This window comes from Streptomyces sp. NBC_00996 (assembly GCF_045162675.1).
Taxonomy (GTDB): Bacteria; Actinomycetota; Actinomycetes; order Streptomycetales; family Streptomycetaceae; genus Streptomyces.
This window is the reverse complement of record NZ_CP108723.1, coordinates 2,288,997-2,750,369: the sequence shown is the minus strand read 5'-3', so window position 1 is coordinate 2,750,369 and position 461,373 is coordinate 2,288,997. Positions and strand designations below refer to the sequence as shown.

Sequence of the window (461,373 nt, the reverse complement as noted above, 5' to 3'; positions counted from 1 at the left end):
GCCCAGGAGTCGGCAGGTCTCGTCATGCTCTACCACTTCGACGGATACATCGACGCGGGCGAGACCGGCGACCAGATCGTCGACCGGCTGCTCGACTCGCTGCCCCACCAGGTCGTGGCCCGCTTCGACCACGACCGGCTCGTGGACTACCGGGCCCGGCGTCCGCTGCTGACGTTCAAGCGCGACCGCTGGACCGAATACGAAGAGCCCACGCTCGACGTACGCCTCGTGCAGGACGCGACGGGGGCGCCCTTCCTGTTGCTGTCCGGCCCCGAGCCGGACGTGGAGTGGGAGCGCTTCGCCGCCGCCGTCCAGCAGATCGTGGAGCGGCTCGGCGTCCGCCTTTCCGTGAACTTCCACGGCATCCCCATGGGCGTTCCGCACACGCGCCCCGTGGGCCTCACCCCGCACGGCAACCGCACCGAGCTGGTGCCCGGCCACCGCAGCCCCTTCGACGAGGCGCAGGTGCCCGGAAGCGCCGAGTCCCTCGTCGAGTACCGCCTCATGGAGGCCGGACACGACGTCCTGGGCGTCGCCGCGCACGTGCCGCACTACATCGCCCGTTCCCCGTACCCGGACGCCGCGCTGACCGTCCTGGAGTCCATCACGGCCGCGACCGGCCTGGTGCTCCCCGGCATCGCGCACGCGCTGCGTACGGAAGCACACCGCACGCAGACGGAGATCGACCGCCAGATCCAGGAGGGCGACGAAGAGCTCGTCTCCCTCGTCCAGGGCCTTGAGCACCAGTACGACGCCGCGGCGGGCGCCGAGACGCGGGGCAACATGCTCGCGGAACCGGTGGACATCCCCTCGGCGGACGAGATCGGCTTGGAGTTCGAGCGGTTCCTGGCGGAGCGCGAGGGCGACGCCTAGCCTGGTTCCGGGGCTCCCTGTCGAAGGGCCTGTCAGTGGCAGGCCCTAAGCTGCTTGGCATGCTGAAGGTGGGCCTGACCGGTGGTATCGGCGCCGGCAAGAGCGAAGTGTCGCGGCTGCTCGTCGAGCACGGCGCGGTGCTGATCGACGCGGACAGGATCGCGCGGGAGGTCGTCGCGCCCGGAACTGCCGGGCTCGCGGCGGTCGTCGACGCCTTCGGCGAGGACGTGCTCGCACCGGACGGCAGCCTGAACCGGCCCAAGCTGGGCTCGATCGTCTTCGCCGACCCGGAGAAGCTCGCCGTCCTCAATTCGATCGTGCACCCCCTGGTGGGCGCCCGCTCCCGCGAACTCGAAGACGCCGCCTCCGAAGAGGCCGTCGTCGTACACGACGTGCCCCTGCTCGCCGAGAACGGCCTCGCCCCGCTGTACGACCTCGTGATCGTCGTCGACGCAAGCCCCGAAACGCAGCTCGACCGCCTCCTACGGCTGCGCGGCATGACCGAGGACGACGCCCGCGCCCGCATGGCCGCCCAGGCCCCGCGCGAGAAGCGCCTGGAGATCGCGGACATCGTCATCGACAACGACGTACCGCTGGAGGAGTTGGAGCGGCGCGTACGGAAGGTATGGGCCGAGCTCGTCCGTAGGGCGCGTCGGCCCCAGGAATAGCAGCCCCCTGCGGGGGCGTTGAACCCTTGCAGTGAGGGAAGGACTCTGCCGTGCCCGAGACCAGCGGTTCGACCGGACGTACTCCGGAGACGCATGTCATCGACTTCCGTGCCGCCGAGCAACTGCTTGCCGCGCGGGACCCGCGGGGCGCGGTGAAGCTGCTCGACTCAGTCATCGCCGCGCATCCGGAGAACACGGCAGCCCGGCTGCTTCGCGCGCGTGCCTTCTTCGCCGCCGCGCAACTGCGCCCCGCCGAGCTGGAGTTCACGATCGTCCTGGAGCGCGAACCGGACAACGCGTTCGCGCACTTCGCGCTCGCCCGCACCTATGAGCGCCAGCGCCGCCCCGAGCAGGCGAAGCGGCACTTCAGGCTGGCGGCTGCGCTCGACCCGAAGCCGCAGTACCTGGAAGCGGCGCGCTTCGAGACGTGACGCTCGGCTAAGGGTGCCGGTGCTGCCTCGGCCGGTACGGCGGGAGGCGGCTCTCCGGCGGCGAGTAGGGCGGAACGTCGGGGCCCGGCTGGTAGTGCGGCCCCTGGTGGATGTGCCGCAGGATCATGGTCATGTCCACGGTGACGATCAGCCACAGCACGCCGCATGCTGCCGCCCATCCGGGCCGCCCGGCCAGGGCAAACGCGGCCGTCCCGAAGATCGCCCAGATCAGACCCCACAGGCTCAGCCAGAAACGCAGCCGCAGAGCACTGCGCGCTGTCGTCGGTTCACTGCCCGTACGCATCAGGATCACTACTCCTACTGGGAAACGTACTCTTCGTGGTGCACGTTCACCATGGGAGAGCGGTCGGACCGCCGACCGACGGGGGGAGGCGACGGTGCTGCTGGAGGCACTGCGGGCGGACGCGAGGCTCGCGGAGTGGCTGAAGGACCTGGAGAGCGAGGGCACGCCCCGGGTGGAAGCGGTGCTTCCGGACGCGGACGAGCTGCCCGACGTCCTGCTCGACCTGACCGTGGCCCACGAGCACATCAATGAACTCGTCGCGCTGCGTGCCCGGTTGGCGGCGGACCCGGAGGCGATGACGCTCCTCGCGCGCTGCGTCGGACGCTTCGTACGGGACATGGGGGAGATGGGCAAGGGCTGGGAGCCGCCCGCGTTCCCCGCGTCGACGGGGGCGCTCGGGCGCTGCTTCCATGTGTACGTCTTCATCGCGGCGCTTCCGTATGTGCGCGCCTATCACCAGGAGCGCGGCGTCCCGGAGGACGTGTCCCGGCGCACCCTCGCCGACCTCGGCCGGCATGTGGCCGTGCACCACAGGCGGGTCGGTTCGCCGGGGTTGCTGTTCCCCTGGTGGATCGCCCTGCACTTCCACGGCGAGCTTTTCCAGCTGGGCCGACTGCAGTTCCAGCGGGCGCGACTGGGCCGGCACACGGGTGGCGCCGTCGCGGCGGCGGGCCTGGGCCTGGGCCCCGGCGACCCCTGCCTGAGCCTGCACATCGCCGACTTCCGCGGCCCCCTGTCGCCCACCGCCTGTGACCGGTCGCTCGCGCTGGCACGGGAGTTCTTCGCCCGCCACTACCCCGACGAGCGCCACGAAGTCGCCGTGTGCCACTCCTGGCTGCTCGACCCGCAGCTCAAGCGGTATCTGTCGGCCGACTCCAACATCATCCGCTTCCAGGACCGCTTCGAGACCGCGTACGAGGAGAGGATCCCTGACGACGGGGTGCCCGTCGGCTTCGTCTTCGGCGATCCCGGGCTGCCGGTGGACGAACTGCCCCGGCGCAACAGCGTCGAGCGGGCGGTGGGTGACCATCTGCGCGCGGGCGGGCACTGGTACGGGGGACAGGGATGGTTCGCACTGTAGCGCGCCACTCGAACGAGTGAATGGGTGCGGGGTGGGAACGGGCCGATGAGGGCGGCCCGTTGGACGGATATGAGGATCGAGAAGCGTCAAGGACACGAGGGAACCGGACCCGGCAGCATCACACCGGACGGCTGCGCGGTCGAGCTCTACGCGCGCCTGCCCATCGGGGGCGAGCCGGACATCATCACCGCGGCGGTGCCCGCGGGCGCGCACATTCTGGAACTGGGCAGCGGGGTCGGACGGATGACTCACCCGCTCCTGGAGCGCGGGTTCACGATCACGGCCGTGGACGAGTCCGCCGAGATGCTGGCGCGGGTGCGCGGAGCGCGCACGATACCCAGCACGATCGAGGACCTCGACCTGGGCGAGACGTTCGACGTCGTCATGCTCGCGTCCTTCCTCGTCCACACCGGGGACCCCGCGGTGCGCCGAGCGTTCTTGCAGACATGCGCGCGCCATGTGGCGGAGGACGGCTGCGTGTTGATCCAGCGCGAGGGGGAGGACTATCACACGAACGTGCCCCGCGAGCGGGTCGACCCCTCCGGCTTCACCCTACGGATCGTGTCGACGGAGCCCGTGGGCGACGGGGTGAACTCCGTCCATGCGGAGTACGAGTTCCCCGACGCCACCTGGACCCAGACCTTCCGGGCGCGGCCCCTGACGAAGGACGAGTTCGAGGGGGCGCTGGGGGAAGCGGGACTGAGGGTGGATCGGTACTTGACGAAGGACGGGGTGTGGGTGAGGGCGGTGAAGGGGTGAGCTGTGTGGTGACGGGCTGATTGGCGGGATGAGGGCTGTGCGTCGACGGGCTGACTGGCGAGGTGAAGGCTGTGCGTTGACGGGCCGAACCATTTGGCCAGGGCCGGGATCATCCAGCCCGTCCGGCGTTTGGAGGACGAGCGCGAAGCGCGATACGGGGGGTCTGGGGGGCGGAGCCCCCCAGGTACGGGACGGGCAGGGGCGGAGGGGGCGAAACAAATCCCGTCCCGCGCCGATGAGTTCCGCCCGTCCGCCCGGTCTACCTCTGTGAAAGCAACGGCTACCGCTCACACAGGAGACCCCCATGTCCGACACCACCGCTCCCGTCACGGCCGTGTCCCCTGCCGCCCCCGCGACCGGCACCTCCCGCGCTCGCCGCGCCCGTATCTCCCTGACTGCCCTGCAGATCGTCCTCGGCCTCTTCTACGCGATCGCGAGCGCGCTGCCCAAGCTGATCGCGCACCCGTCGGCCGTGGAGTCCTTCGACAAGCTCGGCTGGGGCCACACGGGCATGTACATCATCGGCGCACTCGAACTCGCCGGAGGTATCGCCCTGCTGGTCCCGCTGCTGGACTCCGTGGCGGCGGTGGCGCTCAGCGCACTGATGGTCGGCGCGTTCATCGTGAACGTCACCGTCATCCACGGCCCGTACGTGGCGACCCCACTGATCCTGATTCTGCCGCTCGCCCTGATCGCGTGGGCCCGGCGGAGTCACACCACGGACCTGCTCCGCCTGGTGCGCCGACGGTCGTGACGGCCGTAGGCCGTGCAAGGCGGAGGGCTCCCCCGTATCCATCAGGGGGAGCCCTCGACGCGTCGTACGGCTGCGGAACCGGCGCCCGGCGCCCGGCCGCCCATGCCTCAGGAGCCGCCGGGACCGCCCTCCCGGCCGGTGGAGCGAGACGAGCGGGAGGAGCCGGAGGAGCCGGAGCCGGGCGAGCCGGAGGGCCCGGCGAAACCGGAGGAACCGGAGGCCAGTCCCCGCAAGCGCTCCAGCTCGCGCCGGTCCCGCTTGGTCGGGCGCCCCGCACCCCGGTCGCGGATACCCGCGGGGGCGACGGCCTCGCGCGGCGGAGGCGGCGGACTGTTGTCGACGTAGCACTCGGCTGCGATGGGCGCACCGACCCTTTTGCGGATCACACGCTTTACGACGACGACCCGCTCTCGGCCGTCGTGCCGCAGTCGCACCTCGTCCCCGACGCGCACGGCGTACGCGGGCTTGACGCGCTCGCCGTTCACCCGGACATGACCGCCCCGGCAGGCGGTGGCGCCCATCGAGCGGGTCTTGACGAGACGGACGGACCAGATCCAGCTGTCGACCCGCACGCTCTCGCCGCCCGCCGTTCCGGCGGCCGCGGCGGCGGCCACCGCGTCGGCAGAGCCGCGCGCACCACCGGCACCCGTGCTCTTCTTCTCCCCGTCAGCATCCTGAGAAGCCATGCCCTCGACTTTAGTCCCCGCAGCCCGGGACGCCGGGTGGATTTCCCCCTCGCACGATCCACGGCGCGGACCCCGTACGGACCTCGTACGGCCCCGTTCGCCGGCCCGCGGGGCCACGGCGATCACGAACGATTCGAAGATCACCGACATCGTTCCGCACACCATCGAGGGGGTCGCGGAGGGCACGTCCTCCAGCGTCTTCGCGAACATCGTGTGCGTCGTGAACCTGCCGCCGGCCTTCCCCGTCCCCTCCACCCACGCCCACGACAAATACCTGCCTTTCATCTGGCCGCTCCTCGCGATCCTCTCTCTGCTGCTCTGCTGCTCTGCGGGTTCGTGGCGGTGGGGGGCGGCGATGGCGTAGTCGTGCCCGTGACTTTCCGGTCGTACGGTGAAGCCATGGACAGCAGGGGCCTGGACGGCAGCGGGCAGGAGGGCAGGGGCGCGGACGGCAACGGTCCGGACGGCAGTGGCCTCGCCGAGCTGGACGTGCGGATCACCGGGTGCCGGGCCTGTCCGCGGCTCGTCGCATGGCGCGAGGAGGTGGCCCGCACCAAGCGCGCCGCCTTCGCCGACCAGACGTACTGGGGCCGCCCGGTCCCGGGCTTCGGACCGGTCGACGCCTCGCTGCTCATCGTCGGACTCGCACCCGCCGCGCACGGCGGAAACCGGACCGGGCGGATGTTCACGGGGGACCGGTCCGGGGACGTGCTCTACGCGGCGCTGCACGACGTGGGTCTTGCGTCGCAGCCCCGGTCGGTGTCCGCCGACGACGGCCTGGAGCTGTACGGCGTACGCGTCACCTCGCCCGTGCACTGTGCCCCGCCCGCCAACAGGCCGACGCCCGCGGAACGGGACACCTGCCGGCCCTGGCTCGTACGGGAGTTGGAGCTGCTGCGGCCGACGCTGAGGGCGGTGGTGGTGCTCGGGGCCTTCGGGTGGCAGGCCGCGCTGCCCGCGTTCGCCGAGGCGGGTTGGACCGTGCCCAGGCCACGGCCCGCCTTCGCGCACGGAGCCCATGTGTCGCTGGATGGGCTCGAGCTCTTCGGCTGCTTCCACGTCAGCCAGCGGAACACCTTCACCGGGCGACTGACCCCCGCCATGCTGCGGGACGTGCTGAGTACGGCGGCTCGTGCGGCGGGGCTGACGCCCCGGCCGTACGCGGGTTAGCCTCGCTCGATGGGCCCCTATCCGGAGATCGAACCGTACGACCACGGAATGCTCGACGTCGGCGACGGCAACCGCGTGTACTGGGAGGTCTGCGGCAACCCGCGCGGCAAGCCCGCGGTGATGCTGCACGGCGGCCCCGGCTCGGGGTGCGGTGCCTGGTACCGGCGGTACTGCGACCCGAAGGCGTACCGCATCGTCCTGCTCGACCAGCGCGGCGCCGGCCGCTCCACACCCAGCGCGAGCGCGTACGAGACGGACATGAGCGTCAATACGACGGCCCATGTGATCCGGGACCTGGAGCTGCTGCGCGGCCACTTGGGCATCGACCGGTGGCTGTTGTGGGGGGTCTCATGGGGGTCGGCGTTGGGGCTGCGATACGCGCAGACGCATCCGGACGCCGTGTCCGAGCTGGTGCTGACCGGGGTGACCACCGGCTCGAACGCCGAAGTTGCCCTGCTGACCAGGGGACTTGGCCAGATCTTCCCCGAAGCCTTCGAGCGGTTCCTCGCCGAGCTGCCCGAGGACGAGCGGAACGGGAACCTCGCGGCCGCGTACAGCAGGCTGGTCGAGTCGCCCGACCCGGAGGTGCGGGCCCGGGCGGCGCGGGCCTGGACCGACTGGGAGACCGCTATCGTTCCCGCGCCGCCGCGGTCCGTACAGCGCTACGAGGACGCGGCCTTCCGCATGGGCTTCGCCCGCACGGTCACGCACTACTGGGGCAACGACCATTTCCTGGGGGAGGGCAACGACGAGGGCGTCGTCCTGCGCGACGCACCCCTGCTCAAAGGCATCCCCGGCACGCTGGTCCAGGGCAGCCTCGACTTCGGAAATCTGCTGGGCATCGTCTGGCGCCTCCACCAGGCCTGGCCCGGCAGTGAGTTGACCGTCGTCGACGACGTGGGCCACAACGCGGGGGCTCCGGGGGTGGTGGACGCGCTGGTGGCGGCTACGGACAAGTACGCGGCTCGCTGACGATGGCGCGCAGGTGGCGCCGACGGACGAAGGCGCGTACGCGGCTCGCTGGAAAGGGCACGTACGCGGCTCGCCGGTGAGCACGTACGCGAACCCGCCGGCCGGGACAAGTGCGCGACTCGTCAGGTGAGTTGCGCGTCCCCGAAGAGGTGCCGCACTGTCGATCGGTAGTTGGCCTGGACGTGCGCGAGCGCGTGTGCGCGGGCCCGCTCCGGATCGCCGGACGCGATGGACTCGTACAACTCACGGTGCTCGGTGAGGAGTTGGGGCCACTCCTCGTTCTGTCGGGTGAGCCAGCGCAGTCGGCCGTCGACCGGCTCCATGACGGAGATCAGCAGGTTGTTGCCCGCCATGGCCAGGATGCGGTCGTGGAAGCGGGTGTTGATGTCGGTGATCGCCTCCGCGTCGTCCGCGTGGGTCGCGGTCGCCGCGCGGTCCAGCAGCTCCTCCAGTTCCGCGAGGGCTTCCGCCGTGGCGCGGGACGCGGCGAGTCCGGCCGCGTAGACCTCGAGGGCCTCGCGCAGTTCGAAGAGTTCCTTGACGTCGGTCGGAGTCAGACGGCGCACAACGGTCCGACGCGGCGTCTCGAAGAGAACGAACCCCTCGGCGACCAGCGCGCGGATCGCCTCGCGGACCGGAACCCGGGAGACCCCGAAACGCTGCCAAGGTCGGCAGCACCTGGATCCTGGTCCTCGGCGCCCTGACCTTCGCCATCGCCACCATGGGCGTCAACATCGTCGCCAACTTCGTCTCCCCGGCGTACGACCTCGCCAACGTCTGGCCGCAGAAGATCACCTTCAAGGTCGGCGGCATGATCAGCACGGTCGCCGCACTGGTCGTGACCCCCTGGAACCTCTTCTCCAACCCCACCGTCGTCAACTACTTCCTCGGCGGCCTCGGCGCCTTCCTGGGACCGCTGTTCGGCGTGATCATGCTCGACTACTACTGGGTCAAGCGCGGCCGCGTCGACGTCGAGCAGCTTTTCAACGCCCAGCCGGGATCGCGGTACTACTACCGCAAGGGCGTCAACCCCAAGGCGCTGTGGGCCTTCCTGCCTTCGGCGGCGGTGACCGCGGTCCTCGCCCTGGTGAAGGCCTTCAGCGACGTCGCCCCGTACTCCTGGTTCATCGGGACGGCAATGGCCGCCGGCCTGTACGCGGTGCTGTGCCGCGCTGAGCGCGCCGCCGCCGAGCCAGCTCCCGTCCCCGCCTCCGCAGTCGTGGAGGGCTGAGCGTGCGGATCGTCGTCACCAACTGCAATACGACGCAGGAGATGACCGAGGAGATCGTACGAGGTGCCCGGGCCGCCGCAGGCCCGGGCACCACCGTGCTCGGACTCACCCCCTCCTGGGGACCCGAGTCCGCGGAGGGCTGGCTCGACAGCTACCTCTCGGCGGCGGCCGTCCTGGACACCCTGCGGACGTACGAGGGTCCGTACGACGCCGTGGTCATGGCCGGGTTCGGGGAGCATGGACGCGAGGGCGCACGGGAGTTGGCGGATGTCCCTGTCGTCGACATCACCGAGGCGGCGGCTCACCTCGCGTGTCTCCTCGGCCGCCGGTACGGCGTCGTCACCACGCTGGAGCGGTCGTGCGGCCAGATCGAGGACAGCCTGTACGCGGCCGGGGTCGGCGCGAACTGCGCCGCCGTCGTCGGCACCGGCCTCGGCGTCCTCGACCTCGGCGACGCGCAACGCACCGAGGAGCTGTTCGTCGCGGCTGCCGAACGCGTGGTGGAGGCCGGAGCCGAAGTGCTCGTCCTCGGCTGCGCGGGGATGACGGGACTGCAGCGGGCGGTGGGGGAGAAACTGGGGCTGCCCGTCGTCGACGGGGTGGCCGCGGCGGTCAAGCTCGCGGAGTCGCTGGTGTCACTGGGGCTGAGGACGAGTCGGGCGGGGGGTTACGCACGGCCGTTGCCCAAGCGGAGGGTGTGGGGTCCCCCGGGGGTGGGGGGCTCGCGTCCGGCGGGGTGATCTTGGGGGCGACCTGGGCGGTCCGGTCGTCCCCGCGCATCGGGGGCGCGGGCTCGGGCTCGGGCTCGGGCGGGTGCCGGGACTCGGGTCAGGGCTCGGAGGCGTGCAGGGAGCTTGGCTCAGGCCGCGGCATCGACCTCGGGTCGGGCCGCGGCATCGACCTCGGGTCGGGGCCCGGCATCGGCCTCGGGTCGGGCTGCGGCATGGGACCTGGGTCGGGCTGCGGCGTCGGCCTTGGGTCGGGCTGCGGCATGGGACCTGGGTCGGGCTGCGGCGTCGGCCTTGGGTCGGGGCCCGGCATGGGACCTGGGTCGGGCTGCGGCGTCGGCCTTGGGTCGGGGCCCCGGCATGGGACCTGGGTCGGGCTGCGGCGTCGGCCTTGGGTCGGGCTGCGGCATGGGACCTGGGTCGGGCTGCGGCGTCGGCCTTGGGTCGGGGCCCCGGCATGGGACCCGGGTCAGGCCCCGGCATCGGCCTCGGGAACGACGGCGGTCGCTGTGATCTCCACGAGCTGCCCGGTGTACCCGAGGCAGGCCACCCCGATCAGCGTCGACGCGTGCGGGCCGATGCTGAGCCCGGACGCCTCGACGACATCCCAGACAGCGGAGAGCACCGCCGGCTCCCTGCCGACGACGTACACGTCCGTCGACACGACGTGCGCCATGTCGCTGCCGACCGCGCGCAGTTGCTCGTCGAGATTGGCCAGCACCTGCTCGGCCTGTCGTACGGGATCGCCCTCGCCGACGATCTTCCCGTCGGCGTCGAGCGGCACGGACCCGGCGAGGAAGGCGAGCTTCGTCCCGGCCTCGACGACGGACGCATGGGAGTAGACGGGCGGCGCGAAGAGGCTGGGGACGGTGACGCGCTGGACCTGGACCACAACGACTCCTGATGTTCGACCGACGAGCAACCTTCCGATCATGCGACGCTTGCGAAGGGGACCGCACCCGATTTTGCCGACGTCGCCGGGCCCGACATCCGGTTACGCCATCTTCCAAGCAACGGCTGGGCTTCGGACATCGCCGTGCTGCGGTGCGGCGGAGTGGACCAGGGATGTGCCCAGGACGCACACCGAAATCCGACCGGAGCGGGCGCATCGTCAGGTCGCCGACCCTCTGGGCACGCTCGCCAGGTGCTGGTTGAGCTGCTGTAGCCGGGCCCACGCCTCGGGATCGGTGCCATCGCCCAGGGGATAGTGCAGGGCCGAGGCGGTCGCGGGGCCGAGGCGGATCGGAGCCAGGCCGACGGAGGGAGCTTCGGCGTGGGTGAGGCCGATGCTGCGTACGGGGCCAGGGCCGAGGGTGAAGGACATGGGGATGGGCGCAGGTTCGAGGTGTGGCGGGATGGTCAGGTCGCGTCGTGCGCTGCGCAGGGTGGTGAGCAGGGAGATCAGGCCGTGCTGGGCGGCGAGGGTCTCGGCCAGGTGGGGCAGGGTGTTGAGGGGCATGGTCTCCTCGGGGCCGTAGCCGAGTGCGAGGGTGGTGTGTTCCTCGATGCCTGCGGGGGTGTGGGTGATGCGGGTGGTGGCGATGGCGGGTTGTTCGGGTGAGCCGATCGTGATGAGCCAGGTGGGAGCTGAATTCCGGGCCCGGCTGCGGGCCAGGTCCGTCAACTGGCGTGGAGACCAGGGGAGGTTGACGGGTTCGGCGGTGGACCAGCCGGCGGGGGCGGTCCCGGTGAGGCTCTGCCAGGCGGCTTCCAGGGTGTTGCCCAGGAGGAGTTCCTCGGTGGCCGGGTGGAGGGTGCGGAGGGTGAGCAGGAGTTGCCGTTCGCCGTGCGCGGCGGCGGTGTTGTCGCGGCGGCGGAAGGCTTCCGCGACACGGGTCTTGCCGTCGGTGTCCTTGACAGGGGTGAAGGCGCCGTCGACCCAGTGGAGTTCGGCCCCGGACAGGCCGTCGTAGTAGCCGGATGGGGCGTGTTGGACGACCCAGCGGTGGGGGTGCCCGCCCAAGGCGGTGCGCGTGGGCAGAGTGAGGCGGCTGTGGGGCGGGGTGACGATCTGCAGGGCACGGTCGGTAGCGAGGGCGCTGCTCAGGGCGTCGGACAGCCAGCTGGTCATGGGGATGAGCGGACGGTCCTGGAAGACGAGGGCGGCCTGGTCGGTGAGGATGTCGACGGCGGGTGGCGTCGTGCCCGTGGCTGTGGCCGCGGTGGCTTCTGCACTGAGGGGCACGATGTCGGTGTCGGCGGCCTCGGGGGGCCACACGGTGCCGCCCAGGACGGTGGCCAGGCGTCCGGCGAAGGAGCCGGCCAGGCTTTCGGCCTCCTTGAGGGCAGTGATGGCGCGAGCTTCGGTCCACCACAGTGGGGTGTCGGGGGCCGTGGTGTGCGGGCCGAGCAGGCGGGCCACCTCGCCGGGGACCTGGAGCAGGAGCGGTACCTCGACGGAGACCAGGGGGTGCCCGCCGGGGGTGCAGAGCTGGGTGACGGCGCCATCGGCGAGGGTACTGATGCGCAGGTCGGGGCCGCCCGCGTACAGGCCCGCGAGCACGGTGACGGTGTCGGGCATCTTCTCGGTGAGGGCGATGACGTCCTTGGTCACGAGTGTCCGGTTTCTTCGGGGGCGCCGGTGAGGGCGGTCTGGATGAGTTGGTGGCGGCGGCCGCGGCGGACAAGGGTGCCGCGCCCGGGCGGCTGCTGGGAGGCGTACAGGCCGGGGAAGAGCTGGCCTTCGGTGCGGTCGCCGGTCATCAGCAGGGCGGTGGTGCCCGTTTCTCGCAGGGTGGTGAGGAAGGGTTCGTACAGGGCGCGGGAGGATCCGGCGACCCGGCGGGCCACGATGAAGTGCAGGCCGATGTCCTGGGCGGAGGAGATGTAGGGCAGGAACGGGGCCAAGGGCTGCTGGCCTGCGGTGGTGAGGATGTCGTAGTCGTCGACGAGGATGACGATGCGCGGGCCGGTGAAGGCGGCTTCGTCCGCCGGGATGTCCGGGTCGGCGGATTCCGGCAGGCGTCTTTCCAGCTCGGTCGCAATGCCGGTGGCCAGGGCTGCGGCGAGTTTCACGTTGTGGGCGTAGCCGCCGCGGTACGGCTCCGGGACCACACCGCGCAGGCCGCGGCGCGGGTCGAAGACGCCGAAGACCAACTCCTTGTCCGTGTGCCGGGCGGTGAGCTGGCCCGCGATGAGCTTGAGCAGGTTGGTCTTGCCGCATTCGTTGTCGCCCAGGATCAGCAGATGCTGGTCGGCGCCGAAGAGGTCGAGGAGGGCCGGCGCGAGGGCGTCCTGGTCCAGGCCGAGGGGAATGCGGTCCGGTTCGGCGGCCGGTGACGGCAGTCGGGTGGCGTTCAATCGGGCGGGCAACACTCGTACCGGCGCGGCGAGTTCGCCGTGCCAGGTGGCGCGGAGGGCGCGTGCCGCCTCTTCCAGGGCATCGGCCAGATGGGTGCTGGAAGCCTGGTCGTCGATGCGGGGCAACGCGGTGTGCGCGAAGAGCTTGCCGTCGGTCAGGACCCGGCCCGGGGTGTCCGGTCCAAGCGTTTCCGACAGCTTGCGATCGATGGAGGAATCGGCGGGTTCGTTGAGCCGCAGCTCGATCCGGCTGCCGAACATCGACTGGGTGGCGATGCGCACGTCGTTCCAGCGCAGCATGCCCGCCACGATGTGGATGCCGTAGCCGCCGCCGCGCTTGAGCAGGTCGGCGATGGATTCCTCCAGGTCGTCGAACTCCTCGCGCAGGGCGCCGAATCCGTCGATGAGGAGTATCACGTCGGTCGAGCCGAGCTCGGTGAGCTTGCCTGCGGACCGCAAGGCGCGCAGCCGGTCGACGGAGTCGATGCCGTGGGCGCGGAAGACTTCTTCGCGCTGATGGAGCATGGCTCGGACCTCGGCGACGGTACGGACTGCCCGTTCGTGCTCGGCGCGGGAGGCGATCCCGCCGACGTGCGGCAGCCCGGACACCGCGGCCAGGCCGCCGCCGGTCAGGTCGAGGCCGTAGACGGCGACCTCGGCCGGGGTGTGCGTGAGGGCCAGAGACAGCGTCAGGGTGCGCAGCAGAGTGGTCTTGCCGGACTGCGGTCCACCGATGATCGCGGTGTGGCCGCCCGCGGTGTTCAGGTCGTGCACCCACTGCCCTTGCCATTGCCTGGCGGGATCGTCCAGGACTCCGAGCGGCACGCGCAGGACGCCCTGGCCGATGGCGAGGTGCAGGCCGTGTGCGGAGGCCTGCACCGGGCCCGCGGTCTGGTCGAGGGTGAGGGCATCGCCGAGTGGAGGCAGCCAGATGCGGCGCACCGGCGGTGCCGCCACGGCGAGCTGGTCGACCATGGTGGACAGGACGGTCGGACCGGTCTCGCGTTCGCGCATCGCCGGTGGCTCGACCGCCGGCCCCGCGGGCGACGGGTGGCCGGTGAAGGCGGGATACGTCCAGGCGAGCGGTTCGGTGTCGGAATTCTCGCGCCGGGTGGGGCCGTGGTAGGCGCCGGAGACGAAGCCCGCCTTGAAACGCTCGTACGTCGAGGTGTCGACCTTCAGATAGCCGAAGCCGGGCAGCGGTGGCAACCGGAAGGCGTCGGTGGTGTCCAGGACCGTACGCGACTCGTCGGCCGAGAAGGTCCGCAGCCCGAGACGGTAGGACAGGTAAGTGTCCAGTCCCTTGAGCTTGCCGGATTCGATGCGCTGGCTGGACAACAGCAGGTGCACGCCGATGGAGCGGCCGATGCGGCCGATCGACAGGAACAGGTCGATGAAGTCCGGCTTGGCGGTAAGCAGTTCGCCGAACTCGTCGATGACGACGAACAGGTGCGGCAGCGGCTCCAGGTCGGGCCGCGCTGTGGCGCGCAGCGCGGCGTAGTGGCCGATGTCAGCGATGTTCCCGGCGTCTTTGAGGACTTGCTGGCGGCGCTTGACCTCCCCGGCCAGGCTGGTGTGGACGCGCTCGACGAGTCCGGCCTCGTTCTCCAGGTTGGTGATCACCCCGGCCACGTGCGGAAGTTCGGTGAACGGCGCGAAAGTCGCTCCGCCCTTGTAGTCGACCAGCACCATCGCCAGGTCCTCGGGCGAGTGCAAGGTCACCAGGGCGAGCACCAGGGTGCGCAGCAGCTCGCTCTTGCCCGAGCCGGTGGCACCCACGCACAGCCCGTGCGGGCCCATGCCGAGCTCGGAGGACTCCTTCAGGTCCAACAGGACGGGTTCGCGGCGGTCGTTGAGACCGATGGGTACGCGCAGGAAGTCCCGCTCACTGCGCGGTGTCCACAGCCGTGCGAGATCGAGGGCGGCTGGGTCGTCGATGCCCAGCAGGGCGGGGAAGTCCACCGGTCCCGAAACCGGGGTGCCCTCGGCAGCCGACTCCGCCGACAGCCGAAGCGGGGCGAGCAGCCGGGCCAGGCCCTCCGCGCCCGGCACGCTGAGCGCGTCCATGACGCCGCCGCCGGGTAGGGCGTCAGGGATGCGCAGGTCTTCGACCGACACCTGGTCACCGTCGACGGTGATCCGCACACTGACCTGGTCCGGTTCATGGATCCGCTGTTCCAGCAGGTGCAGCACGGTGATTCCCATGTCGGCCAGACCCACTGCCTGGTCCGGGCGCGGGAGTTCGGCAGCGACCCGGCCGTGGGTGTCGTTGACGACCAGGAGCCGGTCTGCGAGTTGCAGTGCGTCACGGCCGGCCAGGCCTCGGCGCACCTCGGCGGCGTAGGAGGCGCGGCGACGCAGATCCCCAGTGCACTGGTCGGCGAGCCGGGCCAGGTCCGGCGCGATGCGCCGTGTCGCCACCGGCCCGTCCTGGCTGTGGGCGTCGAGGACATGGGGCAGCCACTTGGCCCACTCCCACTGCGCCAGTCGATCGCCCGGCACCGCAAGGGCGAACGCCGCATCGTCCGGCGCGTGGGTGACCGCGGCCTGGATGAGCAGGGCCCGGGCGACGTTGAGCACGCCGTCCCGGTCGCCGACGATGCTGACGTTGCCGGCCCGGTCCAGGCCCGCGGTGAGCGGCACGTCCGGCGCGGTGGCGAAGCGGTGCTGCAGGGCGCGTGCCTCATTCAGCATGAAGGGATCCGGCGGGGTGAGCACGCCCCCGACCGAGCTCTGCCCGATGAGCAACTCCTGCACAGGCACATCCCCTGTGCCCAGGCGCACCCGCAGAAAGTCCGCGTCCGTGCGGCGGCGTTCCCACAAGCGCGCCGGATCGCGCACCACGTCGTACAGGGCCTGCGGCGGCGGGTTCAGCACCCGCGCCCGATCCCGGAGCTCCCGTTCGAGCAACCCGAGCTGCTCGCGTTGCTCCTCTACGTACTCCAGATAGCGTTCGCGCTGCGTGCGCCGGGTGCGCTGTGCCTTGCCCCGCTGCGACAGGAACAGCGCCAGCCCGCCGAGTAGGGCCACGACCAGGACGATCGCACCGAGCCCGGCGAACTGGCTGTTGCGGATCACGGTCATCATGACGACCGAGCTCATCACCCCGGCCATCGGCAGCAGCGCGGTAGCCGCCCTGCCCGAGCTGCCCTCGGGCAGGTTGGGCGGCGGCTCGATAGTGCGCGGCTCGGCGGGTGACAGGGGTCGGGTGGAACGAGCCGGACGGTGGATCTGCAGTTGCGTCATCGCACGCGCACCGCCCGCGCCATGGCCTCGGCGGAAAGCTGGATGGCGGCCTCTTGGGAGTGCCGGCCGAGCATGGCGGTGTGGATGGGGCCTCCCTGGGCCAGATGCCGGTCATAGGGCAGCAGCACCGCGGCCACCCCGGTCTCCCGGATATGGGCGATGGCCGTCTTCACATCGAGTGTGGTGTCCGGGGAGTTGGCGCTGAGAGCGACCACCGTGGTGGCCAGCGCAGAGTGCGGCAACTGGGCCAGCCAGTCCAGGACGGTACGGGTGCCGTTCACGCCCTCGGCGGTCAGCGGCGCAACCACCACCCGGGCGTGGGCGGTGTCCATCGCGGTCCGTGCCACCTCGCCGGGCAGACACTCGCAGTCCACCACCGTCACCGCGAAATACCGCCGCAGCGCCAGTGTCACCCTCCGGTAGGTGGGCACGTCCAGCGGCGCGCCGACCCGGCCCTGCCCGGCAGGCAGCAGCCAGCCCCCGTCCGTGACCGGCACCAGATAGCCGGTGACATCGGTGAGTTGCATGGCCGGAGTGAGGATCTGGGCGACATCCGCGCACGCCCAGCGCACCGACTCTGCCCCCAGGCGCACCGGCAGCGTGCCCAGGGCCGTATCGGCCTCCAGCGCGAGGACCGGGTCGTGCCGGTAGTGATTGAAGGCGCGGGCCAGCAGGGCAGACACGGTGGACTTGCCCACCCCGCCCCGGATCGAGGTCACCGCGATGATCCGGCCGGTGGTCACCGGCTGCTGGATCTCCCGCGCCAGCCGGGACTGTTCGGCCACCTCCTGCGATGCCGAGGCGGTCAGTTTGCGCAGCGCGCGCCCGGTGCGGCGGAGCGTCGAATCCCCGTGCTGCGGAGAGCCGAGGGCGTGCGCGAGGCGGGGATCGACGGTGGGTACGGACTCCGGCGTGGTCATGGGAACCCGCGGATCCCGTACGCCATGCCGACGAGGGTCCTGCACGCCGCGTGGACGCGGATCCCGTACTCCGCCTGGAACTGGCGGCCGCGCCCGTCCCGGCTGTTGGTCTGGGCCTCGTGCGGGGACGGCCTGGGCCTGCGCGAGGCCAGGGGGATCGGCTGCCGCAGGGCCGTGGGGGTCCGCTGCCGTCGGTGGGACCGGGCGGTTTGCGCGCACGGCGATGGTCGGCTCAACCTCTGCGGGAGTCCCGTCGCCGAGCTGCCGAAGGAGGTCGCGCTGCCAGTCTGGTTGAGCCATGGCACACCCCTACGCGAAGGTGTCGAGCAGACGCCCGTACACACCGAACACCCCGATCACCAACGGGAACAGAGCGATCACACCCACCGACTCCAGCACATCGCCGAGCCTGCGCAGCCGCACCCGTACATGCTCAGCGGGCCGCACCGCCAGCACGGCCAACGGCACCAGCGCCAGTACCACCAGCACGGCCAACGGCCCTGCCGCACCGGAGTGCTCCAGCCACACCCAGACCAGACGCGCGCACACCACCGAGGCCGCGGCGAAGAGCACCACCACTTCGACGTTCAGCGGGAACGCGCGGGCCCTCAGCGCGAGCACCACCGCGACGGCCGCTGCCAGCGCCACCGTCCACATCGAGACCGCATCCAGCACCAGCACCCCCGCGGCGGCCGTCGAAACCGCCACGACGACCGTGGCAAGTGACAGGCCACGATGGGTGGCCGCCAGCGCCGAGGACACCTGATATCGGCTCACCGACGCCCCGCCCGAGCGCCGGTCATCCAGCCCCGACAACCCGGAGACCATCAACGCGAGCCGCGGCAGCACGCCGAGCACGATGACGGACACCACCGCCGACAAGGCAGCCGCGCGAGTCGTTTGCGTGACCGTCCCGCCGCCCGACTGCACCGCGAGCGCGGCTTCCCAGCACACGACGGCTCCGGCGAGCGCGGCCGCACCGACCAGGCCTCCCCGTCCCAACGGCGAGAACCGGCCCAGCAGCGACAACGCCACCACCGCCACCGCACTGACACCGGCCAGTCGCCCCGCCTCCGGCCACGCGTGCGCATCGCCCAGCGACCACACCCCGAGTACGCCCAGCGCGGCGCCTGCGACGATCAGTGTGGCGGCCAACGGATACTTCTCTGTTCGCCCCAACAAGGCACCGCACAGAGCCGACAGGACAGCGACGGCGAGCAGCCCCACCCCTGCCGTGGCGGAGGGGAACCGGCCCCGGGACAGCCAGCCGGCCGCGAGCGCCCAGAACACCGTGGCCGACCCTGCCACCACTTGCCGCACCTCAGACCGCCACCGCCAGGCACGGGTATCCAGATCGGCCGCAGTCTCATCGGCGACGTCATGCACCACCGGGGCCGAGGGTGCATCCTCCACCCGCACCAGCCGCAACACTGCACCATCGGCCACACCCGCCGACTCCAACGTGCCGTCCAAAGCCAGCGCGGAACCGTCCGCGCCCACCAGATGCCGCAACTCCGGGCGGCTGCCCACCTGGTCGCCCAGCAACCGCATCACCTCGGGCAGCAGCAGACCCACCGGCTCCTGCGACGGCAGCACAAGATCCACCCGTCGCCGCTCACCCACCAGAGTGACCCGGCTCAATGCCGTCCGGCCACGGCCCACGGCCCCCGCAGATATCACGCGCTCAAACCAATCATCGAGTCATATCGAGAGTCATATCGAGTCATCGAGAAGAAGACTCCGATGGCGAAGCGGAAGCCGACGGGACGGACGTCGGATACGACGGCACCGAGGACCCGTACGGACTCTTCCCGATCAGCCGATGCGAAACGAACGACCACCCCACGCACCCCGCACACAACACGGCCGCGATCACCACTCCGGCCACCGTCTTCCCCAGCCGCTCATCGACCGTCCGCCGCTGCCGCTGCGCCCCGAACAACAGCGCATCCCGCAGCCGCCGACGCCGCACCGCCACTGACTCGAGCAACTGACTGTCGTAGTCCTGGGCTGCCATACCGTGGCCTTAGGCGTCGAGGGTCATGGTGTCGGCGACCTTGTCGTGCAGACACTGTCGCAACGGCTTGTCCCAACAGCACCACAAAGGGTTCAGCAGACTGAGCACCGGGACCGGGAAGGCCAACAACCAGAAGAACTCCCGCCCCAGCGCCTGCCAGACACCGATCCTCTCCCCGGAGTTGGCCCGTACGACCCGCACCCCACAGATCCGCTTGCCCAACGTTGCTCCGAACCGGGCGGTGCAGAGCGGGAAGTAGAGCGTGAACGAGGTGGCAAGCCACACTGCGATGAGAAGACGAGGCGCTTCGCTCTCCGTCCGGTCGATCCACATCGCCAGCGGAACGCCGAGCACCGCATACCCCGCACCCCAGAACACCAGATCCAGCAGACGTGCACCCAGCCGGGACCCCAAGTCCGCCAACCTTGGCGCGGGCTTTCCCATCCCGGCCGGTCCGCCGTAGTACGGGCCCGGATAGGCGCCCAAGGTCCCCTGGGACTGCGGGTAGTGGGGAAGCTGGCCCGGCGGGTTTCCACCGGTGGGGTATGAGGGATAAGCCACTTGATTCCTAGCTGAGTTGCCCATGGGTTGAGTGCTGCTTGTCGTCACGTCTCGAACTCGCCCACCCACTCGCGGTTCAGAAGGTACTTGGGCAAATATTCAGACTCCACCTCAATGGGGAACCCTGCGTCATAGGCCAGACATGCGATAGCCAGAGGTCCTAGGGCGAGGGAGCCTGCGAGGTCATTCGCCCGATTTTCGTTGGCAGTCCAGTATGTTTTATGGAGCTCCAAAGCCTCGACAAGTGCCCGATTGAATCCGGCGTGGTCCTTGCGGAGGAAATGGTGGAAGAGATTAATGGGTTGGTACAGGATGTTCTGGAGTAGGTCCCTGGGTGTGATCGACGCAACTTCCGGATAGGATGAATTGATCGCCGCGGTCAATTTTTCGACCAAGCCTGGGCGCTCAAGCCAGTATGTTTGCAGGGCGTCGACCCAGTAGTATACGTAATCGTCGCCTTCCGCTCCGGAGGCGCGCAGCAATTCGAGAGGAAGCTCGCACATCTGGGTCATCCGTGCCTGGTCACGGCAGATGATGACGAACCATAGCGAGGTGAGCCAATTACCTGCGTCAGCATAGAATTGCGGCCCTGTTGCGGGGATCCTTCGAATCTCATCACGGATTCGACACTCGATAGCGCCTTCCGTCGCGCTAGCCGCACAGAAAGCCGCGCAGCCAACCTGCATCGCAGAGACAGCGGCTTCCCAGGTCTCCAGGTGTGACGCGTCCGGATCGAGGGTAGCGCGCGCCTGTACGAGCATGAGCGCTTCGTTCAGTGCCATCCCGAAAACGGTCGCTGCCTGATCAAGGCTCTGGATGCTGTCCTCCAGCTCCTCGGCCAAGTCCTGCACGGCAGTCTCATCCAGCATCCCCGGCCTGGTGTGCCGAGTCACTGTCGCTGTCACCAAGATCTCCTGTCAGCTGATGTCGAATTGCCACTTTTCGTAGCCGGCGTACTCGCCAGCACTCGGCTTTCCCTTCACTAGTATATATTCGACATTCCCTGCTTTGAGTGCTTTCTTGAGTTTCTTGTATAGGTGCATCTCGTTTGTGTTCCCGTTGAGGCCTCGCTGCTTCATTTCTCTCATAATATCCAGGAAGTACTGCTTTGATCCCTGTCGGGCCTTGAATCCGGTAGGAAGCGTTCTGTGGCCGAGACGCGTTTCGGTGCTGCTCTTCGACTCGATGACGATGAGTTTTTCGGTGCCGTTCTTGTCTGTCCAGCTCCAGAGCTGATCAAACTGATCATTTCCATTCTTGGGTCCCGACAGTTCTTCCCACTTGGCGCCCGGATAGTGCTCCGGTATGACGTGATATCTTGCGACAGCCTCACCGAATGCCTCGCTGTCCAGCCCCATCCGTTCGTGGAACGGGGCGTGCTCGGCTTTGATCTCTTCATATGCCTTGAGATTCTCCGGCGTCGGCGCCGCCTCGGCAGCCTTCTTTGCCTGGGTGACTGGTTCGTGCCACTGATTATCTGCCGTAACTGAGATGTTCCGTTGGTGCGCGGAATCATGGATTATCCGAAGGTCATCAGACGTCGGGACGGTATCCGGCCCCCTTACGACCTTCGATCCTCCGACGTATTTCTCCGGGAAGGGCGGCGGAGCGTCGTCGGCTGCTATCCGTGTACCTGGATGGTTCGGATCGTCGATCAGATGGGGTGGAGCGAAATTGCTCTCATCGGTGATCGAAGCCCTGAGTCGACGTCCGTTACTTTTGTAGTAACTTTCGAAGTATCCGTCCTCATGATTGGCCCGGTAGACCTGAACGTCCTTGATCTGCTGAGGAGAGAGACCGTCATACCATCCCTTGCCGGATGGGCGGCTGTCGACTCCGCGCTGGCCCGGCAAGCCGTCGATACTTGAACTGCTGTCTCCATGCTGCCCAGGCACTCCATTGTCTCCGACGCCGTTGTGGACGCCGTCAAACGTGCCGGAGGAAGTCCCACCATCATGGTGTCCGGGAACGGAGCCACCACTCACTCTGCTGGATGCCTCACCAGGGCCGTGAGGACTGCCGCTGTCGCCGCTGGCCGCGGCGTCATGACTGGCTGGCGGAGGAACGTTTTCGCCCGCGTGTATACCGCCGTCGACGGCACGTGCCTCGGCACCGACGAGTGCGGACTGGTGTGGCCGCGCGGCGACCGAGGAGGCGCGTTCGGCGGCCGACAGCTCGCTCGGGACGGCGCCGGTGTGGGGGACGCCGTTCGTGCTCGCGGTGAACTCGCCGTCTCCGACACGGAGTGTGGAGCCGTCGGAGAGCTCCAGCACGCTCTCCGGGCCCTTGGCCGCGCGAAACTCGCCCAGTCCGGCACGGACGTTGGCGGTGACTTCGGAGATCTTGGGCAGGGCGAAACGGGTGGCCCGGACGGCCGTACTGACCGGGTCCACGGCGTCGGCGATGCGTGCCGCGGTGAGGACGGCCTTGGCGCCGGCCCCGGCCTTGCCGGCCGCGCTGACGCGTGCCGCCGTCGCGGCGCCGGCGAAGGGGAGGAGGTTGAACGTGACGACGCTGCCCGAGGCGCGGGCCGGGTTGGTCTTCCACATGTCCCACTTGAGGAAGGCCTTGCCGGTCTCCTTGGCGTACGGCTTGCTTCCCTGGGCGAAGTCGCTGGCCCAGAAGCCGGTGGCCTTCTGCCCGCTGGACTCCTGCAGGTAGGTCTCCCCGCCGACTATCGCGCGGGTGAGGCCTTCCCAGGCGAGCTTCGCCTGGTCGGTCCCATGACCTCCGGCCATGGTGAAGACGCCGTCGAGGGTCCCCACCACGCCGTCGACGACGAACCCGTCCCAGACGTGTTCCTTGAGTTGGTAACCGATGTCCCAACCGCTGTGGGTCAGTCCCTGCGGAGTGCCCCAGGGCAGTTTTTGGGCCTGCTCATAGGTCTCGGCGGTGGCCCCGTAGAGCTCGACCCCCCGCGGCACCAGCATGCGGTTGGACTGCTGCATGTACTGAGTGCCGCCCACCAAGGCCGTGATTTTGTTGTGGGCGGCGATCTCGGCGGCTTCGAAGGCGGCTCTGGCCTCGGCCACCCCGTTCATCAGCGCCGTGTGTTCGTCGACCTTGTCCTGGTTCTTGGTCCAGTCGTTGTCGACCGGGCCATGGGTCCATTCGCCGGAGCCGCGGTAGGTGTCCTTGTCGACGGAGGCCACGAATGCGGCCGCCTTGACCTTGAGATGTTCCAGACGGTCGATGATCGGCTTGACCGTCTGTGCGTACTCGGCGAGCGCTGCGACGACGGTTTCGACCTTGTCGGCGAACGCGTCGGCGCCGTCGCGCACCGGAGCCGTGGAGGCGAACAGATCAGTGGCCTCGGGTGCGCGGTAGACCGTCGACAACGCCTGGAACCGCGTGTGTGCGGCCTCGCCCGCGCGCCGGATGCCGTCCGCGTCGGCCTGCAGTCCTGTGACGTGCCGGTCCAGCAACCCGAGGTCGCCCGTGAAGTGAGGTATGCCCTCCGGGTTGATCACAGTCGGCCCCGCTTGAGGCCGGGCATGTCCAGCGTTGCGTCCACCAGGCCGGCCGCCTCGTGCTGCACATGCGCGGCCATCTCCAGATCGCCTGCCTCGTAGGCCAGGGTTGCCTGGATCGCGCCGTTGACCGACTTGCTGGTCCGCGTGCCGACGAACTGGAGTTCGCTCGCGGTACCTTCGACGAACTCGACCAGGGCCGCCCCCACCAGCCCGGCCACCGGGGCATTTCCGCCCGTGTCTCCGGACGCGAGGGTTCCGGCCGCTGTCGCGGCTCCCTCCAGGTCCGTGCCGTACGCCTGGATGATCTCGTCCAGCACGGTCATCACATCGCCCACCCGCGAGATGACCACACCCACACCGGCCGGATCAATATCCCACTTCGGCATGCCCTACCCCCTGTAGTGCCGCACTGCCCCGCTACTCCCGTCCGTCAAGTGCGCCGGGCTCAGCCGATGTTGTCGACGGCCGCCCGGGCCTTGCCCATGGTCGTCTGCGCGGTCCCGTCGTTCTGCTCCAGGGTGGTGCGCACGAGGCGGATGATGTCGCGGACCTCGTTCGCGGCGCGGTTCCAGCGCATCTCCTTGCCGTGGTACTCGTCGGAGACACCGTCGGCGGTGAAGTCGGCCATCGCGGCCTTCACCGCGGCGTCGCGGTCGCCGAGCACGCGCTCCAGCTGGCCGATGACGCCCTGCAGGCTGCCCTGCACCTCGGTGGAGGCGCCGGTGTCGTACGAGCGACGGTCTTGGTTCTGACCCATCTTCCATTCCCCCTTGTACGTGCTATCGGGCGCCGAAGCGGGCGGCGTCGAAGTTGGCGTGGCCCTGGTTCTGGTGGGCGTTGTCCTGCTGCTCCAGGTCACCGGAGCCGAACGCGGTGTCCATCCCGCCTTGGCCGCCCAGAATCGCGCTCAGCGAGCCGTTCAGCGCGTTCGTGATCTCGTCCGTATGCGCCTTGAACGAGTCGAACGCGGCCTTGCCCGCCCCGTTGAACTTCCCCTCCAGCGGCTCAGCCGCCTGCACCAGCCAGCGAATCAGCGTGCCCAGGTCGTCAGTCGAGCCGAGCGTGCTCTTGCCGAGATCCGCCAGGGTCGACGACCCCATGTCGAACTTCACGCACCCACCCCCGTGTTCATCGTGTTGTACGCCGTAACGGTTCAGTCGTTCGAGGGTCACGACGTGCTCGTACGAGACGCAGTTCCCCTGTGTCGCACAGGTCACGGAACTCTTCGAACATCCTCTCGTGCAACGCGTTGCAGGCGCAACGCAGTTGGGGGCGAAGTGGCGTGATCTATCCCATGACGGCCCTGAACCGACTGCCTGTGCCCTTCTGGGGGAGCGCCTATACCGTTTGGCCGGGTGGCGTCTTCGGGAGAGGATCGCTCTGGTGGTGGGCTGAAAGTTTTGTGTATCGCTGTCTTCTTCGCGCGAGAGAGGGCAGAGAAGAGAGGGTCATTCAGGAGGAGTTGGATGCCCTGCGCGCGGAACTCGTCGCTGCGCGGGACGTCGACGACGCTGACAGCGTGGCCGACACCCAGGCCGAGTGGCGCAACCGACTCCGCCGAACGCTGCGCTTCGCCCCGCAGGCCGAAGCCGAACTTGGTTTCCTGCTCAATGAGTTGAAGCCGAGCGCAGGCGAGCAATGAAAGGGCGACGTGTACCACACGGTCAGCGGCGGCGTGCAGCACGGGACAGTCATCCCAGCCCACACGGTCGACGACCTGACGATCGGGCAGCCCCGCCGATGAACCCCTACCTCGTCGAGCATGAGCAGGAATCGGAAGTGGACGCCGGATGCTTCCGTGCCGAGCCGCTTCCCTGCCATCTCGCAGGCCTCCGCAGCTACTTGATCGTCGCCGACTCGGCGGCCAACCGTGCGTCGTACGAGTCTCGTCGTCCCGCCGGGTGGACCGGATGACGACGAGATCGCACATGCCCTCAGTTCGCGAGCAGCGGTTCGAGGAACCGGCTGGGTGTCCCGTGCCAGAAGATCGCAAGCGAGTCGCGTGAGCGGGTGGCTGCGACGAAGAGCAGGGAACGGGCTCGCTGGAGTTCGCGCCGGTAGCGCAAGGCGTCGGTGCGCTGCATTTGGATCACTGCGTTGCGAGGGACCAGACCGTCACTGACACCAGCGATGATCATGCGCTGGTATTCGAGTCCCTTGAATCGGAACATCGTGCCGATGTGCACGCCTTCGTCACCGCGAGGCCCGTCGGGGCCGATCTCTGTGGCCTTGATGCCTGAGTGGGCCAGGGATACAGCGACCTCCTGTGCCATGGCGTTGGTGGGCACGCAGATGGCGATCTGTTCCAGGGGGATGTCGTCCCACTCGGAGATCAACTCGGTGATGGCCTCGCGTTCGGCTTCCCAGTCCGCACTCGGGTGGAGTTCGGGCCGCGCTCCGCTCAGCACCGACCTGTATCCGGCCAGGGTCTCCTCGTTGCCGTCGAGATCGTCGAACAGTTCACCGCTCAACACCCCGAGTGCCGAGCCGAGAATCTGGCGGGTGGTCCGGTAGCTGAGGGTGAGCTTGGCGGATCTGCCACGGATGTTGATGCCGAGGCTGCCGAGAGTCACCTGGTTGTTGTAGATGCGCTGGTGCGTGTCGCCGACGAGGAAGAGGTCATTGCGGTCCCGGGCGACCATGGCGCGCAGCATTTTCCAGTGCCCCGGCCGGAGGTCCTGAGCCTCGTCCACGACGATGTGCCGGTAGCGGTACCGCAGCCATCCGGCGGAACCGTCCTGAAGGTGAATGTTGTCCAGGCCGCCGTGCTCCGCACGCTGCTGCTCGACAGTCTGGATCCGCCGCTCGCGCTCCATCTCCAGACGCGCGGCCCGTTCGGCGACCTGCGCCCACGTCTGGCGCCCGACACGGTCGAGTCGCTGGGTGAACTTCTCGGCCAGCTGCCAGATTTCGGCCCGCTCAGGGCGGGTGATGTTCCGTCCCCGGCCGGCACGCCGCGCACGGAAGTAGTCGGTGCGGGACGCGACCGCCTGGCCGAGGATCACCTGCGTCCACTCGTCGTGCAGGAACTCCGCGTCCCAGGCCGTCTCGCCGAGCTCGTCGAGCATGGAACGCCACTCTCGGAGTACCTGGTTGTCGTCGATCGTCTGCTTGGTACTGCCCGGCTCAGCCTCCCGGACCACACGCAGTGCCAGTTGGTCGACATGACTGATGTCCACGCGAGACAGCAGCTGCTCTCCGCCGAGCTCCAGCAGCCGGGCACGGAGGTCGGCCGCGAGGTTCTTGTTGTACGTGGTGAGAAGCACCTGCTTGTTGCGGCCCTGGGGAAGCTGTTCGACGAGATGCTTCACGCGGTGCAGGGCGACGATGGTCTTCCCCGTACCAGGGCCACCGCCCACACGGGCCGGACCGGAGTAGTCGCGCTCCACCAGCTTGGACTGCGTGGGGTGCAGGAAGACCTTCCAGCGCCCGAAGTCCTCTCCCTCCAGGGCCTCGCGCAGTGCCTCGTCCGTGGTCGTGACCATCGTCGCCGGGCGCTGGGCGGCGGTCTGGAAGTCCTCGGGGTCGACCGGTTCAGGTGCCGCGACCGGGGCTGTCACCTGCTCCAGTACGTCGTCGTACGACTTGCCGTCGAAGAGCGAGAGCAGAATCTCGCCGGTCAGTTGAGGCGCGTACTCGATGAGCCCGAGCAACTGCTCCTCGGTGGTGAGCGTGCGAATCACCGGTACCAGCGGTTCGGCCACGCCGAGGTCGGTGAGCTGCTGCTCCGAGAAACGGGCGAACAGCGGCGCCGATCGGGAGGGTTCGGGCTCCGCTCGGGGAGCCTGTGCCGGCTGTGGGGCTGCCGTCCGTCTGAGGACGCTCTCCTCGACGACCTGAAGGTCGACGTACTCGATCCCGCCGGTGATCTGGTTGATGCCGTAGGCGAGGCGGTCGAGGTTCTCGTAGACCTCTTTGCGGTGCTTGACCGAGACGATCAGCCAGTCGTTGTCGGCGAGGCGCAGCAGCAGGGCGCGGTACTCGTCATTGACACGCGCGGACCACAGCCTGCTGTCGCCCTTCAGCTGCTTCAACTGGAGGCCGGTGGCCTGCGGGTTCGCCTTGAACTTGTGCTGGAAGTCGTAGAGGGCACCCTTGACCGTACGGGGGAGCTTGAGGATCTCCTTGTCGGCCTTGTCGAGCAGACGCAGGGTCACACTCGCGGTGTTCATCGGTGGGGCTCCCCGTAGGTCGTTCCGTCGTCTCGCTGATCACGATGCCGGTCGGGCGTGGATGGTTGCATGCCCAGCCGTTCCGCAAGTTCCCTTGCGGTCCACGCACTCGCGGGCCGCACATCCCACCCCGCTGCGGCGAAGGCCGAGTCCCGGTCCTCGGCCTCGTAGTCCGGCTCGGAGCCGACAGGGCGGGGGGCGAGCACGACACCGACCTTGTGGCCCGGCCAGGCGAGTTCGGCCATCCAGCCGCGGTCGTCGAGCTCGAAGCCGTCGACGGGCGCGGGTGCCGCCATGGAGGTGAGCGCGACTGCCAGCAGCTGCAGTCCTGGCTCGTCCGGATCCAGAAGCTCCAGCACGGCGTCCCAGCCGGTACTCCGGAGGCCGGATCCGCTCCGTTCTGCCGCTGCACGTTCGGCTTCAGCGCCCCTGTGGGCTGTTTCCCGGACTTCTTGCCGGATGGTGGGCTCCTCGGCGTCGACTCCGAGCTCGATCCGCGTGGAGGCAAGCCATCCGGAGCCACCGGTGACCGCGAGTGTGTCCGCCGAGAACCCGTCCAGCAGGCTCGTGGTCAGCTGGACGCTGTCGCCTCCTCCGTGCTCCAGGAACTGCAACAGGTTGCTCCAGAACAGCCAGGCCTGCCAGCGCTTCTTGTGCGTGCCCGCATTCGCGACGGCCGTCGGGCTGTCGTCCAACACGGTGGCCGCCGTCCACGCCGGCGGCTTGTGGCGCGCGTCCGCCACGGCCGCGAGGGAGCACCCGGATCGATCCACCGCGGCAAGGACACGCAGCGGCCCGCCTTGACCGTGCGGAGGCGTGCCGCGCAATGCCTCTGCGAACTGGGCGCCCACGGCTTGCTCGGACACGACCGCGCTATGCGGCTGTGTTCCGGTCAGACCGGCCACGACCGCTTCCGCGCGGGCCAGCCATGCCTCGGCATCCGGAGCGCGCAGGTAGGAGAGGAGCAGATCCGCGGGATTGATCCAGACGTTCGTCGCGAGCTCGCCCGGCAGACCGCCCCGTACCTTGGCGTAGTAGTCACGGGCTTGCCGCCGGCCTCGTTCGCCGTAGGGCTGCCACACGGGATCCGTGGGCCCGGCGGCAGCGTAGCCGGTGTCGCGCACCCGGGTGCGCCACTCCTTCACGTCGTAGTACGTGAGCTGGAAGACCCTCAGCCCCTCGGCGCGGAGCCGAGTGCGCTTGGTGGCGTCGTCGGCAAGACGGTTGTGCTGGGCAGTGGCATGGAATTCGAAGCCGTCCAGGTAGAGAGCGAGGCGCGGTCCGGGGGCGTCGAGGCGCTCGAACAGGACGTCCGGACGGGTCCCGTCGAGTATCCGCTGCTGCGAGACACGCCAGCTGAGCGTGGTGCCGCCGGAGCCGGTCAGCCGCAGGTCCAGCGAGTACGTGCCGGCCGTGGTCGTGTACGCATCCGCGCTCGCCTGAGAGTCGGGCTGCTTGGCCCACTCCTTGAGCGTGTCGATGAACATGACCTCAAGGTCGCTCTCGGCTTGCCGCTCCAGCGGGATGTGGTGTGTCGTGGCGACGGGGGAGGTCTTCCAGTTCTCGCCGCTCTTGCCGAGCAACTCGTCCAGCATCTGCCGTACTTCGTTCCTGCTCACCCGGTCGTAGTCGCTCGCGGGAACGCGGCGCAGCAGGCACCGGTGGCAGCCGTCCAGGCCCTTCTCGATGCACTGGCAGCTCTCGATGACCTCGCGCGCCTTGAGCAGTACTTCCCGGAAGCCGTCCGCGGACGCCAGCCGATGGAGGTAGCCGGTGCCGCCCGGCAACCTGTCGTAGACGACGAGGAAGCGGCGGGGCCAGTCGGTGTCGCCGGCGTCGGGCATGGAGGCGGAGGCGATGTCGATGTGGTCGGGATCGCCTCCGTACCGTGCCGCGATGCCCACGAACAGGGCGGCTGTGAAGGACGCGAGCCGCTCCTTGGCACGAGCAACGGATGCCGGGAGCAGGATGCGTACGGCCTCGGTGACGAGCTCGTGGGTCAGCAGCAGCGGCACGTCCTGGCCCTTGCCCTGGTCGTCGCCCGCGGCCCGTGTCTTGCGGCGCGGGCACCACAGCAGGTGGTGGGCACCGGCTCTGCTGCTGGAGGCCAAGGACTCCGTGAGCGCGTTGTGCGGTTGGTCGACGACGGGGCGTCCCTCGGCGGTGGCACCGCCGCAACTTGTGCACACGTAGAAAGGGTTGAGCCGGACGTCGTCGCCCGCGATCGGCACGGTGCTGCTGCCGTCCTGCCGGTCGAGCCCGAGGTTGAGGGTCCTGATGACGGCGCGCCGGGTGAAGTCGACACCGAAGATGGCTGTGTCGTGCCGCCAGGAACCGGATGCCAGATGCACCGGATCGATGTCGACGGTGGTGAGCATCGAGTAACGGCGGCGGTCCCGTTCGTCCTTGTCGTCCCGGACCCTGGCGTCGTCGCGCTTGTCGCGGGCGATGACCCGCCTGGGTTCCATGACGTACTGGACGCATCCGGCATCGGCGATCTCCCGCCCGCCGCAGCGCGGGCACGGCGAGGTGTCCGTCTTGGCGTTCTCGGTGCGGGTGTAGCCGCACGCCGGGCAGAGCCGCCACACCGACCAGGCGCGCCGGTCCGGACTGCCGATGTCCAGGGCGCGCACGACGTGCCGGTAGCCGTTGACGTAGAAACTGTTGCCCGGGGCGAGCTCGGAGAGGGAGAGCCTGCGGGAGCGCTCGTAGTCCCGCACCTCGCTGCGGTACGTCTTCTTCGCGTCGGCTGCTTCACCGTCGCCCGCGTCGGCCTGCTCCTCGGTCCAGTAGAGCGTGGCCTCCAGCCGGGTCGTCGTGTCGGCGAGGCTGTAGTTCGGCAGGAGCCCCAGGTCGACGAGCGCTCCGTGGGCGCTGGTCTGGCTCAGCTCGCGCAGCAGGTCGCCGGTGGCACGGCGCTCGGCCAGCAACTCCCGGTGTTCACGGTCCTGTTCGGGGTCGGAACGGACGAGGCCGTCCATCGCGGTGTCGATCGCTGCGATGCGCCGCCGCAGTTCCTCGCGTCGCGCCGTCCAGTCCTCCTCCGCCTCCTGCAGGGCCCGGACGATTCCGCCGGTGGCGTACGCGCGCAGCTCGTCGGCGGCGTGCTCGGAGACTCCCGTTCCGTCCGTCTTCCCGAGGGGGAAAAGGGCGAGGAAGCCCTCGACCAGTCGCGCGCCGTGGGTGAGCGCGGCGTCCGCGAGGTCCTGGCACCAGCCGGTGGTGCCGAAGAGCGCCGACACGAGCCGCGGCGCGGGCTGCAGTTGCTCCCCGTCCGCCGTGGCCAGGGAGCCTCGCGCGGCGAGGTCCAGCAGATGCGCCGTGTACTGGCGGCGCAGGATCTCCACCGCGGACAGGTAGCAGCCGGGCGGCACGATGTCCCCGGCGATCATCTCCCGCGGCTCGTCGAGGTAGTAGAGGTCACGGGCGCGCCGCCCGCCGAAGGCGACCACCAGCGCGTTGCCGGTCTTGCGGCCGGCCCGCCCTGCCCGCTGCACGTAGTTCGCGGGCCCCTTCGGCAGGGATCCGAGGAGCACGGCCGACAAGTCGCCGATGTCGATGCCGAGTTCCAGCGTGGGCGTGCAGGACAGCACGTTGGGGTCGGTGTAGTGCGTACCCTCCCGGAAGGTCCGCTCGACGCGCTCGCGCTGCGGCCGGGTGAGCATGCCCGTGTGCTCGGCCGTGACCACACGGAACGTGCCGCCCGTCAGATACAGACGCCGGTAGTAGTCGTTCTGGTAGTCGCGCTCCCGGGAGCCGCCGAAGCTGCCGGACGTGCTGGTGACGCTGACGGAGACGTCGGCCTGCGGCGGCCGGAGCGTCCCCTTGCAGCGGTAGCGCGGGCATGGATGCCCGTACCAGCGCGTCCTGCGCTCGGGCAGCACGACCTGCTCCCAACCACAGTCCGCGCAGCTGACGAAGGCCTTGTTGACCACTGCGTCGTCGAGCAGGCGCACCTCGATGTGGCCGGGCTGCAGCCCGTACACCTTGGTGGTCCGGTCCTGCGCCGCGCGCACCGCCAGGACGTGTTCCTCCGCCAGCACGGGCAGCAGCCGCCGCAGATACTCGCTCGCCCCCGCCGCGTCCAGACCGAGACACCGCCGGGTCCAGTCCTGGTACCAGCCGAGCCTGCCGGTGGCCGCGTCGAACGTCGACTTCTCCTTCGGCCCGTCCAGCAGGAACCGCGGCGCCGCGACTCCGTCGGGGAATGCGGGCATGCCGTCCGGCCGGCCGCCCCACACCTTGAACCGGGTGACCCCGGCGTCCCGCATCCACGGCTCCAGCCACCGGTGCCTGACGCCGCCGCGCAGCCGCACACGCTCCAACAACCCGCGTACGAACGCCAGATAGCGTTCGGGCGTCGGCAGTCCGCCCGTCGCGATCAGCTGGCCGGGCAGCGACAGATGCAGATCACGGGCGAGCGCCGTGACGCGGTCCGGGTTCTGGACGATGACCTCGGCCGCGGCGGTGCGCGTGAGCTCCAGGGTGCGCCCCTGGCGCGAACGCAGACCGAACTCCATGACCGTGGCGAACGCCAGCCGCTCGCCGATGAGCTTCCATGTACGGGCATCACCTGTGCCCCGCCCGGACAGCAGCCGGTCCACACCCGGTTCGTCGTGCAGGTCGGGCGGCACCACGGCGGCCAGTGCCTGCGGGTCGTCGACGGCGTCGAGTACGTTCCCGATCAGGTCGTTGAGCGCCAGCGGCTCCGGGGAGTCGTGGAGGGTGTGCGCGAGCAGCGACCGCAACGAGAACTTGTACGAGGCGTTGGCGACGTACCCCGCCCTGTGCGCGGCGTCCTGCGTCGAGTCGTTGAAGAGCAGCGTCTTGCGCTCCTCCGGGACGAGCGCGATGTCCCCGCCGGTGAACAGCTGCGTGACCGTGGCGGAGGCGAGAGCGGCAAGTGCCGTACCCAGGAAACGGATTCCGTTGTCGGTGTTGCAGGCCGGGCAGCGGTCGTCGACGGCAGCCTTGTCCGCCGACTTCTTGTCGGTGATGGCCAGCGCGAACCAGCCGTCCTGCAGTTCGTCGCGGTCCCCGGGCGTCGGCAGACGGTACGTGCCCTGCGCACCGTCCAGGACGACGACGGACAGCGGATCGACTCCGCTGCCCGATGATGCCTTGGCACCGGTAAGGGCGTTCAACGCCTCATCTCGCTCGGCGGCGGTGGCGGCGATGAAGTAGCGGATGCGCCGCTTGTCGCGCCCGACTCCCGCGCGCCACACCTTGTCCTGCGCCATGACGAGCTGCTGCGGGTCGGCCTCCGGCGACAGTGCGGCCCACCCGGACCGCCCGCAGTTGCGGCAGTAGACAGCGGGCAGATGCACGGCGGCCGGCCGCGCCGCCGTGTCCGATCCCGGCTGCGCCTGCGCCCGCCGGGCGTCACCGGACGGCCAGCTGCCCGAGGACCGTTCGTCCTCACCGGCCCCGGCGGGTGGAGCGGCCAGTGCGGCCCTGCGCGCGGCGGTGCGATCGTCCTCGTACCACCGGAACTCGGGAGTCGGCCCGACACCGCGCAGTACCCGCGTGACAGGTCGTACCCACAGATGCGCCTCGACGTGCAGCAACGGCCGGGGCCGCTGCTCGTCCGAGTCGGGATCCCGAGCGGCGGACAGCAGGGCCACGAAGCGCGACAGCGCCTGCAGCACAAGCCGAGGATTCTCCCGGGCGGCCCGCCCCCACGCGTACCCGAACCGGCTCATCCGGTCGCGCAGCTCCCACTCGCTGAGCGGCTCCCCCTCCAGGAGCGACAGCACACCGTGCGTGAAGTCGTGCCGCTTGAGGAGTCTGCCGAGCCGGAAGGGATCGAGCCCGCGCCGCCCGAGCAGTCTCTCCGCGAGCCCGTCGAGATCCAGCAGATCCGGCCGTGCCTCGACCCCCGGCCCACCGGAGGAGTCGATGACCTCCTTCGGCGACGGCGGCTCCGGCAGCTCGTAGTCCACTTCCCCGGTGAACTGCCCCGCGGACATGCGCTCTTCACCGATCACCGCGTCAGGCGAGAACGCCATCCCGAAGACCTGCGCCGCCACGTCGAGTATCCCGTCGCTCTGGTTCCCGGGGCCGCCCTCACCCAGCGTCGCGGAGGTCGCCACCGGGCAGATCGCCCCGAGCGGCTGCCCCGGACGGCTCTGCCCCGTGGCCGTGGCCAGCCGACGCAGCAGCATCGCGACGTCGGTGCCCTGCGCGCCGTCGTACGTGTGGAACTCGTCGAGCACCACGAACGCGATGTCCGCGTCCTCCCACAGCGGTTGGTCCTCGCCGCGCTGGAGCAGCAGGTCGAGCATCTTGTAGTTGGTGATCAGCACATCCGGCGGCGACACCCGCATCTCCTCGCGCCGGGTCATCACCCGCCGGAAGTCGGTGTCCGGCCGGTCGCCGATGTAGAGCCCCGCGGTGACCTGGGCGAGTTCGGGCTGCGCGAGATACTCCCCGATGCGCCCCGCCTGGTCGGTGGCGAGCGCGTTCATCGGGTACAGCAGCACGGCCTTGATCCCGCTCCGGCCGCGCGCCTTCTCCCGTCGGCAGTGGTCGAGCACCGGCACGAGGAAGGACTCCGTCTTACCGGACCCGGTCCCCGTGGTGATCAGCGTCGGCTGCGCCGGCCTGCGCAGTGTGCTCAGCCGCTCCCACGCCCTGGCCTGATGCCGGTACGGCGGAAACCCGGGGACCCATTCGAGGTGCCCCTGCCATCCGTCGTCGGCCTTGTGGAACGGCGTCCTGATGCGGAGGTACGGGCCGCGGAAGATCCCGGTCTCCGGATGCCCGAGGAAACGCTCCAGCGCGAAACGGGTGTCTCCGTCGGTGAGGGCGTAGGTCGTCGTGAGGTACTGCGTCAGACTGCCGCGGACCTGCGCGGCGGCCAGGGTGGGCCTCACGACGTGCTCCTTCGTCCCAGGTTGTTGTCCAGGTCAACCGTATAGCGGGCATCCGACAACGTCCCCCGAATCACGGCTCACATGAGCAGCCGATGGCCGGAATCGCGCTCTTTCGTCACGGAGAGTCCCGGCTCACCCTTCGACCAGGGGCGATACGGCGATACAGCGGGGTCGAGGGGGAGCCGCGATGGTCGAGCCGATCTATATGCCGGTTCTGCCGGCAAAACGGGATGCCTGGAACGCCTATGCACAACTGGACCTCCGCGTACGGCGACGCATCGCGCCGCTATGGACACTCGTCCCGCGCATCGGGACTGAGCGAACACGGGGCGAGCGTGCCGCCCCGGACCCGGACAGCGACCGGACCGCACTCGGCACTTGGCTCGCACCACGCATGGACCAGCTGATCGAGGCGATGGACGGAGTGACCGGCTGGGTCGACGCCGCGCATGTCGAAGGCAGCGTCAACGGTGCCGCGAGGAGCCTGTGGCGGCTGATGACCCGAAGCGGCCTGCGGCTGGTGACCGGCCCGGGGAGCAGCTCGGGAATGACCGGGACGGCCACGGTGATCCCGTACCTCTTTTGCATGATGGGTGGTGCTGCGGTTTGATCCGTCCGCAGTCAGGTCACACATGTGGAGGGGGCGCGCGGTGCGCGTGCGGGTACGCCCCGAAAGCCGCGTGCTCCGGTCTGGCCGACCCGATCACTGCCGTGCTGCCCGGTCTGCCTGCCAAATCCGTCGCGGCAGCCGCGCGGGATCCGCGAGCAACTCGAAGTAACGCTCCTTGCACCAGCTTTCCCGGTGCCCGATGACGAACAGCCGCCGCTTCGCACGGCTCACCGCCACGTTGAGGAGGTTCGGCGTCTCAGCAGCCCAGGCGCGGGCATGAGCACCCTCGCGCGGATGGGTGCCCAGCACCAGGATGACGACATCGGACTCCTTGCCCTGCATGGTGTGGACGGTGCCGATGTGTTCCGACAGGAATTCGGAGACCTGCTTGCGGTATGTCTCCGGGGCCACGCCTGCTGGTACGTCGTCGCCCAGACGCATGCCGCGCACGGCCCTGGCGCAGCCGGAGACCACATCGCGGAACGGGCTGAGAATCCGTACCCGGTTCAGAGCGATACCCCACTCGCGATGCAGCAGCGTGAGCATGCGAGTCAGGGCAGCGCCTTCTTCCGGGACCCATTTGCCGACTGGTTCGCCCGAGGCTACGTCCACCCAGCAACTGAGCGGATAGATGCACGTGCGGCAGCCGTCCCTGCCCTCTTCCACGCAGTCTGCGCAGCGATCGGGCCCGGGAAAGGGCTTCTCGGCCGTTCCGTACACCATCAGTCCGGCGTACGCGATGTCGTTGCTGAGGTCGAACATCGTCAGCTCGCACCGCCTGTGCACCCGCAGTGGCGAGCCCACCCAGACCGGCTCGATCTCGCCGTTCGGCTGAGGGTATTCCAGGCTCGTGCCCCAGCGGTTGGTCCGGTCCGCGACCCGTTGGGCGGAGGTCCGTGAAGGTAGCCACGCCTCATCGACGCCGTATGCCGCCTGCAGCCGTTGCTGCACCGAGAGCGGCAGGGAGACAACCGGCTCCAGCTGCAGCGGGTCGCCGACCAGCACCGCGCGCCGGGCCCGCCACAGGGCCCCGACGGCGGCCTGCGGCGCGGCCTGTCCTGCTTCGTCGATCAGCACCCAGCCCAAGGACTCCTGGCCCAGCGGCCCGAACAGTCGCCCGCAGGACGCGAAGGTGGTGGACACCACCGGCATGACCAGGAACAGCGACTGCCAGACGGCCAGCGCCACATCCTGTGGCACGATCCCGGCGAACACCTCCTTGAGCAGGAGGAGGTTCAGCCGTACCGTCCGGGCGTTGGCGATGACGAAGGCTCGGTGCAGGTTCAGAGCTGCCAGGAACACCCGGGTCCGCGCGGCACAGAACTCCTCGTCCGACCATGGCGAGGACAACTCACGCCCTGCGTCGTCGAGGTGTTCCCATGCCTCGGGAAGGCGCTCGCCCCATTCGGCGCGTGCCTGGTCCAGCGTGCGACGGGCTTCCTCGGCTGCTGTGTGCGCGAGACGCACCTGCTCACGCGTGTGCCTTCGCGCTTCGGCCAACTCGTCCAGCACATGCTCCGCGTTCCGCGATCGGTTCCCCGCGGTCCCGAGAGCCAGGAACGTCCGCTCCACCTCCGCCTGGCACCAGCGGTCCCCTTCCTGCCACTCCAGGAACGCACGCCCTGTGCCAAGGGTGCCGCGCCAGCCCCCGGGCCTCTCCTGGCGATGGTTCTCGGCTCGTTCCCGTGCGTCCTCGTACGCGACCGACGCACGGCGGACGGCGGTGTACGCCGCGTTCACCTCTTCCGCGGCGTCTTCCTCGTCGAACCGTGCCAGCTGGTCCGCGGACTCCGCGTACTCCATGGCCTCGTCGAGCGGGTCAAGATCCCGCAGCGCCTGCGCAGCCGCCGCGCGGGCGGCGCGCAGGGCCTCCGCATGCCGCAGCACACGATTGAACTCGGCCTTGGCCGCGGTCCAGCCGTCCGCCGCTGTCGTTCCCTCGCGTACGGGCGCGGGCCCGTCACCTCGGTGTGGGAAACGCGCATCGGCAGGAGGGTCGTACAGGAGCTCACCACGCTCCAGCCGCTGCAGGAGAGCCTGCATGCCGTTCGAAGTGCCAGCCGATGTGCGGTTGTTGTCGGAGCTCCCGCGCCGACCTCGCGAGGACTGGGTTCGGGAGTCGCGCTTGGGCTTCTCCCCCCACCACCAGCGCTCCATGAAGTCCCTGCGCTTCTCGGCCTTGCCGAGCGGCGCGGCAATGGCGCCCCAGGCCGGTACGCCGCCGAGCAGGGACACCGCCTGCTCAAGGAAGTACGAGGTTTCCGCCAGCCACTCCTCACCGACCGCGTCAAGTGCCGGAAGCTCGGTGGTGATGTTCTGCACTGCCCCGTTGTTCGAGGAGGCCACGACGATCTCGTGGCCGGTGAGTTCGGGCCTGAGCCGTGCCACGCTGCGGGTGAAGCCCTCCGCGTTCCACTCGACGCGTCCGCTGAACCCGTCTGCTGCCCGCGTGAGCGTTGCCAGATGCGTCGCCCTCTCCACCACGATCGCGGCGATCAGGTCGCGGAGCATCGTCGTCTTCCCTGTCCCGGGAGGCCCGTTGACGGAGAACAGCCCGTGGCTGCTGCCGCCCGACAATTGGGCCGTGATGCTGTTCACCGCGAACTGCTGGCTGAGGGCGAGCGGGTACTCGACCGGAGCCGGCCATCGCCCCAGTGGCGTTGCTTCGGGCGCCACCCCTTCCAGGACCGCCTCCGGATGTTCGCGCACGTCGATCCGGTCCGATGCCCGTACGGCTGCGGGGTCGGTCAGGTAGGTATTCAGAGCTGCGCCGTAGCTCTCCGCCCCCGCGACGCGCTCCAGGTCTTCCGGCAGCAGGCTGTTGAGGAAAGCGGGATCGGCGTCGGGAAGCGAACCGTCCTTCCGCCTGCGGACACGCTGACTGTGGATGCGGATGCTCGCTGGGGACAGCAGGTCGCCCACGCCGCACAGGTCGGCCACATGCGCGGCGAACGCCACCAGGTCGGGTAACTCCAGCGGTCGCCCAGGCTGCTCTTCTTCTCCTCCTTCCTCCGGCTGAGTCGAGGTGTCCTCTCGCTGAGGCGTCGCATTAGTGGGCCGGGGCGTTGTCGTCTGGCTACCGCCGTCCGTACCACGCAGGGCCTGGCTGACCCGTCTGGTGATGGGCCGGAGGGCCCCCGCTATCGCTCCGGCTCCAAGATCCCCGATCAGAGCGCCGAGCGCGCCCACCGCCGCTCCGCCGAGAATCTCCCGCACCAAGCCGCGCCAGTCGCGCGCTGCGGTACTCGGCACTCCTCCTACCGCAGAGCCTTCATCCGCGCTGAGGGTGTCCGGATCCACCAGGCCTTGCGTGTACGGGATGTGATGCTGCGTCAGCATGCTGATCGCCTGCAGGCACTCGGACTCCGTCCCCTCGAATCCGTCGAGCCAGTCCGGCACGTCCGGGCCGGGATCCCGCACGCGTCCGGTGGCCCATGCGCAGGTCGAGAAGGCCGTGGCCCCGTCCATCAACATGCCATCGGCATCTACGGTGATGGCGAAGACTGCGGTCTCGCCCTTCTGCCGCCGCGCACCTGAGTAGTCCTCACCGTCCGCGCCGAAGTGATCCTCAAGTGCCCTGCGCACGGCGGACAACGGGAACACGCCGCCATAGACCGTGTGGCGCCAAACCTCTTTACCGGTGTCGATGCGCTCGCGTTGCAGCGGATGCGTCGGTTCCCAGGGCAGTGCGGGCCACGGTTCCCCTGGGCGGACGTCCACCTGCTGGATCCACTCACGTTCCGAAAGCCGGGCTCCGCGGCGGGGAGGGGACGGGAGCTGTGGTGGACTGAAGAGTTCCACAGCCCGCCAGTAACGCACGACTTCAACGCGGCGTAGCCGTTCCGACCGCATCCGTCCCCCCGCCCACGCGTACCGCTCCCGGAGTGATCCAATCTACGGGTTCCGGTGGGAGGGGTGGGCGCGTGTTTGGCTGAATCGCCCCTGTTTCCAGGGGTGTTCGGGGACGGCGACACTCACGGGATGGTGTACCGATGCCGCGCGCAGAAACCTGACAGAAGGCTGTGCAGGAACAGGGTCACCGGCCCCGACGTACGCTGCTACCTCCACGTGGGGCTACCGGCGGGACGAGTGACATCGCCACCTCGCCGCCCCCGGTCCGCGAGCCGGACGACGCGGCAGGTCCCCACACGGACCCGTCGAAGTACAACTGCGCGATCAGTTCCTCGGGCGGCGGCTTCTGGATCGCGGCGTATTGCCGTCCCAGCGCCGTCTCCTGAGCGTCGTCGCCTGGAGGAGGTCGCCGGATTCTGCGCGGACGCCCTGAAGGACGGCGGTGCGGCCGCCATCGCGGACCGAGCCTCCGCGTACGTCACCGACGCGACCTGGAAGGCGCTGGTCAGAAAGCACCGCAGGAAAGGATGCGAAGAAATCGCGGTGCTGGCGCGGAACATCCTGAAAGGGAAGGAACAATTGCATGGCGCCGTGGGCCGGGCCGCCGGGGGACTCCTGGGCCTGTTGGGGCGCCCTCGCATCGAGCGCGTCTTCGCGCAGGAGCTGGCGAGCCGCATCCCGCTTCCCTGGGATGGACAACTCGCCGCCGCAGCTCGTGGTCTGCAGATCGCCGGTATCTATGTCTGCCTGGTGGGGAACCGAGGGCTGACCGACTGCGCTTGTCTGCAGGACGTGCTGAAAGCCGAGGGGAAGGAACGCGTCAAGAAGCTGGTCAAGGCGGCTGTGGAGGACTGGAGCTTGTTGCCCGGCAGGATGTCGGACGTGACGGGTGACACGTGAACAATGGATGGGTTTCCATCGGATCCTCCTGACCGGTTGCAGCGAGACGGCGGGCGGAGGTGTGTCCGGTGGCGTCGGGAACCTGCTTGTTCATCCTGTGGGGTCAGGCGTGCCGAGCGGCGAGGGGGCCCACGACTTCAGTACGCCGCCGGTGCTCCGACCGCATCAGCGCCTGAGCCACGTGCATCCCAATGTCAGGACAGACGGTCGCTGCCGGGCTTCGTGCCGACGTAGGCGAGGCGGAATGCCTTCCGCTCGGGTACCAGCCGGAAGTACAGCCGTCCCTTGCCCGGTGTCATGCGGCCGTGCCAGGAGAAGCACGCGTCCCGGCCGGCGAGGTCCGGGTCCGGAAAGGTGCATAAATGACGCCGGGTCTGCGACTCGGGGGTGATGTGCGGGTTCTGCCAGTCGGGTTCGGGCGAGCGGTCGAGATGCCAGTGGTCGGCGGCCGTGGACTGGAGGTCGGCGAGGAGGTCGCGGACGGACCGGAACCACTTCGGGTCGAGGGCGCGCAGGTCGCGGTCGAAGCGGGGCAGGCGCTCCAGTGCGGGGAAGAACTCGTTCCAGGAGTCGAGGAGTTGGGTCGGGCTGATCAGTCGGCTGAGCCCGGTGCCGCGCGCCCATGCCTCGTGCTCGTCGGCCTCGTCCGGACAGGAGCAGTGGCGGACCCGGTCCTGATCGGTCTCGATGTCGTCCTCGCCGAGGCGGTTGATGTCGACGTCGAGCCAGGAGGCCGCCCATTTCTGGGTGACGGGAAGGCTGATGGCCATGCCGTCCATGAGGTGGGCGGCGCCGATGCCGACGGAGCGGCGGCCGTCGTGGAAGTGCTCGACCGTGGCCGTGTCGTGTCCGGCCGTTTCGAGTACGCCGCGCAGGGGGCTGCGGTCGCGCAGTCTGAGGATGTATCGGTGCCGGTCCCGGTTGCGCGGCGTGGCGTTCACCCACCGTTGGTAGACGTAACCGCGGGCGAGTTCGGCGGGTTGGAGCGGGCTCTCGGTGACCAGCGAGACCTTCTGCCAGGTGCCCAGGTGTTTCAGGGTGGCCACGAACGTGGCCATGGCCGCGTCGACCTGTCTCGGTCCCACCTCGGCCTTGCAGGACAGTTCGTTCAGGAATAACGACAGCGGCACTACGGCCCCCTCCCCAAGGGTGTGGATATCGGTCTCGGATGTCGGTCGATATCAGTCGAGGAGCTGTTCGAGGGAGTTCTCCCACTCGTCGAAGAAGCCCTCCGGCCAGTCGGAGAGGGAACCGTCTTCGTGGATGCGCGGAGTGACGATTTCCGCCTGCAGACCACGGCGGCGAAAGTAGTGGACGGCGGTGTCTGTGGCGGACATGGCGCCGTTCTTGACCGCGAGGCGCAATCCGTTGAGGACGTGGTCCGAGTGGGTCTCCACGATCAGCTGGGCCCCGGCCGCCGCTGCGGCGGCCATGAGCGTGGCCATACGGGACTGGCCGCGCGGGTGGAGATGGGCCTCCGGGTTCTCCAACAGGATGAGGCTCCCCGGACCCGCCGAGAGGCACGCGACGACGATCGGCAGGGCGTAGGTGAGGCCGAAGCCCACGTTCGTGGGGCGGCGGCGGGCGGAGGAGGTCAGTCCGGCCGTGCCGTCGAAACCGTAGCTGAGGCGGACGGCGTCGATGCCGGGGATCTCCGTCGCTTCCAGGTTGACCCCTGGGCACAGCTCCTGCATCCACGCCACGACGTGGTCGAGAAAGTTGTTCGTCTGAGCCTTGGGGTGGCGCAGCGGCTTGGACGTCAAGGGGCGCCGGGCGTGGTGCCGCAGGTAGTTGACGGTATGTTCGCCGCTCGCGCCGAGGAAACCGAGGCCGATCGCCTGGTGATGGGACTTGGGGTAACTGGTGGCGGGCGCGATGCGATCCGCCTTGAGGTACTGGAAGCGGCGGCGGTCGAAGACCGATTTCGTCCGCTGGGCGTCCGAGGCCGAGTGGAGGGTCAGAACGTCCTGCTCGGCCGCGTACAGCGCGGACCAGTTGAAGTTCTGCCCCTCGCTCGTGCGGAGTCCGATGCTGATCAGCGGAGTGGGTAAACCTGGAGTGTGCACGACGTCCTCGTGGAGGACGTCCAGTCCGGTCCCCAGCTCCACCAGTTCGCCGTTCAGGAGGAGGCCCCCGCCCGAGGAGAACAGGGTGGACGAGTCGTACGACTGCCGCAGCAGGACGAATGCCTGAAGGACCGAGCTCTTGCCGGACGAGTTGAGACCGGTCAGCAGGGTGACCGGGGCGAGTGGGATGTCGGCCGACCTGAACGCCTTGAAGTTGGTCAGCGACAACTGGTCGATCACTGCGCACTGCCCCCGTCGCTGTCCAGTACGGCCCTGAAGAGATCGCGGACCTTGGCGAACCGCGTGTGGACCCTGGTGCGGTCGCCGGTGCTGACGGACACGGCACGCTCGAAGTCCAGGTCGGCCATGAGCTGTTGGTAGCCCTCCGCCACCTTCTGCCCGGACGCTACCAGCGTGCTCCGCTCGGAGTCCGTGAGTTCGGAGAGGTTCACTGCCACCGACTCGAAGAGCGCCTTGTTGACGGGGTTGCGCCACTGCTGACCCGGATACAGCTTGCGGAAGGTGTGCCTGCCGAAGATCGCCTCGGCCGTGGTCATCGCCTGCTTGAAGTGTGCGGCGAGCGAGGCCCGCGCCTCGTCGGGCAGCCGGTTGATCAGCCGCATGGTGTGAGCGAGGAACTGGTCGAAGTCCTGGTATTTGAAGGAGTCGGGCGCGGTGAGCATGAAGGCCAGGGCACGCAGCACCATCTCCCGGTCCGCCATGCGCGAGATGCCGACACTGTTGCTGGTCGCCGACAGGAACTCCGGTGACTCGGCCAGCGAGGACAGCAGCCCGCGGGCCGGTCCCGGAATGAGCGCGTGCCGGATCTCCTGCCGGGTGAGGGGCAGCCCGCCGGTGTTGATGCGGGCGAAGATGTTGAACTTGACCTCGTCCGGAGTGCCGGGCCGGATGACGTGGACGACGACCTGCGTCTCGTTCAGCCGGATCTGCAACCGCCCGGTGAGGTCCTCGTACCGCGTGCCCTCGAAGTCGTCCTTCAGATACTCCAGGCCGCGCAGCCGCAGGGGTCCCGCGTGGATGCCCGCCACCTCGGCCAGCGCGTCGGGGGCGATGAACCGGGCGATGGCCGTGAGCCGTTGGATGCCGTCGACGATGGCCCACGAGCTGTCGTGAGCCCAGTCGCTGTCGTCCAGTTCGGCCGCGTAGAAGGACGGAATAGGAATCCGGAGCAGCAGCGACTCGATCAGCCGGCTCTGCTGCTCGTCCGACCAGATACCGGCCCGCCGCTGGAAGTCGGGGGCGAGGTCGATCATGCCATTGCTCAGGCGGGACATGAGCAGGTTGATCGTGGGGTTGCTGGTCTGGATCTCGATCGTGGACGGGTCGTACGGCGCGGTGATCCGGTCCGCCGCGTCCTCGGCTTCGCTGTCCGGAACCTCCAACTCGACGTCGGTGGCGCGGCCGTCGGCGCCGACCTCGACGCGGAAGCCCCCGCTGTCCTCGGCGCGGGGATTGTCCTGATAGCGGCTGAACAGCGACTGCTGCTCCCGCGCAGCCCCACGGCTGCCGATGCTGTCCTCCAGCGACATGTGCCCTCGTGTCCCGTTCCGTAGCCGGAACGACTCCGTAGTGCGTCGGTCCCGTCGGTGTCGATTCTGCCGGACGAGGGGCCGGGCGGGCATGCGGGCGGCCGGTGGCGGCAGGCCGGTCACGGTGTGCGGCCGACTGCCGGTGTGCGCAGCTGCGCCCATACGGTCTTGCCGGGAGCGGTCGGTCGCGGAGCGACACCCCAGTCGTCGGCGAGGGCCTCGACGAGGAGGAGGCCGCGGCCGGACTCGCCGTCCGGGCAGGGGATTCCCGGCGAGGGGAGCTTCTCGGCGCGGGTGTCGGTGACTTCGACCTGTAAGGAGCCTTCGGTCTCGGTGAGGCGGAGGTGGAAGTCGCGGCCGGGGACGTGGCCGTGGCGGACGGCGTTGGCGGTGAGCTCCGCCGTGATCAGGGTGACCGTCTCGTTGGCGGGTGAGGCGTACGGGTGGCCCCATTCGTTGAGGCGGTGGGAGATGAGACGGCGGGCGAGTCGTGCGCCGCGTGGGGTCGATGTGAACCGCATGGCGAACTCATGTGCGGGCGCTGGGCGTTGCGGCATATGCCCTTGTGGGGGAGTTACGGGCTTCATGGGGGCAACGGTCGCGGCGTGTGCGTAGCTTTGAACAGGCGTGACGCGCTGACTGCCGCCGGTTGTACGTGGCTGGTGGTGCGGTTGTACGCGGGGTGAGGCGTGACCGGCCTCCCGTGCGGGGCGTTGGTCGCGGGAGCGGATGCGGATGCGGATGCGGTGGCAGTGGCGGGGTGTTCGGTGGAGGCGGTGGTACGTACGGAGGTGCTGAGCGTGGAGGAGCAGCAGGCGGAGGGGGAGTACGAGTCCGGGGCGGGCATCCTGCACGTGTTCGGGCGTCAGCTGAAGCTGTGCCGGGAGCGGGCGGGGCTGGACCGGGCGGAGTTGGGTGCGCGGACGGGGTACTCGGCGTCGACGATCGCCTCGTTCGAGCAGGGGAGGCGGATTCCTCCGCCGAAGTTCATCGACTTGGCTGATGAAGTGCTGGATGCGGGTGGGGTGTTGCGGGCGGGGAAGGAGGAGGTGGCTCGGGCGCAGTATCCGGCGTTCTTCAGGGATGCGGCGAGCTTGGAGGCCAAGGCGGTTGAACTGCATTTGTACGCGACCCAGGCTGCACCAGGGTTGTTGCAGACAGAGGAGTACGCGCGGGCAGTGTTCGCGATGTGGCGGCCGCTGTTGGACGAAGCGATTGTGGAACAGCGACTGGCCGCACGACTGGCGAGGCAGGAGATCTTCACCCGCCGTCCGGCACCGCACCTGAGCTTCGTTATCGAAGAGGCTGTGCTGCACCGTCCGTTCGGCGGAGACGCCGTCTGGCGCGGCCAACTGGAGCAGTTCCTTCTGGTTGGGCAGAATCGGAACGTCGAGATCCAGGTGATGCCTCTCTCCCGTCTGGAACACGCAGGACTGGCTGGTCCGTTCACCTTGATGGAGACCATGGATGAGCGGAGGATCGCCTACACGGAAGTCCAAGGTGACAGCCGTGTTCATACGGAGCGTGGGAAGGTACGGGAACTTGAGGCCGCGTACGGGCTTCTCCGCGCGCAGGCGCTCACGCCTACTGAATCGCACGCGTTAATCGAGAAGATGTTGGGAGAAAGATGAGCGGGGCAGTGGCCGGGCCGAGCATTCACGACCTGGCTTGGTTCAAGAGCAGTTATAGCGCCGGTAACGGTGGCGAGTGTGTGGAGATCGCGTCCCGGCCGGGCGTCACGCACGTCCGTGACTCGAAGGACGAGGCGGGCCCCATAGTGAGCCTCACACCGCTCGCCTGGTCCGAGTTCGTCGGCTTCGCCGCCCGGCATACCGTGTAAATCGAAGCGCCACCTTTCCAGTGCCCCGTGACCGGTTGCGATCGGTCACGGGGCACTGGCGTGCCTGAACGAAGCGGACGGTTGGCCCGGCTCCCGGGCGCTCGTCCGGGACTTGTCAGGCGCACGGATCGACGTCAGGCATCTGCCGACTCTCGGGGCGAAGAGGAGACGGGTGCAGGCGGGGACCAACGGCCGACGGCGATCTCGGCGTCCAGACGGGATTGGAAGTGGGCGTGGGCGGCGCGCATTTCGGCTTCGCGGTCGGCCTTGTAGAAGGGCGCCTCGTAGCTGGCCGGGGGCGGGGTGCCCTCCGGGTCTTCCAGGTGGTCGAGGAGGTCGAGGTAGTCCTGCTTGGTCTGGCCATGGCCGTAGGTGTTGAAGTCGCCCGCGATCTTGCGGCCGTTGGCGTCGAAGTAGGTCACCGACTCGTAGTCGTACAGCTGCGGGTAGCGCGACTTGAAGATCGCGGCGAGCTGGTCGGCGGTGATGCCGAGCCAGACGGCGACGAGGGCATCGAGCTCCACGAGGGCGGCTCGGCGTTCGTGTTCGGTGCGGAGGGGGGTGCTGTACTCCCAGGTGGGCTTGAGACCAGCGGCGAGGGGCTTGAGGTGGGGCCAGTTGGGGTTGGCCCAGTCCTCGTAGCCTGCCCAGCGGGGATCGAACAGCTCTGCCCAAAGCGGGGCGTAGTGGGAGGTGAGGGCGTTCAGGCGGAGGGTGCGGAGGAGTAGGGCGGTGGCGAGGGGGTGCTTCGGGTCGGGGGCTGGCATCTTCAAGGCTTCGCCCGCCATGAGGTTGGCGCGGGATGTGATTCGTAGGAGGTAGTCCAGCGGAAGCGCACCCCAAAATCCAGCGTTGAGGACTGTCGCGCGGTTACTCGCCAAGGCCATGCTGTGCACGCCATGGATATGGGCGGGGCCGGGAGGGATGAGGGCGGCCTGCAAGCTGCGGCTGGTGTGGAACGGGATCATGATTCTCCAGGCCAGCCGGAAGAAATCGGTGAACGGCCTTCCGAGCCAGGAGTCCTGGGCCGCAAGGTACGTCGCCTTGTCAGGGGCTCGCACATAGTTGGTCACAGGGACGCACGTCTCGGGAAGCTCCGTCGGAACGAGCGCGTCCCAGTCCCGGTTGCTGCCGCAGGGGATCCGCGGTTCCTTCGAGAAGGGAAGCGCCGATGCGAGGTGCGGCCCTTGGAGGATGACATCCGAGAGCTCGCGGACAGCCTGGCTGCCCCAGCGGATCAGTCCGTCCTTCTTGGCGCCAGCTTCGTGATATCCGCTTGAGATCATCGGCCGGTAGTTGGCCAGGGTGCTTCCGTAGGAAGCCAGGGCCTCAATTGCCCCTTGCTCCCCCGCGAGGACCAGGTAGAGCAGAGGGGCCTGTGCCGCTCCACCCGTTGAGCCCGTCAGGGCCTGCCAACTGGCGAGCAAGGCCGCGTCCACATGCACCACGCGGTCGCGGTGCGGCCGAATATCCCAGGCGCCGTTGTGCTTGATGCCAGGCGTCGCACCTTGTCCGTCGTGGGTCAGTGAATCGGGCAGGACCTCGACATCGCGGAGCTCACTGAGGTGCAGGAAGTCAGGCTTCTGTGGCGTGCCGTAGATGTGCATCCCGAACGGCCAGGCACGGTCAAGATCGTCGAACGCCCAGTTCGCCGAGTTCACAAAGTGCGCGTGGACCCGGAGATGCCGATACGCGGCGGCCCGGATAACACCCTCACGTACACCGCCGAAGTGCGTATCCGGATGGATCAGTCCCGCGCTCCCGTGCGGTGCGATGTGCTGCCACACCTGAGCCATGAAGGCTCGATAGAGGTCACCCTGAGTTCCGAAAAGGAGTGGATACGTGGCCGGGCTGCCCAGTACAGCGACGGATCCTGCATGGGCTGCCAGCTCGTCCAGGAGAAAACCTTGGCCGTCCGTACGCGCGCCCAGCACGTCTTCCTTGCGGAGCCGCCATTCCGCCGTACTCGGTTTCTCCGCCAGCACAAACCACGGCTCCAACTCCGCCAGAACCAGATCCTCCTGCCACCGTGGCCGCACCCAAGGCGGATTCCCCACCTGCAAGTCGTACCCGCCCCGCGCAAACACCTGCGCGAACTCCAACTCCCAATGAAAAAAGCCCTGCTGCCCGGCGATGTCCCTCGCCCTAGCAGCCCACGGATACCGCTCCTCCAAGTGATGGGCCCCATCCATCCCCATCAAATCCGGCAACGCATCCTCATACGGCTCAAGCTCATCCAGCCGCTCGAACTCCGACACCAGCGAGTCCGCCGGGACATCACGCGTGCCCAGCAACGACTCCGCGAAGTCCAGCCAGTCATCAAGATCCGCCAGCGGAACGACAGCCCGGCGAAGCTCCCTCACCTGTTCCTTGCGTCGGCCCGTCCGGCGCCGCTCAACCGCGTCCCGAGTCAGACTCAACTGCTTGGGGTCGGCGGCGAACCCAGGAAGCGCGTCCTCCTCCCACGACATCAGCACGCCGTTGTCCGGAGCCTCCGCAGCCGTAACGGACGAAGAGGACTCATCCTCAGCCCCCGCGCCCGCCTCGAACGCCCCCGACCCCTCCACCAGTTCCGCCACCCGCCGGTACCTCTCATGCGTACCGTCCAGCAGCGCAGCGCTCTGCGCAGGCCAGAACCACAGCGCGCACCACGCATCCATCAGCGTCTTCAGGCGCCAGTACGGGGTGTCGACCGCCTCAAGGTCGACCAGCACCTTGTCCCGCTGCACCGCCTCCTCCGGCCTACGCAGCCAGCCGTCCTCCGAGCCCCATACATCGATCCGTCGCGAAATGTCCCGCTCGGAGATCTCCAAACGCCGTGCGACCAGCCCCCACAGGTACTCGGCCCGCCGAGCCAGCCCCTGCAACCGGTCCGTCTGCTTCTTCGACGGGGACTTGGTGATCGCCTTGCGCCAGGCACCCAGCGCCTTCGCCTCTGCCGGCGCCAGCGCCTTGGCCTCCTTCTCGGCGGCGACCGCGCCCCATTCCTTCGCGGGAAGCAGGAAATGGTGCACCGCACCCGAAGGCAGGCCACGGCCGCCCTCCGCCTCCGTCAGCGGGAAGCGCTCAGGCGTGGCGCCCAGCCAGCCGCCCTTCTTTAGCTTCTCCGCCGAATAGATCTCCCGCCGACCGCCGATCAGCGAGTTACCCCTCCGCAGATGCAGCCCGAACCACGGTGCCTCCATCCCCGGATGCATCGTGTTCAGCCACAGCGAGACCTCCGCCAGCTCCACGGCCGTCGAATTCAGGTCCACGCCATAGGAGTTGTGCAGGGCGACGTACGCCTTGACCTTCTGGAGCTCGACCGCGTACTTCTCCGTGTCGATGGCGATGCCCAGCTCGTCCTGCCGCCGCCGCAGATACTCCGTCGCCACCTGGTTGATGGCCTCGTTGAGGAACGCCCCCGAACCCAGCGCCGGTTCGCAGATCTTCCAGTCCAGGAGTTCCCGCGCCTCCGTTTCCACCCCGTCCTGGTCGAGGCGGTGCTGCAACGCCAACTGCACCGTCACCTTCGTCAGCGACTCCGGCGTGTAGTACGACGCCGACGTCTGCCGGTCCCGCCCCGACAGGCGGTACACGAACGATCCCGGCCGATACCGGACCCGTACCTCCTCGCCCGTCTCCTCGTCCTTGCGCCGGACGAAGACCGAGTCCGCGTACTCGTCCGCCTTCGACGCCGGGACCAGCCACGAGCCGTCTTTGGCGTCCCCGCCCTTCGCGACCTCGTACAGCTCCTCGCCCGCCACGAAACCGGAGTACGACATCAACCCCTCGTACACGGCACCGAGTTGGTTGATGCCGAGCTGCGCGTACGAGATGAACCCGCCGCGCTCGCCCTTCTTGCCGCGGGTGAGCATCAGCAGCCGCAGGACGCGGTACAGGGTGGCGTTGCGCAGGCGTGTGTCGACGTACCGCGCCTCGCCCGTCTCGTCCTCGTCGAAGCGGGGGTCCTCGACCGAGCGGGCACCGATCAGCTGGATGGACTCCGGCTCGAAGAGCTTGGAGTGCAGGGGCTCGAAGCGCAGCCCGATGTCCTCGGAGACGTCTTCCGGGGCGGGAGCGGAGTCGCCGTGCGTCCGCCGCGACCGGTAGCCCTCCTGCACCTTCCGGAACAGCAGGTCCAGCGACTCGTAGAGGTAGAACCCCTCGCGCGCCTTCTCGCCGACGAGGTCCCGTTCCGCCACCAGCTCGCCCAGACGCCCGAGCCCGTACCCCTGGTGGTACTCCGGATAGTCCGACGGCAGGATGCCCAGTTCCGGCCGCGCCTCCGCGTACAGCAGGAACAGGATCCGGTACAGATACCGCAGCGACTCCCTCGTCAACTGGCGTGACAGGTCGGGGAGTTCGCGTACTTCCTCCGGGCGGACGCCCGCGCCCCGCAGCCGCTCAAGGATCTCGTTCGCGATCAGTTCCACCGACAGCCGCAGCCCGTCCCGCAGGTCCGACGACACGCCCACCGCGTGCTTCGTGGACTTGTCGACGAGGCCGGCCAGGGGGTTCTCGCCGCCCTCCTCCGGCGTCCGCAGCGAGTCCGCGCCGAACAGGGCCGCCAGGGTGTCGAGTTCACCGCCCGCGCGGACGTCGTTGCGCTCCAGTGCCGCGTCCAGCGAGGCGGCGAGGTAGCGGCCCTCGCCCCACACCGCCCGGTCGGCCAGGACGATCACACCGCCGACCAGCAGCAGCACGTACCGGGGGGCGTCCTCGCACGCGAACAGGAACGAGGCCAGCTTCGAGCCGGTCGTCAGCTCGGCGGAACCCTCCAGTGGGACCCGGTGCAGCAGGCGTCCGGCCCCGTCGGCGTCGAGTGCCGCGTCCGGCTCCGCCGCCCAGCCGCAGTCCAGCGCCATCAACCCGGGCTCGGCGTGCGCGACCTGGACCTCGTAGGTGTGGTCCGCGCGCTCCACCGTCACCGTCTGCGGCTTCGCGTCGTAGCCGAGGGCACGCAGGACCGACGTGTTCAGTTCCACGGCGCGCTCGCGCCAGGACGGCGCGTCGTACGTCGTCGCGTCGTCCGGCTCGGCCGCCGCCTCCGCGAAGAACGCCCGCGCCCTGAAGTAGGGGCGGCGCAGCTCGCGCAGGCCCACGCGCGGAGTCACCGGCAGCGCGTCCGGGGCCGTCTCCGTGTCGCGGGCCTCCTCCTCGCGGTCCTTCCACGCGGCCAGAAGCCCCGCCTTGAGGTCCTTGGGAAAGACCTCGGCCAGGTAGTGCGCGGAGAAGTAGTCGCCGCGGTTGACGAGCGAGTCGTACGTCATCGGTCAAGAACCTCGTGTGGATCAGGCGGCGGAGTCGAGGACGGCGAGGACCCGGAGCATGGGACGGCCGGTGGTGAGGAGCGAGTCGGCCAGGTCCGCGAGCTTGGACTTGGTGTCCTCGCCCGCCAGCGTCGGCTGCTCCCAGTCGGCCAGGCGTGCCTTGTACTCCTCGATCGGGTCGAGCAGTGCTCTGTCCCAGTCGTCGCTGTGGCGGCGGAGGAATCGCTCCGCCGCCTCCAGGGCGCCGGGGATGCCCGAGCTCAGCAGGTCGAGGTCGTGGGAGTGGAGCGGGTTGGCCATCGTCGGACCGACGCCCGCCCGGCGCAGGGTCCCCACCATGTCGTCGGTGACCTCGCCGGCTCGTACGGCCATCCACTTCACCACCGTCGGACGGCCCAGCGCGTTGGAGTAGATCCCCTGGATCAGATACGTCGGAGCGTCCACGTCCGCCGTGAGGACCGGGGCCTCCTGGCGGCCGAGACGGACCAGGACCTTGTCCGTGAGCCACTCCACCACCGGGTGGAGATCGGTCAGCAGCGAGATCTCCGGCCAGCTGGACGTGGACGACTCCCGGGCCCGTACCAGCGACAGGTCCGCGAGCTTGCGGTTCAGCGTCACCAACAGGCGTTCGTGGAGGCGCTGTTCGCGGCGGTAGTCCGGCGGCAGGGCCTTCATGCGGTGCGTCAGGTCCGACGGCGGTTTGAAGGAGATCAGGCCCGTCTCCGGGTCCTGGTCCATCTCCAGCTGCCGCTGCGCGTCGGGGAAGACCTCGCGTACCGCCTCGTCGACGAACTCCCGGGTGCCCGTGAAGAGGCGCGGCACGTCCGCGGGGGCGGGTGGTGCGTCCCCGTCGACCTCCTCCGGGTCGTCGCCCACCGCGCCGAAGAAGTCCGCCAGGAAGTCGGTGCCGGAGTCCTCGGACGCGGCCGCCTTCGCCGTCGCGTCGAGGGACTCGTCGACCGTGCGGCCGCGCAGCAGGTCCTGGATGAGGGACTTCTCCTCGGCGTCCGCGCGGTACAGGCCCGAGACCGCCTCCGCCGTGCCCAGACTGCGGTGCGCCTCGTCCTCGCGCTCCAGGAGGCGTTCGGCCACCGTGCGGTCGTCCTTCGCGCCGTCGACCTCGCTGGTCAGGATCAGCGCGCGGAACTGCGGCCGGTGGGACTGGCCGTAGCGGTCGATACGGCCGTTGCGCTGCTCGATCCGGATCAGGGACCAGGGCACGTCGTAGTGGACGAGCTGGTGGCACTGGCGGTGGAGGTTGACGCCCTCCGAAGCGACGTCGCCGGTGAACAGCATGCGTACCGGGGTGTCCGCCAGACCGAAGTCCTCGACGCACTGCATCTGCTGTTCGTCGGACAGGCCGCCGTGCATCACCCGCGCGGCCTCCGTGAGTGCCTTCCCCTTGAAGCCGAGGGCCGCGGGAACCGCCTTGCGCAGCCACTCCAGCGTCTGGACACGCTCGGAGAAGACCACGACGCGGGTGTCGCTCCTGGGGCCGACACCGATGGCTCGGAGCTGCTCGACGAGCGCCTGGAACTTCGCCGAGTCCGTCTCCGCCATGCCGGCCGTGAGGTCCTTCAGGCGGTGCAGCGCGGCCAGTTCGGGGCCCGGAACAGCGTATTCCTTCGCGGTGAGCGTCTTGATGCGGGCGTCGACCGTCGCCGCCAGCGCCACGTGAGAGGAGAGGAAGGACTTCAGCACCGTGTACGGGAACAGGCGGCTCTCACTCACTGAGGTCACCGAGGTGCCCGAGGTGCCCGAGGTGCCCGAGGTCGCAGAGCCCGACGTGTCCGAGGCGCTGTCCTGCGGCAGCCACACCTGCGCCAGTTCCTCGAAGATCCGCTCCTCGGCCGGCGTCGCCGCGCAGCGCACCGACTCGCTCGGGCCGCGGTCCGCCCACTGGCCCTTCATCTGCTCGCGGACCTCGGGGCTCACCTTCGTACGGCGGATGAAAAGGTGCGCGATGTCGTCCGCGTCGTAGCGCTCCGGGTCGCGGATCGCGGCCGGGTCGAGGAGGGAGATCAGCTCGGCGAAGGAGCGGGCGTCGCCGTTGTGGGGTGTCGCCGAGGCCAGGATGAGGGCGTCGGTCTGCGGGGCGAGGAGGCGGGCGAGCTGGTTGCGGAGCGAGCCGCGGTTGATGAGGTTGTGGGACTCGTCGATGACGACCGCGTCCCAGTGGATGCGCTCCAGGTGGTGCTTGTACTGGTCGGTGTTCTTGAGCGTGTCGATGGAGACGATGACGCGCTTGAAGTAGGTGAAGGGGTTGCGGCCTGCCGGGATCTCGCGCTGGATGCGCTCGATGCCCACCGAGTCGAGGCGGATGAGCGGGATCGCGAAGCGGGTCCACAGTTCGTGCTGGAACTGCTCCAGGACATGCTGCGGTGTGACGACGAGAATGCGCTCGCCGCGGCCACGGCGGATCAACTCGGCGAGTGTCAGGCCGATTTCGAGCGTCTTGCCGAGGCCGACCACGTCCGCGATGAGCATGCGCGGGCGCAGGTTCCTGCCGGAGAGCGCGAGCTGCGCCGGGCGGTGCTGGTAGGGGAGCGAGTCGAGCAGGAAGCTGTCCGCCAGGGCCAGGCCGCGCTCGGACTGGGGGAGCGGGGTCTTGCGCAGGACGGCTTCGAGGAACAGGCGGCTGCGGCGGAAGGTGGGGGAGTCGTCGGACGTCAGCCTGGTGCGGCGCGGATCCATCAGCTGCACGTCGTCGAGCGCGGTGAAGAAGACCGCTTCCTGGTCCCGTACGAACTCCGAGACGCCCACCGCCTCGATACGGTCGCCGTCGTGGGTGGTGCGCGTCACATTCCGTACGAGCCACTCCTCGTCGCGGACCTCGATCTGCGAACCGGGCGGGTACTTGGCGGTCTCCGGAGCCTCTTCCGGCGCGCTGCCCTGCTGGGCGTCCCGAGCGACGTCGGCCTGGTCGACGGTCACGTGCGCTGCCTCCTGTGCTGCTGCTGCGTTTCGCGTGGTGCTGTGCACCCCCTGTCGGAGGCGCCTCGGGGCTTACGGGGCTAGAACTTCGCGCGCTGAGCGTAGGCCTCGCGCAACTGCTGGGCGACCCGCCTGGCCTGCACCGAGGTGCGGAGCTGTGGCCCGGGGCCCGTGCGCTCTCGTCCGCGCTGCGACGCCGGTGGGGTGCCGGGGGCCGGGGCCGGGTGGGCGGGCTGCTCGTCGCGGCCCGTGACGCTCGGCTCGGCCTTGACGGTCGGGGTGTAGCCGGGGGCTCCGTCTTGGGGGAGTGGGACCGTGGGCGCGGTGGTGCCGGGCGGCTGCGGCTCCATGGCCGTGGGGAGGTCCGCGAACGCGGCGGCGTCGACCGGAGCGGGTGAGACGGCGGGAACGAGTGGTGTGTCCCGCACCTCGGTCGTCGTGGTGTGGGCGGTGAGGCGGCGCCGAGCCTGGGCGATCTTGAGGCCCTGGGCCTCGATCACCGTGCGGCACTCCTTGACGACCTCGGGAAGAGCGGGCCGCTCCTGCGGGTCGTACGAGAGCATCGACGCGAGGAGTGGGACCAGCTCGTCCGGGGTTCCGGTCAGATCCGGCTGAGCGTCCGCCTTGGTGATCAGGTGGAAGAGCGCGTGGATGTTGTCGGCCTGGAACGGGTAGTGGCCGCTCGCCGCATACAGCAGGACGGCGCCGAGCGCGTACACGTCGACCGGCGCGGTGAGTGGCTTGACGCCGTTGGCCTGCTCGGGGGCCATGCACGCCGGGGTGCCGAGCACGGTGTTCGGGGCGGTGAGCGAAGCGCTGGACTCGGTGAACACGGCCAGGCCGAAGTCGATGATCTTCGGGCCGTTCGGGCCGAGGAGAATATTGGCGGGCTTGAGATCGCGATGCAGCAGGCCCTGCTTGTGGACTCCGGCGAGAGCTTCGGCAAGCGTGGCACCCAAGGAGGCGGCCAGCACCATGGGCAGCGGGCCGTGAGTGTGGATGTGCTTGCGGAGGTCGGGCCCGTCGATGTACTCGGTGGCCAGCCAGGGCTGCTCGGCCTCCGCGTCGGCGTCGAGGAATGCCGCGATGCGAGGTCCCCAGATCGTCTTGAGAACCTCGATCTCCTGAGCGAAGCGCAGACGGGTCTCGGAATCGACCACCGACGGCTTGATGACCTTCACGGCCGCAGGCTCTCCACCTGGGGATTCACCGAGGTAGACCTGGCCCATGCCACCGTGACCGACGCGGCCGAGCAGCTCGAATCCACCGAGTTCGGTCGGGTCCTCGGGGCTCAACGGAGCCGCGTTCACGTGGGTCGTCCTTTCGCCCTGGTCAGCCGGTGTATGTCAGTAGTCGTAACCGTAGTCCAAGGGAGTGACACCCGGGCTCGGTCCTACCTGATCGGGTCCACTCCCATTGCGTACATAACTCACTTCTCTACGCGAACCCGTCATATCTCAGAAATACGCGAACTTCGACTCCGGCCACGCTTCGGCCTGAGTCACGGAGTGGGCTGGGTGGGCTGCGTCGGCTGCCCCCAAATAATGCTTCGAACAAGTGCAGTTGACACTGTTACCGTTTCCGACGTGGCGAAACTCAATCAGATCATCGCAGTGGAGAAGGGCATCAAGTCCAAGTCTCATCAGGACCTGACGTCTGCTCACCATGGGCTGCAGAAGCCCGCGTTGCTGGCCGGTATTTCGCGTACCTACCAGCCCAAGGACGAGGAGGGTGAGCAGTTGCCGCCCGAGTCGACTCGGGTGCAGGTGAAGGCCGAGGATGTGTTGCGGGAGACCGCGGCGACGCTTGCGCGGCTGTTCGATGTGACCGCCACCAAGGACTGGGCGAACTGCACGGCGCGGGCCGATGTGAAGGTCGACGGGCGGGTGCTCGTCGCCGAGGTGCCCGTGTCGTATCTGCTCTTCCTCGAAAAGCAGCTCACCGATCTCAACACCTTCGTAAGGAAGTTGCCGGTTCTCGACGCCTCCGAGTCCTGGGTGCAGGATCCGTCCACGGATGCCTGGAAGACCGAGCCCGTACGGACGCTGCGTACGAAGAAGGTGCCTCGCAATCACGTCAAGGCCGAGGCCACCGAGAAGCATCCGGCTCAGGTCGAGGTGTATTACGAGGACATCCCCGTCGGGTACTGGACGACCGTGAAGTTCTCCGGCGCCCTGCCCGCGCGCCGCGTCAATGAACTCCTCGACCGCGTCGAGAAGTTGCAGCAGGCCGTCAAGTTCGCCCGCGAGGAGGCGAATGGCGTGGACGTTGTCGACCAGCGCGTCGGCGACGCTGTGTTCGGCTACCTGTTCGGGTAGCCTCGAAGACTCCCCGGCCACCGCGCGATGCGGCCGGGGTGCGCGAGGAGCGCAAGCTGAAGCTGAAGCTTGTCGTGACTGCGCGGTTCCAGTGGAGGTTCGAGTCCTCCCCGCGGCACCCATCTCCCTGGCCGCGGTAGCCCAATCGGAAGAGGCAGACCGCGATCAATCTCAGACTCTTGCTCCAGACTCAGTATTCGCCGCCGATCGCCGGATCGACCGGGCCCAGGCCCCGGTGCGCCGAAATGCTGGTTCAAGTCCAGTCCGCGCAGCTCGATGCGTGGTGGTCCAAAGGCAGGACGCGGCGACATAACGACTGACCTGGGTTCTCAAGCGTGCCGGCGTGTGAAGTGGGTGGCATCACAGGGTCCGGGGGCCGGCTACGCCCTCGGGCCCGCTCCGCGTTCAGCGGCAATCCGGGCTCGCCCTCGTTCGGCAACTCAAGGGCTCGCCTTCGTTCGGTGGCAACCTGGGCCCGCGCTCGTTCGGCGACTTCCGGGCTCGCCCTCGTTCGGCAGCAATCCGAGCCCGACCCGTTCCGGAACAATTCCGGCCCGCCCTCGATTGCGTTCATAAAGAACGCGCCTTCCCGTCAAGTGTCACATCGCGGAAACGCGCAGGTTCCGTTCTCTCCAGCAACACGATCTACCGTAGACACCACAACAGCCCGGCCGACGTCGCCCGAAGGCACCCCGCACGCCCTCGTCCGACAGGAGCCCCGTGCCACTCCCCAGCGTCGCCGTACCGTCCTGGCTCGCCCATGCCCTGCGCGCGCAGCGCGGCCCCGTGCCCTGGAGTGCGGTGGTCCGAGGTGCCCTGGCTGCCGGGCCGTTGCTTCTCGTAGCCGTGCTGAGCGGTCGTACCTCTCTCGGAGTCGTCGCCGCGCTCGGTGCCATGCTCGCCGGGATCAACGACCGGCCGGGGAGTCGGCGGGCTGCCGTCAGAAGGCTGGGGGTGCCCGCCCTCGCAGGGGCCGGTGGGCTGCTCGCCGGGTCGTATGCCGGACTACACGTCGATGCCGTGGCGCTCACCCTCCTGCTCACCGGACTCGGGCTCGTCGCCGGAGCCGTCAGTGCGATCGGGCCCGTCGCCTCCGGGGCCGGGACGCAGCTGCTCGTCGCCGCGGCCATCGGGGCCGGGATGCCGCTCCCCGAGCCCGGGTGGCAGCGCGCCCTCTTCTTCCTCGGCGGGGCGGGGTGGCTGCTCGCTCTGCGGCTCGCGCTGCCGACAACCGCGGCCGGTACCGGGGACTACCGGTTCGACGGGGAGCGGGAGGCCGTCGGGGCCGTGTACGACGCGATCGCCGCACTGCTCGAAGCGGCGGGCGGGGCGGACGCGAGCGCGCGGCGCGTCGCGCTGACCGCCGCGCTCGATCACGCGCAGGACGCGCTCGCCGGGCCCCGGCTGCGGCGGTACGCCAGTTCCGCCGCCGAGCGGCGACTGCACGCGCAGTACGCCGCCGCGTTGCCGCTCGCCGAGGCCGCGACGGCGCTCGCCTGGGCGAGCGAGGCGGTGCCCGCGCGGGCCGCGGAAGGGCCTCGGCGGCTGGCCGTCGCCGTCCGCACCGGTGCCCCCACGGGGCCGGTGCCCGCGCCGGCCCGGTCCGCCCCCGCGCTGCGCGCCCTCGACGACGCGCTGCTGCATGCCGCCGACGCCTTCGACGGGGGCGGCACTTCGGACGCCCTGCACACCCGGCGTCGTACCGCCGCCTCCCTCGTACGCACCGCGTTCGGTTCCGGAGGACGCGAGTACGGGCTTCGGGTCGCGCTCTGCTTCGGCGCCAGCGCGGCCGTGGCGCAGGCCCTGCATCAGGCCCGCTGGTACGGCAACCACTCGCATTGGTATTGGCTCCCCGCCACCGCCGTCTTCCTCGTCAAGCCCGATCTCGGGCCGCTCGCCTCGCGCGTGCTGTGCCGGGCGGCGGGGACCGTGCTCGGCGCGGTCGTCTTCGCGGGGCTCGCGGTGCTGCTGCCGCGGCCGGCCGGACTCATCGCGCTGGTGGCGGTGTGCGGCGCCCTGATCCCTGCCGCCACACGGCACTTCGCCGCGCAGACCGCCGTCGTCACCGTCCTGGTGCTCGCGCTCGTCATGGTGGGAGGGGAGCCGCAGGCCTCCTGGAGCCGGTTCGGCGAGACGCTGCTGGCCTGCGGGATCGTGCTGATCGTGGGGCATCTGCCGGCGCTCGGGCAGCGTGGGGGGACGGTACGGGCGCTACTCGTGCGCGCCACGGAGGCGGCGGACGCCTATCTCGCGCATGTGCTGAGCGACCGAACGACGGCGGATGGTGGGACTGACGACCGTACGACGGCCGACGGTCGGGCGGACGACCGAACGACAGCCGACGGTGGGACGGACGACCGGGCGAAGGACGACCGGGCAGACCGGTGGCTCCTGCGGCGCGAGGCCTATCGGGCGCTGGCCGAGGCCCGCGCCGCGATCGACCTCGCCGCCGCCGAACTCCCTGCCCTGGCACGGCATGCCGAGGGCACGGGCGAGGTCGCGGCCACCCTCGAACGGCTCGTGGACACGACCACCGCGTGCGCCGTCCAGCTCGACGACACCGGGCGGCTCACAGCCCGCCACACCGAGCGGATCGCCGAACTCCTCGACGAGCTCGCCGAGCGCCGGGAGCGAGCGGGGCTGATGATGTCCAAGGCGCCCGAGCTCCATCGCCGTCTGACCGTTACGGCTGGATCCGCACCCACACCGGAGCATGGTCCGACCCCGCCGCCCCACGCCGCTCGCCCGGATCCGCGCCGACCGACGGCAGCGTCGGCTGCTCCGTGCCAGGCAACCCCGTACCCGCGGCGGTGACGCGGTGGACCAGGCGATGGCTGACCAGGATGTGGTCGATCAGCTCCCGGCGACCGGAGTTCACCCGCGAATACCGCTGTTCGGTGGGGATCAGCGGGGCCACATCCCACAGGCGCATGGCGTCGCCCGAGTCGGGACGGTCGAACCCGGGCGTGCCGATCTCGGAGCCGGGCGGGCCCAGGAGGATCTGGGTGGTCGCGGCCTGCACCTCGTCGTTGAGGTCGCCGAGCACCGCCACGTCACGGGTGCGGCCTTCGCGGGCCAGGAGGTCGTCGGCCAGCGCGCGCAGCGCCGTGGCCTCTGCGGCCCGCCGGTACAGGGCGTACGCGCCGTAGCGGGCCCGCTCGCCCTCGTCGCGCGGCTGGAAGCGCCCGCCGGGGTACGACAGCAGCTTCGACTTCAGGTGGCAGACGGCCACCTTGAGAGTCAGCGCCCGGGTGGATATCTCCACGGCCAGGAAGCCGCGGCCCGCGTGCGACACGGTGGTCCCGGTGTCGTCTGTCTGCACGGGGCGCAGCAGCTCGGGGAAGACGTTCGTGTCGGCCAGTATCTGCGGCACCACTCGGCTGAGGAAGCCGACCCTGATCCCACGGTCGTCCGGATGGCCGGAGAGCGTGACCTGCCAGTCGCCGTCCAGCATTCCGGCCAGGTCCGCGAGCGCGTCAGGGTCCCCGACCTCCTGCACGCCCAGCAACGTCGGGTCGAGTTCCGTGATGACGGCGGCCAGGGCGGCGAGCTTGGTCTCGTACGCGGCCTTGTCCTTCGGTCCGAAGGGGCCGCCGGGCCGGTACAGGTTTTCCAGGTTCCAGGTGCCGAGGAGCATGCCGGCTCCTTCCAGAAGGCGGGTCGGTGACGTCAGAAGGCGCGCTTCGTGACGCCAGGGTGCTCGCGCAAACGGCCAGGCGACAGGGCTGGGACGGGATGCGCGGTTCACCTCCCCCCGCGGCACGACCCCGTCGTACGGTGACGCAATGACGCAGCCTCCCGCTGACCTCATCATCACCGGATGCACCGTCCTCGTGCATGACGATCACGAGGAGATCGGGTTCGCCGAGGACGCCTCGATCGTCGTACGAGGCGGGGTCATCGAGGCGATCACCGACGACGTACGAGACCTGGACGCCGGCGAGCGCATCGACGCCCGCGGTCAGGTGGCGAGCCCGCGGCCTGCTCGCGCTTCCGGTGAGGTACTGACGTACCTGACGTACGAGGTAGTGACGTACTGACGTACTGAGAAAAATCTCGGCGATACGCCGATGAGTTCTGCTTCTGCGGCCGGTCACCACACAGAAGGCACTGTCTCCGTAGGAGGAGCACATGACGCTTCCGCAGATCGTCTCGCGCGAGGAGTGGCGCGCCGCGCGCGAGGAACTGCTGGCCAAGGAGAAGGCCGCCACGCGCGCGCGTGACGCGCTGAGCGCGGAGCGGCGCGGGCTGCCGATGGTCGAGATCGACGAGGAGTACGTGTTCGAGGGCGGCGACGGGAAGGCGACGCTGCTCGACCTCTTCCGGGGGCGGCACCAACTCGTCGTCTACCACTTCATGTTCGCGCCCGAGTGGGACGCCGGCTGCCGCAGCTGCTCGGCGTTCCTCGACCAGACAGGGCACCTCGCGCATCTGTGGGCCCGCGGGACCGAGTTCGCCGCCGTGTCCCGGGCGCCGTACACGAAAATCCTGCCCTTCAAGGCACGCATGGGCTGGACGGTGCCCTGGTACTCGTCGTACGACAGCGACTTCAACTACGACTTCCAGGTGTTATCCAGGGGGAGCGACGATCGTGGCGAAGAGGGCGGCGGCGAGCCCTACGAGCGTCCGGGCGTCAGCTGTTTCCTGCGGGACCGCGACCGCGTCTTCCACACCTACTCCACGTACGAACGCGGCCTCGACGGGCTCGGCTCCACGACCAGCATCCTCGACCTCACCGCACTCGGGCGGCAGGAGGAGTGGGAGCTGCCCAAGGGGCGCGCGTCGGCGCTGGGGGCGCCCGCGGGCAGCGAGCGGATCCGATACCACGACGAGTACGAGGACTGACACGGCGGGTAACCGGAGCTGAGAGTTCCCTCACTGCGAACCCGTGGCCAAGTGTCGACTACGTCTCAGTACCGTCACGTGGCGAGCCGTTCACCCCATGGAGGGCGTTTAACTCTATGAGAACAGCGCTACATGGAGGTGCAGGGTGAACGGGCGAACGGTGCTGGAGCGCTTTCCCGCCGGTGGGCCGCGCGGGTCGTGGCCCGCGGAGGAGTTCGCACAGGCGCGCCGCCAGGAGGGCCAGGCCGCTGAGGTCGTCATGGACCTCTCCACGGACGCGTTCCTGGTGGTCGTACGAGGTGTCGACGTCGTCGAGTGACACTCGGGCGTACGGTCGGGTGAGACTCGGGCGTACGGTCGGATGAGACTCGGGGTACTGCCGAGCGACATGGGGTGCGCATCGCCGAACGAGGTCAACTCGCCTTCGGTGCGGGCGGATGCTGCGTCGCGAACTGCTCCGCCTGCAGCGAGTACAGCTCCGCGTAGATTCCGCCCGTGGCCAGGAGCTCGTCCGGACTCCCGGATTCCACGAGGTGACCCTGGTCGAGTACATGCACGAGATCGGCGTGGCGCACGGACGCCAGCCGGTGCGTGATCAGGATGACCGTCTGGCCGGTGCCCGCGAGCGCCCTGATCTTCTCGAAGACCTCCAGCTCGGCCCGGGCGTCGAGCGCCGCCGTCGGCTCGTCCACGATCAGGATGGCGCCGCGCCGGTACGCGGCCCGTGCGATGCCCAGGCGCTGCCACTGCCCGCCCGACAGCTCGTGCCCGCCGCTGAAGCCGCGGGCGAGAAGGGTGTCCAGGCCACGCGGCAGATCCGCCACGACGTCCTCCGCGCCGGCCTCGGTGACCGACGAGGCAAGGCGTTCGTCCGTCAGCGGGGCGGAGGTGCGGCCGACCGCGACATTCACGCGCGCCGTGAACGGCCACCGCTTGAAGTCCTGGGCCACCATCGCGATGCGCTCCGCGAGTTGATGTCGGTCCGCGGTCGCCGCGTCGACGTCGTCCCACAGGATCCGGCCGCGTTCGGGCGCGTAGAGGCCCGCGAGCAGCTTCACCAGAGTCGTCTTGCCCGAGCCGTTCTCGCCGACCAGCGCCACGATCTTGCCGAGCGGCACGCTGAGGGTGACGTCCGCGAGCGCGGGCCTGGTCGAGGTGCCCGGGTAGGTGAACGTGACGTTCTCGAAGCGGATTTCAGTCGGGTCGGCGGGGAGCGGATCGCCGCCCACCGGGATCGCGCGCTCGGCGGCCTCGACATACAGGCGCTGCAGGTCGCCGACGAACAGGGCTTCCTCGTGCAGGGAGTTGACCTCCAGGACGAGCGTGTCGAGGCTCGCGGAGCCGGTGCGGATCGCGATCACGGCCGTACCCGCGACGGAGAGCGCCATCGCGCCGGCCAGCAACAGCCCGCCGAGGGTCGCATACGTCGCCACGGTGGCAAGTCCCGTCCAGGCGGCGGCGATCAGACCGGTGCGGGCGGAGAGTCGGGCCAGCCGGGCCTGTTCCGCCTCGGCGGTCTCCGACATCGAGCGGAAGTGGCGCAGCAGGAAAGGCCCGACGCCGTGCACGCGGATCTCCGGCGCCGCGGCGGGCTCGGTGAGCAGACTGCTGATCAGGTGCCCGGCGCGGGCGTGCTGCACCCAGGTGTGGAACGACTCGTAGCGGCGCCGCGCGATCGTCAGCGCGCTCCAGGCGCTCGGCAGCGTCATCGTGACGAGCAGCGGCAGCAGCGCGGGGTGCAGCACCGTCAGGACGCCCGCCGCCGCGCACAGCGAGATCATCGCGTTCACGACCCGGGCGGCGATGGTGATCATGCGCCGGGCGGACTGGGCGCCGTACTGCGCCGTGTCGAGCAGTTTGTGGAAGGCGTCGTCCTCGATCGCGGCCAGTTCCACGGCCGCCGCCCGCTCCAGGTACAGCTCGGTCGCCACCCGCTCCACCTTCGGCTCCAGGCGTCCGGTGGCGTACGTCGAAGCGGCCCGCAGCATCGCACCGACCAGCATCACGGCCGCGACGGTGACCAGCGCGGGGAGCGCGCCGCGTAACCGGTCCTCGACCGGGCCGCTCGTCATCAGCCGCCCGAGCACGTTGTTGACCGCCAGCAGGCTGACCGCCTGGGCTCCGCCGCGGGCCAGCTCGGAGACCAGCACGACACGGGCGGCGCGCGGGTCCGCCTTCCAGGCGAGGCGGAAACTGGACGCGAGCAGCGACGGCAGTCGGGTCACCATCGCGCGGAAGTTCAACTCCATGAAAGCGTCGGCATGTTGGGACCAGCCCATGTCGTAGCGGAGCGGGCCGCCGAAGAGCAGGTGTTCCGAGTCGGACGGGGGCGGCCTGTCGTCGCCGCGCTTCTTCTTCCCCGCCGATTTTCGTGCGGTCTTCCCCACCGTTGGCCTCCCCCAGGAATGGACGAACGGTCCATTCCCCAGGAACGCGGCGCTCCACGCGTGGTGGCCGTGGGGTTTTGCGGCGACCGGCGCACCGACGGGCGCACTTCGGACACACCTGTGACGCCTGTGGCCCCGCCCCCGACCGGCGGCCCTACGCGCTGATCGGACGCGACCAAGCGGGTGTGGTCCCGGTGATCCGGCACAGGGCCAGGTAGAGGGGAATCGGCGGGGTGTACGGGAGCGTGCCGTCCGGTTTGTGGATGAGCCCGGGTGCGCCGGGCGCGTCCGGTACGACCGCCCCCGTGGCGTAGCGCGCGGGCGCCGGCCACTCCAGCGCGACGTCGGAGTCGGAGGGCACGATCCACCACCAGCGCGCCCCGTCGGCGTAGACACAGCCCACACGGGGCAGCCGCGGCAGCAGGAGCGGTCCGAGCCGGGCGGGCACCGACACCGCGTCGCAGCCCAGCGGCACGGTCATGTCCTCCGGTACGAGGAGACGCCTCAGCGGCCCCGGCATCCGCTGCCCGCGCTTCAGACGGACCAGCGTGTCGAGGCTCAGGACCTGCGCTCCAGGCCCCGTCGCCGACGTACCCCTCACACCCTCCCCCAATCTCGGCCCCGCTCGGCCGGGGGGACCCCTGCGGTCCCTGTTCCCCAGAACGCCTCCGTCCCGGCGCCCCGGCCGTCGGCCGGTGGTTTCTTCGCACTCCAGCCCAGGTCGGACCGTACTTCGGTGTCCCTCGCGCTCCAGTCCGGGGCGGACCGTATTTCGGTGTGTGTGGCGCTCCAGTCCGGGTCGGACCGTATTTCGGTGTCCGTCGCGCTCCAGCCCAGGTCGGACCGTACTTCGGTGTCCCTCGCGCTCCAGCCCGGGTCGGACCGTATTTCGGTGTGTGTGGCGCTCCAGTCCGGGGCGGACCGCATTTCGGTGTCCGTCGCGCACCAGCCCAGGTCCGAACGGGCTCCGGTGTCCGAGTCGGGCCCGTCCGTGGTGCGCTCCAGCTCCGCCCAGATCAGCAGTCCGGGCCCGGTGTCCTGGGCCCCCCAAGCCCTGGACACGGCCGCGACGAGGAGCAATCCCCTCCCGTGCTCCTCCTCGGGCCGCTGCGGCGAGGGGTGCGGCTCACCCGGAGCACATCCCTCGTCACGTATGGCTATCCGTACTACGTCGTCGCGGTCGTGCAGCTCGCACACGACGCGCTCGCCGGCGGCGTGCACGATCGCGTTGGTGACCAGCTCGGAGACGACGAGGGCCGCCGTGTCGCAGGTGTCCTCGCACACCGCCCAGTGGGACAGCCGGGCACGCGCCAGACGTCTTGCCTGAGCGACGGATCCCGGATGTGCGGCCAGTTCGAAGCGGAACCGGCGCTCGGCGACCGCGCCGGGGCGGAGCCCTGCGGTGGCACGGAGACCGATCCGGTCTTCGGCGGCGTCTGTTCCTAACGGCGCGGACGGAGTCACGCTTGCCACTATCGCCCCGCCGTGAACACTTGGCAAGTGTCACTCTGAAAAATGCAGAGTGCCGTGTGACTCGGTGAGAGCGCGTGGCACACTGCTCGCAACAGCACGTCGAGCGGCGCCAGTTGGGACAGTCGAAAGAGACCCCGAACGGCGCCGCCCGGGCTGTCCGGACTCAGTGGAGGTGGGACGTGAGCGAACCGCGGTCCGCGCCGACGGTCGGTCAGGTCGTCCTCGGCCGGCGCCTGCTGGACCTGCGGGAACGCGCGGGTCTCAAGCGTGAGGAGGCCGCGCGCATCCTGCGTGTCGCGCCCGCCACGGTCCGCCGTATGGAGATGGCCGAGGTCTCCCTCAAAATCCCCTACCTCCAACTGCTGCTGAAGTCGTACGGCGTCAGCGACGAGGAGGCCGAGGCCTTCGTCCAACTCGCCGAGGAGGCCAACAAGCCCGGCTGGTGGCAGCGGTTCCACGACATCCTGCCGGACTGGTTCTCGATGCACGTGAGTCTGGAGGGCGCGGCCGCGCTCATCCGCTCGTACGAGCCCCACTTCGTGCCCGGACTGCTGCAGACCGAGGACTACGCCCGCGGCGTCCTGAAGGCGGGCGCCATCGGCCAGACCAGACCCGAGGACATCGAGCGGCATGTGGCGCTGCGCATGCAACGCCAGGATCTGCTCACTCGTGAGGGCGCACCCCGGATCTGGGCCGTGATGGACGAGACGGCCCTGCGCCGCCCCGTCGGCGGTCCCGAGGTGATGCGCGCCCAGATCGACAAGCTGCTCCAGTCCACGAAGCTGCCCAATGTGACGCTGCAGGTGATCCCGTTCTCCTCGGGTCCGCACCCCGGCACGTACGGGCCCTTCGTGCTGTTCCGCTTTGCCATGCCGGAACTCCCGGACATGGTCTACAGCGAGTACCTGACCGGCGCCGTCTACCTGGACGCGCGCTCGGAGGTGGCGACCCACCTCGAGGTCATGGACCGCATGGCGGCTCAGGCCGCCACAGCACATCGCACGAAGGAGATCCTCCGGGATCTCCGCAAGGAGCTGTGAATGGAACGCATCAAGCCGCGGATACGCAATGTGCGCATCTACAACGGAATGCCTGCCCGCGACCTGGGCAACGAGGGTTGGCACAAGCCGTGGAGCGGCGGAAACGGCGGCAACTGCCTGGAGGCGATGAAGCTCGCCGACGGGCGCATAGCGGTCCGCCAGTCGGCGGACCCGGACGGACCCGCCCTCATCTACACACCGGGCGAGATCACCGCCTTCATCCAGGGCGCGAAGGCGGGAGAGGCGGACTTCCTTCTCTCCTGACCCACTTGCGCTTCCCTTTTCCCAATTCCCCGACTCTGGCAGTGGCTTGAATACTCACCGCAGTGACTTGAACACTTGCCGAGGCACGGACTTACGGAGACGGTCATGACCGGCCAGCTCCCCATCGAGATCGACACGAGCAAGCCGCATCCGGCGCGGATGTACGACTGGTATCTCGGCGGCAACTGTCCCGTCGACGAGGAGATGGGGCGGCAGATGCTCGCCCTCGATCCGAGGGTGCCGGTGATGGGACGGTTCAACCGCGCGTTCATGCACCGTGCCACGCTCCCTCAGTGCTGAACGCCTGGGGATCCCCAGGCCGGCCCAGAACGGCGCACGGCAGTTCCTGGACATCGGCACCGGGATCCCGACCGAGCCCAACCTGCACCAGACCGCCCAGCGCGTCGCGCCCGACGCGCGCGTCGTGTACTGCGACAACGACCCGATCGTGCTGGCCCACGCGGCGGCCCCGCCGCGCAGCACGCCCGAGGGGGCGACCGAGTACCTGCAGGCCGACGTGCGGGACCCGGACGCCATCGTCGACGGGGTGAAGAAGGTCCTGGACTTCAGCCGGCCGGTGGCGCTCTCCCTCGTCGCGCTGCTGCACTTCGTCTCCGACGAGGACGGCGCGCACACCCTGGTCGACCGTCATGTCCTTGCCGCGCATGTCGATCCCGACGAGTACGGAGGTCGCCTCGTCGTCGTTCTCGTGCTCCTCACGGGTCCGGGTGGGTTCGGTGAGCCCGCCCGCGAGCGCGGTGAGCAGAACGGCACCGACCACGCCGACGGCGACCGGGCGGGCGGTCCGGCCCCGGTCGCGGCGGGCTCCGAAGGGCGGCAGATCCTCGAGGTCGGCCGTCCCGGCCGGATCGGGCGCGCGCTCGACCGAGGTGAGACGGTCAGCCCGGTGGAAGCACCCCGCACAGCGCGTCGAGCGCCGCCCCGTAGGCATGCTCCGCGGGCGTCGCATAGCCGACCACCAACCCGTCCGGCGCGGCCATCACCGCCGCCGGGTGCCGGAACTCGGCGAGCCCGTCGAGCGCTACGCCCTGCCACACCGCGGCCTTGACCGCCGACTGCTCGGTCCCGGGCGGCAGCCGCAGCACCGCGTGCAGCCCGGCCGCGATTCCGGTCACCTCGATGTGCGGTGCCCGCGCGGCGAGCGCGGCGACGAGCCGGTCCCGTCGCCCCCGGTACCGCTGCCGCATGCGCCGCACGTGGCGGTCGTACGACCCGGAGACGATGAAGTCCGCGAGCGACAGCTGGTCCAACGCACCGACCCAGGCCTCCCGTTCGCCCTTGACTGCGAGTACGGCGTCGACGTACCGCTCCGGAAGGACCATCCAGCCCAGCCGCAGCGCGGGCGACAGGCTTTTGCTGACCGAGCCGATGTGGATGACCCGCTCGGGGTCGAGGCCCTGTACGGCGCCGACGGGCTTGCGGTCGTAGCGGAACTCCCCGTCGTAGTCGTCCTCCAGAATCACCCCGCCACGCGCGCGTGCCCAGTCGATCACCGCGGCGCGCCGCTCGGGATGCAGCGGACCACCGGTCGGGAACTGGTGTGCGGGCGTGAGAAGTACGGCACGCTCCCTGCCCAACTCGGCCACCTGGGCGCCGTCTTCGTCCAGGGGCAGCGGTGCGGTCCGTACGGACGCGGCGGCCAGCAGCTCGCGATGGAAGCCGAGGCCGTACGACTCGACAGCCAGCGGGCCCCGCAGGACGGCGGGGAAGAGCAGTCGCAAGGCGTGTGCGAAGCCGGAGCAGATCACGATCCGTCCGGGCTCCGTACGTACACCACGCGCGCGTGCCAAGTACTCGGTGAGCGCCTCGCGCAGTTCGATCCGTCCCGCCGGATCGCCGGGTCCGAAGGCCTCGTTGGGCGCCTGCTGGAGGGCCCGGCGGTACGACGTGAGCCAAGCGGCGCGCGGGAACGAGGCAGCGTCCGGGGTGCCCTGCCGCAGGTCGTGCCGGGGTCCACGCGCGCGTGGCGGCGCCTTTTTGGGTACGCGCGCGGGGGCGCCCGGCGGCGCGGCGCGCTCGGCGACCCGTGTGCCGGAGCCCTGCCGGGCGGTCAGCCAGCCCTCGGCGACGAGTTCGGCGTACGCGTCGGCGACGGTGTTGCGCGCGACGCCCAGGTCGGCGGCGAGCGAACGGTACGGCGGCAGCCGGGTGCCCGGCGTGAGCCGGCCGCTGCGTACGGCCTCGCGCAGCGCCCGGATCAGCGCGGCCCGCCGCGCGCCCGAACCCGACAGCTCCAGGTGCAGGTCGGCGCCGATGCGTTCCGCGTAATTGACCCATGATTCCGCCACAGAAATGCACCCTACAGCCGGTCTTTCCGGCCCGTAGATTCATGGTCATGACGATGAACACGATGCGCACGACGGCCGGTACGTCCTCCACCTCCTCCTCCGCTGCAGCGAGCGTGGCGCCCGTGGCCGAAAACCCCCGCCTCGACTTCGCGAAGTCCGCCCCGAAGGTCTTCCGGGCTCTCATCGGCTTCGACGCGGCGGCCCGCCAGGGGCTCGACCCTGCCCTCGTCGAACTGATCCAGATCCGCGCCTCGCACCTCAACCACTGCGCCTACTGCCTCCACATGCACACCAACGACGCCCGCAAGGCCGGCGAGAGCGAGGACCGGCTGCACATGGTCGCGGTGTGGCGCGAGGCCCGGCACTTCTTCACGCTCCGGGAGCAGGCGGCCCTCGCGCTGACAGAGGCGGTCACGCGTGTCGCCGACGCGGGCGTGCCCGACGATGTGTACGCGCAGGCCGCCGCGGTCTTCGACGATCAGGAACTGGCTCACGTCCTGGCCCTGATCTTCACGATCAACACGTGGAACCGCGTGGCGCTGTCGACGGCCAAGGTGGCGGGCACGGACGAGCGCTAGACCGCGCCGTGCGCGGAGGATCTCCGACCGGAACCGATGGGGCTAATGGGGCCGATGGGGTCATGGGGTGGTAACTCAGTTCCGTCGCAACGGCGAGGATCACGACGGCCCGGTTCTGCGGTGCCGAACCGGGCCTCATTGCGCGACGTTGGGTGGCATTCAGTGGCACTCGGTGGCGGGATTCCTAGACCTTCATGGGGCGGTCGTACGGCCCGATCGGCGCCGGCAGGCGAGACACTCCCGAAAGGGAACGATCCACCGCGGCGGCCACCGCGCGGCCCTCGGCGATGGCCCAGACGATCAGGGACTGCCCGCGGGCCGCGTCCCCGGCGGCGTACACCCCGGGGACGTTGGTCATGAAGTCCGCGTCGCGGGTGATCGTGCCGCGCGGTTCGAGGGCGAGGCCGAGCTGGTCGATCAGGCCGTCGTGGCGGTCAGGGCCCGAGAAGCCGAGGGCGAGCAGCACGAGGTCGGCGGGGAGGGTTCGCCCGGAGCCGGGGACCGGGCGCCGCTGCTCGTCGACCTCGACGAGGTGCAGTGAGCGCACATGCCCGTCCGCGTCCCCGGTGAAACGGAGTGTGGACGCCGCGAAGAGCCGGGCGTCCGCGTCCGCCGCGGGAGCCGTCCCCAGCACGCCGGCCTCCTCGTGCGCGGCCGAGAGTCGATAGATCTTCGGGTACGTCGGCCACGGCTCGACGTCCTCGTCGCGCTCCGCCTCCGGCTGGGCATAGATGTCCAGTTGGGTGACGGATGCCGCGCGCTCCCGTACGGCCGTCCCCAGACAGTCGGCGCCGGTGTCACCGCCGCCGACGATCACGACGTGCTTGCCGGCCGCGGACAGCGGCGAGACCTCCAGATCCCCCTCGCACACCCGGTCGGCCAGCGGCAGATATTCCATCGCCTGATGGATGCCGGCCAACTCCCGCCCAGGTACGTCGAGTTCACGCCACGCCGTGGCGCCAACGGCGAGTATGACCGCGTCGTAGCGTGCCTTGAGGTCGGCGGCGCGGATGTCCGTGCCGATGGCTGTCGACGTACGGAACTTCGTTCCCTCCGCCCGCATTTGCTCGAGCCGCCGGTCCAGGTGCCGCTTCTCCATCTTGAACGCGGGGATCCCGTACCGCAGCAGCCCGCCGATCCGGTCGGCCCGCTCGTACACCGCGACGGTGTGTCCGGCCCGCGTCAGCTGCTGGGCCGCGGCGAGCCCGGTGGGTCCCGACCCGATCACCGCGACGGTCCGTCCGGAGAGCCGGTCCGGCGGGCGCGGTGGCGTGAAACCGTCCTCCCAGGCGCGGTCCGCGATGGCCACCTCGACGTTCTTGATGGTGACCGCGGGCTGGTTGATCGCGAGCACACAGCCCGCCTCGCAGGGGGCGGGACACAAGCGCCCGGTGAACTCGGGGAAATTGTTCGTGGCGTGCAGCCGGTCGCTCGCCGCCCGCCAGTCGTCCCGCGAGACGAGGTCGTTCCACTCGGGGATCAGATTGCCCAGTGGACAGGCGTCGTGGCAGAAGGGGATCCCGCAGTCCATGCAGCGATCGGCCTGTCTGTTGATGATCGGCAGCAGCGCCCCGGGGACATACACCTCGTTCCAGTCCCGTACGCGTTCCTCGACGGGCCGGCGCGGGTATTCCTCGCGCGGTGTGGTCATGAATCCCTTGGGATCGGCCATGGCCGTCTCCCTTGCGTACGCGACGGGCACGAGGCCGCGCGGCCGTCGGGCGCCATCGGCCCACGACCGTCGGTCGACACTCCTTTCACGCCACGATACGTCGCCTCCGTGGGCGTCGCCGCTCAGCTGAGGGGTCGCTTCCGGGGTTTGCTCGTCGCGTATGCGCCGTCGTTGTCGGCGGGGTTTGCTCGTCGCGTATGCGCCGTCGTTGTCGGCGGGGTTTGCTCGTCGCGTATGCGCCGTCGTTGTCGGCGGGGTTTGCTCGTCGCGTATGCGCCGTCGTCGTCCGCGGGGTCTGCCCGTCGCGTATGCGCCGCCCTCGGATGTGTCGCGCATGCGCCACCCTCGGGTGAGGCGGGCGTGCGCCTCGGGTGTTCCGGCGCCGCGCCCTCGGGGCGGTCGTGTGCCTCAGGTGAGGGCGAGCGTGTACGCGATCGCCGCACCGGCCGACGCGACCGTGCGGACGTGGTTCCACGTCGTCCACTCGCGCACGTACGTACGCCAGTAGACGGCGGTCTCCGGTGTCCCGGGGTCCATCTTGAGCAGTGCCTCGTTGAGCGGCACGTTCGCGACGACCGTCACCCCGAACGACCCGAACAGATACAGCGCGCTACCCAGCAGCAGCTCCACCGCCCCGTCGTCCGGCAACAGCACGAACGTCACCACGGCGAGCACCGCGCACAGCCCCGCCGAGCCGACGAACACGAGCATGAACGCCGGGCGCAACGCGGCGACATTGATCGCGTTCATCGCGGCGACCCCCTGCGCGGGCGGCAACTCGGCGAGCCCCCTCATCACGAACGTCGAGAACCCGCAGAACACCCCGGCCACCAGCCCGCAGCCGAGCACCCCCAGCAACGTCAGCACGAAATACGGCCCATCGATCATGACAACCCCCGCATCGATCCCCGAGATCAAAGATCCTGCACGGCGCCCTACCGTCACCACAAGTGAAATCCCGTACGGGGACAGTGACCATGGTCGAGGGACGCGGGCGCATACGCGAGCCTCCAGGCGACGTGTCCGGACGATGCCGACCCGGCATGACCGGGCGATGCCGACATGGTGCGGCCGGGCGATGCCGACCCCGGCGTGGCCCGGCGCTGCCGTCCCGGCGCTGCCGTCCCGGCGCTGCCGTCCCGGCGCTGCCGTCCCGGCAGGTCGGCGCTGTCGGCGCTGTCGGCGCGGCCGAAGCGGCCGAAGCGGCCGAGGGGGTCGAGGGGGTCGACGGTGCCCGGTCACGTCGGCGCACGCCCGGCGTGCCACCCCCGCAGGGTGGCGTCCACTGTCCCGGTGATCCGCCGCCGCGCCTCATGCCGCGGCACACCGCTCATCAGCATCTGGTCGTATGCAGTGTCCGTGTGTCGTACGGAGGCACGGACCGCCGCGGTCACCGCGGCCTCGGACAGCGCACGACCCGCGGCACTGCGCCCGACCCGCGCGCTGCCGCGCACCGAGGCGTGCGCGGCGATCGCCCGTGCCCGGTCGGCCGGGCAACCGGGAAACAGCCGCCGTATCTCCCGCGCGAACGCGTCCGTGAACCGCAGATCCTCCGCCTCCCGGCGCCGTGCGTCCCGCACTCTGCGTCGCCGCCGCGCCTCCGCGTCCGCCAGGCACCGCTCCTCGGCCCGGGCGAGCGCCGCCTCCTCGACGAGGACGCCCTGCCGCTCGTATCGGCTTCGCCGCCGGTTGAACCGCACCACCACCGCCGACAGCGCACTGCCCTCCCTCGACCTTCTCGTCAGCGCCGTGTCACCGCGCGGCAGGAACACCAGATGCCCGAGATCCGCGCAGTCCAGACACCGCGGCAGCCCCTCCTCCAGCACCAGCAGCGCCAGCGGGCCGGTCCGGCACTCGCCACAGTGCCGCTTCTTGAGCGGCTGGATGACGAGAAGTCCGGTGCGGTGCGGGGGAGTTGCGATCGGTGCCATACGCGGTTCATTCCCCCGTCCGCCCGGGGGATCTATGCCTCTGGTGAGCCGGTGCCTCAGCCGTCCTCGGGAGCAGCCCTCCGGGTGCGTCAGCCGTCGTCGGGAGCCGTCCTCCGGGGCAGTCGTCTGCGCGCCTCCTGAGCTCCTGCCGCCCGCCACCCCCACAAGACCGCCTCGTGAACGCGGCATCATGGGCCTGTGCGACTCGAAGCGATCACCTGGGAACGGCTCGGAGACCTCCTTGCCCAGCGTCTGCTCGACCTGAAACCGGACGACGGCAGCCCCTGGCCGCGCATCGCCTTCGACGGAGCGCCGGCCGCCCGCCCCGGCGATCTCGCGCACCGGGTCTCGGAGGCGCTGCGCATACGCGGCCGGTCCTCTCTCGCGGTCGGTACGGAGGACTTCCTGCGCCCCGCGTCGCTCCGGCTCGAATACGGCCATCAGGACGTCGAGGCCTATTACGACGGCTGGGTGGACACCGGCGCCCTCTGGCGCGAGGTCTTCGGCCCCCTCGAAGCGGGCGGCAACGGCCGCGTCCTGCCCGACCTCTGGGACTCGGCCACCGACCGGGCCACCCGCAGCCCCTATGTTCAACTCCCGCCCGGCGGTCTCCTGTTGCTGCACGGCCCCCTCCTTCTGCGCCACTGGTTCCCCTTCGACTTCAGCGTCCACGTACTCCTGTCCCCGGGTGCCCTCCGCCGCCGTACCCCCGAGGCCGAGCACTGGACACTCCCCGCGTTCGAGCGCTACGAGGCCGAGGTGGACCCGGGCGGCACGGCCGACGTCCTGGTGCGCGCCGACGATCCGCGCCACCCGGCGTGGAACGGCTGATCGAAAGTGGCGTTCCCCAGGGGCTTTTATATGCACGTGCATGTAGTTACCCTGAATCCATGACGATCTCCGCCGACGACCCGGCCGCCTTCGACGACTCCGTCCGCACCCTCCTCGACGGCAAGAACTTCGCCGGCGTCGCCACCCTCGGCCCCGGCGGCGCTCCCCAGAACTCGGTGGTCTGGATCAAGCGCGACGGCGACACCGTCCTCTTCTCCTCGACCGCCGGACGCCAGAAGGTGCGCAACCTCCAGCGGGACCCCCGCATCAGCCTCTCGGTCTTCGGCCTTGCCAACCCCTACACCTCGGTCGAGATCCGCGGCACCGCCGAGATCCTCCCCGACGACGCCAAGCGCCTCCCGTACGAGCTCTCGCACAAGTACCTCGGCATCGATCCTCCGGAGGAGAAGGACGACGAGGTCCGCGTGATCATCCGCGTCGTGCCGCAGAAGATCGTCGGATTCTCGGCCTGACCCCGGGCGGGCCGACGTGGCGGGCAACCTCGGTATCCGCGGACGTCCGGGTGCGCATCCCTGGGGACACGGCAAGAATGTAGGACGCCGGGACTAGCGGTGTCTTCCGCGCCGCGCCGGCCGTCCGGCACCGGGAGGTACTTCATGACCACCGCCGGAGACATCATGCACCGTGGTGCCCAGTGGATTCCCGCCCACGAGACCCTGGATCGCGCAGCCCAGCTGATGCGCGAGCTCAACGTGGGCGCCCTGCCCATCAGTGACGAGAACGAACGGCTCTGCGGCATCCTCACGGACCGCGACATCGTCGTCGGCTGTGTGGCCATGGGCCACGACCCGGCACGAATCACCGCGGGTGAGATGGCCCAGGGCACACCGCGCTGGATCGAATCGGGCGCCGATGTCGGCGAGGTGCTCCAGGAGATGAAGGGGCACCAGATCCGCCGGCTTCCCGTGATAGAGAACAAGCGACTGGTCGGCATGATCAGCGAGGCCGACCTGGCCCGGCACCTGACGGACGAACAGCTTGCCGCCTGGGTCGAGAGTGTCTACGCGAGGAGCTGACCCCGGCTCATCCTTCCTGCCCTCTCGATCCGCTTGTTCCCCCTGTCCAGCCATTGGGTGGTGTGCGCTCGTCCGGCCGGCCGGCCGCGGCGGGCGAGATGCGTGTCAGAGCCAGCCGTTGCGCCTGAATCCCCGGTACAGGACAAGGCAGGCGACGGATATCACGCCTATGACGAGGGGGTAGCCGAACCTCCAGTGCAGTTCCGGCATGTTGTCGAAGTTCATGCCGTACACCCCGCAGACCATCGTCGGGACGGCGATGACGGCCGCCCATGCGGTGATCTTCCGCATGTCCTCGTTCTGTGCCACCGTCACCTGCGCGAGGTGCGCCTGCAGAATCGAGTTGAGCAGCTCGTCGAAGGCGGCGATCTGCTCGGTGACCCGCAGCAGATGGTCGGAGACGTCCCGGAAGTACGCCTGTATCTCCGGGTCGACCACCCGTATCGGCCGGGTGGAGAGCTCCTGGACCGGGCGGGCGAGCGGGACCACGGCCCGCTTCAGTTCGAGGAGTTCACGCTTGAGCTGGTAGATGCGTCCGGCGTCCGTCCGCGCGCCGTTCTCCGCGAAGACATCGGCCTCGACCTGGTCGATGTCCGCCTGGATCGAGTCCGTGACGTGCACGTACTCGTCGACCACATGGTCCGCGATCGCGTGCAGTACCGCGGCCGGTCCCTTGGAGAGCTGTTGCGAGTCGGCCTCCAACTCCTCGCGCAGCGGGCCAAGGGAGCCGTGTCGTCCGTGCCGCACGGTGATGACGAAGTCGGGACCGACGAAGACCATGATCTCGCCGGTGTTCACCACCTCGCTGTTTGCCGTCAGTTCCTTGTGCTCGACGTAGCAGACCGTCTTGAACACCGCGAACAGCGTCTCGCCGTACCGCTCCAGCTTCGGGCGCTGATGGGCCTCCACCGCGTCCTCGACGGCGAGTGGGTGCAGGTCGAAGAGCTCGGCGATGCCGGCGAACTCCCGGTCCGTCGGCTCGTGCAGGCCGAGCCAGACGAACCCCTCGTCGCTCTTGCGGATCCGCTCCACGGTGTGGACCAGATCGCGGCCGCCCGGGACGCGTGCGCCGTCCTGGTACGCCACGCAGTTCACCACTGCGGAGCCCAGCGGAGACCGGGCGGGGTGACTCAGGTCGACGCGGGCGCGCCGCCGCGTCAGCCGCGCCACCTTGCGGAGGCCGTCGACCGCGCCGAGGGCCGTGACCTTCCGCAGATTCCCTGCCATGGACATCTGGATCTCCTTGCGTGGATCCCCTCGCGCCGCACTTTGCGCCTTGGCGCGCCAGTCTGCCAGGCCTGATCGAGCGCCGGAAAAGCCTGGGGGAACGGAGTCTTCCGTTCCGGTGTGTGTGTTTCAGCGCGCAGATGGGGTTCGGCCGAGTGTGTGGGCTGCGCTCGCCCGAGCGTGCCGGCTGCGCTCGCCCGAGCGTGCCGGCTGTGCTCGCCCGAGCGTGCCGGCTGTGCTCGCCCGAGCGTGCCGGCTGTGCTCGCCCGAGCGTGCCGGCTGTGTTCGCCCGAGCGTGCCGGCTGTGTTCGCCCGAGCGTGCCGGCTGTGCTCGCCCGAGCGTGCCGGCTGTGCTCGCCCGAGCGTGCGGACTGTGTTCGCCCGAGCGTGCAGACTGTGTTCACCCGAGCGTGCGGGTGGCGACGGCGGAGCGTCTACGATTCGCGACAAGCCGGTCAACTGGGATGATCGTCCTATGACGCGAACCGACGGGTATCTCCTCGACAACCAGCAGAACGAGGCGGGACAGCGCTTCGAAGCCTTCGCCGCTCTCTTCGACCCCACGACGTTCCGGCACATCGAGCGCTTCGGTATCGGCCCCGGCTGGCGCTGCTGGGAGGTCGGTGCGGGCGGCACGTCCGTGGTGTCCTGGCTCGCCAAGAAGGTCGGCCCGACCGGGCGGGTCATGGCGACCGACATCGACGCCTCCTGGGCGGCCTCCGCCGCCCGCCCACCGGTCGAGGTCCGCGTCCACGACGTGGGCGCCGAGGAGCCGCCGGGAGAGGGCTTCGACCTTGTGCACGCCCGGCTCGTGCTGGTCCATGTGCCGGACCGGGAGCGGGCGTTGCGGTCGATGGTCAAGGCCTTGCGGCCCGGCGGTCGACTCCTCGTCGAGGACGCCGACCCCGCGCTGCAGCCCCTGCTCTGCCCCGACGAGTACGGCCCCGAGCAGCAGCTCGCGAATCGGCTGCGCAAGGGCTTCCGCAGCCTGCTCGCCGAGCGCGGCGCCGACCTCGCGTACGGCCGCAAACTGCCGCGGCTGCTCCGCCAGGCGGGTTTGGGCGGCGTGGAGGCCGACGCGTACTTCCCTGTCACCTCGCCCGCCTGCGCCGCCCTGGAGTCCGCGACGATCCGTCAGATCCGCGACCAGCTCGTCGCCGCGGGCCTGGCCACTCACCAGGACATCGACCGACACCTGGCCAACGTCGCCTCCGGCTCCATGGACCTGGCGACGGCACCGATGATCTCGGCATGGGGGCGCAAGGGGTAGACGAAGGGATGGCGTTGGCGCGGGGCGCCATGGATACGACCGTCCACCCGGGGTGTCGGCCCAGCTGCTGGTGGCGCCGGGCCGACCCGCTGGCCGATCGGTGGGGGTTGGCGATGCGGCCGCCGCCTCGGTTCTGCCGGCCCACCTACGTGCCCGCCGGCTGGTCCGCGCCACCGAGATGCGGTACCCGGTCGGCTTCGCCTGCGGCCCGCGTGTCGCCTTCTGTGGCGGGCTGTCCCCGCACCCGATGGCCGTCCCGCTCGGTCGGGCTCGTCTGCGGCCCGCGTGTTTCTCTGCGCGCGGTGACCCCTACCCCGCATGCGTGCTGCCCCACAGGGTCGGGGTTCGCCGGCCGGCCCGCCTGCCGCCTCTGTGTGATGGCGCTGCCGCCTCCACCCGCGTGCTGCCTCACTCGTTCGGGCTCGTCTGCGGCCCGCGGCTCCCTTTGCACGCGGCGGTGACCCCTACCCCGCATGCGTGCTGCCCCACAGGGTCGGGGTTCGCCGGCCGGCCCGCCTGCCGCCTCTGTGTGATGGCGCTGCCGCCTCCACCCGCGTGCTGCCTCACTCGTTCGGGCTCGTCTGCGGCCCGCGTGTTTCTCTGCGCGCGGTGGCGCTACCTACCCCACCTGCGTGCCGCCCCACCCAGTCGGGCTTCGCCAGCCCGCCGCCTACGTGACGCTCTGCGCCATGGCGCGATCGGCACGCCTCCACATGGCCCAACGAGCCGGCGTCGTCACCCCACCCGCGCGCCCCGTCCGGCCGCCGTCAAGCGCTCTCCGGCGGTCTCCCTCCCACCCGCTCCACCGCCATCGCCCCAGCCCCACACCCCTCGGCCGCCGCTTCCTCGGGCTCCGCGCCCGCGAGCAGGGCGGCGAGGAACGCTCCGGTGAAGGCGTCGCCGGCGCCCGTGGTGTCGCGGGGTGTGGCGGGCACGGCGGGGACATGGGCCCGGATGGTTCCAGAGCGGGCCACCAGGGCGCCGGCACCGCCCTGCTTGGCGACGACGAGGGGGACATGGCGGCTCAACTTGGCCGCCGCGTCCGCGGGATCGGGCAGCCCGGTCAGCAGGTGCGCCTCGTCACGGCTGGGGAGCAGGATGTCGATGCCCTGGGCGAGTTCGAGGAAGCGGTCCACACCCAGCTCGGTGAGGAACCCCGCCGACGCCGGATCCAGGCTCACCGGCACGCCACGCGCGCGTGCCGACTCCAGCGCCACCGACACCAGTGCCCGGCTCGGCTCGGAAAAGAACAAGTAGCCCGACAGATGCAACCGCGCGACACCGTCGAGCAGCACGGGCGACCAGTCGCCGGGGTCGAGCCGCAGAGAGGCCCCGCTGTCCGTGAGGAACGTGCGCTCCGCCGACGCGCCCCTGTCCACGAGGCAGATCACCGTCCCGGTCGGTGTCTCCGGATCAACGACGAGAAGGGGACGTATGCCGCAGGCCGCGAGCTCACGCTCGTGCCACTTCGCCGCGTCCGCGCCCACCCGGCCGAGCAGCCGTACGTCCGAGCAGCCCCAGTGCGCGGCCCAGCACGCGACGTTGGCACCCGCGCCGCCCGGCAGCGTGCGGATCGCGGCGGCCGTGTCGGTGCCCGCCGCGAGCGGTCCGCGGTGCCGGGCGACGATGTCCGTGACCACGTCCCCGACGACCAGCAGAGCGCCCGCAGACACCCCTGTACTTCCCCCGGCATCCCCGCGATCCGTCCCGCTCACGCCTCGGCCCAGGCCGCTGCGATCCGCCCCGCGAGCCGTACGTTGCCGCGCACCGCCGCCAGATTGGCGTTCAGCGAGGCGCCGTCGGTGTGCCGCACCAGATAGTCGAGCAGGAACGGCGTCACGGCTTGCCCGGTCACACCCTCCGCCTCGCACGCGTGCAGCGCGTCGGTGAGTACGCGCGCGTGGAGCTCGGGATCGAGCTGCTCCTCTTCAGGGACGGGGTTCGCGACGATGAGGGCCGATTCGGGAGCGTCCAGCGCGTCCTGCGCCCGCATCACATCCGCCACCTGCTCGGCGGAGTCCAGCGTCCAGTCCACCGGATACCCCGAGTCCGAGAGGTAGAAGCCGGGAAAGCGTTCTGTGCCGTACCCGGCCACCGCCACGCCCAGCGTCTCCAGGCGCTGCAGCGTCGCGGGCACGTCCAGGATCGACTTCACGCCCGCGCAGACCACGGTGATCCGGGTACGCGCCAGCAGACCCAGGTCGGCCGACTCGTCCTGCGTCACCGTCCACTCCCGGTGCACCCCGCCGAGCCCGCCCGTCGCGAACACCCGTACTCCCGCGCGAGCGGCCAGCAACGCCGTCGCCGACACGGTCGTCGCCCCGCTCGCACCCGCCGCCACCGCGAGCGGCAGATCGCGGTGTCCCAGCTTTCGGATCCCTTCCTCGTTCGCGACCCGTTCAAGCTGCTCCTTGTCCAGACCGACATGGGGCCGCCCGTCGAGCACGGCGATCGTCGCGGGGACGGCTCCCTGTCGCCGTACGACATCCTCCAGCTCCAACGCGACCTGCAGATTCCGCGGGCGAGGCAGCCCGTGCGCGATGATCGTCGACTCCAGGGCCACCACCGACCGGCGCGCGTCGAGCGCCTCCCGCACCTCTTCGGACACCACGATCACGCGTCTGCCTCCTGTCGGTCGTCTTTCCTCATCTCTGGCGGGCGGTGCGCCCGGTCAAACCCTTGCGACCTGCGGCGTACGACACCAGCCTGGGGATATGACGGACAACTCGATACGTCTCGACCATGTCGTCCTGTGGGTGCGCGATCCGGTCGCCTCGGCCGACTTCTACGAGAAGGCGGTCGGCCTGGAGCCCCTGAGGGTCACCGAATTCGCCGCCGGAAAAGCGTCGTTCCCCTCGGTACGCCTCAATGGGGAGACCATTTTCGACCTCGCGCCTCTCTCCCTGACGGAGTACATGAAGGTGGTTCCCGGAGGCGCCGAAAGTGCCGGCCACCCGGTCAACCACGTATGCCTTTCCCTCACGGGGCCCGAATTCGAAGCGCTACGGGCACGCCTGGAGGAGCGGTCCGTCCCCCTCTCGGGCTTCTCGTACGACTCCTACGGAGCCCGTGGGATGGCCAAGCGCAGCTTCTACTTCCGTGACCCGGACGGCAACGTCTTCGAGGCACGGCACTACGAGTAGCCCCCGGGGCGGAGGGGGGTGCCCCCACGCGCGCGGGAGCACCCCTCCGGGAGACAGGCGCGAGGTCAGACAGGCCGCACGCCCGCCGGCACCCCATGCGGATCGAGGACGTACTTGCGGATGGCGCCCTGGTCGAACTCGGCGTATCCGTGACTTCGGATGCCGGCGGCTGTGCGCAGGGCGGAGTCTGCTACCGGCCGCGCGTTCCGGCCACCCTCCGCGTGAGGTCATTCTCGAATGCCCTTAAGGTGACCGCTCATGACCACGAACACCCAGGCCACCCCGTCCTTCGCCGTGCACATCCCCGACGCCGAGCTCGAACCGGAGCCCCTGGACCCGGCTCAGATCGTTTCCGGCGACCCGGCTGTCACCGGCAAGGTGCTGTGGGAGTCGGCCGACGGCAAGCAGCTGCGCGGCATCTGGCAGATCACGCCCGGCGTGGTGACCGACACGGAGGCGAATGAACTCTTCGTCGTCGTGAGCGGCCGCGCCACGATCGAGGTGGAGGGCGGCGACGTCATCGAGGTGAGCCCGGGCGACGCGGCGATCCTGCGCGAGGGCGACCGCACCACCTGGACCGTGCACGAGACGCTCCGCAAGGCATACCACATCAGCCTCTGACGCGGTCAGGCTCAGCAGTGAGGTGTACTCACCGGCTCAGCGGTGAGACACCCTCGCCCGGCTCTCGGGGCAGTGGTCAGAACAGCGGCTCCGGAAGCACTCCCTCCAGCGCGAGCAGCTTCCGCTTCGTCTCCAGACCGCCCCCGAACCCGCCGATACCGCCGTCGCTCTCGACCACGCGATGGCACGGCACGACGACCGGCAGCGGATTCGAGCCCATGGCCACGCCCACGGCCTGCGCCGCGCCCGGCTGGCCGACCCGCCCGGCCAGGTCGCCGTAGCCCACGACCGCGCCGTACGAAACGCCCGACGCCAGCTCGCGCAGCACCTGGCGGTTGAACCCGGAGATCAGCGACCAGTCCAGCGGCAGGTCGAAGTCACGCCGCTCGCCGGAGAAGTACGCCGCGACCTGACGTATCGCTTCGGCCAGCAGAGGCGACTCGGGGGCCTCGACGGGCTCGGTGCCCAGACGGGACGTGAGCCGGTCGAGCGCTTTGTCGCGCACCTCGTCCGTGGCGTGGAAGACGACATTCACCAGGCCGTCGCGCGTCGCCGCCAGCAGCAGCGGACCGATGTCCGTGCCGACAACGGTCCACGCGACCTGCTGCTCGTACCGCCCAAGGCTGTCCATGCGATCCACCGTACGGCCCACCACTGACAACGCCCGTGGCGCGGACGCGGGCAGACGTCCGCGGCACGGGCGGTTGAGCCGCGGAGCGCTACCCCAATGCCCTCCGGATGACGTCGGGCACGTTCGTGATGATGCCGTCCACGCCGAATCCGGCCAGGCGTCCGGCAGTGTTCGCGTCGTTCACGGTCCAGGCGAAGACCTTCATCCGACTGCCGTGCGGTCCGCCGAGTCCGTGCACCGCGGAGATGTAGCCGGACGACAGGGAGGTGTGATCCGCGTTGATCTGGTCGGTGAATCGGGCGTACTGGGGGAGCTGTGCGATCGACGGCTTGCCCAGCAAGGCCGTTCTGATGCCCGGGCGCAGATCATGGACCGTTCGCACGCTGTCCGCGCTGAAGCTCTGGACGAGCAGGCTGCTCCTCAGATGCGCCGGATCGAGCCAGCCCTCGTTGCTCAGGAGCTTGAGAGTCTGCCGCTCGATGCCGGGATAGAGATCGGGATTCTTGATTTCCAGGACGAGCTTCTGGTGGTTGTGCGAGACACGGTCCATGTACTGCTTCAGTGTCGGCACGCGCGCGCCCGCGTACCGGGGGCTGAACCAGCTCCCGGCGTCCAGGCGAGCGATCTCCGCGGCGGTGAAGTCCTTGACCTTCCAGGGAGCCCTCTTGGGATAGACCTTCTCGACGTCGGTGGTACGCGCCAGCGTGGCGTCGTGCAGGACGACGAGCTCACCGTCCCTGGTGCGCTGAACGTCGTTCTCGACCCAGCTGAACCCCATTGCGGCAGCCTTGTCGATGGCGGCCAAGGTGTTCTCGGGTGCATACGCCGAGGCGCCGCGATGGGAGACGATCACCGGGCCGGTGCTCTGGGACCCGGCCCGGGCGTGCGGGCTGGGGAGTATCACAACAGCGCCCCCTAGAAGCGCGGCGGTCGTGGCGGCGGCAACGCGCGCGTGCATTCCTTCTCCTCGCGTCGAGTGATCACTGACAGCACAAGAGTGACAGCAGAGAGTCAATGGAGGAGGGGTGTGGGATGGCCACGGATTGAATGGAGTTGTCCAAGTCCGTTCACTGGTGGTGCACAGGTGGGGCGAGGCCGTGATTCTTTGCCGGAAAATCGTTCGACCATTCCAGTGGGAGTCATACTCTCTGCCTCAACCCTGTCCGCTCTTGCGGTCCCGAGGGTGGGGGTATTTCAGGGCATTTCAGGAGTAACAGGGCGGGAAGGGCAGCCGCGCATGCAGGGCACGGTCGACGGCTTCACTTACGGACTCGTCACACCGCTGGTGGCCTACCTCATGGCCTGCCTGGGTGGAGCGCTGGGTCTGCGCTGCACCACCAGATCGATGCTCGTCGCCCGCTCCTGGCGCGCCGGTTGGCTGGCGCTCGGCTCGGCCGCGATCGGCTCGGGGATATGGACCATGCACTTCATCGCGATGATGGGGTTCACGATCAAGGAGACCCCGGTCCACTACGACAAGCTGACGACGTTCGCGAGCCTTGGCGTGGCCATCGTGATGGTCGGCATCGGGATCTTCATCGTCGGCTACCGCGGCGCCCGTGGAACGGCACTCTTCACCGGGGGCACCATCACCGGCCTGGGGGTCGCCTCGATGCACTACCTGGGCATGGCCGGCATGCGCCTCAATGGAAGACTCGAATACAACACCCTCACGGTCTCCGCCTCGGTGGTCATAGCCGTCGTGGCCGCCACAGCCGCCCTGTGGGCGGCGGGACAAGTGCGGGGCTTCCTGTGGAGCGTGGGCGCCAGTCTCGTCATGGGGCTCGCCGTCAGCGGCATGCACTACACGGGCATGGCCGCCCTCAGCGTCCATCTCCACGGCACGTCCAGCACCCCGGGCGGCGACTCGCCCGCGGCCCTGCTCGCGCCCATGATGATCGGCCCCCTGGCCTTCCTGTGTCTGGCGGGCGTCGTCGTGATGTTCGACCCGCTGATGGTCATGGGAAGGCCCGACTGGACCCCCACGGAGAACCGGCCCGGCATCCCGGCCCACCCCGCCGTCCCGCACCCCGGCCGCCGTCCTGCGTCCCGCACCGAGCGGAACCAGCGGCACCGCAGTTCCCGCACCCCGCAGAGCTGGTGATCCGGCCCCGTTGTCAGTGCGGGGTCGTACGGTGGATTCCATGCGGCCCGTATCCAAGATCGAACGTTCGGTGGCGCCCTTCGAGGTCGTCAGCTCCTACCAGCCGAGTGGTGACCAGCCCACGGCCATCGCCGAGCTGGAAAAGCGCATCAGCGCAGGTGAGAAGGATGTCGTGCTGCTGGGTGCGACCGGCACCGGCAAGTCCGCCACCACCGCGTGGATGATCGAGAAGCTCCAGCGCCCCACCCTGGTGATGGCCCCGAACAAGACCCTGGCCGCCCAGCTGGCCAACGAGTTCCGCGAGCTGTTGCCGAACAACGCGGTCGAGTACTTCGTCTCGTACTACGACTACTACCAGCCCGAGGCGTACGTCCCGCAGTCGGACACCTACATCGAGAAGGACTCCTCGATCAACGAGGAGGTGGAGCGACTGCGTCACTCCGCGACCAACTCGCTGCTGACCCGCCGTGACGTCGTGGTGGTCGCCTCGGTCTCCTGCATCTACGGCCTCGGTACGCCGCAGGAGTACGTGGACCGGATGGTCTCGCTCAAGGTCGGCGACGAGATCGACCGCGACGACCTGCTGCGCCGCTTCGTCGACATCCAGTACGCGCGCAACGACGTGGCGTTCGCCCGAGGCACCTTCCGGGTCCGCGGCGACACCATCGAGATCTTCCCGGTCTACGAAGAGCTGGCCGTCCGCATCGAGATGTTCGGCGACGAGATCGAGGCCCTTTCCACGCTGCACCCGCTCACCGGCGAGGTCATCAGCGACGACGACCAGGTGTATGTGTTCCCGGCCTCCCACTACGTGGCGGGCCCCGAGCGCATGGAGCGCGCGGTCAACGACATCGAGAAGGAGCTGGGGGAGCGCCTCGCCGAGCTGGAGAAGCAGGGCAAGCTTCTGGAAGCCCAGCGCCTGCGCATGCGGACGACGTACGACATCGAGATGCTCCGCCAGATCGGCTCCTGCTCCGGAGTCGAGAACTACTCGATGCACTTCGACGGCCGCGAACCCGGCTCCCCACCGAACACGCTGATCGACTACTTCCCGGACGACTTCCTGCTCGTCATCGACGAGTCGCACGTCACCGTGCCCCAGATCGGCGCGATGTACGAGGGCGACGCGTCCCGCAAGCGCACCCTCGTCGACCACGGCTTCCGTCTGCCGTCCGCGCTGGACAACCGCCCCCTGAAGTGGGAGGAGTTCCAGGAGCGCATCGGGCAGACGGTCTACCTCTCGGCAACCCCGGGACAGTACGAGCTCTCCCGCTCCGACGGCCAGGTCGAGCAGATCATCCGCCCCACCGGCCTGATCGACCCCGAGGTCGTCGTCAAGCCCACCGAGGGCCAGATCGACGACCTGGTGCACGAGATCCGCAAGCGCACCGAGAAGGACGAGCGGGTCCTGGTCACCACGCTCACCAAGAAGATGGCCGAGGACCTCACCGACTACTTCCTCGAACTCGGCATCCAGGTGCGCTACCTCCACAGCGACGTCGACACCCTGCGCCGCGTCGAGCTGCTGCGCGAGCTGCGCGCCGGCGAGTACGACGTCCTGGTCGGCATCAACCTCCTGAGGGAGGGCCTCGACCTGCCCGAGGTCTCCCTGGTGGCGATCCTCGACGCCGACAAGGAGGGCTTCCTGCGTTCCGGTACGTCGCTGATCCAGACAATCGGCCGCGCGGCGCGCAACGTGTCCGGCCAGGTCCACATGTACGCCGACAAGATCACCCCGGCGATGGAGAAGGCCATCGAGGAGACCAACCGCCGCCGGGAGAAGCAGGTCGCGTACAACAAGGAGAAGGGCATCGACCCGCAGCCCCTCCGCAAGAAGATCAACGACATCGTGGCGCAGATCGCCCGCGAGGACGTCGACACGGAGCAGCTGCTCGGCTCGGGCTACCGCAAGACGAAGGACGGCAAGGGCGCCAAGGCCCCCGTGCCCTCGCTCGCCGGCAAGGCGGCCAAGTCCGCCAAGGGCAAGAGCAAGGAGACGGTGCCGACCGACCGTCCGGCAGCCGAACTGGCCGAGCAGATCGAGGAGATGACGGAGCGGATGCGCGCCGCCGCGGCCGATCTCCAGTTCGAGATCGCGGCCCGACTGCGCGACGAAGTGTCCGAGATGAAGAAGGAGCTGCGCCAGATGAAGGAAGCGGGCCTGGCCTGACGCCCTCGCGGGCCGTGCCGGACCTCGGCATATGCGCGCTGTGTTGCAAGACCGACACAAAGCGCGCCCCGGGGTTCGGCACTGTCAGTGGCGCTGCGTAGGGTTCTGGTCATCCGCGGACTCCGCGGCAACAGGGGACAGTTCGAGAGGGGAACAGCGCGTGACGGTCAACATGACCAAGGGTCAGGCCATCAGTCTGCAGAAGAACGACGGGGGCACCCTGACCGCGGTGCGCATGGGGCTCGGCTGGCAGGCGGCCCCCCGGCGCGGGCTGTTCGGCTCGCGCACCCGGGAGATCGACCTCGACGCCTCCGCCGTGCTGTTCGCGGGCAAGGAGCCCGTCGACGTGGTGTTCTTCCGCCATCTCGTCAGCGACGACGGTTCCGTACGGCACACGGGTGACAACCTGGTCGGCGGCGTGGGCCAGGGCGGCGACGACGAGGCGATCCTCGTCGACCTGCAGCGCATCCCGGTCCACATCGACCAGATCGTCTTCACCGTGAACTCCTTCACGGGCCAGACGTTCCAGGAAGTGCAGAACGCGTTCTGCCGTCTGGTCGACGAGACCAACGGCCAGGAGCTCGCCCGCTACACGCTCGCGGGCGGCGGACAGTACACGGCCCAGATCATGGCGAAGGTGCACCGCGCGGGCGCGGGCTGGCAGATGACAGCCCTCGGCACGCCGGCCAACGGCCGTACGTTCCAGAACCTGATGCCCGATATCCTGCCGCACCTGTAGGCAGCCGGCCCAGCACAAGAAGCGACATAGGGGGACAAGGCGATGACGGCCGAGCTGGTTCGGGGGCAGAACCATCCGCTCCCCCAGGTCCGTCTTGAGGTCCGTGTTTCGGCCGGCAAGCCGATCGTGGCCGGGGCCACGCTCAGCGACGAGCAGGGCAGGGTCCGCGGTGTGGAGTGGGTGGCCCACCCGGGCGCGCCCACACTGCCCGGACTCGAGGTGTCCAAGCAGGTGGCGGCCGACCACCGCCTCGCGTTCGACCTGGACGCCCTGCCGGAGACCGTGCACCGGGTCAGTGTGCTGCTCGCACTGCCGTCCGGGGTCGGCGGCCCGGTCCGGTTCGGCGCCGTCGCCGCCCCCTTCGTCGCGGTCACCGGCCTCGACGGCTCCGAGGTCGCCAGCTACACCATCACCGGCCTGGACCCCGAGTCGGCCGTCGTCGCCCTGGAGCTCTACCGCAGGCAGGGCGCCTGGAAGGTCCGGGCGGTCGGTCAGGGATACGCCGGCGGCCTCGCCGAACTCCTCACCGACCAGGGCCTGTCGGAGGCCCAGCAGCTCGCGGGCAGTATCAACGAGGCGGTGGCCCAGGGCCTCGCCCGCTCGGTCGCGGCACCGCCGCCGCGTACGCCCGACGGTGACCGCTCACGACAGGCGGCCGCCTCGGCGCCCGGACCGGACCAGCCGTACACCGGGCCCCAGGGCGCCGGCGGGAACGTACCGCAGGCTCCGCTGTCTTCTTCGTCCCCGTACGACACACCAGGTCCGCAAGGCACCACGGCGCCGCAGGGAAGCCACGCCTCGGACCCCTCCGCGGTCACTCGGCCCGCCGCGCCCACGGCAGGCGGCCCGATCAACTACAGCCATCCCGGTCGGCAGACCGCGGCCCCGCCACCGCCCCCGCCGACCGCGCCACCGGCCCCGCCCGGGCAGCCCGCGCAGCCCGTCGCGGGCGATGCGACCGGCTGGTCCATGGAGGAGCGGCTCTACAACCAGGTGTGGGGCATGTTCGAGGACCTGGCCCGCACCACCGCCGCGTATCGCAGTGCCGTCGACTTCGCCGACTCACGCATGGAGCAGGAGCTCGACAAGGTCCTGTCCGACCCGCGCAGCAGGATCGGCGGACAGGGCGACGCCGCGCGCGAGGCGGCCCAGGCCAAGCGCGCCCAGCTGGCCGACCAGGCCCGGGCGGCCCTCGACCGTGACCTCGCACAGCTCACCGGCGAGGCCGAGGTCGTCGAGCCCGCGCTGCCCGCGGCGTACGCGCGCTGGGACAACCCGGTCTGGCACGGCTACCGGGTACCGATGGAGATCCCCATGGCGCTGCGCCTCGGCGACCTCCATCTGCCCGAGAGCGAGGGCCTGAGCATCCCGATGCTGGTCCGGCTGCCGCTGGAGCGCGGCCTGTGGATAGACAGCGGCCGCACCGGCCTGGACGACTCGCTCGTCGACTCCGACGAACTGCGCCGCCTCGCCATGGACACGGCGGTGGCGCACGCCGCGCGGCTGCTCGCCGTGTATCCCGCCGGCGAGTTCACGGTGCACGTCATCGACCCGGCCGGTTCGGGTGCCTCGTCCCTCACGCCACTGGTGCAGTCCGGGGTGCTCGACGGCCCGCCCGCCGTTGGTGCCGCGGGAGTGGCCGACGTCCTGGCTCGGCTCACCCAGCGCGTCGACCTGGTGCAGATGGCGATGCGTGGCGGAGCGGCCGACTCGCTGCCGCCGGGCTTCGACACCGCCGAGCAATTGCTGATCGTCAGCGACTTCCCGCACGGCTTCGACGAACGCGCCGTGACCCAGCTGCGCTATGTCGCGGACGAGGGCCCGGCCGTCGGTGTCCATCTCATGATGGTGGCCGACCGGGAGGACGCCGCTGCCTACGGGCCGCTGCTCGACCCGCTCTGGCGCTCGCTGCTGCGCCTCACGCCGGTGCCTGACGACCACCTCGCCGATCCGTGGATCGGGCACGCCTGGACATACGAGCCCGCGCTCGTTCCACCGGGCAGCCAGGTGCTCCAGCAGGTGCTCGCACAGGTGGCTGCGGCCCGCCGTCCCTGGAACCGCTGACCCGTCAGCGGTCGCCCGATGGGCTCGTGTCAAGCATCGGTAAAAGCCTCTGGCCAGCGGATTTGATCTGCCTTTTACCAAATCCTTTACCTTTCCTTGGTGATTCGGGTACTGTTCTCCGTACGGAGGGGAGTACTCCCTACCTGCTGCGGCGTACCCGTCAATACGGATCTGGCCAGATCCCGGGGCGTCGGCCCGTGAACGTCACGGGTGGAAGAGACCTCCGGTAGCGACGACGCTGAAATCTGCCGTTACGTACTGCCGGAGGCGCAGTGGATGTTTCCGTGACCCTGTGGATCCTGACGATCGTGGGCCTTGCCGCCCTCATCGCGGTCGACTTCTTCATCGGCCGCAAGCCGCACGACGTATCCATCAAGGAAGCCGGAATCTGGACCATCGTCTGGATCGTCCTGGCCGGTCTGTTCGGACTCGGGCTGCTCATCTTCTCCGGCGGTGAGCCTGCCGGAGAGTTCTTCGCCGGCTTCATCACCGAGAAGTCGCTGAGCGTCGACAACCTCTTCGTCTTCGTCCTGATCATGGCGAAGTTCGCGGTGCCCTCGAAGTACCAGCAGCGAGTGCTCCTTGTCGGCGTGCTGATAGCCCTCGTCCTGCGCGCGATGTTCATCGCCGCGGGTGCCGCGATCATCGCGAGCTTCGCGTGGGTCTTCTACATCTTCGGCGCGTTCCTCATCTACACCGCCTGGAAGCTGATCCAGGAAGCCCGGGCCGAGGAGGAGGACGAGGAGTTCGAGGAGAACCGGCTGCTCAAGGCCGCCGAGCGCCGCTTCGGCGTGGCCGACCGGTACCACGGCACCAAGCTGTGGATCCAGCAGAACGGCAAGCGCGTCATGACGCCGATGCTGGTCGTGATGCTGGCGATCGGCACCACCGACGTGCTCTTCGCGCTCGACTCGATCCCCGCGATCTTCGGATTGACCCAGGACCCGTACATCGTGTTCACGGCCAACGCGTTCGCGCTGATGGGTCTGCGACAGCTGTACTTCCTCATCGGCGGCCTGCTCAGGAAGCTGGTGCACCTCAGCTACGGCCTGTCGGTCATCCTCGGCTTCATCGGCGTCAAGCTCGTGCTGCACGCGCTGCACGAGTCGGGGGTCCATGCCCCGGAGATCTCCATCCCGGTCTCGCTCGGCGTGATCTGCGCGGTCCTGGTGGTCACCACGATCACCAGCCTGATCGCCTCCAGGAGGCAGGCGGCGCTCGACGAGGCCAAGAGCGCTCCGAAGGACAGCATCGACGTCTGACCGCGTCGGACGTAGGAACAACCATCCCCGGGAGCGGTGCGCGGCCAATTGCCGACCACCGCTCCCGGTGCTTGCTTGGGTGCTGTGCGTTCCCCTGCTCGGGGGCGCCCCGGCCGGGTGGAGGTATCCATGAAGTTCGTGCAGATCGTCGACTTCGAGACCGAGCGCATCGATGAGATGCAGAAGCTGGCCGAGGAGGCCGACAAGCGTATGGCCGGCCGCAGCGGCGGCCCCACGCACCGCCTCGTCCTGCAGGACCGCAACCAGCCCAACCGCTACCTCGTGGTGATCGAGTTCGATTCGTACGAGGACGCCATGCGCAACAGCAACGACCCCGAGACAACCAAGATGGCGGAGCACATGGCCGCGCTGTGTACTCGGCCACCGTCCTTCACCGACTGCGACGTACGCGAGATGACCGAGCTGAAGTAGCGAGCCGGTTCCCCAACGGGTTTCTTCAGCGCTGTCTTGGAGCGGGCCTCGCGCCACCGGAGTGCGGGGCCCGCGTACGCCTGCGACGATCGCCGCATGATCGCTAGGCTCCGGTCACTCGTGACGCGGTGGACGGCCGTCATGCCCGAGGTCGCAGTGGTGCTGCTGGCCTGCACCTGGGGCCGCGAGCTGCCCGGGGCGGTCGTCGCGCTGGTGACGCTGGTCCTCGCCGGGGCCGTGCTGGCCGCCGTCCACCATGCCGAGGTGGTCGCGCACCGGGTCGGCGAACCCTTCGGGTCACTCGTGCTCGCCGTCGCCGTCACGATCATCGAGGTCGCGCTGATCGTCACCCTGATGGTGGACGGCGGCGCCAAGAGCTCGACGCTGGCCCGCGACACGGTGTTCGCAGCCGTGATGATCACGTGCAACGGCATCGTCGGACTGTGTCTGCTCGTCGCCTCGCTGCGCCACGGGCTCGCCGTCTTCAACGCGGAAGGCACCGGTGCCGCCCTCGCGACCGTCGCGACGCTCGCCACGCTCAGTCTGGCCTTCCCGACGTTCACCACCAGCAAGCCGGGCCCGGAGTTCTCCGCGGCCCAGCTCACCTTCGCCGCGCTCGCCTCGCTGGTCCTGTACGGCCTCTTCGTGACGACGCAGACCGTGCGCCACCGTGACTACTTCCTGCCCATCACCCGGCAGGGCGAGGTGATCGCTGCGGACGACCACGCCAACGCACCGTCCGCCCGCGACGCCGGGATCAGCCTGGGGCTGCTCGGCCTCGCTCTCATCGGCGTGGTCGGGCTCGCCAAGGGCGTGTCGCCCACCATCGAGTACGGCGTCGAGGCGGCCGGCATGCCGCACTCCGTGGTCGGTGTGATCATCGCGCTGCTCGTGTTGCTCCCCGAGACCCTCGCCGCCCTGCGGTCGGCCCGCCGCGACCGCGTGCAGACCAGCCTGAACCTTGCTCTCGGCTCCGCGATGGCCAGCATCGGACTGACGATCCCCGCCGTTGCCCTGGCGTCCGTCTGGCTCTCCGGGCCGCTTGTCCTCGGCCTCGGCGCCACCCAGATGGTGCTGCTCGCGCTGACCGTGGTGGTGAGCTCTCTGACGGTGGTTCCGGGGCGCGCGACCCCGCTCCAGGGAGGCGTCCATCTGGTGGTCTTCGCGGCTTATCTGGAGCTGGCGGTCACCCCCGTGACGCGGTCACGCACGAACTCCTCTACGGCGTGGTCCGTCAATCCGCGGCCTGGACGACCGCCAGCCGCGCCACGGGCCGGGTCTCCGGCAGCAGGGCGAAGCACCCCAGGCTGAGCAGTGCGATCCCGGTCAGATACGCGGCCACGCCCCACGGGACGCGCTCTCCGCTCGCCAGCGCCGTCGCCACGATCGGTGTGAGCGCGCCCCCGAGGACCCCGCCCAGGTTGTAGCCCACCGCCGCGCCGGTGCAGCGCACCCGGGGTTCGTACAACTCCGGCAGATACGCGGCGATGACGGCGAACATCGTGATGAACGCGATCAGCGCCCCCAGGAAGCCGAGGAACATCAGCAGAGGCTCGCCGGTGGACAGCAGCCCGATCATCGGGAACATCCACAGCGCGGTACCCGCGCAGCCCGCCAGGCAGAGTGGCCGCCGCCCGTAGCGGTCGCCGAGCAGGGCGATCAGGGGCGTCAGGGAGCCCTTCACCACCACGGCGGACATGATGCAGGTCAGCATGACGGTGCGGCTCACACCGAGCCGTTCGACACCGTAGGCGAGCGCCCAGGTCGTCACCGCGTAGAACACGGCGTATCCGACCGCGAGCCCGCCGGCGGTCAACAGCACGAGCCGCCAGTGGTCGCGCACCACCTCGGCGAGCGGCACGCGCGCGTGGTCCCGCATCTCCAGGAACCGCGGGCTCTCCGCGAGCGAGCCGCGCAGCCACAGCCCCGCCGCCGCGAGCACTCCCGCCGCCCAGAACGGCACGCGCCATCCCCACGCAGCGAACTGCGCGTCGGTCAGCGTCGCCGACAGCACCAGCATCACGCCGTTGGCCAGCACGAACCCCAGCGAAGGCCCGATCTGCGGGAAGCTCGACCACAGCCCTCGCCGCTCGGCGGGCGCGTGCTCGGCGGTCAGCAGCACCGCCCCGCCCCATTCACCGCCAAGTCCGAGCCCCTGCAGAAAACGCAGCACAAGAAGGAGCACGGGAGCGGCGATACCGATGCTGTCGTACGTCGGTACGCAGCCGACGGCGACGGTCGCCGCGCCGGTCAGCAGCAGCGAGGCGACCAGGACGGGGCGCCGCCCGCGCCGGTCCCCGATGTGCCCGAACAGCACCGAGCCGAGAGGGCGTGCGACAAACCCGACGCCGAACGTCGCGAAGGCCGCCAACGTCCCCGCCAGTGGTGAGAACGTCGGGAAGAACAGTGGCCCGAGGACCAGTGCGGCCGCTGTCCCGTAGACGAAGAAGTCGTAGAACTCGATGGCCGTCCCGGCGAGCGAGGCGGCCGCGAGCCGCAGCATGGAAGGCGCCCTTACGGTGCGTACGTCGTGCATGCCGCGTCAACTACCCACGGTGACCAACAGTTACGGGGGCGCGTGGTGGTGAGGTCCGCTTCAGTACGTGACGGTAATGCGCCGTGCAGGGCCGTCGACGCGGATGGCGCCTCCGTAGGGGATGACGCTTTGGGGATCGGTGTGTCCGAGGTCCACGTCGAAGACGACCATCATGTCCGGGGCATATATGTCGACGGCCCGGAGGACCGCCTCATGCTGCTCTCGCACATAACGGGCCCTGGCCTCCGCGTCGTTGGGCTGCTGGAACGACCACGCCTTCGGGCGGCCCATCACAAGCACCGGGAAGCGTTGCAGCAGGCCACGCTCTCCCATGCTGCGCAGGATCCAGAAGACGTCGTCGGCCTTGGGCATGTCCTCCGAGGTCTCCAGGAACAGCACATGGCCGTCGTACACGGAAGGATCACGGGCGATCTCACGGTCGGCCATCAGCAGCCAGGACAGGATCTCGATGTTGCCGCCCCAGGACGGGGCCTCGACGACGCGGTCGGGACGGTGCCAGGTCCAGCCGGCGCCCGGTTCCGTCGGGGGCTCGGAGTCGAAGGTCGCCGGGTCGTCCCAGGGGCCGTTGACGTCCCCGAAGCGGACGGCGGGGCGCAGTTCGTACGGCCCGGACGTGAACAACGCGGCCCGCAGCGACTCGGCGGTCAGCGGATCCATGGCGCCGGGGCGGCCGAACTCGCACATCACCGTTCCACCGTGGTAGCCGACGATTCCGGCGTTCCACAGATATGCGAGGAGGTTCGTGTTGTCGCTGTAACCGAAGAACGGCTTCGGGTTCGCGCGGATCAACTCCCGGTCCAGCAGCGGCAGCACCGTGATCTGGTCGGAGCCGCCGATCGACGCGATGACGGCCTTGATCGTCGGATCGGCGAACGCCGCGTGGAGGTCGTCCGCCCGCTCCTGCGGTGTCGAGCCCATCTTCCGGGTCGTCGGGTACTCGACCGGTTCGAGGCCGTACTCCTTGCGCAGTCGCTCCAGGCCCAGCTCGTACGGGAGCGGGAGGAGTCCCGGCAGCCCACCGGACGGCGAGACCACGGCTATCCGGTCGCCGGGCGCGGGCTTGGGAGGGTAGGTGGGCGTCGTCATGACGGGAGGGTACGGGCCGTCACTTGTCCTGTGCACCGTGATAAACCGGGTCTGAGCAGCGGTCCTCAACGGACCGGCAGACCTGAAGGACCGGAGGAACCGTGCCCCGCACCCTCGCCAACGCCCCGATCATGATCCTCAACGGGCCCAATCTGAACCTCCTCGGCCAGCGCCAGCCGGAGATCTACGGCTCGGACACGCTCGCGGACGTGGAGGCGCTGTGCGCCAAGGCGGCGGCCGCGCACGGCGGCACGGTGGACTTCCGGCAGTCCAACCACGAGGGCGAACTGGTGGAGTGGATCCACGAAGCGCGCCTGAACCACGCGGGAATCGTCATCAACCCGGCCGCCTATTCGCACACTTCCGTCGCGATCCTGGATGCGCTCAACACCTGTGACGGCCTTCCTGTGGTTGAGGTCCACATCTCCAACATCCACCAGCGGGAGGAGTTCCGGCACCACTCGTACGTCTCGCTCCGAGCCGACGGCGTCATCGCGGGCTGCGGTGTGCAGGGGTACGCGTTCGCGGTGGAGCGGGTCGCGACCCTGGCGGGAACGGGGCAGGCGGACGCCTGACGGGAGCCGCCGCGGCGCTGGGCGGAGATACCCGAGGGCAGCGAGCTGCTGGTGGGCTGATCGGCCTCGCCGTGCGGCGTGCGATCAGAGTCGTCCCGCCTCCACGATCCGTCGCAGGAACCGCTGAGTGCGCTCCATTCGGGGGTCACCGAAGACCTCCTCGGCCGTTTTGCGCTCAAGGACCACACCGCCGTCCAGGAAGCAGACCTGGTCCGCGACCTCGCGGGCGAAGCCCATCTCGTGCGTGGCGAGGACCATGGTCAGGCCCTCGTCCTTCAAGTCCCTGACGACGTTCAGGACTTCGCCCACGAGTTCTGGGTCGAGGGCGGCGGTGATCTCGTCGAGGAGGAGCAGCCGGGGGCGTACGGCCAAGGCGCGGACGATGGCGGCCCGCTGCTGCTGGCCGCCGCTCAGCCGGTCCGGGTACTCGTTCGCCTTGGCGCCGAGCCCGAGCCGTTCCAGCAGCTCACGCGCGTGCGCCTCCGCCTCCGCGCGGTTCACGCCGTGCACGCGACGCGGTGCAGGGTGATGTTCTCCAGGACGGTCATGTGCGGAAAGAGGTTGTACGCCTGGAACACCACGCCGATCCGGCGGCGCACCGCGTCCTGGTCGGCCCGGGGGTCGGTGATCTCCTCGGCGTCCAGCCAGATCGCGCCGTCGTCTATCTCTTCGAGGAGGTTCGCGCAGCGCAGCAGGGTCGATTTGCCGGAGCCGGAGGCGCCGATGAGCGCGGTCACCGTGTGCGGGGCGACGTCCAGGTCGATGTCCCGCAGCACGACCGATTCACCGAAGGCCTTACGGACGGACTCCATCCGCAGCACCGGAGCGTCGGTCATATGGTCCCTCCCTGCGCCCGCTGACGGTCCATCCGGGCCGTGACCCAGTCCGTCGGGTCATCGGGATGGTCAGGGCGACGAAGACCAGGCCCGCGACGATGTACGGCGTGTAGTTGAGGCTGCGGCCCACGATGATGTCGGCGGCACGCACCGCGTCGACCGCGCCGCCGATCGAGACCAGTCCGGTGTCCTTCTGGAGGGACACCAGATCGTTGAGGAGCGGCGGCACCTGGCGGCGTACGGCCTGGGGGAGGACGACGTAGCGCAGGGCCTGCCGGTTGGTGAGGCCCAGCGAGCGGGCCGCGGCGCGCTGCGAAGGGTGGATGGACTCGATGCCGGCGCGGAACACCTCGGCGACATACGCCGAGTACGTCAGCGTCAGCGCCGTCCCGCCGAGCAGGACCGGGTGCTCGACAGGAAGGTCTGCCGGGGCCGCCGGCCGAGGGCGGGGATCGAAGGCCGGCGGCCCGTTGCCGCGCAGGAGCCGTCATCCTGCGCGGGGCTGCCTCCAGTGGACTGCACCAGTGCCTCCGCCGGGAGCGCACGCGTGACACCGGCGCGTGCGCTCGGTTCACACGGGGCGCGCGCTTCACTCATCGCGTGGGGCGCGCGCACCTGAATGCGCGGGACGCGGCGCGGTGGCGAGGAACATGCGGGGGCGCGGTCGGGAGGTGTGAGGGGGTGCCGAAGCATGAGTCATGCACGGCGCTCGCGTATGGCAAGGCGTGACGCGTCCCCAATGAGCGAGGTGCTGGGGTTGGGGGCTCAACGAGCGAGGCGCTGGGGTGGGTGCTCAATGAGCGAGACAAGGGGTGCGTGCTCAATGAGCGAAGCGTGGGGCGTGTGCTCAAGGAGCACGCGCCCCGGCCCGGGTTCACCAACCTCGCGCGTGCCACTCCGGCAGATGCGGTCGCTCCGCGCCCAGCGTCGTGTCATTGCCATGCCCGGGGTAGACCCAGGTCTCGTCCGGCAGCGCGTCGAAGATCTTGGTCTCGACGTCGTGGATGAGGCTGGCGAACGCCTTCGGGTCCTTGCGTGTGTTGCCCACACCGCCCGGGAAGAGGCAGTCCCCGGTGAACACATGCGGATGCCCGTGCGGGTCGTCGTAGACGAGGGCGATCGAGCCCGGCGTGTGTCCCACCAGGTGGCGCGCGGTGAGTTCCACGCGCCCCACCCGGATCGTGTCGCCATCGTCCATGGGGACGTCGGTCGGCACCGGAATGCCGTCGGCGTCGTCCCGGCCCGCGTAGGTGCGCGCGCCGGTGGCCGCCACGACCTCCGCGAGCGCCTGCCAGTGGTCGCCGTGCTGATGGGTGGTCACGACGGACGCGATGCCGTCGTCACCGATCAGCGTGAGCAGCGTCGAGGCGTCGTTCGCCGCGTCGATCAGAAGCTGCTCGTCGGTGGCCCGGCAGCGCAGCAGATAGGCGTTGTTGTCCATAGGGCCCACGGCGACCTTGGAGATCATCAGGTCCTGCAGCTCATGCACATCGGCAGGGCCGCCGACCTTCACCGCTCCGCTGTACGTCATGACGGCAGCCTATAGCGGGGGGAGGGTGGGAAGCAGGCCACCGTCGACCGTCAGATCGGCCCCGTCGCGGCGTCCCGCGAGCCAGCCCAGGAGCGCGGGCGCCGGCCCGGTCACGGTGACCTCCGGGGCGCCCTCCGTGTCACGTCCCGTGTGCCACGCGCGCGAGCTGTCCGTGATCCGTGTGGGCGGCACATCGGGATGCCCGGCGAAGCGGTCGGCCAGGAACTCGATCTCCCGCTCCACGAACTCCTCCGGAAGATCTTCGAGCTCGTACCCGATCCCCAGATCCACGTGGTGCAGCTCCACCTCGACCCACCGCCGGAACGGCACCCGGGAAGCCGAGTCCGTGACCCCGTTGCGCAGCTCCACCGTGCGCGACCAGTCCGCGGGGGCGGCCGCCGCCTCCTGGAAGCGGGCCGCGCTCTCGCGGCCGTCCGCGAGCTGCGCGACCAGCGGGCGCGGCGCGTCCCGCTCGATGTCGGTGTCCCGGGCGTCGCCGGAGACGTACATGGGGCGCCCTTCGAGGACGTTCACGAGAGCGTCCGCGTTGCGGGCGAGGTGGGCGAGGACGTGGCCGCGGCTCCAGCCGGGAAGCCGTGACGGCTCGGCCAGTGATGCGTTGTCCAGTTTGGCGGCTGCGGTGAGCAGCCGTTCGGTCGCGTCACGTACAGACGCCAGGTCGCGCACATGATCAATCATGAGGCCGACCCTAGCCCCGGCCACACGTTCGGGTGAAGGTGGTCGACCACCCCCGCAAATCGAATACCCGTGCTATAAGCTCGGGCGCGGCGTCGGGCATGCTGGATGGCCCGGGATTGTTGTGAACCAGGGAAAGCACCCGGCGCTGTCAGTGGCTCCCCCTAGTCTGAAATGGACGGGGGCCCCGCCCCTGTCACTTCTCTCAAGAAAGGTGCGGACCGGCGTGGCCGACCGTCTCATCGTTCGTGGAGCGCGCGAGCACAATCTCAAGAATGTCTCGCTCGACCTCCCGCGCGACTCGCTCATCGTCTTCACGGGCCTGTCGGGGTCGGGCAAGTCCTCGCTGGCCTTCGACACGATCTTCGCCGAGGGGCAGCGGCGCTACGTGGAGTCGCTCTCCTCGTACGCCCGGCAGTTCCTCGGTCAGATGGACAAGCCGGATGTGGACTTCATCGAGGGCCTCTCCCCGGCGGTCTCCATCGACCAGAAGTCGACCTCGCGCAACCCGCGCTCGACGGTCGGCACCATCACCGAGGTCTACGACTATCTCCGCCTGCTCTTCGCGCGCATCGGCAAGCCGCACTGTCCCGAGTGCGGGCGCCCCATCACGCGCCAATCGCCGCAGGCCATCGTCGACAAGGTCCTGGAGCTGCCGGAGGGGAGCCGCTTCCAGGTCCTGTCGCCGCTGGTGCGCGAGCGCAAGGGAGAGTTCGTCGACCTCTTCGCCGATCTCCAGACCAAGGGGTTCAGCCGGGCCAGGGTCGACGGCGAGACGATCCAGCTCACCGAGCCGCCCACGCTGAAGAAGCAGGAGAAGCACACCATCGAGGTGGTCGTCGACCGCCTCACGGTGAAGGACTCCGCCAAGCGCCGCCTGACCGACTCCGTGGAGACCGCCCTCGGCCTCTCCGGCGGGATGGTCGTGCTCGACTTCGTCGACCTCCCCGAGGACGACCCCGAGCGCGAGCGCATGTACTCGGAGCACCTCTACTGCCCGTACGACGACCTGTCCTTCGAAGAGCTGGAGCCCCGCTCCTTCTCCTTCAACTCGCCCTTCGGCGCCTGCCCCGAGTGCACCGGCATCGGTACGCGCATGGAGGTCGACCCCGAGCTGATCATCCCGGACCAGGAGAAGTCCCTCGACGAGGGCGCCATCCACCCCTGGTCGCACGGACACACCAAGGACTACTTCGACCGCCAGATCGGCGCCCTCGCGGACGCACTCGGCTTCCGGACGGACATCCCCTTCGCGGGCCTGCCGCAGCGCGCCAAGAAGGCCCTGCTCTACGGCCACAAGACACAGATCCAGATCCGCTACCGCAACCGGTACGGCCGCGAGCGCGTGTACATGGCGTCCTTCGAGGGTGCAGTGAACTTCGTCAAGCGCCGGCACAGCGACGCCGAGAGCGACGCGAGCCGCGAGCGCTTCGAGGGTTACATGCGAGAGGTGCCGTGCCCCACCTGCGAGGGCACGCGTCTGAAGCCACTCGTCCTCGCGGTCACCGTCATGGAGAAGTCGATCGCCGAGGTCTCCGCGATGTCCATCAGCGACTGCGCGGACTTCCTGGGCGAGCTGAAGCTCAACGCCCGCGACAAGAAGATCGCCGAGCGCGTCCTGAAGGAGGTCAACGAACGGCTGCGCTTCCTGGTCGACGTCGGCCTCGACTACCTGTCGCTGAACCGCGCGGCCGGCACCCTCTCCGGTGGTGAGGCCCAGCGCATCCGTCTGGCCACTCAGATCGGCTCCGGGCTGGTGGGCGTCCTGTACGTCCTCGACGAGCCCTCCATCGGCCTGCACCAGCGTGACAACCACCGGCTGATCGAGACCCTGGTCCGGCTGCGCGACATGGGCAACACGCTCATCGTCGTCGAGCACGACGAGGACACCATCAAGGTCGCCGACTGGGTCGTCGACATCGGCCCCGGCGCGGGTGAGCACGGCGGCAAGGTCGTGCACAGCGGCCCCTTGAAGGAGCTGCTCACCAACGCCGAGTCGATGACCGGCCAGTACCTGTCGCGCAAGAAGGAGATCGCGACCCCGGACATCCGCCGCCCCGCCGACCCGAGCCGCCGGCTCACGGTGCACGGCGCCCGGGAGAACAACCTCCAGGACATCGACGTGTCCTTCCCGCTCGGCGTCCTCACGGCCGTCACCGGCGTCTCGGGCTCCGGAAAGTCGACGCTGGTCAACGACATCCTGTACACGCACCTGGCCCGCGAGCTGAACGGAGCGAGGAACGTTCCCGGGCGACACACGCGCGTGGAGGGCGACGACCTCGTCGACAAGGTCGTGCACGTCGATCAGTCGCCCATCGGCCGTACGCCCCGGTCGAACCCGGCGACGTACACCGGAGTCTTCGATCACGTCCGCAAGCTGTTCGCGGAGACGACCGAGGCGAAGGTGCGGGGCTACCTGCCCGGCCGCTTCTCCTTCAACGTCAAGGGCGGCCGCTGCGAGAACTGCTCCGGTGACGGCACCATCAAGATCGAGATGAACTTCCTGCCGGACGTGTACGTCCCCTGCGAGGTCTGCCACGGGGCGCGCTACAACCGGGAGACCCTGGAGGTCCACTACAAGGGCAAGTCCATCTCCGAGGTCCTCGACATGCCGATCGAGGAGGCCCTCGGCTTCTTCGAGGCCGTCCCGGCGATCGCCCGCCACCTGAGGACGCTCAACGACGTCGGCCTGGGCTACGTCCGGCTCGGCCAGTCCGCGCCGACGCTGTCCGGCGGTGAGGCGCAGCGCGTCAAGCTCGCGAGCGAGCTCCAGAAGCGTTCCACGGGCCGCACGGTGTACGTGCTCGACGAGCCGACCACCGGTCTGCACTTCGAGGACATCAGCAAGCTCATCACGGTGCTGTCCGGCCTGGTCGACAAGGGCAACACGGTCATCGTCATCGAGCACAACCTCGATGTCATCAAGACCGCGGACTGGGTCGTCGACATGGGTCCCGAGGGCGGCAACGGCGGCGGTCTCGTGATCGCCGAGGGCACTCCCGAGCAGGTCGCCGGCGTTCCGACCAGCCACACCGGCAAGTTCCTGCGTGAGATCCTCGGCGCCGACCGGATCAGCGACGCGGCCCCCGTGAAGGCCGAGCGCAAGACCGCCGCCAAGAAGGTGGCGGCGGCCGGGGCGACGGCGAAGAAGACGACCACGAAGGTCGTCAACAACACGGCCACCAAAAAGGCGGCCACCAAGAAGGCGACCCCCGCGAAGAAGACCACGCGGGCTCGCAAGGCCTGACTCGAACCGGCCCTCAGGGCCTGAATCGGACGGCCGCACGGGGGCCGACAAGTCCGAGGAAATACGGCGCCCCACGGGTACTCCCCGTGGGGCGCCGTGTGTTGCACAGTCAGCCGTCCTGTTTCTGCGGCTCGGCGAACTGCGTTGTCCAGCTGCTCCTCCTGACAACATCACCGAGGAACCCGGTTCCGAAGTCCGGAACCGACCTCATCTCGCACCTGGAGGCCGACCCACTGCGCCTTTCGTACGAGACGTTCGCCCTGCCGGACGACGGCCATCGAGTGGTCGTACACCTCCCCGCGGACGAAGCCACGGCGAGCGCGCTCGACCGGCTCGATGAGCGGCAGCCCGGGGCGCTCGGAGGGCGGTTGAACGTCCCGCTACAGGTCGCCGAGTTCGGAGGCGTAGGGCGGTTCGGCTCCCGCGCGTGAGCAGGTGATCGCCGCCGCGCGGGCCGCGAAACGCAGCAGCTGGGTCCAGCCGTCGGCGCCGAGGGCTGCCATGGCCGCGGGTGACAGAGCGTCCCGCGCGGCCAGGCCGTGCAGCAGCGCCGCGTTCACCGTGTCGCCGGCGCCGATGGTGTCCACGACGTCGACCGGTTCGCCGGGTACGGAGTGGACCGACCCGTCGCGGGTGAACGCCGTCAGGCCGTCACCGCCCTGGGTGATCACCACGGCCGCGGGGCCGGACGCCAGCCACTCGCGCGGGGTGCCTCCGAGCCACAGGGCGTCCTCCTGCGAGAGCTTGAGGAGCGAGACCGATGGGAGCCAGCTCTTGAAGCGGGCCCGGTAGGCGTCCGCGTCGGGGATCAGCCCGGCCCGGATGTTCGGGTCGAGCGCGGTGAACACGCCGCGCGCGGCGGCGGTCCGCATCAGCTCCTCGTACGCGCTCGCGCCCGGCTCCAGGACGAGGGAGCAGGTGCCGAAGGACACCGCCCTCGTGGCGTCGGGGAGTTGGTCCGGTGCCGAGAAGAGACGGTCCGCCGTGCCCTCGACGTAGAAGGAGTACGCGGCCGAGCCGTCCGTGCCGATCGAGGCGACCGCGAGGGTCGTCGGCTCCGTTCCGCGCTGTACGGACGACACGTCGACGTTCGCCTCGCCGAGACCGCCGAGGAGCGCCTCGCCGAACGCGTCGTACGAGACCCGGGAGCAGAAGGCCGTGGGAGAGCCGAGGCGGCCGAGCGCCACGGCCGTGTTGTAGGGGCCGCCGCCCAGGCGCGGCAGCAGTCCGACGAGGGCGCCCGCGCCCTGCGGTACCAGATCGATCAGGGCCTCACCGGCGACGACGATCACGACTCGGGTCCTTTCCTGTGGCTCTCGGGACTCTTGGAGCTCTCGGGGCAGCCGCATGAGGTGCGGTGGACGAAGGTGGAGGGCAGCCGGACGGTACGGCCCGGACGGCCGGGCGACGTGATGCGTTCCAGGAGCAGTCGGACGGCCTGGGCCCCGATCTCCTTGCTGGGCTGGGCGATCGCGGTCAGCCGGGGTGTGAACAGGTCCGCCCAGGAGAAGTCGTCGAAGCAGCACAGCGCCAGGTCGTCGGGCACGGACAGGTTCCGTTCGCGCACGGTCCGCAGCGCGCCGATGGTCATGGCGTTGTTGGCGGTGACGAGCGCGGTGGGCGGCATCGCGAGGGACAGCAGGGCGTGGGTGGCCTCCTCGGCAGCGCCGGCCTGGGAGTTGCCGGGCGCGACGAGCCGCTCGTCGTACGGGAGTCCGGCGTACGCGAGGCCGTGACGGTAGCCGGTGATCCGCTCGGTCGTGGTGCTGAGCCCGGGCAGACCCGCGACCAGTCCGACGCGTTGGTGGCCCAGTTCGGCGAGGTGGGTGACCAGTCTCGTCATGGGCTCGGTGTTCTCGGTGCAGACCTGGTCGAATCGGAGGGGGCCCTCGGCGGGGGAGTCGACGAGTCGGTCCAGAAAGACGGTGGGCACGTCGTGCTGCCCGAGGTAGCCGAGGAGCTCGGCCGGAGCGGCGGAGGGCGCGATGATCATGCCGTCGACGCGTCGCTCGTGCAGCAGCTGAACGACCTTCCGCTCATGCTGCGAATCGTCGTGCGGATCGGCGATCAGCAGGCTGTAACCGTGCTTCAGGGCGCCGGCCTCGACGCCCTGAAGGATCTCCGTGAAGTACGGGTTGCTGATCGCCGACACCGCGAGCCCGATGGACCGCGTGCGTGCGGTGACCAGCGAACGGGCCAGGGTGTTGGGCGTGTAGCCGAGCTCGTCGATGGCATCGAGGACGGCCTGGCGCGTCTGGGGCAGCACCGGGCGCGTGTCGTTGAGCACGTGCGAGACGGTCGCGGTGGACACGCCTGCCCGCTGGGCCACGTCGACCATTGTTGCCATGGCGCTGCCTCCCCTGGGACCCGCTTGTTAGCAGGGGAACGTATCCCATCCGGCGGCTGACGTAAACGCTTACGTCAACGCTTGCGGAAGCGTTGACGTCCGCGCTCGCGCAAGCGATTGCGTAAGCGTCTACGTGCGCGCCGTGGAGTCGGCTCCCCCGCCACGAGCGGAATGGTTCATGCCGGTATCGTCGGTGTGCACCGCCCTCTACCCGTGTCGGTGTCCACCGCCCCCCGACCAGTGGAGATGCCATGCCGTCAGCGAGCCGTCGTACCGTCCTGCGGGGAGCGGCGCTCACCCCGGTCGCCGGGCTTGCCCTCACCGCGTGCTCCGGTGGTGGTGACGACGGCAGGGCACCCGCGACGCCGACCGCGCCGGTCGAGCTGGGTGCGGAGAGCGAGATCGCCAAGGGCGGTGCCAAGCTGTATCGGGATCGGAATGTCGTGGTCAGCCGCGCCGAGAACGGCGAGCTCAAGGCGTTCAGCTCGATCTGCACGCACGCAGGGTGCGCCATCAACAAACTTCAGGGCACGACGCTCGTCTGCCCCTGCCACGGCAGTGAGTTCGACGCCGCGACGGGCAAGGTGCTGCAGGCGCCGGCCACCGTGCCGCTGCACGAGCTGTCCGTGGAGGCGAAGGACGGGAAGATAGTCGCGGGCCCGGGCGCCTGAAGAGGCCTGCGCGACATCGACCCTGGGTCGGTCACTCCCAGTCCCACCCGATCCCCAGGATCCCCGACCGCACGCGCGGCTCGACCAGATGCACCGAGCGGTGGCGACCGCTCAGCGTGAGTTCCTGGCGGCCGCTGCGCGGAGCCGCCGCCGAGTGCTGGGTGAACCGGTGGCAGCGCACGGGCAGCGCCTCCTCGGCGAACGCAACTTGGAGGGCGTACTGCCCGCCCGCGAAGCTGAAGCCGCGGACGTACTCGCTGGACGCACCGGCCGTACCGTCGTCGAAGCCGTAGCGGAACAGGAACGTGTCACCGGCGCGCAGGCGTGTGTCGAAGAGCAGCTCGGCCACGAGCACTCCGGTGTCGTGATGCCAGCGCACGCGCCCCGTACGGCAGTTCTCCAGGGCGCGTACCGCCATCCGCTCCGGAGCGCATCCCGGGTCTCCGTGGTGGATGGCCACATAGCGGTCCACTCCGTTCCTGTGGGCGCGGACTATGTGGTGCGACTCGCGGCCCAGCAACTCGCGGTGTGCTCCGATCCGTACGCGTTCGTGGTGACCGAGGGTGTGCAGCCCGCCGTCGAGAGGTGACTCCAGTTCGGCCAGGAGCCGCTCCAGGACGCCGGAGGCCTCGACGAGGGAGCGGTACGACCGACCCGCGGGGCGTTCCGGACCGGAGTGCTCGTCCGCCTTGGCGAGCAGCCGGATCAGTGACTCGTCGGGGAGCTGGAGGATCTCCTCCAGGGCGCGGACGGCCCGTAGCGACTCGGGGCGCTGTGGGCGCCGGGCGCCCTGCTGCCAGTAACTCAGGCTCGTCACCCCGACCTTGACCCCGTACCGCGACAGATGGTGCTGTACGCGCTGCAGCGGCAGTCCGCGGGCGGCGATCGCGGCGCGCAGCGCGACATGGAAGGGGCCGCCCCGCAGAGCCGTCTCCAGCTCCGCCGTGGCGACGTCCGCGTGCTGTGTGCCGTGCCGCATGCAGGGGGCCTTTCTGTGAATGTTCACTACGGCTGGTCAGGCCGTTCGTGCGAGTGGTCGGGGCGGCCAGGTCGGCGCGCGCGGCCCGTTCACACGCGTCTGCCGCCGTTCACGCCCCGAGTTCCCCCGCATTGAAGCGTGTTGACCAAGCCCCGACAACACCTGATGCTCAACATGCTTCACCGCAGTGTCCGGACGCGCTCCTCCACTCCTGGAACCCCACTCGGGAGGACCGTGATGCGCCACAGAAGACCGCCAACGACTCCTTCTCCTGCACCCACTCTCGCTGTACCGGATCGGGGCGCGCGCGATGGCTCGACGCAGCCGCGGCACCAGCGCCGTCGTCGCGGGCTGCTCCGCCGCCCTGCTGCTGGGCATGGCCGCTGCCTCCCCCCGGGCCGACGCCGGTCCCTCACCGACGTCCCCGGCCGCCGTACAGCGCGCCGCCGCCGCGCCGGCGACGCCTGGTACGTCCAGCGCCACGCTCGCGTGCTGCCCCTCGACGCGGACGCCCGGCAGGCGATCGGCTCCCGTGGCACGGCGCTCCCCGCCCATCGCGCGCGTGCACAAGGCGTACGCGGACCGGCTCCCCGGCTCCGCCTACGCGCGGTCCGGCGAGGTGGGCGGATACGGCTCCGAGTCCCCTGGGACCGGGCGCCCGGGCGCACCGGAGGGCCCCGGCCCCGCCGTCGTCATCGCCTCGGCGATCGCCGGCGTCGGGGCCCTTGTCGCCCTCGCCCTGAGCGCCTCCCGCGCCCTGCGCCGATGCCGCCGCTGACTCCGCCTGCGTGGAGGCGGGAGGAGTCGCCCCCGGCTCCGCCCGGCCGTCGAAGCGGCGACTGGCCGCGTCGGCCAGGGTTTGCCCGTTGAGGAGCGGCGTCCGGTGCGTGCTCTGGGGGTCCCCCCGGCCGAAGGCTGGGGGAGTGCCGGCCGGAAGTCCTCGTACTGGATGTACTTGGGCTTTCGGCCGGTGCGGCGAGTGGGGGCACCTCCCACGCCCTTGAGGCAGTGGGGGAGCGTGCCGGGCGTCGCGACGGGGCGAACCTCGGCTGACGCGGCACTAGGGCCCCAGCAACTCCCGTATCGCCCGTACCGAGAGCGCCGACTTGTGGAGGAAGCCGCGGGCCGAGCTGGCCGCGACGAGTTCCTGGAAGTCCTCCAGGGAGTGCGTCGAGATGAGGATCACGGCGGGCACGCTTCCCGCGAGCCGTCCCGCCACCTCGAAGCCGTTCTCGCCGTCGAGGTCGATATCGACCAGGGCGACGTCCGGGGCCAGTTCAACGGCTCGCGCGAAGGCCTCCGCGCCCGTCGTGGCGACACCGACGACCTGTACCCCACCACGCTCCAGCAGGGCGCGCGCGGCCTCCAGGAACCGGGCGCTGTCGTCGACGAGGAGACAGCGCATGGACATGCGGACAGCTTCCCAACAGGTTGACCTTCGCGCTTTCCAGCTAGCCGGAAAGTGCTGAAGTCCTTTGCCAGACAGGGATGTTCGCGTTCACGGAGAGCAGCGGCGCGTCACGGGCGGTAGCATGTCGATGCCCTGGGGTGGCCGTGTCCCGTCGGTTGGATGGGGGTACACGATGACGTTGCTCCGAAGGAAACCGATACCAGGCCGGGCGTTCTTCGCCGGAGCGGTCTGCGAGGCCCTCCTCGCCGCCGGATGCGGCTGGGACGGCGACGACGGAGCGCGTTCCAAGGCGCGCGAGGACACCACGGGCGACAGAAAACTCAAGGGCACCCCCGACATCAGCGTGTGGTTCCGCGCGGGCCCGAGCGGAGAGCTCGACACGATGCGTCGCCGGGTCGAGGACTTCAACGACGCGCAGCAGGCCCTACGGGTCGAGACGGTCGCACGTCCTGAAGAGCGCCCGTACGCGGATCCGGTCGAATCCGGGGGCGTCGGCGGCGACCTGCCCGACTTCGGCAAGGGCACGGGCACGGGCACCGACAAGGATCTGGCCCACCACCGGAGTCACCCGGTGGGCGGGCCATGAGACCCGGCGGCCGGCGTCCGGCGCGCACAGCCGGGGCCTGTCCGCCGCTGCTCGCGCGGCTGCGGGTGGGCACCAAGCTCATGCTGCTCGCCCTGCTGCCGGTCGCCGGACTGCTCGCCTTCACGGTCTTCTCGGCCGTGGCCCAGTGGCACGAAGCGCGCACCCTGCAGAACTTCAGGGCCTCCACGAGGGTGTCCTTCGCGACGGCCGGGCTCTACGAGGCCGTCGCCCGTGAGCGCCTCACGGAGGTGGTCGCCGCCGTGGCCCCGGACCCGGCGGCCACGGCGGCCGAGCGGGGCGCCGCCAGGGGCGCCACCGACCGCGCCCTGATTGCCGCCGAGAGCGCCGGGTCCCGGCACCGGGGCCGGCCCGGCGTCCTCGGCTCCCTGCGCAACCAGCTCCATGCGGTCCGGCTGGAGTCGGCCGGCGGCGCGCTCACCGCGGCGGGGATCGAGCAGCGCTACGCGACCGTCGAGACGTATCTGCTCGACACCGTCCGCCGCCTCGACTCCAGCCGCCCCACGCGGGCCGCGGGCCGCTCCGGTGACGCCTATCCGGCGATCCTGGGCGCCATCGAGGCCGCCGAGCGCGAACGCGTCGAGCTCGCCGTCCTGCACGCGGCACCGCCCCCGGACGGCCGAGGTGCCCCCGCCAACCGCTGGCCCGCCCTGGAGAGCGCCGAGCTCGACACCTTCCGCCGGACCGCCTCGGAGCCGCTGCGCGCCCGGCTCGCCAGGGCGCTGCGGCAGCCCGCGGGGCGCACCGTGCGCGCGGCCCGCGAAGCCCTCATGACAGCCCAAGGAGCGAATCCGAAACTGCCCTCGCTGGACCGTTGGCTCATGGCCTCCACCGAGCGACTCGCCGCCCTGCGCGGCATCGCGCACGAGACGGCCCACGAACTCGCGTCCGACGCCGACCACGGCCTGAACAGTGCCCGAGACAGGGGTGAGCGCGAACTCGCCCTCTCCGGAGGAGTGCTTTTCGCCGTCACCGTCCTCGCCCTGACGCTGCGCCGCTCCATCACGCGTCCGCTCACCGAGGTCTCCGGGGGTGCCAAGGCCCTCGCTGCCGGAGACCTGTCGTACGACGTCCACTACAGGGGGCGCGACGAGCTCGGCGTCGTCGCCGACACCTTCCGCGAACTCCATGTCAACAGCGAGCGGCTTGCTGCCGAGATCCGCAGTATGAACGCGGCGATCGACGACAACCGGCTGGGCCACCGCGCGGACGCCGCCGGGTTCGAAGGGACCTGGGCACAGCTGCTGGGCGGCATGAACGACGCCATGGAGTCCTTCGCCGCCGCGCACGGTAGGCGCCGCAAGGCCGAGCGGGAGCTGGCGAGCATCTTCAACCTCTCCCTCGACCTGCTGTGCATCTTCGGGATCGACGGCTACCTCAAGCGCGTGAACCCCACCTTCGAACGAACCCTCGGGCACCCCGCCGAAGTGCTCCTCACCAAGCCCTGGCTGGAGTTCGTCCACCCGGACGATCGGGCACGCACGCGTGCCGTCCTCCACCGCCTGGACGACGGCGTCGAGCTCGGCGAGTTCGAGAACCGCTGCCTGCGCGAGGACGGCACCGAGCGCTGGCTGCAGTGGAGCGCTCGCCCGGTGGCCGGGGAAGGCCTTGTCTACGCCGCCGCGCGCGATGTCACCGAGAGCCGCCGCGCCGACCGGGAGCAGGCCGCGCTGCGCCGCGTCGCCACCCTCGTGGCGCGCGGTGAGCCGCCGCACGAGGTGTTCGCCGCGGTCGCTCGTGAGGTGGGGATGGTGCTGAGTACCGGGACCGCGGCCGTTCTTCGCTACGGGGCCGACGGTGCCGTCACGCTCCTCGGTTCGGCCCGCGCGGCCGCGAGTGCGGGCGAGGCGGCGGCGGCCGGCGCGGTGGCCGAGACTCGCCGGGTGGCCCGCGCCGGACGGTCGGTCGGAGCGCCGATCGTCGTCGACGACCGTATGTGGGGTGCGGTCGTCGCGGCCCCGACGGGCCCGGAGCCGCTGCCCCCGGGCACCGAGTCCCGGCTCGCCGACTTCACCGAACTCATCGCCACCGCCATCGCCAACGCCGACGGCCGGGCTCAGCTCACGGCTTCACGCGCGCGCGTAGTGGCCGCTTCGGACGCGTCGCGGCGCCGTATCGAGCGCGATCTGCACGACGGCGTCCAGCAGCGGCTGGTCTCGCTCCAGCTGGACCTGCGGATGGCCGAGTCCATGATGGACGATCAATCCGCCGAGTTCGTGGAGCAGTTGGCGCACATCAGCAAGGGCCTGGACGACGCCTTCGAGGACCTGTTGCAGGTCTCCCGCGGCATCCACCCGGCGATCCTCTCAAGGGGCGGCCTGGGCCCCGCCCTGCGCGCCCTGGCCCGCCGCTCCGCCGTACCCGTGGAACTGGATCTGCGGCTGCCCTCCGTGCGCCTTCCGGAACAGACCGAGGTCGCTGTCTACTACGTGACCTCCGAATGCCTCACCAATGCCGCCAAGCACGCCCAGGCCACGGTCGTACGGGTCGAGGCGCGGACGTACGTCGACGTCCTGGAGGTGTCCATCGGCGACGACGGGACCGGGGGCGCGGACCCCGGCGGCGGCTCGGGTCTCGTCGGGCTCACCGACCGCGTCGAGGCGATCGGAGGCAAGCTCGCGATCAGCAGCCCGCCGGGGAGAGGCACCACCCTGACGGTACGGCTGCCGATGCGGTAACCGCCGACCCAGGAGTGACCGCCCGGGGTGTGCCCGGCGCCGGGGGGCGGGACGCGTACGAGGGGGCAGGACGCGTACCGGCGGGCACGGACCGACCACCGTCGTTTCTCGATCCGTGTCCGCCTTCTCTCCCGCAGCCCTTCGACCGTCCGGTCGCCCCTCGCCCGGGGCGTACCGTCCGACCTGCCGCCCCTCGCCCGGGGCGGCCGGTCCGCTGCGTCCGCACTGGTTCGAGCATCGCGCCGTAAGGACCCCGTGTCGTCACGGCCAGCCCCCAATTCGGCTTCCGGCTAGCCGTAACCCCGGGGGTCCGGCAGGCTGTTGGGGGTGCACCGGACAGGTCGGGCAAGGGGAGCCGGGACCATGGACGCATCGCAGCAGCCGGGTCGGGGACGGGTCGTCCTCGCCGACGACGACGTCCTGCTCAGGGAGGGTCTGGCGAGTCTGTGCGAGCGCGTCGGCTACGAGGTGATCGGGCAGGCCGGCGACGCCTCGCGGCTCTTGGAGTTGGTCGCCGACGAGCGCCCCGATCTGGCGATCATCGACATAAGAATGCCGCCGTCCCACTCGACCGAGGGACTCAAGGCGGCCCGCACGATCCGCGAGCACCATCCCGCCACCGGCATCCTGGTCCTGTCGGCCTACGTGGAGGTCGAGGACGCCCTGGAGCTGCTGGTCGGCGGTCGCAAGGTCGGCTACCTCCTCAAGAGCCGGATCACCGTCGTGGACGAGTTCCTCGAGACACTCGACCGGATAAGCAGGGGCGGCTCGGTCGTCGACCCTTCTCTGGTGCAGGAGCTGGTCTCCGCCCAGCGCCGCGACGATCCGCTGTCCTTCCTCAGTTCCCGCGAGCGCGAGGTCCTCGCCCTCATGGCCGAGGGCCGCTCCAACGCGGGCATCGGCCGCCGCCTGTGGGTCACCGAGGGCACCGTGGAGAAACACGTCCGCAGCATCCTGGGAAAACTCCGACTCCAGGAGGAGCCCGACGACCACCGCCGTGTCCTGGCCGTCCTGACCTTCCTGGAGTCGCGCTGAGGCAGGGCTCCGGCCTTGTCCACAGGGTCGCCGCGCTGTCAGCCCTCGCCAGTAGGGTGTGTGACATGGCCGACCCCTCCAGCTACCGCCCCAAGCCGGGACAGATCCCGGACTCTCCCGGGGTGTACAAATTCCGCGACGAGCACCGCCGGGTGATCTACGTCGGAAAGGCGAAAAGCCTGCGCCAGCGCCTGGCGAGCTACTTCCAGGACCTGGCGAACCTGCACCCCCGCACCCGCACCATGGTCACGACGGCCGCGTCGGTGGAGTGGACGGTCGTGTCCACGGAGGTCGAGGCGCTTCAGCTGGAGTACTCCTGGATCAAGGAGTTCGACCCCCGGTTCAACGTCAAGTACCGCGACGACAAGAGCTATCCGTACCTCGCGGTGACGATGAACGAGGAGTTCCCGCGCGTTCAGGTGATGCGCGGCCAGAAGCGCAAGGGCGTGCGGTACTTCGGTCCGTACGGGCACGCGTGGGCGATCCGCGACACCGTGGACCTGCTGCTGCGCGTCTTCCCGGTCCGCACCTGCTCCGCCGGCGTCTTCAAGAACGCGGCCCGCACCGGCCGCCCCTGCCTGCTCGGCTACATCGGCAAGTGCTCCGCACCCTGCGTCGAGCGCGTCTCCGCCGAGGAACACCGTGACCTGGCCGAGGAGTTCTGCGATTTCATGGCCGGGCGTACGGGGACGTACATCCGCCGGCTCGAGAAGCAGATGACGGACGCGGCCGAGGAGATGGAGTACGAGCGGGCGGCCCGCCTGCGCGACGACATCGAGGCCCTGAAGAAGGCCATGGAGAAGAGCGCGGTCGTGCTCGCCGACGCGACCGACGCCGACCTGATCGCCGTCTCCGAGGACGAGCTGGAAGCGGCCGTGCAGATCTTCCACGTACGCGGCGGTCGCGTGCGCGGCCAGCGCGGGTGGGTCACGGACAAGGTGGAGGCCGTCACCACCGGTGACCTCGTCGAGCACGCGCTCCAGCAGCTCTACGGGGAGGAGACGGGCGACTCCGTCCCCAAGGAAGTGCTCGTCCCGGCGCTGCCCGACCTGGTGGAGCCCGTCCAGGAGTGGCTCGCCGAGCGCCGCGGGTCGAACGTCTCGCTGCGCATCCCCCAGCGGGGCGACAAGAAGGCCCTCATGGAGACCGTGCAGCGCAACGCTCTCCAGTCGCTCGCGCTGCACAAGACCAAGCGTGCATCCGACCTGACCACCCGCTCGCGCGCCCTGGAGGAGATCGCCGAGGCACTCGACCTGGACAGCGCACCCCTGCGGATCGAGTGCTATGACATCTCGCACCTCCAGGGCGACGACGTCGTGGCGTCGATGGTCGTCTTCGAGGACGGGCTCCAGCGCAAGAGCGAGTACCGGCGCTTTCAGATCAAGGGTTTCGAGGGCCAGGACGACGTCCGGTCCATGCGCGAGGTGATCACCCGCCGCTTCAGGCGCTACCTCGCCGAGAAGGAGAAGACGGGGGAGTGGGCCGATGGCGAGAGCGGGCTCACCGAGGAGGACGGCCGCCCCAAGCGCTTCGCCTACCCCCCGCAGCTCGTCGTGGTCGACGGCGGCCAGCCGCAGGTCGCGGCAGCCAAGAAGGCTCTCGACGAACTCGGCATCGACGACATCGCCGTATGCGGCCTCGCCAAGCGCCTGGAGGAGGTGTGGCTGCCGGACGAGGGCGACCCGGTGGTCCTGCCGCGCACCAGTGAGGGCCTGTATCTGCTGCAGCGGGTCCGTGACGAGGCCCACCGCTTCGCGATCACCTACCAGCGCACCAAGCGGGCCAAGCGCTTCAGGGCGAGCCCGCTGGACGACGTGCCGGGCCTGGGCGAGACGCGCAAGCAGGCGCTGATCAAGCACTTCGGCTCGGTGAAAAAGCTGCGATCCGCGACAATCGACCAGATCCGCGAGGTTCCCGGCATAGGCCGCAAGACGGCCGAGACGATCGCCGTGGCCCTCGCCCAGGCGGCCCCGGCCGCACCCGCCGTGAACACGGCGACTGGAGAGATCATGGGAGATGAGGAAGACGGGGAGCCCGAAACGACGGCGGGCTCCTCAGAGGAGCCCGTGACCGCGGGCGCCTCGGACGAGCGACGGGGGCAGGAGAGATGACCGAGAACGACGCGCGCGAAGAGGAACGCCCGGCACTGGGTCAGGAAGTGCACGACGCACACGAAGCGCACAAGGAAACAGGCGAAGATCACCTGGAGCACGAAGCGCCGCAGGAAGACGGAGCACAGGTGGGTACGGGTATCGAATCGGCCGGGGCCCCCGAGGTGGCCATCCCCGAGCTGGTGATCATCTCCGGTATGTCCGGGGCGGGTCGGTCGACGGCCGCCAAGTGTCTGGAGGACCTCGGCTGGTTCGTCGTCGACAACCTGCCGCCCGCGCTGATCCCCACCATGGTGGAGCTCGGCGCCCGCTCCCAGGGCAACGTGGCCAGGATCGCGGTCGTCGTCGACGTACGCGGGCGCCGCTTCTTCGACAACCTCCGTGAGTCCCTCGCCGACCTGGAGTCGAAGCACGTCACCCGGCGGATCGTCTTCCTGGAGTCCTCCGACGAGGCCCTGGTACGCCGCTTCGAGTCGGTGCGCCGCCCGCACCCCCTCCAGGGCGACGGCCGCATCGTCGACGGCATCGACGCCGAGCGCGAGCTGCTGCGCGAGCTGCGCGGCGACGCCGACCTGGTGATCGACACCTCCAGCCTGAACGTGCACGAGCTGCGCGCCAAGATGGACGCCCAGTTCGCCGGCGAGGAGGAGCCCGAGCTGCGGGCCACCGTCATGTCCTTCGGCTTCAAGTACGGCCTGCCGGTCGACGCCGACCTGGTCGTGGACATGCGCTTCCTGCCCAACCCGCACTGGGTCCCCGAGCTGCGCCCCTTCACCGGCCTGAACGAGGAGGTCGCGGCGTACGTCTTCAACCAGCCCGGCGCCAAGGAGTTCCTCGACCGCTATGCCGAGCTGCTCCAGCTCATCGCGGCGGGGTACCGGCGTGAGGGCAAGCGCTACGTGACCATCGCGGTCGGCTGCACCGGCGGCAAACACCGCTCGGTCGCCACCTCCGAGAAGCTCGCCGCCCGTCTCGTCTCCCAGGGCGTGGAGACCGTGGTCGTGCACCGGGACATGGGGCGCGAGTGACCGGACGTGCTGCTCTGCGGCTGAGCAGGCTGCGCCGCGTCACCCCCGAGGGACGCGGCGGCAAGCCCGCCGAGGCGCGCGGTGCGAAGCCGCGCCGCCGGGGCACCCAGCCCAAGGTCGTCGCCCTCGGCGGCGGCATGGGCCTGTCCGCCTCGCTCGCCGCGCTGCGCCGGATCACCGGCGACCTCACCGCCGTCGTCACCGTGGCCGACGACGGCGGCTCCAGCGGGCGGCTGCGCGACGAGCTGGGCGTGCTGCCGCCCGGCGACCTGCGCAAGGCCCTGGCCGCGCTGTGCGGCGACGACGACTGGGGCCAGACCTGGGCACGTGTCATCCAGCACCGCTTCCAGTCCCAGGGCGACCTGCACGAGCACGCGGTCGGCAATCTGCTGATCGTCGCCCTGTGGGAGCAGCTCGGCGACCACGTCCAGGCCCTGGACCTGGTCGGCAAGCTCCTGGGCGCGCACGGCCGCGTGCTGCCCATGTCGGCCGTACCTCTGGAGCTCCAGGCCCTGGTCAAGGGACACGCCCCGGAGCGGCCGGATGACGTCGAGACGGTACGAGGGCAGGCGACGGTGGCGCTCACGCCCGGTGAGGTGCAGTCCGTGCACGTCGTGCCGCACGACCCCCCGGCCGTCCCCGAGGCCGTGGCGGCCGTCCTCGACGCGGACTGGGTGGTGCTCGGCCCCGGCTCCTGGTTCTCCTCGGTGATCCCGCACCTGCTCGTGCCCGAATTGCTCGACGCCCTCATCCAGACGAAGGCGCGCCGGGTACTCTCGCTGAACCTCGCCCCGCAGCCCGGAGAAACCGAAGGCTTCTCCCCGCAGCGTCATTTGGAGGTTTTGGGACGACACGCCCCTAAACTCGCCCTGGACGTGGTGCTGGCCGACGAGGCCGCCGTGCCCGACCGCGACTCACTCACCGACGCCGCCAAGCGGTTCGGCGCCGCGGTCGAGCTGGCGCCGGTGGCCCGGACCGATGGATCTCCGCGGCACGACCCGGAGCTGTTGGCCGCCGCGTACGACCGTATTTTTCGGATGCATGGAAGGATCGGCCCATGGCGATGACGGCAGCGGTGAAGGACGAGATCTCCCGGCTCCCCGTCACCCGGACCTGCTGCAGAAAGGCGGAGGTCTCCGCCATTCTGCGGTTCGCGGGCGGCCTTCACCTGGTGAGCGGCAGGATCGTGATCGAGGCGGAGCTGGACACCGCGATGGCGGCGCGCCGCCTGAAGCGGGACATCCTGGAGATCTTCGGCCACAGCTCCGAGCTGATCGTGATGGCGCCCGGCGGTCTGCGCCGCGGCTCCCGCTATGTCGTACGCGTCGTCGCGGGCGGCGACCAGCTGGCCCGTCAGACCGGGCTCGTCGACGGCCGGGGCCGCCCGATCCGCGGGCTGCCCCCGCAGGTGGTCTCGGGGGCCACCTGCGACGCCGAGGCGGCCTGGCGCGGGGCGTTCCTGGCGCACGGCTCGCTGACCGAGCCCGGCCGTTCCTCCTCGCTCGAGGTGACCTGCCCGGGCCCTGAGGCCGCGCTCGCGCTGGTGGGCGCCGCCCGCCGCCTGTCGATCGCGGCGAAGGCCCGTGAGGTGCGCGGAGTGGACCGTGTCGTCGTACGCGATGGAGACGCGATCGGGGCGCTGCTCACCCGTCTCGGCGCGCATGAGTCCGTGCTGGCCTGGGAGGAGCGGCGGATGCGCCGCGAGGTCCGCGCCACGGCGAACCGGCTGGCCAACTTCGACGACGCCAACCTGCGCCGCTCGGCCCGCGCCGCCGTCGCCGCCGGGGCCCGGGTGCAGCGCGCTCTGGAGATCCTCGCCGACGAGGTGCCGGAGCACCTCGCGGCCGCCGGACGGCTGCGCATGGAGCACAAGCAGGCCTCCCTGGAGGAGTTGGGCGCGCTCGCCGACCCGCCGCTGACCAAGGACGCCGTGGCCGGCCGTATCCGTCGACTGCTCGCCATGGCGGACAAGCGGGCGCAGGACCTCGGCATCCCCGGGACCGAGTCGAACCTCACCGAGGAGATGGCGGACAACCTTGCGGGCTGATCCCCCGATGATCACAAGAAGCTCAACACGCTGGTGCCGACACCCACTTGGGATGTCGGCACCGGCGTTTGTACGTCCTTGAGGCGCCCTTGACTTGACCATGAAGTGTCATGAGCCTGGCATCTGTTCGCTGCTGTGGCGGACCAGTGCAAGGGGGGGCTCATGAGACGAAGAGCGAGAGCGATCCTCGCTACCGGCGCGCTCCTGCTGGGCGGTGCGGGCACAGCGCCCATCGCCCAGGCGCAGAGCGGCAGTTCACCCAAGCCCGACGCGAACGCCGTGAAGGTGTTCCGCGCCGAGGTCACGAAGCAGCAGATACCCCTGCTGCTCGCGGCCGGACAGGACGGCCACGAACTCGGCGACACGACCTGGAAGAACGGCAAGAGCACCGTCGAGGTCTACGTCACCGACCAGCAGGCCAAGAAGCTCAAGAAGCAGGGCGTCGAGCTCACCGAGCACACGCTCTCCGCCAAGGCCGAGGACCGCGTCGAGGACGCGGCCCAGGGCGTGTTCCGCCCGTACAGCGGAAAGGGCGATCTCCAGGAGGAGATCGTCAGGACCGGTCAGGAACACCCCGATCTCACCAAGGTCGTCTCCATCGGCAAGACCGTCAACGGCCAGGACATCCTGGCGCTCAAGTTGACCAGGGGCGCCAAGAGGAGCAAGGACGGCGCCAAGCCGTCGGTGCTGTACATGTCCAACCAGCACGCGCGCGAGTGGATCACGCCCGAGATGACGCGGCGTCTGATGCACTACTACTTGGACAACTATGCGACGAACAAGCGCATCAAGAAGATCGTCGACTCCACCGAGCTGTGGTTCGTTCTGTCGGCCAATCCGGACGGCTACGACTACACGTTCAAGGGCACGGACGAGCGCCAGTGGCGTAAGAATCTGCGGGACGTGAACGGCGACGGCGCGATCTCCACCGGCGACGGCGTCGACCTCAACCGCAACTTCGCCTACAAGTGGGGCTACGACGACGAAGGTTCGTCCCCCAACCCCACCAGCGAGACCTACCGCGGCACGAGCCCCGGCTCCGAGCCCGAGACCAAGGCCCTCGACGCCTTCGAGAAGCGCATCGGCTTCACCTACGGCATCAACTACCACTCCGCCGCCGAGCTGCTCCTCTACGGAGTGGGCTGGCAGGTGGCGACGCCGACCCCGGACGACGTGCTCTACAAGGCGCTCGCCGGAACCCCTGAGAACTCGGCGATCCCGGGTTACCACCCGCAGGTCTCCTCGGAGCTCTACACCACCAACGGCGAGGCGGACGGCCACGCGGGCAACGTCAACGGCATCGCGATGTTCACCCCTGAGATGTCGACCTGCCAGACCGCGTCGAACCTCGACCCGGGCGACGCCTGGAACGCGGCCGACTGCGCCTCGGTCTTCACCTTCCCGGACGACGAGAAGCTGATTGAGCAGGAGTTCGAGAAGAACATCCCCTTCGCGCTCTCCGTCGCCGAGACCGCGGCCCACCCCGACCGGCCGTCCTCCTCGGTCGGTATCGACGCCCCCGACTTCACCCCGGCCGCCTTCTCCACGTCGTACTCCCGCGGCGCCGACCAGGAGGTCTCCGTCGTCGTACGCAAGTCCGTACGCGACAAGGAGCTCAAGTACCGCGTCAACGGCGGCCGTACGCAGGACATGGTGCTCAAGGCATGGAAGGGCGGCGAGACCTACGGCGGCAAGGACAATCTCTACTTCGACGAGTACCGCGCCAAGGTCCGGGACGGCGACCCGGGCGACAAGGTCGAGGTCTGGTTCACCGGCGAGACGAAGAGCGGGAAGCCCACCTCCAGCACGCACTTCACGTACACCGTGGCCGAACGGCCGCGCGCCGACACGCTCGTGGTCGCCGAAGAGGGCGCGACCGCCACACAGGCGCAGGCCTACGTCGACGCGCTGAAGGCCAACGGCAGGAAGCCCCTGGTCTGGGACGTCGCGACCCTGGGCGCACCGGACACGCTCGGCGTGCTCGACCACTTCAAGACGGTCGTCCACTACACGGGCGCCGTACGGCCGGGCAACGCCACGCAGCTCCAGCTGCGCGCCTTCCTCAATGAGGGCGGCAAGCTGATCGAGGCGGGTGAGCCGGCCGGCGGCAGCGTCGACCTCGGCGGCGGCACCTTGTCGAACGACTTCAGCCAGTACTACCTGGGCGCCTACTCCCGTACGTCGACTCCGGGGGCCACCGGCTACACCGGCTCCGGGAAGCTCGCCGGCTTCACGGGGGCGCTCGGCGACGCGCCCGGCAACCCGCTGAACGCGGCGGGCACCTACGGCGTCACCTCGGACTCGCTGCCCGCCGCGCAGTACCCACAGTTCGGGTCGAGTGCGGGAGCGGGGCAGTTCGCCGGGACCGTCAACCCGTACGGGCCCTACGCGGGCTCCTACATGGCCGCCGCGGTTCACACGGACGACGCCTACAAGCGCCTCACCCGCACGATCGACCTCACCGGTGTCGGTGCGGCCGACAAGCCGACGCTGCGCTCCCAGCTCCTGTGGGACACCGAGCCCGGCTACGACCACGCGGTGCTCGAAGTCCACACGACCGGGGCGGACGACTGGACGACGCTCCCCGAGGCGGGCGGCGCCACCAGCAACGCGGTCCCCGCGGAGTGCGAGGCCGGTTTCCTCGTCAGGGAGCACCCGTCCCTCAAGCGGTACCTGACCGTGGGCTCCGCCGGCTGCGCCAACACCGGCACCAGCGGGTCCTGGAACAGCTTCACCGGCGCCTCCAGCGGCTGGCAGCAGGTCAACTTCGACCTGAGCGCGTACGCCGGCAAGTCGATCGAGGTCTCGTTCAGCTACATCAGTGACCCGAGCGCGGGCGGCCACGGTCTCCTTGTCGACAATGCCTCCCTCGTCGTCGGCGGCACCGCCACCGAGGCGGAGGGCTTCGAGGCCTCCCTCGGCCCCTGGAGCGTCCCCGGACCGCCCGCGGGCAGCCCGGCCGTCCTCAAAGACTGGGCGCGCTACGGGGAGCTGTTCAAGACATACGGAGGGGTCACCACGGACGACACCGTGCTGTTGGGCTTCGGTCTGGAGCACGTCACCGCGGCGGCCGATCGCACGGCCCTCGTCAAGAAGGCGCTAGCGGCACTGACACGCTGACTGTGAGTGACGCACTCGTCAACAAGGAGGGTGTTCCGTACCCCTACTGGTGGGTACGGAACGCCGTGTCGTGTATGGGGCATCTGGATGTCACCGCGGGCGCCTCAGGGAGGTAGGGTCGTAGGCGGTCGGGGACATCCCATACAAACTCGCCGGCGTCTGAGTCGGCGTACCTAACGAGGAGATCGGTTCGTGACGATCCGCGTAGGCATCAACGGCTTTGGCCGCATCGGTCGTAACTACTTCCGCGCGCTGCTGGAGCAGGGTGCTGACATCGAGATCGTGGCTGTCAACGACCTGGGTGACACCGCGACCACCGCTCACCTGCTGAAGTACGACACCATCCTGGGCCGTCTCAAGGCCGAGGTGTCGCACACCGCCGACACGATCACCGTCGACGGCCACACCATCAAGGTTCTGTCCGAGCGCAACCCCGCCGACATCCCGTGGGGCGAGCTGGGGGTCGACATCGTCATCGAGTCGACCGGCATCTTCACGAAGAAGGCCGACGCCGAGAAGCACATCGCCGGCGGCGCCAAGAAGGTCCTCATCTCGGCTCCGGCCAAGGAAGAGGACATCACCATCGTGATGGGCGTCAACCAGGACAAGTACGACCCGGCGAACCACCATGTCATCTCCAACGCCTCCTGCACCACCAACTGTGTGGCGCCGATGGCCAAGGTGCTCGACGAGAACTTCGGCATCGTCAAGGGCCTGATGACGACGGTCCACGCGTACACGAACGACCAGCGCATCCTGGACTTCCCGCACTCGGACCTGCGCCGCGCCCGCGCCGCCGCCGAGAACATCATCCCGACCACGACCGGTGCCGCCAAGGCCACCGCCCTGGTCCTCCCGCAGCTCAAGGGCAAGCTGGACGGCATCGCCATGCGCGTCCCGGTCCCGACCGGTTCGGCCACCGACCTGGTCGTGACGCTGCAGCGCGAGGTCACCAAGGACGAGGTCAACGCCGCGTTCAAGAAGGCCTCCGACGACGGTGACCTCAAGGGCTACCTGTCCTACACCGAGGACCCGATCGTCTCCTCGGACATCGTCGGCGACCCGGCCTCCTGCACCTTCGACTCCTCCCTGACCATGGTCCAGGAGGGCAACTCGGTGAAGATCCTCGGCTGGTACGACAACGAGTGGGGCTACTCCAACCGCCTCGTCGACCTCACGGTCTTCGTCGGCAACCAGCTCTAAGTCCCAGAGCAGGCACCTCGATGTGAGCACAGGGCTCGGGCAGCGCAAGGCCGCGCTGCCCGAGCCCTGTGCCGCGTACTGATCGATCAGCCCTCTCGGATCACAAGAGCTTTCCTAGGAGCCCACTCATGAAGACGATCGACGAACTTCTCGCCGAAGGCGTGGACGGCAAGCGGGTCTTCGTCCGCGCCGACCTGAACGTGCCACTGGCCGACGGCCTCATCACCGACGACGGCCGCATCCGCGCCGTTCTGCCCACCGTCAAGGCCCTCGCGGACGCGGGCGCAAAGGTGGTCGTCGCCTCGCACCTGGGCCGCCCCAAGGGTGCCCCGGACCCGGCCTTCTCCCTGCTGCAGCCCGCCGAGCGCCTCGGTGAACTCCTCGGCGCGCCCGTCGCGTTCGCCCAGGACACCGTCGGCCCCGCCGCTCACGACGCAGTGAACGGCCTGCAGTCCGGCCAGGTCGCGGTCATCGAGAACCTGCGCTTCAACGCCGGTGAGACGTCCAAGGACGACACCGAGCGCGGCGAGTTCGCCGACCAGCTCGCCGCCCTGGCCGATGTCTACGTGGGCGACGGTTTCGGCGCCGTGCACCGCAAGCACGCCTCCGTGTACGACCTCCCGGCACGCCTGCCGCACTACGCCGGCTACCTCATCGCCACCGAGGTCGGCGTCCTGAAGAAGCTCACCGAGGACGTCAAGCGCCCCTACGTGGTCGCGCTCGGCGGCGCCAAGGTCTCGGACAAGCTCGCCGTGATCGACCAGCTCCTCGGCAAGGCCGACCGTCTCCTCATCGGCGGCGGCATGGCGTACACCTTCCTCAAGGCCCAGGGCCACGAGGTCGGCATCTCCCTTCTCCAGGAGGACCAGATTCCGGCCGTCAAGGAGTACATGGAGCGCGCGGAGAAGAACGGCGTGGAGCTGGTCCTCCCGGTCGATGTCCTCGTCTCCACGGAGTTCCCGGACCTGAAGACGAAGGCCCCGGCCAACCCCACGACCGTCGCCGCGGACGCCATCCCGGCCGACCAGGAGGGTCTCGACATCGGTCCTGAGACCCGCAAGCTGTACGCCTCGAAGCTCGCCGACGCGGCCACCGTCTTCTGGAACGGTCCCATGGGCGTCTTCGAGCACCCCGACTACGCCGAGGGCACCAAGGCGGTCGCCCAGGCCCTTCTCGACTCCCAGGCCTTCACGGTCGTCGGCGGTGGCGACTCCGCCGCGGCCGTTCGCATCCTGGGCTTCGACGAGACGGCATTCGGCCACATCTCGACCGGCGGTGGCGCCTCCCTCGAATACCTCGAGGGCAAGACGCTCCCCGGCCTCGCCGCACTGGAGGACTGACCTCAATGAGCACGCGCACGCCGCTGATGGCGGGCAACTGGAAGATGAACCTCAACCACCTCGAGGCCATCGCGCACGTCCAGAAGCTCGCCTTCGCCCTGGCCGACAAGGACTACGAGGCCTGCGAGGTCGCCGTCCTGCCGCCCTTCACCGACCTGCGCTCCGTGCAGACCCTGGTCGACGGCGACAAGCTCAAGATCAAGTACGGCGCGCAGGACCTCTCGGCGCACGACTCCGGCGCCTACACCGGAGAGATCTCCGGCCCGATGCTGGCCAAGCTGAAGTGCACGTACGTCGCGATCGGGCACTCCGAGCGCCGGCAGTACCACCACGAGACCGACGAGCTGGTGAACGCCAAGGTCAAGGCCGCCTACAAGCACGGTCTGACCCCGATCCTGTGCGTCGGAGAGGAGCTGGAGGTCCGCGAGGCGGGCAACCACGTCACGCACACGCTCGCGCAGGTCGAGGGCGGTCTCAAGGGCCTCCCGGCCGAGCAGGCCGAGTCGATCGTGATCGCCTACGAGCCCGTCTGGGCCATCGGCACCGGCAAGGTCTGCGGCGCCGACGACGCCCAGGAGGTCTGCGCGGCGATTCGTGGCAAGCTCGCCGAGCTGTACTCGCAGGAGCTGGCCGACCAGGTCCGTATCCAGTACGGCGGCTCGGTGAAGTCCGGGAACGTCGCCGAGATCATGGCGAAGGCCGACATCGACGGCGCCCTGATCGGCGGCGCCTCGCTGGACGCCGACGAGTTCGTCAAGATCGTCCGGTTCCGCGACCAGTGAGCCGAGCAGTGAGTATGCGCTAGCGGCGATCCGTCGTACCCTTGCGGGGGCCAGGTGGAGTGCCACCCGGCCCCCGTCGTCCATCCAGTTCCGAGGAAGTTGGTCCAGCCGTGGTTTTGGGGTTCTCGATCGCCCTGATCGTCTTCAGCCTGCTGCTGATGCTGCTGGTGCTGATGCACAAGGGGAAGGGCGGCGGCCTCTCCGACATGTTCGGTGGCGGCATGCAGTCGTCCGTCGGCGGCTCCTCGGTCGCCGAGCGCAACCTCGACCGCATCACCCTGGTGATCGGTCTGCTCTGGTTCGCCTGCATTGTCGTGCTCGGCATCCTGATGAAGGTCAACAACTGATCACCGGCTGACATCGGTACGGCAGCACAACTGCACATTACGCAAGCACATTCCGCACGTAAGGCCCCATGTCCGGTACGCGCCCTCGGGTGCGGCCTATCATGGGGCTTGCGTCTAGAGGCGGGGGTGTAACTCCAATCACTGGACGCGCGTTGGGCCTTACGTAGACTGAGGCGCTCGCAGCGAAGCGTCACGCCGACTCGCTTCGCGGCACCATCACGCAGGGAGTTACGACCGTGGCAAGTGGCAACGCGATCCGAGGAAGCCGGGTCGGGGCGGGGCCGATGGGCGAGGCCGAGCGCGGCGAGTCCGCACCCCGGCTGCGCATCTCCTTCTGGTGCTCCAACGGGCACGAGACGCAGCCCAGCTTCGCCAGCGACGCGCAGGTTCCCGACACCTGGGACTGCCCGCGCTGCGGCTTCCCCGCCGGACAGGACCGGGACAACCCGCCGGACCCGCCGCGCACCGAGCCGTACAAGACGCACCTCGCGTATGTACGGGAGCGACGCAGCGACGCGGACGGCGAGGCGATCCTCGCCGAGGCGCTCGCCAAACTGCGGGGCGAGATCTAGAAGTTGAGAACCGGCCGGGCGCCTGCGGGCGCCTGGCCGGAGCCGTTTCGTACGGCTCTCGCGGCGCGCGGCCGACCGTGGCCGGATCGCCGAGGCCGATTGTCAGTGGTGCCCTCTACGGTTCTTGAAGTGGCGGAACCGGAGGGGGCGTTGTGACGACGACGGACGCGGCGGGCGTGCGGGCGCCCGCGTGGCGCGGGGGATTCGGGCGGTTGTGGACCGCGGCCGTGGTGTCGCGGTTCGGGGACGCCCTGCGCACCGCCGCGCTGCCGCTGCTCGCCGTGCGGCTCACCGACGATCCGCTCGTCATCGCCTCAGTGACGGCCTGCGGCTATCTCCCATGGCTTCTCTTCGGCCTGCTCGGCGGGGCGATCGCCGACCGGGTGGACCAGCGCCGGGCGATGTGGGCCGTGGACACCGTACGTGGCTCACTGGTGGCCTGCTTCGCGCTGGCCGTCGGGCTCGGGCACGCGTCGGTCGTCCTGCTGATCGCCCTCGCCTTCACCCTGACCACCCTCCAGACGCTCTTCGACAATGCCTCGACGGCCCTGCTGCCGTCCCTCGTGTCCCGCGAGGCCCTGGGCAGCGCGAATGCGCGGCTGATGACCGGGCAGCAGCTCGCCGGAGGCCTGCTCGCGGGCCCCTTCGTGCCGCTGCTGCTGACCGTGGGGGCCGCCATGCCGTTCACGGCGGACGCGGCCACCTATCTGCTCGCCGCCGCGCTCGTGGCCTCCCTGCGGATACGGGCGCCCGAGCGGGAGCCGCGTCCTGCCGGGAGCACGTTGCGCGCCGAGATCGGCGAGGGGCTGCGCGCCCTGCGGCGCGACCGGGTGCTGCGGGCGACGTGTACGGCCACCCTGCTGTGCAACATCGGCATGGGCGCCCTCATCGCCACGCTGGTGCTGCACGTGACGCGCTGGCTGCACACGGGGAACGCGGGATACGCGGCTGCCATGACGGCGTACGCGGCGGGCAGCTTCTCCGGCGGCTTCGTCGCCCAGCGTGTCGCCCAGCGTGTCGCCCACCGGATCGGGCGGGCCCGCAGCCTGCTCCTGGCGGGGTGCGTCCAGACGTCGTCCCTGGTGCTCATGGGCACCGTCCGTCACCTGGGCGCACTCCTCGTGGGCATGACGCCGCTCGGCGCGATGAACATGGTGTGGAACGTCAACCAGGTCACGCTGATGCAGCAGCGCAGCCCGGAATCCATGGTGGGCCGCATCAGCTCCGCGTTCCGCACGGCCTCGACCTCCGGGGCCCCGCTCGGCGCCCTGCTGGGCGGTGCCGTGGCGGGGGTGTACGGGCTGAACGGTCCGGCACTCTTCGCGGCCGTGCTCTTCGCCCTCGCCGTCACCTCGCTGATACCTGCGCTCAAGCCGGACGTATCTGTTGTTGAGCCGGACGACGGCGCTACGACAGCTCACGTCAAGCCCTGATCAATTAGGTTGGGACCGGCAGCGGGGCAAGGTACGCAGCACACGCAGGAAAGAGGCGGAAGTCCGAGATGAACGCAGAAAGCCGTACCAGGCTCAACCAGACGCCCGAGTGGACCGCTCTGGCCAAGCACCGCGAGGAGTTCCGGGACACCCATCTGCGGGACCTGTTCGCGACCGATCCCGGGCGCGGCTCCGGCTACACCCTCCAGGTCGGCGATCTGCACGTCGACTACTCCAAGCACCTGGTCACCGACGAGACGCTGCGGCTGCTGCGCGACCTCGCCGCGGCGACCGACGTCTTCGGGCTGAGGGACGCCATGTTCCGCGGCGAGAGGATCAATGTCACCGAGGACCGCGCGGTGCTGCACACCGCGCTGCGCGCCCCGCGCGACGCGGTCATCGAGGTCGACGGCGAGAACGTCGTCCCCGCGGTGCACGCGGTGCTGGACAAGATGGCCGACTTCGCCGAGCGCGTCCGTTCGGGTGCGTGGACCGGACACACCGGCAAGCGCATCAAGAACGTCGTGAACATCGGCATCGGCGGCTCCGACCTCGGTCCGGCCATGGCGTACGAGGTCCTGCGCTCCTTCACCGACCGGGATCTGACGGTCCGCTTCGTGTCGAACGTGGACGGCGCCGACCTGCACGAGGCAGTGCGGGATCTGGACGCGGCCGAGACGCTGTTCGTCATCGCCTCGAAGACGTTCACCACCATCGAGACGATCACCAACGCGACCTCGGCGCGCGACTGGCTGCTGACCGAGCTGAAAGCCGGTCAGGAGGCCGTCGCCAAGCACTTCGTGGCGCTCTCGACGAACGCCGGGAAGGTGTCGGACTTCGGTATCGACACGGCCAACATGTTCGAGTTCTGGGACTGGGTCGGCGGGCGGTACTCGTACGACTCGGCGATCGGCCTGTCGCTGATGATCGCCATCGGTCCGGACCGCTTCCGGGAGATGCTCGACGGGTTCCATCTCGTCGACGAGCACTTCCGCACTGCGCCCGCCGAATCCAATGTGCCGCTGCTGCTTGGCCTGTTGGGCGTCTGGTACGGCAATTTCTTCGACGCCCAGTCGCACGCCGTGCTGCCGTACTCGCACTACCTGTCCAAGTTCACCGCGTACTTGCAGCAGCTGGACATGGAGTCCAACGGCAAGTCGGTGGACCGCGACGGGCGCCAGGTGGAGTGGCAGACCGGGCCGGTCGTGTGGGGCACGCCGGGCACCAATGGGCAGCACGCGTACTACCAACTCATCCACCAGGGCACGAAGTTGATCCCGGCCGACTTCATCGGCTTCGCGGAGCCCGTGGTCGATCTGCTGCCGGGTCTGGTCGCCCAGCACGACCTGCTGATGGCGAACTTCTTCGCGCAGACCCAGGCGCTGGCCTTCGGCAAGACGCCGGACGAGGTGCGCGCCGAGGGCGTGGCCGAGGAGCTGGTGCCGCACAAGACGTTCAAGGGCAACCACCCGACGACGACGATCCTCGCGCGGGAGCTGACTCCGTCCGTCCTGGGCCAGTTGGTCGCCCTCTACGAGCACAAGGTGTTCGTCCAGGGCGCGATCTGGAACATCGACTCCTTCGACCAGTGGGGCGTCGAGCTCGGCAAGGTCCTCGCCAAGCGCGTCGAGCCGGCCCTGACGGAGGGCGCGGAGGTGCCGGGGCTGGACGAATCCACCAAGGCGCTGGTCGCCAAGTACCGTGAGTTGCGCGGCCGGTAGGCGAGCCGGGGTGTGGGAAGCGGGCGGCGGGAGTCCGTCCGCTTCCCGTAGACTCCCCGACGATCACGCGGCGGCGACTCGGGGGAGTGGAAGTTGGCCGGTACGCGCGGGAATTGGATGAGTGACGGGCTGACGGTGCGCTCGATCCTGCAGCCGAAACAGGTGGCGCAGGCGTTGTACCACCCGGCGTGGATCCCGGAATCGGTCGATCCGTCCGTGGATCGGCTCAAGAAGGTACGCATCATCGCCGGAGCGGTCGCGGCCTTCGGCGTGTACACCTTCGTGCAGCGCAAGTTCAACTTCGAAGAAGTGCTGGAGAACATGCTGACGGCGTCCGTCGTCGTGCTGTTCATCACGCCGCTGACGGTCGGCGTGATGCTCTTCGTGTGGCGGCGTACCGGGACCGTCCGCCAGCTGCGGGTGCCGCTCGTCAACTCGCTCAAGCTGCTGCTGTTCTTCATCGGCTCGGTCGTCGGGTTGGTGTTCCTGTGGCAGGCGACGACGATGCTCGGCGGCTTCTGGCTGGTGCCGCTCGGCTTCACGGCGCTCTGGCTGACCGGCATGGTGGCCTACGGAGCGGTGCAGGTGTCCGGGAACTTCTTCGGTACGGCCGCCGTCCACCGGTGCCTGCCGCCGCTGCTCGCCACGGTGACGACATGGCTGATGGCGCTCCCGGACCTGCTCACGGGCGACCTGCACGGGCTCAGCTTCAAGATGGGCATCGTCTTCATCCTGGGCGCGCCGGTGACGGTCACGGGCATAGCGGCCTTGGAGATGAACCGGCTCCGCCGCCGGTACGGGATCCGGCTGGGCGCCCATCCCGCGACACTGCCAGCGCCGCGCCCGGCGCAACCGCCGGCGTACCCGACGCCCAACGGGTTCGTGCCGCCGCAGGGGAATCCGTATCCGCCCGGGAACCCGTACGCCCCGTACCCGCCACAGGGACATCCGTACCCTCCACAGGGACATCCGTACGCCCCGAACCCGCAGGGCAACCCCTATGGGCCGGGGACGCCGCAAAACCTGCCCCCGTACCCCTTCGGCCAAGGGCCGTACGGGTCCTGACCGGGCTCAGGCCACCGCGCTCAGGGTGTCCGCCAGTCGCCGTCGGGCCGCTCGCGCCGCGGGCAGGGCGGCGAGTCCGGCGGCGCCCAGCACAGCGGCCGAGCCGAACAGCAGAAGAAGCGCGGGGGACGGCTCCTGGGCGATGCCGGCGCCGATGCCGCTCGACCTGCCCTGGGCGTCGATCAGCCAGTGCGCGAGGGGCACCCCCAGTGCCGTCCCGACGACGACCGCTGCCAGGGCCGTGCACCCTGTCGCCGTCACGGTGACCGCGGTGATCTGCCGCGGAGTCAGCCCGATCGCCTTCAGCGCCAGCAGATCCCGCTCGCCCTCGCGCACGGTGCCGCCGATCGCGGTGAGCAGTTCGATGAGCCCGATCAGGGCCAGCACGGCGATCAGCCCGACGACGACCCCGCGCAGGGGCGAGAGCCCGTCGGCCGGGTTGGTCACGGTGTGCACGTCGAAGCGTCCGTGCGCGGCCGTGGCCAGCTCGGTGGCCACCTTGTGCGGGTCGGCGCCGGGACGCAGCTGGAGCTGGTAGAGGGTCGGCCGGAGGGCGGGGTCGTTCTCGCGGAGGGTGTCGAGCGAGGTCGAGATGACCCGGCCGCCGTTCTCCGGCTCGATGCTGCGGCCCACGATGTGCAGGATCTGCGGCTGAGCGCCCACCGTTATTCGCACCCAGTCGCCGACGCGCACGTCCAGCAGATCGAGCAGTCCCTGACCTGCCACCGCCTCGTCGGGTCCGCGCGCGGGGCGGCCCTCGGCCAGCGAGAAGGGGTAGGGATCCTGGTGGGTGCCGAGGCCGCGCAGAGCGATCGTGCCCGTCTGGCCGGGGACGAGCGCGGCCACCTCCACGCCCGGGTGGACGGCGGTGACCTGCGGGTTCTGGGCCAGCAGGGCCCGCACGTCGGGATCGCTCAGGCTCTCGTCCGCCCGCACCGTGAGCGCGGCCGCCAGACCGATCTGCTCGGGCCTGCTGTGGAAGCGGTCGATGGTGGTCCACGCGCTCATGGCCACCACGATGAGCAGCAGCGGCAGGGTGAGACGGGCGACGGTGGCCAGCGAGCGCGGCCGTCGCGTGAACGCCTTGTGCCAGCCCAGGACCAGAGCGGACGGCACCCGCAGCCCGAGCGCCCCGCGCGCCAGGCCCGACAACCTTCCGCCGATCGGCGCGGCGGCCCGCAGCACCGGCACCGGCGGCACCCGTCCGGCGCGCCACGCGGCGAGTCCGGTCGTCGCGGCGATGAACAGCACCGCGGCCACGGGTATCGCGACGAGGGCCGCCGTGTGCCCCGGCAGCCCTTGCCATACGCCGACCGCGTCGCCGAGACGTCCCGGAATCCGGCTGCCCAGCGTCTCGCAGAGCGCGGCGGCGAGCACAGCGCCCAGCAGCGCGAACGCCACGTGCTGGAGCAGGAAGATGCGCACCACCTGGCCGGGGGTGAAACCGATCGCCTTCAGCACCGAGATGTCCCGCAGATGGCCGCGGATACGGGTGCCGATCGCACCGTGCGCGGCGAGCGCGGCGGCGAGCAGCGCGCCGAGGCCGAACAGGCCCAGCACCTGCCCCAGCAGCCGGTTGTCGCCCTGTGCCTCGGCCCGTGCCTGCTGCCAGGGGGAGACCTCGGTGACCGCTCCGGCGCCGAGGAGGGTGACGGCCCGCTGGACGGCGTAGTCGGTGTCGTCGGGATTGGTCAGCCGCAGCCCGATCACCTGGCCGGCGCGCCCGGCGGTGCGCTGCACGGCGGACGGGAGCGCCCATACGAGGCCCGAGTGCTCGCCGGGGCTGTAGTGCGGCTCGGCGCTGTCGGCGACGCCCAGGACGGTCAGGGTCCGTGCGGTGCCGGGCACGGTGAGGGTGTCGCCCGGCTCGGCCCACAGCGCCTGGGCGAGGCTGCTGTCCAGGACCACGCCGTCCGGCGCGGCGGGGTCGAGCCAGCGGCCGGAGGTGAGCAGCGGGCGACCGATCGAGGGAGGCTCGACGGCGCCGCGCAGTTCGATGGAGGCGCGGGTGCCGCGCGACTCCACGGTGGCGGCGGTGGTGGGGTATGGGCCCGCTACGGACTCGACTCCGTCCAGGTCGGCGAGCCTCGGTGCGTCGGCCGACGGGCCGGTGTGGATCCACACGTGCGCACCGTGCGACTGGGTGAAGACGCGCTGCCAGGGGTTGGTCGCGTACCCGAAGAGTGCCGTGGCCAGCAGCAGCGAGGCGACGATCCCGGCGGTGGCCAGCACGATGAACAGCGCTTCGCCGCGATGCGTCCGCAGATCGGCGTGCGCCCAGCGCAGAGTGGCTCGCATCCCGGTTCAGCCTCTCGGCTCGCGCACGAGGGAACGGTTCATCGGCAGGGGGTCACGTACCTCGCGCACGAGGGAAGGACGCATGCGTAGGGGCTGACGTGCGAGGGGAGAGTGCATGGTCAGGGGCTGGCGTGCGAGGGAAGGACGTATGCGTAGGGGCTGACGTGCGAGGGGAGAGTGCATGGTCAGGGGCTGGCGTGCGAGGGAAGGACGCATGCGTAGGGGCTGACGTGCGAGGGAAGAGGGCATCGGCAGGAGCTCGCGTACGAGGGCCCAGGTCCCGGCGAGAGGCTTGGACAGGGGGGAGCAGGTCTTCGACAGAGGCTTGCGCACGGCGGCTCAGTCCTTCAGTTCCAGCACGCCGGATATCCCCACGCCCCGCGACGGTGTCCCGTCGAGCGCCGCGTCGTCGGCGATGCGGCCGTCGAAGAAGCTGATCACCCGGTCCGCGGCGCTCGCGAGCCGCGCGTCATGCGTGACCAGCAGGATGGTCTGGCCGCGCTGGTGGAAGCGGGACAGCAGCCGGGTCACCTCGCGGGTGCCCTTGCTGTCGAGGCTGCCCGCGGGTTCGTCGGCGAGCAGCAGCGGCGGATGGTTGACCAGGGCCCGCGCGAGTGCGACGCGCTGCTGCTCGCCGCCGGACAGTTCGCCCGGCATGCTGCGCTCCTTGCCCTCCAGACCCAGCTCGGCGAGGAGCCCCTCGCGCTCGGCGCGCGCCTGCTTGGGGGAGACCCCGGCGAGCAGGGCGGGCAGTTCGACGTTGTCGGCGACCGACAGGTTCGACACCAGGTTGAAGAACTGGAAGACGATGCCGATGCGACGCCGACGCTCGACCGCCCAGCGTGCCTCGCTGTACGCGTCCGTGCACTCGCCGTCCAGCCAGACGCTGCCGGAATCCGGTCGCTCGAGCCCGCCGAGCAGATGCAGCAGGGTCGACTTCCCGGCACCGGACGGGCCCGTGACGGCCACGAACTCGCCCTTTTGCACGGCGAGGTCCACGCCGCGTACGGCATGCGCGGGCGCACCCTCGCCGTAGTGGGTCTTGACCAGGCCCTCGGCGCGCAGCACGGGGGCGTCCTCGGCGCGTGGCGAAGGAGGGGTGCGGCTCATTCCAGCTCCTCCAACTCCTCCTGGCAGCGCTCCAGCCAGTCGAGATCGGCCTGCAGATGCAGCATGGCGCCCTCGATGAGCAGCTGGGAGATGCGGTTGTCCCGGTCCTCGGCCGCGGCGAGCTTCGACAGATCGCGCATGGTGTTCAGATACTGGCGCCGCTGCTTGTTGATCAGGGCGATCTGATCGGCGAGACCGGTCTGCGGTGCGAGCGCGAGCTTCATGAAGAACTCGTCCCGTACGCGCGGCTCGTCCGCCGCCTCCTCGTACCAGGCGCGCAGCGCCTCACGCCCGGCGTCGGTGAGGTGATAGATCTTCTTGTTGGGTCGGCTCGACTGCTCGACTTCCTCGCCCGCGATCAGTCCCGACTTCTCGAGGCGGCTGAGCGTCACATAGATCTGGCCGACGTTCGGCTGAGGGTACGCGGCACCCAGCAGTTGCTCAAGGTCCTGCTTGAGCTCGTAGCCATGGGCGGGTCTGCGCGCCAGCAGGGCCAGGAGGGACAGCCGCACTCGTGCTCTCCTCCCCGCTTCCTTGTAATGTGCCGCAGGCCCACGTGCCCGAGGCCAATGTGCCGCAGGCCCTAGTATCGCCCATACCTAACAGGTATACATGGCCTCTGACTCCGGGCGAAGGTGCTCGGTGCCGGTGTACAGGGAGGAACCTATGCGGTGGATACGCGCCGCCGGTAGGGGCCTCCTGGTCGCGGCGGTGGTCCTGTCCGGTTACGTCGCCTCGGGCGCGCGCGAGGACGGAGCGCACGGCGACGGCCGCGGACCGCTCACCCTGGCCACCGCCGGTGACCTCACCAACTACCTGGGTCCGCTGCTCGACGGCTGGAACCGCACCCACCCCGGCGAGAAGGTCACCCTCGTCGAACTGCCGGACTCCGCGGACGAGACCCACGCGCAGATGACCACCGACCTGCGTGGCGGCGACCGGAGCCGCTTCGACGTCCTCAACATCGACGTCGCCTGGACCTCGGAGTTCGCCGCCGCGGGCTGGATCTCCCCACTGCCGCGCGCCCGTTTCCCCCTCGGTGGCTTCCTACAGCCCGTGGTGGACACGGCGAGGTACGACGGAAGGCTGTACGCCGTCCCGTATGTCACCAACGCCGGCCTCCTCCTTTACCGCAAGGACATCCTGGCCAAGGAGGGTGTGGCGCCCCCGCGCACCTGGGCCGAGCTGGAGAAACAGGCGAAGACCATCGCGCCGAAGTACGGACTCGACGGCTACGCAGGCCAGTTCCTGCCCTACGAGGGGCTCACCGTGAACGCCGCCGAGGCGGTCTACTCGGCGGGCGGCACGATCCTCGGCGACGAGGGCGAGCGCGTCACGGTCGACTCCGCGGCGGCCCGCGAGGGCATCGGCTTCCTCGCGGACGGCGTGCGCGACGGCTGGATCCCGAAGAAGGCGTTGACGTACAAGGAACAGGAGTCCAAACAGGCCTTCCAGGACGGTCATCTCCTCTTCCTGCGCAACTGGCCGTACGCCTACGTCAGCGCCTCCGCCAAGGGCTCGGAGGTCGCCGGGAAGGTTGGCGCGGTGCCGCTGCCCGGCCCCGACGGGCCGGGAACGAGCGTGCTCGGCGGCTCCAATCTCGCGGTCAACGCGCATGCCCGGCACCCCGACTCCGCCGCGCGCCTGATCGCGTACCTCACCAGTGAGCGGGTGCAGCGGCAGGTCCTCACGCGTGGCGCGCTGCCGCCCGTACGGGCCGACCTCTACCAGGACCCGGCGCTGATCCGGGAGTTCCCGTATCTCCCGACGCTGCGCGCGAGCGTCCTCGCGGCGGCGCCGCGCCCCAAGAGTCCCCGGTACGACCAGGTCAGCCTGGCCGTGCAGGCCGTCGTGCACGACGCGCTGACCGGGCACGAGACGCCCGAGGCAGCGGTGCGCCGGCTGGCCCGCGAGCTGGCGGACATCTCACGTCGGGGCTGAGCCCTCCTTTTCGCCGCACTCGACGGCCCCTAGTTACATGTTAGGTAACGCGCTCATCTCAACTTCGACCTCCACGGGTGAAAAAGTCAGCATATAAAGACCCAACTTCCAGATGCGTAAAGCCCACTCGTTGACACCCCTGCGACACGCCTACTTAACATGCATGCATAACCGGAGGCACGCACAGACAGGTCAACGGGTGAAGCTCAACACGCACCGCTGGTGGCGCGACGCAGTGATCTACCAGGTGTACGTCCGGAGTTTTCTGGACAGCACCGGGGACGGCATCGGCGATCTCGCCGGAGTCCGGGCCGGACTGCCGTATCTGAAGAAGCTCGGGGTCGACGGCATCTGGCTGAGCCCCTTCTACCCCTCGCCGCAGCACGACCACGGCTACGACGTCGCCGACTACTGCGACGTGGACCCGCTCTTCGGCGACCTCGCCGAGTTCGACCTGCTGATGACGGACGCCCGGCGCCTCGGCGTCAAGGTGCTCCTGGACATCGTCCCCAACCACTGCTCCAGCGAGCACCCGTGGTTCCAGGAGGCACTGGTCTCGGCGCCGGGCAGCGCGGCCCGCGGCCGCTTCCACTTCGCCGACGGCCGGGGCCCGGACGGGGCCGAGCCGCCCAACAACTGGCACGCCATGTTCGGTGGCCCCGCCTGGAGCCGGGTCACCGAGCAGGACGGCACGCCCGGCCAGTGGTACCTGCACATGTTCACGCCCGAGCAGCCCGACCTGAACTGGCGCAATCCCGAGGTCGGTACCCACTTCGACCACGCGCTGCGCTTCTGGCTCGACCGGGGAGTCGACGGCTTCCGCATCGACGTGGCCGCCGGGCTCTACAAGCACCCCGACCTGCCGGACTCGCCCGACCCGGAGGCCGATGCCCGCACCCGCGACTCGGTCAACCCGCTCGCCTGGAACCAGCCCGAGGTGCACGACGTCTGGCGCCATTGGCGGTCGGTGTGCGAGGAGTACACCGACCGGGACGGCAGAGAGCGGCTGCTCGTGGGCGAGGTCTCCGTGCCGACCGCCCGCGAACACGCCCAGTACGTACGCCACGACGAGCTGCACCAGGCCTTCTTCTTCGACCTGCTCAGCGCGCCGTGGAACGCCGACGCCTTCCGCAAGGTCATATCCGAGGCCATGCAGGACATCGCGGGCACCGGCTCGACGGTCACCTGGGTGCTCAACAACCACGACCAGGTCCGTACCGTCACCCGGTACGGCGAGCTCGGCACCGAGGGCAGCGGCCTCGGCGCCGCCCGCGCCCGCGCCGCCGCGCTGCTGATGCTTGCGCTGCCCGGAGCCGCGTACATCTACCAGGGCGAGGAGCTCGGGCTGCCCGAGGTCGTCGACCTGCCCGACGACGTGCTCACCGACCCGATCTTCCGCCGGACCGGCAGCCGCGCCAGGATCCGCGACGGTTGCCGGGTGCCGCTGCCCTGGTCGGGACATGCCTCGCCGTTCGGCTTCACCTCGGGCGTCGAGAGCGCCAAGCCGTGGCTGCCGCAGCCCGCCTACTTCGCCGAGTACGCCACCGACCGCGCGCTCGCCGACACCCGGTCCTTCTGGCACCTCTACCGCGACGGACTCCAACTGCGCGCGGGACTGCCCCAGTTGGGCGAAGGCGTACTGCGCTGGCTGGACACCCAGCCCGGCGTCCTCGGCTTCGTCCGCGGTGACGGCCTGGTCTGCGCCGTCAACTTCGGTACGGCGCCCACGCCCGCGCCGGTGTCCGGCACCCCGCTGCTGTCCAGCGGCCCCTGCGCGCCCGGCGTCCTGCCCGGCTCGACGGCCGCCTGGTGGATCAGCGACTGCACCAACCCCTGAGCCCCACGACCCACCGACGCGTGAGCCCCATCCCTCCTGATGGCCGATTGCCCGTCATTTACCCGTCAGTTTCCCCGCCCTCGAAGGGACATCAACGATGATGCGACGACGTACGACCCTGCTCGCGAGCTGCACCGCCCTCGCCCTCGCCCTCGGCGCCACCGCCTGTGGTGGCGGCCCCGTCGCCGCGGGCGGTGGCGGCAAGTCGCTCAGCGGCCAGACGATCACCGTGGCCGGTGTCTGGTCCGGCAGTGAGCAGAAGAACTTCCAGAAGGTCCTGGACGCCTTCACCGAGAAGACCGGCGCCAAGACCCAGTTCATGTCCACCGGCGACAATGTCTCCACCGTCGTCGGCAGCAAGATCGAGGGCGGCAACGCCCCCGACGTGGTGATGGTCCCGCAGGTCGGTGTGCTCCAGCAGTTCGCGAAGGAGGGCTGGCTCAAGCCGCTGTCCAAGACCACCGAGCAGTCCGTCGACAGCAACTACGCGAGCGTGTGGAAGAACTACGGCAGCGTCGACGGCACCCTGTACGGCCTGTACTTCAAGGCCGCCCACAAGTCGACAGTCTGGTACAGCCCCGACGCCCTCGACCAGGCGGGCGTCAAGCCGCCGACGACGTACGACGCGATGCTGAAGGCCGGACACACCGTCTCCGAATCGGGCCTCGCGGCCTTCTCCGTCGCGGGACAGGACGGCTGGACGCTCACCGACTGGTTCGAGAACATCTACCTCTCCCAGGCCGGACCCGAGAAGTACGACGCCCTGGCCGCCCACAAGATCAAGTGGACCGACCCGACCGTGGTCGAGGCCCTCACCACCCTCGGCAAGCTCTTCAAGGACAAGCAGCTGATAGCCGGCGGTCGGAAGGAGGCGCTGAACACCGACTTCCCCGGCTCCGTCGAGAAGGTCTTCGGGCCCAAGCCCGAGGCCGGCATGGTCTACGAGGGCGACTTCGTGGCCGGGGTCGCCAAGGACCAGTTCGGCAAGAAGATCGGCGAGGACGCCAACTTCTTCCCCTTCCCCGCGGTCGGCGGCGGCAAGGCGCCCGTGGTCAGCGGCGGCGACGCGGCCGTCGTCCTCAAGGACGGCAAGAACCAGAAGGCCGCCATGCAGTTCCTGGAGTACCTGGCCACCCCCGAAGCGTCGGCGGTGTGGGCCAAGGCGGGCGGATTCCTCTCCCCGAACAAGAAGCTCGACCTCTCCTCCTACGGCGACGACGTCACCCGCGAGACCGCCAAGTCCCTTGTCGCCGCCGGGGATTCGGTCCGCTTCGACATGTCCGACCAGGCCCCTGCCGCGTTCGGCGGCACCAAGGGCGCCGGTGAGTGGAAGCTCCTCCAGGACTTCCTGCGCGACCCGTCCGACCCGAAGGGGACCGCGGCCAAGCTCGAGAGCGCGGCGGCCAAGGCATACCAGGGCTGATCGTCATGACCGCCACGCTCCTCAAAGAGGCGAGCCCGCCGCCGGCCACCATGGCCGACCGCCGGCGGCGGGCCCGGCGACGCGGCCGCGTCATCGCCCTCGCCTTCGTCTTCCCCGCCCTGCTCCTGCTCGGCGCGCTCGTCGTCTACCCGGTGCTGTTCTCGGTGGGCCGCAGTTTCTTCGACGCCTCCGGCACCCGGTTCGTGGGCGGCGACAACTACACCGAGATGTTCCGTGACCCCGTCACGCTCAAGGCCGTCCGCAACACCGCGATCTGGGTGGTCGTCGCACCGGCTCTGCTCACCGGGCTCGGCCTGATCCTCGCCGTTCTCGTCGAGAAGGTGCGCTGGGCAACGGCGTTCAAGCTGCTGCTGTTCATGCCGATGGCCGTCTCCTTCCTCGCCGCGGGCATCATCTTCCGGCTCGCCTACGACGAGGATCCGGACAAGGGCGTTCTGAACGCCGCCGTCGTCTCCGTGCACGACGCCTTCAAGGGGACCTCGTCGTACCCGACCGCCCGCGCCCGGGACGGCCAGGGCCTGACCAAGGGCGCCGACGGCTCGTACCGTACGACCGCTGCCGCGTCCCCCGGCCACACCGTCGACCTCGGCCTGGTCGGCGTACTCCCGAAGGACCTGCCGCAGGGCGCGCGGCCCGCTTATCCGGCCGCGGCCCAGAAGGCGTCCGCCGACGAGATACGCGGCGTCGCCTATCTGGACTTCACCCGCGGCGGGGGAGGGCAGCAGGGCAAGGTCGACCGGCAGGAGAGCGGGCTGCCGGAGATGAAGGTCGAGGCGGTGCGCGACGGGAAGACCGTCGCGAGCACCACCACCGCGGACGACGGCTCCTTCCGCTTCCGGAGCCTCGGCTCGGGCTCGTACACCGTGCGGCTGCCCGCGTCGAACTTCGCCCCGCCGTACCAGGGCGTCTCCTGGCTGGGCCCCGCGCTCGTCACGCCCGCCATCATCGGCGCCTACCTGTGGATCTGGACCGGCTTCGCCATGGTCCTGATCGGCGCGGGGCTCGCCGCGCTGCCGCGCGACGCCCTGGAGGCGGCCCGGATCGACGGGGCGAACGAGTGGCAGATCTTCCGCCGGATCACCGTCCCGCTGCTCGGGCCCGTCCTCACCGTGGTCTTCGTGACGCTGGTCATCAACGTGATGAAGGTCTTCGACCTCGTCTACATCATCGCGCCGGGCCCAGTGCAGGAGGACGCCACCGTACTGGCCACCCAGATGTGGCTGGTGTCCTTCGGCGGCGGCAACAACCAGGGCCTGGGCAGCGCACTCGGGGTGCTGCTCCTGCTCCTGGTGATCCCCGCCATGGTCATCAACGTCCGCCGTTTCCGAGGGAGTCAACGATGAACGCACTCAGGCGAGGGCTCGGCAACAGCCTGGTGCAGGCGTTTCTCGTCGTCGTGGGACTGGTGTGGCTGACCCCGCTCGCGGGACTCTTCCTGTCCTCGCTGCGATCCGCCCAGGACACGGCGAAGGGGGGCTGGTGGACCGCTTTGAAGAGCCCCGGGCAGCTGTCCTTCGACAACTACTCGGCGCTGCTGGGCAATTCGGGGATGACACGGGCATTCTGGAACACCGTACTGATCTCCGTCCCGGCGACCTTCCTCGTCGTCGTGCTCGCCGCGCTCGCCGGATACGCCTTCGCATGGCTGGACTTCCCGGGGCGCGAACCGCTCTTCCTGCTGGTGGTCGCATTGCTGGTGGTGCCGGTGCAGATCGGTCTGCTCCCGGTGGCCAAACTCTTCGGCCAGCTGGGCCTGTTCGGCACGATTCCGGGTGTCGTCCTCTTCCACGTGTCGTACGGGCTGCCGTTCGCGATCTTCCTGCTGCGCAACTACTTCGCGGAGATGCCTCGGGAGATGCTGGAGGCGGCGCGCATGGACGGCGGCACCGAGTGGCGTATCTTCACCCGGCTCGTGCTGCCGGTGGGGCGGCCGGCCATCGCGAGCCTCGCCATCTTCCAGTTCCTCTGGGTCTGGAACGACATGCTGGTCGCACTGCTCTTCGCCGACAGCTCCTCGCAGCCGCTGACGGTTGAACTCCAGTCGCAGATACGGCAGTTCGGAAGCAACATCGATGTGCTGGCGCCCGGCGCGTTTCTGTCTTTGGTGGTGCCGGTGGTCGTGTTCTTCGCCTTCCAGCGGCACTTTGTGCAAGGCGTGATGGCCGGGTCGGTGAAGTGACCCGGCCCATGCCGGCCTGGCGACTGCGGGTCGGTGGGGGCTTGCCCCGCAGTTCTTCAAGGGCGCGGGGAACGGCGCAATCTGTTGAGCGGGGGTCTGGGGGCGACAGCCTCCAGGTACGGGAACGGGTAGGGGCGGCGGGGGCGAAACAAACCCCGCCGCCCCTACCTTCCGGGCTCAGGCCGAAGCCGGCGGATACAGGGATCGCGGCAGCTGGGAAGCCGCTGCCGCGTCCAGGAGCCACAGGGTGCGGGAGCGGCCGTGGGCGCCCGCTGCCGGAGCCTGTACCTCGCCCGCGCCCGACAGGGCGATCGCCGCGGCCTGGGCCTTGTCCTCGCCCGCTGCCAGCAGCCACACCTCGCGGGCGGAGCGGATCGCGGGGAGGGTGAGGGAGATCCGGGTCGGCGGGGGCTTCGGTGCGCCGTGTACGCCGACCACCGTCCGCTCCGTCTCCCGCACCGCGGGGAGCTCCGGGAAGAGCGAGGCCACGTGGGTGTCGGGCCCGACGCCCAGCATCAGGACGTCGAAGGTCGGCACGGACCCGTGGTTCTCGGGCCCGGAGGCCTTCGTGAGCTCGGCGGCGTACGCCTCCGCCGCCGCGTCCACGTCGGCGCCGTAGGGACCGTCGGACACCGGCATCGGGTGCACCCGCGCGGGGTCCAGCGGCACCGAGTCCAGCAGCGCCGCACGGGCCTGCGTGTCGTTGCGGTCGGGGTCGCCCGCGGGCAGGAACCGCTCGTCGCCCCACCACAGGTCGAGGCGGCCCCAGTCGATGGCGTCCCGCGCGGGCGCGGCGGCCAGCGCGGCCAGCAGGCCGTTGCCGTTGCGGCCGCCGGTGAGCACGACCGAGGCGTAGCCGCGCGAGGCCTGCGCGTCCACGATCTTCGTGATCAGCCGGGCCGCGGCGGCCTGGGCCATCAGCTCCTTGTCGCGGTGGACGACGAGCTGCGGAGTGCTCACTTTGCGGCCGCCTTCTTCGCGGGAGCCTTCTTGGCCGGAGCCTTGGCGGGGGCCTTCGTCGCGGTCGTCCCGGAGGCGGAGGCCTCCGTCTCCGACGGGTTCAGCCGGTCCACCCCGTAGCGCAGTGCCGACGCGTACGTGTCGTCCGGGTCGAGGCGGCGCAGCTCCTCCGCGATCAGCTCGGACGTCTCGCGGCGCTTGAGCGCCACCGCGCGGTCGGGCTGCCCCTGGATGGACAGGGTCGCCAGGGAGCCGTCGGCGCGGTCCAGGACGATCGGGCCGCAACTCGTGTCCAGTCGGACGGCGGTGAGGCCGGGACCGGAGGACACAGAGCGCTTGACGGGCACGTCGAGGCGGTCCGCGAGCCACATGGCGAGCAGCTCGCAGCTCGGGTTGAACTCCTCGCCCTCCACCTCGACCGCGTCCACCTCGCAGATGACCTGGTCCAGGGCCGCCGCCAGCATCGAGCGCCAGGGCGTGATGCGGGTCCAGGAGAGGTCGGTGTCACCCGGCGTGTAGGCGTCGGCGCGGGCGCTCAGCTCCCGTACCGGCGCTTCGGCCGCGTAGGTGTCGGTCACGCGGCGTTGGCCGAGCGCGCCGAGCGGGTCCTTGGCCGGGTCGAGCGGCGCGTTCACAGGCCACCAGACGACGACCGGCGCGTCCGGCAGCAGCAGCGGCAGGACGACCGACTGGGCGTGGTTGACGACCTCGCCGTACAGGCGCAGCACCACCGTCTCGCCGGTGCCGGCCTCCGCGCCGAGCCGCACCTCGGCGTCGAGGCGTGACTTCGTGCGGTCGCGGGGCGAACGCGAGACGCGCTTGATGACCACGAGGGTGCGCGAGGGGTGCTCGCGAGAGGCCTCGTTGGCGGCCTTCAGTGCGTCGTAGGCGTTCTCCTCGTCGGTGACGATGACGAGGGTGAGCACCATGCCGACAGCGGGCGTGCCGATGGCGCGGCGGCCCTGCACGAGCGCCTTGTTGATCTTGCTGGCCGTGGTGTCCGTGAGATCGGTCTTCATGGGCGACGCCAGCTCCGTCCGTCTCGCTCGAGCATTTCGTCCGCCTCGACGGGGCCCCACGTGCCCGCGGGGTACTGCGCGGGCTTGCCGTGCTTGTCCCAGTACTCCTCGATCGGGTCGAGGATCTTCCAGGACAGCTCGACCTCCTCGGTGCGCGGGAAGAGGTTCGAGTCGCCCAGCAGGACGTCCAGGATCAGGCGCTCGTACGCCTCCGGGCTCGACTCGGTGAAGGACTCGCCGTACGCGAAGTCCATCGAGACGTCCCGGATCTCCATCGAGGTGCCGGGCACCTTGGAGCCGAAGCGGACCGTGACGCCCTCGTCGGGCTGGACGCGGAAGACGATCGCGTTCTGGCCCAGCTCCTCCGTCGCCGTGTGGTCGAAGGGGGAGTGCGGGGCGCGCTGGAAGACGACCGCGATCTCGGTGACGCGGCGTCCGAGGCGCTTGCCGGTGCGCAGGTAGAAGGGGACGCCCGCCCAGCGGCGGTTGTCGATCTCCACTTTGATCGCGGCGTACGTGTCGGTCTTCGACTTGGCGTCGATGCCGTCTTCCTGGAGGTAGCCGACGACCTTCTCGCCGCCCTGCCAGCCCGCCGCGTACTGCCCCCGGACCGTGTTCTTGCCCAGGTCCTTCGGCAGCCTGGCGGCGCCGAGCACCTTGGTCTTCTCTGCGGCGAGCGCGTCCGCGCCGAAGGAGGCAGGCTCCTCCATGGCCGTGAGGGCCATCAGCTGGAGCAGGTGGTTCTGGATGACGTCCCGGGCGGCGCCGATGCCGTCGTAGTAGCCGGCGCGGCCGCCGATACCGATGTCCTCGGCCATCGTGATCTGCACGTGGTCGACGAAGGACCGGTTCCAGATCGGCTCGAACATCGTGTTGGCGAAGCGGAGCGCCAGGATGTTCTGGACGGTCTCCTTGCCCAGGTAGTGGTCGATGCGGAAGACCTGGTCCGGCGCGAAGACCTCGTGGACGACCGCGTTGAGCTCCTCGGCCGACTTGAGGTCGTGGCCGAAGGGCTTCTCGATGACCGCGCGGCGCCAGGAGCCGTCCGACTGCTCGGCCAGGCGGTGCTTCTTCAGCTGCTTGATGACCACCGGGAAGGCGGACGGCGGCACGGAGAGATAGAAGGCGAAGTTGCCGCCCGTGCCCTGTGCCTTGTCCAGCTCGTCGATGGTCGAGCGCAGCCGTTCGAAGGCGTCGTCGTCGTCGAAGGTGCCCTGCACGAAGCGCATGCCCTGGACGAGCTGCTGCCAGACCTCCTCGCGGAAGGGCGTCCGGGCGTGTTCCTTGACCGCGTCATGGACCTCCTGGGCGAAGTCCTCGTTGGCCCACTCACGGCGTGCGAAGCCGACGAGTGAGAAGCCCGGTGGCAGCAGACCCCGGTTGGCGAGGTCGTACACGGCGGGCATCAGCTTTTTACGTGACAAATCGCCCGTGACGCCGAAAATGACCAGGCCCGACGGCCCCGCGATACGCGGGAGCCGTCGGTCTGCGGGGTCACGCAGCGGATTGCTGCTTGACAAGATTTCAGCCCTCCGAGGGGGCGAGGCGTTCGAGCTCTGCCTCTGTGGACTTGAGCAGGTCGTTCCAGGACGCCTCGAACTTGTCGACGCCCTCGTCCTCCAGGAGCTGGACCACCTCGTTGTACGAGATCCCGAGCTTCTCGACCGCGTCGAGCTCGGCGCGGGCCTGCTCGTACGTACCGGCGATGGTGTTGCCGGTGATCTGCCCGTGGTCCTCGGTGGCCTCAAGGGTGGCCTCCGGCATGGTGTTCACCGTGTTCGGCGCCACCAGGTCGTCGACATACAGAGTGTCCTTGTACGCCTTGTCCTTGACGCCGGTCGAGGCCCACAGCGGACGCTGCTTGTTGGCCTGCGCCTTGTCGAGGGCAGCCCAGCGGTCGGAGGAGAAGACCGCCTCGTACGCCTGGTAGGCGAGCCGGGCGTTGGCGAGACCCGCCTTGCCGCGGGCGGCCTTCGCCTCGGGGGTGCCGAGCGCGTCGATCCGCTTGTCGATCTCGGTGTCCACGCGGGACACGAAGAAGGACGCCACGGAGTTGATCTTCGAGAGGTCCAGGCCACGCTCCTTGGCCTTCTCCAGGCCGGAGATGTAGGCGTCCATGACCTCGCGGTAGCGCTCCAGCGAGAAGATCAGCGTGACGTTGACGCTGATGCCGAGGCCGATGGTCTCGGTGATCGCCGGGAGACCCGCCTTGGTGGCCGGGATCTTGATCAGGGTGTTGGGACGGTCCACCAGCCAGGCCAACTGCTTGGCCTCGGCGATGGTCGCCTTGGTGTTGTGCGCCAGACGCGGGTCGACCTCGATCGACACGCGGCCGTCCTGGCCGCCGGTCGCGTCGAAGACCGGACGCAGGATGTCGGCGGCGTCACGGACGTCCGCCGTCGTGATCATGCGGATCGCTTCTTCGACGGTGACCTTGCGAGCGGCGAGGTCGGCGAGCTGCTGCTCGTAACCGTCACCGCTGCTGATCGCCTTCTGGAAGATCGACGGGTTGGTGGTGACGCCCACGACGTGCTGCTGGTCGATCAGTTCGGCGAGATTGCCGGACGTGATCCGCTTGCGCGACAGGTCGTCCAGCCAGATCGCGACGCCTTCTTCGGAGAGGCGCTTGAGTGCGTCTGTCATGGAAATTGCATCTCCTACGTGTCGTATATCAGCGTCAGCGCCGGGCTGCGGCGATCGATTCCCGGGCGGCATTGGCGACGTTCTCGGCAGTGAAACCGAATTCGCGGAAGAGCACCTTGCCGTCGGCCGAAGCACCGAAGTGCTCCAGCGAAACAATGCGCCCGGCGTCCCCGACGAATCGGTGCCAGGTCAGACCGATACCGGCCTCGACCGCGACCCGCGCCTTCACCGACGGCGGCAGGATGCTGTCCCGGTACCCCTGGTCCTGCTCCTCGAACCACTCCACGCACGGCATGGACACAACGCGCGTCGGAATGCCCGCGGCCTGCAGCTGCTCGCGGGCCTCGACGGCGACGTGCACCTCCGAGCCGGTGCCGATGAGGATGGCTTCGGGCGCTGTGTTCTGTCCTTCGGACCCTTCGGCCTCGAAGAGCACGTAACCACCCTTGGCGGCATCCTCGTTGAGCTCGTACGTCGGCACGCCCTGGCGGGTCAGCGCGAGGCCGTGCGGGGCGCCCTTGCCGAACACCTTCGTGTAGCGCTTGAGGATCTCGCGCCAGGCGACGGCGGTCTCGTTGGCGTCCGCGGGACGGACGACGTTGAGGCCGGGGATCGCGCGCAGCGAGGCGAGGTGCTCGACCGGCTGGTGCGTCGGACCGTCCTCGCCGAGGCCGACGGAGTCGTGCGTCCAGACGTACGTCACCGGCAGGTGCATCAGCGCGGACAGGCGCACGGCGTTGCGCATGTAGTCGGAGAACACCAGGAAGGTGCCGCCGTAGATGCGGGTGTTGCCGTGCAGCGCGATGCCGTTCATCTCCGCGGCCATGGAGTGCTCGCGGATACCGAAGTGAATCGTGCGGCCGTAGGGGTTGGCACCCGGCAGCGGATTGTCGGCCGGCAGGAACGAGGAGTTCTTGTCGATCGTCGTGTTGTTCGAGCCCGCCAGGTCGGCGGAGCCGCCCCACAGCTCGGGGATGACCGCGCCGAGCGCCTGGAGCACCTTGCCGGACGCGGCACGCGTGGCGACGCCCTTGCCCGCCTCGAAGACCGGGAGCTTCTCCTCCCAGCCGGCCGGCAGCTCGGTCGCGGCGATGCGGTCGTACTCGGCGGCGCGCTCCGGACGGGCGGTGCGCCAGGCGGCGAAGCCCTTCTCCCACTCGGCCTTGGCCTCGCGGCCGCGGTCGAGGGCCTGGCGGGTGTGCGCGAGAACCTCGTCGGTGACCTCGAAGGACTTCTCCGGGTCGAAGCCGAGGACGCGCTTGGTGGCCGCGACCTCGTCGTCGCCGAGCGCCGAGCCGTGCGCGGCCTCGGTGTTCTGCGCGTTCGGGGCGGGCCAGGCGATGATCGAGCGCATCGCGATGAAGGACGGCTTGTCCGTCACCTTCTTCGCGGCCTCGATCGCGTTGTAGATGGCGTGCGGGTCCAGGTCGCCGTCCGGCTTCGGGGCGACGCGCTGCACATGCCAGCCGTACGCCTCGTACCGCTTGGCGGTGTCCTCGGAGACAGCCGTCTCGGTGTCGCCCTCGATCGAGATGTGGTTGTCGTCCCACAGCAGGACCAGGTTGCCGAGCTTCTGGTGCCCGGCCAGCGAGGACGCCTCCGCGGAGATGCCCTCCTGGAGGCAGCCGTCACCGGCGATGCAGTAGATGAAGTGGTCGAACGGAGACTCGCCCTGCGGGGCGTCCGGGTCGAACAGACCGCGCTCGTAGCGGGAGGCCATCGCCATGCCCACGGCGTTGGCGACACCCTGGCCGAGCGGACCGGTCGTGGTCTCCACACCGGTGGTGTGCCCGTACTCGGGGTGACCCGGCGTCTTGGAGCCCCACGTACGGAAGGCCTTGAGATCGTCCAGCTCCAGGCCGAAGCCGGCCAGGTAGAGCTGGGTGTAGAGGGTCAGGGACGAGTGGCCCGCGGACAGCACGAAGCGGTCGCGTCCTACCCAGTCGGCGTCCGCCGGGTCGTGCCGCATCACCTTCTGGAAGAGGGTGTACGCGGCAGGCGCCAGGCTCATCGCCGTACCGGGATGGCCGTTGCCGACCTTCTGTACGGCATCGGCGGCCAGGACGCGGGCGGTGTCCACGGCCCGCTGGTCCAACTCGGTCCACTCGAGGTCTGTGGTGGTCGGCTTGGTGCTCACCCTGGGTCAGGGCTCCTCTCCACATGTCACGCATGTCGAATGCCGGTGCACTGGGCGCCCACCGGCGGTGTCGAGCCTACCCCCGTAAGTACGTGCGTTTTTTCGACTCATTCCAGACTGCCGGGACTCTTCGGGATCCGCCTCCCGACTGGGCCGATCCGTGTTCGGCAAGTGAATACGGAGCCGCTCGTAAGAGTGCTCAATCGAGTGGTGCTCGGCTCTTCCAGCGGCGCTGCTCAACACGACCCCACCCCCGCGAATGTCGGGGTCTGGGCAACGTCTACAGTGGCGTGGTACGCGCGAGCCTTTACGGGGAGTTCACACCCGGGGGCTTGCTGGGATGTCTCTGTCAGGGGTGTGCGTGACGGCCGTCGAATCCCGTCCAGCGGGTGGGGGCACCTCCCGCGCCCTTAAGGCTGTGGGGGAGCTCGAGTCGAGCAGCAGCCGGGGCCAGCGGCCGTTCGGGGCCCGTGTCAAAGCGTTCGTGGCGCTGACCAAGCCGCGCATCATCGAACTGCTGCTGATCACCACCGTTCCGGTGATGTTCTTGGCCCAGCAGGGTGTGCCGGACCTGAAGCTGGTGCTCCTCACCTGCCTCGGCGGCTATCTGTCGGCGGGCGGCGCCAACGCGCTGAACATGTACATCGACCGTGACATCGACGCCCTGATGGAGCGCACCTCGCAGCGCCCGCTGGTCACCGGCATGGTCAGCCCCCGCGAGTGTCTGGCCTTCGGCATCACGCTGGCGGTCGTCTCGACGCTCCTGTTCGGCCTGACCGTCAACTGGCTGTCGGCGTGGCTGTCGCTCGGAGCGCTCCTCTTCTACGTCGTCGTCTACACGATGATCCTCAAGCGCCGTACGTCGCAGAACATCGTGTGGGGCGGCATCGCGGGTTGCCTCCCGGTGCTCATCGGATGGTCCGCGGTCACGAACTCCATGTCGTGGGCGCCGGTCATCCTCTTCCTCGTCATGTTCTTCTGGACGCCGCCGCACTACTGGCCGCTGTCCATGAAGGTCAAGGAGGACTACGCGCGCGTGGGCGTGCCGATGCTGCCGGTCGTCGCCACCAACAAGGTGGTCGCCCGCCAGATCGTCATCTACAGCTGGGTGATGGTCGCGGTCTCGCTGCTGCTCACCCCCCTCGGCTACACGGGCTGGTTCTACACGCTGGTCGCGCTCGCCGCCGGTGGGTTCTGGCTGTGGGAGGCGCACGGTCTGCACAACCGCGCCAAGGCCGAGGTGACGGGCGGCAAGCTCAAGGAGATGCGGCTGTTCCACTGGTCGATCACCTATGTGTCGATCCTCTTCGTCGCAGTCGCGGTGGACCCCTTCCTGCGCTAGTGCTGCGCTAGTGCCGCGCTAGTGCCGCGTCGGCCAGGGTTTGCCCGTTGAGGAGCGGCGTCCGGTGCGTGCTCTGGGGGTCCCCCGGCCGAGGGCTGGGGGAGTGCCGGCCGGAAGTCCTCGTACTGGATGTACTTGGGCTTTCGGCCGGTGCGGCGAGTGGGGGCACCTCCCACGCCCTTGAGGCAGTGGGGGAGCGTGCCGGGCGTCGCGACGGGGTGAACCTCGGCTGACGCGGCACTAGCTGCCGGTGACGGGAGGGGTGCGTGGCCAAGGCCACGCACCCCTCCCATCGCCGTTTGATCTACTCGTCGGTAGCATCCTGGCCATGGCAGACACCCAGCAGGATGACGAGACGACCGGCGCCACCCAGGACGCCAGGGCCGAGCGCAGGGCCGCCAAGCTCGCCCAGCAGATCTCCGCCTTCTCCAAGGCGCACGGCGGGGCCGAGGGACAGGTCGCGTACATCGGACAGAAGGGCGCCCGGATCGTGCTCGTCGGCGAGGACGGCGGCTGGGGCGACCTCGTGGCACCCACTTACGCGATCGCCGAGGAAGCCGTGAAGAAGTCCGGCATCACCGTTCACGAAGAGTTCGACGGCGAGTTCGCGGCGAAGGTGAAGACGGGCCCCTACGAGTGGACGCGCATGGCGGGAATCCAGGTGGGCGGCCCGAACAACGGCTGAGGACCGGGTCGAACGCGCCTCGCCGGTCGCGCCCCTGAGGGGCGCGGGTAACTGCGCGACCAGCCACAGCAGGCCGCACCTTCGAAGAAATCCGCACTCTGCGAATCGAAAAAACCAGCGAAGCTCCTTCGCACGGGGTGTGGGCGAGCAACACCTGATACCCGCTTCACCCGTTAGGACCTGAGAACGCAAGGTCCAGTCGCGGGGAGTCCGGATGATCGAAACGTCGTCCCTGGTGGACCAGTACTGCCACGGCGTACTGAGGACGGAGCTGGGCCTCGGCACCTTCGAGGCCCACCTCGCCAGAACCGAGGGCCCACCGGCCCCCGGCACCACCTTCTTCGACACGCAGACCGGTTTCGCCGTACGCCGCTGGTGTCCGCCGCTGCTCGGTCTGGAGCCGCACTGCCCGCCCGCCCGCTATCTGGCCCGGCGTCGTGAACTCGGCGTACTGGAATCGGGCCGCAGGCTGTTGCGCGGCAGCGGCATCACGACGTATCTCGTCGACACCGGGCTGCCCGGTGATCTGACGGGGCCGGGCGAGATGGCCTCCACGGGAGCTGCCGAGGCGCACGAGATCGTCCGGCTGGAGCTGCTCGCCGAGCAGGTCGCCGACACCTCCGGCACCGTCGAGTCCTTTCTTGCCAATCTCGCCGAATCCGTCCACGGGGCCGCCGCGAACGCCGTCGCCTTCACCTCCGTGGCGGGCATGCGGCACGGACTGGCGCTCGCGCCCGAGCCGCCCGGCCCGGGCGAGGTGCGGGGTGCGGCGGGCCGCTGGCTGGCGGACCGCCGGGTGGGCGGGGCGCTCAGCGACCCCGTCCTGCTGCGCCATCTGCTGTGGATCGCGGTGGCCTCGGGGCTGCCCCTCCAACTCCACGCGGGACTCGGCGAGCCCGGACTGCGCATCGACCGCAGCGACCCCGTCCTGCTCACCGACTTCGCCCGCGCCACGGCCGGCCTCGGCACCGACCTCGTCCTCCTGCACGGCTACCCGTACCACCGGCACGCGGCCCATCTCGCCGGTGTCTTCCCGCATGTGTACGCCGACCTGGGCGCGGCCCTGGTCCGTACGGGAGTGCGGGCGGCAGCCGTCCTCGCCGAGATCCTGGAGCTGGCGCCCTTCGGCAAGCTCCTGTTCTCCAGCGGGGCACATGGCCTGCCCGAACTTCATGTGGTCGGGGCACGCCTCTTCCGCGAGGCGCTCGCACGGGTGCTCGGCACCTGGGTCGCCGAGGGGGCCTGGTCGTTGGCCGACGCGCAGCGGGTGGCGGGGCTGATCGCGGCGGGGAACGCGCGACGGGTGTACGGGGTGGACTGAGAGCCGCCAGACTTCGACCCCATGACCGATGACGCCACTGCTCGTCTCCTCGACCGCTTTCTCGCCGATCTGAGGCTTCTTGCCCCGGTCGCCTTGTGGGCGCACGGCTCGCTCGCCGGGGGCGACTACCAGGAGGGGCGCAGTGATCTCGACCTGATCGCGGTCCTGGAGGGCCCGATCTCGCTCGGCACCGTGCGCAAGGTGGTGCGGCTGCACCGCCGGCTGCGCGCCGACGAGCCGCTCGCCGACAAGCTGCACTGCAGCTATCCGACGCCGGACACCATGGCCGGCGCGGAGCGGCCGTACCTCACCTGGGCGCACAACCACCTGCTGAAGCGCCCGGTCACCCCGGTCACCCGGCGGGAACTGCACGCGTTCGGACTCGTTGTGCAAGGCACACCTCCCGAGGACCTGTTCCCGCCCACCCCGGACCGCGAACTGAACGCCTTCGTCGTGCGGGACCAGAAGGACTTCTGGCGGCCCGCGGTGCGCAAGGCCCGGCTCTGGAAGCAGAACGTCTGGGTCGACCTGGGGATGGTCACCTTCGCCCGTGCGACCGTCACCCTGCGCGAGGGCCGCCTGATCTCGAAGCGGGAGGCGTTGGAGGCGCTGCCCGCACTGGGTGCGCCCGTCGACGTGGTCGCCGACATCAGGCGGCGGAGATACGAGGACCCGGCGCCGCCCGCGGAGGAGTGGACGGTGCGCCGGGCGGAACTCACGAGGGCCTATCTGGGTCCCGCCATCGACGGCCTTGTCGCCGCCTACGAAGGACTCACGCGCGCGTGAGCGTCGATTCCGTCGAAGGACCCGGCAGGTCCGCCATGACGTCCGGGCGTTCGCGCAGCGCCAGCAGTACGCGCAGCACCCCGATCCAGACCAGGCAGGAGCCGAGCATGTGGAGGCCGACCAGGGCCTCGGGGAGGTCCGTGAAGTACTGGACGTAGCCGATGACGCCCTGGGAGAGGAGGACGAGGAACAGGTCGCGGGTGCGGTTCAGCGGGCCCTTGGGGGCGTCGACCGCCTTGAGGACGAACCACAGGGCGAAGGTCAGCGTGACCACGATCCAGGCCAGCACGGCGTGCAGCTTGGCGACGTTCTCCCAGTTCACGTGCATGCGGTCGACCTCGCTTGAGTCGCCCGCGTGCGGTCCCGCACCGGTGACGACCGTGCCGACCGCGATCAACAGCACGGCGGCGGCGACCAGGAACCAGACCAGTTGCTGCACCGACTTGCCGACGAGCGGACGCGGTTCGGCGTCGCCCTCGCGGGTGCGCTGCCACATGAGCGTCGCGACGGTGATGAGCGCCGTGGAGAGCAGGAAGTGGGCGGCGACCGTGTACGGGTTGAGGCCGACCAGGACGACGATGCCGCCGAGGATCGCGTTGCTCATGACGATCCAGAACTGGGCCCAGCCCAGCCGGGTCAGGCCCCGCCGCCACGGCTTCTGCGAGCGTGCGGCGATGATCGCCCAGCCGACCGCGGCACACAGCACATACGTCAGCATGCGGTTGCCGAACTCGATGACCCCGTGGAAGCCCATCGCGCTCGTGGTCGTCAGCGAGTCGTCCGTGCACTTCGGCCAAGTCGGGCAGCCGAGGCCCGAGCCGGTCAGCCGCACGGCGCCGCCGGTGACCACGATGACCACCGCCATCACCAGCGCGGCGAGGGCCGCGCGCTGCACCGTCCGGGGGTTCGGGGTCCAGCGTTCGGCGATGAAGGCGAGCGGGTTGCGCACCGCGCTCAGGGCGTCGGCTCGGGTCACGTTTGGCACGCTCCCCATCGTAGGGGGCCGCTTGTGCACGCCTTCACGAGGGGGAGGTCTCTACTCCCACCGGAAGAATCGGGCGGCGGCTGCGAGACCCACGACCGCCCACACGGCCAGGATCCCGAGGTCCCCCCACGGCATCCCCGCGCCGTGCTGGAGCACGTCCCGCAGCCCGTCCGAGAGCGCCGAGATCGGCAGCAGGCCGAGGACGTCCTGGGCGCCGACGGGGAACTTGTCCATCGGGACGATCACGCCGCCGCCGACCAGGAGCAGCAGGAAGACCAGGTTGGCGGCGGCCAGCGTCGCCTCCGCCTTCAGCGTGCCCGCCATCAGCAGGCCGAGGCCCGAGAACGCGGCCGTCCCCAGAACCAGCAACAGCAGCACAGCCAGCGGGTTGCCGTGCGGTGACCAGCCCAGCGCGAAGGCGACCACCGTCAGCAGGATCACCTGGAGAGCCTCCGTGACCAGCACGGACGCCGTCTTCGCCGTCATCAGGCCCCAGCGGGGGAGCGGGGAGGCGGCCAGCCGCTTGAGCACGCCGTAGCGCCGCTCGAAGCCCGTCGCGATCGCCTGGCCGGTGAACGCCGTCGACATCACGGCGAGCGCGAGGATGCCGGGGGCCAGGAAGTCGACCGCCTTGCCCTTGCCCGTGTCGACGATGTCGACCGAGCCGAACAGCAGCAGCAGCAGGGTCGGGATGACGACCGTCAGGAGGAGCTGCTCGCCGTTGCGGAGCAGCATCTTCGTCTCGAGGGCGGCCTGCGCGCCGATCATGCGGGGCAGCGGCGCCGCACTCGGCTTCGGGGTGTACGTACCGGCGGTGGTCACGAACGCAGCTCCTTGCCGGTCAGTTCCAAAAACACGTCTTCGAGAGTGTGGCGTTCGACCGAGATCTTCTCCGGCATCACCCCGTGCTGCGCGCACCAGGACGTGACCGTCGCCAGCAGTTGCGGATCGACCTTGCCGCCCACCCGGTAGGCGCCCGGCGTCAGTTCGGCCGCCGTGCAGTCGGCCGGGAGGGCCTTCAGCAGGGACCCCACGTCGAGCCCCGGGCGGCCGCTGAACCGCAGGGTGTTCTCGGCGCCGCCGCGGCACAGCTCCTCGGGGGAGCCCTGGGCGATGACCTTGCCCGCGTCGATGATCGCGACGTCGTCGGCGAGCTGCTCGGCCTCATCCATGTAGTGCGTGGTGAGGATGACGCAGACGCCGTCGGCGCGCAGATCGCGGACCAGGTCCCAGGTGGCGTGCCGGGCCTGCGGGTCGAGTCCGGCGGTCGGCTCGTCGAGGAAGACCAGTTCGGGGCGGCCGACCACGGCCATCGCCAGCGCGAGGCGCTGCTGCTGGCCGCCCGAGAGCCGTCGGTACGTCGTACGGCCGCAACTGTCGAGGCCGAGCCGTTCGATGAGCGCGTCCACGTCCAGCGGGTGGGCGTGGAGCTTGGCGACGTGGCGGAGCATTTCGTCCGCCCGGGCGCCCGAGTAGACGCCTCCGGACTGGAGCATCACGCCGATGCGGGGGCGCAGCGCCGCGGCCTCCCGGACCGGGTCGAGGCCCAGGACGCGTACCGAGCCCGAGTCCGGTCTCCGGTACCCCTCGCAGGTCTCGACCGTGGTCGTCTTGCCGGCGCCATTGGGTCCGAGTACGGCGGTGATGCCCGCCTCGGCCACCAGGTCGAGGCCGTCCACCGCGGTCTTCGTGCCGTACCGCTTCACCAGGGCCTGGACCTGGACCACGGGCTCGCTTCGCATGAGGCGCAAGTCTAAGGACGCCGTCGCGGCTCGGAGGCGCCGGGGCCCGCATCCACGTACAGATCCCCGTGGCCGGTGCAGCGCCAGCCACCGCTCCGCGTACGCCACCGCGTCGGCCACCGGGAACAGCCTGGCGTCGGCCGCGCCCACCTTGCCCCGCACGACGGGGCGGTCCCGTTCGAAGTCGGAGCCCAGCTCCTCGAACATCTCGGAGGTGATCGACACCTCCAGGACCAGCTCCCAGCCCGTCGGGGAGGGGCGCCCGACCTCCACGACGGGCGACGGGATGCGGTACTCGGCCAGATGGAAACTCGTACAGGTGTCGTAGCCCGCGCCGAGCAGCAGGATCCGGGCACCGTCGGCCTCCAGGCGGGCCAGCGGGCTGCTCCCCCACTGCCTTAAGGGCGTGGGAGGTGCCCCCAGCCGAGGCGGCAGTCGAGCGCGTGCCCCTCGGTGATCGCCGCCGCGTGCGGGCCGAGCGCCGCGAACGAGGTCTCCGGATGTGCGCTGCGCAGGGCGCCGGGCCAGTTCCGTACGGTCTCCGGGATCACGCCGACCCCGCGGGAGGGTGTCACGAGCGGGTCGTACGCGGGCATCGTCGCCCGAATGGCCGACCACCACTCCTCGGGTACGGGCGGGTTGCTCCACAGGGCCGGGTGGAGAGGTCGCCGGACTGGGTGGGGACCACCAGGGTGCCCTCGGGGCCGAGTGCGTCGCGCAGTCCCTGGACGACCGTGACGGGGCCGCCGTTGACCCAGCCGAGGGAGCTGAGGGAGGAGTGCACGAGAAGCGTTTCTCCCGGGCGTATGCCCAGTGAGAGAAGGTGTGCGGCGAGGGTGTCCCGAGTGACGAGTGGGCCGGTCGGAGGGGGTGTCGGCATGGTTCGGGAGTTTTCCCGAGAGCCCGGCCTGCCGCCACCGAATTGACCGATCAAAGATCATTTCTGCAGGTCACCTTAGGTATGCCTAAGTGATGCAGCGCACCGTCCACCCCTCAGGACGCGGCTTGCCTGCCTCTGAGGAATTACGCAACAATGGCGTTGTGAAAAACGTTCGCGAGGCTCGGGAGACCCCCACGGGGGCCCCGCAGGAGGAGCTCGCGACCGGGGAGCGGTCGACACGCAACCGGGTCGCGCGGTCCATCCTGGACCACGGCCCGTCGACGGTGGCCGATCTTGCCGGACGCCTGGGGCTGACCCAGGCCGCCGTGCGCCGTCATCTCGACGCGCTCGTCGCCGACGACGTCGTGGAAGCACGTGAGCAGCGGGTCTACGGAGCGCGTACGCGCGGCCGTCCCGCCAAGGTGTTCGCCCTGACCGACTGTGGCCGGGACGCCTTCGACCAGTCCTACGACAAGCTCGCGGCGGACGCGCTGCGCTGGATCGCGGCGCGTGAGGGCGGCGACGAGGCGATTCTGGCCTTCGCCCGCGCCAGGATGGCCGCGCAGGCCGCTGCCTACCGCAAGGCCGTCGAGGCCGCCGCCCCCGAGGAGCGCACCGAAGCGCTGGCCAAGGCCTTGAGCGTGGACGGGTACGCTGCTACGGCGCGTAGCGCACCGGTCGGCGAGCAGCTCTGCCAGCACCACTGCCCGGTCGCCCATGTCGCCGAGCAGTTCCCGCAGCTGTGCGAGGCGGAGACCGAGATCTTCTCCCAGCTGCTCGGTACGCACGTCCAGCGGCTGGCCACCATCGCCCACGGCGATGGCGTATGCACCACGTTTATCCCCAAGATTTCCAAGACCACTGATAACGCATCTGCAAGCACCGCCGGGAGGAACCCCGCATGACGCTCCCCATCGAGGAGACTGCCCACCCCGAGCTCGAGGGTCTGGGTACGTACGAATACGGCTGGGCCGACTCCGACGTGGCCGGTGCCTCTGCCAAGCGCGGCATCAACGAGGACGTCGTCCGCGACATTTCCGCGAAGAAGAGCGAGCCGGAGTGGATGACCAAGCTCCGCCTCAAGGGCCTGCGCCTCTTCGAGAAGAAGCCCATGCCCAACTGGGGCTCGGACCTCTCGGGCATCGACTTCGACAACATCAAGTACTTCGTGCGCTCCACGGAGAAGCAGGCGGAGTCCTGGGAGGACCTGCCCGAGGACATCAAGAACACGTACGACAAGCTCGGCATCCCGGAGGCGGAGAAGCAGCGCCTCGTCGCCGGTGTCGCGGCCCAGTACGAGTCCGAGGTCGTCTACCACCAGATCCGCGAGGACCTGGAGGAGCAGGGCGTCATCTTCCTGGACACCGACACCGCTCTGAAGGAGCACCCGGAGCTCTTCAAGGAGTACTTCGGCACGGTCATCCCGGTCGGTGACAACAAGTTCGCCTCGCTGAACACCGCCGTGTGGTCCGGTGGCTCCTTCATCTACGTGCCGAAGGGCGTGCACGTGGAGATCCCGCTCCAGGCCTACTTCCGCATCAACACGGAGAACATGGGCCAGTTCGAGCGGACGCTGATCATCGTCGACGAGGACGCCTACGTCCACTACGTCGAGGGTTGTACGGCCCCGATCTACAAGTCGGACTCCCTGCACTCCGCGGTGGTCGAGATCATCGTGAAGAAGGGTGCCCGCTGCCGCTACACGACCATCCAGAACTGGTCGAACAACGTCTACAACCTGGTCACCAAGCGCGCCGTGGCGTACGAGGGCGCGACCATGGAGTGGATCGACGGCAACATCGGCTCCAAGGTCACCATGAAGTACCCGGCCGTCTACCTGATGGGCGAGCACGCCAAGGGCGAGACCCTGTCCATCGCCTTCGCGGGCGAGGGGCAGCACCAGGACGCCGGCTCCAAGATGGTCCACATGGCGCCGAACACCTCGTCGAACATCGTGTCGAAGTCCGTGGCGCGCGGTGGCGGTCGCACGTCCTACCGCGGTCTGGTCGAGATCGGCGAGGGCGCGGCCGGATCCAAGTCGAACGTGCTGTGCGACGCGCTGCTCGTCGACACCATCTCCCGCTCCGACACGTACCCGTACGTCGACGTCCGTGAGGACGACGTGTCCATGGGTCACGAGGCCACCGTCTCCAAGGTCTCCGAGGACCAGCTCTTCTACCTGATGAGCCGTGGTCTGACCGAGTTCGAGGCGATGGCGATGATCGTGCGCGGCTTCGTCGAGCCGATCGCCAAGGAACTGCCCATGGAGTACGCCCTCGAGCTCAACCGGCTGATCGAGCTGCAGATGGAAGGCGCGGTCGGCTAACCCCGCCCCATCGGTCAGCACACGTCTTACTCAGAAAGCGAGCACTACGACAGCCATGGCTGAGGCTCAGAACTCCCCCACTCTCGGCTCCGCTCGAGCGGGGGGGGCCCCACCGCTGGGATCCACCACCGCCGGCCAGATCGCGGTGGCCGCCGAGTCGACCGTCGCCACGCGCATGAGCGCGCCCCCGTCCTTCGACGTGGCGGACTTCCCCGTCCCCCACGGCCGCGAGGAGGAGTGGCGGTTCACCCCGCTGGAGCGCCTGCGCGGGCTGCACGACGGCACCGCGGTCGCCACCGGCGACGGCGTGAAGGTCGGCATCGACGCGCCGGAGGGCGTCGTCGTGGAGACCGTCGGCCGCGACGACGCCCGACTGGGCAAGGCCGGCACCCCGGTGGACCGCGTCGCCGCCCAGGCGTACTCGGCGTTCGAGAAGGCCGGTGTCGTCACCGTCCCCAAGGAGACGGTGCTCACCGAGCCGATCCGCATCGCCGTGCACGGCGAGGGCGGGGTCGCCTACGGCCACCAGGTCGTGGAGCTCGGAGCCTTCGCCGAGGCCGTCGTCGTCATCGACCACACCGGTGACGCCGTACTCGCCGCCAACGTCGACTACATCCTGGGCGACGGCGCCAAGCTCACCGTCGTCTCCGTCCAGGACTGGGACGACAAGTCCGTGCACGTGGGCCAGCACAACGCGCTGATCGGCCGGGACGCCACCTTCAAGTCCTTCGTGGTCACCTTCGGCGGCGACGTCGTACGCCTCCACCCGCGCGTCGCGTACGCCGGCACCGGCGGCGAGGCCGAGCTCTTCGGCCTGTACTTCACGGACTCGGGCCAGCACCAGGAGCACCGCCTCCTCGTCGACCACAACACCCCGCACTGCAAGTCGAACGTCGCCTACAAGGGCGCGCTGCAGGGCGACGGCGCGCACGCGGTGTGGATCGGCGACGTCCTCATCGAGGCCAAGGCCGAGGGCACGGACACCTACGAGATGAACCGGAACCTGGTTCTGACCGACGGCGCCCGGGTCGACTCCGTGCCGAACCTGGAGATCGAGACCGGCGAGATCGTCGGCGCCGGACACGCCTCGGCGACCGGCCGCTTCGACGACGAGCAGCTCTTCTACCTGATGGCCCGCGGCATTCCGGAGCACGAGGCCCGCCGTCTGGTGGTCCGCGGCTTCTTCGCCGAGCTGGTCCAGCAGATCGGCGTCGAGGACATCGAGGAGCGCCTCATCGCCAAGATCGAAGAGGAGCTGGAGGCGTCGGTCGCATGACCACCTTCGACCGTGCCCGATTCATTCGGGTCTGTGGGCTGAGCGAGCTGGAGGAGGACACCCCGAAGCGGGTGGAACTCGACGGCACGCCGGTCTCGGTCGTGAAGACCGAAGGGGAGGTGTTCGCGATCCACGACATCTGCTCGCACGCGAACGTCTCGCTCTCCGAGGGCGAGGTGGAGGACTGTCAGATCGAGTGCTGGCTGCACGGCTCCAGCTTCGACCTCCGCACCGGCAAGCCGTCCGGCCTTCCCGCGACGCGCCCCGTCCCCGTATACCCCGTACAGATCGAAGGGGACGACGTGCTCGTCTCCCTCACCCAGGAGTCCTGAGGAACCCATGGCAACGCTTGAAATCCACGACCTGCACGTCACCGTCGAGGCCGACAACGCCACGAAGGAGATCCTCAAGGGCGTCGACCTGACCGTGAAGCAGGGCGAGACGCACGCCATCATGGGCCCCAACGGCTCCGGCAAGTCGACCCTCGCCTACTCCCTCGCGGGCCACCCGAAGTACACGATCACCAGCGGCACCGTCACCCTCGACGGCGAGGACGTCCTGGAGATGTCCGTCGACGAGCGTGCCCGCGCGGGCCTGTTCCTGGCGATGCAGTACCCCGTCGAGGTCCCCGGCGTCTCGGTCTCCAACTTCCTGCGCACCTCGGCCACGGCCGTGCGCGGCGAGGCCCCCAAGCTGCGTACCTGGGTGAAGGAGGTCAAGGAGGCCATGGAGCGCCTCAACATGGACCCGGCCTTCGCCGAGCGCAATGTGAACGAGGGCTTCTCCGGCGGTGAGAAGAAGCGCCACGAGATCCTCCAGCTGGAGCTTCTCAAGCCGAAGGTCGCGATCCTCGACGAGACCGACTCCGGCCTGGACGTCGACGCCCTGCGCATCGTCTCCGAGGGCGTCAACCGCGTCCGTGAGACCGGCGAGGTGGGCACCCTGCTCATCACGCACTACACGCGCATCCTGCGCTACATCAAGCCCGACTTCGTCCACGTCTTCTCCGGCGGCCGGATCGTCGAGTCCGGCGGCGCCGAGCTCGCCGACAAGCTGGAGAACGAGGGCTACGAGGCTTACGCGAAGCACGACGAAGTCGACACGAAGGGTGGCGTATCCGCGTGACACAGTTGCCGGGCCTCCTCGACACCGAGGCGATCCGCAAGGACTTCCCCGTCCTGGACCGACTGGTCCACGACGGCAAGAAGCTCGTGTATCTGGACAACGCGGCGACCTCGCAGAAGCCGCGCCAGGTACTGGACGCCCTCAGTGAGTACTACGAGCGCTACAACGCCAACGTCCACCGCGGTGTGCATGTGCTCGCCGAGGAGGCCACGGCGCTGTACGAGGGCGCGCGCGACAAGGTCGCCGCGTTCATCAACGCGCCGAGCCGTGACGAGGTGATCTTCACCAAGAACGCCTCCGAGTCGCTCAACCTCGTGGCGAACATGCTGGGCTGGGCCGACGAGCCCTACCGCGTGGACCACGAGACCGAGATCGTCATCACGGAGATGGAGCACCACTCCAACATCGTTCCGTGGCAGCTGCTGTCGCAGCGCACGGGCGCGAAGCTGAAGTGGTTCGGCCTGACCGACGACGGCCGCCTCGACCTCTCGAACATCGACGAGATCATCACGGAGAAGACGAAGATCGTCTCCTTCGTGCTGGTGTCGAACATCCTGGGCACCGTCAACCCGGTCGAGGCGATAGTGCGCCGCGCCCAGGAGGTCGGCGCCCTCGTCCTGATCGACGCCTCGCAGGCGGCACCCCACATGCCTCTCGACGTCCAGGCCCTGCAGGCCGACTTCGTGGCCTTCACCGGCCACAAGATGTGCGGTCCGACGGGCATCGGCGTCCTCTGGGGCCGTCAGGAGCTCCTGGAGGACCTGCCGCCGTTCCTCGGCGGTGGCGAGATGATCGAGACCGTGTCGATGCACTCGTCGACGTACGCCCCGGCCCCGCACAAGTTCGAGGCGGGCACCCCGCCGATCGCCCAGGCGGTCGGTCTGGGCGCGGCGATCGACTACCTGACCTCGATCGGCATGGACAAGATCCTCGCCCACGAGCACGCGCTCACCGAGTACGCGGTGAAGCGGCTCGCCGAGGTCCCCGACCTGCGGATCATCGGTCCGACCACGGCCGAGGACCGCGGCGCGGCGATCTCGTTCACGCTGGGTGACATCCATCCGCACGACGTGGGCCAGGTCCTCGACGAGCAGGGCATCGCGGTCCGGGTCGGCCACCACTGCGCCCGCCCGGTCTGCCTGCGGTACGGAATTCCTGCGACCACGCGAGCGTCGTTCTATCTGTACTCCACGCCGGCCGAGATCGACGCACTGGTCGACGGCCTGGAGCACGTCCGGAATTTCTTCGGCTGAGGAGCGGCTGAGACGTGAAGCTTGATTCGATGTACCAGGAAGTCATCCTGGACCACTACAAGCACCCGCACGGGCGGGGCTTGCGGGATGGCGATGCCGAGGTGCACCACGTCAACCCGACGTGCGGCGATGAGATCACGCTGCGGGTGAAGTACGACGGCGAGCGGATCGCGGACATCTCGTACGAGGGCCAGGGCTGCTCGATCAGCCAGGCCTCGGCCTCCGTGCTGAACGAGCTCCTGGTCGGCAAGGACGTGTCCGAGGGGCAGAAGATCCAGGAGACCTTCCTGGAGCTGATGCAGTCCAAGGGCCGTATCGAGCCGGACGACGCGATGGAGGAGGTGCTGGAGGACGCGGTCGCGTTCGCCGGTGTCTCCAAGTACCCGGCCCGGGTCAAGTGCGCCCTCCTGAGCTGGATGGCGTGGAAGGACGCGACCGCCCAGGCCCTGGGCGAGAGCGCCGAGAGGAAGACGGCATGAGCGAGAACACTGTGACATCGGAAGAGGGCCTGACGACGAAGCCGGCCTCCGAGGAGGAGGTCCGCGAGGCGCTGTACGACGTCGTCGACCCCGAACTGGGCATCGACGTCGTCAACCTCGGCCTGATCTACGGCATCCACATCGACGACGCGAACATCGCGACGATCGACATGACCCTGACGTCTGCGGCCTGCCCGCTCACCGACGTCATCGAGGACCAGGCCAAGTCCGCCACGGACGGCCTCGTCAACGAGCTGCGCATCAACTGGGTCTGGATGCCGCCGTGGGGCCCGGACAAGATCACGGATGACGGGCGCGAGCAGCTCCGGGCGCTCGGGTTCAACGTCTGAGGTTCTCGGTACGTTTTGGCCTTCCGCACGTGGCGATGGGCGACACCCCCAGCCGGGGGTGTGGCCCATCGCTTTTTGCGGTCATGCGCGGTCAGGGGCCGTCAGGCGCCGTCACGTGCGGTCCACGGGTGACCTGGAGATAGGCCGGAACACGGCGGTGGTCGGCGAGGGAGTCGAGGAGTCCGAGCTTGGAGCACCGTCGGCCGCATGAGCGCATGGTGGCACGCTCCGGGAACCCGGCACACCCGGGTAAGCCCTGAGGGCTCCGGGCTCCGGGCTCCGGGCTCAGCCCCAGCCCTTCACCACACGGAACGCCGAGTCCGCGCGGTAGAGCTTGCTGTTGTCGTACGGGTCCAGGTGGAGACGGAAGTTGCGGTGGCGCAGGTAGCGGCCCGGGTAGTTGACCGACTCCAGCATGATGGCGCCGGTGTACGACGACGCCCGGGGGCAGAAGGTGGCGTCCTTCTCGAAGAGGTCGGAGCCGTCGCCGCGGTCGGCGCGCAGGGAGATTGCGGTGGCGGGGGTAGGCGCCGTCGGCGGTGGTGAAGGAGTAACAGGAGGAGTTGGCGAGTCCCTTGACCACCGTGAAGCCGGCCTCCTGCCGCGTAGTGGCCGAGCTGCCCGTAGACACTGGGTCGAGCCGGACGAAGCCGTCGCTCACATGCCAGTAGCGGTCGGGGTAGTTGACCGACTGGAGCGACTTCCGTGCGGAGGCCGGCTTGGACGTGGGGGACTTGTCTGCCGAGGCGGACTGCGACGGACCGGGGACGGGTCGGTCGTCGGAACCCTGTCCCGAGGGTTCGGGCGAGACGGATCCCTGCGCGGCGGAGGGGGAGGACTGCGGGGAGGACGGCGCGCTCTCGCGCGCCGCGGCCACGGTCGTGTCGGTGGCCGCGGCGGACCCGCCCGGCGGAATCACGAGCCCCGTGTCGGTGCCGGTCTCCTTCGCCCGATTACCTGATGAGATGTCAGTGTCGTTCCGCTGTACGGCGATTGCTGTCGCGGCTGCGATCAGCACCGCCACCGCGAGCCCGCCGGCCAGCCAGAGCCGCCGTGTCCCGGGCAGCCGGTCCTCGTCCGCGACCCGGCCGGGTTCCCACGGCGCCGTTGATTCCGGGGCGAAATCCGTCCGCACGGGGTAGGGAGTGCCGTACGGGCTCGGGCGCCAGGGCGCCATCTCCGTGGAGGGGGAGGGCCGGTCGTCGTTGGGCCCGGGAGCGAGCGTTCTTTCTGGCATGCGCGTTCCTCGCACAAGAGAAGAGGGGGGAGGCGCGGGCACACGCAACGGCGGCAACCGTGGAGGCGGTGTGTGCAACTGGTGAAACAATAGTGGACATGGTGAGTCCTGAGCAGTCGCTTCCCTGCTGATCCACTGATCCACTGATCCAGTGATCTGGTGACGCACTGGTTCGCTGATCCGCGCCATCTCGCAGCGGGCCCGTCGGGGGGTGCGGTGCGGCGGGCCGGCGGCGCGTCGGCACGGATGCGTGAACCGGGGCCCGTGGCCCGTCAGTTGATGACGACGTCAGAGTTCAGGGCCTAGCCGGCCTGCCCTGCCCAGCCGGAGCCACGGCCACGCTCGTCCACGCGCGGAGAGAAAACTGCACGTGGCCACCCACGGGGGAATCCGGCCGAGAGCACGGACAAGCCCGTGACCTGTCTGTTCATGGACCGTGCGGAAGTGCCGCGGATCCGCCCGCCGGTGTGGTGGCAGGTCCGCCCGCCCGTGCGGTGGTGGGTCCTCCCGCCGGTCTGGTGGCGGGTCTTCCCGCCGGTGTGGTGGCGGGTGCGTCCGCCAACGCGGTGGCGTGCGTCACCGGACCGGAGGACGCTGCCGTCCATGGCCGTCTCCCTCTACCACCTCGTCGTCGACGCGCACGACCTGCCCGTGCAGGCGCGCTTCTGGTGTCAAGTCCTCGACTGGCGCGTGCTGTTCGAGGCCGAGGACGAGATCGTCATCGGCGCCGACGCATACGCCCTGCCCGGGCTCTGCTTCGTCCCGGTCCCCGAGCCCAAGACCGTCAAGAACCGGCTCCACATCGGCCTCACGCCGGACGACCAGGCCGCCGAGGCGAGCGAAGCGAGGTGGGGGTCCCCCCGGCCGAAGGCTGGGGGAGCATCCTCGCCCTCGGAGCGCGCCGGGCCGACGTCGGGCAGGGCGAGGACGTCAGCTGGGTCTTGCTCGCCGACCCCGAGGGCAATGAATTCTGTGTGCTGCGTCCCAAGAAGTCACTCGTGGACTGACCTCTACGATCCGGACACTCGCAGCAGCACGTCCGCGAGTCCCTCCTTGCGGATGCGCTGGTCGATGTAGAGCAGGGCCGTGACCAAGGGCAGGAACACCATGGCGAACAGTTGAGTGAGGAGACTTCCGGCCAACGAGAGAAAGAGGTAGACGCCCGCGTGGGGCAGGCTTTGCGCGAAGGCGTCCGCCGCGTCCGTGACCGGCGGCGACGAGGCGTCGTACGGCTGCGGACCGGGCGCTGCGAACGCCAGTGGCAGCCGGACCGCGAGCGACACGATCAGCGCCGTCAGACCGCCCAGCAGGGTGATGCCGAACGTCCGCCACCACGCGCCCCGCACCAACCGCACCGAGCGCCGCAGCGCCTGCACGGGCCCCGCCGCCTCCAGCACGGCCGCGGCCGGGGCGAAGCAGAACAGGACGTAGAGCCAGACCGCCAGCGGTACGGCGAGCAGTGTGAGCAGGAAGAAGGCCCCGTACAGCGGAGCGCTGCCGAGGAGCAGAGCGAGGAAGAGCGAGGCGAAGACCGCGAGGAACAGCAGCGTCGGGATCAGCAGGATCAGCCCGAGCAGCAGCGTCACGCCGAGCACCGACGGGGTGCGCGGCCAGGTGCGCCGCCAGATCTGGCCGAGAGTGGCCCGCCGGCCGAGCACCGCGTCGTGAATCGTCGCCGCGCACGAGGCCTGGACGAAGGCCCCCGCGAGCGTGAAGCCCACGAGGGCGAAGGCCCAGACGGCGCCGAACGCCAGCAGGACGGGCCGCATCTCGGCCCAGGGCGGGTTGCGGGGGGTGTCGTACAGGGCGTGCAGATGGTCGCTCACGGCGGCGTACGCGACGACCGCCGCGCCCGCGACCAGGGCGCCCAGCGCGAGATGGACCAGGACGGCGAGCCCGAACAACGAACGTCCGTACCGCCGCATCGTCGCGAAGGCGCCGCCGAAGACCGTGTCCACGCCGAGCGGGGCCAGGGGTATGACACCCGGCTTGGGCGGAGGAGGTGCCGGCGCCCAGCCCCAGCCGCCCGGAGGGCCGCCGTACGGCCCCGATGGTCCCCACCCCGATGTGTCCGACATTCCTCTTGCGCTCCGATGCTCCGGGAGTCTCCGACTCCAGCCCCCACTGTGATCGCGAACGATATCCGGTGCGGCTGGTGGTGCCCATGGGGTGTGCGCGGTGGCCTTGTGTACGGGCGTACGCATCGATGTGTACACTCGTACGCATGGGATATGTGCTGCTCGCCGGCGCCATTGCCGCGGAGGTGGCGGGCACCACCGCCATGAAGTACAGCGACGGCTTCAGCAAGCTGTGGCCGTCGCTGGTGACCCTGCTCGGTTACGTCATCGCCTTCGTACTGCTCGCGCAGACCCTGAAGACGGTCTCCGTCGGCACGGCGTACGCGATATGGGCCGGGGTCGGCACCGCCGTCATCGCCGCGATCGGCATGGTGTTCCTCGGAGAGGGGCTCAACGCCGCGAAGGTCGCCGGGATCGCGCTGATCATCGGCGGGGTCGTGCTGCTGAACCTGGGCGGTGCGCACTGATGGCACCGCGCCCCGGGCCCGGCGGTGAGTCCTGATGGCCCGCCGGTACGACCCCGAGCGACGTCGGCGGATCATCGACGCGGCGATCCGGGTCGTGGGCGCCAAGGGGCTCGCCGGGCTGAGCCACCGCTCTGTCGCCGCGGAGGCCGATGTGCCGCTCGGCTCCACCACTTATCACTTCAAGACCCTCGACGAGCTGATGGTCGCCGCGCTGCGGCAGGCCAACGAGGGCTTCGCCAAGGTGATCGCCGCGCGCGGCGGCATGGAGGATCCGCGGACCGATCTGGCCGCGGAGCTCGCCGGCTGGATGGGCGAGTGGCTCGCCGGCGACCGTACCGGTGTCGAGCTGGAGTACGAGCTCTACCTCGCCGCCCTGCGCCGCCCCGCCCTGCGGCCCGTCGCCGCCGAGTGGGCCCAGGACCTCGCCGAGCTGCTGTGCCGCCGCACGGATCCGGTCACCGCGCGGGCGCTGGTCGCGCTCATGGACGGCATCTGTCTGCAGGTGCTGCTCACCGACGCTTCGTACGACGAGGAATACGCGCGGGACATGTTGAGGCGGATCACCGGCTGATCACGGCGGCTCGGCGGGAGCCGTGAACCTCCGCGCCCCATCGGGGAACACCGGGTGACATGCTCACCCCGACCACGCCACACGGAGACCACGTGACCGGACCGCCACCGCCACGCCCCGAATCCTTGCCCCCGCCCTCGGGGTCAGGCGCGGTCCGCACTGCCGAACCTGCTGCTCCTGGAGCTGCGGACGTACCACTTCAGCGGCTGGGGGACCATGCGTCGCAGCGGCGGTACCTGGAAGTCGGTCGCGGTCATGAACAACGAGGCCGTCCTTGAGGCCGCGCTCGTCGACAAGGAAGGGGAGCGGCCCTGAGGCGGAAGGGCGGCAGGGCGTGAGCCGCGTCCTCGCGGAGGGCATGAGTCGCGTCCTCGCGGAGGGCGGCGCCGCCCGGAGCCGTATCGTGCGCCCGGCACGTGAGATGGCGGGCGCACCGGTTCGCCCGGGCGGGCCCTGCCAAGTTAGGTTTCACCCATGACCGACACGACTGCTTCTCGCACCACCGGCGCCGTCGCCGCCGGGCTCGCCACCCTCACCGCCGACGGCATCGTTCTCGACACCTGGTTCCCTGCTCCCGGGCTGTCCGCCGAGCCCGGCCCGGCCGGTACCGAGCGGCTGTCCGTCGAGCAGGCCGTGGAGCTGCTCGGCGAGGGCGCGGCGAAGGCCATCGGCCCGGACGCCCGTCGTGGCGTCGAGGTGGTCGCGGTCCGTACGGTCATCGCCTCGCTGGACGACAAGCCGCTCGACGCGCACGACACCTACCTGCGTCTGCACCTGCTCTCGCACCGCCTGGTCAAGCCGCACGGCCAGAGCCTGGACGGCATCTTCGGCCACCTCGCCAACGTCGCCTGGACCTCGCTCGGCCCGGTCGCCGTCGACGACGTCGAGAAGGTCCGGCTGAACGCGCGCGCGCAGGGCCTGCACCTCCAGGTGACGTCCATCGACAAGTTCCCGCGCATGACGGACTACGTCGCCCCGAAGGGCGTCCGGATCGCCGACGCCGACCGGGTACGGCTGGGCGCGCACCTCGCCGAGGGCACCACGGTCATGCACGAGGGCTTCGTCAACTTCAACGCGGGCACGCTCGGCACGTCGATGGTCGAGGGCCGTATCTCCGCCGGTGTCGTGGTCGGTGACGGGTCCGACATCGGGGGCGGCGCCTCCACCATGGGCACTCTCTCCGGCGGCGGCAACGTCCGCATCACCGTCGGCGAGCGCTGCCTCATCGGCGCCGAGGCGGGCGTCGGTATCGCGCTCGGTGACGAGTGCGTGGTGGAAGCCGGTCTGTACGTCACCGCCGGCACGCGGGTGACCATGCCCGACGGGCAGATCGTCAAGGCCCGCGAGCTCTCCGGCGCCTCGAACATCCTCTTCCGCCGCAACTCGGTCACCGGCGCCGTCGAGGCCCGCCCGAACAACGCGATCTGGGGCGGTCTCAACGACGTCCTGCACAGCCACAACTAGTGCGCTGCGCCAGAAGTTCGTCGGTGGATTCGCGCCTTGCCCGGCCGGGTTGGTTGTCCGCCCATCCAGCCCCGGCCTGCGAGTATTCGGCCAAGTCGGCGGCAGTGGGGCACCAAGAACTAACGACGAATTGATGGCGCAGGACACTAGTGCCGCGGCAGCCGAGGTTCGCCCCGTCGCGACGCCCGGCACGCTCCCCCACTGTCTCAAGGGCGTGGGAGGTGCCCCCACTCGCCGCACCGGCCGAAAGCCCAAGTACGTCCAGTACGAGGATTTCCGGCCGGCACTCCCCCCAGCCTTCGGCTGGGGGGATCCCCAGAGCACGCACAGGACGCAGCTCCTCAACAGGCAAACCCTGGCTGACGCGGCACTAGGTGGTTGGCCGGCCACGGAGGGTTCGTGGCCGCTCGCGCAGTCGCCCGCGCCCGCGCTCCCCACGGAGCGCGGGCGCTCGGCTTGGCGCGTGCTTCAACCGCCGGTGGAATGAGGTCGCGAGCCGTGGCGGAGCGGCAGCGGCCGGAAGAGATCGTCGGCCGTCAAGCGGCACGGCTCGGAGCGGGGCCCCGCGGGCGCGGGTCATCGACGACGTCGGGCCGAACGCCTTCACGATCGGCCACGGCCGGCGTGCCACCGTGGAGTGCTACCGCTCCGCCGCCTGGGCCGCGGCGAACTCCGCCAGTCGCACGAAGTCGTCCGCGCGCAGCCCGAGTCGGGGATTGACGTGATGGAGCAGCGCGGGCCGGGGATGGTGGGCGGCCACGTACGCGTCGTCCGCCGGGCTCTGTTCGTCGTCCACCCACGCGAAGGGGCGGCCCTTCGCGTAGGCCACGATCCGTTCCGTCTTCCAGTGCACCCCGTCGGGCCGGTATGCGAACAGCGCGCCGGTGAAGTCGACATACGGGAGCTCGGGGAGACCGATGACGGGTGCGATCCAGCGGTTCGCGGCGTCCATCCAGGTGGAGGCCCAGCACAGGTCGTAGCCGAGGCCGAGGAGGGCGCGGCCGTGGTCGGGGTGGAGCCAGACACGCAGGGGTCTGCCGGGGGTGAGGGTCACCCGGATCGTCGTATAGCCCTCGGGCCGGCGCTCCGGCTGGGCGGCCCACGGGTTGAGGGGGCCGTCGACGTCGAGGAACAGCAGCGGTCGGCTCACCAGGCCACCGTAAGCGAGACCGAGCGGGGCAGGCCGGGAATTGTTTCCGGTCCGAAGGCATAGCCGCGGGCGGGCGGGCACGTCACAAGGGGCACAAGGGCGGGCCACAGGGGACGCCGGGGAAGAGAAGGTGACGATGGATGCCGAAGCGCACGAGAGCTTCCGGGAGTTCGTGGCGAACCGGTCGTCCGCGCTGCTGAAGACGGCTGTGCTGCTCAGCGGCGGCGACCGGCACGCCGCCGAGGACCTGCTGCAGAACGCCCTGATCAAGGCCGCGGGGCGGTGGCATCGTATCGACGAGCCCGAGGCCTACGTACGGCAGATCCTGTACCGGCAGCAGGTGAGCCGCCGGCGGCTGAAGTGGCCGAGACGGGAGCTGAGCGTCGCCGAGCCGCCCGAGGCGTCGCCCGGCGCGGACGACCTGTCCGCCGCCGAACTGCGCGTCGTGATGCGCGGGGCGCTCGCCTGGCTGACGGCACGCCGGCGCACCGTGCTCGTGCTGCGCTACTTCGAGGATCTGCCGGAGGCCGATGTGGCCCGGCTCCTCGGCTGTTCCGTCGGGACCGTACGGTCCACGACGCACCGCTCGCTCGCCCGGCTGCGGGCGCTCGCCCCCTGACTGGCCGCGCTCGGCCCGGAGGGCGGCGCACAGCCTCCGTCCCGTGACTTCTCGCCCGTGGAGGTACGTCCGTGAACGTCGAAGAACTCGTACGCGACACGTTCCACGAGCAGGCCGCCGACGGCGTGCCCGCACCGCCCGGCTTCGCGGACCGCGTGCTCGCCGTCCGCAGGCGCCGCAGGACCCGGACCATCGCGGGCGCCGCGGCGGCGACGGCGGCCGCCGTCGCGATGGCCGTGGCGGTGCCGCTGCTCGACACCGGCGGGGACGACGTCCGCCCGGCGGGCAGGATGAACCGGAGCGGCATCATCGCCCACCCCGACCAGTCGCCGCCGCGCGATCTGATCGCGGTGGGAGACACGGTGGTCGCCGGGTTCAGCACCACCAAGATGGTGACGCAGCCGAACAAGGACCAGATCATCACGCGGACGTACAGTCTGCTCGACCAGAAGACGGGCAAGTACGTGAAGGACTCCCGTTGGTCCTTGGTGGACATTGCGCCGGGGGGCCGGACGGCGGCCGTCCTCGAGCGGCAACTGCCCGCGCGGCGCGTCGGGTTGCTCGACCTGATGACCGGCAAGGTGGACTGCTGGATCCCGGTGCCGCAGGGTGTGGCCGGCGTCGACTTCTCGCCCGACGGCAAGAAGCTCGTCGCGACGACGTACGCCAAGGACCCGGACCGGCTGTACTGGAGCCACCGGCAGGAGATGCACCACGACAACGGCACGTGGGAGGAGCCGTTGCCCGTTCCCAGCAGGACCGGGTTAACCCTCATCGATCTCGCATCCGGGAAACCCGACTGGCACGAGGCACCCTTCTGGCAGGACCGGTACGGCAACTCGCTCAACTCCCGCAGGAACTTCACGTTCAACCACGACGGCACACTCCTCTACGAGCTCATCTCCAAAGAGCCCTACCGCCTTTACCGCGACCTGCGGGGCATGACGGTGCCCACGCCCGCCGACGAGACGAAGCTCGTCGACGAGGAAATCGGGTTCTCGCCCGACGGGAAGCTCGTGGGCCACCCCTCGGGGGTGAGGGAGGTGGCCGACGGGCAAGCCGGTCCGCAAGGTGCCCGACGCGGACCACATCGACCCGCTCGCCTGGGCCGGCAACAAGCGGTTCATCGCCTGGCAGCTCGACGAAGGCCGGAAGGGGATCCCGAAGCGGCTCGTGCTCATCACCCTCGGCAACCACAAGATCGTGCCGCTCAGCGACTTCAGCCCGCAGGACTACTACGACCCCGGGCACTGGGAGCCCTTGTTCAGCGGGCGGTGACCAACTCCTCGTACGCCGCGAACAGCCCATCGACCGTCTCGCGGTCGGCGGGCCGCAGCGGTGACCGGACCGGTCCCGCGGGCAGCCCCAGCACCCCCAGCACCGCCTTCGCCGTGACGGTGCCGGGCAGACCGGAGGACATCATCAACTCGATGAGCGGGACGGCCTGTTGCTGGCAGCGGGCCGCCTCGGCGGTGTCGCCGGCGTCGAACATGTCCAGGATCGAACGGAATTGACGTGGTGTCACGTTCGCGACGGTGCTGATGCATCCGCTCGCGCCGATCGCGTACAGCGCGAGGACGTACTCGTCGCAGCCCGCGTAGTACGCCAACTCCGTCCGGGCCAACACCTTCTGGGTGCCCAGGAGGTCGTACGCGCAGTCCTTGACCGCCACGATTCTCGGATGCCCGGCGAGCCTGATCATCGTGTCCGGCTCGATGCGCGTACCGGTGCGGCCGGGGATGTCGTACAGCGCGAGCGGCAGCCCCGAGGCGTCCGCGATCTCGCGGAAGTGCGCCTCGACCGCGTCCTGCGGGGGCCTGCTGTAGTACGGCGCGACCACCAACAGCCCGTCCGCTCCCGCCTTTTCGGCCTCCAGGGCCAGCTCCACCGTGTGCCGGGTGTCGGCCGTGCCGACGCCCGCCACGATCGACGCCCGGTCACCGACCGCCTCCCGCACCGCCCGCACCAGCGCGGCCTTCTCCGCGTCCGTCGTGGTCGGCGACTCGCCCGTGGTGCCGGAGAGGACCAGCCCGTCACACCCCTCGGAGACCAGCTTGTCGGCGAGGTGCTGCGCACCGTCGAGGTCGAGCGCGCCCGCGGCGGTGAACGGCGTGATCATCGCGCAGAGGGCGCGGCCGAAGGGGGTGGCGGCAGATGGCGAGGTCGTGGTGGTCATGGAAGTAGTGTCGGCATCCATACTGTGAAGCTCCACTTAATTCTTCTACGGGGTATCGGCAACGGATGCTACGGCGTGGGGAGATCCGAGAGGCGACGCCCGCCGTCCGGGAGGTCGAGGCCCTGGTGTCAAATCAGCCCCTTATGGGTCACCATGACGAGGACGGAAGTCGGCGGCAGACCGCGGGAGGCGTCATGAGGCTCGGCAAGGCACTCGCCACCGGAGTTGCGGAAGAGCAGGTTCACACGGAGGAAGAAGAACTCCCCGAGATGGTGGAGGAGTGCGAAGCGTCCGTGTCCGAAGCGGTTCCGGTCGGCCGATGAGGCTGCGGCTCCCCGAGGAACGACCGACGGAGCCGCCGACCGGATACAAGATCGCCCACCCGGTGCTGTCCCAGGACGGCACCAGGGCCGGGTTCACCGGCGTATCGCTGGGCGGCGCGCTGCCGTACGGAGTGCTGGACGAGGCGCGCTGTGTCTACGGGCGACGGCACCGGGCGCCGCACCGCCGCTGCGACTGCGGCTTCCACTGCGTGCACGACCGCGCCGGCGCCGAGGCGATGCTCTGCACCGCAGAGCACCGCGCGGCCGTGCTCCTCGAAGTCTCCGTCCTCGGCGCCTACATCCGCTTCGAACAGGGCTTCCGGTACGCCCGGCAGCGGGTGCGCACGGCGACCGTCCAGCCGTGCGCTTGCGGCGCCGTGGCCGGCGCGCTGGCCGACGCGGGCTGGGGCAGGCCGGGTTGGCGCGCACTGGCGGCGGCGTGCGCGGGATGTGTACGCGGTCGTACGTCCCTGTCGCTCGCTTCCTTCGCGCGGGTGGCGGGGGAGGGGCTGCGGGTCCGGGCGGCGAGTGGTGTCGTGGCTGCGCCCGCCGATCTCGGTGTGTCCGAACTCGTCGCCGAGGCGGCCTTGTTGCAGGCTCGACTCGACTGGTTCCAGAGCCAGTTGGCGCGCTTCGACGAGGGTGGCACGCAGAGTCGGTGAGGGGCTGGGGGGCGGGAGGCGGCATCCCGGAGAAACGGGACCAGGCCGCCGTCCACTGGAAGAAGATCGTGCGCCTCGCCTTTCCCGGTGGGCGCTGACAGGCGAATACCGGCACGCGCCAAGGTGGTGCTAGGCGAGCTGCGGGACGGGCGTTGCCGGAGCGGCCGCGACCTTGCGGGTCTCGCGCATTATCAGCAGGCCGTTGACCACCATCAGTGTCGCGGTCAGGGCGTGGACGCCGAGCGCGGTGGCCACGGAGCCGTGGTGGGCCAGCACGGTGGCCATGTCGCCGTACGCGGCGAGGGCCTCCACCAGCAGCGCCCAGCCCAGCGCCCGGCGGTGGCCCGTCACCAGCAGGATGCCCAGGACCAGGGCCAGGACGACGTCGCGGATTCCCTTGATGATCAGGAAGCCGTCGCCGTCGCCGGACGGCCAGCTCGGCAGGCCGAAGCCCGGCGCCGTCGTCTCCGGGCTCAGGATGAACTCCGTCCCGAACCAGAGGATGAAGAGGATGAAGGCGGCGGCCAGGACGGTGTTGATCTTCTTCAGCGACATTGTTCTCCTCCTTGCGAGTCTTCGTCGGCTTGGTGATCTTGGTGAAGCTTGCTGAGTCGTGTGGGGCCTGACCAGGCCGCGCGGACGCGGCTGATCGAGGGGCGTGGTTTGTCGGGATTCGCAGTTGTGAGATCTGAACGGCAGCTGCATTCCCGGATGTTGGGATTTCGGTGGCCCGTTGCCGCCCGGGGATTGGGGATTGTGCGTCGCCTGCGCGGCGTCGGCCCGCGGGCTCAGGTGAGGGCGGCGACCAGCAGGGCGAAGGCGGCGATGAGGAGGGCGACGCGGATGTAGTGGTAGCGGTTCCAGCGGTTCATCTGCTCCTTCCAGTCGGCGGGCCGGTTCTCGGGGGTCCACGTCTTGTTCCGGTTGTTGATCGGGACGAGCAGCAGGAGCGACATGACCACGGTGAGGATCAGCAGTCCGGCGGCGGTGACGACGAGGCCGGTGCCGGCGTGGTGCCATCCGGCGACGGCCCAGACCGCGGCGAGGACGAGCGAGCCGATGTACCAGACCGGCATGACGGCGCCGAGCATCCGGCCCCCGTGGGCGTGGCCGAGTTGGCCGCTGTCCTCGGGGAGTGCGTTGAGGATCGGGTTCATGACGAAGGCGACGGAGAACTCCACCCCCACCATCACGCCGACGACCACGGTGGTGACGACCTCGAGTGCGTTGAGCATGATGACCCCTCCTGGGATCTAGCGTCGCTAGGTGATGAGGCGACGCTAGTACTACTGCCGCTTGCTTGTCTAGCGATGCTAGGATCGAATCATGTCGGTACAGGAACGCAAAGCCCGCGAACGGGCGGAGCGCGAGCGCCTCATCGTGGCGACGGCCCGCGAACTCGCCGAGCAGCAGGGCTGGGACGCGGTCACCACGCGCCGGCTCGCCGAGAGCATCGAGTACAGCCAACCCGTCCTCTACAGCCACTTCCGCGGCAAGCGCGAGATCATCGGCGCCGTCGCCCTCGAGGGCGCTGCCGAGATGGCCGCGGCGCTGCGGGCCGCGACCGCCGCCGCGGACGGTCCGCGCGCCCGGGTCACCGCCCTCGCCCGCGGCTACCTCGGCTTCGCCGAGCGCAACCCGGCGGTCTACGACGCCCTGTTCCAGCTCGACGGCGGCCTGGCGTACGCGCAGGAGGACACCCCGGAACCTCTCAAGGATGCCTTCGCCGCCCTGCTGGAGTGCCTCGGCGAGGTCGCCGGGGACGGTGTCCACCCGGGGCTGTTCACCGAGGTGTTCTGGGCGTCCCTGCACGGGATCGCGACCCTGACCCGGGCGGGACGGCTGCCGCCGGAGGACACCGAGCAGAGGGTGGAACTGCTGGTGGACCGCCTCGCCGTGCTCTGACACACCATCCCGGCGGGCACGCGGCATCGCTTCCGGTCACTCGCGCCCACATGGCGCAGCCGCAGATCGCCGGGCCCCGTACCCCGGACGGGCGCCCGCCCCGGAAGCCGCGATGCTCATTGGTCACGACCCGATACGCGCCCTAACGCCGCGTCATTCGCCGGTGCACTCGTCGTCCTCGCCGAGGTGGACGGTCGCCGGGTCACGCAGTGGGCGCAGGCCCTCGCGTGGCGGGCGGGCGGCGAAGCTGTAGCGGCCCAGGCAGTTGAGGTTGGCGTGCTTCAGCGGGGAGACCCGGGCCACGTCCTCGTCCAGGACGTCATGCTCCGCTCCTCGGGCGGCAGGGCCCGCAGGTGGTCGACGGCGGCGTCGAGGTAGCGGGTTGTCCACAGCACGGCGGCATTGAGGACCAGGCCGAGCGCCCCGAGTTGGTCCTCCTGCCCCGTCCTGTATGCCCGCATGATCTGTCCGCGCTTGCCGTGGCAGATGTCGCGAGCGAGCTTGTGACGGGACTCCTGGACGGTGAGCTGCCGGTTCATCTGTCGGCGGTAGGTGTCGTCGACCGGGTCGACGACCCGGAGCAGGTGCAGGGTCTTGGCGATCCGCCCGTACTCGGCGAACGCCTGCCCCAAGGGCGTGGGCCGCCCCTCGCGGCCGAACATCCGCAGCAGGCCGTACGCGCGGACCTGCCCTGTCACCAGTGAGCCGGTGACCCGCAGCATGTCCGGCCAGTGCGTGGTGACCTTGGTCAGGCTGACCTTGTTGCGGACCAGGTCCTCCAACGGCCCGTAGCCGCCGGTCTCCACACCGGGCATCTCCGCCCGCCGGAACCGCTGGTCGCTCAGATCCTTCAAGCGCGGCGAGAAGTTGTTGCCCAGCATCGTGAACAGCCCGAACACCATGTCGGAGTTTACGAGGCGTTGTCGGTGGCGACCATCTCCGGCTTCACCCCGGCGTCCAGGTTCAGCCGCGCGTCCAGGATGTGCAGGGAGTCGCGCGGGGGGCATCGAGGTGGAAGAGCCTCTCCAGTTCGGGCCTCGTCGGCTCCTCGGCGAACTTGCCGTACGCCTCGGCCTGCTCATCAGTCGGAAATTCCACCGGCACGGCCGGACAGTAGCCCCGCGTCGACCAGCTCAACCGAGCTTTGCCGAACCTCGGCAGAGCCGTTGGACGCTGTGCTGGACGGCAAGATCAGCCTTTAGCGCCAACCGCTGTTCCATTGTTCCCCGGGGCCGGGCGCGCCCCGAGCGGTCTTGGGCGCACGGGTCGTCCGCCTTCACTTTCGGTCGGCGACACGGATCCTGTCCGTGGTCCGGGCCCGCAAGGGCGGAGTCCCTCACGACCTGGCCAAGGTCGGAGCGCGGAGACGGTCGGTTCCTCCATCCGACAACTCTGACCGTCTGGACAAAAAAAGTTTTCGGTGGGAAGGCGGAGTCATGTTGGACGTGACCGTGATCGAGGACGCCGAGGCCGCCGCCGTCTCGCTGGACCCCATACGGGCCAGGCTGCTGGCCGAGCTGGCCGCCGGGCCCGCATCGGCCGCAATGCTGGCCGGCAAGGTCGGGCTGCCCCGCCAGAAGGTGAACTACCACCTGAAGACGCTGGAGCGGCACGGCCTGGTCGAGCTCGCGGGCGAGCGCCGCAAGGGCAATGTCACCGAGCGGCTGATGCGCGCGACCGCCGCGTCGTACGTGATCTCGCCGCTCGCGCTGGCCGCCGTGCAGCCCGACCCGGACCGCTTTCGGGACCAGCTGTCCGCCCGCTGGCTGCTCGCGCTCGGCGCCCGGCTCGTCCGGGACGTCGGTTCGCTGATCACCGGCGCCGCGAAGGCCCGCAAGCGGCTCGCGACCTACGCGCTCGACGGCGAGGTGACCTTCGCCTCGGCCGCCGACCGGGCCGCGTTCATCGAGGAGTTGACGGTCGGCGTCGGCGCGCTGATCCGCAAATACCACGACGGGGACGCGGAGGGCGGGCGCCCGCACCGGATCGTCGTCGCCGTCCACCCCACGGTCAAACCCGAAGCCGCAGACGCCGCCGCGGCTGTCGAAGCCGCCCACTGACCACTCAGGAGCCACCACCATGTCCAAGGAATTCGAGATCGCCCGTGAGTTCGAGGTCGACGCCACGCCGGAGCAGGTGTGGGAGGCCATCACCAGCGGCACGGGCGGCTGGCTGTGGCCGATGGAGTTCGAGCCGCGCCAGGGCGGCGCGGGGCCGTTCGGCTCCACGCTCACCAACTGGGATCCTCCGCACCGGCTGACCAGCCTGGTCGAGGACGTCGAGGGCATCTCCCAGCAGACCCTCAACCAGATCGACGAGACCATCGAGCCGCGCGACGAGGGACGCCGGTCCTGGGTGCGGTACGTGCACAGCGGGATCTTCGTCGAGGACTGGGACAACCAGTACGACGGCGCCGACAAGCACACGGACTTCTATCTGCACACCCTGCGCGAGTACGTGACCCACTTCGCGGGCCGCCCGGTCGCCTTCTCGACGTTCGACGGACCTGGCGCGTCCGTGGCATCGGACGCCTTCACCGCGGTCGGTCGGGCGCTCGGCCTCGCGGACGACACCGTCGAGGGGGCGCGGGTTCGGGCGCAGGGACCCGAGGGCCAGGTCCTCGACGCCGTGGTCGACTACCGCAACCCGTACTTCATCGGGCTGCGCACCGACAACGCCCTCATCCGCTTCTTCGGGCGCAACCACTGGGGCGCACCGGTCGGTATCAGCGTCCACGACTTCGCGACCGACGCCGACGCGAAGCGGAACGAGACCGCTTGGCAGGGCTGGCTGAACGGGGTGTTCGGCGCCTAGCCCCGGACACCGGACAGGGAAGAGCCCGGCCCCCCGGACGACGGGGCCGGGCTCTTCGCCGTGCGGGCTGCGGCCTTGGCGGCCGCAGCCCCGCTACAGGCCTACGGCCGGAACCGCAGCACCTGCGGGTCGTGGTCGCTGATCTGGTCGGAGAACTCCGAGTTGATGTGCACGCTGTCGTAGTCGAAATCGCAGCCCCTGCGAATCGACGGGCTGACCAGGATCTGGTCGAGGACCTGCTGGTTGCCCTGGTAGTCGTACGTGTAACGCTCGCTCTTCGGCAGCGACTTGATCGCCGACCAGAGCTCGCCGTCGCCTTCGAGGATCTTGGTGGTGTCCGAGAACTCGAAGTCGTTCACGTCGCCGAGGGTGATCACGTCGGCGTTCTTCTGCGCCTTCAGGATCTCGTTGACGAAGGAGTTCACCGCCGTCGCCTGAAGGTGACGCTGGGTCTCCGAACTGCGCGTCGGGGGCTGGTATTGCGAGGTCAGCCCCTGGTCGCCGCCCTTCGAGTTGAGGTGGTTGGCGATCACGAAGACCGTCCTGCCGCGGAAGACGAACTCGCCCGCCAGCGGCTTGCGGCTGGACGTCCAGGCCGTGTTGGCCGGGTCGACACGACCGGGGGACGTGGTCAGCTGCGCCCTGCCGTGCACCTTGGTGACACCGACGGCGGTCGTCGAGTCGCCGCCCGCGCGGTCGGTGAAGGAGACCCGCTCCGGGTTGAAGAGGAACACCTGGCGGATGTTGCCGCCGGGCTCGCCGCCGTCCTTGTCGTTGACCGGGTCGATGGAGCGCCAGTCGTACGTCGGGCCGCCGGCGGCCACGATCGCGTCGATCAGTTTCTGCGCCGTCTGGTCGGCGGCGACCGTGCCGTCGTCCTTGGCACCGTTGTTGTCCTGGATCTCCTCCAGGGACACGATGTCGGGCGACTGCAGGTTGTTCACGATCGCGGACGCGTGGGCGTCGAAGGTGGTGTCGCCCGGGTCCAGGTTCTCGACGTTGTACGTCGCCACGGCCAGCTCGCCGCGCGACTGCTTCTTCGTCGTCTCGCGCTCCAGGCCACCCTTCTCCAGAGTGCCCAGCTGGTTCGCGACGAGCGTGTAGCCGCCGAACTGGTTGTAGTCCAGCGGGCCCGCGGTGGTGCCCGTGAGCTCGTCGCCGACGTTCGCGGTCGGGAAGTCCGCGGTCGAGCCGAGCGACTGGATCTGGATGCGGCCGGTGTTCTGCGAGGTGTACGAGCCGTACACCGAGCCGCCGCGGCGGCTCGCGTGCTCATGCGGCTTCACCGTGACCCACAGCTCGGTGTACGGGTTGGTGGCGGTGACCACGCGGGTGTCGGAGACCTGGACGTTCATGCCCTCCAGGGACTCGTAGTGGTCCAGGGCGTACTTCGTCGGCTCCAGGGTCAGGCCGTTGATCGAACCGCTCGCGGCGGTGTCGCCCGAGGGGGCGTAGTCGGCCGGTACGGACTCGGCGTCGACGACCGTCGCGGCCGGGACGGCGTTGCCGCTGGAGACCACGGTCACCGTCGGCTTGGTGATCTCCGTCAGCGACTGGTTGCCGCTGGTGGCGCCGCCCGGAACGTATTCCGAGACAGTGCCCGAAACCGTGACCGAGTCGCCCACGGCGACCTTCGGGGCGGAGCTGGTGAAGACGAAGACGCCCTCACTGGTGGCCGGGTTGTCGTCCGCGTTCGGGTCCTGGAACCAGAAGCCCTTCGACGAACCGTAGGTCCGCACACCGGTGACGATGCCTGCCACGTCCGTGACCTTCTGACCCGCGAGCGGGGAGGTCCGGGTGGTGCCCTGGATGTCATGGATGTGGACGGTGTCCGCGTGGGCGGGTGTGGTGAGCACCACGGCGGACAGGGTGGAACAGACCGCGGCGACGGTCAGCGCGCCTATGCGCGCGGTTCTCTTGCTCGGCAAGGGAATCCCTCCGGGGACGTACGTGAGCGCCGGGACGAGGGTGGAGCTGTCGGGGGAGCGTGACCTGGGTGCGGGTCGGTGACGCGCGTAGAAGCCGGTGAACAGGTTGCCGCTCAACTTCTACGCGCGTCAATCTCGTGTGTGGGCAGGGGAGTTGTCAAGGTTTCAGGGGTGTACGGCTGCTGTCAGGGACATGAACCGGGCGGCATAGGTGGAAATCCGTCTAGGCTGAGCTGTCGGCGCGGAATTCCGGGGCGGCCTCGGGATCCATGTGCCCCGGGACGCCCTCGGGGTCCGGTGTCGATGCTGCGTGTTGTCACTTGCTCGTGATCATTACTGCTTTTTACGATTGACCTGCTTGTCCTGGTTGTGCGGAGGAGAACCCAGCCCATGTCAGACACCTCCCCCCTGCCGCCGGTGCGGCTGCACTCCGAAGCGGAGCTGGCGCGGGACGCGCTCGCCGCGCCGCTGCTCTCCCGCGCCGCGCGGCTGGCCCGCTGGGCGGGTCCGGACACGCGGGTCGGCGCGGGGGGCGAACTCGTCGAGGAGCAGCTTCCCCAGGCAGCCCTTGAGCTCGGGCTGTCGGGTGACGACGCGGCCGCCTTCGCCAGTGAGGCCTGGGAGGTGGCCGTCGACACCGGGCTCGTCGAGATCGTGGACGAGGAGGAGGGCACGGTCGCCGCGGGCGAGGACCTCTCGCTCCTCACCTCCGGCGGGCCGCAGGACGTCCTGGGCGTGTGGCTCGGCGCGCTGGAGATGGTGCTGGCCGACGCGAGCGTGCCGGACCTGGACGATCTCGTCGGCGCGATGGACGAGGGCGGCGAGATCGACCTCTCCTCCCTGGAGTGGGATCCGGAGGCGGAGGCCGAATTCCTCGACGGGGTGCTCGGCAATCTCTATCTGCTGGCCGTGAGCGAGAGCGGGCACGATGACGGGCCGGTGCCGCTGCCCGCCCTCGCCGCGTCGATGATCGTGCCCGACGACATGGCCGAGCCGACCAACGACGTGCTGGAGCAGGTGTCGGACGCGATGATGCGGCTCGACGACCAGTTCCGGCTGCTGGAGCCCATCGGACTGGTCGACTTCCAGCCGGTCGACGAGGCGTTGATGGCGGACGCCGACGAGGAGTCGGCGGCGGCCGTCGACGACACGGACGTCTCGCGGTACGGCATGGTGCGGCTGACTCCGCTCGGGCTGTACGGGGTCCGGGCGCGGCTCCTGGAAGCGGGCATGTCCGCTCCCGCGGTGGGGGACCTGGCGGACAAGGGGGCCGACGCGCTGCTGGACGGCACGGCCGCGTTTCCGCCGGCGGCCGCGCAGGCCGAGACCGAGCAGTGGCTCGCCCGGCGTGAACCCCTGCCCGCCGCACGGGAGTTGCTCGCCGCGGCCCGCGGCGGCGATGCCGGGGCCCCGCTGCGTCGTCTGCGCTGTCAGCAGGCGCTCTCCCTCGTCGGCACGGAGGCCGAGCCCGCGCTGCGCGAGGTCCTCGACGACGCGGAGCTGGGCGGGCTCGCCCGCGTCTGGCTCTCCGAACACGGCGCGGCCGACGTGCCCGCGCCGTCCGAGGCGATGGTCTTCTGGCTCACCATCGACACCGTGGCGGCGCAGCTCGCGGCCGAGGGCAACTCCGCCGAGCTGCAGGCCCTCGTGGAGGGCCTGGCCCAGCAGCACAGCGGCTTCTTCGCCACAGCCTGGCGCGTCGACCACCCGGCCACCCCGGACGTCCTCGAAGCCATGGGGCGCCTCCACCCCGACAAGAAGGTCGCCAAGGAGGCCCGCAAGGCGGCGTTCAAGGCGCGGTCGCAGCAAGGGGGTTGAGCAGGGGAGGGGCGGTCTCCCTTCCGCCGCTGCGGCGGAGCGGGGCCTCCCCCCGGTCGAGCGGCGCAAGCCGTTCTCCCGGAGTCGGCAACCCCCTCGGCGCCGCCGGCTTCTCGCCTCCGCGGCGGTGAGAAGCCGACGGCGCCGCGCAGGCGCCGGCAGTGGTAGCGGGTCGTGCTTGAACGACGACATCGCGCCGTTGAAGCCGTATGTGCCCCGGTACGCCGCGGGTTCTGGACCTCGCCGACGACGGTGACGGGGTGAAGAGTCGGGTGAGGTCGTACCCGGCGGCGCCCCTCGCCGTACGGCGCCGGTGTTCATGAGCGGTCAGTCGGCGAGGGCTGGGTGGAGCCTTACGGATTCATGGAAGCGAGCCCTGTGAAGTTCCCGGGCGTTCAACTCCCGTTCAGGCGAGGGCGGGACGGTGTGGCCGCGAACCGAGGACCGCCACCCGCCCCCCACGACAGTCCCACTCCACCGTCACAGGAGACACCATGTCGCTCACCCGCAGGGACTTCGCCAGACGATCCGCGATCACCGGTGCAGGTGTCGCCCTGGCCGGCAGCGTCGGCGCCCTCGCCACCGCTCCCAACGCCCTCGCGTCCACGGACACGGACATCGACACCGAGGGCACGGGCGAGGCGTCGGCGGAGCACCCCGGTGTCGGCTACGGGCCGCTGATCGCCGACCCGAACGGTCTGCTCGCGCTCCCCGCCGGGTTCACGTACCGGGTCATCACCTACAGCGGCAAGACCAAGCTGGAGTCCGGCGAGTTCACGCCCTCCAACCACGACGGCACCTCCACCTTCTGCGGCCCGCGCGGCGCCACCCTCCTGGTCAACAACCACGAGCTCAAGGGCCCGCGCGCCGGCTGGAAGTACCCCGTGCCGCTCGCCGAGGGCCTGGTCTACGACCCGGCCGCGTCCGGCGGCTGCACCGTCGTCGAGGTGCGCAACGACAAGGTCGCCGAGTGGGTCGGCATCGCCGGCACCTCTACCAACTGCGCGGGCGGCAATACCCCTTGGGGCACCTGGCTCACCTGCGAGGAGACCGAGGACAAGGCCGGCCAGAACGGCATGACCAAGGACCACGGGTACGTCTTCGAGGTCGACCCGGAGGACCGCCGTCGCAACCAGAACCCCAAGCCCATCAAGGCCCTGGGCCGCTACGCCCACGAGGCCGTCGTCGTCGACCCCAAGCGCGGCCGCCTCTACCTCACCGAGGACGCCGCGGGCCCGAACGGTCTGCTGTACCGCTGGACCCCGCCGCAGGGCTTCGAGCACGGCCACGGCCGGCTCGCCACCCTCGCCGACGACGCCGGCGCGCTCCAGGCCTTCAAGTGCTTCGACTCCGGCGGCAAGTTCGTCGACGACCTCTCCCGCGCGACCAAGATCGGCACCGTCTACGGCGTCGACTGGGTGGACGTCCCCGACCGCGACGCCAAGACCACCTCCGTGCGCAAGCAGTTCGCCGACGGTCAGGTCACCCGCGCCCGCAAGCTCGAAGGCATGTGGTGGGGCGACGGCGGCACGTACATCGTCTCCTCGTACGCTCGCGCCGAGAGCCCCGTCCAGCACGACGGCGCCGTCTGGTTCTACGACCCCAAGCGCCGCACCCTGACGCTGAAGGTTCTCATCGGCGTCAACCCCGACCCGTCCGTCGACGGCGCCTTCGACGGCCCGGACAACATCACCGTCTCCCCGTACGGCGGCCTCGTCATCGCCGAGGACGGCGAAGGCATCCAGCACCTCTTCGGCGCCACCGACAGCGGTCGTACGTACCCGATCGCCCGCAACGAGCTGAACCTCGGCACCGAAGAGGAGCCCGAGTACAGCGAGTTCACCGGCGTCACCTTCTCGCCCGACGGCAAGACCCTCTTCGCCAACATCCAGGAGCCGGGCATCATGCTCGCCATCACCGGCCCCTGGAAGCGCCAGAAGCGCGGGTAATTAAATCAATGGCTCGACCCGCGGCCGCCCTCCTAAAGTGGTGCACGTCCAGGTGCGAAGGCAGGACCTACTTCCACTGATAATGGGGCGGCCGCGGGTTCGAGTCCCGCCACCGGTACAACGCGCCGGTGTAGCTCAGGGGTTAGAGCACCTACGTCGGTTCCGCCGACCTGAACTCTGGACACCACAACTTCATGCACCTCCCGGTGCGCAGGCTGCGGCTACTTCTCTTCCAAAGAATCCACGCCGCCGCCGATTTGATCTCGGGAGGCGCAGCACATGGTGTGTGCCCGGTGCGCAGGCAACGGCTACTTCATTGGATCGGACGGTTGCGGGTTCAAATCCCGTCATCGACTTCGGGTCGGTGTAGCTCAATTGGGTAGAGCATCTGGCTAAGTCCGTCGCCGACTCCTGATCTCGGGCACGCTCCATTTGCTGCGCCTCCCCTCGAAACACGACTGGAAAGTCGTAGACGAATTCGGGGGAATTCATCATGGCGCGATTCAACACCAAGGCGGCGAAGGCACAGCCCACTTCGCGAGTGACCTCGACCGGCCGTGTGCTGCGCACGTACGAGGGCGGCCTCGGCCAGGAGCGCGACGCGCGCTCCGAGCTCTTCCTGCTCGCCATCGCCAACTTCGTTTCGCAGCAGACCTTCTACGAGACCGGCGCGGCCCGTGACGACCGGTTCGCCACGCTGGTGCGCGAGCTCGCCGTCGCCGACCCGTCGTGGACGGCCGGCCTGCTCGGCTGGCTGCGCGGCGAGGGCAACCTGCGTACGGCCTCGATCGTGGGCGCCGCCGAGTACGTGAAGGCGCGTCTCGACGCGGGCGCCACCGACGGCCCGGCCAACCGCCAGGTCATCGACTCCGTGCTGCGCCGCCCGGACGAGCCCGGCGAGCTGCTCGCGTACTGGACCTCGCAGTACGGCCGCAACGTGCCCAAGCCCGTCAAGCGGGGCATCGCCGACGCCCTACGACGTCTCTACAACGGCAAGGCGTTGCTGAAGTACGACACCGCGTCCAAGGGCTACCGCTTCGGCGACATCCTCAACCTGGTGCACGCGGCGCCGGACCCCGGCAAGCCGTGGCAGGGCGAGCTGTTCCAGTACGCGCTGGACCGGCGCCACAACCCGGACACGGCCGTGGTGCCCAAGTCGCTGCCCGTGCTCGTGGCGCACCGTGACCTGATGGCGCTGCGGCCCGCCAAGCGGCGCAAGGTCGTGACCGGAGCGCACGGCGCGCAGCGCCTGGCGGAGGCGGGCATGACCTGGGAGGCGCTGGCCGGCTGGTTGCAAGGCCCGATGGACAAGGCGGCCTGGGAGGCCGTGATCCCGTCCATGGGCGCGATGGCGCTCGTGCGGAACCTGCGGAACTTCGACGAGGCGGGTGTCAGCGACGAGGTGGCGGCTCGGGTCGCCGCCAGGATCAGCGACCCGGCGGAGGTGGCGCGTTCGCGGCAGTTCCCGTTCCGCTACCTCGCCGCGTACCAGCACGCGCCTTCGCTGCGCTGGTCGTACCCGCTGGAGCAGGCGCTCGGCCACTCGCTGGCCAATGTGCCGGCGCTGCCCGGGCGGACGCTCGTGCTCGTGGACCGGTCCGGTTCGATGTTCTACTCGCGGCTGTCCGACCGCTCCGAGCTGAACCGGGCGGACGCGGCGGCGATCTTCGGAACGGCGCTCGCGCTGCGGGCGGCGGACGCGGATCTCGTCGAGTTCGGCACCAGCAGCAACCGAGTGAAGTTCCGCAGGGGCGAGTCGGTGCTCAAGGTGCTGGAGCGCTTCGGGGACCTCGGTGGCACCAACACCAGCGAGGCGGTGCGGGGGCACTACAAGAAGCACGACCGGGTGCTGATCGTCACCGACGAGCAGGCCACGTACAGCCACTACGGCGACCCGACCGAGCAGGTCCCGGCGCACGTACCGGTCTACACGTGGAACCTGGCGGGGTACCGGGCGGGCCACGCCCCGTCCGGCAAGGGGAACAGGCACACGTTCGGCGGGCTCTCGGACGCGGCTTTCCGGATGGTGCCGCTCCTTGAGTCGGCGCGGGACGCGGACTGGCCCTGGAAGTGAGTGGATGAGTGCGGCCCGTACTCCGGTGCGGGCCGCACCCTTGTGCGCAGCGAGGATTGATATCTGACATTTCAGTTCACGGAGGCGATACGGCCCGTGCGTCGGACCCTGCTGAGGGACCGCGCGTACGAGGCGATACGGGACGCCATCGTGGCCGGCGACATCGCGCCGGGCGCGGTGGTGCGGGACGCCGAGCTGGCCGAACTGCTCGGGCTGGTCCCCCGTCGGGTGCGTACGGACGGCGGCCACGTCGGTGTGACCCGCCGCCGGGTGCCCGGACTGAGCAGAGTAGGACAAAGGCGGGTACCGCGGAGGGGGAACGGGGCGGGATGTCGCCGGACATGAAGCACGGCGGTGGTGACCTCAAGTCCCCACCGCCGTCTGCCTCTTGCGCGCCCTTGCGCGCTCCCGTGCGCCGGTCGCCGGCGAGCCGTCGCTAGTGCCGCGTCAGCCGAGGTTCGCCCCGTCGCGGCGTCCGGCACGCTCCCTCACTGCCTCAAGGGCGTGGGCGGTGCCCCCACTCGCCGCACCGGCCGAAAGCCCCAGTACGTCCAGTACGAGGACTTCCGGCCGGCACTCCCCCAGCCTTCGGCCGGGGGGGACCCCCAGAGCACGCACCGGACGCCGCTCCTCAACGGGCAAACCCTGGCGGACGCGGCACTAGAGCGCCTGGGCGGCCGGCTTCACCATGCCGCGGACCGTGCGGGACTTGACGAAGTCGCCCATGGCCGTCATCTCCCATTCGCCGGAGAACTGCTTGATGAGCTTGGCCATCATGACGCCGGTCTGGGGTTCGGCGTTGGTGAGGTCGAAGCGGACCAGTTCCTCGCCGGTGGCGGCGTCGAGGAGACGGCAGTAGGCCTTGGCGACCTCGGTGAACTTCTGGCCGGAGAAGGAGTTGACCGTGAAGACCAGGCCGGTGACGTCCTGAGGGAGACGGCCGAGGTCCACCACGATCACCTCGTCGTCGCCTCCGCCTTCGCCCGTGAGGTTGTCGCCGGAGTGCTTGATGGCGCCGTTCACGATGGAGAGCTTGCCGAAGTAGCAGCTGTCGATGTGGTTGCGCTGCGGGCCGTACGCGATGACCGAGGCGTCCAGGTCGATGTGCTTGCCCCGGTAGGCGGGCTCCCAGCCGAGGCCCATCTTGACCTGGGAGAGGAGCGGCCGGCCGCCCTTGACCAGGGAGACGGTCTGGTTCTTCTGGAGGCTGACCCGGCCCTTGTCGAGGTTGATCTTGCCGGAGGCCGCCGGGGCGGCTGCCGCCGCGGGGGCGGGGGGAGCGGCCGGGGCCGGCGGGGCCGTGAGGCGGGGGTCCAGGGGCGGGGCCGGCGGGGCGACCGGGGGCTGCATCGTGGCGGCGGGCGGGGTGATCGGCTGTGCGGGGGCCGGTTCTTCCACCGTGACGCCGAAGTCCGTGGCGATGCCCGCGAGGCCGTTCGCATAGCCCTGGCCGACCGCTCGGGCCTTCCACGCGCCGTTGCGGAGGTAGATCTCGACGATCACCAGGGCCGTTTCCGTGCCGAGCTGGGGCGGGGTGAAGGTCGCGAGTACCGAGTGGTCGTCCGCGTTGCGGATGGTGGCTGTGGGTTCGATGCCCTGGAAGGTCTGGCCCGCCGCGTCCGGGCTCGCCGTGACGACGATCTTCTCGATACCCGGGGGGACGCCGGTCGTGTCGACCGTGATCGCGTCCGGGGCCGTGCCGCCGCCCGAGCGGTACGTCACGCCCGGGCCGGCGGGCTGGTTGTAGAAGATGAAGTCGTCGTCGGAGCGCACCTTGCCGTCGGCGGTGAGCAGCAGGCCCGATACGTCGAGCCGCACCGGGGCGGCGACGTCCACCGTCACGCGAGTGACGGGGAGAGGGATGTTCGAGCCGGGGGTCATAGCTGTCATGCCTGGGGTAACGAGCGGGGGCGCTTTACCGTTCCCTTACCCAGGGAGTTGTTGGTTTGGGTGCGGATGGGATGGTTTTCGCCCTCTCCGCCCCTGCCCATTCCCGTCCCCTGGGGGCTGCGCCCCCAGACCCCCGCCAAAAGTTCGCGCAGTTCCCCGCGCCCCTTTTCAGGGGCGCGGGGAACTGCGCGAACGGGGTCCGGGGCGGAGCCCCAGGTCGGGACGGGCAGGGGCGGAGGGGGCGAAGAACTCCTACGGCACCACCACGATCTTGCGGCCCACCCCCGACGCGAACTGTTCCAGGGCCTGGGGGTAGCTCGTCAGGGGGAGGCGGTCGCTGATGAAGACGGACGGGTCGAGGACGCCGGTCGCGAAGAGTTCCGCCGCGCGTTCGAAGCTGTGGAGAACGGCCATGGAGCCGGTGATCGTGATCTCCTGGTTGTAGATGCGGTAGGGGTCGATCGTCACCCGCGTCGCGTAGTCGGCGACGCCGAACTGGAGGAACGTGCCCGCCTTGGCGACACGCGCCAGGCCGTCCTGGATCGCCGCCGCGTTGCCCGTCGCGTCGACGACGACGTCCCAGCCCTGGGGGCGTTCGAACTCGTCGGCATCGGCCGCGGAAGCGGAGACGCCCAACTGCTGGGCCGTGGCCAGCCGCTGCGGGTTCAGGTCCACGATGTCCACGCTCGCCGCCCCGGTGCGCTTCGCCAGCTCCAGCATCATCAGACCCATCGTCCCGGAGCCGTAGATCAGGACGTGGGCGCCCAGGCGGGAGCTGAGGACGTCGTAGCCGCGTACCGCGCAGGAGAGCGGCTCGACCAGGGCCGCGTCCTGAGTACGGACGTGTTCGGGAAGCTTGACGCAGTTGGCGACGGGGGCGACCGCGTACTGGGCGGCTCCACCCGCGGTCGTGACGCCGATCGCCGCCCAGCGCTCGCAGAGGTTGTTGTGGCCCGTACGGCAGTAGCGGCATTCGTAGCAGTAGAGGGACGGGTCCACGGCCACGCGGTCGCCGACCGAGACTTCGGTGACCTGGGTGCCGACCCCGACCACCTCGCCCGCGAACTCGTGCCCCGGCACGATCGGCAGCTTGGGCGCGAACTCGCCCTGGAGGATGTGCAGATCAGTGCCGCAGAGGCCGCAGGCGGCGACCTCGACGACGACCTCGCGGGGCCCTGGCGTCGGATCCGGGACCTCGGCGACGACGGCGCGGCCCACGGACTCGATGACGGCGGCCTTCATTTCACGGCTCCCAGTGACAGGCCCTGGACCAGCTTGTCCTGGGCGGCGAACCCCGCGGCGAGCACCGGCAGGGAGATGACGAGCGACGCGGCGCACACCTTGGCCAGGAACAGGCCCTGGCTGGTGATGAAGCCGGTCAGGAAGACGGGGGCGGTCTCCGCGGCCACGCCCGTCAGTACGCGGGCGAACAGCAGCTCGTTCCAGCTGAAGATGAAGCAGATCAACGCCGTCGCCGCGATGCCCGGCAGGGCGATGGGGGCCACCACGCGCGCGAGGATCGTGGGGAGCCTGGCGCCGTCTATCTGCGCCGCCTCGATCACCGCCACCGGGACCTCGGCGAGGAAGGACTGCATCATCCACACCGCGATCGGCAGATTCATGGAGGTGTAGAGGATGACCAGCAGCCAGATGTTGTCCAGCATTCCGGTGTTCTTCGCGAACAGGTAGATGGGCAACAGCCCCGCCACCACGGGCAGCATCTTCGTGGAGAGGAAGAAGAAGAGGACGTCCGTCCACTTCTTCACCGGGCGGATGGAGAGCGCGTACGCCGCCGGGAAGGCCAGAAGGAGGACGCAGAGCGTCGAGACCATCGACGCCACCGTCGAGTTGATCAGCGCGGGCCACGGGCTTGCGCCGCCTCCCGTGCCGAAGAACTCCCGGTAGCCGTCGAGGGTGAGAGCGGCGCCGAAGGACGGCGGGTTGGTCGCCGCGTCGGACTCCGAGTGGAACGACGTCAGGGCCATCCAGGCGATGGGCAGGAAGAAGACGACGCCGGCCAGCCAGGCCGCCAGGCCCAGGCCCGCTCCCCGGGTGCGGCGGGGACGTACTCGTATCGCGGTGGCGCTCATGCGCGGGACACCTCCTCGCGGAACAGGGACGACACCACGCGCAGGGCGAAGGTCGCGATGATGATCGAGCCGATGACGACCAGGACGCCCGCGGCCGAGGCGAGGCCGTTCTCGTGGGCCTGGTAGAAGCTCTGGTAGACGGTGTAGGGGAGGTTCGCGGTGCCGAGGCCGCCGGAGGTGATCGTGAACACCGCGTCGAAGTTCTGGACGATGTAGATCGAGCCCAGGAGCGCGCCCAGTTCGAGGTAGCGGCGCAGGTGGGGGAGGGTGAGATGGCGGAAGATCTGCCAGTCGCTCGCGCCGTCCACCTTCGCGGCCTCGATCTGCTCGTGGGAGCGGCTCTGCAGGCCCGCGAGCAGGATCAGCATCATGAAGGGCGTCCACTGCCAGACGAGGGAGGCCTCGACCGCGAGCAGTGGGGTGTTGGAGATCCAGTCCGGCTGGGGGCCGCCCACGTAGTGCAGCAGGCCGTTCAGGAGGCCGTACTCGGGGTTGTAGAGCACGTGCTTCCAGAGCAGGGCCGCGGCCACCGGGACCACCAGGAACGGTGCGATCAGCAGCGTACGGACGATGCCCCTGCCGCGGAATTTCCGGTCCAGGAGCAGCGCCAGGGCCAGGCCGAGCACCAGGCTGACCAGGACCACGGTGACGGTCAGCAGGATCGTCGTCCAGACGGAGTGGCGCAGGTCGGGGTCGGTCAGTACGTCCGAGTAGTTGCCGAAGCCCGTGAAGTGGCGGGCCTTCGGGTAGAGGGCGTTCCAGTCGAAGAAGGAGATCACCAGCGTGGCCACGAAGGGGAGTTGGGTCACGGCGATCATGAAGATCAGGGCGGGGAGGAGCGGGGCGCGGGTGGCCCAGGCGCGCATCCGTCCGGAGGGGCGGCGGGCGGCGCGTACAGAGGGGGTGGCCAGCGGGGCCGTTGTCGTGGCGGTCATCGTCCCTCGTACTCCTTGGAGATCTTCTCTGCGAGCTTCTGGGACTTGCTCAGGGCCGACTCGACGGACTGGCGTCCGGCGATGGCCGCGCTGATCTCCTGCGAGACCTTGGTGCCGAGATCGGTGAACTCGGGGATGCCGACGAACTGGATGCCGGGCGCGGGGCGCGGCTGCACCCCCGGGTCGCGCGGCCGGGCGCCCTCGATGGCGTCGCGTGTCGTGGCCTGGAAAGCCGCGGCCTCCTTGACGTAGGCGGCGTTCGTGTAGGTCGAGGCGCGCTTGCCGGCCGGGACGTTGGACCAGCCGATCGTGTCGCCGACCAGCTGCTCGTACTTCTTGCTGGAGGCCCAGGAGATGAACTTCCAGGCCTTGTCCGAGTTGTGCGAGGCCTTCTGCAGCCCCCAGGCCCAGGTGTAGAGCCATCCGGAGGACCGGGTCTTCTCGACGGGCGCGGGTACGTAGCCGATCTTGCCCTTGACCGGGGAGCCGGACGCCTCCAGCGAACCGGCGGCGGAAGTGGCGTCGTACCACATGGCCGTCTTGCCCTGGGTCATGTTGTTGAGGCACTCGGCGAAACCGGACTGGGCGGCCCCGGACTCGCCGTGCCCCCGGACGAGGTCCACGTAGAACTTCGTCGCCTTCTCGAACTCGGGGGAGTCGAGGCGGGCTTTCCAGTCCTTGTCGAACCAGGTCCCGCCGAAGGTGTTCACCACGGTGGTGAGCGGTGCCATCAGCTCGCCCCAGCCCGGCAGGCCGCGCAGGCAGATGCCCTTCATGCCGGACTCGGCGCCGTCGGCCTCGGCGGCGAGCCTGCCCACCTGCTCCCAGGTGGGATGCGCGGGCATCGTCAGGCCCTTCTCGGCGAACACGTCCTTGCGGTACATCAGGAAGGACGACTCGCCGTAGAACGGCTGCCCGTAGAGCTTCCCGTCGTCGGCCGTCAGGGACTGCCGCATGGGCTTCAGGACGTCCTGCTCGTCGTACGCGCTGTCCTGGCGTACGTACGAGTCCATCTCGTGCAGCCAGCCGTTCCTGGCGTAGATCGGGATCTCGTAGTTGGACAGCGTGGCGACGTCGTACTGGCCCGCCTGGTTGGCGAAGTCCTGGCTGATCTTGTCGCGGACGTCGTTCTCCGGCAGGACGGTGAAGTTCACCTTGATACCGGTCTCTTTGGTGAAGTGCGCCTTGGTGAGCTTCTGCAACTCCACCATCTGCGGGTTGTTGACCATCAGGACGTTGATGGAGTTGCCTCCGGAACCCGCGCCGCCCGCTCCGGTCCAGCAGCCGGAGAGCAGCGGGGTGAGCAGCGTCCCTGCGGCGACCGCGGCGAGCAGTGCGCGCGGCCTCCGTCGGCTCGGGATTCGCATGGATCACTCCTGGACGTATGGGGAGATAGGGGGTGCGTGCGGGCGTGGGGGTGCCTCACGAAGTGCGTGAGTTCGGTTTTCGGACGCGGTGGTGGGGGTCGGGGTCGGTTCGGTTTTCAGACTCGGATGACCTGAGGGCCTTGCAAGGAGTAGCGGTGTGCCTCGGACGCCGGGAGAAGCGTGCTCGTGACGATCGCCTCCAGGGCGCTGATGTCGGCGAACCGGCAGAAGCTGACCGCCCCGAATTTGGTGTGCACGCCTGCGAAGACCGTGCGCCGGGAGGCTCGGATCGCCTGCGTCTTGACCTCGCTGACCGCCGGGTCCGGCGTGGTGAGGCCGTGCTCGCGGGAGATGCCGTTGGCGCCGATGTAGGCGAGGTCGATGACGAAGCCGGAGAGCATCTTCGTCGTCCAGTGGTCGACTGTCGCGAGCGTGCCGGGGCGGACCCGGCCGCCGAGCAGCAGGACGCTCGTGTTGTCGGCCTCGGCGAGCGCGCCCGCCGTGGCCAGGGACGCGGTGACCACGGTCAGCGGCCGGTCCCGGGGCAGCGCCTCGGCGATGAGCTGGGGAGTGAACCCCTCGTCGACGAAGACCGTCTCGGCGTCTCCGAGCAGCTCGGCTGCCGCGGCCGCGATCCGGCGCTTCTCGGGCACATGGCTCGTGGTGCGGAAGGCGAGCGTCGTCTCGAAGCCGGCGCTCTCCACGGGGTAGGCGCCGCCGTGTGTCCGGCGCACCAGACCGTGGTCCTCCAGGGTGCGCAGATCCCGCCGTACCGTCTCCTTGGCGACGCCCAGGTCGGCGGCGAGCGCGGTGACATCGACCGAGCCCGTGCGGCGCGCGGCCCGGACGATCTCGCGCTGTCGTTCCTCCGCCGTCATCGCCGTCATGATCGTCACCTGCTCCCTTGCGCTCCGTTGCGCACTGCCCGTTCGGGCCCGGTGGACCCTTGAGGGAAGTTCTACAGCGGGTTTCGGCCACTGACCAGGCCTGTCGCGTGCCCGATGGTGCCCGGCTGGGCCCGTTTCGCGCCGCGGGTGCCCGCGGCGGACCTGGGGCGGAGCGGGTGGGGAGGTGGGATCGGGCAGGGCCCGTGCCCGAACACGGGAGCGGGTGGGCCCGTTCGGTGCCCGCCCGCTCCCGTGTGGTGCTCTCGCCGCGCCGTCAGTAGGGCCAGATCGGCGGGTGCGTGGTGAAGTGACCGCCCAGGTGGGCATGGTCCGGGTTGTCCGGGTCGAGTTCGCCCTGCTCGGCGATGAGCTTCTCGGCGTACGACTCGGAGTCGTCCTGCGGCTCGTAGCCCAGCGCCCGGGCCGTCGAGAGGTCCCACCACAGGCGGGCGTTGGCGGACGAGCCGTAGACGACCGTGTGTCCTACGCCCTCGGCGGTCAGTGCGGCGTGGAAGAGGCGGGCGCCGTCCTCGGGGCTCATCCAGACCGAGAGCATGCGTACGCTCGTGGGCTCCGCGAAGCAGGAACCGATGCGGACCGAGACCGTCTCCTGGCCGTACTTGTCCCAGTAGAACTGGGCCAGGTCCTCGCCGAAGGACTTGGACAGGCCGTAGAAGGTGTCCGGCCGGCGCGGGGTGTCGATCGGGATCAGGGCGCTGTCTTCGAAGGGGGCGTCGCCCTGGGGCCGCGGGGTGAAGCCCACCGCGTGGTTCGACGAGGCGAAGACGATCCGGCGTACGCCCTCCTCGCGGGCCGCCTCGTACAGGTTGTACGTCCCCTCGATGTTCGCTTTCAGGATCTTCTCGAAGGAGGCTTCCAGGGAGATCCCCGCGAGGTGGATGATCGCGTCGACGCCCCGTACCGCCTCGCGCAGCGCCGCCTTGTCGGACAGGTCCGCGATGATCGCGTCCGGCTCGCCCTCGATGGGCCGCAGGTCGAGGAGGCGCAGCTGGTACCCGTACTTCGGCAGCAGTCCCCGCATCAGGGTGCCGAGTCCGCCGGCGGCGCCGGTGAGCAGAACGGTGCGGGGGGCGGGCATGCGGGGGTCTCCTCGGTGCGGGGCTCTGGGCCAGGGCGGTGGTCGCGGGGCATGGCGGATGTTGCGGCGGGTGTCACGAGGTGGGTCGCGGGGTGTGTCAGGACGTGCGGCCGTATTCGTGTACGACATTCACATGCATGGACACGCTAAGGATCGCTCACGTGCTGCGTCAAGTGTCGCGCGGAGGCGGGGAATCCGCCTTCGTGTTGCGGGTTTGCGTGCTTGACCGGCCCCAAGGCCGCGGCTTAGCGTGGGCGTGTTCAGAAATATAGACGTGGATCAGAAACATGCACTGATGGGCACCTGTTTAGGGAGAGTCCGTGACGTCAGCCCCTCTCGCCGCTCGGCTCAGCGTCCCCAGCGGGCCGTTGTTCTTCCCCGTCACCGCGTACGGCCCCGACGGCTCCGTCGACCTCGACGTCTACCGGGAGCATGTGCGGCGCGGCGTCGAGGCAGGCGCCGCGGCCGTCTTCGCGTGCTGCGGCACGGGAGAGTTCCACGCGCTCACGCCCGAGGAGTTCGAGGCGTGTGTGCGGGCGGCCGTGGAGGCGGCGGAGGGGCGTGTGCCGGTGGTCGCCGGCGCCGGGTACGGGACCGCGCTCGCCGTACGGTTCGCGCGGCTCGCGGAGACCGCCGGGGCCGACGGGCTGCTCGCCATGCCGCCGTATCTCGTCGTGGCCGGGCAGGAGGGTCTGCTGCGGCACTATCGCGAGGTCGCCGCGGCCACCTCGCTGGACGTCATCGTCTATCAGCGCGACAACGCCGTGTTCACGCCCGAGACCGTGGTCGAGCTGGCACGCACCGACGGGATCATCGGGTTCAAGGACGGGCTCGGCGATCTGGATCTGATGCAGCGGATCGTGAGCGCGGTGCGGAGCGAGGTCCCCGGGGATTTCCTGTACTTCAACGGTCTGCCGACGGCCGAGCTGACCGGGCTCGCGTATCGGGGCGTGGGGATCACGCTGTACTCGTCCGCGGTGTTCTGCTTCGCTCCCGAGATCGCGCTGGCCTTCCACCGGGCGCTGAACACGGGGGACGACGAAGTGGTGAACCGGCTGCTGGACGGGTTCTACCGGCCGTTCGTCGATCTGCGGGCGCAGGGGCGGGGGTACGCGGTCTCGCTCGTCAAAGCGGGGGTGCGGTTGCGGGGGCTGGACGTGGGGGAGGTACGGCCGCCGTTGCACGAGCCGGCCGAGGATCATGTCAAGCAGCTCGCGCAGTTGATCGAGCGTGGGTACGGGTTGCTCGAGGAGGGCGTGTGACCGTGCGGGTGGGGCTCCTTGGGGAGGGCGTTGTGACCGTGCGGGTGGGGCTGTTTGGGGAGGGTGTTGTGACCGTGCCGGTGGGACTGCTTGGGGAGGGTGCGTGAAGGCGTCCGCGTTTCTGTACCCGTGGGACGTCAACGGGGATCCGGAGGCCGCCTCGCGGATGGCCGGGCTCGGGGTGCCGCAGGTGACGCTCGCGTCCGTGTACCACTCGACGCGGGCGTTGACGCCTCGGCATCCTCGGCATCGGATCGTGACGGCCTCGCATGCCGCCGTGCTGTATCCGGTGGAGGACGCGCGGTGGCAGGGGCGTTCGCTGCGGCCGTACGCGGCCGGGGAGTGGGCGTCCGGGGACGCGTACGGGGCGGCTGCCGCCGAGCTTGCGGAGGCCGGTCTCGAGGTCCACACGTGGGTGGTCCTCGCGCACAACTCCCGTATGGGGGCCGAGCATCCGTCGACCTCCGTGGTCAACGCCTACGGGGACCGGTATCCCTGGGCGCCGTGCATCGCGCAACCCGGGACGCGGGCCTATCTGGTCGACCTCGCGGCGGAGGCCGCGGTGCGGCCCGGGGCTCGCGGTACGGAGCTTGAGTCGCTCGGGTGGTACGGGCTGGCCCATCTGCACGCGCACGACAAGATCGGCGGGGTGGGGTTGGGGGATGCCGGGCAGTACCTGATGTCGCTGTGCTTCTGTGCGGTGTGCCTCGACGGTTATGCGGAACAGGGCATTGACGGCGGGGAGTTGGCGGTCGCCGCGCGGGAGGCGTTGGAGCCGGTGTGGCGGGGGGCGGTGGCGTCGGACGGTGGCTGGGCGGGGGTCGAGAAGCTGCTCGGCGCGGAGCCTGCGGCGGCTACGCGGGTGTGGCGTGATCGCGTCGCTCGTACGCTCCAGGAGGCGGCGGTCGCGGCAGTGCGGGCTGCTGCGCCGGCCGGGTTCCAGGTGCTGCTGCACGCGGATCCCGTGTCGTACCACTGCGGTGCGAACGCCGGTGTCGACCCCGGGCACATCCTGTCCGTCGCGGACGGTGTCGTGGTGCCGTGCACCGGTGGCGTGGGCCTGCTGACGCCGTTCGCGGAGACGGAGCGGGAGGGGCGCGTGCTGGCCGCCAACTTCACCGTGGTGTCGGGGATGGGGGGCCGGCCGGACACGCTGGCCGCCGACGCGGCGCACGCGGTCTCGCTGGGGGTGACGGAACTTCGGCTGTATCACGCCGGGTTGGCGTCCGATGCCGACCTGGAAGCAGTGCGGTCAGCGGTGGCGGACTTGGGCTGACGCCCCCGAGGGCTGGGTGCGGGGGCCTCGCCTGTGGCCGGTGCGCCCGGCTGTCTCGCCTGTGGTGTGGGCGGGGCAGGGGTGTGCGGGTGTGTCCGGCGGCCGCAGGCACCCACCACGACCCGGGTTGGAAGCCGTAGCGAGCCGGCGTAGGCGTCTGGCGTGAGACGAGCAGGCTCAGGCGTCTGACGTGAGACGAGCAGGCGTAGGCGCATGACATAAAAAGGGGGCGCCTGCCGGCGAGCCAGCGGGCGGGTGTGGGGGAGCTGCTTGTCACCCACGTAGGGCCGTCGCTCACGCCGGAGCCGGCGACCGAGCGCGCCGCGGCCGTCTTCGGCGGCCGGACCGGCACGGCCCGTGAGGGTGACAGCACGGCTCTTTGAGGATCGGGCCCACCCACCGGTCACTCCCACTTCTTTTGTCAGAAGCGTTGACGAAACACGGTCACGCTCCTACCTTCAACGCGTCGTACTTCGTACGTCATATATGAGACGCGATATGCGAGATCAGATGCGGCCCATGGATCCCATGGATCCCATGGATCCCATGGATCAGATGGATCAGATGGATTCGGTTGCGTCTGGGCCTCGCGATCCGACACGTGAGATCCGAGAGGCGCGCATGACCTCTGTGCCCACCCCGATCCCGTCCCGCACGCAGTTCGTGCTGGAGGGATCAAACACCGCATCCTCACCGGGCAGTTGACCCCGGGGCAGGCTCTGGTGGAGACCGAACTCGCGGCGCAGTTCGGGGTGTCGAAGACACCCGTGCGCGAGGCGCTCAAGACCCTGGCCGGTACCGGGCTCGTCGTGATGAACCAGTACAAGGGCGTCACGGTGCGCATGGTGGACGCGGACATGGCGCGCGAGGTGTACGACGTGCGGCTGCTGCTCGAACCGGAGGCGCTGCGGCGGGCCGTGCGGCGCGAGGCCTCGCTCGATGCCGCGCGGGACGCGCTGACCCGCGCGGACGACGCCACCGACACCGCCGAACGCTCGCTCGCCAACCGGGAGTTCCACCGCGCCCTGTACGTGCCCTGCGGAAACCCGCTGCTCGGCCGGATGCTCGACGAGGTGCGGGACCAGGCCGCCCTGGTGTCCGCGGTCGCCTGGGCGGCCGACCCGTCCTGGGAGCGCGAGGCGGGCGAACACCGGGAGATCCTGCGGCTCGCCCTCGACGGTGACGCCGACGGTGCGGCCGGCGCGCTGCACGCCCATATCGCGTCGTTCGTGCAACGGGCCTTCCCCCAGGGCCAGGAAGAGGATGGACAGGAATGACAGCGACGTACGAGACCCAGCGGGCGGCGCTCGCCGAGGTCGTGGCGATCCCCGTGACACCGTTCGCGGGAGACGGGTCGATCGATCGCGACACCCATCGGGCCCTGTCGCGTCGGCTGCTCGACGGTGGAGTGAAGACCCTTACGCCGAACGGCAATACCGGTGAGTTCTACGCTCTGACGCCTGAGGAGCGGCAGCTTGTCACCGAGTTGACCATCGAGGAGACCGGGGACCGGGCGGTCATTCTTGTCGGTGTCGGGCACGATGTGCCGACCGCCGTCGCCTCGGCGCTGCATGCGCGTGAGCTCGGAGCGCAGATGGTGATGGTCCACCAGCCCGTGCATCCGTATGTGTCGGAGGGCGGTTGGGTCGACTACCACCGGGCCATCGCCGCGGCCGTGCCCGAGCTGGGGGTGGTTCCGTACATCCGCAATCCGCTGCTCGCGGGGGATCGGCTCGCCGAGCTCGCCGACGCATGCCCGAACGTCATCGGGGTGAAGTACGCCGTTCCGGACGCCGCGCGCTTCGCCGCCTTCGCGCGGGACGCCGGGCTCGAACGGTTCGTGTGGGTGGCCGGGCTCGCCGAGCCGTACGCGCCCTCGTACTTCTCGGCGGGTGCCACCGGGTTCACCTCCGGTCTGGTGAACGTCGCCCCCTCCGTTTCGCTGAACATGATCGAAGCGCTTCGATCCGGGGACTATCCGGGGGCGATGAAGGTGTGGGAGCAGATCCGCCGGTTCGAGGATCTGCGCGCGGCCAACGGCTCCGCCAACAACGTGACCGTGGTCAAGGAGGCCCTGGCCTCGCTCGGCCTGTGCCGCCGGGACGTCCGCCCGCCGAGCAAGCCGCTGCCCGAGGCCGAGCGCGCGGAAGTCGCCGCCATCGCCGAGGGGTGGTCCATATGAAGCGCCCGGAGGAGCTGAGAAGCCACCAGTGGTACGGGACCGACGGGCTGCGCTCCTTCAGTCACCGGGCGAGGACGCGGCAACTCGGCTATCTGCCCGAGGAGCACCTGGGCAAGCCGGTCATCGCGATCCTCAACACGTGGAGTGACATCAATCCGTGCCATGTGCATCTGCGGGACCGTGCGCAGGCCGTGAAGCGAGGTGTGTGGCAAGCCGGGGGCTTCCCGCTGGAATTCCCGGTGTCCACGCTGAGTGAGACCTTCCAGAAGCCCACCCCGATGCTCTATCGCAACCTGCTCGCGATGGAGACCGAGGAACTGCTGCGGTCCTATCCGGTCGACGGGGCCGTGCTGATGGGCGGGTGCGACAAGTCCACGCCCGCGCTGCTCATGGGGGCCGCCTCGGTCGACCTGCCGGCCGTCTTCGTGCCCGCCGGGCCGATGCTTCCGGGCCATTGGCGCAATGAGGTCCTCGGCTCCGGCACCGACATGTGGAAGTACTGGGACGACAAGCGCGCCGGGCTCATCGGAGACTGCGAGATGACCGAGCTGGAGAGCGGGCTCGCCCGTTCTCCAGGGCACTGCATGACCATGGGCACGGCCTCCACACTCACCGCGGCCGCCGAGGCGCTCGGTGTCACCGTGCCCGGTGCGTCGAGCATTCCCGCCGTCGATTCCGGCCATGACCGGATGGCCGCGGCGGCAGGGCTCAGGATCGTCGAACTCGTCCGCAGGGACCGGAAGTTGTCCGACATCCTCACCGCGGAGGCCTTCGAGGACGCGGTGACGACCGTCCTCGGGCTCGGCGGCTCCACCAACGCCGTGATCCATCTGATCGCCATGGCCGGGCGGGCCGGTGTCACCCTCACGCTCGACGACTTCGACCGGATCGCGCGGACCGTGCCGGTGCTCGCCAACGTCCGGCCCGGTGGACAGACGTACCTCATGGAGGACTTCCACTTCGCCGGCGGTCTGCCGGGGTTCCTGTCGCGGATCACCGATCTGCTGCACCTGGACCGGCCGACGGTGTCGTACGACAGCATGCGCGAGCAGCTCGACGGCGCGCTCGTCCACAACGACGACGTCATCCGCACCCGGGAGAACCCGGTGGCGGCCGAGGGCGGTGTCGCCGTGCTGCGCGGCAACCTGTGTCCGGACGGCGCGGTCATCAAGCACATCGCCGCCGAGCCGCAGCTGCTCAAGCACACCGGTCCCGCCGTTGTCTTCGACGACTACAGGACCATGCAGCGGACCATCAACGACCCGTCCCTCGGTATCACCGCGGACAGTGTGCTCGTACTGCGGGGCTCCGGACCCAAGGGCGGGCCCGGCATGCCCGAGTACGGGATGCTGCCCATCCCCGACCGCCTGCTGAAGCAGGGCGTACGGGACATGGTGCGGATCTCCGACGCCCGGATGAGCGGCACGAGTTACGGCGCGTGTGTGCTCCATGTGGCGCCCGAGTCGTACGTCGGCGGGCCGCTGGCACTGGTGCGCACCGGCGACACGATCACCCTCGACGTCGACGCGCGTTCGCTTCAACTCAACGTGGAAGACGTGGAGTTGGAGCGCAGGAGGGCGCAGTGGACGCCGTCCGCCGAGCGGTACGAGCGCGGCTACGGGGCGCTGTACAACGAGCAGATCACCCAGGCGGACACCGGCTGCGACTTCGCGTTCCTGGCCCGGCCGGGCAAGGTGCCGGACCCCTACGCCGGGTGAGAGCGGTCCGCGAGGACTGCTCTGGGTGCCCGGCTCGGACACCGCAGCCCGGCCGATGCCGACCGTCCGCGAGACCCGTCTTGACGCCGGGATCGACGCGGTCGCGCCCTACATTCCGACGGCTCGTCGCCCGCGACCACGTTCCTGACGACGGGATCCACGACCATCGGCGCCACGATGAACTGACGTCTTCCAGGGAGACGGAAGCGGGCCGGAGCACCGGCCCGCTTCTCTTTTTCTGTGCGAGAGGTATCGATCGGATAAAGGCGCCTGCACGGCGCACGTGATGCGCGTAGACAGTCCGTGACCTGGTGCGGAATCCACCACACCCAGATACCGGAGAATCCATGCGGAAGTCCCTCAGAGCGGCAGCCATAGGCGCCGCCTGCGTCGTCGCCGGCGGCGCCCTCTACGGCACCGGCGTAGCCACCGCCGGCCAGTCGACGGCGAACTCCACCCACGAGCCGTACAACATCGGGCTCCTGGTCAAGGACATCGACACCTACTACGGCACCACGCTCGACAGCAACGGCGTGTACCAGGCGTCCGCGGACAGCCAGTACGCCAAGGACCTGGCGCGCCTCGAGTCCGCCGCCAAGCGCTACATCGACAAGGCGGCGCACAAGGCCCGGCACCACGGCGAGAAGCCGGCGGTCGTCTTCGACATCGACGACACGCTGCTGCTCTCCCTCGACTACGAGAAGAAGACCAACTACACGTACAACTCCGCCTCCTGGGCCGCGTACGTGGCTCAGGCCGACCGCCCGGCCGTCTTCGGCACCCCCGCACTCGTCGAGTACGCCGAGTCCGAGGGCGTCGAGGTCTTCTACAACTCGGGCCTGAAGGAGTCGCAGCGCGCGGATGCCGTCAAGAACCTGAAGAAGGTCGGCGCCGACATCAACCTCGACGCCGACCACATGTTCCTCAAGGACGCGGCGAACCCGCCCGCGTACCTGAGCGACTGCGCCACCGCCGCCGCCTGGAACTGCACGACGGTGCAGTACAAGTCCGGCACCCGCAAGCACATCGAGTCCCTCGGGTACGAGGTCATCGCCGACTTCGGCGACCAGTACTCCGACCTCGAAGGGGGCTACGCCGACAAGACGTACAAGCTCCCGAACCCGACGTACTTCGTCAGCTGAGCCTCCTCAGGAACGGTCGGTCCGCACGGGGCGGATCGACTCCAGGGTCGGCACCACCGGCAGAATCGTCCCGTCGGCCGCGAATTCCAGGCGGTCGACGGTGGTCTCCCGGTGCGTGCCGTCCCCGCCCGGCTTCCCGGGGCCGTTCAGGGCGAACCGGTGGTAGACGACGTACCAGTCGTCCGTACCGGGGACGTTCACCACGGAGTGGTGGCCGGTGCCCTTGATGCCGTACTCCGGGCGCTTGGACAGGATCGTGCCCCGCTTGGTCCACGGGCCGAGCGGGGACGGTCCCGTCGCGTAGGCGACGTGGTAGTTCTCGCTGCGGGTGTCGTCCTCGGACCACATGAAGTAGTACGTGCCCTGCCGCTTGACGACGAAGGATCCCTCACGGAAGCCGGTCTGGGTGATGTCCTTCACCTGCGTCGCGTCGAACGACACCATGTCGTCGTTCAGTGGCACGACGTACCCGTGCCCGTTGCCCCGGTAGAGATACGCCTGGCCGTCGTCGTCCGTGAAGACAGCCGGGTCGATCATCTGGCCCGTGAACTGCCCCTTGGCGACCAGGGGTTTGCCGAGGGCGTCCGTGAAGGGACCCGCCGGGGAGTCCGCGACGGCCGAGTAGCCGGGGTCGTCCCAGACCTTTGGCTCGCTGAAGGTGCGGAAGTCCTTGGTGGTGGCGTACAGCATCTTGTTGTACGTCGATCCGGTGTGATCGGGGTCGTCGTCGGCGTAGAACTTGGACGCCCAGAAGACGACGTACTCGCCGAGTGTGACGTCCCAATAGGCCTCCGGGGCCCAGGTGTTGCCCGCGTTGTCGGGGGCGACCTCGACCAGCCGCCGGTCGGTCCAGTGGACCAGGTCGGTGGACTCCCAGATCATGATGGACTTGCTGCCGTGCCGCTGGACGTAGTCCCAGCTGCCGCTGCTGTTCTCGTACATCTTCAGGTCGGTGGCGATGAGATAGAACTTGTCGCCCTCGGGGGAGCGGATCACGAACGGATCGCGCAGACCCTTTTCACCCAGGTCGGAGGTGAGGACGGGTTTTCCGGCGTTCAACTCCCGCCAGTGCAAGGCGTCGTTGCCACGGCTGAGGGCATAGCGTGCTGAACCGGAACACCGCGTACGCCAACGCCGAAGCCGGGTTCTACTTCGCCACGGGGAAAGCGCGGCTCGCCAGGAACCTCGCGGTGAGCAACAAGGGCGGGTTGGACAAGCTGGGTTCCGCCACGGTCTCCGCGGCCGACAACTGGGACAGCGGTGTCCCGACACCGGCCTTCAAGTCGACGGACGCGACGACCGCGTACGGGCCCGCTCGTCGAGCGGTTCGCTGCCCTCGACGACGTTCCTGACCATCGGCTCCACGACCATCGGCTCGACCATGGACTGACCTGTCGGATGACGAATGAACGCCCCCGCCGGTCGTCACCGGCGGGGGCGTTCCTCTGCTGACCGAGGGGGGCTCAGGTCAGCAGGCCAATGCAGTCGAACGACATGCCCGGGCCGGGGTGGGCCGAGCCGGTCGAACCACTGACGATGCCGAGCTTCAGGACGCTGTACTGACCGGCGTCCGTCTTCCACGCACTGGTAGGGACGTGGAAAGTGAACATGTGGTTCATTCCTGGTGCGAACCCATGGCGAGCGAGCACACGTCGGCGTGTGCGGCGTTGTGCGTGAGCGCTCAAGGCGATTGCGTCACTCGTAGCTGATGTCGGACGCCGTGAACTTGCAGGACGTCCCGTCCGGACCGGTTCCCGGCTCGGTGGGCTCCTTGCCGGTGTTGTTGCCCTGGAAACGGACACAGGCCTTGATCTTCTTGCCGCTGTCGCCGTGGACGCGCACCTTGCGCAGGGCGGCCGTGTCGCCGTAGTTGGAGTTGATGCCGACGATCGCCTTCAGGGGCGCGGTGACATCCACGTCGTTGATGATGATCGTGCGCTTGTACTGCGTCTTGCAGTTGCCGCAGGAGCGCACCAGCTTGCCGGAGTTCTCGACCCGGAACCTGCTGACGACGAGCTTGCCCGCGCCGTTGAACTGCAGCACCTTGTCGGCGGCGTTCTTCGCACCGCCGCCGTAGACCTTGTACACGGCCGACGACGACTTGCCCTTGAAGCTCGCCGCGTCCTCGCCGACGTCCAGCCACCACACGTTCTGGAGCGTGCAGCTGCCCAGGCAGTGGACGCCGTCGGCAGCCGGGGTGCCGATGATGACGTTCTTGAGGGTGGCGCCGTCGGCCAGCTCGAAGAGGGGGCCCTGATCCTCGTCCTGGCTGTCGGTACCCAGGTCGCCACTGCCGTAGAACTTCTTCAGCTTGCCGTCGTACGCGCCGGACACCGGGATCGTGGACCCGACGGCCTTGCTGCCCGTGGCCGTCGGCCAGGCCGACGCCGCGCCGGCCGAGGACAGCGTCGTCGTGGTGACGAACGCCGCGCCGGTGATGCCGAAGGCGGCCATGCCACCGATCACGGCACGCCGCTTGGTGACCCGGCGGCGGTGGCGGACGCGCTGTTCAACTCGTGCAGTCATGAACCGAGTTCCTTGAGTGGTGCGGAGATCGTTGCGTCTCCTGGTCGCCACTGCCGAGGAAAGGGTTGCCGCCTTCCGGAAATTCTCTTACGAATCTCCGTCGGCCGCCGCGTCGGTGCTGCCCTGGGCCGCGAAGTCGCCGGTCACGGTGGACCGTTCGCCGTCCGTGGTGGTGGCCGTCGCCGAGTAGCTGTCGTCCTTCGCGCCCCGGCCACCCCGGTCGTGGTCGTATTGCCCCGCGAACACCCACTCTCCCGGCCAGACCGTGTGGTCCGGCTTGAGCACCCAGGTGTAGACGAGGAAGCCGTCCTGCTCCGCGACCGTCGTGGTGAAGTCGTCCTCGGGCAGCGAGCGCCAGGATCCCGCGTTCGTGACCCCGCCGGTCTGCCTGATCCTCAACTCGACAGTGAGCGAACTGAGTTGCTTGCCCGACTTCAGGGTCACATTGCTCTGCGCCCAGAACTCGTTGCTGTGCGGGTCGACCGAGCCGTCGGACCGGAGCGGGCCGTCCTGGTTGTCCTTGGCCGGCGGCTGTGCCGTGGCGGAGGCGGAACTCCCGGGCGTCGGGGTTGTGGAGGGCGACGAACTCGGCTTCCCGGACTGCCTCGACGTACCGGAACGGTGGGTGGGGTCCGGGGCGACCGGCGCCCGGCTCGTCGCGTCCGGCGACGGATCGGGGGTCGGCGAGACCGCGACGGTCTGCTGCGCCGGGGTGTCGTCCTTCACCGCCGAGGCGACGGCGTAGCCGCCCACCGCGAGGACGCCCGCGACCGCGGCCGTGGCGCCCACGACACGGGCCCAGCCGAGCAGCGGCGGCCGTGCCGCACGCCGCGCGGGCCGCCGCTCGTTGCCCCCCGCCATCCCGCGCTCGACCCGGGCCAGGATGTGCGCGCGGTCGGGCTCGTGCGCCTTTGCCGCCTCACGCAGCCCGGCGCGCAGCTCGTCGTGCACGTCCTGCGCCTTCCTCATCGGTCCCTACCTCCGGCTCCGCCCGTGGGCAGCACTCCCGCGTGCACCCGCATCGTTGCCTCGTCGGTGCCGAGAAGCCGCTTCAATTCCGCCATGCCCTTCGACGTCTGGCTCTTCACCGTACCCACGGAAACCCCGAGGGCGAGAGCCGTGTCCTTCTCCGAGAGGTCGAAAGCATGCCGGAGAACGACACACGCGCGCTTGCGGAACGGCAGTCTGCGCAGCGCTTCCTGGACATCGATCCTGCCCGGGACGTCGGGGTTCTCGGTCCTGTCCTCGCGCTGCGACCAGAACAGCGTGATCCGCCGGCGCTCCCGAACGGCGCTGCGTATGCGGGTGCGGGCGAGGTTGGCGACCACACCGCGCGCGTACGCCACCGGATGGTCCGCCGCGCGCACCCGGTCCCAGCGGTGCCACAGCGCGAGCAGCGCATCCGCCGCCAGATCGTCGGCGGCGTCCGCCTCGCCGGTCAACAGGTGTGCCAGACGGGCCAGTTCGGCGTAGTGCCGTTCGAAGAAGGCGTGGAACTCCACGGAGGCGGCGTCGTCGACGACAGTGCCCACGGGCGACCTCTCCTCGCTGCGGCTTTCGGTACCGGTGCGGGTGTGTGCGTATACGGCCCCTGTGTTTCACCTGTGAAGAAGTGGTGTTCGCGTGGGGCGAGATGCGAGAGCGTACCAGCGTTCCGTACGGAACTTCGAACACCATATGGCAGGTCGAACTCGATTCTGTAACACGGGGAAAACCTGAAAGCGGTTCAACGCGGGAACAATCCAGCCAGCATCCGCACACCCGGCACGCAGGTAGCGAGGAGTATCGCCATGTCCGAAAAGCAGAAGGTGACCGATCGGCCAAGTGCCGTGCCACCGGCGGAGAACAGCGTCGATCGGTTCTTCAAGATCTCCGCCCGGGGTTCCACCTTCGGCCGGGAGATACGCGGCGGCTTCGCCACGTTCTTCACCATGGCCTACATCCTTGTCCTGAATCCGATCATCCTGGGCAGCGCCAAGGACAAGTTCGGCCACCAGCTCGACACCGTCCAACTGACCACCGCCACCGCCCTGGTGGCCGCGGTCATGACGATCATCATGGGGATCGGCGGCAACCTCCCGCTCGCGCTCGCCGCGGGCCTCGGCCTCAACGCGGTCGTCGCCTTCCAGATCGCCCCGCTGATGAGCTGGGACGACGCGATGGGCCTGATCGTGCTCGAGGGCCTGCTCATCTGTGTGTTGGTGGTGACGGGTCTGCGCGAAGCCGTCATGCACGCGATACCGCAGCCGTTGAAGCAGGCGATCAGCGTCGGCATCGGCCTGTTCATCGCCTTCATCGGCTTCGTCGACGCCGGTTTCGTCACCCGCATCCCGGACCTCGCGAACACGACGGTGCCGGTGCAGCTCGGCGGCACGGGCGCGCTCGCCGGCTGGCCGATCCTCGTCTTCTGCCTCGGAGTCCTGCTGACCATCGGGCTGCTCGCGCGCAAGGTCAAGGGCGCGATCCTGATCAGCATCGTCACCATGACGATCGTGGCGATCATCGTCAACTCCGCAGCCGACATCAAGAGTTGGGGCCTGACCACGCCGAAGGTCCCCGACGATGTGGTGGCCTCGCCGGATTTCGGACTGCTCGGTCGCTTCAGCCTGTTCGGCTCCTTCGGTGAGACCAGCGCGATCACCGTCGTCCTGCTGGTCTTCACCCTCGTCCTGTCCGACTTCTTCGACACCATGGGCACGGTCGTCGGCATCAGCGCCGAGGCGGGACTGCTCGACGACGAGGGCAAGGTGCCCCAGCTCGGCCGCGTCCTGCTCATCGACGGTGCCGCGGCGGTCGCCGGTGGTGCGGCCTCGGCGTCCTCCTCGACCTCCTACATCGAGTCGGCGGCGGGCGTCGGTGAGGGCGCGCGCACGGGGTTTGCGAACCTGGTCACCGGTGGCCTGTTCGCGCTCGCCCTCTTCCTGACGCCGCTGCTCACGATCGTTCCGCTGCAGGCCGCCGCACCTGCCCTCGTCGCGGTCGGTTTCCTCATGATGACCCAGGTCAAGCACATCGACTGGGACAGGTACGAGATCGCCATCCCGGCGTTTCTGACCATCGCCGTGATGCCGTTCACGTACTCGATCACCAACGGGATCGGGGTCGGGTTCCTGGCGTACGTCCTGATCAAGACGGTGCTGGGGAAGGCGAAGGACGTGCACTGGCTGCTGTGGGCGGCGTCGGCGCTGTTCCTGGTGTACTTCGCGATCGATCCCGTGGAGCAGCTGTTCGGGGTGAAGTAACCCGTCCTTCGGGTGCCGCTTGTCGTAGCCGGTCGCGCAGTTCCCCACGCCCCTTCAGGGTGCTCCCGTACGGGGCGCGGGGGAGCGAGCCGCTAGTTCTTCAGGGCCGCCTGCATCATCGCCTTCGCCACCGGAGCCGCCAAGCCGTTGCCGCTGACCTCGGAGCGGGCTGCGTCGGACTGTTCGACCATGACCGCCACGGCGACTTCCTTGCCATTGGAGTCGGACTTCGCGTACGACGTGAACCAGGCGTACGGCGTCTTGCTGTTGTTCTCGCCGTGCTGGGCCGTACCGGTCTTGCCGCCCACGGTCGCGCCGGAGATCCGGGCGTTCGTGCCCGTGCCGTCCGTGATCACCGTCTGCATCGCCGACTGGAGCTGCTGGGCCGTGGACGAGCTGACGATCTCCTTGGTCTCCGTGCTGTCGTCGTAGTTCCTCAGCACATTGCCGTCGGCGTCGCTGGTCTGCGACACCATGTGCGGCGAGACCAGCTTGCCGTCGTTGGCTATCGCGGCGGACACCATGGCCATCTGCAGCGGGGTCGCGGTCACGTCGAACTGGCCGATGCCGGTCAGAGCCGTGGAGGACTTGTCCATGTCCGAGGGGTACACGCTGGTGTACGCCCGGACCGGCACGTCCTGCGTCCTGTCGTTGAAGCCGAACTTCTCGGCCATCGCCCTGACCTTGTCCTGGCCCAGGTCGACGGCCATCTTCGCGAAGACGTTGTTGCACGAGTACTGCAGCGCGACGCGGATCGAGGCGTTCTCGCAGGGTGCGTTCGGGTTCTCGTTCGACAGCACCCGGGTCGTGCCCGGCAGCGTATACGGGTCCGGGCTGTCCGTCTTCGTGCCCACGTCCGAGTACAGCCCGTCCTCCAGCGCGGCCGCCGCGACGACCAGCTTGAACGTCGAGCCCGGCGGCAGCGGCTGGCGCAGCGCGCGGTTCGTCATCGGCTTGTCCGCGTCCTTCGTCAGCTTCTTCCAGGCGGCGGAGTTGCCCGTGCTGAGCTGCGAGGGGTCGTACGACGGTGTGGAGACGGCCGCGAGGATCCTGCCCGTCTTCGGGTCGATCGCGACGGCAGCGCCCTTCTTGTCGCCGAGGGCGTTGTACGCCGCCTTCTGCACATCGGGTTCGATCGTCGTGATCACGTCACCCGGGTCGGCGCGCTTGTTGGTGATCGTGTCGAGCGGGTTCTTCAGCTGGGTGTCCGTGCCGTCGAGCAGGTCCTGGTAGATGCCCTCCAGCTGGGTCGCCCCGTACACCTGTGAGCTGTAGCCCGTGACCGCCGCGTACAGACTGCCGTCCTTGTACGTGCGCTTGTACTCGAGATCGCTGCCCTTCGTCTGCGCGGAACCGGTGATCGCGTCGCCGGCCACGATGATGTTCCCGAGCGGGTTCGCGTACAGCGAGATCGCGTTCCGCCGGTTGTCCTTCTTGTCCGCGAGCGCCTTGCCGTCGTAGAACTGCACCCAGGTCGCCCTGATCAGCAGGGAGAGCACGAGCAGCAGAGTGAAGACGGCGGCACGCCTGATCGTCTTGTTCATCCCGCTCAGAAGGACGAGCGAGGAGGAGCGAATCGTTCCCTTCCGCCCGGATTTCTCATACGTCCTTCATGGAGTTCGTCCCTTGGCAGCGCGGGTCAGCCGCCGTCCCGCATGAAGCCCGCTTCGTAGGCGGCGATCACCGCCTGGGTGCGGTCGCGGGTGCCCGTCTTCGCAAGGACGGCCGCGACGTGCGTCTTCACCGTCGCGGGGCCGACTCCCATGCGCCCGGCGATCTCGGCGTTCGTCAGCCCCGTGGCCATGAGCCGCAGTACGTCGCGCTCCCGTGCGGTGAGCTTCGCCACCCATGGCGGCGGAGCGGGCCGCGACCGGGCGTGCTCGGCCGCCAGCGCCCGCACGGCCGACGGGAACAACAGCGTGTCGCTGCGCGCGACCAGCCGTACGGCCTGCACGAGCGCGTCGGCCTCGGCCCGTTTGAGCAGGAAGCCGGAGGCTCCGGCGCGCAGCGCCTCGTACACGTAGGCGTCGTTCTCGAAGGTGGTCACGACGACGACGCGCGGGGGGTCGGAGAGCGTCGCGAGGATCTGCTCGGTGGCGCGGATGCCGTCGATCCCGGGCATGCGGACGTCCATGAGGACGACGTCGGGTGTGAGCTCCCGGACGACGGACACGGCCTCGGCGCCGGTCGCCGCCTCGCCGACGACCTCCAGATCGGGCTCGGCGGCGAGGATCGCGCGCAGGGCGCTGCGCACCATGCGTTCGTCGTCGGCGAGGACGATACGGAGGGAGTCGGTGCGCGGGCTGGTCATGAGGGTCCTTCGTCTCTCTCGACGGGCAGTCGTACGGTCAGCCGCCACACCCCGTCCGCCGGGCCCGCCTCGCACGTGCCGCCGAGCAGCCGGGCGCGGTCGGCGATGCCCCGCAGGCCGTGACCGCCGCCCGGGCGGGGAACGCCGGTCGCTGTGGTCGGATTCTCCGTGGTGATCTCCAGTTCGCTGCCGCTCCCCGTGATCCGCAGGGTCACCGGTGTGCGCGCGCCCGCGTGTTTGAGGGCGTTGCTCAGGCCCTCCTGCACGATGCGGTACGCCTCCCGGGAGACGAGCGGGTGCAGGTCGTCCGGATCCACTTCGACGGTGGCCCGCACACGCAGGCCGCCGGCGCGGGTGCGGTGCAGCAGGCCGTCGAGGTCGGCGGCGAGGGTGGGTGCCGGAGCGGTGGAACGATCGTCGCCCTCCCGCAACACGCCCAGCACCGCGTCCAGTTCACCCACCGTCCGCCGCGTGGTGTCCTCGATCGCGGCGAGGGCCTCGCGGACGAAGTCCGGGTCGGTGTCGAGGACACGGCGGGCGGCGCTCGCCTGGAGGGTGACCGCGCTCAGGGCGTGGCCCAGGGAGTCGTGCAGCTCGCGGGCGAGCCGGTTGCGTACGGCGAGGTCGGCGGCACGGCGTTCGGCCGCCGCGAGCCGGTCCTCGGACGTGGGCCCGAGCAGCGCGGGCGCCCAGCGGGCCAGCAGGTTCCCACCTACGGCGGCGCAGGCCGCGAGCGCGATGAGCGTCGCGACCCCGGCGACCGGCGACAGCGCCAACGCCCAGGTGTGGTCGAGGACTTCGGGCAGCCCGAGCCGGGAGTCGCGCAGCCCCGCGACGACGGGCAGCACGATGAGAACCGCCGCGAAGGGCGGTACGGCCAGCGACATCCCGCTGATGACCCCGCCGAAGCCGAGGTGCAGCGTGAACCAGCCGACGGTGCGTCGTCGGGCCGCCCAGGTGCGCGGGGGCCCGTCGGCGAGCCGGTCGCCGTCGACCCCGCACAGCGCGCGCACCCCGGCCACCGACATCGGACGGGTCAGCGGGAACAGCGCGGTGATCGCCGCGAGCGGCAACCCGACCGCGAAGGACATGAGTTGGAGGGGGAACGAGTTGAACACGTAACGCGAGTCGGTGAGCGGCCCGACGATGACCTCACCGACGAGGACGTACGGCATCGCGAGCGCGCCGCCGAGGATCAGATGGATCCACCGCCGGCGCGCCCGCCGTCCGAACAGGAACCGGGCGAACTCCCTCACGCGGTGCGCCGTGGCGGCCTGGCAGCGGCGGTCCGCTCGGCGAAGAAGTGCGCGCCGAGGGTGACCACGAGCATGCCGACGATCATGTGCACAGCGTAGGTGAGGTTCATCAGCTCCGTCGGGCGCTCGGCGATGTCGTCCACGCCGCCGAGACTCGCCAGCGACAGCCAGCCGCCCCAGCAGGCCACCGCCCCGGAGCCGATCCAGGCGAGGGCGAGGGGCGCCATCACGGGCAGGGCCCGCCCGCGCCGGAAGGCGAGCATCCACGCGCCCGCGACGGTGGACACCAGGAACACGACGTCCATGGCCTCCAGGACGTAGAAGTCGCCGGTCCGGTCCGCGACCCGGCCCGTGCTCAGCCCCGCCGTGCCGCCGCACGCCCACAGCAGGTGAGTGGTGAGCGGGACCAGCGCGAGTACGGCCGCCGCGACCGCCGTCGCCCGCTGGGCCGCGCCCACCCGGCTGACCGGCAGCTCCCAGACCCGCCCGCGCCACAGGTGCCCCCACCGGTCCCGTGCGTACAGCACGAACAGGGTGCCCAGGGCGAGGCCCTGCACGATGAACCCGGTGTAGACGACCCCGAACACCCACGCGTCCAGGAACGGTTCCCGCCCGCTCTCCAAGGCCTTGCTCCCGGAACCTCCGAGGGCCTTCACCAGGATCTGGAGCGGGAAGCCGGTCATGATCGGCGCGAGCAGGCCGGTGGCCACCCACATCGGCACGGCCGGCAGCCACGCCGGCACCCGTAGCCCCCAGGACCGGGTGAGCAGCAGCGCGATCACGATGACCGCCCCGTCCATCAGCACGGTGATGCCGTTGGCCACGGCCATGCCGGTGCGGTGCTCCAGCAGCGAGCTCCCCTGGGGGATGCCGAGGTGACTCCCGGCGATCCAGGCGACCTTGAGGGAGAGATACGGCGCGCACGAGACGATGGCGACATTGCGGAGGATCCGGCGAAGCCGACTGCTGCCCAAGGGCCCCGCGGGGGTCGTGTCCGAAGCGGAGGCGAGTGTCTGCGTCATGCCTCCACGCTCCCGTGGCGGGCCCTCGCCCCACGTCCTGCGCGGCGACGATCCGCCTCCGCCGGACGGGGGAGGGGCCGTCTGACTTGCGGAGGTCTCCGGCAGCGCCGCCGAGGCGCGCCGCCGGGGTTGAGCGCCGTCACGGCGCGATGCATGGTTCCGGCACCTTGCGGTGCCGGAATGATGTATCGGACGGCGAGGCGGCGCGCGGCTGCGGTGGGTGTGCCCGGAAGCCTTGCCAGCTGCTGCTGAGGCCGCTCGCCGAGCCGTAGACCACCATCACGGCGCCACTCGCCGAGGACGAGGACGGAAGGCCCGACCTCGAATCAGCGGGCCGCGGAGCGGAGCCGCGCTTGCGACCTGTGCCGGGGAGCCGCCCTGGTCCGTGCCATGAAGGGGTCGGAACCATCGGGTGCCGCGCCCTTCATCCGCCGCGACGGCGCTCGGCCGACGCGGCGCTGTGCGGCCGTGTCGAGCCGGCGCCGGGCCGGGCGTGGTCCGCGTCGTGCTCAGGCCTCCAGGGTGAGCACGATTTCGGGTATCTCAGCGCCGCGGGCGTTGGCGTAGCCGCTGGTTCGGGCGGTCACGCGGAAGCCGCACTTCTCCAGGACTCGGCGGGAGGCGGTGTTGTCCGCGGCGGCGCGGGCGTACAGCGGGCGTTCGTCGACCTGCGCCAGCAGGGCTCGCAGTGCCGCCGTCGCGATGCCGCGGCCCCAGTACGCGCGGTCGATCCAGTACGTGACCTCCCGCTCGCCCGGCGAGCCGTACACCGACGCGCTGCCGAGGACGTCGCCGTCCACCAGGACCGCGCGCACGACGATGTCGGACGAGGAGCGGATACGACTCCAGTGGTCGGCGAAGGCGGTCAGGTCGGCGGGATCCTCCGGGGTGAACGCGGCCATGCGGAGCGCTTCCGGGTCGTTCATCTGGCGGAAGAAGACCGGCAGATCGCTGTCGTGGACCTCGCGCAGGATGACATCCATGCCGGACACGTCAGAGCCTGCGCGTCGCGAGCGTGAGCCGGTCGCGCGCGTCGAACAGCGCGTCCTTGACCATCTGTTCGTGCGCGGGGGTGAGACGGGCCACCGGGACCGAGCAGCTGATCGCGTCGCGGGCGGGCGTGCGGTACGGGATCGCCACGCCGAAGCAGCGCAGCCCCAGCGTGTTCTCCTCGCGGTCCACCGCGAAGCCCTGCTCCCGCACCTGGTGCAGCTCCTCGATGAGCTTCTCCCGGTCGGTGATCGTGTGCTCGGTGAGCGCGGGAAGCGTCTCGGGGAGCATCTTGCGGACCTGCTCGTCGGTGTGGGTGGCGAGCAGCGCCTTGCCGAGGGAAGTCGAGTGGGCGGGCAGCCGGCGGCCCACCCGGGTGAAGGGGCGCAGGTAGTGCTGGGACTGGCGGGTGGCCAGGTAGACGACGTTCGTGCCGTCCAGGCGCGCCAGGTGGATCGTCTCCGTCGTGTCGTCGGAGAGCCGGTCCAGCGTGGGCCGGGCCGCGGCGACCACCTCGTCGCCGTCGATGTACGACGTGCCGACCAGCAGCGCCCGTACGCCGATGCCGTACCGGGTGCCCGTCGCGTCCGTCTCGACCCAGCCCAGCTCCACGAGCGTACGCAGCAGCATGTACAGGCTGGACTTGGGATAACCGACGGCCTCCTGGACCGCGGCCAGGGAGTGCATTCCGGGCCGGCCGGCGAAGTACTCGAGCAATTCCACGGTCCGCACCGCGGACTTGACCTGCGCCCCGCCGCCTGTCTCGCCTGCCGACATCGCCCTTGACCCCTTCGTTGGACGGGAAATAGTCTCCGCATCATATTCACCAACAGAGACAGCGTTCAGTATATCGAACGCCCCTGGTGGGTGACATAAGAACTGCGGTGAAGAACTGCGGCAACACATCTGGAGGGATCCGCGGTGGCAGCAGCACCAGTCTGGAGTGTCGACCCCCGTACCGGGAAGCAGCGTGAACAGGTTGCGGTGGAGGCCACAGCCCAGGAGGTGGACGAGGCAGTGCGCGCCGCGCACGCCGCGCGCCCCGCGCTCGCCGACCGCAGCGTACGCGCCGCGTTCCTGCGCACCGCCGCCGACCTGCTCGAAGGCGCCAAGGACCAGCTCGTCGAGGCCGCCGACGCGGAGACCGCGCTCGGCCCGGTCCGGCTCACCGGCGAACTCGCCCGCACCTGCTACCAGTTGCGCGCCTTCGGGGACATCGTCGACGAGGGCGCCTTCCTCGACGTCGTGATCAACCACCCCGACGACACCGCGACCCCGCCGATCCCGGACCTGCGCCGCTACAAGGTGCCGCTGGGCGTCGTCGCCGTCTACTCCGCCTCGAACTTCCCCTTCGCCTTCTCCGTCGCGGGCGGCGACACCGCGAGCGCGCTGGCAGCCGGGTGCCCGGTCGTGGTCAAGGCGCACCCCGACCACCCGGCGCTGTCGGAGCTGGTCGCGGCCGTACTGCGCCGGGCCGCCGCTCAGCACGACATCCCCCAGGGCGTCGTCGGCCTCGTCCACGGCTTCGAGGCGGGCGTCGAGCTGGTCAGGCACCCGCTGATCGCCGCCGCCGGGTTCACCGGTTCGGTCCGCGGTGGCCGTGCGCTCTTCGACGCGGCGGCCGCCCGGCCCGTGCCGATCCCCTTCCACGGCGAGCTGGGCTCCCTCAACCCCGTCGTGATCACCGAGGCCGCCGCCGCCGAGCGGGCCGAGGTGATCGGTGCCGGACTCGCGGGCTCGATGACGCTGGGCGTCGGCCAGTTCTGCGTGAAGCCGGGCCTGGTGCTGGCGCCCGCGGGTGCGGCGGGCGACCGCCTGGTGAAGTCCCTGACGGACGCGGTCAGCGACACGGACGCCGGTGTGCTCCTCGACCACCGCATGCGGGACAATTTCATCGCCGGTGTCGCCGCGCGCGCCGAACTCCCCGACGTGGAGTCCCCGGTGACCCCCGGCGCGGGCGGCGAGCACACCGTGAGCCCCGGCTTCCTGACCGTGCCGGCGCAGAAGCTCACCACCGAGGGCGAGCACGACCTGCTCCTGGAGGAGTGCTTCGGCCCGCTCACCGTGGTCGCGCGCTACGAGGACGAGTCCGAGGCCGGCGCGGTCCTCTCCCGCCTTCCCGGCAACCTCACCGCGACCGTCCAGCTCTCCACCGAGGAGGCCGCCGGCGAGGGCCGCGGCGCGGAGCTCCTCGCCGAGCTGACGCCGCTCGCGGGGCGCGTGCTCGTGAACGGCTGGCCGACGGGTGTCGCGGTCGCCCCCGCCCAGCACCACGGCGGTCCGTACCCGGCGACGACCTCGACCTCGACGTCGGTGGGCGGTACGGCGATCGAACGCTGGCTGCGGCCGGTGGCGTACCAGAACGCGCCGGAGGCGCTGCTGCCGGCGGAGCTGCGGGACGACAACCCGCTGGGCCTGCCGCGTCGTTTCAACGGCCGTCTCGAGCGGTAGCACCGGGCCGCGCGGCCAGCGCCGCCCGTCGGACCTTCGGTGGGGCGTGGAGCCGCCGGCCGTCCGCGGTCTGTCGCGCCCAAGGTGCGGAGCCGCGGGCTGTCCGCGGTCTGTCGCGCCCAAGCGGCGGAGCCGCACGTGTCACTGCCCCGCGCCCCTTCGGGGCGCCGGGCCGGACCTGAGAGACTCACGCAATGGACGTCGAACTCCCCGTACTCGCCTTCCCCCTCCGTACCTATGGCCCCGACGGCCATTGGTCGTACGAGGACGGAGTGCTCACCGGCTGGGCAGGCCCCCGACAGGACCGCTTCGTGCCGCCCACCGGTGAGAACCTGGACCCCGCCTCCGACGCGCCCCGGCTGCTCGGCGCGCCCGAGGGGGACTTCCAGCTGATCGCCCGGGTCACGGTGGGCTTCGCGGCCTCCTTCGACGCGGGGGTCCTCTACGTCCACGTGGGGGAGCGGGCCTGGGCGAAGCTGTGCCTGGAGTACTCCCCGGACGTGCCCACCGTCTGCACGGTGGTCACCCGGGGACACTCCGACGACGCCAACTCCTTCACGGTGGACGGCAGCTCCGTGTGGCTCCGGGTGAGCCGCACGGGTCGCGCCTTCGCCTTCCATGCCTCGCGCGACGGCGAGCACTGGACCTTCGTGCGCCTCTTCACGCTGGGCGACGAGAAAGAGACCGGGGCGGCTCTGGTCGGTTTCATGGCCCAGTCGCCCATGGGCGAGGGCTGCGTGGTGACGTACGACGGCATCGAATTCCGCCCGAACTGGCCGCGGGACTTGAGAGACGGCAGCTGATCGCCCCCGCCGTCCCTGAAGGGGCACGGGGAACTGCGCGACAAGCCCCCGCCCACCTGCGGCCGAAAGGCCGTCAGGGGTCGGGAGGGGCCGAGGAGGCGAAGAAACCCCTAGCGAGTCACCCGCAACCCCCACGTCGCCCCCGCCGTCACCGCCAATAGCGCCGCGCTCAGCGTGAGGCTGATCCGTAGTCCCGACGCGAAGCCCCCGGAGACCAGGGAACCGAAGGCCGCGATGGCCAGCCCGCCCGCCACCTGGCGGGCCGAGTTGAGGACGCCCGCCGCCAGCCCCGCCCGGTCCGAGGGCACCGCGTCCATCATCGCGGCCGTGAGCGGAGGGATCGTCAGGGCGCATCCCAGGGCCATGGGGACCAGGAGCAGGGCCACCAGAGCGGGCGGGGTCGACGAGTCGACGTACAGCAGGACGAGCAGCCCCACCGCGGCAAGCGACTGGCCGAGCAGCATCGGCAGGCGGGGCCCGAAGCGCCCCGCCAACTTGCCCGCCGCGATGTTCGTGACCGCGATCAGCCCGGTCATCGGCAGGAACATCAGCCCCGCGTACAGCGCGGAGCGGCCTTGGACCTGCTGGAAGAAGAGGGAGAACAGGAACACCACTCCGTAGAACGCCACGCTGCAGGCGGCGCCCGCGGCAACCGCCACGGTCACGCTCCGGCTGCGGAACAGACCGAGCGGGACCACGGGATGCGTCTGCCGCGCCTCGACCCGCAGGAAGACCAGGGCCGCGACGACCGCCACGGCCAGGGCGGCCGACCCCGTCCCACCGCCCTCGATGACCGCGAACGTCAGCGCGGTGAGCGCGACGACCGCCGTCAGCTGGCCGGGCAGGTCCAGCGGTGCGGGACGGCGCTCCGAGCGTGGCGCCCGTACCAGCAGCGCGAGAGCCACCGCGCCCAGCGGCACGTTGATGAAGAAGATCCCCCGCCAGTCCCACACCGTGGTCAGCGCACCGCCCGCGACCGGTCCCAACGCCACCGCGACCGAACCGCCCGCCGCCCACAGCGCCACCGCCCGCGCCCGCTGCGCGGCGTCCGGGTACGCCTGCCGCACCAGCGCCAGCGAGGCCGGCAGCACCACAGCCGCCGCCACGCCCTGCACGGCACGCGCGCCGACCAGCACCGGCAGACTCGGCGCAAGACCGCATGCCACCGACGCCAGTGTGAACCCCGTGATCCCGATCCCGTACGCCCGGCTCGCCCCGGCCCGGTCCGAGAAGGCCCCCGTGGACAGCATCAGCGCCGCGAACGCCAGCGTGTACGTGTCCACCACCCACTGGAGCCCCGACATCCCGCCCCCGAGCGTCGCCCCGATCGACGGGAGCGCCACGTTCACCACGGACGCGTCGAGCGTGATCAGCGCGAAGCCGAGCAGGGCGGCGGTGAGGGTGAGGGCGGGCGACGGGTTCAACAGGGCTGCAGTGGCAGGGTGTTGAGCCTCGACCCACGGTTTCTCGGTAGCCGGTTTCGTTGACATGCCCCCCATGCTGCGGACCTCCGTCGGCTTACAGTAGTGGCCTGAATGCCATACACCCGGAGGTTCTGGCCATGGTCGCCGCACAGCGGAAGCCGCACCGCATCGCCGTCATCGCCCCTTCCCCCGTCTCGATGTTCAACCTCGCGATCCCCGAGCTCCTCTTCGAGAAGGTCGAGTTGGACGGCGGCCCGGGGTACGCACTGGTCGTCTGCACCCCGAAGCCGGGCCCGATCGCCACCACCGGCGGGCTCGACCTGCACGTCGGGCGGGGCCTGGACGCCGTACGCGACGCGGACACCGTGCTGGTCGCCGGCACCGGACAGCGGTACGCGCCCGATGCGGCCACCGTGGCCGCCGTCCGCGAGGCCGCAGCCGCGGGCAAGCGGATCGCCTCCATCTGCAGCGGGGCCTTCGTACTGGCCGAGGCCGGACTGCTCGACGGGCGCAGCGCCACCACGTACTGGGAGCTCGCGGACGAGCTGCGCAAGCGGTACCCGGCGCTCGACCTCAAGGGTGACGTCCTGTATGTGCAGGACGGTCAGATCATGACCTCGTCCGGGTACGCCGCCGGAATCGACCTCTGCCTGCACATCATCCGGACCGACTACGGCGCCGCGGCCGCCAACCAGGTGGCGCGGCTCGCCCTGGTCGCCCCCGTGCGTCCGGGCGGCCAGACCCAGTTCACCCAGACCCCGCTGCCGCCCGAGCGCGGCGAGGCCTGCGCCGACACCCGCGGCTGGGCCATGCGCAACCTCGACAAGCCGCTCACGCTCACCGACCTCGCCCGGCACGCGGGCGTCAGCGTGCGCACGCTCACCCGCCGTTTCCATGCCGAGAGCGGGGTCAGCCCCCTGCAATGGCTCCTCCACCAGCGCATCGAGCGTGCCAGGGAACTCCTGGAGACGACCACCCTCCCCATGGACCAGGTAGCCCGCGCCTGTGGTCTCGGCACGGCCGACTCGCTGCGCGGCCATCTGGTCCGCCGCACCGGCCTCACCCCGAGTGCCTACCGCGCCCAGTTCAGCCGCCTGGGAACCGCGGTCCTCTCGGGAGCGTCCTCGGCTGCATGATCCAAGACCGTGTGAATCAGGTGGGCCGGGTGATCAGAACCGCGCTCCCCGCCGAGGCCGAAGCCATCGCCGCCCTGCATGCCCGGGCGCGGGCGACGTACTACCCGGACGGGATCCCGCAGGACGGCACCGACTGGCTCGCAGCCTGGCAGAGCGTCATCGAGCGGCCGGACGGACACGTGCTGTGCGTCGTCGAGGAGGGCCGGATCACGGGCATCGCCTCCTTCCGCACCCCCGAGGGCGCCCCCGCAGAAGCGGTCAAGCTCTTTCAGTTCCACGTCGACCCCGACCGCTGGCGGGGCGGCATCGGCACCGCGCTGCACGCCGCGTGCGTCGAGGAGTGGCAGGCCGACGGCAAGCGCGCCGCCGTCCTCGACGTGCACGTCGACAACCGGCGCGCCCAGGCCTTCTACGCCCGCCTCGGCTGGACTCCCGATCCGGAGAACCCGCCCGCCGAGGGTGACCACCACCTGTACCTGCGCTTCTCCGTGACCGGGGAGTGACCGTCTCCCCGACCGGGGAATGAGACCAGCCGCTTGAACGTTCACATACAGACGTCCCTGGAGGGTGTCCCCGTACCCCGTATCCGTACGACCTGGAGAGAGCCGAAGACATGCGCGTCGAGATCTGGAGCGACATCGCCTGCCCCTGGTGCTACGTGGGCAAGGCCCGCTTCGAGAAGGCGCTCGACGCCTTCCCGCACCGCGACCAGGTCGAGGTCGTGCACCGTTCGTTCGAGCTCGACCCGGGCCGTGCCAAGGGCGACATCCAGCCGGTCATCAGGATGCTCACCAAGAAGTACGGCATGAGCGAGGCGCAGGCGCAGGCCGGCGAGGAGAACCTGGGCACGCAGGCCGCGGCCGAGGGTCTGGAGTACCGCACCCGGGACCGCGATCACGGCAACACCTTCGACATGCACCGCCTGCTGCACTTCGCCAAGCAGCAGGGCAGGCAGGACGAGCTGATCGGCCTGCTCTACAAGGCGAACTTCGCCGAGGAGCGCACCGTCTTCGACGACGACGAACGGCTCGTGGAGCTGGCCGTCGCCGCCGGGCTCGACGCCGACGCCGCCCGCACGGTGCTCGCCGACCCGGCCGCGTACGCCGACGACGTGCGCGCCGACGAGCGCGAGGCCGCCGAGCTGGGCGCGAACGGGGTGCCGTTCTTCGTCCTCGACCGCAAGTACGGCGTCTCCGGTGCCCAGCCCGCCGAGGTCTTCGCGCAGGCGCTGACCCAGGCATGGGGCGAGCGCCCGCCGCTCCGGCTGATCCAGGACGGCTCCGCCGACGCTCAGGCCTGCGGCCCGGACGGATGTGCGGTGCCGCAGAGCTGAAAAGCCCAGGTCGGAGCGCACGTATAAGCACCTCTTAGCGGTTCCACGCAAAAATCGGCAATGGACGGGGGGTTCCTGGGACCGCAGAGTGGTCCCATGGAGACCTTCGAGAGCCTGGTACGTGCCGAGTTCGCCCCGGAGAACACCTACCTGAACACCGCGAGCACCGGCCTCCTGCCGGCGCGCACGGTGACCGCCATGCGCGCCGCCGTCGAATCCGTCGCCGCCGGCCGGCCGGCCGACATGTTCGCGGACGTCGAGGCCGCACGCGCGTCGTTCGCCCGGCTGGTCGGCGTTCCCGCGGGCCGGGTGGCGGCCGGGGCCTCGGTCGCCGTCTACAGCGGGCTGATCGCCGCCTCGCTGCCGCAGGGCGCCGAAGTCCTCACCGCCGAGGCGGACTTCAGCTCCGTCGTGACCGCCTTCCACGTCCGCGGCGATCTCAAGGTCCGCGCCGTGCCGCTGGAGCGGATGGCCGAATCCGTACGCCCGGGCACGGCGCTCGTCGCGGTCAGCGCCGCGCAGTCCGCGGACGGGCGGGTCGCCGATCTGGAGGGGATCCGCGACGCCGCGCGGGCGCACGGGGCCCGTACGTACATCGACGCGTCCCAGGCCGCCGGATGGCTGCCCGTGCGGGCGGACGCGTACGACTACGTCTCCTCCGTCGCCTTCAAGTGGCTCGTCTGCCCGCGGGGCGTGGCCTTCCTGGTCGTCCCGGAGGACCTCGGCGGGCTCACCCCGGTGTTCGCGGGCTGGGTCGCCGGGGAGGCCCCCTGGGACAGCTGCTACGGCCCCGTCGAGGAACTCGCCCACTCCGCACGGCGGTTCGACGAGAGCCCGAGCCTCTTCTCGTACGCCGGTGCCCGGCACTCCCTCGCCCTGATCGAGGAGCTGGGCGTGGCGCACGTACACGCCCACGACCTCGCCCTCGCCGGCCGTTTCCGTGAGGGTCTGCACGCCCTGGGCCACGAAGCGATCCCCGCCCCCGGCTCACCGATCGTCTCCGTGCCCGGACTCGGCCACCGCCAGCCCGACCTGAGCCGCGCGGGTGTCGAGGTGTCGGACCGTGCGGGCAACTTGAGGGCCGCCTTCCACCTGTACAACACGCCCGCGGATGTCGACCGGCTGCTGGACGTCCTGTCGGGCTGAGGGGTTCGCCCTCTGGCGCGGGGTGCGGGAGGGCGCTAGGAAGGCTCCACGAGGTGGTGGTGCCGGTGGATCCGACGCTCACGGACGCCGAGCTGCATCGGCGGCTGGTGTACGGGGACGAGACCGCGCTGGCCGAGGCGTACGCCGCGTACGGCGGGCTCGTGCGACGGGTCGCCGTCCGGGTCACGCGCAGCCCGGCCGGCGCCGAGGACGTGGCGCAGGAGGTCTTCGCGCAGCTGTGGAGCAGGCCGTACGCCTTCGCCCCGCGCCGTGGCTCGCTGCGCACCTGGCTGTCCATGCTCGCCCACCGGCGGGCCGTGGACTGGGTGCGCAGCGAGGCCCGGCACCGCAAGGACGCCCGCGCGGACGACTCGGCGCTGCACGCCATCCCCGACGCCTCACCCGGCCCCGACGAGACGGTCGTCGACCGCGAACGCTCGCTGCTGCTGCACACCGCCCTCGCCGAACTCCCGCAGCCACAAAGGGAAGTCGTCCACCTCGCCTACTTCGCGGGCCGCACCTACCGGCAGGCGGCCGTGGAACTGGGGATCCCCGAGGGCACGGCCAAGACCCGGCTGCGCTCCGCCCTGCGCAAACTCGCCGAATCCCTGGCCGATCCACCGGATCCGGCACTGGAGAGGGGCGCGTGATGGCGGCGCGAGTGGGCCCGGCCGGGCCGGGCGTGCGTAGGGTGGGCACAGCGGGGCGAGGTGCGGCCACCATGCCGGCCGTGACCCGGGAGGGCGGCATGTGATGAGCACCGACCACGAAGGCGTACGGGACCTGCTGGCGGCCTGGGCCGTCGGCGCGCTGACCCCCGCCGACCGGAAGACGGTCCCTCTGCACCTGGCGGAGTGCGAGTCCTGCGCGGCGGAGGCGGAACGGCTGCGGGAGACGGTACGGCTGCTCGACGGCGCCCCACGGCCGCCCCTGGCGAACGACGCTCCGGCCGGCATCGACGGCGTCCTCACCGTCGCCCTGCGCGCCCGTCCCGCGGCACCTCGCGTGGCCTCGCACGCCGCCCCGTACGCCGCCGCAGTCGCCGGACTCCAGGCTCTGCTACGGGAGTTGGACGGCCACGGCCCCTGGGGTACGCCGGTCGTGCACGACTGGGACGTGCACGCCACGGTGGCCCACCTGATCGCGGCGGACGAGCCGCTGGCACGACGACTTGGCCTGGCGGCGCGGGTGCCGGAGTCCCGGGTCGCGGAGGGGACGGGATGGGCGGACGCCTGGGCCGCACGGACCGCGGACGTGATCGCCTACGAGCAGCGACGTACGCCCGAGGAGACCGTCGCCACGTGGACCGCGCAAGCCGGCGCGCTGCTGGCGACGCCCGAGGCGAGGGATCCCGAACGGGCCACGCACGCCACCACGCTGATGGGCGTACGGCTGCCCGTCGCGGACCACTTCGTCGTGCGGGCCTTCGAGGCGTGGATCCACACCGACGACATCGGGCGGGCCCTCGGACTGGCCGTGCCGCCGCCCCCGGACCCGCACCTGTGGCAACTCGTCCGGCTCGCCGTCCGCATCCTCGGCCTGGCACTGGGACCCACGGCACCACCGGTGCTGTTCGCGGTGACCGGGGGAGAACCCGACGCCCAGTGGGTGCTCGGTTCCGAGGACGAGCCCGTACGCGCGGAACTCGTCCTGGATCCCGTCGACTTCTGCCTGTTGGTGGGCGGGCGGTACGCACCCGACGAGGTGCCCCGGGGCGCGGCGGGGGACGACGCCGCGATCAGGGACGTGCTGGGGCGGGCTGCCTCACTGGCGTGGCTGTAGGCCCGGCACCCAGGTGAAGTGCCGGGCCCGCACGCCAATTACCGCACCGGCGTGAAGTCCCGAGCTCCGGTGCTGTGTCTGATTGCGGCTTCGCCGCGGGTCGGCTTCGCCGCCGACCGGAACAGAGTTACCGCACCGGCGTGAAGTCCCGAGCCCCGGTGCTGTGTCTGATTGCGGCTTCGCCGCGGGTCGGCTTCGCCGCGGGTCGGCTTCGCCGGCGACCGGAACAGGGTCACCGCACCGGCGTGAAGTCCCGAGCTCCGGTGCTGTGTCTGATTGCGGCTTCGCCGCGGGTCGGCTTCGCCGGCGACCGGAACAGAGTTACCGCACCGGCGTGAAGTCCCGAGCCCCGATGAACTCGGGCCTGCGCACCGGCGCCGCGAACGGCTCCACGGCCGCGTTCTCCACGCTGTTGAACACGATGAAGACATTGCTGCGCGGGAACGGGGTGATGTTGTCCCCGGAGCCGTGCATGCAATTGCAGTCGAACCAGGTCGCCGAACCGGCCCGGCCCGTGAAGAGCTTGATGCCGTGGCGGGTGGCGAAGCGGGTGAGCGCCTCGTCGGACGGCGTGCCCGCGTCCTGCATCTGCAGCGACTTCTTGTAGTTGTCCTGCGGTGTGGCCCCCGCACAGCCGAGGAAGGTCTTGTGCGACCCCGGCATGATCATGAGGCCGCCGTTGGTGTCGAAGTTCTCGGTCAGGGCGATCGAGACGGACACGGTCCGCATGTTCGGCAGACCGTCCTCGGCGTGCCAGGTCTCGAAGTCCGAGTGCCAGTAGAAGCCGCTGGCTCCGAAGCCCGGCTTGACGTTGATCCGCGACTGGTGAACGTAGACGTCCGAGCCGAGGATCTGCCGGGCCCGCCCGACCACGCGCTCGTCACGGACGAGACGCGCGAAGATCTCGCTGATCCGGTGCACCTCGAAGACGGACCGGATCTCTCGCGACTTCGGCTCGACGATGGACCGCTCGTCGGCACGGATCGCCGGATCGCCGACGAGCCGCTCCAACTCCTGCCGGTACACGGTGACTTCGTCCTCGGTGATGAGCTCCTCGACGGCGAGGAAGCCGTCACGTTCGTACGCCTGGAGCTCGGGGACCGCGATCGGCCCCGGCTCGCCCGGCGCGCTCCACACGACCGGGTCCTGGCGGGGCGCGGACACCTCGGTGGCGCCGCGGCTGGGGTAGAGATCGGTGAGGGTGGTCATGCGGTTGTCACACCTCCTCGGGTTCGGTGAGCAGGGGGTAGACGCCGTTCTCGTCGTGGTCCTCCCGTCCGGTGACGGGCGGGTTGAAGACGCAGATACAGCGGAAGTCCTCCTTGATCCGCATGGTGTGCCTCTCATGGCCGTCGAGGAGGTACATGGTGCCGGGCGTGATCGTGTACTTCCGCCCGGTCTCGTCGTCGGTGAGCTCGGCCTCGCCCTCGACGCACACGACGGCCTCGATGTGGTTCGCGTACCACATCGATGTCTCCGTACCCGCGTACAGGATCGTCTCGTGCACGGAGAAGCCGACCTTCTCCTTGGCGAGGACGATGCGCTTGCTCTCCCAGGTGCCCGAGGCCGACCTGACATGCCGGTCGGTGCCTTCGATGTCCTTGAACGAACGGACTATCACGGTGGTGCGATGCCTCTCTCTCGTGGCTCGGGGTGTGTGTCAGGCGGTTTCGCGTACGGCGCGGGCGAGGGTGCGCAGCCCCTCGTCGAGCTCGTCCGGGGTGATGGTGAGCGCCGGGAGGAGCTTCATGACCTCGCTCTCCGGCCCGGACGTCTCGATGAGCAGCCCGAGTTCGAAGGCGCGTTGCGCGATACGCCCCGCGCGCTCCTTGTCCGTGAACTCCATGCCCCAGACGAGTCCTCGCCCCCGGTACTCCTTGACGTCGGCGAGGTTCTCCTCGGTGATGGAGATCAGCGCCTGCTCGATCTGCTCGCCGCGGGCGCGGGTCTGCTTCTCCATGGCGGAGCCGTCGGCCCAGTACGCCTCCAGGGCCGCGGTGGCCGTGACGAACGCGGGGTTGTTGCCGCGGAAGGTGCCGTTGTGCTCGCCCGGCTCCCAGATGTCCAGCTCGGGCTTGAACAGGCACAGGGACATGGGAAGCCCGTACCCGCTGATGGACTTGGAAACGGTCACGATGTCGGGCACGATGCCCGCTTCCTCGAAGGAGAAGAACGCTCCCGTCCGTCCGCAGCCCATCTGGATGTCGTCGACGATCAGCAGCATGTCGCGCCGCGCGCACAGGTCGGCGAGGGCCCGCAGCCACTCGGGCCGCGCGACATTGATGCCGCCCTCGCCCTGCACGGTCTCGACGATGACCGCGGCGGGCTGGTTGAGCCCCGATCCCTGGTCCTCGAGCAGCCGCTCGAACCAGAGGAAGTCGGGGACCTGCCCGTCGAAGTAGTTGTCGAAAGGCATCGGAGTGCCGTGCACGAGCGGAATTCCGGCGCCGGCCCGCTTGAAGGCGTTGCCGGTCACGGCGAGCGACCCGAGGGACATCCCATGGAAGGCGTTGGTGAAGGACACGATGGCCTCGCGTCCCTTCACCTTCCGCGCCAACTTCAGCGCGGACTCCACGGCGTTGGTGCCGGTCGGCCCCGGGAACATGACCTTGTACGGCAGATCGCGCGGCCGCAGGACGAGATTCTGGAAGGTCTCCAGGAAAGCGCGCTTGGCGGTCGTCGACATGTCGAGCCCGTGGGTGACGCCGTCGCGCTCCAGGTAGTCGATGAGGGCTCGTTTGAGTACGGGGTTGTTGTGCCCGTAGTTCAGCGACCCCGCACCGGCGAAGAAGTCGAGGTACTCGTGCCCGTCCTCGTCGTACATCCGGCTGCCCTGCGCCCGGTCGAAGACGGTGGGCCAGCCACGGCAGTAGCTGCGCACCTCCGACTCCAGGGTCTCGAAGACGCTCAGGTCGGGCTGGGTGATACTCACAGCGAATCGCTCCTCGAAGCGTGGGGGAGAAGGAGACCGGGGGAGGTCAGCGGGAGAGGGGGCCGATGCGGTACAGCACTTCGGGATCGTGCGGTCCGTCGGGGAACTGCTCGGCCTGGAACAGCACTTCGCGCTCCACGGTCGCGCCGTGGCGTCGCGCGTACGACGTGAACAGGCGCTCGGAGGCGGTGTTGCCGGGCGTGATCGTGGTCTCGACGGTGGTCGGCGCGTGCTCGCTCTCCTCGGCGACCCGCGCGGTCAGCCCGTCGAGCAGCGCCGCGGCGAGCCCGCGCCCGCGGTAGGCGCCGTCGACGGCCACCTGCCATACGAGCAGCGTGCGCGGGCGCTCGGGCCGGACGTACCCGGTGACGAAGCCGACGGGCGTCCCCTCCGCGTCGCGCGCCACCGCCGATGTGCCGGCGAAGTCACGGCACCAGAGCAGATAGCTGTACGAGGAGTTCAGATCGAGGGTTCTGGAGTCCTTGGCGATACGCCAGAGCGTGGCCCCGTCGGCCACCTCCGGACGGTCGATCCGAAGGCCCTCCGGCATTTCCAGGAATTCCGCTTGCAGGTCTGCGTGTGCGGCGGTCATGCGGATTGAATTTACCGAGCGAAAGCTCAAATTGCATCGTCGGTCGGGGTTACGTGCGGCGCGCCCATGTGTTATCGCGCGCCCGCGGAGGCGCGTGAGCGGGTGGCGATAACTCCCGTTTTGACCGGGAAATAGGGGAGGAAACGGGCGGGGTGTGGAGTGCGTCACAGCCGTGTAATGGCCACGAGACCTGCCCGAATTACGTCGATTGGCGTTCGCGAAATCTTTGCGTTTAGGCATCCGGAAAGCGGGCAGAAGAATACGGGAAGCTGTGCTGGATTAATTACTGGACAGGCGGGTGAGGAATCTCTTTTCTGCGGGATTCGCGCCGGAGTTTTTTTCGCCCCCGCTGCCCCTGACTCATTCCCGTCCCCCGAGGCTGCGCCCCGGACCCGGCTAAAAAGTGGCGCAGTTCCCCGCGCCCCTTTCAGGGGCGTGGGGAACTGCGCGTACGGGGTCAGGGGCGCAGCCTCGGGACGGGCAGGCGTGGCGGGGGCGACGAAACGCTCGGGCCTCAGCCCCACACTCCCGCCACGGCCCTCCGCGCCCCTTCCAGATCCACCGAAACGCCGAACTCGGCCAGCGCGGCCCCCAGCCCCGCAAGGCCGGAGTGGACGACTCCCCGAGTCGCGTCGGGCCCGTAGTGGTTCACCCGGATCATCTCCTTCGCGAGCGCACCCCCACCCGCGACCAACGGAAGCACCGGATCCGCGGCCAACGCCTTCGCGACCAGCGCCGACGCGTCGACCCCCACCGGCACCCGCAACGTCGTGGCGACAGGCGCGGCGTCGGACGCCGCGTACACATACGGCTCGAGCCCACCGCCCAGGGCGACGGCCCCCGCCCGAGTCGCCGCCGCGGCCGAGGCGTGGCGGTCCATCACCGCGTCCAGCCCCTCACCCTCGATGCGCTCCACGCACGCCTCGAGCGCCAGCATCTCCAACTGCGCCGGCGCGTGCAGCAGTGCCTTGCGGCCGCCGTCGACCCACCTCTCCTTCCAGTCCAGCAGGGAGAGGTACGAGCGACGCGGCGCCGCCGTATTCGCGGCCATCCGCGCCCACGCCCGCTCGCTCACCGACACCGCCGACACGCCCGCGGGGCCGCCCATCGCCTTCTGCGCCCCGATCACGCACAGGTCGACACCCCACGCGTCCGGCAGCACCGGCTCGGCGCCGATCGACGCGACCGCGTCCAGGTAGAAGAGCGCGCCGTGCTCGCGCACGACCTCGCCGATCTCCGCGACCGGATTGGTGTTCCCGGTGGCGGCCTCCGCGTGCACCAGCGACACGAAGTCGATCGACGGGTGCTCGGCGAAGGCCTCGCGGATCTGCGCGGCGGTGACGGCGGTGTGGAAGGGCACCGCCAGATCGATCACGGTCGCCCCGCAGTCCCGCAGCCAGTCCCCGAAGGTCTGCCCGTACGGACCGGTGATGACGTTGAGCGCGGTCGTGCCGGGTCCGGCCGTCGCGCGAATGGCCCCCTCCAGCGGGAGCAGCGCCTCTCCCTGCATGATCACGACGTCCTGCTCGGTGGAGAGCAGTCGGGCCACGCGGTCCTCGATCGACGCGAAGTGCGCGGCGCTGAGCGGCGCCAGGTCCAGGAAGGGGTGGGTCACGGCGGTGCTCTCTTCGCTCACGGTTCCGATGCGCGGGTGCGCGTTTCCAGCACGCGCGTGCGCGGATTCGAGCGTAACCGGGGGTCCCGTGGGTCCTGGACGCGGTGGGGGAGGGGCCCGTCGGTCAGTGGCCGGGCCCGGGGCGGACGATCCCGCGCCACGCCCGGCGAGAACGCGGCCACGAGCCGCCGGGCACCGGCACGAGACCGCCGGGCCCCTCCCGGCAGCAGATCTGAGGCCGCACGGCCCGGCAACCATCGGATTGATTTGAGCAACTCAAACCTTTCCTTATAATCGGAACCCACAGTTCCCCCACAGGAGGTCCCCCGTGAACTCGGTCCTTGGTCGCCGGACCCGCATTCTGGCCGCCACCACCGCGACGGCCGGGCTGCTGCTCGTGGCCGGATGCTCCTCGGACAGCGGAGGAGGCAAGGCCACCGCCAAGGGGGTCCCCCTGGTCAAGGCAGGCCAGCTCACGACCTGCACCCACCTCCCGTACCCGCCCTTCCAGTCGGAGATCGACGGCAAGGTGCAGGGCTTCGACGTGTCGCTGATCGACCTCGTCGCCAAGAACCTGGGTGTGAAGCAGACCATCGTCGACACGCCCTTCGAGAACTTCAAGACGGGCGCGTTCCTCAATTCCGGCCAGTGCGACCTCGCCGCGGCCGGCATGACGATCACCGCGGAGCGCAAGAAGAACGTCGACTTCTCCGACCCGTACTTCGACGCGACCCAGGCCGTCCTGGTCGACAAGAAGAGCGGCATCAACTCCCTCGCCGATGTGAAGTCCAAGGGCAAGAAGCTCGGCGCCCAGGCGCAGACCACGGGCGAGGACTACGCGACGAAGCAGGGCTTCGACCCGGTCTCCTTCGAATCCTCCGACGCGGTCCTCAACGGCCTGCGCACCGGCCAGGTCCAGGCCGTCATCATCGACTACCCGGTCGTCCAGGGCTGGCTGAAGGACAAGGCCAACGCCGACGCCTTCAAGGTGGTGGGCAACCTCAACACCGGTGAGCAGTACGGATTCACGGTGAAGAAGGGCAACATCAAGCTCCTCGCCGCCATCAACGAGGCGATCAAGGACGCGAAGGCCGACGGCACGTACAAGAAGCTCTACGAGCAGTGGATCGGTCCCTACGAGGCGTCCGCGGCCTCCGCCGCCCCGTCCGCCTCATGAGCGGTGCCGACGCACAAGTCCAGCCCCGCAAGTCGGGCCTGACCCGACGTCAGAAGCGCACCCTGTCGCGTGGCGCGCAGTACGTCGTCTTCGTCGCCGCCGTGATCGCCTTCGCGGTCACGGCCGACTGGGGACGGCTGCAGAACCAGTTCGCGCAGTGGGATCTGGTCAAGCAGATGTTCCCGGACGTCATCACGCTGGCGCTGAAGAACACCGTGCTCTACACGATGTCCGGCTTCGTGTTCGGCCTCGTGCTCGGCATGGTCATCGCCCTGATGCGGCTGTCCCCGGTGGGCCCCTACCGCTGGCTCGCCGGCATTTACATCGAGATCTTCCGTGGCCTGCCCGCCCTGTTGATCTTCGTCTTCGTGGGCGTTGCCGTGCCCTTGGCGTTCCCGGGTACGGAGATCCCCGGCGGTACGTACGGCAAGGTGGCACTCGCGCTCGGCCTGGTGTCGGCCGCGTACATGGCGGAGACGATCCGCGCGGGCATCCAGGCGGTGCCCAAGGGGCAGATGGAGGCGGCCCGTTCGCTGGGCTTCTCGCACGCCCGGGCCATGGTCTCGATCATCATCCCGCAGGCGTTCCGCATCGTGATCCCGCCGCTCACCAACGAACTCGTCCTCCTCTTCAAGGACTCCTCGCTGGTGCTGTTCCTCGGTGTCACCCTCGAGGAGCGCGAACTCACCAAGTTCGGGCGCGACCTGGCCAGCCAGACCGCCAACTCCACGCCGATCCTGGTCGCGGGCCTGTGCTATCTGCTGGTCACCGTGCCGCTCGGCTTTGTCGTGCGCCGCCTGGAGGCCAAGGCCGGGGAGGCCACCAAGTGAGCAGTACTCCAGAGATCCAAGTCCGGGACCTGTACAAGTCCTTCGGTGACAATGAAGTCCTGCGCGGTATCGACCTGGAGGTCGGACAGGGCGAAGTCGTCTGCGTCATCGGGCCGTCCGGCTCAGGCAAGTCCACGCTGCTGCGTTGCGTGAACCTCCTCGAGGAGCCCACCAAGGGCCAGGTCCTCGTCGGCGGTACGGAGGTGACGCACCCCGACGTCGACATCGACGCCGTACGCCGCCGCATCGGCATGGTCTTCCAGCAGTTCAACCTCTTCCCGCATCTGTCGGTGACCGAGAACCTGACGCTGCCGCAGCGCCGGGTGCTGCGCCGGGACAAGGAGGAGGCCGCCCGGATCGCCGCCGAGAACCTGCGGCGGGTGGGCCTGTCGGAGAAGGCCGACGCGTACCCGGCCTCCCTCTCCGGCGGCCAGCAGCAGCGCGTCGCCATCGCCCGCGCGCTCGCCATGGGCCCCGAGGTGATGCTCTTCGACGAGCCGACCTCGGCGCTCGACCCCGAGCTCGTGGGCGACGTACTCGCCGTGATGCGGATGCTCGCGAACGAGGGCATGACGATGATGGTCGTCACCCACGAGATGACCTTCGCGCGTGAGGTCGCCGACCGGGTCGTCTTCATGGACGGCGGCGTGATCGTCGAGGACGGCACGCCCGCGCAGGTCATCGGCAACCCGAGCCACGAGCGCACCCGCCACTTCCTGTCCCGGCTGCTCGACCCGGCGATGGCGGACGTGGAGGAGACCGAAAAGGGTCCCTAGCGCTCCGCCGTTCGGCAGGAATTAGGGTGCCGTCATGAGCGATCGCGCGGTGCTGCACGTGAAGGGGCGGGTCCTCGTCGGGCCCGACGACGTCCGTGACGAACTCTGGGTCGTCGGCGGGAGGATCTCGTACGAGCGTCCCGCCGGCGCCCGTGACGTCCGTACGGTCGAGGGCTGGGCCCTGCCCGGACTCGTCGATGCGCACTGCCATGTCGGGCTGGACAGCCACGGTCCCGTCCCCGAGGGCGTCTCCGAGAAGCAGGCGCTGACCGACCGCGACGCGGGCACTCTGCTGATCCGGGACGCGGGCTCGCCCTCCGACACCCGCTGGATCGACGACCGCGACGACCTCCCGAAGATCATCCGCGCGGGCCGGCACATCGCGCGCACACGCCGCTACATCCGCAACTACGCGTGGGAGGTCGAGCCGGAGGACCTGGTCGCGTATGCCGCCCAGGAGGCCCGGCGAGGCGACGGCTGGGTCAAGCTGGTGGGCGACTGGCTCGACCGCGGCACGGGCGACCTGGGCGCCTGCTGGCCGCGCGGGGCGGTGGAAGCGGCGATCGCCGAAGCGCACCGCCTGGGCGCGCGGGTGACCGCGCACTGTTTCGCGGAGGATTCGCTCCGGGACCTGGTCGAAGCGGGCATCGACTGCATCGAGCACGCGACGGGCCTGACGGAGGACACCATCCCGCTGTTCGCCGAGCGCGGGGTCGCGATCGTCCCCACGCTGGTGAACATCGCGATCTTCCCGCAGCTCGCGGCCGGCGGCGAGGCGAAGTTCCCACGCTGGTCGGCGCACATGCGACGACTGCACGAGCGGCGCTACGACACCGTGCGCGCCGCGTACGACGCCGGAATCCCCGTCTACGTCGGCACGGACGCCGGCGGCTCACTCGCCCACGGACTGGCCGGCGCCGAGGTCGCCGAACTCGTCACCGCCGGTATCCCGCCCGTCGAGGCGCTGTCCGCCACGACGTGGGGCGCACGGCAGTGGCTCGGGCGGCCCGGCCTCGACGAGGGGGCGCCCGCGGACCTCGTGGTGTACGAGGCGGATCCGCGGGCGGACGTACGGGTGCTGGTGGCTCCGCGCCGGGTGGTGCTGAACGGGCGGGTGCTCGGCTAGGGCCGCCGTGCGTCGAGGTGGCGGGGCCCCGACCCGTGACAGGGACCGTTGCCTCCGGGCCCTGACCGGCACGGCGGTCAATGCGCCGCCGGCTGTGCGGGCAGGTTGAACACGTGCTGCGGGCTGATGATCTCCGTGATGGCCTGGCCGACGACGGTGCTGGGCTCCGCGCCCTGATAGTTGATGTCGGTGTTCAGCACCACCACGAGGGTCGCCTTCGCCGATGGGAGACAGATCGTCAGGGATTCGTATCCCGGCAGTGAGCCGTTGTGTCCGATCCAGCCCTGGACGTTGAAGATGCCGAGGCCGTACCCGGCGCCCGGAATCGGGGTCGGGGGCGTGGTGAGCCGCTGCTTCTGTGTGGCGGGGCTGATCATGCGGGAGCCGTCGGGAAACACGCCCGTGGCCACCGTGGGAGCCCAGGTGCGCAGATCGTTCAGCGTGGAGATCATCGCGCCGGCCGCCCAGCCCCACGACGGATTCCAGTCGGCTGCGTCCGCGACCTTCCCGTCCGCTGTCTGGTTCGTGTAACCCTGCGCGTGCGGGTTCGGGAACGCCGCGTCGGTCGGGAAGACGGTGTGATGCATTCCGGCCGGTGCGAGGACGTTCTTCTCGATGTAGTCCCCCAGCGGCAGGCCGCCTCGCTTCTCGACGACCAGGCCGAGCAGGATGAGGTTGGTGTTGGAGTAGTAGAACTTCTCGCCCGGCGGGAACAGCACGGGGTGCTTGAAGGAGTAGTCGAGCAGCTGCTGCGGTGTGAACGGCCGCTGCGGATCGGAGGTCAGAGCCCTGAAGAAGCCCGGATCCTCGGAGTAGTTGAAGAGTCCGCTGCGCATCCCGGCCAGCTGGCGCAGCGTGATCTTGTCGCCGTTGGGCACACCGGAGACGTACTTGCCGATCGGATCGTCCAGGCCCACTTTGCCCTCGTCGACCAGCTTCAACAGAGCCGTCACGGTGAAGGTCTTGGTCTCGCTGCCGATCCGCATGTACAGGTCCGGCGACATCCTCTGGCCGTTGCCCTTGTCGGCGACCCCGAACGACCGTACGTAGTTCCCCTTGTCGGGCGTCCAAATGCCCACGGTCACCCCGGGGATGTTCGCCTTCCGCATGACCTGCTGCACGGTCACGTCGAGCTGGTGCGTCACATCGGGGGTGAGGACGCGGACGCCGCCCGAGGGCGAGGCGGACGGCGAGGGTGGGTCGGTGGAGGCGACGGCGGCGTTCGTGGCCGTGTGACCGAGCGCGGGAACCCCTGAGGCGGTACCGCCCGCGAGCGGAACCATGAGGGTCCCCACCGCCGTGGCGGTGACGGCACCCCTGCGCAAGCGTCCGGATGAGTGCGGCATGGCTGACTCCAAGCATGGATGCCCCGCCCCACCCTCGGGCCCCAAGGCCCTGCAGACCAGCATAGGAGCGCCCCTGCCCCGCCGCCTGTCGAGCGGGCGGGCGGCCCGGTGACTACAGAATGCCTTCGACTTCTTGACGGAGCGTGACGAGTTGCCGGGGCGGCTCGTTGAACATCCTCGTCCGTGCGCCGGAGCGTCAACCGGCGTCATCGCGCAGGAGTGGTCGAGTGGGTGACGGCAGGGAACACCCGTGCCGCGAGATTCGAATTGATTCACGGAAACCCCACGCTGGAGTGAAGTCACGTCAGGCTGCTGACTGTTCACTCTCCCCGCGCCCCTGAAAAGGGGCGCGGGGAACTGCGCGAACGGGGTCCGGGGCGGAGGGGGCGAGAAACCCCTGCCTCAGACCCCGCCCACCGTCACCGCCCGGTCCAAGGCTTGCAGAAACCGGTTGACCGTCCTCCGGTCCCGGACCGCCAGCCGCAACCACTCCTCGTCGAGCCCGGGGAAGGTGTCCCCGCGGCGCACGGCGAAGCCAAGACCGCGAAGACGCCGCCGCACGGCGGCCGCGTGCGGGAGGCGGATCAGTACGAACGGCCCCTTCGCGGGCTCCGCGACCCGCAGCCCGTCCGTGCCGAACTCCTGGAGGCCGGCGACAAGATGGGTCCGATCCGCCGCGATACGGTGCGCCGCGTGCGCGGCCTCCGCCAGCGCCTGGGAGGACATACAGGCCTCGGCCGCGGCGAGGGCGGGGGTGGAGACGGGCCAGAGCGGCTGGGCACGCTCCAGCGAAGCGATCGTCTCGGGGGAGGCGAGGACGTAGCCGATGCGCAGTCCCGCCAGCCCCCATGTCTTCGTGAGGCTGCGCAGAACCACGAGCCCGGGCACGTCCGTCCGCCCGGCAAGCGCCTCCCGCTCACCCGGCACCGCGTCCATGAACGCCTCGTCGACCACCAACACCCGTCCGGGCCGAGTGAGTTCGGCGATCGACGCGGCCGGATGCAGCACCGACGTCGGATTGGTCGGATTGCCGATCACGACCAGGTCGGCGTCCTCGGGAACGGCAGCGGGGTCCAGGCGAAAGCCGTCCTCCGGGCGGAGCAGGACACGGTCGACCGCATGGCCCGCGTCCCGCAGCGCGGCCTCCGGCTCCGTGAACTGCGGGTGCACGACCACCGGTCGGCGGACTTTGAGGGCACGCGCGAGCAGCACGAACGCCTCCGCCGCGCCCGCCGTGAGCAGCACCCGCTCCACCGGCAGCCCGTGCCGCGCCGCCACCGCGGCCCGTGCGGCCCGTCCGTCCGGGTAGGCCGCGAGCCCGCTCAGCGACGCGGCGATCCGCTCGCGCAGCCACGGCGGAGGCGTGTCCGCGCGGACGTTCACGGCGAGATCGATGAGCGCCGAACCGTCGTCGCGCACCTCGGCGTCACCGTGGTGACGAAGATCGTGCGCACCGTCCGCGTGCACGTTCCCCTCGTGCGCCCCGCCCTCGGCCGCCCCCTCAGTGCGCATGGGAGTGCGACTGCGCGTGATCACCGTGGTGGTGCCCGTGATGGTGGTCACCGTCGTCGTCCGGGTGGAAGTGCGGCTGCTGGGGGAGCCCCACCTTGTCCTCGAATCCGGGCAGGGCGATGCGGTACACGCACGAGTCGCAGTTCATCCGCAGATCGCCCTGGACGGCCTCACGGTAGCGCTCCATGACGAGGTCGAGCAGCTCCGGCTCGGGGCCGATCACATCGGCGGACCGCACCTCGACCTCGGGGTGCGCGCCGGCCCAGCCCTCGGTCTGCTGCCGCACCCGGTCGGGAAGGATGCCCGTGAACAGGAAGTAGGGGAGCACGACGATCCGGCGCGCGCCCAACTTCACGCAGCGGTCGAGCCCGGACGGCACGTCCGGCGCCGCCAGTGACACGAACGCCGTCTCGACGCCCGCGTACCCCCGGCCCTCCCACAGCAGCCGCGCCGCCTTGTGCACCTCGGCGTTGGCGTCCGGGTCGGTGGAGCCGCGTCCGACGAGCAGCACCGTCACATCGGCCCGGTCCTCGGGCGTACGGGCCGTGCCTCCGAGGGCCTCGTCGAGCCGCCGCTCCAGGACGGCGAGCAGCGACGGGTGCGGGCCCAGCGGACGTCCGTACGTGTACGAGATCCCAGGGTGCCGCTCCTTCTCGCGGGCCAGCGCCGCCGGGATGTCTCCCTTGGCATGACCGGCGGACACCAGCATCAGCGGTACGGCGGCGAAACGCCGTACGCCCTGCTCGACCAGTTCGGTCACGGCGTCACCCAGCGGCGGCGGGGACAGCTCGATGAACCCGCCCGCGACGGGCAGTTCGGGGTGACGGCGCCCCACCTCCCGTACGAAGTCGCGGAAGGCCTCGGCTCCGGCCTCGTCCCGGGTGCCGTGTCCGGCGATGAGCAGGGCGGGGGGCGGGGTGGTCACGATTTCTCCTCAGCAGGCTCGGAGGCCTTGGTCACGGGGTGGTACAGCAGGGCGTTGAGTGCGGCGGCGGCGACCGCCGAACCGCCCTTCTCGGATACGTTGCTGACCGCGGGCAGCCCGCTCTCGCGCAACGCGGCCTTGGACTCTGCGGCGCCGACGAAACCGACGGGCAGACCGATGACGAGCGCCGGATCGGCATCCAGCGTCAGCAACTGCTCCAGGGCGGTCGGCGCGCAGCCGATCACCCACAGCGCGCCGGGCCCGACATCCTCGTACGCGAGCCGGATCGCATGGGCCGAACGGGTCAGGCCGGGCCCCGACTTGGCGTCCTTGAGACGGCAGACGGTGGCACGGCGGGTGATGCCCGCCGCGACCATCTCGACGTCCACCACGACGGGTGCTCCGGCGTGCAGCGCCGTGTGCGCCTTCTCAAGGGCGACCTCGTCGGTGACCAGGTCCGTCGCGTACTCCAGGTCGGCGGCGGAGTGGATGACCCGCTCCACCACCGCGCGCGTCAGCGGCGCGAAGTGCGAGGTGTCCAGGCGGGCGCGCAGCCGCCGGAAGGACTCCTGCTCGATGGGGTGCACGACCCGGGTCTCGGGGAACACCTGGCTCACTCGGCTCACTTGGGCTCCTCCTGCCAGCGGTAGCCGCGCGGTGTCACCATGCGCCCGGCGATCTCCCGGGTCGCCGTATTGCCCACGGTCACCACGGTCATCATGTCCACGATCGCCGGATCCAGGGACCCCAGCGTCGTCACCCGGCTCGACTCGTCGGCCCGGGAGGCATTGCGGACGACACCCACCGGCGTCGTCCGCTCCCGGTGCTCGGCGAGGATCGCGAGCGCCTTCGGCAGCTGCCAGTCCCGGCCGCGGCTGCGGGGGTTGTAGAAGGTGACCACGATGTCCGCCTCGGCCGCCGCGCGCACGCGCCGCTCGATGACCTCCCACGGCGTGTGGAGATCGGAGAGGCTGATCGACACGTGGTCGTGGCCGAGCGGCGCGCCCAGGATCGCCCCGGCCGCGAGCGCCGCGGTCACCCCGGGCACCCCGACCACGTCGATGTCGTCGGACGCCTCGGCCAGCGCGGGCGACGCCATCGCGTACACGCCCGCGTCGCCGCTGCCGATCAGCGCGACGGCCTGCCCGCGCCTCGCCTCCGCCACCGCCGTACGCGCACGCTCCTCCTCGGCGCCGAGACCCGACTCCAGGACCCGGGTCCCGGGTCGCAGCAGATCGCGGATCTGGTCGACGTACTGGTCGAGCCCGACGAGCACGCCGGCGCGACGGAGTTCGTCCTTGGCACGGGGCGTGAGCAGATCGCGCGCACCCGGTCCGAGCCCGACGACGGCGAGCCGTCCGCGCGCGGGCCGACGCACGACGGCGCAGGTCGCCATCGCCGGCTGCCCGTCCGCGCGCTCCGACTTCCGCTTGGGGACCAGGAGTTCACCACCGCGTACGAGTGCGGCGGCCTCCGCCACGGAAGGGGTCCCGACGGCGGCGAGCGGCGCGTCCGAGGGGTTCGGCACGGCCACCTTCGCCAACTCCTCGGCGGTGTACGTCACCACGGGCACCCCGAAGTGCTCGGCGGCCGCGACGATGCCGGGCTCGGCGGCCTTGGCGTCGACGCTGGCGATCTCGGCAACGGACTTCGCCGAAAGGCCGGCCCCCCGGAGGGCGTCCTCGACGAGCCCGAGTACCTCATCGACGGGCGCGCCCTTGGAGGCACCTACACCGACAGCGAGCGAGGGCGGCCGAAGCACGACCTGCCGCTCGACGGGTTCGACGGCACGGTCGGTGACGCGGATGACGGGTGTACCCGGCTGCGGGCCATCGTTCCGCTGGGCGATGGGGGTCCCCCCTGCTCGAGCGGAGCCGAGAGCTCGGGGGAGGGTGGGCGCGGCCCCCGGCGCCGGGTAGGTGACATTCGACGGCAACGCGGGCAGAGGCCACGGCAGCTCCGCCTCCAGCGTGACGGGCTCCCCGTCCAGCATGGCCCGGGAGACCCCGGCGACATCCCCCTCCACCGGGAACCCGAGCGTATCCAGCCCCGGCACCCCGACGGAGTCGGTCGCCGTGGTCACCACGGGCTGGGCCCCGAGCAACTCACCCACCTCGCGGGCGAGTTCGTTCGCACCGCCCCCGTGCCCGCCGACGAGGGACACGGCAAAGCGGCCCGCCTCGTCGACGCACACGACGCCGGGGTCGGTCGCCTTGTCGGAAAGGAGCGGCGCCACGAGCCGCACGGTCGCCCCGGTGGCGAGGAAGCACACCACCTGCTCGCACTGCGCGAACGCGGCCCGCACGGCGTCCCCCACGGACCCGTCGTACACCCGCGTACGGGTGGGCCAGGCGGTGGCGAGCCGGTCACGGGCCGCCGCCCCCGCCACCGTGGCGGAAATCAGGCCGATCACTGGGGGACTCCTTCGGTACGGGCCGGAGGCCGGACGCCCCACAGCAGAAAAACGGGATTGGTGGCGGCGAGCCGGGTGACGCCACCCGGCAGCGGCGCCAGCCGCGACGACTGCAGCAGCACGCCGTCGCAGTCGAACCCGGCGCCGGTGAGCGCGTCCCGGGCCGCCGGCACTCGGTCCAGCGCTGCCATGGCGACCACGACGGCACGCCGGGCCCGTCGCGCGCAGACCGTGACGATGGCGGGCAGTTCACGTCCGCCGCCGCCGATGAAGACCGCGTCGGGGTCGTCCAGATCGGACAGCACCGTGGGAGCGGCCCCGTGCACCACCTGTACGTCCACGCCGTGCGCCGCGGCGTTGGCTCGGATGCGGTCGCTGCCGTCCCGCGTCTTCTCGATCGCGGTGACGGCGGCACCGAACCGCGCGCACTCGACGGCGACGGACCCGGAGCCCGCGCCGACGTCCCAGATCAGCTCGCCGAGGCGCGGCCCGAGCCGGGCCAGCGCGAGCGCCCGCACCTCGAACTTGCTGATCATCGAGTCGCGGTGTGCGAACTCGCTCTCGTCCAGGGCCCATTGGGCAGGCCCGGACGGCGGCCCGGCGACGGTCCGCACGGGGGCGAGGGCACGTGACTCGTCCAGGCACAGGACGACGCTCACGGCCGTACCCCAGTCACGGGCCGCGGCCTCGGCGGGCGTGACCCGCTCCACCCGCTCGTGTTCGGGGTCGCCCAGGGCACTCGCCACGACGAGGATGCGTTCGGCGCTGCGGTACGCGAGGGCGGCGCCCAGCTCGGCGGGTCCGGAGCCGGGTCCGGTCAGCACGGCCACCTTGGGCCGGGCTCGGCAGACCTGGACGGCCGTGCGCAGATCACGCCCGTGCGCGCTGACGACCACCGCGTCGTCCCAGGGCAGCCCGAGCCGCGCGAAGGCGGTCGCGACGGACGAGACGCCGGGGCTGACGTCCAGCCGCTCCGCGCCGAACCGTTCGGCCAGCGCCCGCACGACCCCGAAGAACCCGGGGTCGCCGGAGGCGAGTACGACGACCCGGCCTTCCTGCTTCTCCCTATACCGTTCGATGGCGTCGAGGGCGGGTGCGAGCGGCCCGAGGACGATCTGTTCGGCCTCCTGCGGCGGCCGCGCGGCCGCCAGATGCCGCCGGGCACCCACGACCAGCCCGGCCTCGGCGAGAGCGGACGTGGCCTCCGGGGGCAGCGGCGCCCCCGTCCCCGTACCGAAGACACTGATCACGACGGATTGCCCTTCCGCGCCGCGCGCAGCTCCGCACGCGCCTGCGGGTCGGCCTTGCGGAACCCGTGGAAGTGACCGGGGTGGTAGAGGTGCGAGCGGGTGCCGCTCGCGTCGAGTGCCGGGCCGACCAGGAAGAGGGTGTGCTTCCAGAGCTTGTGCTCCTTGACGGTCTCCTCCAGCGTCTCGATCGTGCACTTCACGATCAGCTCCTCCGGCCAGGTCGCCTGATAGGCGACCACGACCGGCGTGGAGGTGGGGTAGCCGCCCTCCAGCAGCTCCCGGACCAGCTGGCCGCTGCGGGCGGCCGAGAGGAACAGCGCCATGGTCGTCCCGTGCCGGGCGAACTCGCGGACCTCCTCACCGGGCGGCATCGGCGTCTTGCCGCCGCCGAGCCGGGTGAGGATCACGGACTGGGCGACCTCGGGAATCGTCAGTTCGCGCTGTGCGAGCGCGGCCACGGCGGAGAAGGAGGAGACGCCCGGGATGATCTCGGTCTCGATGCCGATCTCCGCACACCGGTCGACCTGCTCCTGCGTACCGCCCCACAGGGCCGGGTCGCCGGAGTGGATCCGAGCCACCCGCAGGCCCTCCGCGTGGGCCCGCCGGTACACGGCGACGACGTCCTCCAGCGACATGGTCGCCGAATCGAGGATCTCCGCGCCCTCGCGCGCGTGGTCGAGGACCTCGGCCTGCACCAGGCTGGCCGCCCAGATCACGACGTCGGCCTCGGCGATGGCGCGCGCGGCGCGGAACGTCAGCAGGTCGGCGGCGCCGGGCCCTGCCCCGACGAAGGTCACCTTGCCGGTGGGGGCATCGGCCATGGAAATCGGTCCTCTCCTACGAAAAACTCGGGTGTTGCGAAAAGTCAGTGCCCGCGCGGCCGTCGTCGGACGTGCGCGAACGGGGGTCGATCGGATAGCAAGGGCCTATGGCGGTGCTCGTCGCGCTCGGCGCGTTCCTGATGACGCTGGCCGGCGGCTGGACGGCACAGCGCGTGACCGACCGCCGCCACCTGGTGCTGGGCCTGGCCGGCGGCCTGATGCTCGGTGTGGTCGGCATGGACCTGCTGCCGGAGGCGCTGCACGCGGCGGGCGAGGAGGTCTTCGGCGTCCCCGCCGCGCTGCTGCTGTTCGTGGCCGGGTTCCTGCTGGCTCATCTGGTGGAACGCCTGCTGGCCCACCGTCAGGCCGCGCACGGCGGCGAGGAGAACGGCGGGCGCGCGCCCGAGGTGGGCCTGACGGCGGCCGCCGCGATGGTCGGCCACAGCGCGATGGACGGTGTCGCGATCGGCGCCGCTTTCCAGGTCGGCGGCGGCATGGGTCTGGCGGTCGCTCTCGCGGTGATCGCCCACGACTTCGCGGACGGCTTCAACACGTACACGATCACGAGCCTGTACGGGAACGCCCGTCGCAAGGCGATCACGATGCTGGTCGCGGACGCGGCGGCCCCGGTGGTCGGCGCGGCCTCCACGCTCTTCGTCACCATCCCCGAGAAGCTGCTCGGTTGCTATCTCGGCCTCTTCGGCGGCGTACTGCTCTACCTCGCCGCCGCCGAGATCCTCCCCGAGGCGCACCACGAGCACCCGGCCCGTTCGACCCTGCTGTGCACGGTCGCGGGCGTGGGCTTCATCTGGCTGGTGGTGGGCATCGCGGCCTGATCCGCACCTCACAGCTTTCCGCCGCGTCCGCCAACGCGCAGAGCGGGCGCGATGAGCGTGGACAGGTACGGCAGGGGCCCACCGTCCAGTTCGCCCGCCGGCCTGATCGACTGGTCCTCGAGCCCGAGCGCCGAGCCCCACACGGCGTCGTCGATGCGTCCGGTCTCGCGCAGCGCTTCCGCGACCTCGCGCGCCTGCCGCCCGAACTTGTACGCGACGACCGTGCCGGGCCCGTTCAGGGCGTCCTTGAGCACTGCGGCCCCGGCGGTCACCGGCACCAGGGTGAGCGGCTCGGTTCCCTCCGTGAGCACGGCGCCCGACCGCGCGGCGAGGTCCTGCATGGCGGTGATACCGGGCACGGTCTCGATCTCCGTGCCCGGTACGAGCTCCCCGATGGTCTGCGCGAGATAGGTGAAGGTCGAGTACACGTTGGGGTCGCCGATGGTGGCGAAGGCTACGGAGGCGTGCCTCTTGAGCAACTCCGCGACGCGCGCGCCGGCGGCATCCCAGGCGGCCTCGCGCCGCCCCCGGTCGCTCCGCTCGTTGAGCGCGAAGACGACTCGTACGACCTTCTCCTCGGGCACGTAGTGCAGGACGGTCGCCTCGGCGCGCCCCCGCTCCCCGGTGTCCATGACAGGCACCACGACGACCTCGGCGGTCCGCAGAGCGTTGACGCCCTTGACGGTCACCAGCTCCGGATCGCCGGGGCCGACCCCGACCCCGATCAGCTTGCTGCTCATGACGTCAGGCACCTCTCGACGAACCGACGGGCGATACCGGGCTCGGACGCCCAGTGCGTGTGCAGATAACTCGCGTGCACACCTTGTTGTACGAAACCTTCGACGCGCTTTTGAGGGGCGCGCACCCCCCAGGCGGGAGCCGCCCCGGCGCCGGGCTCGACGACGGTCCGGTGGAACTCGTGCCCGCGCAGCCGGGTCCCGGCCCCGGCGAGCACACTGTCGGACACGGCGACCGCGTCCCGGTAGCCCAGGGTGAGCCGCTCGCTCATCCGGGCCGTGGCGTCGAGCACCCCGCACATGGGCTGCCCGTCGAGCTCACGGCACAGGTAGAGCAGCCCGGCACACTCGGCGGCAACGGGCGCGCCACTGAGCGCGAGCTCGGAAACGGCCTTGCGGAGCGGCTCGTTGGCGGACAGCTCGGGCGCGTACACCTCGGGAAACCCGCCCCCGATCACCAACCCGCCCGTCCCCTCGGGCAGTTGCTCGTCCCGCAGGGGGTCGAACGTGACGACTTCGGCCCCGGCGGCGGCGAGCAGCTCGGCATGCTCGGCGTAGGAGAAGGTGAAAGCGGCACCACCGGCAAGGGCGATGGTCTTGCACTTCGGCCGTGCGGGCACCATCCGACCCGGGCCCGCACCATTCGGCCCGTCCGGTGTTCGAGGACGATTCCACCCGGCACTCCCCACCCGACCGACCGGGGCCGGCACCTCCAGCCTGTCCGGCGATTGAGGACGAGGCCGTTCAGGCCGATCCGGGGGTCTGGCGGAGGAGCCCCCGGGCACGGGAACGGGCAGGGGCGGAGGGGACGAGGAAAGCACGGCCTCAGCCGCATCCCAAGCCGCACCCGACAACGCGGGCGCGCTACGGGCCAGCGCGAAGAGCGCGTCGAGATCGCACCCCTCGCGCACCTGCGCGGCCATGGCGGCCACCGCCTCGACGGCCTGCGCGCGCCGCTCGGCCACGGGCACCAGCCCAAGATGCCGAGCAGGCGTGTCCACCTGCTGAACCCGCCGAAGCACCCCAAGGACAGGCACCCCGGACTCGTCCAACGCCTCCCGCAGCATCCCCTCATGCCGCTCGGACCCCACCTTGTTGAGGATCACCCCCGCGACCCGCACCTCGGGATCCCAGGAAGCGAACCCATGCACCAGCGCGGCAACGGATCGCGACTGCGACGACGCATCCACCACCAGCACGACAGGCGCCCGGAGCAACTTCGCGACATGAGCCGTGGAGGCCAGCTCCCCCTGCCCCGCGGCCCCGTCGAACAGCCCCATCACACCCTCGACGACGGCGAGATCGCACCCACGCGCACCATGCGCGAACAACGGAGCGATCAACTCCGCGCCGCACAGATACGCGTCGAGATTCCGCCCCACACGCCCGGTCGCGAGCGCGTGATACCCGGGATCGATGTAGTCGGGCCCCACCTTGTGCGGGGACACGGCAAGCCCCCGCGAGGCGAAGGCCGCCATCAGCCCCGTGGCAACGGTGGTCTTGCCGCTGCCCGAGGAGGGCGCGGCGATGACCAGCCGAGGGACGGACATCACCACTCGATACCCCTCTGGCCCTTCTGGCCGGCGTCCATCGGGTGCTTGACCTTGGACATGTCGGTCACCAGATCGGCGAACTCGACGAGCTTCTCGGGGGCATTGCGCCCCGTGATCACGACATGCTGGGTCCCCGGCCGATCCCGCAGCACGGCCACCACCTCATCGACATCCACCCACCCCCAGTGCATGGGGTACGCGAACTCGTCGAGGACGTACAGCCGATACGTCTCGGCGGCGAGGTCCCGCTTGACCTGCTCCCACCCCTCGCGGGCCTTCTCCTCGTTGTCCATCTGGGAGTCGCGCTGGACCCAGGACCAGCCCTCGCCCATCTTGTGCCAGTCGACGGACCCGCCCTCACCGGACGCGCCCAGCACACGCAGCGCGTTCTCCTCACCGACCTTCCACTTCGCCGACTTGACGAACTGGAACACCCCGATGGGCCACCCCTGATTCCAGGCACGCAGCGCGAGCCCGAAGGCGGCGGTCGACTTGCCCTTCCCGATCCCCGTGTGCACGACGACAAGTGGCCGATTCCGGCGCTGTCGCGTCGTCAGGCCGTCGTCCGGCACCGCACTCGGCTGTCCCTGCGGCATTACGCGGCCCTCCTCGGAGTCCTCTGCGTCTCCTGCACATCACGCACGAGCCCGGCGATGGAATCGGCGCGCAACTCGTCCAACGTCACCGCGGTGCCGCCCAGTTCACCGGCGAGCCGACCCGCGAGCCCGAGCCGCACGGGCCCCGCCTCGCAGTCGACGACGACGGACGCGACCCCCTCGGCGGCGAACAACCGGGCCGCCCGCCCGGCCAGCGCGACCGGCTCCGGCCCACCCGTGGCCCGCCCGTCCGTCACCACGACAACCAGCGGCCGCCGGGCGGCGTCCCGCAGCCGCTCGACCCGCAGCACCTCGTGCGCACGCAGCAGCCCGGCCGCGAGCGGCGTCCGCCCACCCGTGGGCAGCGACTCCAGCCGGGCCGCGGCGGCGTCCACCGAGGACGTGGGCGGCAGGGCGACCTCGGCCGCGGACCCTCGAAACGTCACGAGCCCCACCTTGTCCCGCCGCTGATACGCGTCGAACAGCAGCGACAGCACCGCACCCTTCACGGCACTCATCCGCTGCCGCGCCGCCATCGACCCGGAGGCGTCGACGACGAAGAGCACGAGGTTCCCCTCACGCCCCTCCCGCGTCGCCTGGCGCAGATCGTCCCGCCGTACGACCAGACCGCGCCCCGACCGCCCGCGCACCCGCTGATGCGGCGCCGCCGCCTGCACGGTCGCCGCCAGGTGCAGCTTGGTGAGCGCTCCTCGGGGCCGTCGCGACCCGGTCGTCCGCCCGTGCTCGGTCCGCGCCCGCGAACGCCGGCCGGCCGCGCCCTCGCCGAGACCGGGCACGCTCAGCACCTTCGTACGAAAGGGTTCGGCGGCCCGTACCGGGGACTGCTCGCCGACCGCCTGAGGCTGTCCGCCCTCGCCCGCTTCGGCCTGCGCGGCAGCGTCCCCCGGCGCCTGAGGCGCCGAACCGTCGTCGGGCCCGTCCTGAGGCGGCCGCCCGCCGCCACCGGGCCCGTCCGGGTCGGGATCGTCGTCGCCGTCCCCGTCCTGACCGCCGAACTCCTCCAGCGTCTCGTCGAGCTTGTCCTCGTCGAGTCCCGGCGCGTCGAAGGGGTTGCGGCGCCTGCGGTGCGGCAGCGCGAGCAGCGCCGCCTGTCGTACGTCCTCGGCGAGCACCTCGGTCCGCCCCGCCCAGGCGGCCAGCGCGGTCGCGGTGCGCGCCATGACGATGTCGGCCCGCATGCCGTCCACCTCGAAGGCCGCGCAGGTCGCCGCGATCTGCCGCAGCGCCCCGTCCCCGAGCCGCACGGACGGCAACAGCTCGCGCGCCGCCACGATCCGCGCCCGCACGGCGGACTCCTCGTCGGCCCACCGCGCGGCGAAGACGTCGGGATCGTCGTCGTACGCCAGCCTGCGCCGCACGACCTCGACCCGCTGATCGGGCTCCCGCGAGGCCGCGACCTCGACGGTGAGCCCGAACCGGTCCAGCAACTGCGGCCGCAGCTCGCCCTCTTCGGGGTTCATGGTCCCGACGAGCAGGAAGCGGGCGGCGTGCCGTACGGAGACGCCCTCGCGTTCGACGTACGAGGCGCCCATCGCGGCGGCGTCGAGCAGCAGGTCGACGAGGTGGTCGTGCAGCAGATTCACTTCGTCGACGTAGAGGATCCCGCGATGCGCGTCGGCGAGCAGCCCCGGCTCGAAGGCCTTCACGCCCTCCGCGAGCGCCCGCTCGATGTCGAGAGCGCCGACGAGCCGGTCCTCGGAGGCACCGACCGGCAACTCCACCATGCGGGCGGGCCGCCGGGTGCCCGTCCCGGGCTCGTGCGGCCCGTCCGGGCAGGCCGGATCGGGCGACGCCGGCGCACACGAGAAACGGCACCCGGCGACGACGTCCACCTGCGGCATGAGGGCCGACAGGGCGCGGACGGCGGTGGACTTGGCGGTGCCCTTCTCGCCACGGACCAGCACACCGCCCACGGCCGGCGACACGGCGTTCAGCAGCAGTGCGAGCCGCAGGTCGTCCTGACCGACAACTGCCGTGAACGGAAACGGAGTACTCACTGGTCGTCGCCCTCCAGGTCGCCTTCGAGCTCCAGATAGGTGGCGCGCAGCCGCTCCAGGGTGTCGGCGTCCGGCTCGGCCCACAGCCCGCGGTCGGCGGCCTCCAGCAGGCGCTCGGTGATGCCGCGCAGCGCCCAGGGGTTGGACTTCTTCATGAAGTCCTGGTTCTCCGGATCGAAGACGTACTCCGCGCTGAGCTTCTCGTACATCCAGTCGTCCACGACCCCGGCCGTGGCGTCGTACCCGAAGAGGTAGTCGACGGTCGCGGCCATCTCGAAGGCGCCCTTGTAGCCGTGGCGCCGCATCGCCGCCATCCAGCGCGGGTTGACGACCCGCGCGCGAAAGACGCGATGCGTCTCCTCGCCGAGGGTCCGGGTCTTCACCTGGTCCGGTACGGCGCTGTCACCGACGTACGCCTCCGGGCTCGCGCCGGTCAGATGGCGCACCATGGCGACCATGCCGCCGTGGTACTGGAAGTAGTCGTCCGCGTCCACGAGGTCGTGCTCTCGGGTGTCGACGTTCTTCGCGGCGACGGCGATGCGCTTGAACGCCGTCTCCATGTCGCCGCGCGCCGCCCGCCCGTCGAGTCCGCGCCCGTACGCGTAGCCGCCCCACACCGCGTACACCTCGGCGAGGTCCGCGTCGGAGCGCCAGTTGCGCGCGTCGATCAGAGGAAGCAGGCCGGCCCCGTACGCGCCCGGCTTGGAGCCGAAGATACGGGCCGTCGCGCGCCGCCGGTCGCCGTGCTCGGCGGTGTCCTCGTCGGCGTGCGCCCGCACGTAGTTCCGGTCGGCGGGCTCGTCCAGTTCGGCGACCGCGCGCACCGCGTCGTCGATGAGCCCGACGACGTGGGGGAACGCGTCCCGGAAGAAGCCGGAGATCCGGACCGTGACGTCGATGCGCGGCCGGCTCAGTTCCTCCAGGGCCACGACCTCGAAGCCGGTCACCCGGCGCGACGCGTCGTCCCACACCGGGCGGCAGCCGAGCAGCGCGAGGATCTCCGCGATGTCGTCGCCCTGGGTGCGCATCGCGGACGTGCCCCAGACCGTCAGACCGACGGACGTCGGGTACTCGCCGGTGTCCTGGAGGTAACGGGCCACGAGCGAGTCGGCGAGCGACTGCCCGACCTCCCAACTCAGCCTGGACGGGATCGCCTTGGGGTCGACGGAGTAGAAGTTGCGGCCGGTCGGCAGGACGTTCACGAGTCCACGGGTCGGCGAACCCGACGGGCCCGCCGGGACGTAACCGCCGTCGAGGGCCTTGAGGATGTGGTCGATCTCGTCCGTGGTACGGGCGAGCCGAGGCACGACCTCACGGCAGGCGAACTCCAACACCGCAACGGCCTCCGGGAGTTCGACGCCCAGGACGTCCCGGACGAGCGCCGCGCTCTCGGCGGTCACCCAGCCGCGTTCCTCCATGCCCTCGGCGATCCGGCGGCACAGCTGCTCCAGCAGATCGATCGCGTCGGCCGCCGTGCGGGACGGACCCTCGACGAGATCCGTCAGCTCGACCGGCACCTTCACCGGCGCGCCGGGCTCGGCGAGCAGCTCCTTCTCGACCAGGCCGAAGTGCTCGGCGAGGCAGGCCCGCAGACCGGGCAGCGCGTTGGCCGCGCCGCCCCACACCTGAGAGGCGCGCAGCACGGCCAGCACGAGATTCACCCGCGGCTCGGCCTCCGGCCCGCCACCGAGAATGTGCAGGCCGTCCCTGATCTGTACGTCCTTGATCTCGCACAGATAGCCGTCGATGTGCATGACGAACTCGTCGAAGTCGCCGTCGTCCGGCTGCTCGTCCACATGCAGGTCGTGGTGGAGCTCCGCCGCCTTGACCAGGGTCCAGATCTGGGCGCGGACCGCCGGGGCCTTGGTCGGGTCCAGGTCGGACACGAGGGCGTACTCGTCGAGGAGCTGCTCCAGCTTCGCCAGATCGCCGTACGTGTCCGCGCGCGCCATCGGCGGTACCAGGTGGTCGACGACGGTGGCGTGACCGCGGCGCTTGGCCTGGGTGCCCTCGCCCGGGTCGTTGACGATGAACGGGTAGACGAGGGGGAGTTCACCGAGGACGGCGTCGGGCGCGCAGCCGCTGCCGAGACCGAGCCCCTTGCCCGGCAGCCACTCCATCGTGCCGTGCTTGCCCATGTGCACGATGGCGTCGGCGCCGAACGAGTTCTCCAGCCACCGGTAGGCCGCCATGTAGTGGTGCGACGGCGGCATGTCCGGGTCGTGGTAGATCGCGATCGGGTTCTCGCCGAAGCCGCGCGGCGGCTGGATCATCACGACGACGTTCCCGAACTGGAGGCAGGCCAGCACGATGTCGTCGCCGTCGACGTAGAGGGAGCCCGGCGGCTCGCCCCAAGCTTCCAGCATGCCGTCGCGCAGCTCGGGGTCGAGCTTGTCGAACCACGCCCGGTAGTCGGCGAGCGGCACGCGCGCGGGGGCCGCGGCGAGCTGTTCCTCGGTGAGCCACTCGACGTCGTGACCGCCGGCCGCGATGAGCCGGTGGATCAACTCGTCGCCGCCCGCGGGGTATTCGGTGAGGCTGTACCCGGCACCCCGCAGCGCGTCCAGCACCCGTACGGCCGAAGCGGGGGTGTCGAGCCCCACCGCGTTGCCGACCCGCGAGTGCTTGGTCGGGTAGGCGGTGAAGACGAGCGCGAGCTTCTTCTCGGTGTTCGGCTTGTGCTTCAACTGCGCGTGGCGCAGGGCGATTCCGGCGACCCGCGCGGCCCGCTCGGGGTCGGCGACGTACACCGGCACATCGTCGGGGCCCTGCTCCTTGAAGGAGAACGGCACGGTGATGAGCCGCCCGTCGAACTCCGGGATCGCGACCTGCATCGCCGCGTCCATGGGGGAGAGGGCGGCGTCCGACTCGTCCCAGGCACTCTTCGACGAGGTCAGACAGAGCCCTTGCAGGACAGGGATGTCGAGGTCGGCGAGCGCGCCGATGTCCCAGGCCTCCTCGTCGCCCCCCGCGGACGCCTGCGAGGCGTGCGTGCCGCCCGCCGCGAGCACGGTGGCGACCAGCACGTCCGCCGTGTCGAGGATCTCGAACAGGCCCGAGTCGGCGCCGCGCAGCGAACCGCAGTACACGGGAAGGGCATTGACCCCGCGCGCCTCGATCGCGTCGCACAGCGTGTCGACGAAGGCGGTGTTGCCGGACAGCTCGTGCGCCCGGTAGAAGAGCACGCCGACGGTCGGGCGGCCGGCGACCAGGGCAGGCTCGCCGTGCACGCCGTACTCGGGCATCTTCTGCGGCTCGACGAACCCCTCGCCCGTGAGGAGCACCGTGTCGGAGAGGAATCGGGTCAGCTCGGTGAGGTTCTCCGGGCCGCCCTCCACGAGGTACCGCAGCGCCTCTGCGACCACACCGGCCGGCACCGACGACTCGGCCATCAACTCCGCGTCCGGGACGGCCTCTCCGCCGAGCAGCACGGTCGGGATGCCCGACGCCTTGAGCGTGCTCAGGCCGGCCTCCCAGGCGCGCTTGCCGCCGAGCAGCCGTACGACGGCGATGTCCGCGCCCTCGATGAGCCCCGGGAGCTCCTCCGTGACATCCACCCGGGTCGGATTGCCGATCCGGTACGGGGCGCCGCAGGCACGCGCCGCCAGCAGGTCCGTGTCGGCGGTCGACAACAACAACACTGTGCTCATGCGGGCGCTCCCGGTGGAATGAAAGGCAGTCCTGACGGCGCGCCCGACTCGATGAGCCGCCACAGCGCGTCCGTGTCCGCGTGTTCCTCGATCAGATCGCCGAGCCGGTCCAGCTGCTCCTCGCGCAGCGCCGCGAACGACGTGTCGGCGGCCGGCACGAAGCGGCGGCCCGCGGCGGCCGCCACCTCGCGCAGGAAGGCGCGCCGGAATCCGTCCGACTCCAGCGAGCCGTGCCAGTGCGTGCCCCAGACGGCGCCGACCCGGCACCCGTCCAGGCTGTGTCCCCTGGCATCGGAGATGAACGCATCCCCGCCCGTGACGTCGGCGACTCCGTGGTGGATCTCGTACCCCTCGACGCGCTCGCCGAGCGCCTCGCCGACGGGCCGGGCGAGGGTCTTCTCGCGCGCGAACCGCACGCGTACGGGGAGGAGTCCGAGGCCGTCCATCTGGCCTCGGCGGCTTTCGACCTCGTCGTCGATGTGCTCGCCGAGTATCTGGAAGCCACCGCAGATGCCCAGCACGGGCCGTCCCCCGGCGGCTCTGCGCGCGATCGCGTCCGCCAGCCCCCGCTCCCGCAGCCACTCCAGTGCCTTCACCGTCCCCCGGGTTCCCGGTAGGACGACAAGGTCCGCGTCGGCCAGCTCCTCGGCCCGGTCCACGAACCGCACGACGACACCCGGCTCGGCGGCCAGCGCGTCCACGTCCGTGAAGTTGGACATGAGCGGGATCGCGCAGACGGCGACCCGGAGGATGTCCTCGCCGACAGGAGAGGCGACCTCCGACTCCCGGACCGCCCCGCGCAGCGACACCCCCATCCCGTCCTCCTCGTCGATGCCGAGGCCGTGCTGGAAGGGCAGGACACCGTACGAGCGCCGCCCGGTGAGGCCGTGCAGCATCTCGAGCCCGGGCTCCAGCAGGGAGACGTCCCCGCGGAACTTGTTGACGAGGAACCCGGCGACGAGCTCCTGGTCCTCGCGCGACAGCAGCGCGACCGTCCCGAAGAACGAGGCGAACACGCCCCCGCGGTCGATGTCGCCGACGACGAGCACAGGGAGCCGGGCATTCCTGGCGATCCCCATGTTCACGATGTCGGTACGCCGCAGATTGATCTCGGCAGGACTGCCGGCTCCCTCGCAGATCACCGCGTCATACGTGCCCCGCAACTCGGCGAGGCAGTCCAGCACGGTCCCGAGGAGCTGTTCCTGCCGCCCTCCGTGGTAGCCGCGCGCCGACAGCTCCCCCACGGGCTTGCCCATGAGGACGACCTGACTGCTCCGGTCACTCCCCGGCTTGAGGAGTACGGGATTCATGAGCGCGGTGGGCTCCACGCGCGCGGCCTGCGCCTGCATGGCCTGCGCGCGCCCGATCTCGGCGCCCTCACGCGTCACGAACGAATTGAGCGACATGTTCTGCGCCTTGAAGGGCGCGACCTTGACGCCCCGTCGCACCAGCCACCGGCAGACCCCGGCGGTCACGACGCTCTTGCCGGCGTCGGAGGTGGTTCCGGCGATGAGCAGTCCATGACCCGTCATGATGTCGTCCTCCACCGCTGTGTGCCGTCGTTCCGCAGGGCGCTGGGGGTCCCCCCTGGTCGAGCGAGGCCGAGAGCCCGGGGGAGGGTGGGCACAGCCCGCGGCGCCGGGTGCCTCGTCACCCGACCCCACAGCAGAGCCCCCGCCGCACTCGCCCCCAGCGCCAGCCAGCTCACCCGTCGCGACAACCGCACGGCCCGTTCGATGTCGCGCACCGCAACAGCTCGGCCCGCCCCGTTGAGCACGGGCCGATGCTCGACCCGCCCCCCGTAGGAGAGGGTCCCCCCGAGCCGTACCCCGAGCGCCCCCGCGAACGACGCCTCCACGGGCCCCGCGTTGGGACTCGGATGCTTGGGCGCGTCCGTGCGCCAGGCGCGCACGGCCCCGCGCCGGTCGCGTCCCGCGACGGCGGCGAGCACGGCGGTCAACCGTGCGCCCGGCCAGCCCGCGACATCGTCGAGCCGTGCGGAAGCCCACCCGTACCGCCGGTACTTGGGGGACTTGTGCCCGACCATGGCGTCGAGCGTGTTCACGGCACGGAAGGCGACGAGCCCCGGCACGCCGCCGACAGCCCCCCACACCAGGGCGCCCACCACTGCGTCGGAGGTGTTCTCGGCGACGGACTCGACGACCGCTCGCGCGATGCCGTCGCTGTCCAGTGCCTGCGGATCACGCCCGCACAGATGAGGCAGCCGCTCCCGGGCCACCTCGACATCGCCGACCGCGAGCGCGTCGCCGATCGCGCGCGCCTCGCGCCCGAGGGAGGTCCCTCCGACGACGGCCCAAGTGGCGGCGGCGGTCAGTGCGATGGAGGCGGTACGGGATCGACGTACGGAATGACGGGCCAGGGCCGCGAGCCCGGTGGCACCGCCCGCGCACACGACGGTGTGCAGCGCGCCCCACCCGCGGTGGTCCCGCCACAGCACACGCTCCACGGCTCCCGCGGCCCGCCCGAACGCGGCGACCGGATGCCCCCGGCGAGGGTCGCCGAGCAGCAGGTCACCGAGAAGGCCGGCGGCGGCGCCGTACGCGAAGACGCGATCGGCACGCACCGGTTCAGCCGACCGTCAGGTCGGGCACAACTGTCGTTCGCGTACTTCGCGTCGTTCGCACAGAACTTGGGCAGCCGCGCATGGCGTTATGTCCTCACTCAGGGTGTCCACGCCCTGGTTCGACGAGACCGGCGGTGAGAGTTCCTGGCTCCCGGGGACTTACTTCCCCGGTGACAGTGGCGGGACCGCGCCGGACTCACACCGGCTTCCTCTCATGCCGCCGTACTTGGCTCGGGCAGTCCACCACGGGGTTAGAACAGCCGTCAACTTGCTGTTGACCTGGGGCGGAAGAGTGTGCTGAGGCCCACACGGGGCCGGATTGCGTCTGGCCGACCGAATCCGGCCTCTCTGGACTGAAAAGGAGAATTCGGAGAGCGGTAGAGGGCGGTGGAGACCCATCCTCCGGGGGGCCTGTGCCGCTGTGTGCGGCGACGCCAGGGTTTGCGGGGGCGGCCGAATGCCTCCGGGGCACCGACTCTCAAGCGGAGGAGGTCTGCGTGGTCGACGGGGGGCCGTCCGCACGCGTGTGGCGCACCAGCAGTTACCGCCGCATCGCCCCTCCTCGGGCCAATGGCTCAACTGATGCTGAAGTCCCGCGCGGCTTTGTCGATCAGGTCGACCGCCGCCTCACCGTCGAGCGCGCTGTCGGTGAGTTGCGCGAAGCACTCCGGGTAGCGGGCCAGGAGTTCGTGGTCGTCACGGATGGCGAGCTGCCCCGCGGCGTGCTCCACCCACAGCAGGTCGTCGGTGAAAAACCGCGGGGCGGCGCGGCACCAGTGGGTGCCGCGCCGCCCCGCGGACGGAATCGGGAAGAGGATTCGCTTGTGGCGTCAGGCCACGATGATGAAGATCCCGTACGCCACTGCCGCCGCGCACGCCGCGAAGCAGGCGTAGGCGCCGGTGACCGCGAGGGTGGCGGAGCCGCCCCGGGCCGACGCCGACTCGCGCTTCGAGAGGCCGACGATGCCGAGGGTGAAGAGGCCGACGAGGCCCACGGTGGCGAGGAGGCTGACTCCGAAGACGGAGGCGAGGGCTGCCCAGTCGATGTTCATGCTGTTCGTTCCTTACACCGTGGCCGGGCGGGTGGGCTCCGCGTCCGGGGCCGGGATGGTGGTCTTCAGGTCGGTGTCGGCCGTGGCGATCGAACCGGCCGGCGGCGGGGTGACAGCGGCGATCGCCGTGGTGATGACGCCCGCGGGCTCGGCGACGTCGTTCACGTTGTCGACGGTGACCGGCTGGCGGCGCGAGAGGGTCCAGATGACCCCGGCGCCGGCGACGAGCAGCACGCCCGTGGCGACGATGCCCCACGTGCCCTGCTTGGTGAGGAACTCGGCCGAGGCGCCGGCCAGACCGGCGGCCGGCAGCGTCAGGACCCACGCGACGAACATCCGGGTCGCGGTCGACCAGCGGACGACACCGCCCCTGCGGCCCAGGCCGGAGCCCATCACGGCGCCGGAGCAGACCTGGGTGGTGGAGAGGGAGAAGCCGATGTGCGAGGAGGCCAGGATGGCGGTCGCGGCGCTGGTCTGGGCGGCGAAGCCCTGCTGCGGCGCGAGGTCCGTCAGACCCTTGCCCATGGTGCGGATGATGCGCCAGCCGCCCAGGTAGGTGCCGAGCGCGATGGCCGTACCGGCCGAGACGATGACCCAGGTGGGAGGGTTCGAGCCCGGGGCGAGGACGCCTCCGGTGACCAGGGCCAGGGTGATGATGCCCATCGTCTTCTGGGCGTCGTTCGTGCCGTGTGCCAGCGAGACCAGGCCGGCGGAGGCGATCTGGCCCGCGCGGTAGCCCTTGGCGGTGGCCTTCTCCTCGGCGCGGTTGCCGATCCTGTACGTCAGCCGGGTGGCCAGCATCGCGGCGAGTCCGGCCACGATGGGCGCGGCGACCGCGGGTATCAGCACCTTGGTGACAACGGTCGAGCCGTTCACCGACGACCAGCCGGCCGACATGACCGCGGCGCCGATCAGGCCGCCGAAGAGTGCGTGGGAGGAGCTGGAGGGCAGACCCAGAAGCCAGGTCAGCAGATTCCAGAGGATGGCGCCGACGAGCGCCGCGAAGATCACTTCGGTGCGGATGCCCTCTTCGTTGATGATCCCGCCGGAGATCGTCTTGGCGACCTCCACGGAGAGGAACGCGCCGACGAGGTTCAGCACGGCGGACATGGCCACCGCCGTCTTGGGCTTCAGAGCGCCGGTCGAGATGGTCGTCGCCATCGCGTTGGCAGTGTCGTGGAAACCGTTCGTGAAATCGAACACGAGAGCGGTGACGATCACGATTCCGAGGAGGAGCGTGATGTGTTCCATTTACCCAGGCTTCTGTTTGACGTCAGTGGCATGTGGACCGTAGGCAACCTGGGTGAACGGAAGATGAACTGAGGCAGGCGGTGGGGTGTCTCAAACGGTGGACCGCCCCTCCGTTTGTGACGAAGGGGCGGTCCGGTGCCTCGAACGGAGGCGGAATACAGGGCTCCGCTATCAGTTCCTAGCCTCGCGCGAGCCTCTTGAGTGCGGCCATGGATCCGTTGAAGAGATTTTGGTCACCCGGCAGGCTGCCGTGGTTGTCGTACTGCCAGAACGTCCAGTACGACCAGCCGGCGGGCAGCGCACCCGCGTCCGCCGAGTCGTAGCGGGCGAGCCACAGGGCGTGGTTCGCGGCGAAGGCGCGACTGCCGCCTGTGCAGGTGTTCCACCAGTGCGTGGTCGTGTAGATCACCGGGCGGCGACCGGTCTCCCGCTTGACCTCGTCGCTGAACGCCTTGATCCAGCTCACCATCCTGGCCTTGCTCAGGCCGTAGCACTTGTGGCTGCTGTACGGGTTGTACTCGATGTCCAGCGCGGGCGGCAGCGTCCAGCCGTCCGAGCGCCAGGCGCCGCCGTTGCGCACGAAGTACGCGGCCTGGGCGGTGCCGGACGACTTGTTCGGCACCGCGAAGTGATAGGCGCCACGGAGGATGCCCGCGTTGCGCGCGCCGTTGTACTGCCGGCTGAAGTACGGATTGCGGTACGTGTGGGACTCGGTCGCCTTGACGTAGACGAAGCGGGCGCCCTTTGCTTTCGCGCTCTGCCAGTGGACGTTCTTCTGGTGCGAGGAGACGTCGTGCCCTTTGGGCTTGCTCGCTGCGGAGGCCGGAACCGCGACGAGGGCGGTCCCACCCGCGGTGAGCGCCCCCACGATGGCCGTTGCCGCGACGACGCGGGCACGGCGACGGAATGGTTTGTGATCACGGGCCATATTTCCCCCCGGAATGGCGACGTGCACGACAAATCCCCCAGAGGTTACTGGAAGATCAGTGCATGCCCATCGATCGCCAGCCAATCGCCAACAGAGGGGGATGTATGCCCATATGCGAACTTACGGATGCGCGGGTTCCGCCCTAAAGTGCCCTCGCCTGCGGCGGGTTGACGTCTGAGCCTGGCAGGATCGCGGCATGGCTGAGCAGCGGCGGGACGCACGGGACGTGCGGGAGGACGCACAGGATGCCCCCGGACGGGGCGAGTTGGGTGCGCGGGACGCGCGGGACGTGCGGGACGCGGTGGAACGGGCGTGGGACGACCTCGTCCTGACGGCCCGCCGGACGGTGGCCGACGGGCTGGTCGTCGGTACGTCGGGCAATGTGTCGGTACGAGTCGGCGGCACCGTCCTGGTCACGCCCACGGGAGTGCCGTACGACCGGCTGGCGCCCGACGACGTCGTCGGCGTCGATCTCGACGGCCGGCAGGTGCTCGGTTCGCTTCTTCCGACAAGCGAACTGCCGATGCACCTCGCGATCTACCGCGCCACCGACGCGCGCGCCGTCGTCCACACCCACGCCGCGCACGCGACGGCGGTTTCCACGCTCGTCCCCGAGCTCCCGCTGATCCACTACATGGCGGGCGCCCTCGGCGGCCCGGTCCGTGTTGCCCCCTATGCGACATACGGCACTCCGGAGTTGGCCGAGAACATGCTCCGGGCTCTCGCCGACCGCACCGCCTGCCTTCTGCAGAACCACGGCACCATCGCCCACGGGGACTCCTTGAACCAGGCGTACGACCGCACGGCCCAGCTGGAGTGGATGTCCCGCGTCTGGCTCCTGGCCTCCTCGGTCCCTGGCCTGACACCCACGCTGCTGTCACCCCGGCAGACCCAGGAGGCGGGGGAGCGGCTACGGGGGTACGGGCAGCGGGGCTGAGCGACGCCGGGCGGACGAGACGTACGAATCCGGCGATGCCGCATCACCCGCACCACGAGAGCGCACACGCCCCGACCCTGGCACAAGACGTCATCCAGTCCTCCCTCCCGCTGGCCGATGGCGGGCTCCCCCGGGAGACTGGACGCGTGCGCACCATCAGAGCCACGGCAGCAGCCGTCACCGTAGCCATAGCCGCGGGCGCGGCCACCGTGGCCGCGGGCCGGTTCGCGAGTGACGCCGCGCTGAAGACGTCGCCCGGCAAGCCCCTGCCCACCGAGCCCCGGCTCACCGTGCACGCCACGACGGCGGGCGGGATCACGCTCACCCGGGACCTGGCCTCCCAGCGTCCGGGCACATACGGCCTCGCCGGCGACGGCTCCCACGCGATCGTCGGACCGGTCATGAAGGGGACCCCCCACCCCGTCGACACGGTCGTACGCCGCCTCGAACGCGTCACCCACGGCTCCCTGAAGCCCGGCGACAAGGTGTGGCTCACCCCGAATCTGCACGTCGGTGACCCGAGCGCCGCCCTCGGCCTCGCCCACGCCGACGTCGACATACCCGGCGAACTCGGCGCTCTGCCCGCCTGGTTCGTGCCCGCCGTCCGCGACACCTGGGTGATCACCGTGCACGGCCTGGGCGCCACCCGGGAACATCCGATGAACGTGATGGAGTTCCTGAACCGCCACCACTTCCCGGTACTCGACCTCGCCTACCGCGGCGACCTCGGCGCACCCCGCTCCCAGGACGGCCTCAACCACCTCGGCGAGACCGAGTGGCGCGACCTCGACGCGGCCATCCGGTACGCCGTGCGGTACGGCGCCGAGCAGGTCGTCCTCTACGGCTGGTCCATCGGCGCCACCATGGCCCTGCGCGCTGCCGCGCACTCCGCCCTGCGCGGGCGGATCTCCGGCCTGGTGCTGGACTCGCCCGTCCTCAGCTGGGAGACCACGCTGCGCGCCCTCGCCACGGCCCGCCGCACCCCCAGCGCCCTGCTGCCCCTCGCGGTGCGCGCCGCCCAGGGCCGCACAGGCCTGCACGGCGACCGCATCGAGAACGCCGCGCACCCCGACCACCTCGAGGTGCCCACGCTGGTGCTGCACGGCCCGGACGACACCATCGCCCCTTGGGACACCTCACGCCGCCTGGCCAAGCGCCGCCCGGACCTGGTCACCCTGCACACGGTCCCGAAGGCCCCGCACGGCGCCATGTGGAACGCCGACCCGGAAGGCTACGAAGAGGCCCTGCGCCGCTTCCTCACCCCCCTGATGTAAGCGCCCCCGCACACCTCCGACAGGGCCGGACAGCCGGTCCCCACGAAGACCCCGGCTAACCCGACGGCGTCCTTCCGGTTCGGCCGCGGACAACTCTCGCGATGGCTCGTTCCCGCCTGTCGCGCGTCCCGAGAACCCCCCGCGCTCACCACCCCTGTCGCCTGCCGTGACATTCCGTTTGGGTTTTCGGACCGTCAACCGGAAGACTGCACCCGTGACGTCCCGTAACCCGCGCGACTCCAGGCTCCGACTCGTCAGCCCGCGGCCCCTGGCCGCCGCCCCCCGAGCGGTGACCCAGCGCCGCACGCGCCGCCCCGCACCGCGGCCTCCCGAGGGCACACCGCCGCCCGCGGAACTGGCCCGTATGGCGCGAACCGGCCTGTCCGGCGCGGCCCGTGTCGCCCGCTGGGCCGACGCCGCACTGCGCCCGGGGCGTGACGGCGCTGCCCCCGACAGCAGGGGCACCCTCTCCGACGCCACCGCCGAACGGGCTGCCGCCGACCTGGGGCTGGCCCCGGCTCAGGTCCGCGCCGACTGGGACACCGCACGCCTGGCCGGTCTTGTCGAAGTGCACGGCGACAGCGCCCGCCCGGGCTGGCGGCTGCGCGCCTGGAACCGCGACGACAGCGCCGTACTGCGCGGCTGGGTCGCCCTCTTCGACGCCTGGTCGCTCGCGTATCCGGAGCCCGCGGACCGCGAACCCGCCGCTGTCGCCGAGGTCGTCTCCGCGATGCCTCAGGTGCTCTCCTTCCTCCAGCTCTCCGCGGGGCCCGTCCCCGTGGAACAGCTCCTCGATCTCCTCGAGCAGCGCGTGACGGAACTGCGCACCGAGCGCTGCGAAATCGCGTACGGCCCCCAGCCGGAGCCCGCCCCGCAGGCCGCACCCGACACCGCGGACGCCCCCCTCGCCCCGCTCCTCGACTGGGCCCTGCACGCCCTCGCCTCCGTGGGCGCGCTCACCTGCGCCGACGGCCAGGCCACCCTCACCCCGCTCGGCAGTTGGGCGGTCTGGGTCAAGCTGGAGCAGATCTGCGTCGCCGCGCAGAGCCCCGCCGGGAACATCGAGCAGTCGGCCGAGGACATGCTCCGCGGCTGCGCCCAGCTGCGCCCCAACGCGGCCCGCGCCGAGTACCGCGCCTGGCTGGCCGCCCGTCCCGTCGGCAGCGCCGTCACCGAACTCCTCGACGCCGCCCGGGGCGAGGACGCCCTCACCCGCGGCCTCGCCTTCGAGGCGCTGCGCGTGGTCGGCGCCCCCGCCGAGCCCGACGTGCGCGCCGTGGCCGAGGAGACCTCACTGCGTCCCTACGCCCTGCTGTGGCTCGCCGAGCACGACGGCCACGACCCCGAGGACGCCCACGAGGTGCTCACCCGCGAGGAGGCCACCTGGCTGTGGGTCGACACCGCTGCCGCGGTCGCCGACCACGGTGAAGCCCCGCTCCTCGTACGGCATTTGGAGTCCGCCATGCAGCCCACCGTGCCCGCACTCCTCGACGAGGTACGCGTGGTCGGGCACCCCCGTACCGTGCAGGTCCTGGTCGCGCTCGCCGCCGCGCACCCGGACCCGGCGCTCGCCAAGGCCGTACGCCGGGCCGCCTTCCAGGTGCACACCGGAGGAAGCTGACGGGGGTCGGCGACGGAAGCCGACGAGGTCCTACGCCCCTATCTCGGGGGCGTACGTGCCGAAGCTCCAGATATTTCCCTCGAGGTCCCGGGCCATGTAGTCCCGCGAGCCGTACTCCTGGTCCGTCGGGGGCATCAGGATCTCGGCGCCGTGGTCCACGGCCCGCTGGTGGTGCGAGTCGACGTCGTCCACCACCACGTACACCGAGGCCGGGCCCGCGTCCTTCATCGCGGTGTCGAAGACGCCGCCGCGGCCCTTGGAGCCGAGCATCACCGCGCCATTGCCCTGCACCAGTTCGGCGTGCATCACCGTGGTGACCGGGCCCTCGTCGCTCTCGTACACCGACGCCTCGCTGAAGCCGAAGGCTTCCGTGAGCTGCCTGATCGCCGCCTTCGCGTCCGCGTACAGCAGTGTCGGGTAGATGCTCGGGCGCCCGCCGTCCATGCCTGCCATGCCGATCACTCCCTCTCGTCGCGCCGCCGGAACCGCCGCCGGAATCCGACCTGTTGCCCAGTCTGGCACCGGGCACTGACAACGCCCCGGGAGCGGAAGCCGTCTGCCGTCCGGCCTCAGCGGAACGTGTTGCATCGCGCCATGTCGCCGGTGCTGTAACCCTCGTAGAACCACTGCTGTCGCTGCTTGGCGGAGCCGTGCGTCCAGGTCTCCGGGGTCACCCGGCCCTGGAACCTCTCCTGGATCCGGTCGTCGCCGACTGCCGCCGCCGCGTCCAGGCCGTCGCGAATGTCGGCGTCCGTCAGGCTGGTGATCAGCGGCCTGCCCGTCGAGGGGTCCTTCGTCGTCGTCGCGTGGTGCGCCCACACCCCGGCGTAGCAGTCGGCCTGCAGCTCCACCTTCACCGAGTTGCTGTTCGCGCCGGTCAGTCCGTTCCGCGACCTGCCCAGCGTCCCCATCAGGTCCTGCACGTGGTGCCCGTACTCGTGCGCCACCACGTACGCCTGCGCGAACGGCCCACCGCTGGAGCCGAACTTGGTGCGCAGCTCGTCGAAGAAGCCCAGGTCCAGATAGACCTTGCGGTCGCCGGGGCAGTAGAACGGGCCGACGGCGGACGTGGCGGTGCCGCAGGCCGTGCCGACGCGGCTGCTGAAGAAGACCGTCGGGGAGCGTGTGTACGTGCCCCTGCGGCGATCGAACTCCTGCGTCCAGTAGTCCTGCACGCTGTTGACCACCGCCACCATGCGGCAGTCCTCCCTGGCGTTCGCGTCGCTTCCCTTCTTGCAGGTCTGCTGGACCTGCGCGAGGGAGGAGGAGGCCGACGCGGGTTGGTCGCTCCCGGAGGAGAGCCCGAGTTCGTCGGGACCGATTCCGAAGAACAGTCCGATGATCAGGGCGATCAGGCCGGCGATGCCACCCCCGATGGTCGCTCTACCGCCGGGGATTCGACTACTGCGCACATCCTGGACCTCGGACGTGTCCAGGTCGGCGTCGTCGTCGAACTGCATGGGCACACCCCCCTCTGCCGTGCGTCGCTGTGGCCATCCTCGTACGCCCCCCGGACCCCGGCCCCGGGCGGAGGTCCGAACGGGGGACGCGCTCTCGCCGGCCCGTCGTGCGTAGTCCCGACGGCCCTGCGAGTCACCCGCGTCCACGCTCTGCGCCGGATCCGTGAACTGCGGTGGCGAGGGGCAATGTGGTCGTTCTGTCGATCGAGGTGACGGATCCGGAGTCACCTGTCCGGCACCCGCAGGCCACCCCGACCGAGCAGCCGGCGTCCGTCGGCCGTGCTCCCCGCGCGCGGGGACGCGATCGCGCTCCGGGACGACGGGCTGGTCACGGCCACCGTCCGCGGCGACGGCGGCGCGGTCCGCCGGCACCGGGCCCTTCCCGGGGCCGCGCCCTGGCTCGCGGCCCGACGGGGCAGCGGAGTGCTGCGGACCCTCGGCGCCCACATGCTCGCCGTCGTCGGCCCCTCGGCGCATCGCCGCGTACCGCATCGCCGACGGCGACCTGCGCTGGGTGCTGCCCGCCCGGGCTGCGCCTTCGCGCCCGCGCGCGATGCGTGTCCGTACGGCGCTGCTGATCGCGCAGCCCTGCGCCGCCACCGACAGCTGGACCGGCGAGATCGTCGCGGTGGACGAGGTGGGCAGGATCACCCGGGACCTGACGCCGCTGGACAACGAGCGGCGGGGCGAGCATCACAGTGTCGAACACCAGCACACAGAAAAAGTGGTTGCACGGCCCCGTTAGACTTGGCCCATGGCCATTCTCCTCGCGCATTAGACGGCGGGAACGTCCTCAGCCGTCCACCCCGCCAACGACCCTGCCCTGGAGTCTGTCCGTGATTTCCGCCTCCGGTATCGAGCTGCGCGCCGGCGCCCGCATCCTCATCGAGTCCGCCACCTTCCGTATCGCCAAGGGCGACCGCATCGGCCTGGTCGGCCGCAATGGCGCGGGCAAGACGACGCTGACCAAGGTCCTCGCGGGTGAGGGCATCCCCGCAGCAGGCAACGTCGCGCGCTCCGGCGAGGTCGGCTACCTCCCGCAGGACCCGCGCACCGGCGACCTCGACGTGCTCGCCCGCGACCGTGTCCTGTCCGCGCGGGGCCTGGACACCCTGATCCGCAAGATGCGGGACAACGAGCAGCGCATCGCCAACGGCACCGGCGCCACCCGCGAGAAGGCCCTGCGGCAGTACGAGCGCCAGGAGACGGAGTTCCTCACCAAGGGCGGGTACGCCGCCGAGGCCGAGGCCGCCACCATCGCCGCCGCGCTCAATCTGCCCGACCGTGTGCTCGGCCAGCCCCTGCACACCCTCTCCGGTGGTCAGCGCCGCCGTATCGAGCTGGCCCGCATCCTCTTCTCGGACGCGGACACCCTGCTGCTCGACGAGCCGACCAACCACCTCGACGCCGACTCGATCGTCTGGCTGCGCGACTACCTGAAGACCTACCGTGGCGGCTTCATCGTGATCTCCCACGACGTCGACCTCGTCGAGACGGTCGTCAACAAGGTCTTCTACCTGGACGCCAACCGCGCCCAGATCGACGTCTACAACATGGGCTGGAAGCTCTACCAGCAGCAGCGCGAGGCGGACGAGAAGCGTCGCAAGCGCGAGCGGCAGAACGCGGAGAAGAAGGCCGCCGCGCTGAACGCGCAGGCCGACAAGATGCGCGCCAAGGCCACCAAGACGGTCGCCGCGCAGAACATGGCCAAGCGTGCCGACCGGCTGCTCGCCGGACTCGAAGCGGTACGGGCCTCCGACAAGGTCGCCAAGCTGCGCTTCCCGGAGCCCGCGCCCTGCGGCAAGACGCCGCTCACCGCCGAGGGCCTGTCGAAGTCGTACGGTTCCCTGGAGATCTTCACCGACGTCGACCTGGCCATCGACAAGGGCTCCCGGGTCGTCATCCTGGGCCTGAACGGCGCCGGAAAGACGACCCTCCTCAGGCTCCTCGGCGGCGTCGAGAACCCCGACACCGGCGAGGTCGTGCAGGGCCATGGCCTCAAGCTCGGGTACTACGCGCAGGAGCACGAGACCCTCGACCCCGAGCGCACGGTCCTGGAGAACATGCGCTCCGCGGCCCCCGACCTCGACCTGGTCGAGGTCCGCAAGACGCTCGGCTCGTTCCTGTTCTCCGGCGACGACGTCGACAAGCCCGCCGGCGTGCTGTCCGGCGGCGAGAAGACCCGTCTCGCGCTCGCGACCCTCGTGGTCTCCTCCGCGAACGTCCTCCTGCTCGACGAGCCGACGAACAACCTCGACCCGGCCAGCCGGGAGGAGATCCTCGGCGCGCTGCGCACGTACAAGGGCGCCGTCGTCCTCGTCACCCACGACGAGGGCGCCGTCGAGGCGCTCCAGCCGGAGCGGATCATCCTGCTGCCGGACGGCGTCGAGGACCTGTGGGGCGCGGACTACGCGGATCTGGTGGCGCTCGCCTGAGTCGTGCCCGAGTCGGCGCCCGGGCCTCACCGGTGTCAGCCCGTCGTGATCGAATGACTGATCCACTGCGTATGGATCATTCGGCCGATCCGTGATCCATCATCTGTGTGAGATCTCCTCGTACCGAGGTGTGTCCTACATCGATTTCGCGGCCGGGCCCCTTGTTCCCAAGGGCCCGGCCGTCTCGCGTCGCTGACCAGGTACTTCGCGGAAGAACCCGTTCGGCGGTACGGACGACGGCAGCCGGAACCTGAAATTCCACTCGTGGGGATGGGCTCCTGTCGTCAAAACCTTGTCTTACGGACCTTGCCGAATGGGTGGCCATGCGGCCCGTGAGGGGTGATCATGAGAGTCCAGAGCGCACTTCCCATGAGGAGGCACGGGTGGCCGAGACTCTGAAGAAGGGCAGCCGGGTGACCGGCGCCGCGCGCGACAAGCTCGCGGCAGACCTGAAGAAGAAGTACGACTCCGGTGCGAGCATCCGGGCGCTGGCCGAAGAGACCGGCCGCTCGTATGGCTTCGTGCACCGGATGCTCAGCGAGTCGGGCGTCACGCTCCGAGGGCGTGGCGGAGCGACGCGGGGCAAGAAGGCCGCCTCGGCCTGAGGCCGGGCGTCCCCATCGGCTTCGGTGGTGGCCACCCGGTCGGTCGGGCGATCGGCCGGGTGGTTACTGTGCAGTCACTTAGGTTGTGTCCCTTGTGGGGTACCACCTGATCCGACCGCACCCATCGGAGGCGCCCCATGGCTTCGCTCGACCCGGTACTCGACAAGGACGGCGTACGGCTCACCGTCGACGACGCGATCGCCACGGTGACGCTGACCAACCCGACCAAGCGCAACGCCCAAAGTCCTGCTCTGTGGCGGGCGTTGACGCAGGCCGGCCGGTCACTGCCGGGCTCCGTCCGTGTGGTCGTCCTGCGCGCCGAAGGCAAGTCCTTCTCCGCCGGGCTCGACCGGCAGGCGTTCACGCCCGAGGGCTTCGACGGGGAACCGTCGTTCATCGACCTCGCGCGCGGCTCCGATGCCGAGCTCGATGCGACCATTGCCGAGTACCAGGACGCGTTCACCTGGTGGCGGCGCAGTGACATCGTGTCCATCGCCGCCGTGCAGGGGCATGCCATCGGTGCGGGGTTCCAGCTCGCGCTCGCCTGTGATCTCCGCGTCGTCGCGGACGACGTGCAGTTCGCCATGCGTGAGACCAGCCTCGGGCTCGTGCCCGACCTCACGGGGACGCATCCGCTGGTGAGCCTCGTGGGGTACGCCCGAGCGCTCGAAATCTGCGCGACGGGGCGCTTTGTGTCGGCCGAGGAGGCCGAGCGCACCGGGCTCGCCAACCTTGCCGTGCCCGTCGAGCAGCTCGATGACGCGGTGCGAGACCTTGCCGCTGCGCTGCTTGCCGCGCCGCGCGATGCCGCCATCGAGACCAAGGCGTTGCTGCGCGGGGCGCAGGAGCGTTCCTACGAGGAGCAGCGGGTCGCTGAGCGTGCTGCGCAGGCTCGGCGGCTTCGGGACCTTGCCAGGGTGGGTGACTGAGACCGTCCTGGGGCTGCGGGTCGTTTTCCGGCCGGTCGCGTAGTTCTCCGCGTCCCTTGGGAGCGCTCTAGCCCACGGCGGTTACCAGAACCGCCACCGACGGTGTGTCCGTCAGGGTCTGCGTGACCGCCGCCCTGACGGCCCTTGCCACGTCTACGGTCCGCTCGTCCGCCGCGACCGCCAGTTCGACGCGGACGTGGCGGCGTGGCAGGGCGGGGTCCCCGCCCGGTGCCTCCTCGACGTGCACCGGGCGGCCCAGGAGGTCCGTCAGGTGGGTCACACCCGGGACCGACCGTGCGGCTGCGGCTGCCTGCGCCTCCTCGGGGTCCGTCGGTTCCGCAGCCTCTCGCACCTCGTCAGGGGGTACGGCGACGGGGGGTTCGTCCATGTCGAGCAGCCCTGTCACCCGTAGATCCACATCCGTGACCGTCAGACCGAGACGTTCCGTCGCCGCCGCGGCCAGGGCCAGACGCAGGCGGGCCGCTGTCGTCGGGAGCGGCTCCACGCCCGGGGCGGTGGGATCCGTCCCCGCCGCGAACCCCGCCGTGATGCGGAGAGGACCGGGCGGCAGTGCCCCGGGCGGGGGCGGCACGGCGGGGTCGTACGTCTCGTCCGGGTCGGCGAGTGAGATCCGGAGCGTGCCGAGCCGCACACCGCGCACGGGATCGGCCGTGCGCCGCAGGACAGAGCCGGCCGCCCGCTCCGTGATCCACGCGCCGTCGCGCGAGAGGCCGAGGGGCAGCAATCTGCCGAGCCCGAGCTGATGCCGTACCACCTGCGCCCACCGGTCCGCCGTCATAGTTCCAGCCTGCCGCATCCGCGGCGCGCGACTGCGCAACCCCGCTTAGTGTGGGTGAAGGAGGACGACCGAAAGGGACATACGGCCATGACCGACATGACGGAGCCGGACCGGACGGAAACCCCTGCCGGCGAGAAGGGGTCGCCCCAGATCCGCAAGTCCGGTGTCACCAAGCGCGGCGGCGGTGATCCCGCCACCCGGGGACGGACCACGATCGCCGACGGCGTCGTGGAGAAGATCGCCGGGCTCGCGGCCCGTGATGTGCTCGGTGTCCATGCGATGGGCAGCGGCCTGAGCCGGACTTTCGGGGCGGTGCGCGATCGTGTGCCCGGCGGTTCGAAGTCCGTCTCGCGAGGTGTGAAGGCTGAGGTCGGTGAGCTGCAGACCGCGCTCGACCTGGAGATCGTCGTCGACTACGGCGTGTCGATCGGCGACGTGGCCCACGCCGTGCGCGAGAACGTCATCGCGGCCGTCGAGCGCATGACGGGCCTTGAGGTCGTCGAGGTCAACATCGCGGTGAGTGATGTGAAGCTTCCCGAGGAAGAAGAGGAGGAGACGGAGACGCGGCTCCAGTGACCGCCCGGTCACCGAACCGCTGCCGACCGCCGACCACCGAACCGCTAGTGATCACTCGGCCACCGAACTGCTGAGGAGCGCATCATGAGCTTGGCCGTGATCGGCATGATCGCCGGAATGGCGCTGGGCTTCGCCGGGTACTTCGGCGGATTCGGGGCCTTCGTGCTGGTGGCCGCGCTGGGGGCCATCGGGTTCGTCGTCGGGAGGTTCCTGGAGGGTGACCTGGACGTCGGCGACTTCTTCCGCACCCGCGACAACCGACGGCGGTGACGCGTGGCAGGTCAAGTCGACCGGCTCGGTGAGACGCGGCGGCCCGTGACGGTCGTCGCGGCGGCTGAGCGCGGCGCGACCCGGATCGCCGACCGCGTCGTCGCGAAGATCGCCGCGCAGGCGGCACGCGAGGTGCTTCCGGCGCTGCCCCCGGACGCCGTGCCCCCGCACGCGAGCGTGGTCGTGCACCACGAGAGCGCCCGTCTTCGCGTCAGCCTCGAACTCGACTACCCCTCCGACATCGGTGGCCGGTGCCACGCGGTGCGTCACCATGTCGCCGAGCGGGTAAGGGCGTTGGCGGGGATGGAAGTGCCGGAGGTGGCCGTCCAGGTGGAGCGGCTGCACCTGGCGCAGGCGCCCGGCGCGGCACAGGGGAGGACGCGATGAGCGAGTCCCGGGGTTCCGACAGCACGCAGCCCATGCCTGTCCTGGAGAAGGCGGGCGAGAGCGCACTCGGTCAGTCCGCCTCCGCGGCGGCGTACGAACCGCTGCGCACCGTGGACGACGAGGACGGCGGCCAGGGCCGTTTCTGGTCCGCGCGCCGCATCCCCGCAGGCATCGTCGCCGTGCTGATCCTGATCGCCGCGGGTGCCTTCCTGTACGACGTCGCAGCGGTACGAGCCCACCGGCCCGCCATGCACTGGCGCAGGTCGCTGGCCCGGCAACTCGCCGAACGCCCCCTCGACGACAGCTGGGTGCTCGTCGGTGCGGGAGTCGCGGCCGCCGTCGGTATCTGGCTGATCGTCCTCGCCGTCACGCCCGGACTGCGCGACGTCCTGCCGATGCGGCGCACCCACGCCGACGTCCGGGCCGGGCTGCACCGGGGCGCCGCCGCGATGGCGCTGCGCGACCGGGCCATGGAGGTGGCCGGGGTGCAGTCGGTCCGGGTGCGCATGGGACGTAGGAAGGCCGACGTCCGCGCGGTCTCGCACTTCCGTGAACTCGACGACGTACGCGCCGACCTGGACGCCACGCTCGCCGACGGCATCAGGGGGCTCGGGCTCGCCCGGCCGCCCGCGCTGTCGGTGCACGTCCGGCGCCCCGGACGGAAGGGGTGAGGCGGGTGCTCCGGATGGTCAACCGCGTACTGCTCGGGATCGTCGGGCTGGGGCTGGTCGTCCTCGGCGGCTCCGTGCTCGCCGTGGGACTCGGCGTGAACCCTCCCTCGTGGTGGATCCACGACGGGCCGCACGACGTACTGCTCAGCCGGGCCGAGCGGACCCGGTGGCGGGACCAGGGCTGGTGGTGGCCGACCGTCATCGCCGTCCTCGCGATTCTGGTGCTGCTGTCCTTGTGGTGGCTGGTGGCCGTCCTGCGGCGGCGGCGGCTCGCCGAAGTGCTCGTCGACACCGGCGACGGCGAGGGCGCGCTGCTGCGCGGGCGGGCACTGGAAGGCGTACTGGTCGGCGAGGCGACGCAGTTGGACGGCGTCGAGCAGGCACAGATCGTGCTGACCGGAGGGCGCAGCGCGCCCGAGGCGCGGGTGCAGCTCCTGCTGGAACCCCATGTGGACCCCGGGCAGGCCCTGCACCTGCTGACGGCCGAGGCGCTGACGCACGCGCGGGACTCCGCGGGCCTTGCCGCCCTCCCCGCGGAGGTACGCCTCCGCGGGGTCAAGCACCGTGCTCAGCGGGTCAGTTGAGCTTCGCCCAGGTCCCTGTCGGCCGGGACGCTGTCGGCGAGGCCCCTGTTTGGCCAGGACCCCGTCGGCCAGGAAACTACGGGAAACCAGTGCCCCGGCAGGCAACGTTCGCCCCGTCGCGACGCCCGGCACGCTCCCCCACTGCCTCAAGGGCGTGGGAGGTGCCCCCACTCGCCGCACCGGCCGAAAGCCGAAGTACATCCAGTACGAGGACTTCCGGCCGGCACTCCCCCCAGCCTTCGGTCGGGGGGACCCCCAGAGCACGCACCGGACGCCGCTCCTTGACGGGCAGACCTTGGCTGACGCGGCACTAGAAGCCGTGCCGCATTCCGCCGTCCACCGGCAGCATGATGCCCGTGAGGTAGGACGCCGCCGGCGAGAGCAGGAACGCGGCGGTGCGGCCGAACTCCTCCGGGGTGCCGTAACGGCGCAGCGGAATGAGGGCCTCGTTGGCCGCGCGGGTGGCCTCCGGATCGGCGGAGTAGCCGTCGAGTTCGCGGACGCGGTCGGTGTCGATACGGGACGGGAGCAGGCCGACGACGCGGATGCCGCGCGGGCCCAGCTCGTCCGCGAGTGACTTGGCGAAGCCCGCGAGACCGGGGCGCAGACCGTTGGAGATGGTCAGCCCGGGGATCGGCTCGTACACCGAGGCGGAAAGCACGAAACCGATGACACCTCCCTCGCCGAGTTCCGCGGCAGCCGCGCGGGCCAGCCGCACCGCACCCAGGAAGACCGTCTCGAACGCGGCCGTCCACTGCTCGTCGGTGTTGTCGGCGACGAACCCGGGCGGCGGGCCGCCGACGCTGATCAGGATGCCGTCGAAGCCGTCGAAGTGCTCATGGGCGGCGGCGATCAGCCGGGGCGCGCTCCCCGGGTCGGCGTTGTCGGCGGCAACCCCGACCGCGTTCGGGCCGAGCGCGGACGCGGCGTCGGCGACGCTCTTCTCGTCGCGCCCCGTCACGATCACCTTCGCGCCGTCGGCGACGAGTTCACGCGCGGCGGCGTTGCCCAGGCCACGGGTGGCTCCCGTGACGACGTACACACGGTCCTTCAGTCCAAGATCCATGGCCCCTATCCTGCCTGCTCGCCCCCGAACAGGGCGAGGGCGGTACCCACCAGGCCGATATGGCTGAACGCCTGCGGGAAGTTGCCGAGCCGGCGGCCGGCGACGGGGTCGTACTCCTCGGAGAGCAGGCCCACGTCGTTGGCCAACCCCACCAGGCGCTCGAACATCTCACGGGCTTCCTCGGTACGACCCGTCAGATGCAGGGCCTCCGCGAGCCAGAACGAGCAGACGAGGAACGTGCCCTCACCGCCCGGCAGCCCGTCGAGGGCGGACTGCTCGGTGCCGACGCCCACCTGCTCGGTGCTGACGGCGGTCGACTCGGTGCCGGTCTGCTCGATGCTGACCCGGGTCTCTTCGACCCTGATCCGGGTCTCCTCGATGCTGTAGCGGCGCAGGAAGCCGTTGTGGCTGAGCTCCTCGCGGACCGCGGCGATCGTGCCGAGGACCCGCGGATCGTCGTACGGCAGGAAGCCGACGTGGGGGATGAGCAGCAGCGAGGCGTCCAGCGCGCGGGAGCCGTAGGACTGCGTGAAGGTGTTCCGCTCGGGGTCGTAGCCGAGTTGGCACACCTCCGCGTGCACCTCGTCGCGCATCGCGCGCCAGCCCTCCAGGTCGCCTTCGAGCTTCGGGTTGTCCTCCAGGGTGCGTACGGCGCGGTCGGCGGCCACCCAGGCCATGACCTTCGAGTACACGAAGTGCCGACGCGGGCCGCGCACCTCCCAGATCCCCTCGTCCGGCTGCCGCCACGCCGTCCGCAGGAACTCCATCAGGGCGACCTGCACCCGCCACATGTGCGGCTTGGAGGGCAGTCCCGAACGACGGGCCAGCGAGAGCGAGTCGATGACCTCGCCGTACACGTCGAGCTGCAGCTGTTGTACGGCGTCGTTGCCGACCCGCACCGGGTACGAGCCCGCGTAGCCGGTCAGCCACGGCAGTTCGTACTCGGACAGCCGGCGTTCACCAGCGAGGCCGTACATGATCTGCAGGTCCGCCGGGGCGCCCGCGACCGCGCGCAGCAACCAGTCGCGCCAGGCTTCGGCCTCCTCGAGGTAGCCGACCTCCAGGAGCGCCCCGAGCGTGAGCGTGGAATCGCGCAGCCAGCAGTAGCGGTAGTCCCAGTTGCGGACGCCGCCCAGTTCCTCGGGCAGTGAGGTGGTGGGGGCGGCCACGATGCCGCCGGTCGGCGCGTAGGTGAGGGCCTTGAGGGTGATCAGGGAGCGCACGACGATGTCCCGGTGCGGGCCGTCGTAGCGGCAGCGCGCCGCCCATGCCTGCCAGTCCTCGACGCTGGTCCGCAGCGCCTCGAAGGGGTCGCAGAGAGGCGGACGCGGCCGGTGCGAGGGGTGCCAGGTCAGGACGAAGGCGACCTTCTCCCCCTTTTCGACCGTGAACTCCGAGTGGGTACCGAAGTCCTTGCCCCAGGTGTGCACGGGCGGCTCGCTGCGCAGCCAGACCGAGTCCGGGCCCGCGACCGCCACGCGGTGGCCGTCCGCCCGGCGCATCCACGGCACGATCGAGCCGTAGTCGAAGCGCAGCCGGAGCAGGCCGTGCATCGTGACCCGGCCGCTCAGCCCCTCGATGACGCGTACGAGATCGGGGGCGTGTTCGCGCTGCGGCATCAGGTCGGTCACCCGGACCGAGCCCTCGTCCGTGTCCCACTCGGTGTCGAGCACGAGCGTGTCCGGACGGTATGCGCGCCGGGTGCAGAAGCCCGCGCCCTTGGGTGCGATGCGCCAGTGCCCGTTGTCCTCGTCGCCCAGCAGTGCCGCGAAGCAGGCCGCCGAGTCGAAGCGGGGCAGACACAGCCAGTCGACGGAGCCGTCGCGGCCCACCAGAGCCACGGTCTGTTCGTCCCCGATGAGCGCGTAGTCCTCGATGCGTTGATGCACGGTGGACGGGTTCCCGAGGGGGGCGCGGGCCAATCGGGCCGCCAGAGTGGCGCGAACGGCCGCCCCGGTGCGGCCCCCGGACTAAGCGGCCTCGGGGAAGTGAGGCACGCCCCCACGCCGCCCGGCACGGCACCTCGCCGCACTGCCACATCACCCAAGGACATCCAGGACGAGGGCGACGCGGCAGCACGCCGATGCACCGCACCGGACGACGCGGAAACGCACCCCACTGCCCCGAGGCCGCTTACACGGCCGCCGCGGCCGTTTCCGGTGCGGCCTCCGCTGTCGCGGCCTCCGCCCGGTCACGGCGCTCGCGGCGGACCAGGATCACCCAGCCGACGGGAACGCCCGCCGAGAACAGCCACCACTGGATCGCGTACGCCATGTGCGGACCGATGTCGCTGTGCTCGGGGTCGGGGATCAACTCGGGGGAGTCGCCCTTGGGGTCCGGCGCGGTCTGTTCGATGTAGCCGCCGAGGACCTGCTTGCCGAGCCGCTGCGCCTGCTGCTCGCTGCTGATCAGCATGACCTGGCGGTCGGGCAGGCCCTGGACGTTCTTGATGCCGCTGTCGGCGGTCGTCTCGTCGGCCATGAGCCGGCCGGTGACGGTGATCTCGCCCTTCGCGGGCGTCGGGATCTTCGGGAACGCGGTCTGCGCGCCGTTCGCCGGGATCCAGCCCCGGTTGACGATGAGGACCCGGTCGTCGTCCAGGACGAACGGGGTCAGGACGTGGTAGCCGACCGCGCCGTCGGAGTTGGTGCGGCGGCGCACGACCTCTTCGTGCGCGGTGTCGAAGTGACCCTTCGCCGTCACCCGGCGGTAGAGGTCGTCGTGCTTGATGCGCTGTCCCGGCGCGGTGAGCGACTCGGCGGCCACCGGCTCGGCGGTCAGTGAGTCGGAGATCACCGTGTTCAGCGCGACCTTGTGTTCATGGCGGTGCAGTTGCCAGTAGCCCAGCCGGATCATCGTCGGGATGAGCGCGAGGGTCACGAGGGTGAGGATCACCCACTGCCGGGTCAACAGGAAGCGGTACACCCCATTGACGTTACTCGGCATGATTCGGCCCCCGACGGGAGGGTCCCGCCGAGGGCCGTGCGGATGCCGGGGCCCGTGCCCGTGCCGATGCCCGTACCGGGCTCGGAGCGTCGCCCCGTGCCGGGCCGGGGAGTGAGGCTCAGACCTTGTCGATGATCCCCACCTTCCCCTCCGCCCGGGCGCAGTGCGCGCCGCAGAACCAGTGGCCCTCGACCTCGACCCCTTGGCCGATGACCTGGACACGACAGTGCTCGCAGATGGGGGCCATCCGGTGGATCGCGCAGGAGAAGCAGTCGAAGACGTGCACCGCGCCCTGCGCGTGCACCTCGAACGTCATGCCGTAGTCATTGCCGCATACTTCACATCTCGCCATGCGCCACAGGGTGAGGGGCCGACGCGGCGCGGGCGAGCGGGCGCCGGGCGAGTCGCTCGGCAATCACCCGTACGTCCGTCAGCCCTCGTACGTCCGCCAGGGGTCCTCGGCGGTCCGTCGGCGACCGCCGGTCGTCCGCCAGTGGCCCTCGGTCGTCCCGCAGTGGCCGCCGGTCGTCCGTCGGCGGCTGCCGGGTCACTGCTCCATCGCCGGCTCCACGTCCCGCAGCAGCTGGCCGAACGCCGCCTCGTCGATCACCGGTGTCCCGAACTGCTCGGCCTTGATCACCTTCGATGTGCCGGAGTCCGGGTCGTTGGTGACGAGCAAACTGGTGAGCCGGGACAGGCTCGTGGCGACATGCAGCCCGGCCTCGACGGCGCGGTCCTCCAGCAGTTCGCGGTCGATGGAGGTGTCCCCGGAGAACGCGACCCGCATGCCCTGCTTGAGAGGTTTGCCCTCTTCGTAGCGTCCTGGGTTGGGATAGGGGCATGCGGGACGTTTGCGCGAGGGGCGCCAACTCCCGGACGGATAGCCGCTCCCCGACGGGTAACCGCCCGACTGGCGCCCGATCCGCGGCGTCGCGGGGCTGTCGGACCACTCCTTGAGCGGCCGGCACTCCAACAGCGGCAGCCGCACCCCGCCGTGCGCGGCCGCGCGCAGGCTCGGCCGGAACGCCTCCGCCAGCACGCGTGCGTCGTCCAGTGCGTGGTGCGCCCGCTGCTGGACGACTCCGAAGTGCGCGGCCAGCGACTCCAGCTTGTGGTTGGGCAGCGGCAGCCTCAGCTCCTTGGAGAGGGCGATGGTGCACAGCCGCTGGCGGACCGGCGCCTCGCGCTCCACGCGCGCGTACTCCCGCGCGATCATCGACCAGTCGAAGACCGCGTTGTGCGCGACCAGCACGCGGTCGGCCAGCCGGTCGGCGAATTCCTCGGCGATGTCCTGGAAGAGCGGTGCCCCTTCGAGCATGTCGCTCGTCAACCCGTGAATCCATACCGGGCCCGGGTCCCGCTCCGGGTTGACCATCGTGTACCAGTGGTCCTGGACCTCACCGCGCGCGTCCAGCCGGTAGACGGCGGCCGAGATGATCCGGTCGTCGCGGGCCAGGCCTGTGGTCTCCACGTCAACGACCGCGTACCCCTGCGGATACGCGGCCGGCCAGGAGGCTGGGGACGCTGCGGTCGTGAGGTCTTCGAGCATGGTCACTGAGGATACGGGCCACGACTGACAGTCAGGCCGTCGCCTTCCCGGAACGCGGGGCTCCAAAGGCCCTGGACATGGCCATGCGCGCGTGGGCACCACAAGGGCGCCGCAGGGCCCCGGAGTTGACGCTGCGCCCGGCTGCCGCCCCGGCGCCACCACCAGCTCTCAGCCCAGTGCCGCCACGAGGTCCCCCGCCGTGAGCGGCTCCAGACCGCAGCCGTCGACCGGGCCGGGCAGCAGCCGGTACACGGACCCGGTCGAGCCTTCCGGGGCGACGCCGCCGTACACGAGGGCGAGCAGGGCGTGCTTCTTGGCTGCCGTCTCGGCGGCGAGTGCCTCCGCGTCCTGGGAGGGGCGCCGCCGCTCCGGCGGCTCCAGGGCGCGCACGCGCGCCGCGAAGGCCAAGTCGGTCTCACCCTCGCGGCGGTGGTAGTGCCACAGCTCGTCGGTCCGGCGCGCGCGACGGACCACCGCGACCTCGTCCGTACGAGCCGCTGCGTGCCAGACCGCGAGGTTCCACAGCGTGGTGCGGCCCGAGGTGAAGTACTGGAACAGGTCCTTGCCGATACGTCCGAGGTCGCCGCTGTGCCGGTGCACGCTGTGGAAGCCCTCCGACGGTGGCAGATGCAGGTCCGTCCACAGGAACGTGCGGCGCTCCAGATCGACCAGCATCGGCACATGGATGCGCGACTCGCCCTCGAGGTCATAGCGCTGGCGCACCGTCCGGGGGTCGTACGAGGCGTCGCGGCTGTCCTTCGAGGGCAGCGCCATGAAGCCGGCGAAGGCGTCGAGGAGCCGCTCGAAGGGGACGTTGTTGTAGCTGAAGACGATGGGCACGGCGAAGCGCACCCGCCCGTCGGCGAGCGCCGTGAGGTCCAGGTCCGCGTACTCGGTCGCGCCGTCGGGTGCCGGAGCCGAGGTGAGGTCCCCCGAGTGCACGGCGGCCCGGTCCCCGTACACGAGGTTCGTGTAGTCGCACACGCCCGCGAACGTCCAGTCCTCGTCGTACAGCGCGACGGAGAGATCGAGGTCCACGCGTGTCTTGTCGGGCTGTGTCCAGTGCAGGAAGAGCCGCAGGACCTCGCCCTGGGGCAGTGGCTGACTGCTGCCGCGCGGCACGGAGACGAGCGCCTTGGCGGACGCGCGTTCGGTGGCGGGGACGGCCAGGCCCGCGAGACCCGAGTCGAGGACGGCGAGGTCGAAGCGCGAGGCGCCGGCCAGTCGGCGCAGGGCCTCCGCCTCCAGGAGCGCGCAGACGCCCTCGGCGACCGCCTCGGCCAGCGGGGCCCGGGTGTCGTCGACGGTGAAGGAGTGCGTCACCTGGCCGCGCGGGAAGAACACCCGGCGCTCGCCCGGGAGACGACGGACTCGCAGCCGCCCGAGGGCCGCGAGCAGCGCCCCGGGACCGGCCTTGGGCAGGACCTGTCGCAGAGTGTCGGCGAACCCGTCCGGCAGCGCCGCCAGGTCGCGCAGTCGCAGCAAGTGATCCATTCTGCGCAGCAGTTCGCCCGGGCGCACGGCCAGCAGGGCGAGTGCTGCGGTGAAATCGCCGTCCCGCAGGGCCTGTTCTGTGCGTGCGCCCCAGGTGTCGGCCTTCAGACGCGTGCCGTCGACGCGTACCGCCTCCGGGTGCGCGGCCGCCGTACGCAGCAGCGCCTCGCCCAGCTGCGTGGCGGAGGTGTCCGTGGCGCGCAGGACGGCGAAGGCGAGGGCGGCCTTCGGGTGACGCGCGTGCTGCTCGAACGGGTGCAGGATCTCGGCGGCGCGCTTCCAGGCGACCGGATGCCGCAGAACGTCCTCGACCAGCGACGACGCCTCGAACCCGTCGAGTACGGCGAGGAGTTCCCGACGCAGCGCGCGCGGGAGGGAACGGAAGCGCCGCAGTGCGACCAGATCGGCCTCGCCGCCCGACCGGACGTGCAGCAGGCGCAGGACGTCGGTGGCGGTGGTCAGGTGTGCGGCGAGCAGCGGGCGCACGGCCTCGCGCGTACGCCGGTCCAACAGGAGGCTGCCCAGGACCAGCGCCTTCGTCTCGCGGACCGGGATGTCCTCGGGCATCCAGTCCAGTGCGGTGGAGGTGTGCGCGAGCAGCAGCTTCACGTCGTCGCGGTCCTGCGGCGGCAGCGGCGTACGCCGGGCCAGCAGCTGCAGCAGCGCCTTCGTGGCGTCGGCCTTCCGGTCGGTGCCGAGGGCGAGCAACTTCAGCGGGCCGGTGGGAACTTCGAGCCGACGGCGGGGCGCGGCGGGCTTCAGGAACGGGTCGCCGTCAGCGATACGGCGATGGCAGATCGGGCAGCCGGAGTAGTCGGCGCCGTCCCAGCAGGCGCGGCACACCAGGTGGGCGCAGGGCGACACGGCGTGCACGCTGCCGACGGTGCCGCACAGCACGCACGGCTGGGCCGGCCATTGCAGCAGCAGCGTGAAGACGCGGTCGACATACAGCTCGCAGGTGTCATCCGGCACCGAGGCCGGGAAGCTGCGGAACAGCGGCATGTGCGTGCGGTCGGCGCCCAGCTCCGCGTCGATCTGCCGGATCAGGGAGCCGCCGGCGTCGGCGAGTCCGGCGGGGCCGAGCCAGGCGAGCGCGGCGCGCAGCGGTGCCGTCGGGGCGAATCCCCGGTCGAGCAGCTCGGCCTCCAGGGCGGTCAGGCCCTCGGTCGTCGCCGGGTCGCCCGGGCGTGGTCCGGCCTGGTCGACGTAGACGGTACGGAGGCGGCGGAGCAGCACGGACGACAGCACGGACAAACGGATTCCCCCCGGGAAGTGTGTGTGAGGCGGGGGCGGAGAGTGAGCGCGCTACGGGTGTCATAGAAAGAGTGAGAAGGAAGCACGCTTGCGGAGCCGCCCCCGCGATCACGGAGTCTAGGAAGGCGGCGGTCCGCGCTGCCACCCAATATTTTCGAGAGCCGGATCAGTGTGCGAGCAGCGCTTCCACCAACGCCCGCACGGAGGTGGCGAACAGCCGCTCCTGGTCGACCGGCCCGGCCAGCGCACGGGCCAGGCCCGGGTCGTCCTCTGCCGTCCCGGTGTCCCACAGCTGTTCCTCGGCGGGCTGCTGGACCGGGGCGCGCTCGCGGTTGCGCTCGACCAGGACGAAGCCGACGACCTGGAACTGCACGGCCCGTACGACCTCGGCCGCGCGGGCGCCGCGCAGTCCCGTGGCGTGCACCTCGTGCACCAGGGCCCGCTGCGCGGGCAGGAACATCCGCTCGGTCAGGCCGCGTTCGTGCACCATCGCGACGAGGTGCGGATGATCGCGCAGCTGTCGGCGCAGGGCGCCGGCCACCGACACGATGCGCTGCGCCGGCGTGCGCCCGGTGGGTCGAATCGCGCCGAGGTCCGCGACGGTCCGCTCCACGAGTGCGTCGAGCAACGACTCGCGATTGCCGACGTGCCAGTAGATCGAGGTCACCGCGGTGCCCAGCTCGGCGGCGAGCTTGCGCATCGTCAGGGCGTCCGGGCCGTGCTGCTTCACGAGCCCGGCGGCGGTCTGCAGGACCTCGTCGCGCGTGAGTGCCGGTCGTCCCATGGTGCTCCCAAGTCCGTGTCCGCACGCGTATTTACCCTTCGCGGAGTCTGCTGTAACTCTGTTACAGGCGCCAGTGACGGACCATCAGAAACCTTCGATGCCTTCGGTGAAGGGCGGTACGACATGGCACGAGTGAGGTACGGAGCACGGACCGAGGCGGAGATCGCCGCCGCGCGCACCGCGAGTTCCAAGCTCCCCGACATCTGGTCCACCGGCGTGGTGGCCGTCTGGGAGAGCGATCCGGACGCGGTCGCGGCGGTCCTGCCGCCCCCGCTGAAACCCACCGGGCGTCCTCTGGTGCGGGTGAACATCAGCAAGGTCGACCTGCCCGGATATCCGCTGGGCGCGGGCTCGTTCGCCGTCGCCGCCGCGCACGACGGCGTCGAGGGCTGGTACCCGCTCGTCATGCCGATGACCCACGAGCGGGCCCTCATCGGCGGCCGCGAGGTCTTCGGGGAGCCCAAGAAACTCGGCGAGGTGACGGTCGAGCGCGACGGCCTCGTCGTCCGCGCCGTACTCGCCCGGCACGGCATCGCGTTCGTCGAGGTGCGCGGCGCGGTCAGCGGTGACCTGCCGCTGCCCGCGCCCGCCCAGAAGACCGACTTCTACTTCAAGTTCCTTCCCGCGGTGGACGGTTCGGGCTTCGACGCCGAGCCCGTCCTCGTGCACTGCCTGCGCAACGAGAAGGTGCGCAGGCTGGAGCGCGTCACCGGGGACGTCGTCCTGCGCGAGTCGATGTACGACCCGGTCGCCGATCTCCCCGTCCGCGAACTCGTCGAGATCACCATCGGCGAGAAGACCACCGACCAGCGGGGCAAGGTCGTCGAACGGGTCAGCGCCCAAGCCCTGCTGCCGTACATCCACCAGCGCTACGACGATCCGCAGCAGATCCTCGACGGCCCGCCGGAGGGAAGCGTCTGATGGAGCTCAGGGAAGGACAGGTCGCCGTCGTCACCGGAGCGGCGAGCGGGATCGGGCTCGCGATGGCACGGCGGTTCGCGGCCGACGGTCTGAAGGTGGTCCTCGCGGACGTCGAGGAGGGCGCCCTGGAGAAGGCCGCCACCGAGCTGCGGGAGGACGGCGCGGACGTGCACGCGCGCGTGGTGGACGTCGGGGAGCGCTCGGAGCTCGTCGCGCTCGCCGAGGACGCGTACGAGAAGTACGGCGCCGTGCACGTGCTGTGCAACAACGCCGGTGTCGGATCCGGCGCCGAGGGCCGCATGTGGGAGCACGATCCGAACGACTGGAAGTGGGCGTTCGCCGTCAACGTCTGGGGCGTCTTCCACGGCGTCCAGGCGTTCGTCCCGCGGATGATCGCCCAGGGAGAACCGGGCCACGTCGTCAACACCTCCTCCGGCGACGGCGGGATCGCCCCGCTGCCCACCGCCTCCGTGTACGCCGTCACCAAGGCGGCCGTCGTGACGATGACCGAATCGCTGTACGCCCACCTGAAGGCGGAAAACGCGCGCGTGGGTGCGTCCGTGCTCTTCCCGGGGCCCCACATGCTCCGTACGGGCCTGTGGGAGTCGCACCGCAACCGGCCGACGCGGTATGCGAAGCAGCGGCCCAGGAAGACCCCGTACCGCAGCCTCGACCAGTGGGAGGCCGCGATGAAGGAGGCGGGCCACGAGGTGCGGTTCACGCCCGTCGAGGAGGTCGCCGACCTCGTCGCCGAGGGGATCCGACAGGACCGCTTCTGGCTGCTGCCCAAGAGCGAGCACAGCGACCGGCAGATCCGGGCGCGGTCGCAGTCGATGCTCGACCGCTCCGAACCGTCGTACCTGGAGAACTTCATTCTGGACTGAGGAGGCACCCGATGGCCGGCCAGGACCCCTACCTGATCATCTCCTCCGACTGCCACGCCGGACTCCCCACCGAGGAGTACCGGCCCTATCTGGACCCCCGTTTCCACCGGGACTTCGACGAGTTCCTCGCGGGCCGCGACCGGCGCCGCGAGGAGATGACGCGGCTCGGGGTCCGGAACGAGTCGTTCGCGAACAAATGGTTCCAGGACAACGAAGAAGGCCTGCGTGGCGGCTGGGACACCGCGCAGCGCCTCAAGGAGCTGGACGGCGACGGCGTGGCCGGCGAGGTGGTCTTCCCGGACGCCGACGCCGTCGACAGCCGGACGGCCGCCCCCTTCGGTGTGGGCCTCGGCCTCTCCGGCGACCAGGACCCCGAACTCGGCATGGCCGGCGCGCAGGCGCACAACCGCTGGCTGGCGGACTTCGTCTCGGAGAACCCCGAACGGCACTGCGGGGTCGCCCTGTTGCCCGTCACGGCGGAGGTCTCGCGCGTGGTGGAGGAGGTGTACCGCGCGAAGGAGTCGGGGCTCGGCGCCCTGATGATCCCCTCCATGTGGGTCGACAAGGAGCCGTACCACGACCGTCGTTACGACCCCGTGTGGGCGGCGGCCGCCGAGTGCGGGATGCCGGTGGTGACCCACTCCGGGGCCGCGCCGCGCCACGAGTACGGCGATCATCTCGGCATTTACGTCAGCGAGGTGACCTGGTGGCCCGCCCGCCCCCTCTGGTTCCTGCTGTGGTCGGGGGTCTTCGAGCGGCACCCGGCCCTGAAGTTCGGGGTCGCGGAGTCGGGATGCTGGTGGCTGCCGAACCTCCTGTGGTTCATGGACCGCCTCTACCTGGGCGCGCACGGCGGCAAGAAACTGTCGCCCTTCGCGGAGCTGAAGCGGCCCCCGCACGAGTACCTGGACCGGCAGCTCTTCATCTGCGCGACGAACACCAAACGCCGTGAACTGGCCCAGCGGTACGAGATCGGCGTCGACAACATCCTCTGGGGCAGCGACTTCCCGCACCCCGAGGGCACCTGGCCCGACACGCGCGCGTGGCTGGCGAAGACCTTCCACGACATCCCGGTCGAGGAGACGCGCCGCATGCTCGGCCTGGCGGCCGCGGACGTCTTCGGCTTCGACGTCGAGAAGCTGACGCCGCTCGCCCGGCGCATCGGTCCCACCCCCGCCGACCTCGGCCAGAGCGACGACCAGACGGCCGTGGAGGCGTCCTGGGCGCGCTCGCGCGAGGTGGGCCGCCACTGGCTGACCGACCACGACTTCCCGGTCCTGGGAGCCACGTCATGAGCGATCGGTACACGGTGATCTCCGCGGACTGTCACGCGGGCGCCGATCTCCTCGACTACAAGCCGTACTTGGAGGGCCGGCACCACGAGGCGTTCGACGCGTGGGCGGCCACGTACGTCAATCCGTACGAGGACCTGCTCGCCGACACGGCCGACAGGAACTGGAACTCCGGGCGGCGCCTCGCGGAACTGGAGGACGACGGGATCGTCGCGGAGGTCGTCTTCCCCAACACCATTCCGCCGTTCTTCCCGTCGGCCTCCTTGATGGCGCCGGCCCCGACGGCGGCGGAGTTCGAGCGGCGGTGGGCCGGGCTGCGCGCCCACAACCGCTGGCTCGCGGACTTCTGCGCGGCCGCGCCGGGCCGCCGGGCGGGTGTGTTCCAGATCCTCCTGAACGACGTGGACGAGGCGGTCGAGGAGATCCGCTGGGCGGCGGGTGCGGGCCTCAGGGGCGGCCTCCTGCTGCCCGGCACACCGCCGGGTTCGGGCCTGCCCGAGCTGTACTCCTCGGCGTACGACCCGATCTGGGCGGTCTGCGCGGAGCTGGGCGTGCCGGTGAACCACCACGCGGGCTCGGCGTCGCCGCCGCTGGGCGACGAACCTGCCGCCCGGGCGGTGTTCATGGTGGAGACGACCTGGTTCTCGCACCGCGCGCTGTGGCACCTGATCTTCGGCGGCGCGTTCCGTCGTCACCCGGGTCTGAAGCTGGTGCTGACCGAGCAGGGCTCGGGGTGGATCCCCGGGGTGCTCGACATGCTGGATTACTACCACGGGCGGCTGGTGGCGACCGCCACGAAGGCGTCGACGGCCGAGTCGAAGTTCGGCGCGGGACTGGCAGCGGCGATGGGCAAGGGCCCTTCGGAGGTCTGGCGGGAGAACTGCTTCGTCGGCGCCAGCTTCATGCGCCCGCACGAGGTGCCGCTGCGCGACCGCATCGGCCTCGACAAGATCATGTGGGGCAGCGACTACCCGCACGACGAGGGCACCCACCCCTACTCCCGGGAGGGCCTGCGCATCGCCTACGCGGGCCTGCCCCGGGAGGAGATCGCGGCGATGGTCGGTGGCAACGCGGCCCGTGTCTACGGCTTCGACCTGGCCTGCCTGGACGGGATCGCGGCGAAGGTCGGCCCGACGGTGGAGGAGATCGCCGAACCGCTGGGCACACCGCCCGCGGACGCGACGAGCCCGGTGTTCGCGAGGGGAGGGTCGGTGCGGGTGTGGTGACAGCTCCACAGGCCGGTACGGGTGTGGTGACTGCTCCACAGGCCGGTGCGGGTGTGCTGAGGGCCGGAGGTGCCGGTGCGGTGACGGTTCAACGGGTCGGTACGTGGCGGGGGGCGCCCGGAGTGCGATCCTCCCCGTGTGACGGAACCAACGCACGACGAGGCTCACGGCGCGCTCGGTGCGCGGCTGAACTGGCTGCGGGCCGCGGTCCTGGGCGCAAATGACGGCATCGTCTCCACCGCGGGCCTCGTCGTCGGCGTCGCGGGCGCCACGAGCGACCGCGCCGCGCTGTTCACGGCGGGGCTCGCGGGACTGCTGGCCGGGTCCATGTCGATGGCGGCGGGCGAGTACGTGTCCGTCTCCACCCAACGGGACTCGGAGTTGGCCGCCCTGGCGGAGGAGAAGCGGGAGCTCAAGGAGCAGCCGGAGGCAGAGCTCCAGGAGCTGACGGACCTGTTGCAGGAGCGGGGCCTGTCACGGGACGTGGCCCGGGAGGCCGCGGTCCAGCTGACCGAACGGGATGCGTTGAGGGCCCACGCGCGCGTGGAGCTCGGCATCGACCCCGACGACCTCACCAACCCGTGGCACGCGGCGTGGGCGAGCTGCCTGTCGTTCACCGTGGGCGCGTTGCTGCCGCTGCTGGCGATCGTGCTGCCGCCGGCGGGCTGGCGGCTCGGGGTCACCGTCGTGTCCGTGCTGGCCGCGCTCGTCCTCACCGGCTGGAGCAGCGCGCGGCTGGGGTCGGCGGACGCGGGGCGAGCGGTGCTGCGGAACGTGGCCGGGGGCGCGCTGGCGATGGCGGTGACCTACGCGGCGGGCGCCCTGCTGGGGGCGGCCGGGGTGTGAACGCGCCGTCCGGTGTCGTATGTCGATTGGTGGAGATCGCCAAGGAGTAAGCGCGTACCGCGGGTAATACTTGTGGGTAACAACCCCTAGCCGCAGCGGACCAGCGGTTCTACGGTGCACCCATGCCGAACCTGCCCGATGCCGTGCTGTGGTCGATACCCGCCTTTGTGCTGCTCACCGTGATCGAGATGGTGAGCGTCCGGATCCATCCTGACGAGGACGCCGCGGGATACGAGGCCAAGGACGCCGCGACGAGTGTCGGCATGGGGCTCGGAAGCCTCGTCTTCGACTTCGTGTGGAAGATCCCGATCGTCGCGATCTACACGGCGATCTACGAGCTCACACCCCTGCGTGTGCCCGTCCTGTGGTGGACCGTGCCGCTGGTGCTGCTCGCCCAGGACTTCTTCTACTACTGGTCCCACCGCGGGCATCACGTCATCCGCATCCTGTGGGCCTGCCATGTCGTCCACCACTCCAGCCGGAAGTTCAACCTCAGCACCGCCCTGCGCCAGCCGTGGACGTCCCTCACCGTGTGGCCCTTCTACGTCCCGCTGATAGTCCTGGGCGTGCACCCGGCGGCGCTCGCCTTCTGCTCGTCGGCGAGCCTCGTCTACCAGTTCTGGATCCACACCGAGCGCATCGACAGGCTGCCCCGCCCCTTCGAGTTCGTGTTCAACACGCCCTCCCACCACCGCGTCCACCACGCCTCCCAAGGCGGCTACCTGGACCGCAACTTCGGCGGGATCCTCATCGTCTGGGACCGGCTCTTCGGATCCTTCGTCGCCGAGACCGAGCGGCCCGTCTACGGGCTCACCAAGAACATCGCGACGTACAACCCCTTGCGCGTGGCCACGCATGAGTACGCCGCCATCGCCAGGGACCTGAAGGTGGCCGCGAGTTGGCGCGAGAGGGCGGGGCGGGTCTTCCGCGGGCCCGGCTGGCAGCCGGTCGGGGCGGTCACTTCGAAGAAGCCGGTCGCGGAGCCCGTCGCGTGAACCCACGCCTCGCGCGCGTGCTGCTCGTGGCCTTCGCTCTCGCGGTGGTCGTCGACCTCGCCTCCCTGGCCGCCGGATACGACCTCGGGCACGGGATCGCCAAGCCGCTCCTGATGCCGCTGCTCGCCGCCCACGCGGGCGTGCGCGGCGCCCCGCGGCTCCTGGTCGCCGCCCTGCTCTGCGGCTGGAGCGGCGACGTACTGCTCCTGTCCGACGCCGACCCGGCCTTCCTCTTGGGGATGGCCTCCTTCGCGGCGGGACACGTGTGTTATCTCGTCCTCTTCACGTCTCATTCCGCGAAAGGCGCTCCACGCGCGCGTGGAGCCCGGCTCGCAGGGGGATACGCGGTCGCCCTCGTCGCCACCGTCACCCTCCTGTGGCCCGACCTGCCCTCCGATCTCCGCATCCCCGTCGCGGGCTACAGCCTGCTGCTGACCGCGATGGCGTACGGGGCCGGCAGGCTCGGACTCGTCGCGGGTCTCGGCGGCGCACTCTTCATGCTCTCGGACACACTCATCGCCACCGGAGTCGCCGACTGGCCGCAGCTCCCGAGACCGGACTTCTGGATCATGCTGACCTACGCCGCGGGACAGTATCTGCTGGTCCGCGGGGTGCTGGGCACCCTCGGCGCGCGCCTCGCGCCGGCGGCGGCGTACGGTGAGATGCGCTCAACCACCCCCTGAGCGCATCCACCGACGCCCCGCACGAGAAGGATCCTCGCCATGCGCGCCACCACCATCCACGCCCCGTACGACATGCGCGTGGAGGACGTGCCCGAGCCCGTTGTGCAGCTGTCCACCGACGCGGTCGTACGGGTGCTGCGCGCGTGCATCTGCGGCAGCGACCTGTGGGCGTACCGAGGCGAGGCGGCCCGGCAGCCGGGGCAGCGGATCGGGCACGAGTTCCTCGGCATCGTGGAGGCGACCGGCTCCGAGGTGACCGGCGTCCGGCGCGGGGACCTGGTCGTCGCGCCCTTCATGTGGTCCGACGGCGTGTGCGACTACTGCCGCGAGGGGCTCACCACGTCGTGCGAGCACGGCGGCTTCTGGGGTGCCGTGGGATACGACGGCGGACAGGGCGAGGCCGTACGCGTGCCCTTCGCCGACGGCACCCTCGTACAGCTGCCCAAGGACGCGGCCTCCGACGACCACCTGCTGTCGGCCCTGCTGACGCTGTCCGACGTGATGGGCACCGGCCATCACGCGGCCCTCGGCGCCGGGGCCCGGAAGGGTGCCACCGTCGCCGTCGTCGGCGACGGGGCTGTCGGGCTGTGCGCCGTGCTGGCCGCCAAGCGGCTCGGTGCCGAGCGGATCATCGCGCTCGGACGCCACCAGGTGCGTACGGACATCGCGCGCCGCTTCGGCGCCACGGACGTCGTCGCCGAGCGCGGCGACGACGCCGTCGCGGCCGTGCGGGAGCTGACCAGGGGCCAGGGCGCGCATTGTGTCGTCGAGGCGGTCGGCACCGAGCAGTCCATGAAGACGGCCGTGAACATCACCCGCGACGGCGGCGCCATCGGCTTCGTCGGCGTTCCGCACGGCAGCGGTACGGGCCTCGACCTGAGCGTCATGTTCGACCGGAACATCGCCCTGCGCGGCGGTGTCGCGCCGGTGCGCGCGTACATTCCGGAGCTGCTGCCCGACGTCCTCGACGGGACCATCGATCCGTCGCCCGTCTTCGACATGACCGTCGGCATGGAGGGCGTGCCCGACGGCTACAAGGCGATGGACGAGCGGACCGCCCTCAAGGTGCTCGTCACCAACTGACGGTCACCACCTGATCGGCAGCGGCAGCGCCGTCAGCGCGCCCGAGACGGCGACGACCACGCCCAGTGCCACGACCTCCGCGCGCGCGGGGGAGCAGGCGCTGAGCGGGTCCGCCGCCCGGCGCAGTCGCAGTCGCGCCCACGCGGCCAGGACGGCGACGGCGGCCACGACGAGCACCTTGGCGAGCAGGGTGCGGCCGTACGCAGTCGACGTCAGCTGGTCCAGGACCGTGCCGGGCGGCATGCGGCGCAGCGCGCTCCAGGTGCCTGTCGCGGTGATCGCCGCGAACAGGACGGCCGCCACGCGCGCGTAGAGGCCGAGCAGCGCGGCACCTGCCTCCGGAGCCGTGACACGCCACTTCCGCAGCATCCGCAGGACGTGCAGCAGACCGCCCGTCCACAGCGCGGCGCACGTGACGTGAAGGAGTGTCAGAGCCGAGCCGACCAGCGGGCCGTGCTCCGCCGTGGGGTGGGCGCGCAGCGCCTCCGCGACCACCAGCGCGGCCAGCGGCCACACCTGGGTGCCCGGCCGGCGCGCGCGGGCGCACAGCCATGCCACCGCGAACGCGTTGACCTCCAGCAGCGCCAGCTTGCCGTCCCGGGTCCGGTAGAGCCCGCCGACGTCGATGTCGGATAGGTGGTGCGGCAGCAGATTGCCGGTCGCCACGACGGAGGCGAGCCCCAACGCGGCGACGAACCCGGCGGCAGCGGTGCAGGGCGCCCAGCTGCGGGGCGCGTCCTCCAGCGGCGCCCCGGGCAGGCGGCGGGCCAGTCGGGCCGCGAACAGTTCGCCCGCGGGGACGCACAGCGCCGCGAACAGCACCGTGCGCAGCACGGCTATGCCGCCGACGCCGGGCGCCGCGGCCTCGCCCGTACCCTGCAGCGCGGTACGCGGGCCGAGCAGCGGGATCAGGGCCGCGACGGCCACCAGGGCGAGCACGGCGACGGCCCGGCCGGTGGCCCGGCGCCGTGCCGGCTCGCGCTCGTCCGCCACGTCGGCTGGGGGGCTTGTCAACGTCACCTCACGATCTTCAACAGGCGTGACACATCCGGGCAAGTGGCCGGAAACAACTGGTGGGACGGCATTCCGCCCATAGGTACGTTTCCGGCCGCCCTGAGACTCAGGCCGCCCGAGCCCTGTCCGGGTTCCGTGTCGCGCCGTGCCTTGTCCGGGTCGCACGGAGCCTTGCGCGGGGTGGATCGCGGCCTGTTCCGGGTGGGCCGCGCCCTTTCCCGGTCGGATCGGGCCGGGTCCAGGACGGACCGCATCCGGTCCGGGTCCGTCCGGCTCAGGCCGCCCGAGCCCTGTCCGGGTTCCGTGTCGCGCCGTGCCTTGTCCGGGTCGCACGGAGCCTTGCGCGGGGTGGATCGCGGCCTGTTCCGGGTGGGCCGCGCCCTTTCCCGGTCGGATCGGGCCGGGTCCGGGTCCGGGTCCGTCCGGCTCAGGCCCACCGGGCCGGGTCCGTCCCCCAACGCCCCGGCGGTCGCGCCCAGTCGGCCGGTCCGCCCGCGAAGGAGACCGGCGGCAGGGCGTACCGCAGCCGTCCGATCCCGCTGTCCCGCTCGGCGAGCCAGGCATCAGGCCGGTCGTACGCCGGCTCCTGCGCCTCCTGCCGCTCGACCGGCCCGGCCTCACCCCGCTCGACCGGCTCCGCCTCACCCCGCCCGGCAGGCCCCGTCCCACCCCGTTCGATCCCGTCCGTGAGCCAGGCCGCCGTGCGCGCCAACGCCAGCCGTACGACGCGGCCGTACCCCTGCTCCGACTGTTCGGTCAGCGCGCGCAGCACGGCCGCCGCCAGCAGATAGCCCGTCCCGTGGTCGAGGGCCTGCGCGGGCAGCGCGCCCGGCTGCTCCGGCGAACCCTCCGTCGCGGCGATCCCGGTGGCCACCTGCACCAGGCTGTCGAAACCCCGCCGCTCACGCCAGGGCCCGTACGCTCCCCACGCCGACAACTGCGCCACGATCAGCCCGGGTTTGCGCTCGGCCAGTGCCTCGGGGGAGAGCCCGAACCGGTCCAGCGCACCGGGCCGGTACCCGGTGACGACGACGTCCGCCGAAGCGAGCAGCTCCTCGAACGTGCTCCGGTCGGTCGCCAGATCCAGCGTCGTCGACCGCTTCCCGAAGCCGGTGTCCGCGTGCGCGTCGGGGTCTTCGGGAAGCTGCGGCGCGTCCACGCGCAGCACGTCCGCGCCCAGCAGGGCGAGTGTGCGGGTGGCGACCGGGCCCGCGATGACCCGGGTCAGGTCCAGGACGCGCACCCCGGCGGCGGGCAGCAGGGGATCGCCGTCGAGCGGGGGGAGCGCACGCGCGTGTGCGGTGTCCACACGTTCGTGCTCGATCAACGGCCGCCCGGCCACCGCGATCCCCTGCTCGTGCGTGGCCCACTCCTTGGCCGTGCGCAGCGCGACGGCCAGGCCCCCGGCGCCGTACACCGTCTCCTCGACCTCCGCCGCGGACCGCCCGGCGAGCAGGCCGGCGACGTCCGAAACCGTCGCATCGTCCGCCAGCCCCAACGCGCCCAGCAGCCTTGCCCGATGATGCGGATAGTTCGCGTGCGTCCGCACCCACCCGTCCGCCGCGCGCCAGAACCGCGACAGCGGCGCGAAACTGACTGGCGCGCGCCCGTCGATCAGCAGATGCCGCTCACTGACGAACGCCGTGGCGACGGCCCCGTCGTCCACCCGTACCCGGGGCACCTCCGCGAGCCCGGCCCGCCGCGCCCCCAGCTCGGCGGCCGCCAGCGCACACGCCCCCACACACCCCCGCCCCAACTCCCGCACGGGCAGCCGGGCCTCCAGCGCGCCCTCCCGTACAACGGCCGAAACCCGGGGAAGCAGCGCGGGATCTCCGCCCAGCCCCTCCCACACGGCAACCATCGGTGAATGTGTCATACAAGCACTATGCCGGGTGGACTCGATCAACATCAGAGGCGGCCGTCCACCACAGGCGTACCTCCTTGCGTACGTCCGTCGGGCGCAGCTCCCATCCCTGGGCGAGGGCGACTTCGGCGACGTAACCCCCGCCGACGCCCCGGTAGACGTGCAGCGGTATCGCGCACTCGACCGGCGGCTTCGCCTTCTTCGGCTTGCGCGGCGCCGAGGCCGCCGCGGTCCACCGGGCGACCGCCTTGTCGACCCGTGCCCTGTAGTACTCGGTGTCGCCCTCGTGCCGCAGCTCGGGCCACCACACGCACCAGGCGGCCAGGTCACCGAGCCGGTCCAGCGTCCGCTCCATGAACGCGCCGAAGTCGTGCTCGACGCGCTCACTGAACGCGGCGATCACCTCCACCAGGAGACCGATCGCGATGAAGGCGAGCGCCGTCGCCACCCACACCACGCACAGCACCGGGACATACACCACGGTCGCGATGAAACGCAGCACCAACTGCCACCCGGGCCTGACGGGTTCAGGAGTCCAGTTCGCGGGATCTTCGTACACATGCATGCCGAAGATCCTGCCGTACGAGACGGCCGGGCCGGGCGGATCGTCCGCCCGGCCCGAACCATCCGCACAAGAGCCCTACTTCGTCACCGCGTCCAACGCGTCCGCCGTGCCCCAGCCGTAGAAGCCGTTGTAGTTCTTCGGCCCCTCGCACACCGCGTCGACCTTGCCGTCGCTGTCGATGTCGTACGGGTCGGTGCACGGTGTGGCGTCGGCCTCCGCGTACAGCAGCGCCTTCACCAGTGCGGCGGGGGCGTGCGGGTGCGTCGACTTGATGAGGGCGGCCACGCCCGCGACATGCGGGGTCGCCATCGACGTACCGGCCATGTAGCCCCATGTGCCGCCGGGGAGCGGGCCCAGGATCAGACCGCTCGTGGCGGGCGGGGCCGGCGTCTGGTAGCGCGTCGAGTCGCCGCCGGGTGCGGCGATGTCGATCACGCCCAGGCCGTAGTTGGAGAAGGACGACTTGATGCCCTTCGCGCCGGTCGCCGCGACCGTGACGACGCCCGGCAGCTGGGTGGGAATGTCATAGCACTTGGACGGGTCGATCACCCGGTCCGACGGGCTTCCGTCGTTCGGGGAGACCGGGTCGGTGATCGAGTCGGCCGCCAGGTCGTAGCTCTCGTTACCCGCCGCCGCGACGTTGACCGCGCCCTTCTTCTCCGCGTACCGCGAGGCACGGGTGATCGCGTCGACCAGGGCCTTCTGGTCCGGGTCGTCCTTGCAGTTGAAGTACCAGGGGTCGGTGTAATAGCTGTTGTTGGTGACGTCGACGCCGTGCTCGGCCGCCCACACGAAGCCGCAGACCACGGCCTCCGTGTAGAAGTAGCCGGCCGTGGTGGCCACCTTGATGCCGGCGACCTTCACCCCCGGCGCGACACCGGTGATGCCGACGCCGTTCTTGGCACCCGCGATCTCACCGGCCACATGCGTGCCGTGCGGGCTCTCCGCGGCGGTGGGCCGCCAGGCCCCGTCGGCCGTGTCCGGCTTGCCCGACACGCAGTTGACGGACGCGTCGCGGTCGAAGTTCGGCGCGATGTCGGGGTGCGTGTCGTCGACGCCGGTGTCGATCACGGCGACGGTGACCTTACTGCTGCCGAGCGTCTTCTCGTGCGCCTTGTCCGCCTTGATGGCGGGCAGGTCCCACTGCAGCGGTTCCAACGGGTCCTGCCCGTCGACCGCTTCGGCGCTCGCGGCTTTCTCCTGCTGGGCGGTGAGCGCCTTCGGCGTGCCCACGTCGGTGGTCGACTGGGCCGGCAGCGGCGCGTTGCGCGTGTTCCCGGCCGATTCCACGCCGTGTACGCCACGCATCGTCTTGGCGAAGTCGGCGTTCGACGAGTGTACGACGATCACACCGATCTGGTCGTACGACGTCACGATGGTGCCGCCCGCCTCGGCGACGGCCTTCTTCACGGAGGCGGAAATGCCGTGTCCGGGGCGGACGTTGACGACATAGCTGAGCGAGGTCGCGTCGGCGGCGGCGACCTGCCGGGGTGCCTCCTGTGCCGACGCGGTGGCGTTCGGCAGGAAGGCGAGGGCCGTCGCCGTGGCCATCCCGAGCGGGATCGCTATGGCGCGACGGGAGCGCTTGTAGGGCGCTGTCATGGAGTCTCCAGTTCGATTCGCGGACGAGCTGTGCGAGCCGTGAGTCCTGAGCCGTGCAGAAGCTCAACCGGCGGTAGACGGCGGTTCGCTTGATCCAACGATCGGCAACGGACTACTTGACCGCTCGCAGCGCGTTCACGATCCCGGATCCGTAGAAGCCGTTCACACGCTTGCCGCCCACGCAGGTGGCGTCCACGACGCCGTCGCCGTCCCCGTCGTACGGGTCGGTCGGGCAACCCGGGTTGTCCGCCTCGGCCTTGAGCAGCGCCTGGAGCTGGGCCGGGGTGGCCTTGGGGTACTTGGACTTCAGCAGCGCCGCTACACCAGCGACGTGCGGCGTCGCCATCGAGGTGCCCTGCAGGAAGCCGTACTGGTTGTTCGGCATCGTGGAGAGGATGCGGCCGTTCATCGACGGTGTGTCCGGGATCTGGAACTTGTCGCCGCCCGGCGCCGCGACGTCGATCACACCGTCGCCGTAGCTGGAGAAGTACGACTTGGCGCCCTTGACGCCCGTCGAGCTCACCGTGACGACGCCCGGCAGCTGGGTCGGCACGTCGAAGCACTTGTGCGGGTCGACCGTACGGGTGACCGGGGTCGAGTCGTCGGGGCTGGATGCGTCGACGAGCGCGTCCGAGTCGAGGTCGTCGTTGGAGTTGCCCGCCGCCGCGACGTTCAGGGTGCCCTTCTTCTGGGCGTACAGCTGGGCCCGGTTCACCGCGTCGACGATGGCCCGCTGGTCGGGGTCGTCCAGGCAGTTGTAGAGCCAGGGGTCCACGTAGTAGCTGTTGTTGGTGATCTCCACGCCGTGGTCGGCAGCGAAGACGAAGGCGCAGACGACGCTCTCCGGGTAGAAGAGCTGGGTGGAGTCCGGCTCGGCCACCGTGATGCCCGCGACCTTCACGCCGGGCGCGACGCCCGCCACGCCGATGCCGTTGCGGGAGGCGGCGATCTCGCCCGCGACATGCGTGCCGTGGTAGTGGTCGGCGTCCACGGGACGCCAGGCGCCGTACGTGGTGTCCGGCTTGCCGCCCACGCAGTTCGCGGACTGCGAGGCGGCGAAGTTCGGGGCGATGTCCGGGTGGGTGTCGTCGACACCCACGTCGATCACGGCGACCGTCACGTTCCTGCTGCCCGGGTTGATCTTCGCGGCTTTGTCGGCGCCTATCGCGCGCAGGTCCCACTGGTCGGCCTCGAAGGGCTCCTCGCCCGTGGTGGCGCTCTGCGAGACCTTGGCGGCCTGCGCGGCCGACAGCACCTGCGCCGCGCCCTCGTCCGTCGTCCCCGCGGGCGTCAGCGGCGCCGTCCGCGTCGCGCCCGCCGACTGCACTCCGCGTACCGCCCGGATCTGCTTCCCGAAGTCCGGGTTGGCGGAATGGACGACGATCACACCGATCTTCTCGTACGCGATGACGACGGTGCCGTCGGCCGCCGCGATCGCACTCTTCACCGACTCGATGGTGCGGTGGTCCGTCTTGGTGTTGACCACGTACGCCAGCTTCGGACCGTCCGTGCTCGTTGCGGCGGCCGCCGTGCGCGGGGCGGCCGACGCGGCGCCCGGCAGGAAGCCGAGCGAGGCGGTGAGCGACAGGACGACCGGCACGGCCAGGGCGAGGCGGCGTCTGGATCGCAGATGAGCCATGGGATCTCCACATCATCCGGAAAACGGAGCTGCCCGAACACAGGTGGTGCTCGGGCAGGTACATGACGGAGTGGTGCAGGCCGAAGCTATCCCCCGCCCGACCTGGCCAGCAATGACTTCCGTCGATGAGTTCCGAAAGAAGTCGGGGGAGTTGAACCGGTCCACGCGTGGCGCCGTGACCTTGAGCAGGGAGCCCGAGGACGATCGAGCCCCCTACTGGATTACGCACAGGAGTCGAATCATCACTTCTGGTCACGTGATCCACATCACTGTGAGGTCAGAACCGCATGTCCGTACCCGAGCCGTCCCCGTCCGCGAGCCCCGACTCGTCCCCGTCCACCGTCGCAACCGCACCCGTAACGCGAGGAGACACTGTGGCCACCGACGCACCGCCACCCTCGAAAGCCGGATCCCCACTCCCCTCCACCGAGGAGTTCGTCGAGGTGCAGGAGGGCGCCGAGTTCGGTGAACTGCGCCGCTCGTACCGCTCCTTCGCCTTCCCGCTGACCGTCGCCTTCATCGCCTGGTACCTGCTGTACGTCCTGCTCTCGAACTACGCGGGCGACTTCATGGGCACCAAGCTCTTCGGCAACATCAACGTCGCCCTGGTGCTCGGTCTCGGCCAGTTCCTCACCACCTTCCTCATCGCCTGGTGGTACTCGCGGCACGCCGCCGCGAAGCTCGACCCCAAGGCCGAGGCCATCAAGTCCCGGATGGAGGGCGACGCATGAACCCCGCGATCACTCTGGCCGCAGGTGAGGCGAGCGAGCACCGGCCGCTGATCATCACCCTGTTCGCGGTGTTCGTCGCCGCGACCCTCGGCATCACCGTGTGGGCCGGCCGCCAGACCAAGAGCGCCGCCGACTTCTACGCGGGCGGGCGCCAGTTCACCGCCTTCCAGAACGGCCTCGCGGTCTCCGGCGACTACATGTCCGCCGCGTCCTTCCTCGGCATCGCGGGCGCGATCGCCCTCTTCGGGTACGACGGCTTCCTGTACTCCATCGGTTTCCTGGTCGCCTGGCTGGTGGCCCTGCTCCTGGTCGCCGAGCCGCTGCGCAACTCAGGCCGGTACACGATGGGCGACGTCCTCGCGTACCGCATGCGCCAGCGCCCGGTCCGAACGGCCGCGGGCACCTCCACGATCGTCGTGTCGATCTTCTACCTGCTGGCCCAGATGGCGGGCGCGGGCGTCCTGGTCTCGCTGCTCCTCGGCATCACCAGCGACGGCGGCAAGGTCGGCATCGTCGCCCTCGTCGGCGTCCTGATGATCGTGTACGTCACCATCGGCGGCATGAAGGGCACCACCTGGGTCCAGATGGTCAAGGCGGTGCTCCTGATCGTCGGCGCCCTGCTGCTCACCTTCCTGGTCATGCTGAAGTTCAACTTCAACATCTCCGACCTGCTCGGCAAGGCGGCCGACAACAGCGGCAAGGGCACGCCCTTCCTGGAGCCCGGCCTCAAGTACGGCGCCACGTCCACGACCAAGCTGGACTTCATTTCCCTGGGCATGGCACTGGTCCTGGGCACCGCCGGCCTGCCGCACATCCTGATCCGCTTCTACACCGTGCCCACGGCCAAGGCCGCGCGGAAGTCGGTGAACTGGGCGATCGGCCTCATCGGCGGCTTCTACCTGATGACCCTCGCGCTCGGCTTCGGCGCCGCCGCGCTGATCAAACCGGAGGAGATCGTCGCCTCCAACAAGGCGGGCAATACGGCGGCACCCCTCCTGGCGCTGCACCTGGGAGGCGTCGACTCCAACTGGGGCGCCATCCTGCTCGCCTCCATCTCGGCCGTCGCCTTCGCCACGATCCTCGCGGTCGTCGCCGGTCTGACACTGGCCTCGTCCTCCTCGTTCGCGCACGACATCTACGCGAACGTCATCAAGAAGGGGCAGGCCACCGAGAAGCAGGAGATCAGCGCCGCGCGCTACGCGACGATCGCCATCGGCGCCGTCTCCATCGGCCTGGGCGCCCTCGCCCGTGACCTGAACGTCGCCGGCCTGGTCGCGCTCGCCTTCGCGGTCGCCGCGTCCGCCAACCTGCCGACGATCCTCTACAGCCTCTTCTGGAAGCGGTTCACCACGCAGGGCGCGCTCTGGTCGATCTACGGCGGTCTGGTCACCGCGGTCGGCCTGGTGCTGTTCTCGCCGGTGGTCTCGGGCAAGCCCACGTCGATGCTCCCTGACGTCGACTTCCACTGGTTCGCGCTGGAGAACCCGGGCATCATCTCGATCCCGGTCGGCTTCCTGCTGGGCTGGCTGGGCACGATCCTGTCCAAGGAGGAGCCGGACACCGGCAAATACGCCGAGCTGGAGGTTCGGTCCCTCACGGGCACGGGAGCGCACTGAGTCCGCACCGCCGACGGCCCCGTCGTAGACGCTGGTAGATCACTACTAGTAGGTCCCTACGACGGGGCCGAGCCGTACCTCGTGGGATCCGGCCGCTGTCGATGTCGGTTCCGTCACGTAGGCTCGCAGGTGTCTGAAAGTTGTGATCCGTATCGAGGGAGGGGGCCCCCGTGCTCATCGACACCTTTGGCCGAGTGGCCACCGACCTACGCGTCTCCCTGACCGACCGATGCAATCTGCGGTGCACGTACTGCATGCCCGAAGAAGGCCTGCAGTGGCTGGCCAAGCCCGATCTGCTCACGGACGACGAGATCGTCCGGCTCATCGAGATAGCCGTCACCAGCCTCGGCATCACCGAGGTCCGCTTCACCGGCGGCGAGCCCCTGCTGCGCCCCGGTCTCGTGGGCATAGTCGAGCGCGTCGCCGCCCTGGAGCCGCGCCCCCAGATGTCCCTGACCACCAACGGCATCGGCCTCAAGCGCACCGCGACCGCCCTGAAGGCAGCGGGCCTGGACCGGGTGAACGTATCGCTGGACACCCTGCGCCCCGACGTCTTCAAGACCCTCACCCGCCGTGACCGCCACAAGGACGTCATCGCGGGCCTCGAAGCCGCGCGCGACGCCGGCCTGACCCCGGTCAAGGTCAACTCGGTACTGATGCCGGGGCTGAACGACGACGAAGCCCCGGACCTGCTGGCCTGGGCGGTGGAGCACGACTACGAGCTCCGCTTCATCGAGCAGATGCCCCTGGACGCCCAGCACGGCTGGAAGCGCGAGGGCATGGTCACCGCCGGTGACATCCTCGCCGCACTGCGCACGCGGTTCGAGCTCACCGAGGAGGGCGCCGCCGAGCGCGGCTCCGCCCCCGCCGAGCGCTGGCTCGTCGACGGCGGCCCGCACCGCGTCGGCGTGATCGCGTCGGTCACCCGCCCGTTCTGCTCGGCCTGCGACCGTACGCGGTTGACGGCCGACGGCCAGGTCCGCACCTGCCTGTTCGCCACCGAGGAGACCGACCTGCGGGCCGCGCTGCGTTCGGGCGCTCCCGACGAGGAGATCGCCCGCATATGGCGGGTCGCGATGTGGGGCAAGAAGGCGGGCTCGGGGCTGGACGACCCCTCGTTCCTGCAGCCGGAGCGCCCGATGTCGGCGATCGGCGGCTGAGCCACACTTCACGGGACTTCGGCGACTGAGCGAACCGCTCGGTGGACTCCGGCGGCTGAGCGAATCCTCCCCGGTGGACTCCGGCGGCTGAGCTAACCCGCGGTGGAATCCGGCGGCCGGGGCTCCTCCCACTCGTCGAGCTTCACGACGTCCTTCAGGAACCCGCGCACACCAAGGAACTTGGACAGATGCTCGCGGTGCTCCTCACACGCGAGCCACGTCTTGCGACGCTCCGGTGTGTGCAGCTTCGGGTTGTTCCAGGCAAGCACCCACACGGCATCGGCACGGCAGCCCTTGGCCGAGCACTGGGGAGTCGCGGGGGAGGAATCGGGGAGCGGGAAAGTCACGGCTCAACCCTAGACGGCCCCCAAAAGGCGACGCCGAGCAGCCACGGGGGGAGCTGCCCGGCGTCGGTCCGTCGCTCCGACGGGGGATGCGGAGCGCGTACGAAGTATGTCACGGGTAACCCGTCGCCCGGCACCGGAACAACATGATTGATCTGAGCTTTTCTTGAGCTTGGTGCGCGGCCGGGTTCCGCTTTCGGAGGATCCTCCGTGGTCAGGTCGGGGTCACGTCAGGTCGTGCGCCGTGCCCCGCAGACGCGTCCCCGAGGTCGGCCGCGACATCTTCCGGGACGTCCTCCGGGACGGATTCCGCGAAGCCGTCCTCACGCGGCGGAGCGATCATCGGACGGGTGGGGACGTTGACGAACGTCGAGGGAAGCGACGGCGCGTTCTCCCGGCCCGCGTTGGCGATCACCACGGCGATATAGGGGAGAACCAGCCCGAGCACCAGCGCGACGATGGCGACATGCCGCTCGACGTTCCACAGCGTGGCGGCGAGGATCACGGCGACCGTCCGGACGGACATCGAGATGACATAGCGGCGCTGCCTGCCCCGTACGTCCTCGTCGAGCCCCTGCCTGGCCCCGGTGATCCGGAAGACCTGGACATTTCTCTGCTTCCGCATCACGTTCCACCACCCGCCTGTGTCGGACGCTCCCCGGTCCGTACCCGGTCCGAACCCGGTTAAGGAAGCAGGCCCGAACGCGTCCCACGTTACGCCGCGGCTGCGTCGCATTCGAGACCGGGTCATGTCCTGACCGGTCGGACATGATGCGTCGTACCGCGTATGGCTCCGCACCACATGCGCCGTATGGCGGGCAGCGCGAGACTGGGCGTACTGCTCGCGCAGAGCCGTACTAGGAGGCAGACATGGGCTGGTTGTGGGCGATCATCGTCGGGTTCGTGCTGGGCCTGATCGCCAAGGCGATCATTCCGGGAAAGCAGCACAGCCCGCTCTGGCTGACCACCATCTTCGGCATCCTCGGCGCGATCGTCGGCAACGCGGTCGCCCGTGCGGTCGGCGTGGAGGCCACCGCCGGCATCGACTGGATGCGGCATCTGTTCCAGCTCGTGGCCGCGATCATCATCGTGTTCCTGGGGGACATGCTCTACATGGCGGTCCGGGGCAACAAGGTGAAGGCCTGACGGCACGACCCGACGGTTCGGCGGTGCGACCGGCAGGCGTGGCGGTACGACGTAGGGGACGGCCCGTGACGGAGCCGCCCCCTACGTGCATGCTCGGACTCAGCCGCCCGTGACCTCCACCGCGGCAAGGTTCTTCTTGCCCCGGCGCAGCACCAGCCAGCGCCCCTGCAGCAGGTCCTCCTCGGCGGGGGTCGCGTCCTCGGCGGCGACCTTCACGTTGTTCACGTACGCCCCGCCCTCCTTGACCGTGCGGCGCGCGGCGGACTTGCTGGCCACCAGGCCGACCTCCGCGAAGAGGTCCACGACGAGACCGAGCTCGGCGACCTGGATGTGCGGCACCTCGGAGAGGGCCGCGGCCAGCGTCTTCTCGTCGAGTTCGGCCAGCTCGCCCTGGCCGAAGAGGGCCTTGGACGCGGCGATCACGGCGGCCGTCTGGTCGGCGCCGTGCACCAGCGTCGTCAGCTCCTCGGCCAGTGCGCGCTGCGCGGCGCGGGCCTGGGGGCGCTCCTCGGTCTGCTTCTCCAGCTCTTCGAGTTCCTCGCGGGACTTGAAGGACAGGATCCGCATGTACGTCGAGACGTCCCGGTCGTCCACGTTCAGCCAGAACTGGTAGAACGCGTACGGCGTCGTCATCTCGGGGTCGAGCCAGATGGCGCCGCCCTCGGTCTTGCCGAACTTGGTGCCGTCCGCCTTGGTCATCAGCGGCGTCGCCAGCGCGTGCACATTGGCGTGCGGCTCCAGGCGGTGGATCAGATCCAGGCCCGCGGTGAGGTTGCCCCACTGGTCGCTGCCGCCCTGCTGCAGCGTGCAGCCGTGGCGTCGGTACAGCTCCAGGAAGTCCATGCCCTGCAGCAGCTGGTAGCTGAACTCCGTGTAGCTGATGCCTTCCTCGGACTCCAGGCGCCGGGCCACGGAGTCCTTCGTCAGCATCTTGTTCACGCGGAAGTGTTTGCCGATGTCCCGCAGGAACTCGATGGCCGACAGGCCGGCCGTCCAGTCGAGGTTGTTCACCATGACCGCGGCGTTCTCGCCCTCGAAGGACAGGAACGGCTCGATCTGTGAGCGCAGCCGGGTCACCCAGTTCGCGATGGTCTCCGGGTCGTTCAGCGTGCGCTCCGCCGTCGGGCGCGGGTCACCGATCTGGCCCGTCGCGCCGCCGACCAGGGCGAGCGGGCGCAGGCCCGCCTGCTGAAGGCGGCGCATGGTCAGGACCTGCACCAGGTGGCCGACGTGCAGGCTGGCCGCGGTCGGGTCGAAGCCGCAATAGAACGTGACGGGACCGTCCGCGAGCGCCTTGCGCAAAGCATCTTCGTCAGTGGACAGGGCGAACAGACCCCGCCACTTCAGCTCGTCGACGATGTCCGTCACGGTTCTCGTATCTCCTTCAGCGGTCTCGTAATCAGGTACGAGGTTATACGCCCTGACTGACAGAGCTCATATTGAAGTCCGGCACCCGCAGGGCCGGCATCGCAGCCCTAGTGAACCAGTCGCTCCACTCCCGCGGCAGCGTCTTTTCCGTCCGCCCCGCCTCCGTGGCCCGGCCCAGCAGGTCCACCGGCGACTCGTTGAACCGGAAGTTGTTCACCTCACCGACTACCTGGCCGTTTTCGACGAGGTAGACGCCGTCCCGGGTCAGCCCGGTCAGCAGCAGCGTCGCCGGGTCGACTTCACGGATGTACCAGAGGCAGGTCAGCAGCAGGCCGCGCTCGGTGGCGGCGACCATCTCCTCCAGGGAACGGTCCGCGCCGCCGTCCAGGACGAGGTTGCCGATCGACGGCGTCACCGGAAGCCCGGTCAGGCCCGCGCTGTGCCGGGTGGTCGACAGGTGCTTCAGCTCGCCCTCGCGGATCCACTCGGTGGCCGTGAGCGGCAGCCCGTTGTCGAACACGGACGCGTCGTCGCCGGAGGAGTGCGCGAGGACGAACGGGGCGGTCTCCAGGCCCGGCTCGTTCGGGTCGCTGCGCAGCGACAGCGGCAGCTCGGTGAACTTCTCGCCGACTCGAGTGCCGCCACCCGGCTTGCTGAAGACCGTCCGGCCCTCCGCCGCGTCCCGGGCCGCCGCCGACCACATCTGGTAGATCAGCAGGTCCGCGACGGCGGTCGGCGGCAGCAGCGTCTCGTAGCGCCCCGCGGGCAGGTCGATGCGCCGCTCGGCCCAGCCGAGTCGTACCGCCAGCTCCGCGTCCAGCGCCGCCGGGTCGACGTCCTTGAAGTCCCGCGTGGACCGCCCGGCCCACGCCGAGCGCGTACGGTCCGGCGACTTCGCGTTGAGCTCCAGCGTGCCCTTGGGCTGGTCGTGCCGCAGACGCAGCCCCGTCGACGTACCGAGATAGCTGGAGACGAGTTCGTGGTTGGCGAACCCGTAGAGCTCGCGGCCGCCGACACGCGCGCGTGCGAACGATTCGCCGAGCGCCGGCGCGAAGTCCGCGAAGACGGCGGACGAGGTCTCGGCGGGCGCGTCCGTGAAGTCGGGGGACTCCGGCACACCGGTGATCAGCGGCTGGGCGTCCTCTGCGGGACCCGCGCCACGCGCGGCGGCCTCGGCGGCCCGCACCAGCGGCTCCAGCTCGTCGGCGGTCACCGCCGAGCGCGAGACGACCCCGGCCGCCGTGCCCTCGCGGCCGTCGACAGTGGCGATCACGGTCAGCGTGCGCCCGCGCGTGACCCCGTTCGTGGTCAGCGCGTTGCCGGCCCAGCGCAGGTTGGCGGTCGACTCCTCGTCGGCGATCACCACGCAGCCGTCGGCCCGGGAGAGGTCGAGGGCGCGCTCGACGACCTCGTGCGGCTTGTTGGTGCGAGCACTCATCGACCGGCCTCCTGCGTGGTGTTGAGGATGTTGACACCCTTGAAGAGGGCGGACGGGCAGCCGTGCGAGACCGCCGCGACCTGGCCCGGCTGGGCCTTGCCGCAGTTGAAGGCACCGCCCAGGACATAGGTCTGCGGGCCGCCCACCGCGGCCATCGAACCCCAGAAGTCGGTGGTCGTCGCCTGGTACGCGACATCGCGCAGCTGACCGGTGATCCGACCGTTCTCGATCTTGAAGAAGCGCTGCCCGGTGAACTGGAAGTTGTAGCGCTGCATGTCGATGGACCAGGACCGGTCCCCGACGACGTAGATGCCGCGGTCGACGCCCCCGATGAGATCCTCCGTCGACATCCCGGCCGGATCCGGCTGCAGGGACACATTGGCCATGCGCTGCACGGGCACATGCCCGGGGGAGTCGGCGTACGCGCACCCGTTGGACCGCTCGAAGCCGGTCAGTTTCGCGATGCGCCGGTCCAGCTGGTACCCGACGAGCGTCCCGTCCTTGACGAGGTCCCAGGACTGCCCTGCCACCCCCTCGTCGTCGTAGCCGATGGTCGCGAGGCCGTGCTCGGCGGTCCGGTCACCGGTGACGTTCATCAGCTCGGAGCCGTACCTCAGCTTGCCCAGCTGGTCGAAGGTGGCGAAGGAGGTCCCGGCGTACGCGGCCTCGTAGCCGAGCGCCCGGTCCAGCTCGGTGGCGTGGCCGATGGACTCGTGGATGGTCAGCCACAGGTTGGAGGGGTCGACGACGAGGTCGTACACGCCCGACTCGACGCTCGGCGCCCGCATCTTCTCTGCCAGCAGCTCCGGGATCTGCCCGAGTTCGGACTCCCAGTCCCAGCCTGTGCCCATCAGGTACTCCCAGCCGCGCCCGACCGGCGGCGCGAGGGTCCGCATCGAGTCGAACTCGCCGCTGGACTCGTCGACGGACACGGCGGTGAGCTGTGGGTGCAGCCGCACACGCTGCTGCGTGGTCACGGTCCCGGCGGTGTCGGCGTAGAACTTGTTCTCGTGCACGGTCAGCAGCGAGGCGTCGACGTGATCGACGCCGTCGGCCGCCAGCAGCCGAGCGCTCCAGTCCGCGAGGAGCCCCGCCTTCTCCTTGTCCGGTACGGAGAACGGGTCGATGTCGTACGAGGAGATCCACGACTTCTCGGCGTGCACCGGCTCGTCCGCCAGCTCCACCCGCTCGTCGGACCCGGCCGCCTTGATCACCTGGGCCGACAGCTTCGCCATCGCCACGGCCTGCGACGCCACCTTCGCCGCGGCGTCCATCGTCAGATCCACGCCCGACGCGAACCCCCAGGTCCCGCCGTGCACCACCCGCACCGCATACCCCAGATCCGTGGTGTCCGACGACCCGGCGGGCTTGGCGTCCCGCAGCCGCCAGGCCGCGCTGCGCACCCGCTCGAACCGGAAGTCCGCGTGCTCGGCGCCCAGCGCCCGCGCCCGCGCGAGCGCGGCGTCGGCCAGGGCGCGCAGCGGTAGCGCCGTGAAGGCTTCGTCGATGGAATGAGGCACCGAGGTCTCCCTGCTGTCGTGGCCCGTCGGGTCCGATCATGTCGCGCGGGCGGGTCCGGCGGCCACGTCTTTCCCGGGCGGGCCGCAACTTTCGGTCGACCGACCACGGCTTTCTGTAGGGATCCGACAGTCAGTCCCCGGTCCCACTGTTGGTGCCCGATTCTCCGCACGGCGGACCGGACCGATAGGTTTTCGATGAAGGCGCCTGTCTTGCAGGGGTTCCATTCCGCTATCGAAAGGGTGATCCGTTGAGCCGCTCGGTTCTCGTCACCGGAGGCAACCGGGGCATCGGCCTCGCCATCGCCCGCGCGTTCGCCGATGCCGGCGACAAGGTCGCGATCACATACCGCTCCGGTGAGCCGCCGGCCGGCTTCCTCGCCGTCAAGTGCGACATCACCGACACCGAGCAGGTGGAGCAGGCCTACAAGGAGATCGAGGCCGAGCACGGCCCGGTCGAGGTCCTCGTCGCCAACGCCGGCGTCACCAAGGACCAGCTGCTGATGCGCATGTCCGAGGAGGACTTCACCTCGGTCATCGACACCAACCTCACCGGCGCCTTCCGCGTCGTCAAGCGCGCCAACCGCGGCATGCTGCGCGCCAAGAAGGGCCGCGTCGTCCTCATCTCGTCGGTCGTCGGGCTGCTCGGCTCGGCGGGGCAGGCGAACTACGCCGCCTCCAAGGCCGCCCTGGTCGGTTTCGCCCGCTCGCTCGCACGGGAGCTGGGCTCGCGCAACATCACGTTCAACGTCGTCGCGCCCGGTTTCGTCGACACGGACATGACCCAGGCGCTCAACGACGAGCAGCGTGCGAACATCGTGTCGCAGGTGCCGCTGGGCCGGTACGCGCAGCCCGAGGAGATCGCCGCGACGGTGCGGTTCCTCGCCTCGGACGACGCCTCGTACATCACTGGAGCCGTCATCCCCGTTGACGGCGGACTGGGAATGGGTCACTGAACACCATGAGCGGAATTCTCGAGGGCAAGCGCGTCCTGATCACCGGTGTGCTGATGGAGTCCTCCATCGCCTTCCACACCGCCAAGCTGGCCCAGGAGCAGGGCGCCGAGATCATCCTGACCGCGTTCCCGCGGCCCACGCTGACCGAGCGCATCGCCAAGAAGCTTCCCAAGCCCACCAAGGTCATCGAGCTCGACGTCACCAACGACGAGCACCTCGCCCGCCTGGCCGACATCGTCGGTGAGGAGCTGGGCAGCCTCGACGGCGTCGTCCACTCCATCGGCTTCGCGCCGCAGGACGCCCTCGGTGGCAACTTCCTGAACACGCCCTTCGAGTCGGTGGCCACGGCCATGCACGTCTCGGCGTTCTCCCTGAAGTCGCTGACCATGGCCTGCCTGCCGCTGATGCAGAACGGCGGCTCGGTCGTCGGCCTCACCTTCGACGCTCAGTACGCCTGGCCGCAGTACGACTGGATGGGCCCGGCCAAGGCCGCACTGGAGGCCACCAACCGTTACCTCGCCCGCGACCTGGGCAAGCAGAACGTGCGCTCCAACCTCATCTCGGCGGGCCCGATCGGCTCGATGGCCGCGAAGTCCATCCCGGGCTTCAGCGAGCTCGCCGCGGTGTGGGACTCCCGCGCGCCCCTGGAGTGGGACCTCAAGGACCCGGAGCCGGCCGGTCGCGGTGTCGTCGCTCTTCTGAGTGACTGGTTCCCGAAGACCACGGGCGAGATCATCCACGTGGACGGCGGTCTGCACGCCATCGGCGCCTGATTTCCTCCGCGAGGCCGACGCCCCGTTTCCCGCAGTGTGCGGGGACCGGGGCGTCGCCCATTTGGCCCATCCGGTCGGGCGGCCCGGCCCCCATACCGCGCACGCTGGGAGTACGCACCGCCCCGCAGCCGTACGGCCGAGGAGGTCCCCTTGTGCGCCTGTCCCGCCGCTTCGCCCCGGTGTTCGCCGCTGTCGCTCTGGTGATGGCTCTGCCGTACGACGCCACACCCCACGCGCGCGTGGGGGCCGGAAAACCCGTTGGCCCGCAGCTCTTCGGCGCCGAGTGCCGCACCAGCGTCACCGGCTCCCGCGTGGTCGCCTACTGCCACAACCCGTACCCGGAGACCGACCGGGTCAGCCTGCACATCGAGTGCGCCCGCTGGTGGGACCTCGACACCGACAGCACCCTCGTCGACACCGCGCCCGCCGCCACGGTGCGGCTCACCGGCCGGTGCTGGAAGGAGATCCGCTCGGTCTGGATCAGCCACCAGAGGTGAGGTCCGGGCCCTGCACGCCGAGCCGTCCCGGCCGGCACAGGAACGGATAGCCCGCGGCCTCCGTCGCGGCTGCCTGCGCGTCGCCCGCCCGGATCGCGTCGACGAGCCGGGCGTGGTCCATGTACGTCTCCGGGGTCAGCTCCTTGCCGACGTCCTCGCGCAGCCAGTCACGCAGCACCTCGCCCAGGTCCGCGTACATCGCCGTCATGACGTCGTTGTGGGACGCGGCCACCACCGCCAGGTGGAACGTCGCGTCGGCGGTCACGAAGGCCTCAGCGTCGCCCGACTCCCACGCTTCCTCCCGGCGCGCGAGGAGCGCGTCCAGCTGCTTCAGATCGCGCTCGGTGCGCCGCTCGGCGGCCAGCTTCGCGGCGCTCGACTCCAAGGTGGAGCGCAGTTCGGCGATGTGCCGCGGGTCGGCGTCCGCGAAGCGGCGGTGCATCACGCCCGCCAGCTCGCTGGTCGCCACGACGTAAGTGCCGGACCCCTGGCGGATGTCGAGCAGTCCGTTGTGGGCGAGGGCGCGGACGGCCTCTCGGACCGTGTTGCGGGCGACGCCGAGTTGCTCGACCAGCTCGGGCTCGGTGGGGATGCGGGAGCCCACTGGCCACTCGCCCGAGGTGATCTGGTTCCGCAGCTCGGCGATGACCTGCTCGGACAGCGCCGAACGGCGGGGGTGGGTCAGCGGCATGGCGGTCCTTCGTACGGGCGGCACGGGGTGGTCGGTCACGCGGGCCGGAGGCTCCGGAGATCAACGCAAGGGGATGGGACCGCCAATCATCCCATGATTCTATGATGGGCGACATGACTGGCGAGGAGACCCGGACGATGACGTCCACACCGATACGCAGCTCCGTCGAGAGCGTGGAGCCCCCGTCGTCGTCCACGCGCGCGTGGACGACGCGACTCGTGGTCGTCGGCATCGTCCTCACCGCGCTCAACCTGCGCCCGGCCATCACCAGCCTCGGCGCCCTCCTCGAAGAAGTGCGCGACGGACTCGGCATGAGCGGCAGCGTCGCCGGACTGCTCACCTCCGTACCGCCGCTCTGCTTCGCAGTCTTCGGTGTCATGGCACCGCGGCTCGCCCGCCGCTTCGGGCCCGGCGCGGTCGTCTGCGCGGGCATGGTCGCCATCACGGCGGGCCTGGCGATCCGGCCGTACGCCGGGAACACGGCCGGCTTCCTGGCCGCCAGCGCCCTCGCCCTCATGGGCATCGCCGTCAGCAACGTCCTGATGCCGGTGATCGTCAAGCGCTGGTTCCCGGACCGGGTCGGCTCCATGACCGGCCTGTACTCGATGGCGCTCGCACTCGGCACCTCGGCCGCCGCCGCGGTGACCGTGCCCATGACCGACGCCCTGGGCGGCAGCTGGAAGTCCGGGCTAGCGGTGTGGGCGGGGCTCGCGGCGGCGGCCGTGGCGCCGTGGATTGTGCTCGTACGCGCGCGGGGTGCCGATTCCGAGGACGGTGCCGCCGGTCGGCGTACCGATGCGGGGACCGGCGCCGGCGGCCGGAGTCACGGTACCCGGACCGGCACACCCGCTCGACAGGAGCCCGACGGGCTGCGCATCACCCGCAGCCCTACCGCCTGGGCGCTCGCCGTCTTCTTCGGGCTCCAGGCCACCGCCGCGTACATCACGATGGGCTGGATGGCGCAGATCTTCCGCGACGCCGGAGTCGCGGCCGGGACCGCCGGACTGCTTCTCGCGGTCACCATGGTGATGGGCGTGCCGCTGGCCTTCGTCATCCCGCGTCTCGCCACGCGGCTGCCCCATCAGGGGCCGATCGTGGTCGTGCTCGGCGCCTGCGGACTCGCCGGATACGCGGGCCTGTATTTCGCCCCGGCGACCGGCGCGTGGGCCTGGGCCCTGCTGCTCGGCGTCTCCAACTGCGCCTTCCCATTGGCCCTCACCATGGTCGGCATGCGGGCCAGGACCGGCGCGGGCGTCGCCAAGCTCTCGGCGTTCGCCCAGAGCACCGGCTATCTCCTCTCGATCCCGGGCCCCCTGCTGGTGGGCGTGCTCTACCAGCACAGCGGCGGCTGGGGCCTGCCGCTCGCGCTCATGGCCGGGCTGATGATCCCGCAGATCGGGGTCGGCATTCTGGCGGGCCGCAACCGCACGGTGGAGGACGAGGCCGCGCACCGACCCCACCCCTGAGGGGGCGGACGAAGGGTGCGAGACTGGCCGTATGCCAGTGCTCGAACCGAACCCCCAGAACGGCCAGAAGAAGATGCTGCTCGTCTTCGGCACGTTCCTCGCCATCACCGTGATCATCGGCATCATCGCGACGATCGCCTCGCCCTGACCTGCCCGACCGCCACCGGTGGTAGGGCTAACCCCCCCATCCCCTAGGGGGTGAGTGTCAGGGGTAAGTGGGTGGATCACCGGATGGGTTGCGGGCTGCGCATTCCGTAACTTCGAGATGTGGCCGCGAGGACGCGGACCACCGAGCACTCGAAGCCACGGAGGCGTCATGTCGGCCCGTACGTACACCCGGCCCCATCCGGCGACCTCGGGCCGCGTCGACATCCGGCTGCCCTGGTGGGCCCTCGCCCTGCCGACGCTCGCCTTCGTCACTCTGCTGCTCCTGATACTCAACCCGGTGGACGCGCACGCCGCGGGCGGCGACCCGGCGATCACCCAGGTCTTCGAGCACGTCCAGCACACGATGCTGCACCAGGCGCCCTGAGCTCCCCCGACGGGCCATGCCGGACTGCCCGATCACCCCTGCTGGGGGAGCGCGCCAACTCCCTGCGCCACATGGCCTGTTTCATGCGAAGCTGGGACGCATGAGCGTCGCAGAACCCCGCAGGATTGTTCTCTTCCGGCATGCGAAAGCCGACTGGCCACAGGTGTCCGATCACGAGCGGCCGCTCGCCGACCGGGGCCGCATGGACGCCGCCGTCGCCGGACGCAAGCTGGCCGACACCGGCATCCCCGTCGATATGGCCCTCTGCTCCACCGCGACCAGGACCCGCGAGACCTGGAAGCTCGCCGTCCACGAGCTCCCGCACCGGCCGAAAACGGTCTATGAGGAGCGGCTCTACGAAGCCTCGCCCGGCGAGCTGATCGCCGTTTTCAACGAAACCCCCGACGACGCGCAGAATGTGGTGCTGATCGGCCACAACCCGGGCCTGCACGGCCTCGCGGAGATCCTGGCCGGCCAGGCCGAGGGCGACACCCGCACCCGGATGAACAGCCGAGGATTCCCCACCGCCGCCTTCGCGGTGCTCTCCTTCGACGGCTCCTGGAAGTCCCTGGAGCCCGGAGCGGCCACGCTGATCGACTACTGGGCGCCGGACGAGTAACCCGCGTCCACGGGATGGGGCCCGGCACCAAGGCGGTGCCGGGCCCCATCTGTGCATCTGCGCTCAGTGGTCGTCCAGGTGCATGTCCGCCGCCTCGACCTCTTCGCGGGTGACACCCAGCAGATACAGCACCGTGTCCAGGAAGGGGAAGTTCACCGCGGTGTGCGCGGCCTGGCGCACGACCGGCTTGGCGTTGAACGCGACGCCGAGACCCGCCGCGTTGAGCATGTCGAGGTCGTTGGCGCCGTCGCCGATCGCCACGGTCTGGGCGAGCGGTACGCCCGCCTCGGCGGCGAAGCGGCGCAGCAGCCGCGCCTTGCCCGCGCGGTCCACGATCTCGCCGGTGACCCTGCCGGTCAGCTTCCCGTCGAGGATCTCCAGCGTGTTGGCCTGCGCGAAGTCGAGCCCGAGCCGCTCCTTGAGGTCATCGGTGACCTGAGTGAACCCGCCCGAGACGACACCGACTTGGAAGCCGAGCCGTTTCAGCGTACGGATCAACGTGCGCGCCCCCGGCGTGAGCCGCACCTCCTCGCGCACCTTGTGCACCACCGAGGCGTCCAGCCCCTTCAGGAGGGCCACGCGCGCGTGCAGCGACTGCTCGAAGTCCAGCTCCCCGCGCATCGCGGCCGCCGTCACCTCGGCGACCTCGGCCTCGCAGCCGGCGTGCGCGGCGAAGAGCTCGATCACCTCGTCCTGGATGAGCGTCGAGTCCACATCCATCACCACGAGACGCTGGGCCCGCCGGTGCAGCCCCGCCGCGACCACCGCGATGTCGACACCGAGTGCCGAGGCCTCGGTCATCAGCGCGGTGCGCAGCGCCTCGGTCTCCGTACCGGACACGGCGAACTCGACCGCCGTCACCGGGTACTTGGCGAGCCGGAAGATGCGGTCGATATTGCCGCCGGTCTTCGTGATCCGCGCGGCGATCGACGCCGTCGACTCCGCGGTGAGCGGGTGTCCGAGCACGGTGACGAGCGAACGTCCGAGTCCGCGCGGCCGGTTGTCGCCCAGGCCGGAGATGATCTCCGCCTGCATCTTCATCGACTCCGCCCAGCTGTGGACGGTGGCCCGCAGATCACCCTCGAGTCCGGCGGGCGGCTCGGTCACGAGCGCGCACAGCACGATCCGGCCACGGGTGACGACCTGCTCGATGTCGACCACGTCGACGGAGTAGGCGGCGAGGGTGTCGAAGAGTCCGGCCGTGATGCCGGGCCGGTCCTTGCCGAAGATCTTGACGAGGAGAGTGGGGACGTCAGAGGTCTGCGAAGCGCTCATGGTGCCTCCCACCGTATCCGGCACCCAGTGCCCTCCGCCCGCGCGGTCCGCCCTGCGGACAGTGAACTCTGGGTGACGCCCGCCGACGCGGCCACCGTACGTCGGCGGAAGGCCTGCCCGGTGGCCCGAAGCCCGGGTCTTCTCGCCCCCTCCGCCCCTACCCGTCCCTGGGGCTCCACCCCCAGCCCCCGTATCGGCCTGAGCGGCCTCGTCCTCGGACGCCGGACGAGCGGATGGGTACCTGCCGGGCCGAAAGATCGTGCCGCAAGCCCCACGCACCCGCAGTCGCGGACGCACAGGAGGGGCCGTGCCGGTCCATCGAGTGCCCGTCGCTTACGTCCGGATCCGGAAACGGCTCCCCATAGCTCAACGTCTGATCCACCGGCGACGGGCGGATGTACCGGCACGGCCCCGACCCACCACCGGGTGGAGGCGTATCACCGGCTCCCCCGAGTCACCGGCTCCCCCGCGGCCTCCGTGGCGGCGGCGTCCCTCCGTCAGGCGGTGGCGGTGGGGGCCCCTCCTGCGGCCGCGCCTGTTGCCGCCGCTTCGGCTGGGGCCCGATCGGCCCCACCACCGTCGGCGCGCCGTACACGTCGTCGCGCGGCGGCGAAGCCCCCGGCGGCCGCCTGCCTCCCGGCGGACGCCCGACGTCCGGCTCCCGCAGCTCGTCGGGCAGTCGCAGATACGGATTGGTGTCGGGATTCGGCGGACGGTACGAGCTCTGGGGGCTGTACGGTCCGGGCTCCCCGGCGAGCACGGGGTACTCGGCCGCGGGCACCGAGCGCCCGGCGTCACCCAGTGCCAGCGGCGCCGCCCGCCGCCCCGCGGCCCCGCTCGCGTACGCCAGCAGCGCTCCCGCCGCCCCCGCCCCCGCACCCCACGCGGCGCCGAGCAGCAGCGCCATGCCCAGGTGCCCGTGCAACTCGATCCCGGCACCGAACGCGTCGAAGCCCAGCACCGACAGCGAGGCGTCCGCGGACACCTCCGTCAGCCACGCGAGCAGCGCCAGTGCCGGCGCCGCCACGACCCCCAGACGAAGAGCGCAGCGCCCCGCGAAGCCGAGGGCACCCCCGCCCCGCACATCTGTGGCACCCGCAGCTCCCGCGACGGCGGCACCCGGCCCCCGTACAAATGGCGTACGCGCGGCGGCCAGGACGCCCGCGAACAGCATCATGACCACGGTCGCCACCCCCAACAGCCACACGCGGCCGTCGAGTTCGGCGAGTCGACCCAGCGTGACGGGCTGGTCGGAGTTGACGCTCAGCAGCTTGTCCAGGGGGTCGGGGAGCAGCTTGGCGAGCTCGCCCGTGGCCTTGCCGTCCCAGGGGACGAAGAGGCCGATGGGGATGCCGAGCCACACGCCGTTGGGCGCGCCGAGCAGGGCCGCGCCCGCGATCCGCTTGGGATGGGCGTCGCCGATCGCCGCGTACGCGGCCGCCGCGAGCCCGGCCAGGACCGCCACCAGCAACACGCTGACCAGCGCGGAGGCGGCGGGGCGCACCACCCGGTGCACGGCCTCCCAGCCGCGCGGCAGCGGCGTACGCCGGGAGGCCAGCAGGGCGATCACCAGGATGCCGGCCGCCCAGGCCGCACCCCCGAGCAGCGTGGGCACGGTGTCGACCGTGAATCCCACGGCGGCCTTCGCGTTCACCAGATCGCCGATCTTGCCGGGCAGCAGCCCGCCGAGGTCTCCGAGCCCGCCTGGGAGCTTGTCCGTGATGTCGCCGAGTCCGCCGCCACCGGTGACCTTGTCGAGCCCGAGCTTGCTCCCGTCGATCGTGATGATGTCGTGACCGGCCCAGGCGAGCCCGCCCAGCGTCGCCACGAAGAGCAGAACCACCGCGCCCGCGCGCGCGAGGAGTTCGAAGGGCGTGACCACAACTCCCGCCCCGCGCAAGGACCGTAAGAAGAACCAGGACATCAGGAGTGCGCCGACCAACCCCACACCCAGTGGCGTGATCTGCATGGCCGTGTGCGCCTCGGCTCCTTTCAGGCCGAAGGCCGACACATCGCCGGACGGCTTGACCGCACCATTGGCCCCAAGTGCCACCACCGCGGCGGTCATCGGCCCGAGCGAGCCCGCCGCGTCGGCCCCGAGCAGATGCAGTCCGAGCGCGGCCGTGCCCGCCATTCCGATCAACGCCCAGCTCACAGAGGCGATCGCGGACAGCAGCACGTCCCCCCAGGGCACACTCCTGACAGTGCCGCCGTGGTCCGCGGTCTCGATACTCATCGTCAGACCCCCCGATCCGCGCCGCGGCGATCCACCGCGGATGTCCCCCCTCGTGTGGGATTACCACTCTCCGGGCCGGTTTCAACCCCGTCAACGGAAACGGGCAACCCGCCCGAACGCATCCTTCACAAGGCCCGACTTTCGGTCAGGGGGCTCCTACTGAAATAGTTCCCCACGATGTTCGACATCCCTAGACTCCCTGTGATGGGGGTAACTCGGGGGACAACTCAGTGGGGCATGGAGTGCCGGAACTCGTACTGGAATTGAATGGACGGACCTGGACGCTCGATGCGTCCAGGCCATACACCCTCGGACGTGATCCGCAGGGAGACATCGTGCTCGACGACGCCAGGGTCTCCTGGCGTCACGCCACGATCAGCTGGGGCGGCCGCAGTTGGGCCATCGAGGACCACGGCAGCACCAACGGCACGTTCGTGCAGGGGCAGCGGATCCACCAGATGGAGATCGGCCCCGGCTCGGCCGTGCACCTCGGCAACGCGACCGACGGACCGCGCCTGAACGTGTCCGGCGCCGCGGCGTCGGTAGCCCAGCCTCAGCAACAGCCGTACGCGGCGCAGGGCGCGAGCCCCGGCTGGGCCCAGCCGGCGCCGCAGCAGCAGGCGCCGGAGCAGGGCTGGCAGCAGCCGCAACAGGCGGCGAACATCCCGCCGCAGCAGGGACCCGGTGGTGGCGCGGGGGCGCCGCCGGTCTACGGCGACCGCAGCCCCACCACGTTCCACCAGTTCTCGCTCGGCCGTGTGATGCGCATCGGTCGTGCGCTGGAGAACGAGCTGGTCGTCTCGGACCTCCAGGTCTCGCGCCATCACGCCGAGTTCCACGCGACGCCCGACGGCCGCTTCGAGATCCGCGACCTCGGCTCGCACAACGGCACGTACGTCAACGGTATGCCGATCGCCAAGGGCGGCTCGGCGCTGCTCGGCCCGAACGACATCGTCGGCGTCGGTCACTCGACGTTCCGTCTGGTCGGCGACCGCCTCGAGGAGTTCGTCGACACCGGTGAGGTCTCCTTCTCGGCCCGCCACCTGACCGTCACGGTCGACGGCGGCAAGCAGATCCTCAAGGACGTCTCCTTCGGCGTGCCCGAGAAGTCGCTCATCGCGGTCATCGGCCCGTCGGGCTCCGGCAAGTCGACGCTCCTGAAGGCGCTCACGGGCTACCGCCCCGCCAACCAGGGTGACGTCCTCTACGACAACCGGAACCTGTACAAGCAGTTCGCCGAGCTGCGCCAGCGCATCGGTCTGGTCCCGCAGGACGACATCCTGCACAAGGAACTGACCGTCAAGAAGGCCCTCAAGTACGCGGCCAAGCTGCGCTTCCCCGCGGACACCACCGGCGAGGAGCGCGAGGCCCGCATAGACGAGGTGCTGCGCGAGCTGAAGCTGGACATCCACAAGGAGAAGAAGGTCACCTCCCTCTCCGGTGGCCAGCGCAAGCGCGTCTCCGTGGCCCTGGAACTGCTCACCAAGCCGTCGCTGATCTTCCTGGACGAGCCGACCTCCGGCCTCGACCCGGGCATGGACCGCGACGTCATGCAGTTGCTGCGCGGCCTCGCCGACGACGGCCGTACGGTCCTCGTCGTCACGCACTCCGTGGCCGAGCTGGCGATCTGCGACAAGCTCCTGGTGATGGCGCCCGGCGGCTCCGTCGCCTACTTCGGCCCGCCGGAGGAGGCGCTGAACTTCTTCGGCTACGAGACCTGGGCCGACGTCTTCTCCGCCTTCGAGAACTACCGCGACTACGACTGGGCGGGCCGCTGGAAGGGCTCGCAGCACTACCAGATGTACGCCGCGGACATCGACGCGGTCGCCCCGCAGTCGGCGAACATGCCGCCGCCGCAGGCGATCAAGCCGCCCAAGCCGCAGAGTTGGGGTTCCCAGCTGACGACACTGATCCGCCGCTACGTCTCGGTGATCGCCTCCGACAAGGGCTTCCTCGCGCTGACGGTGATCCTGCCGGCGGTCCTCGGGGCGGTGAGCCTGCTCATCGACTCGGACAAGACGCTGCTGGTCAACCCGATCATCACGAAGGCCGGCGTGCACGTCGCGAACGGCACGGCGACGACGGTGCTGCTGATCCTCGCGGTCGGCGCGTGCTTCGCGGGCGCCGCCAACTCGGTCCGTGAGCTGATCAAGGAACGGGTCATCTACGAACGGGAGCGTGCGACGGGTCTGTCGCGTTCCGCGTACCTGATGTCCAAGGTCATCGTGCTCGGTGTGGTGACCGTGCTGCAGGGCGCGCTCGTCGGCGCGATCGGCTTCGGCAGCCGCACGGTCCCGGACGAGGGCCTGATCCTGAAGAGCCTGCCCAAGGTCGAACTCACCATCCCGATCATGGCCCTCGGCTTCGCGTCGATGATGTTCGGCCTGGTCATCTCCTCGCTGGTGAAGACCGCCGAGAAGACCATGCCGCTGCTGGTCATGTTCGCGATCGTCCAGGTCGTCTTCACGGGCTGCCTGTTCATCCTCAACGGCACCCCCGGCGTCAATCAGTTCTCGTACCTGATGCCGGCCCGCTGGGCGGTCGCCGCCTCCGGCACCACGCTGGACTTCAACAACATCTTCCCGAACCAGGACGACCCGAGCAGCACGGACCCGCTGTGGGACCACACGGCCGGGGCCTGGACCCTGGACATGATCGCCCTGATCGTCCTCGGCGTGCTCTGCGGCTTCTTCGTGGCCCGCTTCCTGCGCCGCCACGAGCCCGAGGTCATGCGGAAGTAATCGCTCAGGCATGGCGGAAGGGCGGCACCCCTCGGGGGTGCCGCCCTTCGGCGTACGTGTCGGAGCTCCGCGCTCGGCCTCAGTACGCGCTGTTGACGTTGTCCATCGAGCCGTACTTGTCGGCCGCGTAGTTGCAGGCGGCCGTGATGTTGGCGACCGGGTCGTAGATGTTCCACGAGGTGCCGGCCACGTGGTACGCGTTGAAGGTCGGCGGGATGACCTGGAGCAGACCCTTCGACGGGATGCCGTTGATGGCGTTGATGTCCCAGCCGTTGATGGCGTTCGGGTTGCCGGAGGACTCCCGCATGATGTTGCGGTACAGGCCGTTGTAGGAACCCGGGATGCCGTGCTTCTTCATGATGTCCAGGGACTGGCGGATCCAGCCGTCGAGGTTGTTGGCGTAGGTCTTCATGGCGACGGTCTGGATCGTGGGGCGCTGCGCGGAGCGGCTCGCGGCCTGCACCTTGGCGCGAGCCTCCTCGGCCTTCTTCTTCGCGGCGGTCTCGGCAGCGGCCTTCTTCGCGGCGGCAGCGTCGGCCGCCTTCTTCTTCGCGGCGGCAGCGGCGTCGTCAGCGGCCTTCTTCTTCGCAGCGACGGCCTGGGCCTTCAGATCGGCGCCGGCCAGCTGGTCCGTGATGCGGGCCTTCACGTCCTTGATCGGCTGCTCGCTGTAGGCGACCTGGGCCGTGGAGAGGGCGTCGGTCGTGGTGGTCTGGGAGTTGCCCGGAACCAGGGAGAACGCGAGAGCGGCCGCACCGAGGGTCGCGACACCGGCGATCGAAAGCTTGTGGGCCTTGGTCAGCTTGGGACTATGGCCAGGAGTGGTGACGTTCTTGGTCATGACTGATGGACCTCTTCGAATAGCGCGGAGATCGCTCTCGGTCCGGTGGGGACAGAGTGTTTCCGGAACAAGCGCCGTGGGGCGGAACCCGCAGCGCTGAGCGACGGAGGCAATTCTTAGCGGCCGCAAAATGCTGTGGCAAAGGTGTGACGTACGAAGCCGGGTAGTGGACGCGGAAAGGGCAAAACGGGGCAGACCGTTACGTCTGCCCCGCTCATGCGGGATCTCTTTATCTCCTATGTCCGTTCGTACGTGATGTGCGCCCTATGCGCGGGCTCACATCGGTCATGAGCCAATCTCACCAACAGTTGCTGGAGCAATGCTCAGAGTGAGGGGCCTCGCTCGGGAGGATGAGGTGCACGTCCCCGAACTCGTGCCACAGGTAGAGCCCGCGCAGTGCCTCGTCGTAGCTGCGGTCGATCGCCACCTCTCCCGCGATCGCCTCCAGCATCAGCAGATGCGAGGCCTCCGGCTCGTGCAGCCCGGTCAGCAGCCCGTCGACGACCCGCACCCCGCGCTCCGGGGTCACCACGAGATCGGTCAACCCCTTCGCCGCCCGGACCACCCCGTCGAGGCCCGTCGCGGACTCGACGGCACGCACGGCCGTCGTACCGACCGCGATGATGCGTCCTCCACCGGCCTTCGCCGCGTTGATCAGCCGCGCCGACGCCTCGGGCACCTCGTACCGCTCCGGATACGGCGGCTCATGGGCCTCCGCCGACGCCACTCCCGTGTGCAGCGTGATCGGCGCGAACTGCACACCCCGGCTCACCAGCTCCGCCACCATGCGCGCGGTGAAGGGGCGCGCCGCGCTCGGCATTTCCGCACTGCCCGCGCCGTCGGCGGACGGCAGCGCGAACACCGTCTGGTAAACGGACAGCGGCTGGTCTCTCTCTGTGTAGGAGTAGCGAATGGGCCGCCCGTGCCGCCGCAGCAGCCCCAGGACGTCCGTGTCCGACACCCGCGCCCACCACAGCCGTGGGCTCCGCGAGGCCAGCGGCTCCTCCAGTACGAGTCCTACGGCCCCCGGGAGGCGGACCTCTGTTCCCGCGGGCCCGCCCGCACGCGCGCGCGTGGTTCCCCGTCCGTCGGGATCCCGCAGCTCGACCGCCCACCGCCCGTCATCGCCGCGCGTGGAGAAATGCACCACCACGCGCGCGTGCCCGATCCTTCCGTCGACGGCGGCCGCCAGGGTGGTGGAGGTGTTGACGACGAGCAGATCCCCGGCCCTCAGCTGCCGGGGCAGATCCACGAACTCGTGATGCGCCACCTCGGTGCCACGCGAAACCAGCAGTCGTACGGAGTCCCGGTCGAGCCCGGACCCACGCTGCTCGGCCGGCACCCGCGCCGACAGCTTCTCCGGCGCCCTCCCCCGCTCTCGACCGCGCTCGAACGGGGGGACCCCCATCGCGGTCGTCATCGCTCCTCCAGCAGAGCCGGGGCGCCGTAACGACCACTGACCGGGCGCTCGTCCAGCAGCCGCAGAAAGGCCGGAACCACACTGCCGGGCGTCGGCCGTGGATCGTCGTCGTCCGGTACGGCCGCCGTGTACAGGTCCGTGGCCATGTCCCCGGGGTCGACCGCCCAGACCCGAAGGCCGGGCTCCTCCTCGCCGAGCACGGCGGAGAGGTGGTCGAGGGCCGCCTTCGACGCTCCGTAGCCGCCCCACGTCGGGTACGCCTCGGCGGCGGCATCCGAGCTGATGTCGATGACGGTGCCCGCCTGAGCGGCCCGCAGCAGCGGCAGCGTCTCCTGGATCAGGCCCAGCACGGCGACGACGTTGACCTCGAGGGCCTGCCGCAGGCCGTCCAGGGTCAGCTCCTCCAGACGCACCAGCGGCTCGGCCCCCAGCGCGCTCGCGTTGTTCACCAGAAGGTCGACACCACCGAGCTTGCGGGCCGCCGCGACCAGCTCGGCGCGGTGCCCGGCGTCCGTGACGTCCCCGGGGAGCGCCTCCACGCGCGTCCCGTACCCGGACAGTGCCATCGCCGTCTCCTCCAGAACCCCGGCCGTTCTGGCATCGAGCACCAGATCCCAGCCGCGCTCCGCCAGGGCCGCACCGAGCGCCCGCCCCAGCCCCTTCGAAGCCCCCGTGATGATCGCTACCGGCATGACGTCCGTCCCCTCGTCCCGTGGCCGCCGCTCCCGGCGGGTGTCTTCAACCTAGGAACCCGGCCGCCCCACCGCCTCGTGCGCGGGCCGCAATGATCCAGGGCCCTTCGTCCTAGTCCTCCCGGCCCAGGCGACCGCCATCACAGGTCCGATACGCGTTGTCACACCCCGCCGGTACTTTGGGGTCATGAGCCAAGGACCCCGGTCGGGCCTGTACGCGGTGAGTTCCGCGCTGCTGGCCATGAGTAGGCATCTCGAAGTGCGCGACGTCCTCAAGACGATCGTCGCCTCCGCCCGAGAGCTGCTCGACGCGCAGTACGCGGCCCTCGGCGTGCCCGACGACCACGGCGGCTTCGCCCAGTTCGTCGTCGACGGCGTCAGCGACGCCCAGTGGAAGGCCATCGGCCCGCTCCCGCGCCAGCACGGCATCCTCGCCGCGATGCTGCACGAGGCCCGTCCCGAGCGCCTGGCCGACGTACGCAAGGACCCCCGTTTCGAAGGCTGGCCCTCGGCTCACCCCGACATGTCCGACTTCCTGGGCCTGCCGATCCGCGACGGCGACGAGGTCATCGGCGCACTGTTCCTTGCGAACAAGAACTGCCCCAAAGTGGACGGCAGGTGCGGCTTCACCGAGGACGACGAGGAACTGCTCACGATCCTCGCCCAGCACGCCGCGATCGCCCTGACGAATGCCCGCCTGTACGAGCGCAGCCGCGAGCTCACCATTGCCGAGGAGCGCTCCCGGCTCGCCCATGAACTCCACGACGCGGTCAGCCAGAAGCTGTTCTCCCTGCGTCTCACCGCGCAGGCCGCCGCCGCCCTCGTCGACCGCGACCCGTCGCGCGCCAAGGGCGAACTCCAGCAGGTGGCGGCGCTCGCCGCGGAGGCCGCCGACGAACTGCGCGCGGCCGTAGTCGAGTTGCGCCCCGCCGCCCTCGACGAGGACGGCCTGGTCGCCACCTTGCGCACCCACATCCAGGTCCTCGACCGCGCCCACTCCGCGCGCGTCACCTTCGCCGGCCGCGGGGTACGGGCGCTGCCCGCCACCCAGGAGGAGGCGATGCTGCGCGTCGCTCAGGAGGCCCTGCACAACGCGCTGCGGCACTCCGGCGCCGCCCAGGTCGACGTGACCCTGGAAAAGCGTGGACCGGGCGCCGTGCTGCGCGTCACCGACGACGGCAGCGGCTTCGAACCCACCGCGATACGCAGCGCGGGCCGCCACCTCGGGCTCGTGTCGATGCGCGACCGGGCGAGCGGAGTCGGCGGCACACTCACCGTGGAATCGGCGCCCGACAAGGGCACCACGATAGAGATGGAGGTCCCTGGTGGCTGACGCGATCAAGGTGCTGCTCGTCGACGACCATCAAGTGGTCCGCCGGGGCCTGCGCACCTTCCTCGAAGTTCAGGACGACATCGAGGTCGTGGGAGAGGCGTCCGACGGCGCCGAAGGAGTCGCCCGCGCCGAGGAGTTGAAGCCCGACGTCGTCCTCATGGACGTCAAGATGCCGGGCATGGACGGCATCGACGCGCTGCGCAAGCTCCGCGAACTCGCCAACCCCGCGCGCGTGCTGATCGTCACCAGCTTCACCGAGCAGCGCACGGTCGTCCCGGCCCTGCGCGCGGGCGCCGCCGGGTATGTGTACAAGGACGTGGACCCCGACGCCCTGGCCGGCGCCATCCGCTCCGTGCACGCCGGGCACATCCTGCTGCAGCCCGAGGTCGCGGGCGCGCTGCTGTCCCAGGAGGAGGCCAACTCGGGTCAAGGGAGGGGTGGTTCGCTCACCGAGCGGGAGCGCGAGGTGCTCGGCCTGATCGCGGACGGCCGCTCCAACCGCGAGATCGCCCGCTCACTCGTCCTCTCCGAGAAGACCGTCAAGACGCATGTTTCGAACATCCTGATGAAACTCGACCTCGCCGACCGGACCCAAGCCGCGCTCTGGGCCGTACGGCATGGAGCGGCGGGCTGATCACCAGCGGATACGCGGCGGATCCGCGCTCTGGCGCACTCCTCCGGGCATGTCGGCGCGCGGCAATTCGGAGGGTTCCACTCCGGGATGAGATTCATACCGTCGGGTGTATGTCCCCCGGATGGCGCACCTTCTGTGGATCTCGCCCGTTCTCCAATGCGTGCTGCGGCGACTTGCCGCAGTGATCGCAAGGAGGGGTTTCGAAGTGAAGAACCTGAAGAAGGCCACTGCTGTCGCGATGGTGGCGGGTGGCCTGGTCGCCGCCGGTGCCGGTATGGCCTCCGCCACCAACGGCGCGTGGGCGGGCGGCAGCGCCGAGGGCTCGCCGGGCGTTGTCTCGGGCAACCTCATCCAGGCCCCGGTGCACGTCCCCGTGAACGCGGTAGGGAACAGCGTGAACGTCATCGGCGTTCTCAACCCGGCCTTCGGCAACCTCGGCGTCAACGGCTGAGTTCTGTACCGGAACCATCATGACCACCGGCCTTCCAGGGGTCCCCTGGGAGGCCGGTCAGGTTGTCGTCTCATCGCCCGACTGAACCGAACGGGCCTTTCGGGACGGCATCCCGTGCCGTCAGTTATCTCGTCAGCGTTGCTCAGCGTACGACCCGCGGCCGGGTCGGACCCGTACACGCAGGAGGAACGCTTCCCATGAACATCGCCAAGAAGGCCGCCCTGGCCGTCACCGTCGCCGGTATCGCCGCGGGCGCTTCCGCCGGCGCCGCCGTTGCCCACTCGGGTGCCGAGGGCGCGGCGGTGTCGTCCCCGGGCGTCGCCTCGGGCAACGTCGTCCAGGTCCCGGTCCACGTCCCCGTCAACGTCGTGGGCAACAGCGCCAACGTCATCGGCCTTCTGAACCCGGCCTTCGGCAACGTGGCTGCCAACAACTGACCCGCACCAGCTGCAAGGGGGCCCCGCGAAGGAAACACTTCGCGGGGCCTTTCCTCGTCGTCCGCACGGCGGCCCCCGCAGCGGTCTGGCTGTGGGCCTGTGTGCTGCGAGGGCGTCGGCCCAGCCGCAGCGGCGTGGGGTGAGGCGGGCGCCGGGTGCGGCCGCAGCGGCGTGGCTGTGGGCATGCGTGCCGCTAGGCCTCTCCCCGAGAGGGCGGCACCCGGCAAGCGCGGGTACACGCATCCGCCCCGACCTCAGCCCCCACCCGGGGCAGCAGGAACCCTGCTCAGCGAACCCCCCGCTCCCGCTCCTCCACAAACGCGTTGTACGCAGCCACCTGCGCCCGCCGAGCCGTCCGCTCCACCGGCCGCAGGGCCTCCGCCCGAGCCGCCATCTCCGACGCGCTCACCGCCCCACCGTGCCCGTTCTCGTACGCGACGGAGATCAGCAACCCCACCCGCTGAGCAAGCTCCAGCACGCGCACGGCCCGAGGCGGATACCCGGGAGCGAGAACCTCCCGCCCCGGCTCCGCCCGAGCCCGATACGCATCGATCGCCGCCGCGGCAACCGGCCCCGACCCCGCCACGTCCAGCCGCGACAACACCTCCGTCGCCTCGCGCAACGCCTCCGCCAGCTCCCGCTCGGCCTCCCCCAGGGAGGGCACATCGGCGGGCGGTGCCTGCCGCACCGGCAGACAGTGCCAGATGACCTCCACGTGCACATCGCCGTCAGGCCCCGCCTCGTACACCTCCGGCACCAGGCCCAGCGCAGCGCCATGACAGACGGCGGCCTCCTCGGCTTCGAGGGCGCGCGCGTTGAATTCCGGCGGCCCGCTCAGCCCTAGCGGATGCCCCGGCGCGGGCAGCGCGACCCGCAGCCCGGTCACGCCGAGCGCGCGCAGCCGGCCGAGGGCGAGCGTGAGCCCCACGGGCCCCGACTCGCCCGGCAGCCCCTCGACCCGGTGTACCGCGTCCTCGCCGACAATGGCGAGCACTGCGTCATCCGGCGAAACAAGTCCGGCCAAAAGGACATTTCCCCATGCGGCCAACCGTCCAGAGCGTGGTTCCGAGAGCATGCCCCCACCCTAAGGACCGGCCGATGGAATGGAGCGACCGACCGGTGGCGTAGGTTTTCCCTGGGGGCTGCGTCCACAGACGTAAGCGACGGCCGAGACTGCAATGGGAGACAACGCGCTCATGAGCGATGTACTGGAGCTGGAGGACGTATCCGTGGTCCGCGAGGGCCGGGCTCTGGTGGACCAGGTCTCCTGGTCGGTCAAGGAGGGGGAGCGCTGGGTCATCCTCGGCCCCAACGGTGCCGGAAAAACGACCCTTCTGAACGTCGCCTCCAGCTACCTCTTCCCCAGCCAGGGCACCGCCACCATCCTCGGCGAGACCCTCGGCAAGGTCGACGTCTTCGAGCTGCGCCCGCGCATCGGGATCGCCGGCATCGCGATGGCAGAGAAGCTCCCCAAGCGCCAGACCGTCCTGCAGACCGTGCTCACCGCCGCGTACGGCATGACCGCCGGCTGGCACGAGGACTACGAGGACGTCGACGAGCAGCGCGCCCGCGCCTTCCTCGACCGCCTCGGCATGAGCGACTACCTGGACCGCAAGTTCGGCACCCTCTCCGAGGGCGAGCGCAAGCGCACCCTGATCGCCCGCGCCCTGATGACCGACCCCGAGCTGCTCCTGCTCGACGAGCCCGCCGCGGGCCTCGACCTCGGCGGGCGCGAGGACCTCGTCCGTCGCCTCGGCCGCCTCGCCCGCGACCCGATCGCACCCTCCATGATCATGGTCACGCACCACGTCGAGGAGATCGCCCCCGGCTTCACCCACGTCCTGATGATCCGTCAGGGCAAGGTGCTGGCCGCGGGCCCGCTGGAGCTCGAACTCACCTCGCGCAACCTCTCCCTCTGCTTCGGCCTTCCTCTCGTCGTGGAGCAGGTCGGCGAGCGCTGGACCGCGCAGGGCCTGCCGATGGCCTGAACGCCCAAGAGCCCGGACCCGTTGTGAACCCCGGAGCGCCCGGACCCGCGCCGCGGACCGGGCGTGTCCCAGTTGATCGCGCGCCCTGTCCGCCAGAGGAGTGCGGTCCTACCATGACCATGTGAACGACATCAACGCGTGGGTGTGGTGGTTGGTTGCGGCGGCCGGGCTCGGCATCCCGCTCGTCGTGACCGCGATGCCTGAGTTCGGCATGCTCGCCGTGGGCGCCGTCGCCGCCGCGGTCTCCGCTGGTCTCGGCGCCGGTGTCGTTCTTCAAGTGCTCGTCTTCGCCGTCGTCTCGGTTGCGCTCATCGCCGTCGTACGACCCATTGCGGCCCGGCACCGCGCCCAGCGCCCCCAACTCGCCACAGGTGTGGAGGCGTTGAAGGGCAAGCAGGCCATCGTCCTGGAACGGGTGGACAGTTCGGGCGGCGGCCGGATCAAACTCGGCGGAGAGATCTGGTCGGCACGTGCCCTCGACGCCGGGCAGGCCTACGAGGTAGGCCAAGAAGTGGACGTCGTGGACATCGACGGGGCCACGGCGATCGTCATGTGACCTCGTACGACGCAAGTGAACCGAACGCCCCACGTGGCAGACGACGGTCTGTCAGACTCGTCCAGCAAGATCTTCAACAACCGTAAGATCTTCCGGAATTACCGAGCGGAGAAGGGTACGGGGAGCAACGATGGAACCGATCATCATCGTCCTGATCATTCTGGTGGTGTTGGTCTTCATCGCCCTGATCAAGACCATCCAGGTCATCCCACAGGCCAGCGCCGCCATCGTCGAGCGCTTCGGACGCTACACGCGCACTCTGAACGCCGGCCTGAACATCGTCGTGCCGTTCATCGACTCCATCCGCAACCGCATCGACCTGCGCGAACAGGTCGTGCCCTTTCCGCCGCAGCCGGTGATCACCCAGGACAACCTGGTCGTCAACATCGACACGGTCATCTACTACCAGGTGACCGACGCCCGAGCCGCCACGTACGAGGTCGCGAGCTACATCCAGGCGATCGAGCAGCTCACCGTCACCACACTGCGCAACATCATCGGTGGCATGGACCTGGAGCGCACCCTCACCTCCCGCGAGGAGATCAACGCGGCCCTGCGCGGCGTCCTCGACGAGGCCACCGGAAAGTGGGGCATCCGCGTCAACCGCGTTGAGCTCAAGGCGATCGAGCCGCCCACCTCCATCCAGGACTCGATGGAGAAGCAGATGCGCGCCGACCGTGACAAGCGTGCCGCGATCCTCACCGCCGAAGGTATCCGCCAGTCGCAGATCCTCACCGCCGAGGGTGAGAAGCAGTCCGCGATCCTGCGCGCCGAAGGTGAGGCGAAGGCAGCCGCCCTGCGCGCCGAGGGCGAGGCCCAGGCCGTCCGTACGGTCTTCGAGGCCATCCACGCCGGTGACCCGGACCAGAAGCTGCTCTCCTACCAGTACCTCCAGATGCTCCCCAAGATCGCCGAGGGCGACGCCAACAAGCTCTGGATCGTGCCCAGCGAGATCGGCGACGCCCTCAAGGGCCTGAGCGGCGCCATGGGCAACTTCGGCTCCATGGGCGGCGGTTCGGGCAACGGCGGCACCGAGCGCCGCGAGAAGCCGTCCGTCACCGACTGACCGTTGCACGACGATGGGGCCCACCTCTCCAAGGAGGTGGGCCCCATCGTCGTACGAGCTAGGCCGCGGGCTGTGCCAACCACTCCGGCAGCGAGTCGAAGTCGTCCTGGCCGAGCGCGAGCAGCATCGCGTCGGCGGGCGTCGGCTCGAAGGGCTTCCGCAGCAGCGGCATACCCGCCTGCTCCGGCGTACGAGCGGCCTTGCGATGGTTGTCCTCCGCGCACGAGGCGACCGTGTTCAGCCAGGAGTCCTGGCCGCCCTGCGCTCGCGGCACCACGTGGTCCACAGTCGTGGCGCGCCGACCGCAGTACGCGCACCTGTGCCGGTCGCGTACCAGCACACCGCGGCGCGACCACGGCGCTTGTCTTCGGAACGGCACCCGGACGTAGCGGCAGAGCCTGATCACCCGGGGCACGGGTATGTCGAGCGCTGCTCCGCGCATACGGAGTTCGGGGTGGGCCTGCTCCACGACGGCCTTGTCCTGCAGCACCAGAACGACGGCTCGGTTCAACGTCACCGTCGACAGCGGCTCAAAGCTCGCGTTCAGTACCAGCGTGTCCCGCATCCAGCCCACCTCCCGTGTGCACCGGCCCACCCCCTGGCGGACGGGCTTGGATCAACTCTGGCCGGGCGCGCCGAGATGGACAACGCAATAAAAAATGCCCGCCTCTGATCACTTCCAAGACCAGAGGCGGGCAAACGTTCAGTGAACGCTTGGCTGGCTCAGCTCTTCGACGGATTCTCGTACTCGCCGATCAACTGGGCACGCGCCAGTGTGTGGAACCGCAGGTTGAAGCCCACGACGGCGGGTGACACCTCGGAGTCCGGCCCCAGCTTCTCCTTGTCGACGGCGTACACCGTGAAGACGTACCGGTGCGGTCCGTCCCCCGGCGGCGGCGCCGCCCCGCCGAAGTCCTTCGACCCGTAGTCGTTGCGGACATGCACGGCGTGCTCGGGAAGCCCCTCGAACTTGCCGCTGCCCGCAGCCGTCGGCAGTTCCGTGACGGACACCGGGATGTCGAAGAGCACCCAGTGCCAGAACCCGCTGCCCGTCGGGGCATCCGGATCGAAGCACGTCACGGCGAAGCTCTTCGTCCCGGCCGGGAAGCCCTCCCAGCGCAGCTGCGGCGACGTGTTGCCCGCCGCATACACCTGAGCGTCCGCCAGTACCGCACCCGGCGCGATGTCGTCGCTCACCACGGTGAACGACGGCACCGGCGGATGGAAGTCATGGGGAAGCGGGGCCCTCTTCGCCTCGGTCACGTCTCAACCTCCGATTCGGCCGACTACCTGCGTCCGTAGCCTAGAACCAGCTGCGCTTGCTGCCGACTTCCGACAGCCACTGATTCAGGTACGCGGCCCAGTCCGTGCCCTGGTAGTCGTGCAGCCCCACCTGGAAGGACCGGTACGAGTCGCTGCCCTCACTGAAGAGGCCCGGCTTCTTGTCCATCTCCAGGACGACGTCCATCACGCGGTCGTCCGCGACGAAGCTCAGCTCCACCTGGTTCAGCCCGCGGTACTGCGACGGCGGGAAGAACTCGATCTCCTGGTAGAACGGCAGCTTCTGCCGCGTACCACGGATGTGACCGCGCTCCATGTCCGCGTTCTTGAAGCGGAAGCCCAGCTGAATGAAGGCGTCCAGGATCGCCTTCTGTGCCGGCAGCGGGTGCACATTGATCGGGTCCAGGTCGCCGGAGTCCAGAGCGCGCGCGATCTCCAGTTCCGTGGTCACACCGATGTGCATCCCGCGCAGGCTCTGCCCGTCGATCATGGTGATCGGCGTCTCCCAGGGGATCTCCAGACCGAACGGCACCGCGTGCACCGCGCCCGCCTGCAGCTCGAAGGCGCCACCGAGCCGCAGCTTGGTGAACTCGATGTCCTGCTTGTACTCCTGGTCGTCGTGGCCCTCGACCTCGACCTTGGCCTGCAGACCGACCGACAGACCCTCGATCGCCTGGTTCACCGACCCGCCCTGGATCCGTACCTCACCCTGTACGACGCCGCCCGGAACGGTGTTGACCTCCGTCAGCACCGTCTCGACCGAAGCCCCGCCGGCCCCCATGCTCGCAAGCAGCCGCTTGAACCCCATGTCACTTCCTCCCCAGGCAACGCCTGTTCCCTCTGCCGTGTCCGTCTGTATTCCTTGATCCCTACAAACGCGATCCGACCGCGGCCGGTTCCGCGTCCTCACCCTTCCAAGAGAGAGGACCCCTGGCCACCCCATCGACAAGCGTCCGTCCGGACTACTCAGGACTACTCCGGACCGGTGGACTACGCTCGTACGCCATGATCGCGGCCCCTGACCGTACGCCCCTCACACGCGAGTTCTTCGACCGCCCCGTACTGGACGTCGCCCCCGACCTCCTGGGGCGCATCCTCGTACACACCACCCCGGACGGTCCGATCGAACTCCGCATCACAGAGGTCGAGGCGTACGACGGCCCGAACGACCCCGGCTCCCACGCCTATCGCGGCCGCACGCCCCGCAACGACGTGATGTTCGGTCCGCCCGGCCACGTGTACGTCTACTTCACCTACGGCATGCCAAGGCGGTCAGCATGAACGTTGACCTCCTCGCCCATCCTGCCGAAGAGGTCGCCCCCAAGCTCCTCGGGAGCGTCCTCACCTGCAAGACCCCCGAGGGAACCGTGAGCATCGCGATCACGGAGACCGAGGCGTACTCCGGTACGGCTGACCCAGCTTCCCATGCCTACCGAGGCCAGACACCCCGTAACGCCGTCATGTTCGGACCCGCAGGACACCTGTACGTCTACCGGTCCCACGGTCTCCACTGGTGCGCCAACGTCGTCACCGGGACGGACGGCATCGCTTCGGCCGTCCTCATCCGGGCCGGCAGGGTCATCGAGGGGGAAGACCTGGCACGCAAGCGACGAGGGGAGAGGGTCGAGAGCCCACGCCTTGCACGGGGTCCGGGGAACTTCTGCCAGGCGCTCGGCATCACGGCAGAGCACAACGGCGCAGACCTCCTGACAGGTACCTCGGTCGTGTTGTCCGAGGGCGAGTCGGTACCTGCCACGCTCATCCAGGTTGGTCCTCGGGTAGGCGTGAGCAAGGCCCACGACTGGCAACACCGGTTCTACCTCGCCGGTGATCCAACGGTGTCGGCGTACCGACTGAGCCCGAGAGCCAAGCCGCCCGCCGGATCCTGAGCCGCTGTGCGCCTTGCTCGCGGCTCGCGGGCGAGTCGGTGTGGAGTTAGGACATGTCCCGCCGTCCGGCGGGGGTCGGTGGCGCATCCGCGTGCGCCTCACAGGAAGGCCACACTCGGTGGCTATCAGCTTCGGCCATGACCGCCCGTGGGGCGGTGTCTCCCAGCACGAGTACCGGGGCATGGCGCAGCACCCCGGACACCCGCTCACCTACCGCGTCCACTTCGCCGCCATCGGATGGGCAGACCGGCAAGGACATGCAGGCTTCGGGCCCGGCCGGCTGGCCGCGCTGCTGGGCAAGGAGGGAAGCCGCTGTCCGACCAGAGCACCCGCAACGCGGTGGCCCGCGCTAAGAAACTGGACCTTGTATCGCCCCGTTCCGGGGCCGCCTGTCTCGTCCTTCCTTCCCACCTGTTCCAGAAGGGCAAGGGTGCGCCGGTTCCTTGCCTCCTCCATCAGGACCGCTGACTACATGCCGGACGTGTACTTAGAGCACGTCTGGCGTGTAGCGACATGGCGCGCAACCTGCGGAAACGTTCGCACGCTCTCTTATCTATTTGGCTCCAGTGCAGCACGGCCCCTATCGGGGCCAACTGGGGAAGGCCACGAGGACCAGCGGCAAGGGAAGCAGGGGGCGCGGCAGCGCCCCACAGGGGCAGGGCAACGGCGAAGAGAGAAGCGGCAGTGGGCGGCCTACCGGCCGCCACAGTCGCAGCGCTTAACAACAGTGCTGCCCCGGAAGGGGCCGACAGGAGCAAGCCAGCAAGACCCGTGGGGGCGCTACCGCGCCCCACTGTCTCAGCTGTAAGGACCTGTTCCTTGCAGGCTTCCGCCTTCGTGAGCGAGTCAGGGCAAGGCTGTGACCAGGTCATACGTTCCGCCGTGGCAGTCGGCGGGCAGGACAGACAGACCCTGAAACCGTGGCGGAATCTTGGCTGCCAAGACATGGCGGTCCGCCTCGTTGTGCTCAGGGGGTCATCCCCCCTTCGCCGTCGAGGTGCTCAGCCGTCTCGGTCAGCGGTCCTCGCCGTTGCCATGGAGGACGGCTTCGGCGATCTCACGGACGCGGTCGAGACCGATGCCTGTGCGCTGCTCGACCGCGAGGGGATGATCGGTGGGTTCGAGCTCGATGAAGGGGCGCTGGCCGACCGGGCGCGTGTGAGCGTTCGTCTTCAGGTTGGTGGTGCCGGGCGAGTAGATCGGCAGCTCGGTAGTCAGCCAGCCGAAGTACGGCTTCTCGTCTTCGCGGCCGAGCGTGTTCCACATGTCCACGGCTCGGGAGAAGTTGTCTCGGCTGAGGGAAACCCAGACTCCCCACGAGAACACCTCGTCACTGCCGATGACGGGTATCTCGATCAAGCCCTTGATGAAGTAGTGCTGGGCCTTGATGACGCACTGGTCTGATGAGAGCAGGCTGTCAGATCGGCCTTCGAAGCTCGCGTCCCAGACATCGGGGGCCGTGGCGCTGTAGCCCATCGGAAGTTCCGCGTGGTACTCGCCGCAGCATGAACAGGTGTAACCGAGATCGTTGGCCATGCGCGGGAGCCTAGCTTCGCTGCGAAGCGTAACGACGAGACAGGGTCTCAAAAACCAAGGTTTGTGAGATGAGACGGGAAGCCCCCAGGAATGGGCGCAGCGCTGTTCAAGACCCGTCTCGAAACCCTCGCCTCAGGCTTGATCTTTTGAGACGAGTTCTGAGACGGTCTCGCCATGGCAGAGATCATCACTCCCACGGGGCAGCTCATCGGTTACGCCCGCGTCTCCGCCGACGACCAGGAAGCACAGCTCCAGCGCGACGCACTGACGGCCGCAGGCTGCGCCCGGATCTTCGAGGACAAGGCATCGGGCAAGAACACCGACCGAGCAGAGCTGCGGGCCGCACTCGACTACGCCCGTGCTGGAGACACCCTGTGCGTGTGGAAGCTCGACCGCTTCGCCCGTTCCCTCATCGACCTTGTGACGATGGTCGACACCCTTCGAGAGCAGGGCATCGGGTTCAAGGTGCTCACGGGCGCACTGGCCAACATCGACCCCGGTACGGCGGACGGCCGTCTCATGCTTCAGGTAGTCGGAGCCATGGCCGAGTTTGAGCGCAGCCTCATCAAGGAGCGCACCCGCGCCGGACTTGATGCGGCCAGGGCTCAGGGGCGTACCGGCGGACGGCCGTCCGTGGTCGATGAGGATGTACTGACCGTGGCCCGTGCGAGGAAGGCGAAGGGCGAGAGCGTGAGCGCCATCGCTAAGGCCCTCGGTGTCTCCCGTGCCACGTTGTACCGGCACCTCGGAGAGAGAGCGCCTGAGGCAGGCGCACAGGAATCCAGCCAGGCCCTCGGCTCAACGCCGGGGGCCGCTGTCGTGCATGGGCGCCTGACGCCGTCTGACGGCTGACACGATGCTGGCCCCCTGCCCGACCACGGGGCCAGCACAGGGGCCAGCACAGGGGCGCGTGTCGCTCACGCTGCACGCCCCTTCCAGCGCACCTCCGGTCTGTGTTGCTCGCCGTCCCTCAGTGCGCCGGGGTTCTGTCCGGCTCGGCCCGCACCACCATGGCGAACGACGTACACATCCGCCGGAAGCCACGATGGTTGCTGAGGCCGGTGTGACTCATGCACTCGACGTCGACCGCCGCACTGTCCGTCGATGGCTCCGCCTTCCACTTGCAGTGCAGGCACTCCGCCTCATAGGTCACGTCCGTGTCCGGATGCTGCGAGATTCGGTGCGTCACGAACCGCAGGACCGCGCGCGACATCACTCGGCCCCGTGGTCTTCCCGGAGGTGCGTGCGGAGCACGACGTTCGCGTCCGTCGCCTTCGAGTAGTCGCCGACCGATCGGGCGTTGGCTCGGGTCACGGCGACGCCGAGGCACTGCCGACATCCCGCGACGGGGTCCGGGTCTCCCTCCGGAAGGGTCAGGTTCACCGGCCCTGCCATCGTCGTCTTGGGTGTGCTCATCCGTGCGACCTCCCGACTGTTCGCCTGCCGAAGGATGATCCCCCAGGGTGCGCACGGAATGGCGCTTCAGTCGCGTAGTCGACTGAAGTCATGCACGGCAAGCGGCGGACCACTCGGCGAGCCGTGCCCGAAGGTCTTCGCCGAAGAGGGCGTGTTCCTCGTACCCGGCGAACTCCTTCAGGTACGACTGAACATCTCGGCCGTCGCGGAGTACGAGACTTCCCGCCGTCGTCTCGATGGTGACCAACGCGGCGTCGTAGACGGTGAACGTACTCAGAGGAGTTCGGGGCGTCGGTGCCCCTACGGGGATCACCCCGATCTGAACGTTCGGGAGGTAGGACAGGGACGCCAGCCGGTCCATCTGCTCGGCCAGCGCCAGCGGGGAGACGACCGGCCAGCGAACCGCCTGCTCGGTCAGAACGAACGCGAACCGCTTCGAGGCGTCGTAGAGGACGGCTTGCCGTCCCAGCTTCCCCGCTACCGCCTGGCTCGTGTCGGCCGTCGAGTGGGCCAGGCTCGCCCGTACGTACTCCGGTGTTGCGAGCAGCCCGGTAACCATCGAGAGCAGGAAGTAACGCATGTGCGTAGAGGACGCTTCGAGCGACTTCAGCTCGGCCTGTCTCGTACCGAGCCCCTTGCGCCGAAGCTCTCGAAGGTTCCGCCACTCGGTGTTCGCCATCCTGGCGAGGGTGGAGACCTCGGCGACCAGTTCCGGCGGAGCGTCCAGCGCTCGCAAGATCTGCTCGACGTCGACCAGGGACGGCCGTGTCCGGCCGTTCTCGATGCGAGACACCTTCGACTGGGACATGTTGCAGCGCGCTGCGAGCCGGTCCCCTGAGAGGCCGGCTCGCTTGCGCAAGTACCGAAGCAGGGAGGCGAGTTCGGTACCAGACTCGCCAAGCTGCTCAGCTTCGAACGTCACTCCGTCACGCGCTCCGCGTACTCCAGGAAGGGAACCGACTCGGCAACGGCGATGCGCTGCCACTCGATGAACGGCGCAGGGTCACCCTCGTACAGCTCCCGGCTGATCTGCGTTCCGTCGTCCTCGTACTTCATGAGAACGACCGTCGAGCGGTCGAACATCCAGAAGTCCTCGACATCCGGCAACGGGTTCTCTCGCTCGGTCACGTCAAGGATGCGGATGTCCTCCCCGGCGAGCACGTGCGGGGCGTAGTACCGGGAGAACTCGAAGCGCAGGTACTCGGATAGCGGTCGATTCAGGACGTGCACTCGCCCCTTGCTCCTCCCCTCGCCGCGCAGCTGCTTCAGGTCTTCCGTGTACGCCGACGAGTAGGTGTCCGGGTCGACGCGCTTGCCTGCCCGGAAGGCTTCGAGTTCTTCCGCCTCCTGCGGTACGAGGTACTGGGGCAGGGTCTCCAGCCGCCACGCTTCCGACTGGAAGCCTCGGAGCATCGCCCGCCACTCCTCACCATCCAAGAGCACGAACGGCCTCCCGAAGAACGCTCTCGGGGATCTCCACGAGCCCTTCCCCCTGCGGGGGAGTGAAGACGTCGGACACGTCGCCCTGAACCACGATGGAGCCGGACGCGGTGCGGTAGACGTTCGGGCAGTCATCCTCTCCGCACGTGCCGTTGCCGTTCCCAGTGAGCCGAGTCAGTTCTTCGCGTGCCATGCGGAACCCCCTTGACTTGTCGAGCCGGACGGGCCGCCCGAGACGACCGTACGGGGGCCGCTCGCGGCCGTCCATGCACGGACGTGACTCATCCACGTTGTTGCATGAACTGGGTAGCGAGAGGGGTGCACAGAGGCTCTGAGGGATGTCCGGATCTTCCTCGCCGGGTATGACGAAGGGCCCCGCCCGACTCTCGTCAGACAGGGCCCGTGCTCGCTGAGCGCCGACAGCCGGCTCGCTCTCCGCGATCGGATCTCAGGGGTTCCGGAACGTGATCCGGCAGTGCTCGGTCGTCGCCGTGGCGACGACATACATGCTCAGTGCCTAACCTACGGCATGTGGCACTGCATGAACCTGGTGTGCGGTCCGGAGGGTCGGCCCAGTGGTGTCTTGCTTCGGGCCGGCGAGTTCACCGAGGGTGCCGGACTGGCTCGCAAACGTCGACTCTCGGCCCGAAATGACAAAGAACTGGCCAAAGGACCCGCAGGCCTCGCCACGGCGCTCGGGGTGGACCGGTCGCTCGACGGCACGGATGCCTGCGCACCCGAGGGCTCCCCACTGACCCTTCTGACGGGCACCCCCGTCCACTCCGACCAGGTACGCAGCGGCCCCCGCACGGGAGTGGCCGGCGACGGGGGCGTCCACCCATGGCGCTTCTGGATCGCCAACGACCCGACAGTGAGCCCTTATCGGGCCCATACGCCACGCCGTCGCTCAACTTGACGCGTCCCTGGGGGATCCGTAATGTAGCCCGAGCCGCTTGAACCGGTTACGGCGTTCAGTCTGCAGCCGAGAGTGGCCAACCCACTACCTACGACTTCCCCTCGGCGGGGGCGAATTCGGCGTGCCTGCATGCCTGAATTCAAACTCGCGGAACTCGATTATGAGTTGCGGAGGGAATCGACTAACGTAGTGAATGTCGAAAGGCCGCGAGACGGAAGCGCTCAAAGCCCGAAGACAAACCCCGCCGACCGGGAATCGGATACGAAAGAGTCTGATAGAGTCGGAACCGCCGGAAAGGGAAACGCGAAAGCGGAAACCTGGAAAGCAGCGAGGAAATCGGATCGGAAAAAGATCTGATAGAGTCGGAAACGCAAGACCGAAGGGAAGCGCCCGGAGGAAAGCCTGAGAGAGTCTCTCGGGTGAGTACAAAGGAAGCGTCCGTTCCTTGAGAACTCAACAGCGTGCCAAAAATCAACGCCAGATATGTTGATACCCCGTCCATCGGAGACTTCCGGTGGCGAGGTTCCTTTGAAAAAGTCCTGCCGGGCATTGCCTGGTAGGCGCACAGCGAGGACGCTGTGAACCGTCCGATTATTCCTCGGACGGTTCCGCTCTCGTGGTGTCGTCCCGATTACGGGAAAACATTCACGGAGAGTTTGATCCTGGCTCAGGACGAACGCTGGCGGCGTGCTTAACACATGCAAGTCGAACGATGAAGCCCTTCGGGGTGGATTAGTGGCGAACGGGTGAGTAACACGTGGGCAATCTGCCCTTCACTCTGGGACAAGCCCTGGAAACGGGGTCTAATACCGGATAATACTGCGGACCGCATGGTCTGCGGTTGAAAGCTCCGGCGGTGAAGGATGAGCCCGCGGCCTATCAGCTTGTTGGTGAGGTAGTGGCTCACCAAGGCGACGACGGGTAGCCGGCCTGAGAGGGCGACCGGCCACACTGGGACTGAGACACGGCCCAGACTCCTACGGGAGGCAGCAGTGGGGAATATTGCACAATGGGCGAAAGCCTGATGCAGCGACGCCGCGTGAGGGATGACGGCCTTCGGGTTGTAAACCTCTTTCAGCAGGGAAGAAGCGAAAGTGACGGTACCTGCAGAAGAAGCGCCGGCTAACTACGTGCCAGCAGCCGCGGTAATACGTAGGGCGCAAGCGTTGTCCGGAATTATTGGGCGTAAAGAGCTCGTAGGCGGCTTGTCACGTCGGTTGTGAAAGCCCGGGGCTTAACCCCGGGTCTGCAGTCGATACGGGCAGGCTAGAGTGTGGTAGGGGAGATCGGAATTCCTGGTGTAGCGGTGAAATGCGCAGATATCAGGAGGAACACCGGTGGCGAAGGCGGATCTCTGGGCCATTACTGACGCTGAGGAGCGAAAGCGTGGGGAGCGAACAGGATTAGATACCCTGGTAGTCCACGCCGTAAACGGTGGGCACTAGGTGTTGGCGACATTCCACGTCGTCGGTGCCGCAGCTAACGCATTAAGTGCCCCGCCTGGGGAGTACGGCCGCAAGGCTAAAACTCAAAGGAATTGACGGGGGCCCGCACAAGCAGCGGAGCATGTGGCTTAATTCGACGCAACGCGAAGAACCTTACCAAGGCTTGACATACACCGGAAACGGCCAGAGATGGTCGCCCCCTTGTGGTCGGTGTACAGGTGGTGCATGGCTGTCGTCAGCTCGTGTCGTGAGATGTTGGGTTAAGTCCCGCAACGAGCGCAACCCTTGTTCTGTGTTGCCAGCATGCCCTTCGGGGTGATGGGGACTCACAGGAGACTGCCGGGGTCAACTCGGAGGAAGGTGGGGACGACGTCAAGTCATCATGCCCCTTATGTCTTGGGCTGCACACGTGCTACAATGGCAGGTACAAAGAGCTGCGAAGCCGCGAGGCGGAGCGAATCTCAAAAAGCCTGTCTCAGTTCGGATTGGGGTCTGCAACTCGACCCCATGAAGTCGGAGTTGCTAGTAATCGCAGATCAGCATTGCTGCGGTGAATACGTTCCCGGGCCTTGTACACACCGCCCGTCACGTCACGAAAGTCGGTAACACCCGAAGCCGGTGGCCCAACCCCTTGTGGGAGGGAGCTGTCGAAGGTGGGACTGGCGATTGGGACGAAGTCGTAACAAGGTAGCCGTACCGGAAGGTGCGGCTGGATCACCTCCTTTCTAAGGAGCACTTCTCACCAGGAACCTTCGGGGACTTGGTCAGAGGCCAGTACATCGGCGAATGTCCGATGCTGGTTGCTCATGGGTGGAACGTTGATTATTCGGCACACTTGATCGTCTTCTCCTTCCAGTACTGCTCTTCGGAGCGTGGAACGTCGAGGGGAGCGGTGAGGGTGTCGGGCACGTTGTTGGGTGTCTGAAGGTACGGCCGAATGTGGCTGCCTTCAGTGCCGGCCCCAGTGAACTCCGGGTTGTACCGGGGGTGATGGGTGGTTGGTCGTTGTTTGAGAACTGCACAGTGGACGCGAGCATCTGTGGCCAAGTTTTTAAGGGCGCACGGTGGATGCCTTGGCACCAGGAACCGATGAAGGACGTGGGAGGCCACGATAGTCCCCGGGGAGTCGTCAACCAGGCTTTGATCCGGGGGTTTCCGAATGGGGAAACCCGGCAGTCGTCATGGGCTGTCACCCGCTGCTGAACACATAGGCAGTGTGGAGGGAACGCGGGGAAGTGAAACATCTCAGTACCCGCAGGAAGAGAAAACAACCGTGATTCCGGGAGTAGTGGCGAGCGAAACCGGATGAGGCCAAACCTCAAGCGTGTGAGACCCGGCAGGGGTTGCGCTTGGGGGGTTGTGGGATCTCTCTTCTGTCGTCTGCCGGCGACAGGACGAGTCAGAAACCGTTGATGTAGGCGAAGGACATGCGAAAGGTCCGGCGTAGAGGGTAAGACCCCCGTAGTCGAAACATCAGCGGCTCGTTTGAGAGACACCCAAGTAGCACGGGGCCCGAGAAATCCCGTGTGAATCTGGCGGGACCACCCGCTAAGCCTAAATATTCCCTGGTGACCGATAGCGGATAGTACCGTGAGGGAATGGTGAAAAGTACCGCGGGAGCGGAGTGAAATAGTACCTGAAACCGTGTGCCTACAAGCCGTGGGAGCGTCGGACAAGCACTTGTGCTTGTCTCGTGACTGCGTGCCTTTTGAAGAATGAGCCTGCGAGTTTGCGGTGTGTTGCGAGGTTAACCCGTGTGGGGAAGCCGTAGCGAAAGCGAGTCCGAACAGGGCGGTTTAGTAGCGCGCTCAAGACCCGAAGCGGAGTGATCTAGCCATGGGCAGGTTGAAGCGGCTGTAAGAGGTCGTGGAGGACCGAACCCACCAGGGTTGAAAACCTGGGGGATGACCTGTGGTTAGGGGTGAAAGGCCAATCAAACTCCGTGATAGCTGGTTCTCCCCGAAATGCATTTAGGTGCAGCGTCGTGTGTTTCTTGCCGGAGGTAGAGCACTGGATAGGCGATGGGCCCTACCGGGTTACTGACCTTAGCCAAACTCCGAATGCCGGTAAGTGAGAGCGCGGCAGTGAGACTGTGGGGGATAAGCTCCATGGTCGAGAGGGAAACAGCCCAGAGCATCGACTAAGGCCCCTAAGCGTACGCTAAGTGGGAAAGGATGTGGAGTCGCACAGACAACCAGGAGGTTGGCTTAGAAGCAGCCACCCTTGAAAGAGTGCGTAATAGCTCACTGGTCTAGTGATTCCGCGCCGACAATGTAGCGGGGCTCAAGCGTACCGCCGAAGTCGTGTCATTGCAGCATGAGGGCCAACGCCCGCTGTGATGGGTAGGGGAGCGTCGTGTGCCGGGTGAAGCCGCGCCGGAAGGCAGTGGTGGACGGTTCACGAGTGAGAATGCAGGCATGAGTAGCGATACACACGTGAGAAACGTGTGCGCCGATTGACTAAGGGTTCCTGGGTCAAGCTGATCTGCCCAGGGTAAGTCGGGACCTAAGGCGAGGCCGACAGGCGTAGTCGATGGATAACCGGTTGATATTCCGGTACCCGCTGTGAAGCGTCAAACATCGAACCAGGCGATGCTAAGTCCGTGAAGCCGCCCCGGAGCCTTCGGGCAAAGGGGAGTGGTGGAGCCGACGGACCAGACCTGTAGTAGGTGAGTGATGGGGTGACGCAGGAAGGTAGTCCATCCCGGGCGGTGGTTGTCCCGGGGTAAGGGTGTAGGCCGTGCGATAGGTAAATCCGTCGCACTTGTGGCTGAGACCTGATGCCGAGCCGATTGTGGTGAAGTGGATGATCCTATGCTGTCGAGAAAAGCCTCTAGCGAGTTTCATGGCGGCCCGTACCCTAAACCGACTCAGGTGGTCAGGTAGAGAATACCGAGGCGTTCGGGTGAACTATGGTTAAGGAACTCGGCAAAATGCCCCCGTAACTTCGGGAGAAGGGGGGCCATCACCGGTGAGGGAACTTGCTTCCTGAGCTGGGGGTGGCCGCAGAGACCAGCGAGAAGCGACTGTTTACTAAAAACACAGGTCCGTGCGAAGCCGTAAGGCGATGTATACGGACTGACGCCTGCCCGGTGCTGGAACGTTAAGGGGACCGGTTAGTCACAATTCGTTGTGGCGAAGCTGAGAACTTAAGCGCCAGTAAACGGCGGTGGTAACTATAACCATCCTAAGGTAGCGAAATTCCTTGTCGGGTAAGTTCCGACCTGCACGAATGGCGTAACGACTTCTCGACTGTCTCAACCATAGGCCCGGTGAAATTGCACTACGAGTAAAGATGCTCGTTTCGCGCAGCAGGACGGAAAGACCCCGGGACCTTTACTACAGTTTGATATTGGTGTTCGGTTCGGCTTGTGTAGGATAGCTGGGAGACTGTGAAGCATTGGCGCCAGCCAGTGTGGAGTCGTCGTTGAAATACCAGTCTGGTCGTGCTGGATGTCTAACCTGGGTCCGTGATCCGGATCAGGGACAGTGTCTGATGGGTAGTTTAACTGGGGCGGTTGCCTCCCAAAGAGTAACGGAGGCGCCCAAAGGTTCCCTCAGCCTGGTTGGCAATCAGGTGTTGAGTGTAAGTGCACAAGGGAGCTTGACTGTGAGACCGACGGGTCGAGCAGGGACGAAAGTCGGGACTAGTGATCCGGCGGTGGCTTGTGGAAGCGCCGTCGCTCAACGGATAAAAGGTACCCCGGGGATAACAGGCTGATCTTCCCCAAGAGTCCATATCGACGGGATGGTTTGGCACCTCGATGTCGGCTCGTCGCATCCTGGGGCTGGAGTCGGTCCCAAGGGTTGGGCTGTTCGCCCATTAAAGCGGTACGCGAGCTGGGTTTAGAACGTCGTGAGACAGTTCGGTCCCTATCCGCTGTGCGCGTAGGAGTCTTGAGAAGGGCTGTCCCTAGTACGAGAGGACCGGGACGGACGAACCTCTGGTGTGCCAGTTGTCCTGCCAAGGGCATGGCTGGTTGGCTACGTTCGGGAGGGATAACCGCTGAAAGCATCTAAGCGGGAAGCCTGCTTCGAGATGAGGACTCCCACCCCCTTGAGGGGTTAAGGCTCCCAGTAGACGACTGGGTTGATAGGCCAGATCTGGAAGGCGGGTAACCGCTGGAGGTGACTGGTACTAATAGGCCGAGGGCTTGTCCTCAGTTGCTCGCGTCCACTGTGTTAGTTCTGAGACAACGACCGTTGTCGGCTTTGAGCAGAACATTCAACTGAAGAGTGTGCTTGTTCGCTCGAAACCATTAGGGTTTCGGTGGTCATAGCGTGAGGGAAACGCCCGGTTACATTTCGAACCCGGAAGCTAAGCCTTACAGCGCCGATGGTACTGCAGGGGGGACCCTGTGGGAGAGTAGGACGCCGCCGAACAATATTTGGAGGACCTCTGGTCCCAGCGACTCGCTGGGACCAGAGGTCCTTTTTTGTTTTTCCGAAGCGCGCCGGGTACTCGGCTGCGCGAGAATGACTTGCGGTACCGAAGACAGGAGTCACCCATGTCCACCAACTCTCCCGATGAGCGACCCGAGCGCGACCAGCGCCGCCGGGACAGTGGTGACCGCGGCGGCTATCGCGGGGGCCCGCGCCGTGACAACGACCGGGGCGGGTCGGACCGGGGCGGCTATGGCCGGCGTGACGACCGCCGCGACGACCGCCGCGACGGTGATCGCGGTGGCGACCGCGGCGGTGTCCGCCGTGATGACAACCGCCGTGATGACAACCGTGGTGGCGGTGGCTTCCGCGGCCGTGACGATCGGCGAGAGGGCGACCGCGGCGGTCGTCCGCCGTTCCGCCGTGACGACCGCCGTGACGACCGCCCCGGCGGGCCGCGCCGCGACGACCGCGACGGTGGGTACCGCCGGGACGGCGACCGTCCGGCCTTCCGTCGTGACGATGCCAGTGGCCCGCGCCGCGATGACGACCGCGGTGGTTTCCGTCGTGATGACCGTCGTGACAGTGGTGATCGCGGGGGCTTCCGTCGCGATGACAACCGTGGTGGCGGCGGCTTCCGGCGTGACGACCGCAGGGACGACCGGCGTGATGACCGTCGGGGCGATGACCGTGGTGGTTTCCGTCGTGATGACCGTCGTGACGGTGGCGATCGTGGTGGCTTCCGGCGGGACGACCGCGGCGACTTCCGGCGTGACGACCGCCGCGAGGGCGACCGTCCGCCCTTCCGCCGTGACGACAGGCGGGACGACCGCCGCGACGATCGCCGCGGCGACGACCGCGGCTTCCGTCGCGACGGGGACCGTCCGGCTGTCCGTCGTGATGACCGTCGTGACAGTGGTGATCGCGGGGGCTTCCGTCGCGATGACAACCGTGGTGGCGGCGGCTTCCGGCGTGACGACCGCAGGGACGACCGGCGTGATGACCGTCGGGGCGATGACCGTGGTGGTTTCCGTCGTGATGACCGTCGTGACGGTGGCGATCGTGGTGGCTTCCGGCGGGACGACCGCGGCGACTTCCGGCGTGACGACCGCCGCGAGGGCGACCGTCCGCCCTTCCGCCGTGACGACAGGCGGGACGACCGCCGTGACGACCGGCGTGAAGACAGCCGGGGCGGCGGCTTCCGTGGTCGCGACGACCGCGGACGCGGTGGTCCGCGTCGTGACGACCGGGGCGGGCGCCCCGGCGGCTTCCGCGGCCGTGACGACCGCAGGGGCGACGACCGGCGCGGTGGCGGCCGTTTCCGTGACGAGCGGGACCGTGACCGTGAGCCGATCAAGCGGCTGCCGATTCCCGATGACGTCACGGGCGAGGAGATCGACAAGGATGTACGGCAGGAGCTCCAGAGCCTGCCCAAGGGGCTTGCGGAGGATGTCTCCCGGAACCTGGTGATGGTCGCCCGGCTCATCGACGAGGACCCCGAAGGCGCGTACGCGTACGCGAAGATCGCCCTGCGGCTGGCGTCCCGCGTCGCCGCCGTACGCGAGGCGGCCGGTTTCGCCGCGTACGCGAACCAGAAGTTCAGCGAGGCTCTCGCCGAGTTCCGGGCCGCGCGTCGGATGACCGGCGGCGTGGAGCTGTGGCCCGTCATGGCGGACTGCGAGCGCGGTCTGGGGCGGCCCGAGAAGGCGCTGGACATGGCCGGCGCGCCCGAGGTGCAGAAGCTGGACAAGGCCGGGCAGGTCGAGATGCGGCTCGTGGCCGCCGGTGCGCGGCGAGACATGGGACAGCTGGAGGCCGCCATCGTGACCCTGCAGAGCCCGGAGCTCGCCTCGAACTCCGTACAGCCCTGGACCGCGCGTCTGCGCTACGCGTACGCCGACGCGCTTCTCGCGGCCGGTCGTGAGGGCGAGGCGCGCGAGTGGTTCGCCAAGGCCGTCGAGTCCGACAAGGACGGCAGCACGGACGCCTCCGACCGGCTCGCGGAGCTGGACGGCGTCGAGTTCGTCGACGCGCTCGTCGAGGATGAGGACGAGACCGGGACCGAGCTTGAGACCAAGGTCGAGGACGAAGGCGAGGTCGAGGCTCCGAAGGCTGCGCGGGCGTCGTCCGATGGTGAGGGCGACGAAGAGGACGGTTCCGAGGACGACGTTCCTCAGAGCTGACGCCCAGTCGTACTGAGAAGCACACGGGCGGCGGGACTCCGGGAGGAGTGCCGCCGCCCGTCGGCGTTTCTAGAGCGCGAGTCCCCGCAGCACCAGCCCGGAGGCGGGTTTGGGGCCGAACGACGTCGACTTGCGGGGCATCGTGACGCCTTGGCGGGCGAGGTCGCGTACGACCTCCTCGTGGACCGGGTGCATCAGGACGGCCGTGCCTCCGTCGCGCTCCGCCTTCTCGACCGTGGCGGTCGTGTCGTGGATGTACGCGATGTGCTCGGGCGAGTCCTCAGGGATGCCCCAGATGTGGTCGAGGAGCGTGGCGTGCAGGACCGTCGCGTCCAGGGTGCGCCAGGCCTCGGGGTGCTCCGCCGGGATCGTACGGGCAAGGAGGTCCGGGTCCGGACGGTCGACCAGGTGGAAGGCGCCGTCGCCGGCAAGGAGGAAGGCGTTTCCTTCGGCGGCCGCCGCGGAAAGGGCCTCCAGGGCCTTGGAGAGGGGAACGCCGAGGTGGCGTACCCGGAAGGAGTCCGTGAGGGCGGCCAGCGCGTCGGAGACCGGCAGCCGGTGCAGCAGCCGGTGGATCGCGCGGACACGCAGCGGAAAGCGCAGGGTGTCCACCAGGAGGACCAGGCCGTAGTCCCAGGGGCTGGGAGACGGGTGCTCCGCGCGTAGACGCAGGTATGTTGCCCAGCGATGGTGGCCGTCGGCGATGAGCGCCTGGTGCTGGAGGAGATCTGTCTGGATCTCGGCCAGCTCGGCCGGATCGGTGACCGCCCACAGGCGGTGGCTGAAGCCGTCCTCCGTGGTCGTCGACAGCAGCGGCGGACGTTCGGCGGTGCGTTCGATGACGGCGGCCGTGCCGACCCGGGAACCGTTGCCTCGGTAGGTGAGCAGCAGGGGTTCGAGGTTGGCGGAAGTGGCGCGCATCAGGGCCGCGCGCTCCGCGACGACGTGCGGCATCACGTCCTCGTGCGGGAGGACGACGGAGTCCGACGGCTCCGACAGGCGCAGGGCGCCGATGACGCCGCGTTGCAGCAGGTCGCCGTCGCGCTGCTCGTACACATACAGGCCCGGCTCGGGATCGGTCGTCAGGACGCCTTCCGACAGCCAGCGGCTCAAGGTCTCGGCCGCCTGCCGGTTGCGGGCAGCGGGGGTGCCGTCCTGGGGGAGGATCAGCCGGACGATGTTGTGCGGGTCGGCGGATTCGAGTTCGAGCAGGCCGTCGGGCCGCACGATGACGTCATACGGCGGGGACGTCACGGCGGCGAGGCTGCCGACCCGGTCGGGGTCGTAGCGCAGGCCTCGGAACGGGGTCAGTTCGAGGCCGCTGCGCGCCGGTGTTTCCTCCTCGGGACCTGCATAGTTCATTGAGGCATCGTAAGTGTGTCAGTGGCATGCGCGATGATCGGGGGAACGGGATCGAACGAGGAGCGATGTGTAATGAGCCAGACCGTCAGGACGCGGCCCGAGGGCAGTGGCCAGGCCCTGAGCAAGGCGTACGACACGGCGCTGCTCGATCTGGACGGGGTGGTGTACGCGGGTGGCAACGCGATCGCGCACGCCGTGGAGTCCCTGGCCACCGCCCGCTCGGGCGGTATGCATCTCGCGTACGTCACGAACAACGCCCTGCGTACTCCGGACGTGGTGGCCGAGCACCTGACGGAGCTGGGGATACCCACAGAGGCGTCCGACGTCATCACCTCGGCGCAGGCTGCCGCCCGGCTCATCAGCGAGCAGGTGCCCGCGGGCGCGCGCGTCCTGGTCATCGGCGGAGAGGGGCTGCGGGTCGCACTGCGCGAGCGCGGGCTCGAACCGGTCGAGTCGGCCGACGACGATCCGGCGGCGGTCGTCCAGGGGTTCGGTGGCGCCGACCTGCGCTGGGGGCGCTTCGCGGAGGCGTGCTACGCCATCGCGCGCGGGGTGCCGTGGTTCGCCTCCAACACCGACCTGACGATCCCGAGCGCGCGCGGCATCGCTCCGGGAAACGGCGCGGCGGTCGAGGTCGTCCGCATCGCCACGGGCGCCGAGCCGCAGGTGGCGGGCAAGCCGCTGCCCCCGATGCACCGCGAGACGATCCTGCGGACCGGGGCCAAGCGGCCGCTGGTGGTCGGCGACCGGCTGGACACGGACATCGAGGGCGCGTTCAACGGAGAGGTGGAATCGCTGCTCGTGCTCACCGGTGTGACGGACGGCGCGCAGCTCCTCGCGGCCCCGCCGCAGCACCGGCCGACGTATGTCGACGCGGATCTGCGCGGTCTGCTCACCGGGCAGCCGGAGGTCGTGGAGGCGGGCGACGGGTTCCGCTGCGGCGGCTGGACCGCCACGGCCGGTAGCGAGCGGCTGGAGCTGGAGGGCGACGGCGAGGTCCTCGACGGGCTGCGGGCGCTGTGCGCGGCGGCCTGGACGGCGGCCGGGGAGAGCACCTGCGAGTTGGACGGCGGGAAGGCGCTGGCGCGGCTGGGGCTTTGAGCACCCCCGGGCATCCGGCAGCAGGGGTCTTGACGGCTCATCGGGGGCTGCTCGGGCGCTCGGGCAGCGCTTGAAGGATTGGCGGGGCGCTCGGGCGACGCTTCAAGGATTGGCGGGGCGCTCGGGCGACGCTTCAACGATCGGCCGGGCATTCGGGAAATTCACCAACGACTGCTCGGACATTCGGGTGAGTCATCAGTGACGGCTCGAGCCATCGACGGCTCATCGGCGATTGTCGGGGCGTCCCGGCGACTCATGGGCGTGCCCGGGCGCTCGGGCGGCTCGACAGTGCCTGTCCGGGCGCCCTGGCGGCTCATCAGCGACGGTCCCGGCAATCGACTGCTCACCAGTGACCCGCTCGGGCACTCGGCGGCCCACCAGCGGTGGCGGGGACATCGAGCCGGTATGCGAGGGTAGGCTAACCTAACCTCGTGTTGGTCGACAGTCCTCCCGAACAGCGCGCGGAGATCGCCCCCGCGCCCCCAACCCGACGGGCGATACGTGCCTTTGGGCTCCTCGCGTCCGTGGGTGTCCTGGTGCTCGTCGCCCTGGCGAGTATCGCGATCGGTGCGAAGGCGCTGCCGCTCGACCAGGTCTGGCACGGCCTGTTCCACGACTCGGGGACGTACGCCGACGTCGTGGTCGCCGACCGGGTCTCCCGCACCGTCCTCGGGCTGCTGGTCGGCGCCGCGCTCGGGTTGTCCGGTGCCGTCCTCCAGGCGCTCACCCGCAATCCGCTGGCCGACCCCGGACTGCTCGGCATCAACGCGGGCGCGTCCGCCGCGGTCGTCACCGCCATCACGTATTTCGGCGTCACGAGTCTGAGTGGCTACGTCTGGTTCGCCTTCTTCGGGGCGGCGGCGGTCGGTGCCCTCGTCTGGTTCCTGGGCGGCAGCCGGGGTGCGACGCCGATACGGCTCGCGCTCGCGGGCACCGCCATCAGCGCCGCTCTCTACGGCTACCTCCAGGCCGTGATGATCATGGACGACGCTGCGCTCGGAAAGATGCGCTTCTGGACCGTCGGTTCGCTGGCGTCGGCCACCGACACGACCATCAAGCAGGTCGTGCCGTTCCTCGCGGGCGGCACGATCATCGCGCTGGCTCTCGCCCGGCCGCTGAACGCGGTGGCCATGGGCGACGACACGGCCCGCGCGCTCGGCGCCCACCTGAACCGCACCCGCGCGCTGTCCATGGCCGCCGCGACCGTGCTGTGCGGTGCCGCGACCGCCGCCTGCGGGCCGATCGTCTTCGTCGGGCTGATGGTCCCGCATGTCGTGCGGTCCTTCACCGGCCCCGACCTGCGCTGGATTCTGCCGTACGCCACTGTCCTGTCGCCCGTGCTGCTGCTCGGCGCCGATGTGCTCGGACGGATGGTCGTCCGGCCCGCGGAGCTGCAGGTCGGCATCGTCACCGCGGTCCTGGGCGGCCCTGTCTTCATCTATCTCGTACGACGGCGGAGGACGGCGCGGCTGTGACCACACGGGCGACCACAGGTAAGCCGACCCCCGCCCTTCGGTCGGTCCGCGCGCCCGGCGGTCTCTCCGTCCGGCTCGATGTCCGGGCGCTCACCGTCGTCGTGCTGCTGCTGGTGGCCGCGCTCGCCGCGAGTGTGGTGCTGATCGGCACCGGCGACTTCCCGATCCCGGCCGTCGACGTCCTCAAGACGCTGGTCGGCAACGGCAGCGTGAGCCAGGAGTTCATCGTCAACGACCTGCGGCTGCCGCGGGTTCTCGTCGGTCTGCTCGTCGGGACCTCGCTCGGGCTCGGCGGGGCGCTCTTCCAGTCCATCTCCCGCAATCCGCTGGGCAGTCCGGACGTACTGGGCCTCGGACAGGGCTCGACGGCCGGCGCGCTCGTGATGATCGTGTTGTTCTCCGGGAGCGCGAACCAGGTCGCTCTCGGGGCGCTCGTCGGCGGTCTCGTGACCGGATTCGCCATTTATCTGCTCGCCTGGAAGCGGGGTGTGCTCGGTTATCGGCTGGTCCTGGTCGGTATCGGTGTCTCCGCGATCGTCACGGCGGTCAACGGATACCTGCTCACCAAGGCCGACATCGTCGACGCGGCCCGCGCGGTCGTGTGGATGACCGGCTCGCTCAACGGCCGTGACTGGGACCAGGTCTGGCCGCTGCTCGTCATGTGCGCGGTCCTCGTGCCACTCGTCCTGGGCAATGCGCGGGGGCTGCGCATGATGGAGATGGGCGACGACGTCTCGTACGCCCTCGGAGTGCGGGTCGAGCGGACGCGGCTGCTGCTGATGCTGGCTGCGGTGCTGCTCACCGCGGGCGCCACCGCCGCCGCGGGTCCCGTCGGCTTCGTGGCGCTGACCGCGCCGCAGCTGGCCCGACGGCTGACCCGGTCGCCCGGACCGAACCTGGTGCCGTCGATGTGCATGGGCGCGACCCTGCTGATCGTCGCGGACTGGGCCTCCCAGCGGGCCTTCGGCGCCGACCAGCTGCCCGTCGGCGTCGTGACCGGAGTCCTGGGCGGGGTCTATCTGCTGTGGCTCCTTGTCACCGAGCGCAAGGCAGGCCGGATGTGAACACCAAGAGGAGCGCTACGACTGTGAACCGCCTGTCGGCCGACAACGTCACCCTCGGCTACGACCAGCGCGTCATCGCGGAGAAGTTGTCGGTGGAGATCCCCGACAACTCCTTCACCGTGATCGTCGGTCCGAACGCCTGCGGCAAGTCCACGCTGCTGCGTGCGCTTTCGCGGATGCTGAAGCCCTCCGAGGGGCGAGTGCTGCTCGACGGGCAGGTCATCCAGTCGATGCCGGCGAAGAAGGTGGCCCGCACGCTCGGACTGCTGCCGCAGTCGTCGATCGCGCCGGACGGGATCACTGTCGGCGACCTGGTCGGCCGCGGCCGCTATCCGCACCAGGGGTTGTTGCGCCAGTGGTCGACGGAGGACGAACGGGTGGTGCAGGAGTCGATGGCCTCGACCGGGGTCGCCGAGCTCGCCGAACGCTATGTCGACGAATTGTCGGGCGGTCAGCGGCAACGCGTGTGGATCGCGATGGCGCTCGCGCAGCAGACCCCGCTGCTGCTCCTGGACGAGCCGACGACCTATCTCGACGTCCAGCACCAGATCGACGTGCTCGACCTGTGTGCGGAGCTTCACGAGGAGCAGGGGCGGACGCTGGTCGCGGTCCTGCACGACCTCAATCACGCCGCCCGGTACGCCACCCACCTCATCGCTCTGCGGGACGGCGAGGTCATCGCCGAGGGCGCGCCGAACGACATCGTCACGGCCGAGCTGGTCGAGCGCGTCTTCGGCCTGCGCTGCCAGGTCATCGACGACCCGGAGACGGGAACGCCGCTGGTGGTGCCGGCGGCACGCAAGGCGCGTACGGCCGCGTCGGTATCGGCTGCATCGGCGGCGTCGTCATCGGCTGCATCCGGATCGGCTGTATCGGCTACAGAAGGGTCCTGAGGCGGAACAGGTCGCGCAGGCCCGCCTCCAGCTTCACCCGGCCCGAGCCCCAGGCCTTCGCGAAGTTCAGGTCGCCGTTCACCATCGAGACCAGGTCGTCGCCCTTCATCGTGAGCCGGATCTGGCTCTTCTCGCGGGGTGGGCCCTGGAGCGTGTCGAGCACCTCGATCCGGCCGTCCTTGAGACGGCCCACGAAGGTGATGTCCAGGTCGGTGATACGGCAGCTCAGCGAGCGGTCCAGGGCCGCAGCGCTGCGTACGTCCCCTTCGGCGCCCGCAAGGTTGTCCGAGAGCTTGTCGAGTGCGGTACGGCACTCCTCAATCGTCGCCATCGTGATCGACGGTACCGCAGCGCTTCGCGGTAGCGTCGGGGCATGAGCGACTCATTGCCGGAGACCGAGGTCCGGCAGGACGTGCGGCCACCGGAGCCCGGCATTTCCTTCGAACCGGACGCCGGGCCCGTGGCAGGGCCCCGGCCGGAGGCCGCACTCGAACCCGAAGCAGGCGCCGCGGCCGGACCCGATCCGGACGGCGAACCGGGTTCCGGGCTCGTCGTCGAACCCTCGTACGACCCCGCCGCTCCGGCTCCGCTGAACGTGGACCGCACTCCCACCGGCAACGCCGACGTCGATGCCCAGCTCGATCGGCTGGCCGATGCCGACCACCTCGCCACGGACGGACATGTCGAGGTGTACGAGGATGTACACGGGGGGCTGCGCGACGCGCTCACCGCGCTCGACGCCCGCCCGGGACCTCCGGCGCCCCCCGCACCGTACGACCGCAGGAGCTGAACCGAACGTGGCAGGAGTGGCACGCCGCCGTCTCGACGCCGAGCTGGTCCGCCGGAAGCTCGCGCGTTCGCGCGAGCACGCCAGCCAGCTGATCGCCGCCGGGCGGGTCACCGTCGGCAAGACCGTCGCGACCAAGCCGGCCACACAGGTGGAGACCGCGGCCGCCATCGTCGTCGTCCAGGACGACAGCGATCCCGACTACGTGTCGCGGGGCGGCCACAAACTCGCTGGTGCCCTGGCGGCCTTCGTGCCCCAGGGGCTGAAGGTCGAGGGCAGACGCGCGCTGGACGCCGGAGCGTCCACCGGAGGCTTCACCGACGTGCTGCTGCGCGCGGGCGCCGCCCATGTCGTCGCTGTGGACGTCGGTTACGGACAACTTGCCTGGTCTCTTCAGAGCGATGAACGCGTCACCGTCAAGGACCGTACGAACGTACGCGAGTTGACGTTGGAGGCGATCGATGGGGAGCCCGTGGATCTTGTCGTCGGCGATCTGTCCTTCATCCCGCTCGGACTGGTGCTGCCCGCCCTGGTGCGGTGCGCGGCGCCGGATGCCGACCTGGTGATGATGGTGAAGCCGCAGTTCGAGGTGGGGAAGGAACGGCTGGGGAGCGGCGGCGTCGTACGCAGCCCCGAACTGCGCGCGGAGACCGTGCGCGCAGTGGCCGAACGAGCCCGGGAACTGGGGCTCGGAGTGCAGGGTGTGACCGCAAGCCCGTTGCCCGGACCCTCGGGCAACGTCGAGTACTTTCTGTGGCTGCGTGCCGGGGCACCCGAACTCGACCCGGCCGACGTTGACCGTGCAGTGGCGGAGGGGCCGCGTTGACACAGACCCGAGCTCGTACTGTTTTCCTGCTGGCCCACACCGGGCGGCCGGCAGCCATCCGCAGCGCCGAGTTGGTCGTCCAGGGGCTGTTGCGCTCCGGGATCGGCGTACGGGTGCTGGAGGCCGAGGCGGCCGATCTGCCGCTGCCGGGCGAGGTGGAGCTGGTCAAGGAGGCGACTCCACAGTGCCTCGACGGCTGCGAACTGCTGATCGTGCTGGGCGGTGACGGCACGCTGCTGCGCGGCGCCGAGTTCGCCCGCGCCTCCGGGGTGCCGATGCTCGGCGTCAACCTCGGCCGCGTCGGTTTCCTCGCGGAGGCCGAGCGCGACGACCTCGACAAGGTGGTCGACCGGGTCGTCACCAAGGCGTACGAGGTCGAGGAGCGCATGACCGTCGATGTCGTCGTGCACCAGAACGGCGCCATCGTGCACACCGACTGGGCGCTGAACGAGGCCGCCGTGCAGAAGGTGTCCGCCGAGAAGCTCCTCGAAGTGGTGCTGGAGATCGACGGGCGGCCGGTGACGGGCTTCGGCTGCGACGGCATCGTCTGCGCGACCCCGACCGGCTCGACGGCGTACGCCTTCTCCGCGGGCGGGCCCGTGGTGTGGCCCGAGGTCGAAGCGCTGCTCATGGTGCCGATCAGCGCGCACGCGCTGTTCGCCAAGCCGTTGGTGACGTCGCCGGACTCCGTGCTCGCGGTGGAGGTGCTGCCGCACATCCCGCCGGGTGTGCTGTGGTGCGACGGGCGGCGGACCGTGGAGCTGCCGCCGGGGGCGCGGGTGGAGGTGCGGCGGGGGGCTGTGCCGGTGAGGCTGGCCCGGCTGCACCATGCGTCGTTCACCGATCGTTTGGTGGCGAAGTTCGCCTTGCCGGTTTCCGGGTGGCGCGGGGCGCCGCATTAGACGTACGACGGCTTGTACTTCAGCCCACTCCCGCGGGTGACAACGGCCTCTTTGTGGGGCCTTGTCACCTGCGCCTTCGCGGCGGCGGGGCGGGGCCCGTCGCACACCCGGGCCCCGACCTCGTAAGGTCGTGTCCGTGTTGGAGGAGATGCGGATACGGTCGCTCGGAGTCATCGACGACGCGGTCGTCGAGCTGTCGCCCGGCTTCACCGCCGTGACCGGTGAGACCGGTGCGGGCAAGACGATGGTGGTCACCAGCCTCGGGCTGCTGCTGGGCGGGCGCGCGGACCCGGCCCTCGTACGGATCGGCGCCAAGAACGCCGTCGTGGAGGGGCGGATCGCCGTACCCACGGGCGGGACGGCCGTCGTACGGGCCGAGGAGGCCGGAGCCGAGCTCGACGACGGGGCGCTGCTGATCAGCCGTACCGTATCGGCAGAGGGACGGTCGCGGGCGCACCTGGGCGGGCGTTCCGTGCCGGTGGGTGTGCTCGCCGAGCTCGCCGACGAGCTTGTCGCCGTGCACGGGCAGACCGACCAGCAGGGGCTGCTCAAGTTGTCCCGGCAACGGCAGGCGCTCGACCGGTACGCGGGCGACGCGGTCGCCGTGCCGCTCGCCAAGTACGCGGGCGCCTACCGGCGGCTGCGTGCCATCTCGGCCGAGCTGGACGAGATCACCACGCGCGCGCGTGAACGGGCCCAGGAAGCCGACATGCTGCGCTTCGGGCTCGACGAGATCGCGGCGGTCGAGCCGCGGGCGGGCGAGGACGTGGAGCTGGCCGCCGAGGCCGAGCGCCTCGGCCACGCCGAGGCGCTCGCGTCGGCCGCCACGGCCGCGCACGCCGCGCTCGCGGGCAATCCCGAGGACCCGGAGGGCATCGACGCCACGACGCTCGTCGCGGGGGCGCACCGGGCTCTGGAGGCCGTGCGGTCGCACGACTCCGCATTGGCCGCGCTGTCCGGGCGGATCGGGGAGATCGGGATTCTGCTGGGCGACGTGGCGGGCGAATTGGCGGGATACGCCGACGACCTCGACGCCGATCCCCTGCGGCTCGCGGCGGTCGAGGAGCGCCGGGCCTCGCTCACCCAGCTGACCCGGAAGTACGGCGAGGACATCGACGCCGTACTGGCCTGGGCCGAGCAGGGCGCCGCACGGCTCACCGAGCTCGACGGCGACGACGAGCGGATCGACGAGCTGACCGCCGAGCGGGACGCGCTGCGGACCGAACTGGGCGGACTCGCCCAGGCGTTGACGGATGCCCGCACGGAGGCCGCCGAGCGGTTCGCCGCCGCCGTGACCGCCGAGCTGGCCTCGCTCGCCATGCCGCACGCGCGCGTGTCGTTCGAGATCCGGCAGACCGACGACCCGGAGGGTGTGGAGGTCGGCGGGCGCACGGTCGCGTACGGGCCCGCCGGCGTCGACGAGGTCGAGCTGCTGCTCGCCCCGCATCCCGGAGCGCCGCCGCGGCCGATCGCCAAGGGGGCCTCGGGCGGTGAGCTGTCGCGCGTGATGCTCGCGGTGGAGGTCGTGTTCGCGGGTACGGATCCTGTGCCGACGTACTTGTTCGACGAGGTCGATGCGGGGGTCGGCGGCAAGGCAGCGGTCGAGATCGGGCGGCGGTTGGCGCGGCTCGCGAAGACCGCGCAGGTGGTCGTGGTGACGCATCTGCCGCAGGTAGCCGCGTTCGCCGACCGGCAGTTGCTCGTCGAGAAGACCAACGACGGGTCGGTGACCCGGTCCGGGGTCAAGGTCCTTCAGGGCGAGGACCGGATCCGTGAACTGTCCCGGATGCTTGCGGGGCAGGAGGACTCGGAGACGGCTCGGGCGCATGCGGAGGAGTTGTTGGCCACCGCTCGGGCCGACGGGTAGCCGTCGGAGGGCCATCTTCTTCGCCGCTCTGCGCCGGAGCTTGGACCGCTCTGCGGTGTGGCTTGGACCGCTCTGCGGTGTGGCTTGGACCGCTCTGCGGTCCGGGTCTGCGGCGGGTTTCCCGCCCGCTCACCCCTGTCGACCGCTCCGCTGTCCCCGTGTCCGGCCCGCTCTGCGGGCCCTTAGGGTTCCGGGATGAGCATCTTTGTGGGTCGGGGCGCTGCTTTCAGCACGGCTGCGGCGGCCACCCGAGCGGGAATCGCCGCCCTGCGTTCCAAGGCGCCGGGCGGGCCCACCCGTTGGGAGCGCAAGAACTTCGCCGGGCGCACCGCCGAGCTGTACGCGGGCCCCGCGGCGGCCCTGGGAGCGGCGCTCGGGGCCGCGCGGGTCCGGCCTGCCGCCGCGTTCGCGGTTGCGGCCGCCGGTGCGTGTGGCGCGTACGACGATGTCGTGGGCGTGGATGACCCCCGGCGTGGGTTCCGGGCGCACCTGGGGGCATGCAGTTCCTCGCCCATCTGCCCCTCGACATCGGCGTGTTCGCGGTGTTCGTTTGCCAGAACGACCCCGGCCTGTGTGACGACCGGGACGCCACGGCCGGTGCCAACCGCGCCTTCCTGCTCAACGACGACCTCTCCCCGGCCGCTGTTCCCGCCGAGGGCACGACACGGCTCGGCGCGGTCGCCGCTCTGCGCGTCCATCCCGCTGGTACACCGACTGAAGCGCCAGTGCTGGGCCGGCTGGGCGGTGAACCTGACTGGATCCAGGACGATGAGACCCCCGACTGTCCTTCCTGCGCCGACCGCATGGCGTTCACAGCCGAACTCGAAGAGGGCTATGAATTCGCCACCAAGGCAAACTTTGGCGGCGGGGGCCGCGGTTGCATTTTCAGCTGCCAGCCCTGTGGTGAGGCCGCGTTCCTCTGGCAGTGTTGAACACTGCCCCAAGGGTCATGAACGAAGCCATAGCCGGATCGCCGCGACGGTGACGGTGCCCTGAAAGACATACGCGCGCTTGTCGAACCGCGTAGGAAGCGCATCGCAGGTAGATCCGCGAACGTCGAAAGAATCTTGCTTCGCGTGTGACTGTGCCCAGTGTTTGAGGTCAGCCGTGCCCTGGTGCCGGATCCGTCTGCGACACCGCATAACCGGCCACGGAGGGCCACCGAACTGTCAACACGACTGATTCTTCCTCGGCGAACCAGGAGTGATCGATTCCGTGCCCCCACACGACGTAGTCACCCTGCTGTTCCAAGAGGACACTGCGGCCGCGGAATTCAACGCGGAAGCGCCCGCTGATGAGGACCAGGAGCGCTGTTCGTTCCTCGCCCGTCACCCACTCCGCTCGCTCATCACCGCACGGGTGAACGCCCCATTTGATCTCCACGGCCGAACTGTGCCGAGGGTCGCCAGCACCTTTGAAGTGCCCCAGGAGCCAACCCCGGTCGAGCGCTGCGTCCTTGCCGGCGTTCCCCACGTACACGCTGTCATTCACGCCCCCGGACACTAGCAGCGGGCTGCGTGAGCATGATCAACCCATCCGCGACGGATACCAGGAATCCTTCTGAGCGGGCCCGAGGCGCCGCGCGAGTCGCTCAGCACTCTTTGGCCCCATCCGCCTTGGGAAACTTGGCTGTCTGGCGTGCGACCGCCCGAGCCCACCTCTCGTCGTGGCGTCTCGTCACCGGGGCACCTCACGCGCTTCCCGAATGATCTCGCGGCTCGTGGCGATGTCCTCGGCGACGCCAGCGGCCACGAGTGCGGCGCCTGGGGTGTGCCCGGAGCCGACGTAGCGCCAGTGCCGTTCGGTGACTGCGTCGGGAATGTCGTCGTGACCCACATGACGAGCGCGTTCGGCGCGTAGCGCCTGGTCGAGCCGGAGAGGTGGACCGGGTGGGCACAGCCTCCCGTGGCGACGATCTGGTCGAGCCGACGGGCGAACTTCGGATCTTGGGCGATGCGTATGGCGTCTCGGTCTGCTTCGGAGAGCTGACGCAGGCGCGCCGCGCGGTCGAGGGCGGCGCGCCTGTCAGCCGAGGTGAACTCGGTTGTGATGGTGGTGGCCTTCCAGGGTGGGTCGCCGAAGCGGCAGGGGTGATGGTTGGTGGCGCGCTATCGGCCATGGGGATCGCTCCTTACGTGGTTGGGCGTGGTGTGGGAGTTCAGCGGATGGTTCCGGTGCCCCGGCAGACGCGGCAGCGCCGACGCCGCCCGGTCCAGGTGGTACGGGCGCCCTCGCCCTTGCAGTTGGGGCACCTCACGCGGTTCATGGGCATGACGTACGTCCTTCCTGCTTAGAAGTGGGAGAAGCCGCTGAGCACCCAGGTGAGGAAGCCGTTGATCGTGAGGCTGACCGGGGTCTGGCCGAGGTACATGCCGAAGAGGGCGATGCAGACGGCCTCCCAGGCGCGTACGTCCCGGGATCGCACGAGGAGGAGAGTGATGATTCCGAAGACCACCACGAGGGACACGGCTGTACCTGCGCTGATCACTCCGAGCCCCCTTCGAGTGCCGCGAGAGCGCGGTCTATGGCGGGCAGTTCCGGGGTCATGGCCGCGTACTTCCTGGCCGTGGCCGTCGCCTCTTCGGCCGACGTGAGGTGCGACCGGGCTCGGCTCCAGCCGCCCTCAGGTCCGGTGCAGACGGCCACGCCTTTCTCGTCCTGGGTGATCGACTGAGCGACGACGACGGCGTCCTTGTTGAGGTCGCCCAGGGTCATTTCTGCCGTGCCGGGGTCGTTGACTCGGTGGCAGATACGGCCGCCGAGTTGGGCCCTCAGTGCGGCGACGCCGGGGCCGAGATCGGAGCCGACGCGCTGTCCGGCAACAACCAGGTGCATGCCGAGCGCGGCGCCGAGTTGGGCCAGGCGCAGGAGGAGCGTGGAGCACTGTTCCGCTTCCGCCTTGCTCTCTCGCCTGCCGTCGGACAGGTACAGCTCCGCGAGTTCGGCGACGATCACGACGACGGGTATCGGACGCAGCTTGTCGGGCAGTTCCCAGATGGATCGGACCCCTGCCGTGCGGCAGGCGCGCATGCGGTCTTGCATGTCGAGGACGAGCGCTGTGAGGACCGCGACCGCTTCGCGCCTGCATGTCGTGAGGGCGCTCAGCCGCCCGGCGAACAGGCCGAGTTCCATGCCGCCCATGCGGCCGATGCCGATCAAGGCGACCCGTTGTGGTGCGAGTTGAGTGATCAGCCGGGCCAGCAGGGTGGACTTGCCGGAGCGCGTGGCGCCCGCGATGAGCCAGTGCGGCACGAGCCGCAGGTCCATGACCCAGGCGCCGCCGTCCTCCAGTACGCCGATGAGTGCGGACAGGAGTGCGGCAGGCGCCGAGGCTAAGCCGGGCCGAGCCAGCGGGTCACTGGCGGTTGCGGTCAGAAGCACGAGGCCGCGCTCCGGCGAGGTGACGCGTACCGCGTGCACCTTCCAAGCGTGCACAAGCGCATCCGCTGCCTTCATGTAAGGTCGCCGGGGTCTGGCCGGCATGCAGGCGCACGGTCGCGCTCAGCCCCATGTGAGTAGCCCGCGGGAACGAGATCCGGGGAGCGACCGGCCGCAGCGGATCGCCCTTGACGACCAGGTCCCTGAGGAGCCCCCGAGGCGGACGCCGCGACACCGCAAGGTCGTTGAGCATCGCGACCTTGCGCCAGGTGAACATCACCCGGCAGGCAGCGACCGGATACCCGGCGATGTACCAGTGCCAGGCCGGACGATGCCGCCGTAGTTGGTCACCGATGACGAGCACCCATGCCAGCACGGCGAGCCCGAAGGCGAGCGCGATCGGGCCCATCACGTACCACCGGTCCTGGTCGGTGCGTGAGTGCTGGGCACGGGCGTGATCGCGTCCGCACGGAAGCTGATTCCGTGGCGGTCGCCCATGGCCCAGGAGAACGCGGTCAGTCCGGTGACCTTGAGCAGCATCCCTTCCTCGATGCCCTTCGGCTGACCGGCCACCGCGATCTCGATCGCCGACCGTCCTGTCGCACCGTGACGGCCACGGTGTAGATCGTGTTGCCGTCGCGGGGCGTGACGTGCTCGCCGAGCGGGCCAAGCTGTCGGAGGACAGGCTCACCCTGCTCGATGAGATCCTGCCGGTGCTCGCCGACACCGGCATCCTGGACGAGGACGTGGGCACGCTGCTGCGCGAGAGGATCGGCATGGACCGTCTCCGTGCCGCGCACGCCGGGGCCACCGTGCGGCTGCCGACGGCACGCCACCGCCTCCCTGATCGTCGGCAAACTGTCCGCCTCCTCCCGGCAGAACGCCCTCGCGGCCGCGCTGAAGGAATACGGGGCCATCCGGCGCACCATCCACGCCGCGCGATATCTGTCGGACGAGTCCTACCGCCGCAAGATCGCCCGCCAGTTGACCAAGGGCGAGTCCCTCCACGCGCTGCGCCGGCAGCTCCACTACGCCCGTGAGGGAAAGGTCACCCGCCGCCAGCCCGAACAGCAGAACGAGCAGGCCTGGTGCCTGACCGTCCAGACGAACGCGGTCATCTGCTGGCACACCGCCTACCTCGGTCTGGCCGTGGCCGAACTGCGCAGAGCCGGCCGCGAGGTCGGCGACGAGGTCCTGGCACACCTCTCCCCGGCCCGCAGTTCGGCGGTCAACTACTACGGCTCCATCACGGTCGACTACGACCGCGAACTCGCCCAGCTCGACGAGCACGGCCACCGGCCGCTGCGCACCGCCGGCGACACCACTGCCCGGGCGTGAGGAGCACCCGGAACCATGGCGGCGCGGGGCGCGTTTCTTGTTCCGGACGAAATCATGGCGAGACCATATGAATTGGCGGGCCGTCAGCCGATCTGCCGGACCCGCCGGAGACTAGAGGGGGAAGGCCGGCATGACGCAGGGGTGGAAGATCACGGTCATCGTGCTGGCGGCGGCGGGGATCCTCTCCACGCCGCTGATCTGGCTGCTGAACAGTCCCGGTGCGGGAGCCCTGGCCGGGGCCTCCATCCAGGCCGCCGTCGGCATCGCGGCCCTGGTCTGGGCCCTGTTCCAGCATCCGGCCCCCGACGGACCCACCGACAGGGCCACCCGAACAGGTGAGGCCAGCCGCGGCGGCCTTACCGGCATCAGGCGGCCGGGCGGTCGGGGACGTGGCTCGGCCACCGCCACACGGACGGGAGACGCCGACGGCAAGGGCTCCGTCTCCGGCATCGACTACTCGAACTAGGACCCGCACACCCATGGCCAAAGCATCATCACGCAAGGCACGGGACAAGGAGCCCGAGCCGTCGGTGACCGTGGCGGACACCGGCAACGCCGAAGCTGTCGGCGACGCCACGGCCGTGAGCGGCTATCGCGGCCCGGCCCCGGAAACCGGCCACGTTTCCCCCGCCCCGGTACGCCTGTCCCACACCGGGAACGCGACCGCCACCCACGGCGCAACCGCCATCAGCGGCTACGTCGGCACACTGACCGTGCAGCAGCGCCCGCCACAGGAACCGGCCCCCTGGCCGCACCAGGTCGGTGTCATCCCGCCCGCAGCGCGCTCCTACCAGCACCGCGCCGAGACGGACCGGCTGCACGCGACAGCTGACGGCGGCACCACCGTGCTGACCCAGCTGCTGACCGGCATGGGCGGGGTCGGCAAGACCCAGCTCGCCGCCGACTACGCCCGCACTGCCTGGAACGACACCAGCACGACCGGCGGCCTGGACGTCCTGGTGTGGGTCACCGCGAGCGCACGCTCCCCCATCGTGACCGGCTACGCCCAGGCCGGCGTCGAGCTGTGCCGGGCCGACCCGGGCGATGTGGAGCAGGCCGCCCGCTCCTTCCTGGCCTGGCTCACCCCCAAGGCCGCAGCGAAGCCGTGCCGGTGGCTGATCGTCCTGGACGATCTCGCCGACCCCGACGACCTGAAAGGCCTGTGGCCACCCGACAGCCCCCACGGCCGCACCCTGGTCACCACCCGCCGCCGGGACGCCGCCCTCACCGGCCGCGGCCGCCACACGGTCGAGGTCGGCCTGTTCACCACGGACGAATCCCTCACCTACCTCACCACCTCCCTGGCAGCCCACGGCCGCGACGAATCCGCCGATGAGCTGGCCGCCCTGGCAGGGGATCTCGGATATCTGCCCCTGGCTCTCGCCCAGGCCGCCGCCTACCTCATCGACTCCGGCGACGATGTGGCCACCTACCGCAACCTGCTGGCCGACCGCGCCACCACCCTCGTCGTCATCGCCCCCGACGCCCTGCCCGACGACCAGGCCCTCCCCCTGGCCGCCGCCTGGTCGCTGTCCATCGACCGCGCCGACACCCTGCGCCCGGCCAGCCTGGCCCGCCCCATGCTCCAACTAACCGCCCTCCTCGATGCCAACGGCATCCCCGAGACCGTCCTGACCAGCCAGCCCGCCCTGGCCCATCTCACCGCACACCGCACCAGCCCGGGCCCGGCTGAGGAACCGGCCCCGATCACCTCGCGGGACGCAGTACACGCCCTGCAGGCGCTACACCGGCTCAGCCTCATCGACCACACCCCCACCACACCAAGCCAGGCCGTCCGCGTCCACCAGCTCATCCAGCGCGCCACCCGCGACACCCTCACCCCCCACCAGCACGACCAGACCGCCCTCACCGCCGCAGACGCCCTGGTCGCTGCCTGGCCCGAGGTCGAACGCGACACCGCCCTCGCCCAAGCCCTGCGCGCCAACACCACTGCCCTCATCAAGCGCGCTGAGGACGCCCTGTACCGACCCAGCGCACATGCGGTGCTGTATCGCACAGGCACCAGCCTCAGCGAAGCCAGCCAGGTCACCGCAGCCCGCGACTACTACGAACACCTCACTCAAACCGCCCGGCACCATCTCGGCCCCGACCACCCCGACACCCTCAAGGCCCGACACAAGCTCGCCCGGTCGCGGGGCGAGGCGGGGGATGCGGCGGGGGCCGCGACCGCGTTCGCCGAGTTGCTGGACGACTGCCTGCGAGTGCTCGGCCCCGACCACCCCGACACTCTCGGCGCCCGGAATGGTCTTGCCCGGTCGCGGGGCGAGGCGGGGGATGCGGCGGGGGCCGCGACCGCGTTCGCCGAGTTGCTGGACGACTGCCTGCGAGTGCTAGGCCCCGACCACCCCAATACCCTCACCACCCGGAGCAACCTGGCCCACGGGCTGGGGGAGATGGGGGATGCGGCGGGGGCCGCGGCCGCCTTCGCCGAGCTGCTGGACGACCGGGTACGGGTGTTCGGACCCGACCACCCCGACACCCTCACCACCCGGCACAAACTCGCCGAGCGACGGGGGAAGGCGGGGGATGCGGCGGGGGCCGCGGCCGCGACTGCCGAGTTGCTGGATGACTGCCTGCGGGTGCTCGGCCCCGACCACCCCGACACCTTCAGGGTCCGGGGCGATCTGGCCTACTGGCGAGGGCAGACGGGGGATGCGGCCGGGGCCGCGGCCGCGACCGCCGAGCTGCTGGATGACCGGCTCCGAGTGCTTGCCCCCGACCACCCCGACACCCTCACCGCCCGGCACAACCTTGCCTACTGGCAGGGCCAGGCGGGGGATGCGGCGGGGGCCGCGGCCGCCTTCGCCGAGCTGCTGGACGACTGCCTGCGGGTGCTCGGCCCCGACCACCCTTACACCCTCGATGCCCGGCACGATCTCGCCCAGTCGCGCGGCCAGGCGGGGGATGCGGCGGGGGCCGCGGCCGCCTTCGCCGAGCTGCTGGACGACCGGGTACGGGTGCTCGGCCCCGACCACCCCGACACCCTCAAGGCCCGGGGCGACCTCGCCTACTGGCGGGGACGGACGGCAAAAGACGGCAGGGCGTCGGGTAACGATCGTTCATGAGACACGAAGATCACTGTCAATGTCCGATGTCGCCTGCACTGGTGAGCTGGGGGTCCGCTACCGAGTGCAGGGGACTATGAACTCTCGGGCGTCCCGAAGTGGCTCGCGCTGCGGGTCGGCTTGGCCGTAGTCGTGTGCACGACGAGTGTTCCACTTCCAAGGAAGTGGAACAGGGCTCCCGACGCCCCGTCAGAACGCTGGCATCCTGCGGTGCACGCATCACATGTCACGATGTGGCGAAACTTCTTTTTCATGAGGACGAAATAGAAGAATGATTAACATCTCCGAAGCTCTGCGGCTCGCTCAAGACTTTCTTGACTCAAGCTCCGTCTCTGATATTCGACTGGTTGTCGACGAGTCAACCGTTAGTGTTCGAGGAGACGTCCTTTTCGCTCCCTGTAACAGCAGCGAGTTCGTTCGCACTCGGGCGCCTGAATCGATGGTCATCGGCTGCATGCCCGTCAGAGTGGATCTCCGAACGATGGAATGTCGATTTTTGTCACTCACCGAGACGATTCAACTCGACCTGTGAGTCAGAGAGTCACGCACCCGCTGGGTGGAGGCTTCGTGGGTTGACCTGCTGCCCGCGCGCATGGCACATGCGCGCGGGCAGCGTCGTGTCACCACTGGCTCCCTGGGTGCGGAGTTCGTACCTCCGGGTCGAAGCCATCTCGCCTCAATGGCATGAGAGAGGTGGGAATCGCCTTAAGGTTTGCCCACTCGAACGGGATGCCGATGATCAACAAAATCAGCGGGATGCTCGCACTTGGGTGCCCGAGCGCCAGCTACCAGCCCGCGAAGATCACCCAGACCACGTTGCCGATGAACGAAGGCGCGCCGGCGTCATGGCGCTCCACAGTGGTTCGGTCGAACGGCCACAGAACGAAGCCCGCGATGTGCAGTGAAGCGACGTCGAACGAGATGGTGACGATCGAGCAGACCCGAGCTTCCGCTTTCTCGGCCGGGCAAGAATCCAGCTCCTCTGTGGAGGAGAGGCTCCGTTGCGATCTTGCCGGAGCCTGATGTGGTGTACCGCGATGCAGAGCGGAGGCTACATTCACCAATGTGTTGCGCACAGCGCCAGGAGACCGCCCAGGTTCCTTGGCCTGCCGCCTGACCAGCGAAGTTAATACCGCATCAGCAAGACTTGACTGAAGTGACCAGCGGGGCGGTCAAGTTGTTCGGGATCTCGGCGGCTGGGCTGGTGGCGGGGGCGATGCTCAAGGAGCGGCCCCTGGACAAGTTGCTCGCGGGTGTCGTGATCGCCGGGACCGCGCACTTCGTCAACCTCGTGGATGTGCGGCCGGGGCGGGCCGCCGGTGCCGTGCCGGCCGTGGGCGCGCCCGGGTTGCTGCGCGGCGGAATCGCCGGGCAGTTGTCCGCCGCTGCGATGGGGCCGCTGCGGCCGTGCTCCCCGACGACCTCGGTGAGCGCGTGATGATCGGCGACACCGGCGCCCACGCACTCGGCGCCGCTCTGGGCGCCGCCATCGCGGCGGGCAACGGCCGCGCGGGGCTCGTCGCCCACCCCGCGGCACTGGTGGCCGCGACGGCGTACGGAGAGAAGGTCAGCGATGCGGCGCGGTCGCTGGGACGCGGCACGAACTGAGCGAGCGGCGTGCTCTGCATGGGCGGCGTGCTCTGCTTGAGCGCAGCGCTCTGTACGAGCGCCGCGCTCTGTGTGTGGCCTTCGCGCTCAGCACGTAGCCCCGCGCTCTATACGCGCCCCAGGCTCGGTGCGTGGCTCCGGCTCTCCGCACTGGCTGCACCAGCCGAGTGCCCTGTACGGGCTGCGTACCTTGAACGAGGCCGAATGGTCGGCATGTAGCGCCACGCTCTGTGCGGACCCCGGGTTCCGCGCGTGTCCTGGGCTTCGCGCGTGCCCCAGGGTTCCGCGCGTGGCCTGGGTTTCGCGCGTGCCCCAGGGTTTCGCGCGTGCCCCAGGGTTCCGCGCGTGGCCTGGGTTTCGCGCGTCTCCCTGGCTGTGCGCGTGCCCCCGGGTTCCGCGCGTGGCCCCGCCCGCGCAGGCGGCGCCTCTGAGCGCAGGGTGCCTCGCTCCGTCCCGCCCCGGCCGTCCCGCCCACCAGGTCGGACAGTTGCCACTGCGTGCCCACCGCTCGGCGCGCCCCGGCGCGCTGATGACGGCGAGTACGCGCCCACCGCGACCCACACCCCCTCGCTTCACTGCGAGCCCACCGACCACCCCCCAACGCCTTTCGACGACTTCTCAGCACCGCAGCGCCCTCCAGCAGCCAACCCTCAACGCCCAACCCCACCCAAATCCCCCGCACTTCTCACTCGTGTGAGTGACTACCTCCGACGAGTTGCCCAAGTCGTCGCGACCGTCGTCCGGCGGCGGTCCCGGAACACCCGTGCGGCCTGGCATCCTTGGCGTAGTACGCGGAGCACGACGTGCGGTACACCCCCCTCTGCGCGATCCTTCTGTACGTTCTTCGTGACCGTCCGACGCCGAACCAGGAGCCCCGGCCACGTGAGCCACGTGAGCAGCCACTCACCGCACGGCCAGTCGCCGCTGCGCACCGTGCAGGTGCTCGGCGGTGGGAGCGCGGGCAGCAGCGCGCATGTGCGGTCGCTGGCCTCGGGTCTCGTCGCCCGGGGGGTGCGGGTCACCGTGTGCGCTCCCGCCGAGGCCGATCGTACGTACGGGTTCACCGGTGTGGGCGCGCAGCACGTTCCGGTGCCGCGCAGCAGCGACCCGGCCTCCGTGGCCGCGCTGCGGACGGCCTGCGCGGACGCCGACCTGGTGCACGCGCACGGGCTGCACGCGGCGCTGCGGGCCGCGCTCGCGCTGAGCGGGCGGCGTGTGCCGCTCGTCGTCACCTGGCACACGCGCGCGCACGCGGACGGGGCACGGGCCCATCTGCTGCGGCTCCTCGAGCGGCGGGTGGCCCGGGCCGCCGCCGTGGTGCTGGGGACCTCGTCCGACCTCGTGGACCGCGCCCGCAGCAGGGGAGCGCGCGACGCACGGCTCGCCGCCGTCGCCTTCCCCGCGCCGCGTATGCCCGTCGAGCAAGGCGACCCCGACCGGCTGCGACCCAAGGCGCGGGCCGAACTCGGCGCCACCGACCGGCCGTTGCTCACGGCCGTCGGCTCGCTCGAGCGGCATCGTGGCTACGACACTCTGCTGGACGCCGCCCGCGCCTGGCGTCGCCTCGATCCGCTGCCGCTGCTCGTGATCGCGGGGGAGGGGCCGCTGCGGACGGTTCTGCAGCGCCGTATCGAGGACGAAGGGCTGCCCGTCCGGCTGATCGGCCGACGCGAGGACATCACGGAGCTCCTCGCGGCCGCCGATCTGGCGCTGCTGACCAGCAGTTGGGAATCCCGCTCCGTACTCGCGCAAGAGGCCCTCCACGCGCGCGTGCCGCTCGTCGCGACCGCGGTCGGCGGCATCCCCGAACTGGTCGGCGACGCTGCCGAACTCGTCCCGTACGGTGACGCGCAGGCGCTCGCCGACGCCGTCGTGGGCCTCCTCGGCGACCCCGGGCGCCGGGAGCTCTTCAAGGAGAAGGGCGCCCGACAGGCCGCCACCTGGCCCACCGAGGACGAGACCGTGGCTCAAGTGCTCAGCGTCTATGACGAGTTGACCCAGCCCAGGCCCCTTGGCTAGGGGACGTCCGGGCTAGGGTCCGTCCGGCGGTTCATGTCGGAGACGCGGGGTCCTGGTGCGCCCACCTGCGGCGTTGTCGTCGGTTGCCGACTCCCCACGCTCGGCTTCGCTCGCGCGGGCGGACCCCCATCGCGTCGTCGCCCTCCTCCGCCTTGCAGCTGGACCCACCAGGACCCGCTCACCTGCGCTGATGAGGCGCTGCAGGTCCCCTCCGACCTGATCCGCCGGACAGGCCCTAGCCCCAATGGCGTTGCCTTTGACGCCGGGCAGCAGTACGTCATGGATATGGATGGGTTACGGCCGCCCGAGGTGGGGCTGGGAGCGTTGACGCGGTGGTGTCCACCGGCGTTGGTGGACAAGGTGGTCGAGGAGTGTGGGCGTCGGGAGGAGCGTCGAAGGCTGCTGTCGGCACGGACGGTGGTCTACTTCGAACTCGCCCGGTGCCTGTACCCGCGGGAGGGCTACCAGCAGGTCTTCGAGGAACTGCTGCCTGAGGACGAGGACCGCGCTTCGGCGGTGCGGCTGCCGAACAAGTCGCCGCTACCGCACCAAGCACCCAGGCCGACCCACTCAACCCACGCGGCCGGCCTTCACGATCGGACTCTGCCAACGATCGCCATAAGGCAACGCCATCGGCCCTAGGGGACATGCCGGCGCGCCCGCAACGCCAGGCTCAACGCCAGGACTGTCTGAGGGTCGTCCAGGTCCGTGCCCAGCAACTCCCCGATCCGGGCAAGGCGGTTGTAGAGAGTCTGCCGGTTCAGGTGCAGCTCGCGGGCCGTCTCCGCCTTGCGGCCCGCGTGGGCCAAGTACGTCTCCAGGGTGGGCAGCAGCGGCGGCTTGGAGCGGTTGTCGTGGTCGCGGAGTGGGCCGATCGCGCGGTCCACGAAGGCCGCCAGGTCCGGGTGGTCGCGAAGGCGCCACAGGAGCAGGTCGATGTCCAGGCGGCGTGCGTCGTACCACGGGCGGTCCGAGAGGCCCTGTGCCGCCGTCGCCGTCTCCGCCGCGTGCCGCAGGCCCGCCGAGGCGGCCGCCCAGCCGCCGGCGACCCCGACCACCACCACCGGCGGCTGCGCGCCGGGCCGTTGCATGCCCGCGCGCTCCACGCCCGCCCGCAGCGCCGCCGCGACCCGGTCCGCCACGGCCGCGCGTTCGGACTCCGAGCGCAGGCCCAGGAGCAGCGGGACACGGCCCTCGACCGGACGTACGCCCAGAAGGACCGGGACTCCCACGGAGGCCAGCTCCTCGGCGACCGCGCGGGCCAGGACCGCCCAGCCGCCGCCGGGGGACAGGCCGTCGGCGAGCCGCATGACAACCGGCAGGAGCGGGCTGTCGCCGGGCTTGAAGCCGAGCACGCGGGCCTGCGCGGGCGCGTCCTCGGCCTCGATGCGGCCCTCCGCGAGGTCGGTGAGGAAGTCGCCGCGCCCGCGCGCCGCGAGCTCCTCCTCCTGTCGGGCCTGCATGAGGACGACGGCCAGGATGCCCGCGGCGCGCTCGGCGGCGATCCGGTGTACCGGTGCCACCGGGGAGCTGACGGGCAGGAGGACCAGCCGGGCCCGTACCGAGCCCGTGCCGGGGCCGCCGCCGGGCACGTCCACGAGGGTCGTTCCGGCGGGCGGCTGCTCCTTGTGCTGGCCGCGCAGCCCCTCCCACACCTGGAGCGGATCTGCGCCGGCGGAGCCGGCCCCGGCGGCGTACAGGAGCTGGCCCTCCGCCGTCTCGAGGAAGACGGGGTTGCCGCTGAAGTCCGCGAGGATGCCGAGGACTTGGGGGACTCCTCCGCCGCCGAGGAGGGCTTCGGTACATCGTCGGTGCACTTCCTCGGCCTGCTGGAGCAGCGCGTAGTGGCCGTTGACGATCTCGGTGTGGATCTCCTCCGTGACCGTCACGAAGGGCACCTCGCGGTGCAGCTGGACCAGCGGGAGGCCGGCGCTGCGTGCCGTCTCCACGAGGGCCGCGGGCAGCCGGGTGAAGCGCGGCCCGAGCTCCACGACGAGCGCCGCGATGCCCCGTTCGGCGAGGGTGCGGACGAAGACGCGCTGTTCGGCCGGGCGGGTGCCGAGGCCGTAGCCCGTGGTCAGCAGGAGTTCGCCGCCTTTGAGCAGCGAGGCGATGTTCGGGACCTCGCCCGCGTGCACCCAGCGCACGGTGCGCTGCAGCCGGTCGGCCCCCGCGAGGATCTCCGGCAGCCCACTGCGCAGCCCGGGCAGTTCCAGTGCCCGCTGCACAGTGATTCCGGCGCCCTGGGTGTCGTAACGGCTGTCCATGCAGCGGACGCTACCCGCGGTCGCGCCGCGGGGACATATCCGACCGGTTTACGGGGGCCGACGCGGCGGCATGTGCGCGACAACGAGTCGCCTCGACGCCGAAATTGCGCGACCTCGTGTCTGTTGTGGCGTGCATCACCATCCCGGCACGCTGTCGTATCCGCAAGGAAGCCGCAAATGACCTTCGGATTTCGTTGAACCGGCAGGGCTTGGAGGGGTGGGAACGGCAGAAGCGCGCACGCGAGAGGTCCATCGGCTGAAGGCGAATTCCGTCGGTCTGGTCGGTGTCGTGTTCATGGCGGTCGCCACCGCCGCGCCGATCACGGCGATGACCGGCATTGGTTCCGGACCTTCACCGCGCCACTGGTCGGCGGGATCGGCATGATCGCGGTGGTCGTGCTGCTGGTGCTGAACCTGGACACCGCGGCCGGTACGGCGGCGGACTCGCTCTTCAAGGCCATCCCGTGGATCGTCGGCCTCGTCTTCTTCGGCGGCCTGGGTCTTGGGTGCTACCTCAGAGCCAGGCATCCGCGGCGGTACGAGATCATCGGCCGGATCGTCCTGGAAGACGCGGCGGAACGCACCGACGACGACATGGACGAGGCCGTGCCGGCCGCCTGATCGGTCACCGCGCGGCGATTCAGGCCGGCCTGATGTTGTGGTTGAAGCGGAAGACGTTGTCCGGGTCGTACTCGGCCTTCACGGCAGACAGACGCCGAAGGTTCTCGGCGCCGAGGCCGGCCACGATCCGGTCGCCGCCTTCGTCTCCGATGAAGTTCAGGTACACCGCGCCGGTGCGCCAGGGCCGGACCTCGGCGCGGACCCTCTCGACCCACTGGATGCAGCGCTCGTCGTCGGCCGGGTTCTCCCAGATCCCGAAGGGGTGCACGCCCCAGGGCGCGTCCCGGTGGGGCACGGGGAAGCGGACAGGGCCCGAGGCGATCGCGCCGCCCCCGGGGAACAGCACGTGCCGGGTTCCCGTGGGCACGGGCACGGACTCGCCGAGGGCGCAGAAGACGTCCACGAGGTCGTCGGGCAGGCCGGTCAGAAACTCCGCCGACCAGTAGTTCCGCATACCGGGCGGGTTGTCGAGCAGGCACTGGAGGTCGGGGTAGGGGATGGCGGTGAGGATCTCGGCCTCGTGCGGCAGCGCCACCAGTGCCTGGGCGAGTTTGTGCAGGTCCTCCTCGCCGCCGACATACGTGAGGAGAGCGGCGATGAGCCGCTTGCCGACCATGTGCTGCGGGACGAATTCCTCGGGCGGGCCTGTCGTATACATGACCGCGCCGCTCACCTCCGACGGACCGTTCTCGATGACCTCGCGGTAGATGCGCAGCACGTCCGGGCCGGCATTCGGCCGGTACATCAGCAGGGCGATCGAGAGTTCGGGGAGCGGGTGCAGCTTCAGGGTCAGCGCGGTCGCGACGCCGAAGTTCCCGCCGCCGCCGTGCAGCGCCCAGAACAGCTCGGGGTTCTCACGGTCGGTGGCCAGAACCGTCGAGCCGTCGGCCGTCACCAGTTCGACGCCGAGCAGGTTGTCGACGGCGAGGCCGAAGGTCCGGTCGAGCCAGCCGTTTCCTCCGCCGAGTACGAAGCCGCCGACGCCGGTGGTCGAGACGCGGCCGCCGGTGGTCGCCAGGCCGTAGGGCTGGGTGGCGTGGTCGAGGTGGCTCATGAGGGCGCCGCCCTCGATCCGTACCGCCTCGGAACCGGGGTGCACTGTCACCGTGTGCATCCGGTGCAGGTCGACCACCAGGCCGTTGTCGTTGAGTGACATGCCCGACACACTGTGGCCGCCGCCGCGCACCGCGATCTTCAGGTCAAGATCGCGCGCGAAGCGCACCGAACGGACCACATCGGCCTCGTCCTCGCACTGCGCGATCACGGCCGGGCGCCGGTCGATCATCGCGTTGAAGATCTTCCGGGCCTCGTCGTATCCGGGGTCGCCCGGGGCGAACACATCGCCGGACAGATCCGCGCGGAGCGCGGCCAGCGCCGCACCCGCCTTCGAAAAGGGAGCCATGGCAGCCGCCCCCTTTCAGCAGGGGGACAGGACCTGTTTTCAGCGTAGGCGGTCTCCTGGGCGGACGCCGTGGTCGTCCGTGGCTGGACGTGCAGCTCCCCATGCCCCTCACGGGGCGCGGGGAACCACCGCTCGCCGTCAGCCGCCGTACGCGCCGCTCGCCGTCAGCCTCAGTGCCGTGTCGATCAAGGGCACGTGGCTGAACGCCTGCGGGAAGTTCCCCACCTGGCGCTGCAGCCGTGCGTCCCACTCCTCGGCCAGCAGACCGAGGTCATTGCGCAGCACCAACAGCTTCTCGAACAGCTTGCGGGCCTCGTCCACGCGGCCGATCATCGCGAGGTCGTCCGCCATCCAGAACGAGCACGCCAGGAAGGCGCCCTCGTCGCCCTCCAGACCGTCCACGCCCGCGTGTTCACCGGCGGTCGGGTAGCGCAGAATGAAGCCGTCCGTCGTGGACAGCTCGCGCTGGATCGCCTCGATGGTGCCGATCACGCGCTTGTCGTCAGGCGGCAGGAAGCCCATCTGCGGGATGAGAAGCAGCGAGGCGTCCAGCTCCTTGGAGCCGTACGACTGCGTGAACGTGTTGCGCTCCTTGTCGTAGCCCTTCTCGCACACGTCCCGGTGGATGTCGTCGCGCAGTTCGCGCCACTTCTCCAGCGGGCCGTCCGCGTCACCGGACTCGATGAGCTTGATCGTGCGGTCGACGGCGACCCAGGCCATCACCTTGGAGTGCACGAAGTGGCGGCGCGGGCCGCGGACTTCCCAGATGCCCTCGTCCGGCTGGTCCCAGTGGTCCTCCAGGTAGCGGATCAGCTTCAACTGGAGGAGCGAGGCGTAGTCGTTGCGGGACAGCCCCGTCATGTGGGCGAGGTGCAGGGCCTCGGTGACCTCGCCGTACACATCCAGCTGGAGCTGGTGCGCGGCGCCGTTCCCGACGCGTACGGGGGTCGAAGCCTCGTATCCGGGGAGCCAGTCGAGCTCCGCCTCGCCCAACTCCCGTTCGCCCGCGATGCCGTACATGATCTGCAGGTTCTCCGGGTCGCCCGCGACGGCGCGCAGCAGCCATTCGCGCCACGCGCGGGCCTCCTCGCGGTAGCCGGTGCGCAGCAGCGAGGAGAGGGTGATCGCCGCGTCGCGCAGCCACGTGTAGCGGTAGTCCCAGTTGCGTACGCCGCCGATCTCCTCCGGGAGGGAGGTCGTCGGGGCGGCGACGATGCCGCCTGTGGGCGCGTACGTCAGGGCCTTCAGCGTGATCAGCGAGCGGACGACGGCCTCGCGGTAGGGGCCGTGGTAAGTGCACTGCTCGACCCACTCGCGCCAGAAGTCCTCGGTGGCCTCCAAGGACTGCTCCGGCTCGGGCAGCGCGGGCGGCTCCTTGTGCGAGGGCTCCCACGAGATGGTGAAGGCGAGCCGGTCACCCGGCGCCACCGTGAAGTCGGCGTACGTGGTCAGCGCCTTGCCGTAGGTCTCGCAGGCGGTGTCGAACCACACCGAGTCGGGCCCGGCGACAGCGACCGTCCGCCCCTCGTGCTTGTGCACCCAGGGCACCACGCGGCCGTACGAGAAACGCATGCGCAGTGCGGAGCGCATCGGCACCCGGCCGGTGACGCCCTCGACGATGCGGATCAGCTGCGGTGCGCCGTCGCGCGGGGGCATGAAATCGGTCACGCGGACCGTGCCGCGCGGGGTGTCCCACTCGGATTCGAGGATCAGCGAGTCGCCGCGGTACCTGCGGCGCGCCGCCGTCGGCGGTTCGGCATCGGCCGAGTGCGCCGGGCCGAGCCGCCAGAACCCGTGTTCCTCCGTGCCGAGCAGCCCAGCGAAGATGGCATGGGAGTCGAAGCGGGGCAGGCACAGCCAGTCGACTGTGCCGTCCCTGCAGACCAGCGCAGCTGTCTGCATGTCTCCGATGAGTGCGTAGTCCTCGATGCGCCCGGCCACGTGCATCTCCAGTCGAACGGCCACGTCGCCCCGGGGGGCGGTCGCTCTGCGGTCAGGGAACGTTGTTAATGCGGAACGTCGGTTGATGGGGAACGTCAGTTGTGCGGAACGATGGTCATGTGTCGCTGCGAAACGTCAATTATCGGTTCGATTGTCGTTGCGATTGTCGTTTCGAAACGAACTGACGAGCTCTCGTTGTTCCGGGGTACGGGCGGGGATGGTGCCGTGTGCCGGCCGGGCTCGGCAGCGAGTGTCCGAGCAGGATACGACGCACGTGGAAGATCCGCGTGCCGCTCCCGGCAACCCGGGTGGGCCGATCGAGTGAGCGCCGTGTGGGGTCTGTGCCGACCTGTGTGCGGAGCGTGGCCGGAAGCGGTCTCGTCCCGTCGCTGATACCCTGGTAGCCCGTGGACCGGTGGGCAAGAAACCCCCGAACCGCAGCGACGGCACCTCCGGAAATCTCCGGACCACACGCCGGTACGCACCCCAGACCGCGACCACGGGAGCCCCCTCTTGGCCATGCCGCCCAAATCCACGACGACCAAGCACATCTTCGTCACCGGGGGTGTCGCCTCCTCCCTCGGCAAGGGTCTGACCGCCTCCAGCCTGGGCGCGCTGCTCAAGGCGCGGGGTCTGCGGGTCACGATGCAGAAGCTCGACCCGTACCTGAACGTCGACCCGGGCACCATGAACCCGTTCCAGCACGGCGAGGTGTTCGTCACCAATGACGGCGCCGAGACGGACCTGGACATCGGTCACTACGAGCGCTTCCTCGACGTGGACCTGGACGGCTCGGCCAACGTCACCACCGGCCAGGTGTACTCCACGGTCATCGCCAAGGAGCGCCGCGGCGAGTACCTGGGTGACACCGTGCAGGTCATCCCGCACATCACCAACGAGATCAAGCACCGCATCCGTCGCATGGCCACCGACGACGTCGACGTCGTCATCACCGAGGTCGGCGGCACGGTCGGCGACATCGAGTCCCTGCCGTTCCTGGAGACGGTCCGCCAGATCCGTCACGAGGTCGGCCGCGACAACGTATTCGTCGTGCACATCTCGCTCCTCCCGTACATCGGCCCGTCCGGGGAGCTGAAGACGAAGCCGACGCAGCACTCGGTTGCGGCGCTGCGCAACATCGGTATTCAGCCCGACGCGATCGTGCTGCGCGCCGACCGCGAGGTGCCCACCGCGATCAAGCGCAAGATCTCGCTGATGTGCGACGTCGACGAGGCGGCCGTGGTCGCGGCCATCGACGCCAAGTCGATCTACGACATCCCGAAGGTCCTGCACACCGAGGGCCTCGACGCGTACGTCGTGCGCAAGCTGGACCTGCCCTTCCGTGACGTGGACTGGACGACCTGGGACGACCTGCTCGACCGCGTCCACAACCCGATCCACGAGATCAACCTGGCGCTCGTCGGCAAGTACATCGACCTGCCCGACGCCTACCTGTCCGTGACCGAGGCCCTGCGCGCCGGCGGCTTCGCGAACAAGGCCCGCGTGAAGATCAAGTGGGTCACCTCGGACGACTGCAAGACCCCGGCGGGCGCCGCCAAGCAGCTCGGCGACGTCGACGCGATCTGCATCCCCGGCGGCTTCGGCGACCGCGGTGTCTCCGGGAAGGTCGGCGCGATCCAGTACGCCCGCGAGAACAGGATTCCGCTGCTCGGCCTCTGCCTCGGCCTGCAGTGCATCGTGATCGAGGCCGCTCGCAACCTGGCCGACATCCCGGACGCCAACTCCACCGAGTTCGACTCCGCCACCGCCCACCCGGTCATCTCCACCATGGCCGAGCAGCTCGACATCGTGGCGGGCGAGGGTGACATGGGCGGCACCATGCGCCTGGGTATGTATCCGGCCAAGCTCGCGGACGGTTCGATCGTGCGCGAGGTGTACGACGGCAAGGAGTACGTCGAGGAGCGCCACCGGCACCGCTACGAGGTGAACAACGCCTACCGTGCCGAGCTGGAGAAGAAGGCCGGTCTGCAGTTCTCCGGCACCTCCCCGGACGGCAAACTCGTCGAGTACGTCGAGTACGCGCGCGACGTCCACCCCTACCTGGTCGCGACCCAGGCGCACCCCGAGCTGCGCTCCCGCCCGACCCGCCCGCACCCGCTCTTCGCCGGCCTGGTCAAGGCCGCGGTGGAGCGCAAGACGGGCAAGTAGCACAAGGGTTGTACGGTGGCCGGGGTGCGTGTCTTTCGAGGCGCGCGCCCCGGTCTCCGTCGCGGCCCCGCTGTGGCCGATTTCTTTCGGCCGTGACCGGCTCTTTTGTACGTGTGGGAAGGACAGGCCATGACGCTCAAGGACACCGCCGAGGAGTGGGAGGTCCGGGCGACCGAGACCCCCTTCAAGGGCAACAAGACCTCCGTGCGCACCGACGACGTGGTCATGCCCGACGGATCGGTCGTCCGCCGCGACTACCAGGTCCACCCCGGTTCCGTGGCCGTCCTCGCCCTGGACGACGAGGGCCGCGTGCTGGTCATCCGCCAGTACCGCCACCCGGTACGCCACAAGCTCTGGGAGATCCCCGCGGGCCTCCTCGACATCCCGGGCGAGAACCCGCTGCACGCCGCCCAGCGCGAGCTCTACGAAGAGGCGCACGTCAAGGCCGAGGACTGGCGCGTGCTGACCGACGTCTACACGACGCCCGGCGGCTGTGACGAGGCCGTGCGCATCTTCCTCGCCCGTGACCTCTCCGAGGCCGAGGGACAGCGCTTCGAGGTCGAGGACGAAGAGGCCGACATGGAGCTGGCCCGGGTCTCCGTCGACGAGCTCGTAGGAGGCGTGCTCGCCGGTGACCTGCACAACAACTGCCTTGTCGTCGGTGTCCTCTCCCTGGTCGCCGCGCGGCACGGCGACGGTCTCGACGCACTGCGCCCGGCGGAGGCGCCGTGGCCGGCGCGGCCCTTCGAGGTCTGACCCACCTCCGACAACACCCCGACGCCGCCAGTCCTACGATCGTTTGATCCGATCGAGGGACGTGTCCGCCGCGCTCCTCCCAGATCGTCGCAGAGCGTGAACTAGGCTCTGGAAACGCCCGAACCGGAGTCCCGGCGGGCCCCAGCGTGCAGTGGGACGGGAGTGTGGCCCGTGGCGGATCAGGCGGTGGACAACGGCGGCACGAAGGTGTCGGTCAAGGGGCAGCGCCCGGCTGTCGGGTCCGCTCCTACGGAGGGTCAGTTCCTCGGCCGTACAAGAGAGTTGAAGGAACTCCGGGCCGACATCGAGCGCGCGGGCCTGGACACCCTCTCCGGCAGGAAGGCGCCGCGCGCGCGTGTGCTGCTCATCGCGGGCAAGCCCGGTTCGGGCCGCACCGCGCTCGCCGAGGAGCTGGTACGGCAGGTTGCCGAGAGTTACCCCGACGGTGTGCTGCGCGCCCGGCTCACCGAGCCCGACGGCACCCGGGTGCCCACCGAGCGCACCGCACGGGAGCTCCTCTGCGCTCTGGAGCGGCCCACACCGCCCGGGGCCACCGCCGACGACCTGAGCGAGGCGGTGCGCGAGGCCCTCGCCACCCGTCGCGTGCTGCTCCTGCTCGACGACGCGGCCGACGCCGAGCAGGTCGACGCGCTGCTGCCCGACACCCCGCAGTGCCTGGTCGTCGCCGTCTCGGGCGGACCCCTCACCGGCATCACGGATGTCCGCCCCTGCACCCTGGGCGGTCTGGACACCAAGTCCGCCCTGGAACTCCTCGACCGCTTCACCGGCTCGGTACGCATCACCGTCGACCCGCTCGCCGCCGAGGGCCTGGTAGAACTGTGCGCCGGCCAGCCCGCCGCACTGGTCCTCGCCGGCGGCTGGCTCGCGGCTCGCCCGCAGTCGGCCGTCGCCGACCTGGCCAAACATCTGCGCAGCGACGGGGAGGAGGGCTCGCCGCTGACCCGTCTACTCCGGCTCGGCTACGCCTCACTGCCGAGCACCGCCGCGCGGATACTGCGACTGCTCTCGCTGGCCCCCGCCGGCCTCGTCGACCCACACACCGCGTCGGCGCTGGCCGGGTGCTCGGTGGGCACCGCCCACACCACGCTGGACGACTTCGCCGCGCTCGGCCTGATCCGGGCCGTCGAGTCGCCGCTGCCCCAGTACGAGGTGCCCGGCTGTCTGCAGCCGCTGCTGCGCGCGCTCGCCGACACCCACGACCGCCCGGCCGAGCTGCAACTCGCCCGCGCCCGGATGCTGGAGCGGACCGTGCGGCTGCTGGTGTCCTGCCGCGCCATCACCGAGACCGACAGCTCGCCCGCCCGCGAGAAGCTCGCCGGCATGCCGCGCGCCCTGCGGTTCCCGAATCCCCGGACCGCCGCCGACTGGCTGCGCATCCGGCAGCCCGCACTGCTGGCCTCCGCCCGGCTCGCGGTCGCCGACGGAGAGCTGGACACGCTGGCCCGCCGGCTCATGGCCGCGCTGGTGAGGGCGATGGTCGCGCACGTCGGTACGCGGGCGGCGGCGCCCGAGTTGTACGGCATCCACCGGCTCGTCCTGGACGTCGCGGAGCGCCGGAACCTGCCCCGCGAGAAGGCCGCGGCCCTGCTGAACCTCGCCGACCTGGACGCGCAGACCGGCCGTACGACCGAGGCGCTGGCCCGCTATCGGGCCGCCCTGGACGCCGGGCGCGAAGCAAATGACCCGTATGCGACCGGCCGCGCGATGGAATCCGTAGGCGGCGCCCACCAGGAGCTGGGGGACTACGACCGGGCCGCCGACTGGTACGGCAGAGCGCTCGCCCAGCGGCTCGCCCGCGACGAGCGGGTGGACGCGGCCCGTCTGTACGGCCGTATCGCCACCGCGAACACCTACGCGGGCCGCTACGGCGAGGCGCTGCGCAACTGGCGCGCCGCCGTCAGCGGACACCGCAAGAACGGCGATGTGGCCCCCCAGGCCCGGGCGTTGAGCGAGCTGGCGCGGGTCCAGGAGTACGCGGGACGGCCCGAGGAATCGCTGCGCACCTGCCAGGAGGCGGTCGAGTGGGCGCGCCGCGCCGACGACGTACGGCTGCAGGCCGCGCTGCAACTGAGGCTGGCGGACACCCTGGACCGGCTCGGCGACCCGGCGGCCGCCAAGCTGCACCGCGGCGCGGCCGAGCGAATGCTGGGTGATGAGCTCCCGGAGACTGCTTCAGCCAGAGAACAAGGCGCTAACGCCTACGAAATCCGCAGTACATCCGCAGAAGATTGATGCAATGAAAGGCTAGACAGAGAGAATACCTTCATTAAACTGGCTCTGCCGCACCTTCTCCTGCGGTGTCTCCCGATGTGCCCCCGCACATGTGGGTATGTCTTGTAATGCACCACATCCCCTGAGCCAAGGACCGTGATCCACGTGAAGGTCGGTATCCCCCGCGAGGTCAAGAACAACGAGTTCCGGGTGGCCATCACCCCTGCCGGCGTGCACGAGCTGGTGCGAGGCGGTCACCAGGTCTTCATCGAGCAGAACGCCGGCGTCGGCTCCTCGATCACGGACGACGAGTACGTTTCCGCCGGTGCGCAGATCCTTCCCACCGCCGACGAGGTCTGGGCCACCGCCGACCTGGTGCTGAAGGTCAAGGAGCCCATCGCGGAGGAGTACCACCGCCTCCGCAAGGACCAGACGCTCTTCACCTACCTGCACCTGGCCGCCTCCAAGGAGTGCACGGACGCGCTGATCGAGTCCGGCACCACGGCGATCGCCTACGAGACGGTCGAGCTGCCGAACCGCGCGCTGCCGCTGCTCGCCCCGATGTCCGAGGTCGCGGGTCGTCTGGCCCCGCAGGTCGGCGCGTACCACCTGATGCGCGCGGCCGGCGGCCGCGGCGTCCTGCCGGGCGGTGTCCCCGGCGTGGTCCCGGCGAAGGCCGTGGTCATCGGCGGTGGCGTCTCCGGCTGGAACGCCGCGCAGATCGCCATCGGTATGGGCTTCGACGTGACCCTGCTCGACCGCGACATCAACAAGCTGCGTGAGGCCGACAGGATCTTCGGTACGAAGATCAAGGCCGTCATGTCCAACTCCTTCGAGCTGGAGAAGGCCGTCCTCGACGCCGACCTCGTCATCGGCGCCGTCCTCATCCCGGGTGCCAAGGCTCCGAAGCTGGTCACCAACGAGCTCGTGTCCCGCATGAAGCCGGGAAGTGTCCTTGTCGACATCGCGATCGACCAGGGCGGCTGCTTCGAGGACTCGCGTCCCACCACGCACGCCGAGCCGACCTTCCAGGTCCACAACTCGGTCTTCTACTGCGTCGCCAACATGCCGGGCGCCGTGCCGAACACCTCCACCAACGCCCTCACCAACGCCACGCTGCCCTACATCGTGTCGCTGGCCAACAACGGCTGGGTCGAGGCGCTGCGCCGTGACCCGGCGCTCGCCAAGGGTCTCAACACCCATGACGGCAAGGTGGTTTACCGCGAGGTCGCGGAGGCGCACGGCCTGGAGCACGTCGAGCTGGAGACCCTGCTCGGTTAAGTCATCAACGGGTAAAAGGCGATACGTCAACACAGGTCGTCAACCCAGCACACCCGGCCGGACCTTGCTCGACAGGGTCCGGCCGGATGTGTGTCGGGTCACTTTGCGACACTCGTTCAACTCGCCACGAACGTAACTCTTCAACCGATTCGCACACCGGTGAAACCTACCGTGCGACGGCCTTACGCCCTTGACAGAGGGGTGTTCGGTTGCCGACACATCGGGTCGGGTCCGGCGGATTGTGTTGCTGCGGACCGGTGACACGCCATAGAGTCGCCAACCGTCGGCATGGTGCCACGCTGACCTATCTAGAAGTTTCCTGGTCACCAAGGAGGTAAGACGACTTGTGAATGAGTCGACATTTTCTCCCGGGGGTGGTCAACCAGGAATGCCGGCGCGGGGCCAGAGCCCCACGGGGCTCGAGGCTGTCGGCTCCGTCGCTGTCCGAACCTTCGCAGCCCAAAAGAGTCCCCGGATGACTCAGACAGCACACCAGAGCATGGATGGCCATCACGTGAACGCCATGGCCGGCAACGGAAGTGGCGAGAACCGCACCCACTTCGCCGACTACGACGAACTGCCCGAGGGGCACTTCTACGACCCCGACGCCGAGTACGAGCCCGATCCGGAGTACGCGGCCACGCTCGCGCCCGACGCTGCCCGTCAGCGCCGTGAGCGCGTCGGTCCGACCGGCCGCCCGCTGCCGTACTTCCCGATCCCGGGCCCGCTGACCGACCACGGCCCCGCGAAGATCATCGCGATGTGCAACCAGAAGGGCGGCGTGGGCAAGACCACGTCGACCATCAACCTGGGTGCCGCGCTCGCGGAGTACGGCCGCCGGGTCCTGCTCGTCGACTTCGACCCGCAGGGCGCGCTGTCCGTGGGTCTCGGCGTCAACCCCATGGAGCTCGACCTCACCGTCTACAACCTGCTCATGGAGCGGGGCATGGCGGCCGACGAGGTGCTCCTGAAGACAGCGGTCCCGAACATGGACCTGCTGCCCAGCAACATCGACCTGTCCGCCGCCGAAGTGCAGTTGGTGAGCGAGGTCGCCCGTGAGTCCACGCTGCAGCGCGCCCTGAAGCCGCTGATGGCCGACTACGACTACATCGTGATCGACTGTCAGCCTTCGCTCGGCCTGCTCACCGTCAACGCCCTGACGGCGGCTCACAAGGTGATCGTGCCGCTCGAGTGCGAGTTCTTCGCGCTGCGTGGTGTCGCGCTGCTCACCGAGACCATCGAGAAGGTCCAGGAGCGGCTCAACCCCGAGCTGGAGCTCGACGGCATCCTCGCCACGATGTACGACTCCCGCACGGTGCACAGCCGTGAGGTGCTCGCGCGCGTGGTCGAGGCCTTCGACGATCACGTCTACCACACGGTGATCGGCCGGACCGTCCGCTTCCCGGAGACCACCGTCGCCGGTGAACCGATCACCACGTACGCCTCCAACTCCGTCGGTGCCGCCGCCTATCGCCAGCTCGCCAGGGAGGTGCTCGCCCGGTGTCACGCCGAGTGAGTCTGCCGGGGGCCGACGAACTGTTCCGTACCACCGGGGGAATGGCACTCCAGGCGTCCACGCCCTCACGCCGGACCAACGGCGAGGCACGGGTGCCGGCTCCCGCGGGCGAGAGCGACGCGGCGGCCGCCGGGGACGACGCGCCCCAGTCGGTGCCCGTGCAGGGCGGTGACGGCGAGGGCGACGAACACGTCGCGGCCGACTCCGAGTCCGACGCGGGGGAGTCCCGCAGCAGGGGCGCCGCTCAGGAGCGCTCCGGGCGACGTCAGGCGGCGCAGGAAGGTTCTGCCCCCGCCGGGCAGTCCTCCCGCGGCAAGCGGGGGCGTGCCGCCAACCGTCGGCCCAGCGGGCGGGAGCGGCACGACGAGAAGATCACGGTGTACGTGTCCGCCGAGGAGCTCATGGATCTCGAGCACGCCCGGCTGGTGCTCCGCGGGGAGCACGGGCTCGCGGTCGACCGTGGGCGGATCGTCCGCGAGGCGGTTGCCGTGGTGCTCGCGGATCTTGAGTCCCGGGGGGACGCGAGCATCCTCGTACGACGGCTGCGTGGGCGGTAGCGGTAGCCTGCGACGGCTATGACCTCGAACGACGTCCCTGTCCCCGCCGGTGGCTCCGCCGGGCGTCGGCGTGTGCTCGGGCGGGGGCCCGGGGCGGCGCCGGCTCCTGTGGTGGAGCCGGTTGTGCCTCCCGCGGGGGCGGAGCCCGAGGCTGCTGCGCCTGCGGCGGAGCCTGAGCCGCCGGCTGCGGAGGGCGAGTCTCGGGTCGAGGTCGTTGCGCCGGCTGCGGAGGGCGAGTCTCGGGTCGAGGTCGTTGCGCCGGCTGCGGAGGGCGAGTCTCGGGTCGAGGTCGTTGCGCCGGCTGCGGAGGGCGAGTCTCGGGTCGAGGTCGTTGCGCCGGCTGCGGACGGTGGGTCGTCGTGCCCACCCTCGCCCGAGCTCTCGGCTCCGCTCGAGCGGGACCTCCCGGTTTCGTTCGAGCAGGACCTCTCGGCTTCGCTCGGGCAGGGGGAGCCCCCATCGCCCAGCGGGACGGCTGCCCACAACGCCGACGGCGGTTTTGCGGCACCCTCCGCTCCAGAGCCCGAAGAGCCCGGTGACGGCGTCTTCAAGGTGCGGCTCTCGAACTTCGAGGGGCCCTTCGACCTGCTGCTTCAGCTGATCTCGAAACACAAGCTCGATGTCACCGAAGTGGCGTTGTCCAAGGTCACCGACGAGTTCATGGCGCACATCAGGGCCATGGGGCCGGACTGGGACCTCGACCAGACGACCGAGTTTCTCGTCGTCGCGGCCACGCTGCTCGATCTCAAGGCCGCACGGCTGCTGCCCTCCGCCGAGGTCGAGGACGAGGCCGACCTCGCGCTGCTGGAGGCGCGGGACCTGCTGTTCGCGCGGCTGCTGCAATACCGCGCCTACAAGCAGATCGCGGACATCTTCAACGCGCGGCTGGAGGAAGAGGGCCGCCGCTACCCCCGTACCGTCGGGCTCGAAGCCCACCACGCCGAGCTGCTGCCCGAGGTGGTCATCAGCATCGGGGCCGAGGGGTTCGCGAAGCTCGCCGTGAAGGCGATGCAGCCCAGACCCAAGCCGCAGGTGTACGTCGACCACATCCACGCGCCGCTGGTCAGCGTGCAGGAGCAGGCCGGGATCGTGGTGGCGCGGCTGCGGGAGCTCGGGGAGGCGAGTTTCCGCGCGCTCGTCGAGGACACCGACGACACCCTCACGGTCGTGGCCCGGTTCCTGGCGCTTCTGGAGCTCTACCGGGAGAAGGTGGTCGCGCTCGACCAGGAGGAGGCCCTCGGGGACCTGGTGGTGCGCTGGACGGGCGGGGACGGGGACGAGCAGCCGACCGTCACGGACGAGTTCGACCGGCCGCCCGAGGAACCCGAGGACGACGCCAAGAAGGAGAAGGCGTGAGCGAGGAGACCACCGAGATCCCGGCAGGGCTGCGCACCGTCGCCGACCTCGATCTCAAGCCTGCCCTGGAGGCCGTCCTCATGGTCGTGGACGAACCCGCGACGGAGGAGCATCTGGCGAAGATCCTGGAGCGGCCGCGGCGGCAGATCGCGGACGCGCTGCGCGAGCTGGCCGACGAGTACACCGTGCAGGCCCGCGGCTTCGAGCTGCGGCTCATCGCGGGTGGCTGGCGGTTCTACACGCGGCCCGAGTACGCGGCGGCCGTGGAACGCTTCGTCCTGGACGGGCAGCAGGCCCGGCTCACGCAGGCGGCTCTGGAGACGCTCGCGGTCGTCGCGTACCGCCAGCCGGTCAGCCGTTCGAGGGTCTCGGCGGTCCGCGGAGTGAACTGTGACGGTGTGATGCGCACCCTGTTGCAGCGCGGCCTGGTCGAGGAGGCGGGCACGGAACCCGAAACAGGTGCGATCCTGTACAGGACGACGAACTACTTCCTGGAGCGAATGGGCCTGCGCGGCCTGGACGAGCTCCCGGAGCTCGCGCCCTTCCTCCCCGAGGCGGACGCGATCGAGGCCGAGACGCTGGAAGGGGTCCCGTCGTTCGATCCGGATGCACCGGACGCAGACGCAGACGACACGACGACGACGGAACTTTGATGCGAAGCAGTGGCAGTGGCAGCGGCAGGAACAGCGGGCGCGGCAACCCGCGGGGAACCGGCGGGAGCAACAACCCGCGGGGGACCGGCGGTGGCGGCAACCCGCGGGGAGCCGGTGGCGGCGGCTCCCAGCCGAGAAGCGCGGCAGGGCGCGACGACAGGCCGAAGCGCCCCAGCAAGCCGCGCCCCGAGGAGCGCCGCTACGACGTAGGCCCCGGCGCCTCGCAGGACGGCCCGAAGTCCGGGCGCGGCGCCTCGGCGCGCGGCGGCGCGAAGGGCGGCCCCAAGCAGGGCCAGCAGCGCGGCGGCCGTACGGAGCCCGCGCGTTCCCGCGAGTACGAGACGCGGGCCGAGGAGCGCAACCGGGACCGGTACGCGGGCAAGAAGGACATCAAGCTGCCCAAGACCTTCCCGGGCGCCGAGCAGGAGGGCGAGCGCCTGCAGAAGGTGCTCGCGCGCGCGGGCTACGGTTCCCGGCGCGCCTGCGAGGAGCTGGTCGAGCAGGCCCGGGTCGAGGTCAACGGCGAGATCGTCCTGGAGCAGGGTCTGCGCGTCGACCCGGAGAAGGACGAGATCAAGGTCGACGGGCTGACGGTGGCGACGCAGTCGTACCAGTTCTTCTCGCTGAACAAGCCCGCCGGTGTCGTCTCGACCATGGAGGACAACGAGGGCCGTCAGTGCCTCGGTGACTACGTGACGAACCGGGAGACGCGGCTCTTCCACGTCGGCCGGCTCGACACCGAGACCGAGGGCGTCATCCTGCTCACCAACCACGGTGAGCTGGCCCACCGCCTCACCCACCCCAAGTACGGCGTGAAGAAGGTCTACCTCGCGCACATCGTGGGCCCGATCCCGCGCGACCTGGGCAAGCAGCTCAAGGACGGCATCCAGCTGGAGGACGGGTACGCGAAGGCGGACCACTTCCGGGTCGTCGAGCAGACCGGCAAGAACTACCTGGTCGAGGTGACCCTCCACGAGGGCCGCAAGCACATCGTGCGCCGCATGCTCGCCGAGGCCGGCTTCCCGGTCGACAAGCTCGTGCGCGTGGCCTTCGGCCCGATCACCCTGGGCGACCAGAAGTCGGGCTGGCTGCGCCGCCTGTCGAACACCGAGGTCGGCATGCTCATGGCCGAGGTCGGTCTCTAGACCGCACGGCCCCCTGGTCTCGCGTGTACGACGGCCGGTTCCGGAACTTCTCCGGGACCGGCCGATTCGTTTTCGCCGCTCCGCCGGTCTGTACCGGTGAACGATCCATCGGTGCCTGCCGGTGGACGATCCGCCGGTGCCTGCCGGTGAACGAAGGGAGCGGGGATGGCCACCACGACAGACTGCGACGAATTCGTACGGCTGACCGATCCGTACCGGCGGGAGCTGCTCGCCCACTGCTACCGCATGCTCGGGTCGGTCGACGACGCCGAGGACCTCGTCCAGGAGACCTATCTGCGGGCCTGGCGCTCGTACGAGGGGTACGAGGGCCGGGCGTCGCTGCGCACCTGGTTGCACCGGATCGCCACGAATACGTGTCTGACGGCTCTGGAGGGCCGTGTGCGCCGTCCGCTGCCCTCTGGGCTCGGCGGGCCCTCGGACGGGCCTGAGGAGCCTCTGCGGGCCCCTGCGACGGATGTGCCGTGGTTGCAGCCGATGCCCGACGCGCTCGTCGACCCGGCGACGGTGGTGGCGGCCCGGGGGAGTCTGCGGCTCGCGCTCGTCGCCGCGCTGCAGAACCTGCCGGCGCGGCAGCGGGCCGTGCTCATCCTGCGGGACGTGCTGGCCTGGCGGGCGCCCGAGGTCGCCGCCCTGCTCGGCACCTCCACGGCGGCCGTCAAGAGCAGCCTCCAACGCGCGCGTGCCCGGCTCGACGAGATGGCGCCCGACGAGGACCTGGTGACCGAGCCCGACGTCCCCGGGGACCGCGAGCTGATCGACCGCTACATGGCGGCCTTCGAACACGCCGACATGGACGCGCTCCTGGGGCTCCTCCAGGACGGTGTCGAACTGGAAATGCCTCCCTACTTGGAGTGGTTCAGCGGCAAGAAGGACGTGTTGCGGTTCCTGGAGACCCGGGCACACGTCCGGGGCGGGCTGCGGATGCTTCCCACGCGCGCGAACGGGCAGCCGACCGCGGCCATGTACCTGCGCGGCGCCGACGGCGTCTTCAGGGCCCACTCCCTGCAGGTGCTCACCGTCGGGCGAGCGGTCGAGGGGGCGGTGGAGGGGGCGGTCGGGCGAGCGCCCGAGGACCCGGCGATATCGCGCATCACCGTCTTCCTGGGCCCGGGGCTGTTCGCACGCTTCGGGATGCCGGCGGTGCTGTCGTGAACACCGGGGAGCTGCTGGAGCGTTCGCTCGCCTACGCCCTGGGAAGCGTTTCCGCCGTCGTACCCGGGAGTCTGGATCGGGTCACACCCTGTGCGGAGTGGGACCTGGGGGAGCTGCTCGGGCACCTCGACGACTCGCTGGACGCCCTGTACGAGGGACTCACGGGCAGGACCATCGGGCTCTTCCCCCGAGGGCCCTTCCCGGAAGGGCCCTCGAGGGAAGCGGCCTCCGATCCCGTCTGTGGCTTCCGCAGGCGCGCCTGCGCCGTGCTCGGTGCCTGGAGCGCGGGGCCCACGGAGACCGTGGTCGTGGGTGACCGGCCGCTGGACGCCCGGGTGATGACGGCGGTGGGCGCCGTGGAGATCGCCGTGCACGGGTGGGACGTGTCCCAGGCCTGCGGTCGGGCGCGGCCGATTCCCTCCGCCCTCGCCGTCGAACTGCTGCCCGTGGCACGGTGCGTGGTCGCGGACGAGGATCGCGGTGGGCGCTTCGCGGAGCCGGTCGCCGTGCCGCCGTCCGCCCCGCCCCGTGACCTGCTGCTCGCCTTCCTGGGACGGCTTCCCGGGGCGCCGCGATTCCTTTCAGGACCGGGCCCGGTCTGCCTTCCGTGAGTGATCTCTCCACCTCACGGAAGGAACCGTCATGGCTGACACCCTGCGTGCCCCGGTCCGCGCACCGGCTGCCGGTGCCGCGCCGCCGCACCGCGCCTGGACCGTCGTACTGGCCGGACTGGGGGCACTGCTCTGCTCCCTCGACGTGGTCGTCGTCGCCACCGCGCTGCCGGCTCTGCGGGCCGACTTCGGGGCGAGCCTGTCCGACCTGGAGTGGACGATCAACGCGTACAACCTCGTCTTCGCCTGCCTCACCCTGACCGGCGCGGCGCTCGGCGACCGCTTCGGGCGGCGGCGCATGTACGTCGTCGGGCTCGCGGTCTTCACGCTGGCCTCGGCCCTGGCGGCACTCGCGGGCGGTCCGGGGCAGCTCATCGCCGCGCGCGTGGCCCAGGGCGCCGGGGCGGCCGTCCTGCTGCCGCTCACGCTGACCCTGATCAGCGAGGCGTTCCCGGCCGAGAAGCGGGGCATCGCCATCGGCGTGTGGGGCGGGGTGACCGGGCTCGGCGTGGCCGCGGGGCCCGTGCTCGGCGGCGCTGTCACCGAGGGCCTGTCCTGGCAGTGGATCTTCTGGCTGAACGTGCCGACGGGGCTCGTGATGCTGCCGCTTGCCGCCCTCAAACTGCGCGAGAGCTACGGTCCTCGCCCCCAACTCGACTTCGTGGGGCTGCTGTTGGCGGCCGTGGGCCTGACCGGTCTCGCCTGGGCGCCGGTGCGCGCTCCGCAGGCGGGTTGGGGGAGCGCCGAGGTGCTGGGCGCGCTGGGCGTCGGCGTCGTCTTCGTGGCGGCCTTCCTCGGCTGGGAGCGGTCGCGGGCGCGCTACCCGATGCTGCCGCTCGCGCACTTCAGGAGGCGTGGCTTCGCCACCGCCAACGGGGTGGCGTTCTTGACCTTCATGTCGCTGCTCGGCTCTCTCTTCATGATCACGCAGCTCTTCCAACTCGGCCTGGGCGAGTCCCCGTTGCGGACCGGCGTCCGGATCCTGGTGTGGACCGGCATGCCACTGCTGGTCGCGCCGCTCGCGGGCGCGCTCGCCGACCGGTTCGGGAACCGGCCCTTCATGCTGACGGGCCTCGTCCTGCAGGCGGTCGGCCTCGGGCTGCTGGCCCGGCAGGTGGAGCCCGGCGTCGGCTACGGAAGCCTGGTTGTGCCGCTGATCGTCGCGGGCATCGGCATCTCCATGGTCTTCCCGACCGTCGCGAACGCCGTGACCTCGTCGGTGCCACCCGGGGACGCGGGCGTCGCGGCCGGCGTCAACAACGCGCTGCGCGAGCTGGGCGGAGTCTTCGGAGTCGCCGTCGCCGCGGCCGTGTTCACGCGGTACGGGGGTTACGGCTCGGCGGAGTCCTTCGTCGACGGGTGCGGACCCGCGCTGTGGGTCTCTGCGGGAGTCGCTGCGGCGGGGGCGATGGTGGCGCTGTTCGCACCGGCGCGCGCCCGGGCGCAGAGCCCGGATGCTCCCCGCGCCGGGGCTCGGAAGCCGGATGTCTCCCGCGCCCGGGCTTCGGGCTGACACCTTCCGCCGCCCCGACCTCAGGGGCTGACAATTTTCGCGCACCGGGCTTGAAAAGCCGTCAATTCACCGCGCCCAGAGGCTTGTAGACGCCCGCCCACCTCTTTATAGTCGTAATGACTATTAGTCGATCCGACTATTAATAGGAGGTGGGTGGGCGTGCTCGCACGGGAAGGCCGCGCGCCTGGCGGCAAGGCACCCGAGGGCTACGACAAGTACGCCTTCGAGCCTTTCGCCGTCACCGTCGACCTGGCCGTCCTGACGGTCCGCGGGGGAGTGCTGCAGGCGCTGCTCGTCGAGCGGGGCCAGGATCCGTACGTGGGCCGCTGGGCGCTGCCCGGCGGCTTCGTGCTGCCGCACGAGTCCGCGGAGACCGCGGCGCGGCGCGAACTTGCCGAGGAGACCGGCCTGTCGGACGTCTCCGGACTCCATCTGGAACAGCTGCGGACATACACGGAACCCGACCGCGACCCCAGGATGCGGGTCGTCTCCGTCGCGTACGCCGCGCTGCTCCCGGACCCTCCCGAGCCGCGCGGCGGCGGCGACGCGGCGCAGGCCCAGTGGCTGCGGTACAACGCGCTCGGTCCGCTCGCCTTCGACCACGACCGGATCCTCGCCGACGCCCACGAACGCGTCGGCGCCAAGCTCGAGTACACCTGTCTCGCCACATCCTTCTGCCCGCCCGAGTTCACCCTCGGAGAGCTGCAGCAGGTCTACGAGACCGTGTGGGGCACCGCCCTCGACCGGCCCAACTTCCGGCGCAAGGTCCTCGCCACGCCGGGCTTCGTCGAACAGATGCCCGGTGCCGCGCGCCTCACCGGAGGCCGCGGCAAGCCCGCCGCTCTCTACCGGGCGGGTGGTGCCAAAGCCCTGCACCCACCCCTGCTGCGTCCCACTTCGGAAGGACGGCCCTCATGACCACCACGACGCTCGCGAAGCGCGCCGCCACCGGTTCCCTGATCGGACTCGCGCTGGGCGACGCGCTCGGGTTCCCGACCGAGTTCAACTCCGTCCCGGCGATCCTCGCCAAGTGCGGGCCCTGGCGGCAGATGAAACTGCCCAGGCCGGCGAAGGTCACCGACGACACGCAGATGACGCTGGCGCTGGCGCGGGGGCTGCGCACAGCCACGGACCGCGGTCTGCTCGGCCCGCTGCGGATGGAGCGGCCGGTGCGCGAGGAGTTCGTGAACTGGTACCAGTCGCCCGACAACAACCGTGCGCCCGGCCGCACCTGCCTCGTCGCCTGCAACCTCCTGAAGAACGAGAAGCGCCGCTGGCAGGAGGCCAGCCAGATCGGTTCCAAGGGCTGCGGCGCCAACATGCGCGTGGCGCCCGTCGGGCTCGTACGCGGGCTCAGCGACGAACAGCGGGCAGGCGCCGCGCAGTTCCAGGCCGCGCTCACCCACGGCCACCCCACGGCACTCGCCGCGGCCGACCTCACGGCACACGCGATCTGGCTCCTCACCCAGGGCACCGAACCGATGGGACTCGTCGGCCGGCTGCGGTCGTACGCGTACGAGAACCGTCAGCGCTACCACTCCCGTTGGCTCGGCGACCTGTGGACCTTCAGCGAGGACTTCACGCCGGAGCAGTTCATCGCCCGCGGCTGGGACGAGTGCCTGAGCGCCCTGGACGACCTCCGGCACGCCGTGCGCACCGTCTCGCCGGAGACCGACCCGTGCCTGGCCACCGGCGGGGGCTGGATCGCCGAGGAGGCGCTCGTCACCGGCCTCCTCTGCTTCCTGCTCTTCGTCGACGAGCCCGTCACCGCGCTGCGCCGCGCCGCCTGCACCTCCGGTGACTCCGACTCCATCGCCTGCCTGACCGGCGCCTTCGCGGGCGCTTACCACGGCTCGGACGCATGGCCGACGGAGTGGGCCGACCGCATCGAGTACCAGGGCGACCTGATGTCGCTGGGGGCGCTCTGGGACGCTTGAGGGATGACTGACCACGTCCTGGACATCGACCTCGCGGCAGCGGTGGCCGAGCAGCCCGACCCGGTGCTGTTCGCCACCGTCTCCGGGGCGCACCTCTACGGCTTCCCCTCGCGTGACTCGGACGTCGACCTGCGCGGCGTCCATCTGCTGCCGACCGCCGCCCTGGTGGGGCTGCGCGAGCCCGAGGAGACCCGGTCGCGGATGTGGGACCGGGACGGGGTCGAGATGGACCTGGTCACGCACGACCTGCGCAAGTTCGTACGGCTGATGCTGCGGCGCAACGGCTATGTGCTGGAGCAACTGCTCTCACCCCTGGTCGCGCACACCGGTGAGGCACACCGCGAGCTGGTTACGCTCGCCCCCGGCGTCCTCACCAGTCATCACGCCCACCACTACCGGGGGTTCGCCGCGACGCAGTGGCGGCTGTTCGAGAAGACCGGCGAACTGAAGCCGCTGCTCTACACGTTCCGCGTGCTGCTCACCGGCATACACCTGATGCGCAGCGGTGAGGTGCAGGCCGATCTGCCCACGCTGATCGGGCAGGTCCGAGCTCCCGCGTATCTGCCGGAGCTGATCGCCGCGAAGGCGGAGCAGGAGCACGGGGGCGCGGACGTCGACCACGCGCGCGTGCAGGACGACGTGGAGCGGCTGCACACCCTGCTGGACGAGGCGCAGAACGCCTCAGCGCTGCCCGACGCCCCGACCGTGTACGACGCCCTGCACGCGTTCGTCGTACGGGTCCGGCTGGAGGGCTTCCGGGGCGGCCTGGAGGGCTGAGCGGCGGCGCGCGCGGATCAGGAAGTCCTCGACACGGGCGTGGTCCGGCTCGGGCGGGAGGGGGCTCCGCGAGGCCGCCTCGTCGGCCTCCGCCGCCAGGCGGGACATCCAGGTCTCGACCTCCGGCCAGGAGACCTCGCCGCGCTTCACCGCGAGCAGCGGCGCGCGCCGGTCGCCGACGTCGATCGTCAGGACGCCGGTGCGCAGGAGGTCGCGGGAGCTCATGAGGAGGCGCAGGAGGTGCATGGCGTGCTTCCAGCGGGGCGCGCCGTGCCGGCGTACGTCGGCTTCCAGCTTCTTGTGCTGACCCAGGGCGTAGCGGGCGAACGTGTCGTGTGCCCTGCGGGAGAGGAACGCCTCGCGGAGGGCGAGTAGTTCGCGGCCCGTGTCGTCGGCGTACTCGACGAGGGGGGAGTGCAGGCATTCCAGGATGTTCGGGTTGGCGCGCAGCGCGAGGGCGCAGAAGCGTTCCAGCTCCCAGCTGAACTGCTCCTCGGCCGGGCCCTCGACGTGCGTCGGCGGCTTGTCGAAGCGCCAGAAGAGCGGTGTCGGGGCGAGGAACACGCCCCGGCGGTCCGTGTCGCTGGTGTCCGTGACCAGACCGAAGGCGCGTGAGCCCATCACGCAGGAGTAGATCGTGTGGTCGCGCACCAGCACCTCGTGGGCAGGCTCCAGAGCCTCGGCATTCATGCCCTGGAGCGTACGTGCCCGGTCAGGCCAGGCGGATCGAGTTTCCGTCCACCGTGATCTTCTTCGCGGGCAGCGGACGCGGGGCGGGCCCCGCGACCACCGAAGCGTCGGTGATGCGGTACTTGCTTCCGTGGCACGGGCAGTCGATGGTGCCGTCCGCCACCTTGCTCACCGTGCAGCCCTGGTGGGTGCAGATGGCCGAGAAGCACTTGAACTCGTCCTTCTTGGGCTGGGTGACCACGACCTTCCTGTCCTTGAAGATCTTGCCGCCGCCGACCGGGATGTCGGACGTCTTGGCGAGTGCGTCACCATCGGCCGCCGCCGGGGAGGCGCTGGTGGTGCTGTTGCTGTTGCTGCCGTTGTTGTCGCCGTACTTGCTGCACCCCACGAGCAGGACGGCGGCCGCACCCGTTCCAAGAACCGTGCGCCGCGCAGGGGGGTTCGTCATGTCGTCACTCCGAACGTGCGGAAGAACCAGAGAGCCGACGTGAGCCAGATGGCCGTGAGGACGACGAAGACGAGTCCCCCGACCAACGGCAGCAGCCAGCCGGGCAGTCGCTCCGAGCGGAGCAAGAGCATTTTGGCACTGAATGCCCCAAAGAAGAAGCAACCCAGAAGCGAGTGCCACAGCACGCGCGGCTCGTACGTCTGATAGCCCAAGGCGTACAGACAGTGCACCGCGACAGGCACCGCCACCAGGAAGGCGATCCGCCCCGACCAGCGGTGCAGCACCGGCGCCCAACTCGGCCCCGGCAGCTTCCCGTACACCATGAACGCCGAGACGAGCTGGACGAGGGCGAAGGCGAACGCTGTCGTCGCCAGCCACGACTTCACTGCGCCGGTGCTGCTGAAGCCGGCGAGGTTGAAGGCGGTACCCGCCGGGTCGTGCACCTTGCCGTACGCGCCGAGGCCGACCGCGACCGCCGCGGCGACCAGGGCCGGGACGAGATAGCGGGCGGCGCCGGCGCGGCGGTGGGCGGGCTGGGGCGAAGGGAAGCCCTGGGTGGCGGCGTTCGGGTCCACGGTCATGATCGGCTCCCTGCGGAGGAGGGGGTCGGACGGGAGGCGGGGGCTGGATCAGGGGGTGACGGGCCGTGCGGTGAGCTGTTCGCCGTCGATCGTCACGGCGCCGGTCTCCGGGTCGATCCGGGGCGCCGCCGAGGGCTTGCCGTCGCGGTCGAGGATGCCGACCTGCTTGCCGCCGGGCAACACGATCCAGCCGCCGTCGAGCTTGGCTCCCCTGACGGTGGCCGTCGCCCGGTACAGCCCGGACGGCCTGACCGCCTTGTCGGCGGTGAAACCGTAACGCTGCCCGCCCAGGTCGACGGTGCCGCGGATGCTCTTGCCCTCCTCGAGCGTGCCGTTCAGCTCGGCGCCGTGCTTGCCGGTGAGCTTCATGCTGCCGTCGCCCTTGACGTCGCCCTTCAGCCACGACTCCTTGTCGCGCCCGTCGCAGAAGTACGCGATCGCCTTGCCGTCGCGCAGCGAGACGGCGACTGCGGAGGAGTCGTCGTCGGTACGGCCCGCGTAGTCGGCGTTGGGCGCAGCGCTTTTCGAAGGAGTCGGTGACGGTGTGGTCTTCGGCGGCAACGAACTGGGCGGCGGGCTCGGCGACACCGTGACGCCCGGCGACTCCTCCCGGTACGACGACGCGCTCTTCGTCCCCGTTGTCGCGTTGAGCGACAGCATGAACACGCCGAGCAGCAGCCCCGCGAGAAGGGTGAGAAGGGGTCCTGGACGCTTCATTCGGGCCTCCCCCGCGGCGGGTCTCCTGCCATGAGAGCGGACCTGTGCCCGTGCGTCCAGAGGCGCACGGGTGCGTTCTCACTACAAGTGGCGGAATAGGGCGATTCGAGTGACATCGGCAGGGTCTGAGGCGGGGCGGTGACCTACCCCCGGCCGCACTCTCGAAAGGCGTGACCATGGCGGGTAACGATCTCGGCAGCCTGCTCGGCGGCCTCCTCGGCGGAGGTGGCCAAGGCGGTGCCTCCGGCGGCAACAGCCTGGGCTCGCTGCTCCAGTCGCCGGCCGGCGGCTCGAGCAGCGGCGGCAACGCACTGGGAGCACTGCTGGACGTTCTCACCGAGTCCGGGCTCGCCGATCAGAAGAACTCCTGGATCGGCACCGGCGAGAACCAGCCCGTGTCCGGCGCGCAGATCCAGCAGGCGCTGCCCGACGCGACCCTCAAGCAGGTCGCCGAACAGGCCGGTGTCACCCCGGACCAGGCCGCGACGCAGATCGCCGAGACCCTGCCCCGGGCGGTCGACAAGCTGACCCCCAACGGCGAAATGCCGTCCGGTTACCTGGAGGACCTCATCAAGGCGCAGCACGTCTGACACTGCATGGTGCGTGCGCGGCGACCGTCTCGTCAGGCGGGCGCCGCGCACCCGCGCGTTGCGGGCTGACTACGCTGGTGCGACAAGACGTGCACGCAGATCAGCGAGGAGCATCACCGTGGCGGTACGAGCGGTCCGGGGCGCCGTCCAACTGGAGCGGGACGAGGCCGGGCACATGGACGAGCAGGTCAGCGAGCTGCTCACCGCCATCCTGGAGCGGAACGGGCTCACCACGGACGACCTGATCAGCATCTGGTTCACCGCGACGCCCGATCTGCACAGCGACTTCCCGGCGGCCGCGGCGCGCAAGCTCGGCATCGTCGACGTACCGCTGATCTGCGCGCAGGAACTGGACATCGAGGGCGCGATGCCCCGTGTCGTACGGGTCCTCGCGCACATCGAGTCCGACCGGCCGCGCGCCGACATCGTGCACGTCTACCTGGGCGCCGCGGGCGCGCTGCGCAAGGACATCGCCCAGTGAGGACCGCACTCGTCATCGGAACCGGGCTGATCGGTACGTCGGCCGCGCTCGCGCTGGCCGCGCGCGGCGTCGTCGTGCACCTCGCCGACCACGACCCGGAGCAGGCCCGTACGGCGGCGGCGCTCGGCGCCGGCACGGACGAGGTGCCCGAGGGGCCCGTCGACCTCGCGATCGTGGCGGCCCCACCCGCGCACGTGGCCGCGACGCTCGCGGACGCCATGCGGCGCGGGGTCGCCCGCGGCTACCTGGATGTGGCCAGTGTCAAGGGCGGCCCGCGCCGCGAGCTGGAGGCGCTCGGCCTCGACCTGTCCTCGTACATCGGTTCGCACCCCATGTCCGGCCGTGAGAAGTCCGGTCCACTGGCCGCCACCGGTGATCTCTTCGAGGGGCGCCCCTGGGTCCTGACGCCCACCCGGGACACGGACACCGAGGTCCTCAACCTCGCGCTGGAGCTGGTCTCGCACTGCCGCGCCGTGCCCGTCGTCATGGACGCGGACGCCCACGACCGTGCCGTCGCGCTCGTCTCGCACATGCCGCACCTGGTGTCCAGCATGGTCGCCGCGCGCCTGGAGCACGCGGAGGAGGCGGCGGTACGGCTCTGTGGTCAGGGCATCCGTGACGTGACCCGCATCGCGGCGTCCGACCCCCGGATGTGGATCGACATCCTCTCCGCGAACCCGGGGCCGGTCGCCGACCTCCTCGCGGACGTCTCCGCCGACCTCGACGAGACCGTGCAGGCCCTGCGTGCCCTCCAGTCCTCCGACGAGTCCAAGCGCCGTACGGGCGCCGACGGCATCGAGGACGTGCTGCGGCGCGGCAATGCGGGGCAGGTCCGCGTCCCCGGCAAGCACGGCTCCGCTCCGCGCGCGTACGAGGTCGTGGCCGTTCTCATCGACGACCAGCCCGGACAGCTGGCCCGTATCTTCGCCGACGCGGGGATGGCCGGGGTCAACATCGAGGACGTACGCATCGAGCACGCGACCGGGCAGCAGGCCGGTCTGGTGCAGCTGATGGTCGAGCCCAAGGCGGTGCCGGTGCTGAGCGCGGCGCTGCGGGAGCGGGGCTGGGCATTGCGGCAGTAGGCGCGTGGGGTCGGCGTCAGGTCGGTTTCCGCCCTACCCGTTCCGCATCTGCGGGCTCCCGCCTCCAGACCCCCGCTTGGGCCTCAACGGCCTCGTCGGGCTGAAACCCCCGATCGCAGCGCCGTGCCGGGCGGCTCGGTGTACCCAGTAACCTTGTGCGGGGCGCGTTCGTGTCCCACACATACCCACCACCCCGTACCAGGAAGGTGTCCGTCACCGTGGAAAAGGCCGCCCGGACCGCCCCGGCTGTGATTGTCGCCATCGACGGCCCCTCCGGCACGGGCAAGTCGAGCACCTCGAAGGCCGTCGCCTCGCAGCTCGGGCTGAGCTACCTGGACACGGGGGCCCAGTACCGCGCCATAACCTGGTGGATGGTCAACAACGGGATCGACCTCACGGACCCGTCCGCGATCGCCGCCGTGGCCGGGAAGCCGGACATCATCTCCGGAACCGACCCGTCCGGTCCGACGATCACCGTCGACGGCACCGATGTCGCGGGCCCGATCCGTACGCAGGAGGTCACCTCCAAGGTGAGCGCCGTCAGCGCGGTGCCCGAGGTGCGCGCCCGGATCACCGAGCTGCAGCGCTCGCTCGCCGGGTCCGCGGAATACGGGATCGTCGTCGAGGGCCGGGACATCGGCACCACCGTGCTGCCGGACGCCGACCTGAAGATCTTCCTCACCGCGTCCCCGGAGGCGCGTGCCGCCCGCCGCAGCGGTGAGCTGAAGGGCGCCGACGTGCACCAGACACGCGAGGCCCTGCTCAAGCGCGACGCCGCCGACTCCAGCCGCAAGACCTCCCCGCTCGCCAAGGCGGACGACGCGGTCGAGGTGGACACCTCCGACCTCACGCTCCAGCAGGTCATCGAGTGCGTCGTCACCCTCGTCGAGGAGAAGCGAGCCGCCAAGTGACCGCACCCTCCGAGAGGGGCGCCGAGGTAGGGCGCCGCATCGGCGTCGGCCTGATGTACGGGCTGTGGAAGCCGCGTGTGCTCGGCGCCTGGAAGGTCCCCGCGACCGGCCCGGCGATCCTGGCGGTGAACCACTCGCACAACATCGACGGCCCGATGGTCATGGGCGTGGCGCCCCGGCCCACACACTTCCTGATCAAGAAGGAAGCGTTCATCGGCCCGCTCGACCCCTTCCTGCTCGGCATCGGCCAGCTGAAGGTGGACCGCCAGACCACCGACCGTACGGCCATCACCCAGGCGCTGGGTGTCCTGGACAACGGCGGCGTCCTGGGCATCTTCCCGGAGGGCACCCGCGGCGAGGGCGACTTCGCCTCGCTGCGCGCCGGGCTCGCGTACTTCGCCGTACGCAGCGGGGCGCCGATCGTCCCGGTGGCGGTGCTGGGAAGTTCGGAGAAGAGCAGCCGGTTGATGAAGGGGCTGCCCCCGCTGCGCAGCCGGGTCGACGTCGTCTTCGGCGACCCGTTCGAGGCGGGCGACGGCAGCGGACGGCGTACGCGCAAGGCGCTGGACGAGGCGACCGCCCGCATCCAGAAGCAGCTCAGCGCCCACCTGGACCACGCCAGGCGTCTGACCGGACGCCGGGAAAACGCCGGGCGCCCCACCGGGCACTAGGCGACACTTGAGTAGTGGATCGCCCGATATACGGGCGGTCCACCGATCACCACGAATGAACGACGAGGTACGGACTTCATGAACGACGACATCCAGCCCGAGGGCTCGGCAGAGCACGACCACGGGGCGCTCGGCGACGCCGAGTACGCGGAGTTCATGGAGCTCGCCGCGGAAGAGGGCTTCGACATCGAGGATGTCGAGGGCGCCATCGAGGAGGCCGGCCACGGCCCGCTGCCCGTCCTCGCCGTCGTCGGCCGTCCCAACGTCGGCAAGTCGACCCTGGTGAACCGGATCATCGGCCGCCGCGAGGCCGTCGTCGAGGACAAGCCCGGCGTCACCCGCGACCGTGTCACTTACGAGGCCGAGTGGGCAGGCCGCCGCTTCAAGCTCGTGGACACCGGCGGCTGGGAGCAGGACGTCCTCGGCATCGACGCGTCCGTCGCCGCGCAGGCGGAGTACGCGATCGAGGCGGCCGACGCGGTCGTCTTCGTCGTCGACGCCAAGGTCGGCGCGACCGACACCGACGAGGCGGTCGTACGCCTTCTCCGCAAGGCCGGCAAGCCCGTCGTCCTGTGTGCCAACAAGGTCGACGGCCCGAGCGGCGAGGCCGACGCCTCGTACCTCTGGTCCCTCGGTCTCGGCGAGCCGCACCCGGTCTCCGCGCTGCACGGCCGCGGCACCGGCGACATGCTGGACGCCGTTCTGGAGGCGCTGCCCGAGGCCCCGGCGCAGACCTTCGGCGCCGCGGTGGGCGGCCCCCGCCGCATCGCCCTCATCGGCCGCCCGAACGTCGGCAAGTCCTCCCTGCTGAACAAGGTGGCGAACGAGGACCGCGTGGTCGTCAACGAGATCGCGGGCACCACCCGTGACCCGGTCGACGAGCTCATCGAACTCGGCGGCGTCACCTGGAAGTTCGTCGACACGGCCGGCATCCGCAAGCGCGTCCACCTCCAGCAGGGCGCCGACTACTACGCCTCGCTGCGCACGGCCGCCGCCGTCGAGAAGGCCGAGGTCGCCGTCATCCTGATCGACGCGTCCGAGACCATCTCCGTCCAGGACCAGCGCATCGTGACCATGGCCGTCGAGGCCGGGCGCGCGATCGTCCTCGCCTTCAACAAGTGGGACACCCTCGACGAGGAGCGCCGCTACTACCTGGAGCGCGAGATCGAGACCGAGCTCCTCCAGGTGGCGTGGGCGCCGCGCGTCAACGTCTCGGCGCGCACCGGGCGGCACATGGAGAAGCTCGTCCCGGCGATCGAGACCGCCCTGGACGGCTGGGAGACCCGCGTCCCGACCGGCCGGCTGAACGCCTTCCTCGGCGAGCTCGTCGCCGCCCACCCGCACCCGATCCGCGGCGGTAAGCAGCCCCGCATCCTCTTCGGTACGCAGGCGGGCACCAAGCCCCCGCGGTTCGTGCTCTTCGCCTCCGGCTTCATCGAGCACGGCTACCGGCGCTTCATCGAGCGTCGACTCCGCGAGCAGTTCGGCTTCGAGGGCACGCCGGTCCACATTTCGGTGCGGGTGCGCGAGAAGCGCGGCGCCAAGAAGAAGTGACGTAGCAACAACGGCAAGGACAACAACGGGTAAGGGGCGGCTCCTTGAGGAGCCGCCCCTTACCCGTGCGTGCGTCAGAGCCCCCTGCGGGGTGCGGGAGGCAGCGCCGCCGGGATGTGATGCATCCCCGTGCTGTGCTGCCGCCCGCTCGTCTGCCAGATCGCGGTCGCCGTCGCGGTCTGGCCGTGCTGCGCTCCACTGTGACGTGCGGAGTGCGCCCCCGCGCTGTACGAGCTGTAGGAGTTGTACGAGCTCGACGCACCGTACGAAGTCATGCCGCGCGGGAGGCTCCCGAAAGCCGTGAAGCCCAGGTTCTCTTCGCCGTGCCGGTCGCCGGGCAGGGCCCTGAAGGATCTGACCCACTCGGCGTAGAGCGCGTCGTAGATCGGCGTGGCCGAAGATCCGCCCGGAGAATCCTGAGCCGGTCGCGCCGGGGGTACCTCCCTGCTCGAACGAAGCAGAGAGCCTGGGGGAGGGCTCGCCTGGAGGGCCTGGCGGCGGGGGACGTCGTAGGTGTGCACGTATGTGCCAACGACCCCGCCGCCCAACGGATGCGGCCACCGTGTCGCTTTCGCAGGTCACCAGGAGTGTGCCCGGCGCACTCCCGAGCGTCCGAGCTCCGGTCGGGGCTCGGGTTCGGGCCCGGGATCGGACTCCGGTCCCCGGCTCAGCCGCCGGCTCAGGTCCCCGGGCTCCGGCTCAGCCGCCGGCTCAGGTCCCCGGGCTCCGGCTCAGCCGTCGGCTCAGGTCCCCGCGAGCGGCATCGCGGCCGCGACGAGCTTGCCGTTGGCCGCAGCCTTGTCCAGCGCGTCGCGCAGCAGGTCCTCGCGGGGCTGGCGGCCGATCGAGCCGACCGGGGCGGCGAACAGGAGTACCTGCTGGTGCTTGTTGGCGGCCGCCCGCCAGCTCTCGGCGACCTGCAGTGCCTGGTGCGCCTGCCACCAGGCGACGGGCGAGCCGCCGCCGGTGCCGGGCTGCAGCACGGCGTGCAGCTGGCCCATGGCGAGCAGGACGGACCAGCCGTGCAGCACCGGAGGCACCGAGATCAGCTCGGTCACCGGCATGAAGCCCTGCTCGATGAGGAGGGGCAGGAAGTCGTCGCCGACGTCGGTCGAGCCGGGGCGCACGATGGGGCCGGTCGGCTCGACGACGAGCGCCGGATGCAACTCGCCGTTGATCAGGACGAGTCCGCTGGTGACACCGAGCACGGCCTGCTCGGGCACGGACTCGACGGGCGGGCCGTCGGGGTTGATCGAGCGGACGGCGCCCTGCAGTTGCTCCTCGGTGACCTGCACGACCTGCGAGGGCAGGCAGGTCGCGTGGGCGAAGGCCAGGACGGCGGTCTCGTCGCCGATGAACAGGACGGTGCTGGTGCGCTCCTGTTCCGAGTCGCCCGGGGTGCGGCAGGACGTGCAGTCGTAACTGCCGGGGGCGTTCTCTCCGGCGAGCAGCCGGTCGGCTTCTTCGTCGCCGATCTCGGCGCGTACGTCGTCGCTGACGTCGAGCATGCGCGGCACGGTGGCTCCTCGGGATGCGGTGCGTGGCGGTGCCGGGTGGCTCCCGGCCCATGAGGCCGGGGGGTCCCCGGCTCATGAAGATGACAACGGGCGATCTGTGGCCGGAGTCACGCCCGAGCGCGAACGGAATCGAACCATCCGACGCGCAGGGTGAGGTGACCTGCGGAATCGGTTACTCCGAGTCAACTTCTCGGACTGCCAAGCAAGTTGAGGCGGTGAAGTGAGTCACAGATCACTGGGGTGACGGGTCGACAAATCCGGAAATCACCCAATGAAGTGGGTGGCCGAAAATCGACGATACTCGCGGTAACGGCGAACTGGCCTCGAATGACAAGGAGTTGGTTGATATCGGGGCGACAAGCTCCCTAGATTTCTCGGCCGTGTGCAACGAGCACCGCTCGGGTACGTCCGCCGGCCGCACCAAGCCAGCTCACAGCACAGCCTCCGGCGGACGGGGCGGAGCGCGACGACCGCGTCCTATGCGCAGGGAATCGTGCCCCGCCTTGGGGGATCCCGGGTGTTTCGAGAGGGAAATACATGTCCGCATGTGCCGAGAACACTCATAAGGCTCGTACGACGACCAAGGCTCGTACGACGGCGGTCCTCGCCGGGGCGGCACTGCTCGCCCCGCTCGGACTGCTCGCCGCGACCGGCAACGCCGTAGCGGCCGACAGTGGAGTGTGGGACCGCATCGCGAAGTGCGAGAGCGGTGGGAACTGGCACATCAACACCGGCAACGGCTACTACGGAGGACTCCAGTTCTCCGCCGGCACCTGGCGCGCGTACGGCGGCGCCGCCTACGCCTCGACCGCCGACAAGGCCTCCAAGGCCGCTCAGATCGCCGTCGCCTCCAAGGTCCAGCGGGCCCAGGGATGGGGCGCGTGGCCCACCTGCTCGGCGCGCGCCGGAGCGTACGGCAACGCGCCGGCGTCCTCGGGCGCCGCGTCGGCCGGAGGGTCGGCCGTCACGAAGTCAGCACCCAAGTCGGCCCCGTCGACGTCGAAGCCGTCGAAGGCGCCGGCACGTCCGTCGGGCCACACCAACCGCGGCTCCTCCCGCGGCGACTACACCGTCCGCAGCGGAGACACGCTGAGCGGTATCGCCGCGCGGCACGGGACCACCTGGCGGGAGATCTACGCCGCCAACCGGGCGGTCATCGGCGGTGATCCGGATGTGATCGTGCCCGGGCAGCGGCTCGACTTCTGAGTCCCGCTCCCCCCGGCCCCCGGGCACGGGGCCCCGCCCGGTCCTCCGACCGGGTGGGGCCCACGGCCGCACCGGGCGCGGCTCGACGGGTGTGCCGGGCGCGCTGCTTAGCGTGGCCGGATGTTCCTGATGCCGACCACCCGGATCGTGCCGACCCTGTCGACCAGGCGCGTTCGGTACGCGGCCGTGGTCGCAGCCGTCCTGGCCGTTCTCGTCCCTCCCTCGGGGGCGTCCGCCGCGCCGCCGCCCCCGCTTCCCGGGCCCATTTCGCTACGAGCGCCGTACGACTGCGTGAAGGACCAGTGGCCCTGGGCCTGCATCGCCGAGTGCGAGAGCAGCGGTCGCTGGGACGCGAACACCGGGAACGACTTCTACGGAGGGCTGCAGTTCTGGCAGTCGACCTGGGAGGCGTTCGGGGGGCTCGGGTACGCCCCGCGGGCGGATCTTGCCACGCGCGCGGAGCAGATCAAGGTCGCCGAGAAGGTGCTCGCCGCCCAGGGGTGGGAGGCCTGGCCCGTCTGTGCCAAGAGATACAAACTCAAGGGCCGCATGCATGTGGTGAAGCGCGGCGACACGCTCTGGTCCATCGCCCGCAAGTATCGGGTCAAGGGCGGCTGGAAGGCGCTGTACAAGGCCAACAAGAAGATGGTCGGCAGCGATCCGGGTCGGCTGAGCGTGGGCACGTTGCTCGTCATCCCGAAGGGGTCGGGGGGTGCCCGGCACGCGGACCGCGCCCTGTTCGGTCCGCCCCTCGTTCCGAAGCCCCCCGCGTCCCCCGGGCGACCTCGGCCGCCTCTCCGCTGAACACGACCGAGCCGCGGCGCAGTTCATGGACGCACGTCGTCCGCCCCGCCCGCTCGCGCAGGCCGGGCGGCAGCCGCTGTTCGGCGACCACCACGCACGCGTCGAGGTCGCTCAGCAGTTCGTACGTCCGAGCCGCGACCGACGGCGACATGCCCTGCGCGGGTTCGTCGACGAGCACCACACGCGCGCGTGCCAGCAGGGCGCGGGAGAGGGCGAGCATCCGCTGCTCGCCGCCGGAGAGGGTGCCGGCGCGGCGGGGAAGGAGGGGCTCCAACTGCGGGTAGGCGTCGAGGGCGGCGGTGTGGTCGCCAGCGGCCAGCTCCAGGTTCTGACGGACGGTGAGCGAGCCGAAGACGGCCCCGCGTTCCGGGACGAAGCACAGTCCGCGCCGGGCGCGTTCGTAGGCGGGCATGCGCGTCACGGCGGCGCCGTCCCAGACGACGGCGCCGCCGGACAGCGGCATGGTTCCCGCGAGGGCGCGCAGCACCGTCGTACGTCCGGAGCCGTTGCGGCCCAGCAGCACGGTGAGGCCGGGACCCGGCGCGACGAGGGTCACGCCGTGCAGGGCCTCCAGAGGGCCGTAGCGCACGCGCGCGTGGCGCAGGGCGATGCTCATCCGTCGGCCCTCGTCTCCAGTACGCGGTCGGCGGGGCCGGAGGTGACGATCCGCCCCGCCGCCATGACATGGACCGTATGCGCCAGGTCGGCGACCAGGTCGAGGTCGTGCTCGACGACGAGCAGGGCCATGCCGTCCGCGGCGAGGGCCCGCAGCACGCGGGCCAACGCGGTCACTTCGCCGGTGTCGAGTCCGGCCGCGGGCTCGTCGAGCAGCAGCACACGCGGACTCCCGGCGAGCGCCCGCGCCAGCTCGACACGCCGGAGCGTGCCGGTCGGCAGCCCCGCCGCGGGCAGCGCCCGCACCGGTCCGTCGAGCCCGAGCAGCCGCAACGAGCGCTCCACCGCCCCCGGATCGGCGATCCGACCCTGTTCGGCACCCACGCGGACATTTTCGGCCACGGTCAACGAGGGGAAAACCGCCAGTTGCTGGAAGGTCCGCGCCACTCCCAGCCGGGTGCGGGCGTGCGCGGCCGTCCGGGTGATGTCCCGCCCCCCGAGCAGAACCTGCCCGCCCGAGGGGCGCAGCGTCCCGGCGAAACAGTGGAAGAGGGTGCTCTTTCCGGCGCCGTTGGGTCCCACGACCGCGGTGACGCGCCCCGGCCCGATGTCGAGCGAGACTCCGTCGAGTGCGGTGAAACCGCCGTAGGCGACATGGAGCCGACGGGCGGTCAGGGACGGGGGGATGGGTCCGGCAAGAGGGCGTGAACGGCGGGGGCCGCCGACCGCGGGGCGCGAGGCCGGAGCCGGTCCCGTGCGGCCCGGCCGTGGTGCGGCGACCTCGGGTGAACGTGTCGGACCGGGCGTCGTCCGGGGGCCGTCCGGCGGTGCGTGGGGTCCTTGGTCGGGCGTGTCGCCGCGTGGTGCCGGGATGTTGGCCGGTGGTTGCGGGGGACTGTCCAGCTCTACGCCGCTGGGTGGTGTGGCGTCGTCCGGGTGGTCCGTGGGCTCGTCCGGCTCCCGGGCGGGAGTCCCGCTCAGTGGCTGTGCCCTGCTGTCCGGCAGCTCGGTGTCCCGCTTCGTCCGGCCGATGCCGGGCCATCCGGTCGTGCCGGGCCCAGGGGCGGCGGGCTCCAGCGGCGTGTCGCTCGGGCGGGCGGGCTCGGTCGGCGCGTGTCGGACGCTTTGCGGCGCGGGTGTTTTCGGGGTGCGCCGCGCGGTCGGCCGCGGTGCCGCGCCGCTTGGCCGACCGGGCTCGTCCGGACCGGAGGCGGGTGGTTCGGATGCTCCGGGGAGCCGTCCCGATGCTCCCGATGCGCTCCTCCCCGCGTTCGCCATCGAGGTCGCCTCCGTGGGCACAAGCGCCCCGGCTCTCCTCGGCTCCACCGGCCGCAGTCGGCGCCCGACCCGTGCCCCCAGGGGTGTCAGCGTCGCCCGGCGGCGCAGTCGCAGTCGGGAGGCCGCCGTGCGCAGCGCTTCGTAGGGGCCTCCGGGGAAGCGGCCGACGAGGACGGCCAGTACGCCGATCAGGGCGGCCGCCACGCCACCGCGGGCCCCCGCGTCGAGCCCCACCAGGAGGGCCGCGGCGGCCAGGGCGCCCAGGACGCTGTCGGCGCCGAGGACGACGACCGCCGCGAACCAGAGCAGCCCGCGTACGGGGTCGTACGCCGTGGCGTCGAAGGCGCGCAGGCCCATCCCGAGCATGCCGCCGCCGAGCGCGGCCAGGGCGGCGCCCGTGACGAACGCGGTCAGTTTCAGGGTCGGGACGCGTACGCCCGCCGCGGACGCGCCTGACTCGTGGTCGCGCATCGCGGCCAGGGCCCGGCCCGTACGGCCTCTGCGCAGGGCGTTCGCGGCCAGCAACGCGGCCGCCAGCAGGGCCAGTTCGAGCACGTAGTAGGCGCGGTCGCCGTCGAAGCCGGCCGGACGGTCCAGGGACAGTCCCGACGAGGCGTACGGCTGGGCGAAGACGAATCGGCTGACGCCCACGCCGACCGCGAAGGTGGCCAGCGCGAGGGCAAGACCGTGGCGGCCGATGGCCGGCCAGCCGGTCAGGACACCGAGCGGAGCGACCAGGATCACGGCCACCGCCAGCGCGGCGAGTTCGGGCAGGCGCGGCAGGCCGGGGAAGCGGCCCGCCGCCAGCAGCGCCGTGAAGAGGGCGCCCAGACCGGCGTACGCGGCCTGCCCGAGGGAGATCTGGCCGCCCCGGCCCGTCACGACGACCAGCGACAGAAGCACCACGCCCAACGCCGGGACCTGCACCGACGTATGCAGGTCGGAGCCGGCGAATCCGAGGGGCAGCAGAAAGAGGACGACCGCCACGATCCACGCGCCCGGAGGCGTCGCCACGCGGGCCGTCGCCGAACGCGGGAGCGCGTCGCGGGTGCCGATGCCGGGCAGGACGAGCGCCGCGATCAGCAGTGCGACCACGAACAGGTTCGCGCCGACCGCCTGGAGCAGTGGTTCGGCCCAGCCCGAGGGGTGCAGGCGCGTCAGCTGGCTCTGGGCCACCCCGATGCCGAGGGCCACCACGACGGCGATCGGCAGGCTGCGCATCCCGGCGGCCACCGCCACCGCCATCACCTCCATCACGAGCAGCGGCATGCCGTACGGGTCGAGGCGCACGTAAGGCGCGAGGAGCACGCCCGTCAGGCCCGCCGTGAACGAGCCGAAGGCCCAGCCCGCCGCGGCGACCCGGTCCGCGTCGATGCCGCCGAGTACGGCGAGCGAGCGGTCGTCGACGACGGCGCGCAGCTCCGTGCCGAACCGGGTCCAGCGCGTCAACGCGCCGACACCCACGGCCAGCGCGACGGCCACCGCCAACTGCCCCCAGGGATCCGCCGACACCAGCGTCGGCGCGTCCGCGCGCGCTCCGGTGCCCCACACCAGGGCGGCCCCGCCGACCAGCAGGACGAAGACGCCGATGGACGCGACGAGCGTCTGCGCCGGGTCGCTGCCCAGCACCGACAGCGGGCGGAAGACGAAGCGTTCCAGGGCCGTGCCGATGGCCGGGGCCACGACGACGAGGGTCACGGCGGCGCCGAGCGCGAGGGGCCAGCCCCACTCGACCGTGAACTGGCGCAGCAGATACGCGCACACCATCGCGATCGCGCCGTGCGCGAAGTTGAGCACGCCGGTCGCCCGATGGGTGACGATCAGTCCGATCCCGGTGAGCGCGGCGGCACTGCCGACCGAGAGACCGGCGAGCGTGAGGTCGTAGGTCAGCGACGCCATCAGTCACCCGGATCCGCGACGGACGGCTCACAGATCGGGCACGGCCCCAACTCCCCGCTCGCCAGCACCCGCGAGTCCACCGGCACGGCCTCCGGCTTCCCGGCGACCAGCGGACAGTCCGCGCGGTGCCACAACGTGCCGCCCGGCACCATCAGCAGCTCGCCGCTCGCGGCGAGGGGCGCGGCCGCCGTCTGCCCGGACTCGGCCACGCCGGCGGGCTCGGCGGCCACGAGCAGCCCGTACAACTCCTCGACACGCGCCGCGGCCAGCGCGTTCCTGCCGTGCGTGAGCAGCACCGTGCCCGCGATGATCAGTGCCGCGCCGGGCACCGTGCACGAGGCGAGGTAGGGCAGTTGCCGCTCCGCGTACCGCTCGCCCGAGATGCCGTACCAGCCGATGACGCACAGCACCGCTCCGGTGGCGAGCGCGGCCCATCCGGCCCACAGGACGGGGTGCACGGTCCGCAGTCGAGCTGTCCGCATCCGGGCTCCCAGACGTCGTATGTCTGTCCATGCCAGCCAATGGCTTGCACTATGCCTTCTGGAAGCTGACCCTGAAAGCTCCGGGCGCACATGGCCCGGACCGATACCCGGTGGTGAGCCAGATGGTTCTCGGGAGCGACCTCAGGCGGGGGAACGGCCGGGGCGCGGCAGCGGTGGCGGTTCTCGTCCTCGCCGCGACCCTCACGGCGTGCAGCGACGAGAGCGGTGGCGGGAGCAGCGCCCCACCGACCCCCTCCGTGCAGCAGCCCACCAGCGCCCGGCCCAGCCCCACGGCCCCGTCCGATCCGGCGGCCGCGGAACAGGAGATCAAGCAGAACTGGGAGAAGTTCTTCGACCCCGCCGTCGCGCAGAAGGACAAGCAGGCCGTCCTGGAGAACGGTGACCGGATGACCAAGGTCCTGCAGAGCTTCAACGGCGACAGGCGCGGCCAGGAAGTGCAGGCGAAGGTCGAGAAGGTCGAGTTCACCTCGCCGACCGACGCGAACGTGACGTACTCGCTGACTCTGAAGGGCGCGACCGCGCTGCCGGGCGCCTCCGGGACGGCCGTCGAGCAGGACGGTACCTGGAAGGTCTCCGTCAAGACGCTCTGCGCGCTGGTCCAGCTGAGCGGCAATGAGTCGCCGGGCCCCGGCTGCTGAGTGCGCTGCCCTGGTCCTGCTGTTCCTCCTCGGCACGGCCTGTGGCAGCCGCCTCCCCGAGAGCGACTTCGAGAACCGCTCCACACCCCCGCAGCAAGGAGGGACCGCTCCGATCCGCGTCGGCATCGTCACGAGCGCCACGAGCCCGGTCGGCGGCTCGGCCTTCACCGGGTCGCGAGACGGGGCGAAGGCGTACTTCGAACGCCTCAACTCACGCGGCGGGATCGGGGGCCGCCCGGTCGAGGTGCGCCTGTGCGACGACGGCGGCAGCGGTGTCGGCAACAACGAATGCGTGCACAAACTCGTCGAAGAGGACGAGGTCGTCGCCCTCGTCGCCACCACCGCCCTCGACTACGCGGGTGCCTCTCGTGTGTCCCACGCGCGCGTGCCCGACATCGGAGGCCAGCCCATCGGCCCGGCGTACGACACGTATCCGCACCTGTACGGCATCTACGGCAGCCTCGCTCCGCGCAGCGGCAGGACCGGCTGGGACGGGAAGCTGTACGGCGGCACTGAGGTGTACCGCTACTTCAAGCGCGCGCAGGGTGCCCGCACCGCCGCGGTCGTCTCCTACAACCAGTCCGCGTCCGCCGCGTACGCCCGGCTCGTCACGCAGGGGCTGAAGGCCGAAGGCTACAAGGTGGTCACCGAACAGGTCGACTTCGCGCTGCCCAACTTCCGTGCCGCCGCGGCCGATGTGAAGGAGCAGGGCGCCGATCTCGTCTTCGACGCCATCGACACGCATGGGAACGCGCAACTGTGCAAGGCGATGGACGACGTCGGGGCCAAGGTCATCGCCAAGGTCACCAATGTGCAGAACTGGACGTCGACCGTTTCCGAGGACTACGAGGACTCGCCGCGGTGCCGCAACGCCCTGTGGGCTACCGGGTCCAGTCGCAACTATGAGGACACGGGGGATCCGGCCGTACGGGCGTTCCGGGACGGGACCAAGGGGCTGAGCGATCACTCCCAGTGGCAGTTGGAGGGGTGGGCCGCCGCGAAGTGGTTCACCGACGCGGCGAAGTCCTGTGCGCGCACAGGGGTCACGCGCGCGTGTGTCGACGACTTCATGAACCGGGGCGTGCCCTATACCGCCGGTGGGCTGCTGCTACCGGTCAGCTACGAACGGCTTACCGAGCCGCCGAAGACCCGAAGGACGTGTCTGTCCGTGGCTCGCTGGGGGGACGACAAGGGCTGGGTCTCGCAAGGGGACATGAACACCACGTGCTTCGACGTGCCGCAACTGTCGTATCGGCCTTGAGTTTTCTCGCCCCCGCCGCCCCTGCCCGTTCCCGTACCCGGGGGCTGCGCCCCCAGCCCCCTGGGTTGTCCTTCGGCCGCGGGTCGGTGGGGGCTTGTCGCGCAGTTCCCCCACAGTCACCGCAGCGTGCCGAAGAACTCCCGGATGTCCCCCGTCAGCAGCTCCGGATGCTCCAGGGCCGCGAAGTGGCCGCCCCGGTCGAACTCCGTCCAGCGGACCACGGTGTTGGTCTGCTCGGCCCAGCGGCGAATCGCGACGTCCCCGTCGAAGTTCCCGACGGCCGTCGGTACGGCGGAGCGGCCGACGGGGAACCAGTCGCCGCGGTGGCTGTTCTCGTAGTACATGCGAGCCGCCGAGCCGGCCGTGCCCGTCAGCCAGTACAGCATCACGTTCGTCAGCAGGGCATCCCGGTCGACCGCGTCCTCGGGCAGCTCCGCCGAGGAGCGGAACCATTCCGGGGTGGGCGAGATGAACCGACGGGTCGGCCGACGGAATGTCGGCCGACCCGTGAGGTCGGATCCACGAAGATGCCGACTGGATCGCGTTTTGACGCCCTCCCCGCTGTGAGCGGAGATGTCCGGCCTGCTGTTCGTGGTGAGCAGCTTCCGGTGGGTTCCTGCTTCGTCGCTCCGAGCCGGGCTTGCTCCCGGTCTTACCAGTGCTCCACAGGCGTTTCCGTCTCCGCCCGTCCGACGGCGACTGCCGGGCTGTGTCCTTCCCGGCAATTCGGAGCTTCCGGAGTCATCCTTCGCCCCGCACAGCAACTGACCTACCACTGTGCGTAGTTGACTCGTACCCCAACGGGAAACCTGCGGAACCCGGAATGGCCGGGACGACGAGGTGGAAGGCGTGGGCAGGGTCGCCGCCGTGGGCGCGCGGATCGCTGAGCGGGCCGATCAGGCCGAGGAACTCGACGAACGAGCCCGGCCAGCCGTGCGTCAGCAGCAGCGGCACGGCGTCCGGCTCGGGTGAGCGCACGTGCAGGAAGTGCACGCGGGCGCCGTCGATCTCCGTGAGGTACTGCGGGAACTCGTTGAGCGCGGCCTCGTGCTCGCGCCAGTCGTAGGCGCTCCGCCAGAACGCCGCGAGCGCGCGGAGGTACGGCAGTGACGCCCCGTATTCCCAGCCGGCGTCCGGCAGCTCGTCGGGCCAGCGGGTCAGGTCCAGGCGCGTGTGCAGGTCGTCCGACTGTGCCTGGGGGATCTCGATCCGGAAGGGGTGCACCGTGGTGTCCGCGTTGTCTGCCATGGCTCCTACGGTGGGAACCCTTGCGGACAGTTACTGTCCGCAAGGGCTGGCAGACTCGGAACCATGTTGGAGACATCGGCACGACTCCTGCGCCTGCTCTCGCTGCTGCAGGCCCACCGCGAATGGTCCGGGGCCGACCTGGCGGACCGCCTCGGCGTCACGCCCAGGACCGTCCGCCGCGATGTGGATCGGCTGCGCGAGCTGGGCTATCCCGTCAACGCCAGCCCCGGCACGGGCGGCGGCTACCAGCTCGGCGCCGGCGCCGAGCTGCCGCCACTGCTCCTGGACGACGACGAGGCGGTGGCCGTGGCGATCGGACTGCGCACGGCGGCCGGGCAGGGCATCGAGGGCATCGGCGAGACCTCGGTACGCGCCCTCGCCAAGCTCGAACAGGTGCTGCCGAACCGGCTGCGCCGCCGCGTGGGCGCCCTGAACGCGTTCACCGTGCCGATGCTGCGCGGCCCGCAGCCGTCGGCCGTCGACCCCGGCGTCCTCACCGAGCTGGCCCATCTGTGCCGCGACTCGGAGCGGCTGCGCTTCGAGTACCGCGACCACGGCGGTGCCGTCACGCGCCGTACCGTCGAACCGCACCGCCTGGTGTGCACCGAGCGCCGCTGGTACCTCGTCGCCTGGGACGTCGACCGCGACGACTGGCGTACGTTCCGGGCCGACCGCATCACGCCCAAGCCACCGCACGGACCGCGCTGTGCGCCCCGTACGCCACCGGCCGAGGACCTGGCGGCGTACGTCTCCAAGGGCGTCTCCACGCGCGCGTACGCCTCGCACGCCGTCATCAGGCTGCTCGTGCCGTTGGAGGAGGCGGCCGAGCGGATCTCGCCCTCCGCCGGGACTCTGGAGGCCGACGGGACGGACAGCTGCGTGCTGCGCACCGGAGCGGCGAGCCTCGACGTGATGGTCATTCACGTGATGCTGATGGGTTTCGAGTTCGAGATCATCGAGCCCGCCGAGCTCACCGAGGCGATCAGGACGTCCCGGGACCGGCTGTCTCGGGCTCTGGACCGGGCTTCGGCTCAATCGCCGCGTACTGGGGATGGTGCAGGTCGAACGCCGGGGACTCGGAGCGGACCCGGGGCAGCGTGACGAAGTTGTGCCGGGGCGGCGGACACGAGGTCGCCCACTCCAGGGAGCGCCCGAAGCCCCAGGGGTCGTCGACCTCGACCTTCGCGGCGTACTTGGTGGTCTTCCAGATGTTGTAGAGGAACGGCAGCGTCGAGATGCCCAGCAGGAAGGCGCCGATCGTGGAGATGGTGTTGAGCGCCGTGAAGCCGTCGGCGGCCAGATAGTCCGCGTACCGGCGCGGCATGCCCTCGGCACCCAGCCAGTGCTGGACCAGGAATGTCGTGTGGAAACCGACGAACAGCGTCCAGAAATGGATCTTGCCGAGCCGTTCGTCGAGCATCTTGCCGGTGAACTTGGGCCACCAGAAGTAGAAGCCGCCGAACGTCGCGAAGACGACCGTGCCGAAGACGACGTAGTGGAAGTGGGCGACCACGAAGTACGAGTCGGTGACGTGGAAGTCGAGCGGCGGCGAGGCCAGGATGACGCCCGTCAGGCCGCCGAACAGGAATGACACCAGGAAGCCCGTCGCCCACAGCATGGGCGTCTCGAAGGACAGGGACCCCTTGAGCATCGTGCCGGACCAGTTGAAGAACTTCACGCCCGTCGGCACGGCGATCAGGAACGACATGAAGGAGAAGTACGGCAGCAACACCGCGCCGGTCGCGAACATGTGGTGCGCCCATACGACGATCGAGAGACCGGTGATCGCCATGGTCGCGGCGACCAGCGTCAGATAGCCGAAGATCGGTTTCCGGCTGAAGACCGGCAGGATCTCCGTGATGATCCCGAAGAACGGCAGCGCGATGATGTAGACCTCGGGATGGCCGAAGAACCAGAACAGGTGCTGCCACAGCAGCGCGCCGCCGTTGGCCGCGTCGAACACCACCGAGCCGAACCTCCGGTCCGCCTCCAGGACCAACAGCGCCGCCGCGAGCACCGGGAACGCGAAGAGGATCAGGATCGAGGTGAAGAGGGTGTTCCAGGTGAAGATCGGCAGCCGGAACATCGTCATGCCGGGCGCGCGCATTCCGATGATGGTCGTAATGAAGTTCACCGCGCCGAGGATCGTCCCGAAGCCCGCCAGCGCGAGGCCCATGATCCACATGTCGGCGCCGATGCCGGGCGAGCGCTCCAGGCTGTTGAGCGGGGCGTAGGCGAACCAGCCGAAGGCGGCCGGTCCGTCGGGCACCAGCAGCGAGCCCAGCACGATCAGACCGCCGAAGAGGAAGAACCAGTACGACAGCATGTTCAGTCGCGGGAAGGCGACGTCCGGGGAGCCGATCTGCAGTGGCATGATCTCGTTGGCGAACCCCGCGAACGTCGGCGTCGCGAAGAGCAGCAGCATGATGGTGCCGTGCATGGTGAACAGCTGGTTGAACTGGTTGTTGTCCACGATCTGCAGGCCGGGCCGGGCGAGTTCGGCGCGCATCACCAGCGCCATCAGGCCGCCGATCAGGAAGAAGACGAACGACGTGATCAGGTAAAGGTGGCCGATCTTCTTGTGATCGGTGGTCGTCAGCCAGTCGACGACCAGCCGCCCCGGCCGATCGGTCCGTACGCGTCGCGCGGTCGTCTGCGCGGTGTCCGTCCCCATCGCTCGCCCCTTCGCCGTCGCGCGTTCTGGGCCTGCTGAAGCTCACGCCATGATGCTCGTGCCGCCCCGTGCCGAGACAGGGGGCGTGCGGGGGTTGTGTGCTGGAACCGTGTATTTCCTATGCGGCTTCAGCATCTGTGGCACGCCCCGGAATCGGAAGGAAAAGGATTGGCCGCGCCGCCGGATTCGCGCATTCCATTGGGCTATTCGGGACTGCGTCACGGTAGCTCCGAATTACGTTCGAAGGCGTGCGGAACACGTACGGAAGCCCTCGTACGTGTGACGGAGTTCGGCCGAAACGAGTGTCGTGATCCTGTGACAGAAGCGTGACCGGAGGGGGATGGGTGACGCCTGGTGGCGGGTTCGGGCTTCCCCGGCCGAGGCACGCGGCCTAACGTGGCGGTCATGGCACCCATTCCCACCCCTCCCGCAGAGCCGCAGGACAGCCCGGAAAGCTATGTCGGGCTGGAGGCGAACAGCGCCGAGCGTCGTGCCCGGGAGCACGGCTGGTCCTCGGTGCGTGCGCTGCCGCCCGGCGCGATCATCACCATGGAGTACCGCTTCGGCCGGCTGAACTTCGAGGTCAGCGACGGCAGGGTGACCCGCTGCTGGAAGGGCTGACGGCAGCTCACGGAATGTGCGAAGGCCCCCGATTCGTCAGGAGTCGGGGGCCTTCGCGGTGCGGGGAGAGGCTGTGCGTACCGGCCCCGCTGTCTTGGTGTCCCCTTCGCCGTGTCGCCCTCAGCCGCCGGTCAGGGGGCGGGCCGAGGCGGTCGTGGTCCCGCGCGCCACACGGTCCGGGTGCGGCGGACGGCGGCTGCCGACCGGCGTGACCGGGGTGCGTTCCGAGCGGGCCGTGTGCGGTCCGGGGGCCAGGTAGACGGGCGCCCGGGGAGCACGGGCGGCGCCGACCGTCTCGCGGGCCGGTACCTCCCCGTCCGCGCCGGCGGGCTGCGGAACCATGACGGGCGCGGCGACCGGCGAGGCGGCCGGAGCAGGCGCGGTGCGGCCGCGACGGGCGCGCCAGGAGTCGCGCAGCGAGAAGATCCCGGCCTCGGCGCGGGCGATCAGCGGCTCGACCCACGGCAGCGCCAGCAGGATCAGCAGACCCGCGGCCCAGCCCAGGAGCACATCGCTCAGCCAGTGCGTACCGAGGTACACGGTGGTGAGGCCGACGCCGAGCGAGGTCACGGCGGAGAGGGCGGACAGCCAGCGCCTGGCCCTCGGGGTCGAGGCCAGATAGGCCAGGATTCCCCAGGTCACGACGGCGTTCGCGGTGTGGCCCGAAGGGAATATATCGCCGCCGAGCCCCATCTCGTTCGAGCCGATCGTGATGGCGTAGTGCGGGCCGAGGCGGCCCATGCCGAGCTTGGCGGCGCCCACCGTGATGTTGAGCAGCAGCAGCGAGGCGCCCAGTGTGAGCAGCGGGCGCAGGGTGTGCTGCCGCCAGGAGCGCCAGCCCAGCCAGGCGGCGACCATCACCGCGGTGGGGCCGCGCTGGCCGAGCACCACGTAGTAGTCGAGGAACGCGTGGATCTCCGGCCACTGCTGATAGGGCCGGAAGAACATGACCTGCCAGTCGAACCGGACCAGCCATGACGTGATCGCCACGGCCCACACAATGGCCACGTAGAAGGCCAGGGTGGCTCCGAAGAGCACAACCCTGTGCCGGCTCATCTTCGGCACATCGATGTGGGCCGGTCGTTCCGGCTCACGGTCCAGCCGGGCGAAGACCCGGTCCAGACGGGTGAGGTTTCGTTCGGTACGCACTCAATCGACGCTACAGCGAGTGAGCTGTGTTCCAGGCCGAATCACTCGCTTTGTGATGACGATGTGATGTGGGATTCCTCTCAGAACCATGTTTATTTCCAATGAATCCCTAATGATCGGCGTGCGGATCCTTCAATTCCATTGATCTCGCACGGCCTTCGGTTTTAAGGCGCTTATATATTCGTTCACCGAATCCTGGCGTGGAATTCTCCGGCAGCTCACCTGCCGCTCGCCGGATCCCGGGGAGTGGATCATGGCGGCCCGGAGCCGTTCAGCCAGAAGGCACCGTAGACCGCCGAAGCCACCGCCACACCGCCGAGAACCAGTGCTGACCTGGACGTACGCAGTCGGGCCAGGGCCAGTGCGAGGGGCAGGAGAAGGGGGAAGGCGGGGAGCAGGAGGCGTGGTTTCGAGCCGAAGTAGCTCGATGCGCACAGGGCGAGCGCGGTGACGACGCCCGCGTACACGAGGAGTGACAGCGGCTGCCCCTGACGTACGCACGTCACGTACAGCCGGACGATCAGCGCGACCCCGACGATCAGCCCGAGACCGGCCAGGGCCGACGGAAACGACGTGAACTTGTCGCCGACGAAGCGGGCGAAGGCGTAACCGCCGTCGAAACCGTTGCGCCAGCCCGCCTGGACGTCGAGATAGCCGAGCGGGCCCTTTCCGGTGCGGTGGCCGACCCACAGCACATAGCCGGCGGCGCCGAGGGGCGCGAGGAGCATTCCAAGGGCGCGCGGCCACACTCGTGCGCCGCCTGTCCGCGCCGCGCTCCGATCCCGTGCATGTTCTCCCGCGAATGAGGTAATCGCCGCCGCCCACAGGGCCGCGACCACCGCGATGCCCACCGGGCGGGTCAGCCCGGCGAGCGAGGCGAGCAGGCCGGCCGTCAGCCAGCGGCCGGTCAGCACCGCATAGAGCGACCAGGCGGCGAGCGCCGTGAAGAGGGACTCGCTGTACGCCATCGACTGCACGATGCCGACGGGCAGCACCGCCCACACGAGCACGGCGCAGACGCCGACCCGAGGTCCGTGGACGTGGTCCGCGACCGCGAAGATCCCCCAGGCCGCGGCGAGCGAGGCCGGCGTGCCGACCAGCAGGCCCGCGTCCGCGTACGACAACGGTGTGATCGCCGAGACGAGCCGCTCCAGCCACGGCAGCAGCGGGAAGAACGCGAGGTTCGAGTGCACGTCGCCGTTCGGGAGGCGGACCGCGTAGCCGTAGCCGAGGTCCGCGACCCGGGTGTACCAGAGCGAGTCCCAGCGCGCCGTCAGCAGCGTGTGGGCGCTCTTGCCGTTCGCCGCGCTCCACAGGGCGAGGACGATGAGGCCCAGGGCGCGGACGCCCACGTACCCCACAAGGGCGGGCGCGGCCCGGCGCAGGGGGCCCGTGCGGGGCGGTGTCGCGACAGGCGTCTCAAGATCGGTCACGGGCTCGATTATCGGTGGCACCCGGAACCGGCAGGCCCCGCGGGGCGTGGTGCCCCAAGGGGAGCGTGGCGCACGCCACACGCTCCGTGGGAAGAACGTGAGAGGTCCGCCACGCGTCATTGACGGGAACTCGCGTACGCTGGCCGCTCACTCGCCTTTGTTGCGTGGGCCGGGATTCCGCTCCCCAGGCCGCAGCCCCAGGGAGTCCCCACCCTGCGGACCGCCGAACGCGAGGGAAGCTCTGGAGGTACGTACATGTCCGGGACGACCACGGCCGCTGCGCGATGTCGTCGGGAGGCCGGGGCCGGTGCCAACCGCTGGGTCGTCCTCGTCGTTCTCTGCGTCAGCCTCCTGCTGGTCGCCCTCGACGCCACCGTGCTGCACGTCGCGGTGCCCGCCGTCACCGAGGACCTCAGGCCCGGCGCGATAGAACTGCTCTGGATCGTCGACGTCTACCCGCTCGTCTGCGCCTCGCTCCTCATCCTCTTCGGCACGCTCGGTGACCGCGTCGGTCGCCGACGTATCCTCCTCCTCGGGTACGGGCTCTTCGGCGTCGCCTCCGGGATCGCGGCCCTCGCCGACAACGCCCAGGTCCTCATCGGCGCGCGCGCCCTGCTCGGCGTCGGCGGCGCGATGATCATGCCCGCGACACTGTCGATCCTGCGCCAGGTCTTTCCCGACCGGCGGGAGCGGGCGCTCGCGATCGGCATCTGGAGCGCGGTCGCCGCGGTGGGTGCGGCGGTGGGGCCGCTGCTGGGCGGCTTCCTCCTGGAGCACTTCTGGTGGGGCTCGGTCTTCCTGGTCAACATCCCCCTGATGCTGGTCAGCCTGCCGATCGGACGGCTCCTGCTGCCCGAGTCGAGGGGTGACCGGAACGGTCCCTGGGATGTGGTCGGGGCTCTGATGGCCGCCGCCGGGCTCTTCGGGATCGTCCTCGGAGTGAAGCGGCTCGGTGGCGGTGAGGCGCCCTTCAGCCCGTTCACGCTGGTGCCGCTGCTCGTGGGCGGTGCGCTGATGGCCGGGTTCGTACGGCGGCAGCGGCGACGAGCGCAGCCGCTGGTCGACCTGCGGATGTTCTCGCGGCCCGCGTTCAGTACGTCGGTGGGATGCATCGTGCTGGCCATGCTCGCCCTGGTCGGGCTCGAGCTGATCGCCGCGCAGTATCTGCAGCTCGTGCTCGGGCTGTCGCCGCTGGAGACCGGGCTGCGGCTGCTGCCGCTCACCGTCGCCGCGATGGCATCGGGGCTCGCCGGGGCGAAGATGCTGCGGCGGTTCGGCCCGCGGGCGATGGTCTGCTTCGGGTTCTGTCTCACCGCGGCCGCGGTGGTGACGCTCACGGCGATGGGCGGGGACGACAACACGGGGCTGCTGCTCTTCGGATTCGTGCTGCTGGGGTTCGGGCTGGAGACGACGCTCTTCGGGGCGTACGAGTCGATGCTCAGCGAGGCGCCGCCGGAGCAGGCGGGTGGGGCCGCCGCGATAGGCGAGACCTCGTACCAGCTGGGTGCCGGGATCGGCATCGCGCTCCTGGGGAGCGTGATGAACGCGGCGTACGCGCCCGGGCTGTCGTCGGTTCCCGGGGTTCCGGCGGCCGATTCCCGTGCCGCGGGTCACTCGCTCGGGGAGGCGTACGAGGTGGCCGGGCGGCTCGGGGGGGCTCCCGGGGCGGCCCTGAGGCATGCCGCTCGGGACTCCTTTGTGCACGGGCTGCATGTGACTCTGCTGGTCAGCGCGGGGTTGTTGCTGCTGGGGGCCGTGATGGCGCTGCGGTTGCCGCGGGTCATGGAATGCGGGGCGCCCGCGGCGGGCTCGGCGATCCCTGCGCCCAGGGAAGTTGCCGAGTCCCGCGTGTCCGTGTAGTTCTCGCGCCCGCGCACAGCTCGTTTCGCTCTGTCGAGAAGGGCTGGTCTCCCGTGGGGGCCGTGCGCCGTTGGCGGCTGCGGGTTCGTGGGCTCTGGACTTGCGGGACACTGCGTCGTAACGTCGGGTCGAAACCGCAACTAGCGGTGCTAGTTTTAGCGTGCCGGAGGCTTGTGCCATGTCCGCGTCCCCCAAGCTGCCCCCCTTCGACCCCGCCGACCCCCTCGGTATCGACGATCTCCTGGACGCCGAGGACCTGGCGATCCGGGACACCGTGCGGACATGGGCGGCGGACCGGGTGCTGCCCCACGTCGCAGAGTGGTACGAGAAGGGCGAGCTGCCCGGGATCCGGGAACTGGCCCGGGAGCTGGGCGGGATCGGGGCGCTCGGGATGTCGCTCCAGGGGTATGGCTGCGCGGGGGCCAGCGCCGTCCAGTACGGGCTTGCCTGTCTGGAGCTCGAGGCCGCCGATTCCGGGATCCGGTCGCTCGTGTCCGTGCAGGGTTCCCTTGCCATGTACGCCATTCACCGGTTCGGCAGTGAGGAGCAGAAGCAGCGGTGGCTGCCGGACATGGCATCCGGCGACGTCATCGGCTGCTTCGGGCTCACCGAGCCCGACCACGGGTCCGACCCCGGCTCCATGCGGACCTACGCCAAGCGCGACGGCGGGGACTGGGTTCTCAACGGGCGGAAGATGTGGATCACGAACGGGTCCGTCGCCGGGGTCGCCGTCGTCTGGGCGCAGACCGACGACGGGATCCGCGGGTTCGTCGTGCCCACGGATGTGCCCGGCTTCTCCGCCCCCGAGATCAAGCACAAGTGGTCCTTGCGGGCCAGCGTCACCAGCGAGCTGATCCTCGACGACGTACGGCTGCCCGCCGACGCCGTGCTGCCGGACGTGACCGGGCTGAAGGGGCCGCTCAGCTGCCTCTCGCACGCGCGGTACGGGATCGTGTGGGGCGCGATGGGCGCCGCGCGGGCCAGCTTCGAGGCCGCCGTGGAGTACGCGAAGACGCGTGAGCAGTTCGGACGGCCCATCGGCGGCTTCCAGCTCACCCAGGCCAAGCTCGCCGACATGGCGGTCGAGCTGCACAAGGGGATTCTGCTCGCCCATCACCTGGGGCGACGCATGGACGCGGGACGGCTCCGTCCCGAACAGGTCAGCTTCGGCAAGCTCAACAACGTACGCGAGGCCATCGAGATCTGCCGTACCGCGCGGACGATTCTCGGCGCCAACGGCATCTCGCTCGAATACCCCGTGATGCGGCACGCCACGAACCTGGAGTCGGTGCTCACCTACGAAGGCACCGTGGAAATGCATCAACTCGTGCTGGGCAAGGCGCTCACCGGACTCGATGCCTTCCGGTAAAGGCCCCGTGGGGACCCCGAGCGGGCAGGGCCGGTGAGCGGCCCTGCCTCAGCTCTGGTTGAAGAAACCGTCCGTCTGACGGCCCGGGGCCTCGCCGTTGACGATCTCCGTGTTGGCAGGCGTCAGCAGGAAGACACGGGTGGCGACCCGCTCGATCGTGCCGTGCAGACCGAAGGTCAGGCCGGCCGCGAAGTCCACCACGCGCTTGGCGTCGGCGGGCTCCATGGACGTGAGGTTGATGATGACCGGGACACCGTCCCGGAAGAGCTCGCCGATACCGCGCGCGTCCCGGAAGCTGTCCGGGGTGACCGTGCCGATCCGACGGCCCTTCTCCTCCGCCGTCTCGGACGCGACCTTCACCCGCGGGTCGGTGACCCAGGCATCGCCGGATTCCTGACCCTCGGCGTAGTCGTCGTCGTAGTAACGCTCGTCATCGTTGTCGTCGACGAGGCCAAGCCAGGCACTCGCCTTGCGCACCGATCCCATGGACGCCTCCTCTCACAGCGGTCTTTATTGCTTTCCGCATCCCCATGGTCGTCCATGATGCGGATGTCGCGCCAAGTGGATAGACGCCGCGCGGGGGTTTCGTGACGGTACTGGTGCACAGCGAATCCGTCGAGAGCCCGCGTGTCCCAAGGGTCCTGCCGTGTACGGCTGCTGACTGAGAGTGAAATATGATTTCTCACGGCGTTCGGGTGACGGTCGGTGCGTACGGGTGAACGGGGTGGTCGATACGATGCCGCAGCTCAACGTCGTACGTGTCACGGGGGAGTGTCGTGTTCGGAATCGTGAGGCCCTGCAGTCACCGCCTCGGTGAAGGACTCAAGACCCAATGGATGGCGCACTTGTGCGGGCTGTGCCTCGCGCTGCGTGGGGACCACGGCCAGTTCGCCAGGGTCGTCACCAACTACGACGGGTTGCTGATATCGGTTTTGACGGAGGCTCAGGCCGAGCGCACGACGGGATGGCGACGAACCGCCGGGCCCTGTCCGCTGCGGGGCATGCGCACCGCGTCCGTCGCGCAGGGCGAGGGCGCCCGGCTCGCCGCCGCCGTCTCGCTGGTGCTCGCCTCGGCGAAGGTGCGTGACCATGTCGCGGACGGCGACGGCCTCTTGGCCCGCAAGCCGGTGGCGCTCGCCGCACGCCGGGTCGCCGCGAGCTGGGGCAAGGCCGGCGCGCGGACCGGCTCCGACGTCGGCTTCGACACCGCCGTACTCGTCGACGCCGTGGACCGGCAGCTCGGCATCGAGGCGCTGGCCGGGCTCGGTACGCCGCTGCTGACCGTCACCGAACCGACCGAGACCGCCACCGCGGCGGCCTTCGCGCACACCGCCGTGCTGGCCGGGCGCCCCGGCAACGCCGAGCCGCTCGCCGAGGCCGGACGGCTCTTCGGACGGCTCGCGCATCTCCTGGATGCCGTGGAGGACAGGGAAACTGACGCCGCGTCGGGGGCGTGGAACCCGCTGACGGCCACGGGGACGTCGCCGGCCGAGGCGCGCCGGCTCGCCGATGATGCCCTGCACGGGATACGGCTCGCGCTGCGCGAGGTGGCCTGGTGGTCCGGGGTCTCCCCAGGAAGGCACAGCACCGACAGCAAGCTGGTGCATGTGCTGCTCGTGCACGAGCTGGGGCGGTCGGTGGACCGGGCGTTCGGGACGTCGGGGTGCGGGCACGCGCCGGAGGGCTCGTTCGGGCCCGACGCTTCCTTTGGTCCCCCGCCCCAGCGGAATCCGTATGTCGGCGGCGGCAACCCCTTCGGCGGCGGGCCCTCCCTCCAGCCGCCGGGGCCCGGCAAGCGCGGCTTCTGGGCCGGGTGCGCGGCCGCGATCGGGCTGTGCTGCACCTGCAAGGTGTGCTGTGCCGACGAGTACGAGGGCCCCTGGTCGCGCAGGAAGCATGAGGGGTGCCTGAGCAACTGCGACTGTGACTGCGGCTGCTGCGAGGCCTGCGAGTGCTGCGAATGCTGTGAGTGCTGCTCGTGCTGCGACTGCGGATTGTGAGCATCGCGTAAGCGGCGAGGCCGGTGCGGCTGGTCGCGCCCACGCGGCGGAGGCGCATGATGCCGGAGCCCCGCGCCCCTGAGGGGACGCTCCCGCACAGGGCGCGGGAGAGGCACCGTACGACCCTTGCGCGCGAGAAGGGCCTGTCCATCCGGCAGACCGTCATCGAGGCGTCCGGGCGGCAGTCTTTCATCGGCACCCCGGAGGCGGTCGCTGCCGAGCTGGACGAGTTCGTCCAGGCGGATGCCGCCGACGGCTTCATCCTCGTACCGCATCTGACACCCGGCGGACTCGACGAGTTCGTGGACCGGGTGGTGCCGCTGCTCCAGGAGCGCGGCGCGTTCCGCACGCGATACACGGGCACGACGCTGCGCTCGTACCTCGGGTTGGCGCAGCCCGTATGGAAGGGTTGATCACATGACGACGGACGCATCCGAGGACTGGAAGCACTGGCACGAGCACCGCACCGAGACGGTGTCCGCGCCCTACGGACCGCTCGCGCTCACGGGCACGCACTGGATCGAGGAATATCCGGAGGGGCGACTTCCGGACATCCCCGGGCACTGGGCCGCCAAGGACGACGCGGTCGTCCTGACGGCGACGGCCGAGGACAAACTCACCGTCGACGGGGAGCCCTTCACCGGCGAGGTCGTGCTCGACGCCGACCTCGGGCCGGTGGCCGGGGCCCGCGTCGGGCGCGGCGAGCGCCGGTTCGTCGTCCTGGTCCGCGAGGGGATCTGGGGCGTACGCGACTACGATCCCGCCGCACCCGCGCGGGGGGCCTTCCAGGGCATCGAGGCGACCGAGTACGATCCGCGCTGGTCGGTGCCTGGGCACTTCACGCCGTACGGCGAGGACCGCACCGTACGTGTGGAGAACGCGGACGGAGTCTCCCGCGGCCTCGGGCTCGGCGGTGTCCTCGCCTTCACCCTGGACGAAGAGGACCTCACGCTCCAGGTGTCGGTCGAGAGCGACGGCTCGCTGTGGGCCGTCTTCGCCGACGCGACCAGCGGGGACAGCAGTTACCGCTTCCGGTTCCTGCGCCCTGCGGCGCCCGACGCGCAGGGGCGTACGACGGTGGACTTCAACCGGGCCGTGCTTCCGCCGTGCGCATTCGCCGACCACTTCATCTGCCCCTTCCCGCCGCCCGGGAATACGCTGGGCGCGGCCATCGCGGCGGGGGAGCGCCACCTGCGCTGAGGCTGCCGGGACTCCCGAAGGCTCGTGGGGGCCTCCCGGGCTTTTCGGGGGCTGGAGATCAACTGCCCTGGGGCGTCAGCAAGTTGAACGCTGCACGGCCGAAAGGTGCCCTTGCGCCGGTCGGCCGTGCAGCCGAATACTCCCCCACAGCGCTTGTCAGGGGCACGGCTTGTCCGGAATCCGGATGGGCGGCCCCCGGCTGCGCCTCACGGGCCCCTACCCCACGACACGAGGGCCCCCGACTTCCCTTCGGAGGGACGAACGTGAGGATCAAGCGCACCACTTTCCGCAGCGGCATAACGAGACGGACCCGGCTGATCGCCGTCACCACCGGCCTCGTGGCCGCCGCATCGTTCGCGGTCCCCAGCGCGAACGCGTCCGACGTCCAGACCTTCAGTGCCACTCAGCTGAGCAGTGTCAACAAGTCCGTCCTCAAGTCCGACATCGCGGGCACGGCCTGGGCGGTCGACGCCAAGACGAACCGCGTGGTCGTCACCGTCGACAGCACGGTCTCGAAGGCCGAGATCGCGAAGATCAAGAAGGACGCGGGCGGCAACGCCGCAGCCCTCACCATCAAGCACACCCCCGGCACGTTCAAGAAGCTGATCACCGGTGGCGACGCCATCTACGGCGGCCGGTACCGCTGCTCGCTCGGCTTCAACGTGCACAGCGGGAGCACCTACTACTTCCTGACCGCCGGCCACTGCGGTGAGGTCGCCTCCACCTGGTACTCCAACTCCGGGCACACCACGACGCTGGGCACGAACGTCAGCTACAGCTTCCCGACCAACGACTTCGCGCTGGTCCGCTACACCAACTCCTCGATCGCCCACCCGAGCGCGGTCGGCAGCCAGACCATCACCCGCGCCGCCACGCCCAGCGTGGGCACGACCGTCTACCGGCGTGGCTCGACCACCGGCACGCACAGCGGCCGGGTCACCGCCCTGAACGCCACGGTCAACTACGGCGGCGGCGACGTGGTCTACCAGATGATCCAGACCACGGTCTGCGCCGAGGGCGGCGACAGCGGCGGCCCGCTGTACGCCGGTTCCGTCGCCTACGGTCTGACCTCCGGCGGCAGCGGCAACTGCAGCTCCGGCGGTACGACCTTCTTCCAGCCGGTCGTCGAGGCGCTGAACTACTACGGCGTGAGCGTCGGCTGACCGACTGGCTGCTACCCCCCACACGGCTTCCGCACGGCCAGACCTGCAGCCGGCAGCAGGAGAGCCCCCGCACGCAACTGACGTGCGGGGGCTCGCCCTTGGTCAGGTGACGGAGTTACCGTCGAAGTACACGCTTACACGCCTGAAGCGCCACTTCGGACCCTGGGGGGCCGTGATGGTCGAGGAGCTGGTGGCGGCGGGAGTCTCCGTCGCGTCCGTGGGGCTGGTCTATGTGATGGCCGGGGCCCGTGTCGTCAAACAGTACGAACGGGGCGTGGTGTTGCGGCTGGGCCGGCTGCGCTCGGAGGTGCGCGGGCCCGGGTTCACGATGGTCGTGCCCTTCGTGGACCGGCTCCGTAAGGTCAACATGCAGATCGTGACGCTGCCGGTGCCCGCGCAGGAGGGCATCACCCGGGACAACGTCACGGTGCGGGTCGACGCGGTCGTCTACTTCAAGGTGGTCAACGCCCCCGACGCGATCATCCAGGTCGAGGACTACCGCTTCGCGGTCTCGCAGATGGCGCAGACCTCGCTGCGCTCGATCATCGGCAAGAGCGACCTCGACGACCTCCTGTCCAACCGCGAGAAGCTCAACCAGGGTCTGGAGCTGATGATCGACAGCCCGGCGATCGGCTGGGGTGTGCAGATCGACCGCGTGGAGATCAAGGACGTATCGCTGCCGGAGACGATGAAGCGGTCGATGGCCCGGCAGGCCGAGGCCGACCGTGAGCGGCGGGCCCGGGTCATCAACGCGGACGCGGAGCTGCAGGCGTCCAAGAAGCTGGCGGAGGCCGCCGGGGTGATGTCGGAGCAGCCCGCGGCGCTCCAACTGCGGCTGCTGCAGACGGTGGTGGCCGTCGCGGCCGAGAAGAACTCCACCCTCGTACTGCCTTTCCCGGTGGAGCTGCTGCGCTTCCTCGAGCGGGCGCAACAGCCGGCCGCCCCGACACCCGAGCAGGCGCCGCCCGCGGTTCAGCAACCGGTGCAGGAGCAACCACCGTCGCTGGATGCCTCCTTGGAACAGGACGCCGAGGGATCAAAAACGAGACAGGACTAGACCTCACAGGCTGTACGACCGTCGCGCGCACCCAGTGTTTGCACTGGGAACCGACGTGGTGTGACCACGCACAGTCAAGGCGCAGGGGGCGTACGCCCATTGGCGTACGCGCGTCCTGAAGTAGACCTTGTGTGCCCCCTGTGCGCCTCGGAATAGTGGGCCGCGAACAACTGGCATGGACACGGCTTGACGCGCTTTGGCGCGTTTTTTTGTCGTGCGCAGGGTCCATGTCCGTACGCCTTCCGGTTACGGAGGTCCCCACAACCTCCGCGACCGACCCCCCCACAGGAGGACGTGAGTTGAAGCATCGACGCATACCCAAGCGGCGTGCCGTCATGACGGGTGCGGGCATCGCCGCACTCGTCGCCGCCGGAGTCACCTTCCAGACTGCGAACGCGAGTGAGGCGCCCAAGGCTTCCGCGCCGCACACACTCTCGGTCGCGGCGGCCGGAAAGCTCGCCTCGACGCTCGGCAAGGACCTGGGTGCCGACGCGGCGGGAACGTATTACGACGCGAAGTCCCAGCACCTCGTCGTCAACGTGCTCGACGAGAGCGCGGCCAAGACCGTCGCGGCGGCCGGCGCCAAGGCCAGAATCGTCGAGAACTCCCTCGCCGAGCTGAAGGGCGCCCGTACCACGCTCAAGGAGGACGCGACCATCCCCGGCACGTCCTGGGCGACCGACCCGGCGACCAACAAGGTCGTCGTCACCGCGGACCGTACGGTCAAGGGCGCCGCTCTGGAGAAGCTGACCAAGGTCATCGACGGTCTCGGCGCCAAGGCCGAACTCCAGCGCACGAAGGGGGAGTTCAAGCCCTTCATCGCGGGCGGCGACGCCATCAGCGGCTCCGGCGGGCGCTGCTCGCTCGGCTTCAACGTGGTCAAGGGCGGGCAGCCGTACTTCATCACCGCCGGGCACTGCACCGAGGCGATCTCCACCTGGTCGGACTCCAGCGGCAACCAGATCGGCACGAACGAGCAGTCCAGCTTCCCGGACAACGACTTCGGCCTGGTCAAGTACACCGGGAGCGTCGACCACCCGAGCGAGGTCGACCTCTACAACGGCTCCGCGCAGCCCATCACCAAGGCGGGCGACGCGACCGTCGGCGAGAAGGTGACCCGCAGCGGTTCGACGACCCACGTGCACAGCGGCACGGTCACCGGCCTGGACGCCACCGTGAACTACGGCAACGGCGACATCGTCAATGGACTCATCCAGACCGACGTCTGCGCCGAGCCCGGTGACAGCGGCGGCTCGCTGTTCGACGGCGACACCGCGATCGGCCTCACCTCCGGCGGCAGCGGCGACTGCACCTCGGGCGGCGAGACCTTCTTCCAGCCGGTCACCGAGGCGCTCTCGACGTTCGGCGCCCAGATCGGCTGACGGCAGGCACCCTTCGACGGAGCCCCGTTCCCGCCTTGTGCGGGGGCGGGGCTTTGGTGTGTGCGGGGCGCGGGGCAGGCCGACGCCCCGCGCCCGGTGTTTGCGCAGGTGGGGCGGGCTCGAACGGATGTCGCACAAGAGTTCGAGAATTGGTCTATGGTGGGGGTGAGGTAGTTGGGAACAGATGTTCGAGGGCCTGTCGGAGCCCATGGGTGCGGGAGGTGCGAGTGCCAGGGTTCACGCATCTGCACACCGCCTCCGGGTTCTCCCTGCGGTACGGGGCCTCGCACCCGGAGCGGCTGGCCGAGCGCGCCTCCGAGCGGGGCATGGACTCCCTCGCCCTCACCGACCGGGACTCCCTCGCGGGCGCCGTCCGGTTCGCCAAGGCCTGCGCGAAGGCGGGCATCCGTCCGCTGTTCGGCGCGGAGGTGGCGGTCGGGGAACCCGTACGGGGGGAGTGGCGCCGCACTCCGGTGCGTGGCGGTGCCTTCATTGACGAGTCGACACCCCGCGTGACCTACCTGGCCCGGGATGGCGCGGCGGGCTGGGCCGACCTCTGCAGAATCGTTACGGCGGTCCATGCGGGAGACGCGGGCCAGCCACTGCTGCCCTGGTCGGACAACCACGCCGAAGGCCTGACCGTCCTGCTCGGCCCCGCCTCCGACGTCGGCCGCGCGCTCGCCGCCGGGCGCCCCGACCGGGCCGCGAAGCTGCTCGCGCCCTGGCGGGAGATCTATGGCGACGCCCTGCGCCTGGAAGCGGTGTGGCACGGCCGCACGGGTACGGGATCCGGCTCCTTGCGCCTTGCCGCCCGCACCGTCGGCTTCGCCGCCGAGCAGCGGGTGCGGCCGGTGCTCAGCAACGCCGTGCGGTATGCCGACCCCGGCACGGGCCCGGTCGCCGACGTCCTGGACGCCGCCCGCCGTCTCGTCCCCGTCGACCCCCGGCGCGAGCTGGACTCCGGCGAGGCCTGGCTCAAGGGCGAGGCCGCCATGATCGGTGCCGCCGAGCGGATCGTCGAGTCCGCGGGCTATCGCCGCAGTGCCGCGTACCGCCTGCTCGAACAGACGCAGGCCACCGCCGCCGAGTGCCTCGTCGACCCCGAGGACGACCTCGGCATCGGCACCGTCCACTTCCCCGAACCGCACCTGGTCGGCGCCGGCCGCCGCACCGCCCAGCGTGCCCTGGCCTCCCGGGCGGCGGCGGGGATGGTGCTGCGCGGCTATGCCGGCCGGCGTGCCTACTGGGAGCGGATGCACCGAGAGCTGGACATCATCGCCCACCACAACTTCGCCTCCTACTTCCTGACGGTCGCTCAAGTGGTGGACGACGTACGGAGGATGGGCATCCGGGTCGCCGCGCGCGGCTCCGGTGCGGGCTCCCTCGTCAACCACCTCCTCGGCATCGCCCACGCCGACCCCGTCGAGCACGGGCTCCTGATGGAACGCTTCCTGTCCAAGCGCCGCTCGGTGCTGCCCGACATCGACATCGACGTGGAGTCCGCGCGCCGCCTGGAGGTCTACCGCGCGATCATCGGCCGGTTCGGCACCGAGCGGGTCGCGACCGTCTCGATGCCCGAGACCTACCGGGTGCGGCACGCCATCCGCGATGTGGGCGCCGCCCTCTCCATGGACCCCGCCGACATCGACCGGATCGCCAAGTCCTTCCCGCACATCCGCGCCCGCGACGCCCGGGCGGCGATGGACGAGCTGCCCGAACTGCGGGAGTTGGCAAGGGAGTTCGAACGGGAAGGGGAGCGGTACGGCAGGCTGTGGGAGCTGGTCGAGGCCCTCGACGCGCTCCCGCGCGGAATTGCCATGCACCCGTGCGGGGTGCTGCTCTCCGACGCCTCCCTGCTCGCCCGTACGCCGGTCATGCCGACCAGCGGCGAGGGCTTCCCCATGTCGCAGTTCGACAAGGAGGACGTCGAGGACCTCGGGCTGCTCAAGCTCGACGTCCTGGGCGTGCGGATGCAGTCCGCGATGGCGCACGCGGTGGCCGAGGTGGAGCGGGCCACGGGGGAACGGCCGGACGTCGACGCGGTACCGCCGGGCGACCCGGCGACGTATCGGCTCATCCAGTCCACCGAGACGTTGGGCTGCTTCCAGATCGAGTCGCCGGGCCAGCGGGACCTGGTCGGGCGGCTTCAGCCCGCGACCTTCCACGACCTCGTCGTCGACATCTCGCTCTTCCGCCCCGGGCCGGTCGCCGCCGACATGGTGCGGCCGTTCATCGAGGCACGGCACGGGCGGGCGCCGATCCGCTATCCGCACCCGGACCTGGAGAAGCCGCTGAGGGAGACGTACGGAGTCGTCGTCTTCCACGAGCAGATCATCGACATCGTCGACATCATGACCGGCTGCGGACGCGACGAGGCGGACCGGGTGCGCCGCGGGCTCTCCGACCCCGAGTCGCAGGGGCGGATCCGCTTCTGGTTCGCCCAGCACGCGGCGGCGAAGGGGTACGACGCCGAGACCGTCGCGCGTACCTGGGAGATCGTCGAGGCCTTCGGGTCGTACGGCTTCTGCAAGGCGCACGCGGTGGCCTTCGCCGTGCCCACGTACCAGTCGGCGTGGCTGAAGGCCCATCACCCAGCGGCTTTCTACGCGGGGTTGCTCACACACGACCCCGGGATGTACCCGAAGCGGCTGCTGCTCGCGGACGCGCGGCGGCGGGGGGTGCCGATCCTGCCGTTGGACGTGAACCGGTCGGCGGTCGCCCACCGTATCGAACTGGTGTCTGAATCCGGGGTGTGGGGAGTGCGCTTGGCGCTCTCCGACGTGCACGGCATCCGTGCGGCCGAGGCCGCGCGGATCGCGGACGGGCAGCCGTACGCCTCGCTGCTCGACTTCTGGGAGCGGGCCCGGCCGAGCCGGCCGCTCGCACAGCGGCTCGCGCAGGTCGGTGCGCTGGATTCCTTCGGCGCCAACCGCCGTGATCTGCAACTGCACCTGACCGAGCTGTACCGGGGTTCCCGGGGTGCGGGCGGGGGGCAACTCCCCCTGGCCGGGGGGCGGAAGACCGCCTCTGCCGGGCTGCCCGACCTCTCCTCGGCGGAGCGGCTCAGCGCCGAGCTGGGCGTGCTCTCCATGGATGCCTCGCGCAATCTGATGGATGACCACCGGGAGTTCCTGGGGGAGTTGGGGGTGGTCACGGCGCGCAGGCTGCGCGAGGCGCGGCACGGTGAGACGGTTTTGGTCGCGGGCGCCAAGGCGGCCACCCAGACCCCGCCGATCCGTTCCGGCAAACGCGTCATCTTCACCACCCTGGACGACGGCACCGGCCTGGTCGACCTCGCTTTCTTCGACGACTCGCACGACGCCTGCGCCCACACCGTCTTCCACTCCTGGCTGCTGCTGGTGCGCGGGGTGGTGCAGCGCCGGGGCCCACGCAGCCTCAGCGTGGTGGGAGCGGCGGCCTGGAACCTCGCCGAGCTGGTCGAACTGCGTGCCGAGGGCGGCCTCGACGTGGTGGCGGCGCGGCTGGCGGAGCCCGTGCCGGAGAAGCCCGGTGACGGCGATCCGGCTGAGGGCCGGAAGATCCGCATGTCCACGGGGTACGAGATGCACCCCTGGGCCGATCTGCGTCCCGCGGGCGAAGGGCCCGCGGGGGGAAAGAAGTTGTGGCACCAGAGTCCGGGGAGTGCGGGATGACCATCCTCTGCGTACGTTTCCAGCTGCCTTCGATGCACGAAGCGGCGTTGCCTCAACTCCTCGCGCTTCTTGAGGAGTTCACCCCCGTCATCGAGGCGCTGCCGCCCGACGGCGCGCTGCTGGATCTGCGTGGCGCCGAACGGTACTTCGGGCGCGGTGCCGTGGAGTTCGCCTCGCTGATCCGGGTGCGGGCGCTCGCGCTGCACGGGATCGACTGTGTGATCGGCGCCGGGCCGGGGCCGATGCTCGCGCGGATGGCCCTGCGGGACGCCGCGCCCGGGGTGACCCGCGTGGTGCCCGAAGAGCCGGACGCCGTCGCGGAGTTCCTCGCCGAGCGGCCCGTCGCCGCGCTGCCCGGAGTCGGCGGCGCCACCGCCCGCACCCTGTGCGAGTACGGCCTCGACATCATTGGCAAGGTCGCCGCCGCACCCCTGTCCACACTGCAGCGCCTCACCGGCGCCCGGACGGGCCGCGAGCTGCACGAGAGGGCGTCCGGCATCGACCGAGGCAGGGTGGTCCCGAACGCCACCTCACGCTCCCTCGCCACCGAACGCCCCTTCTCCCATGACGAGTTGGACCCGTCCCCGCACCGCCGCGCCCTGCTCTCGGCCGCTGAGGAACTGGGCACCCGGCTGCGCGCCCTGGAGAAGGTCTGCCGCACGCTGACCCTCACCGTCCGCTACGCCGACCGCTCCACGACCACCCGCAGCCGTACCCTCAAGGAGCCCACCGCCCACTCGTCGACGCTCACCGACACCGCGTACCGCATGTACGAGGCACTCGGCCTGCAGCGCGCCCGAGTCCGCGCGATCGCCCTGCGCGCCGAGGGCCTGACCCCCGCCGAACAAGCCTCCTACCAGCTCACCTTCGACCCGGTGGACGAGAAGGTCCGCCGCATCGAGGAGGTCGCGGACAGGGCCCGGGCGAAGTTCGGCCCCCATGTGATCGGGCCGGGGGCATTGGCGGCGTGACGGGCATGAGGCGGCCCTACCGGTGGGGGCTTGTCGCGCAGTTCCCCGCGCCCTTTTTGGGGGCGCGGGGAACTGCGCGATCTTTCAGGGGGGTCTGGGGCGCAGTCCCCAGGCACGGGACGGGTAGGGGCGGAGGGGGCGAAAACCCCGTAGGGCCCCTAGTTCGCCCACGGCGGAGTGAGGACCGAGCCGTCGGCCAGTGCCGCCTGGAGGCCGATGGATGTGGTGACCCAGGAGATCGCGGTTTCCCCGGTCGGGTTCTCGACGCCCAGCGTGGCGCCCGGGTTGATGATCACCGTGTCGCCCGCGACGATCCGCTCGGTGCGGCCGTCGAGGGTGATCAGCAGTTCTCCGGCGAGGAGATGGAAGATCTCCTCGCGGTTGACGGTGTGGACGGGGGCCTTGGTTCCCGCGGGTATCTCGCCGCGCCAGGCGCACAGCTCCTTGCTGCCGCTCAGGGGAGTGGCGTGCGAGATGAAACGGGCTCCGTGGATCTCGTGGACAACGGCTTCGGACGGACGGATGACGGGCACGGGTGCCTCCGGGGAGGTGGATGGACAAGAAGAGATGGTCAAGCTACTTGACTGTGCCTGCGCTCCCTATGGTCAAGCCGCTTGACCAATTCGTCAAGGGTGTTTCAATGCATGCGTGCAGAACTCCGAGGCCATGGCCCTGTCCGCCGCGCTGCTCGCCGTCGCTGGTGAGCTGACGCAACGTATTCACGAGGGCGTGGTCGCCCGGGGGTTCGAGGGGCTGCGGCCCGCGCACGGTTTCGCGTTCACGCGGCTCGCCCCGGACGGTGCGACGGTCACCGACCTCGCCGCCCATCTCGGGGTCACCAAGCAGGCGGCGAGTCAGCTCGTCGAGGAGCTCGTCCGCAAGGGGTTCGTCGAGCGGCGCCCGCATCCGGACGACGCGCGCGCCCGGCTGATCGTGCTGACCGAGCGCGGCTGGGCCTGCACGCGCGCGGCGGAGGAGGCGGCCGCCGATGTCGTGCGGGGGTGGAGTGGACTACTCGGGGAGGGTGAAATGCGCGCGTTGCACGACCGTTTGGTGCGCATCGCGCCCTACGGTCCCATCAGGCCCGCCTGGTGACGGTTCAGTGGCTGCGCTCACCGCCCTGGTTACCACTGGAAGTTTTTACTGACGCGTAACTTCACACCTGAGCTACTCACCCGTAACTTGACGAGTGAACAGCATCCTCGTGATCCGGATCACAGGGCGTACGTCGTCGCAACTCCCTTGAGCCGCAAGGAGATCACCCGATGCTGCCCTGGAAGCGAGTGCTCAGACCCCTGACCGCGCTGCTCCTGACCGCCGCCGTCGCAGTCGTCCCCGCCGCCACCGCCCGGGCGGACTCCGCCCCCAGCCGTGGCTGGAACAACTACTCCTGCAAGCCGTCCGCCACCCACCCCCGCCCCGTCGTCCTCGTCCACGGCACCTTCGGGAACTCCGTCGACAACTGGCTGGCCCTCGCGCCCTACCTGGTCGACCGCGGATACTGCGTCTACTCCCTCGACTACGGGCAACTGCCGGGCGTCCCGCTCTTCAACGGCCTCGGCCCCATCGACAAGTCGGCCGAACAGCTCCAGACATTCGTCGACAAGGTGCTCGCCGCAACCGGCGCGACCAAGGCCGACCTCGTCGGTCACTCGCAGGGCGGCATGATGCCCCGCTACTACCTCAAGTTCCTCGGCGGAGCCGCCAAGGTGAACGCGCTCGTCGGTATCGCGCCCGACAACCACGGCACCACCCTCAGCGGTCTCGCCAACCTGCTGCCGTACTTCCCGGGCGCCGAGGACCTGCTCTCGGCGGCCACTCCCGGACTCGCGGACCAGGTCGCCGGATCCGCGTTCCTGGCCAAGCTCAACGCCGGCGGTGACACCGTCGCCGGCGTCCACTACACGGTCATCGCCACCAAGTACGACGAGGTGGCCACGCCGTACGACTCCCAGTTCCTCACCGGCTCCGACGTGCACAACGTCCTGCTGCAGAACCTGTGCTCGGTCGACCTCTCCGAGCACGTGGCGATCGGTCTCCTCGACCGGATCGCGTTTCACGAGGTGGCCAACGCCCTCGATCCGTCGCACGGCACCGCGACCACCTGTGCGTCCGTGTTCAGCTGAGCACGCCGCCGGGGTCTGTCCGGCCTGAGCCGCCGGACAGACCCCGGAGTCCCGCGCCGACAGGGCCTGGTGCCGCGTCAGCCAAGGTTTGCCCGTCAAGGAGCGGCGTCCGGTGCGTGCTCTGGGGGTCCCCCCGGCCGAAGGCTGGGGGAGTGCCGGCCGGAAGTCCTCGTACTGGACGTACTTGGGCCTTCGGCCGGTGCGGCGAGTGGGGGCACCTCCCACGCCCTTGAGGCAGTGGGGGAGCGTGCCGGGCGTCGCGACGGGGCGAACCTCGGCTGACGCGGCACTAGCGGCCGTGGCGGCCGCTCGACATCGCGCGCCGCCGGACCGAGGCGAACAGCGCCGCGGCACCGAGCGCCAGGGCGGTCGCCCCGCCGATCGCGATGTACGACGTGGAGGAGTCGCCGCCGGTCTCGGCGAGGTTCTGCGAGGAACCGTCCGCCTTCGGCTGGTTCGCCGTGTCCGTGCCGGCCGCGGCGGCACTCGCGGTACTCGCCGCAGTCGTCGGCTCCGCCGACGTACTGGCGTCGTTGTCACCGTGACCGTGGTGCTCGACGGTCGACTTGTCGGCACCGTCCTCGATCTGCTCCTCGGAGGGCGCGGAGGCGGTCGGGGCGGGGGAGGAACTGCTCCCGGTACCACCGCTGCCGGTGTTGCCGCTTCCGCCGAAGGCCACGTCCGAGCAGGAGTAGAACGCCTCCGGGCTGTCCGAGCGCTGCCAGATCGCGTACAGGAGCTGCTTGCCCGAGCGCTCCGGGAGCGTTCCGGAGAAGGTGTAGAAGCCGCCCGAGGCGACCGGGTCGGTGGTCGTCGCGACCGGGTGCTCGAGGTCCAGGTCGTCCCAGGCGAGCGGCTGGGAGGGGTCGTAACCCGCCTTGGTGATGTACACCTTGAACGTGCCCTTGTGCGGGGCCGTCACCCGGTACTTGAAGGTGTACGAGCCGCTGCTCACGCCGGTCGTCGGCCAGTCGGCACGCGCCAGGTCGAGCCCCTTGAACTCGTCGTTGTTCGCGCTGCACAGCTTGCCGTCCGGTATCAGCGCCTGGTGCCGCCCGTTCGCGTCGCCGATCCGGATCCCGTTCCAGTCGTAGAGCGCCTGCGTGCCACCCGCCGCGACGGCCGCCTTGCAGGCGTCCGACCCGGGGCTCTCGGGGCCCTCCGCATAACACTGGGACACCCGGCTGACCGGGTCACCCATCGTGCCGTGCGCGGACGCGGGCGCGGCGCCCAGCGCGGTCAGGGCGAGCGGGGCGATGCCGACGGCGACGGCGGCGACCTTGCGGCGAGCAGACATGGGGGAACTCCTCGAAAACGGTCCTTCGGGCATGCGGCGAACCCGTGGGGGGCGATCAGCAAGCTAGCCCCAAGAATCCGTGGAATCGCCTGCGGGAGGCGGGTGACGGAGATCCTTATGACGCTGTTAAGGCGGGGCTAACTGGGGGCTCAGGAAGGGCGGTTGAAGCGCCCTACCTCACCTGCGGGCGAGCGGCGAACCGTCCGTGACCGTCCACGTCCGTCCGCCGCGGGACACCACGGTTGGCTCCCGGAACGGCTCTCGGCGAGGCGGCCGAGAGGCGGCAGGCAGCGGGGCAGAGGGGGAGACTGGCTGCGGTACAACAGCGCATCGTCGTCGAGGTGCATCACCCATCTGAGTCGCCATCGGCTTCAGCCTTCCCCTCATCTGAGGCGGGGCCTTCAGTCCCGGCCGCTCATCGCCGTTTCGCCGGGGTGGCCGCAGCTGAGCTGGACCTTCACTCTGTTGACGGTCGCTGACAAACCGCGGATATCCAGTCCAACTGGTTGTCCTGATCACTGCCCTCGCTCCATTGGCCATGGTGCGGTTCACCGCCGGGCCAGAATCACGCCGACGCGACGGCACAGGCCGAGTCAGCGAGGATCGAGAGGCCGGTGCTCCGCCCACAGCACGGCCCGCGAGGTCAGAACGGGCCGTGGAGACTGCCCAGTCTGTCGGTCAGACGCAGATTCTCGGAGTAGTCGACGGGGCAGGCGATCACGGAAACCGTGTCGTCGTCCAGGGCGCGGCGCAGCACGGGCAGCAGTTGGTCGGCGGCCTCGATCGCATAGCCGCGTGCGCCGAAGCTTTCGGCGTAGGCGACCAGGTCCGGGTTGGTGAACCGGGTATGGCTGTGGCGACCGAGTTCGAGTTCCATCTTCCAGGTGATCAAGCCGTATTCTTCGTCCACCAGGACGAGGGCGACCAGCGGGACGCGTTCACGGACGGCGGTCTCCAGTTCCTGGGAGTTCATCAGGAACGAGCCGTCGCCCATCATCGCCAGGACTCGTCGGTCCGGCCGGGCGAGCTTGGCGGCGATCGCGCCCGGCAGTGCGAAGCCCATGGTGGACAGGCCGTTGGAGACCAGGCAGGTATCCGGTTCGTAGGTCGGGTAGAGGCGGGCCATCCACATTTTTCCGGCGCCGGTGTCCGCGAGCACGATGTCGTGGCGGTCCAGCGCGGTGCGGACATCGGTCACCACGCGCTGTGGCACCAGAGGGAACGCGTCGTTGTCGCCTCCGTACTGGAGTTCTTCGTCGAGCAGCGTACGGATCTTCGCGCTGCTTCCCAGGTCGTAGGTGAGTCCTTCGGGCAGCGCCGCCGCGAGTGTGTCCAGCGCCTGGGCGGGGTCACCTTTGACGCCCACTGCGACCGGGTAGTGGGCGTCCACCTCGGCGGGGCAGCGGTGCACGTGAATGATCTGCTTGTCGCCGTTCGGGTTGATCTTGACTGGGTCGAACTCCTGGATCTCGTAGCCCACGCAGATCAGCACGTCGGCCGCGTCGAAGCCGAAGTTGCCGTAGTCGTGGCGCATGAAGCCGACCGCGCCGAGCGCGTTCGGGTGATCGTCGGGGAAGACGCCCTTGCCGTGGAACGTGGTCGCGACCGGGATGTTCAGCCGCTCGGCGAACCGCACCAGGGCCGCAGAGGCCCCGGCTCTGGCGGCACCGTGGCCTGCCAGCACGACAGGGTGCTGGGCGGCCGCGAGCACCTCGACGGCCCGCGCGATCTGGGAGGGCGACGGTGCATCGGCGCGCACCGCGTCGACCTGCAAGGGTGCCGGCGGCTCGGCAGGACGCTCTGCTTCGATGTCCTCCGGCACCGCCAGGAACACGGCGCCGGGGCGCTCGCTCTGCGCGGTCTTGAACGCCTTGCGCGTCATCTCCGGCACCGCGTCCGGACACGCGATCTGGGCCGCCCACTGGGTGACGGGAGCGAACATCGACACCAGATCAATGACTTGGTGCGACTCCTTGTGGACACGGCGCAGCGACCCCTGCGCGGCCAGGGCCACCATCGGCGCGCTGTTGGTCATGGCGTCCGCAGTACCGAGCAGCAGATTGATCGCGCCGGGCCCCAGCGTGGCCGAGCACACTCCGGCCCGGCCGGTCAGCCGCCCGTAGATCTCCGCCATGAACGAGGCGGCCTGTTCGTGGCGTACCAGGACGTACCGGATCCCGGAGCCGTTCAGCGCGTCAACGAAGCGGATGTTCTCCTCACCGGGAATCCCGAAGACGTACTCCACGCCCTCGGCCCGCAGACAGCGCACCAACAGGTGCGCGACGTCCGCCACTGCAGTTGTGTTCCGCGACTCGGCCGCGCCTTGGGTGCCCATGAGACGAAAGTAGGGATGTCCGCCTGCCCCGGCCACTGATCAGCCGCCGACCGGGGTGGCCGGTGACGGGTACCGACCCGCGCCTGAGCCCACGCGCCGCAAGCGACGCCGCGGCTGTTCGGAGGCGTAGCGGTGGCGCCTGCCGCGGTCGGCCCGCACGCTTGATCCAGATGTGGACGCGCCGCCGCGCCGTGCGGCGGCAGACCTTTGGGAGGACCGTGTGACCGCTTCGGCGCCTGCCACCGATGTACCGCCGGCCCGGTACGACGACCTGCGTGCTCTGGTGATCAACTGCACCCTCAAGCGCTCGCCGGAGACGAGCAACACCCAGGGACTGATCGACCGCAGCATCGCCGTCATGGACGCGCAGGGAGTGCACGTCGATGTCGTACGGGCGGTGGACAACGACATCGCCACCGGTGTGTGGCCCGACATGACGGAGCACGGCTGGGAGACGGACGCCTGGCCGGACCTCTACCAGCAGGTCCTGGCGGCCGACATCCTCGTACTGGCCGGCCCCATCTGGCTGGGCGACAACAGCTCCGTGATGAAGCAGGTGATCGAACGTCTCTACTCCTGCTCCAGCCTGCTCAACGAAGCCGGACAGTACGCCTATTACGGCCGCGTCGGCGGATGCCTGATCACCGGCAACGAGGACGGCGTCAAGCACTGCGCCATGAACGTCCTCTACAGCCTGCAGCACCTGGGGTACACCATCCCTCCCCAGGCGGACGCCGGATGGATCGGCGCGGCGGGCCCCGGCCCCTCATACCTCGACCCCGGCTCGGGCGGCCCGGAAAACGACTTCACCAACCGCAACACCACCTTCATGACCTGGAATCTGCTGCACCTGGCCCGGGCGTTGAAGGATCTCGGTGGCATCCCCGCATACGGCAACCAGCGCACCGCGTGGGACGCCGGCTGTCGCCGCGACTACGAAAACCCCGAGCACCGGTAGGAACTGGTTCTCCGCCAGGCTCGTGCGGGTGTGGACGCTCGGGAAGGAAAAGCCGCACGTGGACGTGTGGCGCTCCATGCGCCGGCACGGCGACACGAAGACCCAAGCGATGGACGGCATCTTCGGAGACGATGACGATGCGTTGGGCGGAGAGCCCCGGAAGCAGTCTGATTCACGTGCCGTGGCTCCCTGTTCGGCTCCCGATGCAGAGAAGAGCCCGACCGGCCCTGCCCTGACCTGCGAGAAAAGCTTCTGCAGGTCAGAGGGGCTCTTACGGAGCCCTTGAGGGAGTGCTGGGACGGCGATCAGGTAGGTAGCGTTCGCGGCATGACAGACGAGGAGATCCGGTCGGCCGTCGCCGCCGATGTGCCGGTCGTGAGGGCCGTGATCGACGCGGCGTTCCATCCCTACATCGCGCGCATCGGGCTGGTTCCGGCGCCCATGGAGGCGGATCACGCGGCGAACGTGGCCGCGGGGCAGGTGTTCCTGACGGGGGAGCCGGTGACGGGGCTCGTGGTGGTCGAGGAGCGCGAGGATCACCTGTACCTCGACATCATCGCCGTCCACCCCGACGCCCATGGCACGGGCGTCGGCTGCTGCACTTCGTGGACGCACGCACGCGTGAGCTCGGACTGCCCGAGATCAGGCTTCTGACGAACGCGCTGATGTGGGAGAACCAGAAGATCTACCCGAGATACGGGTACGAGGTGGTCGAGCGGCGCGTCGACGGTCCGTACGACCGGATCCACTATCGCAAGCGGCTGGTCTGACGGTTCCGGTTCTGGCGCCGGTCTGGTCCTCGTGGCGGCTCAGCCGTCCGGCCACCACGTGCGTGCGATGTCCTTTCGGACCTCCGGGCGCTCGGCCGGGCGCTCGTCGGCCTCGTCCCGCACACGGCGGGAGTCCGACTTCCTCAGGGGCTTCTGCACGGTCACACGGCGCATGGCTGCCTCCTTGGGCCTACCGGGTTCCGCTGTGTACGGAGGTAGACCCTTTCCGGGAGAGTTCCTCATCGGTCGGGATCTGTCTGTGGCGGCTGTCACGAATCGACTGTCAGTGGCGGGTGTCACCCTGGGGCGCATGACGAGTAACAGTGACATGAATCCGGGGGCGGGCGTCGACTGGGACGCGGAGTCCGTCACATTCGACAAGGAGCCGGACCACGGCCTGCGCGACCCGGTCGTAAGGGAGGCCTGGGCGGCCCGGCTGCGGGCGTGGCTGCCGGAGCGCCCGGCCGACGTCCTCGACGCGGGCTGCGGCACCGGCAGTCTGTCACTGCTCGCGTCCGAGCGGGGGCACCGGGTCACCGGAGTCGACAGTTCGCCGCGCATGGTCGACCTCGCGCGCGCGAAGCTGGCCGGCCGTGACGCGGTGTTCCTCGTCGGTGATGCGGTGGCGCCGCCCGTCGGCGAGCAGCGGTTCGACGTGCTGCTGTGCCGCCATGTGCTGTGGGCGCTGCCGGACCCCGAGCGCGTCCTGCGGCACTGGCGCGGGCTGCTCCGCCCAGGAGGGCGACTCGTCCTGGTCGAGGGCGTCTGGGGGACCGTGAGCCCGGTCGGCATACCGGCCGACCGGCTGACCGCCCTCCTCGACCCTCTGGTGAGCCACCTCCGCGTGGAGCCGCTGTCGGACGACGCGCGGCTGTGGGGCCGCGAGGTCGAGGACGAGCGGTACGCGGTGGTGGCCACCGTCGAGTGAGAGGACGGCAGGCCTAGGTGTACTCGGCCAGCAACGCCTCGAAGTCGCCCTCGCGGGCCAGCCGTTCGAGTTCGTCCAGGGCGTTCTCGGCGGCGGTCGCGGCCCGCGGATCGGTGGTCGCCAGGCCGCTCGCCGCGAACTCGTCCTCGTCCAGCCGGAGTACGGTGCTGCCGTCGGCCGAGCGCCACAGGTCCAGGTCGAGATCCTCGACGACCAGCTCGCCGCCACGGACGGTGGCCGGGCGGGTGATGTCGCAGTACCAGCCCTTCAGCACGCCCCGGCTGTCACGGACCTCCTTCACCGAGTACCACCGGTCCCGCCAGTAGTACTCGGTGAAGACATCGCCCTGTTCGAACCGTACGAAGCCGAAGTCGCGTACGCCGTCGCCCGCCCACGGCGCGCGCACGGTGACCCGAGTGCCGTCGTCGGCGAGCAGCTCGGCGGGGTAACTGATCTTCGTGCGGCCGTACTTGACAAGGACGACCTCCAGCGAGGCAGGGGTGTCAGGGGAGGTCGCGGACATACTTCACCTCCGTCGCGCAGATCTCGTATCCGAACCACTTGTTGATCGCCAGCATCGGTCCGTTTCCGGAGTCGTTGCCCGTGAATGCCTCCGTGAGGCCGGCGGAACGGGCGTGGTGCAGGGAGGCGTTCTTGGCGAGCTTGGCGAGGCCGCGGCCCCGGAAGGCGCGCGCGGTGCCCGTCATCACCGTGCCGTAGCGGGTGCCGCCGTCGGTGCGGGCCGCGCTGAACGCGGCGGGGCGGCCGTCGACCACGGCGACCGAGGTCAGCTCGGGGCTGAACAAGGGGTGGCGCCAGATCTCCGTCAGCCAGGCCTCGTAGTCCGTGAACTCCCGGTCTACGTCGCTCGGTTCGTCCCGCAGCGTCTCCGCGTCCAGGCGGAACACCGGTCGCGGATCGTCGGCGAAGTCCGCGGCGGTGCGCAGCTCCACGCCGGGCGGCGGCGACTGGAGGGGTGGCAGGGTGCCGTTCGCCAGGTCGAGGCGGAGGAAGTGCGCGGAGCGGGCGGAGCGGTAGCCGCGCTTCTCCGCGAAGGCGCGGTTCCCGGGCTCGTCCAGGACCCAGGCGTGCAGCCTGGTCGCGTCCAGGGCACTCAGCAGCTCCTCGGCCGCGCGCACCAGCAGCGCGCCCGCGCCGCGGCCCGTCCGCTCGGGGTGCACATAGGCATTGACGTACGCCTGGCCGGGCTCCGGGCTGTCGTACACGACGCCCACCTGTGCCGTGCCGATGGGCTCACCGTCCTCCTCGGCCAGCAGCGGCTGGTAGTGGGAGTCGGGGTGAGCGTGCTCCAGGTCGTAGGCGATGGACTCGGGCGTGAAGAGCATGAACGGGAGGGCCTGGTGACGGATGCGGGCGAAGGCCTCGGCGTCCGCCCGGTCCCCGCGGCGCAGTTCGCGAACGATCACGGTCATGGAGCCGCACGCTACGCGTGGGTCGTGTGCGGATGCCTCTCATTTTCCGGCGGGTACGGGACAATCGCTGCGTGACCCTGAAGATCCACATCGCTGAGGGGGCCGCGCCGTACGAGCAGGTGCGCGCCCAGATTTCCGAGCAGGCCCGGTCCGGCGCACTGCCGGTCGGCTACAAGCTGCCCACGGTGCGCGGCCTGGCCGAGTCGCTCGGCCTCGCGGCCAACACCGTCGCCAAGGCGTACCGGGCCCTGGAGGCGGACGGGGTGATCGAGACGCGGGGGCGCAACGGAACGTTCGTGGCCGCCGCCGGCGACGCCGCGTCACGCGAGGCCGCGACCGCCGCGCAGGCCTACGCCGACCGGGCGCGTCGCCTCGGCCTCACCGAGTCGGCCGCGCTCGACGCCGTACGGGATGCCCTGCGGGCGGCTTACGGGGGATAGGGGGATGTCGCCGCCGCGGCTGAGCCGATTTCGGCACCGCCGAGTACGCCGCCGTGCCGGAGCGCCGCGCCGTCCAGGCGGAGAAGGCTGGAAGGCTGGAAGGCTGGAAGGCTGGAAGGCCCGAAGGCTGGAAGGCCCGAAGGCTGGAAGGCCCGAAGGCTGGAAGGCCCGAAGGCTGGAAGGCCCGAAGACTGGAAAGCCGGAAAGCCGGAAAGCCGGAAAGCCGGAAAGCCGGAAGGCCGGAAGGCCGGAAGGCCCGAAAGCCGGGAAGAAGGCGGAAAGGGGAGCCGCGGCGAGTAAAGGGGTGGCGTCGCCTCACGACGCCGGCATGTGGCCCGGCGTGCGGGTCACCGTCAGGCCTGCTGCCCTCGCCGCCCGGGCGAACATCACCGCGTCCTGGACGGCCGCCGCGTGCGGATCGTTGTTGAAGTACACGTACACGTCGTGGTCGTCCGGCCAGGTGTGCGCGATGCGCTGTATCCAGGTCGTCAGGGACTGCCGGCCGTAATGCGGCCACCGCAGGGCGCGGCCCTGGTGGAAGCGGATGTAGCCCCAGTCGGTGGTCCGCCACAGGGGGGTCACCGGGCGGGCCAGGACGTCGGCCCAGCAGAGGGCGGCGCCCCGTGACTCCAGCACCTCGCGCACCTCGGGCGTCCACCAGGAGTCGTGGCGCGGTTCGACCGCGATCCGCGTGCCGGACGGGAATTGGGCGAGGCAGTCGTCGAGGAGCGCGGGGTCGGCGCGCAGCGTGGGCGGGAGCTGGAGCAGGACCGGGCCGAGCCGGTCGCCCAGGCCGGCCGCGTGGGTCATCAGGCGGTGCACCGGCTCCGCCGGGTCCCGCAGCCGCTTGATATGGGTCAGATAGCGGCTCGCCTTGACGGCGACGACGAAGTCCGGGGGAGTGCGCTCGCGCCAGCCCTCGAAGTTCTGCCGCGACGGCAGCCGGTAGAAGGCGTTGTTGAGCTCGACCGTCGCGAACCGCGCCGCGTATTCCTCCAGCCAGAGCCGCAGGGGCAGCCGATCCGGGTAGAGGACCCCGCGCCAGTCCTTGTACTGCCACCCCGACGTGCCGACGTACAGGGTCATACCTCCATCAAAGCACCGGAGGCGGGCGGATGCGGCGCTACAGATCGGACGCGGGAGCTACAGATACAGCCCCGCGTCCGCACCCTCGCGCTGGTCCGGTACCGACGTAGGAGTCGTCCCCCGGCGCAGCGCGTACAGCTCCGCCAAGGTCGCGCCCTCGCGTGAGACGCCCTCCTCGGTGCCCAGCCAGTTCACCGCCTCGCGGCGGGTCAGCGGGCCGACCTCGATGCGGGCCAGGCAGCGGCCGGGGCGGACGACGGCCGGGTGGAGGCGCTCCAGGTCCTCGTTGGTGGTGACGCCCACCAGCACATTGCGCCCCTGGCCCAGCAGCCCGTCCGTGAGGTTGAGCAGGCGCGAGAGCGCCTGACCCGCGGTGTGCTTGGCCTCGCCGCGGATCAGCTCGTCGCAGTCCTCCAGGAGGAGCAGCCGCCAGCGGCCCTTGCCCGTGCCGTCCTCCTCGCCGATCGCGATGTCCATGAGATAGCCGACGTCGGAGAAGAGCCGCTCGGGATCCAGGACGCAGTCGACCTGGCACCAGTCGCGCCATGAGCGGGCGAGTGTGCGCAGCGCGGAGGTCTTGCCGGTGCCCGGCGGCCCGTGCAACAGCAGCAGACGGCCCGCGATGTCCTCCGGCGTCGTCTTCATCAGGCGGTCCATCGCGTCCGCCACCGGCGCCGTGTAGTTGGGGCGGACCTCTTCCCACGTACCCGCCGAGATCTGGCGTGTCGTGCGGTGCGGGCCCCGGCGCGGTGACACGTACCAGAACCCCATCGTCACGTTCTCCGGCTGCGGCTCCGGCTCGTCCGCCGCGCCGTCCGTCGCCTGGTTCAGTACCTTCTCCGCCAGCTCCTCGCTGGTGGCGGTCACCGTGACGTCGGCGCCGCGGTTCCAGCGGGACACCAGGAGGGTCCAGCCGTCGCCCTCGGCGAGGGTCGCGCTACGGTCGTCGTCGCGGGCGGAGCGCAGCACGCGCGCGCCCGGCGGGAGCAGGGTCGCTCCGGACCGTACGCGGTCGATGTTCGCCGCGTGCGAGTGCGGCTGCTCGCCCGTCGCGAAGCGGCCGAGGAACAGCGCGTCGACGACGTCCGACGGTGAGTCGCTGTCGTCGACGTTGAGCCGGATCGGCAGAGCGTCGTGTGGGTTCGCAGACATGCCGCCATGATCCGTCACGCGGGCGCCCCGTGCACCCGGTTTCCGCGGTGCGTCACGTGTGTCGGCTGTCGTCCATTGCTTCCGGTGTATCCCCTCCGTCCTGTTACAGGGCTGTGGTGTTACGGGATCTGTCCTACGGCCGATCCCCACCGTTACTGTTGCCCATGATGGGACGTCATGGGTGGAATTCGGGGGCAGGACGGTGGCGGCTCACCGCGCTGCTCGGTGTCGGTGCGGCCGCTCTGGCCCTGGTCGTGACCCTGCTCAACACCCTGCCGGGAGACGGCGGGAGCGCCGCGGGCACGACCCGCGACGGGGACAAGGTGCACGGCACACCGGTCACCCCGCCCGAAACGCCGCGGCCGGAGGTGGGCTGGGGTTTCACCCACACCCAGTTCAGCGCCGACGAGGGCGCCGCCGACGCCACCGAGCGCGTCGAGGGGCTGCTGGAGAAGCAGTCGCTGCCGCAGAACCAGCACATCATGGGCTGGGGCGCGAGCAACCCCGAGCCGTCCGAGGGGCGTTACGACTTCTCCGAGATGGACCGCCGTATCGACTTCATCCGCAAGTCCGGCGGCACCCCGATCGTCACCCTGTGCTGCTCCCCGGACTGGATGAAGGGCGGCAAGTCCGGCGTCACCGACTGGAGCCAGGCAGCCCTGGAGACCGCCCCGGACCGCGCCCACTACAAGGACTTCGCCGCGCTCGCCGCGACCGTCGCCGAGCGCTATCCCGACGTACGGCACTTCATCGTCTGGAACGAGTTCAAGGGCTTCTGGAACGACGGCAAGGCCCGCTGGGACTACGAGGGCTACACCGAGCTCTACAACCTGGTCTACAAGGCGCTGAAGAAGGTCGACAAGGACATCATGGTGGGCGGCCCCTACCTGGTCATGGACAGCTTCGACCCGCGCCAGACGGACAACGCGTCCACCACCGTGAAGGGCACCTGGGGCGCCATGGACCAGCGCGTCCTCGACGCGTTCGACTACTGGAACAAGAACAAGGCGGGCGCCGACTTCGTCGTCGTGGACGGCTCCAGCTACACCAACGACGACGACATGCTGCCCAATGAGTTCGCCGCCACGGACAAGCTCACGGCCGTCGGGAAGTGGGTGCGTGAGCAGACGCACGACCTGCCGCTGTGGTGGGCCGAGTACTACGTCGAACCGGCCGACGGCAACGACGACCGCAAGGGCTGGTCCGAGATCCACCGCGCCGCCGTACAGGCCGCCGGAATGATCGCGATGGTCAAGGGCGGCGCCTCCTCCGGCTTCTACTGGAACCCGGAGACGGAGAAGGGCGCCGACTGCGCGGGCTGCCTTTGGACGCCGACCGACGGCGCCGACGGCGGGAAGACACTCCCCATGTACGACCTGGTGTCCCGCTTCGGCAAGGAGTCCCCGCCCGGGACCAAGTACGAGACCGTGTCCGTCGCCGCCGACGACGTGCCCAACGTCCGCGTCCTCGCCACCGACAAGGTCGCCCTCGTGGTCAACACCCTGGACCGCTCGATCAGCGCCAAGGTGGACGGCAAGCGGTTCGAGATGCGGGCGTACGAGGTGAAGTGGCTCACCCGGTAAGTCCGGTGAGCCACTTCAGCGCCCGTGCAGGGACGTACTACTTCATCGTCAGGAACCGCTGCACCATCGAAGCCAGCAACACCGCCAGCAGGGGCAGCGAGAACCAGAAGCTGCTCTGCAGCCAGCGCAGCTGCCGCACGCTCGGCCGCACCGCGACCCGTACGACCTCTCGTGCCGTCAGCAGCACGATGAGCGCGATCGCCGCCAGACCACCGACGACCGACCACGGCGTCCAGGTCACCTGAGGCCCGATGGGCCCCGGATCGGCCTTCGGGACCTTGCCCGCGGGCTGTTTGCGCAGCGCGTACATCGTCACGTCGTCGTTGACGAGGACCTTCTTCAGCTCCTGCCGGTCGTCGAGGTTGGTGATCAGCCTCGACTCCCAGCTCGCCGAATAGCCCACGTCCATCTCGAGGTAGACCACCTGGCTGCGGTTGATCATCAGATACGAGTTCGGGCCCGCGTCCTTGAGCGCCTTGACGAGCCCGGACACCAGCACCGGGTCGGCGGGCGCCAGCGTGGGCACGTAGTTCACCTTCTCCATGTCCCGTGCGCCCCACGGCATCGCCGGCGTCACGTTGTCGAGCGTGTCGTTGCTCAGCCACAGCAGCCGTACGGTCGGATCGTCGTGCTCGTACACGTAGTTCATGGCCGCGACCTCGCCGGGCCTGATCCGCTCGAAGGGCTCGTTGCCCCAACGGGCCACCAGGAAGCCGCCCATGAGGAGCAGCCCGGCCATGAGGGCCGCGAGTGGGGCGAGACTCACCCGGTCCTTCTCGCGCTCCTTCGCGGTGACGCCGGTGCGCGGGAAGAGGGTGAGACCGGCGAGCAGGGCCGCACCCGGGAGCGCGAACATGAAGACGCGCAGGGCCATTTCACCGCCGTAGGACTGCATGCCGAAGCCCAGGAACGGCACGAAGGTGAGCACGAGCAGCGAGCGCTCGCGGTACTTGTGGTCGCGGCGACGCCACCAGCCCCAGCAGGCGAAGGCCATCACGCCGCCGGCCAGCAGCACGCGCGTGTAGAGCACGAGCTTGTGGGTCGAACTGCCGCCCTGGATACGGCCGGAGACGGACGAGGACACATTGCCGCCGACCCCGCCGACTCCGCCGAACAGGTCGTCGAAGTGACCCGACCAGTACGGCTCGGCCATGAAGGAGATCCAGACCGAGACCAGCACGGCGAACAGGATCGGCAGACCGCGCAGTTCGGAGCGGCCGATGAGGACGAGGACCGCGAGGACGCCCAGCATCACGAACGGCGTGAGCTGGTGCGCCGGGACGGTCGCCGCGAACAGCCCTGTCAGGATCATGAGGAGGACGGCCCGCTGACGGCGGTTGGCCGGCTCGACCTCCACCTCGCCGGGGCGCGCCTTCGTCCACAGCACGCGCGGCGCCCGGAACCACACGAGCAGGACCGCCACGAAGACCAGATAGAGCAGATACGTGAAGCCCTGCGGCGAGAAGTAGTCCTGTCCGACCCAGCCGCTGAGCACGAAGATCCAGATGCCGGTCCACTTGGCCCGCCAGCTCGCCCGCATCGAGCGCATGAGCAGGAACATCGGTGCCAGGTAGAGGAGTTGGATGGTCAGCGGCCACCAGCGGATGACCTCGGTGAGGTCGGTGACTCCGCAGGCCTTCGTGATGAACGCGGCCGCGGCGAAGAAGCCGGGCCAACTCCAGCGGGCGTCCAGGTCGGGTACGGCCGAGCCCGTCCGGTCGATGTAGTCGAGGAACCCGAGGTGCTGCCAGGCCGTCGCGAACCGCGGCTCGGTCTCGATCACCGCGGGGAGCGCGTGCAGCGAGACCACGGTGGCGAGCAGGGTGATGAGCAGGAGTCCCTTGTGCTCGCGGTTCATCCAGAGCAGCGAGGCGAAGACCGTGATCAGCAACGCCGCCCCGACCAGGGTCGGCAGCGGCAGCACCGAGATGAGTCCGAGGCCACCCATGCGGGCGAGGGAGCCGTCGTCGAGGCCCACTGCGGGGACCCAGTAGAGGAGTAGTGCGGAGATCAGCAGGCAGCCGAGGACGACACCCGGTTTGGACGGGTGCGTCAAGCGTTCCCGAAGGGATCGGGGTGGCTTGTCCGTCGGCTGCGGCTCCATTGTGGCTGGTCGCGCCCCCGCGGCGGAGCCGCTTGATGTCACGCCCCGCGCCCCTGCGGGGGCGCTCACCTGCTCGCCCGTCTCGAACGGAGCGTCCACCTCCGGCGCCTCGGACGGGCCCAGGCTGGCCTCCGAACCCGGCTCCCGTGCCTCGACCGGCAGTCCCACCTGCGGCCGCAGCGCCCATGTCGGGCGGTGGTCCGGCCCTGCCGAGGGTGTCCCGGTGGGCGGCGTGCCCGGTCCCGGTCGTACGTCGGGCCTGCGTTCCTGGTGGTCGAAGTCGACGTGGATGCCGAGCGCGAGGGTGTCGGCGTCCAGCTTCTTCGCCCAGGAAGGACCGCTCTTCGTCGCGGGGACCTCGCGCGCCCCCAGGTCGGCGAGGTCCCCGTCCGGCGCCGTGTCCACGGGGACCTCCGCGGGCGGCGCGGTCCGCACGATCTTGTACAGCTTGGGCGCGGCGATCGCCACGATCACCGCGAGGCTGGAGATCTCGGCGACGCCGGCGCCGGTCAGGCCCATGCGCGGCAGCAGGATCACCGTGAGACTCAGCACCATTACGCACAACAGGCCCTGCAGGTAGGCGAGTCCGGAGGTGCGGCTCTGGGCGCGCAGCACCGCGAAGTAGGTCTCCATGACGACCCGCAGCACCGCGCCGACGGCGAACCAGCGCAGCAGCGGGGTCGCCGCGTGCGCGTAGCCCTCGCCGAAGACGTGCAGGATGAACGGTGCGCCGAGGAACAGCAGCCCGCACACCGGCAGCATGATCCGGGCCATCCGCTTGAGCGCGGCCCGGGTGTTGGCGGCCAGCCGCGCCGGGTCGTGCGAGCCCTCGACGGTCAGCGAGGCGCCCATGTTGATGGCGAGCAGGTTGACCGTGCCGCCGATCGTGGTGGTGATGTAGAAGTACGCGTTGTCGGTGGAGCTGACCTGCGAGGCGACGATCACCGGGACCAGGTAGACCACGGCGAGCGAGAAGAGGGATCCGGTGTAGTCGCCGGCCAGAAAGCGCCCGATCTCCCTGAAGGAGGGCGGTTTCGCGCGTTCCTCGGTCGCCTTGATGTGCCGGGGCACCAGGCGCCGGAAGACCAGCAGTCCGAGCGGCACCACCGACAGGGTGATCGCCGCCACCCAGGAGACGAAGACGCCCGTGGTGGGGATCGCGGCGGCGAGGCCGACGAGCAGCAGCAGTTTCGCCGCGGAGAACACGGTGTTGCCCACCGGCACCCACAACGCGCTGCGGAGCCCGGTCAGCACACCGTCCTGGAGCGTCAGCAGCGACCAGGTGACGACCGCGAGGATGAAGCCGAGGCCGTTGAGCGGCCCGTGCAGAAAGCGGTACGAGGGTCCCCACAGGTTCAGGGTCAGCAGGAAGACCACGGCGGCCAGCGCCACGACCACCGAACTGCCCGCGTACGTGCGGAGGATGAGTCGTCCGGTGGCACGCCCGGCGACGGGGATGAAGCGGGCCAGGGCGCCCGTCAGCGTCACCGCGGTGAGGCCCGCGAGGAGCTTCATCGCGGCGATCGCGGCGGAGCCCTGGCCGACCGCCGACTCGGAGTAGTAGCGGGCGGCTACCAGCCAGTAGCCGAGCCCGAGCACCGCGGAGATCCCGGTGTTCAGCATCAGGGCGTAGGCGTTGCGGAACAGCTGGTTGCCCCCTCCGGCACCCTTGCGGCTCCTGCCGGGCAGACGGAGGCGGCGCCCCGACTGCTGCTCGGGTGCCTCGGTCGTGGGTGTGGAAGCCTGGGTTGTGGTCGTCGTGTCAGACACGGGAACGGATGGCCTTCCGGCGGACCTGTCGTGCTCTTCGGACCATGGCGTACCCCTTGGTGAGGGCGTGGTCCCGGGCGAAGTTGCGGGCGATCGCACGGCCTTCGACCAGCCGCTCGAACTCCTCGATACCGGTGCTGCGGCGCACGGTGACGCGCTGCAGGGCGTACGGGCCCTGCCGGCGCCGCGCGAGGCCGTTGCCGACGGCGAGTGACTGGGCGAACCCCGCCTCGCGCACCGTACGGCGCACCCGGCGGCTGGAGTAGCCGTACGGATACGCGAACGACACGGGGCGGGCACCCAGTTCCTCGGCGATGATCTCCTTGCAGCGCAGCAGCTCGAACCAGAGTGCGTCGTCGGGGAGCTGGTCCATCTGCGGGTGCGTGTGGCTGTGCCCGCCGATCTCCACCTGCTCCTCGGCGAGCCTGCGCACCTGGTCCCAGTCCAGCATGGTGTCGAGGCCGCCCCCGGTGTCGTACGCGCCCTTGATCCACCCCGTCGAGACGAACAGCGTGGAGGCGAAGCCGTGCTTGGCGAGCACGGGCAGGCCGTGCCGGTGCACGCCCTCGTAGCCGTCGTCGAAGGTGATCAGGACGGGACGCGCCGGCAGCGGGCCACCGGATCGCCAGCCGGCCGCCAACCGAGCCGTGTCGATCGGGGTGAAGCCCCGGTCGTCGAGCAGCGCCAGCTGCTCGACGAAGGCCTCGGGCGCGACGGAGAGTGCGCGGGTCGCGTCGTTGGGCGCGGTCGCGATCGAGTGGTACATGAGAATCGGCACAGGTCCGCTCATGCTGAAGCCCCCTCGCCGTCCGGGACCCCCTCGATCTCCACCACGGAGAAGGTGGCGCCACCCCTGCGCGCCCGGACGCTCCCGAGTACGTACCCACCGGCCGCCGTCAGAACCCCGGCCACGATGGCGCCCGCGCGGCCCGCGCCGCCCGGCCGGGCGAGCACCGCGTCACGCAGCCCGCGCGCGACCCCGGCGGGCAGGACGCGGGTCGCATAGCGGCGCTCCGACTCGAGTCCCTTGTCGGAGCCGACGCTTCGGGCGACGAGCGCCTTGGACAGGCCCTCGGCGTACGCGCGCGTGCGGAAGTACCCGAAGTGCTCGCGTGCCTCGGGCACCCGGTGATGGATGACCGCCCGGTCGTCGATCAGCAGGATCGCGTCCGGTTTGGCGCGGGTGAGGCGGATGCACAGCTCCGTCTCCTCGCAGCCCAGCGGACGCTTGTCGCCGTCGCGGCCGATACCGGTCGCGAAACCGCCCGCCGCGTCGAACGCCGTACGACGGAAGGAAGCGTTTCCGCCGAGGACGTTGCGGACCTGTACGCGGCCCTGCGGCAGCCCCTTGTACGTGCAGCCCACCACCCAGTCGAACTCCTCCGGGAACCAGGCCGGGCGGCGGCCCGACGCCCAGATCGGCATCGTACGGCCGCCGACGGCCATGACACGCGGGTCCGCGTACCCCGCGGCGAAGTGCCGCAGCCAGTCCCGCTCGGCCACGGCATCGTCGTCGAGGAACGCGATGATCTCGCCGCGCGAGGCGGCGATCCCCGTGTTACGGCCCGCGGACAGACCGCGGGGGCCCGCGTTGGCGAGCACCCGCACCCCGTCGGTCTCCTTGTACTCCCTGGTCAGCCGCTCCAGGAGCGTGGCGTTGTGGTCAACGACCAGGAGCGTCTCCAGGGCGGGCAGGGACTGCGCCCGCACCGAGGAGACCGCCGCGAGGATGTCCACCCAGCGGTCCTCGGTGTAGACGCAGACGACCACCGAGATGCGCGCGATGTGCGGCTCGCTCAAGACACCTCTCCCTGGCCCGAGTCGAGTTGCGCGGCGTGCGGCCTGCGGCGCAGCGCGCGCCGGTTGGAGCGCTCCTTGAGGATCACCTTGAGCACCCGGAACCCGTCCCGCACGGCGCGCAGATTGCTGCTGCCGTGGATGCGGAGGTACTCGTGGCTGGGTATCTCCTGCACCTTGAGCCCCGCCTTGACCACCCGGATGTTCATCAGGGTCTCGACCTCGAAGCCGGTGCAGTCGAGGTCGATCTTGTCGAGGCAGTGCCGCCAGAACGCGTTGTATCCATAGCAGAGGTCGGTGTAGCGGGCGCCGAACTTGGCGTTGACGACCGCGCACAGCACGTGGTTGCCGAGCTTGCGGATCGGTGTCATGTCGGACGTGCCGCCGCCGTTGGCGAAGCGGGAGCCCTTGGCGAAGTCCGCCCCGGACACCAGCGCGGAGACGTACGACACGATCTCGTTGCCGTCGGCGGAGCCGTCCGCGTCGACCATCACGATGATGTCGCCGGTGCACGCCTCGAATCCGGTGATCAGGGCGTCGCCCTTGCCTTTTCCGCGCTGCTCGACGACCTTGACGTCCGGCCACAGCTCGCGGGCCACTTCGACGGTGTTGTCGGTGGAATTGCCGTCCACAAGAACCACTTCGTGAATCCAGCCGGGAAGGGTCTTGAAGACGTACGGGAGATTCTCGGCCTCATTCATGGCGGGAATCACGACACTCACCGGTGGCGCGATGGCCAGGTGAGAGGAGATGGGTCGGTACTTGCTGGCCATTAACGGATCTTGGCCCGAAAAGGCTGGGCGCAGGACTGAGCTCATGAGTCTGGTCCCTCTCGTCCGGTGGACCGCCCGCCCCTGGGCAGTCCGGCTCTTTGTCCGGTTCGAAAGGGGGGTTCTCACTTACGGCATGACGAAATGGATCTCCGTGCCTGCCGGGTGAGCTGGCAAAGCTGGCCGGCTTTCGGAAAAGCGGAAGCCGGTCGCGCGGCACGACTCGGCACAGATGTGGTCACCGAGCACGGCACCCCCCTACCGCGCCCCGCGCCGGGCCCTCTTCGCGATCTTGAGCCCTCCCCTAGATCGCACGAGCAAGATGGACCGATGCGGGTGAGATGTATGACGGTATTGACGATTGCGTCCCTATGGCAAGACCTGGAACGAGGCCTCACCTTTTTGTTGGTATGGCCGTTACCTAATACCTCGAACGGATTTTCCCCATCCGTTTGAGGATCCTGTCGGCCGGCTCGAACAGCAACGGCCGAGACAGCACCGCATTGCGCAGCGCCCGGGCCGGGGCGCGGTGCGCCCGGTGCCCGAATGCGACGGGATGACGTCGTGTCACCCACCCCTCGGACACGGAAAGATCCCGTGTCTTGAGGGAGTCCTTGTAATCCCTCTGGCCCCGCCCAAGATCCACATATGCAATTCTGTCGGCCGCGGCCGCCTCGGCCATGCGTAAATGCAGGATCAGGCCGGGGGAGTATTTCGCGAACGCCGGGTCATACGCCGGGAACCAGCACGCCATGACCCTTTCGGTGCGCAGCCCGAAGTGTGCGGCGACCGGCTTGCCGTCCGCGTACAGCACCGAAAGGAGCCCGGCGAAGGGTTCGGAGCGGGTGTGGTGGAGCTGCTGGGCCAGGTGACTGATCCAGGCGTGCGCGAAGCGGTCGCTGCGCCCGGTCCTGCGGTACTGCCCGGACTTCCAGCCGATCAGCGTGCGCAGCATCGCCGGGTCGCGCTCGTCGTGCACGTAGCGCACCCCGCCGGCGTCCCGGCCGAGCCTGCGCTCCTTGGCGAGGGTGGTCCGGGTGAACTTCGGCGACCGGGCTCGCAGTCGGCGCAGATACGTTTCGTAGCCCTGGTCGAGGTCCATGACCGGGGACGGGAAGGTGCCGGAGGCTCCCGCCTCGAAAGGCTCCTGGCCTTCCACCAGATGGTCGAACTCCCAGACAGCGAGTCCGCAGGCCCGCAGCAGGTCATGGGCCTGGCAGGTGAAACCGGGGCGGTGCACGAGGCCCTGGCAGTCGGAGACGCCGAGGCCGACGGCCCGTCCGACGCCGGTGGTGGTTCTCTGGAACGGGAAGAACGCCGCCGGCTCCGCCCTCGCGTACCACTGCGATCCTTACGCCGCGTCTGCAGCGGCCCACCGCGAGCGTGAACTCCGGAGAGAGGAACGGGTTCGCCGGCCCCGGCGAGCCGGTCAGGTGGGCCTTGGACTGGAAACCGGTCCAGGCCGCCCGGTCGGCCGCGCTCAGCTCACCCGGGCGGTACACGCTGATGTCCACGTCAGGAGGCCCGTGTTCCCGCCGTGCGGCGGCGCCTGCGCCGTACCAGCACCAGCAGGAGAATGACGCTGCTGATCGCGGTCACGGCTGCGATCCCGCCACGGACCGACCAGCGGTGCACGGCCAGCATGCCCTGGGCCACCAGCATGTTGACGACGACCGCGCCCGCGACCGATGCCAGGATGCGGCCGAACGGTTCCAGCCCGCGCAGCGCGGCCGCGATGGCGACCGACGGCGCCGCGAGCAGGAAGAACAGCGTGAACGGTCCGCGCAGCGGTGAGTCGACGTCGGCGAGCGCGAGGACCGCACCGACCACCCCGACCACGGTCGCGGCACCCGCGAGCAGCGGCAACAGGTCCCTCCCCGGATCCTGTCCCGACCGCTCCGCGTCCCGTGATGAAGGTGTCTTGATGCGTATGGTCTGCATTGGCGACTTTGCCCCCTGAAGCGCCGGATGCCGGGCTTCAATGTCGCGCAGCGGTCGGGGGGTAGTCAAGATGCGGAAGACGCGCGTGCGGGTTCTTGGCCTTCTTTGAACAGGTGTTCCCCGGAGGCGTTGGTCGCCTCCGGGGAACTGCCTTTCAGGGCAAGCGATTCGACGCGATCTGGAGCTTGTTCGGCGAGCCGGTGCCCGCACTGGTGACCATGCCGGAGGCGGCGCCGTTCACCAGAGCCGCGGCGACCTGCGCCGGGGTCGCGGAGGTGTGGCCCGCGAGGTGGACGGTGACCGCGCCCGCGACGTGCGGGGTGGCCGTCGAGGTGCCCGAGAGCGTCGCGATCGATCGGTGTTGCTCAAGGGAGTTGACGCCTTGGCGCACGGCTGTCATGTACACGCAATCGAACCCATGGTGAACACGCGGGGTGGGAACCGGTAGGGGCCGAAAAGTCTTGGCATGGACACTTCCAGTCAACACGCGTAGCTGCTACGACAGTTGTGGCAGAGATCCTGCTAAAGGGAGGTTCCATGAGACGTTCCCGAATTACGGCATACGTGACCTCACTCCTCCTCGCCGTCGGTTTCGCCCTCACCGGGGCGGCGACGGCGCAGGCGTCCCAAACCGCCGTGACCACCGGCTACGTGGCCCTCGGCGACTCCTACTCCTCCGGTGTCGGCTCGGGCAGTTACATCAGTTCCAGCGGCGACTGCAAGCGCAGCACGAAGGCGTACCCCTATCTCTGGGCTGCCGCCCACTCGCCCTCGTCCTTCGACTTCACCGCCTGCTCGGGTGCTCGCACGGGTGATGTCCTGGCGAACCAGCTGGGCCCGCTCAACTCCTCCACCGGCCTCGTCTCGATCAGCATCGGCGGCAATGACGCCGGCTTCTCCGATGTCATGACGACGTGTGTGCTCCAGTCCGACAGTTCCTGCCTCGCGCGGATCGCCACGGCGAAGGCATACGTCGACTCGACGCTCCCCGGTCAACTCGACACCGTCTACTCGGCGATCAGCGCGAAAGCCCCGGCCGCCCATGTGGTCGTCATCGGCTACCCCCGCTTCTACAAGCTGAGCGGCTCCTGCGTGGCGGGCCTCTCGGAGACCAAACGGTCCGCGATCAACGGCGCGGCCGACTACCTGGACAGTGCGATCGCCAAGCGCGCCGCCGACCACGGCTTCACCTTCGGCGACGTCAGAGGCACCTTCACCGGCCATGAGATCTGCTCCAGCGACACCTGGCTGCACAGCCTCAATTGGCTGAACATCGGCGAGTCCTACCACCCGACCGCGGCCGGCCAGTCCGGCGGGTATCTGCCGGTCTTCAACGGCGTGGCCTGAACATCCGCCTAGGGTGACGTGGAAGCGGAGGCCTCGTCCGTCGGGGTCTCCGTCGCGCAAGTGATCGAGAACGGCACGGAGTTGGACGTCACGCGGACGGGACTGCGGACCTCCACGCTGATCTCGTTCCGGAACGTCCCGCTCGTGTCGTACGTCGACGCCACCACCGTCTTCTGCTGGGTCCTGCCGCCCCCGGCAGGGAAGGAGAGCGTCTTCCATCCCGGGTCGGTGACATCGCCCGACTTCGTCACCCAGCGGTACTCGACGTCCACCGGTACGCGGCCCACCGTGAACGTCGCGGTGAAGGAGGGTGCCTGGTCGGCGGGCGGCGGACAGGCACCGGAGTAGTCGGTGCGCCGGCCCATGACCGTCACCTGCACGGATTGGGCGGGCGGGGGCGTGGTCGTATGGCCGCCGCCGGGAGCGCTCGTGGAGGGACTTCCCCCACCGGCCGCGCCGGTGCTGCCGTTCCCGCTGCTGCTGTGTCCTCCACCGGAACTTCCGCCGCTGGATGCCTTGTCGGGGCCGCTGTTGCTGGTGTTGGCGCTCCCGCCGTTGCCGCTGTCTCCGCCGTCGCGGTTCAGCAGGGCGTACGTCAGTCCGCCGAGGGCGAGCGCGAGCGCGACCATGCCCGCGATCAGGACGACGGCGGCGCGGCGATTGCGGGCGGGCTCGGGGGTGGTGGCGGTCGCGGGCAGGGTGGCCGAGGCCGGCCCGAACCCGGGCTGTGGCGTGGGTCCGGGCGGAGGCTGGGGGAACGCCGCGCGTGTCTCCGTGTTGAAGGGGCCGGGGGACGGCACGCCCGGGGTCGGAGCGGGCGGTGTGCCGCCCGCGGCGACGATCCGCAGTTCGTGCTCGGCCTGTTCGGCGCCCAACCGCTCGGCCGGGTCCTTGGCGAGCAGCCCCTCGATCACGGGGCCCAGGGAGCCCGCGCGGCGGGGCGTCGGAAGCGGCTCGTCGACGATGGCCCGCAGTGTGCTCAGTGGAGTGTTCTGGCGGAAGGGCGAGTTTCCCTCGACCGCCGCGTACAGGAGCACCCCGAGTGACCACAGGTCCGACTCGGGTCCGGGCGTGCGGCCCAACGCCCGCTCCGGAGCCAGGAATTCGGGTGAGCCGATGACCTCGCCGGTCATCGTCAGCGCGGAACTGCCCTCGACCATCGCGATACCGAAGTCCGTGAGGACGATCCGTCCGTCGTTCGCCATCAGGACGTTGCCCGGCTTCACATCGCGGTGCAGGACCCCCGCTTCGTGCGCGGCACGCAGCGCGGCGAGCACCTCGGCGCCTATGTGCGCAGCCCGCTGCGGGGGCAGCGGGCCCTCGGCGTCCAGCAGATCGGAGAGGGCGAGGCCACGGATCACCTCCATCACGATCCAGGGCCGGCCGTCCTCGGTGGCCACGTCGTACACCGTCACCACATTGCGGTTCGAGACGCGGGCGGCGGCCCAGGCCTCGCGTTCCAGCCGCGCGTACATCCGCTCGACCTCGTGCGCCGGAAGTCCGGCCGGGGCGCGGACCTCCTTGACGGCGACCTCGCGCTGCAGCACTTCGTCGCGGGCGCGCCACACCGTTCCCATGCCGCCCTCGCCCAAGGGCGACAGCAGACGGTAGCGCCCCGCGATCACACGTTCACTGCCCGGATCTTCGGACACGTGCGTCCCCCATTCGCATCCGCGCGATTTCTCCACAAAAGTAGCTCAGCCGAGTGCGGATGCCGCCCCCTTGAACACCAATCCGGCCCCAAGCGCTACGACGACGAACGCCGATCCCAGCGGTGCGCTCCTGCGCAACAGGGCCACGACGCGTCCCTCGGCCCACCGCGGGCGCTTGGCCAGGGCCCGGGTCATCCCGCCGCCCAGCTTGACGACGGCGAACCCGGCCGCCGTGAGCGTCAGGGCGAGCCCGACGCCGTACGCGAGGACGAGAAGGAGCCCGAACCAGGCCTGTCCCAGGGCCGCGGCGCCGACGAGCACGACGACGGCGGACGGGCTGGGCACGAGCCCTCCGGCGAAGCCGAGGAGGATCGTGCCGCGGACGGTGGGGGCGGTGGAGTGGGTGTGGGTGAAGCCGCCATGTGTGTGTTCGAGGGTGGGGGAGGGGGCGGCGGTGGCGGTGTGCGTGTGCGCATCCGCGCGGCCTTGGGGGTGGGCCCCGCCGTTGGTGTCCGTCGCCGGGGATGCGTGGGCGTGCGCGAGGACCAAGGGGCGTTCGTGTTCTTCCGCGTGCTCGTGGGGGTGGTGGTCGTGCGGGTGTCCGTGATCGTGGGCCTGGTCGTGGTCGTGGTCGTGCGTGTGTCCGTGGTCATGGCCGTGATCGTGGGTATGTCCGTGACCAGGGGAGTGCCCGTGCCCGTGCGCGCGGTTGCGCCAGGCCCGGCGTACGAGCGTCACGCCCGCGGTCGTCACCAGGGCGCCGCTCGCGATGCCCAGCCACGCGATCACGGACGGCGTCGCCGCTGAACCGGCCGTGACCAGGAGGCCGAGGGCGACGACGCCCAGGGTGTGGGTGACCGTCACGGAGGCGGCCAGGGGCAGGACGTCCTTCAGGCGCGCCCTGCCCCCGCGTGCCGCCGCCGTCGCGGCCATCAGCGTCTTGCCGTGGCCCGGCGCGAGCGCGTGCATCGCGCCCAGGCCCACCGAGATGAGCAGGGCGAGCGCGGCGAAACCGAACGTCAGATCATGGCGGGCCACCAGCCCGTCGAGCGCCCGGGTCCAGCGGTCGGCGCCGCGCGGCAGTACGGAGGCGGCCGGCGCGTTCCGCCGCTCCTCTACGAGGGCGGGGCCGCCGGGGCGGATCCGCACAGACGCCTTCGCGGTGTCGGCCGGCGAGGAGAGCAGCGCCTTGGGGTAGTCGGTCAGCTCCTTGGACACCGACTTCTTCGGTACGTCCGACGAGGTGAGCGTCATCCGGTCGCCGCGCGCGGTGATCTCGCGCCAGCCGGGCCCCCGGTCGGCCCCGGCGCTGTGGAAGCCGAGGGAAACGGTGTCCCCCTTGGGCAACGACGCCGTCAACCGGCACTCCACACGCAGGGTGTTGAGACCCGCCTGCCCGGGCCGCACGCGCGCGTGGCTCGCGCCGACCGTCAGCGGCACCTCGCGCCCGCCCACGGTGACCTCGCTGCCGCGTGCCGCCGACGCGCACCGCTCGCGGGCCCAGTCCGCCATGCCGAGCTTGTTTATCTGCGGCTTGGCCTGTGTGGCCGGAATCTCCGCGAGGTCCTCGACGTGGTCGACCCGCAACTGCCCCGGGGCGGCGACAAGTCCGTCGTACCGATTCACGGTGAAGTTGCCGAGCGGGTGAGCGCTCGCGGCCCCGGAGGGCACGAGCACGAGTGCGCAGGCGGCCGTGAGGACGGCCGCGCAGGAGGCTGGGACGCGACGGGGCTTCACTTCGCGGCCTCCAGTGCCTTACGGGCCGCATGGACGCCCAGCGGTGAGAAGCCAGGGTTCAGGTCGAGGGCCGACGTCAGCGAGGCACGGGCCTCCTTCGCGTGGCCGGTGGCGCGCTCGATCATGCCGCGGTGGTAGAGAAAGGACGCGTTGCGGTAGCCGGTGGCCGTCGCCCGGCGGGCGTACGGCAGGGCTTGTGTGTCGCGGCCGTTGACGTGCAGGGCCCAGGCGAGGGCGTTCGCGGTGTGCACGGTGTGGCGGCGGGCCCACTCCGCGCGGGCCGCCTTCAGCGCGGCCTCGCGGTCGCCGTGGTCGGCGGCGGCCAGAGCGGTGTCGAGGTCGGCGTCGACGCCGTTGGCGCGGGCCAGCGAGACCCAGGCGTTCACCAGGGAGTACTGGTCACGGGCCTTCTGGGCGTCGCCCTTCTTGCCGCGCGCCTCGTACAACTCTCCAAGCTCCACGAGGGGTTGGGGGAGCGGATAGCGGTCCACGACCTGCTCCATGCCACGGATCGCCGTCGCGCGGTCCCCCCGCGCCGCCTGCGCGCGGGCGCGGCCTTCGAGCGCGGGGAGGTAGGTGTCGTCGGCGCCGAGCGCCCGCGCGTAGTACGTGAGCGCCGTGCCGTACTCGCCCTGGTTCCACGCGAGTTGGCCGAGCGCGGTCGCCACGTACGAGACGTCGCCGCGGGTCGTCGCCGTACTGAGCGCCTGCTGAAGGACCCGGCGGGCGGTCTTCACATCGCCGCGCAGCTCGTGCACATAGGCGTACCGCGTGAAGACGGGCACGCCGGGGTGGCGCGAGTCGGCCACGTCGGCGGCCTTCGAGGCCTCGTCGTAGCGCCCGAGTTCGACCAGGGCGTCGATGCGGGAGCACAGGGCGCGCTCGCTGTACGGATTCTCCTTCAGCACCTTGTCCGCGTACTTGAGGGCGCCGGTGAAGTCGTGCCGGGCCGCGGCGAGGGCGGCGCGCCCCGCGAGCGCGGACTCGTTGTCGGGGCGCAGCTCCAGGGATCGGTCCAGCGCCTGCTCGGCCTGCGGATACCGGGAGGGATCGCCCTTGGTGCGGGCCTGTTCCACAAACGCGAGCCCGAGCGTCGCCCAGCCGCCGAAGTCCTTGGGCTGCGACTTGAGATGGGCCTGCAGAGAGGTGATGCTCGCGTCCAGATCCCCGCCGGCGAGCAGCTGTGGCGATGCGCCGGTGGGCGCGGATGCCACGGTGGAGGTCGTTCCGCCGTCCCGGACGGCCCCGAGCACCACCGCACCCGCGGTGAGCGCGACGGCCAACGCGGCGGAGCAGGTGATGAGTTGGGCCGCACGCCGGCGTCGCTGAGACACCGACAGCCGTCGCACAGCGGCGACGCGCTCGTCGGCGGGCGCTTCCGGGGCCCCGACCGTGCCGATGCCGGGCGCCTCCGCGGCTCCCACGGTGCCTGCGTCGGGCGCTGCGGGGACCTCCACGGTGCCTGCGTCGGGCGCTTCCGGGACCTCCGCGGTGCCTGCGTCGGGCGCTTCGGGGACCTCCGCGGTGCCTGCGTCGGGCGCTTCGGGGACCTCCGCGGTGCCTGCGTCGGGCGCTTCCGCGGCCCCCACGGCGCCCGTGTCGGGCGTGGCCTCCTCGGCGTCCGTCGTCGCGCTCTCGTTCGTACGCGGGGACATGCCCTCTCCTCAAAGTCCTTGGCGGAAACGGTCGTTGCGGGGGTAGGGGCGGCGCGGCCCGCACCGTGGGGGATGGGTACGTGCGGGCCGCGCCAGTCGGTGAGCCGGGCCGCGGGGCCCGGCTGTGCTGCCGGGTCAGTAGGCCCGGTTGTGCATCCGTCGGCGCCACCACATGAGGCCGGTGGCGATCAACAGGAACCCGGCCGCGCCCGCCGCCGCGGAGGCCGCGATCAGCGTGGTGTCGGTGCCGCTGCCGGAGGAGCCCGCGGGCTTCAGCGCGTCACCGAGCTGGTTGCGCACGTCGGTCCCGCTGGTGGTGCCCTTGGCGAGCGCTCCGCGCGAACCCGAGGTCGGCTCGGCCACGTACGGGAAGTAGTTCTCGAACTTCTTGTCGTTCTTGTCGACCGCGTCGCCCAAGTCGTTCTTGGACCCGACCAGTTCACCCTCGACGACCTGGAGCGAGGCGTCGATCACGTCGTCGGTGAGCCGACGTCCGTTCGGGAAGCCCGCGTTGTCGCCATCGAGCACGCCGAGCCGCTTGGGATGCATGGTGGGCTTGATCGAGGTGTTGAGCCGCAGCTCCTCCGCCGGGCGCACGTTGGGCGGCTGGTTGAGGCCCTTCACGCCCTTCAGGAACACGTCGACCAGGTCATTGCGGGGTTCCGCGGGAGCCTTGATCTTGTAGATCGCCTCGATGAGCTTCGGCAGCTCCGGGTTGGTCACGTTCTTCAGGAACTGACCGTCGTTCCACGGCGCGGACGCGTTGAACTTGTCCTTGTCCTTCTGCGGGTTGACGACCTCGTTGACCAGCGGCATGCCGAGCCGGGAGACCTGCGTCCAGTCGCCGTGCGCGTCCTTGCGCTGGGTGGTGGACCAGATGCCGACGATCGGCTGTCCGGCCGACTCGCGGATCATGTCGTTCGGGACCTGCAGGGCTATCGAGTTGACGTTGTAGCCCTTGAGGGTGTCCCGCCCGACCTCGGTCAGGTTCCCGCCGTACAGCAGGTCGAAGACGCGCAGGTCCAGGAAGAACGGGTCGTCCGCCTGCCCGGCGAACGTCGTGGAACCGCCCGCGAGCTTGTATACGGCCTGGTCGCGCAGCTTGCCGTAGTCCGGCATCGATGCCTTGCCGACGTTCGACGGGGCCACCGGAACGTCGTCGGCGACCTTCGTGCGCGACACCAGCTTCTGGTTGTGCAGCCGCAGCAGATCGATGTCGTACGTCTGCGTGATGTTCAGGTCGGGGTCGTCAAGGCTGGTGACCGGACCCGTGTTGTAGAGGAAGGTGTTGCCGTTCTTGCGGTGCGTCTTGAAGGTGTAGCGGTAGATCAACTCACCTTGTGCGTCACCGTTGTTGTCGATGTGGATGTCGTACTGGGCGTCGTCGGCGAAGGTGTAGAAGTTCGGTCCACCGGCCGGTTCCTCGAAGGGAATCCAGTTCGCCACGACGGTCGTGGTGTTGGGCTTGTCGGGGCTCACGAACGCGTACACGTCCGTGTTGTCGTACTGGGGCTGCCCCGAGATCAGGGGGGCCTCCCGGTGGCTGGAGGCGGAGGCCGCCCCCGGTTCCAGCGCGGTCATGCCGGCGGCTGCGAGCCCCCCGGCGGCCAGCGCACCACATACGAGGGTCGCGAGACTCCTGCGTCCCGCGCCGCTCCTGGAGAAAGGTGTCATGCCGTCCGTCCTCACGTCCCGATTGCCTGACGCACGCCATTCGGAGCGGTCGCCGGGGTGGATTGGTCGAATCCCAAACGTTCTTACGGCGGCTTGGTCGGCTTGTTTCATCGACGAGCTCGTTTGTTTGTTCGCCGGCGGACCCGGGAACCGTTCGGCCGCAGTCTCAGAAGTGTTCGGAGACGGACCCGCGTTTTCGGTTCGCTGATCCGTAACCCCATCCGTAGACACGCTCGCTGCGAACACGTAGGGGAAAGGACGGGCCGTGTGCGGCCGGAGAGGGGGACGGGTGGAGGCGGACGAACTTCTGGTGCTCGTGGCCGGAGGTGACCAGAAGGCATTCGAGGAGTTGTACGGACTGGTGTCCGGGCCGGTGTTCGGACTGGTGCGCCGGGTGGTCCGGGACCCGGCCCAGACGGAGGAGGTGGCCCAGGAGGTGCTGCTCGAACTCTGGCGCTCCGCCGCACGGTTCGACCCCGGACGCGGCAGCGCCCTGTCCTGGATCCTCACCCTCGCGCACCGCCGCGCCGTCGACCGGGTCCGCAGCGCCCGCGCGGCCACCGAACGCGAGCAGCGCGAGGGGCGGCGGGCTCATCACCCCGCCTTCGACCAGGTCGCCGAGGAGGTCGAGGCCGGGCTCGAACGCGAGTGGGTGCGCCGCTGCCTGGACCGGCTCACCGCCCTGCAACGCCAGTCCGTCACCCTCGCCTACTACGACGGCTACACGTACCGTGAAGTGGCCGAACGGCTCAAGCTGCCCCTCGGCACCGTCAAGACCCGTATGCGCGACGGCCTCACGCGCCTGCGCGAATGCCTGGGAGGTGCCGTATGAGCGCCCTGTACCGCGTGGCCGCCCCCGCGGACCGTCTTGACGGCTCCGTGGACCGCCTTGACGCCCCTGCGGACCGTCTTGACGGCTCGGTGGACCGCCTTGACGCCCCTGCGGACCGTCTTGACGGCTCCGCGCACCGCGGCGACCGCTGCGTGCTGCGCCTCCGCGACGCCCTGGACCGCAGGGGCGGGAGCCGGAACCGGCGGACCGGCGCCTTGGACCGCCTCGGCCGGGCCCCGCACCGACCGGGCAACGCCCCGGAGCGCTCGGGAGGCATCGCATGAGCCTGCTCGACCGCTTCCTGCGCCGCGATCTGCACTCGCTCGCCGCCCCCTACGCCCTCGACGCCCTCGAACCCGACGAGCGCCGCCGCTTCGAACGCCATCTGAGTGGCTGTGGGCGCTGCACCGCCGAGGTGCGGGCGCTGACCGAGGACGCGGTGCGGCTCGCCTGGTCGACGGCGGCACCGGCACCGGCCGCGCTGCGGGACCGCGTGCTGACCGCCGTACGCACCACAGCGCAGGAGGCGCCGCGTCAGGCGGCACTACGCGCCCGTGCTCCTCTGCAGCCCTCACGCGCGCGCGCCCCCCGCTTCCGTCCCCTTCTCGCCCCGCTCGCCACCACCACGGCCGCCGCGGCCCTCGTCGTCGCGTCCCTGTTCGCCGTACAGGCGACACAGACCCAGGACAAGCTCGATCAGGAGCGCGCCCAGGCACGTGAGATCGCCCACGTTCTCGCGGCGCCCGACGCACGCGCGACCAGTGAACGGGACGCACAGGGACACGGAATCGGAGTGGTGGCCTCCGCATCGGAGCGGCGCGCCGTCGTGACGGTGAGCGGACTCGGCACTCCCTCCGGAGGGCGGGTGCACCAGCTGTGGCTCATGCGCCCCAACGAGAATCCGCGCTCCCTCGGGCTCTTCGACGGCGACACGCCCTTGGTCGCCGACGGACTGAATACGAATGCGACGTCACTCGCTGTGACCGTCGAACCTCACGGAGGCTCAGTCCAGCCCACCACTACACCAGTTGTCCAACTCGCCCTGGAATCGGTTGGATTCGGAGAGTGATCGTCAACACCCTTACGGGGAAGGTGAATCCTGTGCCCGCGATACACGAGTGCCACGAGGGAGCGATAGGGTTAGCCTGCCCGGGCCGGGTGGACTCGTACGGGTGGGGAGTGACATGGAACAGATAACAGTGCGCAGCAGGGCACGTGTCCCTGCGATCACCTGCGGGAGCAGCGCGACCAGTTCGCGCCTCGACCGCCATCTCGCGGTGCTGGGCGGCCCTGCCATCCCGCAGCGCGAAACGGCCGAGGCGACCTCGCTGATGCGTGAGCTCACCGCGCGTGACACCGCGCACGACAGCAGCGGAAGGGTCGCGCGGGTGAGGCGGGTCTCGCTCTTCGCACCGCTCAAGCGGCTGCGTCGTACGCTCTTCGGCAGCCGCTGAGCAGCGCTTCGACACCGGCATTCCACGACCCGCGCTCCGGCGAACCCACCGACCCGGCGCAACGCTGCACTTCCGCGTCCGTCATCCCCACGGCAGGCAGCGGCGCCCGGTGGGTCATCATGCCGGGCGCGGGTCACCACACTCGGCAGGTTGCCGCGCCCGGCATGCTCAGCGGGCCGCCCAGTCCCGCACCAACTCCGTGACGTCCGCATCCGTCATCCCCAGCGACCGCAACACCGCACCGGTGTGTTCCCCGAGCCGGGGAACGGCCCCCATCCGCGCTTCTTCCCCACCCGGCAGCGTGATCGGCGGCAGCAACGCCCGCAGCGGCCCCACCGCTGACCCCACTGTCCGCCACCGGTCCCTGGCCGCCAGCTGCGGATGCTCCGCCACGTCCTGTACGTCCCTCAGGAGGGCGCAGGCGATGCCCGCGCCCTCCAGCCGGGCCACGGCCTCGTCTGCGCCGAGCGCGCCGAGCGCCTTCGCCACCAGCGCGTCCGTGCGCTCCCGGTTCTCGACACGCGCCGCGTTCGTCGCGTACGCCGGATCGTCCGCCAACTCCGGCTCGCTCAATACCCGCTCGGCGAGCCGTCGCCACTCCCGGTCGTTCTGCACCGACAGCAACACCCGCCCGCTGTCCGCCGTCGGATAGGCGTCGTACGGCGCGATGACGGCGTGCGCGAGGCCCGTACGCGCCGGGGGTGTTCCCCCGTGCATCGCATGGTGCAGCGGATGCCCCATCCACTCGGCGAGCGACTCCAGCATCGACACCTCCACCGGCCCCCCGCGCCCGGTCGTGCCGCGCCGCACCAGCGCCGCGAGCACCCCCGAGAACGCGTACATGGCCGCCGCGATGTCCGCCGCCGGAATCCCCGCCTTCACCGGCTGCTCCGGTGTCCCCGTCACCGACACCAGCCCGGCCTCGCACTGCACGAGCATGTCGTACGCGCGTTTGTCGGCGTAGGGTCCCGAGTCCCCGTACCCGGAGATGTCCACGGCGATGAGCCGTGGATGCGCGGCGCACAGCGTCGCCGCGTCCAGGCCGAGCCGCGCCGCCGCACCCTGGGCGAGGTTCTGCACGAACACGTCCGCGTCCGCGACCAGACGGCGTACGACGTCGAGCCCCCGCGGGTCCTTCAGATCGAGCGCGACGGACTCCTTCCCCCGGTTGCACCACACGAAGTGCGAGGCGAGTCCGGCGGCCGCGGTGTCGTATCCGCGGGCGAAGTCCCCGCCGTCGATTCGCTCGACCTTGACGACCCGGGCGCCGAGATCGGCGAGCTGGCGGGTTGCGAAGGGCGCGGCTACGGCCTGCTCGACGGCGACGACGGTGATGCCCTCCAAGGGCAGGGGAAGTGGCTGCATGCGCTGGATCATGACCTGTGCGTAAGACCTTTGTCATGCGTGGATGTTGACGGGGCAATCTTCTGGGGCCACGGTGGCTGATCGTTTACACGATTCACTGGCCGATACACCCGACCTCACCCGGAGGTGCGCGTGTGTGACCTGCACGACCAGCATGAACACGAGTCGACGACCGCGAGCGGCCAGGCGCTGAGCCGCCGCCCCATCATGCAGCTGCTCGGCGCGGCCGGAGTCACCACCACCGCGATGACCGCCGTGACCTTCACCTTCCTCGGCGTCGCCGGTCGCGCCGGCACCCCGCTCGGCACCAAGATGCACACCTGGTCCACCGCGTCCTGCGCGGCTGCGGCCCCCGGTCAGGCCGCCGTCATCGCCGCCGCCCAGTACCTCGCGGCGGCCGCCGTCGACAACGCCCTGCGCCGACTGGAGCACTGCCTTGCCTGCCTCGACCCGCTGGAGGCGCCGTACGGCACGAAGTTCGAGCTGATCGCCATGCTCAACGGGGGCGTGACGACCTACGTCGGCAATGAACTGGCCACCGCCGAACGCTCCCGTTCGCTGCCCTGGTCGGAGGAGCAGGAGAACGCGGTCCGGATCGCCTATCTGGGGTCGCAGATGGCGACCGGCGCCTATCCGCGTATGGCCGCGGCCTTCATGCAGGACGCCGGGCCCATCGACCTGGAGGCGGTGTTCGAGCGGGCGCTGGGGCGGGTCCTCGACGCGTTCGAGCCGAAAGGCTAGGGCCCGTCGTTTGGATCAGGCCGGATCAGGGAGCGGGGCTTGGCGCGTGCGGCTGCAAGGCGGAGGAGGGAGTCGGGGAGTGACGACAACGCCGCAGATGTGCGTGCCAAGCCCGCGAGCTCGGCCTGATCCACACGACAGGCCCTAGATCAGGGCGAACTGCCCTTCGGGGCCCTCTTCGTGGTGGTCGAGGACGGAGGCCGGCCGACGCGCCATGTCCGGAACCGGGAGCACGCCGGCCTTGCGCAGTTGGGCCCGCGTGATCGGTGACTCGATCGTCAATTCGGCCTGTTGGGGGCGCAGTTCCGCGAGCAGTGCGAGTACCGTGACGAGTTCCAGCAACTCGGACGTCCAGGCCTGCGGCCAGGTGGCGGGCCGGATCGACTCCAGGGTGCCCGGGTCGGGCGGCAGTTCCGTCCTGGCCGCGAACCACTGCTCCAGTACGCGCACTCCGCCCACCGCGAAGTCCCAGGCCTGCGGGGGCACGGGCGAGACCCGGCCCTCGTCGAGGTGGAGGGCCTCCTCGTCGCGGTCGTAGTGCATCTCCAGCGGGCGGGCCGGGAGCGGGGCGCGGACATACGGGCGGCGGCCACCGGGAAGCTTGGGGCGCTCGCCGTGGCGGCGCATCAGCCACAGCATCCGGCGGCCCAACTCGACGCCGTGCGCCCACACCTCGGGGTCGGCGGTGAGCGGGACGACCCGTCCGTCGCGGCCGGCGCGCGCGACCGCCACCGTCCAGGCGAGGACGTCGACGGGGGTGGGGGAGTGGCCGAGGCGGGTGCCGAGGTGCTCCAACAGGCCCGGAGCCAGATTCGGTTCGAGGCCGGCGGGGCGCCGGTAGAGGGGGCGGACGCGGCCCGCGCGACCGGCACTCAGGGGCAGTGCGGAGACGGCCAGCAGCACCGGCCCCGACGCATCGGAAACCACCGTCTGCTCGACCGCGAACACCTGAAGCTCATCGGCCACCCGCCACAACTCGGGGCGCGCCGCGTCGATCAGCCGCTGGTCGGGAATCAGCCACTGCTCGTCGAAGGGTCCGTGCAGGACGCGTACCGGCTCGGGGCAGGGACCCGACTCGCGCGCCAGCCGGCCCGTCCCGGTGGACTGTCCCGGCAGCTGTGCCACCGGCGAGTGCGTCGTGCGCGAGCGCGTCGGGCCGAACAGCGTCTCGCGGTCCGGCCCTTCGGCCTTCATCAAGGCGTCCCAGCGTCCCCTCAGGGTTGCCGCGTCGGGCGCCGTCGGCCACCCCCGGCCCAGCCTCGGCGGTGCGACGGACCACGGCATGAGGTCCGCGAGCAGCGGAGCGTCGTCGTGCGTCACGCTCGGCATCGTACGACGTGATCAGTGGGTGTCGAGGGTGACCGTGAAGGAGAAGCGGTCCCCGCGGTAGTGGATGACGGCCACGTCGAGAGCCCGCCCCTCCTGGTCGTAGATGACGCCCGTGTAGCGCAGGATCGGGCTGAGCAGCGGTACTTGGAGCAGCCGCGCCGTCTCCGGGTCCGCGAGCCGCGCCTCCACGGTGTCGGTGATGCGGCTGATGCTGACGCCGATCACGTCCCGCAGCACCTTGGTCATCGGCCAGCGGATCAGATCCTCGCGGTCGATGCGCTCCGCCAGCTCCGGCCTGATGTAGTTGCGCGCGTGGTTCGTCGGCTCGCCCGTCTTCTCGTCGCCGCGCAACCGGTGATACATCGCGACCTCGTCCACATCCGGGAAATACTCCATCAATTCCCCCGAAACCGGAGCTTTCCCCTGTTCCAGCAATTCGGTGGCCATGCCGGACTGTTGGGCGACGATCGCGTCCACCGAGCCGAGCAGTCGCACGGGCGCGCCCCGCTGAGCGCTCGGCTCGATGAACGTGCCCCGTCGGCGATGGCGTGTGATGAGCCCCTCGTCCTCCAGCTCCTTGAGCGCCTGCCGCATGGTCAGCACACTCACCCCGTAATGCCCCGCGAGCTGCTCCTCCGTGGGCAGCCGCAGCGGGTCCTGGGGCGAGCGGCCGAGTATCGAGGCACGCAGGGACTGCGAGACCTGATACCAGAGCGGAAGCTTGCGGTTCAGGACGATCGAGTCCGGGGCGAAGGAGGTCACGAGGGTATCCGTACCGGTCGCGGGCCGTGAATGCAACGGGCGGTGAATCTCAGTCGACCGGGCGGGAGCCCGGTCGGAAGTGCCGCTGGAGGCCCTGCCACACGTCGTCGTACCCCTGTTGCAGATGCTCCGCCCGCTGCGCCTGGGCCGTCGCGGTGACCGGCCAGCGTGTCTCGAACATGAAGGCGAGCCCGTCGTCGATCTTCTGCGGGCGCAGCTCCGCGGCGCTCGCCCGGTCGAAGGTCTCCCGGTCCGGCCCGTGCGCCGACATCATGTTGTGCAGCGAGCCGCCGCCCGGAACGAAGCCCTCCGCCTTCGCGTCGTACGCGCCCTCGATGAGCCCCATGTACTCACTCATCACATTCCGGTGGAAGTACGGCGGCCGGAACGTGTCCTCGCCCACCAGCCAGCGCGGCGCGAAGACCACGAAGTCGACGCCGGCCAGGCCCGGAGTGTCCGACGGGGACGTCAGCACCGTGAAGATCGACGGATCCGGGTGGTCGTAGCTGATGGTGCCGATCACATTGAAACGGCGCAGATCATAGATGTACGGCACATGGTTGCCGTGCCAGGCGACCACGTCCAGCGGCGAGTGGTCGTACGTCGCCGTCCAGAGGTTGCCGCAGAACTTGTTCACCACCTCGACCGGGCCCTCGACCTCCTCGTACGCGGCGACGGGTGCGAGGAAGTCGCGGGCATTGGCGAGACCATTGGCGCCGATCGGGCCGAGGTCGGGCAGCTGGAAGGGTGCTCCATAGTTCTCGCACACATAGCCCCGGGCGGAGTCATCCAGGAGGTCCACACGGAAGCGGACACCACGGGGAACCAGCGCGACCTGGCTCGGCTCCACATGCAGCAGGCCGAATTCGGTTCGCAGCAGCAGCCCGCCGCGCTCCGGCACGATCAGCAGTTCGCCGTCGGCGTCGCTGAACACCCGCTCCATCGAGGAGTTGGCGTGATACAGGTGCACCGCCATGCCGGTGCGCTGGGTCGCGTCGCCGTTGCCCCCGAGGGTCCACAGGCCCTGTACGAAATCCGTCCCGGCCGGGGGCTCGGGCAGCGGGTTCCAGCGCAGCCGGTTCGGGTCGGGCGCCGCCTCCGTGAAGGGAGCCGTGCGGAGCGCGCCGCTGTTCACGCGGGTGAACGCGGGGTGCGCGGCCGACGGACGGATCCGGTACAGCCACGAGCGCCGGTTGTGCGCCCTCGGCTCTGTGAACGCCGTACCGCTCAGCTGCTCCGCGTACAGCCCGAGCGGTGCGCGCTGCGGCGAGTTGCGGCCGTGCGGCAGTGCCCCCGGGACCGCCTCCGAGCTGAACTCGTTGCCGAAACCGGACAGGTAGGTCAGCCCCTCGGCCGTCTTCCTCGCGTCCCCGCTCATGATCGCTCCCTCGCGCCTGATTCCTATGCAACACCGTAGGATTCAGGTTTTCCGCGCGCAAGGGGTGGACTCAGCGCATCGCACGGGATCGGCCATGGGCGGCGTACCGCAGTGACTGAAATCGTCTCCCGGAGTACTACCCAGGGCTTGGCGTACCGCCCAAGAACCCGACTCCAGGGGGATCCGGCTGTCGGAGCGGTGTTCTACGCTCCCCGGCATGTCGTGGACGCGTGGACTGCTTGCCGCGCTCGCGGTCTGCGCCCTGCTCGTCGGATCGGCGGGCTGCGCCACCGGCGACGCGCACGAGCGCAAGGACGGAATGTCGGCCTCCCCCGTGGGCAAGCTGCTGGATGGGTCCGACGAGGAAGGGCGGCTCTACCGTGAAGTGGACAAGAAAGGTGCACCGGAGGTCGAGATCGAGGTCCAGCCGGACTCCGACGACAGCTGGGACGTGACACTGACCGTCCACCGCTTCCGCTTCTCACCCAAGGGCACCCGCCCCGTGCCGGTGGCCGGCCGGGGCATCGCCCACCTGTATGTGGACGGCCGGACCATCGCCCGGCTCCGCACCGCCGAGTACCACCTGGCCCGCGACCTCGTCCCGCGCGGCACCCACCATGTCACCGCGCGTCTGTACGCGGACGACGGCACCGTGTGGGCCGTCCACGGCAAACCGGTAGAGAGCACCGCCGACATCACGGCGTCCAAGGCCGGGTCGGCGGTGCCACCGACCGCGACCACGACCGTGAGTGGGACCGGCACCGGGGCCCGTAGTGATACGGGAGGTTCACCGGACCCCGGCGGAAAGGCATCATGAAGCCCGTGCCCCATGCGACCTCGCTGCGCAGAGCGCCCGTACAGCGGCGCAGTGCCGAACGACTGACCAGAATCCTCGACGCCTGCGCCGACCTCCTCGACGAGGTCGGCTACGACGCCCTGAGCACCCGTGCCGTGGCCCAGCGGGCCGGTGTGCCCATCGGCTCCGTCTACCGCTTCTTCGGCAACAAGCGCGCCATGGCCGACGCGCTCGCCCAGCGCAACCTGGAGCGCTATGCCGAGCGCGTCACCGAGCGCCTCCAGGAGGCGGGCGGCGGAGGCTGGCGCGCGGCCATGGATGCCGTGCTCGACGAATACCTCGCCATGAAGCGCACCGCGCCCGGCTTCTCCCTCGTCGACTTCGGCAACCAGATCCCCGTCGGCTCCGGAGCCGACCAGCCCAACACCCGAGTTGCCGACCGCCTCACCGAACTGCTCTCCGGCTACCTCGACCGCACCCCCGACGAGGATCTCCGCCGCACCTTCCTGGTCGCCGTGGAGACCGCGGACACCCTGGTCCACCTGGCCTTCCGGATCGCGCCGGAGGGGGACGAGCGGATCATCGAGGAGGCGCGGGAGCTGTTGCGGGCGTACCTGGCCAGGGTCCTGGACTGAAGGGTTCGCGTGGGCGGTGAACCACTGGCAAATTTCCGACCGCACCCCCAGTGACCCCTCCCCTCCATGCATACCGGTCGGTATGCTCAGCCCAGTCCGTGTGCCACCGCCGCCACCGCCCTCCGGGAGGACCCGTGACCCGCACCTCCGGCACCACCCCCGACTTCCGCACCGCCTTGCGTGTGTGCCCCCTGTGCGAGGCCACCTGCGGGCTGACGCTCACCATCGAGGGCACCCGGGTGACCGGTGCCCGGGGCGACCGCGACGATGTGTTCAGCAAGGGGTTCATCTGTCCCAAGGGTGCCTCCTTCGGGGCGGTCGACGGGGATCCGGACCGGCTGCGCGCTCCCCTCGTCCGCAAGGGCGGCGAACTGCGGGAGGCGACCTGGGAGGAGGCGTTCGACGCGGTGGCCGCGGGACTGCGGCCGGTCGTCGAGCAGTACGGGCCGCACGCCGTCGGCATCGTCCTCGGCAACCCGAACGTGCACACCATGGCCGGCGCCCTCTACCCGCCCGTCCTGCTCACCGCGCTGCGCACCCACAGCCTCTTCACCGCCTCCACCGTCGACCAGATGCCCAAGCACGTCTCCAGCGGACTGCTGTACGGCGACGCCAACGCGATCCCCGTACCCGACCTCGACCACACCGACCACCTCCTGCTCATCGGCGCCAACCCCCTGGAATCCAACGGGAGTCTGTGCACCGCCCCCGACTTCCCCGGCAAGCTCAAGGCGCTGCGCGCACGCGGCGGCACGCTGACGGTCATCGACCCGCGCCGGACGCGTACGGCCAAGCTCGCCGACCGTCACGTGGCGATCCGACCCGGCACCGACGCACTGCTGCTCGCGGCGATGGCGTATGTCCTCTTCGAGGAGAAGCTCGTCGACCTCGGAGCCCTCGCCCCGCACGTCCGGGACGTCGACGAACTCGCCGAAGCCGTACACGACTTCACCCCCGAGGCCGCGAGCCAGGCCTGCGACGTCGACGCGGACACCATCCGGGCACTGGCACGCGAGCTCGCCGCCGCGCCCACCGCCGCCGTCTACGGCCGTATCGGCAGCTGCACCGTGCCGCACGGCACCCTCGCCAGCTGGCTCGTCGACGTCCTCAACATCCTCACCGGCAACCTCGACCGGCCCGGCGGTGCCCTCTTCCCGCAGGCCGCGACCGACAGGACACCCCGGCCCGCGGGCCCCGGACACGGCTTCGCGCTCGGCCGCTGGCGCAGCAGGGTGAGCCGCCACCCCGAAGCCAAGGGCGAACTGCCGCTCTCCGCCCTCGCCGAGGAGATCGACACCGCCACCGAGGACGGCAGCCCGGTCCGCGCCGTCATCGCCGTCGCCGCCAACCCCGTACTGTCCGCACCGGACGGCGACCGCCTCGACAAGGCGCTGGGCGCACTGGACTTCATGGTCAGCGTCGACCCGTACCTGAACGAGACCTCGCGCCACGCCCACGTCGTCCTGCCGCCGCCCCCGCCCTCGCAGAGCGCGCACCACGACTTCGCCTTCAACACCCTCGCCGTACGCAACCAGGTCCGCTACAACCGCCCGGCCGTCCCCCTGGAGCAGGGCCGCATGGCGGAGACCGAGATCCTCGCCCGGCTCGTCCTCGCCGCGACCGGCATGCATGGCGCCGACCCGTCCGCCGTGGACGCCATGGTCATCGACTCCACCCTCGGC

General features: G+C 70.1%; 395 protein-coding genes, 3 rRNA genes, 27 pseudogenes and 1 riboswitch (2 of these 426 running past the window's edge). Of the genes and pseudogenes, 230 read left to right on the top strand and 195 right to left on the bottom strand.

Going from position 1 to position 461,373, the window contains the following annotated elements; genetic code table 11:
- The 3 genes in view from OG390_RS13035 to OG390_RS13025 are tightly spaced (at most 59 nt apart) and all read left to right on the top strand, a layout consistent with a single transcriptional unit that may run on beyond the window.
- A protein-coding gene (locus tag OG390_RS13035) for a PAC2 family protein (protein WP_406167645.1) crosses the window boundary here: on the top strand, positions 1–873 show its 3' portion. It extends 66 nt beyond the left edge of the window; only the last 873 of its 939 coding nucleotides appear in the window; its start codon lies beyond the left edge, outside the window; it ends in the stop codon at positions 871–873.
- Between the two features lie 59 nt (positions 874–932).
- Positions 933–1,541, top strand: a complete 609-nt coding sequence (gene coaE, locus OG390_RS13030; RefSeq protein WP_406167643.1) for a dephospho-CoA kinase — start codon at positions 933–935, stop codon at positions 1,539–1,541.
- Between the two features lie 50 nt (positions 1,542–1,591).
- The gene (locus OG390_RS13025) at positions 1,592–1,972 is read left to right on the top strand and encodes a tetratricopeptide repeat protein (protein ID WP_399077888.1); all 381 of its coding nucleotides are present in this window, start codon (positions 1,592–1,594) and stop codon (positions 1,970–1,972) included.
- A 7-nt stretch (positions 1,973–1,979) separates the two neighbouring features.
- On the opposite strand, the gene OG390_RS13020 is transcribed toward OG390_RS13025, so the two are convergent.
- On the bottom strand, positions 1,980–2,276 hold the full coding sequence (locus OG390_RS13020; protein WP_406167641.1) for a DUF6343 family protein: 297 nt from the start codon (positions 2,274–2,276) through the stop codon (positions 1,980–1,982).
- Positions 2,277–2,370: 94 nt separating this feature from the next.
- On the opposite strand from OG390_RS13020, the gene OG390_RS13015 reads away from it, so the two are divergent.
- The 3 genes from OG390_RS13015 to OG390_RS13005 all read left to right on the top strand — a co-directional run bounded on the left by OG390_RS13015 (position 2,371) and on the right by OG390_RS13005 (position 4,870).
- Complete coding sequence (locus OG390_RS13015) at positions 2,371–3,357, top strand: acyltransferase domain-containing protein (RefSeq protein WP_406167639.1); 987 nt, start codon at positions 2,371–2,373, stop codon at positions 3,355–3,357.
- A 69-nt stretch (positions 3,358–3,426) separates the two neighbouring features.
- On the top strand, positions 3,427–4,116 hold the full coding sequence (locus OG390_RS13010) for a class I SAM-dependent methyltransferase (protein ID WP_406167637.1): 690 nt from the start codon (positions 3,427–3,429) through the stop codon (positions 4,114–4,116).
- Positions 4,117–4,420: 304 nt separating this feature from the next.
- Positions 4,421–4,870 (top strand): DoxX family protein, encoded by a 450-nt coding sequence (locus OG390_RS13005; protein ID WP_406167635.1) that lies wholly within the window; start codon positions 4,421–4,423, stop codon positions 4,868–4,870.
- A gap of 107 nt (positions 4,871–4,977) precedes the next feature.
- On the opposite strand, the gene OG390_RS13000 is transcribed toward OG390_RS13005, so the two are convergent.
- Positions 4,978–5,556 carry an RNA-binding S4 domain-containing protein gene (locus OG390_RS13000; protein ID WP_406167633.1) on the bottom strand — a complete coding sequence of 193 codons (579 nt, stop codon included), beginning with the start codon at positions 5,554–5,556 and terminating at the stop codon, positions 4,978–4,980.
- Between OG390_RS13000 and OG390_RS12995 the strand changes: the two genes are divergently transcribed.
- The 3 genes from OG390_RS12995 to pip are packed head-to-tail and all read left to right on the top strand — an operon-like array spanning position 5,555 to position 7,698.
- A complete protein-coding gene (locus OG390_RS12995) occupies positions 5,555–5,920 on the top strand; it encodes a hypothetical protein (protein WP_406167631.1) in 366 nt (121 codons plus the stop codon). The genes OG390_RS13000 and OG390_RS12995 overlap by 2 nt on opposite strands.
- A gap of 35 nt (positions 5,921–5,955) precedes the next feature.
- On the top strand, positions 5,956–6,726 hold the full coding sequence (locus OG390_RS12990) for a uracil-DNA glycosylase (RefSeq protein ID WP_406167629.1): 771 nt from the start codon (positions 5,956–5,958) through the stop codon (positions 6,724–6,726).
- A 9-nt stretch (positions 6,727–6,735) separates the two neighbouring features.
- Positions 6,736–7,698: a prolyl aminopeptidase gene (gene pip, locus OG390_RS12985; protein ID WP_406167627.1), complete on the top strand. Its 963-nt coding sequence runs from the start codon at positions 6,736–6,738 to the stop codon at positions 7,696–7,698.
- A gap of 122 nt (positions 7,699–7,820) precedes the next feature.
- Here pip and OG390_RS12980 read toward each other — a convergent pair.
- Positions 7,821–8,402 (bottom strand): annotated as a pseudogene (locus OG390_RS12980) (GntR family transcriptional regulator); the annotation flags it as partial.
- On the opposite strand from OG390_RS12980, the pseudogene OG390_RS12975 reads away from it, so the two are divergent.
- Both OG390_RS12975 and OG390_RS12970 read left to right on the top strand, forming a co-directional pair.
- Positions 8,360–8,929: pseudogene (locus OG390_RS12975) on the top strand (cytosine permease); the annotation flags it as partial. The pseudogenes OG390_RS12980 and OG390_RS12975 overlap by 43 nt on opposite strands.
- 2 nt (positions 8,930–8,931) lie before the next feature.
- Positions 8,932–9,669: an aspartate/glutamate racemase family protein gene (locus OG390_RS12970; RefSeq protein ID WP_406167625.1), complete on the top strand. Its 738-nt coding sequence runs from the start codon at positions 8,932–8,934 to the stop codon at positions 9,667–9,669.
- Positions 9,670–10,126: 457 nt separating this feature from the next.
- Here the strand turns inward: OG390_RS12970 and OG390_RS12965 are convergent, their stop codons facing one another.
- The 12 genes from OG390_RS12965 to OG390_RS12910 form a co-directional block, all read right to left on the bottom strand.
- Positions 10,127–10,591 (bottom strand): RidA family protein, encoded by a 465-nt coding sequence (locus OG390_RS12965; RefSeq protein ID WP_406167623.1) that lies wholly within the window; start codon positions 10,589–10,591, stop codon positions 10,127–10,129.
- 177 nt (positions 10,592–10,768) lie between these two features.
- A complete protein-coding gene (locus OG390_RS12960; RefSeq protein WP_406167621.1) occupies positions 10,769–12,211 on the bottom strand; it encodes a DUF6177 family protein in 1,443 nt (480 codons plus the stop codon).
- Positions 12,208–16,203, bottom strand: a complete 3,996-nt coding sequence (gene eccCb / locus OG390_RS12955; RefSeq protein ID WP_406167620.1) for a type VII secretion protein EccCb — start codon at positions 16,201–16,203, stop codon at positions 12,208–12,210. Before eccCb ends, OG390_RS12960 begins: the two co-directional genes overlap by 4 nt.
- Entirely contained in the window at positions 16,200–17,123 is a 924-nt protein-coding gene (locus tag OG390_RS12950; protein ID WP_406167618.1) for a type VII secretion protein, read from the bottom strand. The genes eccCb and OG390_RS12950 overlap by 4 nt, the downstream gene beginning before the upstream one ends.
- 309 nt (positions 17,124–17,432) lie before the next feature.
- Entirely contained in the window at positions 17,433–18,728 is a 1,296-nt protein-coding gene (gene eccD / locus OG390_RS12945; protein ID WP_406167616.1) for a type VII secretion integral membrane protein EccD, read from the bottom strand.
- Between the two features lie 118 nt (positions 18,729–18,846).
- Entirely contained in the window at positions 18,847–19,140 is a 294-nt protein-coding gene (locus OG390_RS12940; protein ID WP_406167614.1) for a hypothetical protein, read from the bottom strand.
- Between the two features lie 9 nt (positions 19,141–19,149).
- Positions 19,150–19,554, bottom strand: a complete 405-nt coding sequence (locus OG390_RS12935) for an RDD family protein (protein ID WP_406167612.1) — start codon at positions 19,552–19,554, stop codon at positions 19,150–19,152.
- A gap of 191 nt (positions 19,555–19,745) precedes the next feature.
- A complete protein-coding gene (locus tag OG390_RS12930; protein ID WP_406167610.1) occupies positions 19,746–20,570 on the bottom strand; it encodes an immunity 49 family protein in 825 nt (274 codons plus the stop codon).
- Positions 20,571–20,618: 48 nt separating this feature from the next.
- The gene (locus OG390_RS12925; RefSeq protein ID WP_406167608.1) at positions 20,619–23,171 is read right to left on the bottom strand and encodes a hypothetical protein; all 2,553 of its coding nucleotides are present in this window, start codon (positions 23,169–23,171) and stop codon (positions 20,619–20,621) included.
- Positions 23,168–23,560 carry a DUF6507 family protein gene (locus OG390_RS12920; protein WP_406167606.1) on the bottom strand — a complete coding sequence of 131 codons (393 nt, stop codon included), beginning with the start codon at positions 23,558–23,560 and terminating at the stop codon, positions 23,168–23,170. Before OG390_RS12920 ends, OG390_RS12925 begins: the two co-directional genes overlap by 4 nt.
- A gap of 59 nt (positions 23,561–23,619) precedes the next feature.
- Positions 23,620–23,931 carry a pore-forming ESAT-6 family protein gene (locus tag OG390_RS12915; protein WP_406167605.1) on the bottom strand — a complete coding sequence of 104 codons (312 nt, stop codon included), beginning with the start codon at positions 23,929–23,931 and terminating at the stop codon, positions 23,620–23,622.
- Positions 23,932–23,953: 22 nt separating this feature from the next.
- Positions 23,954–24,286 (bottom strand): hypothetical protein, encoded by a 333-nt coding sequence (locus tag OG390_RS12910; protein ID WP_406167603.1) that lies wholly within the window; start codon positions 24,284–24,286, stop codon positions 23,954–23,956.
- Between the two features lie 170 nt (positions 24,287–24,456).
- Here OG390_RS12910 and OG390_RS12905 point away from each other — a divergent pair, with 170 nt between their 5' ends.
- Positions 24,457–24,816, top strand: coding sequence for a hypothetical protein (locus tag OG390_RS12905; protein ID WP_406167601.1), 360 nt, complete (start codon positions 24,457–24,459; stop codon positions 24,814–24,816).
- A 292-nt stretch (positions 24,817–25,108) separates the two neighbouring features.
- Here the strand turns inward: OG390_RS12905 and OG390_RS12900 are convergent, their stop codons facing one another.
- A complete protein-coding gene (locus OG390_RS12900) occupies positions 25,109–27,346 on the bottom strand; it encodes a UvrD-helicase domain-containing protein (RefSeq protein WP_406167599.1) in 2,238 nt (745 codons plus the stop codon).
- A complete protein-coding gene (locus OG390_RS12895; protein ID WP_406167597.1) occupies positions 27,343–34,221 on the bottom strand; it encodes a DEAD/DEAH box helicase in 6,879 nt (2,292 codons plus the stop codon). Before OG390_RS12895 ends, OG390_RS12900 begins: the two co-directional genes overlap by 4 nt.
- Before the next feature lie 187 nt (positions 34,222–34,408).
- Between OG390_RS12895 and OG390_RS12890 the strand changes: the two genes are divergently transcribed.
- On the top strand, positions 34,409–34,831 hold the full coding sequence (locus OG390_RS12890; RefSeq protein ID WP_406167595.1) for a hypothetical protein: 423 nt from the start codon (positions 34,409–34,411) through the stop codon (positions 34,829–34,831).
- Between the two features lie 93 nt (positions 34,832–34,924).
- On the opposite strand, the gene OG390_RS12885 is transcribed toward OG390_RS12890, so the two are convergent.
- Positions 34,925–38,416: a DEAD/DEAH box helicase gene (locus OG390_RS12885; protein ID WP_406167593.1), complete on the bottom strand. Its 3,492-nt coding sequence runs from the start codon at positions 38,414–38,416 to the stop codon at positions 34,925–34,927.
- An 810-nt stretch (positions 38,417–39,226) separates the two neighbouring features.
- On the opposite strand from OG390_RS12885, the gene OG390_RS12880 reads away from it, so the two are divergent.
- A complete protein-coding gene (locus OG390_RS12880; RefSeq protein WP_406167591.1) occupies positions 39,227–39,583 on the top strand; it encodes a hypothetical protein in 357 nt (118 codons plus the stop codon).
- A 194-nt stretch (positions 39,584–39,777) separates the two neighbouring features.
- Here OG390_RS12880 and OG390_RS12875 read toward each other — a convergent pair whose 3' ends face one another.
- The 4 genes from OG390_RS12875 to OG390_RS12860 form a co-directional block, all read right to left on the bottom strand.
- Entirely contained in the window at positions 39,778–40,713 is a 936-nt protein-coding gene (locus OG390_RS12875; RefSeq protein ID WP_406167589.1) for a hypothetical protein, read from the bottom strand.
- 51 nt (positions 40,714–40,764) lie between these two features.
- Positions 40,765–41,889, bottom strand: a complete 1,125-nt coding sequence (locus OG390_RS12870; protein ID WP_406167587.1) for a DUF3696 domain-containing protein — start codon at positions 41,887–41,889, stop codon at positions 40,765–40,767.
- Complete coding sequence (locus OG390_RS12865) at positions 41,886–43,199, bottom strand: DUF262 domain-containing protein (RefSeq protein ID WP_406167586.1); 1,314 nt, start codon at positions 43,197–43,199, stop codon at positions 41,886–41,888. Before OG390_RS12865 ends, OG390_RS12870 begins: the two co-directional genes overlap by 4 nt.
- Positions 43,200–43,318: 119 nt before the next feature.
- Complete coding sequence (locus tag OG390_RS12860) at positions 43,319–43,720, bottom strand: ATP-binding protein (protein WP_406167584.1); 402 nt, start codon at positions 43,718–43,720, stop codon at positions 43,319–43,321.
- 279 nt (positions 43,721–43,999) lie between these two features.
- On the opposite strand from OG390_RS12860, the gene OG390_RS12855 reads away from it, so the two are divergent.
- Both OG390_RS12855 and OG390_RS12850 read left to right on the top strand, forming a co-directional pair.
- Complete coding sequence (locus OG390_RS12855; RefSeq protein WP_406167582.1) at positions 44,000–44,830, top strand: helix-turn-helix domain-containing protein; 831 nt, start codon at positions 44,000–44,002, stop codon at positions 44,828–44,830.
- Positions 44,827–45,039 (top strand): DUF397 domain-containing protein, encoded by a 213-nt coding sequence (locus OG390_RS12850; RefSeq protein WP_406167581.1) that lies wholly within the window; start codon positions 44,827–44,829, stop codon positions 45,037–45,039. Before OG390_RS12855 ends, OG390_RS12850 begins: the two co-directional genes overlap by 4 nt.
- A 134-nt stretch (positions 45,040–45,173) precedes the next feature.
- Here the strand turns inward: OG390_RS12850 and OG390_RS12845 are convergent, their stop codons facing one another.
- The 3 genes from OG390_RS12845 to OG390_RS12835 all read right to left on the bottom strand — a co-directional run bounded on the left by OG390_RS12845 (position 45,174) and on the right by OG390_RS12835 (position 54,535).
- Positions 45,174–50,291 carry a class I SAM-dependent DNA methyltransferase gene (locus OG390_RS12845; protein WP_406167579.1) on the bottom strand — a complete coding sequence of 1,706 codons (5,118 nt, stop codon included), beginning with the start codon at positions 50,289–50,291 and terminating at the stop codon, positions 45,174–45,176.
- A gap of 21 nt (positions 50,292–50,312) precedes the next feature.
- Entirely contained in the window at positions 50,313–53,225 is a 2,913-nt protein-coding gene (locus OG390_RS12840; protein ID WP_406167578.1) for an SNF2-related protein, read from the bottom strand.
- 80 nt (positions 53,226–53,305) lie between these two features.
- Complete coding sequence (locus tag OG390_RS12835; RefSeq protein WP_406167577.1) at positions 53,306–54,535, bottom strand: serine/threonine-protein kinase; 1,230 nt, start codon at positions 54,533–54,535, stop codon at positions 53,306–53,308.
- A 276-nt stretch (positions 54,536–54,811) separates the two neighbouring features.
- Here OG390_RS12835 and OG390_RS12830 point away from each other — a divergent pair, with 276 nt between their 5' ends.
- On the top strand, positions 54,812–55,543 hold the full coding sequence (locus tag OG390_RS12830; protein WP_406167575.1) for a hypothetical protein: 732 nt from the start codon (positions 54,812–54,814) through the stop codon (positions 55,541–55,543).
- A 720-nt stretch (positions 55,544–56,263) separates the two neighbouring features.
- Positions 56,264–58,357 (top strand): FUSC family protein, encoded by a 2,094-nt coding sequence (locus OG390_RS12825; protein ID WP_406167573.1) that lies wholly within the window; start codon positions 56,264–56,266, stop codon positions 58,355–58,357.
- Here OG390_RS12825 and OG390_RS12820 read toward each other — a convergent pair.
- A pseudogene (locus OG390_RS12820) lies at positions 58,317–59,180 on the bottom strand (endonuclease/exonuclease/phosphatase family protein); the annotation flags it as partial. The gene OG390_RS12825 and the pseudogene OG390_RS12820 sit on opposite strands and share 41 nt — an antisense overlap.
- Positions 59,181–59,328: 148 nt before the next feature.
- Between OG390_RS12820 and OG390_RS12815 the strand changes: the two are divergent.
- From OG390_RS12815 to OG390_RS12805, 3 genes are all read left to right on the top strand, one after another.
- Positions 59,329–59,583, top strand: a complete 255-nt coding sequence (locus OG390_RS12815) for a hypothetical protein (protein WP_406167571.1) — start codon at positions 59,329–59,331, stop codon at positions 59,581–59,583.
- A gap of 91 nt (positions 59,584–59,674) precedes the next feature.
- Positions 59,675–60,388, top strand: coding sequence for a DUF899 domain-containing protein (locus OG390_RS12810; protein WP_406167569.1), 714 nt, complete (start codon positions 59,675–59,677; stop codon positions 60,386–60,388).
- Between the two features lie 145 nt (positions 60,389–60,533).
- On the top strand, positions 60,534–60,707 hold the full coding sequence (locus OG390_RS12805; protein ID WP_369245843.1) for a hypothetical protein: 174 nt from the start codon (positions 60,534–60,536) through the stop codon (positions 60,705–60,707).
- 94 nt (positions 60,708–60,801) lie between these two features.
- On the opposite strand, the gene OG390_RS12800 is transcribed toward OG390_RS12805, so the two are convergent.
- From OG390_RS12800 to OG390_RS12790, 3 genes are all read right to left on the bottom strand, one after another.
- The gene (locus OG390_RS12800; RefSeq protein ID WP_406177639.1) at positions 60,802–62,667 is read right to left on the bottom strand and encodes an ABC transporter ATP-binding protein; all 1,866 of its coding nucleotides are present in this window, start codon (positions 62,665–62,667) and stop codon (positions 60,802–60,804) included.
- A 262-nt stretch (positions 62,668–62,929) separates the two neighbouring features.
- A complete protein-coding gene (locus OG390_RS12795) occupies positions 62,930–63,295 on the bottom strand; it encodes a hypothetical protein (protein ID WP_406177638.1) in 366 nt (121 codons plus the stop codon).
- Positions 63,296–63,372: 77 nt separating this feature from the next.
- Positions 63,373–64,239, bottom strand: a complete 867-nt coding sequence (locus tag OG390_RS12790) for an ATP-binding protein (protein WP_406167568.1) — start codon at positions 64,237–64,239, stop codon at positions 63,373–63,375.
- A 188-nt stretch (positions 64,240–64,427) separates the two neighbouring features.
- Between OG390_RS12790 and OG390_RS12785 the strand changes: the two genes are divergently transcribed.
- The 3 genes and pseudogenes from OG390_RS12785 to OG390_RS12775 all read left to right on the top strand — a co-directional run.
- Complete coding sequence (locus tag OG390_RS12785; protein WP_406167566.1) at positions 64,428–65,288, top strand: helix-turn-helix transcriptional regulator; 861 nt, start codon at positions 64,428–64,430, stop codon at positions 65,286–65,288.
- Positions 65,289–65,552: a DUF397 domain-containing protein gene (locus tag OG390_RS12780; protein WP_406167564.1), complete on the top strand. Its 264-nt coding sequence runs from the start codon at positions 65,289–65,291 to the stop codon at positions 65,550–65,552.
- Positions 65,553–65,657: 105 nt separating this feature from the next.
- Positions 65,658–66,216, top strand: a pseudogene (locus tag OG390_RS12775) (SAM-dependent methyltransferase); the annotation flags it as partial.
- A 235-nt stretch (positions 66,217–66,451) separates the two neighbouring features.
- Here the strand turns inward: OG390_RS12775 and OG390_RS12770 are convergent.
- Positions 66,452–67,861, bottom strand: a complete 1,410-nt coding sequence (locus tag OG390_RS12770; protein ID WP_406167562.1) for a PLP-dependent aminotransferase family protein — start codon at positions 67,859–67,861, stop codon at positions 66,452–66,454.
- Between the two features lie 41 nt (positions 67,862–67,902).
- Between OG390_RS12770 and OG390_RS12765 the strand changes: the two genes are divergently transcribed.
- Positions 67,903–68,439: a carboxymuconolactone decarboxylase family protein gene (locus tag OG390_RS12765; protein ID WP_406167560.1), complete on the top strand. Its 537-nt coding sequence runs from the start codon at positions 67,903–67,905 to the stop codon at positions 68,437–68,439.
- A gap of 184 nt (positions 68,440–68,623) precedes the next feature.
- Here the strand turns inward: OG390_RS12765 and OG390_RS12760 are convergent, their stop codons facing one another.
- The 3 genes from OG390_RS12760 to OG390_RS12750 form a co-directional block, all read right to left on the bottom strand.
- Positions 68,624–70,111, bottom strand: a complete 1,488-nt coding sequence (locus OG390_RS12760; RefSeq protein WP_406167558.1) for a glutamate synthase subunit beta — start codon at positions 70,109–70,111, stop codon at positions 68,624–68,626.
- A 408-nt stretch (positions 70,112–70,519) separates the two neighbouring features.
- Complete coding sequence (locus OG390_RS12755; RefSeq protein ID WP_406167556.1) at positions 70,520–70,999, bottom strand: DUF1772 domain-containing protein; 480 nt, start codon at positions 70,997–70,999, stop codon at positions 70,520–70,522.
- 350 nt (positions 71,000–71,349) lie between these two features.
- Complete coding sequence (locus tag OG390_RS12750) at positions 71,350–72,042, bottom strand: DUF2293 domain-containing protein (RefSeq protein WP_406167554.1); 693 nt, start codon at positions 72,040–72,042, stop codon at positions 71,350–71,352.
- A gap of 198 nt (positions 72,043–72,240) precedes the next feature.
- Between OG390_RS12750 and OG390_RS12745 the strand changes: the two genes are divergently transcribed.
- From OG390_RS12745 to OG390_RS12735, 3 genes are all read left to right on the top strand, one after another.
- Positions 72,241–72,873 (top strand): uridine kinase, encoded by a 633-nt coding sequence (locus OG390_RS12745; protein ID WP_406167553.1) that lies wholly within the window; start codon positions 72,241–72,243, stop codon positions 72,871–72,873.
- Between the two features lie 59 nt (positions 72,874–72,932).
- Positions 72,933–73,346, top strand: a complete 414-nt coding sequence (locus tag OG390_RS12740; RefSeq protein ID WP_406167551.1) for a PPOX class F420-dependent oxidoreductase — start codon at positions 72,933–72,935, stop codon at positions 73,344–73,346.
- A gap of 144 nt (positions 73,347–73,490) precedes the next feature.
- Positions 73,491–73,910 carry a CBS domain-containing protein gene (locus OG390_RS12735; RefSeq protein ID WP_406167550.1) on the top strand — a complete coding sequence of 140 codons (420 nt, stop codon included), beginning with the start codon at positions 73,491–73,493 and terminating at the stop codon, positions 73,908–73,910.
- A gap of 105 nt (positions 73,911–74,015) precedes the next feature.
- Here the strand turns inward: OG390_RS12735 and corA are convergent, their stop codons facing one another.
- The gene (gene corA / locus OG390_RS12730) at positions 74,016–75,143 is read right to left on the bottom strand and encodes a magnesium/cobalt transporter CorA (protein WP_406167548.1); all 1,128 of its coding nucleotides are present in this window, start codon (positions 75,141–75,143) and stop codon (positions 74,016–74,018) included.
- 469 nt (positions 75,144–75,612) lie between these two features.
- Here corA and OG390_RS12725 point away from each other — a divergent pair, with 469 nt between their 5' ends.
- Positions 75,613–76,407, top strand: coding sequence for a methyltransferase domain-containing protein (locus OG390_RS12725; protein WP_406167546.1), 795 nt, complete (start codon positions 75,613–75,615; stop codon positions 76,405–76,407).
- Positions 76,408–77,174: 767 nt separating this feature from the next.
- Here OG390_RS12725 and OG390_RS12720 read toward each other — a convergent pair.
- Both OG390_RS12720 and OG390_RS12715 read right to left on the bottom strand, forming a co-directional pair.
- The gene (locus OG390_RS12720; protein WP_406167544.1) at positions 77,175–78,080 is read right to left on the bottom strand and encodes a carbohydrate kinase family protein; all 906 of its coding nucleotides are present in this window, start codon (positions 78,078–78,080) and stop codon (positions 77,175–77,177) included.
- Positions 78,081–78,118: 38 nt separating this feature from the next.
- Positions 78,119–79,024 carry a pseudouridine-5'-phosphate glycosidase gene (locus tag OG390_RS12715; RefSeq protein WP_406167542.1) on the bottom strand — a complete coding sequence of 302 codons (906 nt, stop codon included), beginning with the start codon at positions 79,022–79,024 and terminating at the stop codon, positions 78,119–78,121.
- Positions 79,025–79,121: 97 nt separating this feature from the next.
- On the opposite strand from OG390_RS12715, the gene OG390_RS12710 reads away from it, so the two are divergent.
- On the top strand, positions 79,122–79,550 hold the full coding sequence (locus OG390_RS12710) for a VOC family protein (RefSeq protein WP_406167540.1): 429 nt from the start codon (positions 79,122–79,124) through the stop codon (positions 79,548–79,550).
- Positions 79,551–79,808: 258 nt separating this feature from the next.
- The gene (locus tag OG390_RS12705) at positions 79,809–80,171 is read left to right on the top strand and encodes a cupin domain-containing protein (RefSeq protein ID WP_406167538.1); all 363 of its coding nucleotides are present in this window, start codon (positions 79,809–79,811) and stop codon (positions 80,169–80,171) included.
- A gap of 76 nt (positions 80,172–80,247) precedes the next feature.
- On the opposite strand, the gene OG390_RS12700 is transcribed toward OG390_RS12705, so the two are convergent.
- Together OG390_RS12700 and OG390_RS12695 are read right to left on the bottom strand one after the other, a co-directional pair.
- On the bottom strand, positions 80,248–80,802 hold the full coding sequence (locus OG390_RS12700; RefSeq protein ID WP_406167536.1) for a methylated-DNA--[protein]-cysteine S-methyltransferase: 555 nt from the start codon (positions 80,800–80,802) through the stop codon (positions 80,248–80,250).
- A gap of 88 nt (positions 80,803–80,890) precedes the next feature.
- Positions 80,891–81,760, bottom strand: coding sequence for a glycerophosphodiester phosphodiesterase (locus tag OG390_RS12695; protein WP_406167534.1), 870 nt, complete (start codon positions 81,758–81,760; stop codon positions 80,891–80,893).
- Positions 81,761–82,039: 279 nt separating this feature from the next.
- Here OG390_RS12695 and OG390_RS12690 point away from each other — a divergent pair, with 279 nt between their 5' ends.
- The 7 genes and pseudogenes from OG390_RS12690 to OG390_RS12660 form a co-directional block, all read left to right on the top strand.
- On the top strand, positions 82,040–82,906 hold the full coding sequence (locus OG390_RS12690; RefSeq protein WP_406167532.1) for an MHYT domain-containing protein: 867 nt from the start codon (positions 82,040–82,042) through the stop codon (positions 82,904–82,906).
- A 40-nt stretch (positions 82,907–82,946) separates the two neighbouring features.
- The gene (gene uvrB / locus OG390_RS12685) at positions 82,947–85,076 is read left to right on the top strand and encodes an excinuclease ABC subunit UvrB (protein WP_406167530.1); all 2,130 of its coding nucleotides are present in this window, start codon (positions 82,947–82,949) and stop codon (positions 85,074–85,076) included.
- Positions 85,077–85,236: 160 nt separating this feature from the next.
- Positions 85,237–85,815, top strand: a complete 579-nt coding sequence (locus OG390_RS12680; protein ID WP_406167528.1) for a TerD family protein — start codon at positions 85,237–85,239, stop codon at positions 85,813–85,815.
- 42 nt (positions 85,816–85,857) lie between these two features.
- On the top strand, positions 85,858–87,879 hold the full coding sequence (locus OG390_RS12675; RefSeq protein ID WP_406167527.1) for a TerD family protein: 2,022 nt from the start codon (positions 85,858–85,860) through the stop codon (positions 87,877–87,879).
- A gap of 272 nt (positions 87,880–88,151) precedes the next feature.
- Positions 88,152–89,141, top strand: coding sequence for a TerC/Alx family metal homeostasis membrane protein (locus OG390_RS12670; protein ID WP_406167525.1), 990 nt, complete (start codon positions 88,152–88,154; stop codon positions 89,139–89,141).
- 129 nt (positions 89,142–89,270) lie between these two features.
- On the top strand, positions 89,271–89,573 hold the full coding sequence (locus tag OG390_RS12665) for a hypothetical protein (protein ID WP_406167523.1): 303 nt from the start codon (positions 89,271–89,273) through the stop codon (positions 89,571–89,573).
- 96 nt (positions 89,574–89,669) lie between these two features.
- Positions 89,670–90,767: pseudogene (locus OG390_RS12660) on the top strand (calcium:proton antiporter); the annotation flags it as partial.
- A 40-nt stretch (positions 90,768–90,807) separates the two neighbouring features.
- Here OG390_RS12660 and OG390_RS12655 read toward each other — a convergent pair.
- The gene (locus OG390_RS12655; RefSeq protein WP_406167521.1) at positions 90,808–92,109 is read right to left on the bottom strand and encodes an MFS transporter; all 1,302 of its coding nucleotides are present in this window, start codon (positions 92,107–92,109) and stop codon (positions 90,808–90,810) included.
- A 60-nt stretch (positions 92,110–92,169) separates the two neighbouring features.
- A complete protein-coding gene (locus OG390_RS12650) occupies positions 92,170–93,216 on the bottom strand; it encodes a S66 peptidase family protein (protein ID WP_406167520.1) in 1,047 nt (348 codons plus the stop codon).
- A 101-nt stretch (positions 93,217–93,317) separates the two neighbouring features.
- Here OG390_RS12650 and aroQ point away from each other — a divergent pair, with 101 nt between their 5' ends.
- Entirely contained in the window at positions 93,318–93,791 is a 474-nt protein-coding gene (aroQ, locus tag OG390_RS12645; protein WP_369257708.1) for a type II 3-dehydroquinate dehydratase, read from the top strand.
- Between the two features lie 84 nt (positions 93,792–93,875).
- On the opposite strand, the pseudogene OG390_RS12640 reads toward aroQ, so the two are convergent.
- From OG390_RS12640 to OG390_RS12625, 4 genes and pseudogenes are all read right to left on the bottom strand, one after another.
- A pseudogene (locus tag OG390_RS12640) lies at positions 93,876–94,627 on the bottom strand (amino acid ABC transporter ATP-binding protein).
- A pseudogene (locus OG390_RS12635) lies at positions 94,624–95,033 on the bottom strand (ABC transporter permease subunit); the annotation flags it as partial. The pseudogenes OG390_RS12635 and OG390_RS12640, both read right to left, overlap by 4 nt.
- Before the next feature lie 468 nt (positions 95,034–95,501).
- Positions 95,502–96,158 (bottom strand): MBL fold metallo-hydrolase, encoded by a 657-nt coding sequence (locus OG390_RS12630; protein ID WP_406167518.1) that lies wholly within the window; start codon positions 96,156–96,158, stop codon positions 95,502–95,504.
- A gap of 9 nt (positions 96,159–96,167) precedes the next feature.
- Entirely contained in the window at positions 96,168–96,857 is a 690-nt protein-coding gene (locus OG390_RS12625; RefSeq protein ID WP_406167516.1) for a maleylpyruvate isomerase family mycothiol-dependent enzyme, read from the bottom strand.
- A 223-nt stretch (positions 96,858–97,080) separates the two neighbouring features.
- On the opposite strand from OG390_RS12625, the gene uvrA reads away from it, so the two are divergent.
- Both uvrA and OG390_RS12615 read left to right on the top strand, forming a co-directional pair.
- A complete protein-coding gene (uvrA, locus tag OG390_RS12620) occupies positions 97,081–100,101 on the top strand; it encodes an excinuclease ABC subunit UvrA (RefSeq protein ID WP_406167514.1) in 3,021 nt (1,006 codons plus the stop codon).
- 98 nt (positions 100,102–100,199) lie between these two features.
- On the top strand, positions 100,200–100,532 hold the full coding sequence (locus tag OG390_RS12615) for a hypothetical protein (protein WP_406167512.1): 333 nt from the start codon (positions 100,200–100,202) through the stop codon (positions 100,530–100,532).
- Here the strand turns inward: OG390_RS12615 and OG390_RS12610 are convergent.
- Complete coding sequence (locus OG390_RS12610) at positions 100,482–101,393, bottom strand: carbohydrate kinase (RefSeq protein WP_406167510.1); 912 nt, start codon at positions 101,391–101,393, stop codon at positions 100,482–100,484. The genes OG390_RS12615 and OG390_RS12610 overlap by 51 nt on opposite strands.
- Entirely contained in the window at positions 101,390–102,448 is a 1,059-nt protein-coding gene (locus tag OG390_RS12605) for a LacI family DNA-binding transcriptional regulator (RefSeq protein ID WP_406167508.1), read from the bottom strand. The genes OG390_RS12610 and OG390_RS12605 overlap by 4 nt, the downstream gene beginning before the upstream one ends.
- Positions 102,449–102,699: 251 nt before the next feature.
- On the opposite strand from OG390_RS12605, the gene OG390_RS12600 reads away from it, so the two are divergent.
- Positions 102,700–103,119, top strand: coding sequence for a Rieske 2Fe-2S domain-containing protein (locus OG390_RS12600; RefSeq protein ID WP_406167506.1), 420 nt, complete (start codon positions 102,700–102,702; stop codon positions 103,117–103,119).
- A 31-nt stretch (positions 103,120–103,150) separates the two neighbouring features.
- Here OG390_RS12600 and OG390_RS12595 read toward each other — a convergent pair whose 3' ends face one another.
- Complete coding sequence (locus tag OG390_RS12595) at positions 103,151–104,098, bottom strand: hypothetical protein (protein ID WP_406167504.1); 948 nt, start codon at positions 104,096–104,098, stop codon at positions 103,151–103,153.
- A 310-nt stretch (positions 104,099–104,408) separates the two neighbouring features.
- Here OG390_RS12595 and OG390_RS12590 point away from each other — a divergent pair, with 310 nt between their 5' ends.
- Positions 104,409–104,876 (top strand): hypothetical protein, encoded by a 468-nt coding sequence (locus OG390_RS12590; RefSeq protein ID WP_406167503.1) that lies wholly within the window; start codon positions 104,409–104,411, stop codon positions 104,874–104,876.
- Between the two features lie 282 nt (positions 104,877–105,158).
- Here the strand turns inward: OG390_RS12590 and OG390_RS12585 are convergent, their stop codons facing one another.
- Positions 105,159–105,509, bottom strand: coding sequence for a response regulator (locus tag OG390_RS12585; RefSeq protein ID WP_406167501.1), 351 nt, complete (start codon positions 105,507–105,509; stop codon positions 105,159–105,161).
- Between the two features lie 172 nt (positions 105,510–105,681).
- Between OG390_RS12585 and OG390_RS12580 the strand changes: the two genes are divergently transcribed.
- The 16 genes from OG390_RS12580 to OG390_RS12505 all read left to right on the top strand — a co-directional run bounded on the left by OG390_RS12580 (position 105,682) and on the right by OG390_RS12505 (position 126,595).
- On the top strand, positions 105,682–106,095 hold the full coding sequence (locus OG390_RS12580; protein WP_406167500.1) for a hypothetical protein: 414 nt from the start codon (positions 105,682–105,684) through the stop codon (positions 106,093–106,095).
- Entirely contained in the window at positions 106,092–108,791 is a 2,700-nt protein-coding gene (locus tag OG390_RS12575; protein ID WP_406167498.1) for a PAS domain S-box protein, read from the top strand. Before OG390_RS12580 ends, OG390_RS12575 begins: the two co-directional genes overlap by 4 nt.
- Positions 108,792–109,154: 363 nt before the next feature.
- A complete protein-coding gene (locus OG390_RS12570) occupies positions 109,155–109,826 on the top strand; it encodes a response regulator (protein WP_406167496.1) in 672 nt (223 codons plus the stop codon).
- A 65-nt stretch (positions 109,827–109,891) separates the two neighbouring features.
- Positions 109,892–111,937, top strand: coding sequence for an excinuclease ABC subunit UvrC (uvrC, locus tag OG390_RS12565; protein WP_406167494.1), 2,046 nt, complete (start codon positions 109,892–109,894; stop codon positions 111,935–111,937).
- Positions 111,934–112,965, top strand: a complete 1,032-nt coding sequence (gene rapZ / locus OG390_RS12560; RefSeq protein WP_406167492.1) for an RNase adapter RapZ — start codon at positions 111,934–111,936, stop codon at positions 112,963–112,965. Before uvrC ends, rapZ begins: the two co-directional genes overlap by 4 nt.
- Complete coding sequence (gene yvcK, locus OG390_RS12555; protein ID WP_406167490.1) at positions 112,962–114,032, top strand: uridine diphosphate-N-acetylglucosamine-binding protein YvcK; 1,071 nt, start codon at positions 112,962–112,964, stop codon at positions 114,030–114,032. The genes rapZ and yvcK overlap by 4 nt, the downstream gene beginning before the upstream one ends.
- The gene (gene whiA, locus OG390_RS12550; protein ID WP_010987695.1) at positions 114,023–115,012 is read left to right on the top strand and encodes a DNA-binding protein WhiA; all 990 of its coding nucleotides are present in this window, start codon (positions 114,023–114,025) and stop codon (positions 115,010–115,012) included. The genes yvcK and whiA overlap by 10 nt, the downstream gene beginning before the upstream one ends.
- Positions 115,013–115,174: 162 nt before the next feature.
- Positions 115,175–118,132: a M14 family zinc carboxypeptidase gene (locus tag OG390_RS12545; RefSeq protein WP_406167488.1), complete on the top strand. Its 2,958-nt coding sequence runs from the start codon at positions 115,175–115,177 to the stop codon at positions 118,130–118,132.
- 192 nt (positions 118,133–118,324) lie between these two features.
- On the top strand, positions 118,325–119,335 hold the full coding sequence (gene gap / locus OG390_RS12540; RefSeq protein ID WP_399077756.1) for a type I glyceraldehyde-3-phosphate dehydrogenase: 1,011 nt from the start codon (positions 118,325–118,327) through the stop codon (positions 119,333–119,335).
- 128 nt (positions 119,336–119,463) lie between these two features.
- On the top strand, positions 119,464–120,675 hold the full coding sequence (locus OG390_RS12535) for a phosphoglycerate kinase (RefSeq protein ID WP_399077754.1): 1,212 nt from the start codon (positions 119,464–119,466) through the stop codon (positions 120,673–120,675).
- Between the two features lie 5 nt (positions 120,676–120,680).
- Positions 120,681–121,457: a triose-phosphate isomerase gene (gene tpiA / locus OG390_RS12530; protein WP_399077752.1), complete on the top strand. Its 777-nt coding sequence runs from the start codon at positions 120,681–120,683 to the stop codon at positions 121,455–121,457.
- Positions 121,458–121,567: 110 nt separating this feature from the next.
- Entirely contained in the window at positions 121,568–121,804 is a 237-nt protein-coding gene (secG, locus tag OG390_RS12525; RefSeq protein ID WP_107440227.1) for a preprotein translocase subunit SecG, read from the top strand.
- A 236-nt stretch (positions 121,805–122,040) separates the two neighbouring features.
- Positions 122,041–122,376, top strand: a complete 336-nt coding sequence (locus tag OG390_RS12520) for an RNA polymerase-binding protein RbpA (protein ID WP_003957010.1) — start codon at positions 122,041–122,043, stop codon at positions 122,374–122,376.
- Positions 122,377–122,528: 152 nt separating this feature from the next.
- Positions 122,529–123,809 (top strand): MFS transporter, encoded by a 1,281-nt coding sequence (locus OG390_RS12515; RefSeq protein WP_406167484.1) that lies wholly within the window; start codon positions 122,529–122,531, stop codon positions 123,807–123,809.
- Positions 123,810–123,877: 68 nt separating this feature from the next.
- Positions 123,878–125,530, top strand: a complete 1,653-nt coding sequence (gene pgi, locus OG390_RS12510) for a glucose-6-phosphate isomerase (RefSeq protein ID WP_406167482.1) — start codon at positions 123,878–123,880, stop codon at positions 125,528–125,530.
- Between the two features lie 117 nt (positions 125,531–125,647).
- Positions 125,648–126,595: a hypothetical protein gene (locus OG390_RS12505; RefSeq protein WP_406167480.1), complete on the top strand. Its 948-nt coding sequence runs from the start codon at positions 125,648–125,650 to the stop codon at positions 126,593–126,595.
- Positions 126,596–126,601: 6 nt separating this feature from the next.
- On the opposite strand, the gene OG390_RS12500 is transcribed toward OG390_RS12505, so the two are convergent.
- From OG390_RS12500 to OG390_RS12490, 3 genes are all read right to left on the bottom strand, one after another.
- Positions 126,602–128,893 carry an ABC transporter permease gene (locus OG390_RS12500; protein ID WP_406167478.1) on the bottom strand — a complete coding sequence of 764 codons (2,292 nt, stop codon included), beginning with the start codon at positions 128,891–128,893 and terminating at the stop codon, positions 126,602–126,604.
- A gap of 339 nt (positions 128,894–129,232) precedes the next feature.
- A complete protein-coding gene (locus OG390_RS12495; RefSeq protein ID WP_406167476.1) occupies positions 129,233–130,003 on the bottom strand; it encodes an ABC transporter ATP-binding protein in 771 nt (256 codons plus the stop codon).
- Positions 130,000–130,515, bottom strand: a complete 516-nt coding sequence (locus OG390_RS12490) for a PadR family transcriptional regulator (RefSeq protein ID WP_406167474.1) — start codon at positions 130,513–130,515, stop codon at positions 130,000–130,002. Before OG390_RS12490 ends, OG390_RS12495 begins: the two co-directional genes overlap by 4 nt.
- 154 nt (positions 130,516–130,669) lie before the next feature.
- On the opposite strand from OG390_RS12490, the gene OG390_RS12485 reads away from it, so the two are divergent.
- The 5 genes from OG390_RS12485 (at position 130,670) to OG390_RS12465 (ending at position 137,404) form a co-directional block, all read left to right on the top strand.
- Positions 130,670–131,944, top strand: a complete 1,275-nt coding sequence (locus OG390_RS12485) for an ABC transporter substrate-binding protein (RefSeq protein ID WP_406167472.1) — start codon at positions 130,670–130,672, stop codon at positions 131,942–131,944.
- A 163-nt stretch (positions 131,945–132,107) separates the two neighbouring features.
- Positions 132,108–133,781, top strand: a complete 1,674-nt coding sequence (locus OG390_RS12480) for a glycoside hydrolase family 13 protein (RefSeq protein WP_406167470.1) — start codon at positions 132,108–132,110, stop codon at positions 133,779–133,781.
- Between the two features lie 97 nt (positions 133,782–133,878).
- Positions 133,879–135,204 carry an ABC transporter substrate-binding protein gene (locus OG390_RS12475; protein ID WP_406167468.1) on the top strand — a complete coding sequence of 442 codons (1,326 nt, stop codon included), beginning with the start codon at positions 133,879–133,881 and terminating at the stop codon, positions 135,202–135,204.
- A 5-nt stretch (positions 135,205–135,209) separates the two neighbouring features.
- Positions 135,210–136,568: an ABC transporter permease subunit gene (locus tag OG390_RS12470; protein ID WP_406167466.1), complete on the top strand. Its 1,359-nt coding sequence runs from the start codon at positions 135,210–135,212 to the stop codon at positions 136,566–136,568.
- Positions 136,565–137,404: a carbohydrate ABC transporter permease gene (locus tag OG390_RS12465; protein ID WP_399077731.1), complete on the top strand. Its 840-nt coding sequence runs from the start codon at positions 136,565–136,567 to the stop codon at positions 137,402–137,404. The genes OG390_RS12470 and OG390_RS12465 overlap by 4 nt, the downstream gene beginning before the upstream one ends.
- Before the next feature lie 177 nt (positions 137,405–137,581).
- Here the strand turns inward: OG390_RS12465 and pgl are convergent, their stop codons facing one another.
- Genes pgl through tkt form a run of 5 tightly spaced genes read right to left on the bottom strand, consistent with a single transcriptional unit; the run spans position 137,582 to position 144,163 of the window.
- Positions 137,582–138,364 (bottom strand): 6-phosphogluconolactonase, encoded by a 783-nt coding sequence (gene pgl / locus OG390_RS12460; protein WP_406167464.1) that lies wholly within the window; start codon positions 138,362–138,364, stop codon positions 137,582–137,584.
- Complete coding sequence (opcA, locus tag OG390_RS12455; protein ID WP_406167462.1) at positions 138,361–139,383, bottom strand: glucose-6-phosphate dehydrogenase assembly protein OpcA; 1,023 nt, start codon at positions 139,381–139,383, stop codon at positions 138,361–138,363. Before opcA ends, pgl begins: the two co-directional genes overlap by 4 nt.
- Positions 139,380–140,903: a glucose-6-phosphate dehydrogenase gene (gene zwf / locus OG390_RS12450; RefSeq protein ID WP_406167461.1), complete on the bottom strand. Its 1,524-nt coding sequence runs from the start codon at positions 140,901–140,903 to the stop codon at positions 139,380–139,382. The genes opcA and zwf overlap by 4 nt, the downstream gene beginning before the upstream one ends.
- Positions 140,904–140,907: 4 nt before the next feature.
- A complete protein-coding gene (gene tal, locus OG390_RS12445; RefSeq protein ID WP_406167459.1) occupies positions 140,908–142,026 on the bottom strand; it encodes a transaldolase in 1,119 nt (372 codons plus the stop codon).
- Between the two features lie 34 nt (positions 142,027–142,060).
- A complete protein-coding gene (tkt, locus tag OG390_RS12440) occupies positions 142,061–144,163 on the bottom strand; it encodes a transketolase (RefSeq protein WP_406167457.1) in 2,103 nt (700 codons plus the stop codon).
- A 355-nt stretch (positions 144,164–144,518) separates the two neighbouring features.
- Between tkt and OG390_RS12435 the strand changes: the two genes are divergently transcribed.
- From OG390_RS12435 to OG390_RS12420, 4 genes are all read left to right on the top strand, one after another.
- Positions 144,519–145,505: a heme o synthase gene (locus tag OG390_RS12435; RefSeq protein WP_406177636.1), complete on the top strand. Its 987-nt coding sequence runs from the start codon at positions 144,519–144,521 to the stop codon at positions 145,503–145,505.
- A gap of 328 nt (positions 145,506–145,833) precedes the next feature.
- On the top strand, positions 145,834–146,190 hold the full coding sequence (locus OG390_RS12430) for a hypothetical protein (RefSeq protein ID WP_406167455.1): 357 nt from the start codon (positions 145,834–145,836) through the stop codon (positions 146,188–146,190).
- Positions 146,191–146,404: 214 nt separating this feature from the next.
- Positions 146,405–147,511: an amidohydrolase family protein gene (locus tag OG390_RS12425; protein ID WP_406167453.1), complete on the top strand. Its 1,107-nt coding sequence runs from the start codon at positions 146,405–146,407 to the stop codon at positions 147,509–147,511.
- Positions 147,512–147,532: 21 nt separating this feature from the next.
- Positions 147,533–148,297 (top strand): nucleotidyltransferase, encoded by a 765-nt coding sequence (locus OG390_RS12420; protein ID WP_406167451.1) that lies wholly within the window; start codon positions 147,533–147,535, stop codon positions 148,295–148,297.
- On the opposite strand, the gene OG390_RS12415 is transcribed toward OG390_RS12420, so the two are convergent.
- From OG390_RS12415 to OG390_RS12400, 4 genes and pseudogenes are all read right to left on the bottom strand, one after another.
- Entirely contained in the window at positions 148,284–149,291 is a 1,008-nt protein-coding gene (locus OG390_RS12415; RefSeq protein ID WP_406167449.1) for a COX15/CtaA family protein, read from the bottom strand. The two genes, OG390_RS12420 and OG390_RS12415, sit on opposite strands and share 14 nt — an antisense overlap.
- Positions 149,292–149,333: 42 nt before the next feature.
- Entirely contained in the window at positions 149,334–150,050 is a 717-nt protein-coding gene (locus OG390_RS12410) for an ABC transporter permease (RefSeq protein ID WP_406177634.1), read from the bottom strand.
- A 50-nt stretch (positions 150,051–150,100) separates the two neighbouring features.
- Complete coding sequence (locus tag OG390_RS12405; protein WP_406177632.1) at positions 150,101–151,024, bottom strand: ABC transporter ATP-binding protein; 924 nt, start codon at positions 151,022–151,024, stop codon at positions 150,101–150,103.
- A 66-nt stretch (positions 151,025–151,090) separates the two neighbouring features.
- A pseudogene (locus OG390_RS12400) lies at positions 151,091–151,904 on the bottom strand (aminoglycoside N(3)-acetyltransferase); the annotation flags it as partial.
- Between the two features lie 161 nt (positions 151,905–152,065).
- On the opposite strand from OG390_RS12400, the gene OG390_RS12395 reads away from it, so the two are divergent.
- Genes OG390_RS12395 through OG390_RS12360 form a run of 8 tightly spaced genes read left to right on the top strand, consistent with a single transcriptional unit; the run spans position 152,066 to position 158,713 of the window.
- The gene (locus tag OG390_RS12395) at positions 152,066–152,809 is read left to right on the top strand and encodes a helix-turn-helix transcriptional regulator (RefSeq protein ID WP_406167447.1); all 744 of its coding nucleotides are present in this window, start codon (positions 152,066–152,068) and stop codon (positions 152,807–152,809) included.
- Entirely contained in the window at positions 152,806–154,230 is a 1,425-nt protein-coding gene (gene sufB / locus OG390_RS12390; RefSeq protein ID WP_399077703.1) for a Fe-S cluster assembly protein SufB, read from the top strand. Before OG390_RS12395 ends, sufB begins: the two co-directional genes overlap by 4 nt.
- A 55-nt stretch (positions 154,231–154,285) precedes the next feature.
- Positions 154,286–155,506 (top strand): Fe-S cluster assembly protein SufD, encoded by a 1,221-nt coding sequence (gene sufD, locus OG390_RS12385; RefSeq protein WP_406167444.1) that lies wholly within the window; start codon positions 154,286–154,288, stop codon positions 155,504–155,506.
- Positions 155,503–155,838: a non-heme iron oxygenase ferredoxin subunit gene (locus OG390_RS12380; RefSeq protein WP_406167442.1), complete on the top strand. Its 336-nt coding sequence runs from the start codon at positions 155,503–155,505 to the stop codon at positions 155,836–155,838. Before sufD ends, OG390_RS12380 begins: the two co-directional genes overlap by 4 nt.
- A 7-nt stretch (positions 155,839–155,845) precedes the next feature.
- Positions 155,846–156,631, top strand: coding sequence for a Fe-S cluster assembly ATPase SufC (gene sufC / locus OG390_RS12375; protein WP_406167441.1), 786 nt, complete (start codon positions 155,846–155,848; stop codon positions 156,629–156,631).
- Positions 156,628–157,884 (top strand): cysteine desulfurase, encoded by a 1,257-nt coding sequence (locus tag OG390_RS12370; protein WP_399077695.1) that lies wholly within the window; start codon positions 156,628–156,630, stop codon positions 157,882–157,884. Before sufC ends, OG390_RS12370 begins: the two co-directional genes overlap by 4 nt.
- Before the next feature lie 14 nt (positions 157,885–157,898).
- Positions 157,899–158,363: a Fe-S cluster assembly sulfur transfer protein SufU gene (gene sufU, locus OG390_RS12365; protein WP_369245764.1), complete on the top strand. Its 465-nt coding sequence runs from the start codon at positions 157,899–157,901 to the stop codon at positions 158,361–158,363.
- A complete protein-coding gene (locus tag OG390_RS12360; RefSeq protein WP_406167439.1) occupies positions 158,360–158,713 on the top strand; it encodes a metal-sulfur cluster assembly factor in 354 nt (117 codons plus the stop codon). The genes sufU and OG390_RS12360 overlap by 4 nt, the downstream gene beginning before the upstream one ends.
- 285 nt (positions 158,714–158,998) lie before the next feature.
- Here OG390_RS12360 and OG390_RS12355 read toward each other — a convergent pair.
- Positions 158,999–159,890: pseudogene (locus tag OG390_RS12355) on the bottom strand (AbfB domain-containing protein).
- 663 nt (positions 159,891–160,553) lie between these two features.
- On the opposite strand from OG390_RS12355, the pseudogene OG390_RS12350 reads away from it, so the two are divergent.
- Positions 160,554–160,957 (top strand): annotated as a pseudogene (locus OG390_RS12350) (VOC family protein).
- Positions 160,958–160,960: 3 nt separating this feature from the next.
- Here the strand turns inward: OG390_RS12350 and OG390_RS12345 are convergent.
- On the bottom strand, positions 160,961–162,028 hold the full coding sequence (locus OG390_RS12345; protein WP_406167437.1) for an oxidoreductase: 1,068 nt from the start codon (positions 162,026–162,028) through the stop codon (positions 160,961–160,963).
- 146 nt (positions 162,029–162,174) lie between these two features.
- Here OG390_RS12345 and OG390_RS12340 point away from each other — a divergent pair, with 146 nt between their 5' ends.
- The 3 genes from OG390_RS12340 (at position 162,175) to dapD (ending at position 164,530) form a co-directional block, all read left to right on the top strand.
- The gene (locus OG390_RS12340; RefSeq protein WP_406167435.1) at positions 162,175–162,495 is read left to right on the top strand and encodes a DMT family transporter; all 321 of its coding nucleotides are present in this window, start codon (positions 162,175–162,177) and stop codon (positions 162,493–162,495) included.
- Between the two features lie 34 nt (positions 162,496–162,529).
- Positions 162,530–163,066, top strand: coding sequence for a TetR/AcrR family transcriptional regulator (locus tag OG390_RS12335; RefSeq protein WP_406167434.1), 537 nt, complete (start codon positions 162,530–162,532; stop codon positions 163,064–163,066).
- Between the two features lie 474 nt (positions 163,067–163,540).
- Positions 163,541–164,530 (top strand): 2,3,4,5-tetrahydropyridine-2,6-dicarboxylate N-succinyltransferase, encoded by a 990-nt coding sequence (gene dapD / locus OG390_RS12330; RefSeq protein WP_406167432.1) that lies wholly within the window; start codon positions 163,541–163,543, stop codon positions 164,528–164,530.
- A gap of 640 nt (positions 164,531–165,170) precedes the next feature.
- On the opposite strand, the gene OG390_RS12325 is transcribed toward dapD, so the two are convergent.
- A complete protein-coding gene (locus tag OG390_RS12325; protein WP_406167431.1) occupies positions 165,171–165,680 on the bottom strand; it encodes a hypothetical protein in 510 nt (169 codons plus the stop codon).
- Positions 165,681–165,816: 136 nt separating this feature from the next.
- Between OG390_RS12325 and OG390_RS12320 the strand changes: the two are divergent.
- Positions 165,817–166,374: pseudogene (locus OG390_RS12320) on the top strand (SigE family RNA polymerase sigma factor).
- A gap of 1,189 nt (positions 166,375–167,563) precedes the next feature.
- On the opposite strand, the gene dapA reads toward OG390_RS12320, so the two are convergent.
- Positions 167,564–168,475, bottom strand: coding sequence for a 4-hydroxy-tetrahydrodipicolinate synthase (gene dapA / locus OG390_RS12315; protein ID WP_406167429.1), 912 nt, complete (start codon positions 168,473–168,475; stop codon positions 167,564–167,566).
- A 194-nt stretch (positions 168,476–168,669) separates the two neighbouring features.
- Between dapA and OG390_RS12310 the strand changes: the two genes are divergently transcribed.
- Together OG390_RS12310 and OG390_RS12305 are read left to right on the top strand one after the other, a co-directional pair.
- Positions 168,670–168,798, top strand: coding sequence for a hypothetical protein (locus OG390_RS12310; RefSeq protein WP_406167427.1), 129 nt, complete (start codon positions 168,670–168,672; stop codon positions 168,796–168,798).
- Positions 168,795–169,460 (top strand): hypothetical protein, encoded by a 666-nt coding sequence (locus tag OG390_RS12305; protein ID WP_406167425.1) that lies wholly within the window; start codon positions 168,795–168,797, stop codon positions 169,458–169,460. The genes OG390_RS12310 and OG390_RS12305 overlap by 4 nt, the downstream gene beginning before the upstream one ends.
- A gap of 129 nt (positions 169,461–169,589) precedes the next feature.
- Here OG390_RS12305 and OG390_RS12300 read toward each other — a convergent pair whose 3' ends face one another.
- Complete coding sequence (locus OG390_RS12300; RefSeq protein WP_406167423.1) at positions 169,590–170,015, bottom strand: DUF4267 domain-containing protein; 426 nt, start codon at positions 170,013–170,015, stop codon at positions 169,590–169,592.
- Positions 170,016–170,248: 233 nt separating this feature from the next.
- On the bottom strand, positions 170,249–170,695 hold the full coding sequence (locus OG390_RS12295; RefSeq protein ID WP_406167421.1) for an anthrone oxygenase family protein: 447 nt from the start codon (positions 170,693–170,695) through the stop codon (positions 170,249–170,251).
- 91 nt (positions 170,696–170,786) lie between these two features.
- Here OG390_RS12295 and OG390_RS12290 point away from each other — a divergent pair, with 91 nt between their 5' ends.
- Complete coding sequence (locus tag OG390_RS12290; protein ID WP_406167419.1) at positions 170,787–171,365, top strand: TetR/AcrR family transcriptional regulator; 579 nt, start codon at positions 170,787–170,789, stop codon at positions 171,363–171,365.
- Positions 171,366–171,518: 153 nt separating this feature from the next.
- On the opposite strand, the pseudogene OG390_RS12285 reads toward OG390_RS12290, so the two are convergent.
- A pseudogene (locus OG390_RS12285) lies at positions 171,519–172,362 on the bottom strand (Tn3 family transposase); the annotation flags it as partial.
- Complete coding sequence (locus tag OG390_RS12280; protein WP_406167417.1) at positions 172,329–172,469, bottom strand: hypothetical protein; 141 nt, start codon at positions 172,467–172,469, stop codon at positions 172,329–172,331. The pseudogene OG390_RS12285 and the gene OG390_RS12280, both read right to left, overlap by 34 nt.
- Before the next feature lie 332 nt (positions 172,470–172,801).
- Here OG390_RS12280 and OG390_RS12275 point away from each other — a divergent pair, with 332 nt between their 5' ends.
- Entirely contained in the window at positions 172,802–173,425 is a 624-nt protein-coding gene (locus OG390_RS12275) for an ArsR/SmtB family transcription factor (RefSeq protein WP_406167415.1), read from the top strand.
- Positions 173,426–173,444: 19 nt separating this feature from the next.
- Complete coding sequence (locus tag OG390_RS12270; RefSeq protein WP_406167413.1) at positions 173,445–174,179, top strand: SRPBCC domain-containing protein; 735 nt, start codon at positions 173,445–173,447, stop codon at positions 174,177–174,179.
- A gap of 101 nt (positions 174,180–174,280) precedes the next feature.
- On the opposite strand, the gene OG390_RS12265 is transcribed toward OG390_RS12270, so the two are convergent.
- Entirely contained in the window at positions 174,281–176,107 is a 1,827-nt protein-coding gene (locus OG390_RS12265; protein WP_406167411.1) for an endonuclease/exonuclease/phosphatase family protein, read from the bottom strand.
- A gap of 390 nt (positions 176,108–176,497) precedes the next feature.
- On the opposite strand from OG390_RS12265, the gene OG390_RS12260 reads away from it, so the two are divergent.
- From OG390_RS12260 to OG390_RS12245, 4 genes are all read left to right on the top strand, one after another.
- Positions 176,498–177,925, top strand: a complete 1,428-nt coding sequence (locus tag OG390_RS12260) for a hypothetical protein (protein WP_406167409.1) — start codon at positions 176,498–176,500, stop codon at positions 177,923–177,925.
- Between the two features lie 494 nt (positions 177,926–178,419).
- Positions 178,420–179,874 (top strand): alkaline phosphatase PhoX, encoded by a 1,455-nt coding sequence (locus OG390_RS12255; RefSeq protein ID WP_406167408.1) that lies wholly within the window; start codon positions 178,420–178,422, stop codon positions 179,872–179,874.
- 493 nt (positions 179,875–180,367) lie between these two features.
- Positions 180,368–181,948, top strand: a complete 1,581-nt coding sequence (locus OG390_RS12250) for a TROVE domain-containing protein (RefSeq protein WP_406167406.1) — start codon at positions 180,368–180,370, stop codon at positions 181,946–181,948.
- Between the two features lie 96 nt (positions 181,949–182,044).
- Positions 182,045–182,293: a hypothetical protein gene (locus OG390_RS12245; RefSeq protein WP_406167404.1), complete on the top strand. Its 249-nt coding sequence runs from the start codon at positions 182,045–182,047 to the stop codon at positions 182,291–182,293.
- A gap of 315 nt (positions 182,294–182,608) precedes the next feature.
- On the opposite strand, the gene OG390_RS12240 is transcribed toward OG390_RS12245, so the two are convergent.
- The 7 genes from OG390_RS12240 to OG390_RS12210 form a co-directional block, all read right to left on the bottom strand.
- Positions 182,609–183,829, bottom strand: a complete 1,221-nt coding sequence (locus OG390_RS12240) for a TerD family protein (protein WP_406177630.1) — start codon at positions 183,827–183,829, stop codon at positions 182,609–182,611.
- A 261-nt stretch (positions 183,830–184,090) separates the two neighbouring features.
- Entirely contained in the window at positions 184,091–185,080 is a 990-nt protein-coding gene (locus tag OG390_RS12235; protein ID WP_406167402.1) for a zinc-dependent alcohol dehydrogenase family protein, read from the bottom strand.
- Positions 185,077–185,928 carry a carbohydrate ABC transporter permease gene (locus tag OG390_RS12230; protein WP_399077635.1) on the bottom strand — a complete coding sequence of 284 codons (852 nt, stop codon included), beginning with the start codon at positions 185,926–185,928 and terminating at the stop codon, positions 185,077–185,079. Before OG390_RS12230 ends, OG390_RS12235 begins: the two co-directional genes overlap by 4 nt.
- Positions 185,925–186,863 (bottom strand): carbohydrate ABC transporter permease, encoded by a 939-nt coding sequence (locus OG390_RS12225; protein WP_406167399.1) that lies wholly within the window; start codon positions 186,861–186,863, stop codon positions 185,925–185,927. Before OG390_RS12225 ends, OG390_RS12230 begins: the two co-directional genes overlap by 4 nt.
- Positions 186,860–188,230 (bottom strand): ABC transporter substrate-binding protein, encoded by a 1,371-nt coding sequence (locus OG390_RS12220; protein ID WP_406167397.1) that lies wholly within the window; start codon positions 188,228–188,230, stop codon positions 186,860–186,862. Before OG390_RS12220 ends, OG390_RS12225 begins: the two co-directional genes overlap by 4 nt.
- A gap of 116 nt (positions 188,231–188,346) precedes the next feature.
- On the bottom strand, positions 188,347–189,117 hold the full coding sequence (locus OG390_RS12215) for a DeoR/GlpR family DNA-binding transcription regulator (RefSeq protein ID WP_406167396.1): 771 nt from the start codon (positions 189,115–189,117) through the stop codon (positions 188,347–188,349).
- A gap of 274 nt (positions 189,118–189,391) precedes the next feature.
- Entirely contained in the window at positions 189,392–190,216 is an 825-nt protein-coding gene (locus OG390_RS12210; RefSeq protein WP_406167394.1) for an NAD-dependent epimerase/dehydratase family protein, read from the bottom strand.
- 320 nt (positions 190,217–190,536) lie between these two features.
- On the opposite strand from OG390_RS12210, the gene OG390_RS12205 reads away from it, so the two are divergent.
- The 7 genes and pseudogenes from OG390_RS12205 (at position 190,537) to OG390_RS12175 (ending at position 197,796) form a co-directional block, all read left to right on the top strand.
- The gene (locus OG390_RS12205) at positions 190,537–191,478 is read left to right on the top strand and encodes a 5-dehydro-4-deoxyglucarate dehydratase (protein WP_406167392.1); all 942 of its coding nucleotides are present in this window, start codon (positions 190,537–190,539) and stop codon (positions 191,476–191,478) included.
- Between the two features lie 103 nt (positions 191,479–191,581).
- Positions 191,582–192,754 carry a hypothetical protein gene (locus OG390_RS12200; RefSeq protein ID WP_406167390.1) on the top strand — a complete coding sequence of 391 codons (1,173 nt, stop codon included), beginning with the start codon at positions 191,582–191,584 and terminating at the stop codon, positions 192,752–192,754.
- Positions 192,755–193,008: 254 nt separating this feature from the next.
- Positions 193,009–193,137, top strand: a pseudogene (locus OG390_RS12195) (MBL fold metallo-hydrolase); the annotation flags it as partial.
- Between the two features lie 238 nt (positions 193,138–193,375).
- A pseudogene (locus OG390_RS12190) lies at positions 193,376–194,031 on the top strand (GntR family transcriptional regulator).
- Positions 194,028–194,936 (top strand): dihydrodipicolinate synthase family protein, encoded by a 909-nt coding sequence (locus OG390_RS12185; protein ID WP_406167389.1) that lies wholly within the window; start codon positions 194,028–194,030, stop codon positions 194,934–194,936. The pseudogene OG390_RS12190 and the gene OG390_RS12185 overlap by 4 nt, the downstream one beginning before the upstream one ends.
- On the top strand, positions 194,933–196,654 hold the full coding sequence (gene araD, locus OG390_RS12180; RefSeq protein WP_406167387.1) for an L-arabinonate dehydratase: 1,722 nt from the start codon (positions 194,933–194,935) through the stop codon (positions 196,652–196,654). Before OG390_RS12185 ends, araD begins: the two co-directional genes overlap by 4 nt.
- 347 nt (positions 196,655–197,001) lie before the next feature.
- Positions 197,002–197,796, top strand: a complete 795-nt coding sequence (locus OG390_RS12175; RefSeq protein ID WP_406167386.1) for an HAD family acid phosphatase — start codon at positions 197,002–197,004, stop codon at positions 197,794–197,796.
- A 6-nt stretch (positions 197,797–197,802) separates the two neighbouring features.
- Here OG390_RS12175 and OG390_RS12170 read toward each other — a convergent pair.
- Positions 197,803–198,900 (bottom strand): annotated as a pseudogene (locus OG390_RS12170) (family 43 glycosylhydrolase); the annotation flags it as partial.
- Between OG390_RS12170 and OG390_RS12165 the strand changes: the two are divergent.
- A pseudogene (locus OG390_RS12165) lies at positions 198,891–199,186 on the top strand (pectate lyase); the annotation flags it as partial. The pseudogenes OG390_RS12170 and OG390_RS12165 overlap by 10 nt on opposite strands.
- Before the next feature lie 73 nt (positions 199,187–199,259).
- Here OG390_RS12165 and OG390_RS12160 read toward each other — a convergent pair.
- From OG390_RS12160 to OG390_RS12145, 4 genes are all read right to left on the bottom strand, one after another.
- Positions 199,260–199,406, bottom strand: a complete 147-nt coding sequence (locus tag OG390_RS12160) for a hypothetical protein (RefSeq protein WP_406167385.1) — start codon at positions 199,404–199,406, stop codon at positions 199,260–199,262.
- Between the two features lie 85 nt (positions 199,407–199,491).
- Positions 199,492–200,322, bottom strand: a complete 831-nt coding sequence (locus tag OG390_RS12155; protein ID WP_406167384.1) for a pectate lyase — start codon at positions 200,320–200,322, stop codon at positions 199,492–199,494.
- A gap of 87 nt (positions 200,323–200,409) precedes the next feature.
- A complete protein-coding gene (locus OG390_RS12150) occupies positions 200,410–201,291 on the bottom strand; it encodes a hypothetical protein (protein WP_406167382.1) in 882 nt (293 codons plus the stop codon).
- Positions 201,288–201,854 carry a SigE family RNA polymerase sigma factor gene (locus tag OG390_RS12145; RefSeq protein ID WP_406167380.1) on the bottom strand — a complete coding sequence of 189 codons (567 nt, stop codon included), beginning with the start codon at positions 201,852–201,854 and terminating at the stop codon, positions 201,288–201,290. The genes OG390_RS12150 and OG390_RS12145 overlap by 4 nt, the downstream gene beginning before the upstream one ends.
- A gap of 258 nt (positions 201,855–202,112) precedes the next feature.
- Between OG390_RS12145 and OG390_RS12140 the strand changes: the two genes are divergently transcribed.
- Complete coding sequence (locus OG390_RS12140; protein ID WP_406167379.1) at positions 202,113–203,564, top strand: NCS2 family permease; 1,452 nt, start codon at positions 202,113–202,115, stop codon at positions 203,562–203,564.
- Positions 203,565–203,656: 92 nt separating this feature from the next.
- Here OG390_RS12140 and OG390_RS12135 read toward each other — a convergent pair whose 3' ends face one another.
- From OG390_RS12135 to OG390_RS12110, 6 genes are all read right to left on the bottom strand, one after another.
- Complete coding sequence (locus tag OG390_RS12135; protein ID WP_406167377.1) at positions 203,657–205,108, bottom strand: peptidoglycan D,D-transpeptidase FtsI family protein; 1,452 nt, start codon at positions 205,106–205,108, stop codon at positions 203,657–203,659.
- A gap of 95 nt (positions 205,109–205,203) precedes the next feature.
- Positions 205,204–205,875 carry a response regulator gene (locus tag OG390_RS12130; RefSeq protein ID WP_406167375.1) on the bottom strand — a complete coding sequence of 224 codons (672 nt, stop codon included), beginning with the start codon at positions 205,873–205,875 and terminating at the stop codon, positions 205,204–205,206.
- On the bottom strand, positions 205,872–207,131 hold the full coding sequence (locus tag OG390_RS12125) for a sensor histidine kinase (RefSeq protein WP_406167374.1): 1,260 nt from the start codon (positions 207,129–207,131) through the stop codon (positions 205,872–205,874). Before OG390_RS12125 ends, OG390_RS12130 begins: the two co-directional genes overlap by 4 nt.
- Positions 207,128–208,153, bottom strand: a complete 1,026-nt coding sequence (locus OG390_RS12120) for a hypothetical protein (protein ID WP_406167372.1) — start codon at positions 208,151–208,153, stop codon at positions 207,128–207,130. Before OG390_RS12120 ends, OG390_RS12125 begins: the two co-directional genes overlap by 4 nt.
- 509 nt (positions 208,154–208,662) lie before the next feature.
- On the bottom strand, positions 208,663–209,136 hold the full coding sequence (locus OG390_RS12115) for a GNAT family N-acetyltransferase (protein WP_406167370.1): 474 nt from the start codon (positions 209,134–209,136) through the stop codon (positions 208,663–208,665).
- A 10-nt stretch (positions 209,137–209,146) separates the two neighbouring features.
- Positions 209,147–209,920 (bottom strand): IclR family transcriptional regulator, encoded by a 774-nt coding sequence (locus OG390_RS12110; RefSeq protein WP_028803360.1) that lies wholly within the window; start codon positions 209,918–209,920, stop codon positions 209,147–209,149.
- Positions 209,921–210,064: 144 nt separating this feature from the next.
- Between OG390_RS12110 and OG390_RS12105 the strand changes: the two genes are divergently transcribed.
- Together OG390_RS12105 and OG390_RS12100 are read left to right on the top strand one after the other, a co-directional pair.
- The gene (locus OG390_RS12105; RefSeq protein ID WP_406167368.1) at positions 210,065–211,594 is read left to right on the top strand and encodes an aldehyde dehydrogenase (NADP(+)); all 1,530 of its coding nucleotides are present in this window, start codon (positions 210,065–210,067) and stop codon (positions 211,592–211,594) included.
- Positions 211,595–211,788: 194 nt separating this feature from the next.
- Positions 211,789–212,397, top strand: coding sequence for a DUF1349 domain-containing protein (locus OG390_RS12100; RefSeq protein ID WP_406167366.1), 609 nt, complete (start codon positions 211,789–211,791; stop codon positions 212,395–212,397).
- 110 nt (positions 212,398–212,507) lie between these two features.
- Here the strand turns inward: OG390_RS12100 and OG390_RS12095 are convergent, their stop codons facing one another.
- Positions 212,508–213,896, bottom strand: a complete 1,389-nt coding sequence (locus tag OG390_RS12095) for an MFS transporter (protein ID WP_406167364.1) — start codon at positions 213,894–213,896, stop codon at positions 212,508–212,510.
- Between the two features lie 62 nt (positions 213,897–213,958).
- Between OG390_RS12095 and OG390_RS12090 the strand changes: the two genes are divergently transcribed.
- The 6 genes from OG390_RS12090 (at position 213,959) to OG390_RS12065 (ending at position 219,218) form a co-directional block, all read left to right on the top strand.
- Positions 213,959–214,957, top strand: a complete 999-nt coding sequence (locus OG390_RS12090) for a GlxA family transcriptional regulator (protein ID WP_406167362.1) — start codon at positions 213,959–213,961, stop codon at positions 214,955–214,957.
- Positions 214,954–215,460 (top strand): GNAT family N-acetyltransferase, encoded by a 507-nt coding sequence (locus OG390_RS12085; RefSeq protein WP_406167360.1) that lies wholly within the window; start codon positions 214,954–214,956, stop codon positions 215,458–215,460. Before OG390_RS12090 ends, OG390_RS12085 begins: the two co-directional genes overlap by 4 nt.
- 110 nt (positions 215,461–215,570) lie before the next feature.
- Complete coding sequence (locus OG390_RS12080; protein WP_406167358.1) at positions 215,571–216,290, top strand: DsbA family oxidoreductase; 720 nt, start codon at positions 215,571–215,573, stop codon at positions 216,288–216,290.
- Between the two features lie 60 nt (positions 216,291–216,350).
- On the top strand, positions 216,351–217,436 hold the full coding sequence (locus tag OG390_RS12075; RefSeq protein WP_406167356.1) for an aminotransferase class V-fold PLP-dependent enzyme: 1,086 nt from the start codon (positions 216,351–216,353) through the stop codon (positions 217,434–217,436).
- A gap of 53 nt (positions 217,437–217,489) precedes the next feature.
- The gene (locus OG390_RS12070) at positions 217,490–218,086 is read left to right on the top strand and encodes an RNA polymerase sigma factor (protein WP_406167354.1); all 597 of its coding nucleotides are present in this window, start codon (positions 217,490–217,492) and stop codon (positions 218,084–218,086) included.
- Between the two features lie 103 nt (positions 218,087–218,189).
- Positions 218,190–219,218, top strand: a complete 1,029-nt coding sequence (locus OG390_RS12065) for a maleylpyruvate isomerase family mycothiol-dependent enzyme (RefSeq protein ID WP_406167352.1) — start codon at positions 218,190–218,192, stop codon at positions 219,216–219,218.
- A 321-nt stretch (positions 219,219–219,539) separates the two neighbouring features.
- Here OG390_RS12065 and thpD read toward each other — a convergent pair whose 3' ends face one another.
- From thpD to OG390_RS12040, 5 genes are all read right to left on the bottom strand, one after another.
- Positions 219,540–220,427 (bottom strand): ectoine hydroxylase, encoded by an 888-nt coding sequence (gene thpD, locus OG390_RS12060; RefSeq protein WP_406167350.1) that lies wholly within the window; start codon positions 220,425–220,427, stop codon positions 219,540–219,542.
- A gap of 7 nt (positions 220,428–220,434) precedes the next feature.
- On the bottom strand, positions 220,435–220,839 hold the full coding sequence (locus tag OG390_RS12055) for an ectoine synthase (protein WP_189187471.1): 405 nt from the start codon (positions 220,837–220,839) through the stop codon (positions 220,435–220,437).
- Positions 220,840–220,878: 39 nt separating this feature from the next.
- The gene (gene ectB / locus OG390_RS12050) at positions 220,879–222,150 is read right to left on the bottom strand and encodes a diaminobutyrate--2-oxoglutarate transaminase (protein WP_399077544.1); all 1,272 of its coding nucleotides are present in this window, start codon (positions 222,148–222,150) and stop codon (positions 220,879–220,881) included.
- 46 nt (positions 222,151–222,196) lie between these two features.
- Entirely contained in the window at positions 222,197–222,742 is a 546-nt protein-coding gene (ectA, locus tag OG390_RS12045) for a diaminobutyrate acetyltransferase (RefSeq protein ID WP_406167347.1), read from the bottom strand.
- Between the two features lie 514 nt (positions 222,743–223,256).
- Positions 223,257–224,357 (bottom strand): pyridoxal-phosphate-dependent aminotransferase family protein, encoded by a 1,101-nt coding sequence (locus OG390_RS12040; RefSeq protein ID WP_406177628.1) that lies wholly within the window; start codon positions 224,355–224,357, stop codon positions 223,257–223,259.
- 328 nt (positions 224,358–224,685) lie between these two features.
- Here OG390_RS12040 and OG390_RS12035 point away from each other — a divergent pair, with 328 nt between their 5' ends.
- Genes OG390_RS12035 through OG390_RS12020 form a run of 4 tightly spaced genes read left to right on the top strand, consistent with a single transcriptional unit; the run spans position 224,686 to position 228,266 of the window.
- Positions 224,686–225,534, top strand: coding sequence for a transporter substrate-binding domain-containing protein (locus OG390_RS12035; protein ID WP_406167345.1), 849 nt, complete (start codon positions 224,686–224,688; stop codon positions 225,532–225,534).
- The gene (locus OG390_RS12030; RefSeq protein ID WP_406167343.1) at positions 225,531–226,364 is read left to right on the top strand and encodes an amino acid ABC transporter permease; all 834 of its coding nucleotides are present in this window, start codon (positions 225,531–225,533) and stop codon (positions 226,362–226,364) included. Before OG390_RS12035 ends, OG390_RS12030 begins: the two co-directional genes overlap by 4 nt.
- The gene (locus OG390_RS12025) at positions 226,361–227,140 is read left to right on the top strand and encodes an amino acid ABC transporter ATP-binding protein (RefSeq protein ID WP_406167341.1); all 780 of its coding nucleotides are present in this window, start codon (positions 226,361–226,363) and stop codon (positions 227,138–227,140) included. Before OG390_RS12030 ends, OG390_RS12025 begins: the two co-directional genes overlap by 4 nt.
- 34 nt (positions 227,141–227,174) lie before the next feature.
- The gene (locus tag OG390_RS12020) at positions 227,175–228,266 is read left to right on the top strand and encodes an amidohydrolase family protein (protein ID WP_406167339.1); all 1,092 of its coding nucleotides are present in this window, start codon (positions 227,175–227,177) and stop codon (positions 228,264–228,266) included.
- A 77-nt stretch (positions 228,267–228,343) separates the two neighbouring features.
- Here the strand turns inward: OG390_RS12020 and OG390_RS12015 are convergent, their stop codons facing one another.
- The 7 genes from OG390_RS12015 to cobM form a co-directional block, all read right to left on the bottom strand.
- On the bottom strand, positions 228,344–229,612 hold the full coding sequence (locus tag OG390_RS12015; protein ID WP_406167338.1) for a serine hydrolase domain-containing protein: 1,269 nt from the start codon (positions 229,610–229,612) through the stop codon (positions 228,344–228,346).
- Between the two features lie 402 nt (positions 229,613–230,014).
- The gene (gene cobC, locus OG390_RS12010; protein WP_406177626.1) at positions 230,015–231,124 is read right to left on the bottom strand and encodes an Rv2231c family pyridoxal phosphate-dependent protein CobC; all 1,110 of its coding nucleotides are present in this window, start codon (positions 231,122–231,124) and stop codon (positions 230,015–230,017) included.
- On the bottom strand, positions 231,114–232,049 hold the full coding sequence (locus OG390_RS12005) for a sirohydrochlorin chelatase (protein WP_406167336.1): 936 nt from the start codon (positions 232,047–232,049) through the stop codon (positions 231,114–231,116). The genes cobC and OG390_RS12005 overlap by 11 nt, the downstream gene beginning before the upstream one ends.
- Complete coding sequence (locus tag OG390_RS12000) at positions 232,046–232,666, bottom strand: precorrin-8X methylmutase (RefSeq protein WP_406177624.1); 621 nt, start codon at positions 232,664–232,666, stop codon at positions 232,046–232,048. The genes OG390_RS12005 and OG390_RS12000 overlap by 4 nt, the downstream gene beginning before the upstream one ends.
- A 5-nt stretch (positions 232,667–232,671) precedes the next feature.
- Positions 232,672–234,462, bottom strand: coding sequence for a precorrin-3B C(17)-methyltransferase (gene cobJ, locus OG390_RS11995; RefSeq protein ID WP_406167335.1), 1,791 nt, complete (start codon positions 234,460–234,462; stop codon positions 232,672–232,674).
- A complete protein-coding gene (gene cbiE / locus OG390_RS11990) occupies positions 234,459–235,712 on the bottom strand; it encodes a precorrin-6y C5,15-methyltransferase (decarboxylating) subunit CbiE (RefSeq protein ID WP_406167333.1) in 1,254 nt (417 codons plus the stop codon). The genes cobJ and cbiE overlap by 4 nt, the downstream gene beginning before the upstream one ends.
- On the bottom strand, positions 235,709–236,533 hold the full coding sequence (cobM, locus tag OG390_RS11985; protein ID WP_406167331.1) for a precorrin-4 C(11)-methyltransferase: 825 nt from the start codon (positions 236,531–236,533) through the stop codon (positions 235,709–235,711). The genes cbiE and cobM overlap by 4 nt, the downstream gene beginning before the upstream one ends.
- Positions 236,534–236,640: 107 nt before the next feature.
- Here cobM and OG390_RS11980 point away from each other — a divergent pair, with 107 nt between their 5' ends.
- Positions 236,641–237,369, top strand: a complete 729-nt coding sequence (locus tag OG390_RS11980; protein WP_406167329.1) for a ZIP family metal transporter — start codon at positions 236,641–236,643, stop codon at positions 237,367–237,369.
- 8 nt (positions 237,370–237,377) lie between these two features.
- Here the strand turns inward: OG390_RS11980 and cobI are convergent, their stop codons facing one another.
- The 11 genes from cobI to OG390_RS11925 form a co-directional block, all read right to left on the bottom strand.
- Positions 237,378–238,109, bottom strand: a complete 732-nt coding sequence (cobI, locus tag OG390_RS11975; RefSeq protein ID WP_406167328.1) for a precorrin-2 C(20)-methyltransferase — start codon at positions 238,107–238,109, stop codon at positions 237,378–237,380.
- The gene (locus OG390_RS11970; RefSeq protein WP_406167326.1) at positions 238,106–239,656 is read right to left on the bottom strand and encodes a cobyrinate a,c-diamide synthase; all 1,551 of its coding nucleotides are present in this window, start codon (positions 239,654–239,656) and stop codon (positions 238,106–238,108) included. The genes cobI and OG390_RS11970 overlap by 4 nt, the downstream gene beginning before the upstream one ends.
- Positions 239,656–240,255 carry a cob(I)yrinic acid a,c-diamide adenosyltransferase gene (gene cobO / locus OG390_RS11965; RefSeq protein ID WP_406167324.1) on the bottom strand — a complete coding sequence of 200 codons (600 nt, stop codon included), beginning with the start codon at positions 240,253–240,255 and terminating at the stop codon, positions 239,656–239,658. The genes OG390_RS11970 and cobO overlap by 1 nt, the downstream gene beginning before the upstream one ends.
- Positions 240,255–242,273, bottom strand: a complete 2,019-nt coding sequence (locus tag OG390_RS11960) for a putative cobaltochelatase (RefSeq protein WP_406167322.1) — start codon at positions 242,271–242,273, stop codon at positions 240,255–240,257. Before OG390_RS11960 ends, cobO begins: the two co-directional genes overlap by 1 nt.
- A complete protein-coding gene (cobN, locus tag OG390_RS11955) occupies positions 242,270–245,923 on the bottom strand; it encodes a cobaltochelatase subunit CobN (protein WP_406167321.1) in 3,654 nt (1,217 codons plus the stop codon). The genes OG390_RS11960 and cobN overlap by 4 nt, the downstream gene beginning before the upstream one ends.
- Positions 245,920–247,455 carry a cobyric acid synthase gene (locus OG390_RS11950; protein ID WP_406167319.1) on the bottom strand — a complete coding sequence of 512 codons (1,536 nt, stop codon included), beginning with the start codon at positions 247,453–247,455 and terminating at the stop codon, positions 245,920–245,922. The genes cobN and OG390_RS11950 overlap by 4 nt, the downstream gene beginning before the upstream one ends.
- A complete protein-coding gene (locus OG390_RS11945) occupies positions 247,452–248,507 on the bottom strand; it encodes a cobalamin biosynthesis protein (protein ID WP_406167318.1) in 1,056 nt (351 codons plus the stop codon). The genes OG390_RS11950 and OG390_RS11945 overlap by 4 nt, the downstream gene beginning before the upstream one ends.
- 117 nt (positions 248,508–248,624) lie before the next feature.
- Positions 248,625–248,768: riboswitch (cobalamin riboswitch) on the bottom strand.
- 314 nt (positions 248,769–249,082) lie between these two features.
- Positions 249,083–249,238, bottom strand: coding sequence for a hypothetical protein (locus tag OG390_RS11940; RefSeq protein ID WP_406167316.1), 156 nt, complete (start codon positions 249,236–249,238; stop codon positions 249,083–249,085).
- Between the two features lie 99 nt (positions 249,239–249,337).
- Positions 249,338–249,559 (bottom strand): hypothetical protein, encoded by a 222-nt coding sequence (locus tag OG390_RS11935; protein ID WP_406167314.1) that lies wholly within the window; start codon positions 249,557–249,559, stop codon positions 249,338–249,340.
- A 12-nt stretch (positions 249,560–249,571) separates the two neighbouring features.
- The gene (locus OG390_RS11930) at positions 249,572–250,810 is read right to left on the bottom strand and encodes an anion permease (protein ID WP_406167312.1); all 1,239 of its coding nucleotides are present in this window, start codon (positions 250,808–250,810) and stop codon (positions 249,572–249,574) included.
- 178 nt (positions 250,811–250,988) lie between these two features.
- Entirely contained in the window at positions 250,989–251,738 is a 750-nt protein-coding gene (locus OG390_RS11925; protein ID WP_406167310.1) for a lysozyme, read from the bottom strand.
- 196 nt (positions 251,739–251,934) lie between these two features.
- On the opposite strand from OG390_RS11925, the gene OG390_RS11920 reads away from it, so the two are divergent.
- The 3 genes from OG390_RS11920 (at position 251,935) to OG390_RS11910 (ending at position 255,570) form a co-directional block, all read left to right on the top strand.
- Positions 251,935–252,675, top strand: a complete 741-nt coding sequence (locus OG390_RS11920) for a class II aldolase/adducin family protein (protein WP_406167308.1) — start codon at positions 251,935–251,937, stop codon at positions 252,673–252,675.
- A gap of 146 nt (positions 252,676–252,821) precedes the next feature.
- Entirely contained in the window at positions 252,822–253,949 is a 1,128-nt protein-coding gene (locus tag OG390_RS11915) for an alpha/beta hydrolase (RefSeq protein ID WP_406167306.1), read from the top strand.
- Positions 253,950–254,163: 214 nt separating this feature from the next.
- Entirely contained in the window at positions 254,164–255,570 is a 1,407-nt protein-coding gene (locus OG390_RS11910; RefSeq protein ID WP_406167305.1) for a hypothetical protein, read from the top strand.
- A 30-nt stretch (positions 255,571–255,600) separates the two neighbouring features.
- Here OG390_RS11910 and OG390_RS11905 read toward each other — a convergent pair whose 3' ends face one another.
- Together OG390_RS11905 and OG390_RS11900 are read right to left on the bottom strand one after the other, a co-directional pair.
- On the bottom strand, positions 255,601–256,023 hold the full coding sequence (locus OG390_RS11905; RefSeq protein WP_406167303.1) for a VOC family protein: 423 nt from the start codon (positions 256,021–256,023) through the stop codon (positions 255,601–255,603).
- 116 nt (positions 256,024–256,139) lie between these two features.
- A complete protein-coding gene (locus OG390_RS11900; RefSeq protein ID WP_406167301.1) occupies positions 256,140–257,030 on the bottom strand; it encodes a neutral zinc metallopeptidase in 891 nt (296 codons plus the stop codon).
- Positions 257,031–257,583: 553 nt separating this feature from the next.
- Between OG390_RS11900 and OG390_RS11895 the strand changes: the two genes are divergently transcribed.
- The 4 genes from OG390_RS11895 to OG390_RS11880 all read left to right on the top strand — a co-directional run bounded on the left by OG390_RS11895 (position 257,584) and on the right by OG390_RS11880 (position 260,999).
- A complete protein-coding gene (locus OG390_RS11895; RefSeq protein WP_406167299.1) occupies positions 257,584–257,775 on the top strand; it encodes a hypothetical protein in 192 nt (63 codons plus the stop codon).
- A gap of 91 nt (positions 257,776–257,866) precedes the next feature.
- A complete protein-coding gene (locus tag OG390_RS11890; RefSeq protein WP_399077483.1) occupies positions 257,867–259,465 on the top strand; it encodes an ABC-F family ATP-binding cassette domain-containing protein in 1,599 nt (532 codons plus the stop codon).
- Positions 259,466–259,848: 383 nt separating this feature from the next.
- The gene (locus OG390_RS11885) at positions 259,849–260,070 is read left to right on the top strand and encodes a helix-turn-helix domain-containing protein (protein ID WP_006123601.1); all 222 of its coding nucleotides are present in this window, start codon (positions 259,849–259,851) and stop codon (positions 260,068–260,070) included.
- Positions 260,071–260,207: 137 nt separating this feature from the next.
- On the top strand, positions 260,208–260,999 hold the full coding sequence (locus OG390_RS11880; RefSeq protein ID WP_406167297.1) for an enoyl-CoA hydratase/isomerase family protein: 792 nt from the start codon (positions 260,208–260,210) through the stop codon (positions 260,997–260,999).
- 67 nt (positions 261,000–261,066) lie between these two features.
- On the opposite strand, the gene OG390_RS11875 is transcribed toward OG390_RS11880, so the two are convergent.
- Complete coding sequence (locus OG390_RS11875) at positions 261,067–261,798, bottom strand: nucleopolyhedrovirus P10 family protein (RefSeq protein ID WP_406167295.1); 732 nt, start codon at positions 261,796–261,798, stop codon at positions 261,067–261,069.
- A gap of 87 nt (positions 261,799–261,885) precedes the next feature.
- On the opposite strand from OG390_RS11875, the gene OG390_RS11870 reads away from it, so the two are divergent.
- The 5 genes from OG390_RS11870 to amaP all read left to right on the top strand — a co-directional run bounded on the left by OG390_RS11870 (position 261,886) and on the right by amaP (position 264,286).
- Positions 261,886–262,374 carry an Asp23/Gls24 family envelope stress response protein gene (locus OG390_RS11870; protein WP_399077477.1) on the top strand — a complete coding sequence of 163 codons (489 nt, stop codon included), beginning with the start codon at positions 261,886–261,888 and terminating at the stop codon, positions 262,372–262,374.
- Positions 262,375–262,458: 84 nt separating this feature from the next.
- The gene (locus OG390_RS11865; protein ID WP_399077475.1) at positions 262,459–262,644 is read left to right on the top strand and encodes a hypothetical protein; all 186 of its coding nucleotides are present in this window, start codon (positions 262,459–262,461) and stop codon (positions 262,642–262,644) included.
- A 3-nt stretch (positions 262,645–262,647) separates the two neighbouring features.
- Positions 262,648–263,031 carry a hypothetical protein gene (locus OG390_RS11860; protein ID WP_399077473.1) on the top strand — a complete coding sequence of 128 codons (384 nt, stop codon included), beginning with the start codon at positions 262,648–262,650 and terminating at the stop codon, positions 263,029–263,031.
- Positions 263,028–263,702, top strand: coding sequence for a DUF6286 domain-containing protein (locus tag OG390_RS11855; protein ID WP_406167292.1), 675 nt, complete (start codon positions 263,028–263,030; stop codon positions 263,700–263,702). The genes OG390_RS11860 and OG390_RS11855 overlap by 4 nt, the downstream gene beginning before the upstream one ends.
- Positions 263,703–263,716: 14 nt before the next feature.
- Positions 263,717–264,286 (top strand): alkaline shock response membrane anchor protein AmaP, encoded by a 570-nt coding sequence (gene amaP / locus OG390_RS11850; protein ID WP_406167290.1) that lies wholly within the window; start codon positions 263,717–263,719, stop codon positions 264,284–264,286.
- A 310-nt stretch (positions 264,287–264,596) separates the two neighbouring features.
- On the opposite strand, the gene OG390_RS11845 is transcribed toward amaP, so the two are convergent.
- The 7 genes from OG390_RS11845 to OG390_RS11815 all read right to left on the bottom strand — a co-directional run bounded on the left by OG390_RS11845 (position 264,597) and on the right by OG390_RS11815 (position 273,379).
- Positions 264,597–265,352, bottom strand: a complete 756-nt coding sequence (locus OG390_RS11845; protein WP_406167289.1) for an SDR family oxidoreductase — start codon at positions 265,350–265,352, stop codon at positions 264,597–264,599.
- Positions 265,353–265,357: 5 nt separating this feature from the next.
- Positions 265,358–267,241 (bottom strand): glycoside hydrolase family 15 protein, encoded by a 1,884-nt coding sequence (locus OG390_RS11840; RefSeq protein WP_406167287.1) that lies wholly within the window; start codon positions 267,239–267,241, stop codon positions 265,358–265,360.
- Positions 267,242–267,485: 244 nt separating this feature from the next.
- Positions 267,486–268,277, bottom strand: a complete 792-nt coding sequence (locus OG390_RS11835; RefSeq protein ID WP_406177622.1) for an SURF1 family protein — start codon at positions 268,275–268,277, stop codon at positions 267,486–267,488.
- A 139-nt stretch (positions 268,278–268,416) separates the two neighbouring features.
- On the bottom strand, positions 268,417–268,650 hold the full coding sequence (locus tag OG390_RS11830; protein ID WP_399077463.1) for a hypothetical protein: 234 nt from the start codon (positions 268,648–268,650) through the stop codon (positions 268,417–268,419).
- A 195-nt stretch (positions 268,651–268,845) separates the two neighbouring features.
- A complete protein-coding gene (locus OG390_RS11825) occupies positions 268,846–269,847 on the bottom strand; it encodes a DEDDh family exonuclease (protein ID WP_406167285.1) in 1,002 nt (333 codons plus the stop codon).
- A gap of 168 nt (positions 269,848–270,015) precedes the next feature.
- On the bottom strand, positions 270,016–272,595 hold the full coding sequence (locus tag OG390_RS11820; RefSeq protein ID WP_406167283.1) for an MXAN_6230/SCO0854 family RING domain-containing protein: 2,580 nt from the start codon (positions 272,593–272,595) through the stop codon (positions 270,016–270,018).
- Positions 272,596–272,761: 166 nt separating this feature from the next.
- On the bottom strand, positions 272,762–273,379 hold the full coding sequence (locus OG390_RS11815) for a TetR/AcrR family transcriptional regulator (protein WP_406167281.1): 618 nt from the start codon (positions 273,377–273,379) through the stop codon (positions 272,762–272,764).
- A 123-nt stretch (positions 273,380–273,502) separates the two neighbouring features.
- Here OG390_RS11815 and OG390_RS11810 point away from each other — a divergent pair, with 123 nt between their 5' ends.
- The 8 genes from OG390_RS11810 to OG390_RS11775 all read left to right on the top strand — a co-directional run bounded on the left by OG390_RS11810 (position 273,503) and on the right by OG390_RS11775 (position 281,309).
- Positions 273,503–274,300, top strand: coding sequence for an acetoacetate decarboxylase family protein (locus OG390_RS11810; RefSeq protein WP_406167279.1), 798 nt, complete (start codon positions 273,503–273,505; stop codon positions 274,298–274,300).
- Positions 274,300–275,184 (top strand): SDR family NAD(P)-dependent oxidoreductase, encoded by an 885-nt coding sequence (locus OG390_RS11805; protein WP_406167277.1) that lies wholly within the window; start codon positions 274,300–274,302, stop codon positions 275,182–275,184. The genes OG390_RS11810 and OG390_RS11805 overlap by 1 nt, the downstream gene beginning before the upstream one ends.
- Before the next feature lie 11 nt (positions 275,185–275,195).
- Entirely contained in the window at positions 275,196–276,479 is a 1,284-nt protein-coding gene (locus OG390_RS11800; protein ID WP_406167276.1) for an amidohydrolase family protein, read from the top strand.
- On the top strand, positions 276,476–277,702 hold the full coding sequence (locus OG390_RS11795; RefSeq protein ID WP_406167274.1) for an amidohydrolase family protein: 1,227 nt from the start codon (positions 276,476–276,478) through the stop codon (positions 277,700–277,702). Before OG390_RS11800 ends, OG390_RS11795 begins: the two co-directional genes overlap by 4 nt.
- Positions 277,703–277,840: 138 nt before the next feature.
- Positions 277,841–278,548, top strand: a complete 708-nt coding sequence (locus OG390_RS11790) for a VIT family protein (RefSeq protein ID WP_406167272.1) — start codon at positions 277,841–277,843, stop codon at positions 278,546–278,548.
- 122 nt (positions 278,549–278,670) lie between these two features.
- A complete protein-coding gene (locus OG390_RS11785; RefSeq protein ID WP_406167271.1) occupies positions 278,671–279,543 on the top strand; it encodes a sterol desaturase family protein in 873 nt (290 codons plus the stop codon).
- Positions 279,540–280,226, top strand: a complete 687-nt coding sequence (locus OG390_RS11780; protein WP_406167269.1) for a lysoplasmalogenase — start codon at positions 279,540–279,542, stop codon at positions 280,224–280,226. Before OG390_RS11785 ends, OG390_RS11780 begins: the two co-directional genes overlap by 4 nt.
- A 39-nt stretch (positions 280,227–280,265) precedes the next feature.
- Positions 280,266–281,309 carry a zinc-dependent alcohol dehydrogenase family protein gene (locus tag OG390_RS11775; protein ID WP_406167267.1) on the top strand — a complete coding sequence of 348 codons (1,044 nt, stop codon included), beginning with the start codon at positions 280,266–280,268 and terminating at the stop codon, positions 281,307–281,309.
- 3 nt (positions 281,310–281,312) lie between these two features.
- Here the strand turns inward: OG390_RS11775 and OG390_RS11770 are convergent, their stop codons facing one another.
- The 5 genes from OG390_RS11770 to OG390_RS11750 all read right to left on the bottom strand — a co-directional run bounded on the left by OG390_RS11770 (position 281,313) and on the right by OG390_RS11750 (position 287,993).
- Positions 281,313–282,329, bottom strand: coding sequence for a CopD family protein (locus OG390_RS11770; protein ID WP_406167265.1), 1,017 nt, complete (start codon positions 282,327–282,329; stop codon positions 281,313–281,315).
- 421 nt (positions 282,330–282,750) lie between these two features.
- Entirely contained in the window at positions 282,751–284,199 is a 1,449-nt protein-coding gene (locus OG390_RS11765) for a CoA transferase (protein ID WP_406167263.1), read from the bottom strand.
- 7 nt (positions 284,200–284,206) lie between these two features.
- The gene (locus OG390_RS11760; protein WP_406167262.1) at positions 284,207–284,752 is read right to left on the bottom strand and encodes a hypothetical protein; all 546 of its coding nucleotides are present in this window, start codon (positions 284,750–284,752) and stop codon (positions 284,207–284,209) included.
- Positions 284,753–284,827: 75 nt separating this feature from the next.
- Positions 284,828–286,354 carry a S8 family peptidase gene (locus OG390_RS11755; RefSeq protein WP_406167260.1) on the bottom strand — a complete coding sequence of 509 codons (1,527 nt, stop codon included), beginning with the start codon at positions 286,352–286,354 and terminating at the stop codon, positions 284,828–284,830.
- 112 nt (positions 286,355–286,466) lie between these two features.
- Positions 286,467–287,993 (bottom strand): S8 family serine peptidase, encoded by a 1,527-nt coding sequence (locus tag OG390_RS11750; RefSeq protein ID WP_406167258.1) that lies wholly within the window; start codon positions 287,991–287,993, stop codon positions 286,467–286,469.
- 374 nt (positions 287,994–288,367) lie between these two features.
- Between OG390_RS11750 and OG390_RS11745 the strand changes: the two genes are divergently transcribed.
- The 3 genes from OG390_RS11745 (at position 288,368) to moaA (ending at position 291,500) form a co-directional block, all read left to right on the top strand.
- Entirely contained in the window at positions 288,368–288,724 is a 357-nt protein-coding gene (locus OG390_RS11745) for a DUF485 domain-containing protein (protein ID WP_399077426.1), read from the top strand.
- Positions 288,721–290,340, top strand: coding sequence for a cation acetate symporter (locus tag OG390_RS11740; RefSeq protein WP_406167256.1), 1,620 nt, complete (start codon positions 288,721–288,723; stop codon positions 290,338–290,340). The genes OG390_RS11745 and OG390_RS11740 overlap by 4 nt, the downstream gene beginning before the upstream one ends.
- 170 nt (positions 290,341–290,510) lie before the next feature.
- A complete protein-coding gene (moaA, locus tag OG390_RS11735; RefSeq protein WP_399077422.1) occupies positions 290,511–291,500 on the top strand; it encodes a GTP 3',8-cyclase MoaA in 990 nt (329 codons plus the stop codon).
- A gap of 92 nt (positions 291,501–291,592) precedes the next feature.
- On the opposite strand, the gene OG390_RS11730 is transcribed toward moaA, so the two are convergent.
- Together OG390_RS11730 and OG390_RS11725 are read right to left on the bottom strand one after the other, a co-directional pair.
- Complete coding sequence (locus OG390_RS11730) at positions 291,593–291,847, bottom strand: hypothetical protein (protein ID WP_406167254.1); 255 nt, start codon at positions 291,845–291,847, stop codon at positions 291,593–291,595.
- Positions 291,848–292,058: 211 nt separating this feature from the next.
- Positions 292,059–292,469: a DUF3099 domain-containing protein gene (locus OG390_RS11725; RefSeq protein ID WP_406167252.1), complete on the bottom strand. Its 411-nt coding sequence runs from the start codon at positions 292,467–292,469 to the stop codon at positions 292,059–292,061.
- A gap of 245 nt (positions 292,470–292,714) precedes the next feature.
- On the opposite strand from OG390_RS11725, the gene OG390_RS11720 reads away from it, so the two are divergent.
- Complete coding sequence (locus OG390_RS11720) at positions 292,715–292,990, top strand: GlsB/YeaQ/YmgE family stress response membrane protein (RefSeq protein WP_399077416.1); 276 nt, start codon at positions 292,715–292,717, stop codon at positions 292,988–292,990.
- A 99-nt stretch (positions 292,991–293,089) separates the two neighbouring features.
- On the opposite strand, the gene tyrS is transcribed toward OG390_RS11720, so the two are convergent.
- Genes tyrS through OG390_RS11705 form a run of 3 tightly spaced genes read right to left on the bottom strand, consistent with a single transcriptional unit; the run spans position 293,090 to position 297,316 of the window.
- A complete protein-coding gene (gene tyrS, locus OG390_RS11715) occupies positions 293,090–294,358 on the bottom strand; it encodes a tyrosine--tRNA ligase (RefSeq protein ID WP_406167250.1) in 1,269 nt (422 codons plus the stop codon).
- Between the two features lie 43 nt (positions 294,359–294,401).
- Positions 294,402–295,796 (bottom strand): metallopeptidase TldD-related protein, encoded by a 1,395-nt coding sequence (locus tag OG390_RS11710; protein ID WP_406167248.1) that lies wholly within the window; start codon positions 295,794–295,796, stop codon positions 294,402–294,404.
- Positions 295,793–297,316, bottom strand: coding sequence for a TldD/PmbA family protein (locus OG390_RS11705; protein ID WP_406167246.1), 1,524 nt, complete (start codon positions 297,314–297,316; stop codon positions 295,793–295,795). Before OG390_RS11705 ends, OG390_RS11710 begins: the two co-directional genes overlap by 4 nt.
- 248 nt (positions 297,317–297,564) lie before the next feature.
- Here OG390_RS11705 and fabG point away from each other — a divergent pair, with 248 nt between their 5' ends.
- The 3 genes from fabG to OG390_RS11690 all read left to right on the top strand — a co-directional run bounded on the left by fabG (position 297,565) and on the right by OG390_RS11690 (position 299,539).
- On the top strand, positions 297,565–298,269 hold the full coding sequence (gene fabG / locus OG390_RS11700) for a 3-oxoacyl-[acyl-carrier-protein] reductase (RefSeq protein ID WP_406167245.1): 705 nt from the start codon (positions 297,565–297,567) through the stop codon (positions 298,267–298,269).
- Positions 298,270–298,274: 5 nt separating this feature from the next.
- A complete protein-coding gene (gene fabI / locus OG390_RS11695) occupies positions 298,275–299,042 on the top strand; it encodes an enoyl-ACP reductase FabI (protein ID WP_406167243.1) in 768 nt (255 codons plus the stop codon).
- A 152-nt stretch (positions 299,043–299,194) separates the two neighbouring features.
- Positions 299,195–299,539: a hypothetical protein gene (locus OG390_RS11690; RefSeq protein ID WP_399077403.1), complete on the top strand. Its 345-nt coding sequence runs from the start codon at positions 299,195–299,197 to the stop codon at positions 299,537–299,539.
- Here OG390_RS11690 and OG390_RS11685 read toward each other — a convergent pair.
- On the bottom strand, positions 299,523–300,230 hold the full coding sequence (locus tag OG390_RS11685) for a FadR/GntR family transcriptional regulator (RefSeq protein WP_406177621.1): 708 nt from the start codon (positions 300,228–300,230) through the stop codon (positions 299,523–299,525). The genes OG390_RS11690 and OG390_RS11685 overlap by 17 nt on opposite strands.
- Before the next feature lie 101 nt (positions 300,231–300,331).
- On the opposite strand from OG390_RS11685, the gene OG390_RS11680 reads away from it, so the two are divergent.
- The 4 genes from OG390_RS11680 to OG390_RS11665 all read left to right on the top strand — a co-directional run bounded on the left by OG390_RS11680 (position 300,332) and on the right by OG390_RS11665 (position 302,847).
- Positions 300,332–301,696, top strand: coding sequence for a CynX/NimT family MFS transporter (locus OG390_RS11680; protein WP_406167241.1), 1,365 nt, complete (start codon positions 300,332–300,334; stop codon positions 301,694–301,696).
- Positions 301,697–301,727: 31 nt separating this feature from the next.
- Complete coding sequence (locus OG390_RS11675) at positions 301,728–301,844, top strand: SGM_5486 family transporter-associated protein (RefSeq protein ID WP_369245614.1); 117 nt, start codon at positions 301,728–301,730, stop codon at positions 301,842–301,844.
- A gap of 168 nt (positions 301,845–302,012) precedes the next feature.
- Entirely contained in the window at positions 302,013–302,228 is a 216-nt protein-coding gene (locus OG390_RS11670; RefSeq protein ID WP_406167239.1) for a hypothetical protein, read from the top strand.
- 100 nt (positions 302,229–302,328) lie between these two features.
- A complete protein-coding gene (locus OG390_RS11665; protein WP_406167237.1) occupies positions 302,329–302,847 on the top strand; it encodes a SixA phosphatase family protein in 519 nt (172 codons plus the stop codon).
- 63 nt (positions 302,848–302,910) lie between these two features.
- Here the strand turns inward: OG390_RS11665 and serB are convergent, their stop codons facing one another.
- On the bottom strand, positions 302,911–304,122 hold the full coding sequence (serB, locus tag OG390_RS11660) for a phosphoserine phosphatase SerB (RefSeq protein ID WP_406167235.1): 1,212 nt from the start codon (positions 304,120–304,122) through the stop codon (positions 302,911–302,913).
- 454 nt (positions 304,123–304,576) lie between these two features.
- A complete protein-coding gene (locus tag OG390_RS11655; RefSeq protein ID WP_406167233.1) occupies positions 304,577–306,358 on the bottom strand; it encodes a streptophobe family protein in 1,782 nt (593 codons plus the stop codon).
- Between the two features lie 242 nt (positions 306,359–306,600).
- Here OG390_RS11655 and OG390_RS11650 point away from each other — a divergent pair, with 242 nt between their 5' ends.
- Positions 306,601–309,099 carry an FHA domain-containing protein gene (locus OG390_RS11650; RefSeq protein WP_406177620.1) on the top strand — a complete coding sequence of 833 codons (2,499 nt, stop codon included), beginning with the start codon at positions 306,601–306,603 and terminating at the stop codon, positions 309,097–309,099.
- A 79-nt stretch (positions 309,100–309,178) separates the two neighbouring features.
- On the opposite strand, the gene OG390_RS11645 is transcribed toward OG390_RS11650, so the two are convergent.
- From OG390_RS11645 to OG390_RS11635, 3 genes are all read right to left on the bottom strand, one after another.
- The gene (locus tag OG390_RS11645) at positions 309,179–309,940 is read right to left on the bottom strand and encodes a transglycosylase SLT domain-containing protein (protein WP_406167231.1); all 762 of its coding nucleotides are present in this window, start codon (positions 309,938–309,940) and stop codon (positions 309,179–309,181) included.
- A 298-nt stretch (positions 309,941–310,238) separates the two neighbouring features.
- Entirely contained in the window at positions 310,239–311,360 is a 1,122-nt protein-coding gene (locus OG390_RS11640; RefSeq protein ID WP_406167229.1) for an S-adenosylmethionine:tRNA ribosyltransferase-isomerase, read from the bottom strand.
- Positions 311,357–312,052 carry an SDR family NAD(P)-dependent oxidoreductase gene (locus OG390_RS11635; RefSeq protein WP_406167228.1) on the bottom strand — a complete coding sequence of 232 codons (696 nt, stop codon included), beginning with the start codon at positions 312,050–312,052 and terminating at the stop codon, positions 311,357–311,359. The genes OG390_RS11640 and OG390_RS11635 overlap by 4 nt, the downstream gene beginning before the upstream one ends.
- A gap of 187 nt (positions 312,053–312,239) precedes the next feature.
- On the opposite strand from OG390_RS11635, the gene OG390_RS11630 reads away from it, so the two are divergent.
- The 4 genes from OG390_RS11630 to OG390_RS11615 all read left to right on the top strand — a co-directional run bounded on the left by OG390_RS11630 (position 312,240) and on the right by OG390_RS11615 (position 314,907).
- Positions 312,240–313,385 (top strand): GAF domain-containing sensor histidine kinase, encoded by a 1,146-nt coding sequence (locus tag OG390_RS11630; RefSeq protein WP_406167226.1) that lies wholly within the window; start codon positions 312,240–312,242, stop codon positions 313,383–313,385.
- The gene (locus tag OG390_RS11625; protein ID WP_406167224.1) at positions 313,378–314,019 is read left to right on the top strand and encodes a response regulator; all 642 of its coding nucleotides are present in this window, start codon (positions 313,378–313,380) and stop codon (positions 314,017–314,019) included. The genes OG390_RS11630 and OG390_RS11625 overlap by 8 nt, the downstream gene beginning before the upstream one ends.
- 205 nt (positions 314,020–314,224) lie before the next feature.
- Positions 314,225–314,470, top strand: a complete 246-nt coding sequence (locus OG390_RS11620) for a chaplin (RefSeq protein ID WP_406167222.1) — start codon at positions 314,225–314,227, stop codon at positions 314,468–314,470.
- Between the two features lie 197 nt (positions 314,471–314,667).
- Entirely contained in the window at positions 314,668–314,907 is a 240-nt protein-coding gene (locus OG390_RS11615) for a chaplin family protein (RefSeq protein ID WP_406167220.1), read from the top strand.
- 286 nt (positions 314,908–315,193) lie between these two features.
- Here OG390_RS11615 and OG390_RS11610 read toward each other — a convergent pair whose 3' ends face one another.
- On the bottom strand, positions 315,194–315,982 hold the full coding sequence (locus OG390_RS11610) for a hypothetical protein (protein WP_406167218.1): 789 nt from the start codon (positions 315,980–315,982) through the stop codon (positions 315,194–315,196).
- Between the two features lie 121 nt (positions 315,983–316,103).
- On the opposite strand from OG390_RS11610, the gene OG390_RS11605 reads away from it, so the two are divergent.
- From OG390_RS11605 to OG390_RS11595, 3 genes are all read left to right on the top strand, one after another.
- Positions 316,104–316,895: an ABC transporter ATP-binding protein gene (locus tag OG390_RS11605; RefSeq protein ID WP_399097463.1), complete on the top strand. Its 792-nt coding sequence runs from the start codon at positions 316,104–316,106 to the stop codon at positions 316,893–316,895.
- Positions 316,896–317,016: 121 nt separating this feature from the next.
- Positions 317,017–317,451 carry an NfeD family protein gene (locus OG390_RS11600; RefSeq protein ID WP_399097461.1) on the top strand — a complete coding sequence of 145 codons (435 nt, stop codon included), beginning with the start codon at positions 317,017–317,019 and terminating at the stop codon, positions 317,449–317,451.
- A 130-nt stretch (positions 317,452–317,581) separates the two neighbouring features.
- Entirely contained in the window at positions 317,582–318,517 is a 936-nt protein-coding gene (locus OG390_RS11595; protein ID WP_399097459.1) for an SPFH domain-containing protein, read from the top strand.
- 58 nt (positions 318,518–318,575) lie between these two features.
- On the opposite strand, the gene OG390_RS11590 is transcribed toward OG390_RS11595, so the two are convergent.
- The 3 genes from OG390_RS11590 to OG390_RS11580 all read right to left on the bottom strand — a co-directional run bounded on the left by OG390_RS11590 (position 318,576) and on the right by OG390_RS11580 (position 320,606).
- On the bottom strand, positions 318,576–319,082 hold the full coding sequence (locus OG390_RS11590; protein ID WP_406167216.1) for an HNH endonuclease: 507 nt from the start codon (positions 319,080–319,082) through the stop codon (positions 318,576–318,578).
- Between the two features lie 158 nt (positions 319,083–319,240).
- Positions 319,241–319,780 carry a YbhB/YbcL family Raf kinase inhibitor-like protein gene (locus OG390_RS11585; protein ID WP_406167214.1) on the bottom strand — a complete coding sequence of 180 codons (540 nt, stop codon included), beginning with the start codon at positions 319,778–319,780 and terminating at the stop codon, positions 319,241–319,243.
- Positions 319,781–319,820: 40 nt separating this feature from the next.
- The gene (locus OG390_RS11580) at positions 319,821–320,606 is read right to left on the bottom strand and encodes a sporulation protein (protein WP_406167213.1); all 786 of its coding nucleotides are present in this window, start codon (positions 320,604–320,606) and stop codon (positions 319,821–319,823) included.
- A gap of 197 nt (positions 320,607–320,803) precedes the next feature.
- Between OG390_RS11580 and OG390_RS11575 the strand changes: the two are divergent.
- Both OG390_RS11575 and OG390_RS11570 read left to right on the top strand, forming a co-directional pair.
- A pseudogene (locus OG390_RS11575) lies at positions 320,804–321,061 on the top strand (DNA-3-methyladenine glycosylase); the annotation flags it as partial.
- Between the two features lie 14 nt (positions 321,062–321,075).
- Positions 321,076–321,687 carry a DNA-3-methyladenine glycosylase gene (locus OG390_RS11570; RefSeq protein WP_406167211.1) on the top strand — a complete coding sequence of 204 codons (612 nt, stop codon included), beginning with the start codon at positions 321,076–321,078 and terminating at the stop codon, positions 321,685–321,687.
- Between the two features lie 1,014 nt (positions 321,688–322,701).
- Here the strand turns inward: OG390_RS11570 and OG390_RS11565 are convergent.
- A complete protein-coding gene (locus tag OG390_RS11565) occupies positions 322,702–323,163 on the bottom strand; it encodes a DUF2199 domain-containing protein (protein WP_406177618.1) in 462 nt (153 codons plus the stop codon).
- Positions 323,164–323,397: 234 nt separating this feature from the next.
- On the opposite strand from OG390_RS11565, the gene OG390_RS11560 reads away from it, so the two are divergent.
- Entirely contained in the window at positions 323,398–324,075 is a 678-nt protein-coding gene (locus tag OG390_RS11560; RefSeq protein WP_406167209.1) for a recombinase family protein, read from the top strand.
- Between the two features lie 118 nt (positions 324,076–324,193).
- Here OG390_RS11560 and OG390_RS11555 read toward each other — a convergent pair whose 3' ends face one another.
- From OG390_RS11555 to OG390_RS11535, 5 genes are all read right to left on the bottom strand, one after another.
- A complete protein-coding gene (locus OG390_RS11555; RefSeq protein WP_406167207.1) occupies positions 324,194–324,436 on the bottom strand; it encodes a hypothetical protein in 243 nt (80 codons plus the stop codon).
- A complete protein-coding gene (locus tag OG390_RS11550; RefSeq protein ID WP_389646797.1) occupies positions 324,436–324,639 on the bottom strand; it encodes a hypothetical protein in 204 nt (67 codons plus the stop codon). Before OG390_RS11550 ends, OG390_RS11555 begins: the two co-directional genes overlap by 1 nt.
- Positions 324,640–324,727: 88 nt before the next feature.
- Complete coding sequence (locus tag OG390_RS11545; RefSeq protein WP_406167205.1) at positions 324,728–325,561, bottom strand: helix-turn-helix domain-containing protein; 834 nt, start codon at positions 325,559–325,561, stop codon at positions 324,728–324,730.
- The gene (locus OG390_RS11540) at positions 325,558–326,082 is read right to left on the bottom strand and encodes a DUF6879 family protein (protein WP_406167203.1); all 525 of its coding nucleotides are present in this window, start codon (positions 326,080–326,082) and stop codon (positions 325,558–325,560) included. Before OG390_RS11540 ends, OG390_RS11545 begins: the two co-directional genes overlap by 4 nt.
- A complete protein-coding gene (locus OG390_RS11535) occupies positions 326,066–326,272 on the bottom strand; it encodes a hypothetical protein (RefSeq protein ID WP_078952652.1) in 207 nt (68 codons plus the stop codon). Before OG390_RS11535 ends, OG390_RS11540 begins: the two co-directional genes overlap by 17 nt.
- A 327-nt stretch (positions 326,273–326,599) precedes the next feature.
- Here OG390_RS11535 and OG390_RS11530 point away from each other — a divergent pair.
- From OG390_RS11530 to OG390_RS11505, 6 genes and pseudogenes are all read left to right on the top strand, one after another.
- Positions 326,600–326,995, top strand: a pseudogene (locus OG390_RS11530) (DNA-3-methyladenine glycosylase); the annotation flags it as partial.
- A gap of 644 nt (positions 326,996–327,639) precedes the next feature.
- A 16S ribosomal RNA gene (locus tag OG390_RS11525) occupies positions 327,640–329,165 on the top strand.
- A 316-nt stretch (positions 329,166–329,481) separates the two neighbouring features.
- Positions 329,482–332,601 (top strand): 23S ribosomal RNA (locus OG390_RS11520).
- Between the two features lie 104 nt (positions 332,602–332,705).
- Positions 332,706–332,822 (top strand): 5S ribosomal RNA (gene rrf, locus OG390_RS11515).
- The 16S, 23S and 5S rRNA genes sit together here, the layout of an rRNA operon.
- Positions 332,823–332,966: 144 nt before the next feature.
- Positions 332,967–334,292, top strand: a complete 1,326-nt coding sequence (locus OG390_RS11510; RefSeq protein WP_406177616.1) for a hypothetical protein — start codon at positions 332,967–332,969, stop codon at positions 334,290–334,292.
- Positions 334,184–335,005 (top strand): hypothetical protein, encoded by an 822-nt coding sequence (locus OG390_RS11505; RefSeq protein ID WP_406177614.1) that lies wholly within the window; start codon positions 334,184–334,186, stop codon positions 335,003–335,005. The genes OG390_RS11510 and OG390_RS11505 overlap by 109 nt, the downstream gene beginning before the upstream one ends.
- Before the next feature lie 69 nt (positions 335,006–335,074).
- Here the strand turns inward: OG390_RS11505 and OG390_RS11500 are convergent, their stop codons facing one another.
- The gene (locus tag OG390_RS11500) at positions 335,075–336,367 is read right to left on the bottom strand and encodes a DUF1015 domain-containing protein (protein WP_406167201.1); all 1,293 of its coding nucleotides are present in this window, start codon (positions 336,365–336,367) and stop codon (positions 335,075–335,077) included.
- Positions 336,368–336,439: 72 nt separating this feature from the next.
- Between OG390_RS11500 and OG390_RS11495 the strand changes: the two genes are divergently transcribed.
- The 4 genes from OG390_RS11495 (at position 336,440) to OG390_RS11480 (ending at position 340,900) form a co-directional block, all read left to right on the top strand.
- Entirely contained in the window at positions 336,440–337,468 is a 1,029-nt protein-coding gene (locus OG390_RS11495; RefSeq protein ID WP_406167199.1) for an HAD hydrolase-like protein, read from the top strand.
- Positions 337,469–337,899: 431 nt separating this feature from the next.
- Positions 337,900–338,943 (top strand): FecCD family ABC transporter permease, encoded by a 1,044-nt coding sequence (locus tag OG390_RS11490; protein WP_406167198.1) that lies wholly within the window; start codon positions 337,900–337,902, stop codon positions 338,941–338,943.
- Positions 338,940–340,007, top strand: coding sequence for a FecCD family ABC transporter permease (locus tag OG390_RS11485; protein ID WP_406167196.1), 1,068 nt, complete (start codon positions 338,940–338,942; stop codon positions 340,005–340,007). Before OG390_RS11490 ends, OG390_RS11485 begins: the two co-directional genes overlap by 4 nt.
- Positions 339,968–340,900, top strand: a complete 933-nt coding sequence (locus OG390_RS11480; RefSeq protein ID WP_406167194.1) for an ABC transporter ATP-binding protein — start codon at positions 339,968–339,970, stop codon at positions 340,898–340,900. Before OG390_RS11485 ends, OG390_RS11480 begins: the two co-directional genes overlap by 40 nt.
- Here OG390_RS11480 and OG390_RS11475 read toward each other — a convergent pair.
- Positions 340,884–341,231, bottom strand: a complete 348-nt coding sequence (locus tag OG390_RS11475; RefSeq protein WP_406167192.1) for an SCP2 sterol-binding domain-containing protein — start codon at positions 341,229–341,231, stop codon at positions 340,884–340,886. The two genes, OG390_RS11480 and OG390_RS11475, sit on opposite strands and share 17 nt — an antisense overlap.
- Before the next feature lie 129 nt (positions 341,232–341,360).
- On the opposite strand from OG390_RS11475, the gene OG390_RS11470 reads away from it, so the two are divergent.
- From OG390_RS11470 to OG390_RS11445, 6 genes and pseudogenes are all read left to right on the top strand, one after another.
- Complete coding sequence (locus tag OG390_RS11470) at positions 341,361–341,690, top strand: hypothetical protein (protein ID WP_406177612.1); 330 nt, start codon at positions 341,361–341,363, stop codon at positions 341,688–341,690.
- A 7-nt stretch (positions 341,691–341,697) separates the two neighbouring features.
- Positions 341,698–342,513 carry a TlyA family RNA methyltransferase gene (locus OG390_RS11465; RefSeq protein ID WP_399088889.1) on the top strand — a complete coding sequence of 272 codons (816 nt, stop codon included), beginning with the start codon at positions 341,698–341,700 and terminating at the stop codon, positions 342,511–342,513.
- Positions 342,510–343,415: an NAD kinase gene (locus OG390_RS11460; RefSeq protein ID WP_406167190.1), complete on the top strand. Its 906-nt coding sequence runs from the start codon at positions 342,510–342,512 to the stop codon at positions 343,413–343,415. Before OG390_RS11465 ends, OG390_RS11460 begins: the two co-directional genes overlap by 4 nt.
- A 148-nt stretch (positions 343,416–343,563) precedes the next feature.
- Entirely contained in the window at positions 343,564–345,282 is a 1,719-nt protein-coding gene (gene recN, locus OG390_RS11455; RefSeq protein ID WP_399088917.1) for a DNA repair protein RecN, read from the top strand.
- A 195-nt stretch (positions 345,283–345,477) separates the two neighbouring features.
- Positions 345,478–345,780 (top strand): annotated as a pseudogene (locus OG390_RS11450) (hypothetical protein); the annotation flags it as partial.
- Positions 345,780–346,214: a hypothetical protein gene (locus OG390_RS11445; protein ID WP_406178363.1), complete on the top strand. Its 435-nt coding sequence runs from the start codon at positions 345,780–345,782 to the stop codon at positions 346,212–346,214. The pseudogene OG390_RS11450 and the gene OG390_RS11445, both read left to right, overlap by 1 nt.
- A gap of 169 nt (positions 346,215–346,383) precedes the next feature.
- On the opposite strand, the gene OG390_RS11440 is transcribed toward OG390_RS11445, so the two are convergent.
- From OG390_RS11440 to OG390_RS11420, 5 genes and pseudogenes are all read right to left on the bottom strand, one after another.
- A complete protein-coding gene (locus tag OG390_RS11440) occupies positions 346,384–346,773 on the bottom strand; it encodes a signal peptidase I (protein WP_189191429.1) in 390 nt (129 codons plus the stop codon).
- Between the two features lie 186 nt (positions 346,774–346,959).
- Positions 346,960–347,118, bottom strand: coding sequence for a hypothetical protein (locus OG390_RS11435; RefSeq protein WP_406167188.1), 159 nt, complete (start codon positions 347,116–347,118; stop codon positions 346,960–346,962).
- Positions 347,119–347,572: 454 nt separating this feature from the next.
- Complete coding sequence (locus tag OG390_RS11430; protein WP_189191427.1) at positions 347,573–347,770, bottom strand: hypothetical protein; 198 nt, start codon at positions 347,768–347,770, stop codon at positions 347,573–347,575.
- Positions 347,767–349,069: pseudogene (locus OG390_RS11425) on the bottom strand (FtsK/SpoIIIE domain-containing protein). Before OG390_RS11425 ends, OG390_RS11430 begins: the two are co-directional and overlap by 4 nt.
- Positions 349,069–349,301, bottom strand: a pseudogene (locus OG390_RS11420) (hypothetical protein); the annotation flags it as partial. The pseudogenes OG390_RS11425 and OG390_RS11420, both read right to left, overlap by 1 nt.
- 148 nt (positions 349,302–349,449) lie before the next feature.
- Between OG390_RS11420 and OG390_RS11415 the strand changes: the two are divergent.
- The 3 genes from OG390_RS11415 (at position 349,450) to fxsT (ending at position 353,084) form a co-directional block, all read left to right on the top strand.
- Positions 349,450–349,998: a Tn3 family transposase gene (locus OG390_RS11415; RefSeq protein WP_406167186.1), complete on the top strand. Its 549-nt coding sequence runs from the start codon at positions 349,450–349,452 to the stop codon at positions 349,996–349,998.
- Positions 349,999–350,128: 130 nt separating this feature from the next.
- Positions 350,129–350,464 carry a hypothetical protein gene (locus OG390_RS11410; protein WP_406167184.1) on the top strand — a complete coding sequence of 112 codons (336 nt, stop codon included), beginning with the start codon at positions 350,129–350,131 and terminating at the stop codon, positions 350,462–350,464.
- 13 nt (positions 350,465–350,477) lie between these two features.
- A complete protein-coding gene (gene fxsT, locus OG390_RS11405) occupies positions 350,478–353,084 on the top strand; it encodes an FxSxx-COOH system tetratricopeptide repeat protein (RefSeq protein WP_406167182.1) in 2,607 nt (868 codons plus the stop codon).
- Between the two features lie 620 nt (positions 353,085–353,704).
- Here the strand turns inward: fxsT and OG390_RS11400 are convergent.
- Positions 353,705–354,016, bottom strand: a pseudogene (locus OG390_RS11400) (YccF domain-containing protein); the annotation flags it as partial.
- A 221-nt stretch (positions 354,017–354,237) separates the two neighbouring features.
- Here OG390_RS11400 and OG390_RS11395 point away from each other — a divergent pair.
- The 3 genes and pseudogenes from OG390_RS11395 to OG390_RS11385 all read left to right on the top strand — a co-directional run.
- Positions 354,238–354,692 (top strand): annotated as a pseudogene (locus tag OG390_RS11395) (hypothetical protein); the annotation flags it as partial.
- 882 nt (positions 354,693–355,574) lie between these two features.
- On the top strand, positions 355,575–356,711 hold the full coding sequence (locus OG390_RS11390; protein WP_406167180.1) for a glycosyltransferase family 4 protein: 1,137 nt from the start codon (positions 355,575–355,577) through the stop codon (positions 356,709–356,711).
- Positions 356,712–356,744: 33 nt separating this feature from the next.
- Positions 356,745–357,353: a transposase domain-containing protein gene (locus tag OG390_RS11385; RefSeq protein ID WP_406167178.1), complete on the top strand. Its 609-nt coding sequence runs from the start codon at positions 356,745–356,747 to the stop codon at positions 357,351–357,353.
- Here the strand turns inward: OG390_RS11385 and OG390_RS11380 are convergent.
- On the bottom strand, positions 357,350–358,978 hold the full coding sequence (locus OG390_RS11380) for a PucR family transcriptional regulator (protein ID WP_406167176.1): 1,629 nt from the start codon (positions 358,976–358,978) through the stop codon (positions 357,350–357,352). The two genes, OG390_RS11385 and OG390_RS11380, sit on opposite strands and share 4 nt — an antisense overlap.
- A 381-nt stretch (positions 358,979–359,359) precedes the next feature.
- On the opposite strand from OG390_RS11380, the gene OG390_RS11375 reads away from it, so the two are divergent.
- Positions 359,360–359,599 carry a hypothetical protein gene (locus tag OG390_RS11375; protein ID WP_406167174.1) on the top strand — a complete coding sequence of 80 codons (240 nt, stop codon included), beginning with the start codon at positions 359,360–359,362 and terminating at the stop codon, positions 359,597–359,599.
- A gap of 19 nt (positions 359,600–359,618) precedes the next feature.
- On the opposite strand, the gene OG390_RS11370 is transcribed toward OG390_RS11375, so the two are convergent.
- Both OG390_RS11370 and OG390_RS11365 read right to left on the bottom strand, forming a co-directional pair.
- A complete protein-coding gene (locus OG390_RS11370) occupies positions 359,619–361,001 on the bottom strand; it encodes an FAD-binding protein (RefSeq protein ID WP_406167172.1) in 1,383 nt (460 codons plus the stop codon).
- 138 nt (positions 361,002–361,139) lie between these two features.
- Entirely contained in the window at positions 361,140–362,948 is a 1,809-nt protein-coding gene (locus OG390_RS11365; protein ID WP_406177610.1) for a glycoside hydrolase family 15 protein, read from the bottom strand.
- Between the two features lie 513 nt (positions 362,949–363,461).
- Between OG390_RS11365 and OG390_RS11360 the strand changes: the two genes are divergently transcribed.
- The 15 genes from OG390_RS11360 (at position 363,462) to OG390_RS11290 (ending at position 380,618) form a co-directional block, all read left to right on the top strand.
- The gene (locus OG390_RS11360; protein ID WP_406167170.1) at positions 363,462–365,111 is read left to right on the top strand and encodes a CTP synthase; all 1,650 of its coding nucleotides are present in this window, start codon (positions 363,462–363,464) and stop codon (positions 365,109–365,111) included.
- Between the two features lie 129 nt (positions 365,112–365,240).
- Positions 365,241–365,867: an NUDIX domain-containing protein gene (locus OG390_RS11355; protein WP_406167168.1), complete on the top strand. Its 627-nt coding sequence runs from the start codon at positions 365,241–365,243 to the stop codon at positions 365,865–365,867.
- Positions 365,868–366,038: 171 nt separating this feature from the next.
- A complete protein-coding gene (locus OG390_RS11350; protein WP_406167166.1) occupies positions 366,039–368,120 on the top strand; it encodes a tetratricopeptide repeat protein in 2,082 nt (693 codons plus the stop codon).
- Between the two features lie 144 nt (positions 368,121–368,264).
- Positions 368,265–369,380 carry an alanine dehydrogenase gene (gene ald, locus OG390_RS11345; protein ID WP_406167164.1) on the top strand — a complete coding sequence of 372 codons (1,116 nt, stop codon included), beginning with the start codon at positions 368,265–368,267 and terminating at the stop codon, positions 369,378–369,380.
- Positions 369,381–369,768: 388 nt separating this feature from the next.
- The gene (locus OG390_RS11340) at positions 369,769–370,896 is read left to right on the top strand and encodes a ParA family protein (protein ID WP_189191469.1); all 1,128 of its coding nucleotides are present in this window, start codon (positions 369,769–369,771) and stop codon (positions 370,894–370,896) included.
- A complete protein-coding gene (locus tag OG390_RS11335; protein ID WP_406167163.1) occupies positions 370,881–371,453 on the top strand; it encodes a hypothetical protein in 573 nt (190 codons plus the stop codon). Before OG390_RS11340 ends, OG390_RS11335 begins: the two co-directional genes overlap by 16 nt.
- Before the next feature lie 18 nt (positions 371,454–371,471).
- Positions 371,472–372,809 carry a segregation/condensation protein A gene (locus tag OG390_RS11330; RefSeq protein WP_406167161.1) on the top strand — a complete coding sequence of 446 codons (1,338 nt, stop codon included), beginning with the start codon at positions 371,472–371,474 and terminating at the stop codon, positions 372,807–372,809.
- The gene (scpB, locus tag OG390_RS11325) at positions 372,806–373,462 is read left to right on the top strand and encodes an SMC-Scp complex subunit ScpB (RefSeq protein ID WP_406167159.1); all 657 of its coding nucleotides are present in this window, start codon (positions 372,806–372,808) and stop codon (positions 373,460–373,462) included. The genes OG390_RS11330 and scpB overlap by 4 nt, the downstream gene beginning before the upstream one ends.
- Complete coding sequence (locus OG390_RS11320; RefSeq protein ID WP_406167157.1) at positions 373,462–374,607, top strand: pseudouridine synthase; 1,146 nt, start codon at positions 373,462–373,464, stop codon at positions 374,605–374,607. The genes scpB and OG390_RS11320 overlap by 1 nt, the downstream gene beginning before the upstream one ends.
- Before the next feature lie 165 nt (positions 374,608–374,772).
- Positions 374,773–375,780 carry a sigma-70 family RNA polymerase sigma factor gene (locus tag OG390_RS11315; RefSeq protein WP_406167155.1) on the top strand — a complete coding sequence of 336 codons (1,008 nt, stop codon included), beginning with the start codon at positions 374,773–374,775 and terminating at the stop codon, positions 375,778–375,780.
- On the top strand, positions 375,777–376,391 hold the full coding sequence (locus OG390_RS11310) for a TIGR03086 family metal-binding protein (protein ID WP_406167153.1): 615 nt from the start codon (positions 375,777–375,779) through the stop codon (positions 376,389–376,391). The genes OG390_RS11315 and OG390_RS11310 overlap by 4 nt, the downstream gene beginning before the upstream one ends.
- A gap of 31 nt (positions 376,392–376,422) precedes the next feature.
- A complete protein-coding gene (locus OG390_RS11305) occupies positions 376,423–377,904 on the top strand; it encodes a DHA2 family efflux MFS transporter permease subunit (RefSeq protein ID WP_406167151.1) in 1,482 nt (493 codons plus the stop codon).
- A 159-nt stretch (positions 377,905–378,063) separates the two neighbouring features.
- On the top strand, positions 378,064–378,822 hold the full coding sequence (locus tag OG390_RS11300) for an NUDIX hydrolase (protein WP_406167149.1): 759 nt from the start codon (positions 378,064–378,066) through the stop codon (positions 378,820–378,822).
- Positions 378,819–379,841 (top strand): ADP-ribosylglycohydrolase family protein, encoded by a 1,023-nt coding sequence (locus OG390_RS11295; protein WP_406167147.1) that lies wholly within the window; start codon positions 378,819–378,821, stop codon positions 379,839–379,841. Before OG390_RS11300 ends, OG390_RS11295 begins: the two co-directional genes overlap by 4 nt.
- A 3-nt stretch (positions 379,842–379,844) precedes the next feature.
- Positions 379,845–380,618 (top strand): DNA polymerase beta superfamily protein, encoded by a 774-nt coding sequence (locus OG390_RS11290; protein WP_406167145.1) that lies wholly within the window; start codon positions 379,845–379,847, stop codon positions 380,616–380,618.
- On the opposite strand, the gene OG390_RS11285 is transcribed toward OG390_RS11290, so the two are convergent.
- From OG390_RS11285 to OG390_RS11270, 4 genes are read right to left on the bottom strand one after another with little or no spacing between them, the layout of a single operon-like run.
- Positions 380,523–381,308 carry a DNA polymerase beta superfamily protein gene (locus OG390_RS11285; RefSeq protein ID WP_406167143.1) on the bottom strand — a complete coding sequence of 262 codons (786 nt, stop codon included), beginning with the start codon at positions 381,306–381,308 and terminating at the stop codon, positions 380,523–380,525. The two genes, OG390_RS11290 and OG390_RS11285, sit on opposite strands and share 96 nt — an antisense overlap.
- Positions 381,309–381,330: 22 nt before the next feature.
- Complete coding sequence (locus OG390_RS11280) at positions 381,331–381,756, bottom strand: Rieske (2Fe-2S) protein (RefSeq protein ID WP_406167141.1); 426 nt, start codon at positions 381,754–381,756, stop codon at positions 381,331–381,333.
- On the bottom strand, positions 381,753–382,337 hold the full coding sequence (locus tag OG390_RS11275) for a DUF6529 family protein (RefSeq protein WP_406167139.1): 585 nt from the start codon (positions 382,335–382,337) through the stop codon (positions 381,753–381,755). Before OG390_RS11275 ends, OG390_RS11280 begins: the two co-directional genes overlap by 4 nt.
- A gap of 48 nt (positions 382,338–382,385) precedes the next feature.
- The gene (locus OG390_RS11270) at positions 382,386–383,054 is read right to left on the bottom strand and encodes a hypothetical protein (protein ID WP_406167137.1); all 669 of its coding nucleotides are present in this window, start codon (positions 383,052–383,054) and stop codon (positions 382,386–382,388) included.
- Positions 383,055–383,224: 170 nt separating this feature from the next.
- Here OG390_RS11270 and OG390_RS11265 point away from each other — a divergent pair, with 170 nt between their 5' ends.
- The 6 genes from OG390_RS11265 to der all read left to right on the top strand — a co-directional run bounded on the left by OG390_RS11265 (position 383,225) and on the right by der (position 388,343).
- Positions 383,225–383,644 carry a YidB family protein gene (locus OG390_RS11265; protein WP_406167135.1) on the top strand — a complete coding sequence of 140 codons (420 nt, stop codon included), beginning with the start codon at positions 383,225–383,227 and terminating at the stop codon, positions 383,642–383,644.
- Between the two features lie 118 nt (positions 383,645–383,762).
- A complete protein-coding gene (gene aroH, locus OG390_RS11260; protein WP_399088841.1) occupies positions 383,763–384,125 on the top strand; it encodes a chorismate mutase in 363 nt (120 codons plus the stop codon).
- Positions 384,122–385,207, top strand: a complete 1,086-nt coding sequence (locus OG390_RS11255) for a prephenate dehydrogenase (RefSeq protein ID WP_406167133.1) — start codon at positions 384,122–384,124, stop codon at positions 385,205–385,207. The genes aroH and OG390_RS11255 overlap by 4 nt, the downstream gene beginning before the upstream one ends.
- A gap of 218 nt (positions 385,208–385,425) precedes the next feature.
- Entirely contained in the window at positions 385,426–386,118 is a 693-nt protein-coding gene (cmk, locus tag OG390_RS11250) for a (d)CMP kinase (protein ID WP_406167131.1), read from the top strand.
- Positions 386,076–386,789 carry a lysophospholipid acyltransferase family protein gene (locus OG390_RS11245; RefSeq protein ID WP_399088835.1) on the top strand — a complete coding sequence of 238 codons (714 nt, stop codon included), beginning with the start codon at positions 386,076–386,078 and terminating at the stop codon, positions 386,787–386,789. Before cmk ends, OG390_RS11245 begins: the two co-directional genes overlap by 43 nt.
- 78 nt (positions 386,790–386,867) lie before the next feature.
- Positions 386,868–388,343 (top strand): ribosome biogenesis GTPase Der, encoded by a 1,476-nt coding sequence (gene der, locus OG390_RS11240; protein ID WP_399088833.1) that lies wholly within the window; start codon positions 386,868–386,870, stop codon positions 388,341–388,343.
- Between the two features lie 74 nt (positions 388,344–388,417).
- Here der and OG390_RS11235 read toward each other — a convergent pair whose 3' ends face one another.
- Both OG390_RS11235 and OG390_RS11230 read right to left on the bottom strand, forming a co-directional pair.
- Positions 388,418–388,864 carry a hypothetical protein gene (locus OG390_RS11235; protein ID WP_406167129.1) on the bottom strand — a complete coding sequence of 149 codons (447 nt, stop codon included), beginning with the start codon at positions 388,862–388,864 and terminating at the stop codon, positions 388,418–388,420.
- Between the two features lie 222 nt (positions 388,865–389,086).
- Positions 389,087–389,860 carry a hypothetical protein gene (locus OG390_RS11230; RefSeq protein ID WP_406167127.1) on the bottom strand — a complete coding sequence of 258 codons (774 nt, stop codon included), beginning with the start codon at positions 389,858–389,860 and terminating at the stop codon, positions 389,087–389,089.
- A gap of 537 nt (positions 389,861–390,397) precedes the next feature.
- Between OG390_RS11230 and OG390_RS11225 the strand changes: the two genes are divergently transcribed.
- Together OG390_RS11225 and OG390_RS11220 are read left to right on the top strand one after the other, a co-directional pair.
- Entirely contained in the window at positions 390,398–391,066 is a 669-nt protein-coding gene (locus OG390_RS11225; RefSeq protein WP_406167125.1) for a transglycosylase family protein, read from the top strand.
- 120 nt (positions 391,067–391,186) lie between these two features.
- Complete coding sequence (locus OG390_RS11220) at positions 391,187–391,870, top strand: transglycosylase family protein (protein WP_406167123.1); 684 nt, start codon at positions 391,187–391,189, stop codon at positions 391,868–391,870.
- On the opposite strand, the gene OG390_RS11215 is transcribed toward OG390_RS11220, so the two are convergent.
- Genes OG390_RS11215 through OG390_RS11205 form a run of 3 tightly spaced genes read right to left on the bottom strand, consistent with a single transcriptional unit; the run spans position 391,758 to position 396,144 of the window.
- Positions 391,758–392,486 (bottom strand): ATP-binding cassette domain-containing protein, encoded by a 729-nt coding sequence (locus tag OG390_RS11215; protein WP_406167122.1) that lies wholly within the window; start codon positions 392,484–392,486, stop codon positions 391,758–391,760. The genes OG390_RS11220 and OG390_RS11215 overlap by 113 nt on opposite strands.
- On the bottom strand, positions 392,483–395,662 hold the full coding sequence (locus OG390_RS11210; protein WP_406167120.1) for an ABC transporter permease subunit: 3,180 nt from the start codon (positions 395,660–395,662) through the stop codon (positions 392,483–392,485). The genes OG390_RS11215 and OG390_RS11210 overlap by 4 nt, the downstream gene beginning before the upstream one ends.
- Positions 395,662–396,144 carry a hypothetical protein gene (locus OG390_RS11205; protein WP_406167118.1) on the bottom strand — a complete coding sequence of 161 codons (483 nt, stop codon included), beginning with the start codon at positions 396,142–396,144 and terminating at the stop codon, positions 395,662–395,664. Before OG390_RS11205 ends, OG390_RS11210 begins: the two co-directional genes overlap by 1 nt.
- 122 nt (positions 396,145–396,266) lie before the next feature.
- Here OG390_RS11205 and OG390_RS11200 point away from each other — a divergent pair, with 122 nt between their 5' ends.
- Positions 396,267–396,803 (top strand): hypothetical protein, encoded by a 537-nt coding sequence (locus OG390_RS11200; protein WP_406167117.1) that lies wholly within the window; start codon positions 396,267–396,269, stop codon positions 396,801–396,803.
- The gene (locus OG390_RS11195) at positions 396,778–398,064 is read left to right on the top strand and encodes an ABC transporter substrate-binding protein (RefSeq protein ID WP_406167115.1); all 1,287 of its coding nucleotides are present in this window, start codon (positions 396,778–396,780) and stop codon (positions 398,062–398,064) included. Before OG390_RS11200 ends, OG390_RS11195 begins: the two co-directional genes overlap by 26 nt.
- 116 nt (positions 398,065–398,180) lie before the next feature.
- Here the strand turns inward: OG390_RS11195 and OG390_RS11190 are convergent.
- Positions 398,181–399,312: pseudogene (locus tag OG390_RS11190) on the bottom strand (epoxide hydrolase family protein).
- A gap of 63 nt (positions 399,313–399,375) precedes the next feature.
- On the opposite strand from OG390_RS11190, the gene OG390_RS11185 reads away from it, so the two are divergent.
- Complete coding sequence (locus OG390_RS11185) at positions 399,376–400,413, top strand: helix-turn-helix transcriptional regulator (RefSeq protein WP_406167114.1); 1,038 nt, start codon at positions 399,376–399,378, stop codon at positions 400,411–400,413.
- Here the strand turns inward: OG390_RS11185 and ctaD are convergent.
- On the bottom strand, positions 400,295–401,986 hold the full coding sequence (ctaD, locus tag OG390_RS11180) for a cytochrome c oxidase subunit I (RefSeq protein WP_406167112.1): 1,692 nt from the start codon (positions 401,984–401,986) through the stop codon (positions 400,295–400,297). The genes OG390_RS11185 and ctaD overlap by 119 nt on opposite strands.
- Positions 401,987–402,391: 405 nt before the next feature.
- Between ctaD and OG390_RS11175 the strand changes: the two genes are divergently transcribed.
- On the top strand, positions 402,392–402,607 hold the full coding sequence (locus OG390_RS11175; RefSeq protein ID WP_406167110.1) for an I78 family peptidase inhibitor: 216 nt from the start codon (positions 402,392–402,394) through the stop codon (positions 402,605–402,607).
- 120 nt (positions 402,608–402,727) lie between these two features.
- On the opposite strand, the gene OG390_RS11170 is transcribed toward OG390_RS11175, so the two are convergent.
- Both OG390_RS11170 and OG390_RS11165 read right to left on the bottom strand, forming a co-directional pair.
- Positions 402,728–403,756, bottom strand: a complete 1,029-nt coding sequence (locus tag OG390_RS11170) for a phosphatase PAP2 family protein (protein ID WP_406167109.1) — start codon at positions 403,754–403,756, stop codon at positions 402,728–402,730.
- Positions 403,757–404,007: 251 nt separating this feature from the next.
- A complete protein-coding gene (locus OG390_RS11165) occupies positions 404,008–405,189 on the bottom strand; it encodes a hypothetical protein (RefSeq protein WP_406167107.1) in 1,182 nt (393 codons plus the stop codon).
- A gap of 255 nt (positions 405,190–405,444) precedes the next feature.
- Between OG390_RS11165 and OG390_RS11160 the strand changes: the two genes are divergently transcribed.
- Together OG390_RS11160 and OG390_RS11155 are read left to right on the top strand one after the other, a co-directional pair.
- Positions 405,445–407,049 carry an MFS transporter gene (locus OG390_RS11160; RefSeq protein ID WP_406167105.1) on the top strand — a complete coding sequence of 535 codons (1,605 nt, stop codon included), beginning with the start codon at positions 405,445–405,447 and terminating at the stop codon, positions 407,047–407,049.
- Positions 407,050–407,227: 178 nt separating this feature from the next.
- Positions 407,228–408,418, top strand: a complete 1,191-nt coding sequence (locus OG390_RS11155) for an acyl-CoA dehydrogenase family protein (RefSeq protein WP_406167103.1) — start codon at positions 407,228–407,230, stop codon at positions 408,416–408,418.
- A gap of 48 nt (positions 408,419–408,466) precedes the next feature.
- Here the strand turns inward: OG390_RS11155 and OG390_RS11150 are convergent, their stop codons facing one another.
- Entirely contained in the window at positions 408,467–408,904 is a 438-nt protein-coding gene (locus OG390_RS11150) for a cell division protein SepF (RefSeq protein ID WP_406167101.1), read from the bottom strand.
- 290 nt (positions 408,905–409,194) lie between these two features.
- On the opposite strand from OG390_RS11150, the gene OG390_RS11145 reads away from it, so the two are divergent.
- The 8 genes and pseudogenes from OG390_RS11145 to OG390_RS11110 all read left to right on the top strand — a co-directional run bounded on the left by OG390_RS11145 (position 409,195) and on the right by OG390_RS11110 (position 419,844).
- A complete protein-coding gene (locus OG390_RS11145) occupies positions 409,195–410,418 on the top strand; it encodes a DUF5685 family protein (RefSeq protein ID WP_406167100.1) in 1,224 nt (407 codons plus the stop codon).
- 125 nt (positions 410,419–410,543) lie between these two features.
- A pseudogene (locus tag OG390_RS11140) lies at positions 410,544–410,831 on the top strand (F420-dependent methylene-tetrahydromethanopterin reductase); the annotation flags it as partial.
- A gap of 4 nt (positions 410,832–410,835) precedes the next feature.
- On the top strand, positions 410,836–411,618 hold the full coding sequence (locus tag OG390_RS11135) for a DUF1684 domain-containing protein (protein WP_406167098.1): 783 nt from the start codon (positions 410,836–410,838) through the stop codon (positions 411,616–411,618).
- A gap of 263 nt (positions 411,619–411,881) precedes the next feature.
- Positions 411,882–412,781 (top strand): S1 family peptidase, encoded by a 900-nt coding sequence (locus OG390_RS11130; RefSeq protein ID WP_406167096.1) that lies wholly within the window; start codon positions 411,882–411,884, stop codon positions 412,779–412,781.
- A 175-nt stretch (positions 412,782–412,956) separates the two neighbouring features.
- Positions 412,957–413,838 carry a slipin family protein gene (locus OG390_RS11125; RefSeq protein ID WP_406177608.1) on the top strand — a complete coding sequence of 294 codons (882 nt, stop codon included), beginning with the start codon at positions 412,957–412,959 and terminating at the stop codon, positions 413,836–413,838.
- Positions 413,839–414,137: 299 nt separating this feature from the next.
- Positions 414,138–415,220: a S1 family peptidase gene (locus OG390_RS11120; protein WP_406167094.1), complete on the top strand. Its 1,083-nt coding sequence runs from the start codon at positions 414,138–414,140 to the stop codon at positions 415,218–415,220.
- 227 nt (positions 415,221–415,447) lie between these two features.
- Positions 415,448–418,873 carry a DNA polymerase III subunit alpha gene (locus OG390_RS11115; RefSeq protein WP_406167092.1) on the top strand — a complete coding sequence of 1,142 codons (3,426 nt, stop codon included), beginning with the start codon at positions 415,448–415,450 and terminating at the stop codon, positions 418,871–418,873.
- Positions 418,870–419,844, top strand: coding sequence for a DNA polymerase thumb domain-containing protein (locus OG390_RS11110; RefSeq protein WP_406167090.1), 975 nt, complete (start codon positions 418,870–418,872; stop codon positions 419,842–419,844). Before OG390_RS11115 ends, OG390_RS11110 begins: the two co-directional genes overlap by 4 nt.
- Positions 419,845–420,002: 158 nt before the next feature.
- Here OG390_RS11110 and OG390_RS11105 read toward each other — a convergent pair whose 3' ends face one another.
- On the bottom strand, positions 420,003–420,377 hold the full coding sequence (locus tag OG390_RS11105) for a cupin domain-containing protein (protein WP_406167088.1): 375 nt from the start codon (positions 420,375–420,377) through the stop codon (positions 420,003–420,005).
- Between the two features lie 115 nt (positions 420,378–420,492).
- Here OG390_RS11105 and OG390_RS11100 point away from each other — a divergent pair, with 115 nt between their 5' ends.
- Entirely contained in the window at positions 420,493–420,939 is a 447-nt protein-coding gene (locus tag OG390_RS11100) for a MarR family winged helix-turn-helix transcriptional regulator (RefSeq protein WP_406167086.1), read from the top strand.
- Positions 420,940–421,109: 170 nt separating this feature from the next.
- A complete protein-coding gene (locus OG390_RS11095) occupies positions 421,110–421,970 on the top strand; it encodes an esterase/lipase family protein (RefSeq protein WP_406167084.1) in 861 nt (286 codons plus the stop codon).
- A 289-nt stretch (positions 421,971–422,259) separates the two neighbouring features.
- Here the strand turns inward: OG390_RS11095 and OG390_RS11090 are convergent, their stop codons facing one another.
- On the bottom strand, positions 422,260–423,267 hold the full coding sequence (locus tag OG390_RS11090; protein ID WP_406167082.1) for a lytic polysaccharide monooxygenase: 1,008 nt from the start codon (positions 423,265–423,267) through the stop codon (positions 422,260–422,262).
- A gap of 643 nt (positions 423,268–423,910) precedes the next feature.
- Positions 423,911–425,602, bottom strand: coding sequence for an acetolactate synthase large subunit (locus tag OG390_RS11085; RefSeq protein ID WP_406167080.1), 1,692 nt, complete (start codon positions 425,600–425,602; stop codon positions 423,911–423,913).
- A gap of 220 nt (positions 425,603–425,822) precedes the next feature.
- On the opposite strand from OG390_RS11085, the gene OG390_RS11080 reads away from it, so the two are divergent.
- Positions 425,823–426,560 (top strand): flavodoxin family protein, encoded by a 738-nt coding sequence (locus OG390_RS11080; RefSeq protein ID WP_406167078.1) that lies wholly within the window; start codon positions 425,823–425,825, stop codon positions 426,558–426,560.
- 327 nt (positions 426,561–426,887) lie between these two features.
- Positions 426,888–427,330 (top strand): annotated as a pseudogene (locus OG390_RS11075) (GNAT family N-acetyltransferase).
- A 39-nt stretch (positions 427,331–427,369) separates the two neighbouring features.
- Here OG390_RS11075 and OG390_RS11070 read toward each other — a convergent pair.
- Positions 427,370–427,504, bottom strand: coding sequence for a hypothetical protein (locus OG390_RS11070; RefSeq protein ID WP_356140129.1), 135 nt, complete (start codon positions 427,502–427,504; stop codon positions 427,370–427,372).
- 136 nt (positions 427,505–427,640) lie between these two features.
- On the opposite strand from OG390_RS11070, the gene OG390_RS11065 reads away from it, so the two are divergent.
- The gene (locus OG390_RS11065) at positions 427,641–428,258 is read left to right on the top strand and encodes a class I SAM-dependent methyltransferase (RefSeq protein WP_406167076.1); all 618 of its coding nucleotides are present in this window, start codon (positions 427,641–427,643) and stop codon (positions 428,256–428,258) included.
- Between the two features lie 13 nt (positions 428,259–428,271).
- Here OG390_RS11065 and OG390_RS11060 read toward each other — a convergent pair whose 3' ends face one another.
- Positions 428,272–428,781, bottom strand: a complete 510-nt coding sequence (locus OG390_RS11060) for a DUF402 domain-containing protein (RefSeq protein ID WP_406167074.1) — start codon at positions 428,779–428,781, stop codon at positions 428,272–428,274.
- On the bottom strand, positions 428,762–429,691 hold the full coding sequence (locus OG390_RS11055) for a GNAT family N-acetyltransferase (protein ID WP_406167072.1): 930 nt from the start codon (positions 429,689–429,691) through the stop codon (positions 428,762–428,764). Before OG390_RS11055 ends, OG390_RS11060 begins: the two co-directional genes overlap by 20 nt.
- Positions 429,692–429,762: 71 nt before the next feature.
- Between OG390_RS11055 and OG390_RS11050 the strand changes: the two genes are divergently transcribed.
- Complete coding sequence (locus OG390_RS11050; protein ID WP_369245504.1) at positions 429,763–430,131, top strand: GntR family transcriptional regulator; 369 nt, start codon at positions 429,763–429,765, stop codon at positions 430,129–430,131.
- Positions 430,132–430,446: 315 nt separating this feature from the next.
- Here OG390_RS11050 and OG390_RS11045 read toward each other — a convergent pair whose 3' ends face one another.
- On the bottom strand, positions 430,447–431,217 hold the full coding sequence (locus OG390_RS11045) for a DUF72 domain-containing protein (RefSeq protein ID WP_406167070.1): 771 nt from the start codon (positions 431,215–431,217) through the stop codon (positions 430,447–430,449).
- A 57-nt stretch (positions 431,218–431,274) separates the two neighbouring features.
- Positions 431,275–432,369, bottom strand: coding sequence for a DUF5925 domain-containing protein (locus OG390_RS11040; RefSeq protein ID WP_406167069.1), 1,095 nt, complete (start codon positions 432,367–432,369; stop codon positions 431,275–431,277).
- 167 nt (positions 432,370–432,536) lie between these two features.
- On the opposite strand from OG390_RS11040, the gene OG390_RS11035 reads away from it, so the two are divergent.
- Positions 432,537–433,952, top strand: a complete 1,416-nt coding sequence (locus tag OG390_RS11035; RefSeq protein WP_406177606.1) for a GH39 family glycosyl hydrolase — start codon at positions 432,537–432,539, stop codon at positions 433,950–433,952.
- Between the two features lie 37 nt (positions 433,953–433,989).
- Here the strand turns inward: OG390_RS11035 and OG390_RS11030 are convergent, their stop codons facing one another.
- From OG390_RS11030 to OG390_RS11000, 7 genes and pseudogenes are all read right to left on the bottom strand, one after another.
- Positions 433,990–437,826 (bottom strand): lipopolysaccharide biosynthesis protein, encoded by a 3,837-nt coding sequence (locus tag OG390_RS11030; protein WP_406167067.1) that lies wholly within the window; start codon positions 437,824–437,826, stop codon positions 433,990–433,992.
- On the bottom strand, positions 437,819–438,616 hold the full coding sequence (locus tag OG390_RS11025) for a polysaccharide deacetylase family protein (RefSeq protein WP_406167066.1): 798 nt from the start codon (positions 438,614–438,616) through the stop codon (positions 437,819–437,821). The genes OG390_RS11030 and OG390_RS11025 overlap by 8 nt, the downstream gene beginning before the upstream one ends.
- Positions 438,613–439,626, bottom strand: a complete 1,014-nt coding sequence (locus OG390_RS11020) for a glycosyltransferase family 2 protein (RefSeq protein WP_406167064.1) — start codon at positions 439,624–439,626, stop codon at positions 438,613–438,615. Before OG390_RS11020 ends, OG390_RS11025 begins: the two co-directional genes overlap by 4 nt.
- The gene (locus OG390_RS11015; RefSeq protein ID WP_406167062.1) at positions 439,623–440,441 is read right to left on the bottom strand and encodes a glycosyltransferase family 2 protein; all 819 of its coding nucleotides are present in this window, start codon (positions 440,439–440,441) and stop codon (positions 439,623–439,625) included. The genes OG390_RS11020 and OG390_RS11015 overlap by 4 nt, the downstream gene beginning before the upstream one ends.
- Positions 440,442–440,814: 373 nt before the next feature.
- Positions 440,815–441,907, bottom strand: a pseudogene (locus OG390_RS11010) (GNAT family N-acetyltransferase).
- 1 nt (position 441,908) lies between these two features.
- Positions 441,909–442,334, bottom strand: coding sequence for a hypothetical protein (locus tag OG390_RS11005; RefSeq protein ID WP_406167060.1), 426 nt, complete (start codon positions 442,332–442,334; stop codon positions 441,909–441,911).
- Between the two features lie 154 nt (positions 442,335–442,488).
- Positions 442,489–442,725, bottom strand: coding sequence for a S8 family serine peptidase (locus OG390_RS11000; protein WP_406177604.1), 237 nt, complete (start codon positions 442,723–442,725; stop codon positions 442,489–442,491).
- A gap of 146 nt (positions 442,726–442,871) precedes the next feature.
- Here OG390_RS11000 and OG390_RS10995 point away from each other — a divergent pair, with 146 nt between their 5' ends.
- Positions 442,872–443,681: an SGNH/GDSL hydrolase family protein gene (locus OG390_RS10995; protein ID WP_406167059.1), complete on the top strand. Its 810-nt coding sequence runs from the start codon at positions 442,872–442,874 to the stop codon at positions 443,679–443,681.
- 8 nt (positions 443,682–443,689) lie between these two features.
- On the opposite strand, the gene OG390_RS10990 is transcribed toward OG390_RS10995, so the two are convergent.
- The 4 genes from OG390_RS10990 to OG390_RS10975 form a co-directional block, all read right to left on the bottom strand.
- On the bottom strand, positions 443,690–445,333 hold the full coding sequence (locus tag OG390_RS10990; protein ID WP_406167057.1) for a serine/threonine-protein kinase: 1,644 nt from the start codon (positions 445,331–445,333) through the stop codon (positions 443,690–443,692).
- Positions 445,334–445,378: 45 nt separating this feature from the next.
- Positions 445,379–447,070 carry a nickel transporter gene (locus tag OG390_RS10985; protein ID WP_406167055.1) on the bottom strand — a complete coding sequence of 564 codons (1,692 nt, stop codon included), beginning with the start codon at positions 447,068–447,070 and terminating at the stop codon, positions 445,379–445,381.
- Positions 447,067–448,725 carry a tetratricopeptide repeat protein gene (locus tag OG390_RS10980; RefSeq protein ID WP_406167053.1) on the bottom strand — a complete coding sequence of 553 codons (1,659 nt, stop codon included), beginning with the start codon at positions 448,723–448,725 and terminating at the stop codon, positions 447,067–447,069. Before OG390_RS10980 ends, OG390_RS10985 begins: the two co-directional genes overlap by 4 nt.
- Positions 448,726–448,860: 135 nt before the next feature.
- Entirely contained in the window at positions 448,861–450,399 is a 1,539-nt protein-coding gene (locus OG390_RS10975) for a DUF4331 domain-containing protein (protein WP_406167051.1), read from the bottom strand.
- A 289-nt stretch (positions 450,400–450,688) separates the two neighbouring features.
- Between OG390_RS10975 and OG390_RS10970 the strand changes: the two genes are divergently transcribed.
- The 4 genes from OG390_RS10970 to OG390_RS10955 all read left to right on the top strand — a co-directional run bounded on the left by OG390_RS10970 (position 450,689) and on the right by OG390_RS10955 (position 452,685).
- The gene (locus tag OG390_RS10970; protein ID WP_406167049.1) at positions 450,689–451,231 is read left to right on the top strand and encodes a sigma-70 family RNA polymerase sigma factor; all 543 of its coding nucleotides are present in this window, start codon (positions 450,689–450,691) and stop codon (positions 451,229–451,231) included.
- Positions 451,228–451,515, top strand: a complete 288-nt coding sequence (locus OG390_RS10965; RefSeq protein ID WP_406167047.1) for a hypothetical protein — start codon at positions 451,228–451,230, stop codon at positions 451,513–451,515. Before OG390_RS10970 ends, OG390_RS10965 begins: the two co-directional genes overlap by 4 nt.
- The gene (locus tag OG390_RS10960) at positions 451,512–452,300 is read left to right on the top strand and encodes an anti-sigma factor domain-containing protein (protein ID WP_406167046.1); all 789 of its coding nucleotides are present in this window, start codon (positions 451,512–451,514) and stop codon (positions 452,298–452,300) included. The genes OG390_RS10965 and OG390_RS10960 overlap by 4 nt, the downstream gene beginning before the upstream one ends.
- A 115-nt stretch (positions 452,301–452,415) precedes the next feature.
- Positions 452,416–452,685 (top strand): hypothetical protein, encoded by a 270-nt coding sequence (locus OG390_RS10955; RefSeq protein ID WP_399088729.1) that lies wholly within the window; start codon positions 452,416–452,418, stop codon positions 452,683–452,685.
- A 168-nt stretch (positions 452,686–452,853) separates the two neighbouring features.
- Here OG390_RS10955 and OG390_RS10950 read toward each other — a convergent pair whose 3' ends face one another.
- Positions 452,854–454,062: a CaiB/BaiF CoA transferase family protein gene (locus tag OG390_RS10950; protein ID WP_406167044.1), complete on the bottom strand. Its 1,209-nt coding sequence runs from the start codon at positions 454,060–454,062 to the stop codon at positions 452,854–452,856.
- Between the two features lie 120 nt (positions 454,063–454,182).
- Here OG390_RS10950 and OG390_RS10945 point away from each other — a divergent pair, with 120 nt between their 5' ends.
- On the top strand, positions 454,183–454,791 hold the full coding sequence (locus OG390_RS10945; protein ID WP_406167042.1) for a TetR/AcrR family transcriptional regulator C-terminal domain-containing protein: 609 nt from the start codon (positions 454,183–454,185) through the stop codon (positions 454,789–454,791).
- Positions 454,792–454,935: 144 nt separating this feature from the next.
- Here the strand turns inward: OG390_RS10945 and OG390_RS10940 are convergent, their stop codons facing one another.
- Genes OG390_RS10940 through hmgA form a run of 3 tightly spaced genes read right to left on the bottom strand, consistent with a single transcriptional unit; the run spans position 454,936 to position 458,260 of the window.
- A complete protein-coding gene (locus OG390_RS10940) occupies positions 454,936–456,120 on the bottom strand; it encodes a type ISP restriction/modification enzyme (RefSeq protein ID WP_406167040.1) in 1,185 nt (394 codons plus the stop codon).
- A gap of 12 nt (positions 456,121–456,132) precedes the next feature.
- Positions 456,133–456,882 (bottom strand): GntR family transcriptional regulator, encoded by a 750-nt coding sequence (locus tag OG390_RS10935; protein ID WP_406167038.1) that lies wholly within the window; start codon positions 456,880–456,882, stop codon positions 456,133–456,135.
- A gap of 49 nt (positions 456,883–456,931) precedes the next feature.
- Complete coding sequence (hmgA, locus tag OG390_RS10930; protein WP_406167036.1) at positions 456,932–458,260, bottom strand: homogentisate 1,2-dioxygenase; 1,329 nt, start codon at positions 458,258–458,260, stop codon at positions 456,932–456,934.
- 217 nt (positions 458,261–458,477) lie between these two features.
- Here hmgA and OG390_RS10925 point away from each other — a divergent pair, with 217 nt between their 5' ends.
- From OG390_RS10925 to OG390_RS10915, 3 genes are all read left to right on the top strand, one after another.
- The gene (locus tag OG390_RS10925) at positions 458,478–459,077 is read left to right on the top strand and encodes a hypothetical protein (protein WP_406167034.1); all 600 of its coding nucleotides are present in this window, start codon (positions 458,478–458,480) and stop codon (positions 459,075–459,077) included.
- Positions 459,074–459,691, top strand: a complete 618-nt coding sequence (locus tag OG390_RS10920) for a TetR family transcriptional regulator (protein ID WP_406167033.1) — start codon at positions 459,074–459,076, stop codon at positions 459,689–459,691. The genes OG390_RS10925 and OG390_RS10920 overlap by 4 nt, the downstream gene beginning before the upstream one ends.
- Before the next feature lie 134 nt (positions 459,692–459,825).
- Positions 459,826–461,373, top strand: partial view of a molybdopterin oxidoreductase family protein gene (locus OG390_RS10915; RefSeq protein ID WP_406167031.1) — the 5' portion only. 720 nt of this gene lie beyond the right edge of the window; only the first 1,548 of its 2,268 coding nucleotides appear in the window; it begins with the start codon at positions 459,826–459,828; its stop codon lies beyond the right edge, outside the window.

Coding starts and splice junctions, on each gene's coding strand:
- OG390_RS12990 (WP_406167629.1), top strand. CDS start 5,956: ATGGACAGCAGGGGCCTGGACGGCAGCGGGCAGGAGGGCAGGGGCGCG.
- thpD (WP_406167350.1), bottom strand. CDS start 220,427: ATGACCACCCTCACCGATCTCTACCCCAGCCGCGGCGCCACCGAGGTG.
- cobM (WP_406167331.1), bottom strand. CDS start 236,533: ATGGCCGATGCCCCCACCGGCAAGGTGACCTTCGTCGGGGCAGGGCCC.
- OG390_RS12405 (WP_406177632.1), bottom strand. CDS start 151,024: ATGCGAAGCGAGCCCGTGGTCCAGGTCCAGGCCCTGGTGAAGCGGTAC.
- OG390_RS12625 (WP_406167516.1), bottom strand. CDS start 96,857: ATGATTGATCATGTGCGCGACCTGGCGTCTGTACGTGACGCGACCGAA.
- OG390_RS11065 (WP_406167076.1), top strand. CDS start 427,641: ATGACGAGTAACAGTGACATGAATCCGGGGGCGGGCGTCGACTGGGAC.
- OG390_RS11305 (WP_406167151.1), top strand. CDS start 376,423: ATGGCTGACACCCTGCGTGCCCCGGTCCGCGCACCGGCTGCCGGTGCC.
- OG390_RS11675 (WP_369245614.1), top strand. CDS start 301,728: ATGCCAGTGCTCGAACCGAACCCCCAGAACGGCCAGAAGAAGATGCTG.
- der (WP_399088833.1), top strand. CDS start 386,868: ATGAACGACGACATCCAGCCCGAGGGCTCGGCAGAGCACGACCACGGG.
- OG390_RS11925 (WP_406167310.1), bottom strand. CDS start 251,738: ATGGCCCGTGATCACAAACCATTCCGTCGCCGTGCCCGCGTCGTCGCG.
- coaE (WP_406167643.1), top strand. CDS start 933: ATGCTGAAGGTGGGCCTGACCGGTGGTATCGGCGCCGGCAAGAGCGAA.
- OG390_RS12595 (WP_406167504.1), bottom strand. CDS start 104,098: ATGCGGCACGGCACACAGCACGCGGACGTCGCCACGGCGGAGCTGGAG.
- recN (WP_399088917.1), top strand. CDS start 343,564: ATGCGGATACGGTCGCTCGGAGTCATCGACGACGCGGTCGTCGAGCTG.
- OG390_RS11750 (WP_406167258.1), bottom strand. CDS start 287,993: ATGGCTCATCTGCGATCCAGACGCCGCCTCGCCCTGGCCGTGCCGGTC.
- ctaD (WP_406167112.1), bottom strand. CDS start 401,986: ATGGGGACGGACACCGCGCAGACGACCGCGCGACGCGTACGGACCGAT.
- OG390_RS12940 (WP_406167614.1), bottom strand. CDS start 19,140: ATGGCAGCCCAGGACTACGACAGTCAGTTGCTCGAGTCAGTGGCGGTG.
- cobI (WP_406167328.1), bottom strand. CDS start 238,109: ATGAGCAGCAAGCTGATCGGGGTCGGGGTCGGCCCCGGCGATCCGGAG.
- OG390_RS12890 (WP_406167595.1), top strand. CDS start 34,409: ATGGTCGAGCCGATCTATATGCCGGTTCTGCCGGCAAAACGGGATGCC.
- OG390_RS11045 (WP_406167070.1), bottom strand. CDS start 431,217: ATGACCCTGTACGTCGGCACGTCGGGGTGGCAGTACAAGGACTGGCGC.
- OG390_RS12965 (WP_406167623.1), bottom strand. CDS start 10,591: ATGATCGGAAGGTTGCTCGTCGGTCGAACATCAGGAGTCGTTGTGGTC.
- OG390_RS11175 (WP_406167110.1), top strand. CDS start 402,392: ATGGCACCCATTCCCACCCCTCCCGCAGAGCCGCAGGACAGCCCGGAA.
- OG390_RS11900 (WP_406167301.1), bottom strand. CDS start 257,030: ATGCAGTTCGACGACGACGCCGACCTGGACACGTCCGAGGTCCAGGAT.
- OG390_RS11185 (WP_406167114.1), top strand. CDS start 399,376: ATGTTGGAGACATCGGCACGACTCCTGCGCCTGCTCTCGCTGCTGCAG.
- OG390_RS11725 (WP_406167252.1), bottom strand. CDS start 292,469: ATGCGGAAGCAGAGAAATGTCCAGGTCTTCCGGATCACCGGGGCCAGG.
- OG390_RS10965 (WP_406167047.1), top strand. CDS start 451,228: ATGAGCGCCCTGTACCGCGTGGCCGCCCCCGCGGACCGTCTTGACGGC.
- ectA (WP_406167347.1), bottom strand. CDS start 222,742: ATGACCGCCGCACACGCAGACCTGCAAGCGGAATTCCTGGAAATGCCG.
- OG390_RS10925 (WP_406167034.1), top strand. CDS start 458,478: ATGTCGTGGACGCGTGGACTGCTTGCCGCGCTCGCGGTCTGCGCCCTG.
- OG390_RS12705 (WP_406167538.1), top strand. CDS start 79,809: ATGACCACGAACACCCAGGCCACCCCGTCCTTCGCCGTGCACATCCCC.
- OG390_RS12085 (WP_406167360.1), top strand. CDS start 214,954: ATGATCCAAGACCGTGTGAATCAGGTGGGCCGGGTGATCAGAACCGCG.
- OG390_RS11720 (WP_399077416.1), top strand. CDS start 292,715: ATGGGCTGGTTGTGGGCGATCATCGTCGGGTTCGTGCTGGGCCTGATC.
- OG390_RS11085 (WP_406167080.1), bottom strand. CDS start 425,602: ATGGGCACCCAAGGCGCGGCCGAGTCGCGGAACACAACTGCAGTGGCG.
- OG390_RS11225 (WP_406167125.1), top strand. CDS start 390,398: ATGTCCGCATGTGCCGAGAACACTCATAAGGCTCGTACGACGACCAAG.
- OG390_RS11870 (WP_399077477.1), top strand. CDS start 261,886: ATGACCGACATGACGGAGCCGGACCGGACGGAAACCCCTGCCGGCGAG.
- OG390_RS12300 (WP_406167423.1), bottom strand. CDS start 170,015: ATGTCGCTGAAGAAGATCAACACCGTCCTGGCCGCCGCCTTCATCCTC.
- OG390_RS12915 (WP_406167605.1), bottom strand. CDS start 23,931: ATGGGTCAGAACCAAGACCGTCGCTCGTACGACACCGGCGCCTCCACC.
- OG390_RS12230 (WP_399077635.1), bottom strand. CDS start 185,928: ATGAGCGCCACCGCGATACGAGTACGTCCCCGCCGCACCCGGGGAGCG.
- OG390_RS12120 (WP_406167372.1), bottom strand. CDS start 208,153: ATGACGCAGACACTCGCCTCCGCTTCGGACACGACCCCCGCGGGGCCC.
- OG390_RS11805 (WP_406167277.1), top strand. CDS start 274,300: ATGGAGCTCAGGGAAGGACAGGTCGCCGTCGTCACCGGAGCGGCGAGC.
- OG390_RS12225 (WP_406167399.1), bottom strand. CDS start 186,863: ATGACCGCCACGACAACGGCCCCGCTGGCCACCCCCTCTGTACGCGCC.
- OG390_RS12380 (WP_406167442.1), top strand. CDS start 155,503: ATGACCACCTTCGACCGTGCCCGATTCATTCGGGTCTGTGGGCTGAGC.
- OG390_RS11340 (WP_189191469.1), top strand. CDS start 369,769: ATGCCGGCGCGGGGCCAGAGCCCCACGGGGCTCGAGGCTGTCGGCTCC.
- sufB (WP_399077703.1), top strand. CDS start 152,806: ATGACGCTCCCCATCGAGGAGACTGCCCACCCCGAGCTCGAGGGTCTG.
- OG390_RS11765 (WP_406167263.1), bottom strand. CDS start 284,199: ATGACACATTCACCGATGGTTGCCGTGTGGGAGGGGCTGGGCGGAGAT.
- OG390_RS12410 (WP_406177634.1), bottom strand. CDS start 150,050: ATGATCGGCGCGCAGGCCGCCCTCGAGACGAAGATGCTGCTCCGCAAC.
- OG390_RS12655 (WP_406167521.1), bottom strand. CDS start 92,109: ATGCACGACGTACGCACCGTAAGGGCGCCTTCCATGCTGCGGCTCGCG.
- OG390_RS11640 (WP_406167229.1), bottom strand. CDS start 311,360: ATGACGACCGCGATGGGGGTCCCCCCGTTCGAGCGCGGTCGAGAGCGG.
- OG390_RS11330 (WP_406167161.1), top strand. CDS start 371,472: ATGACCTCGAACGACGTCCCTGTCCCCGCCGGTGGCTCCGCCGGGCGT.
- OG390_RS12095 (WP_406167364.1), bottom strand. CDS start 213,896: ATGGGGGGCATGTCAACGAAACCGGCTACCGAGAAACCGTGGGTCGAG.
- OG390_RS12505 (WP_406167480.1), top strand. CDS start 125,648: ATGAGTGACGGGCTGACGGTGCGCTCGATCCTGCAGCCGAAACAGGTG.
- OG390_RS11810 (WP_406167279.1), top strand. CDS start 273,503: ATGGCACGAGTGAGGTACGGAGCACGGACCGAGGCGGAGATCGCCGCC.
- OG390_RS12240 (WP_406177630.1), bottom strand. CDS start 183,829: ATGACCCCCGGCTCGAACATCCCTCTCCCCGTCACTCGCGTGACGGTG.
- OG390_RS12135 (WP_406167377.1), bottom strand. CDS start 205,108: ATGAACAAGACGATCAGGCGTGCCGCCGTCTTCACTCTGCTGCTCGTG.
- OG390_RS11555 (WP_406167207.1), bottom strand. CDS start 324,436: ATGTCGCGCGCGGTCCTGCGGTTCGTGACGCACCGAATCTCGCAGCAT.
- OG390_RS11895 (WP_406167299.1), top strand. CDS start 257,584: ATGCGTGTCCGTACGGCGCTGCTGATCGCGCAGCCCTGCGCCGCCACC.
- OG390_RS12765 (WP_406167560.1), top strand. CDS start 67,903: ATGGTCATGACGATGAACACGATGCGCACGACGGCCGGTACGTCCTCC.
- OG390_RS12920 (WP_406167606.1), bottom strand. CDS start 23,560: ATGCCGAAGTGGGATATTGATCCGGCCGGTGTGGGTGTGGTCATCTCG.
- OG390_RS11315 (WP_406167155.1), top strand. CDS start 374,773: ATGGCCACCACGACAGACTGCGACGAATTCGTACGGCTGACCGATCCG.
- OG390_RS12710 (WP_406167540.1), top strand. CDS start 79,122: ATGACGGACAACTCGATACGTCTCGACCATGTCGTCCTGTGGGTGCGC.
- pip (WP_406167627.1), top strand. CDS start 6,736: ATGGGCCCCTATCCGGAGATCGAACCGTACGACCACGGAATGCTCGAC.
- OG390_RS11655 (WP_406167233.1), bottom strand. CDS start 306,358: ATGAGTATCGAGACCGCGGACCACGGCGGCACTGTCAGGAGTGTGCCC.
- OG390_RS11875 (WP_406167295.1), bottom strand. CDS start 261,798: ATGACGGCGGACCGGTGGGCGCAGGTGGTACGGCATCAGCTCGGGCTC.
- OG390_RS11670 (WP_406167239.1), top strand. CDS start 302,013: ATGTCGGCCCGTACGTACACCCGGCCCCATCCGGCGACCTCGGGCCGC.
- OG390_RS12995 (WP_406167631.1), top strand. CDS start 5,555: ATGCCCTCGACTTTAGTCCCCGCAGCCCGGGACGCCGGGTGGATTTCC.
- fabI (WP_406167243.1), top strand. CDS start 298,275: ATGAGCGGAATTCTCGAGGGCAAGCGCGTCCTGATCACCGGTGTGCTG.
- OG390_RS12485 (WP_406167472.1), top strand. CDS start 130,670: ATGCGGTGGATACGCGCCGCCGGTAGGGGCCTCCTGGTCGCGGCGGTG.
- OG390_RS11920 (WP_406167308.1), top strand. CDS start 251,935: ATGGCTGAGCAGCGGCGGGACGCACGGGACGTGCGGGAGGACGCACAG.
- OG390_RS12860 (WP_406167584.1), bottom strand. CDS start 43,720: ATGCGGTTCACATCGACCCCACGCGGCGCACGACTCGCCCGCCGTCTC.
- OG390_RS10980 (WP_406167053.1), bottom strand. CDS start 448,725: ATGTCCCCGCGTACGAACGAGAGCGCGACGACGGACGCCGAGGAGGCC.
- OG390_RS12290 (WP_406167419.1), top strand. CDS start 170,787: ATGTCGGTACAGGAACGCAAAGCCCGCGAACGGGCGGAGCGCGAGCGC.
- OG390_RS12420 (WP_406167451.1), top strand. CDS start 147,533: ATGACCGATGACGCCACTGCTCGTCTCCTCGACCGCTTTCTCGCCGAT.
- OG390_RS11500 (WP_406167201.1), bottom strand. CDS start 336,367: ATGAACTATGCAGGTCCCGAGGAGGAAACACCGGCGCGCAGCGGCCTC.
- OG390_RS11365 (WP_406177610.1), bottom strand. CDS start 362,948: ATGCACGTGGCCGGGCGCATCGAGGACTACGCACTCATCGGAGACATG.
- OG390_RS11710 (WP_406167248.1), bottom strand. CDS start 295,796: ATGAGTGCTCGCACCAACAAGCCGCACGAGGTCGTCGAGCGCGCCCTC.
- uvrC (WP_406167494.1), top strand. CDS start 109,892: ATGGCCGACCCCTCCAGCTACCGCCCCAAGCCGGGACAGATCCCGGAC.
- rapZ (WP_406167492.1), top strand. CDS start 111,934: ATGACCGAGAACGACGCGCGCGAAGAGGAACGCCCGGCACTGGGTCAG.
- OG390_RS11935 (WP_406167314.1), bottom strand. CDS start 249,559: ATGAACATCGACTGGGCAGCCCTCGCCTCCGTCTTCGGAGTCAGCCTC.
- cobN (WP_406167321.1), bottom strand. CDS start 245,923: ATGAGCACAGTGTTGTTGTTGTCGACCGCCGACACGGACCTGCTGGCG.
- OG390_RS11410 (WP_406167184.1), top strand. CDS start 350,129: ATGACGCAGGGGTGGAAGATCACGGTCATCGTGCTGGCGGCGGCGGGG.
- OG390_RS11015 (WP_406167062.1), bottom strand. CDS start 440,441: ATGAGCTCAGTCCTGCGCCCAGCCTTTTCGGGCCAAGATCCGTTAATG.
- dapD (WP_406167432.1), top strand. CDS start 163,541: ATGACCGACACGACTGCTTCTCGCACCACCGGCGCCGTCGCCGCCGGG.
- OG390_RS12735 (WP_406167550.1), top strand. CDS start 73,491: ATGACCACCGCCGGAGACATCATGCACCGTGGTGCCCAGTGGATTCCC.
- OG390_RS11590 (WP_406167216.1), bottom strand. CDS start 319,082: ATGCGGGACACGCTGGTACTGAACGCGAGCTTTGAGCCGCTGTCGACG.
- OG390_RS12800 (WP_406177639.1), bottom strand. CDS start 62,667: ATGGGCTGGTCCCAACATGCCGACGCTTTCATGGAGTTGAACTTCCGC.
- OG390_RS11535 (WP_078952652.1), bottom strand. CDS start 326,272: ATGGCACGCGAAGAACTGACTCGGCTCACTGGGAACGGCAACGGCACG.
- OG390_RS12500 (WP_406167478.1), bottom strand. CDS start 128,893: ATGCGAGCCACTCTGCGCTGGGCGCACGCCGATCTGCGGACGCATCGC.
- OG390_RS11110 (WP_406167090.1), top strand. CDS start 418,870: ATGACCATCCTCTGCGTACGTTTCCAGCTGCCTTCGATGCACGAAGCG.
- OG390_RS11370 (WP_406167172.1), bottom strand. CDS start 361,001: ATGGCTCCCTTTTCGAAGGCGGGTGCGGCGCTGGCCGCGCTCCGCGCG.
- OG390_RS12465 (WP_399077731.1), top strand. CDS start 136,565: ATGAACGCACTCAGGCGAGGGCTCGGCAACAGCCTGGTGCAGGCGTTT.
- OG390_RS12585 (WP_406167501.1), bottom strand. CDS start 105,509: ATGTCCATGCGCTGTCTCCTCGTCGACGACAGCGCCCGGTTCCTGGAG.
- OG390_RS10975 (WP_406167051.1), bottom strand. CDS start 450,399: ATGACACCTTTCTCCAGGAGCGGCGCGGGACGCAGGAGTCTCGCGACC.
- OG390_RS11155 (WP_406167103.1), top strand. CDS start 407,228: ATGTCCGCGTCCCCCAAGCTGCCCCCCTTCGACCCCGCCGACCCCCTC.
- OG390_RS12675 (WP_406167527.1), top strand. CDS start 85,858: ATGACGGCCGAGCTGGTTCGGGGGCAGAACCATCCGCTCCCCCAGGTC.
- OG390_RS12750 (WP_406167554.1), bottom strand. CDS start 72,042: ATGGCACCGATCGCAACTCCCCCGCACCGCACCGGACTTCTCGTCATC.
- OG390_RS12090 (WP_406167362.1), top strand. CDS start 213,959: ATGGTCGCCGCACAGCGGAAGCCGCACCGCATCGCCGTCATCGCCCCT.
- OG390_RS12065 (WP_406167352.1), top strand. CDS start 218,190: ATGAGCACCGACCACGAAGGCGTACGGGACCTGCTGGCGGCCTGGGCC.
- OG390_RS12590 (WP_406167503.1), top strand. CDS start 104,409: ATGGCTCGACGCAGCCGCGGCACCAGCGCCGTCGTCGCGGGCTGCTCC.
- eccCb (WP_406167620.1), bottom strand. CDS start 16,203: ATGACGCAACTGCAGATCCACCGTCCGGCTCGTTCCACCCGACCCCTG.
- OG390_RS11380 (WP_406167176.1), bottom strand. CDS start 358,978: ATGGACAGCCGTTACGACACCCAGGGCGCCGGAATCACTGTGCAGCGG.
- OG390_RS12810 (WP_406167569.1), top strand. CDS start 59,675: ATGACGCTTCCGCAGATCGTCTCGCGCGAGGAGTGGCGCGCCGCGCGC.
- OG390_RS11495 (WP_406167199.1), top strand. CDS start 336,440: ATGAGCCAGACCGTCAGGACGCGGCCCGAGGGCAGTGGCCAGGCCCTG.
- OG390_RS11360 (WP_406167170.1), top strand. CDS start 363,462: ATGCCGCCCAAATCCACGACGACCAAGCACATCTTCGTCACCGGGGGT.
- OG390_RS12695 (WP_406167534.1), bottom strand. CDS start 81,760: ATGCACGCGCGCGTTGCCGCCGCCACGACCGCCGCGCTTCTAGGGGGC.
- OG390_RS12075 (WP_406167356.1), top strand. CDS start 216,351: ATGGACGGGGGGTTCCTGGGACCGCAGAGTGGTCCCATGGAGACCTTC.
- OG390_RS11090 (WP_406167082.1), bottom strand. CDS start 423,267: ATGTCTGCTCGCCGCAAGGTCGCCGCCGTCGCCGTCGGCATCGCCCCG.
- OG390_RS10940 (WP_406167040.1), bottom strand. CDS start 456,120: ATGCCGAGCGTGACGCACGACGACGCTCCGCTGCTCGCGGACCTCATG.
- OG390_RS12930 (WP_406167610.1), bottom strand. CDS start 20,570: ATGCTGGATGAGACTGCCGTGCAGGACTTGGCCGAGGAGCTGGAGGAC.
- OG390_RS11845 (WP_406167289.1), bottom strand. CDS start 265,352: ATGGATCTTGGACTGAAGGACCGTGTGTACGTCGTCACGGGAGCCACC.
- OG390_RS10955 (WP_399088729.1), top strand. CDS start 452,416: ATGGAACAGATAACAGTGCGCAGCAGGGCACGTGTCCCTGCGATCACC.
- OG390_RS12220 (WP_406167397.1), bottom strand. CDS start 188,230: ATGCGAATCCCGAGCCGACGGAGGCCGCGCGCACTGCTCGCCGCGGTC.
- OG390_RS12215 (WP_406167396.1), bottom strand. CDS start 189,117: ATGACGGCGATGACGGCGGAGGAACGACAGCGCGAGATCGTCCGGGCC.
- OG390_RS12725 (WP_406167546.1), top strand. CDS start 75,613: ATGACGCGAACCGACGGGTATCTCCTCGACAACCAGCAGAACGAGGCG.
- serB (WP_406167235.1), bottom strand. CDS start 304,122: ATGAGCGCTTCGCAGACCTCTGACGTCCCCACTCTCCTCGTCAAGATC.
- OG390_RS12600 (WP_406167506.1), top strand. CDS start 102,700: ATGCCGTCAGCGAGCCGTCGTACCGTCCTGCGGGGAGCGGCGCTCACC.
- OG390_RS11680 (WP_406167241.1), top strand. CDS start 300,332: ATGATGGGCGACATGACTGGCGAGGAGACCCGGACGATGACGTCCACA.
- OG390_RS12130 (WP_406167375.1), bottom strand. CDS start 205,875: ATGACCAGCCCGCGCACCGACTCCCTCCGTATCGTCCTCGCCGACGAC.
- OG390_RS11005 (WP_406167060.1), bottom strand. CDS start 442,334: ATGCAGACCATACGCATCAAGACACCTTCATCACGGGACGCGGAGCGG.
- OG390_RS12480 (WP_406167470.1), top strand. CDS start 132,108: ATGCATAACCGGAGGCACGCACAGACAGGTCAACGGGTGAAGCTCAAC.
- OG390_RS10995 (WP_406167059.1), top strand. CDS start 442,872: ATGAGACGTTCCCGAATTACGGCATACGTGACCTCACTCCTCCTCGCC.
- OG390_RS12100 (WP_406167366.1), top strand. CDS start 211,789: ATGGACGTCGAACTCCCCGTACTCGCCTTCCCCCTCCGTACCTATGGC.
- OG390_RS12020 (WP_406167339.1), top strand. CDS start 227,175: ATGAGCGATCGCGCGGTGCTGCACGTGAAGGGGCGGGTCCTCGTCGGG.
- OG390_RS11760 (WP_406167262.1), bottom strand. CDS start 284,752: ATGCATGTGTACGAAGATCCCGCGAACTGGACTCCTGAACCCGTCAGG.
- OG390_RS11220 (WP_406167123.1), top strand. CDS start 391,187: ATGTTCCTGATGCCGACCACCCGGATCGTGCCGACCCTGTCGACCAGG.
- OG390_RS11795 (WP_406167274.1), top strand. CDS start 276,476: ATGAGCGATCGGTACACGGTGATCTCCGCGGACTGTCACGCGGGCGCC.
- OG390_RS11290 (WP_406167145.1), top strand. CDS start 379,845: ATGACTGACCACGTCCTGGACATCGACCTCGCGGCAGCGGTGGCCGAG.
- OG390_RS12580 (WP_406167500.1), top strand. CDS start 105,682: ATGACGTTGCTCCGAAGGAAACCGATACCAGGCCGGGCGTTCTTCGCC.
- OG390_RS11040 (WP_406167069.1), bottom strand. CDS start 432,369: ATGTCTGCGAACCCACACGACGCTCTGCCGATCCGGCTCAACGTCGAC.
- OG390_RS13005 (WP_406167635.1), top strand. CDS start 4,421: ATGTCCGACACCACCGCTCCCGTCACGGCCGTGTCCCCTGCCGCCCCC.
- OG390_RS12185 (WP_406167389.1), top strand. CDS start 194,028: ATGACAGCGACGTACGAGACCCAGCGGGCGGCGCTCGCCGAGGTCGTG.
- OG390_RS11025 (WP_406167066.1), bottom strand. CDS start 438,616: ATGAGCGGACCTGTGCCGATTCTCATGTACCACTCGATCGCGACCGCG.
- OG390_RS12545 (WP_406167488.1), top strand. CDS start 115,175: ATGAGACGAAGAGCGAGAGCGATCCTCGCTACCGGCGCGCTCCTGCTG.
- OG390_RS11595 (WP_399097459.1), top strand. CDS start 317,582: ATGGAACCGATCATCATCGTCCTGATCATTCTGGTGGTGTTGGTCTTC.
- OG390_RS12650 (WP_406167520.1), bottom strand. CDS start 93,216: ATGACGACGCCCACCTACCCTCCCAAGCCCGCGCCCGGCGACCGGATA.
- OG390_RS11635 (WP_406167228.1), bottom strand. CDS start 312,052: ATGCCGGTAGCGATCATCACGGGGGCTTCGAAGGGGCTGGGGCGGGCG.
- OG390_RS11060 (WP_406167074.1), bottom strand. CDS start 428,781: ATGTCCGCGACCTCCCCTGACACCCCTGCCTCGCTGGAGGTCGTCCTT.
- OG390_RS11320 (WP_406167157.1), top strand. CDS start 373,462: ATGCGAAGCAGTGGCAGTGGCAGCGGCAGGAACAGCGGGCGCGGCAAC.
- pgi (WP_406167482.1), top strand. CDS start 123,878: ATGAACGCAGAAAGCCGTACCAGGCTCAACCAGACGCCCGAGTGGACC.
- OG390_RS11565 (WP_406177618.1), bottom strand. CDS start 323,163: ATGGGCTACAGCGCCACGGCCCCCGATGTCTGGGACGCGAGCTTCGAA.
- OG390_RS11095 (WP_406167084.1), top strand. CDS start 421,110: ATGCTGCCCTGGAAGCGAGTGCTCAGACCCCTGACCGCGCTGCTCCTG.
- OG390_RS12470 (WP_406167466.1), top strand. CDS start 135,210: ATGACCGCCACGCTCCTCAAAGAGGCGAGCCCGCCGCCGGCCACCATG.
- OG390_RS12270 (WP_406167413.1), top strand. CDS start 173,445: ATGTCCAAGGAATTCGAGATCGCCCGTGAGTTCGAGGTCGACGCCACG.
- OG390_RS12850 (WP_406167581.1), top strand. CDS start 44,827: ATGAGCGGGGCAGTGGCCGGGCCGAGCATTCACGACCTGGCTTGGTTC.
- OG390_RS12015 (WP_406167338.1), bottom strand. CDS start 229,612: ATGCCGCACTCATCCGGACGCTTGCGCAGGGGTGCCGTCACCGCCACG.
- sufD (WP_406167444.1), top strand. CDS start 154,286: ATGGCTGAGGCTCAGAACTCCCCCACTCTCGGCTCCGCTCGAGCGGGG.
- cobO (WP_406167324.1), bottom strand. CDS start 240,255: ATGCCGCAGGGACAGCCGAGTGCGGTGCCGGACGACGGCCTGACGACG.
- OG390_RS12335 (WP_406167434.1), top strand. CDS start 162,530: ATGGCCCGCCGGTACGACCCCGAGCGACGTCGGCGGATCATCGACGCG.
- uvrB (WP_406167530.1), top strand. CDS start 82,947: ATGCGGCCCGTATCCAAGATCGAACGTTCGGTGGCGCCCTTCGAGGTC.
- OG390_RS11630 (WP_406167226.1), top strand. CDS start 312,240: ATGAGCCAAGGACCCCGGTCGGGCCTGTACGCGGTGAGTTCCGCGCTG.
- OG390_RS11275 (WP_406167139.1), bottom strand. CDS start 382,337: ATGACCGTGGACCCGAACGCCGCCACCCAGGGCTTCCCTTCGCCCCAG.
- OG390_RS12415 (WP_406167449.1), bottom strand. CDS start 149,291: ATGGGGAGCGTGCCAAACGTGACCCGAGCCGACGCCCTGAGCGCGGTG.
- OG390_RS12605 (WP_406167508.1), bottom strand. CDS start 102,448: ATGGCAACAATGGTCGACGTGGCCCAGCGGGCAGGCGTGTCCACCGCG.
- OG390_RS12235 (WP_406167402.1), bottom strand. CDS start 185,080: ATGAAGGCCGCCGTCATCGAGTCCGTGGGCCGCGCCGTCGTCGCCGAG.
- amaP (WP_406167290.1), top strand. CDS start 263,717: ATGGTCAACCGCGTACTGCTCGGGATCGTCGGGCTGGGGCTGGTCGTC.
- OG390_RS11510 (WP_406177616.1), top strand. CDS start 332,967: ATGAGCGACCCGAGCGCGACCAGCGCCGCCGGGACAGTGGTGACCGCG.
- OG390_RS11445 (WP_406178363.1), top strand. CDS start 345,780: ATGCAGTTCCTCGCCCATCTGCCCCTCGACATCGGCGTGTTCGCGGTG.
- OG390_RS11560 (WP_406167209.1), top strand. CDS start 323,398: ATGGCAGAGATCATCACTCCCACGGGGCAGCTCATCGGTTACGCCCGC.
- tal (WP_406167459.1), bottom strand. CDS start 142,026: ATGACAGACGCACTCAAGCGCCTCTCCGAAGAAGGCGTCGCGATCTGG.
- OG390_RS11550 (WP_389646797.1), bottom strand. CDS start 324,639: ATGAGCACACCCAAGACGACGATGGCAGGGCCGGTGAACCTGACCCTT.
- OG390_RS12250 (WP_406167406.1), top strand. CDS start 180,368: ATGGCGCGATTCAACACCAAGGCGGCGAAGGCACAGCCCACTTCGCGA.
- OG390_RS12115 (WP_406167370.1), bottom strand. CDS start 209,136: ATGGATGTCATCCTGCGCGAGGTCCACGACAGCGATCTGCCGGTCTTC.
- OG390_RS11570 (WP_406167211.1), top strand. CDS start 321,076: ATGAACGTTGACCTCCTCGCCCATCCTGCCGAAGAGGTCGCCCCCAAG.
- OG390_RS13020 (WP_406167641.1), bottom strand. CDS start 2,276: ATGCGTACGGGCAGTGAACCGACGACAGCGCGCAGTGCTCTGCGGCTG.
- OG390_RS12155 (WP_406167384.1), bottom strand. CDS start 200,322: ATGACTGCACGAGTTGAACAGCGCGTCCGCCACCGCCGCCGGGTCACC.
- OG390_RS11950 (WP_406167319.1), bottom strand. CDS start 247,455: ATGACGGGTCATGGACTGCTCATCGCCGGAACCACCTCCGACGCCGGC.
- OG390_RS11355 (WP_406167168.1), top strand. CDS start 365,241: ATGACGCTCAAGGACACCGCCGAGGAGTGGGAGGTCCGGGCGACCGAG.
- OG390_RS11580 (WP_406167213.1), bottom strand. CDS start 320,606: ATGGGGTTCAAGCGGCTGCTTGCGAGCATGGGGGCCGGCGGGGCTTCG.
- OG390_RS12950 (WP_406167618.1), bottom strand. CDS start 17,123: ATGACCACGCCGGAGTCCGTACCCACCGTCGATCCCCGCCTCGCGCAC.
- OG390_RS12360 (WP_406167439.1), top strand. CDS start 158,360: ATGAGCGAGAACACTGTGACATCGGAAGAGGGCCTGACGACGAAGCCG.
- whiA (WP_010987695.1), top strand. CDS start 114,023: ATGGCGATGACGGCAGCGGTGAAGGACGAGATCTCCCGGCTCCCCGTC.
- OG390_RS12570 (WP_406167496.1), top strand. CDS start 109,155: ATGGACGCATCGCAGCAGCCGGGTCGGGGACGGGTCGTCCTCGCCGAC.
- OG390_RS11375 (WP_406167174.1), top strand. CDS start 359,360: ATGATCGCGGTGGTCGTGCTGCTGGTGCTGAACCTGGACACCGCGGCC.
- sufC (WP_406167441.1), top strand. CDS start 155,846: ATGGCAACGCTTGAAATCCACGACCTGCACGTCACCGTCGAGGCCGAC.
- OG390_RS11385 (WP_406167178.1), top strand. CDS start 356,745: ATGTCGGAGACGCGGGGTCCTGGTGCGCCCACCTGCGGCGTTGTCGTC.
- OG390_RS11615 (WP_406167220.1), top strand. CDS start 314,668: ATGAACATCGCCAAGAAGGCCGCCCTGGCCGTCACCGTCGCCGGTATC.
- OG390_RS11740 (WP_406167256.1), top strand. CDS start 288,721: ATGAACCCCGCGATCACTCTGGCCGCAGGTGAGGCGAGCGAGCACCGG.
- OG390_RS12080 (WP_406167358.1), top strand. CDS start 215,571: ATGCGCGTCGAGATCTGGAGCGACATCGCCTGCCCCTGGTGCTACGTG.
- OG390_RS10920 (WP_406167033.1), top strand. CDS start 459,074: ATGAAGCCCGTGCCCCATGCGACCTCGCTGCGCAGAGCGCCCGTACAG.
- OG390_RS10960 (WP_406167046.1), top strand. CDS start 451,512: ATGAGCCTGCTCGACCGCTTCCTGCGCCGCGATCTGCACTCGCTCGCC.
- OG390_RS12255 (WP_406167408.1), top strand. CDS start 178,420: ATGTCGCTCACCCGCAGGGACTTCGCCAGACGATCCGCGATCACCGGT.
- OG390_RS12425 (WP_406167453.1), top strand. CDS start 146,405: ATGATCGAAACGTCGTCCCTGGTGGACCAGTACTGCCACGGCGTACTG.
- OG390_RS11645 (WP_406167231.1), bottom strand. CDS start 309,940: ATGACCAAGAACGTCACCACTCCTGGCCATAGTCCCAAGCTGACCAAG.
- OG390_RS11685 (WP_406177621.1), bottom strand. CDS start 300,230: ATGCCGCTGACCCACCCCCGCCGTTCGGCGCTGTCCGAGCAGGTCATC.
- OG390_RS11610 (WP_406167218.1), bottom strand. CDS start 315,982: ATGCTCTCGGAACCACGCTCTGGACGGTTGGCCGCATGGGGAAATGTC.
- OG390_RS11905 (WP_406167303.1), bottom strand. CDS start 256,023: ATGGCAGGCATGGACGGCGGGCGCCCGAGCATCTACCCGACACTGCTG.
- OG390_RS11980 (WP_406167329.1), top strand. CDS start 236,641: ATGGCGGTGCTCGTCGCGCTCGGCGCGTTCCTGATGACGCTGGCCGGC.
- OG390_RS12340 (WP_406167435.1), top strand. CDS start 162,175: ATGGGATATGTGCTGCTCGCCGGCGCCATTGCCGCGGAGGTGGCGGGC.
- OG390_RS11755 (WP_406167260.1), bottom strand. CDS start 286,354: ATGACAGCGCCCTACAAGCGCTCCCGTCGCGCCATAGCGATCCCGCTC.
- OG390_RS12260 (WP_406167409.1), top strand. CDS start 176,498: ATGTCAGACACCTCCCCCCTGCCGCCGGTGCGGCTGCACTCCGAAGCG.
- OG390_RS12900 (WP_406167599.1), bottom strand. CDS start 27,346: ATGAACACCGCGAGTGTGACCCTGCGTCTGCTCGACAAGGCCGACAAG.
- OG390_RS11830 (WP_399077463.1), bottom strand. CDS start 268,650: ATGGCGAGATGTGAAGTATGCGGCAATGACTACGGCATGACGTTCGAG.
- cobC (WP_406177626.1), bottom strand. CDS start 231,124: ATGCGCACTGAGGGGGCGGCCGAGGGCGGGGCGCACGAGGGGAACGTG.
- dapA (WP_406167429.1), bottom strand. CDS start 168,475: ATGACCACCACGACCTCGCCATCTGCCGCCACCCCCTTCGGCCGCGCC.
- OG390_RS12110 (WP_028803360.1), bottom strand. CDS start 209,920: ATGTCGGCAGGCGAGACAGGCGGCGGGGCGCAGGTCAAGTCCGCGGTG.
- OG390_RS12665 (WP_406167523.1), top strand. CDS start 89,271: ATGAAGTTCGTGCAGATCGTCGACTTCGAGACCGAGCGCATCGATGAG.
- OG390_RS11970 (WP_406167326.1), bottom strand. CDS start 239,656: ATGTCCGTCCCTCGGCTGGTCATCGCCGCGCCCTCCTCGGGCAGCGGC.
- OG390_RS11150 (WP_406167101.1), bottom strand. CDS start 408,904: ATGGGATCGGTGCGCAAGGCGAGTGCCTGGCTTGGCCTCGTCGACGAC.
- OG390_RS12700 (WP_406167536.1), bottom strand. CDS start 80,802: ATGGACAGCCTTGGGCGGTACGAGCAGCAGGTCGCGTGGACCGTTGTC.
- OG390_RS12740 (WP_406167551.1), top strand. CDS start 72,933: ATGACGATCTCCGCCGACGACCCGGCCGCCTTCGACGACTCCGTCCGC.
- OG390_RS12210 (WP_406167394.1), bottom strand. CDS start 190,216: ATGCCCGCCCCCCGCACCGTTCTGCTCACCGGCGCCGCCGGCGGACTC.
- OG390_RS11880 (WP_406167297.1), top strand. CDS start 260,208: ATGGCTTCGCTCGACCCGGTACTCGACAAGGACGGCGTACGGCTCACC.
- OG390_RS11285 (WP_406167143.1), bottom strand. CDS start 381,308: ATGAATGCCGAGGCTCTGGAGCCTGCCCACGAGGTGCTGGTGCGCGAC.
- OG390_RS11865 (WP_399077475.1), top strand. CDS start 262,459: ATGAGCTTGGCCGTGATCGGCATGATCGCCGGAATGGCGCTGGGCTTC.
- OG390_RS10950 (WP_406167044.1), bottom strand. CDS start 454,062: ATGATCCAGCGCATGCAGCCACTTCCCCTGCCCTTGGAGGGCATCACC.
- OG390_RS12845 (WP_406167579.1), bottom strand. CDS start 50,291: ATGACGTACGACTCGCTCGTCAACCGCGGCGACTACTTCTCCGCGCAC.
- OG390_RS12865 (WP_406167586.1), bottom strand. CDS start 43,199: ATGTCGCTGGAGGACAGCATCGGCAGCCGTGGGGCTGCGCGGGAGCAG.
- OG390_RS11270 (WP_406167137.1), bottom strand. CDS start 383,054: ATGAAGCGTCCAGGACCCCTTCTCACCCTTCTCGCGGGGCTGCTGCTC.
- OG390_RS11205 (WP_406167118.1), bottom strand. CDS start 396,144: ATGCGGACAGCTCGACTGCGGACCGTGCACCCCGTCCTGTGGGCCGGA.
- OG390_RS12495 (WP_406167476.1), bottom strand. CDS start 130,003: ATGAGCCGCACCCCTCCTTCGCCACGCGCCGAGGACGCCCCCGTGCTG.
- OG390_RS11775 (WP_406167267.1), top strand. CDS start 280,266: ATGCGCGCCACCACCATCCACGCCCCGTACGACATGCGCGTGGAGGAC.
- OG390_RS13000 (WP_406167633.1), bottom strand. CDS start 5,556: ATGGCTTCTCAGGATGCTGACGGGGAGAAGAAGAGCACGGGTGCCGGT.
- OG390_RS12160 (WP_406167385.1), bottom strand. CDS start 199,406: ATGTTCACTTTCCACGTCCCTACCAGTGCGTGGAAGACGGACGCCGGT.
- OG390_RS11215 (WP_406167122.1), bottom strand. CDS start 392,486: ATGAGCATCGCCCTGCGCCACGCGCGCGTGCGCTACGGCCCTCTGGAG.
- OG390_RS12760 (WP_406167558.1), bottom strand. CDS start 70,111: ATGGCCGATCCCAAGGGATTCATGACCACACCGCGCGAGGAATACCCG.
- OG390_RS12795 (WP_406177638.1), bottom strand. CDS start 63,295: ATGCCGGGGCCGCTGAGGCGTCTCCTCGTACCGGAGGACATGACCGTG.
- OG390_RS12345 (WP_406167437.1), bottom strand. CDS start 162,028: ATGTCGGACACATCGGGGTGGGGACCATCGGGGCCGTACGGCGGCCCT.
- OG390_RS11195 (WP_406167115.1), top strand. CDS start 396,778: ATGAGTCGCCGGGCCCCGGCTGCTGAGTGCGCTGCCCTGGTCCTGCTG.
- OG390_RS12690 (WP_406167532.1), top strand. CDS start 82,040: ATGCAGGGCACGGTCGACGGCTTCACTTACGGACTCGTCACACCGCTG.
- OG390_RS12815 (WP_406167571.1), top strand. CDS start 59,329: ATGACGCAGCCTCCCGCTGACCTCATCATCACCGGATGCACCGTCCTC.
- OG390_RS12575 (WP_406167498.1), top strand. CDS start 106,092: ATGAGACCCGGCGGCCGGCGTCCGGCGCGCACAGCCGGGGCCTGTCCG.
- OG390_RS12175 (WP_406167386.1), top strand. CDS start 197,002: ATGCGGAAGTCCCTCAGAGCGGCAGCCATAGGCGCCGCCTGCGTCGTC.
- OG390_RS11280 (WP_406167141.1), bottom strand. CDS start 381,756: ATGACGAACCCCCCTGCGCGGCGCACGGTTCTTGGAACGGGTGCGGCC.
- OG390_RS11930 (WP_406167312.1), bottom strand. CDS start 250,810: ATGGAACACATCACGCTCCTCCTCGGAATCGTGATCGTCACCGCTCTC.
- OG390_RS12780 (WP_406167564.1), top strand. CDS start 65,289: ATGGAACGCATCAAGCCGCGGATACGCAATGTGCGCATCTACAACGGA.
- OG390_RS11125 (WP_406177608.1), top strand. CDS start 412,957: ATGGTCGAGGAGCTGGTGGCGGCGGGAGTCTCCGTCGCGTCCGTGGGG.
- OG390_RS11055 (WP_406167072.1), bottom strand. CDS start 429,691: ATGACCGTGATCGTTCGCGAACTGCGCCGCGGGGACCGGGCGGACGCC.
- OG390_RS11475 (WP_406167192.1), bottom strand. CDS start 341,231: ATGGCGACGATTGAGGAGTGCCGTACCGCACTCGACAAGCTCTCGGAC.
- OG390_RS12755 (WP_406167556.1), bottom strand. CDS start 70,999: ATGATCGATGGGCCGTATTTCGTGCTGACGTTGCTGGGGGTGCTCGGC.
- OG390_RS12030 (WP_406167343.1), top strand. CDS start 225,531: ATGAGCGGTGCCGACGCACAAGTCCAGCCCCGCAAGTCGGGCCTGACC.
- opcA (WP_406167462.1), bottom strand. CDS start 139,383: ATGAAGACCGATCTCACGGACACCACGGCCAGCAAGATCAACAAGGCG.
- OG390_RS11070 (WP_356140129.1), bottom strand. CDS start 427,504: ATGCGCCGTGTGACCGTGCAGAAGCCCCTGAGGAAGTCGGACTCCCGC.
- tpiA (WP_399077752.1), top strand. CDS start 120,681: ATGAGCACGCGCACGCCGCTGATGGCGGGCAACTGGAAGATGAACCTC.
- OG390_RS11815 (WP_406167281.1), bottom strand. CDS start 273,379: ATGGGACGACCGGCACTCACGCGCGACGAGGTCCTGCAGACCGCCGCC.
- OG390_RS11855 (WP_406167292.1), top strand. CDS start 263,028: ATGAGCGAGTCCCGGGGTTCCGACAGCACGCAGCCCATGCCTGTCCTG.
- OG390_RS12630 (WP_406167518.1), bottom strand. CDS start 96,158: ATGACGTACAGCGGAGCGGTGAAGGTCGGCGGCCCTGCCGATGTGCAT.
- OG390_RS11665 (WP_406167237.1), top strand. CDS start 302,329: ATGAGCGTCGCAGAACCCCGCAGGATTGTTCTCTTCCGGCATGCGAAA.
- OG390_RS11825 (WP_406167285.1), bottom strand. CDS start 269,847: ATGCTCGAAGACCTCACGACCGCAGCGTCCCCAGCCTCCTGGCCGGCC.
- hmgA (WP_406167036.1), bottom strand. CDS start 458,260: ATGAGCGGGGACGCGAGGAAGACGGCCGAGGGGCTGACCTACCTGTCC.
- OG390_RS11200 (WP_406167117.1), top strand. CDS start 396,267: ATGGTTCTCGGGAGCGACCTCAGGCGGGGGAACGGCCGGGGCGCGGCA.
- OG390_RS11800 (WP_406167276.1), top strand. CDS start 275,196: ATGGCCGGCCAGGACCCCTACCTGATCATCTCCTCCGACTGCCACGCC.
- OG390_RS12140 (WP_406167379.1), top strand. CDS start 202,113: ATGTCCGAAAAGCAGAAGGTGACCGATCGGCCAAGTGCCGTGCCACCG.
- OG390_RS11605 (WP_399097463.1), top strand. CDS start 316,104: ATGAGCGATGTACTGGAGCTGGAGGACGTATCCGTGGTCCGCGAGGGC.
- OG390_RS11160 (WP_406167105.1), top strand. CDS start 405,445: ATGTCCGGGACGACCACGGCCGCTGCGCGATGTCGTCGGGAGGCCGGG.
- OG390_RS11785 (WP_406167271.1), top strand. CDS start 278,671: ATGCCGAACCTGCCCGATGCCGTGCTGTGGTCGATACCCGCCTTTGTG.
- OG390_RS12150 (WP_406167382.1), bottom strand. CDS start 201,291: ATGAGGAAGGCGCAGGACGTGCACGACGAGCTGCGCGCCGGGCTGCGT.
- OG390_RS12430 (WP_406167455.1), top strand. CDS start 145,834: ATGGCAGACACCCAGCAGGATGACGAGACGACCGGCGCCACCCAGGAC.
- OG390_RS11135 (WP_406167098.1), top strand. CDS start 410,836: ATGACGACGGACGCATCCGAGGACTGGAAGCACTGGCACGAGCACCGC.
- OG390_RS11035 (WP_406177606.1), top strand. CDS start 432,537: ATGGGACGTCATGGGTGGAATTCGGGGGCAGGACGGTGGCGGCTCACC.
- OG390_RS11210 (WP_406167120.1), bottom strand. CDS start 395,662: ATGGCGTCGCTGACCTACGACCTCACGCTCGCCGGTCTCTCGGTCGGC.
- OG390_RS13010 (WP_406167637.1), top strand. CDS start 3,427: ATGAGGATCGAGAAGCGTCAAGGACACGAGGGAACCGGACCCGGCAGC.
- araD (WP_406167387.1), top strand. CDS start 194,933: ATGAAGCGCCCGGAGGAGCTGAGAAGCCACCAGTGGTACGGGACCGAC.
- corA (WP_406167548.1), bottom strand. CDS start 75,143: ATGTCCATGGCAGGGAATCTGCGGAAGGTCACGGCCCTCGGCGCGGTC.
- OG390_RS12275 (WP_406167415.1), top strand. CDS start 172,802: ATGTTGGACGTGACCGTGATCGAGGACGCCGAGGCCGCCGCCGTCTCG.
- OG390_RS11295 (WP_406167147.1), top strand. CDS start 378,819: ATGACCACCACGACGCTCGCGAAGCGCGCCGCCACCGGTTCCCTGATC.
- OG390_RS12535 (WP_399077754.1), top strand. CDS start 119,464: ATGAAGACGATCGACGAACTTCTCGCCGAAGGCGTGGACGGCAAGCGG.
- OG390_RS12475 (WP_406167468.1), top strand. CDS start 133,879: ATGATGCGACGACGTACGACCCTGCTCGCGAGCTGCACCGCCCTCGCC.
- OG390_RS12305 (WP_406167425.1), top strand. CDS start 168,795: ATGAGGCTGCGGCTCCCCGAGGAACGACCGACGGAGCCGCCGACCGGA.
- OG390_RS12295 (WP_406167421.1), bottom strand. CDS start 170,695: ATGCTCAACGCACTCGAGGTCGTCACCACCGTGGTCGTCGGCGTGATG.
- fxsT (WP_406167182.1), top strand. CDS start 350,478: ATGGCCAAAGCATCATCACGCAAGGCACGGGACAAGGAGCCCGAGCCG.
- OG390_RS12310 (WP_406167427.1), top strand. CDS start 168,670: ATGAGGCTCGGCAAGGCACTCGCCACCGGAGTTGCGGAAGAGCAGGTT.